The sequence below is a fragment of the Streptomyces sp. NBC_01515 genome (assembly GCF_045040345.1).
Taxonomy (GTDB): Bacteria; Actinomycetota; Actinomycetes; order Streptomycetales; family Streptomycetaceae; genus Streptomyces.
The window spans coordinates 10,218,940-10,678,788 of sequence record NZ_CP109416.1; the positions used below are offsets into that span (position 1 = coordinate 10,218,940).

Sequence of the window (459,849 nt, forward strand, 5' to 3'; positions counted from 1 at the left end):
CCCCGAACTCCAGCTGGAATTCCGGCTGTTGCCCGGAGACTGCCTGATCTTCGACAACGTCCGGCTGCTGCACGCGCGGACGGCCTTCGAGGAGAGCGGCGCCCGTCACCTCCAGGGCGCCTACGCCGACATCGACGCGCTGGCCGGCACGTTGGCGGTCCTGCGTCGCGAACGGGCCGTAGCGTGCGCGGAGTTCGTGGACGAGCTGGCCGAACTCTTCGCGGGCGAGGGTGCCGGCGCCTATCTGGGGGAGGAGGTCACGATGGCGCAGCACATGCTCCAGGCGGCGGCGCGTGCCGAGGAGGCGGGTGCGCCCGACGCACTGGTCGCCGCCGCGCTGCTGCACGACCTCGGGCACTTCCACGGGCCGGTCAGCGGTGCGGAGTTGATGGAGGGCACCGACAACAGGCACAGCCACACCGGGGCGGACCGGCTGGCCGAGTGGTTCGGTCCCGAGGTCACCGAGCCGATCCGGCTGCACGTGGCGGCCAAGCGGTATCTGTGCGCGGTCGAACCGGGCTACTTCGGCCGACTCTCCCAGGCCTCGGTGTACACGCTGGAGGTGCAGGGTGGTCCGATGTCTCCGGATGAGGTCTCCGCGTACGAGGCGAATCCCTACGCGGCCGACGGGGTCGCGGTGCGCCGCTGGGACGACGAGGGCAAGGACCCCGAGGCGCCGACCCCGGACTTCGGGCACTTCCGGCCGCTGCTCACGGCCTTGCTGCGGAGCACCTGAGGTCAGGCGTCGTCGGCCGGGCGGCGGGCCAGTGAGCCGGAGGCGGCCGAGCTGTGCACGGTGAACGCCACGGTCTCGGGAAGGTACCGGTCCTCGGACCATTCGACCGGTGTGCCCGCCGGGTCGGTACTGCACCGGCGTTCGCGCAGCAGCGGGTCGCCGGGTTGGCAGCCGAGCAGCCGGGCGTCCTCCTCGTCGGCCCGGCACAGGTCGATGGTGTGCTGGGCGTCCGCGATCAGCACGCCCGACTCCTCCAGGGCCACGGTGTGCGACACGGTGTCGGGCGGCAGCTCGGCGATCAACTCGCCCACGGCGGACGGGTATACGGTCCGCTCGATCATCACGGGTCGTCCCGAGAGGGTGCGCAGCCGCCGTACCTCGTAGATCTCCGCCCCTGCGGGCAGGCGCAGTTGGTCCCGCTCGGCCGCGTCGGCGGGGCGGGTCTGCACGGTGACGGTCCGGCCGCCGGGTTCTTCGCCGGTCGAGCGGGCCCAGCGGGTGAAGCTGAGGAGTTCGCCGAAGCTCTGCGGGCGGGGCGAGCCGATCACGACCCGGCGGGTGCCGCGCCGTGAGGCGATCAGGCCCTCGGTGCGCAGGAGGGCCATCGCCTGGCGGACCGTGCCCCGGGAGACGCCGTACCGCTCGGCGAGTTCGCCCTCGGCGGGCAGCCGTCCGCCGGAGCCGTAGCGGCCCTCGCCGATCTCGCGGCCGAGGTCGGCCGCGACCTTGCGGTACATCGCCGGGGGTCTTCCCGTGCCGGTCGGGCCGTCCGTCACCGTGCGCGTCTCCCTGGGTACCGAGGCCGTCAGTCGTTGTCGGAGTTCTCGGCGTCCTTCTTGTTCTTGATCCGCTCGGCTTCCTTGCGGACCTCGGCCTGCGTGGCGCGCTCCTTCTCCAGCCACTCGGGGCCGTCCTTCTTCAGCGCCTCGATCTGCTCGGTGGTGAGGGGCTCGGTGACCCCGCCGCGGGCGAGACCGGCGATGGAGACGCCGAGCCTGGCCGCGACGACCGGGCGCGGGTGCGGGCCGTTGGCGCGCAGCTCGCGCAGCCACTCGGGTGGGTTGGCCTGCAGCTCGTTCAGCTCGGCGCGGGAGACCTCGGCCTTCTGGAACTCGGCGGGGGTGGCCTCTAGGTACACACCCAGCTTCTTCGCCGCCGTGGCGGGCTTCATGGTCTGGGCGGTCTGGTGCGACTTCATACCGTCAAGAGTATCGACCGCGTTCGAGACCTCCGACCACGGCGGGTAACCTTGCGGGGTGACAGGCTCGGAAGCATCCCCCACGTTCCGGCTCGCGTACGTCCCCGGGGTGACGCCCGCCAAGTGGGTGCGGATCTGGAACGAGCGCCTGCCCGACGTCTCCCTCGTCCTCGTACCGGTCCCGGCCGCCGAGGTGTCCGACGTGCTGCGGCGCGGCGAGGCCGACGCCGGACTCGTACGGCTGCCGGTCGACCGTGAGGTCTTCAGCGCGATCGCCCTCTACACCGAGGCGACCGTGGTCGTGGCCCCGAAGGACCATGTCGTGACGGCGGCCGAAGAGGTGTCCCTCGACGAACTCGCCGACGAGGTGGTCCTCCACCCGCTCGACGACGTCCTCGACTGGGAACAGCCGCCGGGGGAGCCCGCGTTCGAGCGTCCCGCGACCACCGAGGACGCCGTCGAACACGTGGCGTCCGGCATCGGCATCCTCTACGTCCCCCAGTCCCTGGCCCGCCTGCACCACCGCAAGGACCTCACCTACCGGACCGTCGTCGACGCCCCCCAGTCGGACGTCGCCCTGTCCTGGCCCGAGGACGCGACCACCGAACTGGTCGAGGACTTCATCGGCATCGTCCGTGGCCGCACGGTCAACAGCACGCGGGGCCGCACTCCGACGCCCCCTCAGCCGAAGACGAAGGCGAAGCGCACCGAAACCCCAGCGCGCCGCAAGCCGGCCGCCGGAAAGGCGACCGGCAGGACCGGAAATACCGGCAAGAACCCTCGCGGCTCCTCCGGCGGCACCAAGGGAACCAAGCGCGGCAAGCCCCGCGGACGCTGACGGCCGACGGGCTCCGCTCAGGCCGCCGACCGTGCCTCGCCGAGCCGCCTCACCCTGCGCCCCCGGCCAGGAGATCGCGCAGGGCCCTCTCCTCCTCGGGGCTCAGTCCGCTCACGAACTGCTGGAGCGCGCCGATCGGATCCGGACCCCGGTCGAGCGCCTCGTGCATCGCCTCGGCGGTCAGCTCGGCCGCGTTCTTCGCCGGCCGGTACGCACCGCGCCGCCCGTCCGCGTCGCGCAGGACGAGCCCCTTGTCGTAGAGCCGCTTGAGGATCGTGTGCACGGTGTTGTAGGCGAGAGGCCCGTCGATTCCGGCCTGGATCTCGGCCGGTGTCAGGGGGCGGTCGGTCGCCCACAGCGAGGCGAGGACCTCGCTCTCCAGCTCACCGGCGCTGCGCCGCGCCGCCCGGACCTGCGGGTCTCTGCCAGCCATGGCGCTCACCTTACAGCCTGTAGGGCGTAACGTGCCTGGCGTTGGCGCTCTGACCAGGCTCTTCGGCGATATGTGCCGGTTGGTGAGGCCTTCCCGCGTTGGCCGTGGACGACCAACGCGGGACCCTTGGCGGTTGCCTCAGCGTGAGGTGAGTTTCCACAGGTGGTCGGCGGTCCCGTTGTCGGACCATTGCAGGACCTGGGCGCCGGAGGTGGTGCTCATCTGGTCGACGCCGAGGAGGAGGCCGCTGTTGTAGTTGGCGATCTTGGCGTAGCCGTCGCGGGCCGGGATGATCTGCCAGAGGTGGTCGGCGGTGCCGTTGTCGCCCCAGATCAGGGCGGTGCCGCCGTTGCCGGTGCCCGCGCTGGTGATGCCGAGGAGCAGGCCGCTCTTCTGGTTGACGATCTTGTAGAGGCCCTGGCCCGCGGCCACGAGGGTCCAGTTCTGGTCGGTGCCGGTGGTGGACGTGGCCTGGACGACCGAAGTTCCTTGTGCGGTGGCCGCGTTGAGGGTGTCCAGGGCGAGGCCGCTGTTCTTGTTGGTGATCTGGTAGCGACCCGCCAGGGATGTCGAGGTGCCGCTGGGGGTGATCGTCAGGTGGTAGCCGTCGGCGGCGTTCATCGTGACCGGCACGGTGATCGAGCCGTTCGAGACGGCGTAGTCCGCGTCGGAGACGGTGATCGGACCCGGGGAGGCGGTGGTGCGGCCCGTGTCGGGGCTGTACTCCAGCTTGACGTGGACCGTGCTGCCGTAGGCCGACAGGGACGAGAGCCCGTTGACCGTGACGGCGCACGAGCCCGTGCAGCCGCCGGCGATGACGCTGATCTGGTTGCCCGCGCCGTTGAGGGAGGCGAGACCGTCGATGCCGGTCTGCGCGGGCGGTGTGGTGGTGAGCATGTTCCCGGACATGTCGCCGTACCACTTGTACGTCCAGTAGGAGCCGTTGGGCGAGCCGCCGGTGTCGGTCAGGGTGTCGCCGAGGGTGCCGTAGTGGTTCCAGAAGGCCAGCTCGGCGTCGCGGACGCCCGTGCGCTCGAACTTGGCGGCGTAGCCGATGAGGGCGCCGGAGTCGCCCATCTCGGTGGGCGTGCCGTACTCCTCGATGGCGATCGGGCGCGGGCTGATGCCGAGGCTGCTCTCCAGCGAGCGGTAGGCCGCGACGTGGGCGGCGATGCCGGAGCTGCCCTGGAGCTCGTGCCAGGCGATGACGTCGGGGACCGTACCGCTGGCCTTGGCGTCGGTGAGGAACGTGGTCATCCAGGACTGGTTCCACGCCGAGTAGCTCGGACCCTGGATCGGGGTGGTGGTGTCCTTGGTGCGGACCTCCTTGAACGTACGGGCCCAACCGGCGTCGAAAGCGCCCGCGTTGGTGGTGTCCCAGGTCCAGTCCGGCTCGTTCCACAGCTCGTACGCGCCGATGTTGGTGGCGCCGGAGGACTTCACCGCGGCTACCTGTTGGTCGACCGCCGAGAGCCAGTTGCTCCAACTCACCCACTGGTAGGGGAAGTTCGGATACCAGTCCGGCATCCGTACGACGACCTTCGCCCCCGCGGCCGCGGCCTTCGGGGCGACGACCAGGGCGTCACCCGCGGGCGCGGGCTCTCCGTTGGGGAGTTGGCTGCCGCCGGGCGCCATCTGGACGAACGTGTTGGGCTTCAGAGCCTGTACGAGGCTGTTGCTGGGGGTGCTCGCACTGGCGAGGCCGTAGAGGCTGCCGGTGCCGACGTGGGTGACGGACCGCAGGGTCTGCGCGGCGTTGACGACCAAGGTGGTGGCCGACGTGGGGGTGGCCTGGGCGGGGGTGCCCGTCAGGGCGACGGCGGTGGCGGCCAGGGCGGTGGCCATGACGGTGGCGCCGACGCGGCCGAGGGGCGCTCTGGAGCGGTGGCGGTGGCTCAGGTATGACATCAGCGGCTCTCCTGAGGAAGGGGGGACTTGCCAAGTGCGGTGCGGGGAGTTGCGATGCGGTGCGGAGGCGGCTCGGGGAGGCATCGGCGGTCCGCGGCCCCGCCCGATCGGTGGTCCCGAGGCGGTGGCCGGCATCGTGGATCAGTCCTTGACCGCACCGGCGGTCACGCCCGCGGCCACATAGCGCTGGGCGAGGACGAGGAGGACGGCCGCCGGGATCGACGCGACGACGGCCGTGGCCATGATCGCGTTCCACTCCTGGTTGTTGTTGCCGATGTACTTGTAGATGCCGAGGGTGATCGGCCGCCAAGTGCCGCCACCGTCAAGGGTGTTGGCGAAGACGAAGTCGGACCAGGCCCACAGGAAGCTGAAGAGCGACACGGTGACCACCGCGTTGCGGCTGACCGGCAGCACGACGGACCGGAAGGTGCGCCAGGTGCCGGCGCCGTCGATACGGGCCGCGGAGATGAGTTCGCCCGGGATGCCCGACATGAAGGCCGTGAAGATCATCACGCCGAACGGCACGGCGATGGTGGAGTCCGCGACGATCAGCCCCCACCAGGAGTTGAGCAGGCCGAGGTCGAGGAAGATGCCGTAGAAGCCCATCGCCATGACGATGCCGGGGATCATCTGGGCGACTAGCAGGGCGAGTCCGAGGGATCCGCCGCCCAGTGGGCGCAGTCTGGCCAGGGCGAAGCCGGCCGGGGCGGCGAGGACCAGGGTGAGGGCGACCGTGCCCAGGCCGATGAGAAGGCTGGTGCCGAGGTAGGGCAACTGGTCGTTCAGGACGGCCCGGTAGCCCTCGAAGGTGGGGTGCAGGGGCAGCAGGTCGGGCGGGGTCCTGCGCATGTCCTGCTGCGGGGTGAGGGACACGTTGATCATCCAGTACACCGGGAACAGCATCAGCGCGGTCAGCAGGACGCCGATGACGGTGTAACGGCGCTTTCCCGTACGGGACTTCACGCTTCCTGCCTCCTCTGGACGCGGATGTACAGCAGGCCGAAGACGAGCGCGATGAGGATGAGGATGTTGCCGACGGCGGCGCCGGGGCCGAACTTCGGCAGCAGCGTGCCGAAGCCGAGCTGGTACGACCAGGTCGCGAGGGTGGACGACGCGTCGCCCGGACCTCCCTTGGTCATGATCCAGATCAGGTCGAACACCTTGAGCGTGTAGACGAGTCCGAGGAGCAGGGTGATCGCCGACACCGGACGCAGGAGCGGGAAGGTGATCCGCCGGAACTGCTGCCAGGCGCCGGCCCCGTCCAGGGACGCGGCCTCGTACAGCTCGGCGGGGATGTTCTGGAGACCGCTGTAGAGGATGACGAGGTTGAACGGGATGCCGATCCAGATGTTCGCGATGACGACCGAAGTCAGCGCCCAGTCGGGAGAGTTGAGCCAGTCCACCGGGGACACGCCCACGAAGTGCAGGGCGTAGTTGATGACACCGGACTCGCTGTTGAACATCCACGACCAGGTCGACGCCGACACGATCAGCGGCAGCAGCCAGGGGATCAGGAACAGGGCACGCAGGGTTCCGGCGAGCCGGAAGTGCCGGTTGAAGAAGACCGCGAGGGCGAGCCCGGCCACGTACTGGAACGCGATCGACGCGAAGGTGAAGACCAGGGTGTGGCGCATCGCCGGGCCGAACGTGGGGTCGTCCAGGACGGTCCTGAAGTTGTCGAGGCCGGAGAAGGGCGCGTCCCCCCGCACGAACGACCGGACGGTGTAGTCGCGCAGGCTCAGGTCGAGGTTGCGGTAGAGCGGATAGAGGTAGAAGGCGGCGAGGTAGACGAGCAGCGGGGCGATGAAGGCCAGCGCGGTGAGCCGGCTCCTACGACGCTGTCGGCGCCGCAGGTCCGACGCGTCCGTCCGTTGTCCGGTGCCGGTCGCCCCGGACCCGGCCGGGGACCGCTGCGCGCGGCGGTCGACGCGGGCGATGGTCATGGGTACTCCTGGATGCGGGTGGCGTGTCCGGGCCGGCGGCGGTGTCCCGGCGGTGGCGAGGCGGTCTCCGGAGAAGCGCGGCGGCCGGTGTCAGCCCTTGCTCGCGGCCGTCTGGGCGGCGTCGAGGGCCGCCTGCGGGCTCTTGCCGCCCGACAGGGCGTTCTGCACGGCGGTCCACAACGGCTGGGAGATCGTCGGGTACTTGGTGCCCAGACCGCCGCTGGTACGGCCGCGCGCCGCGGCCACCGCGCCGACCCACGGCTTCAACTCGGGGTTCTGCTTCACCTGTTGGGCCTGCACCTGAGCGGTGGGCGCCACGTACGTCAGGGTCGTGTCGGTGGTCAGCAGGTTCGTCGGGTTCGTCAGACAGGTGACGATCTTCTTGCTGACGTCGTAGCGGGAGGTGTCCTTCTGCACCGGGACGGTGACGAACTCGCCGCCGGTCGGCACCGGCGCCGAACCGCCGTTCTGCGCGGGGATGTTGAGGACGCCGTAGGCGAAGCCGGCCTTGTCCGCGTTGCCGAGCTGCCAGGTGCCGTTCTCGCTGAACGCGTAGTCGCCGGTGGCGAACTCCTGCCAGCTGGTGGTCTGGGTGTTCTGCAGCACGTCCTTCGGCGCGTATCCGCCGTCGACCCACTGCTTCCACAGCGACAGCGCGGCGACGCCCTTGTCCGAGTCGAGCTTGGTGAGGTCGCCGCCCGCGCCCCAGAACCACGGCAGGAACTGGAAGCTGCCCTCCTCCGTGTTGATCGCGGAGAAGGTGATCCCTTTCTTCCCGGCCGACTTGACCTTCTTCAGCGCCGCCGTGAGCGAGGCCCAGTCCTTGACGGACGCGGGGTCGACGTGGGCCGCGGTCAGGATCTTCTTGTTGTAGTAGAGCGCGAGGGTGTTGGCGCCGATCGGCACTCCGTAGGAGGCGTTGTCGATGACGCCCGCGCCGAGGATGTTCTTCTGGATCGACGACGTGTCGAGGCCGAGGTCGCTCGTCTTGTTGAGGATCCCCGCCTCCACGAGCGTGGAGACGACCGGGTTGTCCACCAGCATCACGTCGGGCGCGTTGCCCTGCTGGGCGGCGAGCAGCGCCTTGTTGCCCAGGTCCGTGGTGTCCATGCTGGTGCGCTTGACCTTGACCCCGGCGTCCGTCCCGCACTTGGTGACGAGCTTGCCCCACGCCGAGGAGGCGTCGAACTGCGGGTACGGGTCCCAGAAGTTGTACGTCCCGCCGGCCTTCCCGGAACCGGACGCGGAGGAGTCGGAACCGCCCCCGCAGGCGGCGACCGAGGTGAGCGCGCCGACGGCGGCTATGGCGGTGAGGAGGGTGCGGCGGGTGTTTCTCACGGTGACCTCGTTGTCTTGGTGCGGCTCGTAGGAGGGAGTCAGGGGGTGGGTGCGGAGGGCTCAGGAGGTGGGCAGCCAGACGCGCATCGCGCCGTCCTGCCGGTTGGCCCACGCGTAGTAGGGGATCGCGGTGAGCTCGACCAGGTCGCCGGTCGGTGCGGCGTCGGGTGCCGGGGCCCGGTACGGCCACCAACTCCCGTCGTCCGCAAGGCGCCTGCGGTACCCGGCCGCGACGACGGTGGTGACCCCGCCGAGCAGATCCGGGCGGTGCTTCACGGCGAGCGGGCGGGTGGGGTCGAGGACGATGTCGTCCAGACCGCCGCCGGGGACGTCCACTTGCTCCAGGCAGTACACGAGCGGCCCGCGCTCGATCGCCGCACAGCCGCGCACGGCGTCCACCCGCGGGTCGGCGCCGGTCAGCCGGGGTTCGAGCACCAGCTCCAGGACGACCGAGTCGCCCCGCGCCCAGGTCCGTTCGAGGCGCAGCCACCCGTCCTCGACCGGCGCGTCCGTCTGGTCGTACGACAACTCCCCGACGCGCACCCGGAATTCACGGCACCACTGCGGGACGCGCAGGGACAGGGTCCACGGCCGGTCGGGGGTGTCCTCGACGGTGAGGGCGATCGTGCCGTGCCAGGGGTAGTCGGTCTCGGCGCGGACGGACATCCCGCCGTAGGAGTAGTGGCCGGTGGTGAACTGGTGGATCTGCAGGCCCTGTTCGTCACCGGACGCGAGATAGTGCTCCAGCGAGGCCAGCAGCCGCATCACGTTCGGCGGGCAGCAGGCGCAGCGGAACCAGCGGGTGCGGCGGGCCGACTGGTCGCCGCCGGGGTCGGTGTGGCCGTCGCGGACCTGGAGCGGGTTGACGTACAGCCAGCGCTCGCCGTCCAGGGAGACTCCGGCCAGGAAGCCGTTGTACAGGGTGCGTTCGATCAGGTCGGAGTAGCGGGCCTCGCCGGTGAGCAGGGCCATGCGCCAGCTCCACTGGACGGACGCGATGGCGGCGCAGGTCTCGCAGTAGGCACGCTCGTTGGGGAGTTCGTACGGGTCGCCGAAGTCCTCCTCGTCGTGGTGCGCGCCGAGACCGCCGGTGAGGTGGGTCTTGGTCGTGGTCATCGCCCGCCACAACCGCTCGCCCGCGGCCCGGAGTTCGGCGTCCCCGGTCTCGGTCGCCAGATCGGCTGCGGCGGCCAGCAGGTACAACTGCCGTACGGCGTGGCCCTCCACGGTGTCCGCCTCGCGTAGCGGCACCCGGTCCTGGCAGTACGCCTCGCCGCCCAGCAGGCCGTGGCCGAAACGGTCGACGAAGTAACCGGCCAGATCGAGGTAGCGGCGCTCGCCGGTCTCCCGGTACAGCTCGACCAGGGCGGTCTCGACCTCGGGGTGGCCGTCGATGCCGTCGATCTCCTTGCCGCTGCCGGGCAGGCCGAACACGGAGTCGATGTGGTCGGCGAACTTGCGGGCCACGTCCAGGAGTTGAGGTCGGCCGGTGGCCCGGTGGTGGGCGACGGCGGCCTGGATGAGATGGCCGGCGCAGTACAACTCGTGGCCCCAGCGCAGGTCCTTGTAGCGCTCGCCCCCCTTGAGCAGCTGGAACCACGTGTTCAGGTAGCCGTCGGGCCGCTGCGCGTCGGCGACCAGGGCGACGATCCGGTCGACCTCCAACTCCAGCTCGGCGTCGGGCTGTTGGGCGAGCTGCCAGGAGGCGGCCTCCAGCCACTTGTAGACGTCGGTGTCCACGAACGGGTACGCGCCCCGGAACTCGCCCTCGATCGCGCCCGCCGCCAGCCGCAGGTTGTGCAGATTCCCCGCCGACTCCAGCAGTTCCGGACCCTGCGGGAGCGATACACGTGCGTTCACCTCGCGGCGGGTGCTCCAGAAGCCGGCGCGCACCTCGACCGCGGCGGGCGCGAGTGCGGCCTTGGCGCCCGGCCCGGGGCGGACCGGGCCGGTGGACGTGCCTGCCTGTTCGGACGGGGCCGGGGTCGAGGAGGAAAGCGCGGTGGAACGTGGGCGGGGCATGGCTCTCCGGAGAGGTAGGTGGGGAACAAGACGGGGACCCGACGCGCGAAGTGCGTCAGGGCGTCCCTGAGGTCGGACGGGCGTGGCTCCGTCTCTCGAACCCGCTTAGGAAAACGTTTTTCTGCCGGGAAAGGTAGGAACGGGAGCGAGTGCGCGTCAAGAGGTCTGCGCAAAGAATCTCTTCGCCTGGTCGGGGCTGGCCAGCTGCCGCGAACGGTGTCAGGATGCATGTGCCGACATCGTTGAGGAAAAGGGTTGCGCGTGACCGCCGTTCCAAGTCTTCCGCCCACCGGGCGGGCGAAGCTCGCCGACGTGGCCAAGCTGGCCGGTGTCAGTGTCGGGACGGCCTCAAAGGCGCTGAACGGCAGTGGGAGCATGCGCCCGGAGACCCGGCAGCGCGTCCTGGACGCCGTCGAGGAACTCGACTTCCGGCCCAATCAGCAGGCGCAGAGCCTGCACACCGGCCGCAGCTGGACCGTCGGGCTGATGACCACGGACGGGATCGGTCGTTTCAGCACGCCCGTCCTCCTCGGGGCCGAGGACGCGCTCGGCGCCGGAAAGATCTCCGTGCTGCTGTGCGACACCCGCGGCGACGCCATCCGCGAGCAGCACCACCTGCGCAATCTCATGGACCGCAGGGTGGACGGCATCATCGTGACCGGCCGGAGGACGGACCCGCGGCCGCCGCTGAAGGGCATCGAGCCGATCCCGACGGTCTACGCGCTCTCGCCGTCCACCGACCCGGACGACATCTCCGTCGTGTCCGACGACCGGAGCGGAGCCCAACTGGCCGTCGAGCACCTGCTCTCCACCGGCCGCACCCGGATCGCGCACATCACCGGCCCGGCCCACCACGCCGCGGCCCGCGACCGCGCCCACCACACCCTCGACCTGCTCAAGCACTCCGCCATCGAACTCGCCACCGGCCGGGTCCACTTCGGGGAGTGGAGCGAGGCGTGGGGCCGCCGCGCCGCCGAAGCGGTCCTGCGCACCGCACCGGACACGGACGCCTTCTTCTGCGGCAACGACCAGATCGCCAGGGGCGTCGCCGACGCGCTGCGCGAGAACGGCCTCGACGTCCCCGGCAGCGTGTCGATCGTGGGGTACGACAACTGGGACGTCATGGCACTGGCCTCCCGCCCGCCCCTCACCACGATCGACACGGACCTCTCGGAGGTCGGCCGCAGGGCCGCTCTGCTCCTGCTGGACGCCATCGACTCCGAGCCGGCGCGCGGACTGCACAGCGTTCCCTGCCGACTCGTCGTCCGCGAATCCACCTGATTTCTTGGGTGGGTTGGGATCTTGTGAGCGGTTCCGGACGTCAGTCGTCGCTGAAGTCCCGCCGGTCTGAGGTGACTTGGGCGCGGAAGGCGAGATTGCCCCCCGGTGGCCTCAGGTTCGGTGCTGCTTCCGGTATCCGTCCAGGATGTCCTGGCGGAGCAGGAAGCCGAAACCGGCGGAGTCCAGCCGTAGGCCCAACTGATCGGCAGTGAGGCCGAGTTCGGCCGCGGTGTCCGCCAGGTGCCAGTCGTGGGCGGCGAGTCTGCTGAGGAGGTGGCCGCGACGGACCTGGCTCTCCGACAGGCGGAATGTCTTGAGGTAGGTGATCCGGCCCCTGTCGTCGGTGATGGCCTCGCCGATGTGGTTGCCCTGCTTGGGGCGGAACCGCGGCAGGAAGCGGGAGAGGGTGAAACGCCCCATCCGGTGGACCGACTGCCAGGTGTGCTCCTGCTCCAGCAGCTCGGCCGCCATGGTGGTGTCGTGGAACTGCGCCCAGCTGCGCTCCTGTTCGGCGACCGCCGTGCGCAGACCGGCCAGGGAGCGGATCCCCGCGTCGGGGATGCGGGCCCGGAAGTCCTGTACCGGCGGCATCAACAGGGCGTAGTGGTGGATCAGTTCGCCGTACAGGTCCTGAAGGAGCGAAGAGTGCAGCGCCCGGTAGTCCTCGGGATGCGGGACCACGAACGCGGCCGCCAACGCGTCCGAGACGTAGACCAGCACGCCGCACTGGCCGGGGTGGATCTCGAAGACGCGCAACGCGTCGGCGAGGCCCCGCACTTCGGCACCCGCGTACGCCTCCTCGACGCGCGGGGAGAGTCCTTGGCGGATGGCGCGCTGCGACCATTCCTCCCAGGCGATCGTCGGGCCGCCGAAGTGCAGTGCCAGGTAGCCCTCCAGCGCGAGGTGCATCGGGAGGAACCGCAGCCGGTCCCTGGCCTCGCGGCGGGCCATCCTGCGGTGGATGCGCAGGCCCATCGTGGCGGTCGGCACCGGGTCGGCGTCGGCGGAGAGCTGGGTGCCGTAGGCCGCTGCCGGTGTGCCGTCGCCGGTCCAGGTGGCGACGAAGCCGTGCGGGACGTAGGAGACGTAGGCATGGCGCGGGTCGACCTCGACGAGGCCGACCGTGTCGCCGTAGAGCCGCGGGTTCAGACGGAGGTCGACGACGGGCTCGTCGCGTACGAGCGGTACGAGGCGGACGCCGCCCCAGATCTGGGAGGGGCGGGTGGCCAGGCCGGTCAGGTCGAGTGTGGTCATCGCGACCGCTCCTGGTGGGGGGCGTCGAGCATGCGGTTCGCCCGGGTGTCCATGTAGGTGATGAGTTCGGCGAGTCCGGTCCGGCCTTCCGCGAACTGGGCGAGTTCCACCAGCGCGGGCAGGTCCTCGGCGTCACGGACACCGGCGGTGGGCACCGTCGGGGACAGCCGGCGTACGTCGAGGTCGGCGGCGTCGTAGACCGGGTTGAGGTGCACGACGCTGGTACGGCGCTCGGGGTCGAGGCGGGTCCTGAAGACGCGCAGCACCTCGCCGGCCAGGCCGGGGGGCGCGTTGTCCCAGCCGTCGGAGACGATCACCAGTCGGGTCGGAGCGGTGTCCAGCGCGTCCAGGATCCGGTGGCCCAACGGCGTCGGCCCGTACGGACGGGCCAGCAGCGCGTCGGTCCGCCCGGACGTCCACAGCCCGGTGTAGTCGTCGGCGAGGACCGCGAGCAGATGGTGGCAGGCCAGGGCGACGGCCAGCGGCCGACGTCGCTTGTGGACCGAGCCGAAGGTGGAAAAACTGTCGTCCAGTACGGCGGTGACCTTGCCCCAGCTTCCCCGGTGCGGTCCGGCGACCCGGGCGGCGGCCGATTCCAGGGCGTGGGTCAGCTCCGCGCGTCGGCGCAGACGGTCCTCGACCGGCAGCGACAGCACATAGGTCGCCAGCCGGGTCAGCGGCATCCTGGCCAGGTCCGCCGGTGTCCCGGTGGCGCCGATCCGGTGCGCGGAGTCCCGCAGCCGCAGGGTCTCCAGGCGGGTCATCCGCGGGGCTATGCGCTCCAGGAACACCTTCCGGGGGATGCCGTGCTTGGCGGCGAAGCCCTCGGCGGCGGTGTAGGGCAGCTCGTACAGTGCGGCCTGTTCGTAGTGCGCGCGGCGCCAGGTCTCCAGGAGGGGTGTCTCGTAGTGCCTGCGGGTGTGCGGCGCGAACACGAACGCCCCCAACTCCTCGGTGGCGGGCGCGAGATGGGCGTGGCGAAGGGCCCGCTTGAGGCCGCCGCGGTACTTCACGGCGTCGAACGCCGCGTCCGGTCGGGCGGACAGCCAGTCGCGCATGATCGCGCGGCAGCGACGGTTGTTCACCCGGGCCCGGCGCAGGGCGTCGAACAGCCCGTACACGCGCTGCGGCGGCAGGGTCGCCAGCCGGCCCGCGATCAGCCGGCCCTCGCTGCGCCGCTGGTCGGCGGTGGCCTCACCGGCGGTCTCCAGGAGGTGCCGGATGACGAGGGCCGCGTTGTGGTCGTTGATGTCGAGCGCGAGAACCCCGGCGTACAGGTCGCGGTAGTTCCCCAGCATGTACGCGTGGAGAAAGTCCAACGACAGCCGCTGCTCGCCCGCGTCGCTGTGGAATTCGCGCTGGCCGGTGGAGGTGATCGCCGCGTTGACGAAGAGCAGGACGTCCTCGGCCGCGATGAGGTCCCCGTACGAATCCATCCGACTCTTCCCCCGTAGCTGTGGACGCCGGCCGGGGAATGGGGGCACGAGCTGCGAATCATTGCTTCATAGGCAGGTTCCGGAAGTCGTACCGGAGTCCCGCGGCCGGCCCCAGGACCGTAACAGAGCAGGCCACAAGCCCTCCACCGGCTTTACCAGGGTGGTGTGGTGGCTGTTGTCGAGGCTGTGGCACGTGTGCGGGTCGGTGGCGGGCGGAGTGTCGGGCGGTTGGTCTGCCATCCACGGTTTCCTCTCGTCGCGGGACTGGAGTCAGTTGCACGAACTCGCCTCTGTCGCCGCCGAGTTGAGTGCGTATGACCAAGCCGTCGACCAGGACGCGGAGTGGGAAGCGCCCGCTGGACCTGCCGAACCCGTTGAACCTTCGTGACCTGCCGAGTTGAACGGGCCTCCCCGCACGGCCTGTTACCGCGGTCTGGCGTTCAGCCCGGACGGTCGGACGCCGTGGGCAACCCGTGGGACAGCTCCGACGTCCTCGATCCGGTGTCGGGGACGGGTCGGCCACGAGACGCCGGTCTTCATCGCGGACGCACGCCACCTCGCCGTTCGAGGCATCGCGTTCGGAGACCGACCCGGCGTGCTCTGGGTCCGAACGCCCACCGGGACTCTCATCGAGGTCGGCCTCGAACCGGAGACCACGGTCGCGCACGATGCACTGGCCGACTCCCCGGTCTCAGGGTTGGCCAGTACGGAGGGAGGCGAACTCAGGACACCTACGGCTTCGCCCCGGAAGCGGACCGGGAGAGCGCGCGGGCCTCCGTTGAGGAGCCGTACAGCGTGCGGGGCCGTCAGTCGCTTGGCTGAATTGCAGGCCGCAGTCCCGCCGGTCGCGAGGTAGTTTGTCCATGTTTTCCCTGACTCCCGCCTTCAAGAACCACTGGCTGTAGGGTGCAGGAAACCCTACAAACTGTAGGGGGAGGGGTGGGCAATGTCCGGCAGCGCGTACGCCACACTCGCCGGGACGCGACGGCTCGGACCGCCGACCACGTCCCGCCGCTCGGAGTACCCGCTCGCCGTCGTGGCGGGGGCCTTCACTCTCGCCCAACTGGTCCTCGTGCGCCCCGGGTTGGGCCTCGGCTGGGACGAGACCGTCTACGTCAGCCAGCTCAGCGCACACGCCCCCGCCGCCTTCTTCAGCGCACCCCGGGCCCGCGGCATCTCGCTCCTGGTCGCCCCCATCACGTCCTGGTCCTCGTCCACCACCCTCCTTCGCGTCTACCTCGCCGCCCTCTCCGGCCTGGCCCTCTTCCTCGCACTCCGCGCGTGGCGCGGCCTGTTCCCGGTCCGCGTCCTCGCCCTGGCAGGCGCCCTGTTCGCCTCCCTCTGGGTGACCCTCCTCTACGGCATCCAGGCCATGCCCAACTACTGGGTCGCCGTGGGCGCGCTCGCCGCCGCGGGATGCTGCCTGCGCGCCCGGGCCGACCGCTCCGACCGGGCCGCGGTGTGGGGCTTGGTGGCGAGCGCGTCCCTGATGGCGTGGATGCGCCCGACCGACGCGGTCTGGGCGACACTGCCGCTGCTGGCGTTCCTCGTGGCCGCCCGCCACTGGCGCCTGCTCGTCGCCCTCCTCGCCGGGCTCGCGTCCGGCGCCGCGGAGTGGGTGATCGAGGCGTACGTCAGTTACGGCGGCCTGACGCAGCGACTGCACGAGGCCTCGGCCATCGAGGGCGGACTCGGCTGGCATGTCGCGGTCGTCGACCAGCTGCGCAGCCTGGGCGGACGCGCGCTGTGCCGCCCGTGCACGGGGGAGATGCCCAACTCGGCGGTCGACGTCTGGTGGCTCGTGCTGCCCGTACTCGCCGTCGTCGGACTGGTCGTGGCGATCCGGGCGCGCCGCACGACGGCCACCCTCGTCCCCCTCGCCTGCGCCGCCACGGCCGCCTTTCCGTACCTGTTCATGATCGGGTACGCGGCTCCCCGCTTCCTCCTGCCCGCCTACGCGCTGGTGGCGATTCCGGTCGCCGACGCGCTGATCCACCTGGTCACCAGACCGACCGGAGTATGGCGGGGGGTCGCGGTGACCCTGCTCGCGATCGGCCTCGCCGGGCATCTGGCGATCCAACTCGCCGTCCTCGAACGGACGGTGGACCGCACGAACACCCAGCACCGCGACTGGTCGCGTACCGCCGCCGAACTCCACCGCCTCGGCGTACGCAAGCCCTGCCTGCTCACCGGCCAGGACGCCATCCCCATCGCCTTCTACACGGGCTGCGCCTCGGCCGCGACCGGGGGCCACAACGCCAACACGTCCCGGACGACCCTCGATCGCACGGCCCGCCGCATGCCCGTCGCCGACATCACCCCGGCCGGCAGCCGCCCACCCGCCTACGCCCGCGACTGGCCCGCCCACCGCCACGGCGGGCTCGACCTCCGCGTGGCCCCGAACACGGAGGGCGGTGACGACGGATGACGGCACGGTTTGCCTCTGCCCCGGCGGTGATGCGCGGGCGGGTCCTGGACTATGGCGCGCTCGGCCTCCGTGTCGTCCCGGCGCCGGGGGCGGGCCGGCGGGGCATGACGGCATGGTCCGCCTCTGTCTCGACGGCGCTGCGCGGGCACGTCCGCCGCTACGGCGCGCTCGGCCTGCGTGTCGTTCCGGCGCCGGGGGCGGGCCGGCGGGGCATGACGGCACGGTTCGCTTCTGCCCCGACGGCGCTGCGCGGGCGTGCCCGCTGCTATGGCGCGCTCGGTCCCGGCGTCGCCCCGGCCACGGTGAACGGTGGCGGCGCATGACGGCACCGCCCGCCTCGACCCCGACGACGACCCCCACCCCCACCACTCGCCGCCGCCGACACGCGTACTGGCAGACCGCGTTGACCCTCGTTGTCCTGGTCGCCGTCGTCTGTATGGTGCGGCGGCACTGGCCCGTGCTCGCGAGCGGGGCCGGGCGGCTGGCCGTCGCCGATCAGGGGTGGTTGCTCGTGGCCGCGACGGCCGCGCTCGGGACGTGGGTGTCCTCGGCGGTCGCTCAGCAGGGTGCCGTGCCCCAACGGCTGCCTGGCAAAAGGCTGGTGGCCTCGCAGCTCGCCGCGTCGGCCGCCAACCATGTGCTGCCCGCCGGGCTCGGCGCCGGTGCCGTCAATCTGCGGTTCCTGATGCGCTGCGGGCTGCCGGTCGGCCGCTCGGCCAGCGCTCTCGCCGTGAAGGCGACCGCCGGCGTGGCCGTCCGGATCGTGCTCATCGGCGTTCTCGCGGCGGTCTGTCCGGGTGTGTTGCGCGTCCCGGACATCTCCGTGGGCGTGGTGGGCGTCCTCCTCGCGGTCGTCGTGCTCGTCGCCGTGCTGCTCAACTGCCCGCTGTGGCCCCGGTGTCGGCGCGCCCTCGGCACGGTGCTGACCGACATCCGGGCCGTGCACGTCCGGCCGCACCGGGCGGCTGCCCTGTGGGGCGGCTCGCTGGCCTTCGCCGCGCTGAACTGCCTGGTGCTGATCTGTGTCACCCAGGCCGTCGAACTGCCCTTGTCCCCGGCCCGGGTTGCGCTCCTGTACCTCGCCGCCAGCAGTGCCGCCGCCCTGTTGCCGACCCCGGGCGGCATCGGTTCCCTCGACGCAGCGCTGGTTTTCGCGCTCACCGAGTCCGGGACCACGGCGTCGGCCGCCGCCTCCGTCGTCCTCGGCTACCGGCTGCTCACCGTGTGGCTGCCGCTGATCCCGGGGCTGTTGGTGCTCGGGGTGCTGGTCCGGCGCAAGGCACTCTGACCTCAACCGCGTTTCCCGCCCGGCCTGTTCAGGTAGGACTCCGATATCTGTCCACGGGCGAGGGGGAGTTGTATGGCGGAGAACGAGACGAGTGGCCGGTTGCCGGACGAGTTCTTCACTCCCGGGACCTCGTCCTTCACCGAGTTCCTGTCGGCGCACCGGCCCGCACTGCTGCCGACCCGCCGTCCCTTACCGGAGGGCGTCCGTGCCGGCGCCGACCAATTTCCGCACGGCACCACGGTGTTGGCCCTCTCCTACCGCGACGGCGTGCTGATCGCCGGCGACCGCAGGGCCACCATGGGCAACGTCATCGCGCAGCGCGACCTGGAGAAGGTGCACCCCGCGGACGACTACACCGCGGTCGCCTTCGCCGGCACGGTCGGGCTCGCCGTCGACATGGTGAAGCTGTACCAGGTCGAACTGACGCACTTCGAGAAGATCGAGGGCATCCCGATGACCCTCAACGCGAAGGCCACCCGCCTCGCGGGACTGATCCGCCAGAACCTCGGCCAGGCCATGCAGGGCCTCGCCGTCGTACCGCTCCTCGTCGGCTACGACCCCGCGGCGCCCGAGGGCGCCAAGGGCCGTATCTTCAGCTTCGACGTCGTCGGCGGCACCTACGAGAAGCCGGACTTCCATGCCGAGGGCTCCGGCTCCCCGTACGCCAGAGGCTCTCTCAAGAAGCTGTTCCACAAGGACATGTCCCGGCGTGACGCGGCCCTCGCCGCACTTCAGGCCCTCTACGACGCGGCCGACGACGACTCGGCCACCGGCGGCCCGGACATCAACCGCCGTATCTTCCCCATCGTCTCGGTCATCACCGAGGACGGCTTCGAGCGGCTGCCCGAGCCGGAGACCGAGGCCCTGACCCGCGAGATGGTCGAGCAACGCCACAACCACCCGGACGGGCCCACGGTCGCGCCGTGAGCGACACGGGTGGCTGTGGCGTCGGTCAGAGAGCGGGCGCGGGAGCCGGGTTGCCGTAGTAGGCGTCGGGGCCGTGTTTGCGGGTGTAGTGCCGGGCCAGCAGATGCGGGGGCGGCGGGGCCGTCGGGGACAGGGCCAGGGTGTTGATGGCCATGTCGGCCACGGCCTCGCAGATGATCGCGTGTTCCAGGGACTTGCGGGCGGTCGCGCCCCAGGTGAACGGGCCGTGGTTGGCGACGAGGGCGGCCGGGACCTCGCTCGCCCGCTGGTCGTCGCTCTCCAGCAGGTCGACGATCACCCGGCCGGTGTTGTACTCGTAGTCCTTCGCGCACTGGTCGGCCGTGAGGTCGGGGGTGCACGGGACCGGCCCGTTGAAGGTGTCGGCGTGGGTGGTGCCCAGCACCGGTATGTCACGGCGGGCCTGCGCGAAGGCCACCGCGTGGGTGGAGTGGGTGTGGGTGACACCGCCGATGGACGGGAACGCCAGGTAGAGACAGCGGTGGGTCTCGGTGTCGGTAGAGGGGCGCAGGTCGCCGTCGACCACCTTGCCGTCGGACAGGCGGACGGTCACCAGGTGGTCGAGGGCGAGATCCTCGTAGGGCACCCCTGAGGGCTTGATGACGAACACCCCCGCCTCACGGTCGACACCGCTCACATTGCCCCAGGTCAGCGTCGCCAGACCGACCTGGGGGATGGCCAGATTGGCGTCCAGTACCTCTTGCCGCAGGCCGTCACGGACTCGCGCGGTCATCGGTGTTCTCCTTGCAGATCGATCAGGATCACGGGTGTCACAGGGCCTGGGCGAGCCGGTGGTAGGCGGCGTTCCAGCGGATCTCCTTGGTGAACTGCCCGGTGCTGGTGGTCTCGTCGATGGTCAGCAGCTCCACGCCGGCCATGGCGGCGTAGTCCGTCAGCGTCTCGGTGTCGACGGCCGAGCTGAGCACGGTGTGGTGCGGGGCGCCGGCCAGCAGCCAGCTCTCGGCGGACTCCGCGAGCGAGGGGCGCGGCTTCCACACGGCCCGGGCCACCGGCAGCCGGCGCAGGGGCTCGCTCGGGGTGACGACATCGACCGTGTTCGCGGTCAGCCGGAAGCGGTCGCCGAGGTCGGACAGGCCGACGACCACGGCGGGGCCCGGGGCCGCGTTGAAGACCAGGCGGACCGGGTCCTCGCGGTCGCCGATGGACAGGGGGTGGATCTCGCAGCTGGGGCGGTCCGCCGCCACCGAGGGGCAGACCTCCAGCATGTGGGCGCCGAGGATGCGCGGGGTGCCCGGGCCCAGGTGGTAGGTGTAGTCCTCCATGAAGCTGGTGCCTCCGGGCCGGCCCGCACCCATGACCTTCATCGTGCGCAGCAGCGCCGAGGTCTTCCAGTCGCCCTCGCCGCCGAAACCGTAGCCGTCGGCCATCAGGCGCTGGACGGCGAGACCGGGCAACTGGTGCAGCCCGCCCAGGTCTTCGAAGTTGGTGGTGAACGCGGTGAAGCCGCCCTCGGTGAGGAAGGCGCGCAGACCGATCTCCTGGCGGGCCGCGTAGAGGAGGGAGTCGTGGCGGATGCCGCCGGGGCGCAGCGTTGGGGCGACGTCGTACAACTCGACGTATTCGGCGGCGAGTTCGGCGGCCTCCTTGTCCTCCACCTCGTCCACGACGGTCACCAGGTCGTTGACCGCGTACGTGTTCACCGAGTAGCCGAACCGCAGTTGGGCCTCCACCTTGTCGCCCTCGGTCACGGCGACGTCGCGCATGTTGTCGCCGAAGCGGGCCAGGCGCAGGGTGCGTGAGGCGTGCCGGCCGACGGCGGCACGGGCCCAGGCCGCGACCCGTCGCACGACCCTCGGGTCGGTGGCATGACCGGCGACGATCTTGCGTTCGATGCCGAGCCGGGACTCGATGTGCCCGAACTCCCGGTCGCCGTGGGCGGCTTGGTTGAGGTTCATGAAGTCCATGTCGATGCTGGGCCAGGGCAGCGACAGGTTGTACTGGGTGTGCAGATGCAGCAACGGCCGGTCCAGGGCGCTGAGTCCGGCGATCCACATCTTGGCCGGGGAGAACGTGTGCATCCACACGATCACGCCCACACAGGTGTCGGAGGCGCTTGCCTCCTGGCACAGCCGGCGGATCGCGTCGGCGTCGGTGAGGACAGGCTTCCACACGATCCTGACCGGGATCTTCCCCGGGCCGCCGAGGATCTCGGAGATGCTCCGGGACTGTTCGGCGACCTGGTGCAGGATGTCGTCGCCGTACAGGCCCTGGCTGCCGGTGAGAAACCAGATCTCCTGGTCGGGGTAGGGCGTGGCGTTGCTGTCCATGAGGGTTCCTTTCAAAGGGAGTTGACCACCGAGCGGGGGAGCGCTGCTCAGGCGGAGGCCTCGGCGCGGAGGTGGCGCAGACGGTGCATGACCTCGTTGGCGCCGCGCCCGAAGTAGTCGTGAAGCAGCCGGTATTCGGCGTACAGCCGGTCGTAGGCGGCGGCCCGCTCGGGGTCGGGCTGGTAGACGGCGGGGCAGGCCTTGGCCATCGCGTGGGCGGCGGCCCGGATGTCCGGGTACACGCCAGCCGCGACCGCCGCGTGCATCGCCGCACCGAGGGCCGGGCCCTGCGCCGAGTCGATGACACCGAGCGGGAGTCGGGTGACGTCGGCGTAGATCTGCATCAGCAGCGGGTTCTTCATCAGGCCGCCCGCGACGATCAGTTCGCGCACCGGCACGCCGGACGTCTCAAAGGCCTCGATGATGGTGCGGGTGCCGAAGGCGGTGGCCTCCAGCAGCGCCCGGTAGATCTCCTCGGGGCGGGTGGAGAGCGTAAGCCCGACCAGGACGCCGCTCAGGTCGTGGTCGACGAGGACCGAACGGTTGCCGCTCTGCCAGTCCAGCGCGATCAACCCGTGTTCGCCCACCCGTTGTTGGGCGGCGAGGGCGGTGAGGTGTTCGTGCGGGTCGCGGCCGAGCGCGGTGGCCTCCTCGGCGTACGACGCCGGGAAACCGGTGCGTACGAACCAGCCGAAGATGTCGCCGACGCCGCTCTGTCCGGCCTCGTATCCCCACAGTCCCGGAAGGATGCCGCCCTCGACCACCCCGCACATGCCGGGGACTTCGGCCCACCGGTCGCTGCTCATCACATGGCAGGTGGAGGTGCCCATGATGGCGACCATCCGTCCCGGTTCGACGGCGGTGGCCGCAGGCGCCGTCACGTGTGCGTCGACGTTCCCGACGCAGACGGCGATGCCCTCGGGCAGGCCCGTCCATGCGGCCGCCTCCGCCGTCAACCCACCCGCACGGTCGCCGAGTTGGCCGATCGGCTGGTCCAGCTTGTCGATCACGAAGCCGGCGAAGGCGGGATCGAGTGCGGCCAGGTAGTCGGAGGAGGGGTAACTGCCGTCCTGGAGCTGGCCCTTGTACCCGGCGGTGCACGCGTTGCGGACGTAGGTTCCGCTGAGCCGCCAGACGATCCAGTCGGCGGCCTCGATCCAGCGTTCGGTCAGCTCGTAGAGCTCCGGGTCCTCTTCGAGGAGCTGCAGGGCCTTGGCGAACTCCCACTCCGAGGAGATCTTCCCGCCGTAGCGCTGCAGCCAGGGCTCCTTGCGGGCGGCGGCCAAGGCGGTGATGCGGTCGGCCTGGGCCTGCGCGGCGTGGTGGCGCCAGAGCTTGACGTAGGCGTGCGGGCGGCCGGCGAGGTCGGGGAGTTCGCACAGGGGTGTGCCGTCGGCGAGGACCGGGAGGACCGTGCAGGCGGTGAAGTCGGTGCCGATACCGACGACTTGGTCCGGTCCGACGCCGGAGCGGGCCAGTGCCTCGGGTACGGCGATGCGCAGGACGTCGATGTAGTCGGAGGGGACCTGGAGCGCCCAGTCGGGCGGCAGCGGGGTGCCGTCGGGGAGGGCGCGGTCGAGGACGGCGTGGGTGTACGGGTGCTCGGCGGCGGCCAGTTCGGCGCCGTCGGCGACACGGACCACCACGGCCCGTCCGGACAGCGTCCCGTAGTCGACTCCGATGACGTAGGTGTCGGGATGGGTGTGTTCGCTGTTCTCGGCGTTCACCACCGGGTCGCCCTTCTGTTCGATATCTCAGTCATTGTTCGGGGTGTCGGATGCGGTGCAGAGTAAATCTCTGGGATGGAACCCCCGGTCGGGGCCCGGCACAAGTGCCCGGGCCCCGACCGGGGTTGACGGTCAGCCGGAGACCGGCGCGACCGTGACGCGGTCGATGTTGGGTGCGTAGGCGCTCGCGTTGGCGAAGCTGATCGTGTTGGTGCCGGCCGTGAGGGTGACCGGGACGGGCAGGTCCCAGTAGCTGGACCAGCTGTAGTTGTTGCGGAACATGACGGTCTGCGCGGTGCCGCCGTTGACGGAGATCTGGGCCGCCCGGGAGACGACGTTGGTGTTGTAGTTCCCGGAGCCGGAGACCTGGTCGTTGGCGTAGCGGACGTTCATGACGTACCGCCCGGCACTGGCCGCGGACACCTGGAAGGTGAGCGTGTTGGCCGAGCCGTTGCCGACATAGCCGACGTACTTGCCGCCCGAGGCCCAGCTGTCCGAGGTGGCGACGGCGGTTCCCGCGAGGGTCGCGCTCTCGGCCTCGTAGGCGCCGACGCCCGTGGTGTCACCGCTCGCGGCCACCCGCAGATCGCGCAGGGTCAGCGTGGTGGAGCCCGAAGTGGCCGCCGTGATGCGGTTGTTGCCCGCCGACAGGTACAGCCGTGAGCTCTTGTCGGTGAGCGTGCCGCTCGTGGAGGCCAGCGTGACGGCGGTCGCGCCGTCCAGGGTGAGGGTGCCGGACCCGTTGGAGGAGTAGTCGGTGTGGACGGTGTAGTAGCCGTCGGTCGGCGCGTAGACGTCGAAGGCGGCGGAGGTGCCCGAGGTCAGGGCCAGCGCACCGGCGCCGGTCGTACCGGACGCGGTGTAGTTGTACGTCGGCGAGCCGGTGATGTCGGCGTACGTGGCCGGGTACGACGTGTCCGCGCTGGAGGCCGCGGTGAGGTCGATCTTGTCGAGGGTGACCTCGTTGGTGCCCTTGGCCAGGGTGATCGTGTGCGTGCCCGCCGTCAGGGACACGGAGGCGCTCGCCGTGGAGCGGTAGGTCCAGTTCAGCGTCGGCGTGTAGGTGACCGTCTGGGAGGAGCCGCCGTCGACCGTGAGGGTCTGGGTGGCCGGGCCGCCGGACTGGTTGCCGTAGAAGACGTTCAGGTTGTACGTGCCCGTGGTCGGGGCCGTGACGGTGAAGGCGACCTTGCTGTCCGACTGGTTGAGGCTGCCGACGTCCTTGGTGCCCGAAGTGGCGTACCCGTAGGCGTTGGTGACGCTGCCCTGGGTGTAGACGGTGCCGTCGGTGATGGTCGCGTTCTCGGCCTCGTACGACGCCGTCGCCGGAGTGCTCGCGGCGGTGGGCGTGCCGGTGCCGGCCGGGTTGACGACGATGCGGTAGGCCGACATCGGGTCGAGGCCGGTCAGCGGGACGGTGATGCTGCCGCCGGAGGCGACCGTGTAGGTGCTGCGGGCGAGCACTGTGGGCGCCGGGCCCGCACCCTCGTAACCGCTCCAAGCGGTGCGCTCCACCGAGACGTTGACGGTGCTGCCGAACGACGACGGTATGTTCTTGACGACCGTGTTCGCCGAGCCGGAGGTGCCGCCGCCGAGGAGCACCTGCGCCTGCTTGCGGCCGGTGTCGAGGGACGCGATGGCCTGCAGCGTGTCGATGACGTTCGACTGCGGCGGGGTCACCTTGGCGGTCTGGCCGGTGAGGCCGGCGTACCAACGCAGCAGCCACCAGTCGCCGTTGGGGATGTTGGTCTGGCTGACGTTGCCGTCCAGGTTCCCCGCGATGTCCCAGTACGCCTGGTCGGCGTAGACCTTGTTCCGCTCGAACATGGACATCCACTGGATCATCTGACCCGGCACGGAGAGGTCGCGGCGGTCGCCGTACTCGTTGATGTTGACCGGGCGCGGGCTGATGCCGGCGTTGGTCTCGATGGTGCGGTAGGCGGCGAGGTTGCCCTCGAAGTTGGAGAGGGAGGTCGGGTCCAGCTCGTGCCAAGTCGTCATGTCCGGAAGGACGTTGTTGGCCTTGGCCCACGGATAGAAGTCGCCCATGAAACGGGCGTCGTAGTGCGTCTCGTTCGGGCCGGCGATCCGCGCGTTCGGGATGATCGAGCGGATCTTGTTGTAGACCGTCGTCCAGTCGCTCTCGAAGCTGGCGAGCGCGCTCTGGTACGTGGCGGTGGTCGAACTACCCAGTCCCGTATACCAGTTGCCGTCGGGCTCGTTGAACGGCACCCACACGAACGTGCTCGCGTCCGAGCGGGCCGCGACCTTGGTGACCATCGTGGTGACCTTGGTGAGGTAGTCGCTCAGCCCGAGGTTCTCGTACGGCCACGAGGCGTAGATGTCCTGCATGTAGATCAGGTTGTCGCCGCCGCCACCGCGGGCGAACTCCGGCTGCACGACCAGCGCGTCACCGTTCGGGTGCTGGGCGCCGTCCGGTGCCTTCTGGGCAATCGACGTCATGTGCAGGGGAGTTACCAGGTTGTCGCCGGGGACTCCGTCGTCGCTGAGGCCGTACAGGGCGCCGTTGGCTCCGTGCATGACCGCGCCGGTGGTGGTGCCGAGGTCGACGCTCAGCGTCGGGGTGGCCGCCTGCGCGGCGGGGACGGTCAGCGCCGTGCCCAGGAGGGCGGCGGTCACCACGGTCACGCCCATGAGGGCGCGGACGGAACGGGATCTACGGGGTGTTCGAGGCATGGCTGTCCTCCTCCTCCCGCGGCGTTGCGGGAGGCTGTCGGGTACTTCGGGGGTGACCGGGGCGGCTCAACTGGCCGTACCCCGGGGCTACTTGACGGCGCCGCTCGTGATGCCGGAGACGATGCGGCGCTGCGCTATCACGAAGACGAGGACCATGGGGAGGCTCATCATCACGACGTAGGCGAAGATCAGGTGCCAGTTGTTGAGGTACAGCTGGGCGTTGGCGACCTGGTAGAGGTTGAGCGGCAGGGTGGCCTTGTCGCCTCCGCCGAGCACGAAGAAGGCGTAGAAGATGTCGCTCCAGGCGTAGAGCATCACCATGATCGTCGCGGTGGCGATGACCGGGCGCAGGAGCGGCAGGATGATGCGGAAGAAGACGCGGACCGGGCCCGCGCCGTCCATGCGGGCGGCTTCCTCCAGCTCCTCGGGGAGGGCGCGGATGAACCCCGTCATGAAGAAGATCGAGGTGGACAGGTACATCCCGGCGTAGACACCGACCATGCCGGGACGGGTGCCGGCCAGGCCGAGCTGGCGCAGTTCCATGACGATGGTGATCACGGCGGGCGGCAGCAGCAGTCCGCTGATGCTCAGCGCGTACAGGGTGTTGACCAGGCGGCCCTTGCGGCGGGCGAACACCCAGGCGGCGCCCGCTCCGAGGAGCAGCACGAGGACGACGGACGGGGCGACGACCAGGAGGCTGTTGACGAGGCCCTGGACGATCTTGCCCTCGTCGAAGCTCTGCTTGTAGTTCGCGGCGGCCTGCACGTGGTGCGGCAGGGACAGGTTGGGCTTGATCGCCTCGGCCTGCGGTTTGAATGACGTGACCGCGACCAGCCAGAGCGGGATGCCGATGGTGACGCCGGCGACGATCAGCACCACGAGCGGCTGGACCCAGCGCAGCGGGCGCCGGTGTGCGGGGGCGAACGCGGTAACGGTGGTCACTGGTTGTTCTCCCTGCGGCGCAGGCCGACGATGACGGGCACGGCGAGGACGACGACGATGAGGAAGAGCACCAGGCTCATCGCGGACGCCTGCGCGTACAGGCCCTGGCCGAAGATGCGGAACATGTAGATGTTGAAGACCTCGGTCTCGCCGCCGGGACCGCCTCCGGTGGTCGCCTGCACGATGTCGAAGGTGTTCATGGAGCCGATCAGCGCGGTCGTCACATTGAACGTGACGGCGGGCGCGAGCAGCGGGAACCTGACCGACCAGAAGGTGCGCCACCAGCCGGCCCCGTCGATCCGGGCCGCCTCCAGCACATCACCGGGCATGCTCTTCAGGCCCGCCAGATAGATCAGCATCGCCAGGCCCATCCACTTCCAGCCGTGGATGAGGGTCACCACGACCAGGGTCCAGGTGGTCGAGCCGAGCCAGGGGGTGTCGACATGGTGTCCGGCGACCGAGGACAGCACGCTGTTGAGCGCGCCGTCCTGGGCGAGCAGGGCGCGGAAGATGTAGCCGACGGCGAGCGCGGAGATCAGTACCGGGAGGAAGAACACCGCGCGGAAGAAACGGTTGAAGCGGGTGTCGCGCTCCAGCAGCAGGGCCAGGGCGAGACCGAAGCCGTTCTGGAAGACGGCCACCAGGACCGCGTACTCCAGGGTGATGCGGATGTCACGGGCCATCGACCCGTCGTGCAGGATGGTGCTGAAGTTCGACAGTCCCACGAAGCCGATCTGCGAGTGGAACGCCGACCAGTCGGTGAACGGGTAGACGAAGTTCAGCAGGTTCGGCAGCAGGAAGAACACGCCGAACACGGCGAGCGCGGGCAGGGCGAACCACCACGGCTGGTTGGCCTTGCCGCGGAGCCGGTGACGACGGGACGGCCGGTCCTGGACGGTGTCCCGGTCTCGGTCCTTCGCGCGCATGGCGTCGAGAGCGTCCATCGTGGCGGTGTCCACCACTTTCTTACCTCCGGTACGGGCCCCGGGCGCACCGCCGACGGGCGGCCCGGGGGGACGAGCTGGCTCAGTGGCGCGGGTCAGAAACCGGTGACGCCGCGCGCCTTGAGGACCTGCTTGAACTGGTCCTCGGCAGCCTGGGCGACCTGGAGCGGGGTCTTCTTGCCGTAGATCATGTCGGCGAGCGCGAGGTGCATGTCCGGGGCGGTGAGCGCCTTGACCTGGAAGACGCCCGACGCGCTGGACAGGGCCTTGGCCTGGGCGATCGCGGTCTGCGGCAGACCGTCGGGGTTGGCCACGGACGGCTCCACGGAGACGAGCTTGTTGGCCTTGATGTAGGCCGGGTAGTCCGGGCCGAGCCAGAAGGACATGAACTGCCGGGCCGCGTTCTGCCGCTTGGTGTCACCCGTGTTGAAGGCGACGACACCGTTCGTCTGGTCCGGCGAGTACTCGGCCTTCGCGGAACTGTTGGCGATGGGGAACCAGCCGAGCTTCTTGTCGATGTCCGCCGTGCTGGCGGTGGCCTGGATCTCCGACTGGAGCGCGGTGACGTTGACGGCCATCGCGGCGGTGCCGTCCATGATCGCCTTGCCCTGGTCGACGAACGTGGCCGTCTTGTAGTTCTTCTGCGCCAGGCCGCCGTCGAGGACCTTCGTCTTGTACTTGGTGATCGCGTCGACGATGGTCTTGTTGGTCCAACTGTCCTTGTTCTTGTTGAGGTTGTCCCAGAAGGACTGCGGCAGATCCGTCATCTGGGCCTGCACCTGCCACTGCAGCGGCCACTTGTCACCGCCGACCTCGAAGAACGGCGCCACACCCGAGACCTTCGACTTGATCTTCGCGGCGTCGGCGAGCAACTCGTCATAACTGCTCGGCATGGTGGTGATGCCGGCCTTCGCGAAGACGTCCTTGTTGTAGTAGACGCCGAGCACGGCGGGGCTGGTGACGATGGCCGCGTAGCGGTGACCGTCGACCTGGCCGAGGGTCTTCTCCGTGGTGCCGAGCTTGGCGACCCAGTCCTCGTTGTCGAGGGTCAGCAGGTTCTTCGCCGGCTGCACGAACGGCAGGGTGCTGCCCGTGGGCTGCCAGAACATCAGGTCCGGCTTGACGCCCGAGGCGAGCTTGGTCGGGACGTTCGACTCGTACGGGTCCGGTATGACCTCGGTGTTGATCTTGGCGCCGGTGGCCTTCTCGAACGCCTCGATGGCCTGCTTGGGCTCCGAGACGCTGTTCTGGGCGACCCACATGGTGAGGCTGACGCCCTTGAGGGAGGCGGTCGGGTTGACCGAACCCTCGGGTGCGGCGGTGGTGGCGCCACCGGTGCTGTCACTGCACGCGGTGGCGGTCAGCCCGAGAACACAGGCGGTGGCAAGGACGGAGACGGCTCTTCTCATGGCGGATCCTTGTTCGTACGCGGAAGGAAGGCAGGGCGGTGCTGCGGAGTTGCGCGAAGACTGCGGGGAGGGCGGCTGACGGGTACGGCGAGCGCGGTGGACGTGACGGAGACGGCGATGACGGACGTCCGGCTCAGGCCTCCCGTGGCCCCGAGCTCTCCCGGAGGACGAGGGTGGGTTCGGCCGGTACCGGCGCAGACTCCTGCTGATCGGTGTCGAGTTGGGCGCGCAGCAGCCCGAACGCGGCGCGGCCAAGACCGTGGAAGTCCATGCGGACGGTGGTGAGGGACGGGGTGACGAAAGCGGAGTGCGGGGCGTCGTCGAAGCCGATGACGCTGATGTCCTCCGGGACCCGCCGGCCCGCGTGGTGCAGGGCCCGCAGTACACCCAGCGCCAGGTCGTCGTTGCCGCACAGGATCGCGGTGACGTCCTTGTTCCGGGCGAGCTTCTTCCCCGCCTCGTAGCCGGCCTGGGCGTCCCAGCCCTTGCCGGACGGCGGGGGCGGGGTGATGCCGGCCGTTTCCAGGGCCTGGCGCCAGCCCTCGGCGCGGGGGCCCGCCAGGCGCCGGGTTCCGGTCGAGGCGGGAATCGCTACGTAGTGGACATTCGCGTGCCCGAGCGACAGCAGATGCTCGGTGGCGGCACGGGCCGCCTCACGGTCGTCGGCCCACACCGCCGGACGGCCGGGTGTCCGGCCCGGCGCCGGCGCCTCCACCAGCGCCGCGCACGGCACATGTGCGGGTACGCGGTCCAGGGCGGCGGCACCGATGCGGTCGTAGCCGATGACCACCACGCCGCCACCGGTGTCGGCGGCCGCGGCGATCGTACGGTCCAGGTCGTCCTCCGGGGTCACCACCCGCACACCGAGCGCGTATCCGGCGGCTCGGGACGCCTCCTCCAGGCCCTGCAGCGTGGCCGCATAGCCGTAGAGGACGGTGTTCGACGTGATGACCGTGACCGATCGGGTGACCCCGCTGGCGAGGGCGAACGCGGTGGCGTTGCGCCGGAAGCCGAGAGCCTGGATGGCGGCGTCGACGCGCTTTCGGGTCTCCTCCTTGACGTTCGGGTGCCCGTTGATGACCCGCGAAACGGTCTGGTAGGAGACGCCTGCGGCAGCCGCGACGTCGCGGATACTGGCGGCTTTCTGCGGCCCCTGAGGGGGGTCGCCGTGGCCGCCGGAGCTTGTGTGACCGGTCACATCCATGCGAGGATTGTGAGCGGTCACAACGTGGGCGTCAAGAGACCGTAACTGGGGATTTACCTTTCGAACACACCGGCCAGGGCGGGGAGATCGCGCCCACCGGCTGAGAAACCCCAGTTCAGCGCCTGTACGAGAGCCGCAGGACCGAACTGTCCCAGAAGGGGAATTTGTGTTGACCAGTGTCGTCGAAACAGCCGAGAGGTCCCGTATCTGGTCGCACCCGGAGCTCGGGTTGCACGCCGTCCTGGACGCCGACGGGTCGGTGAGACTGGGGAGTTCCGGCCAGCACTGGGACCGCCTGGTCCCCCTCGTCGAGGTCACCGCGACCGGTCACGGGCGTCTGTGGTCGGGGGAGCGTTTCATCGAGACGGCCATCGGCGAGCGTCTGGCCTACCGCAGCCATGACACGCAGACAGTGCGGGACGGCGGCCTGGAGCGTACGACGATCCGACTCGCGGACCCGGTGACCGGACTGGCCGCCGAGGTCACCCTGGAGGCGAGCCCCGGCGCGACCTTCCTGCGCTCACGGGTGCGACTGGTCAACGAGGGCGTCGATCCCCTCCGGTTGGAGAGCGTGACGACCCTGACCCTCGGCGGGATCACCTCGTCCGTCGCCGAATCCTCCGTCGCGGAATCCTCTGTTGTCGAAGACGGCCTCGACGGACTGACCCTGCACTGGGCGGACAACGACTGGCTCGCCGAATGCCGTTGGCGCCAGGCCGAACTCCGCGACGAGGTCGTGCCGTTGAGCCGGTTCGCCCACGGGCGCGAAGGACGCGGCTGCTTCGAGCGCTCCTCGCAGGGGAGTTGGTCCACCGGCCGGCACCTCCCGGTCGCCGCCCTCACCGACCCGGAGGGCAACGCCTGGCTGTGGCAGATCGAGTCCAGCGCGGGCTGGCGCTTCGAGACCGGCGAACGCGAGGGCGCGGCCTACATCGCCCTGTTCGGCCCCGATGACGCCCACCACCAGTGGCACCAACTCCTCGCCCCCGGCGAGGACTTCCACACCGTCCCCGCCGTCCTCGTCCGGGTGGGGGCCGGCGGCCTGGACGCCGCCTTCGGCAGCCTCACGGACTACCGCCGGGGCATCCGCCGCGACCACCCCGACCACCGCACCCTCCCGGTGATCTACAACGACTACATGAACACCCTGAACGGCGACCCCACCACCGAACGGCTCCTGCCGCTCGTGGAGTCGGCGGCGGTCGCGGGTGCCGAGGTCTTCGTCATCGACGCGGGCTGGTACGACGACGACGCCCAGGGCTGGTGGGACTCCGTCGGCGCGTGGGAGCCCGCGCCCAACCGTTTCCCGGGCGGCATCCAGGAAGTCCTCGACGCCATCACGAAGCGCGGGATGACCCCGGGTCTCTGGCTCGAACCCGAAGTCGTTGGCGTACGCAGCCCGTTGGCACAGACCCTGCCGCCCGAGGCGTTCTTCCGGCGCGGCGGTCTGCGCGTCACGGAACACGGCCGGCACCACCTCGACCTGCGCCACCCGGCCGCCCGCGCGCATCTCGACGAGGTCGTGGACCGGCTGGTGGGGGAGTGGGGCGTCGGCTATCTGAAGCTCGACTACAACATCAACATCGGCCCCGGCACCGAGAACGGGACCGAGAGCGCGGGCGCCGGACTGCTCGGGCACCACCGAGCCCACCTCGACTGGATGGCCGGGCTCCTCGACCGTCATCCCCAACTCGTCCTGGAGAACTGCGGATCGGGCGGCCTGCGCTGGGACTACGCCCAACTGGCCGTCGCCCAGCTCCAGTCCACCAGCGACCAGCAGGACCCGCTGCGCTACCCGCCCATCACCGCGGCGGCGGCCACCGCCGCGACACCCGAACAGGCCGCCGTGTGGGCGTACCCCCAGCCGGACCAGACCTTCGACGAGATCGCCTTCACCCTCACCGGCCCGCTCCTCGGCCGTGTCCACCTCTCCGGCTTCCTCAACCTCATGAACGACGAGCAGTTCGACCTCGTCCGCTCGGCGGTCTCCGTCTACAAGGAGGTCCGGGGGGAGATCGGCACGGGACATCCGTTCTGGCCGCTGGGGCTTCCCGGGTGGGAGGACGGGTGGATCGCGCACGGGCTGCGGGGGTCGGACGCGACGTACGTGATGGTCTGGCGGCGGGAGTCGGGTGACGGCGGCAGCCGCACCTTCACTGTTCCGCATCTGCTCGGGGCGCCGGTGCGAGCTGCGGTGCTGTATCCGACGAGTGCGGATGCCGGTGCGGAATGGGACGCGGCGGAGGGGCAGTTGACGGTGTCGCTGCCTCGGGTCAACACCGCTGTTCTGGTGCGGCTGAGCGGCAGCTGAGTCGCGCACTCGGACACAGGAGTACCGGAGCTCTCCCTTCCGCCGAACGGGCGGGCTCCGGGCCGTCGTTGCACGGCCGATCCACCGGTGATCGACTTGGGACAGGTTCTGCGCATATTCCGTCAGAAAGCCGCCTTCAGCTGGCAATGCCGGGCTACAGGCGCTTCGTTCGCGTCCCGCCCATAGAGTTCTTGGAAGTCCATGCGCGGCGAGGCCATGGCGGGCACCGGACGTATCACTTTCGGAGGCGGGACCGATTGTGCAGGTATCCGTGACAAGGCAGAACATCGGCCGGCCCGTCAGGGCGTCGAGTTTCGTCGGCCGGCGTCAGGAGACCGCCGAGGTCAAACGTCTGGTGGGCGCCCACCGGTTGGTGAGTCTGACGGGGACGGGCGGGGTCGGAAAGACCCGGCTGGTGCTGCACGCGGTGCCCCGGTTGGCGCGGGCGTTCGCCGACGGGGTGCACATCGTGCAGCTGGCCGGTGTGCGGGACGCGTCGCTGGTGCCGCTCGCGTTGATCGAGGCGCTCAACATCCGTGATGTGTCGGGTCGTTTGCCGGTGCGGGTCCTCGTCGACCAGCTCCAGGGCCGGGAGACGCTGCTCGTCCTGGACAACTGTGAACACCTGGCGGACGCGTGCGCACGGCTCGTCGAGACGCTGCTCGCGAAGACCGCGGCGGTGCGCGTGCTGGCCACCAGCAGACATCCGCTGGATGTGACCGCCCAACACGTCCTGGAACTACAGCCGTTGGCGACTCCCACGCCGGGCGAGCCGCTGCCTCCCAAACCCGCGCTGGAGTACCCGGCACTGGCCCTCTTCGCCGACCGGGCCGCCGCCGTACTGCCCGGGTTCACCCTCACCGCGGCCAACCAGGATGCGGTGGCCGCCCTGTGCCGTCGGCTGGACGGACTGCCGCTCGCGATCGAACTGGCGGCGGTACGGATGCGCGCCCTCGGGGTGCAGCAGTTGCTCGAACGCCTCGACCGGCGTTACCGGTTGCTGGCCGACTGCGTGGGCGGTGCCGACAGCGAGGACACGCTGCCCCGGCACCGCACCCTGCGCGCGGCCGTCGACTGGAGCCACGACCTGTGCACCCGCGGGGAACAGACGGTGTGGGCGCGCGCCTCCGTCTTCGCCGGGAGCTTCGACCTCGGCGCGGCCGAGGAGGTCTGCGCCGGGCCCGGCCTCGACCGTGACGAGATGGTGGACGCCGTGGCCGGTCTGGTCGACAAGTCGCTGCTCGTCCGGGACGGCGACGCCGTCCACGCCCGGTACCGGATGCTGGAGTCGATCCGGCAGTACGGCCTCGACCGGCTCCGCGAGGACGGCGCAGGCGCCGAGCCGGCGGCCCGGCGCCGGGTGCGGGACTGGTGCCTGGACTTCGTCGAGGAGTGCGAGCGGCGCTGGTTCGGCCCCGACCAGCCGGAGTTGATACGGCGGCTGCACGCGGAGTCGGACCTCGTCCGCTCGGCGTTCGAGTTCTGCCTGAACACACCGGGAGAGCTGCGGGCCGGGCTGAAACTGGCCGGGCACCTGTGGTTCTTCTGGTTCGCGACCGGCGCCCTGGTCGAAGGCCGGTACTGGCTGGAGCGACTGCTCGCCGCCGCCCCCGAGCAGACCGTCGAACGGGCCCGCGCCCTGTGGGCCCTCGCCCTGATGCTGCTCAGCCAGGGCAACGCCGGCCGCGCCGCACCCCTCGTCGAGGAGGCCCGCGCACTCGCCCTGCGGCTGGGTGACGAGGCCGAGGTGGCGCACACCTTCTTCGGCCGCGGCGGCGCCTGCCTGATCAGCGGGGACTACGCGCGGGCGAGGGCCGTGTACGAGGAGGCGCTCGCCCTCCCGCCGCGCGAGGGCGAGTCGATGAGCCTCGTCGGCTTCAAGTACGTGGAACTGGCCCATGTCCTCGCGATCCAGGGCGAGTACGACCGCGCGATGGCCCTGTGCGAGGAGTTCCGGCAGGTCTGCCTGACCTACGGCGAACAGTGGATCCACTCCTACCTCCTGCGCATCCTCGCCTTCGCCGAGTGGGCCAAGGGCGACCAGACGGCAGCCGGAGTCCACGCCCGGGAGTGCCTGCGGCTCAAGCGGGCGGTCGGCGACGTGTTCGGCACCGGCATGACGCTGGAACTGCTCGCCGCGGTCCACGCCCGCGACGGCGAGGGCCGCCCCGCCGCCGTCCTGCTGGGCGCCGCCAAACGGATCTGGCAGGACGCCCATGTCGCGCTGGACCGCACCCCGTCCCACGGCCCGGTGCGCACCGAGGCCGAGGCCGGCGCCCGCGCACTGCTGGGCGACGGATTCAAGAACGCCTACCGCGAAGGCCTCGAACTCACCTCGGACCACGCGGTCGCCTACGCACTGGGCGAGCGGGAGTCCGCGCCCCGGCCGGTGCTCGACAGCCCGCTCACCCGCCGTGAGACGGAGGTCGCCGAGCTGATCGCCGAGGGGCTGACCAACCAGCAGATCGCCGACCGGCTGGTCGTCGCGCTGCGCACGGCGGAGGGCCATGTGGAGCGCATCCTCAGCAAGTTGGGCTTCACCTCGCGCAGCCAGGTCGCCGTCTGGGCCGAGGCGCGTCGGGCCACCCGCCCCTGATGGCGTACGGCCGTGACGACGCGCATCCGTGACGACGTACTGCCGTGACGACGTACAGCCGCAATGACGAACTGCCGGGACCACGTACTGCAGAGATCACGTACGGCCGCGAACCGAACGAGAAGGAAGGCAGACCGATGGAACACGGAGAACCCACCACACTCACCCGACCCGTCCCACCCGCCCCCCGCGTCAAGCACCACGCCGGCATCCATTCGTCCGACGAGGAGTTCCTGGCGGTGGTGGTGCCGTTCCTCAGGGACGGCATCCTCGCGGAGGAGGAACCGGACCCGGTGGTCATCACCACCCCGCGCAAACTGGACCTGCTACGGGACGCGCTCGGCCCCGACGCCCGCCAGGTCGACTTCCGCGACTCCGCCCGCTGGTACCGGGGAAGCCCCGCCAACAGCATGGCCACCGCCCTCGACTACTACGTCACGCACGCGAGCCCCGAGGGCCTCCTCCACATGACGGGCGAGCCGGTCTGGGAGGGCCGTTCGCCGCGCCAGATCCCCGAGTGGAAGCGGTACGAGGCCCTCGCCACCGAACTCTTCACCGGCGCTCCGCCCGACCTGATGTGCCTGTACGACACCCGGACCGCACCACCGGACGTCGTCGACGCCGCCCGGCACACCCACCCGACGGAACTCAACCGGCAAGGTGTTCAACCCAGTTCGCTCTTCACGGAGCCCGCGGTCTACGCGACCCAGGGCCTCGGCCCGCTGCCCGCACCGCCGCAGGACGCGGTCGGCGTCGGCCTCGACGGGGACCTGACCGCAGGACACCGGTTCGCGGCGGACCAGGCGCGGGCGCGCGGCATGGCACCCGAGGAGGCGGCCCGCTTCGGGCAGGCCGTGTCCGGCGCCACGCGCTACGCGGCCTCCCAGGGCTGCGACCGCGCACACCTGCGGCTGTGGTCGACCCGGCAGCGCGTCATCTGCGAACTGCGCACCCCGCGCGGCCGTATCACCGACCCGTTCCTCGGCTTCCGGCCGCCGGGTCCCGAAGCGCGGCCGGAGGACGGGCTCTGGCACACCCGCCAGGTCTGCGAGTTCGTCGACATGAGGTCCGGCGACGGGGCGAAGGAGGGGTGGACCATCCGGATGGAGACGGCTCTCGTATCGGCAGGTTGACGAACCGGCCCGCGGATTCGGGTAGTTCCCCCCGCGCCTCGAAGGGCACGGCGGACGCATGGTGGATACGAGGCCGGGTCTGTTGGCGGACCCGGCCCAGGGCCTGCCGTAGCACCGCACGAACCGAGCGCCCCACGGGCCGAAGGGAAACATCCATGCCGAACGACCGTCCACGCGGCCTGCCGACCGTGGGCGAAGGCTGCACCACGATCCTGGGCCCGGGAAAGTCCTCGGTCCGCCAGGCCAGGGAACTCGTCCGCAAGCGGCTCGCCGAGTACGGCCTCCAGGACCTGGTGGACATCGCCGAACTGCTCGTCAGCGAACTCGCCACCAACGCCGTCGTGCACGCGGGCGGACGCTACCGGCTCACCCTGTCCCTGGGCGTCGGCATACTGCGCTGCGAGGTCGCGGACGAGCGGCGACACCTTCCCCGGCCGCCGCACCGGCAGGTCGAGCGCGACGACGACCTCGACGTGGACCCCGACAGCGAGAACGGCCGTGGGCTGTTCCTGGTCGACGCGCTGGCCCACCGGTGGGGCAGTCGGCTCGTGGAGGAGGGCAAGGAGGTGTGGTTCGAGCTGGAGATCGACGCTTCGGGCGGCGCGGGCGACGAGGCGGCGAAGACGGACGTCCACCTCCCGGCACCGGCCCGGCCACGGGCTCAAGAGCCGCACGGCTGCACCGAGTTGGCTCACGAACGGGCGGACCACCAGTACAGCCCGGACGGCGAGCGCGCCGAAGATCTCGGGCTGCTGGGCTGCTCCGAAGACCTTGGGCCGCGCAGCCGGTACCGCCCACGGCGACCGGTGCCGGGCGCGGCGTCTCGGTCGCGCCATGATTCGGCACCGGCCGCCGTTTCCGCCTGAGCACGTCCACCGGTGAGCAGGTCTACAGGCGGGTCCGCTCCCGAGGTGGCCCGGCCGTATCCGTCCCGTCGGCCATCAGCCGCGTCGGCAGCCACCAGGCCGCCGCGCACAAGCACACCCCGAGCCAGCCGACGGCGAACAGCCAGCCACCGACGACATCCGTGAACCAGTGCACGCCCAGATACACCCGCGTCAGCCCGACCAGCGCGCCCCAGCAGCCGACGGCCAGACAGAGCGGGGTTCTCCCGTGCGGGGCGCGCACGGATATCGCGAGGATGACGAGTCCGGCGGTGAGTGCCGCCGTGGTGGTGTGGCCGGAGGGGAAGGACCAGCCCGAGGCGTGTCCGGCCCAGTTGCTCAGTGCCGGGCGGGGGCGCGAGACCAGTTCCATCACGCCGTAGCGCAGGCCTTGGCCGGTGGCGAGGCAGGCCGGGGCGAGGGTGGCGGCGAGGAGGCGTTGGCGTGTGGTGCGGCCGGTGAGGAGTGCGGCCAGGACGACGAGGGCGTAGGGGATGACGCCCGTGCCCGTCGCGGTCAGGCCCCGGGCGAACGCCAGCGCCACGTCCGGGCGGTGCCCGACGGACCAGGACAGCGCGTCCTCGTCGGTGAAGAGCGGAGCGCCCTCGTGTCCGATCACGACCATGCTCAGCACGCCGAACGCGGTCCAGGCGCCGAGGCCCGCGCTGCCCGCCAGTTCGGCGATGTCCTCGCGTTTCATGACACCAGCAGCGGTCGCAGCCGGGTGGCCGTGATCCACCGGGTCAGGGACTCCGGCCGCCGTTTCAGCAGAACCATCGCGCCGAGCGCCAGGAGCGCGCCGACGGCTACGCCCGCCACGACGTCATGCGGATAGTGGACCCCGACCCAGACCCGGGAGCCCGCCATCGCGAGCGCGGCCACGGCGGCGACCGCACCGAGCCGGCGGGAGACGAAGAACAGGGCGACCGCTGCCGCCGCCGCGATCGTCGCGTGGTTGCTGGGAAAGGACCAGTCGCCCGGCGCCGGACACGCCTCCAGCGTCACCACGTGCAGGCTCCGGCAGGGCCGGCTCTCCCGCACCGCCGACTTGAGCAGCGAGTCGATGCCGTACGCGGCGACCACGACCACCGGCACGGCCAGTGCCGTCACCGCCGCCTCGGCACCGATCCGGCGCGCCCGCCACCAGCCCATGACCATCAGCACGGCGAACACCACGAGCCCGTAGGTCGACCACGCCGAGACCACGCTGTCCAGCCAACTGGGCGCATGCTGAGCGGAGTTGACCACATCCGTGTAGGCCTCGCCGTCGATCGACGCCCCCTGGAACGCGTCGAGGATCATCCGCGTACCTCCCCGGCCTTGGCTGCGCGGGTGGCCTTGCGGGAGCGGTGCACCTCGGCGGCGAGAGGGAGCAGCGACACGACCACGATCAGGGCGACCATGGGCAACAGGTACTTGTCGACGTTCGGGATCGAGGAGCCCAGCGCGTATCCGGCGAGCGTCAGCCCCAGGCTCCACACCAGACCGCCGGTCACCTGCCACACGGTGAACGTCCGGACCGGCACCCCGAGAGCGCCCGCCATCGGGTTCAGGACCGTCCGTACGACGGGCACGAAGCGGGCCAGTACGACCGCCTTCGCGTAGCCGTACCGCTCCAGCAACTCCTCGGCCCGCCGGGCGCCTTCGTGCAGGCGGGCCGAGCGACTGCGGGCGAGCAGGGCGCCGCCCGCCTTCCGGCCGAGCAGATAGCCGCACTGCGCCCCGACGAGCGCGCCCACCGCCGCCGCGACCAGCAGGGGCGGCAACGACAGCTTCACGGCTCTGTCGGCGCCGCCGGTGCACAGCAGACCCGCCGTGAACAGCAGCGAATCGCCGGGCAGGAAGAACCCGATCAGCAGCCCCGTCTCGGCGAACATCACCACGCCGACACCCAGCACACCGAAGGTGGCCAGCAGCGACCTGGCGTCCAGCACGTTCACGGCGAGCTGGGAGGCCAGGTCCAGGGGTGTGGTCATCGGCGCGCGCCCTTCCGCAGGTATGACTGCAAACGATCCGACTACAAATCTGTAGACGGTCTACTCAACTGTAGACGATCGCGGCCCACGGGAAGTTCCGCACTTTTGCCCGGTCGTTGCCGATTCATGACTGATCGACTACATGCATGTAGTCATGATGGTCCGCGGCGGTAAGGCATGCCTTCGCTAACCAACGTCACGGGGCCGGTACCGGCCGGGGAGGGCCGCACGACATGTGGGACGACGCGTTTCCGAGCTTTCTGATCGGGCTGCGGGAGGGGCTGGAGGCGGGACTCATCGTCTCGATCCTGGTCGCCACCCTCGTCCGCGCCGATGCCAAGTCCCGGCTGCCGCAGGTGTGGACGGGGGTCCTGGCCGCGATCGCCCTCGCGCTGAGCTTCGGCGCCGTCCTCACCTTCACCGCGGCGAACCTCTCCGCCACGGCCCAGGAAGCCTTCGGCGGTGTCCTCAGCGTGATCGCCGTCGCGTTCGTCACCGCGATGGTCTTCTGGATGCGCCGCTCGGCCCGCACCTTCTCCGGCGAGATCAGGGAGAAGGTGACCGGCGCGCTCGGCATGGGCGCGGGCGTGCTGATGCTCACCTCGTTCCTCGCGGTGGGCCGCGAAGGCCTGGAGACGGCGCTCTTCCTGTGGACCACCGCCCGCGCGGCAGGCGAGTCCGCAGGCCCCCTGACCGGCGCCGGCATCGGGCTCGTCCTCGCGGCGGTCCTGTGCTGGGGCCTGTACCGCCGTGTCCTCCGGATCAACCTGACGAAGTTCTTCACCGCCACCGGCGTCGTCCTCATCGTCATCGCGGCCGGAGTCCTCGGCTACGGTCTGCGCGACCTCCAGGAGGGCGGCGTCCTCCCCGGCCTGACCACCTACGCCTTCGACCTCAGCGGCAGCGTCGACGCGGGCTCCTGGTACAGCACCCTCATCCAGGGCGTGTTCAACCTGATGCCCACGATGACCTGGCTCCAAGTGGTGGGCTACGTCGGCTATTTGGCAGTGGTGATGCCGCTGTTCGTGCGCGGCGTAAAGACGCGATCGCCCGAACCTGTGGCAGACCCCGCGCCCGAACCCGCCTCCGCGACAGCCCAGTTGAACGAGTCGTCCCCGTCGCCGCGTCGCCGCCCCGTCTGGGTCGTCCCGGTCGCGGTGGTCGCCGTACCGGCGGTCGTGGCCGGGCTCGTCGTCGCCGTCTCCCGCCCCAAGCCAGCGAGTTCGGAGACGGTGGCCGTATCCGAGACGGAGTGCGGCAAGGGCTTCACCGCACCCGACACCGGCCGGCAGACCTTCCAGATGCACAACACCGGCGACAAGACCGCCGAGGTGTATCTGATCGACCCGGCCACCAACGCGGTCTACGGCGAGGTCGAGGGCCTCGCTCCCGGCACCACCCGGGACCTGGTCGCCACCGTCGCGGGCGGCTCGTACGCCTGGCGCTGCGTGCCCACCGGCGCGAAGGCCGTCACCTCCGCCACGGTCCATGTCAGCGGCACGGGAGGTGCGGTGAAGGCGGTCGTCCCCGTCTCCGAGAACGACCTCGCCGTACCCCTCAAGACCTACAAGGTGTACGTCGACCAGGGCCTGGCCACGCTCATCACCCAGACCCGGCAGCTCAGCGACGACATCGCGGGCAACCACCTCGCCAAGGCGCGCACCGACTGGCTGACCGCGCACCGCACGTACTCCTCCCTCGGCGCGGCCTACGGCACCTTCGAGGACTTCGACCAGAAGATCAACGGCAGGGCCGACGGGCTGGCCGGGGGAGTTCAGAACAAGGACTTCGCGGGCTTCCACCGGATCGAGTACGGGCTCTGGCACGGGCAGTCGGCGGGCGAGTTGAAGGCGCCGGCACAGCAACTCGTCGCCGCGGTGGTGGGGTTGCGGAAGGCGTTCCCGACTCAGGACTTCGACCCCGGGGACCTGCCGTTGCGGGCCCACGAAATCCTGGAGAACGCCCTGCAGTTCGAGCTGACCGGCGACACCGACGAGGGCAGCGGCACCAACCTCGCGACCGTCGACAGCAACCTCGCCGGCACGCGCGAGCTGCTCACCGTACTCAAGCCGCTCCTCACCAAGGAGTCCCCGAAACTGCTTCCCGGCGTCGACGCCGACATCGCCCGGTTGCAGAAGCTGCTCGACTCGGCGCACCGGGGCGGTAGTTGGACGCCGGTCGAGCAGCTGGACGGTACGACGAAGGCCCAACTCGACGGTGCCACCGGGCAGTTGCTGGAGGACCTGGCGCCGGTGCCGGACCTGCTGGAGATCAGGAAGTCCGCCTGATGAGCGCAGAGGACAGGCAGGGCGCGGACGGCACGCGCGGTACCGAGAACTCGCAGGGCACGGACAGCGTTCGTGGTACCGAAAACACCCAGGGCGCCGGGAAAACCCGGGGCGCCACGAACTCGCAGGGCGACGGAAACACCCGCAACGTCGACAACACCCGCCGCTCCCAGAACCCCCACCCCACCCGGACCCCCTACCCCACCCAGACCCCCGCAGTGAAGGGACCCGTCCGATGTCGTCTGCTGAAATCCCGGGCTGTCCGGCCGGAGCCGGTCGCCGCTCCTTCGTGCGGACGGCGCTCGGTGCCGGGGCCGCCGGAGCGGTGCTGGCGGGCGGGGCGTTCGCGCTCGCGGAGACGGGCGGTACGGCTCAGGCGCAGGCCGCCGACACCACGAACGGCGCCAAGGTGCCCTTCCACGGCACCCACCAGGCCGGCATCCTCACGCCCACCCCGGCCGCCGCGACCTTCGTCTCCCTCGACGTGATCGCCGACAACCGTGCCGAACTGGCCGACCTGCTGCGGACGATCACCGAACGGGCCCGCTTCCTCACCTCCGGCGGTACCCCCGCCGACCTCGGCGTGGGCGCGCCGCCCGCCGACAACGGCATCCTCGGACCGGACGTACCCGCCGACGCCCTCACGGTCACTGTCGGTGTGGGCGCGTCCCTCTTCGACGACCGGTACGGACTCGCCAAGGCCAGGCCGCGGCGGCTGACCCCGATGAAGACCTTCCCGAACGACAACCTGCGTGCCGCCGAGTGCCACGGCGACCTGTCGCTCCAGGTGTGCGGCGCACGCCAGGACACGGTGCTGCACGCGCTGCGCGACATCGCCCGGCACACGCGCGGCGGCATGCAGATCAAGTGGCGCATCGACGGTTTCCAGAACACCCCGCGCCCCACCGGCACCCAGCGCAACCTGCTCGGCTTCAAGGACGGCATAGCCAACCCGGACGTGAAGTCCACCCGCGAGACCGACCGGCTGATCTGGATCGGGGACGGACAGGACGAACCGGCCTGGGCGAGCGGCGGCAGCTACCAGGTGATCCGGATCATCCGCATGCTCGTCGAGTTCTGGGACCGCGTCTCGCTCAGCGAGCAGGAGCTGATGTTCGGCCGCCGCAAGGACACCGGCGCCCCGCTGGACGGTGCCAAGGAGACGGACATCCCGCACTACGCCAAGGACCCCAAGGGCGCGGCGATCCCGCTCGACGCCCACATCCGCCTCGCCAACCCGCGCACCGCCGCCACCGACACCTCGCGCATCCTGCGTCGCGGCTACAACTACGACCGGGGCATCGACGCCGTCGGCAACCTCGACATGGGCCTGGTCTTCTGCTGCTACCAGCAGGACGTGCGGCGCCAGTTCGAGGCGACCCAGACGAGGCTGATCGATGAACCCCTCGTCGACTACATCTCCCCGACCGGCGGTGGTTACTTCTACGCGCTGCCGGGCGTGAAGGACGCCAAGGACTGGCTCGGCAGGGGTTTGATGGCGACCTGACCAGGGATTTTCCCTCCCCTTGGGCAAGACCTGCCGTGGTCTTTGCCGACCGTTACTGCGAACGGGTTGCAGGTACGGGAGGATGGCACGAGGTTGCTCGCGGCAACCGCGCAGCCATGCCCGCACCCGTACCTGTACCCGGCAGAAAGGCCCTCCTCGATGACGGCCGCCCCTGAATCCACGTCGACCCTCCCTGTCACGGCCGGGGCTTCGCGGCCTTCGCTCTGGTACCGCGTCCGCACGTCGATGACGCGGCAGGAGTGGACCCGGGTCGGCGGGATGGCCGCGTTCGTGCTGGGGCTGCACGTGATCGGCTGGTTCACGCTCGTGTGGATCGTGGCGCCGGGGCACTACAGCGTCGGCGAGAAGTCCTTCGGCATCGGCATGGGCGTGACCGCGTACACGCTCGGCATGCGGCACGCGTTCGACGCGGACCACATCGCGGCGATCGACAACACGACCCGCAAGCTGATGAGCGAGGGACAGCGCCCGCTGTCGGTGGGCTTCTGGTTCTCCCTCGGCCACTCCAGCATCGTCTTCGGCCTGACCCTCCTGCTCTCCCTGGGCGTGAAGGCCCTCGCCAACCCGGTCCGCGACGACAACTCCCAGCTCCACGACGTCACCGGCCTGATCGGTACGACGGTCTCGGGCACGTTCCTGTACGTCATCGCCGGCATCAACCTCGTCATCATGGCCGGCATCTGGAAGGTGTTCCGCCAGATGCGCTCGGGCCACTACGACGAGGCCGCGCTGGAGGAACAGCTCAACAACCGCGGCTTCATGAACCGCATCCTCGGCCGCTTCATGAAGTCGATCACCAAGTCCTGGCAGATGTACCCGCTGGGCCTGCTGTTCGGCCTCGGCTTCGACACGGCGACGGAGATCGCGCTGCTGGTGCTCGCGGGTTCGGGCGCCGCGTCCGGCCTGCCCTGGTACGCGATCCTGTGCCTGCCGGTCCTCTTCGCGGCCGGTATGTCGCTGCTCGACACGATCGACGGCACGTTCATGAACTTCGCCTACGGCTGGGCCTTCTCCAAGCCTGTCCGCAAGGTCTACTACAACCTCACGATCACCGGCCTGTCCGTCGCCGTCGCCCTGATCATCGGCACGGTCGAACTCCTGGGTCTGTTCGCCGAGAAGCTCGACCTCCACGGCTTCTTCTGGGACTGGGTCGCGGGCCTCGACCTCAACATCATCGGCTTCCTCATCGTCGGCCTGTTCTTCGCGACCTGGGTGGTGGCCCTGCTGGTGTGGAAGTTCGGCCGCATCGAGGAGAAGTGGACAGCGAGCCTGGCCCAACCGGCGCAACAGCCCGCGGAATAGCCGCTATTGGGCACAGCGACGAACCGGACCGCTCACGGCCGCACCCCCAACTCCTTCCGCCACTTCATGATCTGCTTCTCCGCATCCCCGGTGTACGACCACGGAGTCGTCGTGGCCCGGCGCCCCATCATGGCCAGGACCGCCTCGGAGATGTCCTTCGTCCCCGCGTAACAGGCCGCGTGGGCAAGGTAGTTGAGGTCGCGGAGTTCGCCGGGCGGGAAGGGGCCGTCCTCGCGGGCGGTGATCCAGCGTTGCCAGGTGCGGCGGACGTCGCTGACCGCGCCGTCGTGGGTCCAGTGCTGGCCGAGGCCCACCGCGGCCTGGTGGCCCTTCGCGGCGTCGAGGGCGTAGCGGTACTCCTCGACGCGGGCGTACTGCACCAGGACCGGCAGGGTGCAGCCGGGCGGCGCCACGCCCGCCGCGTCGCGGGCGAAGTCGTACATGAGGCCGTGGCTGCCGTGCCAGCGGGAGGAGTAGTAGTGGAGGACCTGGAGATGGCCCTCGACGCTGTAGGGGTCGCGGCGGTGCAACTCGTCCCACCAGCGGGCGAGTTCCTGACGTCGTACGCCAGAGGGATAGAGGCGGGCCACGGAGATCAGAGAGATCCACGGGGTGGGGTCGTCCGGGTAGGCCTCCGAGGCCTGGAGGCAGGCCATGACGGCGGCGTCGATGCGGTTCCGGTCGATCGGCACGCCCCGGCCCGCCGCGATGGCGATGTTGAACGCGCGGGCCGTCTCCGTCGCCGCGCGCAGCGTGAGCGCGTCGCCGCTGTGGGGCTCGGCGGCCAGCCACGACTCGACCGTGGAACTGCTCGCGCAGGCCTGCGCGAGGGTCCGGATCCGGTGGCCCCGGCCGAGCCAGTGCGCGCCGGTGTTCCGCAGCAGGTCCCGCAGCCCCTGCCAGCGGCCGATGACGATGTCCTGGCGGGCCGAACTGAGGTACGCGTCCCCGCAGTCGGGGTCGAAGTCGGGGGTGTAGCGGTCTCGCGCCATCGGGGTGCCCCTCAGAAATCGGTCGGGAGACCCTGATGGACCCGGGACTGTTCGGGCACGAAGTCGTCGGGGACGTAGTCCGTCTCGACGGTGTGCGTGGCGTCGAGGCGTGCGGGGCGGTAGTAGTCGCTGCCCTGCTTCCAGTACCAGAACATGGGGACCAGCCCTACGGCCAGGCCGCCCACGCCGATGGTGATCGCCGCGTCGCTCAGGCTGCTCAGCGACTCGACGAAGATCCAGAACATGAACAGGGCGCCGAACAGCGGCCACAGCCCGCCGAAGAGGAAGTTCGACGCGGACCTGAACAGCATCTTGCGGTAGGCGACGACCACCGCGAGGCCCGCCAGGCCGTAGTACACGGCGATCTGCAGACCGATCGCCGAGATCGCGTCGGAGAGGATCTCGCCCACCGAACCGAGCGCGTTCGAGGCGATGAACATCACCAGCGCCACCCCGCCGACCACGGTGATCGCCACCCACGGCGTGTTCCAGGTGCGGTGCACCTTGCCCAGCGCGGCCGGCATCGTACGGTCGCGGCCCATCGCGAACAGCGAGCGCGTGACCTGGATGAGGGTGGTCTCCAGGGTGGCGATGGTGGACAGCATCACCGACACGATGAGCAACTTGCCGCCCCAGCCCGGCCACAGCTCGTCGCCGAGCACCGCCAGCACGTTGGCGTCGTTGTTCTCGATCTGCCGCGAGGTCAGGATGATGTTCACCGCGATGGTGAACACCTCGAAGAGGAGGAAGACGATGCCGACGCCGATCAGGCCCGCGAGTCCGGTCGTACGACGGCTGTTGCGGGTCTCCTCGCTGAGGTTGCTGGTGACGTCCCAGCCCCAGTAGTAGAACGCGGCGATGAGCGCGCCCGACGCGAAGCCGGACACCCCGTCGAAGTGGCTGAAGCCCAACCAGGACCAGTCGAAGGCGCGGGCGTTGTCCGTGTGGACAAGGGCGAACACCGCGAACAGCGCCAGGATGCTCAACTCGACGCCGGACATGAGGAGTTGGGCCCGGACCGTGAGCCGGGCGCCGCCGAGCACCACGAGCAGCATGATCACGAACCAGGCCGCGCCCACCACCGTCGACAACGCCGTGTTGTCCGCGAGGCCTTGATCGAAGAGGGACAGGGTCATCGACCCGGCGGGCAGCGACCCGGCGACCATGAAGATGGTCGCGGAGACCACCAGGGCCCAGCCGCTGATGAAGCCGAGAAAGGGGTGCAGGGTGCGGCCCACCCAGGAGTAACTGGCCCCCGCGTTCACGTCGATACGGCCGAGATAGCTGAACGCCAGCGCGATGCCCAGCATCGGTATCGCGCAGTAGAGAAGGGCCGCCGGACTGGCCAGCCCCACCGCGCCGACCAGGACCGCGGTGGTCGCGGCCAGCGAGTACGCCGGGGCGCTGCCCGCCACGGCCATCACCACGGTGTCGAACGTACCGAGGGCGTTGGCCTGCAGCCCTCTGCCCCTGTTGTTGCTCATGGATGCGCTGCTTTCCGTCTTGCACGACGTGCGGAGTTGAGCGGACCGGCCCCGGACCCGGAGAGGGGTGGCCTCGGGTCAGTGGCCGGTCGGAACAACAGAAGGGAATGGCGGATACCGCTTAACCGCTGCGTCGGCGGACGGTCACACCGTGTGTGGGTGTGATGATAGCCGTACCTCTTGACCTTTCAAGATTGACCAGCGAGTAATCTCCTGTGAACGGTCAGTCGCCGAGTCGGTCGATCTGCCGCAGTTTGTTCGTCGCGTCGAGGGCGGCGACCTTGTAAGACTCCGCGAGGGTCGGGTAGTTGAAGACCGCGTCCACGAGATAGTCGACCGTGCCGCCGCAGCCCATCACCGACTGGCCGATGTGAATGAGCTCCGTCGCGCCGGTACCGAAGCAGTGCACGCCGAGCAGGGTGCGATCGGTGGGGGAGACCAGCAGCTTGAGCATGCCGTGCGAGTCGCCGATGATCTGGCCGCGCGCGAGTTCGCGGTAGCGGGAGATCCCGACCTCGAACGGCACGCACTCCTCGGTGAGTTGGTCCTCGGTCTTCCCGATGAAACTGATCTCCGGGATGGTGTAGATGCCGATCGGCTGCCGGTCGTCGATCCGGTGCACCGGCTCACCGCAGGCGTGGTACGCGGCCGTACGGCCCTGCTCCATCGAGGTCGCGGCGAGGGCCGGGAAGCCGATGACGTCGCCGACGGCGTAGATGTGCGGCACGGCGGTGCGGAAGTTCTCGTCGACGTCGATCCGGCCGCGCCGGTCGGCGGACAACCCGGCCTTGTCCAGGTCGAGTTCGTCGGTCAGGCCCTGCCGTCCCGCGGAGTACATCACGGCGTCGGCCGGGATCTTCTTGCCGCTCTCCAGGACGGTCAGCGTGCCGTTGGTGTGCCGCTCGACGGCGGCGACGGTCTCCCCGAAGCGGAAGGTGACGGCGAGGTCCCGCAGGTGGTACTTGAGCGACTCGATGACCTCCAGGTCGCAGAAGTCGAGCATCCCTGCGCGCTTCTCCACCACGGTGATCTTGCTGCCGAGCGCGGCGAACATCGAGGCGTATTCCATGCCGATGACACCAGCGCCGACGATGACCATGGACCGCGGGACCTTGGGCAGGTCCAGGACGTTGTCCGAGTCCATGATGGTCCGCCCGTCGAACTCGACGGTGTCCGGGCGCGCGGGGCGGGTCCCGGTGGCGATGACGATGTGCTCCGCGGTCAACAGCCGTTCGTGGCCGGTGATCTCGGTCAGCGCGACGGTGTGCGGGTCGACGAAGCGGCCCGTGCCGGCGAACAGGGAGACCTGGTTGCGGGACAACTGGTTGCGGATGACGTCGACTTCACGGCTGACCACGTGCTGGGTGCGCGCGGTGAGGTCGCCGACGGTGATGTCGTCCTTCAGGCGGTAGCTCTGCCCGTACAGATCGCGCTGGGTGAGGCCGGTGAGGTACAGCACCGCCTCGCGCAGCGTCTTGGAGGGGATGGTCCCGGTGTGGATGGAGACCCCACCGACCATGTCGGGGCGGTCGACGACGGCGACCCGGCGGCCGAGCTTGGCCGCGGCGATGGCGGCCTTCTGGCCACCCGGTCCTGAACCGATGACAAGCATGTCGAAGTCGGGCACCTCCGGAGTCTGTCAGCCGGGGTGCCTTCTCCGAAAGGGTGAACGGGTAACCAGGTGCCGGCGAGACGGCTAGGGAAGCAGTTTGTCCAGCGCCGCCGCCCCCTCCGCCGCGATCTTCCGCCGGGCCCACTCCAGGCTGTCCGGGGTGACATCCCGGCCGGCCGCCAGGACCACGTCCTCCGGAGTCACCTCCGTGCCGGTGCGGGTGTGCAGCAGGGCGTCCGGGGTGACGCGATCGGCGTCTTCATCGGGTTGCGCTGTCGACATGGTGCCTCCTCGTCGAGACCGGGCACGTGCCGTGGGTCCCACTCCCACGATTCCCCGCCCATCCCCAGTGTGCATCCGGAAGAGTGGCCGATCGAGAACCTGAACCTAAGCTGGGAACCGGCCCGCGCGGGCCCGAACCAGGGAGGCTGCCGCGATGGTCGAGACCCCGCCCGAGCAGGACACCCCCACCGGACCCGGATATCTGCCCATCGCCGAGCACGGACTGATCGGCGATCTGCGGAGCGTGGCGCTGGTGGGGACCAACGGCACGATCGACTGGTACTGCTGCCCGTCCTTCGACGCCCCCAGCGTCTTCGCCGCGATCCTGGACGCGGAACGCGGCGGCTCCTTCGAGCTGGCCGCCTCCGTGCCCGCGCGCACCAAGCAGTTCTACTTCCCCGACACCAACGTCCTGATCACCCGGTTCTACACCGAGGAGGGCGTCGGCGAGGTCCAGGACTTCATGCCGGTGACCGGGGAGGCGGACGCCTCCGCCCGGCACCGGCTGATCCGGCGCGTACTGTGCGTGCGCGGCTCGGTGCCGTTCCGGATCCGCGTCGCCCCGAGGTTCGACTACGGCGCCTCGCCGCACACCGCGCGGATGGTCGGCGACGTGGCGCTCTTCGAGTCCGCCGAGAAATCCCTCGCGCTGACCGCCACCGTCCCCCTGGAGTGCGACGACGTCGACGTGTGGGCCGACTTCAAGCTCGACGAGGGCGAGTCCGAGGTGTTCGCCCTGGACCAGGTCGACGGCGAGGTGGCCTCGCGCCCCTGCGCCCGGCAGGAGGCCGAGGACGAGTTCGCCTCGACGGTCGCCTACTGGCGCCACTGGATCTCCCAGTCCCGCTACCGGGGCCGCTGGCGCGAGATGGTCCACCGCTCCGCCCTCACCCTCAAACTGCTGACCTACGCCCCCACCGGCGCGATCGTCGCGGCCCCCACCACCAGCCTCCCCGAACAACTCGGCGGCGAGCGCAACTGGGACTACCGCTACGTCTGGATCCGCGACGCCGCCTTCTGCGTCTACGCGCTCCTGCGCCTCGGCTTCACCGGCGAGGCCAAGGCGTTCATGCAGTTCGTGACCCGCTACATCAGCCCCGGCGACGGCAACCCCTCCGGCCCGCTCCAGATCATGTACGGCATCGACGGCCGCACCGAACTCACCGAACGCGAACTCCCGCACCTCGAAGGCCACCGGAAATCCGCCCCGGTCCGCGTCGGCAACGCGGCATCCGACCAGCTCCAACTCGACATCTACGGCGCCCTGATCGACTCCATCTACCTCTACGACAAGTGGGCCGAGCCCATCTCCAGCTCTCAGTGGGACGACGTGTGCGCCCTCGTCGACTGGGTCTGCGACAACTGGGACCAGCCCGACGAGGGCGTCTGGGAGACCCGCGGCGGTCGTAAGAACTTCCTCTACTCACGCCTGATGTGCTGGGTCGCGATCGAACGCGGGATCCGCCTCGCCAACCGCCGCGGCCTGCCCGCCGACCTCCCGCACTGGCTGAAGTGCCGCGACACCATCTACCGCCGCATCATGGACCGCGGCTGGTCGGTCAAACGCCAGGCCTTCGTCCAGTACGAGGGCAGCGACGTCCTCGACGCCGCCCTGCTGATGATGCCGCTGGCGAAGTTCATCGCCCCCACCGACCCCAAGTGGCTTTCCACACTGGACGCGTTGACCGAGGAACTCGTCTCCGACTCCCTCGTCTACCGCTACAACCCGCAGGCCAGCCCCGACGGCCTGCGCGGCGACGAGGGCACGTTCTCGATCTGCTCCTTCTGGTACGTCGAGGCCATGGTCCGCGCCGGCCGCGTCGACGAGGCCCGCCTCGCCTTCGAGAAGATGCTCACCTACGCCAACCATCTCGGCCTGTACGCCGAGGAGATCGGCCGCACCGGCGAGCAACAGGGCAACTTCCCCCAGGCGTTCACCCATCTCGCCCTGATCAGTGCCGCGTTCAACCTGGACAAGGCCCTCGGCTGATCGCGTCCGCATCGGGCAACAAGTGTCACCGAGGTGTCACAGCACACCGGGGCACCACAACTCTCGCGTCATGTCTCGTGTCGAACCCGTTGACCGCAACACAATTGATCCACGGGGGAACACATCATGACGAACGTGTCACGCAAGAAGGTCTCCGCCGCCGTCGCGTCCGCGACCTTCCTGCTCCTGGCCGGCGCCGGCATCGTCGCCGCCCCGGCCAGCTACGCGGGCGTCCCCGGCGGCACCAGCGCCGTCGACCGCAACAGCGACTTCAACGGGGACGGCTACGACGACGTCCTCATCGGTGCCCCGGACGGCACCGTCGACGGCAAGAAGGGCGCCGGCTACGTCACCGTCCAGTACGGCGCCCCGAACGGCATCGCCACCAACAACACCGTCCCCAAGGGCCACACGGCCGTCATCAGCCAGTCCACGCCCGGCGTCCCCGGCACCTCGGAGACCTACGACTCCTTCGGCCGGGCGATCGCCACCGGCGACGTGAACGGCGACGGCTACGACGACGCGATCATCGGTGCCCCCGGCGAGGACGAGGGCAGCCTGGAGAACGCCGGCCGCGTCACCGTCCTCTACGGCTCCAAGGCCGGCCTGGGCGCCGAGGCGAACACCTCCTTCACCTCCACCAAGCCGGCAGCGGACGCCCGCTTCGGCCAGTCCGTGGCGGCGGCCCGCTTCACCGGCGCCACCGACGCCGACGAGATGGCCGTCCTGGACGACAACGGCGCCCAGATCTTCGCCTTCCACACCGACATCCTGCACCTGATGGGCACCCTGAACACGACCACGGCCCCCGGCGGCCACCGCATCCAGCCCGCCTACCTCACCACCGGCGACTACGACCGCAACGGCTTCGCCGACCTGGTCGTCTCCGGCTACAGCCCCGACGACGACTACCAGCAGGGCTGGTCGGCCCTCTACGCGGGCGGCGACACCGAGTTGACGTACCGTCAGGACCTGAACGGCGGCCTCGGCACCGCCTCCGGCGACATCAACGGCGACGGCTACGACGACCTGGTGGTCGGCCAGCTCAGCAGCGCCGACGACAAGGCCGAGGGAGACGACGGCGGCAAGATCGCTGTCTACTACGGCGGTTCGGAGGGCCCCGCCGGTCCCGCCGACTGGTGGTCGCAGAACTCCCCGGGTGTACCCGGCACTTCGGAGCACGGTGACGCCTGGGGCAACGACCTCTCCGTCGGCGACGTCAACGGCGACGGCTACGCGGACATCGCCGTCGGCGCACCCGGCGAGGACATCGGCACGGTCCAGGACGCGGGCGCCGTATGGCTGTTGCGCGGTTCGGGCAAGGGCGTGACCGCGACCGGCGCCCAGTCCTTCGACCAGAACACCGCCGGCATCCCCGGCGCCGCCGAGGCCGACGACGCCTGGGGCACCCAGGTCCGGCTGGCCGACACGGACGCGGACGGCCGCAGCGAACTGGTCGCCTCCGCGCCCGGCGAGAACGCCGGTGACGGCTATGTGTGGTTGCTCCCGGCCGGCCCCAAGGGCCTGCTCGCCGACGGCTCTTCGCTGTACAGCGCGGCCGACCTCGGCGGCGCGGCGAAGGGGGCGGGCTTCGGGTCGGCGATCGACGAGTAAGCCTTCGGCGACTGAGGGGAAGCAGTGTGACAGCGCCCGTACCGGCTCGTCGGCCGGTGCGGGCGTTGCCCGTCAACTGGGTTGGTCACAGCGCCTGTTCGGCCCAGATGACCTTGCCCGCCGGGGTGTACCGGGTGCCCCAGCGTTCCGAGAGCTGGGCCACCAGGAACAGGCCCCGGCCGCCCTCGTCGGTCATCGCCGCGTACCGCAGATGCGGTGACGTGGTGCTGCCGTCGTAGACCTCGCAGATGAGGGTGCGGTCGCGCAACAGGCGGACGCGGACGGGGTCGTTGCCGTAGCGGATCGCGTTGGTGACCAGTTCGCTGAGGATGAGTTCGGTGGTGAACGTCAGCTCGTCCAGGCCCCAGTGGGTGAGCTGGCGGGTGACCGAGGCGCGCATGTCGGCGACGGCGGCCGGGTCGGACGGGACGCGCCACTCGGCGATGCGGTCGGCGCCCAGGGCGCGGGTGCGGGCGACGATCAGGGCGATGTCGTCGCTCGGGCGTACCGACAACTCCGAGTCGAGGACGGCCCGGCAGGTGTCCTCGGGGGAGTCGCCGGAGCCGGTGAGCGCCGTGCGCAGCATCTCCAGGCCGACGTCGATGTCCCGCTCCCGGTCCTCGACCAGGCCGTCCGTGTACAGGACCAGCCGACTGCCCTCGGCCAGCTCCAACTCGGCCGTCTCGAAAGGGAGTCCGCCGAGGCCGAGCGGGGGACCGGCGGGGACGTCGGGGAACTCGACGGTGCCGTCCGGCAGGATGAGGGCGGGCGGGGGATGGCCGGCGCGAGCGACGGTGCAGCGCAGGGTCACCGGGTCGTAGATCGCGTACAGGCAGGTCGCTCCGGTGACCGGAGCGACGCTGTCCTCGGTCGTCTCGTCCTGGTCGATGCGGCCGACCAACTCGTCGAGCAGGCCCAGGAGTTCGTCCGGCGGCAGGTCCAGCGCGGAGAAGTTGTGGACCGCCGTGCGCAGCCGCCCCATGGTGGCCGCGGCGTGCAGACCGTGTCCCACGACATCGCCGACGACCAGGGCGACCCGGGCGCCGGACAACGGCAGGACGTCGAACCAGTCGCCGCCGACCCCGGACTTCGCGGGGAGATACCGGTAGGCGACGTCGAGGGCGGTCTGTGCGGGCAGCCGGCGGGGCAGCAGGCTGCGCTGGAGGGTCACCGCCATGCCGTGTTCGCGGGTGTAGCGGCGGGAGTTGTCGATGGACACGGCCGCGCGGGCGACCAACTCCTCGGCGAGGGCCAGCTCCTCCGTGTCGAAGGGGTCCGGCTTGTCGGAGCGCCAGAAGTTGACCACGCCGAGGATGAGGGCTCCGGCCCGCAGCGGCACGGTGATCAGCGAGTGGATGCCGTACTCGACGACCTGCGCGGTGCGTTCGGGGTCCTGGGTGAGCCAGCCGGGGGCGTCGCTCAGCCGGGGTTCGACGACGGCCTCGCCGGTGTCGAGGCTGCGTGCCTGCGGGGAGGACGCCACGAACTGGATCTGCTTGCCGACCGGGTAGAGCGGGGCGTCGTCCCGGACCCCGGTGTTGGCCGTGCGGCGCAGCTCGGTCCCGGGCTGCGGTTCCTCGCCGCTCAGTACGGCGTCGTAGAGGTCGACCGTGACGAAGTCCGCGAAGCGGGGGACGGCCAGTTCGGCGAGTTCCTCGGCGGTGCGGGTGACGTCCAGGCTGGTGCCGATGCCCACTCCGGCGTCGTAGAGCATGTTGAGGCGTTCGCGGGCGACCTCGGCGCGGCCGGAGAGGGCACGGAGTTCGGTGGAGTCGCGGAGCGTGGTGACGCTGCCGGCGGGGCCGCCCTTGAGGTCGGTGGGGCGCTGGTTGACGGCGAGCAGCCGGTCGCCGACCCGGTGCACCTCGTCCGTCGCGACCCGCGCGGAGGCGAGCAGCGCGGTCATGTCGGCGTCGAGTCCGAGGTCGAGGACCAGGCGCCCCTCGGCGTTCTCGGGCAGGTCGAGCAGCTGGCGCGCCTCGTCGTTCGCGAGCAGCAGCCGGCCCTCGCCGCCGACGATGATCACGCCCTCCCGTACGGCGTGCAGCACCGCGTCGTGGTGCTCGTACATCCGGGTCATCTCGTGCGGGCCCAGGCCATGGGTCTGGTGCTGGAGACGTCTGGTGACCAGGGCCGTGCCCCCGAGGGCGAGGATGAGTGCCACCCCGGCGGCGGTCAGCAGGAGCGGCAGCTGCTGGTCGGCGGCGCCGCCGACGTTCGCCTTCGTCACCCCGGCCGACACCAGGCCCACGACCTTGCCGTCGTCGGCCCGGACGGGAACCACGGCCTGCACCAGCGGTCCGATGGTGCCGGTGAGTTCCTCGGTGACTACGTGCCCGGCGAGCGCGGGGGCGATGTCCCCGACGAACTTCTTGCCGATGCGGTCCGGCTTGGGATGGGTGTAGCGGATCCCCTCGGTGTTCATCACGACGATGAAGTCGACCTTGGACGACTTGCGCGCGGCCTCGGCGCGCGGCTGGAGGATCGCCGTGGGATCCGCGCTGCGCAGGGCGGCGACCGTGCCCGGCGCGTTGGCGAAGGTCTCGGCGACGGCCACCGACCGGTTGCGGGCCTCCTGCGTGCTGTCGTGCCGCACCTGGAGCACCTGCGCCACCACGGCCGACACGACCAGCAGCAGCACGATCACCAGCTGCAGCATGAACACCTGCCCGGCGACGCTGCGGCCACCCAGCTTCCCGCCCAGCGGCGCCCGCCGGTGTTCGCGCGCCCGACGGGCACGGTCGTACGGGCGTTGCGCGCGCAGACCGTCGAGGCGGTGGGTCGACCGGGCCCCGGGCCGACCCGTCAGGCGGACCATGTGCCCATGTCTACACTGCCTGACCTCAGGAGGCGAGGGGCGTCACGGGCGGTGACAGGCAGTGGCCGGCCGGGGGTCACGGGTGCCGTCCGGGCTTGGCGCGGCGGGCGGCGAGCAGCAGCGCGATGTCGTCCGGGCGGTCGGCCGCGTGCCGGGCCGTCGCGGTGAGCCGGTCGGCGACACCGCCCAGGCCACCCCCGCCCGGCCGCGCGGCGGGCCCGCCCGCCTTCGCGAGGGCGACGCGCAGGGCGGCGATGCCGTCGTCGATGTCGACACCGGGCCGCTCGACCAGGCCGTCCGTGTAGAGCGCGAGGATGGAGTCGGGCTCCAGTTGCAGCTCCGCGACCGGGTACTGGGCGTGCGGGTCCACCCCGAGGACTACGCCTCCGGGTATGTCCCAGACGCGGGTGCGGCCGTCCGGGGTACGGATCAGCGGCGGGGGATGCCCGGCCCGCGCGACCCGGACCAGCCCGCTCGCCGGGTCGAGGCGGAGGTAGCAGCAGCTCGCGAACTGCCCGGGGTCGAGGTCGATGAGGAGGTGGTTCGTGCCGCTCATCACCTCGTCGGGCGGCCGGTCGCCGAGCGCGAACGCCCTTACCGCGCTGCGGAGTTGACCCATCGTGGCGGCGGCCTGGACACCGTGCCCCTGGACGTCGCCGATGACCAGGGCCAGACCGTCACCGGCCTCGACGACGTCGTACCAGTCGCCGCCCACCTCCATGCCCTGGGTGCCCGGCAGATAGCGCCCCGCGGTCTCCACCTGCGGGTGGGAGGAGAGCCGGCGGGGGAGGAGGGCCTGCTGGAGGCCGCGGGCGAGGGCGGCCTCCGAGTCGTAGCGCTGGGCCTTCTCCATCGCGTGGGCGATCAGTCCGGCGAGGGCGGTGAGCACCGCGCGCTCCTCGCCGCTGAAGCTGCGGGACCGGTCGAAGCCCAGGATCGCCGAGCCGACCGGGCGCCCGGACGCGATCAGCGGCAGGAACGCGCGGGCGCCCTCCTCCGCGTCGAGCGGGATGCCCGGGTAGGCGTCCGCCAGCTGCTGCATGGAGTCGAAGAAGAGCGGGCGTCCGGTGGTGAGGGTCTCCACCCCGGGCAGCCGGGCGTCGAGACCGACCCCGTCGAACGGGGCGAGGAAACCCTGCGGGAAGCCGGTCTCCCAGGCCAGGTACAGATGCCGTTCCTGGAGCAGATAGATCGCGAGGCGCCGGCCGCCGAACGCGGGCAGCAGCTCCTTCATGACCACCGCGGACACCTGGCGGGCGGTGACCGCCTCCGTCAGCGCGATGGCGAGCACGATCGGCCGGTACAGCGGAGCCAACGAGGTGACGCCGTTGTCCGGACCGCCGTCCCCGTCGGCGCGCACCGGCACCAGCGGCAGCGGCGGCCCCGACACCCGGGTCGAGGGGGCGACCGTGCACGTCAGCCGGTCCTGGCCCGGATGGACGGCCATCGCCAGCCAGTCGCTCTGGTACGGCTCCTGCCCCTGCTCCCGCTCGTCCGGGCGCCGGACGTGGAAGTGCACCGGCCCCAGCGACAGCAGGGCGCCGCGCAGCTGGTCCTCGCAGCCGATCTGGTTCAGCCAGGGCACGCCCTCCCACAGCGGGCGGCCCAGCAGCTCCTCGCGCGGCCGGCCCAGCAGCTGGGCGGCGCGCGGATTGGCGTAGGTGACCAGCCCCAGCCGGTCCAGGCAGAACACCCCGTCCGGGAGGAGATCGGCCACGCTGTCCGCCAGCGGCGCGGAGCCCGGGTCGACGACGACACCGCTGACCGGGTACCCGCCGTCCGGCGGGAGCGGCCCGGTGGCAGGCGTCCACAGGTCCAGCAGCCGGGCCGAACCGTCCGCCGCCCGCACCCGCAGGGGCAGCGGCGGGGGCTTCCCGGCGGCCGTGGCCCGCAGCGCGGCCATGACCTGGTAGGTGTCGCCCGGCGCCACGACGTCCGCGAGCGCCTGAGCGGTGCCGGGGAACTCCGCGGGCTCCACGCCCAGCAGGGCGTGCAGGGAGCCGTCGCCGGTCACGGCCGCGGTCCTCGGATCCCATGCGAACCGGGCCATACGGCCCTCCGGGCGATGCGCGGCCGTCGTCCGGACGCACACGGGCTCGCCGTCCCAGGCGACGTAGGGACCGTCCTCGTCCTTGTGCTCGTCCTCCAGCTCGGCCAGCGCCCTGCCCAGCTCCTCGGCCAGCCGGGTCATCCGGTCCCGCCCGGACAGCACCTCGGTGGCGTCCGCGGCGGAGGGCCGCAGCACGGTCAGCACGCCGTACGTCGTCGATCCGCCGATGACGGGGACGTACAGGGACCCGAACTGGAACGGCAGGCTCGCGGCGAACTGCGGATAGCGGCGCATGGTCTCGGTGGCGTTCGGCAGGACCACGTGGACGCCGAGCCGGTAGGCGTCCGCGACGGGGAACTTGCTGTCGACGTGCAGCCGCCCCCAGGGCCGGAACAGCGGCCCGGGCAGCCCCGCCAGCACGCCGAGACGCAGCAGTCCGGGCGTGCTCGACCGCAGGTAGACGCCCCCGGAGTGGCCGTCGGCCGCGTCGATCGCCTCCGTCGATGCGTCGATGAGCAGCTCGGCGAGCCGTCCGGGCGTCCCCTTCTCGCGCTCGGCACTCCCAGTCATTGGGGCACTACCTCGTCCCTGTGGCGCCGGGTGGGTGACACAGCAAGAATGCGCCAGGACGCGGCCCGGGTCACCTGGGCGGACGGGATGGGCTGGAGAGACACAGGTATCGCCGGTCCGTCGGGGTCTGATGAAGTGATCAAGAGTGACTCAAGTGTGGGTGGGGTCGGGTGCGGGGTGCCGCCGGCGGTCTTGCCGGCGGTTCGGCCGGTGTCGTCGGCTCATGACGAAGGCCCCTCGGCGTGGTGCGGAGGGGCGATTCGCGGGTCAGGCGACGGGGGTGGGGCGACCGGGGGTGGTGCTGCGGTCGCCCGGGGTGCGGGCGTCGTACGGGAGCGCGTTCTTCGCGTGCGAGGTGTCGCGCTGTGTGCTGCGTACGCCGAGGTCGACGGCCCCTGCGCGGTCGGGGCGCCCGTGGTCGGCCCTCCGGGAACCGGCGGACCAGTCGGTCCTCGCCGGGTCCGCCGCGTCACGGTCGTGCGTCGTCCGGCCGGTGCGCTCGGGTACGGCGAGCGTTCTTCCGGCGGACCGGGGTGTGGCCATGGGGCTGAGCCCTTTCGGATCGACGCGATAAGTAGGCAGGCAGGAGAAGGGAGTTGAGGTCCGACCCGCGTCAGCGATCGGTCCTCGACCCATGGCGTTCAGGATGGCGCAAACTACGCCCCGCGCGGGGCGAATTCGATCTGTTGCCCTCGCCGGAAATGACCGGCCTGCCTCCGATTCGCCGACCGTGGCGGCGTCTCCGGCACGGGAACCGCACCGCACAGCCCCCGCCCACCCCACCCGCACCCCGATTGTTAGCCTCGGTCATGGCCAGTTTCCCATTCCCCCTGCCCCGTCACGGTTCGCGATGAGTACGGTCGCCGCCGCCTCCTTCCCGCTCGGTGCCGGGACGACGCTCGCCGAACTCGCCCAGGACCCCCACCTCCGGCTGGCGCGGCTTCGGGAGAGCGAACCCGTGTCCTGGCTGCCGGAGTTGGACGGGTGGCTGGTCACGCAGCGGGATCTCGCGCTGCATGTGATGCGGGACGCGGCCACCTTCACCGTGGACGACCCGCGCTTCTCCACCGCCCAGGTCGTCGGCCCGAGCATGCTGTCGCTCGACGGGGAGCGGCACGCCCGCCACCGTGAACCGTTCACCGCGCCCTTCCGCCCCCGCGAAGTACGGGACGGTTTCGCCTCGTTCATCGAGCGCGAGACCGACCGGCTCGTCACCGCGCTGCGACCGGCGGGCGCCGGTGAACTGCGGCGCGCCTTCGCGGGGCCGCTCGCGGTCGCCGTCGTGACCGAGGCGCTCGGGCTGACCGGTACCACCCCGGACACGGTCCTCTCCTGGTACGACGCGATCGTGCGGGCGGTCTCGGACATCACGGCAGGCCACGAGGCGGGAGCCGCCGGTACCAAGGCGTACGCGGAACTGCGCGCCGCCGTCGAAGCCACCGTCGCCGACCGGGGCGGAGCCTCACTCCTCGGTTCCGCCGCCGGACAGCTGACACTCCCCGAAGTCGCCTCCAACGCCGCCGTGTTGATGTTCGGCGGCATCGAGACCATCGAGGCGATGATCACCAACGCCCTGCTGCACCTCCTGCGCCACCCCGACCAACTCGCCCTCGTCCAGGCCGACATGGGCCTGCTGGACGGCGCGATCGAGGAATCGCTGCGCCTCGAACCCGGTGCCGCCGTCGTGGACCGCTACGCCACCCGCGACACCGTCCTCGGCCCGGCCACGATCCGCGAGGGCGACCTGGTCACCGTCTCCCTCACCGGCGCCAACCGCGACCCGGCCGTCTTCCCCGACCCCGACCGTTTCGACGTCCGCCGCGAGAACGCCCGCCTCCAACTCGCCTTCGCCCACGGCCCGCACTACTGCCTCGCCGCCCACCTCGCCCGCCTGGAGACCCGCATCGCACTCCAGCACCTTCTCGAACGCCTCCCGGCCCTGCGGCTCGACCCGGACCACCCCACCGCCCCGCACGGCCTGGTCTTCCGCAAGCCGCCGACGCTGCACGTGCTGTGGGACGCCGCGACGTGATGCTGAGCCGAGCCCTCCGAGGGTGACGCTCCGTCAGGTCCCTTCAGTCGCGGCCCACTTGGCGTTCCATGACCTCCACCAACCGCCCCAGCGCACTCAGTACCTGCTCCCTGTCCTCACCCAGTCCCGCCAACAGCTGCACCTCGGCGGAGAGTTGGCGCGGAAACAGGTCGTCCACGGCCTTCGCCCCGGCCGGCGTGATGGTCACCAGGGCGGCACGCCGGTCGGCCGGGTTCGGTGTACGGGCGATGAAGCCGCGTTTCTCCAGCTTGCCCAGGGCCTTGCTGACGCCCGCGCGGGACAGCCCGAGCCATTCGGCGAGGCGGCGGGCGATCACCGGGTCGGTCGCGTGCCGTAGGGGGATCAGCATGTCGACCTCGGGGGCGGTGAGCGCGGCGCCCGCGTAGAGAGGCTCGACGGCCCGGTTCAGGAGCCCGGTGGCGTGCTTGAGCAGGCCGATCAGCTCCATGGGGGAGGTGTCGAGGCCGGGGTTGTGTTCGGTCCACTGTGCGCGGACATCGGCGGGGGAGGGCGACATGCGGCTCGTCTTCTCACTTCCTGGACCGGGCCTTCGTAGGCCTTCACTGATCCTTCATTGTTAACCGGTGAACCATCGGTTACCGTTGCGGTCATGGTATCGCCGTCCCCCTCCAGTCCCGCCGCCGCGAACGCCGCCGCACCGGCCGACTCCACCGACCCCTCGCGGCGCACAGCAGTCGCCCTGGTCGCTGTCCTCGCCGCGCTGACCGCGGTCGCCCCGCTCGCGACCGACATGTACGTGCCCGGTTTCCCCGCGATGGGGGACACGCTCGGGGCGAGCAGCTCGGCCGTACAGCTGACGATGACCGCGTTCCTGGCCGGACTCGTCGTCGGCCAGCTGCTGATCGGCCCGCTCAGCGACAGCCTCGGCCGCCGCGGACTGCTGCTGTCCGGAACGGCCGCGTTCACCGTCTTCTCCGTCGCCTGCGCACTCGCACCCGACATCGGCGTGCTCACAGGCGCCCGCTTCCTCCAGGGTCTCGCGGGCGCGGCCGGCATGGTGCTCGCCCGCGCCGTACTGACCGACCGCTTCCAAGGGGCCGAACTGCCCCGCTACTTCGCGGTCCTCTCCCAGATCATGGGCGTCGCGCCGGTCGCCGCACCGGTGCTCGGCGGGGCGATCCTCGCCGTGTCGACCTGGCGCGCGGTGTTCGTCGTACTGACCGTGATGGGCGGCCTGTTGCTGCTCGGCGTGGTCCGCAGGGTCCCGGAGACCCTGCCGCCCGAGCGGCGGCACGCGGGCGGGATCACGAACACCTTCCGCGCGATGGGGGAGTTGCTCGGACGCCGCACGTTCATGGGCTACGTCCTTGTCCTCGCGTTCATCTCGGCGGCACTGTTCGCCTACATCAGCGGCTCCAGCTTCGTCTTCGAGAACCTGCACGGGGTGTCCGCCACGACGTACTCCCTGATCTTCGCGAGCAACGCCGTCGCCATGCTGATCGCCGGCGCGACCTTCTCCCAACTCGCCGGACGGGTACGGCTGAACACCCTCCTCGTGGCCGCGGTCGCCGTCGCCTCGGTCGGTGCGCTGGGCCAGGTGCTGCTGGTGCTGACCGTGGGGGAGACCCTCGCCGGTACCTGGATCACCCTGTTCATCACGGCCGGCGGCATCGGCATGGTCTTCCCGTCGACCCTGAGCATCGGCCAGGCCCTCGGCCGCAACGCCCCGGGCGCGGCCTCCGCCCTCCTCGGCGGCCTGCAGTTCCTGTTCGGCGCGCTCGCGGCGCCGCTGGTGGGGGTGTTCGGGGAGGACAGTTCCCTGCCGATGGCGGTGATCATGCTGATCGCCGTGGCGGCGGCGGGAGTTGCACTGGTGGGGCTGGCCAGGCCGTGGGAGGGGCAGGGTGAGCCGACAGAGTCGGCGTAGGAACTGACAACCCGTCTGGAGCCTTCGAGGTTGCGCGAGTTCCTTGGTTCGGTCGGCGGGATGCTCAAGGCCGGCGATCAGTTGTGATTCTCGGGTTACGGGTCTGTCCCAACGGGCGGTGGCCGTGATCGAGTTCGCGACGGCGGCGGGAACCGCCGTCCGGGCTTGCGGTTGGCGCGTTCCGGCGCGTTGTGCCTGGTGACGGGGGACGCCGTACGGGGAGGCGCGTGTAACAGGACTGTCTTATGCGGTGGTTGTGCGGAACGGCCGACCCGGCCGAGCCGCTCTTGACGATCAGAAACGCCCGCTCGTACCGACGATCCGTACCGAGCGGCCGGCACTGACACCACCGATCCTGAGGATGAATCGATGCGCGTTCACAAGCTCACCTTCGCCGCCCTGGCCGTCGCCGCCGGTCTCTCCCTCACGGCCTGCCAGAGCGACGACGCCAGCACGGGAAAGAGTGACTCGTCGTCCGCGCCCACGGCGTCGTCCGGGTCCAACACCTCGTCCTCGGGCGGCAGTTCGGGTACGGGTGGCTCGGACCAGAGCGGTGCGAAGGCCTCCACGGGGACCGGCTCCGGTGGGTCCGGCTCCGGCGGTACGGGGACGGCTGCCGGTACCGGCTCCGACGTGAACGCCAAGGTCGGCAAGTGCCGTACCGACGAGCTGGAGGTCACGGCGAAGGACAACACCATCGACGGCGACACCGACCGGACCGTCGTGGTCGAGTTCAAGAACGGCGGCGGCCGGGACTGCGTGATCTCCGGGTACGCGGGCGTCGACCTGAAGACCAATGCGGGGACGCTGTCCGCGAAGCGCACCGGCCAGGAGACCACTTCGGCCGTCCTCAAGAACGGGAAGTCGACCTACTTCCCCGTCAGCTACCCGTTCAACAAGTCGGGCGGCTCCGGCGTCCGCATCACCGGCCTGGTGGTCACCCCGCCGAACGAGACGAAGTCGGTCACCCTCAACTGGCCGGGCGCCGCCACCCTGCCCGTCACGGACGGCTCCGGCTCCTCCGTGACGGTCGGCCCGGTCGGCAGCGCCGGCCAGGGCGGCTGACCAATGCCGGTGCTGCCAGCCGATCGATTCCTCCAGCTGTGGGGTGCGCGGCCCCAACAGGCCCCGCTGCGCTCGGAGTTCTTTGCCATCCGGGCCCGATGCGCGGCAACTGTCGTCCGGCTCGCGCACGCGTTGGAGCAGAACCTGCGGGTGCGGTTCCGCGACTGGTCCACGAAATAGTTTCCGCACCCGGCCGCCGCGCACCGGCCCAGCGTCACCCCCGGGTCCCCGGCCGCGACCAGGGCGAGTCTGGCGGCGATCAGCTGGCCGAGCCAGCGCTCGGCCGGGGTGCCGTTGCGGCTGAAGTGGATGTGCCAGCCGTCGAGGCCGTCGTGGTCGGACAGATGCATCTCCGGCGGATAGTCGCGCAGCAGAAGGTGCACCGCTTCGGGGGCGGCGCCGTCGACCGACATCTGGGGGTCGACCGGTTCGTGCCGGTCGGGCATTCCATGGGCGGGATGATCGCCCAGACCCTCGTCCTGGATCATCCCGAGCGGGTCGAGCGGATGGTGCTGGTCGACTCGATCAGCCGGATGACGTACAGCTGGGCGCGCGGGCTGCTGTTGGCGGTGTCCACGCTGCTGCCGTTCAAGCTGTTCGTCGCCGTCAACATCCAGCGTGCCTTCGCCCCCGGCTACCCCAAGGAGAAGATCCGCGAGTACATCGACGCCTCCGCCGCCACACCGCGCGAGGTCGTCATGACCTGCTACGGCGCGATGCGGGCCTTCGATGTGCTGGACCGGGTGGGCAGGATCAGCGCGCCCACGCTCATCGTGCACGGGTACCACGACATCCAGTTGCCGCTCTCCCAGATGCTGCGGATGGCCAGCGCCTACCCGGACGCGGTCGTGCGGATCGTCGACGCAGGGCACGAACTGCCCGTGGAGAAGCCCGCCCAACTCACCGCGCTGCTCGGGCAGTTCGTGACCGTGCCAACAGCCTGAGGGAAGACCTCAAGCCGGCCGTACCAACCCCGCGTCGTACGCGAAGATCACCGCCTGCACCCGGTCCCGCGCGCCGATCTTCGCGAGGATGCGGCTGACGTGGGACTTGACCGTGGACTCGGCCAGGCACAGGCGTTCGGCGATCTCGGTGTTGCTCCAGCCGGCCGCCATGACGGTGAGGACCTCCCGTTCGCGGTCGGTGAGGGCGTCCAGGCGGCGGTCCTGTTCGGCGGTGCGGCCGGGCATGCGGTCGGCGAAGGCGTCGATGAGCTTGCGGGTCAGGCCGGGGGAGATGACGGCGTCCCCGGCGGCCACCGCGCGGATGCCGGCGACGAGTTCCTCGGGCAGCGCGTCCTTGAGGAGGAAGCCGCTGGCCCCGGCGCGCAGCGCGGCGTACGCGTACTCGTCGAGGTCGAAGGTGGTGAGGACCAGGACGCGGGAGCGGCCACCCGACTGCACGATCCGGCGGGTGGCCTCGATGCCGTCCATGCCGGGCATGCGGACGTCCATCAGGACGACGTCGGGGCGGAGTTCGGCCGTCAGCCGGACCGCCTCGCCGCCGTGCGTGGCCTCGCCGACGGTGCTCAGATCGGGGTACTGCTCGATGAGCATGCTGAAGCCGAGGCGCTGCAGGGCCTGGTCGTCGACGATGAGGACGGTGGTCATGCCGGGTGCTTCTCCGTCAGGTCGGGGGCGATGGGAAGGGGGACCAGGAGGGCGCGGACGGTCCAGCCGCCACGGGAGTTGGGGCCCGCGACGACCTGTCCGCCGTAGAACGCGGCCCGTTCGCGCATGCCGACCAGGCCCTTGCCCTGTTCGTCGGTGCCGGACGCCTTGTGCGGGCCGGTGTCCTCGACGGTGACGATCACCGCGTCCGGGGCGGCCGTCACCGTGACCTCGACCGTCGTGTTCGGTGCCGTGTGCTTCAGCGTGTTGGTGAGGGCTTCCTGCACGATGCGGTAGACGGCGAGCTGAAGTCCCTGGGCCAGACCGGTGAGTTGGCCCTTGAAGTGGAGGGTGGCGGTGGGTCCCGCGGCCCGCACCCGTTCCATCAGGGCGTTCAGGTCGGCCAGTCCGGGCTGGGGCGCGAGCGGGGTGTCGTCGGGCTCGGCGTCGTGGATGACGGCGAGCAGCCTGCGCAGTTCGGCCAGGGCGCCGCGGCCGCTGTCGGCGATGATCCGCAGGGTGTCCGCGCCCCGCTTCGGCTTCGTCTCGGCGAGCCCGGCGGCACCGCCCGCGAGGCCGACGATCACGGCGAGGGTGTGACCGAGGATGTCGTGCATCTCCCGTGCCACGCGGGCGCGTTCGGTCGCCGCGGCCAACTGGGCGCGCTGGTCGCGCTCCTTCTCCAGCCGTACGGCGTGCTCCTGGAGGGCCTCGATGTAGGCGTTCACCAGTTTTCCGGCCAGCCCCAGCGCGGCCATCGACAGCACGGCGACCACGGCGAGGAATGCCAGTACCGAGGTGCTGGCACCGCCGTTCGCCAGCCTGGAGCCGCCGTTGAAGAAGATGAACGACACGGCGGTCTGCCCGAGGGTGTAGGCGACGCCGACGGCCAGCTGGCCGGGGGCCCCGAAGCGTCCCAGGTTGAGCAGTGCGACCAGCTGGGTGGCGCTCGAACCCGAGTCCACCCTCAGGGCCAAGGACACCTCGGAGATGACCACCAGGAAGGCGAAGACGAGCACCGGCCGCTGTCGCCGCCACAGCAACGGCACGGTGTACCCCGCCGTGATCGCCAGCATCAGCACGAAGGCGGCGACGGAATCGTGGCCCGCGCGGACCAGGGCCGGAATACCGGCGAGGGCATAGCAGGCGGGCACCCCCCACCGCCTGACCCGCGGATGCGCCAGGTCGACCGCTCGCACCCGCCCCAGCCACGTGAGCAGCCGGACGACCGACCGGTACTCGGAGTCGCCCAGCCGGGTCCGTCCGATCAGGCTCTCAGTGTGGACGGACCGGTCTTTGGGCGGTGCGGTCACGGGAGACACCCTCCATGGTGCAGGCGGGCCGCCCGCCGGTCCCGGGGGGGAAGGGGACCGGCGGGCGGGGACGGTGTGGTCGAACAGGGGCGGCAGCCGTACGGCCGTGAACGGCGTCCTGGTGTGGATCGTACGGCCGCCGCCTCAGCTCTTGCCGGTGGCGCCGGACGACACGGGTGCCTTGCCCGAGCCGGTGGAGCCGGTGTCCGGGGCCTCGGCCAGCAGGTGGCGCAGCCGTTCGCCCTCGACGTCCACGTTGGGCAGCTTCCGGTCGAGCCAGCCGGGCAGCGCCCAGGCGCGGCGGCCGAGCAGGGTCATGATCGCGGGCACGAGCGTCATGCGGACCACGAAGGCGTCGAAGAGGACGGCGGCGGCGAGGCCCAGGCCGATCGACTTGATCAGCGCCACGTCGTCCAGCAGGAACCCGGCGAACACGGAGATCATGATGACCGCGGCGGCCGTGACCACCCGGGCGCTGTAGCGGAAGCCCGCGATCACCGCCTCCGTGGGCTCGGCCCCGTGGACGTACGCCTCACGCATCCGGGTCACCAGGAACACCTCGTAGTCCATGGCGAGTCCGAACACCACGCCGATCATGAAGATCGGCAGGACGCTCACGATCGGCGAGGTCTGGTCGATGCCGAACAGGTCCGCCAGCCAGCCCCATTGGAACACCGCGACCACCACACCGAGCGTGGCGAGCACGCTGAGCAGGAAGCCGAGGGCGGCCTTGAGCGGGACCAGGATGGAGCGGAAGACGAGGAGCAGCAGGACCAGGGCCAGGCCGACGACCACACCCAGGTAAGGGATCAGGGCGCCGCTGAGCTTGTTGGACACGTCGATGTTCAGCGCGGTGGTGCCGGTGACCATCAGTTCGGCGCCGGTGTCGTCCTTCAGGGCGGGGCCCCGGTCGCGGATCTCGGAGACCAGGTCGACGGTGGCCGCACTGCTGGGCGAGCTCTTCGGTACGACGGAGATCAGGGCCACGTCGCCGTTCTGGTTGAACACCGCGGGGCGTACGGCGGCGACGTCGGACAGCTTGCCGAGCTGGGCGACCGCGTCCTGTGCGGCGGTCTTGGCGGCACTGCCGCTCGGGCCGTCGATGACCACGGTCAGCGGGCCGTTGTAGCCGTCGCCGAAGCCCTTGGTGATCGTGTCGTAGGCGATGCGCTCGCTGGTGCCGGGCGAGGACATGCTGTCGTCGGGCAGGGCCAGGCGCATCGACAGGGCGGGGATGGCGAGGACGCCGAGTCCGACGACGGAGACGACCAGCATCTTCAGCGGGTTGCGGGTCACGAACCGGGCCCAGCGCACGCCCGTCGTCTCGCCCTCGCCGCCCTCTTGCAGGGCGCGCATCCGGCGGCTGGTGAACCGGCTGCCCATGATCCGAGTCCCGGCGAAGCCCAGCATCGCGGGCAGCAGGGTCAGCGCGATCAGTACGGCGACGACGACCGCGAACGCGGCGCCCAGGCCCATGGTGGTCAGCATGCTGATGCCGATGATGCTCAGGCCGGCCAGGGCGATGACGACGGTGAGACCGGCGAACACCACCGCGGAACCGGCGGTGCCCAGGGCGCGGCCCGCGGCCTCCTCCGGTTCGTGGCCGTCGCGGATCTCGCTGCGGTACCGGGAGACGATGAACAGGGCGTAGTCGATGGCCACCGCCAGGCCCAGCATCAGCGCCAGCGTCGTGGCGGCCGAGCTGAGGTTGAAGATCGAGCTTGCGACCGTGATGGCGGCGACCGCCGTGCCGACCCCGAAGATCGCCGTCAGCAGCGGCAGCCCGGCCGCGAGGAGCGACCCGAACGTGATGACGAGCGCCACGGCCGCGATCAGCAGACCGAGCAGCTCGGTACTGCTGCTGCCCGCCTTCTCCTGTACGGCGTTGCCGCCCAGGCTGACCGCGAGGCCGGCCTTCTCGCCCCGGTCGGCCACGGAGTGCAGCGCGTCCCGCGCGGCGTCGGTGACGTCGGGCTGGCCGACCTTGTAGGTGACCTGGGCGTAGGTGATGGTGCCGGACTTGCTGATCAGGCCGCTCTGGTACGGGTCGGAGACGTTCGCGACCTGGGGCGCCTTCTTGAGGTCGGCGATCAGCGACTGGACCTCGGTCCGGTCGGCGCCGGACGCCAGTGTGTGCCCCTTGGGCGCTTCGAACACCACGCGGGCGGTGGCGCCGGAGGCCGACGCCTGCGGGAACTCCTTCTCCAGCAGGTCGATCGCCTTCTGCGACTGTGTGCCGGGGAGGCTGAAGCTGTCGGACGTGCTCGTCGTGACGTTCATGGCACCGATGCCGACGACCGCCAGGGCGGCGATCCACAGCATCAGGACGAGCCGTCGGCGCCGGAACGAGAACCGGCCCAGCCGGTAGAGGAAGGTGGCCATGGGGTACTCCCACCAGGTTCGATAGAAAGTGGAGGGCCTGCGCGACCCACGCCTTCACGCTAGGAGCGGCTTTCCCCGCATCCGCAGCACCGGGGAAGTGAAAGCGGCCGGGGTGACTAGTACCGGGGTACTAGACCCTCTCCACCCTCCAGTCGAGGTGCGGGCCCGCCAGTCGAGGTGCGCGACCCTCCCGTAGACGGTGGGCGCCGTGATCCGCCCCACACGATCCGGGACAAGAGCCGGTTATGGTGACCAGGCGAAACGAACATGGACAGAACCGGCGGAGGACACCGTGTCGGACGAAGGGCGTCGCATCGCCGGGCGCTACCGGCTGACCGAGCAGATCGGCCGGGGCGGCATGGGTACCGTCTGGCGGGCCGACGACGAGGTGCTCGGCCGCCAGGTCGCGATCAAGCGGCTGCACGCCCGCCCGGAACTCTCCGCCGACGAACTCGCCACCCTCTTCGAACGCACCCGCCGCGAGGCCCGCAGCGCCGCCCGCATCGCGCACCCGAACGTGATCGTCGTCCATGACGTCGTGGACGACGAAGGGCGCCCCTGCATCGTCATGGAGTACGTCCCGGGCCCCACCCTCGCCGAACTCCTCAAGGACGGCCGGACCCTCCCGTACCAGGAGGCGGCCCGCATCGGCCTCGACATGGTCGCCGCCCTGCGCGCCGCCCACGCCGCCGGTGTGCTGCACCGCGACGTCAAACCCGGCAACGTCCTCCTCGGTGCCGGCGACCGGCTCGTCCTCACCGACTTCGGCATCGCCATGACGGACGGGACGTCGACCCTCACCAAGACCGGCGAGATGGTCGGCTCCGTCCACTACATGGCCCCGGAACGCATCCGCGGGCTCACCCCCGGAACCGCCTCCGACCTGTGGGCCCTGGGCGCCACCCTCTACCAGGCCGTCGAGGGACGCCCGCCGTTCCGCCGGGTCACCGCGATGGAGACCGCGTACGCCATCGCCGTGGACCCCCTGGAACCCATGAAGCAGGCCGGTCCGCTGGAGCCGCTCATCGAGGCGCTGCTCATCAAGGAGCCCGCCGAGCGGCCGACGGCGGAACAGACGGAACGGGCCCTGCAGACCGCGTGGTGGGGCGAGTCGACCACCGAACTTCCCCCGCCCGCCGCCGAGTTGACCGCCGTAGGACCGGACCCGAAACCGGTGGGAGAGCCCGGTCGTGGGCGGCGGCGGAGCCGCAAGGGGCTCGTCCTCGGGGGGATCGCCACCGCTGTGGCGGCTGCTGTGGCGGCCACGGCGTTCGTGCTGCACACGACGTCCAAGTCAGCGCCCGGGCACGCGACTTCCCGGCCCACGACCATGGCCTCCGCATCACCCGTACCGGAGGGCTATCACCTCGTCCGGGACCGCCAACTCGGCGTCTCCTTCCCGGTTCCGGACGGCTGGAAGGCCGGCAAGCGGACGGCGGAGGGGGTCACCTACACCGACGAGACGGGCCTCGCCGGACTCACCATCGGGATCGTCGACCCGGCGGGCCCCAACCCGAGCACGCACTTCGCGGACACCGAGGCCAACACCAAGGTCAACTACCCCACGTACCGCAGGCTCCGTATGCAGCAGACCACCTTCCAGCAACAGCCCGCCGCCATCTGGGAGTTCACCTTCCAGGGCCGGGTCCGGGTGTTCCGCGCCATCGACCTCGGCTTCGGCCGGGAGGGCGGCCGCGAGTACGACATCTATCTCTCGGCCCCGGACGCGAAGTGGGACACCTACCGTCCCGTCTTCGACACGGCCAGGGACGGCTTCGTGACGAGCGCGTCGTAACTCGCTTGCTCACGCCGGGTGTTCGGCGCACAGGCAGCCAACCCCCTTCTCGATCCAGTCCCGTTCGGCCCACTCCGGATGCCGCTCGACCATGAGCGCCCGGACCTCCTCGACGATCGTCTCCTCGCTCAATGCCGAGTCGCGGCGGGCCCACGTCTCGTCCCGCAGCAGCCGCAGATAGTCGCGGACGTCCGCGAGCAACTCCGGCCCGCCGACGGCCCCGTGGCCCGGTACGACGACCCGCGCCCCCTCACCCGCGAGCCGCTCCATCACCGCGAGCCAGCGCGTGCCGGACACATCGGTGTCGTACGGCGGGAACCACGGGAAGATCGCGAACTGCCCCGCCTCCACCAGGTCCCCCGTGAACAGCACGCCCGCGTCCGGCACCCGGATCACCTGGTCGCCCTTGCTGTGCGCCCGCCCGGTGGCCCTCAACTGCACGACCCGGCCGCCCAGTTCGAGGTCGTAGGCGTCGTCGTAGACGAGGTCGGGCTTCGGTAGGACGACACCTTCGAGCTGCCGGGCGACCGGCTCGCCGAGTCCGCGGAACATGTCGAGATAGCCAGGGCCCTTCACCTTCAGGTCCTCGGCCTGTGCGCGGTTCATGAGGAACGTCGCCTCGCCCGCGAACACCTGGGCCCCGAAGGCGTGTTCAGGGTGGAAGTGGGTCGTCGTGAGGTACAGCCTGCGGCCCCTGGCGTACTCGGTCGCGAACTCCAGCACCTTCTCCGCGTTCCGCGGACCCAGGCCCGTCTCCACGACGAGCACCGCGTCCCGGCCGCCGATGACACCGATGTTGGGCACCAACTGCACCCGCCCGTCGGGCACGACCACCAAGTCGCGCCCCAGTTCCCGGACTTCGGCGATGTGCACGACGGGGTCGTGCGTCACCCGGTCGGGCGACACGTGGTCGGTCATGGTGACTCCTCAGCAGTACGGCGATCTCGTTCGCCCACCACTTCACCGCCGGACCCCTGAGGGTGTCCAAGACCGATCCTGTACGGCCGATACCGCGTCGGTATCATCGCCGGTCATGGAGCTACGCACGCTGCGCTACTTCGTGGCGGTCGCCGAGGAACTCCACTTCGGCCGGGCCGCCGCGCGCCTGCGGATGACCCAGCCGCCGCTGAGCCGGGCGATCAAACAGCTGGAGACCGAGCTGGGCTGTGTCCTGCTGCTCCGATCGCCCACGGGGGTGGCGCTCACCCCGGCCGGTGTCCTGCTCCACGAGGAGGCGTGCGCGCTGCTGGCGCAGGCCGACCGGATGCGGGAGCGCGTGACCGAGTTGGCCGGACCGGTCACCCTGACCGTGGGCACCCTCGCCGACAGCGCGGAGCAGTTCGGCACCCGGCTCGCCGCCGCCTACCGGGAGCACCACCCAGCCGCCCGCATCCTCATCCGTGAGTCGGACCTGACCGATCCGACCGCGGGACTACGGGCCGGACTCGTCGACGTGGCGCTGACCAGGGCGCCCTTCGACGACACCGGCATCACCACCCGCACCCTGCGCTCGGAACAGGTCGGTGTGGTCCTCCGTACGGACGACCCGCTCGCCCACCGCGAGAGCCTGCGCCTCGCCGACCTCGACGGGCGCCGCTGGTTCCGCTTCCCGGACGGCACGGACCCGGTGTGGCAGGCCTACTGGACGGGGTCCGCGGGCGCCGGCCGACGCCGTGACGGGACCGTCGTACGGACTGCTCATGAGTGCCTGCAATCTGTCCTGTGGAGCGGAACCGTGGGTCTGATGCCGCTCGGGCACACCCTGCCGGAGGGGCTGACCGTGGTGCCGCTGACCGACATGCCGCCGAGCAGGTTCGTCATCGCCTGGCGCGCCGCCGACACCACGCCACTGATCCGGTCCTTCGTGCGGATCGCCGAGACCGTGCATCGCGGCACTGATTCGACTCGCGTGGAATGAGGGCCGCGCGTTCTCCGCAGGTCGAGCCGTGTGAGAGGGGTGTGCACCGGTCTTGCCCCGGCGGCCCGCGGCCCGTTACGTTGCGGCAAAGTTACTGGCCAGGTACGCGATGCGGTCCGGCGCATCGGTGTTCGGCGAGCGGAACGGGCATCGGGTGACAGGTCGCGGCAAGGGGCGACTGGATGCGCAGTACGGCCTCCTGACGAGCATCGCCACGGAAGCGGGGGTCTCGCTCAGCACGGTGTCCAAGGTGGTGCACCGGCGCCGGGACGTCGGCGCCAGGACGCGCGAGCGGGTCGAGGAACACTTTCGTACGTTGTCCAGGACGGTCCTCCTGTGACCCGCATGTTCGGTGGCTGACAGTCGCCGTCAGGGAAGCGGCGGTTCCGTGGCTCACCGCACCTTCTGCCGCCCCCGGCGACGAACCCCGCGCCCCAAAGACTCACCGGAACTCGTGCACCACCCGGATCTCGCCGACGATGTGGGCGTTGAACTCGTCCAGCTCCTCGGCCGGCACCCACAGCTCCAGAATCGTCCGGCCGCCCGCCTGCTGGACGGGATACCGGGCCAGGAACTCCGCGTCCACGTCGAAGCGCGTCACGAAACCGGCGCCGTCGTGCTTGACGTTCCAGTCCCTCGCGATCCGGATCGCGTAGTCCTCGTTGAGGACCGGGTAGAAAATCGGTTGCTCGGGCAGCCGGGGCGGCCAGGCGCGCCAGTCGAGCGCCCGGACCAGGTCCAGCTCCTTGGGACCGGTGGGGCGCCAGAGGGTGGTCGTGGGCCGCTGGGTCGTCATCGGAGTCGCTCTCTGCGCAGGGGATCAAGGGATCGGACCGGACGATATCGGCGCTACGAGCGCTGCGGCCACGGAGTTTCGCCCCCGGCGACCAGCTCCCGCCCCGACCCGATCCCACCGCACAACGGGTCGCTACCGTCCGAACGCCCGCGCGGGTGTTGGGATGGGGGCGGCAGAAAGGGGCCGTGGTGGACGGCGACGCGGTTGGTGGGTCAGAGGTGGGGGCGGCGGACCGGTTCGCGCTCGCGGAGCGGGCCGTGTCCGCGATCGGGTCGTCGCTCGACGAGCGGAGGACGGCGGCGGAGTGCGCGGGGTTCCTCGTCGACGGGCTGTGCGACGCCGCGGCCGTGGACCTGTTCGCGCAGGACGAGGCCCGCCCGGCACCGCACGGCATGCTGCACCCGATGGCGGCCGTGGGCCGCAAGGAACTGCTGGACAGCCTGCGGACCGCGCCGCGCGAGGACGTCATGGTCCGCGCCCTGGACGCCGGCCACCCCATCACCACGTCCTTCACCACGAACGACCACGGCGTACTCGCGGCCCTCTCCGTGCCGCTGACCGCCTGGGGCAAGGCCTACGGCGCGCTCCTCGCGATCCGCGCCGGGCGGCCGTTCGGCGACGACGAGGCCGCCGCCGTGCACTACGCGGCCCGCCTCACCGCGGCCCATCTGCACCACGCCGTCGAACACCACCGCCTGCGCACCACCGCCCTGAACCTGCAACAGGTCCTCCTCACCGAACCCAGCCGCCCCCACCCCAACGTCGAGATGGCCACCCGCTACCTGCCCGCCGGCAGCGGCACCCTCGTCGGCGGCGACTGGTTCGAGGCCGTACGACTGCACTACGGCCGCACCCTCCTCGTCATCGGCGACGTCATGGGCCACGGCCTCGACGCGGCCGTAGACATGAACGCGTACCGCTCGATGCTCCGCTACGTCGCCTCCACCGACCTGCCGCCCCACCGCATCCTGCGCCAGATGGACACCGCCATGTCCGAGGAGCACAACCGCCGCCCCGCGACCTGCCTGCTCGCCCTCCTCGACCCGGACCGCGGCACGGCCGCCTTCTCCAGCGCGGGCCATCTCCCGCCCGCCGTCTTCCACCGCGACGGCGCCGGCGAACTGATCCCCGTCCCCGTCGGCCCACCTCTCGGCACGGGCTTCGCCGACTACGAGATGACCACGCTCACCCTCACCCCCGAGGACACCCTGGTCATGTTCACCGACGGCCTGGTCGAACGCCGCGGCGAGGACATCGACGTCTCCCTCGCCCGCCTTGCCCGACTCCGCCTGCACCCCGGCCAGGGTGTCTCCCGCCTCCTCGACGACATCGTGCTCCGCCTGCACGTCCAGGAGGCGGAGGACGACGTGGCCGCGATCGCCGCGCGGTTGCGCCCGAGGAACCCCGCCTAGGAACTTCGCGAACGGGAAACACGTACGGCACCGGTGTCCCCTGCCGGGCCGGCTCATGTCTCCGCCAGCCGTCCCCCAAGGTTTGGCAACACCCGAGCAACGCCTGGATGTTGACGGTCACGGCTTGGCCAACCCCTTTCCGCACGTTGGCCGCAAATTCATCGCACGCCCCTGACACCCCATACCGAAATGGGCGGAGAGTGATCCGAGGTCTGGTCCACGAGATCCCTCGAAGCTCTTCAAGAAGGGGCAATCATGGCCGAGTTGACACGTCGCAGACTCCTGGGTTCCGCCGCGGGCGCGGTGGGCGGCGCCGCGGCACTCTCCCTCCTCCCGCCGAGCGTCCAGAAAGCCGTCGCCGCCGAACCGCCGAAGAACGGCTCGCTGCGCGACATCGAACACGTCGTCATGCTGATGCAGGAGAACCGGTCGTTCGACCACTACTTCGGCACCCTGTCCGGCGTTCGCGGATTCGCCGATCCACACGCTCGCAAACTCGACACCGGGCGCAGCGTCTTCTACCAGCCGGACGCGGTGAACCCGAAGGGCTACCTCCTTCCGTTCCACCTCGACACCCACACCTCCAGCGCGCAGGCCATCCCGTCCACCAGCCACGCCTGGTCGGTCCAGCACCAGGCCTGGAACAACGGCAAGATGGACCAGTGGCTGCCGGCCCACCGCGCGGCCGACGGCGTCAACGGCCCCTACGTGATGGGCTATTACACGCGCGAGGACATCCCGTTCCAGTTCGCGCTCGCCGAGACCTTCACCATCTGCGACAACTACTTCTGCTCGGTGTTCGGGCCCACCTGGCCCAACCGGCTGATGTGGATGACCGGTTCGATCGACCCCGGTGGCACCCAGGGCGGCCCGATCATCAGCAACGTCGCGCCGACGCCCTACCGTTGGACGACGTACGCGGAGCGCCTCCAGAACGCAGGCGTCAGCTGGAAGGTGTACCAGGAGGAGGACGACTACGGCACCAACATGCTGGAGCAGTTCGCCTCGTTCAAGAACGCCCAGCCCGGCTCCGACCTGTACGAGCGGGGCGTACGGCCGCAGCCGCACGGCACGTTCGAGGACGACGCGCGCAACGACCGGCTGCCGACGGTGTCGTGGATCTGCCCCACGAGCTACCAGTCCGAGCACCCGGACTACCTCCCGGCCGCCGGTGCCGACTACGTCGCGTCGAAGATCGAGGCGATCGCGTCGAACCCGAAGGTGTGGCGCAAGACCGCGTTCATCCTCAACTACGACGAGAACGACGGCTTGTTCGACCACGTCGTCCCGCCGACCCCGCCCGCGGGTACGGCGAACGAGTTCATCCAGGGCCTGCCGATCGGCGGCGGCTTCCGCGTCCCCGCCATCATCATCTCGCCCTGGACCGTGGGTGGTTGGGTCGCCTCGGAGGCCTTCGACCACACGTCGGCGCTGCAGTTCCTGGAGCGGCTCACCGGCGTCGAGGAGCCGAACGTCACCGACTGGCGCCGTGACACCTTCGGCGACTTCACCTCCGCGTTCCGCTTCCGCGACGCCCGCCCGCGCTCGCCCCGCCTGCCCGACGACACGGCCGAGCAGCTGGAGAAGGCGAAGGAGGAAGTGGCGACACTGCCGAAGCCCACCCTGCCGGGCGCGGACCAGAAGTTCCCGCACCAGGAACGAGGCCGCCGCCCCCACGTCTGACCAGCCTCACGCGGTGAGCGGCCCTGGCCGGTGTCATCGGGTCAGGGCCGCCCGCGCGGCTGGGTTGGTCCGCTGGGCGTGGCCGGGGCCGGACAGCGCGATGTGTACCGGCACCGTCTGACCTGGGTCGTTGTTCCGAGCGGCCTCGCTCGTGGCCTTTCGGCCAGGGCAGCCCGCGTGGCTGGGATGGTCCGCAGCTGCAGCTGCAGCCGCAGCCGCAGCCGCAGCCGCAGCCGCAGCCGAACGGCACGACGTGCACCGGCACCCTCTGACCTGGACCCCCGTGCCGGACGGCCTCGCCCGGTGTCACCCGGCCAGGGTCGCCCGCGCCACCGACAACGCCTGCTCGGCATAGCCGCGCCCGAACAGCACCACGTGCACCAGCAGCGGAAACAGCTGGTGCAGCCCGATGCGGTCGGCCCAGCCGGGGGTGAGCGGCGCGGCCTCCTGATAGCCGTCCAGCACCTCGGTCAGGTGCGGGCAGCCGAAGAGGTGCAGCATCGCCAGGTCGGTTTCCCGGTGCCCGCCGTGTGCCGCCGGATCGATCAGCCGGACGTGTCCGTCGGCGCCCCAGAGCACGTTCCCGTTCCACAGGTCGCCGTGCAGCCGCGCGGGTGGCTCGGCGGGACCGGCGAGTTGGGGCAACCGCTCGCAGACCTGCTCCACGACCGTCGCCTCGGCGGGCCGCAGGGTGCCCGCGTCGACCGCTCGGCGCAGATAGGGCAACACCCGTTGCCCGGCATACCAGTTGGGCCACTCGGCGGCGGGCACGTTGCGCATCGGGGCGAGCCCGATGTACGCGTCCGTCGGGCCGCCGGGCGGCGGTGAACCGAAGGCCGGTGCGCCGGAGGTGTGCAGGGCGGCCAGGTCACGGCCGAACCGGACGGCCGCCCGCGCACTCGGCGGGCCGGTGCGGACGTGGTCGGTGACCAGCCAGTGCTCGTCCACCCCGCGCACGGCGGGCACCCGGACCGTCTTGGCGTCCGCCAGCCAGCGCAGCCCCGCCGCCTCCGCCCGCACCGCACCGGGAGCCGCATCGCCCTTGACGATCACCAACTGCCCACCGTCGAGCGTGACTTCGGTGACCGCCCCGGACAGCGGACGCTCACCGGCCACCGTGCACCCGGTGAGCCGGGCCGCCGCCGTACCCGGAGTCCCGCTCTCGATCACGGAGCCAGCGTACGGCCGGTCAACGGGTCCCCGGCCCACAGGCCGGACTCGCGCAGCACCCGGTCGACCGTCGCCTCCAGCGGGCTCGCCGCCGGGACCACCGTCTCGACGCCACCGGGCAGCAGGTCCAACGGCCGGTACCACTCGCGGAGTTGATGCTCGGTGACGTCGTCGGCGATGGGCTTCGTGGCGTGCCGGGCCAGCGTCTCCTCGAACGGTACGTCGAGGTAGTAGCAGTGCGTGCGGCCCGGATGGTCGGCGAGCAGACCCGCCAGCATCTCGCCGTAGTGGGCGAGGTAGAGGATGCCTTCCAGCACGGTGTGGAAGCCGTTCGCCAGGGCGTGCCGGACGGTCAGGTCGATCAGGCCGATGTTCACGCCGCCGGGGATGTCCCGCTCGCGCAGCACCTCGCGCCGGAGGACGTCCTGGCGGACCAGGGCGATACCGCGGCCGTACCGCTCACGCAGACCCGTGGCCACCGAGCTCTTGCCGGAGGCGCTGTTGCCGCGCAGGACGATCAGTCGGGTGGGGGAGGAGGGCGTTGTCACCGGGGCACCCTATCCATCGCGTGGCACTGAGTGACCGGGTGACCGCAAAGTGCCTCCTGAGGCGCACCCGGTCTGCTTATATCGTGGGAAAATGGTGTGATAGCGGCGATTGGTGGCAGGGCCATGACGGACGCGGCGATCGACTACGCGGCGGTGTTCCAAGGGCTGCCCGGCATGGTGGCCCTGCTGACCCCCGACCTGGTGTACGCGGACGCCAACGAGGAATTCCTGCGCATGTCCGGCCGCACCCGCGAGCAGGTCGTCGGCCGCTTCCTCTTCGACGTCTTCCCCGACAACCCGAACGACCCCACCGCCACCGGCATGCGCAACCTGGAGACCTCCCTGCGCCGCGTCCTGTCCACCGGCGAACGCGACACCATGGCCCTCCAGCGCTACGACGTGGAGTCGACGGCATGCCCCCGGAAGTGGGACCAGCGCTACTGGAGCCCGGTCAACGCCCCCGTGCTCGCCCCGGACGGCAAGGTCGTCCTCCTCGTCCACCGGGTCGAGGAGGTCACCGAACTGATCCGGGCCCGCGGCACCTCCGGCGGCAGCCGCACCCGCGTCCTGGAGGCCGAGCTGTACACCCGCGCCCGCGAACTGCAGGAGGTCAACGAACGCCTGCGCAGCGCCCACGCCCGCGAACGCGAGGTCGCCCTGGCCCTGCAGGAGGCGATGCTGCCCACCCGCCGCCAGGGCGCGGGCCACCAGATCGCCGTGCGCTACCGCCCCGCGGTCGGCTCCCTGAACGTCTGCGGCGACTGGTACGACGTCGTCGACCTGGTCGGCGGCAACCGTATCGGCGTCTCCGTCGGCGACATCGTCGGCCACGGCCTGGCCGCCGCCGGCGTCATGGGCCAGCTGCGCAGCGCCCTGAGCGCCACCTCCCGCGTCGCGGACGGCCCCGCCGAGGCCCTCGACGTCCTGGGCCGCTACGCCAACGTGGTCGACGGCGCCGAGTCCGCCACGGTGGTCACGACCTTCGTCGACTTCGACCGCCACACCATCACCTACAGCAGCGCCGGACACCCACCGCCCGCCCTGGTCCACCCCGACGGGAGCGTGGAATTCCTCGACCGGGCCACCGACCCACCGCTCGACGCCCTCCCCGACCCGATGCCCCGACCGCAGGCCACCACCACGTTCTCCCGCGGCTCCACCCTGGTCCTCTACACCGACGGCCTGATCGAACGCCGCCGCGAGGACATCGACAAAGGCCTGGCCCGCCTCGCCGACTCCCTCGTCCACCACCGGAACACCGACCCCGAAGCCCTCGCGGACGCCGTACTCCTCGAACTGCTCCCGCACGGAGGCGCCACCGACGACACGGCCCTGATCATCGTGCGGCTCTGACTACGTCGTAGGGCGATCCCGGTCTCATACGACGATGGAGGTCATCGCTGCCCACAGCAGCGGCGAGTGCTCGATACGGCCGTCCGCGCGCCAGCGGTCGAGCTGCTCGCGCTGCCAGCCGCCGAAGCTCCGCACGGGGTCGTCGTCCTCGTGAGCCGTGTCCACGGCGATGATCGCCTCCGTCAACGGCCTTACGGACTCGGGGAGTTGGGCCAGCCGGTGGAACGCGAAGCTGGTCGGCAGGACCCAGCGGGTGGCGGTGACCAGTTCGGCGCCGTTGTACAGCATGGCCGTCGCCAGGCCGAACGACTCGGCGAACCGCAGATCGCCGCCGCTCTCGCAGCCGATGAGGGCGACCCGGGGTGGCGCGGGCCAGATCCGCGCGCCCGGTTCGCCGTCCGCGCGCAGGGGGAGCGAGCCCAGCAGCAAGTCCTTGGCGGAGAGCGGCCGGTGGGTGCGGAGCGGCTCGGCGAGGCCCGAGGCACCCGCGTCGCAGCACAGGTGCAGGGTGCCGTCCTCGCTCTGCCCGCCCTCGACCGGCGCACCGCTCACATGCCCGACGTACATCAGCCTGCGGGCCCCCTTGCGGAGCACCCCGCTGAGCCAGTCCCGGTCCAGGTCCGTGCGGCGGAAGGCTTCCGCCGGGGTCGCGACGGACGGTACGACGGCGCCCGCGTCGAGGCGGCGCCGGACCAGCGACAGCAACTCCGGGTCGGAGCCGGGCGGTCCGAGGACCGAGCCGAGCGGGGAGTCGGCGCGGAAGCCGGGGACGCGCGGGTCGAGGACGAGTACGACCGGGTCGGAGTCCGTGCCCTGCGGCTTCGGGGCCGTCGGAGTACGTGGTCGCAACGACGCCGGCGCGGTGGTCACCACGTCCGCCAGGTCGATGAGCCGTACGTCGGTCCCGTCGTCGACGGCGAGCAGTTCCCAGGGGACCTGCGCGACCCGGGGCGAGGGCTGGATCCGTACGAGGGGACGGCCCGCCCGGTCCGCCACCTGGCGTATCTGCGCGGTCAGTTGCTCCGGCCACAGGGCCTCGGCAAGAGTGCGCGCGAGTCGGCGCTCGCTTCCGCGCTCGGCCAGCGCGCCCGAGTCGAACGCCCGCCGCATGCCCTCCGCCCCGTCGCCCGCTCCCGGCAGTGCGTCGGTCAACTCCCTTACGGCTTGGTCGACTTCGGCACCGGGCCCCTGTCCGGTGCCGAATCCCAGGGCCCCGCCCGCCCACGTCCAGGTCATGAACAGGTCGCCGGCGTCGGCCAGTCGGACCTGCACCACCGGGCGGCTGGTCAGGTCGTCGGTGATCCAGAACGGCACCGCTTCCTCGTGCACGATCCGCCGGTGATAGCGGAACTCGGCCGCGGCGATGTACTCCTGGAGCGCGACGCGGCCCGGCCCCGACTGCGCCGACATCCGCACCTTCGGCGGCGGGGCGACCCGCAGGCCGGCCGAGACGGCGGCCCGCGCCGCGACGCCGCCGAGCGTCATCGTGCCCTCGGCGGGCTCGTGTTGGGGGTACGACTTCATGGCCGCACTCGGGAAGACCGACGCGGGCTCTTCGACCGGCTCGGTGGCGGGCGGTGTGCGGTCCAGGGCCAGGGAGGCGCCCGCGCAACGGTGTTCCGCCAGTTCGAAGAGCAGGCCCTGGTCCTGGCGGCGGATCGCGAGGCGGAACACCAACCGCATTGCCTCGTCGGCGAGTTCGAGCCACTGGCTGCGGGCGTGTGCGGTGGTGAAGTCGTAGCGTGCCGCCTCCAGGGCCAGCGCGGCGGGCAGGGCGAAGGAGAGCGCGGTGTCGATGGACTCCCGCTCGTGAGCGCCGTGATCGGTCCGGTTGAGGTTGTCCTCAAGCGTGCGGGCGAGCATGAGGTCGACCTGCGCGCACCGCTCGTACACCTCCCGCTCCTGGTACACGTCCCGGGCGCCTTGGGCCAGCCGCTTCATCTCGTCGATGTCGCCCCGGTCGTATGCGTGTTGGGCGCCCAGCAGCATGGTGTCGGCGGCGGCGATCGAGGCGCCGAGGCGCTCGAACCGGGACAGGCTCGCCGCCAGCAGATCCTCCGCGCCGATGGCGTCGCCGCGCCGGCCGGCGAGAAAGGCGCGGGCCTGCTCGCAGACCGCGAGGTCGCCGAACCACCGCTGCTGTTCGAAGAACGCGGACGCCTCCGCGAACAGCCGCTCCGCGAGGTCGAGTTCACCCCGGTGCATCGCCGCGTACGCCCGGTGGGCGAGCAGCGTCCGCTGTCCACCGGTGTCGCCGATGGCCCGGAAGTGGTCCTCCGCGCGGGCGAAGCAGTCCTCGGCCGGGTCGAACCGCCCGGTCGAGGAGCAGATCAGTCCGAGGGCGACCAGGAGCCGCGGCACGGTCTCCACCGCGGTCGTCGGCGTGGTCGACAGCAGCGCCGACGCCTGGTCCTCGGCCGCTCCCCACTCACCTCGGTCCATCAGCAAGTGCACGCGGTTCAGACCGAGTTCGGAGGTGCGCAGCCCGTCGGGGTCGTCGAACTCGGGCAGCCTGACCGCCGCTTCGTCGAGACAGGCCAGTGCCTCGTCCAGGCGCCCGGTCCTGCGCAGGAGGTCGGCTCCGGCGATCAGCGTCCGCAGCAGCATCTCCAGCCACAGCTGACGGCCGCGCGGCCCCATCGGTGCCGAGGCGATGTCGTCGAGCAGGGCACGGGACCGCCTGTTGGTGTCCTCCGCCCCGACCACATCGGTCGCGGCGAGGTGGACACTCGTCATGTCCGCCAGCAGATGTGCCCGCAGGAACCGCACGTCGGGGGAGTCCTCGACGGACTCGGCCAGGGTGAGCAACTCCTCGTAGACGGCGAGCGCGGCGGCGAGATCGGCGGCCAGCTGAAGGTGCTCGGCCTGGGCGAAGCCACTGTCGAACGGCTCTCCGTAGAGTCGGGTCACCCCGTCGCCCGTGGTGTCGTCCACTTCATGGCCCACCGCGTTGTCTTCCTCGTCCGGCATCCGTCAGTAGTCCTCATCGGTGGTGGCGGCGGCGATCTCGGCGAGGAACGGCCCATAAGTGCCTTCGTGCAGAGGCGAGTTGTGCGGGTCGGACTGTGCCGCTGCCGCGAGCCGTCGTCGGACCAGGGTGCGGATCGCATCGCGGTCGGCGCCGCCTTCGGGACCCGGTCCCGGGTCGAACCCCGGTAGCAGTACGCCGAGTTCGATGTGCGGCTGCGTCTCTCCGGCAGGGAGGTCCAGGTCCGCCCGGCCGGTCCACACGTCGACCCGCCTGGAGAGGGGCACGCGATTCCGGGGACCGTCGTTCACCCGGACCTCCGCCGCGAGGGGTACGGCGGTGACGGGCGCCGCGATGTGCGCGACGACCTCGACCTCGATCTGCCGCCGGGCACCGAGCGCGCGGGCGGTCCAGGAAACCGCCGTCTCGGAGGCGTCGACGAAGCCGGGCGGGTAGCGGCGCCAGTCGTTGGTCCCCGAGCCCCGCGCGATCAACCGGCCGCCCGCGACGAGCGGTTCGCCCGCGGCCAGGGCGTAGTCGTCGTGCCGTACGAACAGCGTGACGGGATCGACCGGGGTGCCGTCCGGACGACGGGGCCGATCCAGGGACGACCGAAGGCGGCGCAGAGCCGGCCCGTCCAACCCGGCGCTGTCCGCCGCGTCGTCGACCGACCGCAGGACGCTCTTCAGTTGGCGTGCCGTGTCCGTCGAGGGCGGTGAGGCGTGCCACCACTGGATCAGCGGGTCGAGGGCGGCTTGGTGATCCCCGACCAACTCGGCCACGCAGTCGTCGGGTTGATCACCCTCGTCGTCGAACAACTGCTGGCACTCGTGTGTGAGCGCGGCCAACTCCAGCCCGAGCACGTCCGGTTGGAGTGTGGAAATCCCGTCCAGGTGCGACGCCGGCCACCACCGCGCCGCCCAGTGCCCGAAGCCGAGCCGGGCGGCGCGGTCCACGAGCGGAGTCACGTCCGCGGGCACCCGCACATCGGCCAACTCGCCTGCCGCACAGGCGTGCACGGCACCGGCGACGCACTCGCCGTAGACCGCCCACAGCCACTGCTGCGCCCGCCCCACGTCATGAATCTCCGCCACCGGCAGCACCGGGTCCCCGAGAACGGGCCAGCTCAGAACCGCGCCCGCGACATCGAGAACCGCACGCGTGAAATCGGGAGCGGCGGCGGGACCAGTGGCAGGAACAATGGCGGTCGCAGGAACAGCAGCGGTCGCAGGATCGGCGGCGATGCGGATCGCGCCGTCATCACCGCGCACGACATGGACGTCGACGGGACCCCGCGCCATCACGCACTCCTCGACTCGGCCGCCTCGGCCACGGCAGCGGGTGGTGCCGCCGGAGCCGTCAACGTCCGCAGCGCGGATCGGACTCGGGCGCGGTGGTCCATCATCACCGAGCGGGCGACCCCGTCCAGGACCGCCCAGGCCGACCCGGCATCCGTGAGTGGCGCGTCGCGGACATCCCGCCCGTGCAGCCGCACCCAGAGCCGCCGCATGTAGGCGGTCCAGGGCGTACGGAGATCCTGGGCGAGGGCGTCCAGCACCCCGCCGTCCGGATCATGGCAGGGCGAGACGGTCATCCGCCGGGCGCGCAGGACCGAAGCCTCCCTGCGCCAACGGCTGTTGACGGCCCGGTGCGCGGCGGTCCGTCCCGGCGACGCTGCCTCGATGCCCAACGGGTCGAGGCCGACCGCGAGTTGACCGCCGAGCAGGGCGGCGACGCGCAGGGTCTCGTCGTGCAGACCGAGCGGAGCGCAACTGCGGCCGACCTCCCGCCGGACGAGTTCCGGCACCGTGGGCAGCTCCTCGCGCCGGGCCGACGACTGGAGCACGACGAAGAGCCGCTCGAAGAGCGTGCGGTCCAGCGGCGCGGGCAGCGTGGCCGTCGAGGCACCCCGGCCGACCTGCGGGCGCGGCGGCAACTCCCGTTCCGTCAGGCCGAGATGGGCCGGAAGATCGTCCCGCCCCCAGACCCCGCTCGCGTGCGTCCACAGGGCCCGGCCGAGCAGCTCACCGAGTCCCGCCTCGACCATGGACGAGTACGCCGGTGAGTTCCTCGGCCCGTCCACCCCACCGCAAGCCTCCAGAACCTCACCCGCCAGCGCGACCGCAGCGGCCGTATCGGCGGCCGGAGTCAGCCGGCGACCCTCCCACGCGACGCCCAACTCCACCTCCAGCCGGGCCTGTTGGGCGGCATCCGCCAGATACCGCTTCAGCGCGTCGACCGTACGACCGCCGTCCGCGTCCGCGACGTCCTCTACGACGGCCCTGGCCAACGCGCCCGCGCCCGCAACCGCGCCGGGTTCACCGTGCTCGGCGGCGAGTTCGAAGCACCGCTGGAAGTACAGATCCTGGGGGTTGCCCGCCACGACGCCCAGCGCCCGGCGGGTCCGTTTGAGCAGCGTGAACCACTGCGCCGTAGCGACAAGCCGCCTACCGGACTCCCGTATCAGCGCGTCGAGGCGCGCGGCCGGTTCCGGTGCGAGGAAGTCCGCCGCGAGTTCGGGGTGCAGGGCCGGCCTGACGATCAACGGCAGGACGATCAGCTTGACCGTGCGGGTCAGCGGGGCGCCGCCGGGGCCGCTCAGCGATTCCAGCCCCGGCCCGAGGGCACGCCACGCGCCGTCGATGACCGTGGCGCGCGGTCGGCGCGCACCGGTCGGCTGGCTGGGAAGCGGCATGTCAGGAGGGTACGTCGTCCGAGATCGGGCGGGCGAACCTGGGATCGGTAGGCGACCGGGGCCGCCTAGCGTCCACCAGGACAGCGGGAACCACGGGAGTCCACCCCGACCAGAAGGAGCACCGTCATGGGAATCTTCGGACGTCGCAAGAGCCGCGAGGAGCGGGCCGCCGAGATCGCGGGCCAGGTGGCCAGCGGCAAGGGTTTCTACGGCCGAACCACCCGCGCGTTCCTCGGCAACGAGGACTTCGCGAGGGTCCAGCAGTCGGTCGGCGCGTACAACTCGGGCCTCGGAGTACAGCAGTTGCTCGCCGCGGGAGCGCCGACCACGACCGCCGTCGTCGTGTCGATCGCCGACACCGGCCAACTGGTCAACCACGATCCGGTAGTCGACCTGGTCGTCCAGCCGACCGGGAGCACCGACCGGATCACCCTCCACACCATCGTCTCCAAGCTGCGGATACCCCGCGCAGGCGACCAGGTCCTGCTGGTGGCCGACCCCGCGCGGCCCGGAAGCTACCTCTACGCCGGGGACGGCGTCGCACCGTGACCCGGACACCGTTCTCCGCAGTGCCGCTGACCGATTCCACGATGCTCTCCTTCGACGGCACCGTGCTGGAGGTCTTCGGCGAGATCGACGCCGGCCGCTACCACATCTGGGAAAATCCCCGCCTGGAGTTCCGCCCCGGCCGAAGCCGCCTCCTGGTGATCCGCACCCGCCCCAACAGACGACGCCAGACCGTCTTCTACGACCCACCCCGCCGCCCCGGCCTGCAGGCCCTGGCGGAGCAACTGGAGCGGAGCGGGTCCGGGGGCTCGGCGTCCTGACATGACCGACGACGGGGTCCGTCCCGAGCCGGTGCGGATGGCGGTGATCGATCAAGTCGGCCCGTGGGATGCCGCGTTCCTGTACGCCGTCTCCGCCGTGATGGTCCTGTGCGGCCCGGTCATGCCGGGTTTCGCGGTCTTCACCGGCGCGGACCTCATGGTCATGGGCGTCGTGTTCACGGTGGTCCTCGTTCCCGTGGGCCTGGGGTTCTGGGGCAACACGGCCGTCAGCCGGGAGGAGAGCCGGCGGCTCGACGCTGTCGGAGTACCGGCGGTCGCCGAGATCACCGACCTGACCGACTTCGACCGGGACGGGGAGAGTTCCGGCGTCGAGGTCGGTCTGCGCGTCAGCGGGCCGGGGCTGCGGACTTTCGAGGCGACCTGGAGACGTACGCACCATCCCGGCCTGCGGGTCGGCCGTCGGCTCGGGGCCGTGGTGGACGCGTCGGGCGGTCGGTTCCGTGTCGAGTTGTGAGCGAGTGCGGAGAGTCAGCGCATTGACTGAGCGACTGCCTGGAGGAGGAGGGGCAAATGCGCAGTAATACCGGTGTGTTCATAGGCAATCTGCTGTTCATCGCGGTCTGCTGTTCGGCGGCCCCGTTCTTCCTCCTCGTCGGGTATTCGGCCTGGAGCGACTACCCCGGCCGGGACTGGCCGGCGGTCATGTTCGTCGCGGGGCTGGCCGGCACGGTCATGATCCCCGTCCTGGCGATCACCGCCACACGCCAGGAGTTTCCCCGGATCACGCGCAGGCACCGGGTGAAGGGCGTGAGCCACCGATGCCCGGACGACACCTTCGTGATGTGGGCGCCCCGGTCCGAACAGGGCCCGGCGCAGGCGCAGTTGGTGCGGGCGGACGTACTGGAGGCATCGCTGGTCCGGTATGACCCCGACGGCGAGTCGACCTTCACGACCCACTACGGCAACTACACGCCCGACGAGTTCACGCCGCTGGTCCGGCTCAGGCTGCGGGTGCACGAGGCCGGAGAGACCGAGGAGGCGGGCGGGACCGGCGGGTTCGAGGTGACGGGGGAGTGGCGGGTGCCGTCCCTGTGCCTCTCGGCGATCACAGCGGGACGCCTGGTCGTCCTCGTCGACACCCCGGCCGATCCGGGGGCCCAGCGAACCGTCACTCCCCACTGGCCGCGCAGCAACCTGCTCTCGGGCACGAGGACCTACCGGGTGACCGACCTCGAAGGCCGCACGGCCCAGGTGACACGGCGAGTTGGCCGCCAGCTTCAGCAGATGCGGATCTCCCGGGAGGCCGGAGGCGTCGTCATGACCGGCGACACGGTCGACCTCCGGCGCCTGGACCCGCACACGGCCGCACGCTACGCCGCCCTGGCCGACCGGGACCGCGCCGCCCCCGAGGAACAGGCACCGGTGAGCGAACCGGGCGAGGAAGCGCGCTGGCTCGCCGATCAACTCCCCGGCGAGAAGGCCGCGTTCGGCTCGGCCGGCCGAGGCTGGTCGCGCCGGGGCGGTGTTCTGGTGCGTGGCCGCTTCCTGGAGATGCGCGCACGGACCACCTTCCAGGACCACGGCCCCGTCCTCGACACGGTCCTGCGCATCCAACCGGCGGACGGCGCACCCCCGTTCGACGCGGCTCGGCGACTGACGGTACCGATGGACTACCTGACCGTCCTCCACCGCACCAAGGAGGTCGTCCTTGCTGTCAGCCCCAACGGCGTCTCGTACGACGTCGATTGGGCCCGGAGCAGTCTCCTCGCGGGCCTCACCCCGGCCACGGTCATCGCCCCGGACGGCCAGGAACTCCCGCTGACGGGTCGCCCCGACACGGTCTGGGCCCTGATGAACCTGCTGGCCTCCCACGGCCTCTCGAACCCGAGCCCCGTCCTCGATCTGCGCAAGCCCCGGATGAGAGCGGCGGCGGGCATCCTGATGGACGCATGTGCATGATGTGCGCTGTGGACGGTGAGAACGGACAGCGACAGACCAGAACGGGCCGACCGCCCGCGACCTCGCGGGCCGCACTGGAGCAGGTGGGCTTCGAGCTGTTCGCACGGCAGGGATTCGACCGGACGACCGTCGATGACATCGCCATCGCGGCAGGGATCGGCCGCCGCACCTTCTTCCGCTACTTCGCCTCCAAGAACGACCTGGTGTGGGGCGACTTCGAGGCCGAACTGGTCAAGTTGGAAGGCCTGTTGGCGGCGGCCGATGCGGCCGTCCCGATGATGGACGCGCTGCGCGGCGCGGTCGTCGAGTTCAATCGCTTCGACCCGGCGGCGGTGCCCTGGCACCGGGAGCGCATGGCGCTCATCCTGCGGGTCCCGACGCTGCAGGCCGACTCGACCGTGCGTTATGCCTCGTGGCGGACACTGGTCACGGAGTTCGCCGCCCGGCGCACGGGCAGGGTGTCCTCGGACCTGCTGCCTCGGTTGGTCGGCCACACCGTCCTCGCCGCGTGCGTCGCCGCCTACGAACACTGGCTGGCGGACGAACAGGCGGTCCTGGGCGACCTGTTGGACCAGGGCCTGCGCCAACTCGCGGCCGGCTTCGACGGCCCGGCCCCGGTCCTTCCCTGAACCGGGTCACGGCAGGTCACGCCGCATGGCGTCGGCGACGAGCTCGCCGACGAGGACGGCGGTGGCCGCCGAGCCGCGCAACGGCGGAGTCGGCAGGATCGACGTGTCCGCGACGCGCAGCCCGACGACGCCGTGCACGCGCCCGTAGTGGTCGACGGCTGCCCCCGGATCGTCGGCGGGGCCCATGGGAACCGTGCCGCAGGTGTGGTGCGAGGTGCCGAGATGCGCCTCGACCCAGCGGTCGAGCATCCGGTCGTCCGCCAGCACCTCCGGTCCCGGCTCCACGAGCCCGCGGGACACCTTCTCGAACGCGTCGGTGGCGATCAACGCGGCCGTGGCACGGGCGACTTCGCGCAGGCGCCGCCGGTCCTCGGCGGTCTCCAGATAGCCGTAGTCGAGCCTCGGGGCAGTGGCCGCGTCCCGGGAACACGTGCGCAGTCGGCCGCTGAGTCGGGGTGACTGGACGGACGCCAGAAACGCGAGCGGCGCGCCGGGCCTGGTCACCGTTCCGCCGACCAGGCCCGCCACGGGGACGAGCGACTGGAGGATCTCCAGATCGCCGGGGTGGCCGCCGTCCGACGAGGAGAGGTGGAGGCAGTCGCCGAGCCAGGAGTCCGCGGGCTCGGGCATCGGCCGCCGCGGCTGCCACTCCAGCACCAGCTGCGGATGGTCGCCGAACCGGGCTCCCACGGCAGGGGAGTTCACGGCCACCGGAATGCCCAGGCGCCTCAACTCGTCGCCCGGTCCGATGCCCGACAGGTGCAGCAGCTGGGGGGAGCGGAACGCCCCGGCGCACAGCACGACTTCACCGCACTCCAGAGTCGTACGACGCCCGTCGCGCTCGACGACCACGCCGGTCGCGCGGCCACGCTCGATGACGACTCCGGTCACCGAACTGCCGCCCTCAACAGTGAGGTTGGGGCGATCGAGTGCGTCCAGCAGATAACTGACACCGGTGTTGACGCGTGTCCCGTCCACGGAGTTGGACGGCACCGGCCCGAACCCGGGGGCGCCCTGGGTGTTCTTGTCGGGCTCCTCGGGATACCCCAACTCCCGTGCGGCCGACCGGAATGCCACGGCGGCAGGGTGCCGTGGACCCGCCCGCCGGATCCGCACCGGACCTCCGTCCCCGTGCACCTCGTCGGCGCCGTGGTCGAGATCGGACTCCAGCGAGCGCAGCAACGGCAGCACCCGGTCGTACGACCAGGCGGCGCCCCCCGCGGCCGACCAGCGCTCGAAGTCCTCGCGCCGAGCACGTACGAAGTAGCCGCCGTTGACCGTGGTCGACCCACCGAGAAAGCGCCCCCGCGCGACCGTGTACGGCCGGCGCGGCGTGAGGCGGACCGCGTACGGCTGAACGGCGGGATGCCCGGGCTGGGCGCCCGGGACGATTCGCGCGTCCAGCAACTCCCGTGTGAAGTCCGCCTGTTGGCGCGGCACGGGCCCCGCCTCCAGCACCAGCACGCTGCGGTCGACGTCCTCGCTGAGCCGTGCGGCAAGCGGAGCGCCGCTGCCTCCCGCCCCCACGACGACGACATCCGGGCGGCTCAATCGGAACCCGCAACTGGCGTAGACCGATCGGTCGAAAGAATCATGGCCGCTCCCTCTTCACTTTCGGCACCGAGTGCCATTACTGTCGACCGCGCAGTCGCTCCGATGTCCAGCCGGATGCCCAGGGAGAGTCGCATGAACGAGCTCCAGTCCCCGTCGACCGTCCCGGCCAACGAGATCAAGGCCGAAGAGCCCGTCACGGAACAGCAGTTGATCGAGGCCGACGACCTCATCGAGGAGATCTCCATCGATGGCATGTGCGGTGTCTACTAGGCCGCCCGCGTGACCGCGCCGGCCCTCGACCGCGCCCTCGGTCTGCACCCCCAGGTCTCGGTGCGGCCGGAACCGTTCGGTGCGCTCCTCTACCACTTCGGGACCCGCAGACTGACGTTCCTCAAGGACCGCAGACTGCTCGCCGTCGTCGAATCCCTCGCGGACGCTCCCACGGCCCGCGACGCCTGCCTGGCGGCCGGCGTCGAAGAGGCCGAACTGCCGCGCTACGGCAAGGCGTTGGCCGCACTCGCCACGTCGCAGATGCTCGTCGGAAGGACCCCATGACCGCCACAGCCGGCACCACACGGCTGGTCGACCTCTTCGAGTCCGGACTCGACGCGCCGATCTGCCTCACCTGGGAACTGACCTACGCCTGCAACCTGGCCTGCACCCACTGCCTCTCCAGCTCCGGCCGCCGCGACCCGCGCGAGCTGAGCACCGCCGAAGCCAAGGCGGTCATCGACGAGTTGGAGGCCATGCAGGTCTTCTACGTCAACATCGGCGGCGGAGAACCCACCGTCCGCGCCGACTTCTGGGAACTCCTCGACTACGCCACCGCCCACCACATCGGCGTGAAGTTCTCCACCAACGGCGTCCGCATCACGCCCGAGGCGGCTCGCCGGCTCGCCGCCAACGACTACGTGGACGTCCAGATCTCCCTCGACGGCGCGACCGCCGACGTCAACGACGCCGTACGCGGCTCCGGTTCGTACGCGACGGCGCTGCGGGCGATGGAGAACCTCGCCGCCGCCGGCATGCGCACCTTCAAGCTCTCCGTGGTCTGCACCCGCCACAACATCCCCCAACTGGACGAGTTCAAGGCTCTCGCCGACCGCTACGGCGCCCAGCTCCGTCTGACCCGGCTGCGCCCCTCCGGCCGCGGAGCCGACGTCTGGGACGACCTCCACCCGACCGCGGCACAGCAACGCGAGCTGTACGACTGGCTGTTGGCCCACGGCGACAACGTCCTGACCGGAGACTCCTTCTTCCACCTCTCCGCCTACGGTGAGCCGCTCCCCGGCCTCAACCTGTGCGGTGCCGGACGGGTCGTCTGCCTGATCGACCCGGTCGGCGACGTCTACGCCTGCCCCTTCGCCATCCACGACGAGTTCCTCGCCGGCACCGTCCGCGCACCCGGCGGCTTCACCGAGGTGTGGCGCGGCTCGGAACTGTTCGCGCGACTGCGCACCCCGCAGCACGGCGGAGCCTGCGCGTCCTGCGCGTTCTACGACACCTGCAAGGGTGGCTGCATGGCCGCCAAGTTCTTCACCGGACTGCCCTTGGACGGCCCCGACCCCGAGTGCGTGCAGGGGTACGGCGAACAGCAGCTCGCCAAGCGTGCCAAGGGCGGTGCGGACCTCCCCAAGCCGTCCGGCGACCACTCCCGGCGACGGCCCGTGGACCTCGTCCTCACCCGGCGCCAGGGCCTGGAACGGCCCCCGGTCGGCGACTGCGCCGAGGACCCCCTGGCCGGCCTGCGCTTCGGCCGGCCGTAGCCGACGAACAGCTCAATCGAAGGGACGCGGCACATGGGCAGGAACCCCTGGTTCGAGACGGTCGCCGAAGCGCGGCGCCGGGCGAGGAAGCGCCTGCCGAGCACGGTGTACCGAGCGCTCGTCGCGGGCTCGGAGCGCGGCCGTACGATCGACGACAACACGGCGGCGTTCGCCCGACTTGGCTTCGCACCCAGGGTCGTTGGCCATCACGCGGAACGCGACCTGTCCACGACCGTGCTCGGAGTACCCACCTCCCTCCCCGTGCTCATCTCGCCGACCGGTGTGCAGGCCGTGGACCCCGAGGGCGAGGTGGCCGTCGCCCGGGCGGCGGCGAGCAGGGGCGTCGTCATGGGCCTGAGTTCCTTTGCCAGTAAGCCGGTTGAGGAAGTCGCCGCCGCCCAGCCGGACTTCTTCTACCAGCTGTACTGGAGCGGCACGCGGGCGACGATGACGCAGCGCATGGACCGGGCCAGGGCGGCCGGCGCCAAAGCCCTCATCGTCACCCTCGACTGGTCCTTCTCCCACGGGCGGGACTGGGGAAGCCCGGCCATCCCCGACAAGCTCGACCTGAAGACCATGCTGCGGTTCGCGCCCGATGTGCTGCCCCACCCCGGCTGGCTGCTCAGGTTCGCCAAGTCCCGTAGCCTGCCCGATCTTTCGGTCCCCAACCTGCGGCCCCCGGGCGGCGAGGCCCCCACCTTCTTCGGCGCCTACGGCGAGTGGATGCAGACCACACCCCCGACCTGGGAGGACGTGGCGTGGCTCCGCAAGGAGTGGGGCGGACCCTTCCTGCTCAAGGGAGTCACCCGCGTCGACGACGCCAAGCGGGCCGTCGACGCCGGAGTGACCGCGCTGTCCGTCTCCAACCACGGCGGCAACAACCTCGACACCACCCCCGCCACCATCCGCGTACTTCCTGCGATAGCGGACGCGGTCGGCGCGCAGATCGAAGTGCTTCTCGACGGCGGTGTGCGGCGGGGCGGAGACGTGGCCAAGGCCCTCGCGCTGGGTGCCCGCGCCGTCCTGATCGGCCGCGCCTATCTGTGGGGCCTGGCGGCGAACGGACAGGCCGGCGTCGAGAACGTCCTGGACATCCTCCGCAGTGGTCTCGACTCGGCGGTGTTGGGCCTAGGGCACTCCTCCGTCCACGAGTTGACCCCCGACGACCTGGTCGTACCCCCGGGCTTCCCCCTCGTCCTGGGCCGCGACGCCCCGGCCGCCTGAGCATGGCCGGGGCCCCGGCGACCGAACTCGCCCACACCGCCTGGCCGTTCGTGCCGTCCGACGTGCTGGTCCTGCTGCCCATCGGGTCCACCGAACAGCACGGCCCGCACCTGCCGCTCGACACGGACAGCGTCATCGCCGAGGCCGTCGCGCAACGAGCGGCAACTGCCCTCCCCGCGGCGCTCGTTGCACCGACACTTCCCTACGGCGCGAGCGGCGAGCACGCGGGTTTCCCCGGCACCGTCTCGATCGGCCACGAAGCACTGTGTGCCGTGCTGGTGGAGGCGGTGCGCTCGCTGGCGCTGTGGGCCGGACGGATCGTCCTGGTCAACGGCCACGGCGGCAACACCGCCACCCTCGACACCGCCCTCCCCCTGCTGCGCACCGAAGGCCATGACGTGGCCTGGACCGGCTGCGCCGTCCCCGGAGGTGACGCGCACGCCGGGCGTACCGAGACCTCGGTGATGCTCCATCTCGCCCCGGATCAGGTGCGGTTGGACATGGCGGTCGCCGGTGACACCCGGCCGCTGACCGCCCTCCTCCCGGAACTCATGGCCCACGGGGTCCGCGCGGTCTCACCCTCCGGCGTCCTCGGCGACCCGACCGGCGCCTCGGCGGCGGAGGGACGCGGCGCGATCGACACGATGGCGTCGGCCGCCGTCCGCCGGATCACCGCCTGGACCGTGGACGACCGGGGCCGGCTCACCGAGCCGGAACACCCGCCCACGTCACGGGAGTCGGACCACCAGGCCGTACGGCCATGACGCTGCCCGTCGGCTTCCTGGTCGAACTCGACCGCCACACCCGGATCGTCGACGACGGCCGGGCCCTCGTCGGCGGCTTCCCGACCCGGCTGATACGACTGACCCCGCGGGCCCAACAGCACCTCACCGGGCGGACGTTGCGGGTACGGGACGCGGCGAGCTCGCTTCTCGCGGACCGGCTGCTGGACCTCGGCATGGCCCATCCCGTCGTCGCCTCGCTGCCCCCGCCCACCGACCCCCGCTGCACGGTCGTCGTGCCGGTCCGTGACCGGCCACGTCAACTCGCCCGCCTGCTCGGCAGTGTTGGCGGGAACCACCCCGTGATCGTGGTCGACGACGCGTCCAGCGATCCGAAGGCCGTCGCCGCCGTCACAGCGGAACACGGAGCCACGCTGGTCGCCCTGACCACGAACCTCGGACCGGCCGGCGCCCGCAACGCCGGACTCCGGCTCGTCACGACCCCCTTCGTGGTGTTCGCAGACTCCGACATCGTGCTCGCCCCCGACACCGTGCCCATCCTCCTCCGGCACTTCGCCGACCCGGCCGTCGCCATGGCCGTACCCCGCATCACCGGGCTGCCCTCACCTGCTCCGACCTGGATCGAACGGTACGAGAACGCCCGCTCCTCCCTGGACCTGGGCGCCCACCCGGCCGGAGTGCGGCCCGGGAGTCCAGTCTCGTGGGCCTCCACGGCATGTGTCGTAGCGCGCGTGGATAGCCTGGCCGACGGCTTCGACGAACGGATGCGAGTCGGCGAGGACGTCGACCTGTGCTGGCGGCTGATCGAACAGGGCCGGCGGCTGCGCTACGAGCCGACCGCCGAAGCGGCACACGAACACCGGGCGCGGCTCGACGACTGGCTGCTGCGCAAGGCCGTCTACGGCACCGGTGCGCAGCCCCTCGCCGAACGCCACCCGCGGTTCATCGCCCCGGCCGTGTTCGCCCCCTGGAGCGCGGCACTGCTCACCGCGCTGCTCGCCCAGCGCAGGTGGTCGGTGCCCGTCGCGGGTGCCGTCCTCGTGGGCGTCACCCTGAGGATCCGCCACAAGGTCGACGGCATCCAGCACCCTCACCAGCTGGCCGTGCGGCTGACGGCCAACGGAGCCTTGGCCGCTCTGGCCCAGGCCTCGGCCCTGTTCAACCGGCACTGGTGGCCCCTCACGGTCGTGGGCTGCGTGGCGTCCCGCCGGGTGCGCAGGGCGGCGGCGGTGGCGGCGCTGGCCGACATCGCCCTTGAGTACCGGCGTGACCGGGCCCCTCTCGACCCGGTCCGCTACGGCGTCGCGCGCCGCCTCGACGACCTCGCCTACGGCGCCGGCGTGTGGCTGTCCGCGCTCAAGGGCCGCTCCACCGCGGCCCTGCGGCCTCGCATCACACTGACACCATCCCGACGCGCGTGTGCGGCCCTTGCGAGGTATCACTCAGCAGGAGGTGTGCGGCGTGACGCATGAGGTGGTCAACCGTGTCGAGGATCTCGGGTCCGAACCGGCCGCACTCGCCGCTACGGGCAGGACTCCCCGAACTTCACCGCGGAGAACTCCACCGGCTGCCCGCTCAGCTTCGTCCCGGCGGGCGGCTTCTCCGCGCACACCTGCCAGTTCGACTCCAGGAGTACGTAACGCCCTTTACCGGAGGCGTCCTTGACCGTGATCGACGTACTGGAGCGGAGCGCGTCGCGGGCGGCGTTCACCGACTTTCCCTTGAAGTCCGGCATCGTTCCGCCGGCCGTGGTGGGCGCGGACTGGTCCTTCGCCGGGCAGGTCTCGTCCAACTTCACGGCGCCGAAGTCGAGTTGGGTTTCGGTGGACGTGGTCGTACCGGCCTTCACGTTCTGGGAGCAGACCTTCCAGTCCCGGTCGAGGATCTGGTGGCGGTCCCGGCCGAGCGAGTCGTGGGACTTGAGGGTGTAGAAGCCCTGCTTCTGGGCTGCGTCCTGCGCGGACTGAAGACCCATGCCGATGAAGTGGGGGACGGTCTTGGTCGTGCCGCCGGTCTTGGCGTTGTCGCTCGTGTTGGTGGCGGTTGCGGTTGAACTACCGGCTGCACCAGTGGTGTTGCGGCAGGCGGTGCCGAGGCCGCCGATGACGAGAATGCCTACGGTGACCCCACTGACTACCTTCCAGTCGCGCTTCTTCCTCGGCGGTGATCCGGCGGCCCATGACGGCTGACCTGGTGGCGTAAATACGGAGTTGGACACGGTACGCCCCTGATGTGTGGATGAAGGGACACTGTGTCAGACGCGGAGGCCCGGCCGCACGCTGCGTGACGAACCGTCACAGGTTTCCGGACGCTGTCCGGCGACGGCGGACCGGGCGGATGGACGCCGTTCTCGACGCACTGCGTTCGGAAGAGCCCGAACTGCCTTGTGTCGATGAGGAGATACGTCGCTTGATCGCCCTGGCCCGCGAGGTCCACCGCGCCGCCGAAGTCATGCGGCGGATGGCCGACAACGCTCGCGCCGGGGACGTCACCCGCAAAGCCGAGACCATGGCCCTTGCCGCGGAACGGGAGCGAATCCTCTACCAGGAATTGAGGGCCTTCGGGCTCGCCGCCCGTGGTGTCATCGGCAACGCCGCCTGATCCTGGGTTACTTGAGGTGCCGGCCCAGGAAGTCGACGATGTGGCCCATCGTCTCCTGGGTGGACCAGGGCAGGGAGGCGGAGGTGTCGCCGGTGAAGGACAGGTCTCCGTGGCCTGCGCCGGTGAGGACGTAGCGGGTGCTGTCGATTCCCTTGGCGCGCAGTGCCGTGTGGAGGTTCAGGGTTTCGCTGGGTGAGACCAGGTTGTCGGCGCTGCCGTGGAACAGGATGAACGGTGCGGTCTTGGACGTGATGTGCGTGCCCGGGTCGGCGGCGGCCACCTCGCCGGTGCGGTTCGCGACCGACTTCTTGGTGCCGGGGCCGTAGACCCACTGGGCGGCGCTGTTGCCCGCCGCGTAGTTGGCCTTCTGGGCCGCCGTGTCGTAGTCGGCCGCGAGCTCGGAGAGGTCGGCCGGGCCGAACTCGTCGACCACGCCCTGCACTTCGCTGCTCCGGCCCAGGTTGTCACCGACGTCGAAGGACTTCTCCCCGTTGGTGGCGCCGGTCATCGCCGCAAGGTAGCCGCCCGCGGACTGGCCCCATACGGCGACCTGGCCGGCGTCGATGGAGTACTTGTCCGCGTTGGCGCGGAGGTACCGGACCGCGGACTTCACATCGGCGACGGCGTCCTTGTACGTGGCGCCGTCCTTGGTGGTGCGGTACTGGACGCTGGCCACGACGTAACCCTGGTCGGCCACATAGGTGCGCTGATCCAGGTTGGCGGTACGGTCCGCCATGACGAAGCCTCCGCCGGTCAGGTAGATGACCAGCGGCTTCTTGCCCGATGTGGACGTGGGCACCTGGATGTCCAGCTTCAGGTCACTCTTCTTGCCGTCGGTGGTGGGCGACGAGTACGTGATGTCGTGCGTGGTGGTGATCCCGGAGGTGGCGCACCGGATCTGCGCACCGGTGGGGTCGATCACGGTGCTGGTGCTGGTGTCCGACTTCTTGATGGTCTTGGCGATGGGGATGCCTCCCGCGTTGCCCGACGGCATTCCGGTGGGCTTCCCTGCGGGCGTTCCGGCACCGGCACCGGCGCCGGATGTGGTCGCGCCCGTGGGGCAGGCGGCCGTCCTGGCGCTGGGGCTGGACGTACTCCCGGCCGAGCTGCTGCCGCCCGAGGAACAGGCGACCAGGGCCAGCCCCGCGGTGATGGTGACCGTGACGGCGGCGCCGCCCCTCCGCCGGCGTGCCCGGGCCTTCCCCTGTGGTGCTGCGTTCTCTCCGTGCATGTCCATGTCTCCTTCTCCCGCTGACACGAGGTGCTAAACGGAGATCGAATCTCCGGTTCAGCTCCGCCACCGTAACATCAAACGGAGATGTTTTCTCCGTTTAGGTGCCGGTGCGGATCGCGCCAGGGTCGAACCTGATCAGGAGGTGCCCAGCTCGCGCCGGTACGATGAGCGGGACGATTCGGCATCATCCGGAAGGCGTGACGACTGGTATGGCGGAGCTCGCTGAACCCGGCCGACCGCCCTTGCGGCGCGATGCCGAGCTGAACCGCCGCCGCCTGATGACCGCCGCCCGCGAGGTGTTCCGCGACCGGGGTCTGGCCGCGACCCTCGACGACGTCGCCCGCCACGCGGGGCTCGGTGTGGGGACGGCCTACCGGCACTTCTCCAACAAGGAAGAACTGGTCGACGCGGTCTTCGAGGACATGATCGACCAGGTCGAGGCGTCCGCCCGGGAGGCCGCCGCCGATCCAGACCCGTGGCGCGGGCTGGCGTCCAGCCTGGAGAAGGTGTGTGAACTCCAGGCGCACGACCGGGGGTTGCGCGAGGTCATGCTCGGCACCGGCAAGGCCGCTCAGCGGCATGCCCTGGTCGGCCGGCGGATCAAGCCCCTGGTCGATCCGCTGGTCGCGCGCGCCAAGGAGCAGGGGGCGCTGCGCCCGGACGTGGATCAGCTGGATCTCCCGATGATCCAGCTGATGGTGGCCGCGGTCACCGACCACACTGGAGAGCCCGAGCTGTGGCGGCGCTACCTGCGCCTGCTGCTGGACGGCATGCGCACCCAGCCGGACGGGACGGAACCGCTGCCCCCGGCCCCCGTGTTCCGCCGCATCGGAGTGGCCGCGGATCCCGCAGGGGAGAAGCCGCCCCGTCCCTGAGTCCGGTCGGCACGAACCCTTCCCGAGACGCTAGACCGAGAGCGCGAACCCGCCCGTCACCCGCAACGTCTCACCCGTGACGAACGAGGCCTTCGACGAGACCAGATACAGCAGCGCCTCGACGATGTCCCGTTCCTCGCCCTCCCGTTGGAGGATCTGCTCGCCCAGAACCCGCTTCGCCTCGGCCTCGGACAGTTCGGCGCGGACCGTGTCGGTGAAGATCAGGCCCGGGGCGATCGCGTTGACGCGGATGCCGTCGGCGGCGAACTCGCGAGCGAAGGACACGGTCAGTCCGCGTACGGCGAGTTTGGAGACGCCGTAGATGCTGCGGTTCGCGTAGGCCGCCGACGAGGAGATGTTGACGATGGCGGCACCGGCGCGCCCCCGCATGGCCCGCTGTGCCGCGAGGGAGCAGATGATGACGCCCATGACGTTCACGTCGAGCACGCGGCGCACGTTGGCGAGGCCGAGTTCGGTGAACGGTCGGTTGTAAGCGGCGTGCAGGCCCGCGTTGTTGACGAGGATGTCGAGGCCGCCGTGCCGCTCGGTGACCTCGGCGACGACCGCCTCGACCGCGCCCTCGTCGGCGACGTCACACGCCACCCCCGTCACGCTGCCGCCGGCGGCGGTGAGGTCGGCGGCTGCGGCCCGCGCCGCGTCCCCGTCGATGTCCGCGAGCACGACGTGCGTACCCCGCGCCGACAGAGCCGCGCCGAACGCCTTGCCGAACCCGCGCCCGCCCCCGGTGATGAACGCGACCTTGCCGTGGTGCTCGTCCTGTTCCGGCATTACGGATGCTCCCGTCGTCGTCCTCGTTCCAACCAGCGCCCCACACCGGTCACTTGGGCCCGAAGCGCTGTCCCGCGTCGAGCCGCAGGCACTGGCCGTTCAGCATCGGGTTGTCGACGATGGCGAGCGCGAGCTTCGCGTACTCCTCGGGGCGGCCCAGGCGTTTGGGGAACGCCGCGTCCCTGACCAGGACCGCCCGTGCCTCGTCGGGGATCTTCTCGACGGCGCCCGTGTCGAAGAGGCTGGGCGCGATGGCCAGGACACGGATGCCGAGTGAGCCGAGATCGCGCGCCATGGTGAGACACATCCCGGCGATGGCGGCCTTGGCAGCCCCGTAGGCGACTTGGCCGACCTGCCCCTCGAAGGCGGCGATCGACGACGTGTTGATGATGACGCCGCGCTCGCCGTCCGGGTCCTCGGGCTCGTTGCGGCTCATGTGCGCGGCGGCGAGCCGGCTGACGTTGAAGGTCGCGACGGTGTTGAGGTCGAGGACCCGGCGGAAGGTGTCGAGGTCGTGCGGCCCGCTCCTGCCGAGCGTCCGCTTCGCCGTACCGCCGCCCGCGGTCGTGATCGAGACGTGCAGCCCGCCGAGCGATTCGACGGCGGTGGCCAGCGCGCTCTCCGTCGCCTCGAAGTCGGTGACGTCGACCGGCTGGAAACGCCCGCCCAACGCCGCCGCGACCTCGGCACCGGCCGACGCCGGACGATCGAGTACGACGACGTCGGCGCCGCGCGCCGCGAGCGACTCGGCGCAGGCGCGCCCCATTCCGGAGGCACCGCCGAACACCACGGCCTTCTTGCCCTTGATCTCCATCGGTCGATTCCCTTTCGCTCGGCTCAGGCGGACGCGGAAGAGCGCTGGAGGAGGGTGCAGAGCCGGTCGCGGTGGACGGCCGTGTCCCCGTGGAGCACCCGGTCGGCCCTGGCCCGGCGCAGATAGAGGTGGAGGTCGTGCTCCCAGGTGAAGCCGATGCCGCCGTGCAACTGCAGTGCCCTGGCGGCGACTTCACCGCTGCCGGCCGTGGCGTAGGAGGCGGCGGCACAGGCCGCGCGGGCGGCGTCGTCGGTGCCGGCATCGGCGGCCATCGCCGCGTAGTACGTCGCGGCACGGGTGCCGTGCACGAGCAGTGCCATGTCGGCGCAGGCGTGCTTGACGGCCTGGAAGCTTCCGATCGGCCGCCCGAACTGCACCCGGCTGCCGGTGTGTTCGACGGTCAGGTCCAGCATCCGCCCCATCACGCCGAGCGCGTCCGCACACCGCAGGACGGACGCCTCGTCGAGCAGGGCCTGGATGTCGGCCGGCCCGCCGTCGAGACGGGCGCCGAGCGGGACGCGTACGGCGTCGAGCCGAACCTCGTGGAACGCGCGGGTGGGATCCAGCACGCGCTGACGCCGGACCGTGACACCGGGGGCCGTGCGGTCGACGAGGAAGGACGCCGGCTCGCCCTCGTGGCGCGCGGTGACCAGCAGCCAGCGGGCGCCGCCGGCATCCTGCACCACGGTCTTGACGCCGTCCAGGACGGCCCGGTCCCCGTCCGTACGGGCGGTCGCGCGGACCCCGTCGAGGGTCCAGGGCGCGTGCGGCTCGGCGAAGGCCCAGGTGGCCCAGCCCGCTCCGGCGGCGAGCGCGGGCAGCACCTCGTCGCGCAGTCGCCCGGAACCTCCGTAGGCGATCGCCCGGCCGACGACCGCCGTCGGCAGGAACGGGCCCCGGCCGAGCGCGCGCCCGATCTCCTCGGCGACCAGGGCGAGTTCGACCAGTCCCTGGCCGGACCCGCCGTACTCCTCGGGCAGGGCCAGACCGGGCCAGCCGAGGTCGGACGTTAGCCGCCAGAGTTCGGGGTCGACGTCCTCGGAGCGGTCCATCGACGCTCGTACGAGGGCGATCGGGGCCCGGTCGGACAGCAGGTCGCGCGAGGCCTCACGCAGCATGGCCTGCTCCTCGCTGAGCTCGAAGTTCACCAGCCACCACCCGTTCCACGGCAGATCGACAGCAGATCCACGGCATGAAGAAGGTATCCTCTTTTAGGTGACTGGTCGAGATCCTGGGGCGCTTTTTCGCGTTCTTCCGCGCCATGCGTCGAGTTAAGTATCATCAATTACATGACTGATGCCGTTCTGCTCGCCGCCTGCCGCACCGCGATCGGTACCGCCCGGAGAGGAACGCTGCGGGACACCAGCGCCTTCGACCTCGCCACCGTCGTCGTACGCGAGGCGGTGCGACGCGCCGGGCTGCCGCCCGGCCTGATCGACGACGTCGTCCTCGGCGAGACCCTGGCCGGAGGCGGGGACATCGCCCGCTACGCGGCACTCGAAGCCGGACTGACCCATGTTCCCGGCCTGGCACACAACCGGCACTGCGCCTCGGGACTGTCGAGCGTGGCGACCGCCGCCGCGGGCGTACGCGCCGGAATGGACCGCGCGGTCGTCGCGGGCGGAACGCAGTCCTCCTCGACCGCGCCGGTGGCCCGGCGCCGGATTCCGGGCACCGACGACTGGCAGGACCCCTGGATGTCGCCCTCGCACGTGCCGACCCGTGAGGCGCCCAACGACGACATGGCCACCCTCGTCGGCTGGAACGCGGCCCGGCTGACCGGCATCTCCCGTCAGGAGATGGACAGTTGGGCGCTGCGTTCGCACCGGCGGGCCGTGCGGGCGATCGACGGGGGACGGTTCGCCGACGAGATCGTCCCGGTCGAGGTCATCGGGAGGGACGGGACCAAATCCGTGTTCGACACCGACGAACACCCTCGGCGCGACACCAGCATCGAGAAGCTCGCGGCGCTGAAGGTGCTGCACCCCGAGATCGACGGCTACTCCATCACGGCGGGCAACTCCAGCGGGGTGAACGACGGTTCGGCCGCGGTCGTCGTCGCCTCCGCCGAGGTCGCCGCCGAGCACGGGCTCGCGCCGCTCGCCACCGTACGGTCGTGGGCGAGCGTCGGCGTCGATCCCGTCGAGACGGGACTGGCCCCGATCGCCGCCATCCGCAAGGCACTTGACCGCGCCGGGCTGCGGATCGAGGACGTCGACCTGTTCGAGGTCAACGAGGCGTTCGCCGCCGTGGCCGTCGCCACCGCCCGCGAACTGGACCTCGACCCGGAGCGGGTCAATCCCTTCGGCAGTGGATGCAGCCTCGGACACCCGATCGCCGCCACCGGCGCGCGCATGGTCGTCACGCTCGCGCACGAGCTGCGGCGGCGCGGGGGAGGGACGGCGGTCGCGGCCATGTGCGCGGGTGGCGGCATGGGATCGGCGATGGTGCTCAGCGTGTGACGAGCGGCCGCCGGGCGACACACCGCTCAGCGTGCCGCCCAGCTCACCGTCTTCGTCTGCAGATACTCGTCGAGCCCGAACTCGCCCCACTCGCGGCCGAGTCCGCTCTGCTTGTAACCCCCGAAGGCGGCCCGGGGGCTCACCCCGGGGCTGCCGCCGTTGATCGTGACACCGCCGGTCCGCAGCCGGGTCGCCATGTCGTACGCGGCCACCGTGTCCGCGCTCCAGACGGCACCGCCCAGACCGTACGGACTGTCGTTGGCGATGTGCACCGCCTCCTCGTCGGTGCGGAACGGGATGACGACGCCGACCGGTCCGAAGAACTCCGTCCGGGCGACGGCCATCGCGTTGTCCACGCCGACGAAGAGCGTGGGTTCCAGGAAGTAGCCCTGGTCGAGACCGGCCGGGCGCCCGCCGCCGCGGACGATACGGGCGCCCTCCTCCTCGCCGACCTGGATCAGCTTCTCGACCTTGTCCCGCTGGGCCGCGCTGATCAGCGGACCCATCGTGGTGGCCGGATCGGCGGGATCGCCGACCCTGACATCGGCCAGGGCCGCGTTCAACCGGTCGACCAACTCGTCGTGGACCGACTCGTGCACCAGCGTGCGCGTCAGCAGCGAACAGCCCTGTCCCGCATGGGTGGTCATGCCCGCCAGCGCGGAGCGGACGGCACCGTCCAGATCGCCGTCGGCGCGGACGATGTTGGCGGACTTGCCGCCGAGTTCCAGGACGACCTTCTTCATGGAGGCGGCGGCCTGCGCGTACACCATGCGGCCCACCGTGTCCGAGCCCGTGAAGCTGACGAGGTCCACCATCGGGTGGGTGGTCAGCTCCCGGCCGGCCTCGACGTCGCCGGTCACGATGTTCAGCACACCCGGCGGCAGCCCGGCCGCGTCGGCGAAGTCGCCGAGCAGCAGCGAGCCGAGCGGCGTCTGTGGCGCCGGTTTCAGTACGACGGTGCAGCCCGCGGCGAGCGCGGGGATCACCTTCATCATGCTGAGGAAGAAGGGGAAGTTGTACGCCGGGATCAGCGCGCACACCCCGAACGCCTCGCGTCGCAGCACCCCTTGGAAGATGCCGAGGCCCGGCGCGATCGTAGGATCCATCGGACGCTCCCACGCGAAGGCCGGGATCACCCGCTCGGCCATGTCCCGCAGATGCGCCACCGGCACCCGGGTCTGCAGACTCTCCGCCAGCGCCCGCACCGAACCCGCCTCGGCCATGTTGACGGCGACGAGTTCGGGCAGCCGCCGCTCCAACTCCTCCGCCATGCGCAGCAGGACCGCGCCCCGCTCGGCGGGCCTCATCCGCGGCCACGGCCCCTCGTCGAAGGCCCGCCGCGCAGCCGCGACCGCCCGCCGCACATCCGCGAGCGAGGAGTCGGGAACCTCGGTGAGGGTCTCCTCCGTCGCCGGATTGCGTACGACGATCCGCGCGTCCGACATTCCGTCGGTGCGCTGTCCGTCGATGTAGAGCCGGGAAGAGAACGAGTACGCCGTCGTCATGTGCCGTCTCCTCATCAGTTCATCAGTGTGTCCCGTGTTGAGTGTACTGAATTGGCGGAGTCGGGTCAGGGGTGCGTCGAGTTTATTGACTAGACCGGTCGGTACAGCTAACTTCGCAGATATCTGGGGGTCGGCCTTCTGGCTGCGGACGACGGAGTTCGAAGAGAGGTACCGCCTGTGTTCAAGGAATTTGTGGTGTCCGGCGATTCGCACATCATCGAGCCGGTCGATCTGTTCAGGACCCGCCTGCCCAAGCAGTTGCGTGAACGCGCGCTGTGGGAGGAGGAGTTCACGCTGGACGAGCCGATCGTGCCGGGTGGGCACACGGAGTTCAAGAAGCTCCACACCATCGGGTTCGACGGGTGGACGATCTCGAAGTATCGCCAGACGGGCGGGGAGACTCCGGACGGTGATCCGGAGCACATCCTCCGGGACATGGACTTCGACGGCGTCGACGCGTCGGTGATGTTCCCGAATCTGTCGCTGTTCGTGCTGTTCACGGACGACCACGAGCTGTCGATGGCGCATGCGCGGGTGTGGAACGACTACCTCGTCGAGCGCTACCTGCCCTACAAGGAGCGGCTGCGTCCCACCGCGGCGATCCCGATCACGGATGTTCCGGCGGCGGTGGCGGAGATCGAGCGGATCGCACGGCTGGGACTGGGGGCGATCCTGCTGCCTGAGATCCCACCACTGCCCTACTACGCGCGGGAGTACGACCCGGTCTGGGCCGCGGCCCAGGCGCACGGCCTGCCGGTGTTCATCCACGTCGCCACGGGTGGCGTGAAGGTGAAGGAGCAGGTGTCCGGGACGGCGCAGACGGTGCGGGGTCTGATGACGTCGATGAACATGGGCAAGGGGAACCTGACCGACGACATGGTGGCCGGGCGGACGATGGGGTTCGCGGCCGGTGCCGGGGTGGCGGGTCCGCAGGGCATCATCGCGAGCCTGGTCGGCGGCGGTGTGTGTGAGCGCTTCCCGGATCTGCATTTCAACCTGATCGAGTACACGGCCGGCTGGCTGGTCTCCTTCATGGGGTACATGGACAAGGCGTGGAAGACGGGTACGGGTCAGGATCCGGACTGGTGGCTGGGCTTCTGGGACGACAACCGTCCGGCGACCGAACAGCCTTCCATGGGGCGGCTGTTCGCGATCAACGACAAGTGGCCCTACCCGCTCAAGCCGACCGAGTACGTCCGTCGGCAGATCCACGTGCAGTTCGCGGACGACCCCACGGCCGTCAAGGCACGCCACATCACCGGCCTGTCGACGGTGATGTGGGGCAATGACTATCCGCATGCGGAGGGCACCTTCCGCAGCAGTGCGGAGTGCGTCGCGGAGAACTTCGAGGGGGTGAACGACGAGGACCGTGCGGCCATCCTGGGCGGCACCCTGGCCGACGTCGTGCACTTCGACAAGAGCCGGAAACTCGCCCCGGTCACCGAGAACGCCTGACCGGCGAAACGGCGTTTCAGGGTACTGAAATGCGATGGCAGCGGCGGGTGGCCCGAGGGTGCCGCCCGCCGCTTCTCTCACGGCTCGGGCAGCTCGTCGATCAGGGCGAGGCTCGCGCGGGCGTACCCGGCCCGGCGCCGCCGGCTCACCAGGAAACTCGGCGGAGCGAAATAGCCGACGTCACGGGGCAGCGAACCGGCGCGACGGGCGAGCATCTCCTTCGCGTCGGCCGTCGTCCCGCACACGGCGATCCCGGTCAGCATCTCGTCGGTGACGGCGGCGGCCATCGCGTCGGTGTCACCGGCCCGGAACGCCTTGCGCAGCTGCGCCACCGGGCCCTCCCAGCCGTGGTGGGCCACGAACGGGTCGTACGTCTTCACCGTCAGATAGAAGGCGATCATGCGCCGGGCGTCGGCCACGGCGCGTTCGGGGGCGGTGTCGTCGACCGCCGTGATGACCCAGCCGTGTTCCAGCGGCGGGTCGGCGCGGCCCGCGGCGACCGTGCCGCGCTCCACCGACGGGCGTACGACGTCGTTCCACCAGGAGCCGGTGAACAGCCCGTGCCCGATGACGCCGTCGGCGACCCGGCCCGCCGTGGCGGCCATGCGGGTGTTGAACGCGGCGAGCAGGACGGGGATGTCGAGCCGGCCGAGCACGGGTGCGCGGACGTCGGCGTCGATCGAGTAGAACTCGCCGGAGTAGTGGACCTGCTCACCGTTTTCCGCGTGCAGCCAGGCGCGGACCGCGCCGACGGTCTCCGCGATCCGGTCCACCGGGCGGTCGGCGGGCACGTCGAGCCAGTCGCGGTTGATGCGGAAGGCGGCGCTGCCCAGACCGAGGAAGAGCCGCCCCGGCGCCTGGGCGTGCAGCTGGCGCAGCGCGGTGGCGTGCGCGTACGGGGTGCGGGCGAAGGCGTACGCGATGGCGGGCCCCGCCAGGGCGCGCTCGGAGTTCGCGACGATCTCGGCGAGGGTGAGGTAGGCGTCGTGGTCGACGAACTCGCCGGCGCAGAAGGCGCCCGCACCGGCCTCCTCGGCCTCACGTGCCACCTCGCGGCCCGGCCAGGGCATGCCAAAGCGCATCGGAGCCAGCCCTCCATGGAACGTCATAATAAAGGATACTGTTTTATGGAGCGTAGGGGAGTGTCAGCGCAGTGTCCACCGTCCGCGGGGCACCGCGGCGCGGTCCACCTCCGCCTTTCCGATCGGGTTTCCGATCTGGGTGTACGACAGTCCGGTGCGCAGCGCCTGGGTGCGGGTCGCGTCCAGGGACTCCCAGATCGCGCGGACCGTGCCCTGGATCGCGGCCGGCGGTTTGGCGGCGATGACCCGTGCGATCTCGTCCGCCCGGTCCCAGAGCTGTTCGCCCGGCAACACCTCGCTGACCAGCCCGATCTGGAGAGCGCGCGCGGCCGACAGGCGTTCGTCCAGACCGAGCAGCGCGATGCGCAGGGCCTCGCCGAGCGGGATGCGGCGGGCCAGCCCGATCGGTTCCAGGGCCGCGGTGAGTCCGTAGCTGACGTGCGGATCGAAGAAGGTGGCGTCCTGCGAACAGATCAGGATGTCGGCCTCGTTGAGCCAGTAGAACGCGCCGCCGGCGGCCATCCCGTGCACCGCGCAGACCAGGGGTTTCCACACCTGGTTCAGCTTCGGCGACAGGAACTCCCCGGGGTCGGTCTGCGACCACGCGTTGGGATGCCGGTCGATGCCCTCCTTCACGTCCATGCCGGTGCTGAACGCGCGCTCGCCCGATCCGCGCAACACGACGACGTGCACGTCGTCGTCGGTCTTCACCCTGCCCCAGAGCGCGGAGAAGTCCTCCAGCATCCGCTGGTTGAAGCTGTTCATGGCCTGCGGCCGGTTCAGCGTGACCGTGGCGACATGGTCGGTCACCTCGAACAGGACGGTCTTGAGATCCATCCGGCGACTCCGTTCGTCAGCTCGGTATGTCGGCTCGGTTCGTCATCTCGACGCGATCGAGGTAAGTAGTATACTTTTTTCTGGTCTTCGGGCGCCCGGAACGGAACAAGATCCGCGGAGGAAGCTGCGATGAGGCCACGAGTGGGACAGATGCTCGCCAGTACGGTGGACACGACGGCGGTGATCGTCGTGCGCTGCCCTGACAGCGAGCTGGACATCACCTGCGGCGGTGCCGCGATGATCGAGGGAACCGCGCAGGGGGCCGTCACCGGCACGGCCGACCCGGACCTGATGGGCGGTTCGCTGCTCGGCAAGCGCTATGCCGACGAGGACCTGGGCCTCGAACTGCTCTGCACGAAACAGGGGCAGGGCACGCTCGCGGTCAACGGCGTGGCCCTGCCGGTGAAGAGCGCCAAGCCGCTCCCGGCCTCGGACTGACAAACGGGAAGACTGAGAAACGGGAAGCGGGAAGTGCGCCGATGAACGTCTCGATGATCCTGGACATGGCCGCCGAGGGCTTCGGCGACCGGGTCGTGATCGGCCGCGCACAGGACGGCCTCACTCCCGTACGGCTGCGCGAACTGGCCGCCGGCGGGGCCCGGTCGGTCCGCGCGGCCGATGCCGACGCGATCGTGTACCTGGCGACGAACGGCCCCGCCTTCGCCGTCGCTCAGTTCGCCGCCGCCCACGCCGGCGTTCCACTGATCCCGGTCAACTACCGCCTGGGCGAAGAGCAGTTGGACGCCCTCCTCGCGAACCACCCGCGCGCTCTGGCCATCGCCGCTCCCGACCAGGCCAGGGCACCGCGCAGGGCCGGACTGACGGTCCGCGGCCCGGCCGAGTGGCTCACGGAGGCGGCCGCGAACGTCGATGGCGCCATGGGACCGGCACCATCGCCCGACACCCCCGCCGTACTGATCTACACCAGCGGAACCACCTCGGCCCCGAAGGGCGTGGTCCTGCGTCACCGCAACCTCGTGTCGTACGTGCTCGGCACGGTGGAGTTCGCCGCGGCGGACCCGGCAGAGGCGGCGCTGATGAGTGTGCCGCCGTACCACATAGCCGCCGTCTCCAATGTGCTGACGAACCTCTACGCCGGCCGGCGCACCCTCACCCTCGACCAGTTCAGCCCCGAGGGCTGGCTGGCCCTCGTCAGGGAGCAGCGGATCACGCACGCGATGATCGTGCCGACCATGCTCGCCCGGCTCATGGACACGGCGGGGCTGGACCGTTCGGTGCCCTCCATGCGCTCGCTGGCCTACGGTGGCGCCAGGATGCCGGTGCGTGTGATCGAGACGGCACTGCGCACCTGGCCGCGCGTGGACTTCGTCAACGCCTATGGCCTGACGGAGACTTCGTCCACCGTCTCGGTGCTGGGCCCGGCCGAACACCGGGCGGCCGTCGCGAGCGACGACCCCGCGGTGCGGGCCCGGCTCGGTTCTGCAGGACTGCCGGTGCCGGGGATCGAGATCGAAGTCCGCGACGTGACCGGGGAGTTGCTGGGCGCGGGGGAGACCGGGCAGATCTGGGTGCGTGGCGAGCAGGTCTCGGGGGAGTACGCGGGGCAGGGCTCCGCGGTCGACGAGCGGGGCTTCTTCCACACCCGGGACCGGGGCCGCCTCGACGCGGACGGCTACGTCCACATCGAGGGCAGAGCCGACGACACGATCATCCGCGGCGCGGAGAACATCGCGCCCGCCGAGATAGAGGACGTTCTTCTACGGCACCCGGACGTGCTCGACGCCGTGGTGGTCGGTGTCCCGGACGAGGAGTGGGGTCAGCGCATCGAGGCCGTCGTGGTGGCGCGCGACGGCGCGAAGGCCGACGCCGGCGCGCTGCGCGCGGCCGTACGCGGCACACTGCGCGGATCGAAGACCCCGGACCGCATCACGTACTGGACCGAACTCCCGCGCACGGTGACCGGCAAGCTGGTGCGCCGCGACATCGTGGCTGCACTGACCGCACCCGGGAACGGGACGAAGGGGCAGCCATGAGCGTCGTCACCAACAGCCCCGCGCTGATACGGGAGTTGACGGATCGTACGGCCGCCGTGGTCGGCGGCTGGATCCCCGGCGCCACGGTGGACGGCGTCGAACCGCTCACCGGCGGCACGTCGAGCCTGACGTATGTCGCGGCCCTGGCGGGTGTCCCGGCGGGCTACGAGCGCGTCGTCCTCAAGGTGGCACCGCCCGGCCTGGCCCCGGTCCGCAACCGGGACGTGCTGCGCCAGGCACGGCTCATGGCGGCGCTGGCCGGGCAGCCGGGCGTAAGGGTGCCGAAGGTGCTGTTCTGCGACGCGGGTACGCCCCCGGGGATCCAGCCCTTCGTGGCCATGGAACTGGTGCCGGGGGAGTGCGTCGAGCCGGTGCTGGTGTCGCGCGGCACGCTGCCCCCGGGGGAGGTGCGGGGGCGTGCCCTGGACGCGGCGCGCATGCTGGCCGCCCTGCACCGGGTGGATCCGGCGCGTACGGCGCTCGCGGCGGAGCCGGTGGTGACGCTCGCCGGGGAGATCGACCGTTGGACGCGGGCGTTCGGTACCGTCTCCGACGACCTGCGCACCGGCCATGAGGTGGTCGCGGAGCGGTTGCACGCGACCGTGCCCGCCGCGATGACGCCGGTGTTCACCCATGGCGACTACCGGCTCGGCAACACGTTGTGCGCGGACAGTTCGGTCACGTCGGTCATCGACTGGGAGATCTGGTCGCGCGGCGACCCCCGCGTCGACATGACCTGGCTGACCTTCTTCACCGACGAGGCCCGCCACCCCGCCGCTCTGTCGGACGAGCCCACCGGCATGCCCGGCGGGGCCGAACTGGTCGACGCCTACGAGGAGTCGCGAGGTGAACCGCTTCGGGACCTGCCGTGGTTCGAGGCACTCACCAAGTACAAGGAGTCGGCCGCGACAGCGCTGTTGATCAAGCGGGGCAGAAAGACCGGGCAGTTGAACACCATGCACCGGCGGATGCTGCCCGCGCTGCCCGAACTGCTGGACCAGGCGCTGGAGTTGCTCGGCTAGTACAGCCCGCCGTCCACCCGGATCAGCGCCCCCGTCGTGTAGCTGGACGCGTCGCTCGCCAGATACAGCGCGGTACCGACGATCTCCTCCGGCTGCCCGGGACGTCCGATCGCGCTGCGCGTGGTCTGCCGCTTCTCCTCCGCCCAGGCCTTGGAGACGTCCGTGAGGAACGGCCCGGCCGAGATCGTGTTGACCCGTACGGTCGGGCCGTACTCCAGGGCGAAGACCGTGGTCAGTGCGTTGAGGGCGGCCTTGGCGCCGGCGTACGGCCCGAAGCGTGGCTGGGGCATCAGGGCGCCGGAGGAGGAGACGTTGATGATCGAGCCGCCGCCCGCGTCGGCCATCCGCCGGCCGATCAACGAGGCCAGCCGGAACGGGCCCTTGAAGTTGACGCCGATCACCTTGTCGAAGAGTTCCTCGCTCGTGTCGGCGGAGGAAGGGGCGAGGGGTGACATGCCGGCGTTGTTGACCAGGACGTCGACCTTGCCGAACTCCGCGTAGGCCGCGTCGGTGAGCCGGCCGAGGTCGTCCCAGTGGCCGACGTGGGCGGCGACCGGCAGGGCACGCCGGCCCAGGTCGCGGACCTCGGCCGCCGCCGTCTCGCACGCGTCGAGCTTGCGGCTGGCGATCACGACGTCGGCGCCCGCGCCGGCGAGGGCGCGCACCATCGCGAGACCCAGGCCGCGGCTGCCGCCCGTGACGAGCGCGACCTTGCCGGACAGGTCGAACAGGTCCGCCGGAGCAAGGGACTCGGTGTCACGCCGCGCGCTCATGTGTCCACCCGGCCGGAGAGGCTCTCGTCGTCGAGGATGTGCGCGTACCGCTTGCGGGCGGCCTCCAGCCTGGGCGGGATGTGCTCGCTGGGGAACAGTCCCTCGGCCGGCCGGCGGTTCTTCAGCAGCTGCTTGGCGATCGTGGTGCGGTGGACCTCGGTGGGGCCGTCGGCGAGGGCCAGGTTCGGTGCGGCCATCCACCATTTCGCCAGCGGGAGTTCGTTGGTGGTGCCGAGCGAGCCGTGCAGGTGCAGGGCGCGCTGGATGATGTCGTGCAGCACCTTCGCCGTCTGGACCTTGCACATCGCGATCTGGGTGCGGGCAGCGCCGTGCGGCTGGGTGTCGATGATCCAGGCCGTGTGCAGCACCAGCAGCCGGAACTGCTGCAACTCCACCCAGGAGTCCGCGATGAACTGCTGCACGGCCTGCTTCTCGGCGAGAAGAGTGCCCTGAGTACGGCGGGACAGCGCTCGCTCGCACATCATGTCGAAGGCGCGGGCGCACTTGCCGACGGTGCGCATCGCGTGGTGCACACGGCCCCCGCCCAGCCGGGCCTGGGCGACCTTGAAGCCCTCGCCGGGGCCGCCGAGCATGGCGTCGAGCGGGACCCGCACCCGGTCGTAGCGGATGTAGGCGTGGATGCCCTCGTCGAGGGAGTCGCGTTCGTCCATCGTGCCGACGTTGCGCTTGATCTCGATGCCGGGTGTCTCGGCCGGGACGACGAACATCGACATCCGGGCGTGCGGCGCCGCATCCGGGTCGGTGACGGCCATGACGATGAGGAAGGCCGCGTACCGGGCGTTGGAGGAGAACCACTTCTCCCCCTCGATCACCCACGCGTCCCCCTCGCGCGTGGCCCGGCACACGAACTCCTTGGGATCGGCTCCGGCCTGCGGTTCCGTCATCGAGAAGGTGGAGACGATGTCGCCGTCGAGCAGGGGCTGGAGATAGCGCGCCTTCTGCTCGTCGGTGCCGAACATGGCGAGGATTTCGGCGTTGCCGGTGTCCGGGGCGGCGGTGCCGAAGACCGTCGGGGCCCAGTAGGAGCGGCCGAGGATCTCGTTGAGGTACGCGAGCTTCACCTGGCCGTAGCCCGCCCCGCCGAGTTCGGCGCCGAGGTGGCAGGCCCACAGGCCCTGGGCCCGGACCTGGTCCTGGAGCGGCCGCAGGATCGCGCGCGCCTTCTCGTTGCGGGTGTCGTACGGGTCGCCGCCGTGCGGGAACAGCAGATCGAGCGGCTCGATCTCCTCCCGCACGAAGGCTGCCGCCCAGTCCAGTTTGTCCTGGAACCCGGGTTCGATCGAGAAGTCCAGCATCGGCTCTCCGGAAGGTGCGGGGCGGACGGTGACGGCAAAACAGTATACTTTTTAGCGAGGTTCGGTCCATACTCGGAGCGCGTGACGGCAGATTGACTATGAGGAGTTGGTCGATGCGCAGGCCGATGGAGGGCGTACGCGTTCTCGAAGTAGCCCAGTTCACCTTCGTCCCGGCGGCGGGCGCCGTGCTCGCGGACTGGGGTGCCGATGTGATCAAGATCGAGCACGCCGAACGCGGCGACGGGCAGAGGGGGTTGGTCCGGGTCCTCGGCTACGACGCCACCAGCAAGGGATCGTCGTTCTTCCCGATCGTGGAGGGACCCAACCGGGGCAAGCGCAGCGTCGGTCTCGCCCTGGAGAAGCCGTCGGCCCGCAAGGCCTTCGAGGAACTGGTGCGCCGCAGCGACGTGTTCCTCACCAACTTCCTGCCCGAGGCGCGCACGAAACTGCGCATCGACGTCGAGGACATCCGGGCGATCAACCCGGACATCATCTACGTACGGGGCAGCGGCTTCGGCCCGCGAGGCGACGAGGCCACGAAGGGCGGCTACGACAGCACCGCCTTCTGGGCGCGCGGCGGCAGTGCCGCCGGTGTCACACCGGCGGGCGCGGACCGCATGACCCGGATGCCGGCCGGAGCCTACGGCGACTCGATGGGCGGCATGACGATCGCCGGTGGCATAGCCGCCGCCCTCTACTCCCGCGCGACGACCGGTGAACCCTCCGTGGTGGACGTGTCGTTGCTCGGTGTCGGCGCCTGGGCGACCCAGTTCACGGTCAACATGGCGCTGATGAACGGCGGGCCGCTGCCGGCGAACGTCCAGCCCCGGCACGGATCGCGCACCAACCCGCTCATCGGGGCGTATCTGACCTCGGACGGACGCTGGATCGAGCTGTCGATGCTCCAACCCGGCCGGTACTGGGCCGAGTTCTGCAAGCTCGCCGGCCGCGGTGAACTCGCCACCGACGAACGCTTCGACAGCACGGCGAAGTTGATGGCGAACGCGGCGCAGGCCGCCGACATCGTCGCCGAACTCATCTTGTCCCGCCCCTTCGAGGAGTGGGTCGAGATCCTCTCCCGGGGAGAGGGCCAGTGGTCGGCCGTGCAGAACGCCTGGGAAGTCGGCCAGGACCCCTCGCTGCGCGCCAACGGACTCATCGCCCCGGTCGTCGACGCCGACGGCGTGGACCGCGAACTCGTCGCCAACCCGGTCCAGTTCGACGAGACCCCGGCCGACATCACGCGGGCACCGCAGTTCGCGGAGCACACCGACGAGGTCCTGCGCTCGCTCGGTCTCTCCGACGAGGAGCTGATCGCGCTGAAGATCGACGGCGCGGCGACATGAGCGCCGTAGCAGACCTGACGGCGGTAAGAGATCTGACCGCCGTGCGCACCCCGAACACCGCACGCGAGGAGCCGTGATGAGCGCGACACTCGAACCCGACGGGACCCACGAGGGCATCCCCGCCTACCACTTCGACAACCGGCTCGGCGGACCCGTGCTGAGCCATCAGGAACGCTGGGACGACATCGCCCGCACGCATTCCGGATTCCGGAGCACCATCGCGCGCGGGTACTGGGTCGTCACCGAGGGCGCGGCCGTGCAGCAGGCGTTGCAGGACTGGCGGACCTTCTCCAACCAGTCCGTGACGGCGCTCGACCCGGACCCCAGGTTCCTGTGGATCCCGGAGATGCTGGACCCGCCCCAACACACCGCGTGGCGGCGCCTGTTGGGCAGCGCCTTCGCGCCCAAGACGGTCGCCGCGCGTGAACCGGAGATCCGCGAGGTCGCGTCGGATCTGATCGACGGGCTGAAGGAGACCGGCTCCGCCGACGTGCTCGACTCGTTCGCCCGCCGCTTCCCGACCCTGATCTTCATGCGCCTGATGGGACTGCCCGAGGAGGATCTCCCGCAGTTCCTCGACTGGATACACGACCTGCTGCATCTGTCCCACGGTGAAGACCCGCACGGCGAGCGGCAGTTGAGCGCGATGAACGCCGTGTCGGACTACTTCGAGCAGCAGATCGCGCTGCGCCGCGAGGCACCCCGCGACGATCTGCTGTCCCGCGCGATGACCTGGACCATCGACGACGAGCCGATCAGCGACCGGGACATGCACGCGTTCTGCGTCCTGCTGTTCCAGGCCGGCTTCGACACGGTCCCCATCTCCATCGGCTGGGCCCTCTACCACTTCGCCACGCACCCGGAACAGCGCAGGGCGATCGTCGACGACCCGTCGCTGATCCCGACGGCGGTCGAGGAGATCCTGCGCGTCTACTCGTTCGTCGTGCCCGCCCGCAAGGCGACACGGGACGTCGAGATCGGCGGCTGCCCGGTCGGCGCGGGGGAGATGGTGATGCTGCCGCTCGCGGTCAGCAACCGCGACCCCGAGCGCTTCGACCGTCCCCTCGAAGTGGACCTGCGGCGCAAGGCCACCAACCACATCGCGTTCGGATCGGGCCCGCACCGCTGCCTCGGCTCCCACCTCGCCCGCCTCGAACTCAACGTGGCGGTCGAGGAGTGGCACCGGCGTATCCCGGACTACGGGATCACGGCAGGCCAGGATCTCGAACAGCACGGCAACATGTACGGCATCAAGCAGCTCCGGCTGGAGTGGTGAGCGACGCCATGACACCACCATTGAACCCAACGGACCTGTACCACACGGGAATCGTGGTCCCGGACATCGAGGCGTGGAAGATCTGGTTCACCGGGATCGCGGGTCACCGCTGGACCGAGACCCAGGCCTTCGACCTCCCCGTGCGCCTGGCCGACGGCGAGCGCGTGCTCCCCCTGCGCTTCGCGTACTCGCTGGACGCCCCGCACCTCGAACTGGTGCAGGAGATCCCGGGCACGCCATGGACCCCGTCCAGGAACCTGACCATCCATCATCTCGGGTACTTCTGCGACGACTTGCCGACGACGTCCAAACGGCTGGAGGAGGCCGGCTTCCCGCTGGAGGCCTGCGCGATCGTCGACGGCTCCCCGTCGATCTTCGCCTACCACCTCGACCCGCACGGCGTACGCATCGAGATCGTCGACCGCACCCGCATGCCGGACTTCGACACCTACCTCCGCGCCAAGGCCCCGACGTGGCACTGACGTTCACCGAGGAGCAGGAGGAACTCCGTACGACGCTACGGCGGTTCCTCACCGACAAGGCGCCGAGCGCGGCCGTACGCCACGCGATGGACTCCGACGAAGGCCACGATCCCCGGCTGTGGCGGCAGATGGCCGACCAACTCGGCCTGCATGGAGTCGCGTTGCCCGAGGAGTACGGCGGATCCGGCGGCGGGCCGGTCGAGTTGGGGATCGTGACGGAGGAGCTGGGACGGGTGCTGCTGCCGTCGCCGTACTTCGCGACCGTCGCGCTCGCCGGCCAGGCACTCACGGCCTCCGGCGACGAGGCGGCGAAGGCGCGGTGGCTGCCCGCTGTCGCCGACGGTTCGCTGACCGCCACGCTGGCGCTCGCCGAGGCAGGCGGCTCATGGGAGTTGGCGGACATCGAGGCATCGGCCGCGCACGGCACGGTGTCCGGCACCAAGATGTTCGTCGTCGACGGCCACACCGCCGACCTGCTCCTGATCGTGGCCCGCAGCGACACGGGACCCGCACTCTTCGCCGTCGACGGTGACGCGCCCGGAGTGACCCGGACCCGCCTGGAGACCCTCGACCCGACCCGGCGACTGGCCCGCGTCGACCTCGACGGCGCGCCCGCCCGGCGGGTCGGCCCGGACGGGGACGCCTCGGCGTATCTGCGCACCGTGCTCGACCTCGTGGCCGTGGCGCTCGCCGCCGAGCAGGTCGGCGGAGCACAGGCCTGCCTCGACGCGGCCGTGGAGTACGCGAAGGTCCGCGTGCAGTTCGGGCGGCCCATCGGCTCCTTCCAGGCGATCAAGCACAAGTGCGCCGACCTGTTGGTCGCGGTGGAAGGCGCCCGCTCGGCGGCCTACCACGCGACGGCCGTGGCCGCCGACGCCTCACCCGAACCGCCGCCGACAGCCGTGCAGTCGGGGCCAGCCGAACTGTCGCCGACCGGCGCGCGGTCGGCGCCCGCCGAACTAACGGCGTCCGCCGCGCTGGCCGCCGCCTGCTGCGCGGACGCCTTCACCCGCGCGGCCAAGGAGAACCTCCAGATCCACGGTGGCATCGGCTGCACGTGGGAGCACGACGCGCACCTGTATCTGAAGCGCGCGAAGTCGTCGGAGCAGTTGTTCGGGGGCCCGGCGACACACCGGACCCGGTTGGCCGACCTGGTCGGAATCTGAGACCGACGTCCTGTCGAAAGGCTGATCACGTGGGAATTCGCGACCGCCTGTCCCGCCTGCTGGCGGAAGCGCCCGCAGGTGCCGAGGCGATCGAGTACGACCGGGAGTGGTGGACCTGGGGGCAGGTCCAGCACGCCGCGCGGGGGCTGGGCGAGGCACTCGACGCGCTCGGCCTGCCCGTCGGCGCCCGCGTCGGAGTCGTCCTGGAGAACCGGCCCGAACACGTCGCCGCGGTCGCCGCCGTGATCGCCTCCGGACGCTGCCTGGTCATGCTCAGCCCACTCCAGCCCGCCGCCCGGCTCACCGCCGACATCGCCCGCTGCACCCCGCCCGTCGTCGTCTCCGGAGCCGAAGTCCTCGCCCGCGAGGGCGTGTTGGACGCCGCGACCGCCCACGGCGCGGCCCTCGAACTCGACACCGACGGGTCCCTACGACCCGCGGGCGGCACGGCACCCGCCGACGCGCCGACCCGCCCGGGCGTCGCCGTGGAGATGCTCACCTCCGGCACCACCGGCCCCCCGAAACGCGTCCACCTCCGCATCGGCCAGCTCGACCAGGCCCTCGTGTCCGGAGGCCAGACGCGGAAGGACGACCGGCTCCTGTCGGGGTCGGCGTCCCTCGTGGCCACCCCGCTCGTGCACATCGGCGGGCTGTGGCGGGCGCTGGCCTGCCTCGCCACCGGCCGCCGCATGCTCCTCATGCCGAGATTCGCCGTCGAACCCTGGGTGAGCGCGGTCGAACGCCACCGACTCCGCGCGGCGAGCCTCGTCCCGGCCGCGATCCGCGCCGTCCTGGACGCACGCGTCCCGCAGGAACGCCTCGCCACCCTCCAGGTGGTCACCTCCGGTACGGCACCCTGCCCGCCGGAACTGGCCGACGCCTTCTTCCGCACCTACGGCATCCCCGTCCTGATGACCTACGGCGCAACGGAGTTCGCCGGGGCCGTCGCAGGCTGGACCCTCGCGCTGCACGAGCACTGGTGGCAGCGGAAGGCGGGCAGCGCCGGACGCGCCTTCACCGGCGTCGAGTTGAGGGTGACGGGCGAGGACGGCGGCGAAGTGGCGGTCGGCCGGACCGGTCGGCTCGAAGTGCGTACCGAGCAGAGCACCCACGGCGGCCGGACCTGGGTGAAGACCAGCGACCTGGCCCGGATCGACGCCGACCGGTTCGTGTGGATCGAGGGCCGCGCCGACGACGCCATCATCCGCGGCGGCTTCAAGGTCCAGCCGGAGACCGTCAAACGCGTCCTGGAGACCCACCCGGCCGTACGCGAGGCGGCAGTTGCCGGACTGCCCGACCCACGGCTCGGCGAAGTGCCGGTCGCGGCCGTCGAGTTGGGGCCGGGGGAGCCCGCTCCCGACGAGGCCGAACTGACTGCCCTGTGCCGTACCCACCTGACCCCGTACGAGGTACCGGCCCACATCGTCGTGCTCGACGCACTGCCCCGCACCCCGTCGAGCAAGGTGAGCCGCGTCGAACTGCTCGACCTCGTACGGGCCCGGCTCGCCGAACACACCAAGGCATGAGTGCTTCAAGGAGGAACCGCGGTGTCCAGCAAGGAGGTTGAGCGGTGACCGATACCGAGGAGAAGGCGGCCGAGCGGTTCGGCGTGCTGACGGACGAGGCGGTCGAACGCTCCCGGCAACGCCTGGGCGTACCCCAGCCCCTGCACAACCCACCGCACAACTACGAGGTCACCTGGGACGGTTCACGTCACTTCGCCTACGGCTACGGTGATGCCAATCCGCTGTACTGCGACCCCGAGTACGCGGCGAAGACCCGCTGGGGCGCGCTCGTCGCACCGCCGACCTTCCTCTACACGATGGGAGAGGACGCGGCCCCGACCCCGGACCCGGAGACCAAGGCCCTGCTCAAGGGGGACCCCTTCGCGGGGCTCGGCTCCTACCAGGCCGTGATGGAGTTCGAGTGGTGGCGGCCCCTTCAACTGGGGGACCAGTGCCGGGTGTTGCAGACCCAGGTCGGGGTCCAGCTCAAGCACAGCAGCTTCGGCGGACGCACCGCACACGTCGTCCGCGACTACCTGTACGCCAACGGACGCGCCGAGATGCACGCCCTGCGGCGCGGCACCTGGATCAACGCGGAACGGCACACGTCGAAGAAGCGGGCCAAGGAGGCGGTCGAGCAGCAGCCGTACCCGCCCGGTCAACTCGCCGCGATCGACGCGGCGTACGCCGCCGAGACCCGGCGCGGAGCCGAACCCCGCCACTGGGAGGACGTCGAGGTCGGCGAGGAACTGCAACCCCGGGTGAAGGGGCCGCTGACGACCACGGACGTGGTCGTCTGGCACCTCGGCTGGGGCATGCAGCTCACCCCGCCCGGCGCCTTCGGTATCGCCGCGGCCGTCCGGCGCAAGGCCCCCGGCCTCTACCCGCCCAACCGGCTCGGCGTCCCGGACACCGTGCAACGCCTGCACTGGGAGCCCGAACGGGCCCGGGAACTCGGCCTGCCGGCCCCCTACGACTACGGCGGTATGCGCGAGACCTGGCTCTGCCATCTCCTCACCGACTGGATCGGCGACGACGGCTGGCTGTGGAAACTCCGCTGCGAACACCGCAAGTTCAACTACCACGGCGACACCACCTGGGTGCGCGGCACGGTCGTCGACAAGCGGCAGGTGGACGGCCGCAGCGAGGTGCACGTCGAGGTGCGCTGCGAGAACCAGCGCGGCGAAGTCACCACACCCGGTACGGCAGTTGTGCTTTTGCCGACCAGGGAGCGGGCCGTGGAACTGCCCGCACCGCCCGCCGAGGACCTGGACGGCATGGTCGCCCACGAGTTGGAGCGGTTCGCGGTCGGCGGCAAGTGAACGGCCATCGAGGATGACGATTCAGGAGGCAGGAATGTCGGACGAAGTGCTGGTGGAGCGCCGGGGCGCGGTCCAGGTCATCACGATCAACCGTCCCGCGGTGAAGAACGCGCTCGACGCGGGGGTGGCCGCCGGAGTCGCCGCCGCCGTCGACGAGTTGGACGAGTCGGACGAGCTGCGGGTCGGTGTGCTGACCGGCGCGGGTGGCACGTTCTCGGCGGGGATGGACCTCAAGGCCTGGCTGCGCGGCGAGAGTCCCGCGATCGAGGGCCGCGGGCTGTGCGGGATCACCGTCACCCCGCCGCGCAAACCGTTGATCGCCGCGGTCGAGGGCTGGGCACTGGCCGGCGGCTTCGAGCTGCTGCTCGCCTGCGATCTCGTAGTGGCCTCCCGCACGGCCCGGGTCGGCGTACCGGAGGTGACGCGGTCCCTGGTCGCCCGGGCCGGCGCGGCACTGCGCCTGCCCCAACGCGTCCCGTACGCCATCGCGTTGGAGCTGCTGCTGACCGGCGCGCCCATCACCGCCGTCCGCGCGGCCGAGGTCGGACTGGTCAACCGGCTCACCGACGCGGGCGGCGCGCTCACCGGCGCGCTGGAACTCGCCACTGCCATCGCCGCGAACGGCCCCCTCGCCGTCGCCGCCACCAAGCGGATCGCGCAGTCCGCCGCCGACTGGACGCTGGAGGAGGGCTGGACACGGCAGGCCGAGATCGCGTCCCCGGTGTTCTCGTCCGAGGACGCGCGGGAAGGCGCCGCCGCCTTCGCCGAGAAGCGGCCACCGGTCTGGAAGGGCCGCTGACCGCGTCGTAGCACCGTCAGGATCCTCAACTCGGGCTGTCAGGGGAGGTGTTGTGACCACAGGACCACTGTCCGGCTGTCGCGTGGTCGAGCTGGGCGGCATCGGGCCGGGCCCGTTCGCCGGCATGCTGCTCGCCGATCTCGGTGCGGAGGTCGTCCGGGTCGACCGGCCCGAGCGGGCGGAGGAACCCGACGCGGGCGGCCCCGCCGACGTACTCAACCGGGGCAAGCGCTCGGTCGTACTCGACCTGAAGCACCCGGCAGGACCGTCCGCCCTCCTCCAACTCGCCACGCGGGCCGACGTGTTGATCGAGGGCTTCCGCCCCGGAGTCACCGAACGCCTGGGCATCGGACCGCACGAGTGCCTCGCCCGCAACCCCCGGCTGGTCTACGGCCGGATGACCGGCTGGGGCCAGACCGGACCCCTCGCCGCAGCCGCCGGACACGACCTCACCTACATCGCCCTCACCGGCGCACTCGGCGCGATCGGGGACGCGGCGGGCCCGCCGCAGATACCGCTCAACCTCGTCGGCGACTTCGGGGGCGGCGGCTGCTACCTCGTGATCGGCGTGCTGGCCGCCCTGCACGCCGTAGGGCGCACGGGAGTCGGGCAGGTCGTCGACGCGGCGATCGTCGACGGGACGGCCCATCTCCTCGCGAGCACCTTCGGCAAACTCGGGCGCGGGGCATGGGCCGACGAGCGGGGCATCAACCAACTCGACGGCGGCTGGCCCTTCTACGCCGTCTACGAGACCAAGGACCGCCGGCATGTGGCGGTCGGCGCCCTGGAGGCCAAGTTCTACCGGCGCCTGATCGAGCTGCTGAAGCTCGACGTCGACCCGGAACTCCAGCACGACCGGTCCAGCTGGCCGGAGTTGCGCCGCCGCCTGGCCGAACGCTTCGCGGAGCGCACCCGCGACGAATGGGCCGCCGTGTTCGAAGGGACCGACGCCTGCGTCGCCCCCGTCCTCGCCCTCACCGAGGCGGCAGCACACCACCAACTGGCCGCGCGCGGAAGCCTGTTCACCCGGGACGGAGTCGTCCAGCCCGCCGCCGCACCCCGCTTCTCGGCGACACCGGCGAGCCCCGGCCCGGCGGCACGGCCCGTAGGTGCCGACACCCGTGCCGTGTTCCGGGACTGGGAGATCGCCGACGCCGACGCACTCGTCGACAGCGGCGCCGCCGTCCAGTTCCCCCACTGACCTTCCACTGACCTGACCGAGAGGACCTTCCATGCCTGAGGCCGTGATCGTCGACGCCGTCCGCACGCCCATCGGCAAGCGCAACGGCTCCCTGGCCGGCGTGCACGCGGCGGACCTGTCGGCGCACGTGCTCACCGCGCTGGTGGAACGCACCGGTGTGGACCCCGGCACCGTGGACGACGTGATGTGGGGGTGTGTCACCCAGATCGGCGACCAGTCGAGCAACATCGCCCGGTTCGCCGCGCTGGCCGCGGGCTGGCCCGAGCATGTGCCCGGCGTGACGATCAACCGGGCCTGCGGCTCCAGCCAACAGGCCGTCGACTCCGCCGCGCACGCCGTCATGGCCGGGCAGTACGACCTCGTGGTCGCCGGGGGAGTGGAGACCATGACCCGGGTGCCGCTCGGCTCGCACCGGACCACCGGCCAGCCGTACGGACCCGCCGTCCTGGCCCGCTACGACGGGTTCCTGTTCAGCCAGGGCGTCGGCGCCGAACTGATCTCCGGGCGATGGGGGCTCAGCCGCACGCGGCTCGACGAGTTCGCGTCCGAGTCGCACGCCAAGGCAGCCGCGGCGATCGACTCGGGGATCTTCGGCGACCACATCGTGCCCATCGAGGTCGACGGCACCAAGTTCGCCGTCGACGAGGGCCTGCGGCGTGGCACTTCGGTCGAGACCCTCGCCGGACTCACGCCGTCGTTCAAGGACGACGGCGTGATCCACGCCGGGAACGCCTCCCAGATATCCGACGGCGCCGCCGCGCTGCTCATCACAACTCCCGAACGCGCAAGGGAGTTGGGCCTCAAGCCGATCGCCCGCTACCACTCCGGCGCGGTGAGCGGAGCGGACCCGATCATGATGCTGACGGGTCCGATCCCGGCGACCGAGAAGGTGCTGCGCCGGTCCGGCCTGACCATCGGCGACATCGGAGCGTACGAGGTCAACGAGGCGTTCGCACCAGTGCCGTTGGCATGGCTGGCCGAGACCGGAGCCGACCCCGAGCGGCTCAACCCGCTGGGCGGGGCGATCGCGGTCGGGCATCCGCTCGGCGGCTCCGGGGCCATCCTGATGACCCGGCTGCTCGCCCGGATGCGGCAACAGAACCTGCGCTACGGGCTCCAGACGATGTGCGAGGGCGGCGGCACCGCCAACGCCACGATCATCGAGCTGCTTCCGTGACGGCTCACCAGGCGACGGGCAACTCGTAGATGCCGTAGGCCTGCGAGTCCTCCTTGAACTTCAGCTCCGAGACGTCCACGGCGAGCCGGAGCGTCGGGATCCGGCGGAACAACGTGCTGAAGACGACGTGGAGTTCGATGCGCGCGAGCTGCTGGCCCACACACTGGTGCGGGCCCCAGCCGAACGCGTGGTGGTGGGACGCGGCGCGGGTGAGGTCGAGCTTCCCGGGGTCGGGGAACGCCTGCGGGTCCCAGTTGGCGGCCGGCAGCGACGCGATGACGCCCTCGCCCGCGCGGATGGTCTCACCGTCGATCTCGATGTCGTCCAGCACGGCCCGGCGTGCCAGCAGGTGCGGGATGGTGAGATAGCGCAGCAGCTCCTCGACCGTGCTCGTCACGTACTTCGGATCGTCCGAGTGGGCGCGCAGGCCCGCGAGTTGGTCCGGGTTCTCCAGCAGCAGCGCGGTGCCCAGCGTGATCATGTTGGCGCTGGTGTCGTGACCGGCGACGAGCAGGATGTGCCCCAGGGGCGCGGCCTCCTCCATGGACAGCTCGCCCGCCTTGATACGCGCGCCGAGGTCCGAGAGGACGTCCTCGCCGGGGTCGTCCATCTTGGCCTCGATGAGCCCGGCGATGTAGCGGCGCACGGCCGCCGTGCTCTCCGCCGCCCGCTCCGGCGTCTTGAAGCGCGCGTTGGTCACTCCCGCGTGCTCCTGGAAGAAGTCGTGGTCCTCGTACGGCACCCCGAGAAGCGCGCAGATCATCAGCGACGGCAGCGGGAGGGACAGCGCCTCGTTCAGCTCGGTCGGGTTGGGACCCGCCAGCATCCTGTCGATGAGGTCGTCGGTGATCCGCTGGATCTCCGGGCGGATCTTCTCCATCCGGTGCCGGGTGAACGAACTCGTGAGCATCCGCCGCCAGCGCGTGTGTTCGGCGCCGTCGGTGTTGTTGATCGAGGGCTGGATATGGGCCGCGTGGGCCTTCATCGCCTCGGTCGTGTGCGGATAGCCGGGCGCGCCGATATTCGCGCTGAGTCGAGGATCGGTCAGCAACTGCCGCTGGGCCGCGTGCGTCGTGACGACCCACGGGGTCGTGCCGTCCCACGTCTTCGCCCGGACCAGGGCCTTGCCCGTGTCGTGCAGCTTGAGCAGGCCCGGTGGCGGTGCGAACGGGCACTCGCCCGATCGGGGCGACGGGTACTCCGGCAGTTCCTCGGAGACGTCGGTTCCGGCCACGCTCTCGGTCATGGGTCAGTCGTCCTCTCGTCGGCACCGCACCTGACGGAACCATACGTCGACCGATCGGTACAATCAATCTGTCGGAAACACTTGAGGTGCCGGTGAAGGAATGCGCGGCATATGTATCGACCGAGTGGTCCATTTAGCTCCGGGGTGGGTCAGCGAGGTTCTCTCGGCATCCCGAGTCCCCGCTCGGCCACCTGCGTCCGCAGCACCTCGTTCGCCCCGCCGGCGATCGTGTACGCCCGCGAGTACAGATGCGCGTCCTGCCACCAGCCCTCCGCCACGGCGTCCTCGTCGCCCTCGACCAGGAGCCCGTCCGTGCCCTGGAGGCTCAGGCCGTAGTCGACCAGGTCGTGGTTCAGCTCGCTGAAGAAGATCTTGCCGAGGAGGGCGTCGGCGGGCTGTTCCGTGCCGTGCAGCATCCGTGACTGGGCGAGGCCGATCAGAGCGGCGTTCACCTGGACCCGCGTGGCCAGTTCGCCGATCGTCCGCCGGGTCGCCGAGTCGTCGAGCGCTGTCCCGCCGTCCGCCGTCGTGCGAGAGGCGAGGCGCATCAAGTCGTCGAGCACGGCGACCAGTTCGACTCCGCGCGCGGCCACGCCCGACCGTTCGTGGCCGAGGCTGCTCATGGCCACCCGCCAGCCGTCGTCCACCCGGCCGATCACGTTCGCGGCCGGGATGCGCACACCGTCCAGGAACACCTCGTTGAAGTCGGTCGTCCCGGTGATCTCCCGCAACGGCCGGATGTTGACACCCGGGGTGCGCAGGTCGAGGGCGAACGCCGTGATGCCCTTGTGCTTCGGTGCCTCGCGGTCGGTGCGCGCGAGCAGATAACCCAGGTCGGCGTGCTGGCCGTTGGTCGTCCACACCTTCTGGCCGTCCACGACGAACACCGCGTCGTCGTCCTCGCCCTCAAGGACCGCCCGCGTGCGGAGCGCCGCCAGGTCGCTGCCCGCCTCGGGTTCGCTGAACAGCTGGCACCACACGTCCTCGCAGGAGCGGATGCGGGGCAGGAAGCGCGCCCGCTGGTCGTCGGTGCCGAACTCCAGCAGTGCGGCCGAGGCCAGCGAGGCGGCGCCGACCGGCTGCCAGGTCCGGGCCCGGGCGATCTCCTCGGCCACGACCGACGGCTCCAGGGGGTGCGCGTCGGGTCGGCCGCCGTACTCGGCCGGCCAGTCGATCCCGAGGAAGCCCGCCTCGTAGAGCTTGGCGGTCCACTCCCGGATCGCCGGCATCAGCTCCGGCTCCGGTGCCCGCACCCCCGCACGGGTCTTGGTGCCCGGAGCGTGCTCCGCGACGAAGGCGCGCACCTTCCTCCGGAACGCTTCGAGCTCGGGCGTGGACTCCAGGCGCATCGCTGTCGGCTCCCTGTTCTCATGCCGTGCTGCGAAATGAGGTTACTCTAACCATGCTGTTCACTCGGTTGCCAGGGTCATACGGCCGAAAAAGTGGACTCATCTTGATTCCAGGTACCTGAACCGCGCGTCTCCGGCCCAGGTGGCGAATAGACTGGGGGTCCGCAATATCCGCCCCAGAGGAGTTGGCCATGGCGACTGCCGTCGACCGCGAGCCCGCCGACGGCGAGACCGGTGTCCCGGTCGGCAAGCTGGCCGCGCAGACCGCCCGCCGTATCGAGGCGACCGTGATCCGTCAGGGCTGGGCGGTGGGCGAGTCGTTGGGGTCCGAGGTGGACCTGCGGGAGCGGCTCGGGGTCAGCCGGGCGGTGCTGCGCGAGGCGGTACGGCTCGTCGAGCACCACCAGGTGGCCCGGATGCGGCGCGGCCCGAACGGTGGCCTGATCGTCTGCGCGCCCGACGCCGGACCGGCCACCCGCGCCATGGTGATCTACCTCGAATACGTCGGCACGAGCGTCACGGACCTTCTCCAGGCCCGCCTCCTGCTGGAGCCGATCGCCGCCGGACTCGCCGCCGACCGGATCACCGAGGAGGGCATCGACACCCTCCGCACCGCACTCGAAGCCGAACTCGCCCACTGGGACGATCCCGGCGTCCACTCGCAGGACCCCCTCCACCCCGTGCTCGGCCAGTTGTCCGGCAACCCGGTGCTGCACCTGTTCGTCGACGTGCTCACCCGGCTCACCGCGCGCTACGCGCACACATCCCGCCGTATCTCCAAGGCCGAGATGCACGCGGCGAAGGACACCTCGCACCGCGCCCACAAAGCCGTCGTCGACGCGGTGATCGCCGACGACGGAGCCCGCGCCCAGACGGAGCTGACCGCGCATCTGGAGTCGGTGGCGGGCTGGATCGAGAAGCACCGGGTGCGGCGCGGGCAGCGGATCGCGGGCAACGTGGTCGAGCCCGAGCTGGTCGAGGGCCCGCGGGCCAAGCTCGCCGAAGTGGTCGCGGCCCGGATCCACGACGACATCGCCGCGCGCGGCTGGCAGACCGGCATGGTGCTCGGCTCGGAGGCCGATCTGCTCGCCCGCTACTCGATCAGCCGGGCCGTACTGCGGGAAGCCGTACGGCTGTTGGAGTACCACTCGGTCGCCAGGATGCGCCGCGGTCCCGGCGGCGGGCTGATCGTCACCGAGCCCGAGCCGCAGGCCAGCATCGACACCATGGCGCTGTTCCTGGAGTACCAGGGCGTCACGGCCGACGACCTGCGGATCGTCCGCAACGCCATCGAGCTCGGCATCGTCGCCCGGGTCACCGCCCGGGTCGCGGAGGGCGACAAAGAGGTGACTGAACGGCTCGGCAAGGCCGTTCGCTGGAGCACGGAGGGCCCCGCCGACGACCCGCGCAAGGCCGACCTCTTCCACACCGAACTGGCCGCGCTCTCCGGCAACCCGGTGCTCGCGCTGTTCCTGTCGATCATCACCGAGCTGTTCCGCCGCCATGCCTCCGGCCATGACCGGCCGCTGCCCGGCGACACGGCGGCGGACGAGGTGCAACACGTCCACCAGCGGATTCTCGACGCCATCGTCGAGGGCGACACCGGGGTGGCCCGGCACCGGATGCGCCGTCACCTCGACGCGCTCATCCCCTGGTGGCACTGATTCCCCGACACTCGACCAGGAACGCCCCATGGCGCCTTCGGGCTCATGGGGCGTTCTGCTGTACCGAGCTGTGTCGGGCGAGGCTAATTAGGTATACTGAATAGGTCGAGCCGAAGGAGATCCGATGCGCCGGACCCTGTTCGAAGAGACCCATGAGGACTTCCGTCTGCTGGTCCGTGACTTCCTCGCCCGCGAGGTGGTTCCGTCGTACGAGGACTGGCGGCGCGCCGGACTCGTCCCCCGCGACCTGTTCACCGCACTGGGCAAACTCGGCATCATCGGCACGGCCATTCCGGAGGAGTACGGCGGGGGTGGCCAGGACGACTACCGCTACAACGCGGTGATCCAGGAGGAGTGTGCCCGCGCCCTCGTCACGCTCGGCGGTCTGCGTACCCATCTGGACATCGTCCTCCCGTACTTCACGGGCCTCGCCAACGCGGAGCAACGGGCGCGCTGGCTCCCGGGGTTGGCCTCCGGCGAGCTGTACACCGCGATCGCGATGAGCGAGCCCGCCACCGGCTCCGACCTCGCCGGGATCACCACCCGCGCGGTCCGTAACGGCGACCACTTTGTGCTCAACGGGGCGAAGACCTTCATCACCGGTGGGCACCACGCCGACCTGGTGATCGTGGTCGCCCGCACCACCGTGGACCCGGACAACCGGCGCGCCGGACTCTCCCTCCTCGTCGTGGAGAGGGGCATGCCCGGCTTCACGGTCGGGCGCAAGCTGGAGAAGATCGGCCTGGCCGCCCAGGACACCGTGGAACTCGCCTTCGACGACGTCCGCGTGCCCGCTGTCAACCTCCTCGGCGAGGAGGGCGCGGCCTTCACCCTGCTCGGCCGCAACCTCGCCCAGGAACGCCTGGCCATCGCGGTCGGCGCGGTCGCCCAGGCCCGTACCGCGATCGACCTGACCGTCTCCTACGTCCGCGACCGGACCGTGTTCGGGAAACCACTGGCCCAGTTCCAGAACACGAAGTTCGAACTCGCCGCCCTGGACGCCGAGTCGACCGCCGCGCAAGCCCTGCTCGACGCGGCGGTCACCGCGCTCGTCGCGGGCGAACTGGACCCCGCGGACGCGGCACGGACCAAGCTGTTCTGCACCGAGACACAGGGGCGGGTCGTCGACCGCTGCCTCCAACTGCACGGCGGCTACGGCTACATCCTCGAATCCCCGATCGCCCGCCTGTACACGGACGCCCGCGTGACCCGCATCTACGGCGGCACCAGCGAGGTCATGAAGCTCATCATCAGCAAGTCCCTGGGCCTTTAAGACCATGCAGACCACGAGGAGTTGGGTGTGAACATCGACGGTTCAGCGGCACTCGTCACCGGCGGCGCCTCCGGGCTCGGCCTGGCCACCGCGCGGCGCGTCATCGAACGCGGGGGACGGGTCGTCCTCGCCGACATCTCCGAGGAACAGGGCGTCAAGGCGGTCGCCGACCTCGGCGAGGCCGCACGCTTCGTCCGCACCGACGTCACGGACGAGACCGAGGTCACCGCCGCTCTCGATGCCGCACAGCAACTCGGCACCCTGCGTGCCGTCGTGCACTGCGCCGGACGCGGCGGCGACCGTACCCGGATCATCGACCGCGACCGCAGGCCCGGCGAACTCGACACCTTCGCCGAGGTCGTCCGCGTCAACCTGATCGGCACCTACAACGTGCTGCGTCTGGCCGCCGCCCGTCTCGCCGGCAACGAGGTCGTCGACGGCGACCGCGGAGCCGTAGTCCTCACCGCGTCGGTCGCCGCGTTCGACGGCCAGATCGGGCAGACCTCCTACACCGCGGCCAAGGCCGGAGTCCACGGCATCACCCTCGTCGCCGCCCGCGACCTGGCCAGTTGGCAGATCAGGGTGAACACCATCGCCCCCGGCATCATGGACACCCCGATGCTCGGCCGCCTGCGCGCGGACATCCGCGACGGCCTCGCCGCCTCCGTGCCGCACCCCAAACGACTCGGGGACCCGGACGACTTCGCGCGCCTCGCCGTGGAGATGCTGGAGAACCCGTATCTCAACGGCCAGACCGTCCGCCTCGACGGTGCCATCCGCATGGCTCCGCGATGACAGCGGACGAGACCGACGAGCGGTTCCGCGCCCGCCTGCGGGCCTTCCTCACGGAGCGGCACCCCGGCCGCCGCCCCAAGGACCCCGTCGAGCGGATCGCCTGGCAGAAGAAATGGCTCGCCACGCTGTACGACGCCGGTTACGCCGGCCCGAGTTGGCCGCGCGCGTACGGCGGCATGGACCTGTCCTTCGCACGCCAGGTGATCTACCAGGAGGAGTACGCGCGCGCCCGCGTCCCGGGACCCCTGGGCACCGGACCGGGCATCGCCGCCCCCACCCTCATCAAGTACGGCACGCCCGAGCAGAAGGAGCGGCACCTGCGCCCCATGCTGCGCGGCGACATGGTGTGGGCCCAGGGCTACTCCGAACCGGAGGCGGGTTCGGACCTCCCCGCGCTGCGCACGACGGCACGACGCGAGGGCGCGGAGTACGTCGTCAACGGACAGAAGGTGTGGAACAGTTCGGCCGACATCGCCGACATCGTCTTCACCCTCGTCCGCACCGGACCGCCCGACTCCCGCCAGGACGGCGTCAGTTACCTGCTGATCGACGCCCACGCTCCCGGAGTGACCGTACGACCGCTGCGCGACCTGACCGGGGACGCGCACTTCTGCGAGATCTTCTTCGACGACGTCCGCGTACCGGTGGCCGACCGCATCGGCGAGGAGAACGGCGGCTGGCCGCTGGTGCGGACGAGCCTGGGGCATGAGCGCGCGGCCGGGGCGATGAACCAAGCAGCCCTGTACCGGCGGGTGTTGGACGAGCTGATCGAACTCGCCCATGAACGCGGGGCGACGGCCGACCCGATCGTCCGCGACCGGCTCGCGGACTTCGAGATCCGGGTGCGCGTCATGCGGCTCACCGGCATGCGCACCATCGCCGACATCATGGCCAAGGGCGAACCGGGGCCCGCCTCTTCGACATCACGCCTGTTCATCGTGACCTTCGAGCAGGAGCTGCACGAGTTCGCGGTCGACCTGCTGGGACCCTACGGAATCCTCGGCCGACGCGACCCGCATGCCGTTCAACGCGGGCGCTGGGTATGGGGGTTCCTGCGCACCCGCGCCTCGTCGATCGGCGCGGGCACCGCCGAGATCCAGCGCAACACGATCGCCGAACAGGTGCTGGGACTTCCCCGGGACCCCGCGATGCCGACCACTGTGGGAAGGACGTCATGAGGGCCGCACGCTGCACGGAGTACGGGCCGCCCGGTGGTCTCTCGGTCGTCGAACTCGACGATCTCCGGCCCGGTCCCGGCGAGGTGCTGGTCCGGGTGCACGCGGCGGCGGTGAACTTTCCGGACGTGCTGATCGTGGCGGACCGCTACCAGGTGCCCGCGCCGCTGCCGTTCACTCCGGGCAGTGAATTCGCCGGTGTGGTTGCCGAGTTGGGGCCGGGTGTCTCCGGACCACCCGTAGGCTCACCCGTCGCCGGGGCGGTGCTCACCGGCGCGTTCGCCGAACAGGTCGTGGTGCCCGTCGCGGGCCTGCGGCAGATCCCCGAGGGCCTCGACATGGTGCACGCCGCCGCGTTCCACGTCACGTACGCCACCGCGTACCACGCCCTGGTCACGGTCGGGCAGGCCACCGCGGGGGAGTGGGTCGCGGTGCTCGGCGCCGCCGGCGGGGTCGGCTCGGCCGCGGTCGACATCGCCGCGCGACTCGGTATGCGGGTGCTCGCCGCCGCGTCGAGCCAGGAGCGGCTGACGGTCGCCCGCAAGCTCGGAGCCGAGGCCGGCGTCGACTACGTCCACGAGGATCTCAAGCTCCGCACACGGGAGTTGACCGGCGGCGAGGGCTCCCACCTCGTGATCGACCCGGTGGGCGGCGACCACGCGGAGGCGGCCCTGCGCGGGCTGCGGCGGGGCGGCCGGTTCGTCACGGTCGGGTACGCCGACGGGAAGATCCCGCGCATCCCGCTGAACCTGGTGCTGCTCAAGGACCTGGTCGTCCGGGGGTTCGAGATCCGGATGGTGCGTCAGTACGCCCCGGACGCGGTGGTCGCCGCCGACCGCGCCCTCACCGGGATGGTCCGGGAGGGGATGCGCCCGCTCGTCTCCCGGGTCCACCCGCTCGCCGAGGTCGCGAGCGCCCTGACCGATGTCGCCGAGCGCAGGACCACCGGCAAAGTGGTCCTGGACCTCACCTCGTAGCAAACACCGTCAGAACGTGGGGAGTTGGGGGCGCTTGCGGACGTAGCCGCCGGCGTCCACCCGCATCTGCATACCGGTGACGTAGCGGGACTCGTCGGAGACGAGGAAGAGCACCGTGTCGGAGACGTCCTCGGGCTCGACGTAGGGGATGTCCATACCCGTCGTCGCGGGGAACGAGACGAGGGCGTCCTCACGGGTCGGGTTGTCGAGGTCGGGCCGGAACGAGCGGTACATGATGTCGCTGTTGAGCATGTCCGTGTTGACGTTGGTGGGGTGCAGCGCGTTGACCCGGATCCGCCGGGACAGCAGCACCGTCGCCAAGTCGTGGACGAACGCGGCCACTTGGCGCTTCGCGAAGGAGTAGCCCAGGCCGCCGGGGCCGTTGGACGGACTGTCGACGGTCGCCGGGGTCAGGGCCGCGATGGACCCGGTCGCCACGATCGAGGCGCCGTCCGGCAGATACGGCAGGGCCGCCTCGACGGCGTGCACGACACCGTTGAAGTCGACGGTGACGGCGTCGATGAACGCCTGGACGCCCTGCCGCGGACCCAGCGGGGCGATACCGGCCTGCGCCACCACGGCGTCCAGCCGCCCCAGTTCGGCCACCCCGTCGGCCACGGCGGCCTTCAGCGCCGCCGGATCGCGCACGTCGGCCTTGCGCGCCACGATGCGCCGGCCGAGCTTCTCGACCTGCCGCACGGTCTCGTCGAGGTCGTCCTGGGTGCCCAGCGGATACGCGTTGGTGGCGATGTCCTCGCACAGGTCGACGGCGATGATGTCGGCGCCCTCCGCGGCCAGCCGGAGCGCGTGGGAGCGGCCCTGTCCGCGCGCGGCGCCGGTGATGAACACGACCTTGTCCTGTACTCGGCCCATCGTGGGGCTCCTTCCGCCGGAGATAAAAGAGTAGCCTGAATGCTGTCCGATGGGACTGTTCGTGATCCATGATCGGCGTCAAGTCCGCCTGTCGTTCATCGGTTTCCGTTGAGTGGGACCCGAACAGTGCACACAATTCGGCCGGTGCTAGAGAGTCCGTGAGATCGAGGGAGCACATCGATGCCATTGCAGCCATGGATGAAGTTGCTGTCGACCGACGACCACCTGATCGAGCCGCCGAGCCTGTGGACGGACCGCCTGCCGGCGAAGTACCGCGATGCCGGGCCGCGGATCGTGGAACAGGCGCGCGGCGAGGGCCGGGCCCCGGCCGAGGTGTGGAACTACGAGGGCCGCATCTACCCCTACATCGGCCTGAACGCCGTCGCGGGCAAGTCGCCCGAGGAGTTCGGCCTCGAACCGACCCGCTACGACGAGATGATCCCGGGCTGCTACGACCCCAAGGCCCGCCTGCGCGACATGGATCTGGACGGTGTGTGGGGCGCGTTGTGCTTCCCGTCGTTCCCGCGTTTCGCCGGCACGATCTTCCTGGACGGCGAGGACCGTCAACTCGCCCTGCTCTGCGTCCGGGCGTGGAACGACTTCGTGCTCGACGAGTGGTGCGCCACCGCCCCCGGCCGGCTGATCCCGCTGCTCATCCTGCCGCTGTGGGACGTCGACGCCTGCGCGGCCGAGATCCGGCGTGCGGCGGCCAAGGGCGCCAAGGCGATCTCCTTCCCGGAGAACCCGGTCCCGCTGGGCCTGCCGTCGTTCCACACCGACCACTGGGACCCGGTGTTCACGGCGGCCGAGGAGACCGACATGCCGCTGTGCCTGCACTTCGGCACCTCGGGCGCGGCGCCCAGGACCGCACCGGAGGCACCGTTCGCGGTGACGATCACCCTGTTCGCCACCAACTCGATGTACGCGGCTGCCGACCTGCTGTTCTCCCCGGTGCTCCACAACCACCCGCGGCTGAAGATCGGTCTGTCCGAGGGTGGGATCGGCTGGATTCCGTATCTGCTGGAGCGCGCCGACGGCACCTGGGAGCGGCACCGCTTCTACCAGAACGTCAACCAGAGCGTGCGCCCCTCGGAACTGTTCCACAAGCACTTCCACGGCTGCTTCATCGACGACCGGTTCGGTGTGGAGGTACGCCACCACGTCGGCGTCGACAAGATCACCTGGGAGTGCGACTACCCGCACTCGGACTCCTATTGGCCCAAGAGCCGTGCCTACGCGGCCGAGACGCTCGCCGACGTACCGGACGACGAGGTGCACAAGATCGTGGAGCTGAACGCCCGCCGCCTCTACAACATCCCCGCGTGAGCGGGCGCCCGGAGTCCGAGCGCTCCGACTGGACCGACCTCGACCTGCTCACCCGCGACGAGGCGTACGGCCGCCTCCAGGAGGAGATCGGCCTCACCACCCGTCGGCTCGCCGAACTCGGCGCGGACGACGAGGCCGAGCGTGGACTCCTCGACACCCGGCTGCGTTTCCTGCGCGAGGCTGCCGAGGACCTGAATGTCCGTTGAACGAGAGGGAGTTGGCATGGGGCGGGTGGAGGGCAAGGTCGCGCTCGTGACGGGCGCGGCCCGCGGTCAAGGCCGTTCGCACGCCGTGCGGTTGGCGGAGGAGGGCGCCGACGTCGTCGTCACCGACGTGTGCCACGACATCAGCGACGAGCTGCCGTATCCACTGGCGTCGAAGGAACAGCTCGAAGAGACCGCCGAGTTGGTGCGGGCGACCGGCCGCCGGTGCGTCGCCGTCCAGGCCGACGTCCGCTCCGTGGTCGAGGTGCGGGCCGCCGTCGACGCGGCGCGGGAGGAGTTCGGGCGGCTCGACACGGTCGTGGCGAACGCGGGTGTGATGAGCATCGGCGCCGCCTGGGAACTGTCCGAGGAAGCCTGGGACGTCGTCATGGACGTCAACCTCAAGGGCCCCTGGAACACGGTGCGCGCCGCGGTCCCCTGGATGATCGAGGCGGGACAGGGCGGTTCCGTCATCATCACCAGCTCGGCCGCCGGCATCCGCGGCCATGTGCCGTACGCCCACTACGTGGCCAGCAAACACGGTGTGGTCGGACTGATGAAGGCGCTGTCGAACGAACTCGCCCCGCACCGCATCCGGGTGAACACCGTGCACCCCACAGGAGTCAGCGACACCGGCATCACCGTCGGAGTCCCGATCGAGGAACTCGCCGCGCGGGAACCGCTGTTCGCGCTCGCCGCGATGAACCCCCTCGCCCCGTACGTCGAGCCGCGCGATGTGTCGAACGCCGTCCTGTTCCTCGCGTCGGACGAGTCGAGGTACGTCACCGGCCTCCAGTTCACCGTGGACGCCGGCTCGACGAACAAGCCGTAGAACGGAGTGGTGGATGAAGATCACGATTGACTCCTCGCTGTGCTCCGGGCACGCGCGGTGCGCTGCGGCGGCGCCGGAGGTGTTCCGGCTCGACGACGACGGCTACGCGCTGCCCTACGACGGCGAGGTGCCTCCCGAGCTGGAACAGGCCGCCAGGGACGGGGAGTCGGCCTGCCCGGAGCGGGCCGTCACCGTCGAGCGCTGACACGGAGCAGCCCCACGGCCGTGGACCGTGGGGCTGCCTTCCTGCGTGTTCGGGTCAGCCGGCGGGCTGCGGCGGCGGGGTGAAGTGGTGGCCCCAGAACGCGCCGTCGGTGATCTCGTAGACGGGGACCGGCTCCGGCACCTTCAGGCCGTTCCAGCCGAACTCGACGGCGTAGTTCTCCGGCGACCACACATAGAACGACACCATGTGGTCGTTGGTGTGCTTGCCCAGCGAGTGCATCATCGGCACGTCGAGCTTCGCGGCCCGGTCCAGGGCGCGGCCCACGTCGTCCAGTGTCTTCCCCTCGACCATGAAGTGCAGCAGCCGCCCGGGGCCCGGCGCCGGAGTGACGCCCAGGGTGTGGTGGCGGGGATTGCAGCCCATGAACCACGTCGTGCCGCCCGGTGAGCGCATCGTGTTGCGCTCGATGAAGCCGAGGACATTGACGTAGAAGTCGAAGGTGCCCCGCGCGTCCTCGGCGGAGACGATGGCGTGCCCGAAGCCCATGTCGCCGGTCAGGAAGCCCGAGACCAGCGGTGTGTGCACCGGGACGTGGTCGAGGATCGCGCCGTAGAACAGCTCGACCGGGTTGCCGCCCGGGTCGTTGAACTTGACGAAACCGGTGACCCTGCGTTCCGCGGCCTCGTCCTCGGTGCCGGCGGTCACCTTGATGCCGGTCTTCTCGACGTCGGCGACGAGCCGCGCCAGTTCCCGCTCGTCGATCACCTCGAAGCCCAGGGCGGTCATCCCGCTCTGCGAACCGGGGGAGACCACGATGCGGGCCGGACGGTCGTCCATCCGGTAGTACAGGGATTCCGGGTCGCCGCCCTCGACAGGCATCAGGCCGAGGAAATCCGTCCCGAACACCTTCCATTTCCCGATGTCGCCGGACTCCAGCCGTACATACCCGAGTGAGCGCACACCCATCAGGTTCTCCCATCACCGTCGTCGACTCCTGGCAGCCCGACGCTAATCAGCCCGGCCGACCAGGGGTCGTGCACGTCCCACTGATCGGGAGGAGTACGGCGCCCGGCCGGGACGCGGTGGCACGGTGACTGTCGCCCGTCACCCCGCGACCGGAGGTCACGCACCGTCATGACACTCACCGCTGAGGACACTCTGCGCGAACTGCACACCGCCGAAGGCACGTTGCGCTACCACGAGGCGGGCGACGGGCCGCCCCTGCTCCTGTTGCACGGCTCCGGCCCCGGCGTGACCGGCTGGCGCAACTACCGGGGAAACCTCCCCGTGTTCGCGCAGCACTTCCGCTGCCTCGCCCTGGAATTCCCCGGGTTCGGGGTCAGCGACCCCACCGCCGAGAACCCCATGATGGCCGCCCCGAAAGCCGTCCTGCGCTTCCTCGACGGCCTCGGCCTCGACCGCGTCGACGTCATCGGGAACTCCATGGGCGGCTTCGTCGCCGCCGGACTCGCCGTCGCCCACAAGGACCTGTTCCGCAGGGTCGTCACCATCGGCGGCGTGGGCCGCAACATCCTCTCGCCGGGCCCCAGCGAAGGCCTCAACCTGCTCGTCGAGTTCGCCGAGAACCCGACCCGCGAGAACCTGGTCCAGTGGCTGCGGTCGATGGTCCACGACCCGGCCCTCCTCACCGAGGAACTGATCGAGGAGCGGTGGGTGACCGCCACCGAGCCCGCGACCCTGGAGGCCTCCCGGCGGATCTACGGCCGGCAGGCCATGGCCGCCATGCAGGCCGCGCAGGCCCACTCCGACCAGCCCATCTGGGCCGCCCTCCACAAGATCACCGCGCCCACGCTGCTGACCTGGGGCCGCGACGACCGGGTCACACCGTTGGAGAGCGCGCTGATCCCGATGCGTACCATTCCGAAAGCGGAACTGCATGTGCTGCCCGACTGCGGCCACTGGGCCATGATCGAGCAGAAGGAGGCCTGGGAGAGCACCGTCCTGGCCTTCCTGACCCGGCCCGAGGCAGCCTGAGCGTCGGCGGCGGGAGCACCGGACGACATGGGGGACGACGTGGCGAGACCCGCTGGGGGACGGCAACCGGCGGCCCCGATGTCGAGCGGTCAGATCGCCCGCCGGGTCCGCATCCTCCGCGCCGCCTCCGAACTCGGCGCGCGCGAGGGGCTGGCCAGCGTGCAGATGCACGACGTGGCCAAGGAGGCCGGCGTCGCCATCGCCACCCTGTACCGCTACTTCCCGTCCAAGCCGTACCTGTTCATGGCCGTCCTGGAGTGGCACATCGAGCAGTACCTCGGCGGTCACGAGAACGGTCAGGAGAACCTCGCCGCAGACGACGGGGGCACGGACGCCGCCGCCGAGATCGCGGAGCTGCTCATCACGCTCAGCGTGAAGCTGCTCGACAGCCCCCTGCTCGCCTCGGCGGTGGCACTGTCGTCGTTCACCGAGTACACGAGCGTCGTCCCGGCCCGCACGGACCTCGTCGACAGCGCCCTGGGACAGGCCATCCTGCGCCTGCTCGGTGCCGGCGTCCGCGAGGCCTCGGAGACCGACCGCAGCAGGGCGCGCCTGCTCATCTACGGCTGGTGGGGACTGTTCGTGGCCATGCTCACCGAGGAACTCTCCACCGCCGAGGCGGAGACCACCATGCGCCTAGCCGCGCGGCTGCTCCTCACGCCGTAGTCGTCGTGGTCACCGTGGTCGCCGCGAAAATGTGAAGCAATTCTTACGTCCCCCCGGCCGCGGGGTCATTTCCCGTATTCCGTAGGTAGCTTGGTTCCCGTCGGCGGCAGCCCGTTCCTCTTGCCGCCGATTCCCAGCGGAATCAAGAACAGGAAGTTCGGCATGCGGAAAATCGGGTTTGTCGGCGTGGCTCTCGTTGCTCTTTCCTTCACGCTCACGGCGTGCGGCGGGTCCGGCAACAGCGACAACACCTCGAAGGCGGCGCCCACCATGTCGGCCTCGAAGGCGGCGATGCAGTCGGCGGACAGGGCGGGCATGTTCGCGGGGCTCAACGGCAAGAAGGTGACCGGCGCCGCGAAGGTGAGCGGTTCGGGCGTCACGCTGTCCGGCTTCAAGTCCGACGAGGGCCCGGACCTGCATGTGTACCTCACGAACGGCACGGACGAAGCGGCCGTGTCGGCGGGCAAGCAGCTCGGTGCCATCAAGTTCGACAAGGCGTCCCAGATGTTCGCGCTCAACGGCGTCGACGCGTCCATGTACAGCAACGTGGTCATCCACTGCGACAAGGCGAAGGCGGTATTCGGCGCCGCGAAACTGTCATGAGGACGTCCCTTTCGCGACCGACTCTGATCGCGGCGGCTCTCGCCGGCGCGGTCAGAGTCACCCTCGGTGTCCTGTGGCTCCATGAAGGAACGCTGAAATACCGGGCGCACTTCGGGGCGGCGGACATCCTGCTGGTGGCGAACAGTGCGAAGTCGAACAGCAGGGTTCCGGGTTACTTCAAGAGTTTCTCGGATGTCACACTCGCGGAATGGCCGCATTTCTTCGGCTTCGCGATGCCCCTTCTGGAGACAGCGCTGGGAGTCGCCCTCGTCCTGGGGGTGTTCTCCTTGCCCGCGTCTTTCATGTCGGCTTTCACCTTGCTGACGTATTGGAGCGCGGACCAGCTCATCACCGAGTATCCGATCATGCTCGCCCTTTCGACGGTGGTCGTCGCCTGGCCGCTGTTGGCTTCACACTTCTCCGCGACGACCCTCGCGGAAAGGGCCGTAGGTCGAAAGCGTCCGGACGTGGTCGTGTTCCGGGAGCCGTTCCGTCGCTGGCTCTGACACGTCAGTCCGTGCCGCTCGCGATGTCCAGCACCGCCAGGTACGAGAACGCGACGCTCGAACCGATGGGAGCACCCGCGCCCGGGTACACGCGTCCCGTCATCGCGGCGGCCGTGTTCCCGGACGCGTACAGCCCCTCGATGGGCTGGCCGTCCGGGCGCAGCACCCGCGCGTGCTCGTCGATCTTGAGGCCGCCCTTGGTACCGATGTCGGCCGGGAGGATGGTCGCGACGTAGTACGGCGGGGTGTCGAGCGGGGGCAGCAGCGGGTTGGGCCAGTCGGTCGTGGGTGGCGGTGCCGGGTAGTTCAGCTCGGGCAGGGCGGGGAAGCCCAGGACGTACTGAGCCGTCCGGTCCCAAGGTGTCTCGCCACGATGGAACTTCTCGTCGACCCCGGTGTGCGCGTAGCCGTTGAACTCCTCGATGGTCGCGCGCAGCGCATCGAGCGGTACGTCGATCAGCTTCGCCAACTCCTCCAGGGAATCAGCCCTCTTGAGCGCGCCGGACTCGAACCACTCGGGCCGGACCGGCTGGTCGTACGGGCCGCCGAAGCTGTCCCGGTCGAGCTGGCGCTGGTCGATGATCCAGTGGGCGGGGATGTGCGAGACGCCCGTGGTGGCATGCAGGCGGACTATCTCCCGGCCCGCCTGGTCGTAGGGGCGGGTTTCGTTGACGAAGCGTTCGCCCGCCGCGTTGACCCAGATCCCGCCCCGGGTGCCCGTGTGGAAGAGCGGGAGGCCGTCCGGCCACACGAGTCCGGGCGTGAACCAGGCCGCGTCGAGCAGGTCGGTGGCGGCACCGACCGCGATGCCGGCCTGGAGCGCGTCTCCCGTGTTGCCCGGGGCGCCGTGGGTCCACTCGCTGCCGCGATCCGGAACCGGCTGGTACTTCGCGCGCAGCTCGCGGTTGCGCTCGAAGCCGCCGGCCGCGAGGATCACCCCGCCCGTGGCGCGGAACGTGACCTGTTCGCCGTCGTTCACCGCCTCCACGCCGACGACCCTGCCGTCCTCGACGACGAGGCTCTCCAACGCGGTGTCGAGGCGGAGCGAGCCGTGGCCCGTCTCCAGGAACGCCGCCAGCGTCCTGCCGATCAGTGCGCGGCCCCCGCTGAGGACCGGGCCTTCGTCGTGGCCCCACCGCTGGGTGGGCAGGCAGGCGCGGACCAGTTGGGCGTGTGCTCCGAGTTCGGCGACGGTGACCTGCGGCGGGAACACGGTGTGCCCGGTGGGGGACGAGCCGACGACCGACGGATAGTAGTCCGGCACCGGGAGATGCACGAACGACTGGAACCACGGATTCTGCTCCAGCTCGTCGATCAACCGCACGCCCGCCCGCAGGTAGGCATCCTGGAGCGGCTCGCGTGACGCGTCGTCGACGGAGTCGCGCAAGTAGGTCCTCGCGTCCTCGACACTGTCGTCGAGCCCGGCCCGCCGCATCGGCGCGGAGCCGGGGTACCACAGACCGGCACCGGAGTAGGCGGTCGTGCCGCCGACCCGGTCGGTCTTCTCGATGACGAGTGTGCGCAGGCCGCGCGAGGCAGCGGCATACGCACCGACCAGTCCTCCGCCCGACCCGACGACGATCACGTCGTAGACGTCCTCGTTGCTGGCCAAGATGACCTCCTCAGGTGTGCTGACGTTCTCGACGGCCGAGCGCGGCTCCACGCCACAACCTCTCGCGATGTGCCGGGCGACGGTATCGAGCCAACTCCACCGCTCCGGCCGGTCATCTCGCTGAGCGAGACCGCCTGTCCACCCCCGGATCGAGTCCCGGTGAGCGGAACGCGCGGGACCGCGACCGGGCACGGATGCCCAGGCTGGAGACCATCACGAGGTGAGGACGCGAATGACAGACCTTCGGGAACCAAGGGCCGCGGCGGACCGTGAGGCGGCGGTGGCCGAGGCGGTCGTACGACTGACGCGCGCGGCCCGTGACCGTCAACCGTGCGCCCCCGTACGGGACTTGCTCGGCGCCACCGACATCGGCCTCGCCTACGCCGTCCAACAACGCGTCGTGGCCGACCGGATCGCCGCCGGAGCACGGGTGGTCGGCCGCAAGATCGGACTCACCTCCGAGTCGGTGCAGCGCCAAGTCGGCGTCGACCGGCCCGACTTCGGGGTGCTCCTCGCCGACATGGACGTCAGCGCGCTGCCGGCCGTGCCGAGCGAACGGCTGCTGCAGCCCAGGGTCGAGGCCGAGATCGCGTTCGTCCTCGCCGCCGACCTCGACCAGGACGAACTCGACATCGAGCAGGTGCGGGCCGCTGTGGCGTATGCCGTCGCCGCGCTGGAGATCGTGGACAGCCGGGTCGCCGCCTGGGACATCGCGATCACCGACACCGTCGCCGACAACGCGTCCAGCGGGTTGTTCGTACTCGGCGGCGAGCGCGTCGAGTTGAAGGCGTTCGATCCCCGGGACGTGTCCATGCGGCTCTACGCCGACGGGAAGCTCGCCTCGGCGGGCGACGGCACGGCCTGCCTCGGTGATCCCCTTGCGGCGCTGCTGTGGCTGGCGCGCACCGCCCGGGAGTTCGGCGACCCGCTGCGGGCCGGGCAGGTCGTGCTCTCCGGAGCGCTGGGGCCGCTCGTCCCCACCCCGCCGGGAGTCACCGTACGGGCCGAGATGTCGGGCCTCGGCACCGTGACCGCGACGTTCTCCGACGGAGCGGAACCAGCCAACTCATCCGATTCATCGGACTCTTCGAAGGAACAGGGATGACGAAGACCAAGGTGGCCATCATCGGTTCCGGCAACATCGGGACCGACCTGATGATCAAGGTGCTGCGGCTGTCCGACACCCTGGAGATGGCCGCCATGGTGGGCATCGACCCGGGCTCGGACGGCCTCGCCCGGGCCGCACGCCTCAAGGTGCCCACCACGCACGAGGGCGTGGACGGCCTGATCCGGATGGACGGCTTCGACGACATCGGGATCGTCTTCGACGCCACGTCCGCGAAGGCGCACGTCGAGAACGCCAAGCGCCTCGCCCCGTACGGCAAACGGCTCGTCGACCTCACCCCAGCCGCCATCGGCCCGTACGTCGTGCCGCCGGTCAACCTCGACGAGCACCTCGCCGGCGATGCCGACAGCCTCAACATGGTCACCTGCGGCGGCCAGGCCACCATCCCGATCGTGCACGCGGTCAGCCGGATCACACCGGTGCCCTACGCCGAGATCGTCGCGTCGATCGCCTCGAAGTCGGCCGGACCCGGAACCCGGGCCAACATCGACGAGTTCACCGAGACGACCTCCGCCGCGATCGAGAGGGTGGGCGGTGCCCGGCGGGGCAAGGCGATCATCGTGCTCAACCCGGCCGAGCCGCCGCTGATCATGCGGGACACCGTGTACTGCCTCATCGGCGACGCCGACCAGGAACAGATCCGGGCCTCGGTCGAGGGCATGGTGGACGCGGTCGCCGAGTACGTGCCCGGCTACCGGCTCAAGCAGCAGGTGCAGTTCACCCCGATCCCCGCCGGAGATCCGGTGCACACGCTGTTCACCGGCGACGCGTCCGAGGTCACCACCAAGGTGTCCGTCTTCCTCGAAGTCGAGGGCGCCGCCCACTACTTGCCCGCCTACGCGGGCAACCTCGACATCATGACCTCGGCCGCCCTGCGGGTCGCCGAGCGCATCGCCCAGCGCTTCTCCACGGAGGTGACCCGATGACCCCCAGGCTCTATGTCCAGGACGTCACCCTCCGGGACGGCATGCACGCCATCCGGCACCGGATCACACCCGCGAACGTGGCCGCCATCAGCGCGGCCCTGGACCAGGCGGGCGTGGACGCCATCGAGGTCGCCCACGGCGACGGCCTGTCCGGCGGCAGCCTCAACTACGGCCCCGGCAGCAACACCGACTGGGAATGGATCGAGGCCGCGGCCGGCGCCATCCACCGGGCGACGCTCACGTCCCTCCTGCTGCCCGGCATCGGCACCATCGCCGAGCTCAAGCAGGCGTACTCGCTCGGCGTCCGCTCGGTCCGCGTCGCCACCCACTGCACCGAGGCCGACGTGGCGGCCCAGCACATCGCCACCGCCCGCGAACTCGGCATGGACGTCTCCGGCTTCCTGATGATGGCCCACATGACCGACCCCGCCGAACTCGCCCGCCAGGCACGGTTGATGGAGTCCTACGGCGCGCACTGCGTGTACGTCACCGACTCCGGCGGCCGGCTGACCATGGACGGCGTACGCGACCGCGTCCGCGCCTACCGTGACGTCCTCGACCCGGACACCCAGATCGGCATCCACGCGCACGAGAACCTCTCCCTCTCGGTCGCCAACTCGGTGACCGCGGTGGAGGAGGGCGTGACCCGGGTGGACGCGTCCCTGGCAGGACAGGGCGCGGGCGCGGGCAACTGCCCGATCGAACCGTTCATCGCCGTCGCCAACCTCCTTGGCTGGAAGCACGGTTGCGACCTGTTCGCGCTCCAGGACGCCGCCGACGACCTGGTCCGCCCGCTCCAGGACCGGCCGGTCCGCGTCGACCGGGAGACCCTGACCCTCGGCTACGCGGGGGCGTACTCCAGCTTCCTGCGGCACGCCGAGACCGCCGCCGGACAGTACGGCCTCGACGCGCGCACCATCCTCCAGGAGGTCGGCAGGCGGGGGCTGGTCGGCGGGCAGGAGGACATGATCGTGGACATCGCTCTCGACCTGACCCGCGGCTGTTGATCGCGCTTTTCCGTCAAGCCGCCGCTTCCCGGCCGTGCGCCGGGGGGCGGCGCTTTCGTGCATTGTTTAGACCGGGCGTACCAATAAACTCGTGCACGCCTCTTGGCCCGCGTCCGATGCCGTTGATACGTTGACGCCGGCGCCGAACTAGAATTGATTTCAGTTTGAGCAGAGAGGCATTGACGATGACGTCTGCCCTTCGCCTGGACCCGCGATACGAGGCCGACCGGCATGCGCTGCCGCCGTCGATGATGGAGCGCGTGACGCTGATCATGGACCTCTTCGAGCGGCCCCAGACACACCTCACCCTCGAAGTGGTGTCCCGCCGGACCCACTTGCCGCGCTCGACCACCCACCGGATCCTCGACCAACTGGTGCGCCTGGACTGGCTGCACCACACGGTCGCCGGGTACGCGCTGGGACCGCGGGCGCTCGGTCTCGGCGGGCGGGAGATCGGGCACAGCACGCTGCGGGCGGCGGCAGCGCCCCAACTCCTCGACCTGGCCGTGCGCACGAAAATGGTCGTCCATCTCGCCGTGCTCGACGGCCCGGAGATCTACTACCTCGACAAGGTGGGCGGCCGGGCGGCGGTCGACATCCCCTCCCGGGTCGGCGGACGCGCGGTCGCTCACTGCACCGGGCTCGGGAAGGCCATGCTGGCCTGGCTGAGCCCGGAGGAGATCGACGCCCGCTACCAGAAGGCGATGGAGTGCCGCACCTCGCACAGCATCGGCCGACTCGACCTGCTCCACCGCGAGTTGGGCACCGTACGCCGTCGCAACGGGCTCGCGATCGACCGGGGCGAGTGTTTCCCCGACCTCGGCTGCGTCGGCCTCGCGCTGCGCGGACCCGACGGCCCGGTCGGCGCGATCTCGGTCGTCGGGGACGGGCGTGCGCCGCTGGAACTTGTCGCTCCGCTGGTCGTCAACGCCGTACGGGCCGTGTCCGAGGATCTGTTCGGGGGCGGGGAGTCGTATCGGCGGGAAGTGGCGGACGCGGTGGGGTAGTCGGGGCGGGCGGGCCGTCACGAGGACGCGGAGATCCAGCCGTCGTCGTTCCGGTGGCGGTCCGGGCCCACGGCCGCGAACTCGTCCTCGCCCGGTCCGCTCGCCGAGCCCGGTCGCCGCAGAACGTGCGAGATCGGGCTGAGCGTACGGAAGAACCGCGGCTTCGCCGGCTCGTCCGACGGGCCCGCCGCGAGTGCCCCGTCGGCCCACAGGGTGGCCCGTTGCCGACCGAACCCACCGAAGTGCTCGGCCTCCACATGGGCGACCGGCCCTGCGGCGGACCACTCGGCGAGCGTCTTCTCGAAGCCGCCGGGCAGCAGCCGGAACCCCAGGGGCTTGGCCGAGCCGGAGTCCGTGACGGCGTCGAAGACCTCGTCCGTCATCGGCATCAGCGACGCCTCCTGGACGAGAGTCGCCACTCGGGCGCCGGGCGCTCTCCCCGTCATGCCAACCCGCCGTTGGCGTACAGTACTTGGCCGTTGATCCAGCGTGCCGGGCCCGCGAGGAAGGCGACCGACTCCGCGATGTCGTCCGGGGTGCCGAGGCGCTCCAACGGAGCGGCGTTGGCGAGGTTCTGGACCGTCGTCTCGTCCTTGCCGTCGAGGAAGAGGGACGTGGCGGTCGGGCCGGGGGCCACCGTGTTGACGGTGATGTCCTTGCCGCGCAACTCGCGGGCCAGGACGAGAGTCATCGCCTCGACCGCGGCCTTGCTCGCCACGTAGCCGCCGTACGTCGGGAACTTGGTGCGGGTGACGGTGGTGGAGAAGTTGATGATCGCGCCCCCTGCGCGCACCCGGCGGGCCGCCTGCTGGGAGACGACGAACGTGCCGCGGATGTTGGTGCGGTGCATGCGGTCGAGGTCGTCGAGGTTCATGGTCGCGATGGGTGAAAGGACCATGATCCCGGCGGTGTTGACGACCACGTCGAGCCCGCCGAACTCCGCCTCGACGGCGTCGAAGGCGGCGGCCATCTCCTGTTCGTCGGCCACATCGCCGCCGACCGGGACGGCCCGGCCGCCGGCCGCCGTGATCGCGGCGACCGTCTCGTCGGCGCGGGCCTTGTTGCCGGCGTAGTGCACGCCGACGGCGATGCCGTCCTTGGCGAGGCGCTCGGCGACCGCGCGGCCGATGCCGCCGGAACCGCCGGTGACCAGGGCGACGCGGGTGGGGGTGTCGGTGTCAGTCATGGTGAGGGCCCTTCCGTGAGGTGGGGTGCTGCGGGGAGACGGGGATCTGCGTGAGCCACTGCCCGAGCAGGGCCGACTCCGCGGGGGTGAACGGTTCGGGGGTGAGATCGCCGAGGGACGAGAGCAGTGTGGTCGCTGCCGCCGTACGGGCGTCGTCGTGGGCCGTCGTGTCCGTCGCCGGGTCGAGCAGGATCGCCTGGACCATCGCGTCGCGGACCGGCGTCGACAGCCCGGCGTCCGGATACAGCTCGGGGCGGGTGATCAGCGCCAGTGCCACACCGGTGGTGGCCGCCATGACCATCTGCGCCGCGATCCCGGGCGCGATCCGCATCCGGCCCTGCGCGGCGAGCCGCTCCAGCACCGCGCGGAGGATCCGCAGCGCCTCCCGCGCCGCCTCCGGCGTGGAGCGCAGCGCCGGGGCGAACATCAACTTGTAGGCGTTGGGATGCGCCAGCGCGAACGCCACATGGCTGTCCCACCCGGCGAGCAGATCCTGCAAGGGGTCCGCCGACTTCTCCGCGGCGCGCTTCGTCTCCAGGTACTGGTCCCACACGTGGTCGACCGTCGCCGCCAGCAGGCCGTCCTTGTCGCCGAACAGCCGGTACAGCACGGGCTGTTGGACACCGGCCGCCTCGCACACCGCGCGCGTCGAGACGTCGCCGCTCGGCGACTGGGCGATCAGCTCCGCCGCCGCCTCGATTATCAGCGATCTCGTGTTCATGCAAGCAACGGTAACACTCACCTGTATCGATGACAACGGTCTGCTGTTAGCGGTGAAAACATGGGGGTGAGGGTGAAGACAAAGGGGCGCCCCCGCCGCATCGACACGCGATGCGGCAGAGGCGCCCCTGGTCGCCGGACAGGCTCAGGACTGCACGGCGAGTTGGAAGGCCTGCGCGGTGGAGCCGTCACAGGTCCGTTGGGTGAGCTGGACACTGTTCGTCGCCGCGGTGGCGGCCGTCAGGCACTTCCCGCTGTGCCGGGCGATGAAGTGGTAGGCCCCGCTCGCCTCCTTCACGGGCTGCCACTGCTGGTTCGTGCCGCCGGAGTAGGCCCACAGCTGCAACGGCGCGTTGTCCGCCGTCGAGCGGTCGGTCACGTCGATGGCCTGTGCCGGGTTGCCGCGCGCGGTGATCTCCATGTAGCCGCTGTCGGTGGAGCGGAACTGGTACTGCTGCGCCGCCGTACCGTTGCAGGCGTACTGCTGGATCGCCGTCCCGTTGGCCGTGGCCGCCGAACGGGCGTCAACGCACGTGCCGTTGCCGCCGTTCTTCACGGAGTACCAGGACGTCTCGGAGATCGGTGTGTCGGTCGGCGGGGTCGAAGTGTCGCCCCCGCCGAGCCACTTGAGACCGTTCAGCAGGAACTGGTTCTGGGTGGCGCTTGCGAACGTCGACGACAGACGCGTGTTGGTCGTGTAGTTCATCGCGTTGTGGCCGAAGTTCGCGTAGAGCATCTTGTACTTCGTGTTGGTCCAGATGATCGGGTAATACCCGCTGTACCAGGACTGGTTGGGATCGGTGCCGACCGGGAAGCTGCTCGGGTCGATCGACGCGAGGATCTTGATGTCCGGGTTCTGCCGCAGGTCGTTGGACCAGCTGTACCACTCGCTGACCGACGAGGTGAACGTGGCCGGCAGGGCGGCGGTGGGCGGGATCGAATGGTCCTCGACCTTCAGGGTCACCGCTGTCGGACCCCAGGTGTTGGACACGAAGTTCCCCGAGCCGAGGAACGTGTTGTGGTACCAGGACCAGCTCGCCGCGTCCGTCGTGAAGGCGGAGACGTGGAAGCCCATGAAGCCGCCGCCACCCCTCATGTACGTCTCGAAACCGGTGCGTTGGGCGGCCGTCTGCGGCAAGTCGTCGAGGAACAGGACGACTTGGTACGCGTTGACCCCGCCGTTGGCGAGCAGGTCCCAGTTGGTGCTGGACGTGTAGGTGTAGCCGTTCGCCGCGGCCTGCTGCGGGAACCAGACGTTCGCCTCCTTCTCGAAGTCGATGTGTGCCGCGTCGTACGTACCGCTGTAGAGGCCGAGAACCTTGAACGGCGTGGCCGCGGTGCTCGCGTGGGCGGCGGGCGGTGCCACCGCGAAGCCCAGCACCGTCGCCAGGAGGAGCAGGACCCGCAGGGCCGCGCGGGTGGAACCGGATCTGATGGTGTTCATCTGGTGATCGATCCTTTCCGTGCGGTCTACGGGTAGTTGGTCAAGTAGGCGACGTTGGTACTGGAGTTGGACGGTCCGCCGGTGCTGTTGATGATGTGGCTGATCGTGCCGACCCCGCCCAGTGAGACGGTCACCATGTCGTGGAACTTGACCCCGGACACGCTCGGCACCTCGAAGGAGTGGTCGGCGACCACGCTCGAATTGCTGCTGAAGTAGCAGTAGCTGCCAAGTCCCCACGCCTCATGGCTGGTTACGTTGGCGGCGACCTTGTAGGCGGGATAGCCCTTGCCGGAGCCGTTCATCCAGGAGGCCTGGTTCGGCGGGTCGTAGGGCATCTCGTTCTGGAAGAAGTACGTTCTGCCGCCGTTGCCGTTCCAGACGACCTGGGTCTTCTGGAAGTGCTCGACGAAGAGGCCGTACGCCGTCACGTTGGCGCCGTTGACGATCAGTCCGGTGTCCGCGGTGTTGGTGGTCCAGCCGACGGTGCCGGAGTTGCCGTGGTCGGCCCGCCAGATCCAGGTGTGGTCGATGATCGTGTTGGCGCTGTTGATGACAAGGGAGTTGGTGGCCTTGCCGACGGTGGCGCCGCCGATGCGGACGAAGACATCGGACAACTGCGTCGGGTCGGACGCGTGGGTGGCGGTCGAACCGGACGGGCCGATCTGCACCAGGGTCCCGGAGTTGGTGGTGCCCGCGTCGATCAGCAGGCCCGCCAGCTCGATGCCGTCCACGTCGGCCGTGGAGATCGCGGTGATCCCGCCGTCCGGCACGAAGGTGGCCAGGCCCATGCCCAGCACGACCGTGTCGGGGCGGGTGATGTTGAGCGTCTGGTTGAGGTGGTAGACGCCCGGGGTGACCAGGAGGTTCTTGCCGGCCGCGAGGGCGGTGTTCATGTCGGCCGCGGTGGCGCCGGGCTTGACGATGTAGAACTGGTCGATCGGCAGGGACTTGCCCGCCGGGGTCTTCCCGCTCCACGTCGTACCGACGGTGTTGGACTGCAGTCCGGGCACGAACACCTGGTAGGCGCCCGCGCTGTCGACGTAGAGGAAGGGCTTCTCGCGGATCGTGGGGGAGCTGGCGACGTTGGTGTACGTCGGGAAGGACTGGGCGGGTGCGCCCTGGTCGCCGACGAAGACCATGTTCCAGTTGGAGCCGGACCAACTGCCCATCGTGGAGTTCCTGGTGAGGAACTGCTGCTGGGTCCCGGACTGGATCTGGCCGTCGACCTTGGTGTCGGAGATGAAGCCGCCGCTGGACCAACCGCCGTCGTCCAGTGCCAAGTTGCCGCGCACGTGCATGCGCCGGTAGGGGGCGGCCTGCGAGACGGCCCAACGGTCAGTGCCGCCAGTGGGGTTGACCGACAGGTTCTCGGCGTCGCGCCAGAAGTTCTGGGTCGCGTTGCCCTGGAACCAGTCGGCCTCCGCGTGCACGGAACCGTTGATCGTCACGTCGTCCGGTGAGAAGCCGAGCCCGGCGACCTGCGTGTAGAAGCCGACGTTGGCGTTCGCGCTGTACGTGCCCGGCTTGAACAGCAGGGCCTGGCGGGCCGAGCCGAACTGGTTGGTCTGCTGCTGGGTGAAGACCGAGTCCAGCTTGGACTGGATGCTGGACGCCGACATCGACGGGTCGAACACCGTCACGTTGGGACCGAAGTCCGGGGTGCCCGGCGGGTTCGTCGAGACGGTGCCGAGTGTGAAGGACTGCGCGGCGGTGCCGTTGCAGGTGTACTGCGCCAACTGCACGCTGTCCGCGGTCGATGCGCTCGGGACGTCCAGGCACTTGCCGCTGTTGCGGTTGACGAAGTGGTAGGCGCCGTCGGCCTCGACTACCGGCAGCCACTGCTGGTTGTTGCCGCCGGAGTATGTCCACGTCTGGATGAGCGCGGAGTCGGCGGTCGAGACGCCGGTGACGTCCCAGGCCTCGGCGCCGTTCAGGTTGCTGTTCACGCGGTAGTAGCCGCTGTCGGTGGCGACCAACTGCCAGTTCTGCGCGGTGCTTCCGTTGCACGTGTACTGCTGGACGGCGGTGCCGTCGGCGCTCGCGGCCGAGCGGGCGTCGACGCACTTGCCGCTGCCCTTGTTGACCACGGTGGTGTACCCGGTCGGGATCGCGGCGGCGGCTGTGCTCGCCGCGCTCGCCGAGGCCTGCGTGGCGAACTCGATTCCGGTCACGGTGGTCGCCACGAGCGCGACCGCCGTGAGCGCTCTCGGTATGGGGTGGCGGCCGGTCAGTCTTTTCCGTCTGAGCACGGATTCTCCTGTGGTGATGGGGGGTTGGGGAGAAAAGGTCGGAGGGGGCGGCGGTCAGCCGGTGTACTGGGCGAAGATGCTGGTGAACTGCCAGTTGCTCTGGCTCACGCCCGAGCACGTGTCGTCGTTCGGGTAGGCGCCCGGGCAGGGACGGTCACGGTTGGCCGACCAGAACGTCAGCCGCGCGAGGTGGTGCGTCTGCGCGTAGCCGAGGATGGTCTGGAAGTCGGCGGTGGTGACGGTCTCGTTGTTGTCGGTGATGCCGTTCATGGACGAGATGCCCATGTCCCGGTAGGCCGCGTCGTCGCTGTATCCGTACGCGTTCTTCAGCGCGGTCTTGAGGCCCTCGGCGGCCCGCTGGGTGAGCGTGCCCATGTTCTGGCCGGCGCCGCCGAAGTCGAACGGCATGATCGTCCAGGCGTCCACGGTCAGCCCGGAGGACGCGGCCCGGTTGATGAGGCTCGTGTCGGGACCGCTCTGGCCGGTGCCGATGGTGACGTACACCTTGATGCCCGGGTTGTTGGCCTTGACGGTCTTCAGCGCGTCCACGGTCCGCTGCTGCACGGTCCCGTTGCTGTACGCGTCGGCCTCGATGTCGATGTCGATGGCCTTCAGCGAGTAGGCGCTGATGACCTTCTGGTAGGCCGCCGCCAGTTCACTCGCGCTGGAGCAGGAGCTCTCCAGCTTGTTGCCGCTGTAGCCGCCGAAGGACGGGACGACGTCACCGCCGTTGGCCCGCACGGTGTTGATGGTCGACTGGTCGACGCCGCCGGTCAGCGCGCGGCCGCCGTCCCACTGCGGGTTGCAGTAGCCGTTGCTCAGGACGAACGCCAGCGTGAACCACTTCACGCCGGTCGCGTTCATGACAGTCGTAGGGCTGGGCGGGTTTCCCCAGCCGTTGTACAGGTACGGGGCCACGGCCATCGGGGCGGTCGTGGGCGGGGTCGTGCCACCGGCCGCGGGCGCGGTCCACTTCTGGTTGGCGGCGCCGGAGCAGGTCCAGATCTGGGTGCGGGTGCCGTTGGCCGTGGAACTGCCGGTGACGTCGAGGCACTTGTTGGCGGCCGGGTTCACGATGTCGCGCGCGGCGCTGACCGTCCACTGCTGGTTGGCGCTGCCGCCGCACGTCCACAGCTGGAGCTGGGCGCCGTTGGCCGTCGAATTGCCGGTGATGTCAAGGCACTTGCCGAGGGCTCTGATGGTTCCGTCGGAGCCGACCGTCCATTGCTGGGCGGCGGTGCCGTTGCAGTCGTAGGTCTGTACGGCCGTGCCGTCGGCGGAACTCGCGCCGGCGACGTCGAGACACTTGCCGCCGAGGCCGGTGATGGTGCCGGTCGCGGCCGAGGCGGAGGGGGCTGCGAGGGTGCCGACGGCGGTGAGGCCGAGGGAGAGGGCGAGGGCGCAGCGCAGGGCGAGGCGTTGCATGACGAGGGGCCTTTCGTCCTGGGTGGGGGGTGGACGCCGCCGGCATGAGGGCGGTGAGAGATGAACACGAGTGTTCACATATGTGAGCGGGGAATGCATTCATGGGAGGTCTGTTGGCTGGTGAACCTAAAGGTCTGCACCAAAGCCGTCAAGAGGTGCGACCGGAGAAGTCCCGCACGTCCTGGCTGAGTTGAGAAGTTGTAGGCGAAGGAAAAGAAATCACCAGGACCATTGAGTGGCCGGTTCTCACAGGTCACACTGTGCGGGATTCGTGATGATCGTCGGGGCGGCGTGTCGGAGGAACCATGAACACAACGGGGACCGCGGAGGTCGCGGTCCGGCACATACTCAGTGACAAGGTCACGGGCGGAATCCTCAAACCGAAGACGCGCACGATCACCTGGACCTCCGCCCACTACACCGTCAAGCGGCCTCCGTCGGGCAAGCACACGGTGGAGCTGACCTGCACCGAGTGCTCGGCGTCCCTGCTGGCCGAGGTCCGCGACCAGGCCGCCACCCGCACGCTCGCGGCCGTCATGCGTGTCGTCGGGATCGTGTGCGCGGTCGTCTTCTTCGCCGCCCTCGCCTACGCGATCCACGAGGGCGGCAAGACCCTCCCCGAGGGCCAGTCGCTCCCGGTCCTCTTCCCGATCAGCGTCGTCGCCGTCGTGGTCACCTTCGTCGCCGGGCCCACGTTCTACCTGCACGGCCGGAACTACAACGGCGTCAGCATGCTCGACGCCCCCAAGCCGCGCCGCGGGCACCAGATCAGGCCGGTGCGGGCGGGGCGGTCGCGCGTACGAACTCGCCGATGAGCCGGGCGAGTTCGGCGGGCCGGTCCAGCGGAAGCAGCGTGTAGCCGTCGGTCACCTCCACCAGCCGCCCCCGCGGCAGGAGTTGGGCCAGCCGACGCCCGTGCTCGGGCGGCATCACCCGGTCCTCGCTCGCCCAGACCACGAGCGCGGGGCGGTCGAACTCCCGTAGCCGGAGGGCGGTTTGCTCCAGCAGGCGGCGCCCGTCCGCCGACGCGGCGCGCAGCACGCGTACGGCGTCACGGCGGATCTCCGGCTGTCGCCGGACCGGCTCCGTCCAGCGCGCGGTGACCGCGTCCCCGCGCTTCGTCAGCCACCCGAACGCGAACGGCAGGCGGCGCAGCGCCCGTACCCGCAGCTGCCGCATGAACTGCCCGAACAGCCACGGCGAGAGGCGCCCCGCGAGTACGAGGGTCCGGCCCGTCAGACCTGGTGGGAAGTTGTCGAACGCCTCGCAGGAGACGAGCACCGCCCGCGCCACGCGCGCGTCCCCCTCCGCCATCAGCAGCTGCACCAGCGCCCCGCCCGTGTCGTTCCCGACGAGCGTGACGTCCCGCAGATCCAGCCGGTCGAGGAGTTCCGTGACGAGCCGGGCGACCCCGGGCAGTGTCAGGTCGGCGTCCGCGCGCATCGGGTGGCGGTGCGCGCCGAGCGGGAGGGTCGGGGCCAAGCACCGGTGGGCGGAGGACAGTTGGGCGATCGGGGCGGCCCACAGCGAGGCGTCCATCAGCAGCCCGTGCAGCAGCACCAGGACGGGACCGTCGCCGCCGGTGTCCTCGTACGCGACGGGCCCGGCGGAGAGTTCGATCAGGTGCTGTGCGGTGGTCCCGGCCGGCTCGGTCCTGGTCATGAACGCCTCCCGTGAGTGTCTGCACTCAAGAGGGCGGCGGAGGTCCGAAGTGTGACACCCGTACGGGAGTTCGCGCCGAGTGGGACAATCGGCGGCGTGGATCGGGGGATCCTGGAGCGTGAGCCCGAACTGGCGCGACTGGCTTCGGCCGCACGTGAGGCGGCGGACGGGGCCGGTTCTGTCGCGCTCGTCCTCGGCGAGGCGGGCATCGGCAAGTCGACCCTGGTGAAGGCCATGCCGGACCGGCTCCCGCACGGCACACGCATCCTCCTGGGCCAGTGCGACGACCTCGCCACCCGCCGCCCCCTGGGCCCGTTCCGCGACCTCGTCGGCAGCGTCGGCGCCGAACTCGCCCGGGCCGTCATGGAGGGCGGCGACCGCCACCGCGTCTACGAAGCCCTGCAAGGGGAGTTGGCCGGTGTACCGCATCCGGCGGTACTCGTCGTGGAGGACGTCCACTGGGCCGACGAGGCCTCGCTGGACGCCCTGCGCTTCCTGGTCCGGCGCATGCATCGGCTGCCCGCCGTACTCGTCCTCACCTACCGGGACGACGAGTTGAGCCGCGAGCACCCGCTGCGGCACCTCCTCGGCGAGGTCTCCCGCACCGACCGCGTGCACCGGCTGCCGCTGGCCCGCCTCTCCAAGTCGGCGGTGCACGCGCTCAGTTCGGCCAGCCGCCTCGACCCGGCGCAGGTGTACGAGGTGACCTCGGGCAACCCCTTCTTCGTCACCGAGGTCCTCGCGGCCGGCGGCACCGGGGGAGTGCCCCCGACGGTCGTCGACGCTGTGCTCGCCCGGCTGCGTGGGCTGGACGGCCGGACCGTCGACGCGCTGGAGCAACTCGCCGTCGTGCCCTCCGCCGTCGAACGTCCCCTCGTCGACGCGCTGTTGACGGGCGGCGTCGCCGTGCTGGCCACCGCCGAACAGCGCGGGCTCCTCGCGGTGACCCCCGAACGGGTCGCGTTCCGGCACGAGTTGATCCGCCGCGCCGTTGCCGACTCCCTGCCCGCGGCCCGGCGCATCGACCTCAACCGCGATGTGCTCACCGCCCTCATGCTCCGGCCGGGCTCCGACCCGGCCCGCGTCGTCCACCACGCCGCTCAGGCCGGCGACCAGGACGCCATCGCCCGCTACGGCCCCCACGCGGCCCGGGACGCCACCGAGGCGGGCGCCCACCGCGAGGCCGCCGCCCACCTGCGGCTCGTGCTGCGGCAACGGCACCGCTACACCCCCGCCGAACTCGCCGACCTGCTCGAACGCTACGCCGTGGAGTGCTACACCGTCGCCGACTCCGTCGAGGCCGTCGCCGCCCAGCGCGACGCCGTGGCCCTGCGCCGCTCCCTCGGCGACACCCTCACCCTCGGCGCCGATCTGCGCTGGCTGTCCCGCATCCACTGGTGGGCGGGCCACGCGGAGGAGGCTCAGGACGCGGCGCGGGAGGCCATCGCCGTCCTCGAACACGCCGGTGACGACCGGCTGTTGGCTCTCGCGCTCAGCAACACCGCCCAGCTGCGGATGCTGTCCGACCGGTACGCCGAGGCCATCGCCCACGGCGAGCGCGCCATCGCCCTGGCCCGCCGCGCGGACGACCCCGCGATCCTCGCCCACGCCCTCAACAACGTGGGCACCGCCCGCTGGCGCAGCGGCGACCCGGACGGGCGACGGCAGGTCGAGGAGAGCCTCGCGGTGGCGCTGGCCGCGGGCGAGGTCGAACACGCCTGCCGGTCCTACGCCAACATCATCTGGTCCCTCCTCGACGACCTCGGCTACGCCGAGGCCGACCACTATCTGCCCCCGGCCATGGAACTCGCCGACCGGGCCGAGCACTTGGGGTTCTTCAACTACCTCCACGTCGAGCAGGCCATGCGCCGGCTCGCCGCCGCCGACTGGGACGAGGCCGAGCGGCACGCCGAGTACGGGATGCACGACTTCGTACCGGCCCGCTGCCCCGCGCTGACTGTCCTGGCCCGAGTGCGCGTGCGGTGCGGCAGGCCGGGCGCGGACGAACTCCTCACCCAGGCCCGGGAGATCGCCGTACGCGCCGGGGAGTTGCAGCGCACGGGCCCGGTGGCGGCGGCGCGGGCGGAGGCGGCCTGGCTGCGGGGCGACCACGCGGCGGTGATCGAGGCGGCGGAGCCCGTCCACGCGCAGGCGGCCCACCTCGGCCACGGGCCGTACCGGGCCGAACTCGGCTACTGGCTCAGCAAAGTTGGGCACCCCGTTGCCGCCGACGACAGCGACCACCCGTACGCGTTGCAGGCCGTCGGGGAGTGGAAGCGGGCCGCGGATCTGTGGCAACAGGCAGGTTGCCCCTACGAACACGCCGCCGCGCTCGCCGAGAGCCCTGACCCGGCCGACAAGATCACCGCCCTCGCCGAACTCGACGCACTCGGCGCCGAACCCCTCGCCCGCCTCGTCCGCACCGCGCTGCGCGCCCTCGGCGTCCGCCACATCCCGCGCGGCCCGCACGCGGTGACCCGGGGCAACCCGGGTGGGCTCACGGAACGCCAACTCCAGGTCGTACGACTGCTCGTGGACGGTCTGACGAACCCGGAGATCGCCGACCGGCTCGTGGTGTCGGTCCGTACCGTCGACAACCATGTGCGGGCCGTACTGGAGAAGCTGGACGCGCCCACCAGACGGCAGGCCGCCGCCCGTGCCACGGAACTCGGGCTGCTGCCGGACACCGAAACGTAGGTACCCGGCGCCGCCGAACTGGGTGACGGGCACGGATGCCCGCGTGTTTCCGGGCGGCGTAGAACATGCGGGTCAAGCAGAGCACCACGAAACGGGGACCGCATGTCCAGCACGCTCGCACAGACCGCTCGCCGTGAACTGGCCGACGTCACGGGGGAGTTGATCGGCCCGGACGACGTCGGCTATCCGGAGGCCCGCGCCGTCTACAACGCGATGATCGACAAACGGCCCGCCCTCATCGCCCGTTGCGCCGACGTGGACGCCGTGGCCCGCGTGATCGGCTTCGCCCGCGCGCACGAACTGCCCCTCGCGGTACGGGGAGGCGGGCACCACGGGGCCGGACTCGGCACCGTCGACGGGGGAGTGGTCGCCGACCTGTCGCTCCTGAAGGACATCCAGGTGGACCCCGAGGCGCGCACGGTACGGGTCGGTGGCGGTTGCGTGTGGGGCGAGGTGGACCGTGCCACCAACGCGCACGGGCTCGCCACCCCGAGCGGGATCATCTCCACCACCGGTGTCGGCGGTCTCGCCACCGGCGGCGGGCTCGGCCATCTGACCCGCAAGTGCGGGCTGACCATCGACAACCTGCTGGAGGCCGACCTCGTCCTGGCCGACGGCAGCCGGGTGCGGGCGAGTTCGGACGAGAACAGCGATCTGTTCTGGGCGGTCCGGGGCGGTGGGGGCAACTTCGGGGTCGTCACCTCGTTCCTGTTCCGGCTGCACGAGGTGAGCACCGTCGTCGCCGGACCCACCTTCTGGCCGGTCGAGATCAGCGCCGAAGTCCTCACCGCCTACCGGGACTTCCTGCCGAACGCGCCCCGCGAGCTGAACGCGTTCTTCCTGCACGGCAGCGTCCCGCCCGCCCCGCCGTTCCCCGAGGAGATACAACTGCGCAAGACGGCCGGCGTCGTGTGGTGCTACACCGGCGGCGACACCGAGGCCGCGGCACGCGCGATGGCACCCCTGCTCGACGCGCTGCCCGCACCGCTCCTGCACGCGGCGGGACCGATGCAACACCCGGACATGCAGGGCATGTTCGACGGGCTCTACCCGCCCGGCGACCAGTGGTACTGGCGTGCCGACTTCGTCAACGACATCCCCGATGACGCGGTGGAACTCCACGCCAAGTTCGGGGCGGAGGTACCCACCCCGCAGTCGACGATGCACCTCTACCCGATCGACGGCGCGGCCCACGACGTCGGCAACGACGAGACCCCGTGGGCGTACCGCGACGCACGCTGGGCGTCCGTCTTCGCCGGTGTCGACCGGGACCCCGCCAACGCGGGACTCATCAAGCAGTGGGCCATCGACTACCAAGAGGCCCTGCACCCGTACTCGGCGGGCGGCGCCTACGTGAACATGATGATGGACGAGGGACAGGAACGTGTCCGGGCCAGCTACCGCGGCAACTACGAGCGCCTGGCCCGCATCAAGGCCGACCGCGACCCGGACAACGTCTTCCGCCTCAACCAGAACATCCACCCGGCCCCGAAACCGCGCTACGAGACCCGCCCGTGACGGCAGCCCCGGGGCCGGGCGGCCTCACGCGTTCGGGTCGAACGAGATACCCGACGGCTCGGCGATGGACAGCGCGTAGTTGAAGTCGCTGTCCCTGATCTTCAGCGTGGCCGAGCCGAAGTCCGCGCCCAGGAGCTTGTCCTTGAGGCCGGCCGGGTAGCCGTTCCAGCCCACCAGGCGCGGGTAGAACCAGTTGCCGGTGGCGTTCTCCGCGGGCTCGTCGTTCGTGTTGGCGAAGCGGAAGTCGTGCGAGCCGATGCCGTCCTTGTGGTAGACGATCTTGGGGTGCGTGCCGTCGAAACGCACCCCCGAGGCCGCGGACACCTGGTACGCGGAGTGCTGCGAAACCGACACGTACTGAACGGTGTTGTCCTTGATCCACACCACGACATGCTCCCAGTCGTGGGTGTGGCCGATCGCCGCCGGACCCAGGGTGACCTGGTCCTTCTCGAAGTAACTGGCGTACATCACCGCGCACCAGTCGTTGTTGCACTTCTCGCGCGAGTACGTGTTGGAGTTGTTCAGCTGGGCGAGGTCGTGGCAGTGACCGTTGACGTCGCCGCCGAGCTTCAGCCCGGGGTTGAGGGTGCCGTCCGTGCCGATGGCGGCCGTGGCGTAGCAGCCGTCGCCGTCGTAGTCGTAGGCCGGGGAGAAGGTCTGCTCCAGGCCGTCCGCGTTCTGCGGGAGCGCCTGCAGGACGGAGGCCTGGGCGGCCGTCGCCTGCCCGACCACGAGGGCCAGCGCACCGAGGACGGTGACGATCGCGGAGCGGCGAAGACGCCGGCCCCGGGGCTTCGTGGTTCTCGTGGAGCTGTCGGTGGGGGGTGTCAGTTCGGGCACGCCGACTCCAGTTCTGGGCTGTGGGGGCGCTACTGGATGCGCCAGGTCCAGACCTTTGCAGTCAAGTGTGTGCACGTCAACACCCTTGCGATGTACGGATCTTGGCCCACCGCTGAATTCTCCCGGGCCGCGTACAGCACCCTCACAGGCGGCTCCCAGTCGCGCCCCGACGTCACCCGTCCGATCGGTCGGGAAGGTCCGGAAGGCCGTCCAGAAAGTCCGCGGATGGGACGTGGAAAAGACTTCCGGTGACGGCCGTGGAGAAGTCCAGGATGCGGTCGTGGGACGCGGATTCGGTGCCCAGGAACATATTGCGCAGCATCTGCTCGGTGACCGAGGGCGTGCGGGCGTACCCGATGAAGTAGGTGCCGAACTCGCCCTGTCCCGCGCTGCCGAACGGCATGTTGTCGCGCAGGATCTTCCGCTCGGTGCCGTCCGGGCCGGTGATCACGTTGAGCGCGATGTGCGAGTCGGCCGGCTTGACGTCGTCGTCCATCTCCATGTTGGTCAACTTGCTGCGCCCGATGGCCCGTTCCTGCTGTTCCACCGGCAGCGCGTTCCAGGCCGCCATGTCGTGGACGTACTTCTGCACGATCACATAGCTGCCGCCCGCGAACTCCGGGTCCTCGCCGCCGATCACCACCGCCTCGCGGGCCACCCGCCCGACCGGGTTCTCGGTGCCGTCGACGAAGCCCAGCAGATCGCGCACGTCGAAGTACTGGAACCCGGACACCTCGTCGGCCACGGAGACCGCAGCGCCCAGCCGCCCCATGATCTCGGCGGCCAACTCGAAGCACAGGTCGGCCCGTACGGCCTTGATGTGGAACAGCAGGTCACCCGGGGTGGAGACGGCCGTGTGGCGTTCGCCGACGAGTTCGCGGAACGGATGCAGCTCGGCGGGGCGCGGACCGGCGAAGAGCCGGTCCCACACCTCCGACCCGATGCCGGTCACACAGCTGAGCCGCCCGTCCGGCGCGCGGAACCCGATGGACCGGATCAACCCGCCGAGATCTTCGAGGAGTTGGCGCGCCGTCTCCTCGCCCCCCGGCTCCACGGTGACGACCAGGAAGGTCGCGCTCGGGGTCAGCGACTCCAGCACCGCCTGAGTCGTCGGGACGCTCTCGCCGCCGATGCTGCCGTCCGTGTGCTCGACCGAGCCGTCAACTGTCATGTACTTCATGCCTCCGCGGTGTCCTGGGAAGTGCCGGCCATGACGGCCGGCACCGTGCGACTCAGCCGAGTTTCCCAGTCCGCGCGTCCTGCCACAGGTCGACGCCGCCGTCGACGGCGTACGAGTCGATCTCGGCCAGCTCCTCGGCGCTGAAGGCGAGGTTGTCGAGCGCGGCCACGTTCTGTTCGAGCTGCTCCGTGCGGGACGCGCCGATGACCAGCGAGGTGACCCGCTCGTCGCGCAGCGCCCAGGCGAGCGCCATCTGCGCCAGGGTCTGCCCGCGCCGCCCCGCGATGCCGTTCAGCGCGCGCAGCCGCCGAACCATGTCCTCGGTCAGCCAGCCCGCGTCGAACGACGTGCCCTGCGCGGCCCGCGACCCCTCCGGGATCCCGTCCAGGTACCGCCCGGTCAGCAGCCCCTGCGACAGCGCGGTGAACCCGATGACCCCGAAGCCCTCGTCCCGCGCGGCGTCGAGCAGTCCGTCGTTCTCGATCCAGCGGTTGAGCATGTTGTACGACGGCTGGTGGATGAGGAGCGGAGTGCCCAGCTCGCGGAGGATGGCGGCGGCCTCACGGGAGCGCTCCGCGTCGTAGGAGGAGATGCCGACGTAGAGGGCCTTGCCCTGACGGACAGCAGTATCGAGCGCGCCCATGGTCTCTTCGAGCGGGGTGCCGGCGTCGAGGCGGTGGGAGTAGAAGATGTCCACGTAGTCGAGGCCCGTGCGCTTCAGCGACTGGTCCAGCGACGCGAGGACGTACTTCCGGGAGCCGCCGCCCTGGCCGTACGGACCGGGCCACATGTCCCAGCCGGCCTTCGTGGAGACCACCAGCTCGTCCCGGTACGGCGCGAGGTCCTGCTTCAGCAGCCGGCCGAAGTTCTCCTCGGCGGCGCCGTAGGGCGGGCCGTAGTTGTTCGCCAGGTCGTGGTGGGTGATGCCGAGGTCGAAGGCGCGCAGCGCGATCTCACGCTGCGTCTCGAACGGCCGGTCGTCACCGAAGTTGTGCCAGTAGCCCAGCGACAGCAGGGGCAGGTCGAGCCCCGAGCGGCCGGTGCGGCGGTAGCGCATGGTGCCGTTGTAGCGCTCAGGATCTGCGACGTGGGTCATCGGGGGGTCTCCGCGAGGTGCATGAGGGGTGTGCCGTCGGCGTCGGGGTGGCCGACACGCCTACTGTGCCCGCGCGTGAATCTTGAGTCCAACTGTTCCCCCGCATCGGATTCAGCAGTGTCGTCACTGAATCCGGCGCCGGATCGCTCAGCGGACCGCAGTCGTTTACGGGCCCCTCACCCGTCCTCAGGGTCGTCGCCATGAGCGTTCTTCGCGATACGGAGACGGACGAGCGCCCGCTGCGGATCGGCGTGCGGGTGCCGCCCTGCGACCGGGCGGACCGGGTGGCCCGGACGGTACGGCGGGCTGAGCATGCTGCGGGCGCTGCTGGACGGGCGCGGGTGGGACTTCGAGGGCGAGGTCCGGTCCCGGCTGGAAGGTTCGCAAGGGCGTACTGCGCGAACACGGGGTCACCTCCACCATGTGGGACCGCTCCCCACCGTCCACCCCGGAACGACATCTAACTTGAACTGTTTGTTTTCTTGAATCACTCGTGTTTATGGCTGTAGGTTGAGCGGCATGACCGCATCCCAGCCACCGACCACCGCCGAGGAGCTGCGCGGTGCCGGCCTGCGGGTGACGGCAGCCCGCGTCGCGCTGTTGGAGACCGTCCGGCACGGCGACCACCTCGATGTCGAGGCGGTCGCGTCCGGGGTCCGTGACCGCGTAGGACACATATCGCTCCAGGCCGTGTACGACGCGCTCCACGCGCTGACCTCGGCCGGACTCATACGCCGTATCGAACCGGCAGGCAGTCCCGCCCGCTTCGAAGGACGCGTCGGCGACAACCACCACCACCTCATGTGCAGGTCGTGCGGTGTCGTCGCCGATGTCGACTGCGCGGTCGGCGAGGCGCCCTGCCTGACCGCCGCCGACGACCAAGGCTTCTCGATCGACGAGGCCGAGGTCATCTACTGGGGCCTGTGCCCCACCTGTACCGCGGTCCCCAGTTCCTGAGCCACGTGTTCCACCCCGTTTTGGAAGGATTCCCATGTCTGAGAACCACGACGCAATCGTCACGGACGCGAAGTCGGAGGATGCCGGGGGCTGCCCCGTCGCGCACGGGCGCGCCCCGCACCCGACCCAGGGCGGTGGCAACCGTCAGTGGTGGCCGGAGCGGCTCAACCTGAAGATCCTCGCCAAGGACCCGGTCGTCGCGAACCCGCTCGGCGCGGACTTCGACTACGCCGAGGCGTTCGGTGCCCTCGACCTCGCGGCCGTCAAACAGGACATCGCCGAGGTACTGACCACCTCGCAGGACTGGTGGCCGGCGGACTTCGGCAACTACGGCCCGCTGATGATCCGGATGGCCTGGCACAGTGCCGGCACCTACCGCATCAGCGACGGCCGCGGCGGTGGCGGCCGTGGCCAGCAGCGCTTCGCGCCGCTGAACAGCTGGCCGGACAACGGCAACCTCGACAAGGCCCGCCGTCTGCTGTGGCCGGTCAAGAAGAAGTACGGCCAGTCCATCTCCTGGGCCGACCTCCTGATCCTCACCGGCAACGTGGCGCTGGAGACGATGGGCTTCGAGACCTTCGGCTTCGCCGGCGGCCGTGCCGACGTCTGGGAGGCCGACGAGGACGTGTACTGGGGTCCCGAGACCACCTGGCTCGACGACCAGCGCTACACCGGCGACCGCGAGCTGGAGAACCCGCTCGGCGCCGTCCAGATGGGCCTCATCTACGTCAACCCCGAGGGCCCGAACGGCAACCCGGACCCGCTGGCCTCGGCCCGCGACATCCGTGAGACCTTCCGCCGGATGGCGATGAACGACGAGGAGACCGTCGCCCTCATCGCCGGTGGCCACACCTTCGGCAAGACCCACGGCGCGGGCCCGGCCGAGTCGGTCGGCGACGACCCCGAGGCCGCCCCGCTGGAGTCGCAGGGCCTGGGCTGGGCCAACACTTACGGCAGCGGCAAGGGCGGCGACGCGATCACCTCCGGCCTTGAGGTGACCTGGACCACCAAGCCCACCCAGTGGAGCAACGACTTCTTCGACATCCTCTTCGGCTACGAGTGGGAGCTGACCCAGAGCCCCGCCGGCGCCAACCAGTGGGTGGCCAAGGACGCCGAGGCGATCATCCCCGACGCGCACGACGCGTCGAAGAAGAAGCTCCCGACGATGCTCACCACCGACCTCGCCCTGCGCTTCGACCCGATCTACGGCGAGATCTCGAAGCGCTTCCACGAGAACCCGGCGCAGTTCGCGGACGCCTTCTCCCGCGCCTGGTTCAAGCTGACCCACCGTGACCTGGGCCCGAAGTCCCTGTACCTCGGCCCGGAGGTCCCGTCCGAGACCCTGCTGTGGCAGGACCCGCTGCCGCAGGCCGAGGGCGAGACCATCGACGCCGCCGACGTCACGGCCCTCAAGGCGAAGATCCTCGCCTCGGACCTGACCGTCTCGCAGCTCGTGTCCACCGCGTGGGCGTCCGCCTCCACCTTCCGGGGCAGCGACAAGCGCGGCGGTGCCAACGGCGCCCGTATCCGCCTGGAGCCGCAGCGCGGCTGGGAGGCCAACGACCCCGACCAGCTCGCTCAGGTGCTGCGGGTCCTCGAAGGCATCCAGCAGGAGTTCAACTCCGGCGCCAAGAAGGTCTCCCTGGCCGACCTGATCGTCCTCGGCGGTGCCGCCGCGGTCGAGAAGGCCGCCAAGGACGGCGGCGTCGACGTGGAGGTCCCCTTCACGCCGGGCCGTGTCGACGCCACCGAGGAGCACACCGACGTCGAGTCGTTCGCCGCGCTGGAGCCGAACGTCGACGGCTTCCGCAACTACCTCGGCAAGGGCAACCGCCTGCCCGCCGAGTACCTGCTGCTGGACCGGGCGAACCTGCTCACGCTGAGCGCCCCCGAGCTGACGGTCCTCGTCGGCGGCCTGCGCGTCCTGGGCGCCAACCAGGGCCAGTCCACGCACGGTGTCCTCACCGACAAGGTCGGCACGCTGACCAACGACTTCTTCGTGAACCTGCTCGACCTGGGCACCACGTGGACGTCGACCTCCTCGGACCAGCAGACCTTCGAGGCCCGCGACGCCTCCGGCGCGGTCAAGTGGACCGGCACCCGTGCCGACCTGGTCTTCGGCTCGAACTCCGAGCTGCGCGCGCTCGCCGAGGTCTACGCGAGCGACGACGCGAAGGCGAAGTTCGTGAAGGACTTCGTCGACGCGTGGGTCAAGGTCTCCGACCTGGACCGGTTCGACCTCGTCTGAGTCTGAGTCCTGGACTGAGACTGAGACCGAGTAGTTCCACGGCACCGCACCACTGACGTCCGGGTCGGCCCTTACGGGTCGGCCCGGACGTTTCTCACCTTCTGAACTCGCGGCACAGGCGTGCACGTTCGTCACATAAGCTCCTCCGCATGAACGAGGGGGAGCCCGGCAGACGGGTCGTGGACGGCCGCTTCGAGCTGGAGTCCCGGCTCGGCGGCGGTGGCATGGGCACGGTGTGGCGCGCCCAGGATCTGCTGCTGCACCGCTATGTCGCGGTCAAGGAGGTCCGGCCGCCGGACATCGACCTCGCCGAGTACGACCCCGCCGCGGCGGAGATGCTGCGCCAGCGGGTCCTGCGCGAGGCACGCGCCCTGGCCCGGGTCGAGCACCCGAACGTGGTGACGATCCATCACATCGTCGACGAGGGCGTGGGCACCTACCCCTGGCTCGTCATGGAACTCGTCCAAGGCGGCTCGCTCGCCGACCGGTTGGCCCGCGGACCCATGGCCCCCGCCGAGGCCGCCCGGCTCGGCCGCGGAGTGCTCGACGCCCTGAACGCGGCGCACGCGGCGGGTGTCCAGCACCGCGACGTGAAACCCGCCAACGTCCTGCTGCGCACCGACGGCCGCCCCGTCCTCACCGACTTCGGCATCGCCGCCATCCGCGACGCCACCGCCCTCACCGCCACCGGCTCGATCATCGGTACCCCCGACTACATGGCCCCGGAACGGGTCACCGGCCAGAGCGGCGGACCGTCGGCCGACCTGTGGTCGCTGGCGATGATGCTCTACGTCGCCGTCGAGGGATACCACCCGCTCCAGCGCGGTACGACCCTGGCCACGCTGGCCGCCGTACTCCAGGAGGACGTGCCGCCACCGGTGCGGGCCGGATCGCTGACGCCGGTGCTGTCCTGCGTCCTGGTCCGCGACCCCGAGGCGCGGCCGGACGCCGGGACGGTCGGCCGGATGCTGGAAGCCGCCGCGGCACAGCCCGAGGACCGCCGCCCGGAAACCACCTCGTACCGGCTCGCACCTCCGGTGCCTCCGTCACTGCCGCCGACCGCCGGCATGCCGGCGGCAAAGCGGTCCCGAGGCGTCGCGGTCGCCTCCAGCGTCGTAGGCGTACTGCTCATCGGCACGCTCGCCTGGAAAGTGCTGCCGGCCGGGAACGACAAGGACGACACGAGTACGTCCCCGGGTGCCACCGGTCAGACGCAGCGGCAGACCACGCCCTCCGTCTCGGCGAGTCAGAGCAGCGCCGCCGTGAAGACGCAGGACATGCTCACTCCGGCCGGTATCCGGACCGCGATCAAGGCCTTCGAGAAGAAGACGGGCAGCGACCGCTTCGCCGACTTCTCCGTCTACCCGGGGTACGTCATCGCGGACGTGATGGTGAAGGGCAGTAAAACCAGGTACGTCAGCTACACCTACCGCTCCGGTACCGGTTTCGACGAGGCGTTCGACAACAAGGGCACGGTGACAGACGGAGATCAGCCGGTGAAGTTGGACGACTTCAAGTGGGACGCCGTGCCGGGGTTGCTCGCCAGCGCGGAGAAATCGCTGAAGATCAAGAATCCGACATCCCGTTACCTATTGGTCACGGTACCGAGTAGTGACTTCGACTCCCCTGCGAGCATGTCGGTCTACCTGAGCAATGACTACAGGGAGGGCGGTTATGTGAAGGCGACCCCTCAGGGCAAGGTGACGAGAGTGGTGTCGAGCTGAGGGTAGGTTCGCCCAGTGCCCACCTTGCTGATCGTGCATCACACCCCCTCGCCCAACTGCCAGGCGATGTTCGAGGCCGTCGTCTCCGGAGCCACGACACCGGAGATCGAGGACGTGCGGGTCGTACGGCGTGCCGCCCTGTCCGCGACCGTGTCGGACGTGCTGGCCGCCGACGGTCTCCTGCTGGGCACGCCCGCGAACCTCGGCTACATGTCCGGCGCGCTCAAGCACTTCTTCGACCAGATCTACTACCCCTGCCTGGACGAGACCCGGGGCCGGTCCTTCGGCTACTACGTGCACGGCGGGAACGACGTGACGGGAGCCGTGCGCGGCATCGAGTCGATCACGGCCGGGCTGGGCTGGCGGCGCGCCGCCGACCCGGTGACGCTGAGCGGCGAGCCGGACAGGGCCGGTGTCGAGGCGTGCTGGGAGCTGGGGGCTGCGGTCGCCGCCGGTCTGGAGGCCTGAGCGGGCGGCCTGGGCAAGGGGTCGCCACCCGTTCGGCGGCCGAAGAGTGTCGTGACCCCCCGAAGGACCCCCAGCGTGGAGGGACATGCCCCTCCGAGTGACAGGAGTTCTTCATGAGGAAGCGTCTGACGGCCGCGGTGGGTCTGGCGGGTGCGGCGTTGCTGCTGTGCGCGGGTACGGCGAGCGCGGACCCCGACCCGGTCGGGACCGCCAGCGACAGCCCGGGCGTGCTCTCCGGAAACGTCGTTCAGGTGCCGATCGACCTGGACCTCAACCTGTGCGGCAACTCGATCGACGTCATCGGTCTGCTGAACCCCGCGCTGGGCAACCACTGCGAGACCGCGGACTGACGAGCCGTACCGCGAACGAGCCGTGGGCCCCGCGCCCGCGGCTCGTTCCGCGTTTCGGGGTACGTGTAAGGCGACACTTCAGGGGACCTCGGGCAGCCGGTGCAGGGGAGTGCCGTGGGCCCAGCGCCGCAGGCGTGAGCCGTCGATGAGCTGGACGCCGCCCTGCCGGCGCGCCCACTGCACGTCACGGCGGCTGAAGGTGCCCCGGTGCACGACGAGGCGGAGATGCGGTCCGGAGCCGACCGCGCGTGCCGATCGGGTCGGTGTCTCCTCGCCGGGCAGCGGCTCGGCGACCGGCCGGAAGGCCACCTCCAGACGGCGACCGAGCCGGTCCCGCGCACGGACACGCGGCTGGCCCTGCGCGTCGGGCCGGGCCAGCGCCCGCCAGCCGTCCCGGCGCAGCATCCGGGACACGGCCAGGGCGAGCCCCGCCACATCCAGGTCGGCGATCTCCTCCGGCGTGTAGTAGCCCAGCCGGCGACGGGCGAGCGGCCGGTTGTGCCGGACCACGGCCGCCGTGATCACGGCGAGCAGCGCCAGCCCGCCGGCGAGCGCGGCGGTGCCGAGGACGCGGTACGCCTCGGCGAGCCCGGCCACGATCCCGCACACGACGACGGCGACCACGACGAGGGCGGGCAGCACCTCGCGCAGTCCGGGGCCGTAGCGTCCCTGGGCGCGTAGCGCACGGATCGCCTCGCGCCTTCGCGAGCGCCACGACTCGCGCCTCTCGTGCCTCCGCAGCCTCTGCGGCAACAGAGCCAACTCCCCCCACCCCCAAGCGCGTTGACGCCTGCGGTAGGGATACCCGCCGGACGTGGTCCGCGTGCGCGGGGACGGGAACCGGCCACCAAACCGGCCGAACTGTTTCGGCGGGAGCCGTGACCTTTCGGGCAGCGAACTCGTCCCGCCAGACCTCTGGCCCCAGGTACCTACCGCCCGGTATACAAGGCCAGTTGAACGAGAGACGACCGTAGCGGGCCCGTCCCGTCGCACCGTCTCGAACCTGGGGAGGAACCTCATGAAGCGTGAGACGCATCCGGTCACGACGGCGCACCACCGCGGCAGGGCCGTGGCGGTGGCCGCGGCGGTCAGCGGCTGCGCCCTCGTGGTCGCGTCCGCGGCACCGGCCGCCGCGCACAACTCGGGCCATGGGCACGGCCGTTCCACTCAGTACGTGGCGCTCGGCGACTCCTACACCTCGGGCCCCTACATACCGACCCAGGTGGACGCCAACTGCGCGCGCTCCGACCACAATTACCCCTCCGTGGTGACGGCGGACCACAGAAGGACCGTCCTCAAGGACGTGAGCTGCAGCGGCGCGACGACCGCGGAGATGTGGCAGGCGCAGGGCACCAACCCGCCCCAACTGGACGCCGTACAGCGGAACACGGACCTGGTGACCGTGCAGATCGGCGGCAACGACATCGGGTTCAGCACCATCATCGGCACCTGCGCCAAGCTCAGCGCCACGGACCTGACCGGCAACCCGTGCCAGCGCTACTACACCTCCTCCGGCGTCGACCAGTTGGCGCTGGCCGTCCTCAACACCGCGCCGAAGGTCACCAAGGTCCTCCGTGCGGTGCACAAGCAGGCACCCCACGCGCGCGTGCTCGTCGTCGGCTACCCGGACCTGCTGCCCGACGACGGCAGCGGCTGCTACCCGTCGGTGCCGTTCGCCGCCAAGGACTTCCCCTATCTGCGGGACGTCGGCAAGCGCCTCAACCTGATGCTCCGTGTGGTGGCCGCACTCAACGGCGCGGAGTACGTGGACACTTACGGCCCGACCGTCGGCCACGACATGTGCAAGGCGCCCGCCGACCGCTGGATAGAGCCGCTGCAGCCCGCGTCCCCGGCGGCTCCGGCACACCCCAACGCGAAGGGCGAGGCGGCCATGGCGGGCGCGGTGCTCAAGCAGCTGGACCGGCGCCACCGGTACTGACGGACAGCGGCGGCCGGAGTTTTCCACAGGCGGAGGGGGTGTACTCGCTAAACGCGCCCCTGACGAGGAAAGATGGGGCCGTACGCGAAGTCGGTCGATACGGAGGAGCGGGCCACCATGCCACACGAGCGAGCGGGCGAACAGGCCCGCGCAGAGGATCTCGTAGACGTAGCCCGTCTGGTCACCGCGTACTACGCGCTGCACCCGGACCCCGCCGAGCCGGGGCAGCGCGTCGCGTTCGGCACCTCCGGGCACCGGGGCTCGTCCCTGGCGACCGCGTTCAACGAGGACCACATCGCGGCCACCAGCCAGGCCATCTGCGAGTACCGCGCCGACCAGGGCACCGACGGGCCCCTCTTCATCGGGGCCGACACGCACGCGCTGTCCGAGCCCGCGAAGGTCACCGCCCTGGAGGTGTTCGCCGCCAACGAGGTCACGGTCCTCATCGACACCGCGGACGGCTACACCCCCACCCCGGCGGTGTCCCACGCGATCCTCGCCCACAACCGCGGCCGCACCTCGGGCCTCGCGGACGGCGTCGTGGTCACCCCGTCCCACAACCCGCCCGGTGACGGAGGCTTCAAGTACAACCCGCCGAACGGCGGGCCGGCCGGCTCCGAGGCCACCTCCTGGATCCAGGACCGCGCCAACGAGATCATCGCGAGCGGCATGAAGGACGTCCGCCGCATCCCGTACACCCGCGCGCTCGCCGCCCCCGGCACGGGCCGCTACGACTTCCTCGGTACCTATGTCGCCGACCTGCCGAGCGTGCTCGACCTGGACGCGATCCGCACGGCGGGTGTGCGGATCGGCGCCGACCCGCTGGGCGGGGCGTCCGTCGCCTACTGGGGCCGGATCGCCGAGGTGCACCGGCTCGACCTGACCGTGGTCAATCCGCTCACGGACCCGACCTGGCGGTTCATGACGCTGGACTGGGACGGCAAGATCCGCATGGACTGCTCGTCGCCGTACGCGATGGCCTCGCTCATCGCGCAGCGCGACCGGTTCGACATCGCCACCGGCAACGACGCCGACTCCGACCGGCACGGCATCGTCACCCCGGACGCGGGCCTGATGAACCCCAACCACTACCTGGCCGCCGCCATCGCCTACCTCTACGCCCACCGCGAGCGGTGGCCCGCCGACGCGGGCGTGGGCAAGACGCTGGTGTCCTCCTCGATGATCGACCGGGTCGCCTCCGATCTCGGGCGCCGGCTCATCGAGGTGCCCGTCGGCTTCAAGTGGTTCGTGGACGGACTGGTCGACGGCTCGCTCGGCTTCGGCGGTGAGGAGTCGGCCGGTGCCTCCTTCCTGCGCCGGGACGGCTCCGTGTGGACCACCGACAAGGACGGCATCATCCTGGCGCTGCTCGCCAGCGAGATCACCGCGGTCACCGGGAAGACGCCGTCCCAGCACTACGCGGCGCTCACGGACCGGTTCGGCTCGCCCGCCTACGCCCGGATCGACGCCCCGGCGTCCCGCGAGGAGAAGGCGCTGCTCGCCAAGCTCTCGCCCGCGCAGGTCACGGCCGACACCCTGGCCGGTGAGCCCGTCACCGGCGTCCTCACCGAGGCACCGGGCAACGGCGCGGCCCTCGGCGGCATCAAGGTGACGACCGCCAACGCCTGGTTCGCGGCGCGGCCCTCCGGCACCGAGGATGTCTACAAGATCTACGCCGAGTCCTTCCTCGGCCCCGACCACCTCGGCCAGGTGCAGGAGGAGGCGAAGGCCGTGGTCGGGGCGGCGCTGGGCGGCTGACCGGACCGTCGGCCGGGTGGCCGGCTGCCACCGGAATGAACGGTGCGGCAGCCGGTGTTGGGGCGACACGTGAGCCATGACGCACGACGGAAGTGAACCCCGTATGTCCTTCGAAACGACCGACTACACGGGGCAGACCACGTGCGGCGACGAAGCGCGCACCCCGCTGCGTGACTTCCTGCGGACCGAGACCGGCAGCGCCGCCGTCCTGGTGGCGGCGGCGGTCGTCGCGCTCGTCTGGGCCAACGTCACGCCGTCGGCGTACGAGACGTTCTGGGAGACCCACCTCTCCGTCCGGCTCGGCTCGCACGGGATCTCCCTCGATCTGCGCGAGTGGGTCAACAGCGGGCTGATGACGCTGTTCTTCCTGGTCGTCGGGCTGGAGGCGCGCCGCGAGTTCGACATGGGCGAGCTGCGCGAACGCAGGCGGCTGGCGCTGCCGGTGGTCGCGGGCGCCAGCGGGATGCTCGTGCCGATCGCGATCTACCTGGCGATCAACAGCGGGCACGGGACGGCGAACGGCTGGGGTGCGGTGATGTCCACCGACACGGCGTTCGCGCTGGGCATGCTCGCCGTCGTGGGCCGCCACATGCCGCCCGGGCTGCGCGTGTTCCTCCTCACGATCACCGTCGTCGACGACTTCCTGGCGCTCGTGGTGATCGCCGTCTTCTACAGCGAGCACATCGCCGTACCGGCGCTCCTGGTCGCCGTGGGCATGTTCGCCGTCGTCGTGCTGCTCCGGCGGTTCCGGGTGCGCCGGGGCCCGCTGTACGCGCTGCTCGGGCTGGTCGCCTGGGTCGCCCTGCTCAAGTCGGGCGTGGACCCTGTCGTCATCGGCCTCGCCATGGGGCTGATCACGTACGCCTACCCGGCGGGGCGCGACGACCTGGAGCGCGCGACCGGCCTGTTCCGGCTGTTCCGCGAGCAGCCCACACCCGAGCTGGAACGCGACGTACGGGCCGGCATCGCGGCGTCCATCTCCCCGAACGACCGGCTCCAGCGCATCTACCACCCGTGGGCCAGCTACGCCGTGGTCCCCCTGTTCGCGCTGGCCAACGCCGGTCTGCATCTCAGCGGGGAGCAACTGGCCAGGGCCTTCACCTCGCCCGTCGCGCTGGGCATCCTCATCGGATACGTCGTCGGCAAGCCCCTCGGCATCATCTCCTCGACCGCGCTGACCAGCGTCCTGTCCCGGGGCCGGATCCGGCCGCCGGTCGGCTGGGGCGCGGTGACCGCGGGCGGCACGCTGGCCGGCGTCGGCTTCACGGTCTCCCTGCTGATCGCGACCCTCGCCTTCGACGGGACCACCCTGGAGGACGCGAAGACGGGCATCCTCAGCGCCGTCATCTGCTCGTTCCTGGTCGGCCGGCTGGTCACCGGGGTGATCGGACTGCTGCCCCCGCAGATCCGGCCCAGGGTCCTGTTCGGCCGGGCGGAGACCATCGTCGACCTGTCCGTCCCCGTCGACCCCGACCGCGACCACCTGCGCGGACCGCGACACGCCCCGGTGACCGTGGTGGAGTACGGCGACTACGAATGCCCCTTCTGCGGCCAGGCCGAGCCGGTCGTCCGCGAACTGCTCGGCTCCTTCGGGGACGAGGTGCGGTACGTGTGGCGGCACCTGCCGCTCACCGACGTCCACGAGCACGCCCAGCTCGCCGCCGAGGCCGCGGAGGCCGCCGCGCTGCAGGGCGGCTACTGGGAGATGCACGACCTGCTCCTCAGCCACCAGGGCGCCCTGCGCTTCAAGGACCTGCGGGCGTACGCCGAACAGATCGGCCTGGACACCGCCCGCTTCGAGCGCGACATGCGGGCCCACGAGGGCTCGGGCCACGTCGCCGAGGACGTCGAGTCGGCCGACCTCAGCGGGGTCGCTGGCACCCCGACCTTCTTCGTGAACGGTCGCAGGCACCATGGCGCGTACGACATCGAGGGCCTCTCGCAGGCCGTACGGGCGGCTCGTGAGCGGGCCGCGGTGGTGGCGGCGTAGGCCGTCTAGCCCCGGTCGGAGACCGTCTCGTACCAGGGGACAGGGCCGGGAATGGACCGAGGGGTGCCTGTGTTGAGACGTACGTAGCTGACATGCTCGGGACAAGATCCCGGGATGTGGGCGGAAGGAGGTCCTCATGGCACGCACCACGAACCGTCCCGTCGTCACCCTGAAGTCGACGGCCGGGACCGGCGTCACCTACGTGACGCGCAAGAGCCGTCGCAACGACCCCGACCGGCTGGTCCTGCGCAAGTACGACCCGGTGGCGGGGGAGCACGTCGACTTCCGCGAGGAGCGTTGAGCCGAGCTCGGCGGCCGTCCCACCGGCCAAGCCGAGCGGCTGTCCCACGAACACGGCAGAGCGGCCGTCCCGCAGCGGACGGCCTGAGGAAGGAAGCACCATGAGGTCTGGCATCCACCCCGTGTCCCGTCCGGTCGTCTTCCGCGACCGCGCGGCGGACACCGCGTTCCTGACCACCTCGACCGCGCGGTCGGCGCGCACGGTCGAGTGGGCGGACGGGAACACCTACCCGCTGATCGACGTCGAGATCTCGTCGGCCAGCCACCCGTTCTACACCGGCAACACGCGTGTCGTGGACACCGCGGGCCGTGTGGAGCGCTTCGAGCGCCGCTATGGGAGGCAGTCATGAAGGTTCGCAACTCGCTGCGGTCGCTGAAGGCCAAGCCCGGCGCGCAGGTGGTACGCCGTCGTGGCGTGACGTTCGTGATCAACAAGAAGGACCCGCGTTTCAAGGCCCGCCAGGGCTGACGCGGCACGTACGACAGGTCGGCCCGGCCCCGCTTCCCGCGGTGGCCGGGCCGTTGTCGTACCTGTTGGCGTGCGTCCTGTTTTTCGTCCTGTTTTTGGGCGTTTCCGAGGGAGAAAAATCCGTTCTTTATGCTTATAGCGGTACCAACCCCCTTGGAGTGGTCAATGTCCCGCAAGCACCCCATGGACGACGGTGACGAACTGCTGGCCAGACTCGGGACGCTGACCGCCCAGGCACGCGAGCGGGCGGAGCTCCAGCGCTCCCTGGTCGAACTGGCCGTCGCCCTCCAGCGCGGCATGCTGCCCGGCGACATGCCCGTCACTCCCCGGTTCCACCTCGCGGTCAAGTACTCGCCCGCGAATCACGGCCTCAACGTGGGCGGCGACTGGTACGACGCCTTCACGATGCCCGACGGACGCATCGGCCTGTCCATCGGCGACGTCCAGGGCCACAACATCGAGGCGGCCGCGTTCATGGGCCAGGTGAGGGTCGGCCTGCGCGCCCTCGCCTCCGTCACCAGCGAGCCCGGCGAACTCCTCTCCCTGACGAACGACCTGCTCCTGTCCCTCGGCACCGAACTCTTCGCGACCTGCACCTTCATGCGCCTGGACCCGATCACCGGGGTGCTGGAGAGCGCGCGGGCCGGACACATACCCTCCGTCTGGGCCACCGCCGACGGCCGCTCCGGCATCACCGACGACGAGGGCGGCCCGCCCCTCGGCATCGTCGCCGGACAGCGGTACCCCGTGACCGAGCACCGGCTCACCACCGGCGGCGTCTTCGTCCTGGTGACCGACGGCGTCGTGGAGGGCCCCTCGATGAGCGTCGACGAAGGCCTCGACCAGGTGATGCGCCTCGCCGGAATCGCCGCCGTGGCGGGCATGGAGGCGGGCTCCCTCGCGGCCGCCGTGATCAAGGGCGCCGAGCGCGTGGGGCACGAGGACGACGCGGCGGTCCTGGTCGTGGGCCACGACGCGCCCGACACCGGCGCGTAGGGCCGCTCCGGCGGGGGCATGACCCGGCTGCCGCTGCGCAGCCGCGCCGAGGCGCCTTGACGGGCTTACGGCCGCCCGCGCCGCGCCCCGCTCACCGGCACAGGTCAGCTGCCGATTGCCTCCCGCACGGCCCGGCCCCGCCCCGCTCGCCTCGCCGACACGGCCGCCTCAGTGTCTGATGGCAGCTGTGGTGGGTTTCGAGGATCTGCGGCGACCGGCCGGGTACGCCCTCCTGACGCTGGCCGTCGCCGGCGGCTACTTCGCGGCGGGGCGGCTCGGCCTGCTGCGGGAGCTCGTCGTCGAGGGCGCCGTGTTCACCCCCATCTGGCCGCCCACCGGCGTCGCGGTCGCCTGCCTGCTGATCTTCGGGCCGCGGGTGCTGCCCGGCATCGCCCTCGGCGTGCTCCTCGTGATCATGTCGATCACCTCGCTCCAGCCGACCGTGCTCGTCGTCCTGGCGGGCAACACCGTGGCGCCCGCCTGCGCCTACCTCATGCTGCGCCGGGTGGGCTTCCGCACCGACCTCGGCCGACTGCGCGACGGGCTCGCCCTGGTGTTCCTGGGCGCCCTGTCCGCGATGCTGATCAGCGCCACCTGCGGGGTCGGGCTGCTCGTCCTCACCGACAAGCTGGCCGCGCACTCCTTCTGGCCGGTCTGGCTGGGCTGGTGGGTGGGCGACGCGATGGGCGTGCTGATCGTGACCCCGCTGCTGCTCATGCTGCGTACCGTGCGCCTGCCCCTGGACCTGCACCGGTGGAAGGAGGCCCTGGGCCTCGCGGCGACCATCGGCGTGATCGTCCCCCTCGTCACCCACAACCGCATCAGCCTGCTGTTCCTGGTCTATCCGCTGCTGATCTGGGCGGCGCTGCGGTTCCGCTTCGCGGGCAGCATGCTGTGCGCCCTCTTCGCCTCCGTCATGGCCACCATCGCGGCGACCCGGGAGACGGGCCCGTTCGCCGGGCTGACCCATGTCGAGGTCATGATGAAACTGCAGGCCTTCAACGGCACGATGGCCCTCACCGCCCTCCTGCTGTCCTCGGTCATCACCGAGCAGCGCAACACCAGGCTCTCGGTGGAGAAGGCCTGCCAGGAACTGGCCGAGGTCCTCGAACACCTCACCGCGGGCGATCCCCGCCAGGGCGGCCGACCGTGAGCTCACCGCTCAGTCAGAGAAGGCCCGCGTCGCTCCGTCTGCGCAGCACCAGCAGCGCGGTGTCGTCCCGGGGCATGCCCGCCGTGTGGCGGCGCAGATCGCCGTAGACGGTGGCCGGTACATCCTTCGGGAGGACCTCGCCCCAGGTCGCCGCCCGCTCCTCCAGCGGATAGAACGCGCCGGACGGATCGCGGGCCTCGGTGACGCCGTCCGTGCAGAGCAGCAGGGTGCCGTCCGAAGGGAAGTCGAACCATTCGACGGTACGAGGCTCAGGGGCCAGCGCGTCGAGGCCCAGCGGCACGCAGGGCTCCTGCCGGAGCACCGGATCGGCCCGTTCCTTGTGCAGCAGCAGCGGTGCCACATGACCGCAGTTGATCGCCTGCACCTCCTGCTCGCCGTCGACGCCCAGGACCAGCGCCGTCACGAACCGCTCCCGCTCACCGGTCTGCGCCGCGAAGGAGTTGTGCCGTAGCACCGCCTCCTCCAGGGCGTCGACCACGGCGGTGAGCGTGGGCTCGGCCACGGCCGCCTCGCGGAAGGCGCTCAGCACGGCGAACGCGGCGCTGATCGCCTGGAGGCCCTTGCCCTGGACGTCGGCGATGAAGACGCGGCTACCGTACGGCGAGGAGACGACCTCGTAGACGTCGCCGCCCACCCGGCTGTCCTCCTCCACCGGCCGGTACAGGCCGTGGACCAGGAGCTGGTCGGTCATCAGGGGGAACGGGCGCAGGATCTGGCGTTGCAGGGCGGCCGCCGCCGACCGCAGCCGGGCGATCTCGCCCTCCCAGCGGATCCGCTGCGCCGCCCGCGCCACGCTGAGGCCGTTGAACACCAGGGTGAAGGCGACGACGGCCGCGTCGGCGCCCGCCGTGCCCAGCGGGGTGTCGACGAGGGAGCCGACGATGACGAGTGTCACCCACGCGGAGGCGACGGTGGTCTGCCGCACGGTTCCGCGCCCGGCGATCAGCGCGGGCAGCACCACCAGAAAGGGGGCGGGCCGGGTGTCCCGGCCCAGCGCGATACCGGTCACCGCCACCACCAGCGTGACGAAGACGAGCCAGAACACGACCACGGCCCAGCTGAGCGGAGGTGTGGAGCGCTGCCCTGCGTCTACCACGGTGGAGCCGGCCGGATCTCTTGAGGTGCGCACCGGCCCTCCGCTTCCTTCAGTCCTCGAACAACCGTCGGGAAAGCTTCCCACTCTTCAATATCAGCCCCACCCGTACCGTCCGCGAGCCGCGCCAACGACTCGGGCCGACCCGGGACGCACAGGAAGCGCACAGGGGGTTAGATTCCGATCCGTATGTTTGGCCGATGATGGGGGAGTTGGGATCGTTGTTCATCTGGCGCACACTGCGGGGTGAATGGCAGGGCATCGTCGTCGATCCGGTACGACAGCTGCTGCGGCGCGGACTGATGGGGGTGTCCCTGGCGTTCGTCGCCGCCTTCGGCGTCATCTTCTTCCACGCCCTCGCCCAGAACCCGACCGGTGCCGTGATCGTGCGGGACATCGGCGGCGTCCAGGGCGACCTGCCGCTGTGGCTCGCTCTGCTGCGTACCCCCATATCGCTGTACGTCCCCGCCCTCGACCTGCCCGTCTGGGCCGGCATCACCCAGCTGTTCCTCGCCTTCGCGCTGGCCGAACTCGCCCTCGGCCGGGCCCGCACCCTGGTCGTCGCCTACGCGACCACGCTGGCCGGCACGCTCACGGTGCGCGTGATGCTCCTGATCGGGCCCGGCTGCGGCGGCATCGGGCTGCGGCCGGAGATCGGGCACGTCCTCGACACCGGGCCGTCCGCGGCGGTCGTAGGACTGTTCACGTATCTCGCCGTCGTCCGGCGCGCGCCCGTCGTGTTCTTCCTCACCGGCGGATCGATGGTGTGGGAGTCGATCGTGAAACCCAACCTGGCCGGGCGTGAGCATCTGGTCGCGGTGGCCACCGCCGTCGTCCTGGGCGTGGTCCACGAGGTGCGCCACCGGCGGCCGACCGTCACGGCGCTGCTGCCGCAGTTCAACGCGGACCAGCCGGTCAGGGCCGAGACACGCTGCCCATCTCCGCGGTGAACCCCGCCGGTTCGCTGTCGAACCCGCGCACCATCGCGCGGAACTCCCATGCTCCGGAGGCGTCCTTGGTGAACTCCGCGACCGTCGCGGCGGTGGACCCGGCCACCCCCGCGAAGTCGTCCGACAGCAGCTCCTTGTACCCCTCCACGACCAGGGTCCTGGCGTGCGACAGATCACCGAAGGTCCTGGTCCCGCCGTTCTGGTGGATCGCCACCCCCACGACCACCCGCGCGAACGACGCGGCGAGCCGGTCGAGTTCGAGGACCATCACCTCCATGTAGCCGTACCCCTGGCCGCTCTCGCTGTGCCGGCTCATGTTGATCGTGCCGTCCGGCGAGCGGCTCTCGGAGTTGACGACATACACCGGGTGTCCGTGCGGTGCCTCGGCCGAGTAGGTCGCCGCGACGATGTCCAGATGGCGCGGCTGCTGCCCCCAGGGACTCGGATCCCAGCGGAGCCGAACTTCGACCTTCCCCGCGACTGTGCTGACACTGCTCACTGAATGCCGCTCCCGTATCAGGCCACCACGGGACGATCCCCCGCATGGTCAAGTATGTCTCTCCGACGGCCTGTTGATGCCGCCGGAACGGACCCGACAAACCCGGGGGTCAGGTGCTCCGGATCGCGTCCACCAGCCCGGCGACGAGGTGCGCCCGCTCGGCCATCGACGCGACGAGCAGATACTCGTGGTCGGCGTGCGCCCCGCCCCCGACCGCGCCCAGCCCGTCGAGCGTCGGCACCCCCAGCGCGGCCGTGAAGTTCCCGTCGCTCCCGCCGCCGACCGCCCGTCCTTCGAGCCCGGGCAGCAACTCCCGCGCCACAGCGAACAGTTCGGCCGCGGCCGACTCGGGCATCGGCGGCCGGCCGACACTTCCTTCCACGGTGATCACGGCCTCGTCGAGATGCGGCGCGAGGGCGGCGAACGCGGCCTCGATCCGTTCCTTCTCGCCCGCCGACTCGACCCGCACGTCCACGACGACGGTCGCCCGCGCGGGGACGACATTGTCCAAGGTCCCGGCGGACGCGACGGTCGGCGTGACCGTCGTGCCGACCTCCGGCCGTGCCAACGCCGCGATGTCCAGCACCTGGTGGGCCGCCTCGACCAGCGCGTTGACCCCGGCGGCGGGCTCCAGTCCCGCGTGCGAGGCCCGGCCCGCGACGGAGACCTCGAACGTGCCGCATCCCTTACGGCCGGTCTTCACACCCCCGCCGTCGGCGGCCCCCTCGACCACCAGCACGGCACCGCAGGCGAGGGCACGTTCCTCGATGAGCGCCCGGGAGGAGCGGGACCCGACCTCTTCGTCGGCGGTCACGAGGATCTCGACGCCCGAAAGGTCGTCCAGCGCCGCCAGCCCATGGATCGCCTGCACCAGACCGCCCAGCATGTCGAAGACACCGGGCCCGGTCACCCGCCCGCCCTCGACCAGGAAGGGCCGACGCGCGAGGGTGCCGAGCGGGAACACGGTGTCGTGGTGACCGAGAACCAGCACGCGGGGCGTCCCACCGCCGGACCAGTGGACATGCGGCCCGCCCTCGCTCTCCACCAGTTCGGCCCGCCCACCGAGCCGCCCTTCGATGACAGCGGCGACGATCTTGGCCGACTCCCGCAAGGCATCCAGGTCACGGGAGGGGGACTCGATCTCGACGAGGGTCCGGAGGTCGTCGAGCATCGCTTCGACGCTCACGGCGGCGGTCTTGTGCGTGGTCACGGGGGAAGGGTACGTGGGCCTCGGTGACCGATCCGATCCCGCCCCGAACGCCGAAAGGCCGGTCCGGCGCCCGACGCGTCGAACCGGCCCAACAGCCGTGCGGATCAGCGGAGTTGATCAGTCCGTGCCGGACTCCATCGCCGCGCGGTCCAGGAGCGCGTCGTCCTCGGAGACCTCGCCGCGGGAGGCGATGGCCTCGGCGCCGCCCTCGGGCATGCTGCCGATGAGGCCGGTCGCGGCGGCCTGGGCGGCGCCGATCGCGGTGTTGCCGGTGCCGATGAGGCCGAGGCCGGCGTACTGCTCCAGCTTGGCGCGGGAGTCGGCGATGTCGAGGTTGCGCATCGTCAACTGGCCGATGCGGTCGACCGGGCCGAAGGCCGAGTCCTCGGTGCGCTCCATGGAGAGCTTGTCGGGGTGGTAGCTGAACGCCGGGCCCGAGGTGTCGAGCAGCGAGTAGTCCTCGCCGCGCCGCAGCCGCAGGGTGACCTCACCGGTGATCGCCGAGCCGACCCAGCGCTGGAGGGACTCCCGGACCATCAGGGCCTGCGGGTCCAGCCAGCGGCCCTCGTACATCAGGCGACCGAGGCGCCGGCCCTCGTTGTGGTACTGGGCGACGGTGTCCTCGTTGTGGATCGCGTTCACGAGCCGCTCGTAGGCCGCGTGCAGCAGGGCCATGCCGGGCGCCTCGTAGATGCCGCGGCTCTTCGCCTCGATGATCCGGTTCTCGATCTGGTCGGACATGCCCAGGCCGTGCCGGCCGCCGATCGCGTTGGCCTCCATGACGAGGTCGACGGGGGAGGAGAACTCCTTGCCGTTGATCGTCACCGGGCGGCCCTGGTCGAAGCCGATCGTCACGTCCTCGGTGACGATCTCGACCGACGGGTCCCAGAAGCGCACGCCCATGATCGGCTCGACGGTCTCCACGCCCGTGTCCAGGTGTTCAAGGGTCTTGGCCTCGTGGGTGGCGCCCCAGATGTTGGCGTCGGTGGAGTACGCCTTCTCCGTGCTGTCCCGGTACGGCAGCTCGTGCGCGAGCAGCCACTCCGACATCTCCTTGCGGCCGCCGAGCTCCGTCACGAAGTCCGCGTCCAGCCAGGGCTTGTAGATCCGCAGATGCGGGTTGGCCAGCAGGCCGTAGCGGTAGAACCGCTCGATGTCGTTGCCCTTGAAGGTCGAGCCGTCGCCCCAGATCTGGACGTCGTCCTCCAGCATCGCCCGCACCAGCAGCGTGCCGGTGACGGCGCGGCCCAGCGGGGTGGTGTTGAAGTAGGCGCGCCCGCCGGAGCGGATGTGGAACGCCCCGCAGGTCAGCGCGGCCAGGCCCTCCTCGACCAGCGCCGCACGGCAGTCGACCAGCCGCGCGATCTCGGCGCCGTAGGCCTGCGCGCGGCCGGGCACCGAGGCGATGTCGGGCTCGTCGTACTGGCCGATGTCGGCGGTGTAGGTGCAGGGGACGGCACCCTTGTCGCGCATCCAGGCGACCGCGACGGAGGTGTCGAGGCCGCCCGAGAAGGCGATGCCGACGCGCTCGCCGGTGGGGAGGGAGGTGAGGACCTTAGACATGGGAAGATTATGCACCCTCGCGCATGGTCATGCAAAGTCCCCTTTCTGATCCTCCTTCTTGACACGGCTCGGTCCCTCTTTTGATACGCCGCTGCCGGGCACCCGTGACGCAGGAGGGCACCCGGCAGCGGCGGCGGTGGGACTGTGCTCAACACCCCGCCTTGTAGAAGTACTTGCTGATCTCGGGCTGGTTCATGTTCGCCTTGGTGATGGCGACCATGTTGGTGCCGATCGACTTCTGGACCGTCTTGCCCTCGAAGGCGTCGGCGAGCTGGTCGACGGCCTCCTTGCCGATCGCCGCCGGGTCCTGCGCGACCAGGACCTGCAGGGTGCCGGCCTTGAGCGAGGCGATCTCGTCCGGCTCGGCGTCGAACGCGGCGACCTGCACCTTGCCCTCCTTGCCCGCCTGCTTGAGACCGGTGGCTATGCCCTGGCCGGTGTTCGTGTTGCCCGCGAAGACACCGCCCAGGTCGGGGTGGGCCGCCAGCGTCGACTGGATCTGGGAGGCCGCGGTGGCCGGCAGGTCGTTGTCGTAGAGGGTGGGCAGCATCTTGATGTTCGGGTACTTCTTCATCTCCTCCGTGAAGCCCTTGATGCGGGCGTCGGTGGTGGAGACGCCGGGCTTGACGCTGATGACGATGGCCGAGCCCTTCTCGTTCATCAGCTTGGCGAGCGCGTCGGCCGCCACCCGGCCGCCCTTCTCGTTGTCGGACGAGATACGGGTGATGCCGATCGAGGGGTCGGTGACCGTGGTGTCCACCAGCGCGACCTTGGTCCCGGACGACTGGATCTGCTTGAGCGAGGGGGTGAGCGCGCTCACGTCGACCGGCGAGATCAGGAGCCCGTCCGGCCGGGTCGCCGCCACCGAGTCGATGAGCGGGCGCTGCACCGACACGTCCCACTGGGCGGAGCCGTCGGCGCTGAACTCCATGCCCTTGGCCTTGGCCTCGGTCTGTGCCGCGCAGGTCATGGTGATGTAGAAGGGGTCGCTCTTCACGCCGGTGATCAGCCGGACCTTCTTGCCGGAGGCCCCTCCTTTCGACCCCGAACTGCCGCTGTCGCTCGACGAACTGCAGGCGGCGGCGCCGGTCAGGACCAGCACGGTGCCCGCGGCGACCAGTACTTTGCGCGTGATGCGGATGCTCGACATAAGGGTGTCCTCCTGGGTCATACGAGGGTTGGGACGAAGGCTGGGGCAGGGGTCGGGATCATGCGCGCTCCCGGGTCTTCCTGCGCATCTGGTCGATGTAGACGGCGGCGACCAGCACGACACCGACGGCGACGTCCTGCCAGTACTGCTGAACGCCGATGACGATCAGCCCGGTGGTCAGCACCGCGGGGATGAACACACCGATCACGGTGCCCAGCACCGAACCCCGCCCGCCGAACAGGCTGGTACCGCCCAGGACCACCGCGGTGATCACCTTCAGGTTGTCGGTGGAGTGCCCGGCGATCGACGTCGTGCCGTACGACGCCAGCCACATCACCGCGCCAAGACCGGCGAGGAGGCCCATCAGGCCGTAGACCTTGATCAGGTGGCGGCCCACCGGGATGCCCGCGCGGCGGACCGCGGTCGGGTTGGAGCCGATCGCCAGGGTGTGGCTGCCGAACTTCGTGGCGCCGAGCACCGCGCCGAACAGGGCGGTGACCACCGCGGCGAGGATCACCATCCAGGGGATGCCGAGCAACTTGCCGAATCCCAGGCTGTTTTGGAGGTGTGCCGCGGACGCGCCGGACGGGTCCTGGCCGCCGGTGGCGAGTTCGGCGATGCCGAGCGCCGCGCCCAGGCCGCCCAGGGTCACGATCAGCGGCGGCACCTTCCCGGTCGCCACCACCGCGCCCTGCAGCGCGCCCCAACCCGCCCCCACCGCAAGGGCGATGACGACACAGACCGCGACCGTGAACCAGCCGGCGGTGGGGCCGCCGTGATGGATGTTGTACTCGCCCGCGGCCACCGCCGCGAGCACCAGCACCGAGCCGATCGACAGGTCGATGCCCGCGGTGATGATCACGAACGTCATGCCGACGCCGAGCACCAGATAGATGGCCGCGTTCACGGCGATCTGCGTGATGTCGTACGTGGTGAAGAACTTGCCCGGTGCCGCGATGGTGAAGAACGCGACCAGCGCGACGAGGATCACGAAGGTCCACAACTCGCTGATTCCGGCGGCCCGTCGGAGCCACGGGGGTATCGCGAGGCGTCCGTCGCCGGCCGGGGGCGGCTCCTGTGCCGGGGCGGCCGGCTTGATGTCCTGGCTGTTGGCGCTCATCGCCCGTCCTCCGCTTCCGTCGCGCCGACCGGGCCGTCGTCGCCGTTGTGCACGGGCTCGTCCAGTGATCCGGTCATGGCGCCGACGAGTTTCTCGATCGTGGCGTCGGCCGCGGTGAACGAGGCGACCCGGCGCCCCAGCCGCAGTACTTCGATCCGGTCGGCGACCGACAGCACCTCGGGCATGTTGTGGCTGATGAGGACGACGCCGATACCCCGGTCGGCGACCTTGCGGACGGTCTCCAGGACCCGGGCGCGCTGCACGACGCCCAGGGCGGCGGTCGGCTCGTCCATGAAGATGACCTTGTTGGCGAAGGCCACCGCGCGCGCCACGGCCACGGACTGCCGTTGCCCTCCTGACAACGTTGTCACAGGAGCCGTCACATCTTTCAGCTCCACGCCCAGTTCACCGAACGCCGCGATCGCCTCCCGGCGCATGGTGGGACGGTCGAGCACGCCCAGGCGGCCGAGCAGGCCTCCGCGTACAAGTTCCCTTCCCAGATAGAGATTTGACGCCGCGTCAAGATCCGGTGCCAGGGACAGATCCTGGTAGACGGTCTCGACTCCGTGCCGTTGCGCGTCCATCGGCCCCGTGAACCGGACCGGCGCCCCGTCGAGGCGCACCTCGCCCTCGTCCGGGGTGAGGACGCCGGAAAGTACGTTCACCAACGTCGACTTGCCGGCGCCGTTGTCACCGATCAGTGCGACGACCTCGCCGGCGTGCGCCGTGAAGTCCGCGCCCGAGAGCGCCTGGACATGGCCGAAACGCTTGACCACACCGTGTGCCGCGAGAAGTGGTTCCCTTGCAGAGGCCATGCTGTGCTTTCTGGTTGGTATCGTTAACAGTTCGTCGATTCTGGGAGGCCCGTGAGTGGGCGTCAAGGGTCGGGACGGACAGGGATTCGGGCGGACGCTGTCGGTCCGCCGGTCCGGTCGCGCTGGGCGAGATCTGGAGGACGCGGCGTGGCCAGCCGTCCCAGGATGAAAGACGTAGCCGCGGAAGCGGGCGTGAGCGTGATGACGGTGTCCCGGGTGGTCAACGGCGAGGCGGGCGTGGCACCCCTCACCGCCGCCCGTGTGGAGGCCGCCGTCCGCAAGCTGGGCTATCAACGCGACGACGTGGCACGGCAGTTACGCCGTACGGACCGATTGAGCCAGACCATCGGACTGATGGTGGACAACGTTGCCGACCCCTTCATGGCCGCCGTCGCCTCGGCCACCGAGGACGTCGCCCACCGGCGCGGCAACATGGTCCTCATCGGCTCCAGCCGCGCCGACCTCCGTCGTGAACGTGAGGTCATCGCGGCCTTCACCGCCCGCAGGGTCGACGGGCTGATTCTCACCCCGGTCGCGGGCGACCACCGCGTTCTGCGCTCGGCGCAGGCGCGGGGCACGAAGATCGTGTGCGTGGACCGGGTGGCGCCCGGACTGGACGTGGACACCGTGGTGGTGGACAACTTCGGCGCGGTACGGCAGGCCGTACGCCATCTGATCGCGCACGGCCACCGCCGCATCTGCTACCTCGGCGACAAGCCGGAGATCTGGACCTTCGGCGAACGGCACCGCGGCTATCTGGCCGCCCTGAACGCCACGGGCATCGACGCCGATCCGACCCTCGTGCGGCACGGGCTGAGGTCCGGCGCGGACGCCGCCCGGGCCGTCACCGCGATCCTCTCCGCGCCGGAGCCGCCCACGGCCGTCCTCGCGGGCAACGAGGCCCTCGCGTTCGGCGTGCGGGCCGTGCTGCCCGCGGGCGTCGCGTTCATCGCCTTCGACGACTTCGCGCTGGCCGCGCAGCTGACGCCGCCGGTCACGGTCATCGCGCAGGACCCGGTCGCCCTCGCGACGAGCGCCGCGCATCTGCTGTTCGCCCGCATCCACGGGGACACGTCACCGCCGCGCAGGGTCGTCATGCCGACCGAGCTGATCCCGCGCGGGTCGGGGGAGATCCCCGGGCCCGGTACGCCGATCACGACTCCTCGGCGCTGACGAATCCGGGCCGCCCCCGTCCCGCGTACGGCATCGGTCGTTACGCGCGAGGCCGCTCGAAGGTGAGGAGCAGGCCCTCGACCGCGCCGGGACCTATGCGGCCCTTGACGTCGGCGGCGGTGATGGCCTTGAGGCCCCAGCCGTCCTCGGCGTGCTTGTTGAGGACCTTCTCCAGCTTGTCGCTGTCCAGCGCGTCGCCGATCAGCGACTCCCGGAAGCTGACGACCTTGTACTCGAACGTGTAGGCGTTGCTCATGACTGCGGTGTCCTCCTGTGCGTGCGCACGGTGTGCGGTGGGCGGGGTCAGCCAATCATGGGAAGACGTTCCCGCGCAGGCCGGGGGTGGTTTCGTGGCACGGCCGTCAACTGGGCCTGGGCAGCGGTGTGTTGTCCGGACCGGGCGGCGGAGTCGTACTCCCGGGTATGTCATGACCGCGCGCTGGGGCCGTCGTGTCACCCGGGATGCGGCGGGGCGGAGACGTAGCGTGGCCGGTGACCGAGGCGTACGCGAACGGGTCCCGTGGAGGTGCCATGTGCTGGAGTGCGAAGGCCGACCTCGTGGCGGGCGCGGCGGTCGCCGCCGTAGGAGTGGCCTGTGTGGTCCGGGCGCGCAGGCGGACGGATCTCCCGATGGCGGCACTGCCGTTGCTGCTCGGCGCCCATCAGATCGTTGAGTCGGCGGTGTGGGCCGCCGACGGTGGCAGTGGGCCCGCCACCCTCGCCTGGGCCGTCATCGCCATGCCCCTGCTGGCGGTGTGGGTCCCGGTGGGCGTGTGGTGCGCCGCGCCACGGCGGGCCCGGCCCCGGATCGGCGTGCTGGTCGTGATCGGCGCGGCGACCGCGGCGGCCCTCGCCCACGCCCTCGCCGTACATCCCGTGACGGCCGAGATCCGCGGCCACACCCTCGGCTACGTCGTGGACCTTCCCTACGCCCAACTGGTCATCGCCGGCTACCTCGTGGCGACGATCGGCTCGCTGCTGCTCTCCGGTGAGCGCGGGCTGGTGGTGATGGGGATCCTGGTCACGGCCGGCGCGATGGTCTGCTGGACGCTCTGGGAGCTGGAGTTCGTCTCGACCTGGTGCGCGGTCGCCGCGGTGTCCTCGCTGGTCCTGCTCCTCTGGGTGAACGGCCGTGACCGGGAGCCGGGGAGGCGGCCCTACGTCAGTGCGGGGCGCGGCGGGTCCACAGGGTGAGGCCGCTGCTCGTGGCGACGGCGAGGGGCTGCCGGGAGGGCGAGAAGCCGGCGGCACGCAGTTCCGAGTAGTCGGCGTTGAAGACGTGCCACCAGGTTTCTCCGGCCTGCCCCTTGTGGATGCCGTGGCCCGTCGAGAGGACGACCCGGTCGTGCGGTCACTCGGGGCTGATGACGTCCACATCGGGGTCCCGGTCGCGGGCGGTCTTCTCACCGGTGAACGCGTCGAACAGGCCGTGACCGTCGGTCGAGACCACCATCACGTGATCGTGCCCGGTGTCGGGATGGGCGGCGAGACCGATACTGAGCAGGCCCCGACGGCGGTCCCGTTGCCGATCACCGCCGCCAGGGTCGGGGGCGGGCATCACGGGGGCGGCGGGCGTCGAGCCGAATGCGACGCGGGTCCTTTCAGGGGTGCCGCTCCGCGATGCCCAAGTTCCGCCGCGCGCCAAGTCGTTGGTGTCGGCCGGTGATGTCGGGTTGGATGGCTCCATGGAGCGCATAGACGCAGAGCTGTTCACTGACGGCGGTAACGACGCCGTGGTCCGTCTGCCCGGCCGCCGGTTGCCCGGTGTGCTCATCCAGGGCGACTCGCTGCACATCCTCCGCGGCGATGTTGCCGAGGTGGTGGAGGCCTGCGAGCGGGGCGACCTGGCCGAGGCGGGGGAGGCGGCGGGGCTGCTGCTGGCCGGGTTCGACGCGCTGCTGAGCCGCTACTCCGTGGCGTTGGAGGAGCACCGGATCAAGTTGCCCTACTGATAGGGGTGTTCTCCAAGACTCCTCGGTTACGCCTCCCGGTGCTCGATCCCCAACAGGCTTGCCGCAGCCCGGAAGTCCGCCGTGTGGTGGCCCAGCGCCAGCGACCAGTGGTGGCCTACGCCCGTCGCGCTCCACGCGTCGACCCACTCGCCAGGGTCGCGGCCGAAGTCGACGCGGCTGGTGGTGTTTCCGATCGCGAGGTGCGGTCCGGGGACGACGGTGCCCTCGGACGTGACGAAGGACAGGGTGCCGTCGGCGTCCTGGCCGAGACCGAGAAGGGTGACGGGGCCGTGTTGGACGTCAAACTCCACGCTGACGCCCCAGCCGCGTTTGCCGTGGTAGACGCCCAGGCCGCGCAGGAGCGGATCGCGGGCGCTGACCGCGAGGTGGGCGGGCCCGTCGTGGCCCATCTCGACCACGCCGGCCTCGAAGTCGAGGGCCTGGATCTCGGTGAAGGACCCCCCGGCGCCGATGCTCTGGGTCGCCAACTGGGCGAGGCTGGTGCGGAGTTCGTACTCGCCGGCGGCCGGTACGCCCCGGGCGGTGAGTAGGGAGGCGCCCAGGATCATGCCGGCGCCGAGCCGTTCGTGCAGTTCACCGTCGAGTCCCCGGTGGTAGTAGGCCAGGGTGTCGAGGCCGAAGTCCTCGACGAGCCGGTCGAGAGCGACGGACACGGTCGCCCCCCATGCGAAGTCCTCGTCGACCACGCTGTCGTCCACGGCGAAGATCCGCCGGGCGAGTTCCGTGCGCTCACGGGTCTCGGCCTCGCTCACCTTCTCCACCCGGTGCCGTAGATCGTCGAACTCCAGCACCTCGACGTGCGAGCCGAACGTCGCCGGGAGCAGCGTCAGATCGGTCGACACGTCGAGCATGCCCGGATACAGGTGCCCCATCAGTCCGTGCCGGGCATGGCGGAGCGAGGCGCGTACGTGGGCGGCCCGGATCCACTGCTCGATGCGCTGCCAGGCCGACTCCTGACGCAGCCAGCCCGACACCGACCGGAAGGGGATTCCGGCCCGCCGGAAGACATTGCCGACCTCGGGCACCGGGCACTGTCCGCAGTAGGCGAGCCAGGTGCCGGTGTCGAAGGAGGCGTGGTCCATCCGTTCGGACGGCTGGAGGTCGATGACCAGGACGGGGGTGTGCGAGCGCTGGGCGATCGGCAGCACCATCGACGAGGTCAGATACGTCGTCAGGAACAGCACGATCAAGTCGCAGTCCGCGCGCCGCAGTTGCTCCGCCGCGACCGCTCCTTCCTGGGCGTCGGAGATGAAGCCGACGTCGGTCACCTCCGCGTCCATTTGTTGGAAGCGCTCGGCGACGTACGCGGACGACTCCCTCAACTGCGGGAGCAGGTCCGGGAATTGGGGCCAGTAGGCGCCGAGTCCGCCCGCCACGAGTCCGATCCGGGTGCGGCGGCGGGGCGCCGGGGGGAGCAACTCGCGCAGGGCGGCGGCGCGTTCCGCGGTCATGGTCGTGGGTTCGGTGGTCACGTTCGCGGGTTCGGCCGTTGCCATGGGCGGTGTTCCTTCGGGTGCGCGGGGTGTGCTTTTCCTTCCGGGGTCCGGTGCGGCATCAGGTCCGGGCCACGCCCAGACCCGACGCCGGGGCGACGGCGGTCTCGGGGGAGCGCCGGATGAGGACATGGATGACGTACACACCCGCGACCCCGGACGCCGCCATGCAGAGCGTGATCAGCCACAGCAACAGCGACGCGCTGTAGTCCATCAGCGCGGGCGTGACGAACGCGACGCCCGCGAAGACCCCCCGGGACAGGGCGTACGTGAGGCCCTGGGTGGTGCCGCGGGTGTCCGGAGGCAGCGTGAGCTGCGACCAGACCTTGTAACTGGCCTCCCCGGCAAAGGGGTTGGAGATCTGGTACAGCACGAAGAAGACGAGCATGCCGACCAGGGCGCCCGCCGTGAGGGAGGCGATGCAGAAGGCCACGACCTGCACGACCGTGAAGACGTAGAACAGCCGGTCGCGCCAGGGGGTGTCGGCGATCCGTACGAAGACGAAGGTCAGGACCAGGGCGATCGGCAGGAAGGCCAGGTTGATGCCGGTGGCCAGGCTCTGTGAGGCGCCGCTGACCGTGACCAGGAGGTAGGTGCCGAACTGGCCGAAGGTGTTGGCGCCGATGCCCCAGGTGACGTAGTAGACGAAGGTCGCGACCATCGGCAGCAGCGCGGCGCGGTTCCACACGTTCTTCAACTCGATGCCGCGCGGGGCGGCCAGCGCGGCGGCCTCCTCCCGCTGTGCCGCCTCGGACGGTTCGGCCAGTTCCAGCCGGGCGCGGAGCAGGAAGGTGACCAGCGCGGCGACGATCAGATGGCCGGTGATGATCCGCGCGCCGACCATGCCGGTGTCCGACAGGACGTAGCCGAGGAAGATGACGACGACGATGCCCAGCACCCACATGACCTGGGTGAACGACACGAGCCGCGCCCGGCCGTCGGGGGGTGCCGCGTCCGAGACGACGGCCAGGGACGTCGGCAGGTCGGCGCCGGCGGCCAGTCCCGCGATGAGCACGCCGACGAAGAGGACGATGTCGTTCGGGGCGAGGGTGATGACGATCGCGCCCACCGCGTAGCAGAGGATGTCCAGGTTGTAGACGCGGCGGCACCCGAACATGTCGGCGAGCCGGCCGCCGACGAGGGAGCCGACGGCGATGCAGCCGGTGACGATCGCGCTGATCGCTCCGGCCATCCACACGCCCATGTCGTAGTGGTCGCGGTAGATCGCCAGGTTGACGGCGATGCTGACAATGAGTGCGGCGTCGAGGTAGGAGGCCATGCCCGAGAGGGCCGCGACCTTCCACAGGTGCCTTGGGATGGGCGGTTGTTCCGCGTGTTCCGGTGCAGACGAGAATCGGATCATGATGCGGCTCCTCGCGGCTCTGGGCCGGGGTCGCAGTGAATATAGAGTTCAAAAAACGTTCCAACAAGCCCTCTTGCAGGTATCCGAAGGAATCCGGGGCAAGCAGAGCCAGCCTCCTTCCCGAGCTTCGGATCCGGTGCCAACATCGCAGGTGGCGGCCAACAGAGCCGACGTAAAACGTTTTTTGCTCCGTGAGGGTGACCGAGCCGCACCCGGAAGGACCAACACCGTGATCTCACCCGCGTTGCAGCAGCTTTTCGACGCCCCGCCCCGGGACTTCGGCCCCACCCCGCTGTGGTGGTGGTCCGGCGCCAAGGTCACCCGCGAGCAACTCGCCTGGCAGTTGCGCCGGTTCGCGGACGGCGGCGTCCACAACCTCGTCGTCATCAACCTGGCCCCGGCCGGCCCCGCCTTCGGCGCCCGGACCGACGACCCGCCGTGGTTCGGCGAGGAGTGGTGGGACCGCTTCACCGACACCTGCCGGATCGCCCGGGACATCGGCACCCGCCTGTGGTTCTACGACCAGATCGGCTTCTCCGGCGCCAACGTCCAGGGCGCGGTCACCCGCCGCCACCCGGAGGCCACCGGCCGCGCCCTGCGCTCCCGGACGGCCACCGCCACCGGCGGCACGGTCGCACTGCGCGGAGCCGAAACCCTCATCGCCGCCTACGACTTGGAGGGTCGCCGCCTGCCCATGGGTCCCGACATTCCGGCCGCCGCGGGGACGGACGTACGGCTCGTCGTCGCCGTCCCCACCGCCTTCGACTACCTGGACCCGCACGCCGTGGGACTGCTGCTGGACGCCGTCCACCACGAATACGACCGGCGCGTCCCCGAGTACCTGGGCAACGTCATCGCGGGCAGCTTCCAGGACGAGCTGCCCGGCACGAACTCGTGGAGCCACCGCTTCCCCGACGAGTTCCGCGCGCGTCGCGGCTACGACCTCCTCGACCATCTCCCCGCCCTGTTCGGCCCGGTGACCGCCCGCGCGGCGAAGATCCGCGCCGACTACTACGCGGTCCGCGCCGAACTCACCGAAGAGGCCCTCTTCAAGCCCCTCGCCGCGTGGCACGACGAGCGCGGGATGCTCGTCGGCGCCGACCAGAGCCACCCCGCGCGGGCGGGCTTCCCGGCCCAGTCGACGCAGATCTACACCGACTACTTCCGCACCCACCGCTGGTACGGCGCCGCGGGCAGCGACCACCACGGCGACTCCAAGGTCCACTCCTCCATGGCCCACCTCTACGGCCACGAGCGCGTCTGGATCGAGGCGTTCCACTCCTCCGGCTGGGGCGGCACCCTGGCGGACACCTACGACTGGCTCCTGCCGTTCCTGCGCAGCGGCGCCAACTTGTACAACCCGCACGCCAGTTACTTCGGCACGGCAGGCGGCTGGTTCGAGTGGGCGCCGCCGTCCACCGACTGGCGCCAGCCCTACTGGCAGCAGTACCCGGCGTTCTCCCGAGCCGTCGCCCGGATCTGCTCGATCATGTCCTGGGGCACCTACAGCGCCGACGTCGCGGTCCTGTACCCCACCGCCACCATGCAGTCCCTCATCCCGCTGGACGCCCCCGTCCAGCACTTCGGCGACGGCCGCCTCGGCGACGACCACACAGACGTCGACGAGACACAGCGCCACTACCTGGACCTCTGCGGCACCAACAACTGGCTTGCCCCGCACGTCGGTTCACTGGACCGCCACCGCATCGCCTTCGACATCATCGACGACGCCTCCGTGCAGCGCGCCACGACCGCCGAAGGAGCCCTGCACGTCACGGACTTGGCATACCGCGCGGTACTGCTGCCCTCGGCGAGCGTCCTGGAGGAGGAGACGGCACGCCGGCTCACCCAACTCCTCGACGCGGGCGGCCGGGTGGTCGTCGTAGGCCGTCCGCCCGCTACGGCAGCCGGGCAGGCCGGTGACGACTCCGTCGTAGCGGCACTGCTGAAGCACCCGCGCCTGGAGCGCGCGAGCGACGCCGAGACCGGAGCGGCGACGGTGGCCGACACCGCCGGTCACGCGACCGGCGAGGTGCCGCTGCTGGTCAGGAGAAGGGGAGTTGAGGCGGTCGCCCTGGTGACGGGCACCTTCCCAGACGCCCGCACGCTGCCCGGAGACGCCGACCACGAGGCGGACCCCACGCGTTACGCCCACCACTCGACCGTCACCGTGCACGCCACGGTCACCGAGGCCGAGATCTGGAACCCGGCGACCGGCACCCGCCACCCGGCCCAAGTCACCGTCTCAGAGGGTCGATCGACCATCGAGGTTCCTTTGGAGGGCGCCCCTGCCGTCCTCGTCGTATGGAGCGAGGGCACCCCGCGGACAGTCCGGACGCCCGCACCAACATCCTTGCCAGAGCGGACGATTGACCTCTCACACGGCTGGGAGGGCCGCCTGCTCCCCACCATGGACAACACCTGGGGCGACTTGGCGCTCCCCGCTGGCTCGTCCGTCGCCGAACCCCAGATCTGGACGATGAGCTGGACCGAGACGGACGGTCCCGACGCAGACTGGGAACAGACGCGGGCGACCTACGGGAACCGGGTCAGCGTCCTCCCGCCGGTCCCGTCCGCGCAGGCGCCTGATTCGTTGGACGCGCCCTCCGTCGAACAGGTCATCGCCGGTGAACTGCCCCTCTTTTCCGGGGACGTCGGATGGCGGACTTCGCTCTACTCGTCGAGCCGAGGAATCCCGGACCCGGACGGGCTGCTCGGCAACAAGGGACTGGTGACAGAGGAGTTCGTACGTGTACCCGTCCCCGGGCCCGGAACGGTCGCCCGGGTCCGCGCGATCGTGGAGACGGACCACCGCGGCCCCGCCGAGATGCACATCGGCGCCGCGGCCATCAAGCGGGTGTGGTGGAACGGCGAGCGATTGGACACCGGCACCGGGTATCTAGCCACCGCCCGCGTGCAGTTGGGCCGGACCCGCAACGTCCTCGAATATGAACTGGGGGAGGCCCAGGACAGGCCGCTGCTGATCTCCGGCACGGCGGACACACCGTTGGGCAGCTACTTCTGCCTGACCCGCCCGGACGGGTTCGGCTCGCGCCCGCAGTTCATGTGCCTCCCCGAGGACGTACGGCCGTCCGGGGGCGTGACCTATCGCGGGCGGCTGGATGGCCCTGGAAAGGCGGTACTTGTCGTGGGTGCGGCGGTGGGCGTCACCGTGCTGCTCGACGGGGAGGTCGTCGCGCGTCAGGAGAAGGTGGAGTACTACGAGTCCGACTGGGGCGCGGTGCCGATGTTCTTCCGGCACCAACTCGCCCTCGGGGACGGCGAACACGTGCTGGAGGTGGTGGCCGACGCCGTCCACCCGCGTGAGGCGGTGTTCGTCGACTGCGTGGCCCACGCGGAGTCGGCCGTGAACTCCCTGGTGAGTGGCGCCGGGTGGGAGGCCGAGACGGGGGAGTGGCACTGTCGCACCGTCGAACACGAGGGCCGGTGGGGGGAGTTGCAGCACTGCTACGCGGCCGTACGACCGCACCCGTTGCCGGACACCGAGTGGCTCACCGGCGCACCGGTGCTCGGCACCGCCGTACTGCCGCTGCGGTCCACGGACACCGTCCGCGAACGCGCCCAGCGTTTCCGCTTCACGGTGCCGCCGGGCACCGAATCGCTGGAGCTGCCACTGGAGTTGCCCGTGAGGGTAAGGGTCGGAGATGGAGCTGAGACGCAGCTCGACGGCCGGTATCTGACACTGGATCAGCCGCTCCCGGAGCCGACGGAGGTCGAGGTCGTCACCGCACCCACGGCCGTACTGCGGGGTGGCTCCGCCTGGCGGGGACCGGTACGCGTCCGCACTGCTCCGGCACAACTACCTTTGGGTGACTGGCAGTTGCTCGGACTGGGTGGCTGGAGCGGTGGTGTGACGTACACGCGGGAGGTCGAGGTTCCTGCCGGGCCGGACCCGGTGCTGGACCTCGGGCGGGTGCGCGGCAGTGTGTCGGTTGTCGTCGACGGGGAGTGTGTCGGCGAGGCGTTCTGTCCTCCGTACCGCTTTCAACTCCCGGGTACCGCAGGGCGGTCGGTGCGTCTGGAGGTGACCGTGAACAACACCCTGGCCCCCTACCTCGCCGAAGCCACTCCGACCGCCTGGGCCTTCCCCTCCCAGCTCTCGTCGGGGCTGCTGGGGCCGGTGACGCTACGGATTCGGGGCTGACGGGGGTCGAGTGGAGTCCCGTAGGACGAGGTCGGGCGCGAACACCCGTGTCTCGTGGGCGTGTTCGGCGCGGGCCTCCACCTCGTCGAGCAGCATTCCCACGGCCGCTCTGCCGAGTTCCTCGACGGGTTGCCGGATGGTCGTCAGGGTCGTACCGACGAAACTGGCGATGTCGAGGTCGCCGTAGCCGACCACCTGAATCTCCTCGGGTATTCGTACGCCCCGTTCGCCGAGTCCTCGGCACAGGCCGGCGGCGAGGAAGTCGTTCGTGCAGAAGACACCGTCGGGCAGGTCGTCGAGAGTGCGGGCGATCTCCAGGCCGTAGGCCACCGTCATCTCGTCGGCGACGACCTGGCGGACCCGTGCCTCGCGGCGGGTGCGTACGGCCTGGCGGGCGCCCTGGTAGCGGTCGGCGCACTGCACGATGCCCCGCTCGCCGTTCACGACGAGGATGTCGCGCGCCCCGCAGTCCAGGAGGTGCTGCACGGCGACCCGGCCGCCGGCGATGTCGTCGACGGAGACGGAACAGCCGTCCTGGGCCGACAGCGCGCGGTCCGCGAGGACCAGCGGGATGCCGCGTTCGCGCAGCCGGGTGAGGCGGGTGGGGTCGGCGCCTAGCGGGACCACCACCGCGCCCACGGCACGCTGCTCGATCAGCATCGTGAAGTAGCCCTGCTCCCGCTCGGGGGCGTCGCCGCTGTCGCAGAGCACGAGGGAGTAGCCGTGGTCGTAGGCCGCGTCGGCGGCACCGCGGGCGATGCGCGAGTAGAAGGAGTTGGCCACGTCGGGCAGGACCAGGCCGATCGAGGACGAGTGCCCGGTGCGCAGGCCCGCGGCTCCCGGATGCGGTACGTAGTCGAGGGCGGCGACCGCGTCGCGGACCCGTTCGGCGGTGCGGGCGTTGACGCGCTCGGGCCGGTTCAGGACGTTCGACACCGTGGAGACCGAGACTCCCGCGGCGGCCGCGACATCCTGAATGCGGGCGGGGCGAACCTGAATGGCGTCCACCCCCTCGCTGTGACAGCCGTGCGACCAGGCACGACGCGGTTCTGATGGGCGGCGTCAGTGTACCCCGATGGTTGTTGCAACGTTTTCTGCCGGGGGCCTTCGAGAGTGGGGTGCGGTGGCCGAACCGGCCTGTGATCACCAGAGTTAACATGAGGTTATGGCTGAGGGTTCCGGGGTCGATGCCCCGATGGAGGGCGACCGCCCGCTGAGGCGCGACGCCGCCCTCAACCGGGAGAAGATTCTGCGGGCCGCGCGGGAGGTCTTCGGCCGGCACGGGCTCGGGGTCACGCTCGACGATGTGGCCCGGCACGCGGGGGTCGGGGTCGGGACCGTGTACCGGCGCTTCCCCGACAAAGACACCCTTGTACGGGCCCTGTTCGAGCAGGATCTCGGGATGCGGCAGGCGTCCGCGGAGCGGGCGCTCACGCACCCCGATCCATGGGAGGGGTTCGTGGACTTCCTGCTGGAGATGGGGGCCGACCTCGCCGAGAACCGTGGCCTTCAAGAAGTGATCATGCTGGGCAGCCACAGTTCCGAGCCCATGGAGGCGATGCGGGGCGGGATGCTCCCTTTCCTGGAGGCCCTGATCCAACGGGCGCAGGAGAGCGGGGACTTGCGTGCGGAGGTCACTCCGTCCGACATCCCCGTCATCGTGCAAATGCTCAGCGCCGCCAGCCAGTTCACCCAGGGCAAGCGGCCCGATGTCTGGCGCCGCTACTTCGAGATCATCCTGAACGGCATCCGGCAGCGTCCCGACAACCTGCCGCTGACGACGCCGAGTTTGAGCAACGAGACGGTGGAGCAGGTCATGGGTCTGGTCAGGCCCGCCTTGACGCAGGAGTAGCAGGTCTGCCGTATGCGCAGACCTGCCACCCGTGTTTCACACCCTCGTGGTTCAGGAGGACGGTCCCCAGTCGGTGTCGCTGGGCGTGGCCGAACTCGGCGTCGTCAGAGGCAGGTTGACGAAGGACGCCGCCTGCGGGGTGTGCTCGACGGTGTAGATGCCGCCGGCCAGGTTCGCCAGTTCCTGCGGGGTCGGGGCGACGGGGAAGTGGAAGTCGGCCGGAGGCTGGCTGTTGATGCTGATCCGGATCCGGTAACCGGCCGGAATCCTGGTGAAGTTGGACAGCAGGGAGATGTCGAAGCGCGTGGTCCGACCGGGTGTCACCGGGCGCTGTGACACCTGGGTGAAGGGGTGACTCGGCTTGAGCAGGGTGCCGTTGTCGCCGTACCAGCTCTCCTGGGTGTCCAGTGCGCGCTGGCTGCCCAGCAGGATTCCGTCGGCCTGCTTGGTCACCGTGCCGTCCGGGGCGACGATGCTCAGCTTGGCCGAGAGTTCGGTCTCCGGGGTCGTCGACTTGGCGTAGAGGGTGACGTCGGTCGGGCCGTTGAGCAGGGCCGCCTTGGTGAGCGGGGCGGTGGTGCAGGTCAGCGTGTTGGCCGTGGTCGCCGCGCTCCAGGAGAGGGTGTCGCTGCCCTCGTCCGTCGGTTTGCCGGGGGTGAGGGAGCCGTTGCCGAGGTAGTAGGTGCGGGCGTCGGAGGACAGGGGCCAGGCGGCGCTGTCGACCCAGGTGTTCGCGCCGTTCTCGAACAGGTGCAGGGGAGTTGAGGTGTTCGCCATGCCGGTGGGCGCGTTCTTGAGCCAGGTGTCGAACCACTCCAGGCGGATGCCCTGCAGCGTCGACTCGTTGACGTGCTCGCCGTGGGTCCAGGGGCCGACGATCGCCTGGTACCGGCCGGTGACGCGGTCGTCCGACGCGATCGGATCGGTCAACGGCCGGTGGTAGTAGGCGTTTTGGGCGGACACGTAGGCGCCGAGGTTGCCGCCGGGGAAGAGGTCGTTCCAGCCGGCCTCGGTCAGTGCCGGAATGCCGTTGCCCACGATCTTCGGCACGAGCTTCTTCTGCACGTTCAGGGACTGCCAGTAGGCGTCGTTGTACGAGCGTGAACCGCCCGAGGCCTGCTGGGCGACGGTCACCGACTGCGGGTCGGTGGCGGGGTCGTCCTCGGGGCCGCGCGGCTCGGCCTGGGCGATGCCGGCCACGAAGGGGGTGGGGATACCGCCGTTGCCGGTGAGGTCGTTGTAGAAGTCCGAGTCGGTGCAGAACGGGGTGATGGCCTTCAGCGCGGAGTCCTTGCCCACGGCCGCCGCCGTGAACCACTGGTCGACCCCGAGGTAGGAGCAACCGTCAAGCCCCACCTTGCCGTTGGACCCCGACAGCGAGTGGGCCGCCCAGTCGACGAGGTCGGCCCCGTCCTTGCCCTGCCGGTCCCCGAACCAGTCGACCTGCCCGCCGGAGTCACCGGTGCCGCGCACCGCGGAGGCCACGTAGATGTAGCCCCGCTGCACGAAGTAGGTGCCGCTGTCGGTGGGGTCGGAGCGCTGGGCGCCGTAGGGATTCTGGGTCAGGAGCACGGGGAACGGGCCCGACGCGCGGGCGCCGGTGCTCGGGTCGGTCGGATAGACGACCTCGACGGCGATCTTCACGCCGTCGTCCATGGTGACGGTGGTGTGGACGGGCGCGCTCGCCGCGTAACTCGCTGCGGGCGGCGTCCAGTTGGTGGCGTGCGCGGGAAGTGCGGTGGCTGTCGTCTGGCCTGCGGCCACCAGGAGGAGCACCGCGGAGGCACTGCTCAGTACGGTGACTCTGTGGGGCAGTTTGATCCGGTGGTCTGGTGCCTTGGGCGTTTTCATGCGGCTCCTTGAGACGGGTGGGAGGTTCGTCGTCATGCCGTCCGGGTCAGGCCGTCTGTGCGACGGCCTGACGGTCGCGGTTCAGGGCGAAGAGCGGGAACACGTCGCGTCCGCGGATGTCGTTGGTCAGCTCCGCCAGGACCAGATAGAAGGCGACGGCGGCCAGCACGATCTCGACGTAACCGGCGGTGTGCAGCACCGAATCGCTCGGCACACCCGCGCTCGAAGCGCCCAGGTAGGCGGTCACCAGCAGCACGATCGTCAGCGTCAGCAGGGCGAACGCGCTCACGATCACCGCGTTCGTGCCCAGACTCGCGATGGCGAAGACCAGGGTGACGACCAGCCACGCGACGAGGAACAGGCCCAGCGACTGCATCACCGCGTGTCCGCCCGCGGCCGCCGAAGCCTCCGCCGATGCCCCGCCTGCCTTCGCCGCGGCCGCCGCGGCTCCCGCGATGTGCGGTGCCGCCCAGAACTCGATGACGGTGTAGCCGAGCCAGAACGCCCCGTACGCCGTCAGGAACGCGGCGGCGAACGACGCGCCGGACGCCAACGCGAAGAAGCCCGCGACGAGTTGGACGATGCCGCCGTAGAAGAAGGTCCCCGCCAGGATGATCGTGCCGTCGGCGGCGTCGATGATGCCGGCGGTGTGCAGGCCGAGGATGAGCGAGCACCACGCGAATCCGGCCGTCCCCACGGCTGTCGCGTGACCGATGTGGGAGGTGGTGACCGCCGGGACCGGCGGGCTCTGGGCATCGTGAAGCGACACTTCGGGCATGGTGATCAACCCTTCTGGAATGTCGACAGCGGGGGCGCTCGGCCCGGGCCGTCTACCGAATGGTCGGTAGTTTGGGAACGGCCGCTTGGGACTGTCAAGGGCTCGAACCGAAGTGGAAAACGGCCCTGATGACGTCTCGGCGGCGATTGTCGACGGGCCGAACGCGGCCCGGGGGCGGCTTCAGGGGTGCGCCCTCGGCGCGCGGATCTCGGGCATCGCACCTGGTCAGGATGGGTTTCTGGAATCCTCCCCGGAGTGGCCGGGCGGGCGGCCGGTGATCATCAGGGAGAGGCGAGCTGGGGGGCTTCCCGGGCCGAAGAAAGTGGAGATATATTCTCCGAAACGGGGGTGGGGAGTCCCCGGAACGAGGGCGAGGCCCTACTGGGGAGCTGTCCGGCGCAGTGCCTCTCTGGACACCCCGCGGAGATCGACCAGTTGGCTACCACCCCACGGCCGTGACGTCCACGCCGGAGTTCAGAACCTTGAGTCGCGCCATGGGCTGCCTCACTTGGCTGGGTAGGCACCCCAATCACCCTGGGTATGAAGGATTGTGACGTGGTGTCACCTTTGCGCGGGGGTAAGGGATGGAACAGCTCAAGGCCTTGGAGCCACAGCGGATCGCGGCTGTCTTCCGGCGGTCCGCACCCGTCGGCATCCGGTGGGCGATGCGCCTGCTGCGCAGGGTGCCGCGGTCGCGCAGAGGGGCGGCTCGCCTGCTGATCCGCCTGCTGTACTCGCCGCTGACGGCCAAGACCAAGATTCTGCTGATCAGCCTGGCGTCTTCCATCACCCTGCTGGGACTGGCCGAGGCAGGCGGCGCGCTGGTCTCGTCGGCCGGCACGGATGAACGGTGGGCCCTGGGCTATCTGTTCTCCGACAACGCCGAGCCGAGCGGCGTGACCCTGTTCCTGCTCCAGGACCCGGCGGGCCTGATCGTGCTGGCGGTCGTCTTCGTAACACCCATCTTCTGCTGCCAACAGGTGCAGGCCATCGCCGACTTCGTGCAGATGAACGAGCGCAACGGGGGTGCGGAGAGACTGTCCGCCGAACAGATCGGCCGGCTCAACCGGCTGGTCGACCGGACCAACAAGTGGTTCGACACGCTCGGCCGCCGGGCTGTCTCCGCGGCCATCATGGCGGCCATGGCGATCGGCACGACCTCGCTGTACGCCTTCGTCAACACGCATGGCCTCATGCAGACGTGGAATCCGACCAGGCTCTCCGACCCGGTCTGGCGCTCCGAGGTCTACATCGGCTGGTGGGCCAACCGGCACACCCACCCCGAGCTGGCCCTGGCCCTGTGCGCGGCGGGCACGTACGCCTTCTACTTCCTGGCCAAGCAACTGGTCATGGGCGTCGTCTTCACCGTGTACCTGTACCGGTCCGAAGCGATCGGCTTCGGGGTGACCCCGAACATGAAATTCGACAGCGACGGGTTCCAAGGACTGCGCCCCCTGCGGCAGTTCATGCTCTGGACCTACGGCTCCGCCCTGGCCCACCTGATCGGCCTGCTGGTCCTCTTCATGGTCTGGTTGCCGGCGGCGTCATGGATGGTGTTCATCGTGCTGGGGGTGATGGTGGTGGACATGCTGGTGATCGTCTACCCGTCCTCGATCGGCTACCACTCCGCGCTGGCCGTCAAGCAGGCCCACGTCAAATTGCTGTACCAGACTCTCTCCGGTGAGGAGTGCGGCCCGGCGATAGCGCAGGTCTGGGCCGGTCCGGTGCTTCCGGTCACGACCCGTAAGGCCATGACCGGAATCGTCGCCTACCTGCTGGTTCCCGCGGTGCCCGCCCTGATTCCGGTGCTGTTCCAGCGGCTCTGACGCCACGGGGAAGAGGCCGCTCGGCGACCTCGGTCGCGACAACTCCGAGGCGCGCAGCGCGTTCGTGAAGTCGACGTGCGGTGCCGGCCCGGGCTGGGCGCGGCCCGTCTACTGTGCCGGGTCCGTGGCCTCTGCCGCAGGCTCGGGCAGGGCGTTCTTCCCCGACGACTCCGACGACTCCGACGACTCCGACGACTCCGACGACTCCGACGGCTCCGACGGAACGAAGAACGCGAGGACCAACGGCACCGCACCCAGGCCGAAGATCCACCAGAACGTGCCCGAGAACGCCGCGAGTTGACTCGCCGCCGTGGTCGCGCCGTCGAGCAGGCTCTGCAGGATCATGGCGACTACCGCGACCCCGAAGGGCGCACCCACACGTTGGACGACGCTGAACGCCGCGCTCCCTCGGGGAGTCTCGGCGTGGCTCAGGCCCGAGAGGGCGAGCGTCATCACCGGGAACGTGGTGGCGGCGAAGCCGAGCCCCTGGGCGAACTGCGCGGCCAGCAGCACCGCCGTACCGCCGTGCGCGTCCGCGAGGGCGAAGGGCACGGTCCCGATCATGGTCAGCGCCGCTCCGGCGGCGATGACGAACCGGCTGTCGAACCGTGCCGCGACCGGGCGCACGGCCACGACGAAGAACATCGTGCCGAGTCCCTGCGTGATGAGCAGCACACCTGTGTGCAGGACCGTCTCGCCGCGCACCTGCTGGTAGAAGAGGGGGAGCAGGAACGACAGGGCGTACGTCGAGAACCCGCCCGCGAACGTGATGACGCTTCCCAGACCGAAGCCGCGCCGCGCGAACATGCGCACGTCGACGAGCGCGGGACGGCGGGCGCGCAGCGAGTGGACGGTGAAGGCGGCGAGCAGTGCGGCGCCGACGGCGAGCGGGAGCCAGGCGGTGACGGCGGCGAAGCCGTCCTCGCCGGATATCCCGCTGATGCCGTAGGCGACGGCGACGACGGCGGGTGTGAGCAGCAGGAAGCCGGGGACGTCGAGGCGGTGGCCGCGCTCACCGGCGGTCGCGGGCAGCAGGGTCCGGCCGAGAAGAAGCGCGGCGAGGCAGACCGGCACGTTCACGAGGAACAGCCAGTGCCAGCTCAGCGACTGGATGATGGCGCCGCCGAGCACCGATCCGAGGACCGGTCCGAGCAGGCCGGGCAGCGCGACGGCGGCCGTGGCCCGGTGGAGGCGTTCCGGTCCGGCCGCTCGCGTGACGATGGAGAGCGTGATCGGCATGACCATGCCCCCGCCGATTCCCTGCAGCACCCGAAAGGCGATGAGCGCGGGCAGCGAACCCGCCAGCCCGCACAGGAGCGAGCCGCCGAGAAAGGCGCCCACCGCGAACAACCAGGCGTTGCGCGCGCCGAACCGTTCGGACAGCCACCCGCTCACCGGGATCACCGACACGAAGGCCAGCAGATAGCCCGTCGCGACCCATTGCGTCCGGGCGACCGAGCTGTGGAACACCGCCTGGAGATGGTCGAGGGCGATGTTGACGATCGTCGTGTCCAGAAGGGTCGTGAACACGCCGAGGGCGAGGACGAGGCTGATGAGGTTCAGCCGGCGATCGGGCACCGGTGTCGTGGCCTGCGAGGCCGTCACTGTCGGGGTCATGGCGCGGACACTACACCGTGCAGTGTAGTAGGTACACCGGCCGGTGTAGGGTTTGCCCCGGAGGTGCGGATGAGCGCGGTGGGCACGGAGAAGACGGTGCGCGAGGGGTCCCTGGAGAAGCGGACGGCGATCCTCACCGCCGCGCGCGAACTGTTCGTGCACCAGGGTGTGGACCGCGTCAGCATGGACGCCATCGCGGCCCGGGCGGCCGTCTCCAAGCGCACGGTGTACGACTACTTCGGCGACAAGCGGCGCCTCTTCCTGGCCATCCTCGCCGACGTGTCCCAGTCCATGACGGACACGGTGCGGCGCGCGCTCGACGAGCACCTTCCGGAGGATGCGCGGATCACGACGGTGCCCCAACTGGAGCACTCGCTCACGGAGTTGGCGATCGACCTGGGCACATCGATCGTGGGCTCGGCCGACTACGCCGCCGGATTCGCCCTTGTCGCCCAGGAACGCCTGCGGACTCCGACGACCCGGGACGACATCGCGACGGGGGCGGTGGAGGAGGTGTTCGCGGAGCGGTTGGCCCACTTCGCCGACGCCGGACTCCTGGACACGGACAACTCGCGGCTGGCCGCCGACCACTTCTTCGCCCTGACCGTCCTGTTGGCCTACGACCGTCAGCCGGTGCCGGCCAATCCCGACCCGGAAGGGGTCCGTCAGACCATGGTCGACGGGGTCCACGCGTTCATCCGGGCGTACGCCGTGCGGTAGGAATGCGCGAGGGCGTGACCTGCAGGCGTTCCTGGGTCACCGGGAAAGTCCTGCGATGCCTCAACGCCCCGAGCGCGCCTGGTCGTTGGCGCCGCCGGCGCTCCATGTGTCCGCGTCCGACGCGGCCGTCCGCTCGGTGGGACCCGTGATGTCGGGACCCTTGGTGTGCGCGGTGCGCAGCTGCTCCGCCGCCCAATGGGCCCACTCCTGCTCCAACACCCGCTGCCGGATGCCGTGTTCGAGGACGAGCCGGCCGCACACGGTGAGCATGTCCTTGTCCCACTCCTCCGTGTCGCGGAGGGCGACCAGGGTGTCGTGCTCCTTGGCCGAGGCCTCCGCGTGGTCGAGGAGCCGCTGGACCGCTTCCTCGCGCGGCAGGAGTCCGAGGAAGAAGGCCTGCAGGAGCATCGGGTTGCGCAGCGGCCTGCTCTCCCGGTTCTCGGTCAGCCAGCGCTCCGTCTCCGCGTGCCCCTCGGGCGTGAGCGAGTACTGCTTGCGTCCCCGAGGGCCCTCCTCCGTGACCTTGATCAGACCGGTCGCGTCCAGCTTGGTCAGCTCGCCGTAGATCTGGCTCTGCTTCGCGGGCCACACGTAACCGAGCGAGGTGTCGAACATCTTCAGGAGGTCGTAGCCGCTGCCGGGGCGGAAGACGAGGAGGCCCAGGAGGGCGTTGCGGAGGCTCATGCGGACCAGCCTAACGCCTGTCACTCCAATATTGACAGGTCGAAAACTACCCATGAGGATTCTGTGCTTCCGGGAGGGGGTTCGCGTGGAGGCCGGGCGTGGCCGTAGGGATTCACGCAGGTAGGGCTTGTGTCGGCCCGAAGGGGCGCTCGCGCGGCGGACTTTCGTTCAATATTCCATTCTTGACATGTTGATTGCGGAGCATCTAGTTTCCACCTGTCAAAGTTGGAACATCGAGTTGTGAGGAAGTAAAACGTGGGCATCATGGCGTATATGCGTGGGTTCTACCCATGGATCGCGGCAGGCTTCGTCTCCGCCGTGGACTGGCGCTGGGGTGCGGTGGCCGGCGTCGTCGTCGGCGTGCTGCTGCTTCTCCAGGACCGGCGCAGGGGAGTGGCGATGGACGCGATGGTGCTGGAGATCAGCACCATCATCTACTTCGTCATCATCGGAGTGATCGCCTTCAGCTCGCCCGACTCGTCCATCCAGGACCACAGCGACGTCATCTCGTTCGCCTGGCTCGCCGGTACCGCCTGGGGCAGCATGGCGCTCCGCAGCCCCTTCACGCTCGGGATCGCCCGTCGGCAGGCGCTCGAGGAGTACTGGGACACCCCGGGTTTCCTCGCCGTCAACAACCACATCACGGCCGCCTGGGGATCCGGGTTCACGTTCATCGCCGTCGTCCTGGCCATCAGCAGCGCGACCGACGCCCCCGTCTGGGTCGGCATCGTCGCCCACGTCGTCGGCCTGGTCGCCCCCGCGGTCTTCACCTCGGTCTACCCCAAGCGGGTCCAGGCCCGCCTCGAAGCCATGCAAGCAGCGTCGGCCTGACCGGCTAACCCAAGGACTTCCCCATGAGTACGGACAAGACCCCACCGCCTCCGCACCTGGCCGGCAACTTCGCCCCGGTCCCCGACGAGATCACCGTCACCGAACTCGCGGTCACCGGAGCCATACCGCCGGAACTCACCGGCTGGTACCTGCGCAACGGCCCCAACCCGCACGAGGCCACCTCGGCCCACTGGTTCACCGGCGACGGGATGGTGCACGGCGTCCGCCTCGACGCCGGCAAGGCCACCTCGTACCGCAACCGCTGGGTCCGCACCCCCACCCTCGAAACGGGCGCCCAGGTCTACGGCCGCGACGGCGGGATGAACCTCGCCGCGGGCGTCGCCAACACCCACGTCATCCGGCACGCGGGCCGTACCCTCGCCCTCGTCGAGACGTCCTTCCCGCAGGAGTTGAGCTGCGAGCCCGGCCGCGAACTCGACACTGTCGGCCCCTACGACTTCGACGGCCGCCTGCGCACCCCGATGACCGCCCACCCCAAGACCTGCCCGGTCACCGGCGAGCTGCACTTCTACGGGTACGGCGGGCTGTCGGCGCCCTACCTCACCTATCACCGTGCCGACGCCGGCGGTGAGTTGACCGTCAGCCGTCCGATCGACGTGCCGGCGCACACGATGATGCACGACTTCCACCTCACCAGGAACCACGTCGTCTTCATGGACCTGCCCGCCGTGTTCAGCATCGAACGGGCCATGGACCCGAACGGCGGCATGCCCTATGTCTGGTCCGACACCTACGGAGCCAGGCTCGGCGTCCTGCGCAGGGACGACCCGCACGGCGACATCCGCTGGTTTGACATCGACCCCTGCTACGTCTTCCACACCCTCAACTCCTATGAGGAGAACGAGGGTCGGAGTCTCGTCCTGCTCGGCATGCGGTACCCGTCCCTGCGGGACGGCGTCACCGTGGCCACGGCGGCGCACCTGTGGCGGTGGACCATCGATCTCACCACCGGCGCGATCAGCGAGGAGCAACTGGACGACCACCCGGGGGAGTTCCCCCGCATCGACGACCGACTCGCGGGCCTGCCCGCCGACTTCGGCCACGCCACCGCGGCACCCGTCCCGGAACTCCCGCAGTACGACCCGAACGAGTCGCGTGCGGCGATCCACCGGTACGACCTCCGCAAGTCGAGCGTCGCCAGCCACTACTTCGCTCCCGGACGCCTCCCGGGCGAGGCGGCCTTCGCGCCGGCCGACGATCGACCCGGCGGCCCCGGCTGGCTCATGACCTACGTCTACGACGCCGCGACCGACCGCAGCGACCTGGTCATCCTCGACGCCGACAACCTCACCCAGGAGCCGGTGGCCACCATCCACCTGCCCCGCCGGGTGCCCGCCGGATTCCACGGCAGTTGGCTCGCGGACGCCTGACCCACCGCACCCTGCCGAAGCCGTGAACGGTGAGCCGTCCTCCGGGCCCGAACGCCCGGGTTCGGAGGGCGGCTCTCGTCGGGGTGCCCCGAACAGCCGTGACCAGGTGCCGAAAGGGACTCATGATGGGGGACGCCGAGGGGGCGGCACGCACGCCGGACGCGCAGCTGACGCGTGCGGCCCAGTCGGGTGAAGTCGCCGCGCTGGGGCTGCTGTTGGAACGGCACCGGGCCGGAATGCGCGCCGTGGCGGTGAGCATCCTGGGGCCGGGCGCGGACGCCGACGACATGATGCAGGACGCGGCGCTGACGGCGCTGCTGCGGATCGGGGACGTACGGGATCCGGAGGCGGTGGGCGCGTGGCTGCGGACGATCGTGCGCAACGCCGGTCGGCTGGTGCTGCGGGAGGCCGTCGTGGTCCGGCCGGTGGACGAACTGCCCCAACAGTCAACGCACATGGGCCCCGAGCAGTGGCTGGAGCGGAACGCGCTGCGCGACTGGGTCTGGCAGGCACTGGAGGAACTCTCCCCGGTGCTGCGTGTGCCGTTGGTACTGCGTTACTTCGCCACCGGGGGCACCTCGTACGAACGGATCGCGGAGGTCTGCGGGATCCCGGTCGGCACGGTGCGCAGCCGCCTGAGCCAGGGCCGGGCCAAGCTGGCAACCGCCCTCGCCGCCACGGCAGACGCCCCGCACGGAGATGCCGCACAACGGCTCCGCGCCAGCCGGGTCGAGGTCCACGAACTGCTGGCCGACACAGGACACGAGGGGCGTCGACCGGTACAGGTCATGGAGCGGCGCCAGGACCCGCACCCTCAGGCCCCGGCGTCGCTCCGTCCGCTCGCGCTACCGCTCAACGAGCCGACGGGACACGTCAGTTGATGGTGTAGCTGTCTCCGTACACCTTCCAGTTCAGCGGTGTGTTGAGGTCGAAGTTGCCGTTGCGGAGGAAGACCCGCTGCTCGGTGTCGACGCGGGTGGTGTCGCTGTGGGCCTCCTCCTGCTTCATGGCCCACACACGCGCGTCGAGGAACGCGTTGAGGTACGTCGTCTCGTTGCCGCCCTGGGCCGGCGGCTTGGCCGAACGCAGGGCGCGGGCGCGGATGTTGCGGAAGCTGGTGGGGTCGTCGCCGTCGCCGTGCATGACGATGGCGTCGTAGTACGTGAACTGGCCCAGCACGCGCAGGCCGTCGGTCTTGCCCTGGCTGACGGCGGGGTTGAAGTACACGCGGTCGCGTTCGTCGTTCTGCGCCTGCTGGAACACCGTGTCCTGGGCCGCGGTGCGCCAGTCCTTGGGGAAGTTCGGGTCGAGTCCGGAGTGCGAGTCGGTGCCGTTGACGTTGCGGAGCGCGGGGAGGTACTTGGCGAGGACGTTGCCGGGCTTGCGGGTCGCGTAGAGCTGGACGAGGTCGAGCATGTCGCCGGTGCCGGAACAGAAGCCGATGATGCCGGCGGTGTAGCCGCGGCCGTCGCCTATGTCCTCGATGTACTTGTACTGCGCCTTCCAGTCGAGGGAGGAGTTCTCCGCGCTGGACACCAGCTTCATGGCGATCTCCTTCTTCGCCGGGTCGTCGAGGCCGACCGCCGCGGCTGCCGTGGGGGCTGCCGAGGCCTGCGGAGCGCGCAGCAGAGGCGCCGCGGCGAGCGACACGCCGATGAGCGCGAGGAGCGTCCGACGTGAGGGGCTCGTCGGCTCGGAGGGCGCAGCGTCGTGGAACGGGTGGACCACGGGGACTCCAAAGGGTGGTGGGGGGTGGGGAGTTGGTCGTACCGCCGAACTGATAGGAAAGTTAACTATCAGAGGTTCGGCGTCGAAGGCACCCACCTGGAGCCAAGTTCGTAGCTATGAACGAGAGTCGCGTGTCTGTGCGAGGGTGATGCTTGACGGTTTGCCCACCCTTGTCGCGCCGGCCACCTCAGCGACGCTCCGCCGCCTCCGTGCGCGCGACGGCGAAGTCCGTTCCCTCGATGGCGTGCTGGACGAACTCCTCGCGGGCGCCTCGACCGTCCGGCTGAAGGTTTCGGGGGTCAACTCCCGGTCCGCCCACTACCGTTGGGCCATGAGGGTTCGTCACAAGGCGCGGGTCGTGCTGTTCGACGACGGTCATCTGGTGTTCCTGAAGCGTGGCTGGCCCGGCGGTGATCCGTACTGCACGACCGTCGGCGGGAGCGTCGAGCCCGAGGACGCGGACCTCGAAGCGGCGCTGCGGCGCGAGGTGTTGGAGGAGATCGGGGCCACGATCGGTCCCGCCGCCGAGTTCCTGACCCTGGCCGAACCGCGCGGGGCGAGCACCGTTGTCCAGCACTACTTCCTCGCCGACCTGCTGGACATGGATCTGGACCGTCGGCACGGCCCCGAACTCGACGATCCCGACACGGGCGACTTCGAACCGGTCAGGGTCGCGCTGAACCGTCCGGCCGTGGCGGCCCTCAACCTCCAGCCGGCCGAGCTGGCCGACTATGTGCTCGCGCATGTCGAGGCCTGGAGCGCCTGACAGCTGCCCGGTGGTCACAACGCCTTGAGCTGGGTGAGGAGTTGGAGGGTGTCGGTGTTGACCCAGTACTCCACGAACCTGCCGCCGCGCATCCGGAGTGTGTCGGTGCCGGTGAACGTGACCACGGTCCCGGGCTCGGCCTTGGCGCCGGGGAAACCGCCGGCGTAGGTGCCGGTGGCCGTCCACCGTATGGACGCGTGGTGGCCGTCGATCAGCGGAGCGACCTGCTCGGTGAAGCGGAGGTCCGGGAAGGCCGCACGGGTCTGCGTGATCCATGCGACCAGTCCGTCGGCGCCCCGGATCGAGCTGCCGTCGCCGCCGTCGAGGAGCGCGGCGTGGACGCGGAAGGCCGGGGAGATGATGCCCGGTGCCCGCTCGTAGTCGCCGTTCCAGAGCCGGAGCCAGTCGTCGAGCATCGCTTTCGGCCGCTGCGTCCCCTCGTGGTGACTCCGGACGGTCGTGATCGTTGCCGCAGTGGTCTTCGGCGAGGTGTCCGACGCGGTGGCGGTCGTGGCCGTGGCCGTACAGGCCAGGACGGCGAGCGCCGCCGGGACGAGCAGCCGGGCGCGGTGACGTCGGGGTGTGCGGGCGGGCGGAACGGTGGTCATGGCAGGTCCTTCCGAGGCGGGTGGGGAGAGAGGGGACGGGCACGTCACGGGGTCAGGACGACCTTGCCGGCGACCGTGCCGGACTCGGCCAGGCGCAGGGCGTCCGAGACGCGGGCGAGCGGGAGTTGGGCTGCGATCTGGGCGTTGACCTCACCGCGCTTGAGGGCGGCGAACACCTGGGTCAGGTCGGCGCTCAGCTGGGCGCGGAACTTGTTCTTGCTCAGGGCGCGCCCGGCCCAGACGTTGAAGAAGTAGGCGTGGCGGCCGTTCGGCAGCGCGTTCCACACCCAGACCCGGCCCAGGATCTTGAGCACGGGCAGCTGCTTCGAGCCCTCGTCGTCACGGGTGGAGGCGCTGCCGTAGGAGACGAGCGTGCCGCCGGGGGCGAGCAGGTGCCAGGACCGGACGACGCTGGGGCCGCCGACGTGGTCGAAGACGGCGTCCACGCCGCGCGGGGAGAGCTCGCGGACGCGGGCCGCCAGGTCCGGGGTGCGGTAGTCGATGGGCTCGACACCCTGCTCGCGCAGCGCGTCGTGATGGCGCGGGGACGCCGTGCCGATCACGTTCACCCCTGCGGCGTGGGCGAGTTGGACCAGGACGGTGCCGACGCCGCCGTTCGCGCCGTGCACCAGGATCGTCTGGCCGGCGCGGACGCGGGCCTTGCGGTGCAGCATCTGCCAGGCCGTGATGCCGTTGACGACCACGGTCTCGGCCTCCGCCGCGCCGATCCCCTCGGGCACCGGCACCACGTCGGCCGCGTCGACCAGCACATGGCTGGCCCAGCCGCCGACCTTGACCAGGGCGGCCACTCGGATGCCGGCCAGGCCCGGCTCGACGCCCGCACCGGTGCTCCGGACGGTGCCGACCAGGTCGTAGCCGGGGACGAACGGGAACGGGGGCTGGTCGTAGTACTTGCCGCGGCGCATCTGCTGCTCGGCGAAGGAGATCCCGGTCGCCTCCATCCGGATCACGACCTGGCCGGGGCCCGCGACGGGAACGGCCCCGTGCCGGACCTCCAGGCCCTCCGGCTCCACCTTGCCCGGCAGGACGACCTCGACGAGGGCGTCGGTGGTGTTGTCCACGTGGTTCGTGCTGTCCGTGCTGTTCATGGTGACCTCCACTGCGATCCGCCGAGAGCTAGGTGCTTTCGTGTTCGTTATAAGTTGTAACTCACGCGAGATGGGGTCGTCAATAGCAATCGTGATAGCTTCTAACTGAAGCGTGAACATGTAGTCGAGTGGGAGTGGAAGGCGGCCGGTCATGGCGGAAACGGGCACGAAGACCCCACGCGAGCGCTATCGCGACCAGGTGCGCGCGGAGGTCAAGGAACACGCGCGGGAACAGATCGCCACGGCGGGCGCCTCCGCGCTCTCCCTCAACGCCATCGCCAAGCGCATGGGCATGAGCGGACCCGCCCTCTACCGGTACTTCGCCAGCCGCGACGACCTGATCACCGAACTCATCCGGGACGCCTACCGCAGCCTCGCCGACACCTGCCGCGCGGCCGCCGCCTCCGGCACCGAACTGCCCGGACTGGCCCACGCCCTGCGCCGCTGGGCCCTCGACGACCCCCAGCGCTACTTCCTCATCTACGGCACACCCGTCCCCGGCTACCACGCACCCGAAGACGTCACCGGCATCGCGGCCGAGATCATGGCGACCCTGCTGGACGCGAGCACGGAACTGCCCGCGGACGGTCCCGAGACGCCGTTCGAGGTCGACCTGCGAGCCCACCGGCACTGGGCGGGCGACCACCCCGCCCCACCCGCGGCCCTCCACCGCGCCCTGACCTTCTGGACCCGCCTGCACGGCGTCCTGTCCCTGGAACTCGCGGGCCACTTCACGGGCATGGGGTTCGACCCGGAGCTGTTCTTCGACTCGGAACTGGCCGCTCTGACGGCGCCGTAGGCGCAGCGAGGTGCCGACGCTCGCGGTCCCGTACACATCAGAGGCGCCGGTTGGGGCGCGATGTCGAGGATGAGCCAGGAGACACGTGACGCGGCCGTGCGTGCCGCCGGGGAGGCCGGGCTCGGCGAGCTGAAGGCCGTCTACGACCGCTCCCGCTTCGGCGCGTGGCTGCTCGCGGTGTCGGGCTGCGGTTTCGTGGCCCTCCTGATGCCCGTCGTCGTGATCGACACCGTCAACGACGGCGTGTCCGGCAAGACGTATGCGGGGGCCGTCATCTGTCCGGTGGTGCTCGTCGGTATGTTGCTCGCCGCTCGCGTCGTGCGGCGGAACTCCGAGGGCGGCATCGTCCACTTCGAGGGCGGCATGGTCGAGACGGACGGCGTGGGCAGCGAAACGGTCTGTGCCTGGCGTGACGTCACCGAGGTCCGACGAGTGTCCAGGAACCCGATCATTCCCACCATGTACGCCATCACCGCCGGGGGACGCCGACTCACGGTGGGCCGCGACGAGTTCTCCCGCTGCCGACCCCTCCTCAAGGACATAGCGAAGCTGGCGATCCCGGCGCGGAGCGACTGAGCGTCGTTTCGGCCGTATCCGCGTCGTCGTTCACCGCGTCCGCCCCGCCTCCCGACTCGCCTGCCACACACCGGAATTGAGGCCCCCAGGGGCGCCCGGAACGGGGCCGTACGCGGCTTCGGCGGGCCCTCGGAAGAGTTCCGGGTATGGTGCGCGAGGGCTGAGCCGCCCGCTTCCCGGCACGCCGTCACCCGCCCGTCCGCAGCTTCGGCGAAACAGCTCTGACCTGGTGCTTTCGTTGATTTCGCCTACGCTGGGGTGATCAACCGGACGTCATGGGAGGGGTCTTCGTGAGTACGGACGGCATGAAGTACGACGCTGCTCACATCGAGGTGCTGGACGGCCGGGAAGCCGTTCGGAAGCGGCCCGGGATGTACGTCGGCTCGACCGGCGAACGCGGCCTGTACCACCTCGTGTTGGAGGTCGTCGACCGGGCCGTGAGCGAGGTCCTGGCGGGCCGCGCCGGCTCCGTCGACGTCACGCTCACGTCCGACGGCGGTGTGCGGGTCGCCGACGACGGGGCGGGGGGTGGAGGAGCCAACGCCCCGGACCTCGAAGCCCAGTTGACCAGTCTGCACGTCGGTTCCGGCCCCATTGGCCGGCGCACTGCGGTCATCGCCCCCTTCAGCCTGGGGCTCTTCGTCGCCAACGCCCTGTCGAGTCGGTTGACGGTCGAGGTGCGGGGCGAGGGGACCCGGTGGGTCAAGGAGTACGCGCGCGGTGTCGAGGTCGAACAGCCCGACACCGTGGGGGCGTTGACCGGAGGCGTGGGCTCGGCGACCGAAAGCGGGACGGTCGTCTCCTTCTGGCCCGACACCGAGATCTTCGAGACGACATGGTGCTCGTTCCCCGTGCTGGCGGAGCGGTTCCGGCAACTGGCCTTCCTCAACCGGGGTCTGGCCATCTCGCTGACCGACGAACGCCCGGCGGACGGACCCGGAAGGGTGCTGTTCCAATTCCCGTACGGAGTAAGGGACTTCGTGGCCGCCCTCGACGCGGAAACGGGGGCGTACCCCATGGCGGACGTCTTCGGCTTCGAGCGGGAGGACGAGAGAATGGCGGGCACGATGGAGGTGGCCCTGCTGTGGGGATACTCCCGCGGCGCGCGGATACGCGGCTTCGCCAACAGCCTGGCCACTCACGAGGGCGGCACGCATCTGGACGGCTTCCGCGACGGAGTGGTGGCCGCGGTCACCGCGTTCGCGCAGGAACGGGGGCTGCCGGCCGCGTCCGACCTCGGTGCCCGCGCCGACCTGATCATCGAGAGCCTCACGGCCGTCGTCTCGGTGAAGCTCGACCAACCCGAATACCTCGGCGCCACACGCACGTTGCTGGGCAACACCGCTGTGCGGGTGTGCGTAGCGGAGGCCGTCCGGGAGCACCTCGGCGACTGGTTCGCAGAGCGGCCGGAGCGGGGCGAAAAGGTCATCGACCGAGTGGTTCGGGCCAGCCGGCGGGACTGAACGGCGGTGGGCAGTGCCAGGACTGAACGACAACGGACGGTCCGTCAGAAATGGCTCAGGTGCGGGACGTTGAAGCCTGCCCCGACCCCGCGCCGGATCACGCCGGCTCAGCCCAGCGCGTCCAGCAGAGCGGCGACGTAGGCATCCAGCCGTTCCTCCACGGCCCGCGTCGTCAGCTCCGCCCGCCCCGCCCTGCGCCACGGCCGCGCCACCCACTCCGCGCCGGCCGCGAACGGCAGCGCGTCCAGCAACCTCCAGTACAACCGTTCGCCCCCAGTCGCGGCCAGCACTCCGCCGGCCTCCTCGTACGCCTCGGCGAACCGCAGACCCCAGGCGGGGCCGTGGAGCAGCGCGAGGTTGCTGGAGCAGTGCGCCACATCGAGGTCCGCCGGTCCCCAGGAGTTCTGTACCCAGTCGACGACCCCTGTGATATGCGGACCTGTCGTGCTCGGGGGCGACACGTCGAACAGCACATTGCCGGGGTGGAAGTCCCGGTGCAGGAAACGCCCTTCATACCGGGGCGCGGGCTCGCGGATCACGTCGACTGCCGCGGCCCATGCCACCGGGTCGGCGCCAAGTGGAGGGACGACGGCGTCGGCGGTCGTCCACGCCTTGTACACGTGGGGCCGGACGGCGGGTCGCAGCGCGTGGATCGCCACGAGCTGACGGGCCAGCAGCGGGACGCGTGCCTCCAGCCCCTCGTCGTCGAGGACCGTACGGCCCGGGACATGCGTCATGAGGAGCGACGGGTACTCGCAGTGCGTGGCGGTCGCATCGACCGCGACCGGTCCGGGGGCCGGCACGTCGGTTCCCGCCAGCAGGGCGAGGGCGTCGGCCTCACGGTTCAGCATGTCCTCGGCGTGCTCCACGAAGTGGGGGTCGACGAAGGTCCGCAGCACCAGGTCACGCGTACTCCGGTCCTGCGTACCGATGGTCAGCCGCCGCATCTCGGCGGTGATACCGCCGTGCAACACCTCGGTTCCGGCGACCCGCTCGCCGACCTCCAGCTGCCGGTTCACCCAGGCCAGCGTCAACGGCCGTACGGCTTCCGCCTCTTCGCGGTCGATCACCATGCCACCCATCATCCTGTTCCGTTCCCGGGGCATCTGTTCCTAGGGCAGCTGTTCCTAGGGAATCGGCAGCGACCGCAGGATGTGATGGACCATCGTTTCGATGACGACGTAGTCCGGGTCGCCTCCCGGCAGGACGAGCGCCGGGTACGCGCTGTCCACGGTCTCCGGGTAGGCCGGTGACATGCGCGGTGCGGCATCTCCTTTCGCGTGCGGTCCGGCATGCAGGTCGATGGTGATCATGCGTCCCCGGGTGGCGGGGTCGTTGCCGGGGGTGAAGGTCACGAACCGCCCGCCGACCAGGCCGGCTTCCGCCGAGGTCGTGTAGTAACTCCACAGTTTCTTCGGGTGGTTGAGGTCGTAGGCGGTCCAGTCCCCGACGCTGGAATCCTCCGGACTGACCTCGAAGAGCATCAGCACACCGTCGGCCGAGATCAGCGCGCGTTTGGGCTTCTGGCCGCTGTCCTTGGCGGTGGCGAGCGGTCGGAGGTCGCCCGGGTCGAGCCGCCGGAGGGGTGGAAAGCTGTCCTCGGTCGTGTACGCGCTGCCCGAGCAGACGAGGTAGTCGCCGCCGGCGATGAGGTGCGGGCACTTGGTGCCCGAGGTGGTGGTCGCGAGCGCATCGCCGGTACGGCCGTCGCGCGCGGTGACCTTCGAGGAGTCGGTCGTGTAGACGCGCCCGCCGAACGCGGCCGGGCTTTCATAGCGGTCGGCGTCGACGGTTCGGTGCCACAGCGCCGTACCGTCGGACGCCCGGTAGGCGCCGAGCGCGACGTTCGCCTCGCGGGTGAAACTGCTCCACGTGTCGAGCGCGTAGACGATTCCGTCCGCCGCCACGAACCCGGCGTACACGCGGTCGGCGGGCAGTTCGAGGGACCAGGCAGCCTTGCCGGTGCGCAGGTTCGCGGCGCGCAGGGTGCGACCGCCGCTGGTCACGGCGCGTTCGTCGGCCTTGTCCACGACGAGCCCGAGGTTCTTGCCCGCGGCGGTGGTGGGCACGGTCCAGGTGACCGCGCCGTCGGTCCGGGACCGCCCGACGAAACCGTCGGAGCCGGTGGCGCACACGACCTGGTGGGCCGTGGCACCGCAGACCTTTACCCCCTCGGAGCCGGAGAGGTCCTTGGTCCAGGCACGCCACGAGCCCTGAACGCTGTCGGACGTCTGCGCCGCGCCGGAGGTCGCAGAGGAGGGGGACGCGGTCGTCGTATGCCCCGTCTCGGCGGACTGCGCGCCCCCGGATCCCGAACAGCCGACCGCCGTCATCGCGAACAGCGCCGTACTCATCGCCCCGCGCACCAGCCGAACCTGTCGCATCAGCCGCCCCCGTCGTCGAGGGCCCCATGTTCACAGACGTTCCGCCGTCCGCACCACACCGTTTTCGCACCGTCTCGGTGACGGCGACAGGTGGCGGAGTGATGACCCGACCGGCTGGTCCTCGCGGCCGGACGGTGTGGCGGCACGGCAGGCCGGGCCGGGTTGGGGACACTCGCGGTCCGGCGCCGCGCGGGCGGCGGGTTCCCTGTCTGGCTGGAGAAACGTGGTGCGACTTCCCCTGCTTCGGGCCGCCCTGGCGGCCTCGGTGCTCGTGGCGTCCGGAGCGGCCGCCGCCGCCCCGGTCCGGGCCGACGGGACGACCCGGCCCCGGGCCGTCGACGACCTCGCGCGGTACGTGAACCCCTTCGTCGGCACCGCCCCCGGCGGCCCCGACTTCGGCCACGGCGGCGGCGCGGGCAACACGTTCCCGGGCGCCACGGCACCGCTCGGCGGGATGCAGTGGAGCCCCGACACGGTGACGTACCAGCACGGCGGCTACTCCTACGGCGACAACCGCATCCGCGGCTTCAGCCTCGCGCACATCTCCGGAGCGGGCTGCGCCGCCTACGGCAACGTGCCCTTCATGCCCACGCAGGACGCCGCACCGCCGGCGTACGCCACGTTCTCGCACGCCAACGAGCAGGCGGCGCCCGGCAGTTACCACGTCACCTTCGACAACGGCATCGGCACCGACCTCACCACCACCCAGCGCTCGGGCATCGCCCGCTTCACCTACCCGGCGAACGACACCCGCCCCGCAGCCGTGAGCATCGACGCGGCCAAGGCGTTCACCGCGGCCACCGGATCCGTCGACATCGGGACCGACACGCTCTCCGGCTACAGCGACAGCGGTGCCTTCTGCAAGGCCAAGAACCGCTACCGGCTCTACTTCCACGCCACCTTCGACCAGCCCTTCGCCCAGACCTCCCACCCCGACGGCAAAGCGGGCGCGGCCCTGGTCACCTTCGCCCCCGGCGTGCGCACGGTGACCGCCAGGGTCGGCATCTCCTTCGTCGACGTCGAGGGCGCCCGCCGCAACGCACTCACCGAGCAGGATGCGCGGTCGTACGACACGATCCGGCAGGCCGTGCGCGACGACTGGAACGGGTGGCTGAACCGGATCACCGTCGGCGGCGGCACGGACGCCCAGCGCCGGGTCTTCTACACCGCCCTCTACCACGCCCTCCTGCACCCCAGCGTCTTCAGCGACACCGACGGGCGCTACACCGGCATGGACGGACTCGTCCACCGCACCCAAGCCGGACACGTCCAGTACGCCAACTTCTCCGGCTGGGACGTCTACCGCTGCCAGGTCCAGCTGCTGGCGCTGCTCGCCCCGCGCGAGGCCTCCGACATCGCGCAGTCCGTCCTCAACCAGGGCCTCCAAGCTGGGTACTTCGACCGCTGGACCCTCGCGAACGGCGGCAGCGGCGTCATGGTCGGCGACCCGCTGCCCGCCATCGCGTCCGCGATCCACGCCTTCGGCGGCACCGACTTCGACGCCGCCACCCTGCTGCGCACGGCCCTCGTGGACCGCCAGGACAACCGCCAGCGCCCCGGACACGAGCAGTACGACTCCCTCGGCTACGTCCCCGCCGGCACCAAGGGCGTCTGGGGCTCGGTCTCCACCACCCTCGAATACGCCGTCGCCGACTACGCGCTCGCCCAACTCGCCCACCGGCTCGGCGACTTGACCGCGTACGACACCCTGCTGCGGGCCTCCGGGAACTGGCGCAACCTCTTCAACCCCGCCACCGGCTACCTCCAGCCCCGCGCCGCCGACGGCACCTGGCCCGCCTTCACCCCGGCCCAGAAGACGGAGTACGTGGAGGGCAATGCGGCCCAGTACACGTGGATGGTCCCGCAGGACCTGCCCGGCCTGTTCGCGGCGATGGGCGGCGAGGCCGCTGTCACGGCCCGCCTCGACACCTTCTTCAGCAGCCTGAACGCGGGCGCCGATCAGCCCTACGCCTACCTCGGCAACGAGCCCTCGTTCGGGACCCCTTGGGCCTACACCTACGTCGGCCACGCCGACCGCGCCGGGGCCGTCACCCACCGCGCCCTGTCCACGCTGTTCACCGACGCCCCCGGCGGACTCGTCGGCAACGACGACCTCGGCGCCATGTCATCCTGGGCGGTGTGGGCGAGCCTCGGCCTGTACCCCGAGGTCCCCGGCACCGATCAACTCCTGCGCAGCGACCCGCTGTTCACCACCGCCACCGTCCACCGCGGCAACGGCACCTCGCTCACGGTCGGCGCCGGCTCGCGCAGGCACTCACTCCGCTAGCAGGGTTCGTACGGGTCGGGCCGCCGGTCCGGGAGCGGCCGTGACCTCGGTCGGCCGCAACGCGCCGTGCGGCCCGTCGCACTCCACCACCACGCGGACCGGCGCGCCGCACTCGGTGTGCCGTACGTCGAGAACCGGCCCCTCGGGGTCGGCGGCGTACGTCTCGCCCCACTGCCGCAGGGCCATGAGAATCGGCCACAGATCGCGGCCCTTGCTCGTCAGCCGGTACTCGTGCCGGGTCCGGCTCCCCGCCTGCTGGTAGGGCACGGTCGTCAGGATCCCGGCCGCCACCAGTTTGCGGAGCCGGTCCGCCAGCACCGCGTCCGAGAGTCCGAGATGGCGCCGGAAGTCGTCGAAACGCCGGACCCTGATGAACGCGTCCCGCAGGATCAACAGGGTCCACTTCTCGCCGACGAGATCGAGCGTGCTCTGGACCGGGCAGTTCTCCGTGCTCACGTCGAGCCATTCCATGCCCGCCAGCCTAGCCACCTGGCTCTGTCATTGACAGTCAGCTACGAGAAGATCTAGCTTCTTTTTGGGAAGCCAGCCTGGGAGGTAGCGCGGTATGGGACGGTCACGCACGTACGAGTGGGAGGACCCGGGGGTCTCGGCAGCCGCCGTAGGACAGTCCACGGGGCTGGAATTCCTGCGGGAACTGATCGGCGGGCGGCTGCCCGCGCCGCCCATCGGGGCCACCCTGAACTTCACGCTCGACGAGGTGGAGCACGGGCGCGCGGTGTTCTCGCTGATACCGGGGGAGGAGCACTACAACCCCATCGGCAGCGTGCACGGCGGGGTCTACGCCACGTTGCTCGACTCGGCGGCCGGTTGCGCGGTGCAGTCCACGTTGCCGCAGGGCATGGGGTACACGTCGCTCGACCTGACCGTGAAGTTCCTGCGCCCGGTCACCGCCGACACCGGGCGCATCCGCGCCGTAGGGACGGTGTTGAACGGCGGGCGGCGTACCGCGCTCGCCCAGGCCGAACTGTTCGACGAGAAGGACCGGTTGCTCGCGCACGCCACGAGCAGCTGCCTGCTGTTTCCGGTTCCGGGTTCCTGACCCGGGTCGGGAACCCGGGACGGCCGAAATCCGCCTGTCCCCCGCGCAGGCGGATCCGTACCGTCAACTCCCTTGATCCATACGGTCGCAGGCGCTGCCGGAACGCTGTGAATTCTGCCGGGTGCGATGGTCGTGGTGGTATGGGGAGAAGTACGTACGTGCGTCCATGCGTACGTGGACGTGACACACGCGGGATCGTGAGGGCGTATGACGGGCGGGCCGGCCGGGGCGTACGAACGCATGCTGACGGTCGCGGTGGCGGCTCTGCACGAACGGGAACCCGAGCGGTTGTGGCCGATGGTCGCCGCGGCGCTGCCCGGGCTGTGCGGTGGCGAGGCGCTGATCTACAAACTCGGCGAGTGGACGGACCGGAGCGGGTCGATGGGGTTCTCGCCGGGTGCGGCGGCGCATCTGGGGCGGATCGGCGGCGTCGACGGCGTCGGGGGCGACGCGATGGCGGTGTTGCGGCGGGGGTACCCCTTCGCGGACCACTACGCCGTGGGCGGTGCCGTCCGGCGGCCTGGGACCGCGCGCCGGATGGCTGGGAGGGGGTGGGGGCGGAGCCGTACTGCGGGCACGATCAGCCGGTTGATGGACGCCGACCATGTGCTGGCGATACCTCTGCCCGGCACGGCCACTCCGGTTACTGGTTGCCTCGGGTACCGCGCGGGCGCGGACTTCACCGAGGACCATGTGCGGGCCGCCGAGCAGTTGCAGCCCCTGTTGGCCGGGGTGGAGCAGCAGCGCCAACTTCTTGAGCGTTGGCGCGCGGCGACGGCTCCGCCGGAGGCGCGGGAGGAGGTGCCGGCGGACTCTCGGCTTACGCCCCGCCAGGTCACCGTTCTGCTGTTGCTCGCCGATGCGCTCACGGCTTCGGCGATTGCTCATCGGCTGGGTATTTCCGTGCGTACGGTCCACAAGCACGTGGAGGGGCTGTATCGGAAGCTGGGGACGCGGGATCGGGTGAGTACGGTGTTGCGGGCGCAGGAGATCGGGTTGCTGCCTCGGCGGGTGGGGCGTTGAGGGTCTGGGGCGCTGTTTCGCCGGGGGCTCTCAATCGGGTGTTGTGGGAAGGGAGTTGTCGGCGTCGGGGGTTTTGGGTCGTCTTGTGGGTGCGGGGCGGTGGGGGCTGGTCGCGCAGTTCCCCGCGCCCCTGAAAGACCGGGCTTCGCCGGTCTTCGAGGGCGCGTCGTGGAACACCAACCCGAACGCGTACAGGCCGCCGGCGTCCGAGTCCAACGGGTCAGACACCGAGGACCCCGCCCACTGCCCCGAAACCCCTGGATGTCCGATGATCGTCGTGGACACCCGGGGCCCCGAGGCCCGTACACGGCATCGACAGGAGCTCACTTCCGTGGCCTACGACATCACTGCCCTGCGTGCTCTGTTCCCCGCCCTGAGCGGGGGGCCCGCCCACTTCGACGGTCCCGGGGGTACGCAGACGCCGCGGCCGGTCATCGAGGCCATTACGGAGGCGCTGGCGAACCCGCTTTCGAACCGTGGGCAGGTGACCGCGGGGGAGCGCAACGCCGATGCGATCGTCACCGGGGCGCGCGAGGCCATGGCCGATCTGCTTGGGGCGGAGGCCTCGGGCATCGTCTTCGGGCGTAGCGCCACCCAGCTCACTTACGACTTCTCCCGCACCCTTGCCGCGAGTTGGTCGCCCGGAGACGAGATCGTCGTCACCCGGCTCGACCACGATGCCAACATCCGTCCCTGGATCCAGGCCGCCGAGCGGGTCGGCGCCGTTGTCCGCTGGGCGGACTTCGATCCCGCGACCGGCGAACTCACCCTGGACCACCTCCGTGCCGCCCTGTCCGACCGCACCCGGCTGGTCGCCGTCACCGCCGCTTCCAACCTGATCGGCACCCGGCCCGCGATCGCCGAGACATCGCGGCTCGCTCACGAGGCGGGGGCGCTGGTCTACGTCGACGGCGTTCACTACACCGCGCACACCCTGGTCGACATCGGCGAACTCGGCGCTGACTTCTTCGTGTGCTCGCCGTACAAGTTCCTCGGCCCGCACCACGGCGTCCTCGCCGCCCGGCCCGAACTGCTGGAAACCCTGCGGCCGGACAAGCTCCTGCCGTCCTCGGACGCCGTTCCGGAACGTTTCGAACTCGGCACTCTGCCCTACGAGTTGCTTGCCGGGACGAGCACCGCGGTCGACGTCCTCGCCCGTCTCGACACGGACGCCGTCGGCAGTCGTCGTGAGCGGCTGACAACGAGCCTCGCCGCGCTCCATCAGCACGAGGAGCCCCTGCGTACGCGTATCGACGAGGGGATCGCCGCGCTGGACGGGATCACCGTCCACTCGAAGGCGGCCGACCGGACGCCCACTGTGCTCCTGACCCTGGACGAGGCCTTCGGCGCGCAGGGCACGCAGGACGCCTCCCGTTTCCTGGCGGAACGTGACGTGTACGCACCCTCTGGCTCCTTCTACGCCATCGAGGCCTCCCGGCGGCTCGGTCTCGGCGACTCCGGTGGCCTGCGTATCGGGCTCGCGCCCTACACCAGCGTCGAGGACGTCGACCGGCTCCTCACCGGACTGGCGCTGTTCCTGAAGCAGCCGCCCCGGTGACCGTCAGCGGCGGCGGGCGGCAACTACCGCTGAACTGGCCGGTGTTGTGAGGAACTCCGTGGCGTCGAGCGCTGGATGGGTCAGGTAGAACAGGCGTAGCTCATCCACTTCGTCGTCGAACCGTGGCGGCCAGTGGGGCGACGGGGTGAAGTCGTCCAGGACGAGGAGGCCTCCCGGGGCGAGCAGCGAGACGACTCGCTCGGGGTCGTCGCGCTTGCCTCCGCCGTCGCAGAAGAAGACGTCGAAGGGGGCGTGCCGCTCCAGCAGCCGCCAGTCGCCGGTGAGGACGTCGACACGGTCGTCGTCCGCGAAGAGACCGGCCGCGCGACGGGCAAGCTCCGCATCTCGTTCTACGGTGACCAGACGGGCACCGGTGCCGAGTCCGCTGTGCAGCCAGGCCGTGCCCACACCCGAACCGGTGCCGCTCTCCGCGACGACTCCGCGGGGTTTCGAGGCCGCGGCCACCTTGAGCAGTCTGCCCACCTCGGGGATGCAGCTCAGCTCGAAGCCCAGCTCCGAGGCGATGCGCTCAGCGGCCACCACCCGAGACGGAACCTCGCGATCTGTCATGAGCCCGCACCCCTTTCACCGTGAACGGTCGGCGATCCCGCGCGAATGTACCGGCGGCGGCACGGATGATGGAAAAAAGATGTATGCGATGACGGGTTAATGATGGATTCCACCCCTTCAATGTTGCCCCGCAACCGGTCTAGCGTTGCGCCCGTGTGAACGGCCTGGCCGTCGGCTGATCGGTACCGCTTCAGCCTTGGTGGTCTCTTGAGGTTGAGGGAGAAGGCGATGGCGCCTGTGGAATCGCTCGTCGTACGCCGATGGCACGAAGCGTCGGCGGCGGAGAGACGGACCCCGGACGTCACGTCGACGGCCGCGGTCGCCCACCCCCACCGGAAGCTCGGAAAGGCCACAGCATGACCACGTCCCCCCTGAACAGGATCGCCGGCGCTCCCATCTCCTGGGGCGTGTGCGAAGTGCCCGGCTGGGGCTACCAGTTGACGCCCGAGCGGGTACTGAACGAGATGCGTGAAGTCGGCCTGGCCGCCACCGAGTTCGGCCCCGAGGGCTTCCTGCCCAGCGCACCGGACGCCATGGCCCGCACGCTCGCCGACCACGACCTGCACGCCGTCGGCGGCTTCACCCCGCTGCTGCTGCACGTGCCCGGACACGACCCGCTGCCCGAGGCCGAACAGCTCCTCCAGGGCTACGACGCCTCGAAGGCGGAGGTGCTCGTCCTGTCGGCCATCACCGGCCAGGACGGCTACGACTCCCGCCCCGAACTCGACGCCGACGGCTGGAAGTTGCTGTTGTCCAACCTCGACCGGCTGGCCTCGCTGGCCGCCGAACGCGGTGTCCGCGCCGTCCTGCACCCGCACGTCGGCACGATGATCGAGAACGGCGACGAGGTCCGGCGCGTTCTGGAGCACTCGGCGATCTCGCTCTGCCTCGACACCGGCCACCTGCTCATCGGCGGCACCGACCCGGCCGAACTCACCCGGCAGGCGCCCGAGCGCATCGCCCACACCCACATGAAGGACGTGGACGCCTCCCTCGCCGCCAAGGTCCAGGACGGACAGCTCAGTTACACCGACGCCGTGCGCAAGGGCATGTACCGCCCGCTCGGCGCGGGCGACGTGGACGTCCAGGCCATCGTCACCCACCTCAGCGCCCGCGGCTACGACGGCTGGTACGTCCTCGAACAGGACACCATCCTCACCGAGGAGCCCACGACGAAGGGCCCGGTCGAGGACGTGTGGGCGAGCGCCGAGCACCTGCGTTCGGTGCTGCGCGGCGTCGCGTAGTAGTAGTCGTATACGGGCCTGGTGCGTGATGCCTGATGGCTTGACGTGGTACTTGAGGAGTTCGGGGATCAGAAGTGATCGTTGACGAACTGCTGGCCACGTGTTGGACCACGGCGGGTGACGCCGCTCCCGACCGGGAGGACCAGCGCAGTCCGCTCGACCTGCGGGAACGGGTGGAGGCGGCGCGGGACGCCGGATTCACCGCCTTCGGGCTGCTGTACGCGGACCTGGTGGAGGCTGAGCGCGCGTACGGGATCGCCGGGATCCGGTCCCTCTTCGAGGACAACGGGATCCGCCACGTCGAGCTGGAGCTGCTGACCGACTGGTGGGCCGACGGACCCCGGCGGGCCGCGTCGGACGCCGTCCGCGCCGGAATGCTGCGGGCCATCGAGGCCCTCGGCGCCCGCACCTTCAAGATCGGCCCCGACGTGGCGGACGAACTCTGGGAACTCGACGTCTGGGCCGCGGAGTTCGCCGCACTGGCGGCCCAGGCCGACGGGGTGGGCGCGCGGCTCGGGGTCGAGCCGCTGCCCTGGTCCAACCTCAGGACCGTGCACGACGGACTACGGCTCGTCGAGGCCGCCGGCCACCCGGCGGGCGGCCTCATCATCGACGCCTGGCACGTCGAGCGCGCCCACACCCCACCGGCCGACCTGGCCGACGTACCCGGGTCGCGGATCGTGGGCGTGGAGCTCAACGACGCCGACAGCGACGTCATCGGCACGCTCTTCGAGGACACCGTGCATCGCCGACGGCTGTGCGGAGAGGGCTCGTTCGACCTGCCGGGGATCATCGCCGCGCTCCGCACGGCCGGCTTCCACGGCCCCTGGGGTGTGGAGATCCTCTCCGACGCGCATCGTGCGTTGCCGGTGCGGGACGCTGCCGCCGCGGCGTACCGAAGTGCCGCCGCACTCGTGAAGTAAAGCTGTCCGGATTGGCGGGTCAGCGTTCGTAGACGCCGGTCAGGCGGCCCCGGCCGAGGACGGGTGCGGTGACGGTGGGCAGGAAGGCGCGGGGGCGGGCCCGGTCGATCGGTGTCGTGGTGGCCGCGCTGTCCACGGGCGTTGAGAGGGCGAACAGCTCGAATACGTAGCGGTGTGGGCCGTGGCCTTTGATGGGCGCGGGGCCGTGGTAGCCCCGTCCGATCGTGGAGCGGAGGATCCGTACCCCGGGGCCGGGCTGCCGTGCGGACAGGGCGCCGGGTTCCAGGTGTTCGGCTGCCGACGGGTCGATCAGCGCAAGGCAGTGCACGGCTGGCTTGGCCATCGGAACGTCGATGTCCTCTACGACCAGGAGGAGTTGGGCGGTACCGGGCGGGAGCGGGGTCCAGGTCAGGTGAGGGGACTGGTCGGCGCCGCCGATCTGCTTCGCGCAGTTCTCCAGCGGCATGGTGTCGCCGTCGCCGAAGTCCTGGCTGGCTAGGGTCAGTTGGTCGGGGCCTTGGAGCTTGGGCAGGTTCCACGCGGTGTGGATCTCGCCTGCTCTGCGGTTCTTCAGGAGTCGGCCGAGCAGGGTCACCGCGTCGCCTCCACCATGTCGACGACCTCGGCGGTGGTTACGGTCTCGCCGAGTTTGGGGAAGACGCGCTCGATGCTGTGGCGGTGGGCTTCGGGGTCGGGATCGCCCATGGCGTCGGTGGCCAGGACGACGTGGTAGCCGTGGTCGGAGGCCGAGCGTGCCGTCGACTCGACGCCCGAACTGGTCGCGATGCCGGTGAGTACGACCTGCGTGATGCCCAAGTCCCGTAGGAGCGTGTCGAGTCCGGTGTCGTGGAACGCGCTGCGCCGCCGCTTGGTGATCAGGTGGTCGGTCGGCTGTACGTCGAGTTCGTCGATGAGGTCGGCCCAACCGGCCGGCGGCACAGGCGAGTTGGCGGTACGTCCGGTGTCGGTACGTCCCGGCGCGCGGCCGGTGACGTTGACCAGGATCACGGGGAGACCGTGGCGCCGGAACTCGGTGGCCAGGTGGGTCGCCTGCTTGACGGCGGCGGTGACCGGGGCGTCGGTGAGAGCCGAGACGATGCCCTTCTGCAGGTCGACCACGACGAGCGCGGCCCCGGGATCGATTGTGGTCAGTGGCATGGGAGTTGCTTCTCCTGTGAGTGTCGGGCTGGGGGCTGGGGGCTGGGTGCTGGTCGCGGGGAAGTGAGGAGGGGTGGGCTTGGCCGCCTGCTTACCTGTCCGGTCGTGCGAGGGCCTCGCCGGTGGCGGATTCGCGGGCGCCCGGGGTCTTGGCCGTGGGGCCGGTTCCGGCGCCGCGCAGCAGGGAGGAGATCGCGGCTAGGAAGGCGAGGGTGGCGCCGAAGGCGAACACGATGACCAGGCCGGAGTGGAAGGGCCCGGATATCAGGCTCGGGAAGAACTCGCTTCCGGTCAGGGTGTGTTGCTGCGCCGCCGTCAGATGGTTCAGGACTCCGCTGGGCTGGAGCAGATGCTGGATCGGGTTGACGCCCAGCTGCGCCGCGAACAGGGACGAGACCGGGGGCAGTCCGCCGACCTGGGCGGCCAAGTGGGCCGGTACGCCCTGCTGTTGCAGTCCAGCGGTGAGGGTTTGGGGGAGGCTCCTGGCCAGCCCGGCGATCATCAGGGAGAAGAACACGCCGATGGAGACGGCGGTGCCGGAGTTCTGGAAGGTGGCGCGCATGCCGGAGGCGACACCGCGCAGCCGGGCGGGCACACTGCCCATGATCGAGGAGGAGTTGGGGGAGGCGAACATCCCGCTGGCGATTCCGTTGAGCGCGATCAGCACCGCGAAGATCCAGTAACTGAAGTCGATCGGCAGGCACATCAGGCCCAGGAAGGTGGCGCCGAACAGCGCCGCGCCGCCGGTGGCCAGCCCCCGGGAACCGAGCCGGTCCGACAGATACCCGGAGACCGGTCCCGCGGCGAGGAAGCCCGCGGTCAGCGGCAGCATGAAGATGCCGGCCCACAGCGGGGTGTCGGCATAGTCGTAGCCGTGCAGCGGGAGCCAGATGCCCTGGAGCCAGATGATCAGCACGAACTGCATTCCGCCCCGGCCGATCGAGATGGCCAGGCCCGCCAAGTTGCCGAAGGTGAAGGCCCGTTGGCGGAAGAGGCTGAGCTGGATCATCGGTGCGGAGGCACGGTTCTCGATGACGACGAAGGCCGCCAGGAGGAGCAGTCCGCCGGCTATCAGGACGTCGACCAGCGGGTTGGTCCAGCCCATGGTGTGGCCGCCGTAGGGCTGGAGGCCGAAGGTGATGGCGATCAGGGTGGCGCTGAGGCCCACGGCGAAGGTGATGTTGCCCCACCAGTCGATGCGGCCGCCGTCGTGTTTGGCGGTCTCGCGCAGGGTGCGGTAGGCCCACACGGTGAAGAACACGCCGATGGGTACGTTCACCCAGAACACCGCGCGCCAGTCCCAGGCCGACAGCAGACCGCCGGCGACCAGACCGATGAACATCCCACCCAGGGCAGCGACTTGGTTGATGCCGAGGGCGAAGCCGCGCTGTTCCTCGGGGAAGGCGTCGGTCAGGATGGCGGCCGAGTTCGCGGTCAGCATCGAGCCGCCGACGGCCTGCAACACCCGCCAGCCGATCAGCCACATCGCTCCGTGACCGCCGTCGAAGGGGTCGAAGGAGAGCAGGACCGAGGCGAAGGTGAAGACGGCGAACCCGGAGTTGTAGATCCGGACCCGGCCGTACATGTCGCCGAGCCGCCCCACCGTGACCACCAACACGGCCTGGACCAGCCGGTACCCCATGATCATCCACAGCAGATACGCGATGTTGCCCGGCGCGAGCGGGTCGAGGTGGATGCCCCGGAAGATCGTCGGCAGGGCGATCAGGACGATGGAGCCGTCCAGTGCGGACATGAAGACCGCGGCGGTCGTGTTCGTCAGCGCCGTCCACTTGTACCGGTCGTCGGCGGCCGGGCGGCGCGGGGCGCGCGACTTGGGAGGATCTGTCGTCATCAGTCTGCTTCCTCGTGGCTCCGTCGACGTCAGATGTGCTGGGCCAGTCGCTCCAACAGCGGTGCTGCTGCGGCGAGTTGCTCCAGCTCCGTCGGGGTGAACGCGCCGCCGGTCAGGGCTTGGGCGAGGAGTTCGGCCCGCGCGTTGCGCTTGTTCCGCAGTGCCTGGCGGCCCGCGTCGGTCACCGTCAGCACCGCGCGCCGGCCGTCGTCCGGATCCGGGCGGCGCTCGACCAGGCCGCGGGTCCGCAGCGCGTTGAGCGTCGCCCCCATGGCCTGCGCGGTGATCTGCGCCTCCCGGGCCAGTGCGGATGAGGTGGTGGGGCCCGCGCGGTCCAGCCGCGACAGGGCGCTCCGCTCGGGCATCGTGAGCCCGCCCTCAACCGGCACCTGCCGGGCCCGCCGCACCAGCACACCGATGCTCGCGAGGAGGGCCGAGGCGACCGCGTTCGGGTCCAGGTCGTCGTCGTTCATATGCTAAGGCTACTTTATAAATCAGCCTTAGTAAATTCCCCTCGCGTGCGCACTCTGGGCTCGTGCGCACGCTGGGTTTGGCAATGACGGAGGCCGTCTTTCGCGTCAGCCCCTCGAAGAGCTACCGTCCCAACCGCCAGTGACCGCCGAGATGTTGGAGCCCAGAGATGCCCGGTCGTCCGGGCGCGCGTTGACGGCATAGGCCGGGATCGGCCCGTCATCGCGTGCCGCCCTTGAAGTTGCTGCGGCACAGCGAGCTTTTCCCTCCCCGCTCGAACCATGGGCGCGTCCTTCGCGCGCCGGGTCGCGGGTCTCGTTGTCGGCAACTCAAAGGGTTCCTGTGCCGTCCACTTCGAACAATGACTTCCGCTGGCTCTGGTTGGGCCAGACGGTCTCCCAACTCGGCGAACAGTCAAGCCTGGTGGTCCTACCGCTCTTCGCCGTCCTGACGCTCGACGTCGGTGCCGGACAGTTGGGTGTCCTGCGTGCGGTGGAGCAGGCGCCGATCCTGCTGCTCTCGCTCCTCGTCGGCGCCTGGGTGGACGGATGGCGGACGCGCACGGTGATGGTGGTGGCGGACGTCGGACGGAGCCTGGTGCTGGGCGCCGCCGCCGTGGCCGGACTGCTCAACTGGCTTGGTCTGCCAGCCCTGTTCGTGCTGGTCTTCGTCGCCGGGGTCCTGTCCGTGTTCTTCGATGTGGCCTATCAGGCCTCTCTCGTACGGCTGGTGACATCCGATCAGTTGGTGCGCGGCAACAGCGCGTTGGAGGGCAGCCGGTCCGCGGCGCAGCTGGGTGGGTCCGCTCTCGGCGGCGCGTTGGTGACCCTGCTGTCGGCGCCGGTCGCTGTCGCCTCCAGCGCGCTGTTCTTCGTGCTGTCGTTCCTGTCGGTCCGACGGATCCGCCGTACCGAGTCCGTCCCGGAGCGCTCGGAGCATCCCCCTCGCGTAGGGCGGCGGATCCATGAAGGACTGCGTTTCGTCGTCGGTGAATCCCTGCTGCGGGCCGTCTGTCTCGCCGCGGCCGCCTTTCAGTTCTTCTTCGCGGCGACGATGACCGGCTATCTGCTCTTCCTCCCCCGGGAACTGCACCTCTCGGGCACCGCCGTAGGCCTGGCGCTCGCGGTGACCGGTCCGGGGGCGCTCGTCGGCGCGCTGCTGGCGGCCCGGTTGCCGGGCCGGTTCGGATATGGCCGGGTGATCGTGGTCGCGGCGGCACTCGGTGACGGCGTGTTCCTGTGTGTGCCCGCGCTACGCGGGTCGTCCGCGATGACGGTGGCCGTACTTCTCGCGGTGAACTTCGTGTTCGGGGTCGCGGGGCAGTTGGTGAACGTCACCGTCATGGCCGTCCGGCAGGCCGTGACTCCGCACAGGATGCAGGGGCGGGTGGCCGCGACGATCACGTTCGTCGGCATGGGGTTGTCGCCCCTGGGCTCGCTGTTCGGCGGGTTCCTCGCGCAGGAGTGGGGGCTGCGGACCAGCCTTCTGCTGACGGCCGCGGGCATGGTGCTGTCCCCGGTGGCGCTGGCGTTGTCCCCGCTCGCACGCCTGGGAGGGGATCTTGACGCTCTCGCACGTGGTCGGTCCGGTGCCGAGTAGGGGAGTGGTGGCGGGACCTTCGTTAATCTGCACGGGTGAGCATCGACCTGACCCTGCTGCCGCGTGTCGCCTATCGAAGACAGGAGGTCACCGCGCCCCGTCTCCGTGGTCTCCTCGCGTTGCTCGCGGGCGACCTGCGCACCGGTTGCAGCACCGAGCGGCTGGTGGAAGGGCTGTGGCCGGACGAGTTGCCGGAGCGGCCGGGAAAGGCGCTCCAGGTCCTCGTGTCCAGGGCGCGGGCGCAGCTGGGCGCGGACCTCATCGTCAGCACGCCGACCGGATACCGGCTCGCCCTCGCCGAGGACCAGGTCGACAGCTCCGCCCTGCTGCTGCACGCCGCCGCGAGCGCGGACCGGGCCAGGGCCGGGGACCACGCGGGATCGCTGGCCGAGTCCGAGGCCGGGCTCGCGCTGTGGGAAGGCACCCCCGATCAGGGCGGCGACGCCGACGACCCCGTGGCCGCGTTGCGTGCAGAGCGTGCCCCCGTCCGCGACGCGCTCGTCCGTGCGCAGGCGCTCGCGCTCGCCCGCCTCGGACGGCACGCGGAGGCCGCCGCGCCGCTGGCCGTGGCCGCCGTAGCGCATCCGCGGGATGAGGAGGTGCTCGGTGAGCTGTTGCGGGGGGAGGCCGCGACGGCGGGGCCGTCCGCCGCGTTGACCCGGTACGAGGCGTACCGGCGTGAGTTGCGCGACGAGCTCGGCACCGACCCGGGGGCCGGACTCAAGGCCGTTCAGCAGGAGTTGCTGCGTGGCGAGGCGCCCGTGGCCCGGCATGGTGTGCCGCACGAGCCGAACCCGTTGCTGGGGCGGGACGAGGACATCGCGGCGGTGGAAGGGTTGCTTCGTTCCTCGCGTGCCGTCACCGTCGTAGGACCCGGCGGGCTGGGCAAGACGCGGCTCGCGCACGCCGTCAGTCGGCGGGCCGAGCAGCGCGTCGTGTACTTCGTGCCGCTCGCCGGTGTCACCGAGGACGCCGACGTGGCCGCCGAGGTCGCCTCCGCGCTCGGCGCCGGTGCCATGAACGGGCCCGCCTCCGGTGACCCGGTGGCCGGCATCCTCGGCGTGCTCGGCTCAGGTCCCGCGCTGCTGGTCCTCGACAACTGCGAGCAGATCATCCGGGGCGCCGCCGACCTCGTCCAGGCACTCGTCTCGTCGTCCAAGGACCTGCGGGTGCTCGCCACCAGCCGCTCCCCGCTCGGCCTCACCTCGGAGGCGGTGTACGCGCTCCCGGAACTCGGTCTCGGGGTCTCGGTCGAGTTGTTCACGCAGCGGGCCCGGGCCGCCCGGAGCGGGGTGGAGTTGCCGCCGGACGCGGTGGCCGAGCTGTGCCGGCACCTCGACGGGCTGCCGCTCGCCGTGGAGTTGGCGGCGGCGCGGGTGCGGGTTCTGTCGGTGCCGGACATCGCCCGCCGCCTCGGCGACCGGTTCGCGCTGCTGCGCGGCGGTGCGCGGGACGTCCCGGAGCGCCACCGCACCCTGCACGCGGTCGTCGAGTGGAGCTGGAACCTGCTCGCCGAGGACGCCAGGGCCGCGCTGCGCACGCTGTCCGTCTTCCCCGGCGGCTTCTCCGGCGAGGCGGCCGAACAGGTGCTGGGCGACGACGCGTTGGTGCTGCTGGAGCAGTTGGCCGACCAGTCGCTGCTCACCGTCGCCGACACTCCGGCCGGTGTGCGGTTCCGGATGCTGGAGACCGTACGGGAGTTCAGCGCGGCCCGGCGTACCGAGGCGGGTGAGGACGAGGCGGCCGTAGACCAATTCCTTGTCTGGGCGCGGGAGTTCGGGGTCGCGCATCACGATGTGCTCTTCGGGTCGGACTCGCAGGCCGCGTGGGAGCGGATCAAGGGCGAGCAGGACAACCTCGTGACGGCGCTGCGGCATGCGCTGGCGCGTGCGGACGATCCCGCGACCGCCGCCGTGACCGCCGTCCTCGCCGGTCTGTGGTCTACCGGCACCGACTATCCCCGCCTCATCGCCCTCACCGAGGACACCGGACCGGCCCTGTCGCACTACTACCCCGCGCCCGGATACGTCGAAGTCGCCCGCACCGCCGCCGTGTTGGGCACGGTGACCGTGTTCATGGGCGCCGGCCCGCGTGCCGTACGCCAGCTCGTCACCCTCCGTCGGCTGCCGTCGGCCCCGCCGACCTCGTTGATGCGCGCCACCGCGATCGTGCTGAGCGCGATCCCCGAGATACGGCGGCCCGACTACGACGTGTTGCGCAGGCTGTGCGAAGGCGAAGGCGAAGGCGGGGGCGGCGAGGGGCCGTTGCTCTCCGGTATCGCCGAGTGCGTGGCGTGCTACGTCTGGGAGTTCGAGCACGACATCGAGCGCGCGCTGGTCTCCGCCCGCCGAACTGTCGTAGGGCTGGCGCGAGTTGACAATCCGTCCGTGCAGCTCATGGTGCACTCACGGTTGAGCGAGCTGTGCCTGCGGACCGGGCGGGGCGAGGAGGCGTACGAGCATCTCAACGCGTCCCTCGCGGTGTTGCCGCGGCTCGGTGACGGGCACGACTACGTCGGTATCCGTTCGCTCCTCGTCCTCGCCTGTCTGCAGCGCGGTGACGCCGACGAGGCGGAGTACTGGCTGCGGCAGGCGGAGAGCGACAACACCCCGCCGGAGGACGACTTCTACCGGCCGGACCTCGGCGGGCGTGCCGAGATCGCGCTCGCCCGCGGGCTGACGGAGGTCGGACTCGGCCTGTGGCGCGGTGCGGTGGAGCGCATGCTCGCGGCCGGTGCGCTGCGCGACGCCGATGCCTGGCTCGATCCGTGGGCGTTCATGGTCCAGGCGGTGGCCGTGACGGCCCACGCACGTGCCGATCGGCTCGCGCTGGTCGAGGAGTTGGTCGACCGGCTGCGCCGGCGGCTGCGGACACTGCTCGCCGAACCGGTCGGCTCGCCCTCCGAACTCCCCTTGCTCGGGACGATGTTGCACGCCCTCGGCATGGTGGGGCTCGCGTCCGGCGAAAGAGACGATGAAGGAGACGAAGGCGCCGTACGGATGATCGCGTTGGCCGAACGGCTGGGCGTGCTGCGGGAGTTCCAGCCGACGATGTCGGCCGACCTCGCCCGGCAGGCGGCCGAGGACGCCGACGGGGCGGCGTACGCCGACGCGGTGTCGGAGTACGCCGCCCTGGGGCGGGACGAGTTGCGGGAGGCGGCCCGCGCTGTCATGGCGACTACTTCGGGTCGCGGTTGAACGCGGCCGTGGACCAGCGGTAGCCGAGCACGGTCAGGCCGACGCACCAGGCGAGCGCGATCCACCAGTTGTTACCGATCTCGGTGCCGAGCAGCAGGCCGCGCAGGGTCTCGATGGCCGGGGTGAACGGCTGGTACTCGGCGATGGGCTGGAACCAGCCCGGCATGGTGTCGGCCGGGATGAACGCGCTGGAGATCAGCGGGAGGAGGATCAGCGGCTGGGCGCTGTTGGCGGCCGCCTCGGCGCTCGGGCTGACCATGCCCATCCCGACCGCGATCCAGGTGAGCGCCAGGGAGAACAGCGCGAGCAGTCCGAAGGCCGCCAGCCACTCCAGGACCGTGGCGTCTGTGGACCGGAAACCGATGGCCACGGCGACCGCGCCGACGAGGACCACGCTGGCGACGCACTGGATCACACTGCCGACGACGTGCCCGACGAGCACGGACCCGCGATGGATCGCCATGGTCCGGAAGCGGGCGATGATGCCCTCGTTCATGTCGGTGGCGACCGACACCGCGGTGCCGATCACGGTGCCGCCGATGGTCATCATCAGGATGCCCGGGACGAGGTACGCGACGTAGTCGGAGCGGTCCGCGCCGCCGATGCCCGTGCTCAGCACATCGCCGAAGATGTAGACGAAGAGCAGCAACAGCATGATCGGCGTGAGCAGCAGGTTCAGGGTGAGGGACGGGTAGCGCCGTACGTGCAGCAGGTTGCGGCGCAGCATCGTGGACGAGTCGCGGACGGCGAGGGAGAGGGTGCTCATCGGACGTTCTCCTTGGGCTGGTTGGGCTGGTTGGGCACGCTGGGCTGGTGGGTGACCTTGGCGCCGCCGGTCAGGGCGAAGAACACGTCGTCGAGGTCGGGGGTGTGCACGGTCAGTTCGTCCGCCTCGATGTCGGCGGCGTCCAACCAGTCGAGGATGGCGCGCAGTTCGCGCTGGCTGCCGCCGCTGGGGATCTGCAGCGAGAGCGTCTCGTCGAACCGGGTGACCTCGCGCAGGGCCGTCGCGGCGGACTGGTAGGCGTCCGGGTCGGTGAACCGGAGCCGCACGTGGCCGCCGGGGACGAGCCGCTTCAACTCCTCGGCGCTGCCCTCGGCGACGAGCTTGCCGTCGTTCAACACGGCGATGTGGTCGGCGAGTTCGTCGGCTTCGTCCAGGTACTGGGTGGTGAGGAAGACGGTCGTACCGCCCGCGACCAGCTCCCGGATGATGCCCCACATGTTGTGGCGGCTGCGGGGGTCGAGGCCGGTGGTCGGTTCGTCGAGGAAGATGATCCGCGGGCTGCCGACCAGGGTCATGGCGAGGTCGAGGCGGCGCTTCATACCGCCGGAGTAGGTGGACGCGGGCTTCTTGGCGGCCTCGGTGAGGTCGAAGCGCTCCAGCAGCTCGGCGGCGACCCGCCGGCCCTCCTGCTTGGACAGGTGGTGCAGGTCCGCCATGAGGAGCATGTTCTCCTCGCCGGTGATCAGCCCGTCGACGGCGGAGAACTGTCCGGTGACACCGATCGCGGCCCGTACGGCCTGCGCGTCGGTGGCCAGGTCGTGACCGCCGACCCGCAGCTCGCCGGCGTCGGCGGTGACGAGGGTGGAGAGGATCTTGACGGCGGTGGTCTTGCCGGCGCCGTTCGGACCGAGCAGGGAGAAGACGGTACCGGCCGGGACGGCCAGGCCGATGCCGTCGAGCACTGTCTTGTCCCCGTAGGCCTTGCGCAGCCCGGTGGCCGAGATCGCGAGTTCATGGGTCGTTGTCGTCATGCCGCAGAGCTTGCGGCAGGGCGCATTCAGCTCGGTTTCACAGTGGTTTCAGTGCCCTGGAACCGGCGGGAGCGCCGACAGGGAGCACGGGCGGAGCCGCGCCGATAAGCTGATGGTGCTCGGCACATCAGCGCGCACCCAGCCAAAACTCCCACCGCAGCACAGGAGGAATCGTGGCCGGACAGTTCGAGGCGACAGCCGAGGTCGACCGCCCCGTCGAGGAAGTCTTCGCCTTCCTCGCCGAGGGCACGAACGACCCCAAGTTCAGCCCGAGGGTCCAGAAGATCACCAAGACTCCCGAGGGCCCGACGGCCGTGGGCACCGTCTTCACCAGCACCGTCAAGGACGCCGGTATGAAGACGGGCCGCACGTTCCGGATCACCGAGTTCGAGGCCCCCCATCGCATCCGCTGGACGGAGACCTCCAAGAACACCGTGACGGCGGACGAAGGTGGCTACGACCTCGAAGCCACCGGTCCGGGCACGACCAAGGTGAGGATCTTCAACGTCCTCGAAGGCCACGGCATCGGAAAGCTGCTCGTGGGCTTCGCGCTGGGTGCGGCACGCAAGGACGCGCCCGGGTTCGGGCAACGGATCAAGACGGCGGTGGAGGCCTCCTGAAGGACCGATATCTGGGAAGCCCGGGGACTAACTCGCCGTCGACGGGCGGCTGTTGTACGCCTCCACCTCCAGGAGCGGACGACCTGAGGTCAGGGCCAGGGTCGGCCAGGACAGGGTGACGGTCTGGGACTCGTCGGGCAGCAGCCACAGGTAGTTGTGGCTGTACAGCGTAGGCAGGACGCGCTGGCCGGTCGCGCCGTTCTTCAGCGAGAGGCGGACCATCGCGGCGACGGCCGACCCGTGATTGCGGACGGTGGCGGTCAGTTCGGTACGGGCTCCGGAACGGGACACGCGCCCGAGCGTCGCGGAGACCTTCGTCTGCGGAGTCTTGCCCAGCGCCCGCATGGCGGCCGGTGTGCGATAGCGCCAGTACGTGTTGCGCGACAGGACTCGGCCGTCGCCGCCGGTCAGCGTCAGGCGGAGGAGATGCAGGTCCGGCAGGTCGTCGGTCCAGGCCGCGCTGAACGCCTTCGCGGTCGTGGCCGGTGCGACGTCCAGTCGGGCGGTCTTGTTCCCGCCGAGCCGACGGCCCGTCAGATCGATCAACTGCGCTGAGACCACGGCGTTCTTGAGGCCGTCGCGCGTGTGGTTGACCGCGATGACCCGCCCCTCGGGATCGGCCTGGACGTGCAGCGGCTCGCAGGCCGAACGGGCGCCGTAGTACGTGCCGTTGACGTCGAAGTCGTAGTCGTAGGTCTGCCAGACCGTGCTGTGCCACGCGGGATGGGACATCCACAGCATCAAGCCGCTGGCGTTGTCCCAGAGATTGGCGTTCCAGGCCTCGAACATGGCGCGCGTGTTCTCGTAGTTGACGAACTGGGCCTTGCGCGCGAAGTCGTCCAGGCCGGTGGTCGTGCCGAGGCGCGCCTCTACGGCCGCCTTGTACGTCTGCGGTGCCTGGTTCCCGCGCTCGCTCCAGTCGTGGTAGTACCAGGCGCCGCGAATCGGCCACTCGGGCTCGTCGCCCGTCATGGCGCGCATGCTGGCGGCGGTGGAGACGACGGGCATGCCGATCTCGGTGTGGAAGCCGAAGTCCTTGCTGCCGTAGGTAGTTGGGTCGAAGTACTTCTCCGGCTCCACCCAGCCGTACGGTCCGCCACCGGTGATGATGCCGCCGGCCGAGTTGTTCTGGTAGAGGATGCCGGGGGCCTGGTCCTCCACGGCCTCGCGCATGCCCTGGTCGATGGCGGCGGGCGGGTTGCCCTCGTTGGCCCCGCACCAGATGACCACGCTGGGGTGGATGCGGTAGCGCAGGACGGTGTCCCGGGCGATCGAGTTGAAGGCGTCGTGGTCCGGCGGGTCCATGCCCCACGCGTTGGGGAAGTCGTTCCACACCAGGATCCCGTGCTCGTCGCAGGCGGCGAAGAACTCCTCACGGTCGGATGTGCCCACCCAGTTGCGGATCATGGTGAAGTTCATGTCGCGGTGCATGCGTACGGCCGCGTCCATCCGCTCCGGCGGCATCCTGCGCAACAGCTCGTCCCAGCCCCAGTTGCCGCCCCGGGCCAGTACCCGCACCCCGTTCACGCTGATCTTCAACGGGTCGGGGGTGTTGGACACCGACTTCACGTCGGTCCACGTGTCGGCGTCGTCCGACACCTGGATCACGTAGGTCTTCGGGTACGCCGACTCCCAGAGGATGGCGACCCGGTCGAACTTCTTCGAGGCTCCGAGGTCGACCTGGATCCACTGGTGGTCCTCGTACTCCGAGGACCAACGGGTGCTCGTGTCGCCGTCGGTGGCGTGCGCGGCCGGGTGGTCGGGATCCTCGGTGGACGCGGTGGTCTTCTGGTGCAGGGCCAGGTCGGTGCCGGGAGCGGTGCTGTCGACGACACCGAGGGACCACAGGGAGTTGCCCCAACTGGTGTTGCGCAGCCCGCAGTTGATGCGGACGTAACGGGCGGTCCGGGCGGCGAAGTCCTCCACTTGCAGGCTCGCGTTGCCGTTGTTGAAGGGCAGCGGAACCGCGCTGTTGTCCACCGGCACGGCATCGGTCCAGGTGGCGTTGTCGGCGGAGACCTGCACCAAGTAGGTCTCCGCGTAGGCCTGTTCCCAGGTCAGGTCGACCCCGTCGAAGGACTGCACGGACCCCAGGTCGACCCGGATCCACTGGTCGTCCGTGTAGGCCGAGGACCAGCGGGTGCCGGGATCACCGTCGGTCACGTTGCCGGCGGCATGGTCGTCCCCGTCCGTGCTCGAAGCGTCGGCCTGTGCGTGCAGGGCCAGGTCGGTGGCGGGCCGCGCACTGTCGCGTACGGCCAGGGTCCACAGGGAGTAGCCCCAACCCGAGGCCCTGGTAAGGCACTTGACGCGCACGTACCGGGCCTTTTGCCGGTCGAACGTCACGGACTGGGTGTACGCGTCACCGGAGTTGGCGAACGGCAGCGGCACCTCGTACTCGTAGCCGAACTGACGGATGCCGAACCGGGTGGTGCGACGGTCGCTCTCGGAGCCGTCGAGCGCCGCGGTGAGGGTGAGCTTGTGCAGGGCCGGGTCGCCCAAGCCGTTGGGCCACCACAACTCCGGGTCGCGCAGCCGCAGTTGACCGAAGACGGCAGGCGTGAACGTGACGTCGACGCTCTCGCCCGCCGGTACGGTGACGACCTTGCTGACCCGCACGTTGTCGAAGGCCGCCGAGACCGTCGTCCTGTGGTCGGTGGTGTCGGCGTTGCGGACCGGTACGACGATCGTCAGTTCGGCGGTCGACACCTTGGGAAGGTCCGGCAGCACGGTGTCGACCCGCGGGTCGCCGATCACGACATGGCCGGTCGTTCTCAGCCGGACGTGGTTCCAGATGCCGGCGGCCCGGTCGCGTACCGCCGGCATCCAGTCCCAGCCCGAAGAGGCCAGGTAGGTGGGGGAGTTGAGGTTCATCTGGTTGGCGCCCGCGTCCACCCAGGACTCACCGGCGGGGCCCTTGTCGCCGGGGCTGCCGGGTACCGGCATGGGTGTGATCTTCACGGCGAGCACGTTCGCCCCGCCCGCCGCGAGCAGCTCGGTCACGTCAAGGGCCGCGCGGGCGAACGGGTAGGTCAGACCGCCCACTTGGTGACCGTTGAGCCAGATGTCGGCCGTGTGGTTGATGCCGTCGAACTCCAGCCAGGTCCGGCGCCCGGTCCCGGTCCGCAGACCGCGCGGCAGCTCGAACTCCCGCCTGTACCACCACGAATGACGTGACAGGGCCTCCGGGATGTGGAGGTTGTTCAGTCCGACCACGGGGTCGGGCAGCTTGCCCTGGTCCACGAGCGAGCCGAGTACCGTGCCGGGGACGGTGGCCGGCAGCCAACTGCCGGTGTCCACGGACGCCTTCGACAACTGCGCGCCGTCGCCCTCGGCCCAGTCGTCCAGCGTCAGCCGCCAGCCGGACTCCACCGGGACCGTGCCGTCCTCGGCCACCGCCAGCTTGGGTGCCGGTCCGGAGTGGGTGCCCCAGTCGGTCCAGCCCGTGGCCGACGGCCGGTGGCCCGCGACGGTGCCGTAGACCTCGAAGCCGTTCAGGCCGAGGGGGTTGGGGTTGGAGCGTCTGAGTGAGGTCAGCCGTACCCAGCGGGCGGTGACCGGGCGCGCGGGCTGGATGTTCACCACTCCGCCCGTGCCCGCCGTGGTGCGGTACGCGCTGGTCCAGGTCGTGTGGTCGGTGGATGTCTCGACGACGTACTCGACCGAGTAACTGGACTGGATTTCCTTGCCCGTTGTGCCGTCGGCCGGGTTGCCCGTGGCGGGCGGGGTGAACACCGGGTCGCTCGCGTCGGCCTCGAAGGTGAGGCGGATCGACGTGACGGTGCACGCGGCCTGCAGATCGATCGCGATCCACTGCGGGTCGCCCGCCGCAGCACGCCATCCGGTGCCGCGCACACCCGGCGAGCCGAGCCGGTCCACCACGAACGAACCCGGGGTCGGCGCGTAGGCCGTCGAGGAGACGGACACGGGGCGGTGGAGCGCGAGTTCGCCGGGAGTGCCGGGGGAGGAGGGCACCGTCGTCGGGCCGGCACCGGCGGCGGTGGCGGTCGACATGGGCAGCAGGGACCCCAGGCCGAACCCCGCGAGCAGCGTGGAACCCGTGGTGACGATGGAGCGGCGCGACACGTGTGGTGAACTCGGCTGATCTGTCATGAGCGTGATGTCCCATCAAAACCGGCGGCACTGACAACGTTGCCAAAGGCTGTGACGCGAGGGAAGCTGTGTCAACCCCTGATGCAGCCTTCTAATAAATTAGGAATTAATGTTGACAGGGTTTCGGTCGCGCGCCACAGTCGTCGCCGTGACGCCGGAAGCCCCTGTCGCAGTGCGGCCCGGGTCACGTCCTCCTGCTTCCCAACCCTCGGGAGAGGCAAGTGACTTCACATCCGCAGGTCCGCACACCCGCGGCTTCGAGACGGACGCGCCGCGCCACCGTCGTCGCCATCGCGACCGTACTGGCGGCGACCGCCGCTCCGGTGGCCACGGCGCAGAACACGGCATCTCTGGCCACGGCGCGGACCGGTGTCGACCAGGGCGCACCCGACTACTACGACAGCGGTCTCGCGCCGACGCCCTACATGGGCTGGAACACCTACTACGGTCTGGGCGCGCCGACAGAGCAGCAAGTGCGCTCCGTCGCGGACAAGCTGGTCAACAGCGGTCTGCGGGACGCCGGTTACGACATCGTGTGGCTCGACGGCGGCTGGCAGGCCGACAACCCGCGTGACGCGCAAGGGCGGTTGGTCGCCAACCCGACCCGGTTCCCCTCCGGCATCCCCGCCCTCGTCTCCTACCTGCACAAGCGCGGCCTGAAGGCAGGCATCTACACCGACGCCGGCACCTACGACGGCGGCAAGAGCTGTGGCCTCGGCAGCAGGGGCCACTACGACGCGGACGCACGGCAGTTCGCCGGCTGGAAGATCGACGCGGTCAAGGTCGACTTCCTGTGCGGGATCGGCGCCAAGCTCGATCCGGGCCCGGCGTACAAGGAGTTCAGCGACGCGGTGGCCAAGTCCGGCCGCAAGATGCTGCTGAACCTGTGCAACCCGCTCACCGACGACTGGGGTCTGCCGCACACCCCCGAGCAGGACGCGCACAACACGTACGTCTACGCCCCGACGATCGCCGACTCCTGGCGCACCGGCACGGACATCGCCTGGGGCACTCCGAGCCCCGGTCAGTGGCCCAACATCCTGCGCAACATGGACGCCAACGCCTGGCACCCCGAGGCGCAGGGACCCGGGCACTACAACGACCCGGACTACCTCATCCCGATGCGCCAAATGTCGGACGGCACACTGGAGTTGACCCAGGAGGAGTCCACCACGCAGTACGTGATGTGGGCCGAGATGGGCTCGCCGCTCGTCCTGGGTTCCGACCCGCGCACCCTGTCCGACTCGATGCTCGCCACCCTGCGCAACCCGGAGATCATCGCCGTCGACCAGGACCCGCTCGCGGTCCAGGGCGTACGGGTGGCCAGTGACTCCGTCGGTGACGTCTACAGCAAGGTCCTCACCGGTGACGGCCGACGCGCGGTCGTCCTGCTCAACCGGTCCGACCAACCCGCCCTGCGTACCGTGCAGTTCGCGGATGCCGGGCTCGGCGGGTCGGTGCGGGTACGCGACCTGCGGGCTCGCGCCGACCGGGGCACGCACACGGGGTCGTACACCGTCGAGATCCCGGCGCACGGCACCGCGCTCCTCAAGCTGACCGGGGCGGACGCGCTGCCCGGTACGAATCTGGGCCAGAAGACCACCGCGAGTCCGGCTGTCGTACGTGACGGCGACACGCTCACCACCTTCCTGCGCGGAGCGCACGGCTCGCTCGTCCAGCAGGCCGACGGCGGGACGCGGGACCTCGGCGGTCCGGCGAAGGGCGGGATTCTCGGCCAGCCCGCCGCGTACGCATCGGCCGGCGGCCGGATCGACGTCTTCGTGCGCGGCGCCGACTCGCGGGTGTACCGGCGGGTCTACGCCAGTGGCCGTTGGGGTGCGTGGCAGAGCCTGGGCGGCCGGGTGGCCGACGCGCCGTCGGTGGCGTTCGCCGATCCCGCGCACTGGACGCTGTTCGCCACGGGCGCGGACGGGCAGGTCGTGCAGCGCGGCCCGTCGACCGGCTGGACCTCGCTCGGCGCACCCGGTGGCCGGGCGGTGTACGGGCGGCCGTCCGCCGCCGTGGACGCGCAGGGGCGGGTGCATCTCGCCGTGCGCAGCGCGGCCGACGACGTGTGGACGCGGTCCCGGGACCTGACGGGGGAGTGGTCGCCGTGGGCTTCGGTCGGCGGGACCGTCAGCGGGAGCCCGACGCTGGTCGCCGTAGGGGATGCCGTGGTGCTGTACGCGCGGGCCGCCGACTACACGCTCTGGCAGCAGCGGTACGAGAACGGTGCGTGGCAGGGCTGGACCAAGCAACCGGCGTTCCCCAGCGCGGCGTTCGACGGTGCGCTCGGGGCGGTGGCCGGGCCGGGCGGGACGGTCGACGCGGTGTTCCGCGGAGTCGACGGCTACGTTCACCTGACCCACTTCAACTAAATTAGTAATTATTCTTGACGTGGTGGAGACACCACGTGAATCTGGAACCGCGTGCATCAGGATCCGCGCGGGATCCACAGGGAGCCATTCATGACGAACCATCAGCCAGACCGACGCCGGTTCCTCGCCGGACTCGGTGCCGCGGGGACGGCGGCACTGCTCAGCGGCTGTGTCACCTCGACCTCCTCCGGCAAGAGTTCCTCGAAGGGCGCGGTGAGCCTCCAGTCCAACCTCTCCGCCCCGCAGGCCAAGGCCGCGATGGAGGACCTCGTCGCCGCCTACGCCAAGAAGGGCTCCGACCGCGCGAGCCTCAACACGGTCGCGGCGGAGACCTTCCGCACCCAGCTGCCGACGTACCTCACCTCGGCCAACCCGCCGGACGTGTACACCTGGTACCCCGGCTCGGTGGCGGACGCCTACGCCAAGAAGAACCTGCTGCTCGACCTCGACGAGGCGTGGACCTCGTCGCCCGACCTCAAGCGCTACTCCAAGGCCTTGAACTCCCTCTGCACCGCGAGCTCCGGCAAGAAGGTCTTCGTCCCCAACACCTACTACTGGTGGGGCATGTTCTACCGGAAGTCCAACTTCGCCAAGTGGGGCGTGACCGAGCCCAAGACCTGGGACGAGTTCCTCGACCTGTGCGACAAGCTCAAGAGCAAGGGCGTCACCCCGATCGGGCTGGGAGCCGGCGGCGGCACGGCCTGGGTGGCCTCGGCGTGGTTCGACTACCTCGACATCCGGATCAACGGCGCCGAGTACCACCGCCAACTCCTCGCGGGGAAGCACCGGTTCGACGACCCCGAGGTGCGCAAGGTCTTCGACCGCTGGCAGGAGGTGCTGCCGTACTTCGACCCGAACGGCGCCGCCGTCGCCTTCCAGGACGCCACGACCTCCCTGCTCAACGGCCGCAGCGGCATGATGCTCATCGGCACCTTCTTCGCCGACGCGGCACCCAAGGACGCCCTCGACGACATCGACTTCTTCCGCTTCCCCGTCATCGACTCCAAGGTCCCGCTCGCCGAAGAGGCGCCTGTCGACGGCTACTTCGCCAGCGCCCGCACCGGCCGCCACGACCAGGTGATCGACCTGATGAAGTACCTCGCGACCGCCGAGGCGCAGGAGATCTACATCAAGGGTTCCTCCGGCACCGTCCTGCCCTGCAACCCGGCCGCGAAGGACGCCGGCACGGCCCTGGTCAAGAAGGGCCGCAAGCACGTGGAGGCGGCGGCCGAGGTCACCCAGTTCTTCAACCGGGACTCCAGCGACGCCCTCCAGCCCACCGCGGACAACGCGTTGACGAAGTTCCTGGCCAAGCCCAAGTCGATCGGGAGCATCCTCACCGACTGGCAGCGCGACGCCGAGAAGATCTGGAACGCGTGACATGGCCGTCCTGACCGCGCCCGACCGGAAATCCCCGGCCCGAACGCCCGCCAAGGGCAAGCGGGTTCGGGGCCCCCGGCGCACACCCCCGCTGGTGCTCGCCTTCGTCCTCGTGCCGCTCCTCGTCGAGGCGGTGTGGGTGTTCTGGCCCGCCGCGCAGGGCTTCTACCTCGCCCTGACCAAATGGGACGGCGTCTCCCCACCGCAGTTCGTCGGCCTGGACAACTTCCGGGAGATGGCCCACGACGACGTCTTCCGCAGCGCGGCCGGCCACACCGTCCTCTGGCTCGTCCTCTTCGGCGGCCTGTCCGCCCTGCTCGGCCTCGCCGCGGCCCTGCTGCTCCAGCAGGAGCGGCGGGGGGTCGGCTTCTACCGCGCGGCCCTGTTCCTGCCGGTCGTGTTCTCCCTGGTAGCCACGGCTCTCGTCTGGCAGGCGATCTACCAACCCGACGGCGTCCTGAACCAACTCCTCCAGTCCGTCGGCCTCGGCAGCCTCCGCCACGCCTGGCTCGCCGACCAGGACACCGCCCTCTACGCCGTGATCGTGCCCGCGCTCTGGCGCCAGATCGGCTACGTCATGGTCCTCTACCTGGCCGGACTCAAGGGCATCGACCCGGCCCTGTACGAGGCCGCCAAGGTCGACGGCGCCGGCGCCTGGCAACGCCTCCGGCACGTCACGCTGCCCCAACTGCGCAGTGTCAACGCGGTGGTTCTGTCGGTCATCGTCATCGACTCGCTGCGCTCCTTCGACGTCGTGTGGTCGCTGACCCGCGGCGGGCCCTACCACTCCTCCGAGCTGCTGAGCACCTACATGTACTCAACCGCCTTCCAGTCCCTGCGACTCGGCTACGGCTCCGCCCTCGCCGTCGTCATCTTCGTGCTGGCCTTCGGCGTCATCTGCTCCTACCTCGTCCGCGCGTTCCGGGAGGCCGACTGATGTCCGCCAACTCCACGGCCCTGCGCCGCAAGCGCGCCGCGACCGCCGGATTCCACCTGGGTGCGGGCGCGTTGGCGATCCTGTGGCTGCTGCCCATCGCCCTGGTCCTGGTGACCAGCCTCCGCTCCTTCGACGACATCGCCACCCACGGCCTGGGCAGCTGGCCGCACTCCTTCACCCTCGGCAACTTCCACCAGGCCTGGGTCGACGGTGGCCAGCAGCGCGCCCTCATCAACAGCCTGATCGTCACCATCCCCTGCGTCCTGATCACGCTGGCCCTCGCCGCGATGGCCGCCTTCGCCCTCAGCCGCTACGAACTCCGCTTCCGCCGCTCCCTGTTGCTTCTCATGCTCGGCGGCAACCTCCTCCCACCGCAGATCCTCCTCATCCCGGTCTCCAAGCTCAGCGAAGTGATGGGCATCTTCGACACCCTGCCCGCACTCGTCGGCGTACAGATCGGCTTCGGCGTCGGCTTCTACGTCTTCGTCCTGCACGGCTTCATGCGGTCGATCCCGACGGAGATCCAGCAGGCGGCGGTCGTCGACGGCGCCGGCCCCTGGCAGATCTTCTGGCGGATCATCCTCCCGCTGACCCGGCCCGCCCTGGCCGCGCTCAGCGCCCTCTCCTTCACCTGGATCTTCAACGACCTGCTCTGGGCGATCACCGTCCTGCGCAGCGACACCAAGATGCCGATCACCGCCGCGCTCATCGGACTTCAGGGCCAGTTCGTGTCGATGTGGAACGTCATCGCGGCCGGTTCCGTCATCGCCGCCGCACCCACGGTCGCCGTCTTCCTGCGCTTCCAGCGGCACTTCGTGGCCGGCCTCAACCTCGGGGCGGTCAAGTGACCAACCAGCGCTGGACCTTGCGCACGGAGAACACCAGCTACACCGTGCGCCTGTCCCCGGACGGCCCCTGGGCCGAACTCGACGCATGGGGCCCGCTCGGCGTCGAGGACGGTCCCTCGGCCCTGGACTGGTCGAGGCGTACGCACTTCATCACGCCCGCCGACGCGGCACCGGCCGAGTATCTGCCGTACGGGCTAAGGCCGTTCGCCGGATCAGAACTGGTTGCGTCGCGTCCGGACGGCGAAGACCGGGGCGTGTGGTGGGAGTTCGCCGGGGCGGAAGCGGACGAGGGCACGCTCCGACTCGCCTTCCACGACGAGGTGTTGGGCCTCCGGACCGTCCTCCACTACGAGACCGTGCCGGGCACGGACGTGATCCTCCGCTGGACGGAGTTCACCGCCACCTCGCGGGAACTCCGCCTGGAGCGCCTCGACTCGGCCGCCGTGAACATCCCCGTCTCCGGCGTCGCCCGACTGACGTACCTCACGGGCCAGTGGTCGCAGGAGTTCCAGCGCACCCAACTCGACCTGCCCAGAGGCACGTTCAGCATCGGCAGCCTGCAAGGGGTGCCGGGACACGCGTACGCACCCTGGCTCGCGGTGCGGGACGGCGAGTCGCCGGCCGCGTACGGCATCGCCCTTGCCTGGCCCGGCAACTGGCACATCACCGCAGAGGCCGAACCCGGCGGTTCCCTGCGGGTACGGGCGGGCCGTGTCCCGCACGAGGGCGCGGTGACCCTCGCACCGGGTGAGACCGTCGCCACGCCCCAACTCGCCTGCGCCTTCAGCCCGGAGGGCCTCGACGGACTCTCCCGCGTCTGGCACCGCTACGAGCGACACCTCACCGGCGAGCGCCTGCACCGCCCCCGCAAGGTGCTCTACAACTCCTGGGAAGCCACCGGCTTCGACGTCGACGCGGACGCGCAACTGGAGCTGGCGAAGACGGCCGCCGACATCGGAGCCGAGCTGTTCGTCGTGGACGACGGATGGTTCACCGGGCGCGCCGACGACACCGGGGGACTGGGTGACTGGTGGCCCGACCCGGCCGCCTTCCCGCAGGGCTTCGACCAATTCATCGCGGACGTAAGGGCGTTGGGACTGGACTTCGGCCTGTGGGTCGAACCCGAGGCCGTCAGCCCGGGGAGCCGTCTGTACGCGGAACACCCCGAGTGGGTCTACCGGATCGAGGGCCGCCCCGGCCGACTCGTCCGCAACGAGCTGCTCCTCGACCTCGGCCGGACCGACGTCCAGGACTTCGTCATCGGGACGCTCGACCGGCTGCTCGGCACCTACGAGATCAGCTACCTCAAGTGGGACATGAACCGCCCACCCACCGAGCGAGGCCGTCCCGGTGCCGGCCGCGTCGACCTGGACGCCGAACATGTGGCCGGGTATCTGCGTGTCCTGGACCACCTCCGTTCCGCTCACCCGGACGTCACCGTCGAGGGTTGCGCGGGCGGTGGCGGGCGGATCGAGCATGCGACGATCGCGCGCACCGACGTGGTCTGGCCCAGCGACAACACCGCACCGCTGGACCGGCTCTCGATCCAGTACGGGTTCCTGCACGCGCACGCCCCGCACGTCATGAGTTCCTGGGTCACCGACGCGCCCGGCATCTTCGATCCGCGTCCGCGCAGTCTCGCCTTCCGTTTCGTCAACGCCATGTGCGGGGTGCTGGGTGTCGGCGCCGACCTGCGCACGTGGACGGCGGAGCAGCGGGCCGAGGCCGCCCGGTGGATCGGCCGGTACAAGGAGGTGCGGGACGTGATCCACCAGGGTGAGGCACGGCTCCTCGGTACGCCGGATGAGCCGAGCTGCGGGGTGCAGTACGACGCCGGGGACCGGACCGTCGTCGCCGCGCTGAGCACCGGGCGGCTCGACGGGGCGCCGCTCGTGCCGGGGCGGGCGGACCGGCTTCGGCTGCGGGGACTGGACGCGACGGCGCGCTATCGGGACACGGCGACGGGGACGACGTACAGCGGAGCGCATCTGCTGCACTACGGGCTGCCGTTCGCGTGGAGCGGCGATCATGATGCCGACCTGATCGTGCTGCTGCGTGAGTGAGCCCCGTATGTTTCCGGCAAGCCCTTTCTCGCGAGAGACGCGCAGGACGCGAAGGAGTCGAACCTCGATGGACCAGTCCGTACGACGGCACGGCGCCCGGTTCACCGGACGCACGGCCGTGGTCACCGGCGCGGCCTCCGGCATCGGAGCCGCCACGGCCGTACGCCTCGCCGAGGAGGGAGCCGCCGTCGTGCTCGCCGATGTCGCCGAGGAACGGGGCGAGGCGGTGGCGGAGCGGATACGGAAGGACGGCGGCCGGGCGCGGTTCGTGACGGCCGATGTCGCGGTCGAGGACGACTGGGCGCGGATCGTCGGCGCCGCGCACACCTTCGGGCCCGTCGACGTCCTCGTCAGCAACGCCTTCACCGTCGACGTCACACCCGCACACGAGATGACCCTCCCGTCCTGGCAGCGGCAGCTCGACGTCAATCTGACCGGCAGTTTCCTCGGGTTCCGGGCGGTGCTGCCCGATCTGGAGGAGCGGCGGGGCGCGGTGGTGCTGACCTCGTCCGTGCACGCCCACAAGGGCATCCCCGGGCATCCCGCCTACGCCGCCGCCAAGGGCGCGTTGCTCTCCCTGTGCAGCCAACTCGCCGTCGAATACGGGCCTGTTGTGCGCGTCAACGCCGTCCTGCCGGGCCCGATACTGACCGCGGCCTGGGACCGGGTGCCGCCCGAGGAACGGGAACGCAGCATCGCCGAGACGGCCGTACGCCGCTTCGGCACGCCTGAGGAAGTGGCCGCGGCCATCGCGTTCCTCAGCGCCGACGAAGCCTCCTTCATCACCGGGACGAGTCTCGTGGTGGACGGCGGCTGGAGCGTCGTCAAGGCCTCCGCATGACCACGCTCCCCAACCAGCAGAAAGGCTGTACGACATGACGCCCTATGCCCGTCGAGGCGTGCACGGCCAGACCGTGGAACTCCTCGCCCGCCGCATCCTGGGCGGTGAGATCCCCGAGGGGGCCACACTGGATCTCGTGGCGCTGCAGAGCGAGTTGGACGTGAGCCTGACCGCGTTGCGCGAGTCGCTGAAGGTGCTCGCGGCCAAGGGGATGGTCGACGCCCGGCAGCGGCGCGGCACCTTCGTGCGCCCCCGTGCCGAGTGGAACCTGCTCGACGCCGACGTCCTGCGCTGGCAGTTCGAGGGCGCCTCCACTTCGGAGTCCGACCGGGCGCTGCTGCACAACCTCGCCGAGGTGCGCGCCATCATCGAACCCGCCGCCGTACGGCTGGCCGCCCAGCGCCGCACCGACGCGGACCTGGCCGCCCTGGACGGTGCCCTCGACGCGATGGGGGAGGAGGGCAGCGGCGCCGCCCACGCCGTCGAGGCCGACCTCGCGTTCCACCGCGCCCTGCTCGCCGCCACCCACAACGAACTCCTCGAACGCATGGAGATGGTGATCGAGTCCGGCCTCGCGCACCGCGACCGCATCGTGCACAGCGCTCCGCACAGCGAAGACCCGGTCCCGGCCCACCGCGCAGTCCTGGACGCCGTACGCGACCGGGACCCGCAGGCCGCCGAGGCCGCGATGCGCGCCCTGCTCGACCAGGCCGGCCGCGACCTCGACCGCCTCGGCGACTCCGAAGAGGACGAGGGCTCCCCAGTGGACTCCGCACAGGACTCCGAAGAAACGGAAGGCTCCCGGTCTCAGTGAAGATCACCCGTGTCGAGACCTTCCTCGTCCCGCCCCGCTGGATGTTCTGCCGCGTCGAGACCGACGAGGGCGTGGTCGGCTGGGGCGAACCGGTCGTCGAAGGGCGCGCCGAGGTCGTGCGCGCCGCCGTCGACGTGCTGGCCGAACACCTCGTCGGCCAGGACCCGTTGCGCATCGAGGACCACTGGCAGGTGCTGACCAAGGGCGGCTTCTACCGGGGCGGCCCGATCCTCTCCAGCGCCGTCGCCGGCCTCGACCAGGCGCTCTGGGACATCGCCGGGAAGACGTACGGCGCCCCCGTACACGCCCTGTTGGGCGGCCCCGTGCGCGACCGTGTCCGCGTCTACGCCTGGGTCGGCGGCGACGAACCCGCCCAGCTGAGCGAGCAGATAGCCGCCCAGGTCGAGGCCGGTTTCACCGCCGTGAAGATGAACGCGGCCGGAGCCACCTCACCGATCCCCACCCCCGCCGAGACCGCCGCGATCGTCGCCCGCGTGGCCGCCGCCCGCGAGGCACTCGGCCCCGACCGCGATGTCGCCGTCGACTTCCACGGCCGCTTCACCGCCGCCGGCGCCCGCCGCGTCCTCGCCGAACTCGCCCCGCTGCACCCGCTGTTCGTCGAGGAACCCGTCCTGCCCGAACACGGCCATCAGCTGGCCGGCCTCGTCGCGTCGAGCCCCATACCGCTCGCCACCGGCGAACGCCTCTACGGACGCGCCGAGTTCCTGCCCGTCCTCGCCGCGGGCATCGCCGTCGCCCAGCCCGACCTGTCCCACGCCGGCGGCATCTCGGAGGTCCACCGCATCGCCTCCCTCGCGGAGACCTACGGAGCCCAGCTCGCCCCGCACTGCCCGCTCGGCCCGATCGCACTGGCGGCCAGTCTGCAGGTCGCCTTCGCCACCCCCAACTTCCTTATCCAGGAACAGAGTCGGGGCATCCACTACAACAAGGACGCCGATCTGCTCTCCTACCTCGTCGACCCCGCGCCCTTCCGGTTCGTCGACGGCCACGCCCTGCGCGGTGACGCTCCCGGCCTCGGCATCACGATCGACGAGGCCGCCGTGCGCGCCGCCGACCGTACCGGTCATGCCTGGCGCAACCCCATATGGCGGCACCCCGACGGCTCCTTCGCGGAGTGGTGACCGTGCCGCTCGACATCGTCACCGACCTTGCGCACGGCGGGCGTTGGACCTCGCTGCGGGTGGCGGGGCGTGAATGGCTGTGGCGGCGCGAGGCTCCGGAGCGCGACAACGTTTCCCCCGGCGACGCCTTCGTGGACGCGGGCGGACTGGAGGAGTGCGTACCGACTGTCCGGGGCACCCCTGACCACGGTGAGGCCTGGTCCCGTACTTGGACGCGGGAGGCCGCGGCGGATGTTCTTCGCTGTGACCGCTTCACCTTGGCGCGCACGGTGCGTGCCGAGGCTGACGGGGTTGTGGCCGACTACGTCCTGACGGCCGACCCGGGTTTCCGCTTCGTGTGGGCCGCCCATGCTCTGCTCGACCTCTCCGACCGTGCGCTTCTGCGTATCCGTGACGGAGCCCGCACCCGGCTCTTCCCCGAGGCGGCACGGCTGTTGGGCCGGGCGTGGCAGGACGGCGCCTCATGGGTGGAGGGCGACTGGCCCGCACCGTGCGGGCTGCGCCTGGACCGGTTCGGACCGGATGACGGGACCGCTGTAGGAGCTGTCGTGGACGCTACTCACTGCTGCGTCCACGACCAGGTCGACCGTCTCTCACTCGGCCTCGAAGCCGACGGACAGCCCGTGTCCATCGCCCTGTGGCGCAACTTGGGCGGCTTCCCGGCCCAACACCCCTACCGCAGCACAGGCGTTGAACCAATGCTCGGCCGCGTCTTCGACCTCGCCGAGGCGGGCCCCGATGACGCCGCCCGGGTACCCGCCTCGGGCGAAGTGCGGTGGCGGCTGACGCTGACCGCGAACTGCCGCTGTGCCTGAACCGGCCTGTACAGGAAGGGAATTCGCCACATGGATCTTCGAGACATGGATCTGCGGAACATGGATCTCCGCGCGGCCCTGGTCGCCCACCGCCTGGTCGCGATCATCCGCGGCACCGATCCCGAAGCCGCCGTACGCACCGTACTGACCCTCGCCGAGGAGGGCGTCGAACTCATCGAGGTGTCCCTGACCGGTGTAGACGCCCTGTCCGTCATCGAGCGGGCACGCAAGGAACTCGGCCCCGACCGCCCCCTCGGCGCCGGTACGGTCCTGACCGCCGACGACGCCCGCGCCGCTCACCGGGCCGGCGCGAACTTCGCCGTCACCCCCGCGCTCGGGGACGGCATCCGCGAGGCGCACCGGCTCGAACTGCCGGTAATCGCCGGGGTGTTGACCCCCACCGAGATCCTCGCCGCACGCCCCCTAGGTGTCGCCGCGCTGAAGATCTTCCCGGCCGCGGAGGCCGGCGGTCCCGCCTACCTCAAGGCATTGCGTGGACCGTTCCCGCACGAGGTGTTCGTACCGGTGGGCGGCGTCGACGAGTCGGCCGCGCGGGAGTATCTGAAGGCTGGCGCGACTGCCGTCGGCGTGGGTTCGCCCCTGGTCGGCGACGCGGCCGACGGCGGCAGCCTGACCGAGCTGCGCGCCCGAACTCGCGCCTTTCTCGCCGTCGTTGAGGAAGCCTCGTCCGCGCGGGAGGTGTCATGACGAGCGGATGGCAGTCGGCGGAAGGCGCGGTCGTCTGTATCGGGGAGACCATGGCGGCCCTTGCCCCCGCCCCGTCCTCCTCGCTGGAGTGCGCCGACGATCTGCGGGTGTCGGTGGCCGGGGCGGAGTCGAACGTGGCGATGTATCTGGCGGATCTGGGGGTTCCCGTGTCGTGGCTCTCGGCCGTGGGCGACGACCCGTTGGGACGGCGGGTGCTCGCGGAGGTTGGGGCCGCGGGTGTCGATGTCAGTGGTGTGCGGTGTGATCCGGAGCGGCCCACGGGGCTGCTCGTGAAGGAGCCGACCGGTTCGCGGACCCGGGTCCACTACTACCGCGGCAACTCGGCGGCCTCGGCGATGGGCCCGGACGTACTCGACGACGACAGACTGAGATCGGCCTCCGTCCTCCATCTCACCGGCGTGACACCGGCGTTGTCCCCGTCCTGCCGGAGCCTGGTGACGACCGCGCTCGGCGTCCCGGCGGCTGAACGGCCGTACGCCATCAGCTTCGACGTCAATCACCGCCCCGCGCTGTGGCCGCCCGGTACGGCCGCGACCGAGCTGCGCGACCTCGCCGACCGGGCCGACATCACCTTCGTCGGCCTCGACGAGGCACGGGAGTTGTGGGACACGGACCTCCAACCGGCCGACGTACGGACGCTGTTGCCGCACCCGCGTCTCCTCGTCGTCAAGGACGGCGGGCATTCCGCCATCGCCTTCAGCGACGAAGGTGTACGGACCGTGCCCGCGCTGGACACGGACGTGGTGGAGCCCGTCGGCGCGGGCGACGCGTTCGCCGCCGGAGTGCTGACCGGACTGCTGCGCGGCGGGGGCATGGAGCGTGCGCTGCGGCTGGGGCACATCACGGCGGCATCGGCCCTGAAGGTGACCGCCGATCACGGTCCCCTGCCGGACAGCGCCCGGATCGAGCGGCTTCTTGAACTTCCGACGAGCGAGTGGGCGGCCGGGGCCGGGACCGGTTTCCGCGGGTGACCAGGTGCATCGCGCCCGGTCAGGGATTGAGCGATGCGGTGACCCCGCCCGACGCAGGAGGATCGGGTACGGCGTCGGTGGCGTTGGCGGTGGGTGACACCGAGGGGCGGTTCGCGGGCCTGACCGGTGTCTCCCGGACCTCGTGCATCGCCACGAACAGGACGCCGATCACCGCGGCGGCCACGACGAGCAACGCGACGGCGGTGCGGCGGACGGGGTGGAGGGCGGGGAGCCGGAACAGCCGGGCCTGTCCGGTCGGCGGGGCCGGGGGACGCAGCGCGTGCGGGTCGACCGCGTCGGCCCGGGCGCGCAGGGCGTTGCGCAGCCGTTCTTCGAGGGGGTCCGGCGGGAGGCCGGAACCGAGGTCCTGCTCGATCATCGGGACGCCTCCGGGGTCACGCGTGTCGTCATCGGGACGCCTCCAACTCTCGGCGCAGGGCGGCCAGCGCGCGGCTCGCGGTGGATTTGACCGCCCCGCGGGACAGGCCTAGGGTGTCGGCGATCTGGGCCTCGCTGAGATGGGACCAGTACCGCAGGACCAGCACTTCACGTTGCCGCCGCGTCAACCGGTGCAGGGCGGCGATCACTTCACCGTGCTCCTCGCGCAGCAGCACGGGTTCCTCGGCGGACGGGGCGTGCCCTTCGCGCTCGGGGACGTGGGCCCGTACCGTACGGCGGCGGCGCAGGACCGAGCGTGACGTGTTGACCACGCTGGTGCGCAGACACGCGTCGGGGTTGTCCAGGCCGGCCAGCCGCTCGCCGTGGCGGCGGTAGAGCGCGGCGAAGACGTCCTGCACGACGTCCTCCGCCGTGGGGAGGTCGTCCACCAGGAGCAGGGCCAGGCGGACGAGGGGCAGACGGCGGTGGGCGTACAGCTCGTCGATGCCGGGTGCGTGGAGATCGGCGGGGACGGAGGGGGCGTCCGGCGCCACCGGGATGTCCTCGCGCCGCTGCGACACCCCGCGCACCAGGTGCCGTAGCGCCCGTCGCAGCGCGTCCGACCAGGTGCGAGCCGGGAAACGTAGGGGTCTGTACCTGCCCGTCGGTACACCGTAGGCCGGGGTCGTCGCCGCGTTCATGGATCTCCAGGACAGCAAGGTCTTCGTACACGCGCCCGGAATCACCGGGCGGGCGGTGGAGCCGCCGGGCAGGTACCCGGCGGCTCCACCTCGGCGCGGGCCGCCGAATGGCCCGTAGCCGATCAGCGGCGCTCGGCCGCGTCCGCCTGCTCCGTCACCGCTTGGCGGGTGCGGGCGCGGCGTCCCTCGTGGAGTGGTCCGGGGCGGTGCCGTTCCCGTCGGGTACGGCGTCGACCGGGTCGCCGACGTTCGGGCCCGGGTCCACGCACTCGCCGCCCGGCACCGCGTCGACCGGGTCCTCGCTGAGAGTCGTGTACGACACCTGGTTGTCCTTGACGGTGTTGTCGACCCCGTTCGGCACCGCCTCGACCGGTTCCGGGCACAGCTCGGTGTACGTCACCTGGCTGGGCACCGGCGTGGGCTCGGACGCGGAGTTGTCGGCGTGGGCGGTGAACGAGCCGCCGATGGCGAGCGCGGCGGCGGCGCCTGTGACGCCCAGGGCGATCCGCACCCGGCCCGCGCGGAGGCTGCGGCGGACGGTCTGACCTGCGGACATGTGATTCCTCGAATCGTCGATGCTGACGGGACTAACGGGCCGCCGCCACGGCTGGCTTCCCGTGACGAAGGCCCTGGCTCGGAGGCGCCTCCACCCGGACAGACGTTCCGAGGGCATCGAGGTTGCAGGTCGGAAGAACTCTTCTACGAGGGTTCCGCGTCGGCCCCTACATGTCCAGGACGAGGTCCGTGCCGGGGCGGGCGCAGCAGATCAGGATCTCGCCGTCGGCCGGAGGCTCCAGCGGGTCGGGGGAGTAGGTGATCGTGCCGTACAGCAGGGGCGTGACGCAGGTGTGGCAGACGCCGGTGCGACAGCTCCAGCGCGTGGGTACGTCGCAGGCGTCGGCGAGTTCGAGCACACTGCCGTTGGTGTCGGCGTCGAACGGGACGGCGATGCCGCTGCGGGCGAAGGTGACCAGGGGGCCGGTTCCGGGCGGGCCCGGGGGCAGGTGGGGTGCGCGGACGGGGTGGTCGGTGAGACCGGGGTTGATCGCGCCCAGGGTGCCGAACAGCTCGGTGTGGATGCGTGCGGGGTCGACGCCGGCCTCGGTGAGGGCCTGCCGCATGTCGGTCATGAAGGGGGCGGGGCCGCAGATGTACGCGGTCGCGTCGGCCGGGACCGACAGCGCGAGCAGCTTGTCCTTCGTGAGGCGTCCCGGGGTGGCATGGGCGTTCTGGAGTTCCTCGGGTGTGGCCGCGCTGTAGAAGACGTGCTCGTGCGCGTCCGGCAGTGAGGTGAGCAGGTCGTGGGCCTCGGCGGCGAGGGGGTGTTCCCGGGGGCCGCGGGCGCCGTGGATCCACCAGACCTCACGCTTGCTGCCCTCCGCGGCGAGCGCGTGCAGCATCGACAGCACCGGTGTGAGACCGATGCCGGCGGAGACGAGGAGCACCGGTCCAGTGTCCTCGGCGTACACGAACTCCCCACGGGGGGCTGCGACTTCGAGGACCGCGCCCGGTCGTAGCCGCGTGGTGAGGTAGCCGCTCGCGGTGCCGTGGGGCTCGTGTTTGACGCTGATCCGGTAGCTGCCGGCGTCGGGCGCGGCGGACAGCGAGTAGCTGCGCACCGGGGCGGGGCCGGTCGTGGCGGGGACCCGCAGGGTCAGGTACTGGCCCGCGCGGGCGGCCGGGAGCGGGGAGTCGTCCGGGGCGGTCAGCCGGATCGAGGTGACCGTCGTGCTCTCCGGGACCACGTCCGTCACCCGCAGCGCGCGAAAACCGTCCCAGGCGGGGCGGGTGGTGGTCGTCGTACCGTCGGCGGCGGCGAGCAGTTCACGGAACGACCCCTGCCAGCCGGGGCTCAGCGCGGGCACGTCCAGGGCGAGACGCAGCTTCGCGGGATCGCGGCCGGGGAGATACAGCAGTGCGTCGGTGTCGGCGACGCTCAGCGCGCCGGGCCCCGTCCTGGTCCGTACGATCCGGTCGCCGGCCTGCACCCGCCCCTCCCGTACGACCCGCATGTAGAACCCGGGACGGTGATGGCTCACCAGCAGCGAGGCCAGCTCGGGTTCGCCGAAGCGCATGCCGACGCGGTAGCAGGTGACGCGCGGCTGGGTGACCTCGAACTCGGCCTCGCCGACGCGGTACCGGTCGCCGATGCAGACCTCGTCGTCGAGCAGGCCGTCCACGGTGAGGTTCTCGCCGAACTGGCCGTAGCCGAGGTCGTCGCGGCCGAAGTGCCGCTGCCAGTGCCGGTACGACTGGATCTGGTAGACGAGGACTGCCCGCTGCTCGCCGCCGTGGCCCGCGGTGTCGCCCTGGCCGTCGCCGTCGATGTTGAGCCGGCGGACCATGGCCGGTCCGACCACCGGGTATTTCCATACGCCCGTACAGACGATCTTGCCCTGCCAGGGAACGTCCTTCGGCATACCGACATTCACCGACAGCAGGGTGGGCATGGGGAACTCCTTCCCACGGGGAACTTCCCTGGGGGACGACCAGTACGGTCGCGCCGGTCGGGGCCCCGAGACGGCAGTCGTCTCCTCCCATACTGAGGGTGCGGTCCCCGCCGTGCGAGACCGCACCCTCTCCGCATCGGCCTACTTCGGTGCCGTGATCCGCAGCCTGATCGTGCGGGCCTCCGGGCGCAGCGCGAACTCGGGCCACACGTCCGGACCGCAGGCCCGGGAGCCGAGCCCGTGCTGGGCGGCGTCGACGAACAGCCGGCTCGTCGCCGATTCCGGCAGCTCGTACGGGTGCCCGGCCTTGGCGATCTCCTGCGGGGTGTGCCGGCTGAGCGTGAAGCCGGGGCGGCGACCGTGCGTGTCCGGGAGGGCCTCGATGCGCAGCACTTCGGCGTTTCCGCTGGTCAGGGCCAGTCGGCGAAGTTCGGAGCGGTGACCGGTCTCCTGGGGGCGCGCGTAGTCGACCGAGAGGTCGCCGATGGTCGCGGAGAAACGGCTGGTGCGGGCCGCGCGCACGCTGTCCGGGTAGGACTCCAGCGGGCCGAGGCCGAACCATTCGGCGCCGTCGACCGGAGCCGTGCCGTCCGGCAGGTCGAAGCGCACCCCGATCCGCGGCCACACCGTCTGCCAGCCGTGCGAGGGCTGGATCTCCACCCGCAGCTCCACTTCGCCGTCGGCCGCCCGCGACCAGACGGACTCCACCAGTACCGACAGGGCGGAGTCGGCGGCCGACACCTTGTCGACCGTGCGCAGCGCGTCCGCGCTCTGCTCCACCGACACCCGGCGCGAGGTCAGCCGGTCGAGCCCGTCGCGGTACCACAGCTCGGCGTTGGAGACCCCGGAGACGCTCGCGTCACTCTCGTCGACCTCGCCCCACGCGCCCTTGTCGTTGTCGGTCGGCGCGCGGAACAGCTCCAACCGCGGCCCCGCTACGGCGCGTTCGCCCAGCCTGACGAGAGACCCGCCGACGAACTCGGCGACGCCGAGCGTGAGTGTCCCGTCGCCGGGCTGCCAGGCGAACCGGCCACGGCCACCGGGTACCGGGCGGCGAACCGACCGGTCCAGCTGGGCAGTCGCGACGACATGACCCTCGGGCGCCCACGCGGTTCCGGTCGCCAGCACCGCGTCGATCGTCAGCCAGGTCTCGGCATCCGGCGACACCGGGACCGACGGCAGCGACACCCGGCCCGAGTCCCCTGCGGCGACGAACGGGACCTCCAACTCACCTGATTCCACGGCCAGTCCGTCGTGCTCGACCCGCCAGCGGAAGCGCAGGTCGGACGTGTCGGTCGTATGCCGGAGGTTGGTGATCGCGACCTTGTCGCCGTCGAAGGCGAAGCGCACCGGCGACACGACGGCCTTGAACTCGTGGAGGCTCGGCGTCGGCACGTCGTCGCTCAACACCATGCCGTCCATCACGAAGTTGCCGTCATGGACGACCTCTCCGAAGTCGCCGCCGTACGCGTAGTACGGCGTCCCGTCCGGGGTCGTGGCCAGGATGCCGTGGTCGCGCCACTCCCAGACGAACCCGCCGTGCAGGCGCGGATGTTGGCGCACCAGCGCCTCGTACTGGTCGAACGCGCCCGGCCCGTTGCCCATCGCGTGCGCGTACTCGCACAGCAGGAACGGCCTGGTGCGCTGCCGGGCGCCCTGCGAGGGCGTGCAGTTGAGCAGCGGGGCGCGTGAGCCGTCGGTGCCGATCTGCTCGGTCTCCAGCACGGACGCGTACATGCGCGAGTAGACGTCGGTGTACTCGCCGGTGTAGTCGCCCTCGTAGTGCACGGGGCGTTCGGCGTCGCGGGCGTGGACCCACGCCGACATGGCGGCGAGGTTGCTGCCGGTGCCCGCCTCGTTGCCGAGCGACCAGATCACGATGCTGGGATGGTTCTTGTCCCGCTCCACCGTGCGCTCGATCCGGTCGAGGTACGCCTCGCGCCAGGCCGGGTCGTCACTGGGATTGCCGACCCAGTCGACCTTGCCGAAGCCGTGCGTCTCCAGATCGCATTCCAGGATCACCCAGAACCCGAGCTCGTCGGCGAGGTCGAGCAGCCGGGGGTGCGGCGGGTAGTGGCTGGTGCGGATCGCGTTCACGTTGAACCGCTTCATCAGCGCCAGGTCCTCGCGCGCGTGCTCCTCATCGAAGACACGACCGCGCTCGGGGTGGGTCTCGTGCCGGTTCACCCCGTGGAACACGACCCGCCGCCCGTTGACCAGGAACTGGTCCCCGCGGATCTCGACCGTACGGAAACCCACCCGCAGGGAGACGGTCTCGGCAGCCGTCGACACCGTGGCGTCGTACAGGCGCGGCAACTCGGCCGACCAGGGCTCCACTTCGGCGATGTCCACGGGCGCCACGTCGTCCGGCGTCGCCCAGACCTGCTCGACACCGAGTTCGGGGATGCGCAGGGTGACCGGGAACGCCGTGGCGTCGGCGACGACCTCAGCCTCGACCCGCCCGCGTCCGTCGTCGAAGCCGGTCCGCAGCCAGACGTCCTCGATGCCCCCGGCCGGCCGGGCGGTCAGGGTCACATCGCGGAAGATGCCCGGCAGCCACCACTGGTCCTGGTCCTCGACATAACTGGCCGCCGACCACTGGTGCACCCGCACGGCGACGACGTTCTCACCAGGGCGTACGGCGGACGTCACATCGAATTCGTGGGCCAGGCGGCTGCCGCTGGCGCCGCCGATCTCGGTGCCGTTGACCCACACGCGGAACAGCGACTCGACACCGTCGAAGCGCAGGACGACCCGCTCGGCGTCCGACCAGTCGGCGGGCACGTCGAAGGAGCGGCGGTAGTCGCCGGTGGGGTTCTCGTCCGGGACGTTCGGCGGGTCGATCGGGAACGGGAACTGGATGTTCGTGTAGATCGGGCGGCCGTACGCTCCGTCGCCCTCAAGTACCCAGTGGGCGGGGACGGGGATGCTGTCCCAGGCGTCGTCGTCGAAGCCGTCGGCCGCGAAGTCCTCCGCCGCCGACGCCGTGGCGGACAGGCGGAAACGCCAGGACCCGTTCAGGGTAAGGGACTTCGCGTCGGAGTGCAGCCACGAGCGCGCCGGACGCAGGGCGCCACGCCCGGGAGCGAGGTCGGAGACATGGGGGGAGAACTCGGGAAGCAAGAGGTCACAACGCTTTCGTGAGAGCAGAACGGGTGCATTGCATTCGATCATGGCGGCCTACCGGAGCACGACGGTGCGGATCTCCCAGGGGCCGAGGGGGAGTTCGAGCTCGTCCTGGACCTGGGTGCGGGAGATCGTCCGGCCCAGCAGATCGACGGTGACGGCCTCGGTGAACGCCCCCGTCACCCGGACCGTCGACGCGGTGGCGCGCATGGCGGTCAGCCGCACCTCGGTGCCGGACCCGTGCTCGTCGTCGGTGACACGGCGGACGGCCGAGACGAGGACGTCCTTGCCGTCGACGCTCAACCCAGCGGTGTCGGGCGGCAGTTGATGCCCTGTGGGTGCGGTCCCCCGGACGACCAGTACGTCGTTGCGGAACTCCTCGGCGAGAGTGACCGCGTTCGCCCCCTGCCAGCCGGTGGCCGACGGGACGACGGCGAACCGGTTCTCGATCCGCGTCCCGAGGTCCTGCGCACCGGGTACGGGGATCTCGCTCGCCGCCGGTTCGTCGCGCAGGGGGTGGATGTTGACGCTGATGGAGCCGATCGCGCGCAGCAGCGTGATAGCCAGTTCGGAGCCGTCGCCGACGAGTTCGTACTCGCTGGAGTGGTCGAGCAGGACGGTCGCGGCACCGGCCGACACGAACGAATCGGCAGGGAAGGTGGGGAGCGGGAACTCGCCCCAGCCGCCCTCGGCGGTCAACCCGCGCTCGGTGACGGCGAATTGACCGGCCGACGCGGACGTGGCCACCGGCTCGGGCAGCGGTACGTGGAAGCGCAGCCGGTGGTCGGCGGACTGGTTGAGGAAGGACGTGGAGACCCGCACGAACGGCTCACCCGCGCGCACCTCCACAAGCGTCTCCACCGGCGTCGGCACAGTTTGTTCGCTGCGGAGAGCGCGGTCGGTGGAGAGCGCGGTCGGCCACTCGTAGACACGGGTGACCCGCAGCCGCGCGCGGAGCGGACCGTTCTCGACTCGCTCGACGGTGATCTCCGCAGGCTCCGACACGAGAACGTCGTGCGCCGGGGGAGCGTAGTTGTAGCTGTCGCCCCGGTCACCGCCGTCGACGAGGCGACCGACTCCGTACAGCACGGTGCCGTCCGGTCCGGTCAGATCCAGGGTGCCGTCGGGGGCGACCGCGACCTCGACCAGGCCGTTGGAGAGGGTGCGGTCCGTCGCCGTAGCGGGCGCATGCGGGGCTACGGCTGCGGAGGCGCGGTCACTCGGCTCGACCCGGAAGGACGCCAGCCCGGAGGCGGGAACGCTCACGGGCAGGAGTGCGGTGGCCCGGGCCTCCTCCAGCGTCAACACCCGCCACTCACCCGGATGTTGGGCTGCCGCCGCGGCGACCTCGCGGCGCAGGATCAGCAGGTCGAAGGGGCCGCTGGTCGGTACCTCGGCGAGGTTGAACACCAGGGCGCCGGGGGTGAGTTCGTAGTGGTCGATCTGGCGGCCGAAGAGTTCGCGGCGGTGGATACGGCGCAGGACGCGTTCGAGCTGCGAGGCGTCCATGCGCTCGTCGCTGAGGACGGTCGGGGCTTCGGAGATCAGTTGCACGGGGGCTGTCGAGCCGTCGGCGGTGGTCGCGAGCAGGGTGGTTCCCTCGGGCGGGGCCACGACGTCCACCTCGACCAGTACCGAGCGGTCGAACGGCAGCGGGTTGGCGACCAAGTAGCCGTCGCTCGGGACCAGTTCGGCGGGCTCGGCGAGCGCCGCGTCCCGTACCGCACGGGCTGTCTGTGCGGCCTCGGCCAGGCGGGCGGCGACCTGGTCGCAGGTCTCGTCGGTGCCGGAGCCGACGACCGAGTCGTGCGCGGTCGACTCGATGATCTTGTGCCAGGCGAGGTCGAGGAACGGCGAGTCGTCGCGCCGGGACCACAGGGCGTTCATGCGCTCGGCGTGGTCGATCGTGCGCTCCGCTACGGCCATGCGCTGCTTCAGACCGAGCCGCACGGAGAGCACGCCCGGGAGGATGTTGCCGCGCACATGGCTGCGCAACTCACCGGTGACTACGGCGGACACCTCGTCGTGGACGTGCTTGCGGAGGTACTCGTCGAGGGTGGCGATGGTGATCGCGCGGCCCTCGGCGGCGGCTTGCCGTAGCCAGGAGGCGAGTTGGGGGTCGGGCGCGTTGTGGTCGGTGCCGGCCATCGCCAACACCGGGTCGCCGCCCCAGCGTTCGGCCGTCATCTCGGCGTAGTCGCCGAGCGCGCGGCCGATCCGGTCGGGGACCAGCAGGACGTCGAGGCCGTTGTCGTAGCCGTCGAAGAGGAACTCGGTACGGACCTGGGAGCCGTCCGGCGCACGCCAGTTGAAGGCGTGGCCGTCGACCGAGCCGGGCACTCCGCGCCACAGCGCCGCGTGCTCGATGCCGGCGCGGGCGAGGATCTGCGGCATCTGCGCGACGTGACCGAACATGTCCGGCAGATAGCCGACGGGCATGGCACCGCCGAGCTGCGCCGCGACCGCCCAACCCATCTGGAGATTGCGGACGATGGTCTCGCCGGAGCAGAGGAACTCGTCGAGCAGGATCAGCCACGGGCCGACCGCGAGCCGGCCCTCGGCGACCAGGGCCGCGACACGGTCACGGTTCTCCGGCCGCATCTCCAAGTAGTCCTCGATCGCGGCCATTTGACCGTCGACGGTGAACCGGAAGTCCGGGTCCGTCTCCGCCGTCTCCAGCACGGTGTCGAGGGCGGCGACGAGCCGGTGCCGGAACACCTGGAAGGGTTCGTACCACTCCCGGTCCCAGTGGAAATGGGGCACGAACACAGCGGGGTTGGGCATCGCGAGAGGCACCTTCTGTGCGGGGACGGTCACTTGAGGGAACCGGCGGCGAGTCCGGTGCGCCAGAACCGCTGGAGCAGGATGAACACGATGATCACCGGCACGATCGACACCAGCGAGCCGGTGATCACGGACTCCTGGAGCAGCGGGGCGCGGGCGGTCTGGCCGTTCCACTCGTACAGGCCGAGCGTGATCGGGAAGAGGGACTCCTTCTGCAGCATCACCATCGGCAGGAAGAAGTTGTTCCAGATCGCGACGAACTGGAACAGGAAGATGGTCACCAGCGACGGCGTCATCAGCTTGAACGCGACCGAGAAGAACGTGCGGAACTCACCGGCGCCGTCCAGCCGCGCCGACTCCAACAGCTCTTGCGGGACAGCGGAGTTGGCGAAGATCCGCGCGAGATAGACGCCGAACGGGCTGACGATGCTGGGCAGGAACACCGCGAAGTACGTGTTGACGATGCCCGTCGCCGAGAACAGCAGGAACAGCGGGAGCGCCAGCGCGGTGGTCGGGACGAGGACACCGCCGAGGATCACCGAGAACAGGAACTCCCGTCCCCGGAAACGGAACTTGGCGAGCGCGTAGCCGCACAGCGCGGAGATCAGCGTTCCCACGAGGGCGCCGAACACCGCGTAGATCACGGTGTTGACGATCCACTTGCCGAAGATGCCGTCGCTGCGGCTGAACAGGACGCGCAGGTTCTCGAACAGGTTGAAGTGCGAGAACGTCAGGCCGTTGGTGGCGGCGAGGTCGCCCTGCGGCTTGGTGGCGGCGACGATCAGGAAGTAGATCGGCAGCAGGAAGTAGATCGCCAGGAGGAGCATCAGCGCCATGGCGGCCGTACGGCTGACCTGGCTCTCGCGGTTCACGGATGGTTTGTTCATGGATCGGCCGCTCATGGATCGGTTGTTCACAGGCCGGCCCTCTTCGACGTCAGTCGCATGAACCCGAAGCTCAGGACGAAGGTGATGACGGCGATGACCACGGAGATCGCCGCGGCCTGCTGGTAGTTGTTCCCGGAGGCCACCGCGTAGGCGAGCATGTTCGGCGTGAACGTGCTGGAGATGTTCGAGGAGATCTGCCGCAGCACGGCCGGCTCGGCGTAGAGCTGCAACGTGCCGATGATCGAGAACACCGTGGTGAGGACGATCGACGGCGCGATGATCGGGACCTTGATCTGCCAGGCGATGGTCCAGTTGCCGGCGCCGTCCAGCTTGGCGGCCTCGTACAGCTCCTGCGGGATCGACTGCAGCGCCGAGAACATGATCAGCATGTTGTAGCCGGTCCACAGCCACGTGGAGATGTTCGCCGCCGACCACAGCACGGCACCCGGGCCGAGGAAGTCGGGCTTGAGCCCGATGTGGTTCAACAGGTCGACGACGGGGCTGAGTTGGGGCGAGTAGAGGTACGACCACATGATCGCGGCGATCACACCGGGTACGGCGTACGGCATGAACGCGGTGATGCGGAAGACCGACTTGAGCTTCAGCAGGGGGGTGTCGAGGAGCAGCGCGATGACCAGCGCCACGAACAGCATCACCGGAACCTGCACGATGCCGAACAGCCCGATGCGTCCGATGCTGGACCAGAACTCGTCGTTCTGGAAGACCTTCCCGTACTGCTCGAAGCCGCCGAACGTCGTGTAGGAGGTGCCGTACTGGCCGCCGGTGCGGCGGACGACGCGGACGCTCTGCCACAGCGCGTAGCCGACCGGGACCAGGTAGAAGAGCACGAACGGGAGGAAGAACGGGATCACGAACGCGAAGATGGTGCCCGCCCGGGGACCGCCGCCGTTGAGACGGCGACGGCCCCCGGGTGATGCCACCACACGCGGCGCGCGGGGTGCGATGTCGGTCATTGCCCCGTCACTTGCCCGCCGCGGCCGGGATCGCCTGGTCCTTCATGGACTTCAGCGCGGCTGCCTGCGCCGTCGTCAGCGCGTCGTAGAGCGTGCCGTCACCGGCCGCCGCCTTGGCCATCGCGTCCTGCAGCGCCAGGTTCACCGTCTTCTGGGTCGGACCCCAGGCGAAGCTGGTGTTGATCTTCTTGGACGAGTCGGCGAAGACGTCGAAGATCTTCTCGTTGTTGTAGTACGGAACTCCCTTGGACAGCGCGGGCAGTTGGAGCCCCGCGTTCGCCGCCGGGTAGAGACCGCCCAGCTGGTTCTCCAGCGCGAGGGCCTCCGGGTCGGTGTTGAGCCAGGTGTTGAACTTGACCGACTCGTAGAGGTGCTTGCTGCCCTTCATGAACGCGACGGTCGAGCCGCCCCAGTCACCGGAGGTGCCGTTCGAACCCCACGTCGGCATCGGGACGATCGTCCACTTCCCGGACTGCTTGGGGAGGTTGTCGCGGAACATGCTGTAGCCCCAGGCCGCGCCGACGTAACTGGCGATCTGGTCCTTCTGGTACGCGGCGTACATCTGCGTCGAACCGTTGGCGAGGTCGGTGCGCACGAGCTTGCCGGCGATCAGCTTCTGCCAGTAGTCGGCGACCTGCTTGCTCTGCTCCGAGGCGACGGTGACCTGCCACTTGTCACCGGAGTAGCTGTACATCTGGGAGTCGTTCTGCCAGAGCAGCCCGTTGAACCACTCGGCGTTGTTCGGGTCGAAGAACGTGATGTCGAGGCCGGAGTCCGCCTTGTGCAGCTTCGCCGCGGCGGCCGCGTACTCGTCCCACGTCTTCGGGACCGCGATGTCGTACTTCTTGAAGATGTCGCTGCGGACGTAGAGGGCCATCGGGCCGGTGTCCTGCGGCAGGGCGAAGACGCCGGTGTTGCCGAAGCTGGCCTGCGACCAGGTCCACGGCACGAACTTCGACTTGGCGGCGGTGGCCGCCGAGCAGGCCGAGGCGTCCACGAACGCGCTCTGGGTACGCAGGTTCGGCAACTCGTCGTAGCCGACCTGGGCCAGGTCGGGTGCCTTGCCCGCCTTGAGGGCGTTGCCGAGGGTGCCGTACTGGTCGTTGGAGATGTTCTTCGTGGAGACCTGGATGTTCGGGTTCTGCTTGTTCCACAGGGCGACGACCTTGTCCATGCCCGGAACCGTGTTCCAGTACTGGAGGGTGACCTTGCCCTTCGCCGGTGCGCAGGACGCTGCGGATGTCTTCGTCGACGGCGAGGACGACGAGCATCCGGCGAGTACGGCGACACTGGCGGCCACGGCTACGGCGCCGAGGCGGATGCGCGTGATTGTGCTGCTCATGGTTTCCGTTCCAGACAACGACTAGCGGCGGTGCTAGGCGGCTCGATGCTGATCCCGAGGGCGGGATGCCTTCTGGGTGGAAGGGACGTGGGCACACCATTTCCCGGAGGTCTAAGAGCGTCCCGTGAGCGCTCCCGTGAGCGCTCACGGGACTGCTTGCAGATAGACCTCGACATGCATTTTGGAATGTTCGGAAGTCTGCGCTTCGGCCCGGGTGGGTGTCAAGACATTCGGACCGGATGCGCACGAGTGGCGGTCAGGCGGAGCCGCTCAGCCGCAGTTCGCCCCGTACGACCAGGTCGTCGGCCGCAAGCGCTTCCCCTCCCGAGAGCAGCCGGGCGACCTGCTCGATGGCGAGCGCGCCGAGCCTGCGGGTGTCGAGGGCGACGCTGGTGAGCGGGGGCTCGACCAGTGCTCCGAGCTGCAGACCGTCGAAGCCGATGACCGCCAGCTCCTGCGGGACGCTTCTGCCGAGCCGGCGGGCCTCGCGCAGGGCGCCGATCGCGATGATGTCGTTGAACGTGAAGACCGCGGTGACGTCGGGGTGGTCGGCGAGCAGTTCCCTGAGCGCCGATCCGCCGCCGTCGGCCGTCTGGTCCGCGGGGACCACCAGGCCGGCGTCGATCCCGTGGGCGGTCGCGGCAGTCGTGAACCATTCGTGCCGGATGCTCGGCTCGGCCCGGGTGTGATGGTCGAGCATGCCGATCCGGGTGTGCCCCTGCGCGACCAGATGGGCGACCGCGGCATGGACCCCCGCCGCGCCGTCGATCCGGATCGCGCTGAACCGCGTGCGCTGTTCCCGGCCGATGAGGACCACCGGCATGCCGCGCGTGAACTTCTCCAGTTCGCTCTCGGGACAGCTGAAGTAGCCGATGACCGCGTCCACTTGGGAACTGATCACCTGGAGCGTGCCGAGTTCCTCCTCCGCCCGGTCCCCGGTGTCGTACACGACGACCTGCCAGCCCCGGGTCCTGGCCGCCTCCAGCGCGGCGGCCGCGACCTCGGTGAAGTACGGGTTGAGCAGATCGGGGATCACCAGCCCGATGGCCATCGTGTCCTGCCGGACCAGCCCCCGGGCGAACCGGCTCGGCCGGTAACCGAGCGCCCGAGCGGCGTCGAGCACCCGCTGTTTGGTGACGCTGTCGATCTCGTCCTTGTCGTTCAGCGCCCGTGACACCGTCTGCCGGGACACCCCGGCGGACTTGGCGACGTCATTGATCGTGATTTTCCGGGGTTCCGTCCCCGTTGCCGACGGCACCACCATCGCCCACCTCCCGCTTCTCGCGAACGCCGGTGCGCGCGCAGAGCCCGAGTATGCATGGACGAGGGCGGCCGGACGAAGCCACGACCGGAAGGTGGGGGACGATTTGTGTGGGCGTCGCGCTACTGGGACGGCACGGGAATCGGGCTCCGGGCGAGCGCCGGAACGCTGGTGGGATCGTCGAGCAGGGCGTCCCGGCAGGTCTGGAACGCGCCGCGCAGTGTGGCTTCGCCGCCGAGGACGCCGAAGGTGATCACCGGCTGCATGTCGGGCGCCGGGGCACGGCGTCCCGCCAGGCGCTCGTCCAGGCCGGGCGCGAGCCAGGAGGCCCAGGTGGCGAGGTATCCGCCGAGGATGATCTCGCCCGCGTCGGTGACACCGGACACGCCGAGGACGGCGGCTCCGAGTGCGTGCCCGGCCGCGCCGAGCGCGGCCACCGCGTCGGGGTCGTCCGCACGCAGCCGTCGGTCCAGCTCGGCCGGCGCCGCTTCGGCGCCCTCCGCCTCGGCCACGGCGTCCAACCCGGCCGCGTGGATGGGGGGTTCGGGTCCGATGTACGTCGCCAGGCAACCCCGGTTTCCACAAAGGCAGTTGGGACCGTCGAGGGCGATCGGCAGATGCCCGATCTCACCCGCCATGCCGTGACTCCCGCTGTGCACACGGCCGTTGACGAGCAGCCCGCCGCCTACGCCGGTGTCGGCCTTGATGTACTGGGCGTTCGTGGCCCGCATGACGTTCATCCTCGGCTACTGGGGCGTCGCCACCTATCAGCGCTACGCCCTCCAGGACTGCGTCGGCCTGGACGGCGGCGCGGTGGACAGCGCCCGGCAGCTGATGTCCGTGCTCGCCCTCGTCGGCACCCTCGCCGCCGCGATCCCGGCGGCGAAGATCTCCGACCGCACCGGCCGCCGCAAGATCTTCGTGATCGGCGCGTCCGTCCTGCTGACCCTGTCCATGGCCATCCCGCCGGTCAGCAACATTGCCACCAACATCCCGCAGGCCCTGAGCCCGATCATCGCCTCCGTGCTCATCACCTCGTTCGGGGCGCGGGCTCCGACAAACTCCCGGGCTACCGTGTCCTGTCCTGTTCGCCTTCGCCGCCGCCGTCGTACTGATCAGCGCGCTCGCCATCCGGCCGATCAAGGGCGTCAAATAGCGGACCGAGTACCGACCCTCCTACCCCGAACCCACCACCTCCACAAGGAAGTTGCTCCGTGCCCCAGTCCGTACTCGCTGCCACGTCCCTGGGCCCCGTCCTCGGGACGTGGCAGCACACCACCGCCCGCTTCCTCGGCATCCCCTACGCCGAGGCCCCCGTCGGCGACCTCCGCTTCGCCGCCCCCGTCCCGACCGAGCCGTGGACCGAGCCTCTCGACGCCACCGCGTACGGGCCCACCGCGCAACGCCGCCCCTTCGTCCTCGACGGCCCCACCACCATCCCCGAGCCGTCGATACCGGGCGACGCGGTGCTCAACCTCAACGTGTTCACCCCGGCCCCGAACCCGGGCGCAGACCTGCCGGTCCTCGTCTGGATCCACGGCGGCGGCTACGTCGCCGGATCCGCCGCCAGCCCCTGGTACGACGGCTCCGCCTTCGCCCGCGACGGCATCGTCCTCGTGTCCATCGGCTACCGGCTCGGCATCGAGGGCTTCCTCCACCTGGACGACGCCCCCGACAACCGTGCCGTGCTCGACTGGATCGCCGCGCTGACCTGGGTACGCGACAACATCGACGCGTTCGGCGGCGACCCCGGGAAGGTCACCATCGCCGGCCAGTCGGCGGGCGGCGGCGCCGTACAGACCCTGATGGCAACCCCCTCCGCGCAGGGCCTCTTCCGCGCCGTGATCTCCCAGTCCGGCGCCATCAGAGCCCCCCAGCACCGCCGCGACGCCCTCGCCGACTCGGCCCGCCTGACCCAGCGCACCGGCGTCCCCGCCCTCGCCTCCGCCCTCCGCGACCTCACCGGCGACGAACTGCTCGCCCTCCAGGACGCGTTGGCCACACCCTCGGCAGGTCTGACGCTGGCACCTTTCGCGGACGGGGAGTTGATCCCGCTCCCGGTTCCCGACGCCTTCGCGGACGGCAGTGCGGCTCCCGTCCCGCTCCTGCTGGGCTTCACCCAGCGCGAGTTCTACCCACCGCCGGGGACCACACCAACACCCGTACCAGTTGCGGCCGTTGACGCCATGCTGAGTGGCCACGGGCTGGGCCCCGACGCCGTGACCATGTACGCAGCCCTCCAGGGCAGGGCGGACCCGGCACTCCGCATGGGGCAAGCCCTCACTGACGCCATCTTCCGCGGCCCGTCCCTCGCCCTCGCCGAGTCCCGCGCCCTCCACCAACTCCCCACCTGGCTCTACCACTTCACCTGGGGCAGCGCCGCCCACTGCATAGAGATCCCCTTCGCCTTCGACCTCCTGAACGCCGAACGCGTCACGGCCGCGACGGGCCCGAATCCGCCGCAGTCCCTCGCGGACGCGATGCACGCCGCATGGGTCGCCTTCATCCGCGACCTGGACCCGGGCCCCAACTGGCCCCGCTACACCAACAAGCGCCGTACGACGATGACTTGGGACACCGTCCCGGAGGTCCTGGACGACCCGCTGAGCGCCGAGCGGCGTATCTGGACCACGGCGCCGACCACACCCTGAAAACCCGGTGGCGGAACGGCCCCCCGGTCGTGACACGATCGGCCTCCCACCAGCTGAACGGAGGCCGAGGCCATGACCGGGGAAGAGGCCAAAGCGCGGCTCGGGCGACTCGCCAGGGCTCGCGCCTTCGGCTGCCACGTGGGATCCGACCAGCTCATCCAGGCGGGCCTGGACGCACTCCTCGCCGACGTCGACAGCCCGTCCCTCCCCCTCCTTGCCGGCCTCGCACGGAGAGAGGAACCCGAAGCACCCGAGCTCTTCGACCACGTGCTCGACGAACTGGGGCTGTCCTTCGAACCACCGGCGGACCCTACGGCCGCGCACTGGGCCCACGCCTACTGGCTGGCCGCAGAGATCACCGACGGCAGCCTCGATCCTGCCGCCGGCGTCGATCTGATCTGGACCGAGGTCGCCGAGACGCTCGGCTACCCGGACGCACTCGCCCCGATCGTCCACTGCGCGATCTCGCTCGCCGGCCAGGACGACGACCGGACCGCGTCCATCGAGGCTCTCCGGCTCGACGCACTCCAGGCCGCGAGGGACCTGTTGGGCCACCGCCCCCACCCTGAGCAGCCAGATCATGCCTATGCTGCGCTGAGGCAGGGCAACGGGAGGCGTGTATGCACAAGCCCGGCATTCAGGTGCTGGCCAGGGCGACGGCGGCGGTGTCGGTGATGATCGCCGCGGCGGCATGCGGCGGTCACCAGCACTCGGCGACGACAGCTCCTTCCGCGACCGCCTCCCCGGACTCCTCCGTGTACACAGCCGAGTTGGAGAAGAGCGACCTCTCCTGGAGCGGCAGCCCCAGCCCGTACAACGCCGAGGTGAAACTCGACGACGGCCGCCGCGTGGCCCTGCACTACCTGCGCGACAAGGGCCTCGTCGAGCAGCACTACAGCCCCCGGGCGAAGGCATGGACCGAACCGAGAGTCATCTACCGCACCAAGACCGACGCATGCCAGGGCATCCAACTGCGCACCAAGAACGGAACCGTCGCCGCGATCGCAGACTTCGGCTCCTACTGCTACGACGGTGAACCACCGACCGAGTCCATCGCCGCCGTGGGCACCAGCAGCCTCACCGAGTGGAGCGTCAACGTCACTAAGGACTTTGACGGTTGGGAGCGAGCCTCCGTCTCCAGCGACGGGCAGCAGGTCGTCTTCGGGAGGGACACCACGCTCCGTTGGAGCCGGGCCGACGGGTTCGAGCGTCACTGACTTGGCCTTCAGGCAGGTGAGTTCGCCGGCGCGTCCGACAGTCGGCGTTGGTGCGCATCACGAACCCCACAAGCACGACGACACGACACTTGTCCCCAACTACGCCCCCAGAGAAAGGGCTTGCCGCTGTCACCGCGAGGCTGGCACGATCGCTGCCTTCCTCACCCCGAGCAACGGGTGGCGGCCATCTAGGAGGTCCGGTGTCCAAGCGGTGGCTGTTCCTGTCGGCGGCCGCGGTACTCATCGTCGTCTCCCTGGCCCTGGTGCTCCTGCCCGGCCACAAGAGCGGCGAGGAGGTGAAGGCCGAAGCCGGTACCGCTGCGACCGATCCCTCCGCGACCCGCTCCAGCCCGGCCAACTCACCGTCCCCGACCGGCACGTCGACCGCCTCCGCACGGGCGACCGCCGCATCGAAGAAGCCGTCGGCGACCCCGTCCACCCGCGCGACAACCAAAAAGCCGGCCGCCACGTCGGCCACGAAGACCCGCCAACAGGCCTCCGGCACCGCTCCGTTGGCCGGACGCATCCGCCCCGGCGTTACCTACCGGGGAGTCGCCACCTTCTACGACGCGGACGGCGGCGGCGCCTGCCTGTACGACCCGAGCGGCGACGTCATGACCGGCGCGATGAACACCACGGACTACGAGTCGTCCAAGGCATGCGGGGCGTACGTGCTCGTGCACGCGGCCAACGGCGCGACCATCACGGTCCGCATCACCAACGAATGCCCGGGAGACTGCGCCCCCGGCCAGATCGACCTCAGCGCACAGGCCTTCGCCAAGCTCGCCGCCCCTTCGGCCGGCCGGATCCCGATCACCTGGAACCTGGCGAGCCCCAGCACCACCGACACGATCTCGATCCGCTACAAGACCGGTTCCACCCGCTACTGGTGCGGCATCCAGGCGATCGGCCACCGAAATCCCCTGGCCCGCCTGGAAGTTGCCGTGGGCAGCGGCTGGCGTCAGTTGGAGCGCACCGACTACAACTACTTCATCTCCGAGGACGGCAGCGGCTGCGGCGGCGCGCTCAGGTTCACCGACATCTACGGCCAACAACTCACCGTCCCCGCACTCCCGGTGCGCGCGAACGTCACACAGTCCACGCAGGTCCAGTTCGCCAAGCACTGAACCGCTCAGGATCAGAGGGCGGGCGTGCGCAAGCTGTCACCAGCCATCGCCCGGCGCAACCCGGCCTCGTCCGAACTCCCGGGCGCCGCAGTCAAGATGACGATCTTCAGGTCGGAGTCGCCGTCCGTCAGGACATCGCAGTCCACGTCCACGGGCCCGACCTCGGGATGCTCGACCGTCTTGCGGTCCTCCCGGTGCGCACCGACCGTGCCGCTCGCCCACAACCGTGCGAACGTCTCGTTGCCTGCGGTGAGTTGACGGATCAGCTCCGCCAGGCGGACGTCGTGCGGGAAACGACCGGTGGCCCGGCGCAGGTCGGACACGATCGCGAGGTCCGAGGCGGCACCGTTCCGAACCAGCACCGGCCACGAGGCGATCCGTACGTCACGCACGTCGTCGCCGGAACCGATCGGGAACCGCTCACGCGCGAAGTTCCGCTGCTGGGGCGGCTTGTCCGACGGGTCGCCGAGCAGCGCCGCCCACCCGGGGTTCCACCAGATCAGCTGCCAGTCGGCGGCGAACACGGCGACGCCGACGTCCCCGAGCCGGTTCAGCACCCGGTGCACCCCCGACGGCAGGTGATCGGGAATCGGCTCGTCGTTCGGCGGGACCAGCCCGGCCATGCGGTAGAGGTGCTCCCGTTCCACGGCGGTCAGTTGGAGGGCCCGCGCGAGCGCGGCGACGACCTGGGACGAAGGCGCCGTGGACCGCCCCTGTTCCAGTCGCACCACGTAGTCCACCGACACCCCGGCGCGCTCGGCGAGTTCCTCGCGGCGCAGCCCGGTCGCCCGCCGGGCCCGACCGGACGGCAGCCCCACGGCCGACGGGGACAACCGCTCCCGCCAGGCACGGATCGTCGCACCCAGCCCCAGCCCGACTCCCATTCCTGATGCCAGTTCCAGCCCCTCGTTCGTCGCCATGTCCTCCATCTTCCACCAACTCCCGATCCTGGTAATGCCGTTCCTACGGTCGAAGCGTCCCTGGCAGCGCGCCCGGACGCTGGGCACGATCGACGCATGACCACCACGTTCATCACCGGAGCCAACAAGGGCCTCGGCCACGAGACCGCCCGCCGCCTCCTCGCCCTCGGCCACACCGTGATCGTCGGAGCCCGCGACGAGGAACGGGGTACGGAGGCCGCCGCCGCACTCGGTGCGCGGTTCGTCCGTATCGACGTCACCGACGACGCCTCCGTCACCGCCGCGGCGGCCGACATCGCCGCACACGAAGGCGTCCTCGACGTCCTGATCAACAACGCCGGTGTGCACGGCCCGCACGGCGATCCCGCCGACCTGACCGGCGCGGACGCGCTCGGCGTCTTCGACGTCAACGTCTTCGGTGCGGTCCGGACGATCACCGCGTTCCTCCCCTTGCTGCGCCGCTCACCCGACCCGGTGATCATCAACGTCAGCAGCGGCACGGGGTCGCTCGCCATCACCCACGACCCCTCGCGGATCGAGTCCTCCGTCGTCGCGCCGCTCTACACCGCCTCCAAGGCGGCACTCACCATGCTGACCACCCAATACGCCAAGGCGCTCAAGGACGTTCGCGTCAACGCCGCCGATCCCGGCTACACGGCGACCGACCTCAACGGCCACAGCGGCCCCCAGACCGTCACCGAGGGAACCGACGCGATCGTGCGCCTCGCGACCGAGAAACCCGGCGCGGGCTCGGGCCGCCTCATCGACCGCGACGGCCCGCTCGCCCTGTCCTGAACCCCGGTCACCACGTTCTGGACCCTGCTCACCCGCTCCTGATCCCCACTCGCGCAACACAGCCGACACGGCTTGGTTTCCGTAGGTGCTACCGGCGGTAACAACTGTGGTGTCGCGGCACGTTCCACGTGTCGGACACATCTCCCGCACCTCCCGTACCTGACCCGGAAGGCACCCCATGGAGAACTCGGCCCCCACAACGATCAGCAGACGAAGAGCCCTGACGGTGGCCGGCGGTGTCGCCGCCGGCGCCGCCCTCGCGGCACACGCGGTACCGGCGTTCGCGGCCGACACCTCGTCCGCGGACGCCATCGTCGTCGGCCACGGCCTCGCCGGTCTCGTCGCCACCGCCGAACTGGTCGCCGCAGGAAAGAAAGTGCTGCTCCTGGACCAGGAACCCGAGTCCAACCTCGGCGGCCAGGCCTTCTGGTCCTTCGGCGGACTGTTCCTGATCGACTCCGACGAGCAGCGGCTCATGGGCATCAAGGACTCCCAAGAGCTGGCGTGGCAGGACTGGTTGGGCACGGCCGGCTTCGACCGCGGCGTCGACGACCCGGCCGGCCAGGACTACTGGGCCCACAAGTGGGCCGAGGCGTATGTGGACTTCGCGGCCAACGAGAAGCGGTCCTGGCTCTACGGCCTCGGCATCCGCTGGTTCCCGATCGTCGGCTGGGCCGAGCGCGGCGGCGGCCTCGCCGACGGACACGGCAACTCGGTGCCCCGCTTCCACGTCACCTGGGGCACAGGACCGGCCGTGGTCGAGCCGTTCGAGAAGCAGGTGCGGGCCGGGGTCGCCAGCGGCAAGGTCACCTTCAAGTTCCGGCACCGCGTCGACGAGATCGTCCGCACCAACGGTGCCGTGACCGGCGTGCGCGGCGCGATCCTCGAACCCAGCACCGCCCAGCGCGGCAAAGCCACCTCCCGCACCGTGGTGGGTGCCTTCGAACTCAACGCCCCCGTGGTGATCGTGACTTCGGGCGGCATAGGCGCCAATCACGATCTCGTACGCCAGAACTGGCCCGCCCGGCTGGGCAACCCGCCGAAGACCATGATCACCGGTGTGCCCGCGTACGTGGACGGCCGGATGCTCGGCATCACCGCGTCGGCGGGCGGCCGTATCGTCAACCCCGACCGGATGTGGCACTACACCGAGGGCCTCAGGAACTACGACCCGATCTGGCCCAACCACGGCATCCGCATCCTCCCGGGACCGTCGTCGATGTGGTTCGACGCCACCGGCAAGCGGTTCTCCGCACCCGACATGCCGGGCTACGACACCCTCCACACGCTGGGTTCGATCACCGCCAGCGGTTACGACTACTCGTGGTTCGTCACCACGAGCAAGATCATCGCGAAGGAGTTCGCGCTCTCCGGTTCCGAGCAGAACCCGGATCTCACCAACAAGGACATCCTGATGCTTCTCTCGCGCATCTGGCAGACGCCGGAGCCGATCGAGAAGTTCAGGAAGAACGGCGTCGACTTCATCACCGCCACCACCCTCTCCGAACTCGTCCTCGGCATGAACAAGCTCACCGGCGACGGCCTGATCAAACTCGCCGACCTCCAGCGGCAGATCGAGGCCCGGGACCGGGAGATCGACAACCCGTACTCGAAGGACGCCCAGGTGATGGGCATCCGCAACGCCCTTTCCTACACCGGGGATTCACTCAGCCGCACGGCCGCGATCCACAAGATCCTCGACCCGAGCGCCGGACCCCTGATCGCCGTCCGCCTCAACATCCTCACCCGCAAGACCCTCGGCGGCCTGCAGACCGACCTCTCGGGCCGCGTCCTGGATGCCACCGGAACGCCAATTCCCGGTCTGTACGCGGCCGGTGAGGTCTCCGGCTTCGGCGGCGGGGGAGTCCACGGCTACCGCTCGATGGAGGGCACCTTCCTCGGCGGCTGCCTGTTCTCCGGCCGCCAGGCGGGACGCGCCGCAGCCGCCGCGATCTGAGTGTTACGGCCGCTCGCCACACCTCGGCAACTCGGGTGACCCCAGCCCGAGTTGCCGAGGCGCAGTACCGCGAGGAGGGTCGGTCGAACCAGAGGGTTGTGCGAGAACGAGCGGCAAGCGTGCTCACCCACAGGCCGGGATCGGCCGGCTGGACGATCGGTTTCCCCGGCGGCGAACCTAGGACGAGGGCGGGCTCACGCGCTCGGGGATCCTGCGGTGGATGTCCGCCAGCAGGTTCCGCATGGCCATGCGGAAGAGCTCGGCCTGGTGGTCGCCGAGGAAGGACGTGTGGCCGAACACCTCCAGGGCGACGAGGCCGTGCAGATGTCCCCACGCGCTCATGAGCAGAGCGGTCGCGGGGGAGGGCAGGTATCCGTGGCCGTAGTGCGGCAGCTGCTCCAAGTAGGCCCGGAGCGCGGGTGAGAGTACGGGGACGTCGGCCGCGGCGAGTTGCTCCGTGCTGAACCCCTCGAAGATCTCGCGCTCGAAGATCTCGCTCATCCGGCGCGAAGCCTGCGTGGTCGGGCCGTCGGTGGGGGCCGCGTAGTCCCGCAGCGGTGTGCCGTAGAGGAGTTGGAAGCGCTCGGGATGGGCGATGGCCCAGCGGCGGTAGCCCTCGGTCGCGATCACCAGGCGGGGCAGGTCCGGGTCGTCCGACGGGGTGTCGACGGCGCCCTGCACGGCGTCGGCCAGGTCGTCGTACGCCTTGGTGACGAGCGTGGTGACGAGAGCGTCCCGGCTCGGGAAGTAGTGGTAGAGCGCCTGCACGGTCATGCCGAGGCTGCGGGCGACCGCCCTCAACGACAGGGCGGCGGGCCCGTGTTCGGTGAGGTGGCGCTCGGCCGCGTCCACGATCTCCTGGGTGGCGGCGGCCCGCCGCCTTTCGCGCAGCGAGGGCGGGGCAGTGGTGCGTTCGTCGACGGCCATGCGGCGACCGTACGACGCCAACTCCTCTCACGCGCCCCGGCGTTGCGAAGTGTGAGGAAAATCTAACACTGCCAAATCTTCTTGCTCCTCGCTAACGTCGTGCTCGGCGACGAAGAGTGCCCCCATTGATCAACTCCGGCTGTTTCGCGCCCCTTTCACCGTATGGACATCAAACGTATGGATATCTAAGGAGAACAGGCGTGTTTGAACGCATAGCCGAACTGGCCATCCGCCGCTCCCGGCTGGTCCTTGTCGTCGCCGTCGTGGCCGTGGCCCTCATGGGCGTCCTGGGCGCGGGCGCGTTCGCCAAGCTGCAGGGCGGCGGCTACGACGACCCGGCCTCCCAGTCCTCCAAGGCCGCGAAGGCCATCGACCGGAAGTTCGGCGGGGAGACGAATCTGGTGCTGTTGGTCGGTGCTTCCGAAGGGCGCGTCGACGCCCAGGACGCGCGGCGGAGCGGCCGGGACCTGGTGGCCGAACTCAAGAAGGACCAGCACCTTGAGAACGTCATCTCGTACTGGGACACGGGCAGTTCGGACCTCCGCTCCAAGGACGGTCGCGACGCCATGGTCCTCGCCCATGTGAAGGGCGACGACACCGAGCGGGACGAGAACGCGAAGAGCGTCATCGACGCCTACACCGGGACGTACGAGAAGACACTCACCGTCCGGGCGGGCGGTGGCGCCGCCGTGACCAGCGGGATGGGCACCCAGTCGGGCGAGGATCTCGTCCTCGCCGAGTCCATCGCCGTGCCGCTCACCCTCGTACTGCTCCTGCTCGTCTTCGGCAGCATGATCGCGGCCCTGCTGCCGCTGGCGATCGGGACCATCGCCATCGCGGGGACGTTCGCGGAGCTGTACGTCCTCGGCAGCGTCACCGACGTCTCCGTCTTCGCGATCAACCTGACCACCGCGCTGGGCCTAGGCCTCGGCATCGACTACGCCCTGCTGATGGTCAGCCGGTTCCGCGAGCAGCTCGCGTCAGGGGCGAGCGTGGACGACGCCGTCCGGCGCACGGTGAGCACGGCGGGCCGCACGGTCGCGTTCTCCGCCGCGACCGTCGCAGCAGCGCTCGCCGCACTCCTGGTGTTCCCGCAGTACTTCCTGCGCTCGTTCGGCTACGCCGGTGTCGGCGTCGTCGTCATCGCGGCCGTCAGCACCCTGTTCGTCATGCCGGCCCTGTTCGTCGTCCTGGGCCACCGGGTCAGCGGCGGGCGGCTGCCCTGGGCGAACCGCACGCGTCCCGCCACCCGCGCACCCCTGTGGGGACGGCTCGCCGCCACCGTCATGAAGCGGCCCGCGCTCACCGCACTGCCCGTCCTCGCGGTCCTGCTGGTCGCGGCGAGCCCGCTCCTCGGCATCACCTTCGGCACCCCGGACGAACGCGTCCTGCCCGAGAACGCCACGAGCCGCCAGGTCTCCTCCGTGCTGCGCGAGAAGTTCAACGGCAACGACGACTCCGCCCTCCACATCGTCATCGACAAGCCCCTGAGCAAGGCTCCGCTGGAGTCGTACGCGACCGAACTGTCCGGGCTCAAGGGCGTCGTCCGTGTCGAGACCAGCACGGGAACCTACGCCGACGGACAGTCCGCGGCGACCGCCCCCGGCAACACCGCCCTGGCCCGCCCCGACGCGCAGCAGCTCAACGTCGTGAGCACCCTGACACCGAAGTCCGACGCGGCCCAGAGCCTGGTCAAGGACGTGCGGGCGGTCGCCGCACCCGCCGGAACACACCCTCTGGTAGGCGGAGTTGACGCCGTACTGGTCGACGCCAAGCACTCCGTCGGCAGCCGGCTCCCGCTCGCCGTGGCCCTGGTCGCCCTCACCACCTTCCTCCTGCTCTTCCTCTTCACCGGCAGCGTCGTCCAGCCGCTGCGCGCGCTGCTCCTCAACATGGTCAGCCTGGGCGCGACCCTCGGCGTCATGACCTGGATCTTCCAGGACGGCCACCTCTCCTCCGTGCTCGGCTTCACGCCACAGCCCATGGACGTCTCCATGACCGTGCTGATGTTCTGCATCGCCTTCGGCCTCTCGATGGACTACGAGGTCTTCGTCACCAGCCGGATCAAGGAACTCCACGACCTCGGTGCGGACAACAAGTCCGCCGTGACCAACGGCCTCGGCCACACGGGACGCATCGTCACCGCGGCCGCCTGCCTGCTCGCGGTGAGCTTCTTCGCCTTCGGGACGGCGAAGCTCAGCTTCATGCAACTCTTCGGCCTGGGCAGCGGGTTGGCCATCCTCATCGACGCCGTCGCCGTACGCGGCATCCTCGTCCCCGCCGCGATGCGCGTGCTCGGCCGCGCGGCCTGGTACGCGCCCGGTTTCCTGCGCAGGTTCCACGCGCGGTTCGGTCTGAGCGAGGGCGGTCCCGCGCACGCCGTCGCTCCGGAGCTCGTCACCGAGCCGTCGTACGGGAAGGACTCGACGCAGGTCTGATCACGCGGGACCACAGGTAGCCAGCGAGATGCATTAGCTCTAATATGATTAGAGCTAATGCATCTCGCTGGAAGGACCCCGTCCGTGGACCTGCGGCAAGTCTTCGACGATCTCGTGCGCTTCGAGACCGACCTGTGGAACGGGATCGACGCCCGGCTCCGACAGGAGTGCGACGTGACCCTGGGCGGCCTGAACGTGATGCTCGTCGTCGAGCGCGAGGGCTCCTGCCGGGTGAACGACATAGCCACCGCCCTCTCCATCACGGTCGGCGGCGCGAGTCAGGCCGTCGACCGGCTGGAGAAACTCGGCCAGTGCACCCGGCGCCCCCACCCCGCCGACCGCCGCTCCTCGATCGTCGAACTGACGGCGGGCGGGCGGGAGTTGGTGGCGGAGGCGGGTCCAGTGTTCGACCGCGAACTCGTGACACGGCTGTCCGCCCCACTCCCGGACACCGCACTCGGCCACCTGGCCAATGCGCTCGCCGTGCTGCGCGCCACCACCCCACCCAGCTCAACACCCCTGACGAAGGAGACCTGATGAGCACCACCCAAGCGCGAGCAGTGCGCTTCGACGAGTACGGCGACCGTGACGTCCTCCGCGTCACCGAGGTGCCGATGCCCCAACCCGCCGCGGGAGAAGTCCTCGTGGAGGTACGGGCGGCCGGCATCAACCCCGGTGAGGCGGCCATCCGTTCGGGCGCGATGCACGAGCGGTTCCCCGCGACCTTCCCGTCCGGCCAGGGCAGCGACCTCGCCGGTGTCGTCACCGAACTCGGCCCGGGCGTCACCGACTTCGGCCTCGGCGACGAGGTTCTCGGCTTCTCCTGGCAGCGCTCCAGCCAGGCCACCCACGTCGTCGTACCCGTGTCGCAGCTCATCCTCAAGCCGGACGCCCTGAGTTGGGAGGTGGCCGGCGCCCTCTACGTCGTCGGCTGCACCGCGTGGGCCGCCGTCGAAGCGGTGGCCCCCAAGCCCGGCGAGACCGTCGCCGTCTCGGCCGCCGCCGGCGGTGTGGGTACCGTCGTCGTCCAACTCCTCGCCGTACGCGGCGCGCACGTCCTCGGCATCGCCTCGCCCGCCAACGCCGACTGGCTCACCGCCCACGGCGCGACCCCGGTGCCCTACGGCGACCACCTCGCCGGTGCGCTCACCGCGGCGGCGCCCGACGGGATCGACGCGTTCATCGACCTCTTCGGTCCCGATTACGTCCAACTCGCCGTAGAACTAGGTATTTCCAGGGATCGGATCGAGACGATCATCTCGTTCCAGAAGGCACAGGAACTCGGCACCAAGAGCGCGGGCAGCGCCGACGCCTCCACCCGCGAGGTCCTCACCGAGATGGCCGACCTCGTCGCCTCCGGCCGTATCGAGATCCCCATCGCCGCGACCTACCCGCTCGACGACGTCCGCGACGCGTTCGCCGAACTGGAGAAGCGTCACACGCGCGGAAAGATCGTGCTCATCCCCTGAGGCGACCTGACGTCACTTACTGCCACGCAGCGCCGACGTCGTCTTCCCGGTGCGTTCGCGGAGGAGCACCCGCAGCGTGTTGGGGTGCTCGTAGCCGACCTTCCTGGAGATGGTCTCCAGGGAGAGGTCGGTGGTGCGCAGCAGGTGTGACGCGCGTTCGATCCGCAGGTCCTGGACGAACCGGATGGGGGACGTCCCGACCGTGCGCCGCACGGCACGCTGCAGGGTCCGTTCGCTGACGCCGATGGCCTGGGCGGCCTCGGGGATGCTGATGGGCTCCGTCAGATGCTCGCGGGTCCAGACCTCGAAGGCCGCGACGGTGGGATCGCTCTGGGCCAGCGCGCTGGGAATCGTGTACGCCGCCTGCGAGGGGCGGTCGTCGACCACGAGATATCGGGCGACCAGGTCGGCGAGCGCGGGGCTGCCCGCCCGGACGATCGCCAGCGCCAGATCGACATGGCCGAAGGCCGCGCCGGCGGTGGTGATGCCCTCGCAGCCGATGACCATCCGGCTGTGATCGAGCTGGACCTTGGGATACCGGTTCCGGAACGCGGGCGACAGCCACCAGGTCGTCGTGGCGCGCAGCCCGTCCAGCACGCCCGCCTCGGCCAGCAGGAAGGTACCCGCGCACGCCGAGGCAATGGGCGTACCACGATGGCGAGTTCGGGCGATCAGCTCGCGGACGGGCAGGGACGCGTCGCCGCCGACATGGTCGAGCAGCGCCGAGGGATCGCTCTCCCCGAGCGCCGGTACGACCAGGAGGTCGGCGGTATCGTCGACATCGAGCGGCTCGGGCGCCACGAGGAGGCCGGCACCGGTCCGCACCTGCGGAGCCGGGCCGACCAGGGTCACGTTCCAGGTGGGCGACGACTCGTGGAGCTGCCCGCCCAGCGCGTTGGCGTTGCTCAGCACATCGAGGATGGCCGAGAGACCCGAGTCGAACACCCCGTCGTAGACGACGACCGCTACCCGCATGGCGGAAACACTATCAAGCGTGTCGTTTCTGCCACTGATGTGATCACCGGGCGCCGCCATACGTTCGTGGTGCGCCGGAAGCCCGGCGGTTCGCACGCGAGGAGTGGTCACAATGAAGGTCGGTCTGTTGGTACGCATCGAGGCCAAGCCGGAGTACGCCGACGAGGTGGAGGCCATGCTGCGCGGCGCCCAGGAGTTGGCCGAGCGGGAAGAGGGCACGGTGACGTGGTTCGCGTTCCGCGAGACCGCCACCACCTTCGGGGTGTTCGACACCTTCGAGGACGAACAGGGCCGCCAGGCCCACCTGGCGGGGCGGATCGCCGCCGCGCTGGGGGAGGCGGCGCAGACGAAGCTCAGCGCGCCGCCGGTGATCGCCCCGGTCGACCTGCTGGGGACCAAGGTCTCCTGACCGGTGCCGGCCCGCGCCGCGATGACGTGACTCCCGCCGGAGTGTTCGCCGTCATCGAGGCGCAGCCCACCACCTGACCTCCGACGTCGACGGTTCAGCGGCGCAGCCCCAGCGCGTCGCGCCCCGCGTACCGTGCCTGGTCGCCCAAGTCCTCCTCGATACGCATGAGTTGGTTGTACTTGGCGGTGCGGTCGGCGCGGGACAGCGAACCGGTCTTGATCTGACCGCAGCCGGTGGCGACGGCGAGATCGGCGATGGTGGTGTCCTCGGTCTCACCGGAGCGGTGGGACATCACGACCGTGTAGCCCGCGCGGTGGGCCGTCGCGACGGTGGCCAGGGTCTCGGTGAGGGTGCCGATCTGATTGACCTTCACCAGGATCGAGTTGGCGATGCCGTCCCGGATCCCGGCGCTCAACAGCGCCTCGTTGGTGCAGAACACGTCGTCGCCGGTCAGCTGGCAGCGCTCGCCGAGCCGGGCGGTGAGCGCCTGCCAGCCGTCGTGGTCGTCCTCGGCCATCGGGTCCTCGATCGACGCGACGGGGTAGCGGTCGACCAACTCCGCCAAGTAGTCGGCGTGTTGGGAGGGCGTACGACGGACGCCCTCGCCCTTGTAGTCGTAGACGCCGTCGTGGAAGAACTCGGACGTGGCCGGGTCCATGACGAGGGTGATGTCGGTGCCGGGCTTGTAACCGGTCTTCTCGATGGCGTGGACGACGAAGTCGAGGGCCTCGTCGGCGGTGCGCAGATCGGGGGCGAAGCCGCCCTCGTCGCCGACGTTCGCGCTGTGACCGGCGGCGATCAGGTCGCGGCGCAGGGTGTGGAAGACCTCGGAGCCCATCCGGACGGCCTCGGCGAAGGTGGCCGCGCCGATGGGCGCGATCATGAACTCCTGGAAGTCCAGCGGATTGTCGGCGTGCGCGCCGCCGTTGACGATGTTCATCATCGGCACCGGCAGCAGGCGGGCGTCGACACCGCCGATGTAGCGGTACAGGGGGAGCCGGTGGGCGGCCGCGGCCGCTTTGGCGGTGGCCAGGGAGACGCCGAGCAGGGCGTTGGCGCCGAGTCGCGACTTGCTGTCCGTGCCGTCCAGTTCGATCATGGTCCGGTCCACGGCGGCCTGGTTCTCGGCGTCGAGTCCGATCACGGCGTCCGCGATGCTCTCGTTGACGGCGTCGACGGCGCGCCGAACTCCCTTGCCGTGGAAGCGGGTTGGGTCGCCGTCCCGGAGTTCGACGGCCTCCCGGGCACCCGTGGAGGCGCCCGAGGGTACGGCGGCCCGGCCGAGCGAGCCGTCCTTGAGCTCCACGTCCACCTCGACGGTGGGATTGCCCCGGCTGTCGATGATCTCCCGTGCGACGACCCGGCTGATGGCGGTCACGGTGCAACTCCTCACGCAGGGCCCGCGTCTCGGACATCGGCGGGCGGTAAGTTCCGACTGGAAACAAAGTGAGTCCTGAAAAGGAACTTACTATGGGTGCATGAGGAAGCACAACGCCGACGAGACCTGCGGCATCGCCCAGGCCGCCGTGGTCCTGGGGGACTGGTGGAACGTTCTGATCCTGCGGGAGATCGCCCGCGGCCACGTCCGCTTCGACGCGCTGGCCGCCGAGATCGGCCTGTCCCGCAACGTCCTCACCGAGCGCCTGGGCCGGCTCGTCGCGAACGGGGTGCTGCACCGCAGCCTCTATCAGCGCCGTCCGGTGCGCTACGAGTACGTGCTCACCGATGCCGGGGTCGCGCTGCTGCCCTTGCTCGTCGCCATGCAGGACTGGGGGGACCGATGGGTGCTGGGCGACGGAAGCCTGACCGCCACGGCTCAGGCGGATGGTGCTGAGCACGCTCGCGTGCACGCGTTGGCCGGCACGCGCGTGCCCGAAGACCTCCAACTCCCGGGTACGCAAGGCGCAGACCTGCCCGTGATCTCGCCGGACGCCGCCGCGACCGTGCTGTTCACCTACCCCGGCACGGGAGTCGACTGGGACGAGCAGATCCCCGGAGCGGCCGGCTGCACCCTGGAGAACCGCCTCTTCCGAGACGCCTGGCCCGACTTCCGCCGGGCGGGCGTGGACATACGCGGCATCAGCACCCAACTCCCTTATGAACAAGCGGAGTTCGCCCGCGTCGAGGAGATCCCGTACCCGCTCCTCTCCGACGCCCACCACCAACTGGGCGCGGCCCTGCGGCTACCGACCTTCCGAGGCGCCGGCCGCCTCCGCCACAAACGCCTGATCCTGATCGTCGACGCCGAACGGACCGTACGACACGCGCTGTTCCCGGTCGACGACATCCCGCACGCCGTCACGCGGAGCCTGCGGCTGGCTGGGGATTGCGCACGTGCGGCGTGAGGCGGGTGTGTGCAGGGGGTGTCTGTCCGGGCCCGTCGCGGGGTTCGGTCACCCGGGTGCTATGCGAACCCGCCGTTGCTCATGAGGAGTTGGCCGTTGATCCACTGGCCTTCCGGTGAGCAGAGGAAGTCGACGAGGTGGGCGGTGTCCTGCGGGGTGCCGAGACGGTTGAGCGGTGTCTGCCGGAGCACGTGCGCGCGGCCCTCGTCGGTCATCCAACCGGTGTCCACCGGCCCCGGGTTGATGACGTTGGCGGTGATGCCGAGGTGGGCGAGTTCGTGCGCTGCGGCCAGGGTGATGCGGTCCAGGGCGCCTTTGCTGGCGCCGTACGGGAGGTTGTTCACGGTGTGATCACTGGTGAGGGCGATGATCCGACCGCTCCCCGGCGCGGCGGTGAACCGTCGGCCGTACTCGCGGATCAGCAGCCAGGTGGCGCGGGCGTTGACCGCGAAGTGCCGGTCGAAGCTCTCGACGGTGGTGTCGAGCAGGCCGGAGTCGACGGACTCGCAGTGGCACATCACCAGGGCCGTGACACCGCCCAGTTCGCGCTCGACCTCGTCGAAGACACGGGCCGGGGCGTCCGGGTCGGCGAGGTCCGCCTCGACTGCCGTGGTGGCGGCGCCGTGTTGAGTGAGGGTGTCGGTGATGGTCGAGGTCGCGTCGGCCTCGGGGCCCCAGGGCATGCGTTCGTCGTAGGGAGTCCAGTAGGTGAAGGCGATGTCCCAACCGGAGGCCGCGAGTTGACGTGCGATACCCGCGCCGATGCCGACGGTTCGCCCCACTCCGGTGACCAGGGCGAGCGGGCGGAGAGGTGGATGGGCGGGGTTCGTCGTCATGGTCGGAGATCGTTCACGACCGGGATTGGATCGGCAACTGCCTTTTGTGCAGGGCTGTTTCGGTGCGGAGGCGGCTGTCGACTGCCTCCGCCGAGCAGCTCTCGACCCTCGCGGCGTTCCGTTCGGCGCGGTGGTTCAGGCCTCGATGCGAAGCCAGATGTCGCCGGCGCGAAGCCACAGGGATCCGTCGCGCCCTTGACCGCAGCGCAGGACAACCCGCCCTGGCACTTGGGTCTTGTGCCGCTCGGTCACGCTCCAGGTGTCGCCGAGCAGCTCGGCCCGGACGACTTCGGTCGTCGGCTCGTCGTGATCGCGTTTGGTCAGGACCGCCCGATCGCCGCGTACGGCGAATCCGTCCGGTTGGGGCACAGGACTGGGCCAGCTGGTCACCTCGCCCGTGGACGGGGTGATCCGGGTGAGGAACGTGCGGCCGCGACGGGTCCCGGAGTACCAGATCAGCCACACCCGGTCGCCCTCGGTGGCGGCGGTGCAACCCCCCAGAGGCACGTCGGGAAGCCGGCCTTCAGGGGTCCAGATCGATTCCCCCGCGCCACTCCACCCGGCGAGCCCGGCCCCCGACTCCGGATGCCCTCCGTAGATGCCTTCGTCACCGTGGGCCGTCCAGATCGATCCGTTGTGGTCGGTCACCAACGCCGGGATGTCGTCGCCGATGCAGAAGAAGTCCTGCTGTTCGCCGCTCGTCAGGGAGAACACGGCGGCGTTCGGCTTCCACGAACCCGTGTCCTCCTTGCGCGTACGACCGCCCGCGACGAGGAGCCGGGAGTCCGGGAGAAGGGCGATGTGACTGGGCCAGACCCGCACATCCCTGATCGGCCGGCGTTGAACTGATCCGTCGGCCTGCCGAATCACCAACACCCCGTCGAACGGCAGCTTCGGGCCCCATCCCACCCAGCCCTTGATGTAGTGGATCCGGTGCAGGTACTTCCGATGAACGAGCAGAACGGCGAGTTCCCCTGCCGGGCCGACGGTCCACCACAGGGGGCGTCGCCCTGCCCAGAGATCGATGACCGATGGTGCCCACACCCTCTCGATCTCGACGACCGCCGACATCGCGTCCCCCCTTTTTTCGACCGCAGCACGGTAACAGGCCGTCCACGTAAGCTACTTGGTCGACAATCCGCCTTCGCCGCCGCGCCAGAAGACCGGCACGCGAGGAGATCCACATGTCCGCCGACCCCCGCCCGTACGTCGACGAAGGGGATGTGGAGACCGATGAACAGGGCCGGATGATCCTGACCTACCTCCTGCCTACCTACCTACCTTGCGGGCGACGTCGGCAACTACCCCCTGCCCGACGCCATCCGCAGCAGCCAGGGACTCACCACCTCGGCACACCTCCTGCGCCGCCACCACGACGCCACCACCGACCTCGCCCAACACCCCGGCGGTGACTGGCAGTTCGACGCGCTCGTGCCGGTCGAGGTGATCTGTCACGGCGACTTCGCCCCGTACAACTGCGTCTTCACCGGCGAAGGGGCCGTAGGACTCATCGACTTCGACGCTGCCCGTCCCGGCCCCCGCGCCTGGGACCTCGCCCTGCACGTAGGGGACATCGACTCCATCCGCGACCGCGCCGAGTTCTGGTCACGGCTTGTCGTCAAACCGTAGGGCGGCGGTGTCACGCATCGAGGGGACCAGGCCCGCTCCACGGTGCGTACGGCAGGACAGACCTCGGTGTCGGACAGGTACTGGGGCGTGTTGTGAGAGTGGATCTGGTTTTTCGATGATCATGTGCTGTGGGGCGTGGTGATCTGACGAATGGCCAGTGGGCCAGGCTTGAGCCGTTGCTGCCGCAGGGCGTCAAGTCGGGGCGTCCGTCGGTGTGGTCGCGAGGGCGGCTGATCGATGGCATACGGTGGCGGACCCGGACGGGTGCCCCGTGGCGTGATGTCCCGGAACGGTGTGGTCCGTGCGACCGGGTTTACGACCTCTTCCGGCGGTGGCGGCGGGGCGGGACCTGGGCCCGGATCCTTACCCGGCTCCAGGCCGACGCGGACGCGAAGGGCCTGATCACCTGGGACGTGAACGTCGACTCGACGGTGTGCCGAGTCCATCAGCACGCCGCCGGGGCGGCGAAAAGGGGGACCTTCAGAAGGAACCGCCCGGTGGCGTCTTCGGCGAGCCGACCGACCACGGACTCGGCCGGTCCCGAGGCGGGCTGACCACCAGGATTCACCTTGCCATCGAGCAGGGCCAGAAGCCGCTGTCCGTCGTGATCACGGCCGGGTAGCGGGGCGATTCCCCACGGTTCGAGCCGTTCCTGGAAGCGATCCGGGTCCCTCGACTCGGACGCGGTCGGCCGCGCAGACGTCCCGACCGGGTTCGTGCGGGCAAGGCATACGATTCCCAAAAGAATCGTGCTTACCTGCGCAGACGTGGAATCAAGGCCACGATCCCGGTCCCGGCGGCCCGGGTCCGCAACCGCCGGAGACTCGGCTCCAAGGGTGGCCGGCCACCGAAGTTCGACAAGACCGACTACAAAGAGCGCCACGCGGTCGAATGCGGCATCAACCGACTCAAACGTCACCGGGCTATCGCCGCGAGATACGACAAACTCTCCGCGCGCTACGAAGCAACCGTGCTGGTCGCGGCCATCAACGAGTGGCTGTGACCAACACTGCCGCAACGCTCCCTAGACCAACTGCACCCTGCGGTCCAGAACGGCCGAGTGAATACCCACGGACGTCTCCCGCATGTACGCCGTCCGTAGTTCGTGCGCCTTCCGGTATGCCTCCGTGGCGAGGGCCTCGCGCATCTCCTTCTCCGACTCGAAGCCGATCCGCACGATCGCGTCGATCGGCTCCTCCTCCCCGTCCGTCGCAAGGTCCGTCAGGTAGTACTGCACGTACTCCTTGACCTGGGGAAGCGCTACATAGGTCGGTCCATACTCCAGTTCCATGAACCGGCGGAAGTCCTCCGTGGAAACCTCCGGGCGCTTCCTGATCACCGTCATCAGCCTGAGCATGCCGCCACCACCCTCCTGAACACCTGTTCATTGCAAGCTATCATGAACAGGTGTTCAATGAATCGGTGACCAAGGCAGACAACCGCGACCTCCGCTCCCGGCTCGTGGCCACCGCGATCGGCATGCTGGCGGAGCCCCAAGCGGTGGCGGTTCCGTCACTGCGCTCGATCGCCCGGAGCTGCGGGGTGGCCCCCTCGGCCGTGTACTGGCACTTCCCCTCCGAGGCGGACCTGCGCTCGGCAGTACTCGACGCCGAATACACCTCGCTGGTCGAAGCGATCGAGTCGGCCCTCGACGCCACGGACGAACTCGGCAATCAACTGGTCGCCGCCGGCGACGCCTACATCGCCTGGGGCGCCGCCCACCCGGGCGCATACCAACTCCTGTTCGAGAGCAATGACGCACTGCCGGAGACCAGAGCCGTACACGGCCCCCGACTCCAGGCACGCGTCGTCGAACTCGCGCGGCTCGTCGACCCGGACGCACCCTTTGCCTCCGCACTCCTGCTGTGGTCGGCATGGCACGGTGTCGTTTCCCTTCGGCTCCACAAAACCGAGTGGGACTGGGGAATGACCGCACAAGATGCGAATCGCCGATTGGTCCAAGCGTTGGCGACGAAGGGTGCCAGGACCTCCGATCCGGACAGGCCCACCGCTCTCTAGGAAGCAGCTTTACTGGTCGTAGCTGTCAACAAGTGGCCGTGACTGGCACTCTCGCAACACGCCCTAGTGGTGGTGGTCATGGTGCTCGTGCGCATGTTCCTGCTCGCCCTGGTCCGGTGAGCCGCCCATCATCCGCAGCATGGCCGGGCCGCCGCTGCGCAGGAACCGTACGACCAGACTCGCGGCCAGCAGCAGGAAGACGATGTTGAGCCAGGTCGTGTAGTTCCAGGTGATCCCGTCGTCGGGGATCTTGGCGTCGGCCTGGTCCGGGATGAGCCCCAGGCCGCCGAAGGCGAACTCGACGATGTACCCGGCGACGGCCATCGCCGTGAAGAAGGTGACCAGCAGGAAGCCGGCCATCCGGGCGCCGTAGTACTTCCGGTAGATGTTGAGGATCGGCAGGATCAGCAGGTCGGCGTAGATGAAGGCGATGACCCCGCCGAAGCTGATGCCGCCCTTCCACAGCACCACCGCGAGGGGCACGTTGCCGATCGAGCAGACGAAGGTCGCGATGGCCACCAACGGGCCGACGAGCGGTCCGACCAGCTTCGAGGCGAGGGGGTGGTCCGCGAGGAAGAACGTGTGCCAGAAGCTGTCCGGCACCCAGGCGGCGATCGCGCCCGCGATCAGCAGTCCGGCCACCAGGTCGCGCAGGATCGCGGCCCACTCCATGACGAAGATGTGCGCGACGGACGTGAACCCGTTCCGCGAGAACAGCCGACGGACGAAGCTCCCCTCGCCCCCGATCGACATGTCCATCGCCGCGTGCCCCTCCATGGAACCGGCCAGCCCGCGCTCCGCCTGCTCCTGCGCCCGGTCCAGCAGGCGCTGCCGCAGGAAGAGCCGGAACAGCACCGCGAGGACGACGATCATGATCGGCCCGCCGACGAACTCCGCCGCGGTGAACTGCCAGCCCATCAACAGGGCCAGGATCACGCCGAGTTCGACGACGAGATTGGTGGAGGCGATCTCGAAGGCCATGGCCGCGGTGAAGTTCGCGCCCTTGCGGAACAGCGAACGGGCGAGCGCGACGGCCGCGTACGAACAGGACGACGAGGCCGCGCCGAGCCCGGCGGACAGGGCCAGCGTGCGCGGCCGGTCGTCACCGAGCAGTCGTACGACCGTCGACCGACGCACCACCGCCTGCACGACGGCGGAGAGCGTGAAGCCGAGGATCAGAGCCCAGGTGACCTCCCAGGTCATCGAACCGGCAATGGACAACGCGTGCCCGATCGCTCCCATGAACCCGCCCCTCTCCGGTCTCCGGTGTGCGTTCGGCAGGACTATACCCCTAGGGGGTATCAAATGCGTGTGGCGGGTCCTGTCCGGTGGGTGTCGGTCGGGTACTGGTGCGATCTGGCGATCTATCCGATACGGCTTCTGTGGCGCCGTAGGGCGAGACCGCCCACGAGAGCCGCCTTCACCGCGACGACCGTCACCAGAAACCCGACGACCCAGCCGGTCCACGGGGTGTGGGCCAGGACGGTTCCGCCGAGGGCCAGGTGTAGGGCTACGGCGACGACCGCCACGCCGATGACGATGAACCGGGTCCGGCTGCCGGTCTGTTGATGCGGCGGAACCGCTGCCTCGCCGGACGGCGCGTCGACGTCCGCCCCGGGTGACCGCCACTCCACCCGCAACGGATCGCGCCTGCTGAACCTGTCGATGTGCGTGCTGACGAGATCCTGAAGCCGCTCCAGGTTCTCCTGGTCGTCGGCCTCGACGTGCACTCGCAGCGTGCCGGGGAGCGCCTGCAGGATGCACTGCCCCCACGGCAGGCGGAGCGTCCCGTCGCTGTCCGTCCACTCGACCTGGATCTGGTCGGGCCGAAGCTCCGGGAGTGTGTGGGTGCGTGGGCGATGGGTCAGGTGGCGGCCCTTGTTGTCGAAGTGCTTGCAGAGTTGTACGAGGTAGCGGCCGGGGCGGTCGGTGGGGATGCGTGCTTCGGCGGTGAGCATGGGGCCTCGGTTCAATCGGGTGTTGGGGGACTCGTGCGTATCGACCCCCGTCAGCTTTATCGAGACACTGTGTCGCTGTCAATGCATGGTGTCTCGAAGGTGGCGAGACGTATGCTGAGGCCGTGCCGAAGCTCTGGAACGAGACCATCGAGGAACACCGTCGCGCCGTACGCGACACGGTGTTGGAGACCACCGCGGTGCTGGTCACCGAGCGTGGGCTGCGCTCGGTGACGATGTCGAAGATCGCCGAGGAGAGCGGTATCGGCCGGGCCACGCTGTACAAGTACTTCCCGGACGTCGAGTCGATCATGACGGCGTGGCACGAGCAGCAGATCGCCGGGCACCTCAAGGAACTCGCCGAACTCCGGGACGGCCCCGGCGGCGCGGGTGAGCGACTGATCGCGGTACTGGAGGCGTACGCCTTCATCCAGCTGCGCCGCCACGGCCACGGCCCCGAACTCGGCGCCCTGCTGCACCAGGGCGACCACGTCGTCGGCGCCGAGCAGCACCTCCACCGCTTCCTCCGCGAACTCCTGGCCGAGGGCGCCCAGGCCGGCGACATCCGCGCCGACGTCTCGCCGGACGAACTCGCCACCTACTGCCTCCACGCCCTCGCCGCGGCCGGCGTCCTGCCGTCCAAAGCAGCGGTACGACGACTCGTCATGGTCACCGTCACGGGGCTGCGCCCGACGCCGGAATGACGGAAATCCCGGGTTTCGACGTGCTGTTGGCGCGGTTGGCGAGACACCGGCACCTGGACCTCGCTGACCTGTCGACGTCGGCGGGTGTCCCGGAACCCGAACTCCGGGCGGTGTTCGACGGCGCGGTGCCGAGCCCACCGCTGCTCCAGAGACTCGCGCCCGCGTTGCACCTGCATGCCGCAGACTTGTGCGTGATCGCCGGGGTGGCGGTACCGGACGAGCTGGCTCCCCTGGACCCGAGGGCGAGTGTCATGCTTCCTGGCCTAGTGCGGGACGCCATGGGTCTGCCACTGGAGCGCAGGCGCCGGTTGCGCCAACTCGTCCGGTCGCTAGCCCAGGAGGACCGCACGCAGCCGGTACCGGCATCGTGGGTGTACGAACGGTTCGAACGGGGTCCTGGTGGTGTGCTTCTGCGCATGATCGGCAACCGGAACCTGAGCTGGACCGGGACGGCCCGGACGTTCCTGTGTCTGACGGGCCGGTACTGGGCCGCGTCCACCTATGCGGGGGTGGGCAACGGCCGCAAGGAACTCACCCCCGACCTGCTCGTGGACTTCGCGACCGTACTGGATGTCCCCGCCGAAACCTTGTCCGTCGTCACCGGTGTCGGCCTCCCCGACGACGACCCGCCCCGGAACCCGGCGGCGGCCGACGCGGCCGAACTGCTGTGGGACGTCCGCCGTCTGACGGACGATCAGGTACGACAGGTCGGCGACGCGGCGCGGGCCGTGCCGCGCGACTGAACGAAGGGGATCGGCACCATCCCGTTCAACCGATCGGTTGAACCCCGCTTCAACCCCGCGCACACCCCTCGCTCCGTACGGACGACGCGAGCGGCCCCCGGGTGGCTGAAGAATCACGAATGACCATGGCGCCGGGCTTCCGCCGGCGCGGCTCATGGCTTCAAGCCCCCCTCAGAGAGGTCCTCAGAGTGTCCAGTTTTCTCAGTAGGCGACGTGTCCTTGCCGGTGGAGCCGGTGCCGCCCTCGGGATGAGTGTGCTCGGTGCCGCGGCCACGCCCGCCGTAGCCGCCTCGGGCGGGCGGTCCTCCCGGAGTGGTTCCGGGGCCGAGGAGACCCGGACGCTCGACGAGCTGTACCGGGCCGCTCTTGCGGACGGTGGGAAGTTGGTGGTCTATGCCGGGGGTGACACGCCGACCCAGCAGGACGCCACCAAGGCGGCCTTCAAGAAGCGTTTCCCCGCCATGGATCTGACGCTGATCGTCGACTACAGCAAGTACCACGACGTGCGCGTGGACAACCAGTTCGCGACCGACACCCTGGTGCCCGATGTCGTACAGCTCCAGACGCTGCAGGACTTCACGCGCTGGAAGGAGCAGGGCCGGCTGCTGCCCTACAGGCCGGCCGGGTTCTCGAAGGTCTACGACAAGTTCAAGGACCCGCAGGGCGCCTGGGTCGCGATCGGCGCGGTCGGTTTCAGCTTCCTGTACGACGTCGCCGCAGTCGGTGCGGATGCCCCCAAGACCCCGCTCGACCTGATCGACCCCAAGTGGAAGGGCAGGATCGCCTCGTCCTACCCGCACGACGACGACGCGTCCCTCTACCTCTACACGCTGTACGCGCAGCGCTACGGCTGGGACTGGGTGGCCGCGCTCGCCGGACAGGACGTGCGGTTCGCCCGGGGCAGCAACTCCCCGGGGGACGCGGTCTACGCGGGCCAGAAGGCGATCGGCGTCTCCACGGCCGGCACGCTGGTCTCCTCGAACCCCGTGAAGTGGGTCGTACCCGACGGCCACCCCTTCATGGCCTGGGGCCAGCGCGCCGCCATCCTGAAGCAGGCCAAGAACACGACGGCCGCCAAGCTCTACCTCAACTGGCAGCTGTCCGACGCCCAGCAGCGGGCGTCCTTCAACGGCTGGTCGGTACGGACCGACACCACGCTCCCGGCGGGACTGAAGCCGATCTGGGAGTACCCGAACGCGAACATCGACGGCTTCCCCCGCTTCATGGCCGACCGGGCGGAGGTCGAGCGCTGGAAGCAGACCTTCGCCCTCTACTTCGGCGAGGTCAAGGGTGATCCCTCGCCGGGCTGGCTGGGGCTGCACCCGGGGGCGTGACGGGTCTCACTGTTCACACCGGTCATACAGGTGGTCGATAGACTCGGGGGCCCTGTTCAGATCATGTGGCCCAAGGGGATCCGCCGTGTCCGCTCGCACTCCGCTGACCGCTCGCGGCAGTCGGCACACCCTGGAGCACGTCTCCCATCTCTCGCTGTTCCTCGTCGTCGGGGCGGGCTTCGTCCGGCTCGCCCTGATCGACGTCCCGTTGTGCTGGTACATCGTGAGCCTCAGCGGAGCGCTGGCCCTGGTCTATGCCGGTGGGCTGACGTGGTGGGACCGGATTGGGGTGCTCGGTAGGCGCGCGTGGATCCCCGTACTGCTCCTGCTGTGGACCGTGCTGACCTTCCTCACCCAGGCGCCGCTCACCACTGCCTACGTGTGGTGCGCCGTTCCGCTCGCCTGCGCCGCCCTCCGCGTGCTCGGCAGGCGGGCCGCCGTCGTGAACGTGGCCGTGATCACCGTCGTGCTCGTCGGGTCGCTCGTCCGGGCCACGGGCCGGTTCGACCCCGAGGTCGCGCTGGTGCCCGTCGCGGCGGTGTGGGCGACCGTCGCCCTCTACCGGACCCAGCAGCGGGATGCGGCCGTCCGCCAGCGGCTCGTGGAGGAACTGCGGGACACCCGGGACACGTTGGCCAAGCAGCAGCGCCAGGCAGGTGTGCTCGCGGAGCGCACCCGTATCGCCCGCGACCTGCACGACACCCTGGCCCAGGAACTCGCCGGCAGCGTGATGATGCTGCAAGTCGCCGAGCGGGACTGGGACGAGCGGCCGGATGTGGCACGCACGCGGGTCCGTGCCGTGGCCGACGGACTCGGCGCGAATCTGACGGAGACCCGGCGGATGATCCGCGATCTCACTCCCGCCGCCGTCGCCGAGGCGGGCCTGGAGGACGCGCTGCGGCTGCTGTGCGCCCGGTCGCGGACGGAAGGCGCCGGGGCCAGGGTCCAGTTCCGCGCGGTGGGCGCGCATCAGCCGGTCCTCGACGAGCACACGGCCACCACCCTCTTCCGTGTCGCCCAGAGCACGCTGGCGAACGTACGCGAACACGCCCGCGCGGCAAGCGTGTTGGTCACCTACCGGCGCCACCGGAACCGGGTGGAACTCGAAGTGAGCGACGACGGGCGGGGTTTCGACCCCGCCGCCGCCTTCGCGGCCGGTGCCCGCGCGGACCGCGGCTTCGGACTCCCCGCGGCCAGGGCGCGACTGCGCGAATGCGGCGGAGACCTCGACGTGAGCAGCGTGCCGGGGCGGGGGACCAGGATCCGCGCCACAGTCTCCGCCCCGCCCCGGATCCAGCCCGCCGCACCTCTCACCGCGGCGACCACCGCATGACCGTCGCACCGCTCCGCCTCCTGATCGCGGACGACCACGCCGTCGTACGGGCCGGACTGCACGCCCTGCTCGACGGCGAACCCGATCTCGACGTGATCGGCGAAGCCGGGAGCGGTGAGGAAGCCGTGCGTCTGGCGGCCCAGTTGACGCCCGATGTCGCGTTGATGGATCTGCGGTTCGCCGGGCCGGGGAGTGGGATCGACGGCGTCGAGGCCGTACGGAGGCTCGCCCAGCGGGCGCCGGGCGTGGCCGTCGTCATGCTGACCAGCTATGCCGGACGGGCCGATGTCGTACGGGCGTTGGAGGCGGGCGCCCGTGGTTATGTGCTCAAGGCGGGGCCGCCGGAGGAATTGTTCCAGGCCGTCCGTACGGCCGCCGGTGGCTCGGTCGGGCTTGCCTCGGAGGTCGTCGGTGCACTCGTCGGCCAAGTGGTCAGCCCCGCGCAGGAGTTGACGCAGCGCGAGGTGGAGGTCATCCGGCTGATGGCCGAGGGCCGCAGCAACCGGGCCATCGCCGAGGCGTTGTTCCTCAGCGAGGCCACGGTCAAGACCCATCTCGTGCGGATCTACCGCAAGTTCAAGGTCGACAACCGGGCGGCGGCCGTGTCGGAGGCCGTCCGCCGCGGGCTGCTCGAACTCACCTGACGGGCTGGCTCACTACGGCGACCTCCCTGGGGGAGAGCACGGGGAAACCGTCCTCGCCCGCGCTGCCGACCAGGAGTTCGCCGGACAGACCGGTCAACGGCACTGTCCCGTCGGTCCGGTTGACCAGGAACAGATAGCGGCTCTCGGCGTTCCGGCGCACGGTCAGCTCGACAAGTCCCCTTGTGGAGTCGGGGAGTTCGCTGCCGACACCGGCGGGCGCGAGCAACTCGGGGAGCAGACCCGTGAGGCCCTCGCGACCCAGTCGCGTCGAGACGTAAGCGGCCGAACCTCCGCCCACCGTACGGCGGGTGACGGCGGGGCGACCGGCGTACGTGCCGCTGCGGTAGTGGGCCAGCACCTCCACCTCGGGGTCGGCCACCGTGATCCGGTCGGTCCACAGGGAGCCCGTGGCCGTGCCGTCGAGGTCCAGCTCGACCGTGTCGCCGTCGAGCAGCGGGCCGAACTCCTCGATGCGGATGCCCAACAGGTCGCGCAGGGCGCCCGGGTAGCCGCCGAGCCAGATGTGGTCGTTCTCGTCGACGACACCGGAGAAGTACGTGGAGACCAGGTGGCCGCCCTGCTCGACGTACCGGGTGAGTTCCTTGGAGAGGGCCGCCGGGATCATGTGCAGGACCGGCGTGATCACCACGTCGTAGCGGTCCAGGGCGGTCTGCGCGGTGACGATGTCCGCGCGGACGCCGAGGTCGAGGAGCGCGGAGTACCAGTCGAGCGCTTCCTGGCGGTAGTCGAGGCGGTCGGTGGGGTGCGAGTCCTGCTCACTCGCCCACCAGGACTCCCAGTCGAAGACGATGCCGACCCGGGCCGTCTCGCGGTCCGCCCCGGCGATCGGGGCCAACGTCCGCAACGTGCGGCCGAGTTCGGCCACCGCGCGGAAGACCTCGCTGTCGGCACCGGCGTGCGGGACCATCGCGGAGTGGTACTTCTCGGCACCGGCGGCCGACTGGCGCCACTGGAAGTAGCAGACTGCGTCGGCGCCGTGCGCGACGTGCAGCAGCGAGTCACGGGCCAGGTCGCCGGGCCGCTTGGCCACGTTGACGGGCTGCCAGTTGACGGCGCTGGTGGAGTGCTCCATCAGGAACCACGGCTTGCCGGCGGAGATGCCGCTGACGAGGTTCGCGGAGAAGGACAGCTCGTCGCGGTCCTGCGAACCGGGCTCGACGTAGTGGTCGTTGGAGACGAAGTCGATCTCGGCGGCCCAGTCGGCGTAGTTCATGCCCTTGGTGTTGCCCATCACCATGAAGTTGGTGGTGACCGGTACGTCCGGGGTGATCTCGCGCAACAGGTCGCGCTCCACGCGCAGATGGTCCTTGAGCGCGTCGGAGGAGAAGCGCTTGAAGTCGAGTTGCTGGGTGGGGTTCGGGAAGGACGCGGCCAGCCGGGGCGGCAGTATCTGCTCCCAGTCGCTGTACCGCTGGGACCAGAACGCCGTGCCCCAGGCCTGGTTGAGCGTGTCGATCGTGGTGTAGCGGGCGCGCAGCCAGTCGCGGAAGGCACGGGCCGCGTCGTCGGAGTAGTCGTAGACGTTGTGGCAGCCCAGCTCGTTGGAGACGTGCCACGCCACCAGCGCGGGGTGGTCCGCGTAGCGTTCGGCCAACTTCCGTACCAGGCGCAGCGCGTGCTCGCGGAAGACGGGCGAGGTGGGACGCCAGTGCTGGCGGCCCCCGGGCCACAGGGTCTCGCCGGCGGCGGTCACCGGGAGGATCTCCGGGTGCTCCGTGCTCAGCCACGGCGGCGGGGAGGCGGTGGCGGTGGCCAGGTCGACGCCGATGCCGCCCGCGTGCAGCAGGTCCATGACCTCGTCGAGCCAGCCGAAGTCCCATGTGTCCCGGGCCGGTTGGATGCGGGCCCAGGAGAAGATCCCCAAGGAGACGATGTTGACGCCGGCCTCGCGCATCAGCCGGATGTCCTCGTCCCACACCTCCCGCGGCCACTGCTCCGGGTTGTAGTCGGCGCCGTAGGCGAGACGGGGGGTGGTGGGCTCACCGTCCGGCCCGTGCCGCAACTGGGACAGGAGGGTGGAGATCATGATGGTCCTTCCGGTTACTGCACAGGCGGTACGCGATACGGGGTGGATTCCGGGCGGGCCGCCGCTGAGCGGTTGCTGCTCAGCGGCGGCTCCCGGGGTGGTGCCGGTTGCTTCTTCGAGCCGGCTACTTCGAGCGGGTCACTTGTTGACCGTGAAGCCCTGCTCGTTGCCGTACTTGACGGAGGCGTCCTGCCAGCTCTTCAGACCCTGAGCCAGCGTCGTACCGGAGATGTACGCCTTGCCGACGGTGTCGTTGAAGATCGAGTTGGCGTACTGCTGGAAGGGCAGGTACGACCAGTCGGAAGCGACCTCGGACGCGGACTCGGCGAAGATCTTGTTGGCCTGCTGTCCGCCGAAGTACGGGAACGCCTTGTCCTGGAACGCCGCGGACTGCTGCTCGGCCTTGGTCGCCGGGAAGGCGCCCTGGTCGACGCGGGTCTGGACGCCGGCGCCGGCGTTGGCGTACTCGACGAACGCGTAGGCGAGTTCCTTGTTCTTGCCGAGCGTCGGCAGGGCGAGGGACGAACCGCCGTTCTCCGCGCTGGCCTTGCCGCCCGCGGTCCACTGCGGCATCGGGGCCGCGCGCCAGTCACCGGAGGCACCGGCGACACCGCTGACGAAGTTGGCGGGCATCCAGGCGCCGGTGGTCAGGGTGGCGATGGTGCCGTCACCGAGGCCCTTGTACCAGTCGTCGGTCCAGCCGTTGATCGGCGAGAGGAGCTTCTCGTCGATGAGCTTCTGCCAGGTCTCCGTGTACTTCTTGGCGCCCGCGTCCTCGAAGTTGACCGTCACCTTGGTGCCGTCGACCTTGTAGGGGCGCGAACCGGCCTGCCACAGCATGCTGGTGGTGAAGCCCGCGTCACCGGCGTCGTTGGCGATGTACGCCTTCGGGTCGGCCTTGTGCAGCTTGCGGGCCGCGACGACGTACTCGTCCCACGTGGTCGGGACGGCGATCTTGTACTTGTCGAAGACCTTCTTGTTGTAGAACATCGCCATCGGGCCCGAGTCCATCGGCAGGCCGTAGACCTTGTCGCCGTCGCTCACCGCGTTCCACGGACCGGCCGTGTACTTGGAGGCCAGCTTGTCGGCGCCGTACGGCGCCAGGTTGGTCAGGCCCTTGGTGAGGGAGTACTGGCTCAGCGCGAAGTACTCGACCTGGGCGACGTCGGGGACACCCTTGCCGGCCGCGATCGCGTTCGACAGCGCGGTGTAGTGCTTGTCACCGGACCGGTCGCTGACCAGGTTGATCTTGACCTTCGGGTACTTCTTCTCGAAGTCCGCGGCGACCGTCTTCAGCGTGGGCTCCCAGGCCCAGACCGTGACCGAGCCGCCCTTCTTGAGGGCCGCCTGGATGTCCGAGGCGGAGACCGCCTTGGTGCTGGAGCTGTCGTCGTCGGAGCTGCCGCAGGCCGTCGCCCCCAGGGAGAGGACGGAGAGGACGGCGAGGCCGCGCAGCAGGCGGCTGGTGGTTCTGCGCATGGAGGTGCTTCCACTTCTTCGTGGGTGGGACTACTTGAGGGTTGGGTTATTCCTTGACGCTTCCGGCGGCGAGTCCGGACTGCCAGTACTTCTGCAGCAGCAGGAACGCGGCGATCAGCGGCACGATGGTGAGCAGCGAACCCGTGATCACCAGGTTGAAGATGACGTCACCACCGATCGTCTGGGCCTGGGAGTTCCAGGCGTCCAGGCCCAGGGTCAGGGGGTACCAGTCGGGATTTTTGATCATGATGAGCGGCAGGAAGTAGTTGTTCCATGTCGCGACCGTGGTGAACAGCAGGACCGTCACGACACCGGGAGCGAGCAGCGGCAGCGAGACCTGGAAGAAGGTGCGGATCTCGCCCGCTCCGTCGATCCGCGCGGCTTCGAGGAGTTCGACCGGGATGGCCTCGGTGGCGAACACCCACATCAGGTACAGGCCGAACGGCGAGACCAGCGAGGGGATGATCACCGCCCACGGGGTGTCCGTGAGTCCCATCTTGCTGAACATCAGGAACGTCGGCACCGCGAGAGCGGTACCCGGGACCGCTACGGCACCGATGACCACGGCGAAGATGGCGCGCTTCCCGGGGAAGCTGAACTTCGCCAGCGCGTAGCCGCCGAGGATCGACAGGAAGGTGGCACCGCCGGCGCCGAGCACGACGTAGAGCAGGGTGTTCAGCAGCCAGCGGACGAAGATGCCGTCGTGGTAGGTGAACGTGTCGTGGATGTTCGACCAGAGCGCGAAGTGGTGGGCGAACCACAGGCCGTTGGAGTCGGCGAGCCCCTGCTGTGTCTTGGTCGCGTTGATGACCAGCCACACCAGCGGCACCACGGTGTAGACCAGGATCAGACCGGTCAGCACGGTCAGCAGCACGCTGCGCTTGGGGCGCCCGGGGGAGTGCTTCTTGCGGGGTGTGCGCAAGCGGGGCGCGCCCTTGTGGCCGCCGCCGGACGGCGCGGACGCGGAGGGAGAGGCGGTGGTGACGGGGGTGCTCATGGCTCAGGCTCCCTTGCGCATGCCGCGGAGCTGCACGACGTAGGCGATGACCATGGTGATCAGCCCCATGATGATGGCGACCGCCGCGGAGTAGTTGTGCTGCTGTCCGTTGAAGGACAGCGAGTAGGTGTAGAAGTTCGGCGTGTAGTCCGTCGTGATCGCGTTGCGCGCCAGCGGTCGCAGGATGCTCGGCTCGTTGAAGAGCTGGAAGCTGCCGATGATCGAGAAGATCGTCGCGATGACCAGGGCGCCGCGGATCGCGGGGAGCTTGATGGCCGTGATGACGCGGAACTGCCCGGCGCCGTCGATCTCCGCCGCCTCGTACAGCGAGGTCGGGATGACCCGCAGCGCGGAGTAGAAGATCAGCATGTTGTAGCCGACGAACTCCCAGGTGACGATGTTGCCGATCGACGCCAGGACCAGATGGGCCGAGAGCGGGTCGGGCAGCGTCACGTCGAACGCGCTGTTGATGTCACCGACCAGACCGAACTGGGTGCCGTACATGAAGCCCCACATCAGGGTGGCCACCACGGCGGGCACAGCGTACGGCAGGAAGATCGAGATCCGGAAGAAGTCCCGGCCGAACAGCCGGCCGCTGTCCAGGGCGAGCGCCACGAACAGGGCGATGCCGAGCATGATCGGCACCTGGATCACCAGGAACAGCGAGACCCGCTCCAGGGAGGACCAGAACTGGTCGTCCTGGAAGGCCTGCTTGTAGTTGTCCAGGCCGACGAAGTGGTTGCCGCCGATGAGCTGGTCGCGGAAGAGGCTGAGATAGATCGAGTACGCGATCGGAGCCAGGAAGACGAAGGCGAATACCACCGCGAAGGGTCCGATGAAACCCCACCCTGTCCAGGAACGGCGGTCTCGTTTCGCCGACGGCCCGGTAGGAGGCCGAGTCGCGGCCGCAGGGGGTTGAAGCGTCGTCATGTAGTTCCTCGCTCGTCCATCTCGGAACCGGCGTCACACGCCGTCGCGATGTCGCGTAAACAGCACGGTCCAGAACGGCCCCGGGCTGTTATGTTTACGTAAACATCTGATGGCGGCATGTCTACACTGCCCCAATGTCGGTGGTCAAGGGTCGTTTGGTGAAACACGGCCGAGGCGATCGGATCGATATGTGAGGGATACAGGTGGACACAGTGGACGGTGCCTCGGGCGGTACGGAGAAGCCACGCAGACGCGCCGGGAAACGGTCGTCGAGACGCGCCCCGAGCGCGTCCATGGCGGATGTCGCGCGCGTCGCCGGCGTGTCGTCGCAGACGGTCTCCCGGGTGTCCAACGGCTTCGCGGGCGTCAACGAGGAGACTCGGCGACAGGTCCTCGCCGCCATGAAGGAGCTGGGCTACCGGCCCAACAGCGCGGCTCGCGCGCTGAAACGCGGTGAGTTCCGCACCATCGGCGTGATCACCTTCAACCTCTCCACCACCGGCAACATGCGCACCCTGGAGGCGATCGCCACCTCCGCCGCGCACGAGGGTTACGCCGTCACGCTCCTGCCGGTCGCCGTGCCCACCCAGGACGAGGTGCGCGGCGCCTTCTCCCGCCTCGGCGAACTCGCCGTCGACGCCGTCATCGCCATCATGGAGGTCCACCTCCTGGACGCGGCGACCATCTCCCTGCCGCCCCACGTCCAGGTCGTCGTCGCCGACTCCGACGCGGGCGACCGCTACAGCGTGGTCGACACCGACCAGAACGGCGGCGCGCGGGCTGCCGTACGCCACCTTCTCGACCTCGGCCACCGCACGGTCTGGCACCTGGCGGGCCCCGAGGAGTCCTTCGCGGCCCAGCGTCGCGCCGACGCCTGGAGCGCCGAACTCACCGACGCGGGACGGCCCGTGCCCGCTGTCGTACGCGGCGACTGGACTGCGGAGTCGGGCTACCGTGTGGGCCTGGAACTCGCCCAACAGGCCGACTGCACAGCGGTGTTCGCGGCCAACGACCAGATGGCCCTGGGCCTGCTGCGGGCCCTGCACGAGGGCGGCCGGCGCATCCCCGAGGACGTCAGCGTGATCGGCTTCGACGACATCCCCGAGGCCGGTTCCTTCCTGCCGCCCCTGACCACCGTCCACCAGGACTTCGCCGAGGTCGGCCGCCTGTGCGTGGAGGGTGTCCTACGGCGGATGCGGGATCGCGGCGACGAGCACGGGACCACGCTGGTGCCCACGAAACTCGTCATACGCGACAGCACGGCACCGCCTGTCGGGTAGCGGCACACAGCACTCCGGCCCCCCTGCCTGAGCAGGAGGGCCGGAGTGTCATGTCCGCAGGGCTCAGGCCGTCGTCTCCGGGCGGCCGGGCCGGGACCAGTGCGTGTGGAAGGCACCGGTGCGGTCCGTACGGCCGTAGGTGTGCGCGCCGAAGAAGTCGCGCTGGCCCTGGAGCAGGGCCGCCGGCAGCCGGTCGGCGCGCAGCGTGTCGTAGTGCGACAGCGCGGCGGAGAACGCCGGGACCGGAATCCCGCGGCGGGCAGCCGAAGCGACCACCTCGCGCCAGGGGACCTGCGCGTCGCCGATCTCCTGCGCGAAACGCTCCTCGCCCAGCAGGCTGACCAGCGCCGGGTCCGCCGTGTACGCGGCACGGATGCGGTCGAGGAAGGAGGCGCGGATGATGCAGCCGCCGCGCCAGATCCCGGCGACCGCGGCCAGGTCGATCGACCAGTCGAACTCGGTCGCCGCGTCCTGGATCATCTTCCAGCCCTGGTCGTAGGCGATGACCTTCGAGGCGTACAGCGCCTGTTCGACCTGGGCGGTGAAGCGGTCGGCCTCGGTGCGGCTCAGCGGGGGAGTGGTGCCGCCGGGCAGGCCGCGGTAGGCGGCGCGAAGGTCGCCCTGGCTGGACGAGGCGCGCGCGAAGGTGGCCTGCGCGATCGCGGTGACCGGCGAACCCAGCTCCAGCGCGGTCTGCACGGTCCAGCGACCGGTGCCCTTCTGCCCGGCCGCGTCGGTGACGATGTCGACGAACGCCTTGCCGGTCTCCGCGTCGGTGTGGCCGAGGACCTCGGCGGTGATCTCGATCAGATACGAACCCAGCCGTCCCTCGTTCCAGCGGCGGAAGACGGCCGCGATCTCGGCGGGGGTGTAGCCGCCGACCTGGCGCAGCAGGTCGTACGCCTCGGCGATGAGCTGCATGTCGGCGTACTCGATGCCGTTGTGCACCATCTTGACGAAGTGCCCGGCGCCGTCGGTCCCGATGTGCGTGGAACAGGGCTCGCCGTCGACCTTCGCGCTGACGGACTCGAACATCGGACCCAGCACGGCGTACGACTCCGCCGAACCGCCGGGCATGATGGACGGCCCGTTCAGCGCGCCCTCCTCGCCGCCGGAGACCCCGGCGCCGACGAAGTGGAGGCCCTTGTCGCGCAGGGCGGCCTCGCGGCGGCGGGTGTCGGCGAAGTGCGCGTTGCCGCCGTCGATGATCATGTCGCCGGGCTCCATGAGCGCGGCGAACTCGTCGATCACGGCGTCGGTGGCCGGACCGGCCTGCACCATGATCATCAGGCGGCGGGGCTTTTCGAGCGCGGCCACGAACTCCTGTGCCGTCTCGGCCGGGACGAAGGCGCCCTCGTCGCCGTACTCCTTCATCAACTCATGGGTGCGGTGCGGCGACCGGTTGTGGACGGCCACCGTGTAGCCGTTGCGGGCGAAGTTGCGTGCGAGGTTGCGGCCCATCACGCCGAGGCCGGTGACGCCGATCTGGGCGGTTCCGTCGGCGGCGGGGTCGTGCGGTGCGGATGCGTTCATGGGGTGCCTGTTCTCCGAGTCGGTGACGTGGCGGGTCGGCGCTGGGCGCCCATGCCCGCAGGTACGTCTGTGATCGCGAAATGACTCGAAGTACGGGACCCCGATTCGTAATTCCTTCCGGGGCCGGGTCGTCGGACCGCGCTCTCAGCAGCCCGAACCGGTCGGAGTGAACTCCACGCGCGCGTGCTCGTCCGCGATGCGCGCCTCGTCGTAGGCGGAGCGCGTGACCTGGTACCAGACGTCGTCCTTCGCGGTGTCGCCGCCGACGTCGTCGAGGCTCACGCACCAGCGTTCCGCGCGGACGATCCGGGTGTACGTCTCGGTGCCGCTGCGCACCTTCGAGCACTCCCGGTGCTGCTCCGTCGTGTACCAGGTGCGGGTCTTCTTCTTGGAACCCGATCCCGAACTGGACGTGTGCCGGACCTTCTTGGAGGCGGACGCGCACTTGGTGACGGTGTGCGGGCGCGTGCCCTTCGCCGTCTGCTTGGCGAGGTGCCGGACCGAGTCACGGAGCCCCGTCACGGTGTCGGGGGTGGGCCGGGCCTTCTGCGGGGTGCTCGAACTGCCCTGCCCGACGCCGGACGTACTGTCGCTGCTGCCGCTTTCGCTCCCGCTGCCGCATGCGCTGAGCGTTCCGATCAGAAGTGCTGTCAGTCCGCCCGCTATCCATCGCTTGGTGAACATGCCCCCGCCGCCTGTTAATTGGAAACGGTCAGCGTAACTGATCACCGGGGGACGTCAGCTGGAGGCGAGCGCGAACTGCCGCTGCGGCAAAGTGCCTACGGTGGCCGGAGCCTCCAACATGCCCTGAAGGCGCTGGAGTTGCCACGAGCCGGTCGCGGCCGCACGGCCCCGACCGGTGGCGAAGACGTACAGCCGCAGCAGCAGGAACCGGGCGAGGCCGGCGAGCCCTGAAGCGCTGAGGTAGACGATCTGCTCGGTCAGCATCCCCGGTGACGACTGCACCAGGTGCAGGACGAACATCGCGGCGCAGGTCACCCCGTAGGCCGCCGCGGCCGAGCCCGCCGACTGCCCGTGCCGGCGCCATCCCGCGTGCCGACCCGAGCCGAAGGTGAAACGGGCGTGGAGTTCCGTGCAGAGGAGGGTGGAGACGATGGTGATCAGCGCGTTCGCCAGCGCCCAGGGCAGCCGCTCGGCCAGCAGGGCCACGGCGCCGCTGGAGAGGAGCCCGACACCGCCGCCCAGCGCCACGAACCGGGCGAAGGAGGCGAGCGGACCGGGAGCGGCCGGGGTCCGGGGCGCGTCGTCCATGGCGGTCTCCATCCGCTCCGTACGCTGCGCCTCGGTGATACGGCCGCGTAAGTTTGCTTGACTTACTCAACTATAGCGGATTGATTGAGTTACGCAAGTACATTTTCGCGACGGCGGAACCGGGGGAGCCCCACTCACAGGCGACCTCCGTACAATGCGGCCTGATCATGGGTGAGTTACTGGTGAGATGCGCGACGTTCAACGTGCTGCACGGCCGGCGGATCCAGCCGGACGGCCGCCCGAACCCCGCTGCCCCCGGCGACCCCTCGGCACCCCTCGCCGAAGCCGTCGCGTCCCTGGACGCCGACGTGGTGGCGCTCCAGGAGATCGACTGCCTCCAGGAACGGTCGGGCGGTGTCGATCAGGCGGCCGTCGCCGCCGACGCGATGGGCGCACGCGACTGGCGATACGCGACGGCGCTGCACTGCCGTTCCGTGCCCGGCCAGGGCTGGGTCCCGGACCCGACCGAGCCCGGGATGCGCGTCTACGGCCCCGGGGCTCAGCAGCCCGAAGTCCCTTCGCACGGACTGGCGTTGCTGTCCCGGCTCCCGGTCCACGAGTGGCGGGCCCTGCGGCTCCCGGCGGCACCCTTCGGCATGCCGTTGCGGGTGGCCGGGCAGGCGGTTCCGGTGCTGGCGCGGGATCAGCCCCGAGCCGCCCTGGCTGCCGTACTGGAAGGACCGCACGGCCCGTTCACCGTCGTGGCCGTCCATCTCTCGTTCGTGCCGGGCTGGAACATCGGGCAGCTGCGCACCGTGCGCCGCTGGATCGCCGGTCTGCCCCAACCCCGGGTGCTGATGGGCGACTTCAACCTCTTCGGCGCCCTTCCCCGGCTCACCCTGAACGCGACCGTGCCGCGTGGCTGGCGGAGTTCGGCGCGGCGGGCGACCTTTCCGTCGCACCGGCCGCTCGTCCAGCTCGACCACATCCTGGCGACGGGGCTCGGCGCGGACGCCGTAGGGGCGGCGCACGCACCGAGGACGGCGATCTCGGATCACCGGCCGCTGGTGGTGGAGCTGGCGCTCTGAGTCAGTTCCAGAGGGGGTAGGTCACCGTGTGCTGGAACTTGTCCGGCCTCGCGCCGGGGTACGTCAGGGTGATCTCGGTGTACTGCCGCGCCTGCGGGTGCCGCTTCCAGGTCCGGGTGGTGTCGAGCCGGACGGTGACCGGGAACGAGTGGAACTTGCCCACCGCGCAATAGGGTTTGCAGTCGTTCACCCAGTTGACGCCCGTGGCCGTCGCGGAGTTGTCGTTCCAGGACGTCCAACGCAGCGACGTGAGGCGGCTGTTGCCGTCGCCGCAGGCGAGCATGAAGTCGGTGGGGCGCACCTGGGGATGCCACAGGCAGTCGACGAGCACGGGGTCCTGGAGCTGTCGGTGGGCGGTCGCCGGGACCGTGCTCGGGGCCGCCGACGAGGTGCCGACGGCCGGCCCGAGCAGGGCTGCGGCACACAGCGTGACGATTCCGACCATGGTGTGTCTGTACATGTGCGCTCCCGGCCGCCTCTTCGTCCTCGTCGCCCCGCACCAGCGGTGGGCCCGCCTGCCGGGGCGCGGTCGTCGTGTCTCTGTCGACGCTACGACCGTGTCCCAGGATGCACCACTCGTACGGGTCTATGACGCGGTTGGCCGGGAGTGTCGCGGGGTGTGCGGTCGGGGCCGGGAAATGCCCGGCCCCGATCGGATCAGGCGGGCCGTACGGCGCCCCGGATGGCGGCGGCACCGGCGTAGAAGATCGACTCCTCGCGTATCGGCGTACCCGGGCTCGGCGCATGGATCATCAGGCCGTTGCCGGTGTAGAGGCCGACGTGGTCGATGCTGTCGTAGAAGAAGATCAGGTCGCCGGGGCGGATGTCCGTCAGCGGGACGAGGGCGCCGGCGCCCGACTGTTCCTGGGCGGTGCGCGGGAGGAGGACGCCCGCTGCCTTCCAGGCGGCCTGGGTGAGGCTGGAGCAGTCGTACGCGTCCGGTCCCGCCGCGCCCCACAGGCAGGGCCTGCCGATCTGTGCGCGGGCGAAGGCGAGCGCGGTGGCGGTCTTGCTCTGCGTGCCCGCGTCCGGTACGGCGGGGACGGCCGTGGTGGTCATCGGGCTCATGGCCGGGGCCGGCGGGAGAAGGATCTCCGGGGCCATCGGCGGAGCCGTGGGCAGCGTGAACTCGGGGACGACGACCGGGGCCGCGGCGAAGGAGACCTCGGCGGCGGGGGCGGTCGGCTGCCACTCCTGCTGCGGCGGGCGCCAGTCCGGTTCCGGAGCGGGGTACCAGGCGGGCTGGGCGACGGGCTGCTCGGTGACCATGGGCATCTGCCCGGTGGACCACGTGGGTTGCTCGGTCACCACGGGGAATTGCCCGGTGGACCAGGTCTGCTGCTCGGTCACCATGGGGACCTGCCCGGTCGACCAGGCAGGCTGCTCGGCCACCATCGGGATCTGACCGGTGGACCAGGTCGTCTCGGGGGCGGGCCAGGGCGTCTCCGGGGTCGCCCAAGGGGCGCTCGCCGGGGCGGCTTCGGTGCGCGGAGCGGCGATGTACGGGAGCAGCTCCAGGTCCGCGGTGAGCGGGTCGAAGGCCGGCGCCGGTGCGGTCGCGACGGCGAACTGCTGTGCCTCCACGACGGGCATGGGCGGCACCTCGATGGCGGGCACGGGCGGCAGGTCGAGGACGGTCGGCTGCGGCATCTGGGCCATCTGCTGCATGTACGGCATCTGCGGCGACTGGAATGTCTGCGCCGCGGCGATCTGCGGCATCTGGAGTGCCTGCGGAGCGGCGGGCGGCAGTGCGGCGACCGGTCCGGCCGTCAACTCCGCGACGGGCGCGGTGAGTTGCGGGGTGACGGGCTCCGGTGCGCCGGTACCCGCGGTCAGTTCGGCCACGGCGCGGCTGGGCTGCGCCTCAAGCGCTCGGGCGCCGCCCTCGGGCTCGGGGCGCCGCTCGGACCGCTCGGGCCGGGGTGCCGCCGAGCGGGCGGGAGTTCTGCCGGGCGGCAGCTTCGCCGGTACGGTCGGGCCCAGTTGGGCGCGAGCGCGGTCGAACAACTGCCGAGTGACGGCGTCCTGGGCGGGGTCGGAAGGACGCGACGCGCTGGGACGGGGCTCGGCGCGCTTGCGCTGGCCGCCGGACATCTTGCGTGTGGCGTTGTAGTTTCCGGTGGCCGTCTCGGCCCTGTCGTAAAGGGAGTTGATCCGCCGCTGGACTTCGTCACGGCTGGGTCGGTCGTCCACGGTGGGGCCACTGCCTCCGGTGCGCGTACTTCGTTCTGCCGGCATGGCAGACGTGCTCCTTCCGTATCGCGCCTACCGAGTTAGCTGTCGGGTTCGGGCGGCCGATCACGGAAGGATTGCCCTACGACCCTTGCCCGGAGGGGCAGTTGGGCCGATTCACCCCAAGTCGGTTGGGTCCTCGGCTCCGGCTGTCGCGAGCGACCCACCGGACTCGGCGCAAACCGTGCGGCCCGGCGCTGATCGCCGGAGTAGGTCGTACGGTCTGAGCGCCAACTTAGCCAACGTGTGTGCCTCGTGTGAAGGTTGAAGCGCGATATGTCCGATACGTTTTTGTGACCTTTACCTCGCTCAGATACTTCAGCCACCTGCGTCGAGGGTTCGGCTGAGGGGTTGTGGGCCCGCCGGGTCGGGTGATCCATATGAGGTCGCTATGAATTTTTGGGACGGTTGAACACACCGGCATCCGGCTCCGTATTGGAACGGGGGATTTCCATGCCGGGACGATCCGGGCCGACCGATACGTGTAGGAGCAACTTCCTTGGCACGCAACACGCGCAGACGCCCAACGGGCGCACGACGCGCGACGATGGCAGCAGTCGCCCTGATGCTGGGCGGCGGAGGACTGGTGGCGGCGAACGTCTACGCGTCGGCGTCCGAGGGCGGTTGGGGCGGTGACTCGTCCCAGCAAGGGTCTCCTGATGCGGCATCGAGTGGCGCGACGATCGACTGCCCGGACATCGGCACCCAGTTGACGTCGGTCCCCGACGAGGCGAAGACCGAGGTCGACGCCCAACTCGCGCTTCTGGACCAGCAGATAACCGAGGCCTACCAGAAACTGAAGGACTCGACGGAGTCCATACGCCAGGACGCCTCCTTCGCCGACAACGCGATCATGAATCCGTTGAAGGAGAAACGGGCCGCGACCATCGGGCGGATCGATGACGCCATCGACCGCGTCGGGGACCGCCCGGAGGGTCTCGACGCGCTCGCCGGCTGCACCCTGATCGCCCCCACGAACGGCGACGAGAACGGCAGCGGGGGCGACCAGAGCGGCAGCGCCGACCCGACCGGCCAGGGCCAGCAGCAGGGTGACGGCCAGGGGCAGCAGGGGAACCAGCAGTCCGCGAACGGGCCCGTCGCCTCGGACTACGCGGACATCACCTCCGTGCAGCCCAACGTGAGCACCCCGCAGGACCAGGCCGACGCCTCCCGCGGCACGTTCGTCACCGCGTGCGGCGTGAACGAGAACGGCCTGTTCAACTCCGACAACGTGATCGTCGCGCCCGGGGTCACCAACGGCGCCCACCACTTCCACGACTACATCGGCAACCAGTCGAACAACGCCTTCGCGAGCGACGACGACCTGGCGAAGGCCGACACGAGTTGCGAGAACCCGGGCGACAAGTCCACTTACTACTGGCCCGTGTTGCGCCTCCAGAACGGTAAGCAGGAGCGGGACGCCGACAAGCCCGGCGGCGGCACGGAGGGCAACTCCGGTCAGATCGTGACCGCGAAGGCGGCCACGCTGACGTTCGTGGGCAACCCGAAGAGCAAGGTCGTCGCGATGCCGCGCCTCCTGCGCATCATCACCGGCGACGCCAAGGCCTTCGTCAACGGCCCGGCCAACGCCAACGCCTCCTGGAGCTGCACCGGTTTCGAGGACCGGCAGCTCAAGGACAAGTACCCGCTGTGCCCCGCGGGCAGTGACGTGGTGCGCACCTTCAAGTTCCAGAGCTGCTGGGACGGCCGCAACATCGACAGCGCCAACCACCGCACCCACGTGGCCTTCGAGGCCGCCGACGGCTCCTGCCCGGCCGGCTTCGAGGCCATCCCGCAACTGGTGCAGCGGATCGTCTACGACGTCGACGCGCCGAGCCTCCAGGACGGCGGCAAGACGACCCCGCTGTTCGCGGTGGACTCCTTCCCCGAGCAGCAGCACAAGCCCGTCACCGACCACGGCGACTTCATCAACGTCTTCGACGAGGGCCTGATGAAGGACATGGTCAACTGCATCAACAACGGCGACAAGTGCGGCGCCGGGACGAACGACGACCCCGGGGGCTCGGGTGACGGCTCCGGCTCCGGTGGCGGCTCCGGTTCGGGTGGCGGCTCCGGTTCGGGTGGCGGCTCCGGGAACGGTGGGGGTTCCGGTGAACCGCAGGAGTCCCCGACGGCCACCGCCACCGCTACGGCGGCGCCCACGGCCACCGCGTCCGACGAGCCCGCCGGGAACGGCGGCAACCAGGGCAACGGCGGCAGCGGCGGCAATGCCGGAAACGGTGACAACGGCGGCAACGGTGACCAGCCCACCGCGGATCCCGCGACGAGCGCCCCGGACACCGAGAGCAACGCCCCCGAGCCCACCGACGTCCAGACCACCGATCCCGGTGACCTGACGACGGCTGTCTCGGTCCCCAAGGCCGACACGAAGACCGAAGGGTCCAAGTCGAGCCAGACGCAGGGGAGTTCGGGCAACGGCTCCGGCGGCGAGGTCGGCAGTGCCGTGACGACACCGCCCGCTTCGTCCTCGGGCGGCGAGAGCTACGCCGCCGTAGGCCCCAACCAGCCGCAGGCGCAGGGCGGGTTGGCGGAGACCGGCGCGAATCTGTGGCCCGCGGTGGCCGGCGCGCTGCTGCTCGTCGCCGGATTCGTCGTGCTGTACCGAGGCAAGCGCAGTACACGCTGACTCAGCACACCCAAGTGCAGGTCTGTGACAACAACGGCCCGGCCGCCCCCCACTTGGGGGTGGCCGGGCCGTCACACGTTCAGCGGGCCGGGGCGGAAGGCCTCAGACAGCCGGGGCGGGATACGTGGGGTACTCCACCCCGGAGACGTGCTGGACGACGCGGACGACCTGGCAGGAGTATCCGAACTCGTTGTCGTACCAGAGGTAGAGGATCGCGTTGTCGCCGTCGACCTTGGTGGCGCCCGCGTCGATGATCGAGGCGTGGCGTGAGCCCATGAAGTCGCTCGACACCGCGTCGGGGGCGGTGGTGAAGTCGATCTGCCGTTTGAGCGGCGACGTCAGCGAGACATCGCGGAGGTAGTCCAGTACCTCGGCGCGGGTGGTCTCCCGGCCCAGCCGCAGGCTGAGGATCGCGATCGAGACGTCCGGCACCGGAACCCGGATCGAGCTGCCGGTGATCGGCGCCTTCAGGTCGGGCAGCGCCTTGGCGACGGCGGAGGCGGCACCGGTCTCGGTGATCACCATGTTCAGCGGCGCCGAACGGCCGCGCCGGTCCGCCTTGTGGTAATTGTCCAGCAGGTTCTGGTCGTTGGTGAACGAGTGGACGGTCTCCACATGGCCGCGCAGCACACCGTACTCGTCGGCCATCGCCTTCAGCGGCGGCACGATCGCGTTGGTCGTGCAGGACGCGCAGGACAGGATCTGCTCGTCCGGCTTGATCGTGTCGTGGTTGACGCCGTGCACGATGTTCGGGACGTCGCCCTTGCCGGGCGCGGTCAGCACGACCTTGTCGATGCCGGGCCGCAGATGCTGCGAAAGTCCTTCCCGGTCACGCCACTTGCCCGTGTTGTCGATGAGGATGGCGTCCTTGATGCCGTACGCCGTGTAGTCGACCTCGGACGGGTCGCCCGCGTAGATCACCTTGATCTCGTTGCCGTTGGCGATGATCGTGTTGCTCGCCTCGTCGACGGTGATCGTGCCCTGGAACTGGCCGTGGATCGAGTCGCGGCGCAGCAGCGAGGCCCGCTTCACGATGTCCTGGTCGCCACCCTGTCGTACGACGATGGCACGCAGCCGGAGACCGTTGCCCGAGCCGGCCTTCTCGATGAGCAGGCGGGCGACCAGGCGGCCGATGCGGCCGAAGCCGTAGAGGACGACGTCGCGGCCCTCGCGGCGCTCGATCTTGTCGGCGCCGGTGGCACCGGCGACGGCCTCGGCGGTGAACTCCTCGACGGAGAGCCCGCGTTCGTCGCTGCGGTGGGTCGCGGCGAGCATGCCGATGTCGATCTGCGAGGGGCCCAGGTCGAGCGCCGTGAGCGTCCGCAGGTAGGGGAGGGTCTCGACGACGGAGAGTTCCTCGCCGGCGATCTGACGGGCGAACCGGTGGGTCTTGAGGATGCTGACCACCGACTTGTTGACCAGGGAGCGGCTGTGCAGCAGGACCGTGACGTCCCGCTCGCGGTGCAGCTTCCCGATCATCGGGATCATCGACTCCGCGATCTCCTCGCGGGTCTTCCAGTTGGTGAACGAGTCCTCGTTGACAGGCACAGATTTCTCTTTCGAGCTAGGCGGCGCTCATATGCTAACCCGCTGTTCATCTGCCCGTTCAGCAGGGGTACCGCCCGGCCCGTAGAAGGCCCGGAACGCCGAAAGGGCCCTGCCGACGCGCGTCGGCAGGGCCCTCACAGCTGTACTGATGTCGCTTCTACACGGTCTCCGACACGTCCTGGGTCGCGCCGCTGCCCAGCAGTGCCGACGCGTTCTCCAGCGGAGTGAGGACGTGCACGGGCACGGCCTCGGGCAGTCCGTGGCAGGTGAAGCCGAGCCGGGTCATGGCCCGGATGACCTCGCCGCTGTTGAAGTCACGGGGGTCCTGCCGGGTGATGACCTGCCCCACCTGCTTGACGGGGTAGCGGCGCCGCCCGATGGTCACGGACTCACCCGTGACCAGCTCGGGCTTGATGCCCTTCATCGTCTCCAGGACACCCATCTTGGTGAGGTCGAAGGGATACCGGGCGATGACACAGCGCATGTTGCCTCACAGAGAGAAGGAGGATCGGGGGCCGAACGGGCGCCCGAAGGCGCCGAGTTGGTCCTCAGGCCGCAGGACCGAAGGACGACCGTCGCTGCCCCCGGCTGCTGCTGCCGCCGGCGCTGCCACCACTGCCGCCACGCCGAGCCGCACCACCGGCGGACCGGCCCTCGCCTGCCCCGGCCGGACGGCCACGACGGCCCCGCGACGACGAGGAGGACGGGCTACGGCGGGTGCGCTCGCGCTCCACGACCGGGGCCTGGATGACGACCGGGACGCCGGACGGGGCCTGGGCGCCCGTGATCCGGGTCAGCTCCTCCTCGCCCGACCGCACCGAGGTGACCTCGGCGGTGACGCCGGCCATGGTCATCAGGCGGGTGAAGTCACGGCGCTGGTCGGGGGTGACCAGGGTCACGACACTGCCGGACTCGCCCGCACGGGCCGTACGGCCGCCGCGGTGCAGATAGTCCTTGGGGTCGGTGGGCGGGTCGACGTTGACGACCAGGTCGAGGTTGTCCACGTGGATGCCGCGCGCCGCGACGTTGGTCGCCACCAGCGCCGTCACATGCCCGTCCTTGAACTGGGCGAGCGTGCGGGTGCGCTGCGGCTGGGACTTGCCGCCGTGCAGACCGGCCGCGCGGACGCCGCTGTTCAGCAGGTGCTTCACCAGCCGGTCCACCGCGTGCTTGGTGTCCAGGAACATGATGACCCGGCCCTCGCGCGCCGCGATCTCGGTGGTCGCACGCTGCTTGTCCGTGCCGTGCACGTGCAGGACGTGGTGCTCCATCGTCGTGACCGCGCCCGCGGAGGGGTCGACGGAGTGGACGACGGGGTCGGTCAGGTAACGGCGGACCAGAAGGTCCACGTTGCGGTCCAGGGTGGCCGAGAAGAGCATCCGCTGGCCGCCCGTCTGCACCTGGTCGAGCAGCGCGGTGACCTGCGGCATGAAGCCCATGTCGGCCATCTGGTCGGCCTCGTCGAGGACGGTGATGGTCACGCTGTCGAGCCGGCAGTCGCCGCGCTCGATGAGGTCCTTGAGGCGTCCCGGCGTGGCGACGACTACCTCCGCGCCACCGCGGAGCGCCCCGGCCTGGCGGCCGATCGACATACCGCCGACGACGGTCGTCATCCGCACGCTGACGGCGCGGGCGTACGGGGTGAGCGCGTCGGTGACCTGCTGGGCCAGCTCGCGGGTCGGGACGAGGACCAGCGCGAGCGGCTGACGCGGCTCCGCGCGGCGGCCCGCCGTACGGGCCAGCATCGCGAGGCCGAAGGCGAGGGTCTTGCCGGAGCCGGTGCGGCCGCGGCCGAGCACGTCGCGGCCGGCGAGGGAGTTGGGGAGCGTCGTCGCCTGGATCGGGAACGGGACGGTGACGCCCTCGTGGCCGAGCGCGGCCAACAGCTTGGCGGGCATGTCGAGTTCGGCGAAGGACTCCACGGCGGGAAGGCCGGGGGTCACCGTCTTCGGCAGCGCGAACTCGCCCTGCAGGGCGACCGGTCGGCCACCGCCGCCCTTGGAGCGACGCGGCGCGCTGGAGCGGTTGCCGGACGGGGCCGCCGAGCGGTAGCCGCCGCTCTTTGCGGATTCCGGATTTCCATTACGCTTTCGCGAGAAGCGGTCATTCGTACGTGCGCGGTTCAAAATGTGGAACCTTCCTTGATATGGCACGTATCAAGGAATTCCCGCGGTGAATGAACGGCGCAGAGAATCGCAAGAACGAGCCGGTGGCTTCGGCGGAATAGCGCCGAAAGCATGGAAAATGCAGCGAGCTGGGGCCCGCACCCCAAGGTGCGGGCCCCAGCTGCGAAGTAAACGTCGTCGTTACGCAGGAACGATGTTCTCGGCCGTCGGGCCCTTCTGGCCCTGCGCGATGTCGAAGGTCACCTTCTGACCCTCCTGCAGCTCGCGGAAGCCCTGGGCGGCGATGTTCGAGTAGTGGGCGAAGACGTCAGCGCCGCCACCGTCCTGCTCGATGAAGCCGAAACCCTTTTCCGCGTTGAACCACTTCACGGTGCCACTGGCCATTTTGTTCTCCTTCGGGGCGGTCAGCGGAGCCCACAGTGTGCGGACTCCGTGTCGCCGTGATGATCACCCCGCCGGAAAGAAACCGGACACACAAAAAAATGCTCCACCGTCCCGGAGGGCGGTGTGGGCATCTGAAGGGTTTGGCAACCACAACTGCAACTGAGATCAATAGTAGCACGGCGCGATCGGCCATGTGCGGACGTTAATTTCATTTCTCATGTCGCCGACGTAGATATTGGGTTTCGTGCCGGACTACGCCAGCGCCTCGATCCAGTCACGGACGACCTTGGCCGTCGTCGCGGCGTCCTCCTCCAGCACGCTGAGATGCGTGCCGGCGGTGTCCGCCGTGTCCCGCACACCCGGCCAGGACGAACGCCACTCCCGAGGCATGTCCGCCAGCGGCTCGGAGGCGCGCACCAGCAGGGTCGGCACCTCCGTGTGCTCCGGCTGCCAACCCCGGAACATCCGGGTGTACGCGCCCAGCGACAACAGCGTCAGATCGTCCACCATCGTGTCGAAGCTCTCGCCGACCAGCAGCGGAATCCGCGCGGGCAGGGACAACAGCCACGGCTCGGCCTCCCGGTCCGGGGTGACGTGGTACGAGTCGATCAGCACGAGCCCCGCCGGGGGAGCACCGAGGTCCGCCAGCCGGGTGGCGAGCGCGTGGGCGGCCGTACCGCCCATGGAATGACCGACCAACACGTAACGCCGGTCGCCGAGTTGATGCCGTACGGCCGTGGCCTGCGCCTCGGTCAGCGACTCCAGGTCCCGGGCCACCGCGTCTCCGTCGTCGATGCCGGGGTGCCGCACCTCGAAGACGTCCCGCTCACCCTCGAAACAAGGGGCGAGCCCCGCGTACCAGGGGCGGCCCAGGTTGCTGGCGAAGCCGGGAACACAGACGAGGGCGGGACCCCGGGTACCGGCGGCCAGCCGCAACGGCGGCAGCGCGTGCCGGACAGCCTCCTCGGGCCCGAAGGCAGGCGCACCGATGGACGCGGTCACCAGGAGATGCATGGCCGATACGACGTCACCGGTCTCGCAGACCTTCCTGTACAGGGCGGGCAGCGACCGCCCGGCGCCGCGACCACGCTGACCTGGCCCTACCGGCGACGGAACGGTCGCGGCGGAGACCCCGTCGGACAGGCCGCCGCGCAGCTCGCCGTACAGATGCTCGGCGAGCTGCTCCGTGTCCGGCCAGTCGTAGGCCACGGTGACCGCGAGAGGCGTTCCGGTCAGCAGGCTCAACCGGTTGCAGAGCATGACCCGCATCAAGGAGTCGAGGCCCAGTTCCGAGAAGTCCCGGTCGACCGCGTCGGCGTCCGTGTGCCCGAGCACACCGGCGACCTCGGTACGGATCAGCGCCCGCAGCGCGGGCAGCCGCTCGGGCACGGGCAGTGCCACGAGCCGGTCCCGCCAGGACCCGGCGGCACCGTCCGCCGGGACGGTGGAAGAGGCCGACGGCCGGTCCGCGCGCAACAGCCCGCGCAGCGGCGGCGGGACGACGGTCCCGGCCGGGATGGCCTTGGGCGAGCGGTCCAACGGCAGTGGCGCGAGGACCGGTTCACCGCTGCCGAGCGCGGCGTCGAAGAGCGCGAACGCCTGCTCGGGGGAGACCGCGCGCACCGGCCCGCCGTGAACCCGGCCGCTGCGAGCCGCCATGCCTTCCTCGTCCGCCCACGCACCCCAGGTCAACGACAGTGCGGGCAGGCCGAGTTCAGCGCGATGGCGGGCGAGCGCGTCCAGGAAGGAGTTCGCCGCCGCGTAGTTGGCCTGACCGGGATTGCCCAACAGCCCGGCGGCCGACGAGAACAACACGAACTGCGCCAGGGGCAGTTCCTTCGTCAACTCGTGCAACCGCCAAGCCGCCTCGGCCTTCGGCCGCATCACGACCGCCAGCCGCTCAGGAGTCATCGAGGCCAGCACGCCGTCGTCCAGGACCCCGGCCGCGTGTACTACGGCGGTCAGGTCGGGCCCGAACGTCTCGACCACGGCGGCGAGTTGGTCGCGCTCAGCGATGTCGCAGGCCACCAAGTCCACCTGCGCGCCCGCCTGCTGGAGTTCGTCCCGCAACTCCGGCGCGCCCGGGGCCTGTTCGCCGCGCCGACTGAGGAGTACGAGCCGCCGAACTCCATGCCGGTCGACCAGGTGCCGGGCGAGCATCGCACCCAGGGACCCGGTGCCACCGGTGATGAGAACAGTGCCCCCGCCGAGGGAGCCGTCGGTCGTCGAACCGGACGCGGTCGCCAGGCGCGGGACGCTCAACATGCCCTCACGGACGGCGATTTGGGGCTCCCCGGTGGCGAGGGCGGCGGGCACCTGTCGTAGTGACTCGGGGCGGCCGTCGACGTCCACGAGGGTGAGGCGACCGGGGTACTCGGACTGGGCGGTCCGCAGCAGGCCCCAGACCGTCGCGGCGGGCAGGTCGGGGGAGGCCCCGGCGGCACCGCGCGTGACCACGGCCAGTCGCCCGGAACCGGTGAGATGTGTTTGCAGCAACTCCAGCGCCCGTACGGTCAGTTCGTGCGCTGCGGCAACCGGGTCGGTGTTCGCGTCGCCGGGCGCGGACAAGGACGCCACGACCAACTCCAGTGTTTCCTCGGACCATGACGACTCGTCGTCGGCGGATGCCAGGAACGCGGCCAGGCTCAGGTCGTCCGTCTCCGACATCGCTACGGCGGGTACCTCGCCGGTGGTCGGAACGCCCGTCCAGCGCAGCCGGTACAGCTCTCCGGCCGGGGTGGGACCCGTCTCCGGCGCCGGTCGGGTCGTCATCGACTCCAGCCGGGCCACGGGCGCGCCCGACGGGGTGGCGAGGTCGAGGGTGATCGAGTCCGGGCCGGTCGTCGTCATACGGACGCGCAGGGCCGTCGCACCCGTGGCGTGCAGGGTCAACCCCCGCCAGGCGAACGGCAGTCGGGGCGCGCCGGTCGGCGGTTCGGTGAGTAGCCCCGGGTGCAGGGCGGCGTCCAGCAGGGTCGGGTGGAGCATGTGGCGCCGGACGTCAGCGACCGGCAACGGGCCCACCTCGGCGAACAGTTCCTCGTCCCGTCGCCACAGCGCCGTGACGCCTTGGAACGCCGGACCGTACGCCAGCCCGGACTCGGCCACTCGCTCGTAGGCGCCGGAGAGATCCACCCGCGTAGCACCCGCCGGTGGCCATGCCGCGAGGGAGACCGCGCCGTCCAGGACGCCGGGAACAGCCGGGCCGAGTCGCCCGGTCGCGTGCTGCGTCCAGGGACCGAGCGCGCCGGACTCCTCGGGCCGCGCGTACACGTCCGCGCTGCGGCGCCCGGAGTCGTCCGGCTCGCCCAGGACCACCTGGAGTTGGACGCCCGCTTCGTCGTCCTCGGGCAGGAACAGCGGGTTGAGCAGGGCGAGTTCCTCCAGTACGGCGAGACCGCACAGGTCGCCCGCGTGCAGCACGAGGTCGGCGAACGCGGCGCCGGGCACGAGGGTGTGCCCGCCCACGACGTGATCGCGCAGCCACGGCTGGGCCGCGCCGGACAACCGGCCCGTGCACAGCAGGCGTTCGGTCCCCGGCAGCGTGACCGTCTGCGTGAGTAGCGGGTGCCCGGAACCGGCGCTCGCGTCGGCGCCGGTGTCGGGCAGCCAGTAGCGCTGCCGCTGGAAGGGATAGGTCGGCAGGCCGTCGACCCGTCGGGCGCCGCTGTCCGCGTACACCCGGTGCCAGTCCAACCGCACGCCGTGGACGTGGAGTTGGCCGAGCGCGTCGAACAGCGTCCGTGGCTCGGCGGCGTCCCGGCGGGCCGCCGGGGTGAAGAGGAGTTCCTTGCCGGTCCCGGCCAGGCTCGCGGCGGCCTGGGCCGTGAGCTGGGCGTCCGGGCCGATCTCGGCGAACGCGGTCACCCGTCCGTCGTGCGCCAGCCAGTGCACGGCGTCACCGAACCGCACGGCCTCACGGGCATGCCGTACCCAGTATTCGGCCGACCGCAGCTCGTCCCCGGTGGCCGGCAGCCCGGTCAGACCCGACACCACCGGGATGGTGGGGGAGTGGTACGTCAACTCGACTGCGACGCGCCCGAATTCGGCCAGCATCGGCTCCATGAGAGGGGAGTGGAAGGCGTGGCTGACCCGTAGCCGGACGGTACGACGGCCGCGTACGGCGAACCGCTCCGCGAGCGCGAGGACCGGTTCCTCCGCGCCGGAGACGACGACCGCGCGGGGGCCGTTCACGGCCGCGATCGCGACCCCGTCGGCCAGCTCGGACGTCACCTCCGCCTCGGTGGCGTCGAGCGCCACCATGGCACCGCCCTTCGGCAGCTCCCGCATCAACCTCCCGCGCGCAGCGACCAGTTCGACGGCGTCCGCCTCGGACAGCACGCCCGAGCAGTGGGCGGCCGCCAGCTCACCGACCGAGTGTCCGGCCAGGAACTCCGGTCGCACGCCCGAGGATTCGAGCAGCCGGAAGACGGACACCTCGAAGGTGAAGAGGGCGGCCTGGGCGAAGTCCGTACGGTTCAGCAGCGCGCTAGCGTCCGCGTCCCAGAGGATCGAGCGCAGCGGACGTTCCAGGTGGGCGTCGAAGCGCGCGCACAAGGCGTCGAAGGTGGTCGCGAACACCGGGAAGGTTGCATACAACTCCCGTCCCATGCCCGTCCGTTGGGCTCCCTGACCGGTGAAGAGCAGGGCCAGGCGGGCGGTCGAGTTGGTGGTGTGTGGCAGGGCGGACGTCGTCAGGGTGTCGAGGGCGGTCAGTGTCGCCGTGCGGTCGTCGGTGGCGACGGTGGCTCGGTGGGGGAGTGTGGCTCGGGTGGTGGCGAGCGTGAACGCCAGGTCCGGCAAAGGGAGTTCGGGGTGGGCGCGCAGGAAGTGGGCGGTGCGTGCGGCCTGTTCGCGCAGGGCTGCCGGGCTCGCGGCCGAGAGCAGCAGTGGGGGTGTTACGGGGCGGCGAAGGGGCGGTTCGTCGACTACGGCCGCCTCGGGCTCCTCCAGGATCACGTGCGCGTTGGTCCCGCCGATGCCGAACGCCGACACCGCCGCGCGTCGCGGGCGACCGGGCTCGGGGAGCCACTCCTCGTCCTGGGAGAGCAGCCGTACGGTGCCCGACGACCAGTCCACGTGGGGCGACGGTTCGTCGGCGTGGAGTGTGCGGGGGAGTCGGTCGTGGTGCATGGCCAGGACGGTCTTGATGACGCCGCCGACACCGGCCGCGGCCTGGGTGTGACCGAGGTTGGACTTCAACGAGCCCAGCCACAGCGGGCGTTGGGCGGTGTGGTCCTGGCCGTAGGTCGCGAGGAGTGCGTGTGCCTCGATCGGGTCGCCGAGTGCGGTGCCCGTGCCGTGGGCCTCCACGGTGTCGATGTCGGCCGGGGTCAGTCCCGCGTCGGCCAGCGCCGAGCGGATCACCCGTTGCTGGGCAGGGCCGTTGGGGGCGGTGAGCCCGTTGGACGCGCCGTCGGAGTTGACGGCCGAGCCGCGTAGCACGGCGAGTACGGGGTGGCCGTTGCGGCGTGCGTCGGAGAGCCGTTCCAGCAGGACCAGGCCGACGCCCTCGCCCCAGGCGGTGCCGTCGGCCGCCGCAGAGAAGGGCTTGCAGCGGCCGTCCGGAGCCAGCCCGCGCAGTCTGCTGAACGCGATGAACGGGCCGGGCGAGGCCATCATCGTGACCCCGCCAACGACGGCGAGCGAGCACTCCCCGTCGCGCAGGGACCGTACCGCCGAGTGCATCGCGACCAGCGACGACGAGCACGCGGTGTCCACCGTCACGGCGGGCCCGCGCAGCCCCAGCGTGTAGGCGATGCGGCCGGAGGCCACGCTGCCCGCCGAACCGAGGGCGAGATGGGCCTCCAACTCGTGCCCGCCGCGGTGCAGTAGACGGCTCGCGTAGGTGGCGTGCATGACGCCGACGAAGACGCCGGTGTCGCTGTCGCGCAGACCGGCGGGGTCCATGCCCGCCCGCTCCAGCAACTCCCAGCCGGTCTCCAAAAGCAGTCGCTGCTGGGGGTCGGTGGCGAGGGCCTCGCGGGGCGACATGTTGAAGAAGGCAGCGTCGAAGTCGGCCGCGCGGTCCAGGAATCCGCCCCGGCGGGTGACCGACTTGCCGAGGTGGTCGGGGTCCGGGTCGTACAGGTCGGCCACGTTCCAGCCGCGGTCGGCGGGGAAGTCGGAGGTCGCGTCGGTGCCGTCGGCGACCAACTGCCACAGATCCTCCGGGGATTCCACTCCGCCCGGGTAGCGGCAGGCCATGGCCACGATGGCGATCGGTTCCCCGGGATCGGTGTTGTAGCTGTCTCCGGTTGTACGCGCGGGGCTGTCGCCGTGCAGCGCGTCGCGCACCAAGGTCGCCACGGCGGCCGGCGTGGGGTGGTCGAACACCAGCGTCGCGGGCAGGGCCAGACCGGTCGCCGTGCCGAGCCGGTCGCGCAGCAGGACAGCACCGAGCGAGGTCAATCCCTGTTCGTTGAACGGCAGTTCAGAGTCCAGTTTGCGCACGGGTACGTCGAGAGTCCGTGCCGTCACTTCGAGAACCAGGTCGAGTACGGCGTCGGACGCGGACGCGGACGCGAGCCGCTCGCGCAGCGCGGCCGAGGCGGTCGTACGTTCCGCCGCGAGGCGCTCCGGTAGCTGCTCGGTGAGCACGGCCCGGGCGATCTTGCCGGACGCGGTACGGGGGAGGGACGCGGTCGGATAGATCTCGTCCGGCACCTTGAACCCGGAGAGCCGCTCCCGGCAGGCGGCGAGGGCCAGCGCCGTGTCGACCCCGTCCGGGCCGGGCACGACGAACGCCACCGGCACCTCGCCCAGCACGTCGTGCCGCCTGCCGACCACGGCGGCGTCGGCGATGTCGGGGCGGGTCAGCAACACCCGCTCCACTTCGGCGGGGTTGATGTTCACACCGCCCCGGATGATCAACTCCTTGACGCGGCCGGTGACATGGAGCTGACCCTTCGCGTCGCGCCGGCCGAGGTCCCCGGTGCGGTACCAGCCGTCGGTGAACGCCTCGGCGGTCGTGTCCGGGCGGTTGTGGTAGCCGGTCATCAGCCCGGGACCGCGCACCCAGATCTCGCCCTCATCCCCTTCGCCCGCCTCGGCACCGGTGGACGGATCGGTGATCCGGACGTCCAGCACCAGCAGCGGGAAACCACGCGAGGGGTCGTCGCGGGGGCCGTCGAGCCGCTCGATCGCGATCTTCCCGCAGGTCTCCGTGGAGCCGTAACCGTCCAACAGGGGTGCGGCCAGCGTCAGTTCGACCTCGGCTCGCAACTCAGGCGAACAGGGCGCGCCTCCGCTGACACACACCCGCAGCGAGGGCGGCACCGGACGCGCGGTCGCCCGTAGCGACTCCAGCAGGAGGCGGTAGGTCGCGGGCACCCCGCCCAGGATCGTGAACTGCTCGGCGGCGAGCGCCTCGGCGAGGTTCGCGCCCGGCGCGAGGACGCGCGCGGTGGCACCGACCGAGAGGACGCCCAACAGGCACACGGAGTGGCCGAGGGCGTGGAACATCGGCAACGGCCAGAGCAGCCGGTCCTGTTGCTCCAGGCCGAAGGCCGGCACGTAGGCCGCCGTCACCGACCACAGTCCCGAACGCTGCGTGGAGACAACGCCCTTGCTCTGCCCGGTGGTGCCCGAGGTGTAGTGGATCCAGGCCGGTTCGTCGAGGCCGAGGTCGTCACGGGGTGCCGTACCCGAATCCGTACCGGCAAGATTCTCGAAGGCGATCGTGCCATCGGTCGGGTCGTCCTGCCCGACGACGATCACCCGTTGCACGGAGGCGAGTTGGGCGGGCGGTTGTTCGCTCACCATCGCCATGGCGCCGCTGTCGTCGAGGAAGTACGCCAACTCCTCTTCCGACGCACCGGGGTTGAGGAGCACGCCGATCGCCCCGGCGCGCAGCACCCCGAGCCAGGTCTCCACCAGCTCCACCCGGTTGCCCAGATGGATCGCGACCCGGTCCCCACGCCGTACCCCGAGCCGGACCAGGTGCCCCGCCACCCGGCCGGTGCGCTGCTCCAACTCCCGGTAGGTGACGGCACGTCGGTCGTCCCGGTATGCGGTCTTCTCACCGATCCGTGTTGCGTGCTCCCGCAAGATGTCCGGCAGTGTACGCACCGACTCGCCCCCGTAAATTCCCATTCCCACCCTTTCGTTCCCCCATTGCGAGCGGTCACCGTACGACAGTCGCCGTCGGACGGCGGCATAGGGCACGCTCTACGGCATGGTGATGTGCGATTACTTCTCGGCCACGAGTGACGAGGCTGCCGTCGGCGTCCTCGACGCACCGGGCGGGCCCGATTCGTCGGTGTTCGACGTGCTGTCCCTCAAGGGCGTCGACCCGGTGGTCGTGATGGCGCGGCTTGAAGGCATCCTCACCGACTGCACCTACGACGAGGCGCGCGCCCGCCCCCGCTCCGGGCAACTGCTCTCGGACCCCGAGGCCGAGGCGGCCTTCGTCATCAGCGTCTCCGACACCCTCCGGGACGCCCTGGCCACGGCGTCCGATAAGCGACTGGACCTGGCGGCAGGGCCGTTCGCGGCTGTCGAAGAACTGGGATTCACACCCACCAAGACGTCGGAAATGCTCCATCGGTTGTCCGGCTTGGCCCGGCGAGCCGCGGCGGAGAACCGGCGGCTGTACTGCTGGTGGGCCCTGTAAGAACCACAACTCGGCAGTCAGGAGAGGCACTTGACCACCCACGGCGATCCGTCGACACCCGAGCCGCTCGGTCCGTCGTCTCTGGTCTGGCGGTACTTCAGCGACTGGCGGGGCATGCTGATCGGCCTCTGGGCCGGGTCGATGCAGAACATGCATCCCGCCCTCGGCGCCGGAGTAGAGGAACACTCGGAGTTCTTCGAGGAGCGCTGGGAACGCCTGCTCCGCTCCCTCTACCCGATCGCCGGAGTGATCTACGACGGCCCGGACGCGGCCCGTATCGCCCGCGAGGTCCGCGACTATCACGTCGGTATCAAGGGAGTTGACAGCCAGGGGCGGCGCTATCACGCCCTCGACCCGGACACCTTCTTCTGGGCGCACGCCACCTTCGTCATGGTCCCGGTGCTGCTGTGCCAGTACTTCGGCCGGCCGCTGACGGAGGAACAGAAGGAGCAGTTCTACGCGGAGAGCCTTCAGTGGTACCGGCTCTACGGGGTCAGCGACCGGCCCGCTCCCGCCAACTGGGCAGGATTCACCGCCTACTTCGAGCGGATGTGCGCCGACACCCTGGAGGACAACTGGGCGGCGCGCACCGTGCTCGACATCGGGCGTATCGGTAGACCGCCTTTTCTGAAGTGGCTGCCGGACGTGGTGTGGAGGGTGATCAGGGGTCCCCTGACCCGGCCCTTCGTCTGGAGCACCGTCGGGATGTATCCGCCCGCGGTGCGCGCCAAGTTGGGCTATCGCTGGTCGCGTCGGAGTGCGGTCGGGCTGTGGCTGGTGGGCCGTACCGTCGCGCTCGGCTGGCACCTCGTGCCGTTCGAGCGGCGCTACCACCCGAGGGCCCGGGCCGCCTGGCGGCGGGCGCGCGGTCTCGCCGTAGGACCGGTCGAGACGCCGCGGCGGAATCTGCCTCCGGTGGAGCGCAGGGGTGACGGCAAGCACTACGCGCCCGACGTGTAGCCGTCGGCGGGTGGTTGTGCTCGTGGCGTCTCAGCCCAGGACGTCGGGTTCTTCCTCCACCACGAGGTCGGCCAGGAGATTGAAGTTGTGGCGGGCCATGTTGGCGTTGCTGAACTGCCGGTGGGCCAGGGTGACTTCCTCCTCGGTCATGACGCGGGGCTTGCCCGCGGCGTCGGCGAGGAGCTGCATCTGGCAGGCGCGGTCCATGGTGATGAACCACCACGCGGCCTCCTCGACGGACCGCCCGACCGTCAGCAGACCGTGGTGGCGGAGAATGGCGGCCCGTCGGTCGCCGAGCCGGACGGCGATCCGCTCGCCCTCGGTCCGCTCCAGCACCAGGCCCTTGTACTCGTCGAACAGCACATGGTCGTCGTAGAAGGCACAGGACTCCTGCACGATCGGGTCCAGGAGCTTGTCGAGTGACGCGAAGGCCCTGCCGTGGATGGTGTGCGCGTGCGCCACCGCCACGACGTCCGGGCGGGCCTGGTGGATGGAGGAGTGGATCCAGAAGGCCGCCTTGTTGGTCCGGCGCTCGCCCTCCATGACCCGGCCCTCCTCGTCGATGAGAAGCAGGTCACTGACGCGGATCTTGGAGAAGTGCACCGCGTACGGGTTGACCCAGAACCTGTCGGGGAACTCGGGGTCCCGCGCGGTGATGTGTCCGGCGATGCCCTCGTCGAAGCCGTAGCGGGCGAAGATCCGGAAGGCCGCCGCCAACTGCCGCTTGCGGTGGGCGCGTTCGGCCTCGATGGTCTCGCGGCTCTCCGCCAGGCGAGGAATGTCCAGTTCCTCGGTGTTCTCGAAGTCGATGTCGTTGCTGCCGGTGGTGAGGGACATCGGTGCGTCCTTTCCGGTGCGCGGCTCAGGGTGCGCGGGTCACGGGTCACGAAGAATTTCTTTCAGGCTGCAACCATCTCCCGTCTCGTGTCAACCTGCGAGGCAAGAAATGTTGCCTCCTGGGTATGTCCGGCGTTCGTCGTCTCAGTCGCCCCTGCGCCATGCGCCCAGCACCATGAGCGTCTTCGTGCCGATCACGGCGCCCGTGCGCCGGAGCCGGTCGATGACGTCTCTCAGGTGCTGCACGTTGGTCACCCGGACGCGGACCAGGGCGTCGGGGTCGCCCGCGACGGTGAAGACCTCCAGGGCCTCCGGGACGCTGGTGGCGGCCATCGTGATCGCCTCGACCTTGACGTCGCCGGCGAACCGCAGCTCGACGAACGCCTCGAAACCGGAGCCCAGCTTCCCGTGGTCGAGGGTGACCGTGTAGCCGGCGATGACTCCGACCCGCTCCAGCCGGTCGACCCGGCGTTTGACCGCCGACGGGGAGAGGCTGACCCGTTCCGCGATCTCCGTCATCGTCCGGCGGCCGTCCTCGACCAGCAGCTCCAGAATCGCGCGGTCGACGCTGTCGATGAGTGCCGTGTCGGTCATGTGGGCCTCCTCCTCTTCTTCGTGGTGCCTGTTTTTTGCGGGTGAGCCTGCCCCCGCTCGACTTTTTTGCATCACATGCAAGATACCCGCAACTTAATTGCCACCGCCTGTGTCCCGCCGGTCCACTGACAACGCCTGCAACTGGTCGGCGACCGCCGTTCGAGGGCGTGAGGAAGGGACCCAGCGGTGAAGGTTGAGCGCGAACTACCGTCCGGCGAAGCCCGGGAACTGTTGGAGCTGACGGTCGACATCGCGGACAAGGAACTCGCCCCGCGGGCAGCGGAGTTCGAGGAGGAGGGCCGCTTTCCTCGGGAGGTGTTCGGCGTCCTGGGAGAGGCTGGGCTGCTGACCCTTCCGTTCGGCGAGGACGTGGGGGGAGGGGGCCAGCCCTACGCCGTCTACCTGCAAGTACTCGAAGAACTGGCCGCCCGGTGGGCCGCTGTCGCCGTCGGTGTCAGCGTCCACACGCTGTCGTGCCACCCCGTCTCGGCCTTCGGCTCCGCGAAACAGCGGCAGACGCTCCTGCCCTGGCAGTTCAGCGGCGCCGCACTCGGCGCGTACTGCCTGTCCGAGGAGCACGCGGGTTCCGATCCCAGTGCCATCCGGGCCGGCGCGACACGTGACGGCGAGGCGTGGGTGGCCCGGGGTACCAAGGCCTGGGTCACGCATGGCGGCGAAGCCGACTTCTACACCGCGTTCCTGCGTACGTCCGAGGATCCGCGCAACGGCATCTCGTGCTTCCACGTCGACGCCCGATCACCCGGCCTGAGCGCGGGTGCCCCGGAGCGCAAGATGGGGCTGCGGAGTTCGACCACCGCGCTGATGCACTTCGACGATGTGCACATCCCCGGCGACCGGCTGATCGGCGAGCCCGGCCAGGGCCTGAGGATCGCGCTGTCCGCACTCGACGCAGGCCGGCTCGGCATCGCCGCGGTCGCGGTCGGGATCGCACAGGCGGCGCTCAACCACGCGGTCGAGTACGCGCGGGAACGCCGGACATTCGGCCGCCGCATCATCGAGCACCAGGGCATCGGATTCCTGCTCGCCGACATGGCCGCGCGCACCGAAGCGGCTCGCGCCACCTACCTGGTCGCCGCCCGGCGCAAGGACTTCGGCCAGGAGTTCAGCCGCCAGGCCAGCATCGCCAAACTCATCGCGACGGACACCGCCATGGCCGTGACCACCGATGCCGTGCAGGTCCTCGGCGGTGCCGGATACGTCCGTGAGCACCCCGTGGAGCGCTATATGCGCGAGGCGAAGATCACGCAGATCTTCGAGGGCACCAACCAGATCCAGCGCATGGTCATCAGCCGCCATCTCGCCGACTCCTGAACTCGGCCTCGTTTGGCATGACTTGCACATTCCCTACGACTTGAAGGAAGGCGGGCACCATGACATCTCGCGATGCTGTCGCCGTCATAGCGGGAGGCGGCTCGGGGCTGGGGCGGGCGACCGCACACCGGCTGCACCGACAGGGCCGTACCGTCGTGCTGTTGGACCTCCCGAACAGCCAAGGGGAGGCCGCAGCAGCCGCGTTGGGGGAGCGCGCGTATTTCGTCGCGGCGGACGTGACCGATCCGGGCCAGGTCCGGCAGGCCTTCGCGCACGCGGCAGAGCACGGGCCGGTGCGCGTGGCGGTCAACTGCGCCGGAGTCGCGACTCCGGGCCGCATCCTGAGCAAGCGGGGAGTGCTGCCCGCCGAGGACTTCCGGCGCGTGGTCGAGATCAATCTGCTCGGCACCTTCCACGTGCTCGCCGCCGCAGCCGCCGTCATGGCCGACAACGCCCCGGACAACGGGGATCGAGGCGTCATCGTCTGCACCGCGTCGATCGCCGCCTACGACGGGCAGATCGGCCAGGCCGCGTACGCGGCGAGCAAGGGCGGGGTCGTCTCGCTGACCCTGTCCGCGGCCCGGGACCTCGCCGACTCGGCCATCCGTGTCGTCACCGTCGCGCCGGGGCTGTTCGACACCCCGCTGCTGTCGGGCCTGCCGGAGAAGGCACGGACTCAACTGGGCGCCGCCGTACCGCATCCGTCCCGCCTCGGCTCACCGGACGAGTACGCGGGCCTGGTCAGTCACATCCTCGACAACCCGATGCTCAACGGCGAGGTCATCCGCCTCGACGGCGCCCTGCGCATGGCCCCGCGCTGAACCCCCGCACCGACAAGGCCCGTTGACCCGCTCTCCCCGTCGAGAGCGTCGCCCGGAAAGAGAACACGCATGGCACACGCCGTACAAGACCCGCCGTCGGAAACGTCCTTGGCCGATCCGCCCATCCAACTGCTCGATCCGGCAGGGAACTTGGGTACGGACCCGCGGTTGCCCCTCGACCCGGCGACCGTCGACCTCCCCGCCCTCCACCGCGACATGGCGCTCGTCCGCCGACTGGACACGGAGGCCATCGCCCTTCAGCGGCAAGGGGAGTTGGGCCTGTGGCCGTCGCTTCGCGGCCAGGAGGCGGCACAGGTCGGAGCCGCGTACGCGCTGTACGACCGGGACATGGTCTTCCCCACCTACCGCGAGCACGGCGTGGCCTGGTGCCGCGGCCTCGACCCGGTGTCGCTGCTCGGACTCTTCCGGGGTACCACGCTGGGCGGCTGGGACCCCTACGAACACCACTTCAACCTGTACACGCTGGTCATCGGCGCGCAGACCCTGCACGCGGTGGGCTACGCGATGGGCCTGTACCGGGACGGCAGCACCGGCTCGGGCGATCCGGAGCGCGACACGGCCGTGCTGGCATTCCTCGGCGACGGCGCGCTGAGCGAGGGCGAGACGAACGAGGCGTTCATCTGGGCCGCCGCCCAGAACCTGCCGGTCGTCTTCTTCTGCCAGAACAACCAGTGGGCCATCTCCGCCCCCTACAGCGTGCAGAGCCGCATTCCCGCGGCCCAACGCGCCGCCGGATACGGCTTTCCCGGCATCCGCGTGGACGGCAACGACGTACTCGCCTGCCTCGCCGCGACGCGCCAGGCGCTGGACCGGGCGCGAACCGGCGGTGGCCCGACGCTGATCGAGGCGGTCACCTACCGCGTCAACGCCCATACGACGGCCGACGACGCGACGCGTTACCGGGCCGCCGAGGAGACCGAGGACTGGACCGCCCGGGACCCGCTGGACCGGCTGCGCGCCCACCTTCAGTCGACGGGGGCCGTGACCGACGAGTACTTCACCGACCTCGAAGCGCGCGAGCGGGACCTGGCCGAACAACTGCGTGCCGGCTGCCGCGCGTTGGCAGACCCCGACGCGTCCTATCCCTTCGAGCACACCTACGCGCGGATGCCCGTAGATCTGCGCCAACAGCTGCGCCAGCACATGAAGTTCGTCTCCACCGGCCCGCAGGACGGAGAGCGGAAATGACCGTTTCCATGGTCAAGGCTCTCAACGACGGCCTGCGCCAAGCCCTTTCCGACGATCCCCAAGTCCTGCTCATGGGCGAGGACATCGGCCGCCTCGGCGGTGTGTTCCGCGTGACGGACGGACTGCGGAAGGATTTCGGTGAACTGCGGGTGGTCGACACCCCGTTGGGAGAGGCAGGCATCGTCGGAGCGGCGATCGGCCTCGCGATGCGCGGCTACCGGCCGGTCTGCGAGATCCAGTTCGACGGCTTCGTCTACCCGGCCGTGAACCAGATCATCACCCAACTCGCCAAACTCCGGCACCGCTCGGCGGGCCGCATCTCCCTGCCCGTGGTGATCCGCATCCCCTACGGCGGTGGCATCGGCTCGATCGAGCACCACTCGGAGTCACCGGAGACGTACTTCGCCCACACGGCCGGGCTGAAGGTGGTCACCTGCGCCACCCCGCACGACGCGTTCCACATGATCCAGCAGGCTGTGGCCGAGGACGACCCCGTGGTGTTCCTCGAACCCAAGCGGCACTACTGGACCAAGGGAGAGGTCGACCCGGCCTCGGCCCTCCCGCTGGAGCAGGCCGTCGTCCGCCGCGCGGGAACGGACGTCACGCTGATCGCCTACGGTCCGACGGTGCCGGTCGCCCTGGAAGCGGCCGACGTCGCGGCGGCGGAGGGCCGCAGCGTGGAGGTCATAGATCTGCGCAGTCTGTCTCCGTGGGACGTCACGACCGTCCGCGCGTCCGTGCACCGCACCGGGCGGGCCGTCGTCGTCCATGAGGCCGCCTTCTCGCACGGGTTCGGTGCCGAGGTCGCCGCGCGGTTGCAGGACGAGGAGTTCCACTTCCTCGAAGCACCCGTCGTACGGGTCACGGGATACGACACCCCCTACCCGCCCAGCCGGCTGGAGTCGGACTGGCTGCCCGGTGTCGACCGGGTCCTCAACGCCATTGACCGCAGCCTGAGTTACTAGGAGGGGCGCCGTCGTGACGAGCCCGCAGCAGTTCTTGCTTCCCGACGTCGGCGAGGGTCTGACGGAGGCGGAGATCCTCGTCTGGTCGGTCCGGCCCGGTGACGTCGTCGAGGTCAACCAGATCATCGTCGAGGTGGAGACGGCCAAGGCCGCCGTCGAACTTCCCTCGCCCTACGCCGGCGTGGTCAGCGCCCTCCACGCGGAAGTTGGGGACCTGCTACCAGTCGGCAGGCCGCTCATCACGATCGACACCGACGCACCGGGCGAGGCGGCGGGCGGAGCGCCGGACGGTGGGGTGGCGCAGCAGCCGGATGCGGAACAGGCCGCACTGCTGGTCGGCTACGGTCCGCAGGGCACCGGCACCGGCCGTCGCAGAAGGCGTCCCGCGCACCACGCACACCCGCAACGCGCGGACAGCGTTGCGGTCAGCGTGCCGGAGCCTGCCGTAGCTCGGCCGGCGGCGAAACCGCCGGTGCGCAAACTCGCCAAGGATCTCGGCGTCGACCTGACGACCGTCGCGCCCACCGGACCCGGGAACACCATCACCCGCGAAGACGTCCACGAGGCCGCCCGAGGCGCGACCCCGCAGACCGCTCCCGCGCCGGACGCCTCCGGGAGTCCCGAAACCCGCATACCGATCAGGGGAGTTCGCAGGCACACGGCCGCCGCCATGGTCGCCTCCGCCTTCACCGCACCGCACGTCACCGAGTTCATCACCGTCGACGTCACCGCCACCATGCGCCTTCGTGAACTCGTCGCCGGGCGCCGGGAGTTCCGCGATCTGCGGGTGACTCCGCTGCTGTTCTTCGCCCGGGCCTTCCTGATCGCGCTGGCCAAGACGCCTGAGGCGAACAGCAGTTGGGACGAGGCGGCGCAGGAGATCGTCCTGAAGCACTACGTCAATCTCGGTGTGGCGGCGGCGACGGACCGCGGTCTGGTCGTGCCGAACATCAAGGGCGCGGACCGGATGTCGCTGCACGAACTGGCCCAGGCGCTGGCGGACCTCACCGCGACCGCCCGCGCCGGCCGCACGTCCCCTCAGGACATGACCGGCGGCACCGTCACGCTGACCAACGTGGGGGTGTTCGGCGTCGACACCGGTACGCCGATCCTCAACCCGGGGGAGGCCGCCATCCTCGCCGTCGGCGCCGTCCGCCGTATGCCCTGGGTGGTCCGGGACGACGACGGGAACGAACGCATCGAGCCTCGCTGGGGCACCCAGCTGGCGCTCTCCTTCGACCACCGGCTCATGGACGGCAGGCAGGGCTCCGAGCTGCTGGCCAATACCGCGCAGATCCTGCACGAACCGGGGCTCGCGATGCTGTGACGCCAGCTGCGCCCGCCGGGTGTTTGGCCTGTGAGGCAACTTATTTTGCCCATGAGGTTGACGCGGGTAGGGCAGGACCGTGACTCTGTGGGAAGACCGAGGGGCTTTGGAATCTCAGGAGGAGCGGGCTATGGCAACGTTCGTACTCGTACACGGTTCGTGGGGCGGTGGCTGGGTGTGGGACCGGTTGCGCCCCCTGTTGGAGAGCGCCGGCCACACGGTGCTCACGCCCACGCTGACCGGCCTCGCCGAGCGGCACGAGCTCTCCGCGCCGGACGTCGGCCTGAGCGTGCACGCGCGGGAAATCGCCGAACTCCTCGCATCCGAAGGGGTGGTGGACGCGATCCTGGTCGGGCACAGCTACGGCGGGATGGTGATCACGGGAGCGGCAGCGCTCGCCCCCGATCGGGTCGGGCAGGTGGTGTACGCGGACGCGTTCGCCCCCGTGACCGGTGAGTCGGCGTTCACGATGCTGCCGTGGCTGGAGAAGGCGTTCTCCGAGTCGCCGGGGCCCGCCGAGTGGGAGGTGGCGCCGCTCGACCCCGGGTTGCTCGGGGCGGACGACGAGGGGGCGGCGTGGCTTTCGAGCAGGCTGACCCCGATGCCGCGCTTCACCCACGAGGAACCGCTCGGTCCCGGGAGCGAGGATGCTCTGGCGAGCAGAGCGGTCACCTACATCTACTGTGCCGATCAGGCCCTGTTCACCGATATCGCCGCCTCGGCGGAGAAACGGGGATTCCGGGTCGTGGCGCTGCGCGATGTCACCCATGTCGGACTGCTCACGAGCCCGCACATCCTTGAGCGGGAGCTGCTGAACCTCGTGTAGAGGGAGACCGTTCGATGTACCTTTCAGGCCCGGTCTATTGCCTCAGGGGCATGTTAGTGTGCGGGAATGCCGATCGAGGACACTGATCTCTGGGTTGCCCAACGCCTCAAGGACATGCGGGGCGAGCGTGGCATCACCCTGACGACACTGGCCGAACAGACCGGCATTTCCTCGGCGCATCTCTCGCGCCTGGAGAAGGGTGTACGCAAGCCGTCCATCGGTAGCCTGCTGCAGATCGCCCGCGTTTACGGCGTATCCATCAGCGAGTTGGTGCAGGAACCCGATCAGGACGACTTCCATCTGGTGCGTGCCGACGCGGCGATGACACGCGACGGGCAGGACGGCCGGTACACCGTACTGAGCGGGCCGCGGGAAACCATGTCCGTCATCCGGCTCGAATTGACAGCCGGTAAGAACACCAAGACCGCCCGGCACGTCGGCGAAGAATGGCTGCACGTGCTGTCCGGGGCGATCACTCTCGATATCTCGGGAGTTTCGCTTCAGCTCGACACCGGGGATTCGGTGCACTTCGATTCGTCGAAGGAGCATCGTCTCACCAACAAGGACGATGCCGTCGCGACCGTCCTGATCGCATCAACAGCGGCAACTGTTCCGATGCGGCACCCCATTCCGGCGTCGTCACGTCGCAACTCGGCGGACTCGCGCTGAGGATTGCGTGAACGCGTGAACGCGCAGGGTGCACGTCGGTGATTCCAGGAAAATGAGGGAAGGCTCCCGATGTCGTCACCCGTCGCACTGAATCCTGCCGAACTCCCGCCCCTCACCGGCGTGATCTCCCACGGCCTGGCCATTCCTGACCTCGGTCTCCTCTACACGTCCGGGCAGGTCGCCTGGGACGCCAAAGGGGAACTCGTCGGTCGAGGCGATCTGGCGGCGCAATTCGCCAAGGCCTACGAGAACATCGACGCGGTGCTGGCCGCCGGCGGTTCGAGCCGTGGCAAAATCATCAAGGAGACGATCCATCTCGTCGGGTACGACACCGACAACGCGGAGCAGTTGATCGGGCTCATCGCCGGCTCTCGGGGAGAAGGACAGACGCCGCCCGCGAGTACGTGCGTGGGCGTGGAGACCCTCTTCGCCGAGGGCTTTCTGGTCGAGATCGAGGTGGTCGCGACCTTGTGAGCCTCGGCCTCTGCCAGTGGATGGTGACCCCGGTAGCATCGATCGGTGACCAAGACGCCAGGCGCTGCCCCGACCAAAGTCGGCATCACACTCGACCGTGTTGTCGAGGTCGCATTCGTCGTCCTGCAACGGGACGGCATCGCCAAACTGTCCGCTCGCGCGATCGCGGCCGAACTCAACGTCCGGATGAACACGGTCATGTGGCACATCCGGACCAAGGACCGGCTGCTCGGCCTGATGGCGGAGTCCATCCTGGGCGAGGTCGACCTGGACGACCTGCACGGCGACTGGCGTGAGCAAGTGGCCGAACTGCTCCGGCGGTTGAGGCAGGCGATGCTCGGACACCGGGACGGCGCCCTGCTCGTCGCCGGGACCTTTCCCGTCGAACCGAACACGTTGGCCTTTTCCGAGCGGATGGTGACGGTCCTCTTCGAGGGCTGCCCCACCCGCAAGTCGGCCGCGTGGACGTCGTGGAGCCTCTTCTATTTCACGCTCGGGCTTGTTCAGGAAGAACAGGCGACACCGGCCGCGTTCCACGATCGACTCCGAGAAACGGTGGACGAGCAGCATTTCCCGGGCCTCCACTCGGTGCTGGAGGACTACGTCTCCATCGACTACAGCGAGCGCTTCGACTTCGGAATCGAGCAGATCCTCCAGTCGGCCCCGGCGACCAAACCGCGTCCCCGGGCAGGGAGTTGACGGTGCGTCAGGGCGTCGTAGCGCTCGCTGTACTCTGATCGAGGATGTGCCGTCGCGTCTTGGGGTCAGAACGCGTTTTTGGCGACCTCGTCCCAATTCCGCCACTCGTCGAGCCGCGCCTGGTACTCCTTGGTGATCCTTTCCAGCGGGCCCTGACCGAAGAAGATCCGCAGGGGCGGCTGTTCCGCGTCGACCACGGTGAGAATCGCCGCTCGTGTCGCGGTCGGGTCGCCTCGCCGGGAGGAAATACCGCTCATGGCCGCGCGGAAACCGTCGTAGGCCGGAAGGCGCTCGGTCTGTACCGCGGACGGTCCCGCCCATTCTGTGGCGTATCCGGCCGGCTCGATCAGCGTGACCTTGATGCCGAATTCCTTCACCTCGGCAGCGAGGCTCGCGGTGAAGCCTTCCAGGGCGAACTTGGAGGCGTGGTAGATGCCGAGTCCGGGCAGTGAGGTGAGGCCGCCGATGGACGACACCTGGATGATGTGGCCGGAGCCGCGGGCGCGGAGATGGGGGAGCACCGCCTGGGTGACCCAGAGCGCGCCGAACACGTTGATCTCGATCTGGTCGCGGGCCTGCTGCTCGGACACTTCCTCGACCATGCCGAACAGGCCGTAGCCCGCGTTGTTGACGACGACGTCGAGCGTGCCGAACGTGTCGACCGCCCGCTGCACGGCCTCGAACGCGGCCGCCCGGTCGGCGACGTCGGCGCGCAGCGGCAGCACCGCGTCGCCGTACTTCTCCACCAGGTCGTCGAAGGCGGCTGCGGAACGGCTGGTCGCGGCGACCCGGTCACCCCGTTCGAGCGCGGCTTCCGCCCATTCCCGGCCGAATCCCTTCGAGGCTCCGGTGATGAACCACGTCTTCGCCATGATCTTCCTCCTGGAGTGCATGCCCTTGTTCAGTGACCAACACGGCAAGTGAACTTGGTCAGTGACCAAGATGTCAACTCCGGACGGATTCCTTGTGCGGTGACCAATTGGTGCGATACGGTCTTGGTCGTCGACCAAGGTGATTTTGGGTGCGAAAGGATCATTCCGAGCAATGAACGCGACTGTGCGCCATCGGGATTTCTTCCACGGCATGTTCACGTGGATATCCGGTCTGAGTGACGCCGGAAATCACGGCACCCTCGACGACATTCAACGATTCTGGGCGGCTGACGGACGCATCATCACCTGCGGTCAAGTCAAGGCGGCCGGCATCGAGGAGCTGCGGAAGCACTTCGGGATCTATCCCCAGCAATACGAAGAGGTGGAGATCCGGGAGCCGTTCCACACCTACCTGGAGGCGGGAGACGAAGTCGTCATCGAGTACGACATCCTTATCCGCGGGCGGCATCGTGAAGGTGCCGCGGGCGATGGGGACACCGGGCGGCAGGAATTCCGTGTGATCGCGATCTTCTCCGTCACCGACGGCAGGATCTCGGAGATGCGTCAGGTTCCCGGCGTCAGGGCGGGAGACGCCTGACCGTCGGCGCGGCCCATGCCCAACGTGCCCTGAGCCGTGCCCCGTTGCGGGGGAGGCACGGATCAGGGCATCGGATGGGAGCGGTGACTCAGGACTTCACGGGCTTGCCGCGGCCCCACGCCCACGCCAGGCGGTCGGCGCCGGACTGGTTCGTCGTGACCAGCCAGGGGCGGGCCGCGTTGCTGATGAGCTTCTGGATCGAGTACGTGTCGTCCGTGCGCAGGCCGGGCCAGTACACCGAGCCCATGCCGAGCTTGCGGAACGTGTCGGTGTCGGCCTGGATGAAGTTGACCGAGTTGTCGGCGGGCGTCGGTACGTTGTAGTTCAGGCCCGTCGTCATCGGGGCGCCGAACTCGTCGGCCACGGTGCGGTTCGCGCAGTTGCCGAGGCGTTCCTTGAGGTCGCTCACCCACTGGTCGTAGGTCGCGTAGTCCTTCCAGAACCCGTAGTGGTGCAGCGAGAGGTACGTGCCCTTCAGGCGTGGGTCGGCGCAGACCGTGGTGACGTGGTCGTTGTAGCCGGCGCCGCTGACGAAGACGCGGTTGCGCGGCACCTTGGAGTAGGTGTCCAGCCACTTGGCGGCGAGGTCGGCCCACTCGGCGTCGGTGTAGCCGTGGGGCTCGTTCATGGGCTCGAAGTAGACCCGCTGGTTGTGCTGGTACGCCTTGACCACGGTGTTCCACATGGGCCAGTACGTGGCGGGGTCGTCGATGAAGCCGTCCTTGTTGGCGCCCGTCCCCTCCCAGTACGAGACGATGACCTTGAACCCCTGGGCCGTCGCCGCGTCGATCACCCCACGGTAGGACTTCCAGTAACTCCCGTTCACCGTGTACGGGTTGATGGGCAGCCGCACCGTGTTGGCACCGAGGTTGGCGCGGAACGCCGCGATCACCCGGGTCGCCTTGGCGTACGTCTGGGCGTAGGTGTCCGTGAGTGACAGGCCGGACAGGACGACCGGGTCGTCGGCGTAGTTGTCGCGCGGGTCGGCCCAGTTGACGCCCTTGAACTGGGACGTGTTCGTGCTCGGCGTGGCGGAGGCGGGGCTGCCGGCCAGCGTGGTGCCGGTGACCGCGGCGATCGCGACGGCCACGAAGGTGGCCCGCATGCGGGTTCTGGCGGGGATGGTGCGCATCGACTTGCCCTTTCAGGAATGGCGACTCCGCGCATGACGAGGCGTGCGCGCGGCTGAGCGGCCGTCGGAACGGATACCGGGCGGGACGGATGACGTCGGCTCGTCGTCCCAAGTCCCGGTGGGCTCGGTGGTGTCGGGGGAGTGGGGGCACGGTGGGCCCTGCTCGCCGGGAGCCTCCTGTCCCCCTTCCTCCACCGGCCGCGACGCGGTGTTTACGTAAACATGCTGCGTCGGAATCGTCGGCCGGATCTGTCGGCCGAGCTGGTCCGTTGAGATGTTTACGCAAACATGGCGGCGCCGGAATCGTGGCATCCGGCACCGCCGTCGTCAAGGTTTCCCGCACGTAACGTCGTGGCGTCCCGCGCCGGGGCTACGGCTTGATGCCCACCCCGGTCCACAGGCTGACCTTCGCGTCCGTGGGCGCCTCGTCCTCGGACCACTCCTCGGTCACGGGGTCGGGGCGCCAGCGCCAGCCGACGGAGACGCCCGGGTCGAGCAGGTCGAGCCCGGTGAAGAAACGCGCGACCTCTTCCTTCGTGCGGACCTTCACCGGTGTCCCGGCCTCGTCGTAGATCGCGGTGACCTTCTCCCAGATCTCAGGGGCGAAGTCCGGGGTGACGTGGCTGATGGCCAGGGCGCTGCCCGACGGCAGGACCGACAGTAGCCGGTCCACGATCCCGTACGGGTCCTGCTCGTCGGTGACGAAGTGCAGCAGCGCGTTCAGGGACAGCGCGATCGGCTTGTCGAAGTCGAGTATCTCGGCCACTTCGGGGGAGTTGAGGAGCGTGTCGGGGTCGTTGACGTCAGCCTGGACGTACGCGGTGCGGCCCTGGCGGGTGCTGCGCATCAGGCGCTCGGCGTACTTGAGGACCAGGGGGTCGTTGTCGGCGTAGACCACGCGGGCCTCGGGCACGACGGACTGGGCGACCTGGTGCAGGTTCGGCTCGGTGGGGATGCCCGTGCCGATGTCGAGCCACTGGCGGATGCCGTGCTCCCGGGCGAGGGCCCGGGTGGCGCGGTGCATGAACCCGCGGTTCTCCCGGGCGGCGACGAAGACGCCGGTGAAGACGTTCGAGACCGCTTCGGCCGCCTGCTTGTCGACCTCGAAGTGGTCCTTGCCGCCCAGGTAGTAGTCGTACATGCGGGCGGAGTGCGGCTTGCTGGTGTCGATGTCCCGCGCGGCGTGGGCGTTGGTCATGCTCTCCCTCTCAAGTGGTGTGCGTCGGCGTCTCGGGCGGATCGCAGCCGGGCCGGCTCTCCATCGCCCATGCTCGTGTTCAGCCGGCCATCAGGTGGTCGGCAAGTCCCCGCTTGACCCCGTCGACGAACGCGGCCATCTCCTGGGGCGTGTAGATCAGCGCTGGTCCCGCGGGATCGGTCGACTGGCGCAACGCGACGCGCCCGTCGGCCAGTTGCTTCGTCTCCACGCACTGACCTCCGTTGGGACCGCTCCAGGGGCATTCCCAGCCCTGCTCGCCGAGGTTCGACGCGGGCATCCCGTTGTAGACCTTGTCGTCCGTGGTGGTCATGAGTACTCCTTGCGCATGCGGTTCAAGAGCGCCTTGCTGTCCGCGGACGAGGTCAGCAGCGACATCCTGTTGTGCGCCTCCAAATGGGCCACGACATCGGACCGTTGGTCCAGATACATGGAGGCGGAGAGGATCTCGCTGTAGACGACGTCGGGCAGCTCGGGTTCCTGGAACCGGAAATAGGTGAAGGGTGCGCACGCCCCGACGTGGGCACCCGCCGAGAACGGGACGATGTCGACACTGACGTGGTCCAGTTCCGCAACCTCAAGAAGCCGGTCTATCTGGTCCCGCATGACAGCGGGACCGCCCACCACCCGGTGGAGCACGGCTTCTTCCAGCACCGCCCACAGCGTGGGCGAGTCCGGCCTCTCCAGCAGACTCTGGCGGCGCAGACGTAACTGCACCCGCCGTTCAAGGTCTTCGTCGTTGTCGTTCGGGAAGCCGCCGCTCAGCACGCCTCGCGCGTAGTCGTACGTCTGTAGAAGTCCCGTGACGTAGTGCGGCTCATAGGTACGCAGGGTCTTGGCGCCGGTCTCCAGGCTCACATAGGCGGTGAACCAGCCCGGGAGCACATCGCGGTAGGCGTGCCACCAGCCGGGCTCGTTGGCCCGCTCCGCGAGTGCGACGAACTCCTCGATCTCCTGGCGGTCGGCGCCGTAGGTCTCCAGCAGCTTCTCGACGTAGAGCGGTTTGAGGCCGACCTCGGCCTTCTCCAGACGGCGGATGGTCAGGGAGGTCACCCGCAGGGCCCTGGCGGCGTTCTCCAGGGACACGTTCGCACCCTGTCGCCGCTCCTGCAGCCGCCGGCCGAGGATCATGCGGAGAACAGTGGGTGCACCCGCGCCCGTGCTCGACCGAGCTTCGCTCACGCCCAACCTCCTGAGGGACTGTCACCGGCGTTAGTCTGACAGCGACTTGCTGATGTCGCCAGACAGAAACCGACGTTCTGAAATTATCAGGGAGTCGGTTGCAGCTTGAACTGAGCTATGGGCATAGTTACTTGTGTGAGCGACCTGGGCCTCCCGCTGGAACACCCCATCCACGGCAGGCCTGTTGCTGATGCTGTGCGTCTCCCGCCTGCGCCCGCCCCCGATGGAAGGCGAACCACCGTGTCCCCCCACACGACTCCCTCCCCGCAGCTTTTAGACGTCGTCAGCCCGGACCTGGCGCACTGGCTGGAACTTCCCGCGCACCGCTCCGGTGTCCGGACCGCCCGGCACGCCATGGGCGCGCAACTGGCCAAGTGGCGCCTGCCCGAAGGAGTGCGCGACGACGCGGTGCTGGTCATCTCCGAGTTGGCCACCAACGGGGTGTGCCACACACCCAGCGCGAGGCTCCTGTGCGGTGTCGGGCTCGTCACCGACCGTAGTCTCCGCATCGAGGTACACGACCACGACTACACGGGCAGTGATCTCTCCCGCTGCGAGCCGAACGTCGACGACGAGAGCGGGCGCGGACTGTTCATCGTGCAGGCCGTCGCGGACACCTGGGGGGTCGACAGATCCGCGCTCACCGGCGGAAAAGCCGTGTGGGCCACACTGTCCACCGGCTACTGAGGCCGGACACCTGGAGGGGGCGAGGACGCCCGCGGCCTGTTCAGGTGGTCGCGGGCGTCAACTCGGCCAGCAGCAGCGTCCGGTCGTCCGCCCCGGGCGTCGCGGACGGGGCGCGCAGCAGCCGCTCGCACAGCGAGGGGAACGCCTCCGGTCCGCCGGCCGGCGTGGGTTCTGCGGCGGCCGTGTCCAGGGCCCGGGCCAGACCGGCGATCTCCTGGTCGATGTCGGCGTGCCGCGACTCGACCAGCCCGTCGCTGTACAGCAGGAGCAGCGCCGGTTCGTCGATGGTCAGCACCGTGGCCTCGTAGTTGCCCGTGCCGAGCCCCAGCGGCAGCCCCGCACTGGCCAGCGTGACCGGTACGGCCGGTCCGTGCGGGCCGCGCAGCAGCGGCGGCGGGTGACCGGCGCCGACCAGGGTGCAGGTGTGGGCCCGGGCGTCCCACTCGGCGTAGATGCAGGTGGCGAAGGACGCGCCCGGGGTGTCGTACGCCAACTCGTCCAGCCTGCGCAGGAGTTCGGGCGGTTCCATGTCGAGTCGGGCCAGGGTGCGCACGGCCGTACGCAACTGGATCATGGCCACGGCGGACTCGGGGCCGTGGCCCATCGCGTCGCCGACGACCAGACCGACCCGGCCGCCGGGGCGGGGCAGGACGTCGAACCAGTCGCCGCCGATGATGTTGCCCTGGCCGGCCGGGAGATAGCCGTGCGCGATACGGCAGCCGGGGAACGCCTGGGCCGGGTCCGGGAGCAGGCTGTTGCGGATGGCCAGCGCGGTGCGGCGCTCGCGTTCGTAGCGGCGCGCGTTGTCCAGCGCCACACTGGCCCGCGCCGCCAGCGACTCGACCGCCACGGCCTCGCCGGGCAGGAACGGGTCCCGCTCCGGGCCGCGCGTGCAGGCGACGAACCCGACGGTGGCGCCCCGCAGTTGGAGCGGGACGACGAGGAAGGACGCCGTGCCCAGCAGATCGTCTATGCGCCGCGCGTCGCCGCCCGCGGAGGCCAGCAGCCGCTCGGAGGTGTGCTTGTCCACTCCGTCGAGGACCTGCGAGTGACCGCTGGCGAGGGCGCGTGCGTACGGGGTCTCGCGCGGGAAGACGACCACTTCGCCGACCGGCAGCACACCGTCCCAGCTCTCGGGCGCCTCCGTGCCCACCCGCACCGCCAGCCGACGCGCCTCGATCTGCGGCGGATCCACGGCGGGATACGCGTTCTCCTCCAGCACCCACCGCTCCAGCAGGTACACCGACGCCGCGTCGCAGAACCCGGGCGTCAGCGCGTGCACGACGTGGCTGCCGGTCAGCCGCAGGTCGAGCTCCGAGCCGATCACGTCCGCGGCGGGGGCGAAGGCCTGCCTGCGGCGTGGGGGCCCGGCAGGGGTTGCGTCACCGTGGTGACTGCGCGGTTGGTTCCGCAGGGTCGTGCCTTTCCGGGTGGGGACCGGCCGCGTGACGTGGGGGGCAAGCGGTCTGCCGTGTTTTCCTCGGCAACTATATGATGACGCGTCAAGGAACCTGGGGCGAGAGGGAGTTGTGGTGCAGGACAGCGCAGGTCTGCCGCAGGGGGTCGATCCTCGCAAGGCGAGTGTCGCCCGAATGTACGACGCGATGCTGGGTGGTGAACACAATTTCGCCATAGACCGCGAGGCGTTGGCGGCCTTCACGGCGATAGACCCCCAGGTGCGCACCCTGGCCCGCGCCAACCGTGACTTCCTCGGCCGGGCCGTGCGCTTCCTTGTCGCGTCCGGCGTACGGCAGTTCATCGACCTCGGCTCGGGCATCCCCACCCAGGGCAACGTCCACGAGGTCGCGCAGGCCGCCAGCCCCGGAGCCCGCGTGGTCTACGTGGACAACGACCCGGTGGCCGTCGCCCACAGCGCCTCCCTCCTCGCCGACAACCCGGACGCGGACATCGTCGACGGTGACATCCGCAGACCGGCCGACGTCCTGTCCTCCCCGCAGGTACGGAAGTTGATCGACTTTGACCAGCCCGTCGCCGTCCTGATGATCACGATCCTGCACTTCGTCACACCCGCGGAGGACCCGGCCGGCATCGTCGCCGCCATCCGCGACGAACTGCCCGACGGCAGCTGGCTGGCCATGAGCCACGCCACCAACGAGGACCGCCCGGACACGGCCGCCGCCGTGGGCAAGTTGTACAGCTCCAGGGCCACTTCACCCGTCACCGCCCGCTCCTACGACGAGATCCTCGGCCTCTTCGACGGCTTCGACCTCGTCGCGCCCGGCCTGACCTACGTCCCCCTGTGGCGCCCGGACCCGGCGGACGAGATCCCCGAAAACCCGTCGGAGTACTGGGTCTACGCGGGCGTCGGCGCCAAGAACGCGTAGACCGCGGGTACTTCGGTGAGCACTGCGGTACGGAAAACGAGGTGCCCGCCCCGGATTTGGCCGGATGAGGGGGAGTGAGGCACGAAAACCGGGGCAGGGGACTCTTGTCGGCAGTTCCATAGGACGAATGGGGTGGGCGTTATGGCAGCCGTGACGGCAGCGCAGGCACCGGCCACGGCAGGGCGGCGGACGACGGCCGGAGAGGCGTTCCCGGGGATCGGGGAGGCTCTTCCGCTGATCGCGGAGCCGTCGAAGGTGAGCCCGAAGGACGCGCGTGAGCTGTCGCGCCAGTTCTTCGACCGGCTGACCTCGCTGGAGGAGGGCACCCACGAGTTCCAGTACGTGCGCAACACCCTGATCGAGATGAACCTCTCCCTCGTGCGCTACGCGGCCGCGCGCTTCCGCAGCCGCAGCAACAACGAGATGGAGGACATCGTCCAGGTCGGCACGATCGGACTCATCAAGGCGATCGACCGGTTCGAGCTCTCGCGGCAGGTGGAGTTCACGTCGTTCGCCGTCCCCTACATCGTCGGCGAGATCAAGCGCTTCTTCCGCGACACCAGTTGGGCCGTCCACGTGCCGCGCCGGCTGCAGGAGGCCCGCGTCGAGCTGGCCAAGGCGACCGAGGAACTGCGGTCCCGCCTCGGCCGTACGCCGACCACGCGCGAGCTGTCCGCGCTGATGTGCCTCACCGAGGAAGAGGTCATCGAGGCCCGCAAGGCGTCCAACGGCTACACCTCCTCCTCGCTCGACGCCGCGCTCAGCTCCGACGCGGGCGCCGAGGGCGAGACCGTGCTGGCCGACGTCATCGGCTCGGACGACCCGGGCCTCGAACTGGTCGACGACCTCAGCTCCTTGGCCCCCCTCCTCGCCCAACTCGACGACCGCGAGCGGAAGATCATCCACATGCGCTACGTCGAGGAGCGCACCCAGGCCGAGATCGGCGAGGAACTCGGCGTCTCCCAGATGCACGTGTCCCGGCTCATCAGCCGGATGCTCCGCCGCCTGCGCGCGGGGCTGCTCGACCCCGCGGTCGCCTGACGGGCGATCCGGCCCAACAATCCGGGCTGTTGGGTGCTTTCACCCTCCCCGGATGTCCGTTCTGCGGCACTCTCGTACTGTGGCCGGGCCGGCACCTCAGGTGCGCGCCCGGCCGTCGCGGGGTTGCCGGAAGGGGGAGTTGTGGCGTGGCGGAGTGAGGAGTTCGGGGAGTCCCACGAGGGCATCGTGGGGGCGGTCCTCGCCGACGGCAGTGAGCCGAAGTCCGTGTATCTGGATGTGGGCAGCGGCAGTTGTGGCTTCGAGACGCGTGAGTGGTGGGCCTACAACGGCTGGACGGGCCGGCCCAAGGCGGCCGGCTGGCGGGCCTCCTGCGCCTGCGGGTGGCGCGGGGACAGTCATCCCATCGACTGGGACCAGGTGGAGGACCACGACCTCGACGACCTGGACACCTCCGACGCGTACGACGAGTGGTGGGAACACATCCACGCCGTCGAACGCCGGACAGTCCCGTTGCCGGAGGAACTCTCCGAGCTGATGGAGCAGTTGGAGGGACGGCTCGACGCGCTCTCGGACACGGCACCGGTCGCCGCGCTGAAGGCGGTGGCCATCCTGGAACGCCTGGCGGCCCGGGTCGGCAAGGAGGCGGCGTACGGGGCGCAGGCCGACGATGTGCCGGGCGAGGCACTCGGCAAGGCGCTCGGGCTGAGCGTGGACAACGCTCAGTCGCGGCTGGACCGCTACCTTCGCGCCTACTACTGACGGATGGACGGATGGCGGGCGGGGGCCGTCTCCTCGGTTCGCGTCTCGGGCCGGGCGCGGAGGGCGGGTCGGTGGCCGCGCGGGGCGCCGCGACGCCGTCGGGCCGAGGGCGCGTGCCAGACTGGACGTACCGCTCGCCCCCGCTCCGTAGTTCCCGTACTTCACCGAGGTTGTCCGTGACCAAGCCCCCGGCCCGTGTCCCCCAGCGAAGCAACGCGCGCTCCAACCGGGAACGCATCCTGGCCACGGCCCGCCGGGAACTCGGCCTGAACCCGGACATCACCCTGGAGGAACTCGCCCGCGCCTCCGGTGTCGTACGACGCACGCTGTTCGGGCACTTCCCCGGCCGGGAGGCGCTGCTGGAGGCGCTGGCCGAGGAGGCGTCGGAGGCCCTGCGGGCGGCGCTGCCCGCCGATCCGGCGCCGACCGGTGCGGGGGTGGAGTCGGCCGAGCGGTCGTACGCGCGCTTCGTGCTGTCGATGTGGACCGTGGGCGATCGCTACCGGCTCCTCCTGGCGCTGGCCCGGCGCGACCTGGGCATGGAGCGCGTCACCGAGATCCTGTCACCGGCCCGCCGCGCGGCCACCGCCATCCTGGACCGCGGTCAGCGCGACGGCGTCTTCCACACCCAACTGCCGGCCGCCGTGCTGAGCGCCGGACTCGAAGCCATGTCGATCGCCCTGCTCGAAGAGGTCAACTCCGGGGCGCTGGAGGACGACGGCACCCATGCGGCGGTCGCCTCGCTCATCGCGGCCGGTGTGCCGGAGAAACAGGCGCGAGTCGTGGTGGACGAGGTCGCGCCGACGGACGGCGCTGTCGACGACTGAGCCTCAGGCGTTCCCGTACGACGAGTCGCCCTCCACCGAATCGCCCCGCGAGCTGTCGTCGGACCGGAAGGTGACCGACTCGCCCGACAGCCGGGCGACCAGCCCGCTCTCCGTCGTGGTGACGGACCGCAGGTGCAGGCCCTGAGGGATGTCGCGGAGCCGGATCGGCCGCTCGAAGACCTTGCCGAGTGCGAGTCGCCCCATCTCCGGCAGCAGACCGCCCGTGACCTGGAAGTCCTTGAAGGCGATGCGGTTGCCGGACAGTACCGAGACGGTCGCCGCCACGGTGACGTCGTCGCCGGTGGGGAGCAGGACGCTCGCGCGGACCTGGTCGGGACGGGTGCCCCGGGAGATCTCCAGCCCCAGGGCATCGGACACGTCCGGGTAGGACAACAGGGCGGTCGCGTCCGCGGAGCGGGCCAGTGCCTCCGTGTCGTCGTCGGACTTCCTCAACTCCTTCAGCCGGAGGGAGAGTTCGCTCACCGGCAGCGGGCCGGTGGTATCGCTCGCCGGTATGTCGTGCGCGGTGATGTCCACGTGCCGTAGGGTGCCGGCGGCCAGCTGTGTCAGCACGGGGAAGCCCCGCACATGGACCTCCGGCGCCGCGGGCGTGTGCATGCCCGCCTGGAACGCCGTGGCCGTACGGGACTCCACCCGCGCCGTCGCGAAGCGGTCGGCGGCGACGGGCACGAAGAGCAGCGCGAGCAGTGCGCCGACGGCGATGACGACCGGGCGCCGGTTCCTCCGGGGCGGGTGGTGCGCATCCCAGGACTCATAGGGCTCGTACATGGGTCTCCTTCAACGGGAATCAACGGGACGGTCGCAGGCCGCGGACCGTGGTGGCCGCGAGGTCGGGTCGGACGCCCATGGCGATCAGGACCGCCGTGGCGGCGGCCGTGCCGTCGTCGGTCCAGAGGCCGGAGTTGACGCTGTCCAGCAGCGCCAGCACGTGTGCCTCCAGGGCTCTGCCGAGCGGGCCCGGCGGGAGGGCGGTGTGGAAGACGCCCTGCCGCTGACCGTGGGCGAGGACTCCGGCGACCGCGGCACGGGCCGGGCCGAGGAGCGCGCCGACCCGGTCGGGGCCGAGGTCGCGGTGGGCGAGGCCGATGAGCGTGCGGTAGCGGTCGCCGACCGACCAGAGGGTTAGGACGAGGCGCGCCAGGGAGGTCACGGGATCCGGCGTAGGCGCCCGGGCGACGGCACTCGCACGCCGTACCGCCTCCCCGGCGTCCGCCGCGAGGCCCTCGACGAGCGCGGCCCGCCCGGCGAAGTGCGCGTAGATGGTGCGCCGCGTCACGCCGGCCGCCTCCGCGACGGCACCGAGGCCGCGGTCGGGGTCGCGGCCCAGTTCGCGCCGGGCCGCGTCCAGGATGCGGGCACGGGTGGCGCGCGCCTTGGCGCTGCTGCGGGCGGTCACGTCGACACCTCCTGGCGGGGCTGATCCGTCTCGGCATAGTTGCACATCAGTGAGCAATAAAATAGTCTGCACATCAGTGAGCAATTAATGTCGTCTAGGAGCCCCCGATGCCGCTCTTCGCCACCACACCCGTCGACAAGATGACCGGGCCGTACGCACGGCGCTGGTCCGCCCTGATCGTGCTCTGTCTGAGCCTGCTGATCGTGGTCATGGCGAACACCTCGCTGATCGTGGCCGCGCCCGACATGACCACGGACCTGGGCCTGAGCAGCAGTGATCTGCAGTGGGTCATCGACGGCTACACCGTCCCGTACGCCGCGCTGATGCTGGTGCTGGGCGCGATCGGCGACAAGTACAGCCGTCGCGGCGCGCTCCTCACCGGTCTGGTGATCTTCGCCGCCGGATCGGTGACGGGCAGCCTGGTCCACGAGACCGGACTGGTCATCGCGGCCCGCGCGGTCATGGGCGTGGGCGCCGCGGTGGTCATGCCGGCCACGCTGTCCCTGCTGGTCGCGATCTTCCCGAAGCGCGAGCGGGCGCGGGCCATCACGGCCTGGACCGCGACCTCGGGCCTGGCCATCGCCGTCGGTCCGCTGGTCGCGGGCTGGCTGCTGGAGGACCACGCCTGGGGCTCCACGTTCCTGATCAACGTGCCCATCGCCCTGGTCGCGGTCGTCGGCGCCCTGGTCCTCGTACCGCCGTCCAAGGCGGACGCGATGGGCCGCATCGACTACGTGGGCGGTCTGCTCTCGATCGTCTCGGTCGGCACCCTGGTCTACGCGATCATCGAGGGCCCGCACTTCGGCTGGGGCGCGGGTCCGGTCACCGCGGCCGTCGTCGCCGCCGTCGGTCTACCCGCCTTCGTGGCCTGGGAGTTGCGTCACCCGCACCCCATGCTCGACGTCCGCAAGTTCGCTCAGCGATCCTTCAGCGGCTCGATGGCGGCGGTGCTGTTCTTCTTCTTCGGCACGTTCGGCGCGATCTACTACGCCACGCAGTTCCTCCAATTCGTCCTGGGCTACGACGCGTTGGAGACGGGCGTACGACTGCTGCCGCTGGCCGGTGCCGTGTTCCTCGGCGCCGCGGTCACCGGGCGGCTGACCCCGAAGCTGGGCATGAAGCCGATGGTCGTGGCCGGCATGGTGCTCGGCACCGTCGGCGTCCTCCTCCTCACCCGGATCGACAAGGCCTCCACCTACGGCGACTTCCTGCCCACGCTGATGCTGCTGGGCTTCGCGATCGGGCTGAGCGTCTCCCCGGCCACCGACACGATCATGGGCGCCTTCCCGGAGAACGAGCTCGGCGTCGGCGGCGGCGCCAACGACACCGCGCTGGAACTGGGCGGCTCCCTGGGTATCGCCATCCTGGGCTCGCTGCTGGGCACCACCTACAAGGACAAGCTGACCGACCTGGTCGGCGGCCACCTTCCCGCCGCCGCGCTGGACACCGCCAAGGACTCGGTCGGCGGCGGCCTGGCGGTCGCCCAGGAGATCGCGAAGACACCCTCCGCCGGACCGCAGCAGGCGCAGGCCCTGGTGGACGCCGTGCACGAGGCCTTCGCCCACGGTGTCGCGCAGACCAGCCTGGTCGGCGGGATCATCATGGCCGCCGGCACGCTGATCGTCCTCGCGGTGCTGCCCGGCCGCCGTGCCACCAACGAGCCCGAGCCGAAGGCGACGGAGAGCAGCCGCGAGCAGGAGCACGCCGAGTCCGTCTGAACACCTCGACACGCACCGCCCGTCGGCAGGGCCGCCCGAAGACGAGGAAGCGAGAGAACATGCCCGCCGCGCACCGCATCGACGTCCACCAGCACCTTCTCCCGCCCGCCTACCGGAAGTTGATGGACCGTCATGGGTTGACGGCCGGCGGCTGGCCCACACCGGCCTGGGACGCGCGGAGCGCGCTCGCGATGATGGACCGCCGGTCCATAGCCACCGGCATCCTCTCGGTCAGCTCACCGGGCACCCACTTCGGCGACGACACGGAGTCCCGTGCGATCACCCGAACCGTCAACGAGTTCAGCGCGGAACTGGCCAAGGACCACCCCGACCGCTTCGGCTTCTTCGCCGGCGTCCCGCTGCCCGACGTGGACGGCGCGCTCGCGGAGACGGCGTACGCACTGGACGAACTGCACGCGGACGGCGTGGTGCTGATGTCCAACGTCGGCGGCCGCTACCTCGGCGACAAGGAATTCGAGCCGCTCTGGGCCGAGTTGGACGCACGGGCCGCCGTGGTCTTCGTCCACCCCACCGCGCCGCCGCTGCCCATGCTGGAGGGCATGCCCAGCCCGCTGCTGGACTTCCCCTTCGACACCACCCGCACCGCGGTGCACATGACGCTCAACGGCGTGATGAGCCGGCACACCCGGATGAGGGTGATCCTCTCCCACGCGGGCGGCTTCCTGCCGTACGCCGCCTGGCGGTTCACCGCCGGCGCCCAGTTCAACCCCGGCACCACACCCCTCGGCATCCTCACCGACCTCCAGCGCTTCTACTTCGACACCGCGCTCTCCTCCACCCCGGCCGCCCTGCCCTCCCTGCTGGCCTTCGCCGCGCCCGGACACATCCTCTACGGCAGCGACTTCCCCTTCGCCCCCGAGGAGAGCGGCGGTCTCCTCGACTCCCTCCTCGACGGCTACGACGGCTTCGCGCCCGGCCAACTCGACGCGATCAACTACGGGAGCGCGAAGGAACCCTTCAAGAACCGATACGGCAGGGGCGACGAAGTGGCCGCCCGGTGAGCGGAGTTCGGACCCGAGCCGAGGACGGCGTCCACGACGTGGCGGTGATCGGCTACCTGCCCACGGGAGTCACCGCCGCGAACCTCCTGGGCGCGCTGGGCCTGCGGGTCGTCGTGCTGGAGCGCGACGCCGAGATCTTCACCCGGGCCCGGGCCATCTCCACCGACGAGGAGGTCGTCCGTATCTGGCAGCGCGTCCGCCTGGCGGAACGGCTCAAGCTCGACATGCTCCCCGAACGCCCCGTCGACTTCGTCGACGCCCACGGCCGCGCCTTCCTCACCGCGCACCCGACCCCGCGCGGCCACGGCCACCCGCCGCAGATGTTCATCCACCAGCCCGCCCTGGAGCGCGTCCTGCGCGACGGCGTCGACCGCTACCCGAACGTCGAGATCCTGCTCGGCCACGAGTGCCTACGGGTCCAACAGGGCCCGGAGGGCGTCGAGTTGACGGTACTGGACACCGCCGACGATTCCGTACGACGCCTGCGCGCCTCCTACGTCATCGCCGCCGACGGCGGCTCCAGCCTCACCCGCGCGCAGCTCAACGTGGGCTACGAGGGACGGACGTACGAGGACCGGTGGGTCGTCATCGACACCGAGATGCTCAAGCCGTGGCCGGACCACGACCGGCTGCGCTTCCGCTGCGACCCGGCGCGGCCCGCCGTGGACTGCCCGACACCGCTGGGCCACCACCGCTGGGAGTTCCCGATCCTCCCGGGCGACGACGAACGGCGACTGACCACCGACGACGCGGTGTACGAACTGGTGTCCCGCTACGGGATCGGCCGGGACAACGTCAAGGTCCTGCGGGCCACCGTCTACAGCCACCACGTGCGCTTCGCCACCCGCTTCCGCGTGGGCCGCGTCTTCCTCGCCGGTGACGCCGCCCACGCGATGCCGCCCTGGATCGGCCAGGGCATGGCCGCCGGCGTACGCGACGTGGCCAACCTGTGCTGGAAGCTGGCCGCCGTACTGCGCGGCGAACTGCCAGACACCGCCCTCGACTCCTACGAGACCGAACGCAAGCCGCACGTCAAGGAAGTGACCAGGCGGGCGGTGTTCGTCGGCCGGATCATCACCGAACGGCGGCCCGTGGCAGCCCAGTTGCGCGACGCCGTACTGCGCCCGCTCAACCGGATACCGGGCTTCAGCGGTTGGCTGCAGGACGCGAACTGGATCCCCGTCGCCCACTACGTCGACGGTCTCCAGGCCCACCCGCGCACCAAGGCCTCCGGACATCAGCTCCCGCAGCCCTGGGTGACCGGACCGGACGGGGAGCGCGTACGCCTGGACGACGTGCTCGACGGCCGCTGGCTGCTCCTGCACGCCGGACCGCCCGTGCCCCAACCCGCCTGGGACCGCCTGGGCCTTCCCTCGCTGAGCGTCACGCCCGCCGGGTCCCGTCCCGCCGAGGACACCCTCGTCGACAGCGACGGAGTGCTCCTGCCCTGGCTGACCGCGCACCGGGCGGCCACGCTCGCCCTGCGCCCGGACGCGTACGTCTACGCCGCCGCACGCGCCGGGGCCCAACTCCCGCCGCCCCCGGCCCGGTTCACGCCAGTGCCGTGCACGACCGCCTCGACCACGCAGTGAGGAATCCAGCATGACCATGCGTATCGCACCGCCCCCGCCGATGCGGGAGTCGCTGCTCGACATCGCCGGCAAGAAGATCTTCGTGGCGGAGACGGGGGAGGGGCCGTCCGTACTGCTGCTGCACGGTGGCGGACCCGGTGCCTCCGGTGTCTCCAACTACTCCCGCAACATTGCGGAGTTGGCCAAGGAGTACCGGGTCATCGTCCCCGACCTGCCCGGCTACGGTCGCAGCACCAAGGGCGTCGACGGCGCCGACCCCTTCGGGTACCTGGCCGACGGCATCCGTGGCCTGATGGACCAACTCGGTTTGGACAAAGCCCACTTGGTCGGCAACTCCTACGGCGGTGCCTGCGCGCTGCGGCTGGCGCTGGACACGCCCGAGCGGGTCGACCGCATGGTGCTGATGGGGCCCGGCGGTATCGGCACCACCCGGGCCCTGCCCACCCCCGGACTCAACAGCCTGCTCAACTACTACTCCGGGGACGGGCCTTCACGGCTGAAGCTGGAGAAGTTCGTCCGCACCTACCTCGTCTTCAACGCGGCCGAGGTGCCGGACGCCCTCATCGACGCGCGCTACGCGACCAGCATCGATCCCGAGGTGATTGCCGCCCCGCCGCTGCGGCGGCCGTCCGGCCGGGACGCCCTGCGCACGCTGTGGAAGATGGACTTCACCCGGGATCGGCGGCTGTCCCGGCTGCCGGTGCCGACGTTGGTGCTGTGGGGTGCGGCGGACAAGGTCAACAGGCCTTCCGGTGGCGCCCTGTTGGCCGACAGGATGCCCAACTGCGACCTCTACCGGGTGGCCAACACCGGGCACTGGGTGCAGTGGGAGCGCGCCGAGTTGTTCAACCACCTGTGTGCCGACTTCCTGGCGGGGCGGCGATGAGCACATCCGGCGCACCCCACACCGCCTCCGTCTTCGGCTCGGTCCACCTCGGCTACATCGTCATCGAGACCGGTCGCCTCGCCGACTGGCGCCGCTTCGGTACCGACGCCATCGGGATGCACCATGACGCGCTCGACACCGGGCTGATGCGGTTCCGTCTCGACGAGCAGGAGTGCCGGTTCCTGGTGCGGCGCGGGCCGGCCGAGGACGTCGTAGCGACGGGGTGGCATGTCGACGACCATGCCGCCTTCGAGCGGATCGAGGCCCGGGTGCGGGCCCATGGTGTTCCGGTCGTCGCGGGTACCGCCGAGGAGGCGGCGTTGCGCGGAGTCGAGCGGCTCGTGCGGTTTCCCGGGCCCAAAGGCATCGCGCAGGAGATCTACACCACTCCCGTGCGATCCGCCGAGCCGTTGCGCATGCTCGCCTCCGGATTCGTCACCGGTGACGCCGGGATGGGGCATGTCGCGATCACGTCCGCCAAGCCGACCCAGGTGCGGGGCTACTTCGACACCGTCTTCGACGCGCGGCTGACCGACTACATCGGCGAGACCATCAGCGGCGTCAAGCTCAAGATCCGCTTCCTGCGGGTCAACGAACGCCACCATTCCGTCGCGATCGCCGGTGTGCGCGGGCTGCCCGTCGATCCGGTCCGCACCCGTGTCCAGCACCTCAACATCCAGGCGGCCGGGCTCGACGACCTCGCGCGGAGCTATCAGCGCGTGTGCGAACTCGGCTTCGACATGGCGCTGTCCGTCGGGCAGCACACCAACGACAAGGAGCTGTCGTACTACGCCCGCAGCCCTTCGGGTTTCGAGTGGGAGGTCGGCTGGAATCCCGTCGTCGTCGACGAGGCGACCTGGGAGCCCGGCACCCACCAGGGCATCAGCATCTGGGGGCACACGCCCGTCGGCCGGACCATCATGGATAAACTGGAACAGTTCCGCCTCGGCGCCCGCTCCCTCATCCGCTCGGAGGACGCCGTCCCCGCATTGAGCGGTGCCGGCATCGCCGACGGCTGAAGCTCACTTCACGAAATCGACGGTCCTGCCTGTGCACGCTCCGGACACCACCGCCACCGAACCGGCCGACACGGCCCCGCAGCGCACCCGACGCTGGCTGCGCCCGGCGGTGATCACGGTCCTGCTCGCGCTGTTCACCACCGAACTCGTCCTGGGTTGGCCGTCGTTGGCCGCCGCGCTGTCGCAGCTGCGCGCACCCCGGCTGAACTGGTTCGCCGTCGCGCTCGTCGCCGAAGTGGCCGCCATGGGCTGCTACGCGCGCATGCAACGCCGACTGCTGCGCTCGGCCGGGGTGATCGTGCCGATCCAACGGCACATCGCCCTCGCCTACGCGGCCCACTCGCTCAGCGTCACCCTGCCCGGCGGGCCCGCCTTCTCCACCCACTTCAACTACCAGCAGATGCGCCGCTTCGGAGCCACGCCCGCCGTCGCCTCCTGGTGCATCGCGCTGTCCGGTCTGCTCTCCGCGGCGGCCCTGGCCGTCGTCACCGCGATCTCCGCGATCGCCTCCGACGGAAGCCTGCAGTGGCACAGCCTCGTCACCCTCGGCCTGGCCGTGCTGCTGCTCACCGTCGGCATCCGGCGCATCACCCGTCACCCCGAGAAGGTCGAACCGGCCACCCGCGCCGCGCTGGCCAAGGTCAACCGGCTGCGGCACCTTCCCGAGACCCAGGGCCTCGACCGCGTCCGCGGCTTCGTCGAGCAGCTCCGCACCGCCCGGCTCGAACCCCGGCACGCGGTCGCCGCCGCCGTCTTCGCCGTACTCAACTGGCTGCTAGACGCGGGCTGCCTGTGGCTGTGCTTCCACGCCATCAGCGACACCCAGATCAGCAGCGCCCAACTGCTCCTCGCCTTCTGCGCTGGCATGGCCGCCGGGACCCTCACGATCATCCCGGGCGGGCTCGGGCTCATCGACAGCGCGCTGATCCTCGGGCTGGTCACGGGCGGGGTCGCGACCAGCACCGCGATCGCCACGGTCGTGCTCTACCGGATCATCAGCTTCGGGTTCATCATCGGCGTCGGCTGGATAACGTGGCTGATCATCCGCCGCCACAACCGCCGGGAGCCTACGGGTGAACCCGCTGCCGAACCGGCTGCCTGATCCGGGTGTCTGAACCGGCTGTCCAGCGGATCGCCCAGCCGCTCGATCCGACGGTCAGGCCCGTGCGCCCCCGTCGACCCGCAGGACCGTGCCGGTCACGAAGGACGCGCGGTCGCTGAGCAGCCAGGCCGCCGCCTGGGCGATCTCGTCGGGGTCGGCCGCACGGCGCAGCGGGGTGTGCGTCGTGAGGCGATCCTGGAGGCCCGGGGAGTGCTCCTCCCAGGTGCGGATCATCTCGGTGAGGGTGTTGCCGGGGGCGATGGCGTTGACGCGGATGCCCTCCGGGCCGTAGGTGATGGCGGCCGACTCGGTGAGGCTGTTGACCGCCCGTTTCATCGCGCCGTAGACGGGCAGTTCGGGGTTGCCCATCAGGCTGCCCACGGAGGAGTTGTTGACGATGGCGCCGGTTCCCGCGGTGGCCCGGATCGCGGCGACCTGGGCGACCATGGCCAGCCAGACGCCCTTGAGGTTGACGTCGTAGACGTGGTCGAAGTCGCTCTCCGGCAACTCGTCCATCGGGCCCGGGCGTTGGATCGTGGCGCCGTTGTTGAAGGCCACGTCGAGCCGGCCGTACAGGTCGACGGTCCGGTCGACGGCCGCGCGCACGCTGGTCGCGTCGGCCAGGTCGCACACCACGTAGTCCGCGGTGCCGCCTGACTCCCGGATCTCTTCGGTGACTGTCTTCAGCTGGGCCTCCGTGCGGGCCGCGAGCAGTACCTGGGCGCCTTCGCGGGCGAACAGCCGCGCCGCCGCCGCGCCGATGCCGCGTCCCGCGCCGGTGACGAAGGCGACCTTGCCGGACAGCAGGCCGAGGGAGGGAGGAGTGGGTGTGTTGGTCATGGCAGCGAGCCTGCGCCGGTCCGCGGGGGCGATCCAGGCACCGGCAGTACCTGGCTGCCCCGCCGACGCGCGTACACACTGGGGGAGTGGACCGACGAGAACTGGCCGACTTCCTGCGCAGCAGGCGTGAGCGGATCGCCCCCGCCGAGGTGGGGCTGCCCACGGGACCGCGCCGCCGTACCCCGGGGCTGCGCCGCGAGGAGACGGCGCAGCTGGCGTTCATCTCGACCGAGTACTACACACGGCTGGAGCAGGCGCGCGGCCCGCATCCGTCGCGCGAGGTACTGGCCGGGCTCGCCCGTGCCCTGCGCCTGACGGACGCCGAGCGCGACCATCTCCACCACCTCGCGGGCGTACCGCCGGGCCCGCCGCCCGGTCCCTCGCGCGAGGTGCGGCAGAGCATCCTCGACCTGTTGCACCGGCTGCCGCAGGCCGCCGCGATCGTGGTCTCCGCGACGCACGAGGTGATCGCCTGGAACGACCTGGCCGCCGCCCTCATGGAGGATTTCTCCGCCGTGCCGCGCCGCGACCGCAACCTCCTGCGCCGGGTCTTCCTCGGGCCGCACCCGGCGGGGCGACGGCTGTACGGGGTCTCGGACGCGGACGAGTTCGCGCGCCGCGCGGCCCAGGACCTGCGCGCCGCCGCCGCCCGCTACCCCGACGACCCGGAACTGACCGAGCTGGTGGACGAACTCCTCGCCGGGAGCGCGGAGTTCACCGAGTTGTGGGACTCCCACGACGTGGCCGCCGCGCCCACCTTCCGCAAGACCTTCCAGCACCCGTCGGTCGGCCCGGTCACCGTCAACTGCGACGTCCTCGACATCTCCGACCGGGATCAGCGGGTCGTGATCTACACGGCCACTCCCGGTTCACCATCCGAGGGAGCCCTGCGGCTGCTGTCGGTCATCGGCACGCAGCGCATGGACACGACCCCCTGACCCGGGTCAGCCCTCCGCGACCCGGGTCAGCCCTCCGCACGCGCGACGAGGTCCAGCGCGATGTCTGTGATCATGTCCTCCTGGCCGCCGACCATCGCCCGCCGCCCGGCCTCGACCAGGATGCTCCGCGTGTCGAGGCCGTAGCGCGCGGCCGCTGCCTCGGCGTGGCGCAGGAAGCTGGAGTACACGCCCGCGTAGCCGAGGCTGAGGGTCTCGCGGTCCACCCGTACCTCGCGGTCCTGCAGCGGTCGTACGAGATCGTCGGCCGCGTCCATGAGGGGGAACAGGTCGCAGCCGTGCTTCCAGCCCATCAGGTCGGCGACGGCGACGAACGCCTCCAGCGGACAGTTGCCGGCACCGGCGCCCTGGCCCGCGAGGGAGGCGTCGACGCGGATCGCGCCGCCCTCCACCGCGACGACCGTGTTGGCCACGCCCAGCGCGAGGTTGTGGTGCGCGTGGATGCCCAACTCGGTCTCCGGGGCGAGGACTTCGCGGTACGCGCGGAAGCGGTCCCGGACCCCGTCCATCGTCAACCGGCCCCCGGAGTCGGTGACATAGACGCAGTGCGCGCCGTAGGACTCCATCAGCTTGGCCTGGCGGGCGAGTTCGGTCGGCTCGGCCATGTGGGACATCATCAGGAATCCGGCGACATCCATGCCCAACTCCCGCGCGGCGGCGATGTGTTGGGCGGAGATGTCGGCCTCGGTGCAGTGCGTGGCGACCCGCACCGAGCGGATGCCCAGGGCGTGGGCCTGCTTGAGGTCGTGGACGGTTCCGATGCCGGGGAGCAACAGGGTGGTGGGGACGGCCTGTTGTACGGCGCCGGTGACGGCCTCGATCCACTCCCAGTCGGTGTGGGCGCCGACGCCGTAGTTGATGCTGGAGCCCGACAGCCCGTCGCCGTGCGCGATCTCGATCGCCGCCACTCCGGCCGCGTCCAGGGCGCCGGCGATCGCGCGGGCCTGGTCGACGGTGTAGCGGTGCCGTACGGCGTGCATGCCGTCCCGCAGTGTGACGTCCTGGACGTAGAGGGACGGGGTCACTTGGCTGCCTCCTTGCGGGCGCGGCCGGCCATGCGTTCCGCGGTGCGCAGCGCGGCCGAGGTCATGATGTCGAGGTTTCCGGCGTAGGCGGGGAGGTAGTGGGCGGCGCCCTCGACCTCCAGGAACACCGACACTTTCAGCAGCTCGCCCGCGCCCGGCGCGAGGGTGCGCAGCGGGTCGTCGGCGGCCACCTTGTCGTACTGGACCTTCTGCTTGAGCCGGTAACCGGGCACGTACGCCTGGACGCGGCCGACCATCTCCTCGACGGACGCCGTGACCGCCTCGGTCGCGCAGTCGGAGACCAGGCAGTGCACGGTGTCCCGCATGATCAGCGGGGGTTCGGCCGGGTTGAGGACGATGATCGCCTTGCCGCGTGCGGCACCGCCGACCACCTCGACGGCCTGGGAGGTGGTCTCGGTGAACTCGTCGATGTTCGCGCGGGTGCCGGGGCCCGCCGAGCGCGAGGCGATGGACGCGACGATCTCGCCGTAGTGGACCGGGGAGACCGCGCCCACGGCGGCGACGATCGGGATGGTGGCCTGGCCGCCGCAGGTGACCATGTTGACGTTCGGGGCGTCGAGGTGGGCGTCGCCGTTGACCGGGGGGACGACGTACGGGCCGAGGGCGGCCGGGGTGAGGTCGACGAGGGTGCGGCCCAGGGGCCGTAGGACTTCTTCGTGGTGGCGGTGGGCGCCGGCCGAGGTCGCGTCGAAGACGATGTCGACGTCGGCGAACTCGTCCAGGGCGACCAGTCCTTCGACGCCCTCGTGGGTGGTGGCGACCTTGAGGCGGCGGGCGCGGGCCAGGCCGTCGGAGTCCGGGTCGATGCCGGCCAGCGCGGCGATCTCCAGGGTCTCGGACAGCCGGAGGACCTTGATCAGGAGGTCGGTGCCTATGTTGCCGGAGCCGATGATGGCGACCTTCGTGGTCACTTTCCGTCCCCTTCCGAAGCTGTGGTGGCTTCCTCGGCGAAGCGGACCCGTACCGAGCCCAGGTCCGAGATGTGGGCCTCGAAGGTGTCGCCCGGTGCGGCCGGGGTCATCGGGCCCAGTGCGCCGGTCAGTACGAGGTCGCCCGCGCGCAGCGGGTCGCCCCGCTCGGCGAGGGCCGAGGCGAGCCACACGGCGGCGGTGAGGGGGCTGCCGAGGCAGTCGGCGCCGGTGCCCTCGGAGACGGTCTCGCCGCCCCGGGTCATGGTCATCGTGACCGCGCGCAGGTCCACGGCGGTCAGTGGCACGGGCGTGGCACCCAGGACGTACAGACCGCAGGAGGCGTTGTCGGCGACGGTGTCGACGAGGGAGATGTCCCAGTTCCGCACCCGGCTGTCGACGATCTCCAGCGCGGGCAGCGCGAAGTCCACCGCGCGCAGCACGTCGACGATCGTGCACTCGCGCTCCGGCAGGTCCCGGCCGAGGACCAGCGCGACCTCGGCCTCCACCTTCGGCTGGAGCAGCCGGCCCAGGGGTACCTCGCCGCCGTCGGGCACCGCCATGTCCGCGAACAGGGCGCCGAAGTCCGGCTGGTCCACGCCGAGTTGACGCTGTACGGCGGGGGAGGTCAGGCCGATCTTGCGGCCGACGACGCGGCGGCCGGCGTCCACACCGCGTCGGACGTTCAGTTGCTGCACGGCGTAGGCGGTCTCCAGGTCGCCACCTTCGAGCAGTTCACGCACGGGCGGGCAGGCGACCCCGGTGCGGGTGGCCTCCGCCAGCAGGTCGGCGGCCTTGACCACGGCCGGGGACACGGCGTCCGCGCGGACGCCGTCGGACTCGGTGGGCACGGGTTACCTCCGGGGGAGCGGTACGGGTCTGGGGGAGAGGTGTGAGTCTTAGGGATGGTGCGGGTGCAGTTCCCGGTATAGACAGCATCCCCACAAAGGGACAATATTTGTTCCGTGACACGGAACAACGCGAGCGGCAGCATGCTGGAGAAAGCCGCGCTCATCCTCGACTGCTTCAGCCCGAGCGGCGGTCCGTTCCGTCTGTCGGAACTTTCCGAGCACGCCGGACTGCCCAAGCCCACCGTCCACCGGCTGGCCGCCGACCTCGTCCGGCTGGGCTGGCTGGAGCGCTCGGGTCCCCGCTATCTGCTCGGCGCGAAGCTCTTCGAGCTGGGCTCGCTCGTGCCGCACCGGCGCGATCTGCGCGAGACGGCCCTGCCCTTCCTCCAGGACCTCTTCGAGGCCACCCGCGAGACCATCCACCTCGGCGTCCGCGAGGGCATGGAGGTGGTCTACCTCGAACGCATCCACGGCCACGAGGCCCTGCGGCTGCCGTCCCGCATCGGTGGCAGCCTGCCCCTGACCTGTACAGCGGTCGGCAAGGCCCTACTCGCCTTCTCCGGCGCCGAGTTGACGGAGGAGGTGCTGTCCCGCCCGCTGCCGAGCCTCACCCCGCACTCGATCACCGACCCGGCCCGGCTGCGCATGACCCTGGAGAAGATCCAGGTCTCCGGCCTCTCCTACGAGGAGCAGGAGGCCGCGTTGGAGGTGAGCTGCATCGCGGCCCCGGTGTTCGCCGGTGACACCGCGGTCGCCGCTCTCTCGGTCGCCGTACCGCGCACCCGCTTCCGGCCCGCCCAACTCGCCCCGGCGGTACGGACGGCAGCGCTGGGACTGTCCCGTGTGCTGCGCGGCGGAGGGGCCACGAGGACCCCACTGTCCTGGCGGTGAACCCGACCGTACACTGACAAGTCACGGTAACGGGGGCATTGTTGAGCGGGGGGAGAATCATGTCCGGGGATCAGTACGGGTCTGTCCAGGGGTTCGCCGTGCCACCGATGCCGTCGTCCCCACCCCCCGCCCCGCCGGATCGACTCAGATCCGTGGCGGTCGGCCTCCTCAACCTCAGTGGTCTCGGGCTCGGTTACGCGCTGATGCGCCGCTGGCTGCTCATGGCCGTGTGCTGGGTCGCGACCATCGTGCTGCTGCTGGTGGCCCTGCCCGCCGACCCGGACGGCGTCTCGGGCGCCCTCGTCACCCTGTACGTCGTGTTCCTCGTACTCGCCGCCGTCCACGGCGCGTTGGTCGGCCTGCGCACCCGCCTCGCCTGGCCCTCGCCCACCCCGGTCGCGGTCGTCCTCGGCCTGGTCCTGCTCGGCGTACCGGCCGGGGGAGTCGTCCTCTACGACAACGCCCGCGACGAGGCGACCCAGCAGATGCTCCTCGACCGGCTGGAGAAGGCCGACCAACTCGTCGCGGACTCGGGGAGGTTGCCGTTCTCGGCGGCCGAACCCCACTACCGGCAGGCGCTCGTCGCCTACGACGACCTCAGCAGCGCCCACTCCGGCTCACGGGCGGCCAAGCGCGTACCCGACCGACTGAAGACGTTCTACACGACGGTCGCCGGCGCCTATACGCAGAAGAACTACTGTGACGCGATACCCCAGTTGAAGTATCTGCGGACCGTCCCCGGCACCATCGGCAAGAAGGAACTGGGCGCGCTCACCACCTGGCCCGACGACCGGCTGGCCACCTCCCTGTACGAGTGCGGCTCCACCGGTCTTGCCGCCCAACGCGCTGACTGGTCGACGAACTTCGGCGACCTGCTGGCCACGTTCCCGCAGTCGTCGCAGGCGGGTCAGGTCGAGCCCGCCGTCAAGTCGGCTGTCAGCACGGCGGTGAAGGGTGTGACGGGTAGTCAACCGTGCACGGCCGTCAGCGGGTTGGAGAGTCTCTCCACCCAGATCGGGAGTCTTCAGGGCGGTGGGGCGGGTGTGTCCGACGCGCTGAGCGCGGATGCCCAACAGGCCAGCAGCCACGCCGACTCCGGTGCCTATCAGTGCGGCGTCTTCCAGTACAAGGACGGCGACTTCGACTCGGCGCTCTCCACGATGAACGACTTCGTGAAGAAGAACACGCACGACAAGAACCGCGCCCGGGCCAAGAAGATCGCGATCGCCGCCGAGGTGGCGAAGACGGTCCCGGCCGCGGGCAAGAAGCTCCCGACGACCGCGTCCGGCGGCAGCATCTCCGTCACCGTCAAGAACGACAGCCCGGACGACATCACCGTCCTGTACACCGGGCCGGTGACCGGCAGCTTCACGCTCAAGGGCTGCGGAAGCTGCACGTCGTACTCCCTGACCACCACCCTGCTGAGGGGGTTCAAGCCGTGCAGCTCCGGCAAGAACTACCCGCAGAAGACGATCAGCCTGCCCACCGGCACGACGTACTTCGTGCACCGCCCCGACAGTTCGACCGCGACGCCTGCCTCGGACACGGCGAAGCTCAGGTCGGGCTACATCTATACGGAGTGCGCCTACAGCACGGGAGCCTTCGGCACCGGATGACCGTACGAGGCTTGCGAGTTGAGGGCGGCGGGCGCCCCGGTACCCCGGTGCCGGGGCGCCCGCCCTTGCTCACAGCAGGGTGGGTGCGTGGAACGTGCCGAGGCCGGTGGTCAGGTCGCGGTCCAGCCAGTAGCGGCGCGGTTCGGCGAGCATCACGGCGACGCTGACGCCGAGGAGGCCGGGGATCCTCGCCAGCTCGTTGTCGACGAAGAGCGCGAGGGCGGCGCGGTCGGTGACCAGGCCGGTGGAGAGCACGGACATGTCGCTGGCGACGTGCGCGGCGAGCCGGGTCTGGGGCAACTGGTCGATGCGGCGCATCACTTCGGGGGTCGCACCCGGCGCCACGCGCAGCCGCAGGATGAACGCGGTCTGGAAGCCGAGCCACTCCGACACGATCTCCAGCCGCGGTTTGGCCCAGCCCTCGTCCAGGACCCGGCGGACCACGCGGTGCGCGGTGGAGGTGGCCAGGTCGGCGGTGCGGGCGATGCTCGCGGCGGACGCGCGGCCGTCCCGGAGCAGCTGGGCCACGACCCCGCGCTCGGCCTCGCTGAGCGGCTTCGCCGGGGGAGTCGCGGTCGCCGTGCCCTCGGGGCGGGAGCCGGTGAGCTTCAGCAGGTCGGCGCGCTCGGTGTCGGTGAGGAACTGCGGGTCCCAGGTGATGCCCCGGCGCAGCGTGCTCAGCGCGGGCAGGGCGTTGACGCGCCGGACGCCGGGCACGGAGAACATCCGGTCGATCGCCTCGCTGGTCGCCGCCTCGGACGGGGCGTGCACGACGGCGTAGAGCGGGTAGTCGCCCGAGATCTGCGCCAGCAGCTGGAGGTGGGGCAGGTCACGGAGCCGGTGCAGGACCGCGAGAGGGGTCTCGCCGGTGATGTCCAGGAAGACGTGGACGGGCATCGCCGTGGAGTGGACGCCCCAGTCGGCCTGCCCGATCACGCGCACCATGCGTGCCTCGTGCAAGCGGTCGTAGCGGCGTTTGAGCGTGCTGGCGTCGGCGGCCAGGATCTCGCCGATGTCGTCCCAGGTGGCCCGGGGCGCCAGGTGCAGCGCGCCGATGAGGCGCCGGTCGAGCTCGTCGAGGAGAGGACGGGTCATAGGGCCTCACTCTAAGGTGCTGTTTAATCCCACCGTTACTTCCAAGATATAGAGAATCTCTCACCTGGATGCCATTGTTCGCAGGAACATCCCCCCATCGCGCCAAGAGGTACCGATGAGTGTCACCTCCGCTCAACCTCAGCCCCCGTCCACCGAGCCCGAGTCGAGAGTCCTGCGCACCGCGTTCCGTGGGCTGACGGCGATCGAGAAGGCCGGCAACAGACTCCCCAACCCGTTCTGGCTGTTCTGGATCCTCGCGGGAATCGTCGCCGTCCTCAGCGCCGTCCTGGCGGCGACCGGACTCACCGCCGTGCACCCCGGCACGCACGAGACCATCAAGGTGCAGAACCTGCTCAGCAGGGACGGCCTCACCATGGCCGTCGAGGGCGCCGTCGACAACTACGCGGCCTTCCCGCCGCTGGCCACCATCCTCACCGTGATGTTCGGCATCGCCGTCGCCGAGAAGAGCGGACTGTTCTCCGCCCTGCTGCGCCGCATGGTCGCGCGCGTCCCGGGCAAGTACCTGACCTTCGCCCTGTCGATGACGGCCATGGTCAGCCATGTCGCCGGAGACGCCGCCTACGTCACCCTCATCCCGCTCGGCGCCCTGGTCTTCCGCGCCGCCGGCCGCAGCCCCGTCCTCGGCTGTGTCGTCGCCTACGTCTCGATCGCCGCCGGATACGACGCCTCCCCGTCGCTCACCACCACGGACGTCCTGCTCTCCGGGATCTCCACGGCCGCCGCCCACACCATCGACGCGCACTACGTCGTCACCCCGGTCGCCAACTACTTCTTCGGCCTCGGCTCGTCCGTCTTGGTCGCGCTGGTGATCACCCTCGTCGTCGACAAGGTCCTCGCCCGCCGCTCCGACCTGGAACCCGACGAGCCCGTCGCCGCGCTGGGCGCCGAGGAGTTGGCGGAGATCGAGGTCACCGACCGGCAGCGGCGCGCCCTGCGCACGACCGGCCTGGTCGCCGTCGGCTTCCTCGCGTTCCTCGCGGCGGCGATGATCCCCTTGTCCTCACCCCTGCGCGGCGAGGGCGGCGGCATCGTCAACTCCCCGCTGATCGGCGGCATGGCACTCGTCCTGGGCGTGTTCTTCGCCGTGCTCGGCACCGTCTACGGCCGGATGACGGGCACCTTCACCGCCGCCCGCGACAGCATCGGCGCGATGGTCGACGGCACCCGCTCGATGGCGCCGATCCTCGTCCTGTTCTTCGCGATCGCCCAGTTCCTCGCGTACTTCAAGTGGACGAACATCGGCAATATTCTTGCCATCAAGGGTGCTGAGACCCTGCGCGACCTGCACCTCCACGGCTGGACCGTGCTCGTCGGCATCGCTGTGCTCATCACCTTCATGAACCTCGTCATCACCAGCGGCTCCGCGCTCTGGGCGCTGGCCGCGCCGGTCCTCGTCCCCATGCTGATGCTCATCGGCATCGAGCCCGAGACCACCCAGGCCGTCTACCGCGTCGCCGACTCGGTCACCAACTGCGTCACCCCGATGAGCCCCTACTTCGTCATGGCCCTGGGCTTCGTCCAGCAGTACCGCAAGTCCGCCGGCATCGGCACCCTGGCCTCCTTCACGATCCCGATCGCCGCCGTCGTGTGGGTGGTCTGGGTCGCGTTCTTCGTGGCCTGGTACCTGCTGGGCATCCCGCTCGGCATCAGCTGAACCCGGCGCCCCGCCAAGGGACTTCACCCCCCACCGCCGTACAGGAAGCAGATCATGACCGCATCACCCGCAGCCGTCACCCTCACCGCCCGCGCCCAGGACGTCTCTTCGGAGATCGTCGAGGACATCCTGACCCTCGTCCGCCACGAGACCGGCAGCTACGACCTTCCCGGCCTCGCGAGCGGCCTGGACCTGCTCCGCGAGCTGACCGTCCAGCGGCTCGGCCGGCCCGACCACGAGGAGCGCCGTCCCGGGGGCGAGTGCGGCGACACCCTCACCCTGACCTACGGCGGCACCGGCGCCGGGCATGTCGCGCTCGTCGGGCACTACGACACCGTGTGGCCGACCGGGACCCTCGCCGGATGGGAGCAGTCGGAGGCGACCGAGGACGGGCGGGAGAGGTTGAGCGGGCCCGGCATCTTCGACATGAAGACCGGTCTGGCGCAAGGGATTTGGGCGCTCAAGCTGGCCCGGGAGAGCGGTGTGCCGTTGCCCACCGTCACGTTTCTCTTCAACGGTGACGAGGAGATCGGGTCCCTGTCCTCGCGGCCGGTGATCGAGGAGGTCGCGCAGAAGGTCGACGTCACTCTGGTGCTGGAGCCGAGTGCCCACGGCGCGGTGAAGACCGCCCGCAAGGGCACGGGGATCTTCCACGTCACCGCCACCGGTGTCGAGTCGCATGCCGGGCTCGCGCCGCAGGACGGGGCGAGCGCGATCACCGCGCTGTCCGAGTTCGTGGTCGCCGCCGCGAAGGTCGCCGCGCCCGACAAGGGCACGACGATCAACACCGGCCTGATCAAGGGCGGTTCGGCCATCAACGTGGTCGCCGGGCAGGCCACCGCCGGGGTCGACATCCGGGTCAGCAGCGCGGCCGAACAGGCCCGGGTGGACGAGGAGTTGGACGCCATCGAGGTCAGCGACCTGCGCGTCCGCATCGAGATCGACCACGCCTGGAACCGGCCCCCGATGACCCTCAACGCCGCCTCCGCACCCCTGCTCGACCTGGCCCGCGCGGTCGCCCGCGAGCAGGGGCGTGACGGCCTGCGCGACACGGCCGTCGGTGGTGCGAGTGACGCCAACTTCGTCGCCGCGCTCGGTCTGCCGGTGCTGTGCGGCATGGGGGCGGTCGGCGACGGGGCGCATGCCCAGGGCGAGTTCATCTACCCGGACACCGTGCCCGCGCAGACCGCCCTGGTCGCCGGGCTGTTGGGGCGGCTGGCGGAGCCGCCGCGGGCCTGACCGGGACCGGCCGGATACACCGTCGTGGTGCCCGCCCGGGTCGCGTCGGCCGCGGGGGCGCCGGGACGACTCGCGGAACCGCTGCGGGGCCGAGCCGCCGGGGCCGGTCGGTGGCGGGCAGCCGCGACCGGCCGGAACATCCGCAGGCGTCCAGGGTGGGGCGCGTCGTGCGATCGACCCCTCACCGGGGACAATCGCTGCCATGACGGACGGTAGAGACGACTCCAGCAACCGCTTGGCCAGGATCGAGCGGCTGCTGGAGGACGGCGGGCGCGATGTGGTGCCCGCGTGGCGCCGGGTGACGCGCGGCGAGACACGGTGGGCGGTGTCCGCCGTGATCCTGGTGGCGCTCGCCCTGCAACTGATGCTGCCGCACCGGCTCGCCTTCCAGCCGTACTGGCTGCTGCCGGCCCTCGAAATCGCGCTGATGGTCGGCCTGTTCGTCGCCAATCCCACGCGGATCGAGCCCGGCGCTCGGTGGCTGCGCTGGCCGAGCCTGGTCCTGACGGGCGTGATCAGCCTGGCCAACAGCTGGTCGGCGGCCCGGTTGGTGGTGGGCCTGGTCAGGGGCACCGAGGGGCTGGACGCCGGGCCGCTGTTGCTGACCGGCGGTGCCATCTGGCTGACCAACGTCATCGTGTTCGCCCTCTGGTACTGGGAGTGGGACCGCGGCGGGCCGATGGCGCGGGTCATGGGGCACCACCAGTACGCCGACTTCCTCTTCGTCCAGATGCAGAGCCCCGAGACCGCGCCGCCGGACTGGGAACCGGTGTTCCTGGACTACCTGTACCTGTCCTTCACCAACTCCACCGCCTTCAGCCCGACCGACGTGATGCCGCTCTCCCGCTGGGCCAAGATGCTGATGATGGGCCAGTCCTCGGTCTCCGTGTCGATCGTCGTCCTGGTCGTCGCGCGGGCGGTCAACATCCTTCGATAGCAAGCGAGTTGAACTGTCGAACAGCTGTCGAAACTGTCGAGTCTGTGAGTCCGGGCGTTCCGCTTGCCGCGCTTGGGCGGTCGCCCGAGCATGGTCCGACTCGCCCGTCCCCCCACTCGACAGGGAGTTCCTGTGCGCTCGCGAGACCTCAACCGCCGTGGCTTTCTCGCCGGTACCGCCGCCGCTGTGCTGGCGACCGGCCTCGACTCCGGTGTCGCGTCGGCCGCCGACCGACTCACCAGCCGGAGCGCCGACGACCCCGTGACCACGGAGTCCGGCCAAGTCACCGGTATCCAGGGCGGGTTGAAAGGCATCGTCGCCTACAAGGGCATCCCGTACGCGGACACCACCGCAGGCGCCAACCGCTGGCGCCCGCCCCGGCCCGCGCCGTCCTGGGACGGGATCCGCAAGGCGAACGCCTGGGGTCCCGCCTGCCCGCAGCCCGTCTCGGGCATCCCGAGCGACCAGGTGCCGTCCCTGAGCGAGGACTGCCTCAACCTCAACATCTGGACCGGCGCGGCGACTTCGGGCGACAGCAGACCGGTCCTGGTCTGGCTCCCGGGCGGCCGTGACACCGCGATCTGGACCGGACAGGAGATGTACAACGGCTCCCTGCTGGCCAACAAGGGCGTCGTCTTCGTCAGCGTCAACCACCGCGTCGGCCCCTTCGCCGACCTCGCCCACCCCGACCTGAGCGCCGAGTCCGGGCACGCCGCCTCCGGCAACTGGGGCGCCCTGGACGTCGTAGCGGCCCTGGAGTGGGTGTCCCGGAACATCTCCGCGTTCGGCGGCGACCCGGACCGGGTGACGCTCGGCGGCTGGCAGAACGGCGCGAACCTCGTCGACGTCCTGATGGCCTCGCAGGCGGCCCGAGGCCTGTTCCACCGGGCCCTGCTGCCGTCGGGCGTGCACTACACGAAGGACCCCGCGCTCGGTCAACCACCGTACGGCTACCGTACGTTGGCGGACGCGGAGACCAACGGGACTGCCTTCGCGGCCTACTTGGACTGCTCGGGCCTCACCGACCTGCGCGCGCTTTCGGCCGACGAGATCGTGGCGCGGACCTATGCCGCCGACGCGCCGGCCGACGCGACCGCCTTCGGCGACGTGCTCGACGGATACGTCCTGCCGAGCACGTACACCGCCGCCATGGAGGCGGGCGGGGAGACCGACGTACCCGTCCTCACCGGTAACTGCCGTGACGGGAACAGTGATTCACTCACGCTGGCCGAGTACCAGGCCTACGCCGAGAGCCAGTTCGGGCCCGTCGGCCTCACGGACACCTTCCTCGCCCTGTACCCGGCGACCACCGACGCCGAGGCGACCACGCAGTACAACGCCTACGCGCGGGACGAGGAACGGGTCTCGACCTTCCTGTGGGGCGGCCAGTTCGAGGACACCGCGGGCAATCGCGGCCCGGTCCACACCTACTTCTGGACCCGGGTCCCGCCGGGCCACGACGCCACCAACCCCGTTGTCGGGAGCGGCAGTTCGGGCGCCTTCGACGGGGCCGACGTCTACTACCTGCTCGGGTTCCTCTACAACACCGACCGGCCGTGGACGGGGCGCGACTACGACATCGCCGACACCACCGCCTCGTACGTGGCGAACTTCGCGGCCACCGGCGACCCGAACGGCGGCGGCCTCACCACGTGGCCGGCCCTGGACACCGGAACCCCGCGGACGATGGAACTCGGCGACCACTTCGCCACGCTCCCCACAGCGGACAGCGACGCCAAGTACGCCTTTCTCAAGGCCTACTTGACGTCGCAGCCCATGTCCTACTGATCCCGCCGGATCAGCAGGAGCCCTCGTCCTGCCAGGGGCCCCACTGGGAGGCACCGGGCACCTCGTTCTGGGTCCACCACTTGGCCACCCAGTTGTGGTTGCCGTACGACACCTCGTTGCCCTGCGTGTAGACGGCCGTGGAACTCCACGCCGTCTTGCACGTACCGGGGGTGGGCGTCGGGGTCGGCGTGGGTGTCGAGGTCGGCGGGGTCACGCCCGCGAACTGCACCGAGTACTTGGCGAAGTCCCACGCGTTCTGCGCCACGCTGGAGCAAGTCCCGGACGTCGTACCGCCGTTGTCGACCGGACTGCACTGGCGGTCGCGGTTGAGGGACCAGAACGTGAAGCGGTCCATGTTGTGGCTGGTGGCGTAGTTCAGGACGGTCTGGAAGTCCGCCTGGGTGAAGTACTCGCCGGTGTCACTGCGGCCGTTCATGCCCGAGAAGCCCTCATGGGCGTACGCGGTCGCCTGGTCCCAGCCGAACGTGGACTGCAGGATGGAGTTGAAGTTGGTGAGCGCGCTGGTCTGCGAGGCCGCGCCGCTGAAGCCGCCGTCGAACGGCATGATGGAGAAGTTGTTCGGCGTGAAGCCCTGCGACTTCGCTTCCAGCAACATCTGCTTTCCGAACCACCCCGTGCCGTCCGCCGTACCGGCCGTGGTGACGGAGACGTACAGGCCCGCGTTGTTCTGCTGGAGGATCTTGGCCGCGCCGATCTCGTTGTGGATGGCCGCGGTGTTCTCGTACTCCGGCTCCTCCAGGTCGAAGTCGATCGCGTGCAGGCCGTACTTGGTGATCACCTGCTGGTACGCCGCCGCCGTCGAGGCCGGGTCGGAGCAGGCCTGGCCGAGCTTGGTGCCGCCGTAGCCGCCGATGGAGACGGAGACGTCGCCGCCCTTGGCGCGGATCGTGTTGATCACCGACTGGACGGCGGTGTCCGAGGAGACCGGTGAGGTGCCGCCCCAGGTGGGGGAGCAGCCGCCGCCGTTGGGGGCGAGGACGAAGGCGAGCTGGAAGGCCTTGAGGCCGGTGGCGTCCATGATGGCGCCCGCGTCCGGCGGGTTGTTGTCCGTCGGCATCAGATAGGGGGCCGCGGCGTACCAGCGGTTGCTCAGCGCGGTGGCCGCATTGGTGGCGCCCTGGGCGTTGGTCGCGACCAGCGCGGTCGTGCCCGCGGCGGCGGTCGTCACGGCGGCCGCCGCGACCAGACATGCACGAAGACGTGTCACGTTGTGCCTCCGGTGGGAGTGGGGGAGGCGCCCAGCTTCTGGCGCTGTCGCGGCCACGTCAATGGATTGGACTGGACCAAAGCTCACTTTGGACTAGACCATACGATTTCTTTACCGTCGGCCCGGCGGACCGCGTCACGGGACACGTTTGCGACTAGTGTCCCGGCTCACATGGCGTTATAGGGGCGGCGCCGACACCATGGTGCACGTCATCGGCAGGCTGAAGGGATCGGGAATGTTCCGCAAGGTGCTGGTCGCCAACCGTGGAGAGATCGCGATCAGGGCGTTCCGCGCCGGCTATGAGCTGGGCGCGCGAACGGTCGCGGTCTTCCCCCACGAGGACCGCAATTCGCTGCACCGGCTCAAGGCCGACGAGGCCTACGAGATCGGTGAACCCGGGCATCCGGTCCGCGCCTATCTCTCCGTCGAGGAGATCGTCCGCGCGGCCCGGCGCGCGGGAGCGGACGCGGTCTATCCGGGCTACGGGTTCCTCTCCGAGAACCCCGAACTCGCCCGCGCCTGCGAGGAGGCGGGCATCACCTTCGTCGGTCCCAGTGCCCACATCCTGGAGATGACCGGCAACAAGGCCACGGCGATCGCCGCCGCCCGCGCGGCCGGCGTACCGGTGCTCGGCTCCTCCGCGCCCTCCACGGACGTCGACGAACTGGTGCGCGCCGCCGAGGACATCGGCTTCCCCGTCTTCGTGAAGGCGGTCGCGGGCGGCGGCGGACGCGGTATGCGCCGCGTCGAGGACCCGGCCACCCTGCGCGAGTCCATCGAGGCGGCGGCCCGCGAGGCCATGTCCGCGTTCGGCGACGCCACGGTGTTCCTGGAGAAGGCCGTCGTCGACCCCCGTCACATCGAGGTGCAGATCCTCGCCGACGGCGAGGGCAACGTCATCCACCTCTTCGAGCGCGACTGCTCGCTGCAACGCCGCCACCAGAAGGTCGTCGAGCTGGCCCCCGCGCCCAACCTCGACCCCGAGCTGCGCGACCGGATCTGCGCCGATGCCGTGCGCTTCGCCCGCGAGATCGGGTACCGCAACGCGGGCACCGTCGAGTTCCTCCTCGACCCGCACGGCAAGCACGTCTTCATCGAGATGAACCCCCGCATCCAGGTCGAGCACACGGTCACCGAGGAGGTCACCGACGTCGACCTCGTCCAGGCCCAGCTGCGGATCGCCTCCGGGGAGACCCTCGCCGACCTCGGCCTCTCCCAGGAGACGGTCACCCTGCACGGCGCCGCCCTCCAGTGCCGTATCACCACCGAGGACCCCGCCAACGGCTTCCGCCCGGACACCGGCCGGATCAGCGCCTACCGCTCGCCCGGCGGCTCCGGCATCCGCCTCGACGGCGGAACCACCCACGCGGGTACGGAGATCAGCGCGCACTTCGACTCCATGCTGGTCAAACTCACCTGCCGGGGCCGGGACTTCACCACCGCCGTCAACCGGGCCCGGCGTGCCGTCGCCGAGTTCCGCATCCGCGGTGTGTCCACCAACATCCCGTTCCTGCAAGCGGTGCTGGACGACCCGGACTTCCAGGCCGGGCGGATCACCACCTCGTTCATCGAGCAGCGCCCGCAGCTGCTGACGGCCCGTCAATCGGCCGACCGCGGCACCAAGTTGCTCACCTACCTGGCCGACGTCACGGTCAACAAGCCGCACGGCGAGCGCCCCGACCTGATCGACCCGACCACCAAGCTGCCGCCCGTCCCGACCGGTGAACCCCCGGCCGGTTCACGGCAGTTGCTCGCCGAACTCGGCCCCGAGGGCTTTGCCCGCCATCTGCGCGAGTCGCCGACGATCGGCGTCACGGACACCACCTTCCGCGACGCCCACCAGTCGCTCCTCGCCACCCGCGTCCGCACCAAGGACCTCCTCGCGGTCGCCCCGGTCGTCGCCCACACCGTGCCCCAACTGCTTTCCCTTGAGTGCTGGGGCGGTGCCACCTACGACGTCGCGCTGCGCTTCCTCGCCGAGGACCCCTGGGACCGGCTGGCCGCTCTGCGCGAGGCCGTCCCCAACATCTGCCTCCAGATGCTGCTGCGCGGCCGCAACACCGTCGGCTACACGCCGTACCCGACCCAGGTGACCGACGCCTTCGTCCAGGAGGCCGCCGCCACCGGCATCGACATCTTCCGCATCTTCGACGCGCTCAACGACGTCGGCCAGATGCGCCCGGCCATCGACGCCGTACGCGCCACCGGAACGTCGATCGCCGAGGTCGCCCTCTGCTACACCTCGGACCTGTCCGACCCCAACGAGCGCCTGTACACGCTCGATTACTACCTTCGCCTCGCGGAACAGATCGTCGAGGCGGGCGCCCATGTCCTCGCGGTGAAGGACATGGCGGGCCTGCTGCGTGCACCCGCCGCCGCGACGCTCGTATCGGCGCTGCGCCGGGAGTTCGGCCTGCCGGTCCACCTGCACACCCACGACACGGCGGGCGGTCAGCTCGCGACCTACCTCGCGGCGATCCAGGCCGGCGCGGACGCCGTGGACGGGGCGGTGGCCTCCATGGCGGGCACCACCTCGCAGCCGTCCCTCTCCGCGATCGTCGCCGCGACCGACTACTCCGACCGCCCCACCGGCCTCGACCTCCAGGCCATCGGCGACCTGGAGCCGTACTGGGAGAGCGTCCGCAAGATCTACGCCCCCTTCGAGGCGGGCCTCGCCTCACCCACCGGCCGCGTCTACCACCACGAGATCCCCGGCGGCCAGCTCTCCAACCTGCGCACCCAGGCCATCGCGCTCGGCCTCGGCGACCGCTTCGAGGACATCGAGGCGATGTACGCCGCCGCCGACCGCATCCTCGGCCACCTGGTGAAGGTCACCCCGTCGTCGAAGGTCGTCGGAGACCTCGCCCTGCACCTCGTCGGCGCCGGAGTGAGCCCCGCCGACTTCGAGGCGTCCCCCGACCGGTACGACATCCCGGACTCCGTGATCGGCTTCCTGCGCGGCGAGTTGGGCACCCCGCCCGGCGGCTGGCCCGAGCCGTTCCGCACCAAGGCGCTCCAGGGCCGCGCCGCACCCAAGCCCGTCCAGGAACTCAGCCCCGAGGACCGCACGGCCCTCGACAAGGACCGCCGCGCCACCCTCAACCGCCTCCTGTTCCCCGGCCCGACCCGCGAGTTCGAGACCCACCGCCAGACCTACGGCGACACCAGCGTCCTCGACAGCAAGGACTTCTTCTACGGCATCCGGCCCGGCAAGGAGTACACGGTCGACCTGGAGCCCGGTGTCCGTCTCCTGATCGAGCTGGAGGCCGTGGGCGAGGCCGACGAACGCGGGCTGCGTACGGTGATGTCCGCGCTGAACGGGCAACTCCGCCCGATCCAGGTCCGCGACACCGCAGCCGCCTCCGACATCCCCGTCACCGAGAAGGCCGACCGCACCAACCAGGGTCATGTCGCGGCCCCGTTCGCGGGCGTGGTCACCCTCGCGGTCGAGGAGGGCGACGAGGTGGAGGCCGGTGTCACCGTCGCCACGATCGAGGCCATGAAGATGGAGGCGTCGATCACCGCACCCAAGTCCGGCCGCGTCTCCCGCCTCGCGATCAACCGCATCCAGCAGGTGGAGGGCGGCGACCTGCTCGTCGAACTGAGGTAGGCGGTACGGCGGCGGACGGGTCGATCCGGCGACCGGAGTTGAGGTGGTCGGGCCAGCGGTGGGCGGTTCGACCTGCTGACCGGAGTTGAGGTAGGCACTTCGGCGGCGGGCGGTTCGACCCGGTGCCCTGAGTTGAGGTTGGCGGGTCGGCGGCGGGCGGTTCGACCCGCTGGCCGGAGTTGAGGCAGGCGGTACGGCGGGAGGCGGCGCGAACCGGTGACCGGTGTCTTCAGGCAGGTGGTACGGCGGCAGGCCGTTCGACCCGGTGACCGGATCGGTCCGGTCCCGGACCCGATGCGGCCTGTCGCCGCGCCGCCCGCACGGCGCAGTCTTGGGACATGACCCGAGCACTGATCGTCATCGACGTCCAGGAATCCTTCCGCGCCCGCCCGCTGTGGGAGACCATCTCCGACCCGAAGATCGCCGAACAGGCGAACCGGCTGGTCCAGCTCGCCCGCCGGGCCGGTGACCTCGTGGTGTGGGTGCTGCACTCCGAGCCCGGCAGCGGCGACGTCTTCGACCCGGCCCTCGGCCACGTGCGGCTCATCGACGGACTGGAGCGCGCGGACGGCGAACCGCTCCTCCACAAGACCTCGCACAACGCCTTCACCACCACCAACCTGCAACAGCTCCTCACCGAACGCGGTGTCCGCGAGATCACCGTCTGCGGCATCCGCACCGAGCAGTGCGTCGAGACCACGACCCGGGTCGCGAGCGACTTCGGCTACCAGGTCACCTTCGTCACCGACGCGACCGCGACGAACCCCATCCCGCACCGCGACGCCCCCGCCGACCAGACCGTCGCCGAACTCCTCGCCGACCCCCGTACCCTCCCCGCCGACGAGGTCATCCGGCGCACCGAGTACGCCCTCGCCGGCCGCTTCGCCACCATCGCGACGGTCGACCAACTGGAAGCCGCCGCCGCACATCAGGCATGATGACCGGATCGTGAGCCACGTCGTCTTCTTCCTGGTACCCGGAGTCCACCTGCTGGACCTGGCAGGCCCCGCGCAGGTCTTCTCCACGTCCGCCGACTTCGGGCACCCCTACACGCTCTCCTACGTCGCCGAGCAGCCCCAGGTCACCAGCGCCCAGGGGCTGCCGCTGGCCGCCGGGCTCGACTGGCCCGAGCTGGGCCCCGAGGATCTGATCGTGGTGCCGGGATGGCGTGCCGTCACCCTGGCCGACGCACCCGCCATCGGCGCTACGACGCTGCGGGCGCTCCGGGACCACCACGCCCGGGGCGGGACGGTGGCCAGCGTCTGCGCCGGAGCCGACGCGCTCGGCCGGGCCGGACTCCTCGACGGCCGCCACTGCACCACCCACCACGACGTCCAGGACGAACTCGCCCTGCGCCACCCGAAGGCGACGGTCGTCCGCGACGTCCTGTTCACCACCGACGACCGGGTCATCACCTCGGCCGGCATCGCCAGCGGCATCGACCTCGCCCTGCACCTCGTCGCCACCCGGCACGGCCCCGCCGTGGCCGCGCAGATCGCCCGGGACATGGTCGTCTACGCCCGCCGCAACGGCCACGAACCGCAGACCAGCGCGATGCTGCGGCACCGGTCCCACCTGGACGACACGGTGCACCGCGCCCAGGACCTCATCGACACCCGCTTCGACGAGGCACTTCCGCTGCCCGCCCTCGCTGCGGCAGTCGGCGTCAGCGAGCGCACCCTGACCCGTCTCTTCGGCCGGGCCACCGGGCTCACCCCGCTGCGCTACCAACAGACCCTGCGCCTGGAACGCGCCGAGCACCTCATCAGCCACGGCGCCACGATCGACGCCGCCGCGCGCACGGTCGGGTTCGAGGACGCCCGGATGCTGCGCCGACTGCGCGCCCGGACCCCGTAATTGAGGGGCGGCCGGGCAGGGACGCTGTTAGGTTGCCGGGTCGGCAGACCGCCGTATCGAAACCCGACCGGCTCGCCACAGGAGTGCCCCGTGATCCCACCCCGTCTGGTACCTCTTCTGGAACAGTTCGACTTCGCGTGCGAACGTCTCTCCAGCCGGATGACAGGACCCGTCATGGACAGCGGCGACGGGACGGACACCCGGGTCGGGCCCATGACCGACGCGGAGTACCTCTGGGAGCCGGTGCCGGACTGCTGGTCGGTGCGACGGCGGACGGACGGGCCCGGAGCGCGGGCAACTGCCCTGACGGGACAGGGTGATTGGGGGCGCGACGCCGCCGCCTATCCGCACCCGTGGCCGCCGCCCTTCACCACCATCGCCTGGCGGCTGAGCCACCTCACCGAGCTGCTGACCCTCCGTGCCGACCACACGGCCGGAAGCCGTACGTTGACCCGCGACGACTTCTCCGTCAGCGGCGACGCCGTCGGTGCGATCGATGCCTTCGACGCGGGTGCGGGTGCCTGGCGGGAGGCGCTGGTGAATGCCGGCGAGGCCGCGCTCGACACCGTGGGGTACTGCACCTATCCGCACGGCAGCGACGCGGAGGAGCCGTTCATCGACATCGTGTGGTGGGTCAACCAGGAAGTGCTGCACCACGGAGCCGAGATCGCGATGCTGCGTGACCTGTACCGAGAGCGTGGTTGACCTTTACAGGACCGCTCCCATGCGCCAGGGGACGATCTCCTCCGTCCCGAACCCGAGCGCCTCGGACTTGCTCCCCGCACCGGAGGCCATGTCCACGAGTGCCTCGAACAGGGCTGTGCCGTATGTGAGTTGATCGGCGTGGCTCATCGCGGGCCCGGCGTCGAAGTCGATGTCGCCGCGCATCCGTTCGTAGAGCCCGCTGGTGGTGCTGATCTTCAGGCAGGGGGCGGGACGGGAGCCGAAGAGTGAGCCGCGGCCGGTCGTGAAGGCGAGCAGGTTCGCGCCGCCGGCGACCATGCCGGTGGCCGACACCGGGTCGTAGCCGGGGGTGTCCATGAAGGTGAGGCCCGGCGCGGTGACCGGCTCCGCGTAGTCGATGACGTCGTTCAGCGGACTGGTCCCGGACTTGAGTACGGCGCCGAGGGACTTCTCCCAGATGGTCGTGATGCCTCCGGCCCGGTTTCCGCGCGACGGGTTGTTGTCGAGGGTCGCGCCGTTGGCGGCCGTGTACTCCTGCCACCAGGCGATGAGTTGGTCGATGCGGGCCGCCGCCTCCGGGGTTGCTGCCCTGTCCCGCAGGAGGTGGTGGGCGCCGTAGATCTCCGGGGTCTCGCCGAGTACGACCTTGCCGTCGGCCGCGACGAGCAGGTCCGCCGCCACACCTAGCGTGGGGTTGGCGGTCAGGCCGGAGTAGGCGTCGCTGCCGCCGCATTGGAGGCCGAGAGTGAGTTCGGCGAGCGGGATCGGGACGCGGTGCGTCTGGGTGATGCGGGACACGAGGTCCGCGATGCGGTCCAGTGCGGTGTTCAACGTGGCTGCCGTGCCGCCGAGTTGCTGGATGGTGAGCATCTCCGTGCTCGTGCTGTCGCTCACGCCGACGATGTTCTCCGGCTGGTTCACCTCGCAGCCGAGGCTGATCAGGAGGGCGCCCGCGACGTTGGCGTGGCCGAGGTAACCGCGGAGCGTGCGCCGCAGGATCGCGTCCCCGGGAGTGCCCTCCGCCATTCCGCAGCCGAGGTCGTGCGGGAGCGCGATGACGCCGTCGAGGCCCGGTGTTCCCTTGTGCAGGGCGTCGGCGCGCAGGGCGATCATGCGGGCCACCGTGGCGGAGCAGTTCACGGTCGGGAGGACGACGATGTAGTTCCGGGTGGCCGCGCGTCCGTCGGCCCTGCGGTAGCCGAGGAAGTGGTCGCGGGCGCGGGAGCCGGCGGTCGGTCGCGTGCGCGTCGGTGACGTACTCGTAGTCGGCGCCTCCCAGCGGCCGACTCCCAGGTTGTGCACGTGGACGTGGCCACCCGCCGGGATGTCGGCCAGGGCCACGCCGATGACCTCGCCGTACTTGCGGACCGGGGCGCCCTTCGGGATGGCGTGCAGCGCGACCTTGTGCCCGGCGGGGATGTCCTCGGCGGACGGCGTCGTGCCGTCGGCGAGTTCGAGGAGCGTTCCGCGTGGCGCATCCCCGAGAAGCAGCCCTATGTCGTCCACGCCGGGACGAGGCACCAGCGGCCTGACGGTTGCCGCCGGTCCTGGACCCGGTCCCGGTCCCTCTGCGTCACGACGTTCATGGTTCACGTGATCGACCGTAGGACGCCAACACCCCACAGGGGAAAGACGGTTATCGATGGTCCGTCATCCGGAATACGAATGCGCGCTGCCCCGAGGGGAGGTGGGCCGGAAGGGCGGTTGGGTCAGGCGCGGAACGGCCGGACGGGAACCCCCTCCGTCCCGGTCTCGACGACGAACACGGAGCCGGAGAGCGGGGAGTTGGTCAACTCCTCGGCGGAGAGGCCGTTCCGGGCGGAGGTGATGAACAGGCGGCCGTCCGCGCCGAAGGCACAACTCGTCGGCTGGAGCACGGGCACCGGTACGAGCCCGACGACGCGGCCCGTCGGGTCGTAGCGCCGTACTTCGCGTCCGCCGTGCATGGCCACCCAGAAGCAGCCCTCGACGTCGACCGCGAGGCCGTCCGGTACGCCGACTCCCTCGGTCTTGGTCAGCACCTCCAGGCGGCCGAGTTCTCCCGGCTCGGCGTGGAAGTCCGCGCGGTACAGGAGGTTGGCGTAGCTGTCGGCGAGGTACATGACGGTGTCCTCGGCGTTCCAGCCGAGCCCGTTCGGCAGGACGAGTCCGTCCGCGACGACGACGCTCGGGCCGTCGCCGTCCCACCGGTGCAGCCGGCCCTGGCCCGGTGCGAACTCCATGTCGTTGCTGCCTGCCCAGAACCTGCCGCGGGAGTCCACCTTGCCGTCGTTCATGCGCAGGTTCGGCTCGGGGAGGACCGCGTCGACCAGGGTCAGCCCGTCGGCGGTGACGTAGCCGAAGCCGTCCGCCACCGCGACGGCGAAACCGTCGTCCGTCGCACGCGGTGCTACCGCGCCGATCATCGTGCCGACGTCCGTGACGGTCTGTCGACCGGCGGACAGGCTGTCTTGAAAAATCTTGCGGCCGTAGATGTCGACCCAGAGGAGATGCCCGGTACGAGGATCGAACACCGGCCCCTCACCCACGTCCGACGTGTCATTGCGGACCGCCACATCGAGATTCGTGTACGTGCGGACATCGGCCATCGTGACTCCATTCGCTCTGCCTCTCGTTCCCTCAACCTCGCCCCGGGCGCACGCGATCGTCAACGCCGACCAACGGATGAGCGACATTCGTTCCGCGAATGGATCCGGGTCGCTTCACACCGGTGGAACGGCGGTCGTGCCTTCAGGCCTCGGCGTTCTTATCACCGCTCGGATGAATGCTTGTGCGGCGGCGCCCAGTGGTCGTTCCGAGTGCCACCAGATTCCCACGTCCCGATAGCGGTTGAGACGCTGAATGGGGCGCATCTCCATTCCCTCGCGCAGGATCATCACCGCGCCCAGATAGTTGATGATGCCGATTCCGTGTCCGGCGCGGACCATCGCACCGAGCGTGGTCGGCTGATGGGAGACGGTTCCGGAGGGTGCGACCAGATCCTTGATGCTCAATTCGACCTCGGCCTCGTATCCGACGACCGTATTCGCGAGGGGATCGCCGATCGTGATGACGCGTTGGTCCGCGAAGTCCGCGAGTTCGATCCCGCTCTTCTTGAGCAGCGGATGACCGGTCGGGGCGAGCATGACGAAGGGTTCCCGCCACAGCGGACGCATGGTGAACCCGTGGTCGTGCGGCTCGGGCCGGACCGGGCGCAGGGCCACCGAGACCCGCCGCTCGGACAGCGCCGCCTCGATGAAGCCCGCGTCCCCGTCCAGGACCGCCACCCGGATCCGCGGATACTCCTTCTGGAGTGCCGTGATGACCGCCGGGAGGAATTCCGAACTCCCGCTGGCGAAACTCGCGACCGTGACCGTTCCGGAGATATCACCTCGGTCGGTCTGGCGCGCGGTGACCAATTCGTCGGCGGCGGCGAGAACCGACCGTGCCCGGGCGAGCAGAGCACGTCCGTCGTCGGTGAGGGTGAGCGGTCGGATACGGCGTTCGATGAGCAGACAGCCGAGTTCGCGTTCCAGATTCGCGATGTGTGCCGAGACACGCGGTTGCGACAGATGCAGCTTTTCGGCCGCTCTGGTGAAACCGCCGGTATCCACGACCTCGACCCAGGTACGCAACCAGGCCAGTTCGAGCGTCATTGACCGAACCTCCTCTCCTCGCGGCCGGACCACCATCGGCGGGGAATTCCCGCTGACAGCCTGTCATCTGCGCGGCAGATCATGTGTATTCGTATTTCGCTGTTGACGAGTTCCGGCGGCCATGGCCGACTGGGACAATGACCGATCAGACTTCTTTCGGCACCGCCCGCGGGCTGCTGTCCGCGCACGGAGCGGACCTCCTGCGCGGCGACGACGGTGCCGTGATCACCTCCGTGGAGACCTACGCCCTCGCCGTGCCCCTGAAGCGGCCCATCGCCGACTCCACGGCCGCCATGGCGCACTGGACGGTGCCCGTGGTCGAGATCCGCACCGCCGACGGCCTGGTCGGGACGGGGATCTCCGGCGTGCACTGCGCTCCCGAACTCCTCTCCGACGTCATCCTCTCCTACTATGCCGACGCCCTCCTGGACACCTCGTCGGAGGACATCCTGGGCACCTGGAAGCGCCTGTACTGGCTGCCCACGCACTGGATCGGCCGGGCCGGAGTCGTCCACATGGCGCTCGCCATGGTCGACATCGCCCTCTGGGACCTCGCCGCCCAGCGGGCCGGAATGCCCCTGTGGCGCCTCCTCGGCGGCACCCAGGAGAGCGTCGAGGCGTACAACACCGACGGCGGCTGGCTCAACCTCACCGACTCCGAACTGGTCCGGGATCTCACCTCGTTGGTCGACCACGGCTGGTCCCGGGTGAAGATCAAGGTGGGGCGCTCCGACTGGCGCGAGGACGCCCGCCGCGTCCGCGCGGTCCGGCGGGCGCTCGGCGACGACGTGACCCTGATGTGCGACGCCAACCAACGCTGGGACCTGTCCACGGCCAACCAGATCATGCCGGTCCTGGAGGAAGCCGCGATGGACTGGGTCGAGGAGCCGTTCCACGCCGACGACCTCCAGGCCCACGCCCGCCTCCAGGCGTCGACCCGGCTGGACGTGGCGGCCGGTGAAAGCATCTACTCCTACCACCAGTTCGCCTCCTTCATGGCCGCCGACGCCATCCGCGTCGTCCAGGCCGACGTCACCCGGGTCGGCGGCGTCACCGAGTTCCTGCAGATCGCCGCGCACGCGGCGGCACGGGGCCTGCGGTTCGCGCCGCACGCCGGCGACATGATGCAGGTGCACCAGCACCTCGTCGGCACCGTCCTCTCGGAGGTGCCGCCACTCGTCGAGTTCATCCCCTGGACGCAGGAGGCCTTCGTCGAGCGCAGTGTCGTACGCGAGGGACTCATGGAGCGTCCGCACGGTCCCGGCGCCTCGACCGCGATCGACCCGGCCGCGCGGATGCGATGGCAACTCCCCGGAGTGGGCTCGACCAAAACCCTCTGAGACCCCGGACCACCCACCGACGGAAGGACCGAGATGACCGAGTCGCTCCAGCGGCACACCGAGGAGCGCGTGGCCGTCGTCACCGGCGCGGGCCAGGGCATCGGGCGCGCCATCGCCGTGGCCCTCGCCGCCCGAGGCGTACGGGTCGTCGTCACCGACCGCAACACCGAGACCGGCACAGCCGTCGCCAAGGAGGTCGGCGGCGACTTCCTGCCCCTGGACGTCTCCGACCCCCGGGCCGTGGCGGGCGTCGCTGGTGAGGTCGTACGACGCTTCGACCGCGTCGACGTCCTGGTCAACAACGCCGGCATCGCCCACGAGGACGACGCCCTCGACGTGACGGACGAGATCTGGCACCGCGTCCTCGACGTCGACCTGACCGGCACTTTTGTGGCCTGCCGCGAGTTCGGCCACCACTTCGTGCGCCAGGGGTCCGGTTCGATCGTGAACATCTCCTCCATCGCCGCCTTCATCGGCTCCAACCCCGAGTACCACGTCGCCTACGACGTCGCGAAAGCCGGTGTCTCCCAGCTCGCGCGGTCCCTCGCGGTCGAGTGGGCGCAGTACGGAGTGCGGGTCAACGCCGTCGCGCCGGGCCGGACCCGCACCCCCATCCTCGACACGGTCGGGATGGACGACCCCCAGCGGATGACGCAGTGGATCGGCCAGATTCCGATGGGCCGCCTGCTGGAGGCCGAGGAGATCGCGGTCGCCGTCACGTTCGTGGCCCTCGACGCGACCGCCATGACCGGGCAGACCCTCCTCGTCGACGGCGGCCAGATCGCCCAGTGACGCGGTCACCACGTCTGCCCTCAGCCGACACCGAGGGCAAGCGTCTCTCCCTCGGCGAGCCGGACTTCGAGGAGATCGGCGCCGTAGCGCACGCGTACGTCCGCAGCCCGTGACGCCCGGAGCGAGGCGATCGCCAACTGCCCGTCGCGCCACCGGATGTCGACGGTGAGACCGCCCCGGGCGCGTAGTCCGCGGACGCTGCCGTCGGGCCAGTCGGCGGGCAGCGCGGGCAGGAGTTCCACGCCCCGGCCGTCGGACTGGAGCAGCATCTCGGCCACCCCCGCCGTGCCGCCGGAGTTGCCGTCGAAGGAGTAGATGTTCTGCGCCGCGCCCGCCACCCCGCCGGCGGAGAACGACATCAGGTTCGCCTCGCTGGCGTCCGCGATGAGGCTGGTGAGGTGCCTGAGGGCCGTGTCGCCGTTGAGGAGACGGGCGTAGTAGACGGTGAAGTTGGCCTCGACCCACTCGGTCTGCTCCCAGCCCGGGGCCCGTTGTCTGCGCTCGATGGTGACCTCGGCGGCGCGGGCGAGGTCCGGTGTGTCGCGCGGGGTGATCTGGCGCTCCGGGAACAGCGCGCTGAGATGCGAGGTGTGCCGGTGGCTCGGCTCGGCCTCCTCGTGGTCGTGCAGCCACTCCTGCACCTGCCCGTGCCGCCCGATCCGCAACGGTGGCAGCCGGCGGCGCGCGGCGGCGATCCTGGTCCTCAACTCGGCGTCGACACCGAGCAGTTCGGCACTCTCCGCGCAGATCCGCAGCACGGCCTCCATGAACACCCGGTCCGCGGTGGCCCCCATGGACACCGAGCACCGGCTGCCGTCGGGCGCGAGATACCAGTTCTCCGGCGACTCCGACGGCCCCGTGACGAGCAGGCCCTGCGCCGGCTCCTCGACCGCGTAGCCGAGGAGGAACTCGGCGGCCCCGCGCAGGACCGGATACGCGCGTTCCCGGAGGAATGCCTCGTCACGGCCGTACTCGAAGTGCTCCCACAGCTGGAGCGCGAGCCAGGCTCCGCCGGTCACGTTCATGCCCCAGCCGATGCCGGAACCGGGTGCCGAGTACCCCCACGCGTTGGTCACCGTGTGCGCGACCCAGCCCGGCGCGCTGTACAACTCCTCGGCGGTCGCCCGGCCTTGGTCCGCCAGACGCTCCAACAGCCCGAACAGCGGCTCGTGGCACTCGGCCAGATTCGTCGACTCGGCGGCCCAGTAGTTCTGTTGGGTGTTGATGTCCAGGTGGAAGTCGTTCGTCCAGGGTGCGCTGCTTGCCAGGCCGTCGTTCCACAGACCCTGCAAGGCAAGCGGCAGAGGGGAGTTGGCGCGGGAACCGGCCATCGTCAGGTACCGGCCGAACTGGAAGTAGAGCGCTATGAGTTCGTCGTCGGCCTTCCCGGAGGCGAGCCGTTCGCGACGGGCATCGGTGGGCAGAGCGGCGAGTTCGGGCGGAGCCGAACCGAGATCCAGGGAGACCCGTCGCATCAGCGCCCGATGGTCCGCGATGTGCGCCTCCCGAACCGACCCGTAACCGGCCTCCAGGCCTGCGGACAGCAGCGATTCCGTGCGCGCTCGGGGGTCGGCTCCTGCCCAGTCGGTTCCTACGGCGATATAGAGGACCGCGCTGTCGGCGCCTTCCAGGCGGAGCGTGTCTCCCGCGTGGTGCGCGGTGCCGCCCTCGGTTTCGAGGTGGGCGCGGATCTCCAGGGCGACACCCTGCTGTCCGTCGCTGTGCAGGCTCTCGTAGGCGTGGCCGTTGAAGGTGACGGACGAGTCGGTGGCGGTTGTGTTGCCTGGGAGTACGCCGTCCCGGATCGAGAGGCCGAAGGTGAGCGACCCGGGACGGTCCGCGGTGAGCCGGATCGCGATCAGTCCATGCGGGTTGGTGGCGAACACCTCGCGGGTGAAGCGGACTTGGTCCTGTACGTAGGTGACGGTGACGAGGCCTGTGTCCAGGTCAAGCGTCCGCCGGTAGTCCTGGGCCGGAACGCCTTCAGGGAAGGTGAGTTGTACCTCGGGCAGGGGCAGGTTGGTCCCGAACGACGGTGCTCTGCCCGGGAGATGCTCGGCGGCGAGCCGTTGCGCCTCGGCGTGGTTTCCGGCGAAGAGGAGTTCGCGGATGCGCGGGACCTGTTGCCGGGCGGTCGGGTTCAGGTCTGTTGTGGCGGGGCCGCCCGACCACGCGGTCGACTCGGAGAGCTGGATCCGCTCCCGGTCGGTGCTGCCGTAGACCATGCCGCCCAGACGGCCGTTGCCGATGGGGAGGGCTTCGAACCAGCGGGTGGCGGGGCGGTCGTAGCGGAGTGTTCCGGGCGGGACGCGAACATCGCGGAGGCTCTGGGCACGGACGTTCTGGTCGGGGAGCGCTTTCAGCATGGCGGGTGCTTTCGGGACGGTGTGACAGAGGGCAACTCGCGGTGGGCGTCGGCTACTTGGCGGGGGCGAAGACGTGTTGCGCGGCGACGGCGGCGCCGCCGCGGGCCCACTCCTCGAAGGGGAGGGGTCTGACGACGAGGTCGCAGTCGGCCGCGGCGCCGAAGGCCCGGGCGGCGAAGGTGGAGCGGATCTGGTCCTCGTAGAGGTCGTAAGTGGCCACGCCCTCACCGGAGATGATGATGCGTTCCGGGCCGATGAGGTTGGCCACGGACGCGAGGGCCAGGCCCAGGGCATGGCCTGCCCGGGCGAAGACCGTGCGAACATCGGCGTTGCCTGCATGGGCTAGGCGGACCGCGCCGTCCATCGTCAGGGTCGGGTCGCCCGTCGCCTGGCGGGCCTGATCCGTGATCGCCTGAGTGGAGGCGACGGCCTCGACGCAACCGGTGTTGCCGCAGGTGCACACCCGGTCGGTGCCGCCCACGGGAAGGTGGCCGACCTCCCCCGAGACACCGTGCGCCCCGGAGACGACCCGGCCGCCGATGGAGATGCCGCAGCCGATGCCCGCGCCGACGGTGACCAGGGCGAAGGACGACAGCCCGACCCCGACGCCGAACCACTGTTCCGCGACGGTCAGGGCGCGGACGTCGTTCTCGATGACGGTCGGCAAGTCCGTTGCGGACTCGACGAGTTGGGCCAGGGGCACGCGGCGCCAGTTCAGGAAGGGGGAGTACTGGACGGTTCCGGTGTGGCCGTCGACGTCCCCGGAGATCGTGACGCCGATGCCGTGGAGCGCGCCCGGTGTGCGCGGTGCCGCCTTCGCGTTCAACTGGTCGACGAGCCGGGCGACGGCCAGGACGACCGTACCGACGTCCCGCGAGCCGAGGACGGCCCGCGCGGAGGCCAGGGGTCTTGCGGTCAAGTCGGTGAGCGTGCCGATGAGTTCGTCACCGGTGATCTTCACGCCCACGAAGCGGGCGCGCTCGCCCCGGACCGCGATGAGGGTGGCCGGCCGGCCCTGGGTGCGCTCGGTCGAGCGGCCCAGCTCGTTGATCCAGCCGTCGGTCAGCAGGGGAGTGGCGACCTTCGTGACCGCGCCGGGCGACAGACCGGTACGGCGCCCGATCTCGGCGCGGGTGAGCGGGCCGTGGGCGAGGAGGGTCTGGAACAGCAGAGCGGCCGCAGGTGGCTGATCGGCGAGCGTCATGCGGCGACCATACATTTCCATTGGAAAAGAAGATAGAAGAAGGAACGCGTTGATCGGCGTCCTTCTTCCGCGCTCATCGCCTGATTCCGGCTTCATTCTTTCCACGAATACCGATGATTCGCGCGGCCCAATATGTTGACGCTGGAAGAAAAGCCTGGCTACATTCGCGGCACCTCAGGACAGGTGGATGGGACGTCCACCGACGCAGGTGGCGGCCGGTTTCCTCCCCGACCGGCCGTCGTCGTACGGCTACGAGGGCGGAACCGAACGCCCACTCACCCATTCCCCATGCGGCTGACCGTGCAGGGGCACTTTCCGGAGCTTCCCAGGGCCCCGCCGTGCCTTTTCGCGCCGAGATGGAGTAAACACATGGCTCGTCCAGCAGGACCCGCGGTATTCGTACGACACAGACTTCGTGCGGGTGGTGGGCGGCTGCGTCACCTGCCCGTCCTGGCCGCCGCCGCGCTCGTGGTATCGCTCGCGGCACCGGTCGCGGAGGCCTCCCCGACCCCGTCCAGCCCTGGCGGGCAGCAGGCCCTCCTGGCCGCCAAGCCGTATATGGGCTGGAGCAGTTGGAGCCTGGAGGCCACCAGCTACCCCGGCTACGGCGGGGTGAACTGGCTCACCGAGGCACACGTCAAGCAGCAGGCCGACGTGGTCGCCTCGAAGCTCAAGTCCCATGGCTACGAGTACATCAACGTGGACGCCGGCTGGTCGAAGGGCTTCGACGCGTACGCCCGGCCGACGGCGAACCCCACCACCTTCCCGCACGGCATGAAGTCCCTGGGCGACTACCTCCACCACAAGGGTCTCAAATTCGGGCTGTACCTGGCCGTCGGCCTCGACCCCGCCGCGTACGGCGACGGGACCACGGCGATCCACAACGCCCCCGGCTGCACGACCTCGGACATCGTCTATCCCGACCTGCGCAAGACCAACGGGTGGAACTCCGCGTACAAGATGGACTTCGCCAACCCCTGTGCGCAGAAGTACATCGACTCCGTCGCCGACCAACTCGCGGGCTGGGGCGTGGACTTCCTGAAGGTCGACGGCGTGGGCCCGGGCTCGTGGCAGGGAGACGCGGACCACGACAACACCCCGGACGTGAAGGCGTGGCACACCGCGCTCCAACAGACCGGCCGTCCCGTCCAGTTGACGCTGTCCTGGTCGCTGAGCCACACCCAGGCGGCGACCTGGAAGGCCGACTCCAACGGCTGGCGGATCGACACCGACGTCGAGTGCTACTGCGACACGCTGGTGACGTGGGACAACTCCCTGAAGGTGCGCTGGAACGACGTCGTGCAGTGGATCGACGACGCCGGACCTGGGCACTGGAACAACCTCGACTCCCTGAACGTAGGAGTCGGCGCGATGGACGGCCTCACCGAGGCCGAGCGGGAGAGCTACACAACCCTGTGGGCCATCGAGTCGGCACCCCTGTACTCGGGTGACGACCTCACCAAACTCGACGCGTACGGGCTGAAGTTGCTCACCAACGACGAGGTCATCGCCGTGGACCAGGCCGGTCATCCGGCACGGCCCGTCAGCCAGACCACGAACCAGCAGACCTGGTACGCCCGTAATCCCGACGGCAGTTACACCGTCGCGCTGTTCAACCTGGGCTCCAAGGCCGCCGATGTCACCGCGGACCTCGCCGACCTGGGCATCAGCGGCACGGCCTCGGTCCGTGACCTGTGGCAGCACAACAACCTCGGCCGCGTCTCCGGGCACCTCACGGAGAACCTGCCGGCGCACGGCTCGCGGCTCTTCACCTTCACGCCGAGCCGACAGGGCGCCGACCCCGGTACCCCGCTGGGCGTCCACGGCACCGCCGCCACCGCGACGAGCGTCTCGCTGGCCTGGGACAAGGTGGACACCGGCGCCTCACCCGGCACCCGCTACACCGTCTACGCCGACGGCCGGCCGGTGACCACCAGCACCGGCACCACGGCCACCGTGACGGGTCTGAGCGCCGCGAATGCCCACACCTTCACCGTCGTCGCCCGCGATGCCAAGGGCCGAACATCGGGACCCAGTAAGGCAGTTGGGGTCACCACCCCCGCGTCCGGCGGACCCACCGCCTACGAGGCCGAGGCACCCGCAAACACCCTCACCGGCAACGCCACCGTCGCGGGCTGCGACGGCTGCTCCGGGGGACAGAAGATCGGCAACCTCGGCGGCGGTGAGGTGGCCGTCAACCACGTCAGCGCCCCGAAGGACGGCACGTACCTGCTGAAGCTCGACTACGTGGACGGCGACTCAAGTCGCGTCATCGACCTGTCCGTTGGCGACACCACGCTCCAGATCCCGGTGCCCGGCACCAACGACAACAACTGGGGCGCCCCGCAGTCGCTCACCGTCCCGGTGCCGCTGAAGGCCGGGGACAACACGCTCCGCTTCGGCAACGCCACCGACTACGCACCCGACATCGACAAGATCACCGTCTGATCCACGAGTTCGTACGCACGCATTCGTACCGCACGCATTCGTACCGCACAAAGGAGGGTGCTGTGGTGGTCACATCACAGGGCAACCACGCGACGCCGGTGAAACCGCGGTCCGGTGAGCCGGGCGCGGTGGCCACCACGGCCGCCTCACCGGGCAAGGGCCCGACCAGGAAGGCACGGCGCGCCACCGCCACGAGGTCGGCGGCGGCGCGACGCCGGGACCTGCCGGTCGCCCTGCTGCTCATCCTGCCCGCCGTCGTCGGCTTCGCGGTCTTCTACGCCTATCCGACCCTGCGCGGCGTCTACCTCAGCTTCACCGACTTCCACGTCCTGAGTCCGCCGAACTGGGTGGGACTGGCCAACTTCCGGGAGCTGTTCGGGGACGACGTCTTCTGGCACTCGCTCCTCGTCACCGTCTACTTCGTCCTGCTGTCCGTCGTCCTCGGCACGGCGATCTCGCTCGTGACCGCGGTCGTGCTGCACCGGGTGACCCGGTCGTCGGTCCTGCGCGGGGTGATCCTGCTGCCGTTCCTGATCTCCAACGTCATCGCCGCCCTGGTGTGGCAGTGGATGCTCGACCCGACCCTCGGCATCGTCAACATCGCCCTGAAACACCTGACCGGCCACTCCATCCTGTTCTTCGGCAGCGGGGGATGGGCGATCCCCTCCCTCGCCGCGATCAGCGTGTGGAAGTGGATGGGCTACTACGCCCTGCTGATCTTCGCCGGACTGCAGACCATCCCGGCCACCATCTACGAGGCCGGCCGCGTCGACGGCGCGAGCGAGGCGCAGATGTTCCGCCGGCTCACGGTGCCGCTGCTGCGCCCGATCCTCGTCATGGTGGTCGTCCTGACGGTGATCAACTCCTTCCAGGTGTTCGACATCGTGCAGGTCACCACCGAAGGCGGCCCGGCCAACGCCTCGAACGTGCTGCAGATGTACATCTACCGCAAGGCCTTCCGCCAGTTCGACTTCGGCTACGCCGCCACCATGTCGCTGGCCCTGTTCGCCCTGCTCATCACGGTCACCTTCACCCAGCTGCGGCTCGCCCGCGCCAACGAATCCGACCTGAACTGAAGGAGGCCGCCCTCATGGCTGTCACCATCGCACCCGGCCCGGCGGCCGTACCGCGCCGCCCGACCCGGAACACCGCCCGCGGGTTCTCACCCGGCAGGGCCGTCGCCTGGACCTACCTCGGCGTCATCGTCCTCGTCACCCTCTTCCCGTTCTACTGGATCCTGCGCACCGCGCTCTCGAACAACTACCAACTCGCGACCAACCCCTCCTCGCCCCTGCCGGTGGGCTTCACCTGGGGCGCCTTCGAACGCGTCCTCGGCATCGCCTCCACCGCCGAGGCACAGGCCCAGGGCGGCTCCGGCGCCACCCTCGACATCGCGATCTACCTGCGCAACTCGCTGATCTACGCCTCCGTCCAGACGGCGCTCATCGTGTTGCTCTCGGCAGCCGCCGCCTACGCGTTCTCCCGGCTGCACTGGCGTGGCCGCGACCTGGTGTTCAACATCCTGATCAGCGCCCTGATGGTGCCCAGCGTGTTCACGCTGCTGCCCAACTTCGTCCTGGCCAAGGATCTCGGGCTCATCAACACCTTCGCGGGACTCATCCTCCCCGGCGGGCTGTTCCAGGCCTTCGCGCTCTTCTTCCTGCGGCAGTTCATGCTCAGCCTGAGCAATGAGGTCGAGGAAGCCGCCATCATCGACGGCGCCGGCCCGCTGCGGATCTTCTTCCGGATCATCCTGCCCATGACGTCCGCGCCGATCGCCACCGTGTCGCTGCTGATGTTCGTCAACGCCTGGAACGACTACTTCTGGCCGCTGCTGATCGCCGACGACCAGAGCGTCCAGCCCCTCACCCTCGCCCTCGGCGTCTTCAAACAGTCCTCGCCCCAAGCCGCCCCCGACTGGGCCGGGTTGATGGCCGCCGCCCTCATCGCGGCGCTGCCGATGCTGCTGCTCTTCCTCGCCTTCGGCAAACGCATCGTCAACTCCATCGGCTTCTCCGGCCTCAAGTGACCAGTGCCTCAAGTGACCAGTGAAAGAAGGAACCATGAGAGTTCGCAAGGCCGTGGCACTCGGAGCCGCGCTCACTCTGACGGCCCTCGTGTCCGCCTGCTCCGCCAACTCCGGTAGCAGTTCCGGCTCTTCGACCCTGAACTGGTGGACCTGGGACGACAAGCAGGCCGCCGCGTACAAGGTCTGCGCCACGGACTTCGAGAAGGCCAACCCGGGCGTCACGGTGAAGATCACCCAGTACAACGTCGTGGACTACTTCACCAAGCTCACCGCCGGCTTCGTGGCCGGCAAGGCTCCCGACGCGTTCCAGAACAGCGTCCAGTTCTTCCCGCAGTACGCCGACCAGCACCAACTCCTGCCGCTGGACGACTACATCAAGAAGGACAAGTTCGACCTGTCGCGGTTCTCCGTCGGCGTCGACTCGTGGAAGTACACCGACGGCCACCAGTACGGCCTGCCCCTGGACTGGGCCGCCACCGGTCTCTACTACAACACCGACATGCTCACCAAGGCCGGCTACTCCACCAAGGACGTCCAGAGCCTGAACTGGAACCCCGACAACGGCGGCACGATCGGCAAGATGATCGCCCACCTGACCCTCGACACCAAGGGCCGACGCGGTGACCAGCCGGGCTTCGACAAGGCGAACATCAAGACCTACGGCTTCGGGCAACTGGCCGCCAAGGACTTCCTGGGCCAGTCCACCTGGAGCTCCTTCGTCTCCACGACAGGCTGGCGGCTCGGCAACAAGGCCAACTGGCCCACCCAGTTGAACTACAACGACCCACGCCTGGTGAAGACCATGGACTGGATCCGCACCCTGGTGGCGAAGGGCTACGCCCCCAAGATCGGCACGTTCACCAACACGGTGTCCGACGTCGACCTGCTCTCCTCGGGCAAGGTCGCGATGGAGACGGGCGGATCGTGGTCGGCGTCCACCTTCGCCAAGATCCCCACCGCCAAGGTCGGCATCGCCCCCACGGTCCTGGGCCCCGACAACAAGACCCGAGCCGTCTTCAGCAACTCCAACGGCAACACCATCTGGGCCGGTACCAAGGACCCCGACCTGGCCTGGGAGTGGGTCTCCTACATGGGCTCCGAGGCCTGCCAGACCAAGGCGTCGGCGACCGGCACCTTCTTCCCGTCCATCCCCGCCTCGATGGACGCCTCCGCCAAGGCCCTCAAGGCACAGGGCGTCGATCTCTCGGTCTTCACCGACATGCTCAAGAACAAGGAGCTCTACCCGTCACCGGACTTCCGCAACGGCGCGGCCCTGCAGGACGCGATCGAGCCGCTGATCGAGGGCTACTTCGGCGGACAGAAGAGCGACAGCGTCTTCGCCGACATGCAGGCCAAGACCAAGACCATCCTCACCCAGAAGTAACAGCCGCCCCCTCGGCGCCCCGCGGCCGGACGCGTCCCCTACGGCGCGTCCCGCCGCCCTCCCCGAAAAGAGACTGCATGCCCACAACGCCCTCGCGCATCGTCAGCCTGCGCGCGGCCGGCACCTGCCTCGCCGTGGAACTCACCGAACCGGTGCCCCGAGTCCTGCACTGGGGAGCCGACCTGGGCGACCTCACCCCCGACGACCTGACCGCCCTGAGCCTGACCGCCGAACCCGCGATCCTGAACAACGCCCCCGACATCCCGCGCCGCTTCACCGTCTGGCCCACCGAGGCCGACGGCTGGTCCGGCACCCCGGCCCACCACGGCCACCGGGCAGGCACCGCCACCGCACCCCGCCCGACCCTCACCAGCGCCACCCACCGCACGGACCCCGACGGCGGCGGCGTACTCGAACTGCACCTCACCGACGAGGCGTCCGCCCTGGACATCACCCTCACCTACACCCTGGACCCGCACGGCATCCTCACCGCCGACGCCGTCATCTCCCGCGCGGGCAGCGCCGATTCGACGCCCTACGACCTCGCCGGCGCCCTCACCCTGCTGCCTCTCCCGCGCCGGGCCACCGAGATCCTGGACTTCACCGGAAAGTGGAGCCGGGAACGCTCCCCGCAACGCCACCCGCTGCACCACGGCGCCCATGTGCGCGACGTACGGCGCGGAAAACCCGGCGTCGACTCGCCACACCTCCTCACGGCGGGCGTACCCGGATTCGGATTCGGCACCGGTGAGGTGTGGGCCGTCCATGTGGCGTGGAGCGGCGACCAGCGCTACCTCGTCGAGCGACTCCCGGAAGGAGCAGGCGTTCACGCCTCCGCGCTCGGCGGTGGCGAACTCCTCCGCGCGGGCGAGATCCGCCTGGCACCCGGCGACACCTACCGCACTCCCCGCTGCCACTTCGCCTGGTCGCCGAACGGCCTGGACGGCATCGCCGACCGCTTCCACCGCCACCTGCGCGCACGCCCCCGACACTCGCGCGGCCCCCGCCCCCTCGTCCTCAACAGCTGGGAAGGCGTCTACTTCGACCACGACCTCGACCGCTTGCGAGCCCTGGCGGAGCGGGCCGCCGCAGTGGGGGTCGAGCGGTTCGTCCTCGACGACGGCTGGTTCAACGGGCGCCGCGCCGACACGGCGGGGCTCGGCGACTGGCTCGCCGACCCGACCGTCTGGCCCGACGGGCTCAGCCCGCTCGCCGACCATGTCCGGTCGCTGGGCATGGACTTCGGCCTCTGGGTGGAGCCCGAGATGGTCAACCTCGACTCCCACCTGGCCCGCACCCACCCCGACTGGATCCTCGGTCCCGCCGCGGGCCTCGGCCCGACCGCCCGCCATCAGCACGTCCTGGACCTCTCCCGCCCCGAGGTCTTCGACTACCTGCTGAAGTCACTGGACGCGCTCGTCGGAAGCTACGGCATCGCCTACCTCAAGTGGGACCACAACCGCGAACTCCTCGAAGCCGTGCGCGCGTTGGGCGACCGGCCCGCAGGCCATGCCCAAGTCGAGGCGCTGTACCGGCTGTTGGACGCGGTCAAGCAACGGCACCCGGGCCTGGAGATCGAGAGCTGCGCGAGCGGCGGCGGCCGGATCGACCTGGGCGTACTCGACCGCACCGACCGGGTGTGGCCCTCGGACTGCAACGACCCCGTGGAACGCCAGTCGATCCAGGGCTGGACCGTCCAACTCCTCCCACCCGAACTCGTCGGCACCCATGTGGGCGCCGCGCGCAGCCACACCACCGGACGCGTCACCTCGGACACGTTCCGCCTGATCACCGCGCTCTTCGGACACGCGGGCATCGAGCAGGATCTCGCCGAGTGCTCGGAGGAGGAGCTGACCAGGCTGACCGCCTGGACCGCCCTCTACCGCGAACTGCGCCCGCTGCTGCACAGCGGTCGTACGGTCCGCGCCGACCTGGAGGACGAGGCCCGCATCCTGCACGGAGTCGTGGCCCAGGACGGCTCAAGGGCGCTGTACTCCTGGGCGAGGGTGGCCACTTCGCCCGAGGGGCAGTCCGGCCGTACGCGTTTTCCCGGCCTGAGGTCCGACGCCCGCTACCAACTCCGGGTGCGCGGCGAACTCGGACTGCCCTCTTTCCACCAGATCGCGTCGCCTCCGTGGTTGACGGTCGCGCAGGAGGACTGGCTGACCCTGCCCGGCTCGGTGCTGGCCACAGCAGGCCTGCCCATGCCCACCCTCAACCCCGAGCAGGCACTCCTCGTCGAGGTCCGCCGCCAGGACTGAAGTCGCTCAGCACAAACGCGAGTGGGAGTCCCCGGAGACCACGACCGACACCGGAAGCCGCCGAACCCCGTGCATCAGCAGACCCGGCGTCCACTCCAAGTCGGCCGCGTCCACGGCCAGTTCGAGACTCTCGACGCGCTCCAGCATCGCGGTGATCGCGACCGTGGCCTCCATCCTGGCCAACGGCGCCCCCAGGCAGTGGTGGACGCCGTGCCCGAAGGCGACATGGCCGGCCGACCGGCCGAGGCGGAAGGAGTCCGGTTCCTCGAAACGGGCCGGGTCCCGGTCGGCCGCGGCGAGGGACACCAGCAGCATGTCGCCCCGCCGCACCGGCACTTCACCGATCAGCAGGTCCTCGGTGGCGAAGCGCTCGGTCGCCGTGAGCACCGACCCGTCCAGCCGGAGGAACTCCTCAACTGCCGTGGGCACGAGGGAGGGGTCGGCCTGCAACGCCTTGAGCAGATCGGGCTGTTGGGCGAGTCCGAGGAGTACGGCACCGATGAGGTTGGCGGTCGTCTCGTACCCGGCGATCAGCAGGAGGAAGGCCATGCCGACCAACTCCGGGTCGGTGAGCGGGTCCTCGACGGTGTCGTTGGCCAGCGCGCTCAGCAGGTCCTGGCCGGGGTCGGCCCGCTTGGCCGCGATCAGCTCAGCGAGATACCCGCTCATCCAGACGTACGCCTCCTCCCGGTCACTGCCGGCGACCGGGGACACGATCTGCTCCGAGGCCCAGCGGAACCTGTCCCAGTCGTCCAGCGGCACGCCGAGCAGTTCGCAGATCACGGCGATGGGCACACGGGCGGCGAAGCCGTCGACCAACTCCGGTGTCTCCAGGGCGAGTACGTCGTCCGCGAACCGGCCCGCGAGCTCCAGCGTGCGGGGCCGTAGGGACTCGATCTGCTGTGGAGTGAAGGCGCGTGTCACCAGTTTGCGGAGGCGGGTGTGGTCGGGTGGGTCCACGGTCAGCATGTAGTCGATCCCGACCTCGTCCCGGACCCCGCTCATCAGCCAGCCCGGCTCCAGCCCCGCGCGTTCGCTCCGCTTGGACACGCGGGGATCGGTGAGCACTTGGCGTGCCGCGTCGTATCCCGTGATCAGCAACTGCGGTGGCGCACCGTCCGGTTCGCAGCGGTGGGCGGCTCCGGAGTCCGTCAACTGCCGTAGCACCGCGTGCGGATCCGCCCGGAACGCGGCGCCTTCCAGTACCGTCCGCAGCGAGCCGCCCTTGTCGTCCGGGGTGCCTGTGGTCATCGCGGTCTCCCACCCGAAGTTATTGCTTCCGTCGGCAAGCATTGCGTCGGGGGAAGGGCGTGTCAAGGCGTGCCGGGGTCGGTCGGGGGAGGGGTAACTGCCGTAGGAAACCGGCTGGTTGGTGGTTGTGGTCGCGGCTTCCGCCGGATGACGGAAGCCGCGACCGCACGGCAGGAGAGACCATGACGCCGGTGTCATCCGTTGGGCGCGTCCCCGATCCGTGAGGAGCCGACATGCCCGTCTACGCCTGCACCGCGCTACGTCAACGTGATCTTCACCGAGCCGCCCTCGGAGAACGTCTTCGCCGGCGGGGTACCGGGAACGCCCCTGATCATCACGGGCTGGGCGCGGCGCGGGCATCCGCAGAAGGGCGCGACGCGACTGGCGCTGGAGTTGTCCGCAGCGGCCGTACGCAGCACCGGAGTCGAGGAGAGTCACGTCATGGTGGTGATCCGGAACGGCCCGGCCCGGAACGCCGTTGAGGGCGGTCAGGTGTTGCCCGAACCGGGTGAGGAGAGAGTGGTCGGCGCGCCGGGGTGAAGCCTGAGCGGCGAAATACGGGGCCGCGAAGACCCTGATCCGGCGCCCAACTACCCTTCCCCTAGGCGTCCTTGAACCGCGCGGTGACCGTGGCCACGCGCTTGCCCTGGTACACGGCGGCGGCTCGGGCCGTGTCGTCGACCGGGATCGCTCCCTGGCCGTTGACGTGGCTGGTGCCGTACGGGTTGCCGTCGGCGAACTTGACCGGGTCGGTGTAGCCCGGGGTGACGATGATGCCGCCGAAGTGGTGGACGGAGTTGTAGAGGGCGAGCAGCGTGGACTCCTGGCCGCCGTGGGCCGTGGCGGTGGCCGTGAAGCCGCTGTAGATCTTGTCGGCCAGCTTGCCCTGCGCCCACAGCCCGCCGAGCGTGTCGATGAACTGCTTCAACTGGCTGGCGATGTTGCCGAACCGGGTCGGGCTGCCGAAGATCACCGCGTCCGCCCACTCGATGTCGGCGCCGGTTGCCACCGGGATGTCCTTGGTGGCCGCGGCATGCGCCGACCACGCGTCGTTGGCGGCGATGGCCTCCTCGGGGGCGAGTTCGGACACGCGTAGGAGTCGTACCTCCGCACCCTCCTTGCGGGCGCCCTCCGCCACGGACTCCGCCAGCTCGTGCACGGTGCCGGTCGACGAGTAGTAGATGACTGCGATCTTGGGGGACATCGGAAGTTCCTCTCGTTTGCCGTCGCGCGGAACGGCCCTGCTGGTGCGCTAGTGCTTGCTCTAGCAAGTATCTTCACTCTTTGAAAAATGCTTTGTCAAGCAAGTAATGGTTGTGCTTGAGTGTTTCTACCTACGGCCTCGGGAGGGAGGGACGGAAGGGAATGGCCCCCGTACAAGAACCGCTGACCAGCGCGGAGGAACGCCTCTGGCGCTCGCTGCAGAGACTGCTCGTGGCGCTGCCCCGGGCGCTCGACGAGGATCTCCTGTGCTCCACGGGTCTGTCGCTCAGCCGGTACATCGTGCTGATGCAGCTCTCCGAGGCGGACGGCGACCGTATGCGCATGACCGAGCTGGCCGCCGCCACGGGCCTGTCCGCGAGCCGTGTCAGCCGGGTCGTGGAGACGCTCCGGGGTGAGGGGCTGGTGGTCAAACGGCCGCACGCGACGGACGCCCGGGGAAGCGTGGCCGTCCTCACGGAAGCCGGTCGGAAACGGCTGCTGGGCGCCTGTCCGGCCCATCTCTCCAGTGCGCGCCGACGTGTCCTGGACCAGCTCGATCCCGCGCTGATGCGGGAGCTGGCCGGGGAGCTGGAGGCGGTGGCCGAGGGTGGCGGAGCGACTTCCGGGTACGGAGACGCAGTCACATGACCCAAGCCGGGACGGGCCTCCTTGGCGAAGCATGGTGCCGTTCCGGATCGACCTTCTGCTGCGGAGGCACCCGATGCTCCAGGGCTACACCTACCCGCTGTCACCGCGCGGAGAGGCGAACCTCGCCTCCGCGCCGCCGTGGCACTACGCCGGCGACATCGTCGGTGTGGAGTTCTGGACGGACCCGGCCGCCGCCGAGGCGACACTTCCCGAGGGGCTGACCCCGGACCCGGACTCCGGCGGGCGCGCGGTGGCGCTGTTCGTCGACTGGCAGTTCTCCGCCGGGCACGACGAGTACCTGGACCCGGTGCGCAGCCAGTACCGCGAGTTCATGGTGCTGGTGGACGCCCACTGGCAGGACGAACCGGTGTCGTGGTGCCCGTACATCTACGTCGACAACGACCCTGCCCTGGCCCGGGGTTGGGTGCAGGGCTTCCCGAAGAAGCTGGGCTCGGTCCACCAGACCCGCGTCTTCGCGGCGCCCGGCAGCGCGTCGCCGACCCTCGCGCCGGGCGGCCGGTTCGGTGCTTCCCTGTCGGCGGCCGGGCACACCCTCGCGGAGGCCGCGGTCACGCTCCAGCGGCCGGCGCCCGACCCGGCCGCGCTGTTCGCACGCCCCACCGTCAACCTCCGGCACTTCCCGAGCCTGGCCGCCGGCGAGTACGACAAGCCCGCCGTGCACGAACTGGTGATGGCCGAGTTCGACGACCGCCGACTCGCCGACGTGTGGACCGGCACCGGCGACATCACCCTGTTCGCGGCCCGCGGTGAGGAACTGGCGGACCTGGCTCCCGTGCGCACCGGCGCCGGTTTCCGCGCCTCGATGTCGTACAGCGTGACCGACGTGCGCCGGCTGGGCGTGTAGCGGGACGGGTGGGCAGGGGGACGGGCGGCGCCCGCGGGATGCCAGGGCTCACGGCTCTTTGCTTGAGGTTCTTTGCTTGAGCACGCTAATCTGCACGGATGACCGCCGCCGAGGATCCCCTGACCGCACAGGAAGAGCGTTTCTGGCGTGCCCTGATGCGGGTCATCGTCGCGTTGCCACGTTCGCTGGACGACGATCTGCTGCGGGCGACGGGGCTGACGCTCACCGAGTACGTCGTCCTGATGAGCCTGTCCGAGGCCGAGAACCACGAACTCCGCATGGCGGATCTCGCCGCGGCGACCGCGCTGTCGGCGAGCCGGATCACCCGCGTCGTGGACGCGCTGCAGAGCCGCGGCCAGGTCGTGAAACGGCGCTACGAGGGAGACGCGCGCGGGAATGTCGCGACCCTCACCCCGGAAGGGCTGAAGCGGCTTCAGGCGGCCTATCCGATACACCTCGCGAGTGCCCGCAAGCGCGTGATGGACCATCTCGACGGCCGGTCGCTGGCAGCCATGGTGCGGCAGTTCGAGACGGTGGTCGGGAAGTTCGACTGAGGTCGGGCGCAGGCGTCGTCCTACCGAGCATGGAAGGTCCCGGAGTACCGAGCATGGAAGGTCCCGGACACACTCCTCGTGTCCGGGACCTTCCGTGTGACGCGTCGCCGAGCGGCGTCAACTCCCGTACACGCGCCGGGAGATGTGCTCCGCGATCATGATGGTCGTCGCGTTGGTCACGGTCGACGGGACCTCCGGCATGATCGAGGCGTCGACCACCCGCAGCCCGGTCAGTCCGTGCACCGCGCCCGACTCGTCGACGACGGCCCACTCGTCCCCGGGCCCGCCCATCGGCGTGGTCGAGGTCGGGTGGCCGTAGGTCGAGATTCCGGCCGCGATCGCCGCCTCCAACTCGGCGTCGTCGCCCACCAGTTCACCCGGAACGAGCTCGGCCGCCACCGCACCCGCGAACGGCGAAGTGCTCGCCAGCCGCCGTACGAGCCGCACGCCCTCCAGCATGCGGCTGCGGTCCCTCGGCGTCGCCAGGTAGTTGTTGTCGATCACCGGGGCGTCGAGGGGATCGCGGCTGGCCAGCCGTACCGAACCGCGCGACTCGGGGCGGGTCACGGCCGTGGCCAGCAGGATCGCCCCGCCGGTCGGGCTGAAGGAGCCGTCCGGGAGGTGGGTCGCGACGATGCCGAGGTCCAGCTCGCCGGCCCGCGCCTCGGGCGAGGCCAGCCACAGATGCGCCGCGAAGGCCGACGTCAGGGTCTGGTGCTCGGGCGCGAGGGCGAACAGCGCGTGGAAGAAGGGGTGATCCTGCAACCGGCGGCCGACCGGGAGATCGGCGACCACGTCGATACCGAGCGTCCGCAGATCCCCGGCCGGACCGACACCGGAGCGCAGCAGGATGGCCGGGCTGCCGTAACTCCCCGCGGAGAGCACCACTTCACCCGCGCGGAAGACCGTTCCCGACGCGCTCACTACACCCCGCGCCACACCGTCCTCGACGATCACCCTGTCGACCGTGACGTCACTCAGCACCGTCAGGTTGGGGCGGCTCCGCACCCGCGGTGTCAGGTACACCAGCGCGGAGTTCTGGCGCACCCCGTCGACGATGTTCACCGGGTAGCCACCGGTACCGTCCTGCCGGGCGCCGTTGAAGTCGTCGTTGCGCCGGAACCCCAGACCCGCCGCGCTGTCCACGAACGCCCGCAGCGAGGACGTGAGTTGGTCGTACGTCCACTGCCGGACGGGGAAGGGTCCGGTGCGGCCGTGGTAAGTGTCGTCCCCGGTGGGCGTGTTCTCCATCTCCCGGAACGTCGGCAGGACTTCGTCGTACGACCAGCCCTTGATCCCGTACCGCTCGCCCCAGGCCGCGAAATCCGCCGCACGCGCCCGGATCGCCACCCCCGCGTTCACCGCCGAACTGCCGCCCATGGTCCGGCCGCGCGGCGCGGCAATACTCGGGGCGAGGTCAGTGGCACGTGCGGTGTAGCCCCAGTCGTGGTCCGGGTCGGCCAGGACGTGCGGGGTCAACAGGCCCTCGGGAACGCGGTCTTGGGGGTAGTCCGGGCCCGCCTCGATCAACAGGACCGTGCGCCGCGGATCCGCACTGAGCCGCGCGGCGAGTACGGCACCGGCGGAACCTCCACCGACGATCACGATGTCCACGACGTCCGCGTCATCGTCGGCTCCCTGCCCGGGGTGTTCGCTCGTAGTCCTCATGTCCATCTCCTCGTATCTATATGCTTTCGCAAGCAACTAAAATGTGCACCGCATGGGGTGACTCTGCCGCGTGGCGGGCCAGCTGTTCAGGCGGTCAGGCGGTCAGGCGTTCAGGACTTCCGGTACGACCCGCTCGCCCAACAGTCGCAGCGCGGCAAGCTGATCGGCTCCCCGGATCGGTCCGATGACGTGGTCGAAGCCGAGGTGTTCCAGTCGGCGCAACTCTGTGAGCAGGGCGGGGATGTTCTCGCCGCGCGTGCCGGGGTCGAGCGGGAGCAGGACCGTCTTCTCGATCTCGTCGTAGTCGCGCCCGACGTCGTCGCAGTGCCTGCGGAGGACGTCGAGTTTGTGCTGGAGGTCGGGTCCGTGGAAGAGGTTGCAGGCGTCCGCGTACTCCGCGACGAGCCGGAGTGTCTTCCGCTCGCCGGAGCCGCCGATCAGGATCGGCGGGTGCGGACGCCGCACGGAACCGGGGGAGTTGAGGGTGCGCTCCAGTCGGTAGTACCGGCCCTCGAAGGGTTTCTCGTCCTCGCTCCACATCTGGAGACAGATCCGCAGGGTCTCCTCCAGCCGCTCGAACCGCTCCGCGACCGGCGGGAAGGGCAGACCGAGCCCCCGCGCCTCGGCGAGGTTGAAGCCGGCGCCGACGCCGATGCCCAGGGCGGCGCGGCCCTCGGAGAGGACGTCGAGGGTGGTGACCATCTTGGCCAGCAGGCCGGGTTCGCGGTAGCCGACCGAGGTCACCAGGGCGAGGAGTTCGGCGCGTTCGGTGGACGCGGCCAGGTAGCCCAGCGTGGTGTACGCCTCCAGCATCTCCCGCTCGGAGGCGCCCACGATGCCGATCTGGAAGAGGTGATCCATGACGGCGATACGGGTGAAGCCGAACTCCTCCGCCGTGCGGGCGAGTTGGCCCACGTGGCGGGCGATGCCGGCCGGGCCGCCGGGCCGGGTGAAATCCGCGATGGCGATGCCGAGGTTCATGCGGGCCTCCGTCGTGCGAACCGCTGGATCGATCACCGTCGAGTATGCCGGGCTCAATATATGCTTTGTCAAGCAAGGAAATAGACAGGAGGAAATAGACAGAAGGAGAGGGGCGGAGGGGAAGGGGTGGAAGGGAAGGGACCGTAGGACGATCGGTCCCTTCCCGCCGGGTGCCGCGTGGCGCCGTTTCCACCGGGCTGGTCGGCGCCACGCGGCTGTCCGTCGCCGGAGTGTCAGGCGCGGACCGGCTCGCGCTGGCTCGCCTTGTGCTGGCGGCGCCGCTCCTCGAACGAGGCGAAGACCGCCGAGACGCCGTAGACGAGGCTGAACAGGCCGAAGACGGTGGCGAGGGAGACCGCGCCGATGTCCGGGCGGACGAACAGGGAGAACGCGAAGACGAGCGACACCGCGCCGGTCAGGAGGTACAGGGTGCGCTCGCCCGCCGTCTCGTCGCGCTGGAAGGCCAGGGCTATCTCCATGGCACCGGTGGTCAGTGCCCACGCGGCGATCCAGATGGTGAGCGCGAGCGCCGTGATGCCGGGCCATGCCAGCGCGACGATGCCGGCCGCCAACGAGAGCCCGGCGAGCAGCAGCCAGCCGAAGACCGGCCCCACTCTGTCGCTCGCGAAGGCGCGGGCGCTGTCCGTCGCCGCGGTCAGGAACGCGTAGACGGCGAAGAGGATGACGAAGGCGTTGATGGTGATGCCGGGCCAGGCGACGGAGACCGCGCCAAGGGCGACGGCGAGCAGGCCGCGCCAGAGGAGCACGTTGGGTGAAGTGAACATGGTCACCTTCCACATACGAGGATGTCGCCTCGTTCTTCGCCCGAGGCCGGGGTTCGCCAGGAAGGCTAGAGTCGCGCCTCCCCGCCGCGATCTGTCATACGACTGCATCCGCTACTTCCTTACTCCCTTACCGTCGTCGCAGAAACCCGTGCAGCCATCTGACCGATGCGCGCGGCGAGTTGGGGCGCGAGCATCGGGCCTCCCGCCTTTCGGCCAGTCGACAAGGAGCCGACGTGATCAGTGGGATCGACGGCCGTGACAGCCCGCCGACCTCGGCTCCGGTGATCGAGGATCCGCCGCGACGGACCGTCCGGCGGGCGGTCGATCTCTGGCGTCTGGTGCTGTCCCTGGCCGTGCTCGTCGTGACGGTGCTCCTGGCCGTCGCGACCCGCGACTTCGTCCGCGCGGCCCAGCAGGGCCTCCTCACCACGGCGACCACCCTGCCCCCGGCCCTGCGGGACGCCCTCGTCGGAACGGTCCAGGCCGTCGCCCTCCTCGCACCGGTCGTCGCCCTGGTGGTGTGGTGCGTACGGCGGCGCGCCGAGCCTGTTCTACGGGTTCTGCCCGCGGCGGCGCTGGGTGTGCTGGGCGCGTGGTCGCTCACGCATCTGGCGCTGGCGCGGGGGAGACCGGACGCGTGGCCGGAGGTGCTGGACGGCCGGGACGGCCTGGTACAGGCGGGCTGGCCGTCGGCCGTGTACCTGGCGGCCTGCGCGGCGGCGGTCGTCGCGGCGGGGCCGTGGCTGGGCGCGCGTCAGCGGCGGGCGCTGTGGTTCCTGGCCGTCGGCTGCGGCGCGCTCAGTGTCGCAGCCGCGGCGATCGTTCCGCTGGACGCCTTCGCCGCGCTCGCCGTGGGCGGCGCGGCCGGGTCGGCCGTCCTGCTGCTGGCCGGGGCTCCCGCCGACCGTCCGGCGATTCAGGCGGTCGCCGACGCCCTCGCCGACTCCGGGATCTCGGTCGCCGGGCTGAGTGAACTGCCGCCGGATGAACAGAACTTGGGAGAGGGGACCGTCTACCGCGCCGTGACCACGGCCGGTTCGCGGTTGTCGGTGCGGGTGCTCGCCGCCGAGGACCACAACCGTGACCTCTTCCACCGGCTCGCCCGGCGGACGCTGCTGCGCCATCCTGCCGACGCCACCGCCCAGTTGCCGCTCGGAGCCGCCGAGCACGAGCTGCTGATGCTCGTCTTCGCGGCCCGCACCGGCGCCCGGGTGGACGAACCGGTGATGGCGTACCCGGTGACCGGGGGCGGCGCGCTCGTGGCCACGGTCGAGCGGGACTCCCGCGCGCTGTCCGCCGTGCCGGACGAGGAGTTGACCGATCCGCTCCTCGTCGGGGTGTGGACCTCCGTGGCCCGGTTCCAGGAACACCGGCTGGGACACGGGGAGTTGCGCCCCGAGCACATCCGTGTCGAACCGGGCGGTGCGAGCCGGCTCTCCGCGTTCGCGCGCGGCCGGCTCAACGCCCCGCCCGACATGCTCGGCGGCGACCTCGCCGAACTGCTGGCCACGACCGCCGTACGGGTCGGCCCCGCGCGTGCCACCGCCTGCGCGCTGGCCGGACTGGGTCCCGAACTGCTCGCCACCGCGCTGCCGTATCTCCAGCCGCTCGCGCTGATGGGACCCGCGCGGCACGCGGTCGCCCGCTACGACCAGGCCCGCGCACGGGCGGCCAGGGAGAAGGCCGGACGGCGGACGCTGCGTGCCGGTGGCCGGCCCAGTCTGCTGCGTGATCTCGCCGCCGAGGTCTCAACCGCCAGTGGTGCTACGGCAGTTCCGCTCGCGCATCTGGCGCGGTTCACGTGGAGGAGCGCCCTGGGACTGGCGGGCGGGTTCCTCGTACTGCACCTGGTGCTCCCGCAGTTGGCCAACGCGCCGGCGGCCCTCGACGCGCTGCGGGACGCGAACTGGTGGTGGGTGCTCGCGGTGTTGCCCATCACCTTCCTCTCGCAGGCGTTCTCGACCTGGCTGCAACAGGGCACCATCCCGGACCGGTTGCCGTTCGGCCCCACCTACCAGGTGCAGTTCGCCAGTTCGTTCCTCAACCGGATCACCCCCAGCAATGTGGGCGGCATGGCGCTCAACCTGCGCTATCTGCAGAAGACGGGGATCGAGACCGGGGCCGCCACAGCCTCCGTCGGGCTGCAGAGCCTGGCCGGCGCGCTCTCCAACACCGTTGTCGCCGCCGTGTTCTTCGCCTGGGCGGGACGAGGTCACGCCGGAGTGCATCTCGACCTGTCCGCCGGGCGGTATGCGCTGTGGGCCGTCGCCCTGGTGCTCGCCGCAGGGGGTCTGCTCGGCTTCACCCCGCCCGGCCGCCGCTTCCTGCACGACAAGGTGTGGCCGTTCCTGCGCGCGGCCGGATCGACCGTCGCCGGGCTCGCCACCGAACCGGCCAAGGTCGTCGTGGGTGTCGCCGGCGCGCTGGGCCTGCCCCTCATCCAGGTCGTCGGCCTGGCGATGAGCCTTCACGCGCTGGGCGCCGACCTGCCCTTCATCCAGGTCGGCGCCGCGTACATGGCGGCCCGGCTGATCGCGAACGCTGCTCCGGTACCGGGCGGGCTGGGAGCGCTGGAGGCCGGACTCATCGCCGGTCTGACGACGCTCGGTGTGGCGGCGGGGGCGGCCACGTCGGCGGTGCTCGTCTACCGGCTGCTGACGTTCTGGCTGAACGTCCCGCTGGGTGCCCTGGCCCTGAACTTCGTGCAGCGGCGGGGCTACGTGTGACGAGTCGGTGTACCAGGGAGTCGTACGCTGGACGGGCCGGGCGGCGCCGCCTTGCAGTTCAGGGCGCGGTCACATGACCGAAGCCCTGCCGTGGAGGTTCTCCTACGATTCCGCTGGTGAAGACATGGAGTGTCCTGGAAGTCCGGGGAGACGCGTGCACGAAGCCGGGCTCCTCGGCCGCGACCGGCAGGTGAGGGTCCTGCACGAGCTGCTGGGCAGGCTGCCCGCCGCCGGTGGTTCGCTGGCGCTGCGGGGCGGTCCGGGCGTCGGCAAGTCGGCGTTGTTGCGGGCCGCGGCGGAACGCGCCCGGACGGCGGGATGGCGGCTGCTGGAGGTGGCCGGGGGCCCCGACGACACGCCCTTCAGCGGGCTCCGCGAGCTGCTGCGGCCGGTGCTCGACACGGCGGAGTCGGAGTCACTGCCGGTGGGGCAGGGCGGCATCCTGCGGTCGGCGTTCGACGGCGGTTCAGGATCGCCGCCGGAGACCCTGCGGGTGGCCCTCGCCGCGTTGAACCTGCTCACGGCGGCAGCGGCCGAGCGGCCCGTGGTGCTGATCGCCGACGACGTGGAGCGGCTCGACGGGTCCACCCGGGACGTGCTGGCGTTCATGGCCCGCAGGGTCGACGACAACCCGATCGTCGTCCTCGCGGCCCTCCGTACGGGACACCCCCTGCCGGGCGTTCCCGTACTGGACGTGTCGGCCCTGGACGAGCCCTCGGCGCGACGGCTGCTCGCCCGGCACGCGGCCACGCTGCCTCCCGCCGTCCGCGAGCGCATCCTCGCCGAGGCGCTCGGAAACCCGCTCGCCCTGGTCGAACTCCCCGCGGCCTGGCGCCCGTTGGGGCCACCGGGGTCGTGGACCCACCTGCCGGTGAACGCCACCCTGGCTTCGGCGTTCGCGGCCGACCTCGGCGAACTGCCCGACCGGACACGGGACGCCCTGCTGGTCGCGGCCGTCGACCAGGTCGGAGACCTCGCGGAGATCCTGGCCGCCGCCACCGCCCTCGCAGGGCGCGCGGTCGCGGTGGACGTGCTCGACGGCGCGATCGCGGCCTCGCTCGTACGACTCGACAGGACGACCCTGCGTTTCCGTCATCCCGTGGTGCGTTTCGCGGTGTCGGGGGCGGAGACGCAGGCCCGCCGACAGGCCGCCGACGCGGCCCTGGCGCAGGTGTTGACCGACGACCCGGACCGGCGCACCTGGCATCGCGCCCAGTCCGTCAACGGCCCCGACGACGAACTCGCGGACGAACTGGCCGACGTCCACGCCTCGTTGCTCCGACGGCACGGAGTCGTCGCGGCCATCTGGGCCCTTGAGCGCTCGGCGCAGCTCACCACGGACTCGGTCACCCGGGGCCACCGGCTGCTGGCCGCGGCCGAGCACGCGTACGGCCTCGGGCGTATCCGCCTGACCCATTCACTGATCGAGGCGGCGGAACATCAGCAACTCGGCGCCCCGGACCGGGCGAAGGCCTGGTGGCTGCGGGAGATCTCGGACGCCGAGCCGCAGCCCGGTCCGGCACGGGCGCAAGTGCCGCCGGACATCGGCGAGTTGTCGGCGTGTGCCCCCGACCTCGCCCTGGACCTGCTGTCGAGCGCGGCACTCCACGTTCACCGCACCGCCGCCGATCCGGCCGCGCGGGCCGAGGTAGTCGAGGCCGCCGAGCGGATCACCCTCACCAACGACCCCCGCCACCTCGCGACCCTGGCACTCACCGAACCCGTGCGTCACGGCCGGGAGTTGACCGACCGGCTGCCGTCGCACGACACGGTGTGGCGCCGCCCAGACGCCGACGGGCTACGGCTGCTCGGCATGGCGGCGCACGAGATCGGTGATCCGGTCCGTGCGGTCGACCTGCTCGGCCGAGCGGCACCAATCCTCCGCGAACAGGGCCGACTTGGCCTGCTGGCGGACACCCTCCTCACCGAAGCCGCCGACCTGCTGCTGCTCGGGGACTGGCCGCGTGCCACTCAACTCACCGAAGAGGCGCGGCGGATCGTGGCCGAGACCCGGCAGCCGGCCATGGTAGCGGCACTCGCCGGCACGGACGCGATCGCCGCCGCCCTGCGCGGACAGGCCGTACGGGCCCAGGAGCTGGCCGACACGGTGGCGGCCTGGCAGCGTCCCGATCTCGTCCCGACGCTACGGCTGGCGCGTGGCCTGGCGCGGCTGGGGGAGGGGCGGTACGCCGAGGCGTACGACGAGTTGCGGCCGCTTCTCGACCGGCCGCCCGAGGGCCTGCGACGGCAGGGCTTCGCCGCGCTGATGCCCTTCGTCGTGGCGGTGGACAGGGGCGCCGACCGTCAGGAAGCCGCGCGTATTCTCGCGGTCGTGGAGGAAGCCGCACAGGCGACTCCGGCCCCGCTGCTGCACGTCCAACTGCCTTATGCCCGTGCCGTGTTGGCGCCCGATGGGGCGGCCGAGGAGCTGTACCTGGCCGCGTTGGACCAGGACCTCTCCCGCTGGCTGCTGGTCAAGGCGCGGACGGAGCACGCGTACGGACAGTGGCTGCGGCGCCACCGGCAGGCCGCCCGGTCCCGTGCGCTGCTGTTCTCGGCGCGGGCCGCCTTCGACCTCGTCGGTGCCTGCGACTGGGCGGGCCACAACGCGGCGCAGGGAGCCGACAATCCGCTTCCGTCCATCGCCGAACTGCTGTCGCCCCAGGAGACGTTGATCGCGCGGCTGGCCGCGGAAGGGCTCTCCAACCGGGAGATCGCGGAGCGGCTGTACCTGTCCCACCGTACGGTCGCCGCCCATCTGTACCGGGCCTTCCCCAAGCTCGGCATCACCTCGCGCAGTGAGCTGGCCCCGCTGTTGAAGCCGTCCGGCGAGGACGGTCCGGCGGTCGGGTGAGGCGGGGCCGGAGCCCATCCGGCGTCGCTCCAGGGCTATGTACGCCTCCGCCTGGGCGCGCGGGGCGGTCGCTGGAGCGCGCTGCGTTCGCCCTCCGACAGGCCGCCCCACACGCCGTAGGACTCGGGGCCGTTCATCGCGATGCGGGCGCAGACCTCGATCACGGGGCAACTTCCGCAGACGGCCCGGGCCTGCTTCTCCCGCGCCCGTTTCGCGGTGCCGCGTTCGCCGGGCGGGGAGAAGAAGACGGAACTGTCCATGCCCCGGCACAGGGCGTGCTGCTGCCAGTCCCAGTAGGCGGCGAAAGGGCGGTGGCGAGGGATCATGACGCTTCCTCCCGGTGACGGGTCGATCCGGTGCGGATCATCGTCGTCGCCCGGGCTGCGTCATGGCTTCAGTCGATTGACCGATGGGCGGTCGGTATCGGCTCGGAGTCGTTCATTTTCGCCCGGTTCTGCGCCAGGAGTGTCCGGACGTCCTCCTCGACCTGCGCGGCGCTGATCCCGAGGACATGCCCCATGTGGGCCGACCACACCTCGGAGCGGATGTTGGTCTCGAAGTCCAGGTCGGCGCGGACCTTCTCGCGGATCGCCTGGCGGTTCTGGCTCACCATCACGAAGGTCGACAGGAAGATCGCCTCCAGGCTGACGATCATCGTGAGCAGTCCGAACGGGTACGGGTCCCAGACCGCGGAAGGGCCGAACAGCCCCTCGTTGAAGGTGATCCAGACCGCGAACCACAGCGCGTGGAGGTACACGAACCGCATGGTCCCGGCGAAGGTGGTGATCGCGTCCGCGATCCGGTCCTGGGTTCCCCGCATACGGGCGAGCACGGCCTGCTCGTTCGGCAGTCGTATGTCCAACCCATTGGTTCCAGGGGGCACGGGCACTCCTTGATCCGCTGCTCACGAGAGGTGTCCGTCAGCGTAGGGACGGGCCGGGCGCGTTCCTTGGGTCAAACGACTGCGGGCAAGGCCGTACCGCGCCGCTGTACGCCGTCCGTTGAGTCGATTGACGCAAGCGGGCCGGGGCGGCGCGAGGGAAGAGTGACGGGCAGTTGAGGCGTGTACCTCGGTACCTCGCGTCATCGAGCAGGACGTATCCGTCAAGGAAGGGATCACCATGTCGGACCCGACGCCGCAGAAGAACGCCACTTCGGACGGCCCCGCCGGCCGCCTCGCCGAGCTGTCCCAGAAGGCCCAGGATGCCCAGCGCACCGTGGCCGCGAGTGTCGCGGAGGACCGGCAGAAGCTGTCCGCCGCGGTGGCCGACGCCAAGGACAAGGCCGATCAGGGCGCGCAGCGGCTGCAGTCGAGCGGTCAGCGGGCCAAGGAGAACGTCACCGGAAGCTGGAACCAGGTACAGACCTCCTGGCAGGACCACGTGGGCGCGGTCCGCACCAAACTGGAGGACCGCAAGGCCGAACGCGACGCGAAGCGGCTGGGCCACGCCGCCGACGACGCCGAGGACTACGCGGCCGACGCGATCGAGTTCGCGATCGCGGCCGTGGAAGAGGCGGAGTACGCCACGCTGGACGCGCTGCTGGCGCGGGTCGAGGCGGACGAAGCGGCCGAGGCCGCGCAGTAGCCGTAGCCCTCTGACGCACCCGCGGGTGCGACGGCCGGCCGGACCGCCGGGGCAGCGGGTCGTGGGACACCCCTCACGGCCTGCTGCTTCTGACGGGTGGATACGGCGCGACATCGCCTCCCGCTCCGTCGTCGCGCGACGGTTCCGACGCGACGGCGAGGCGGCCGTGTGGGCGGTCACTGCCGTCGGCTCCGAATGCTGTGACCGGGAACATCGACCCCTGTCACTGGATCAGCGACGATCTTGTTGTGGAGGGAAGAGCACGCGCATTCCCTCACGCCGACTGGATATATTTCTTTAGGCAAGCAACTTGACGGAGGGAAGTCGGTGACCTCACGGCCTGGAGCGGACCTGGTCGGTCGCGCGGCCGAGTCGCGGCTGCTGGACGCGCTGTCGGCCGGGCGGGACGGGGACTGCCCCGGCCTGCTGCTGCGCGGCGGCCCGGGGGTGGGGAAGACCGCACTGCTGGACGCCGCCGCGGCACGGGCCGTAGCGGATGGAACGCGGGTACTGCGGTCCTCCGCCGTGGAGTTCGAGGCGGGGATGACCTACTCGGCGTTGCACCAGCTCCTCTATCCGCTGCGCCGGTACGCCGAACGGCTGGCCGGGCACCATCGTGATGTCGTCGAGCGGATCTTCGGTCTCGCGCCCGGACCGTCGCCGGATCCGTCGGCCGCCGGGACCGCGGTGCTCGCGCTGCTCGGTGAAGTCGCCGTCGAGCGGCCCGTGTTGATGGTCGCCGACGATGTGCCGTGGATCGACCGGGCCAGTGCGACCGCGCTGGGTTTCGTCGTCCGCAGGATCAGCGACCATCCGATCGTCTTCCTGGCCGCCGCGCGTTCCGGAGCGGAGAGCTTCTGTGACCAACTCGACCTGCCTGTACGGGAGATCGGGCCGTTGGCCGAGCCGGAGGCGGTCGAGTTACTGGACGGCCGGTGGCCCGAGCTGGGGCCGTCGGTACGGCGGCGGGTGCTGGCCGAGGCCGCGGGAAATCCGCTCGCGCTGCGGGAGTTGCCGAAGGAGCTGAGCGCCCGGCAGCGCTCGGGCCACCTCCCGCTCCCCGCGCTCCTGCCCCTGTCCGGGCGACTGGAGGCGGCCTTCGCCTCCGCCGTCGAGGGACTGCCCGCACCGACCCGAACAGCCCTTCTCATGGCCGCACTTGACGCCGGGGTCGGCCGGCCCGTGATCCGGCGGGCCGCGGGGGAGGCCGACGGCTTCGATGCCCTCGCCCCGGCTCGGCACGCCGACCTGATCCAGGTCGACGCACGCGTCGGCCGCATCATCTTCCGCCATCGGCTGACCCGCGCCGGGATCGTGCACCTGGCGTGCCCAGGCGAACGCCGCCGCGCCCACCTCGCCCTGGCCGCGGCCCTGACCGACGTACCCGAGCGCCGGGCCTGGCACCTGGCCGAGGCCGTGACCGGACCGGACGAGACGCTGGCCCGGGCGCTGGACGACGCGGCCCTGTCCGCCTGGCGGCGCGGCGAGCCAGGCGTCCGCGACCGGTGGCGGGGTGCCGCGTCCGCCGCCGTGGGCGCGCTCGTACGGGCCGGTGAACTCAGCCCGCACCCGGGCGACCGGTCCCGCCGACTGACCGAGGCCGCCTACTTCGCGACCTTCACCGGCCAACTCGACGACGTACCAAGGCTGTTGACCGATGCCGGACGGGCCGCCGACAGACCGACCGGACTCGCCTTCGCCGCCACCGCCCAGCTCCTCACCCACGACGAGGGTGACATCGATGCCGCCCACCGCCTCCTGACCCGGGCGCTCGACGGCAACACCGCCACCGCCACGGACGACGACTGGGAACACTGCGGCATCCTGTACGCGCTGCTGCTCGTCAGCGTCCACACCCACCGCCCCGAGCCGTGGCGGCTCCTCAGGACCGCGCTGGACCGGTTCGAACCGACCGCGATGACCCCGATCAGACTCTGCTACGAGGCGTACGTCCACCCCACCACCGCCTCCGACGCGTTGCGCAAGGGCCTCGCCGACGCCTTCGCGGAGCTGCCCGCCGACGCGGCACCCTGGGAACTGATCCCGCTGGCCTGCGCGGCGGTCGCGATGGACGCCCTGTCGGACCACCGGTACCTGGTCTCCCGCATGATCGAACGCGAACGCGACGGCGGCGCGATCGCCATGGCCGTCCCCGCGCTGATGCTGCTCTGCCACGACTCCTACGTCCACGGCCGCTGGGACGAGGCCGAGCGGCTGGCACAGGAGGGGCTGGAGCTGGCGGCGGCCCACGGCTACCGCTTCTGGGAACGGCAGATCCGGGCCCTGCTCGCGACGGGCGCGGCGGCGCGCGGCGACGGCGACCTCGCCCGGACCCGCAGCGAGGAGACCACGACCTGGGCCGCGCCCCGGGGCATCGAGGTGACGGAGGCCTACGCCCGCTCGGCCCGCCACCTCGCGGCCATGGGGCAGGGCGACTACGAGGAGGCCTACGTCCAAGTGGGCCGGATCGATCCCTCCGGCGCACCGAGTACCGGCATCCCGGGCCGGTGGCTGGTCCTGGACCTGGTCGAGGCGGCCGTCCGTACCGGCCGAACGGACGAGGCCCGCGAGCAGGTCGCCGCCGCGCGGACGGCGGGCATCCACCGGATCTCCTCACGCACCGCGCTGATCTGCGCCGGAGCCGAGGCCGTCGCCGCCGACGAGGACGACGCCGGGCCCCTGTTCGAGGCGGCCCTCGCCCTGCCCCACGCGGCCCGCTGGCCGTGGGAGCACGCGCGCGTCCAGCTCGCCTACGGACAGTGGCTGCGCCGCAGCCGCGACCACCACGCCCGCCGCTATCTGAGCGCCGCCCTCGAAACCTTCGACCGGATCGGCGCGCGGGCCATGGCACAGCGGGCCCGCAACGAACTGCGCGCCACCGGCGTCGTCACCCCCAGCGGGCCCGCCGCGCCGGCCGCCGCCCTGACCGTGCAGGAACGCCAGATCGCCGAGCTGGCCGCCGTGGGCCTCACCAACCGGCAGATCGGCGAGCGGCTGTTCCTCTCCCACCGCACGGTCGGCTCCCACCTGCACCGGCTCTACCCCAAACTCGGCATCACCTCACGCGCCGCGCTCCGCGCCGCCCTGGAGTCGATGTCACCCGGAGCCACGGCGCGGGCCACGGGTCCGGCGGTACCGTAGAAGAAGCCCCTCTGATCGGTAGAAGAAGCCCCTGTGACCGGTAGAACAAGCCCCCTGTGATCGGTGAGCCGGAGAAGACATTGGTCGACAAGGAGATCCGAGCCCTGGCGACCGTGCTGCTGGAACGCGTCGGGGAGCTGGCGAAGGAGATGGCGGCGCGGATCCGCGCCGGCTCACGGGAGTACCACTACGACGCCGTGCCCGAGGAGGACCTGGAGGAGGCCTGCCGGACCCACGTCGGCAACGCGCTCCAGGCACTCACCGGACAGGTACCGCTGGACACCGAGGCCGCCGCGGCCATCGGCCGCCGCCGCGCCCGGCAGAACGTGCCGCTGCCCACCGTGATGACGGCCTACCGCGTCGGCGTGAAGTACTTCTGGGAGTCGGTCGTCGCCGAGGCCACCACAACCGCCCTGGTCGGCAACGACGTTCTGGTCGCGGCCGCCACCGCCATGTGGGAGATCCAGGACGGCATCACCGAGGCCATGGTCACCGGATACCACGACGCCGTGGCCCAACGGCTGCTCGCCGGCGAGCAGGAACGCTCGGCGCTGGTGGAAGCCCTCCTGGAGGGCAGGAGCATGGACGCCGACGCCGTGTGGTCCGCCGCCGAGGTGCTGCGCGTGCCGCGCGGCGGACCGTTCACCGTGGTCGCCGCCGAGGTGCCGCAGATAGGCCGACAGGCCCTCCCGGACATCACGGACCTCCTGACCCGGCGCGGCATCCGCTCCGCCTGGCGGCTGCGCCCCGACCTCCAGCTCGGCATCGTGCACCTGCGCACCCCGCGCGATCTGCCCGACCTGGTCGAGGTGTTGCGGGACCAGGCGGAGCGACGCGTGGGCGTGAGCCCTTCCTACGACGACCTGTGCCGCACGGGCGACGCGCTGCGCTTCGCCAAGGTCGCGATGCGCGGCGGCGACGCGGAGAGCAGTGCCGTGACCGTCTTCGACGACTCACCCCTCGCGGTCGCGACAGCCGGCGCACCCGACGTCATGGCCCGTGTCGCCGCCAAGGTCCTCGGCCCCATCGAGGCCCTGCCCGCCGACGAACGCGCCCTGCTGCTCGACACGTTGGACGTCTGGTTCGACTGCGGCGGCTCCGCCGAGGAGGCCGCCAAACAGCTCTACGTCCACCCCAACACCGTACGCACCCGCCTGCGCCGCATCGCCGAACGCACCGGCCGCTCCCTGACCGACCCGCGCGGCATCACCGAACTCGCCCTCGCCCTGCGCGCCGTACGGCAGACTCCGAGGCCCCCGACCCCGGAGTCGACCGACGACACACGGAAGCCCTAGGCGGCGGTACCGCCCGCGTAGTCGCTCTTGAACGTGGTCTCGATGGTGGTGGCGACGGACTGGGCCACTCCCGTGCCGGTGAGGATGATGCCCAACTCCCGGTTGTTCGAGAGGGAGTTGCTGCTGATATTCATCGAACCCGCCTCCACCTCCTGGGTGGACAGGCCGTAGTCGGCGACCATCGCCTTGGCGTGGATGTAGAAGCCGTCGGGGTCCGAGTAGCCGACGACCGTGCCACCGGCCGCCTTGATCGCGGACACCTCGCTGGAGTAGTCGCCAGGGGTCTCCAGCACCACCCGCACGGTCACGCCCGCCTTCGCTCTGGCCACGATCGCGTTGACCACCGTGCTGTCGCTGAACTCCAGTTCCTCGACGTCCAGTGTCGTGGTGGCCGCGTTGATCACGGTGAGCAGCCGGCTGCGCGAGTCGGTGGGGGACCAGAGCAGGTGGTCGCCGTCGGTCGGGGTGATCGAGGTGCCGGCGTAGTCCGCGTTGAACACCTTCTCGATCGCGGCGACATCACGCGTGTCGTCGGTGAAGACGCCGTAGTCGCGGCCGGTCGAGTAGTACTGGGAGGTCAGATTGCCGGTCAGGACAAGCGACTTGGTGGCGTCCACGGTGATCGTCTTCTGGTGCGTGTAGACGAAGCTGGACGGCGACCACACCACACCCACGCCGGCGTTCGTCAGCGCCGTGTACGCCGAGCTGTTGGCTGACTGGTGCGCGCGGTCCAGGACCACCCGCACGGTGACGCCCTTGTTCTCCAGTGCGATCAGGTCGTTGACCGCGGTGGTGTCCTCCAGCTCGTACATCGTCATGTCGAGCGAGGAGGTGGCCGAGTTGATGAAGTCGTAGATGGTCGGCTGAGTGGTGCCGGCCTGCGAGAAGGCGAAGGCGGTGTACGTCGCGGCGTTGGCGGGGACAGCCGTGACGAAGAGGGTGGCGCCGGCTGCCAGCGCGACACCCGCGCGGCCGAGGAACGTCCTCAACATGCGTGACTCCTAGTCGAGTTGATGCCCACGTGGGGGGTGGCGGGCAGGTGCATGACACCACGCGCGTAGAACGGGGTGGAAGAGAACCCCGGTGAACTCACGATTACCCATCACGAGTGAGTCTGGGCAAAGGGGACTTCATGCAGGTGGGGGGTGGTTCACGGGGTTCCCGCGAGTTAGCAAAAACTTGGTAGTCGGCGGCTTGGGCGGCGCCCCAAAGGGGCGCGGGGAACTGCGCGCCCAGCCACGATGGCGCGCCACTGGAACGACGGCATATCGGGGCACTTCGCGCTGGGCTCTTCGCGCGGGGTACTTCGCGCGGAGCGCTTAGGCTGCGCCCCGACACCCACACCGATCCCAGGAGCCCACCCGTGTCCAACCCCTCACCGAAGCACCCGTACCCCGACGCCCACCACCCGGACGAGAAACCCGCCCCCCACCCCCTGCTCACCCCCGTACTCGCCCTCCTGGGCCACTGGCACGGCCAAGGCGAAGGCGAATACCCCACCCTGGACGGCGACTTCACCTACGCCCAGGACATCACCTTCAGCCACGACGGCCGCCCCTTCCTGCGCTACGAGGCCCGCGCCTGGATCCTCGACGCCGAAGGCGCACCGCTGCGCCCGGCCGCCCGCGAGAGCGGCTGGTGGCGCCTGCAACCCGACGCCCGGATCGAGGCCCTCATCACCCAACCCACCGGCATCGCCGAGATCCTCGTCGGAACCGCCGCCGACGGCACGGTCGACCTCGCCACCCACGAGGTCGCCCTCACCCCCACCGCCAAGAAGGTCACCGCCACCCGCCGCCGCTACACCCTCACCGACGCCGCCACACTCACCTTCACCCACGACCTGGAAGCCGTAGGACAACCGCTGCAACACCACCTCGCGGCGCGGCTCCACCGCACGGGCTGAAATGAACTGATCAGCAAGCCGGTTCACAGCGTTGCTTTCCGAATATCCGATCGTTGATCTCCCATGCAGTGAGCGGTGCCCGAGCGGCATGGAGGCGTGGATCGACAGTGGTGCCCGGCGGCCTCCCGTGGGCAGGCGAACGGAGAGCCCTGTGCGCATGAGTGACCTTCAGCGGTGCGAGATCCGACCCGGACGACTCGTCGAGTGGACGCTGCACCCGGCGGCCGTAGGAGCGGCGCGGGCGCTCCCGGACGACGCGCGGCCACCGGCGTACGTGCAGGAGTCCCACATCCGTACGGCGCGTTCGGTACGCGAGGACGGGCTGTTCGTGCCGACCTGGCTCGGCACCGCGTTCGACATGCCGGGACGGATCGAACTGGACGTGCTCCAGGGCGCGTTGCGTTCCTGGATGCTGCGGCACGAGACGCTGCGCAGCGGCTTCCGGTGGGCCGGTGACGAGATGCGCCGCTTCACCCTGGACGCCGACGCCGTTGCCCTGCACCGCGAGGACGTGGGGGAGTTCGCGGACGCGGTGACGCTGACCCGGTACCTGCAGGACCGTTTCGATGTGACGGCGGACGCGCTCACCTGGCCGAACTTCCTCTTCGCGGCGGTCGTCCGCGACGACGGCACGAGCGTCTACCTGGCGTTCGACCACAGCAACGTCGACGCCTACTCGCTGCACCGCATCGCGGGCGAGGTCCACGAGCTGTACGAGGCCGGCCTCGCCGGGAGAGCCGTCGAGTCGGCGCCCGTCGCCAGCTACATCGACTTCTGCGCGGGAGAGCGCACCGACGCCGACCAGATCGACGACACGCACACCGTCGTTGCCCGCTGGCGCGAGTTCATCGCCCGCTGCGACGGCAAGCTGCCGAACTTCCCCGTCGACCTAGGCCTCGACCCCGAAGGACCGCTGCCCACCCAGAAGTTCCTCCAGGAGATGCTCGTCGACGACACGGACGCGGCGGCCTTCGAGGCGTACTGCCGTCCCTACGGCGGCAGCCTCGTCGGCATCCTGGCGGCCGTCGCCCTCGCCGCCCGTGAGATCAGCGGCCTCGACGTGTACCGCACCGTCGTCCCCTTCCACACCCGCGCCAAGTCCCGCTGGGCGGACTCGGTCGGCTGGTACGTGGGCGGCGCTCCGATCGAGATCCCCGTGCAGCACGCCACGGACTTCGACCACGCCCTGCGCATGGTCCGCGCCACCCTCCGCGAGAACCGCCCGCTGGCCCGCATGCCCATCGCCCGCGTCCTGCGCCTGCTGGGCGCCGACTTCCGGCCCACGTCCCCCGACCTGTACTCGATCGTCTCCTACGTCGACTCGCGCGCCCTGCCCGGTTCGGAGCGCTGGCAGGAGCTGAAGGCGTACGGACTGATCCGGGTGTCGTACGGCGACCAGGTGTGCGCGTGGGTGACCCGGGTCCACGAGGGCCTGCAGTTCGCGTGCCGCATCCCGGACAACGTCATCGCGGACAAGAACATGCGGCTGTGCATGGAGCTGCTGCGGGAGCGTGTCGTCGCGGTGGCCCGGCAGACGTCGGCCGTGCGTCTCTGACCCCTCGTTGTGCCTTGCTAACCCCTCGCCGTAAGGCTGGCAGACCATTCCCGTACGGCGGTCAGCCCCTGCCATCCGGCCGGCGAGGCCGAATCCGACCTGGGGCACGTGTGCCGACCGGCGCGCGTGCCTCATGTGCGTTCACGGCAGTTGAGCTACCGGTCGAACCTGCCTACGACAGCGACGCGGGCGTAGGTTCGGGAGGCCGGCCGGCGTCCGCGACGCGTGGCGGGATCTCGTCGGACCCTGTCACCACACCCTCGGGACGTCGTCGTCGACGGCGACCGCATCACCTGGAAGCAGGCGGTCACCAAGCCGTTGCGCCTGAACCTGACCTTCGCGGTCACCGTCGAGGGCGACGCCCTCACCGGCACTTCGAAAGCCGGTCGCCTGCCGGCCTCCAAGGTCACCGGTCAACGCCGGGTCACTGGGACGGATCGACCTGCTCGGCCCAGCCGCTCCACGTCGGGATCGCCTCGCGCGCCTCCCGCCACGCGGACGGGATGCCGCCCGTCCCGGTGCGGGCCGCGACGACACCTCCGGCGATCGCGCAGGTCGTGTCCCGGTCGCCCCACCCGGCGACGGTCTGCCACAACGCCTCGGCCAGATCGTCCAGTTGACCCGCGGCGGACCAGAGGGCGAACGGCACGGTGTCCGGAGCGGAGATCAGCGTCCCCGATCCCAGCACGGAGGCCGCGTGCCGCACGGAGGTCCGCCCGGAGAAGTTCGCGGCGACCAGCAGGCCGGAGCGGACATCGCTCTCCGGCACGTGCGAGGCGACCTCGCGCAGGAACTCGGCGCGTGGCGCGGCCAGTTGACCCGCACCGGCGGCAGCCAGCGCGGCGGCGACCGCCACGGCGATTGCCCCCGCTACGGCCTCCGGGTGAGCGTGGGTGGTCAGCGCGGACAGCCGGGCCTGCTCGGCGGCGGCCTTCAGGTCATCCCGGAACCAGGCCCCCAGCGGCGCGACCCGCATCGCGGCACCGTTGCCGTAGGACCCCTGTCCGCCGAACTGGCCGGTGGTGACCGCCTGCCAGTCCTCGCCGTCGCCGATGCGGCGCAGGACGCTGTGCATGGACGGGCCGTACCCCCGATTCGGGTCCCGCTCGTACTGTGCGGCGAACTCCCGTGCCAGTGCGTCCGGTTGGACCTCGCCATGGGCCACCAGGTGGGCGAACAGGACGAACGCCATGGCCGAGTCGTCCGTCCACAACCACGGCACGGGGCGCAGCTCCCGTGCCGCCCACAACTCCTCGGCGGGCTCGTCGGACCGCGTGAACCAGCCGTCGCCGAAGGCGTCCCCCATCACCAGCCCGTCGAGGGAGGCGTGGGCGTGGTGCGGACTGCTCATGGCGGGGCTCCTGTTAATGATCGGCGGGCACCGCACATCGTAGTTAGGGTGCGTGGATGGAGCGGATCTTGGTGGTCGGGGTGACAGGCGCGGGCAAGTCGACGCTCGCACGGGCCGTGGGCGAGCGACTCGGAGTGCCGCACCACGAGATGGACGCCCTCTACTTCACCGGCCCCGACTGGACCGTCAACGAAGCCCTGACCGCCGACGTCCTGCGCCTCACCTCCGAACCCCGCTGGATCATCGACTCGATCGGCTCGCCCGAAGTCCGCGATGTGCTCTGGGAGAAGGCCGACACGGTGATCTGGCTGGACTACGCGAGACGCGTGATCATGCCGCGCGTCCTGCGCCGCTCCGTGAGACGCACGGTCACCCGCGAAAGCATCTTCGGCGGCAACAGGGAGACCTGGGCAGGCTGGTTGAGCCGCGAACACCCGGTCTGGTGGGCCTGGGCCCAACACACGAGCCGACGCCGCGAGATCGAACGCCGGATCAGCGATCCCCGCTTCGCACCGCTCACCACACACAGGTTCGCCCGCCCCGACGACACGATGGCCTGGCTGACGACCTTGGTGCCCCTGCTGCCTACGTAGGACGGCCTAGCGAGCGGTAGAAGTCGAGGTGGCTGTGCGCTGCCGCGTCCCAGGTGTGGCGGGCGGCGAGGGCACGTCCGGCGGCGGCGCGGGTCGGGTCCTGCGTCGCGAGGGCGTATACGAGTTCGGTGGCCAAGTCCCGTGGTGTGGTGGCGAATTGAGCGGCTCCGCCGAACACCTCACGCAGCACGGGCAGATCCCGCACGACCAACGGAACACCTGCCGCCAACGCCTCCATCGCGGCGAGACCGAAGCCCTCCTTGAGAGACGGGAACGCGAACGCGTCCGCCGCAGCGACCAGCGATGGCAGCTCGTCCTCTCCGACCTGCCCCAACACCACTGGTTCTACGGCGAGTTCGGCCGCCCGCGCCTCCCAACTCGCCCGGTAGTCGCGGTAGTCGAAGAGCGTCTCGCCGCCCGCGATCACCAGGCGGACGTCGGGACGGGCGGTGCGCAGCAGGGCGTAGGCCTCCAGGAGGTCCAGCGAGCCCTTGCGGGGTTCGATGCCGCCGACGGTGAGGACGTACGGGCCGAGGCGGGAGCGCCAACTCGCCCGCGCGGCAGGGTCGGTGGCGGCGAAACGGTCGTAGGCCACGCCGTTGGGGATGACCTGCGCCTCGATGTCCCAGCCGGCGGCCAACTCCCGGGCGACGGCTCCCGATACGCAGATGTGCGCGTACGGCTCGACGATCGCGCGCTCGTGGCAGGCGGCCAGTTCGGGGGTGGTGAAGTGGTCGAGGTGGTGGACCGTGCGGACGCAGGGGCCGGCCGCGTTGGCGCTGATGCAGTCCTGGGCGTGGACGACGTCGTAGGGAGTGGCGTCGAAGGCGGAGCGGAGGGTGGCGATGGAGCGCAGGATGCGTTCGCCGACGGTCTCTGTGGGCGGGCCGTCGGGGAACGGGACGATCTGGAGCCGTACCGCCGGGTTCACCGGGCGGAAGAAGCCCGCGTCGCCGCCCCGGCCCAGGGTCCACACCGTGACGTCCTCGCCCAGTGCCGCGAGGGCCTCCGCGAGGGCGAGGGTGTGGACGACCCCGCCGCGCGGCTTGGTGGAGTAGCTGAGCAGGGCGATCTTCACGTACGGGACTCCCGGTAGGCGTCGGGGCGGCGTTCGTCGAGGTGGCGCAGGACGCGGCGGGCCCGGTCGGTCTCGGCGGCGACGTCGATCTCGGCGACGGCGAGCCCGGCCTTGGACCAGGTGCGGGCGAGGATGTCGCCGCCCGGGCCGACCACCTTGGCCTGGCCGAGGAAGCGCATGCCGCCCATGGCGCCGGTCTGGTTGGAGGAGGCCAGGACGACCTGGTTCTCGGCGGCGCGCGACTGGTCGTACAGGTCGAAGAGGCGGGCCTGGCGGTCCTGGGCCATGCGGGGGGCGCGGTTGGTGATGCTGGTGGGCCAGGCGGAGAGGCAGGCGAGGATCTCGGCGCCGTCCAGGGCCAGCGAACGGGCCGACTCGGGGAAGGTCTTGTCGTAGTCGATGAGCATGCCGAGGCGGCCGACCGGGGTGTCGAAGGCGTCGAAGCGGTCCCCTGCCGTGTACGCGGCGACCTCACCGGCCGGGAGATGGACCTTGCGGTGCCGGCCGAGGACGCCGTCGCCGCTGACGCACACGGCGGCGTTGTAACGCTCGGTCCCGCCGTCCTCGCAATAGCCCACGCACACCACCATCTCGGCCGCCAGGCGGGCGACTTGGAGGATCAGCGGGTCGTCCGGCTTGAGGGCCGGGGGCAGTGTCTGCGGGTCGGGGTGGCGCAGGTCGGCGAGGTAGCCGCCGAGCGTGGCGTCGGGCAGCACCAGCAGTCCGGCGCCGTTGCCGCGGGCGTCGTCGATGAGTTTGGCGACGCGGGCCAGGTCGAACTCCAGGTCGCGGCCGAAGTGGGCGGCCGCGGCCGCGATCCGGATGGTGCTCATCGGGGCTCTCCTTCGTGGACACCCCCGGCCTCGGCCGGGGGAGGAAGCGAAGCTCCTGCGAAGCTGGGCAGGAGAAGCTGGTTCGCCGTCAGGGCGGACCGGTGTGCACCGTCCACCGGCCGACACCCGCCGCTCACACGGGGGTTGATACGGTGTGAGGTATGGCGCGGCAGGTCAAGCGGGCGTTCAAGTACCGCTTTTACCCTACGAACGAGCAGGCAGCTGAGTTGTCGCGCACGTTCGGCTGCGTCCGCCTCGTCTACAACAAGGCGCTGGAAGAGCGCACCCGGGCCTGGTACGGGGAGCAGCGCCGCGTTTCCTACGTCCAGTCGTCGGCCGAGCTGACTCAGTGGAAGAAGACCGGGGAGTTCGCGTTCCTGGCGGAGGTGTCCTCGGTCCCGCTCCAGCAGGCGCTGCGGCATCTTCAGACGGCGTTCGGGAACTTCTTCGCCCAGCGTGCGAAGTATCCGCGCTTCAAGTCCCGGAAGAAGTCGCGGGCGTCGGCCGAGTACACGCGCAGCGCCTTCACGTGGCGCGACGGACAGCTGATTCTGGCGAAGATGTCCGGTGCGCTGGACATCCGCTGGTCGCGTCCCCTCCCGGAGGGCAGCGAGCCGACCACGGCGACAGTGTCCCGCGACGCGGCGGGCCGCTGGTTCGTGTCCCTGCTGTGCGAGGACACCATCGCCCCGGCCGCCGCCACCACAGCGGCCGTCGGCCTGGACGCCGGCATCACGTCCCTCGTGACCCTGTCCACTGGGGAGAAGGTCACCAATCCCCGGCACGAGCGCCGTGACCGCGCTCGTCTCGCGAAGGCGCAGCGGGAACTGTCCCGCAAGGCCAGGGGCTCGGCGAACCGGGAGAAGGCCCGCCGCAAGGTCGCCCGCGTGCATGCGCGGATCGCCGACCGGCGCCGCGACCACTTGCACAAGCTGTCGACTCGTCTCGTCCGTGAGAACCAAACGGTCGTGATCGAGGACCTCACCGTCCGTAACCTGCTCAAGAACGGCACGCTGGCGCGCGCCATCTCCGATACGTCGTGGACGCAACTCCGGTCGATGCTGGAGTACAAGTGCGCCTGGTACGGCCGCGAACTCGTCGTGATCGACCGCTGGTTCCCCAGCAGCAAGCTGTGCGGAACCTGCGGCACGGTCGCGGCGAAGATGCCGCTGACCGTTCGCACGTGGACGTGCGCCTGCGGCGCCGTACATGACCGCGACATCAACGCGGCCCGCAACATCAAGGCGGCCGGGCTGGCCGTCTCGGCCTGTGGAGACGGTGTAAGACCTCAAGGGAGTACTCCTGGCGGGCAGTCGTCGGTGAAGCAGGAACCCCCGCGGGCGACCGCTGGAATTCCCCGCCTTTAGGCGGGGGAGGAAGTCAAGCGGTGACTGCTCCCGGGGCTGGTCCGTAGGTCTCGGGCCGCCGGTCGCGCAGGTGTCCCATCGACCGGCGGGCGGTCTCCAGGGCCTGTGCGACGTCGAGTTCGGCGACGGCGATGCCGGCCGTCACGCCCGTGTCGGCGAGGATCTCACCGCCCGGGTCGACGACCTTGGCACTGCCGACGAAGCGTAGCGACCCGAACGTGCCCGCCTGGTTCGCGGACAGCCACACGATCTGGTTCTCCAGCGCGCGGGCCCGGTCGAACAGGTCGAAACGCCGCTTCCAGCGGTCCTGTTCGAGATCGGCGCTCGCCTTGGTGCGAGCGCCCGGCCAGGCCGACACGCACACCCCGATCTCGGCGCCGTCCAGCGCGAGGGCCCGCGCCGACTCCGGGAACGCCTTGTCGTAGCAGATCATCATCCCGAGCCGGCCGACCGGTGTGTCGAAGGCGTGGAAACGGTCGCCCGAGGCGTAACTCGCATCTTCGCTGAGGGGTTGGTGGACCTTGCGGTGGTTGCCGAGGACGCCGTCGCCTGTCACGCAGACGACGCTGTTGTACTGCCGCCCGTCCCCTGCGGCCTCGCAGTATCCCGCTACGACCGTCAACTCCCCGGCGAGGGCGGCCAGTCGGCGGATCTCCGGGCCGTCGAGGGCGAGTGCGGGCGGGCCCTCGTCCAACTCGCTGTCGTCGTCCAGGCTGAGCAGATAGCCGCCCAGGCAGGCCTCCGGGAGTGCGAGGAGTCGTACGCCCTGTTCCCCGGCCTCCTTGATGAGCCGTTCGGCGATCGCGAAGTCCTCTTCCAGGTCGCGGCCGAACTCGGCGGCCACGGCCGCCATCCGCAGCGTGCTCATGCCGTCCCCATTCCGGTCACCTCGGAGGCGACCGCCTCGGTGATCTCTCCGTCGGGCCAGCGCAGCCCGACCCCTTGCCCGGCGGTCAACTCCCCGCACACGGCGCCCGTCGCGGGCCCGGCGGGCAGCGCCGGCGCGTGCGGCTCGTCGGCGGTCAGCATTGCGAAGCCGGGGAAGCAGGTCAGCCAGTCGCCCATCGAGGCGTTCGTCGGACGTGGCACTTCGGCCACGTCGAGCACCGCACCGCAGCCGCTCGCCTCGGCCAGCATCCCCAGCGTGCCGGCGATCCCGGCCATCGACACGTCCTTCGCGGCGGCCGGTCGCGCGGCGGCCACCGCCCTTGCCATCGTGCGCAGTTCGTCCGTGCGACGCCGGGTGGTCGAGTCCCACTGGCGGCCCCGGTATCCCGCGCGCCAGTCGCCGCCGAGGTCGGCCGTGAGCCGTACGGCGTGCCCCGGGCGTCCGCCGCCGCCGGGCACGGGTCGGTCGGTGCGGCCGAGTGCGGTCACCGACAGGGCGGCGGGGACGCCGAGTTGGGTGTGACCGCCGAGCACCGGGACGCCGTAGGCCCGTGCGGCCTCGGTCAGTCCGGCGAGGATCAGCGCGGCGTGCGCCGCATCGCGTGCGCCCACCGCGTCCAGGAGTCCGACCGGTGAAGCGCCCATCGCGGCAAGGTCGTTGACGTTCACGAGGACCGCGCACCAGCCCGCCCACTCGGGGTCCCGCTCGACCATCGACGGCACGATCGCGTCGCACGCGGCGATCACATCGGTGCCGGGGACGGGCGCGCCGTCGTCGCCGACGAAGCCGGGCGGGGCGGGGAGTTCGGCGAGCAGTGGGCCCAACGCGGCCTTCGTGGCAGCGACTTGGGCCGCGATCCGCGCGATGGGCCAGCGCATCAGGACGTGTGGCGTACCGGCGACCTCCGTGGCCCGCACCGGCCGCCAGCCGAGGCGGCGGAAGAGGACCTCGTTGCGGGCCTGTACGGTCGCGTCGAACCGCAGGACGCCCTCCGCCTCGGCGCGTGCGCAGGCCGCCCGGACCAGCGCCGCGCCGATTCCGTGCGGGCCGCGTGCCTGTGGGGCGACGACCAGCCGGCCGCCCTGCCACCAGCCGAGGTCGGGACCGTCGTCGACCGGGCCCAGCCGCACCCCGCCGATCACGCCGCCGTCCGGGGCCCGGGCGACCAGGACGACGGTACGGGCGTCGGCGTCACGGTCGTCGAGGTCGTCGCCGGTGAAGAGTCCCTGTTCGTGGACGAAGGTCTCCGTGCGCAGCCGTCGGTAGGCGGCCAACTCGGCTTTGTCGGCGGCCTGTTCGATGTGGAACGCGGGGCGGCGGTCGAGGGTGCTCCGGTCGCCCAGCAGCGCCAGGATGTCGACCGGCCCGTCCGTCACGAGGGGTGCCGTGGAGCCGTCGAGGTACACGGCCATCACCCGCCCGCCGACTGCAGGACACTGCACGCGCCGCAGGCCGCGCAGCCCGCCTTCTGGTCGGCGCCGCTCATCCCGGCGGCGCGCAGCCTGGCCGCGACGCGCTCGGTGACGTAGGTCAGGAGTTCGGCGCTGGGTGCCGGGATGCCGTCGCGGGCGGCGAGCGTGCCGGCCATCGGGCGGAACGGGACGACGAACGGGTAGACGCCTCGGTCGATCAACTCGCCCGCGCCCGCGATGAGTTCGTCCGGGTTCTCGCCGAGTCCGACGAGCAGGTAGGTGGAGACGCGGTTCGGGCCGAAGACCCGTACCGCCTCGTCCCAGGCGGCCTCGTACTCGGCCATGGGGACGGTCGACTTGCCCGGCATCCAGCGCCGCCGGACCTCCTCGTCGAGGGACTCGACATGGAGGCCGATCGTGGTGGCCCCGGCGTCGTGCAGGGCGCGGATCCAGGCGAGGTCGCCGGGTGGTTCGCACTGCACCTGGACGGGGAGGCCGGGGACGGCGTCGAGTACGGCGCGTACGGAGCGGACGAGATTGCGCGCGCCCCGGTCGGGGCCGGTCGTCGTGCCCGTGGTCATGACCATCTGCCTGACGCCGTCCAACCGCACCGCCGCTTCGGCGACTTCGGCGAGCTGCGCCGGTGTCTTGGCGGCGACCGTCGCGCCCGAACGCAGGGACTCCTCGATGGTGCAGAAGCGGCAGCGGTCCGACTCGGCGTAGCGGATGCAGGTCTGGACGACGGTGGTGGCGAGGACGTCGGCGCCGTGGAGGCGGGCGATGTGCTCGTAGGGTGTGCCGTCGGTGGTGGTGAGGTCGTAGAACTTCGGGCGGTCCACGGCGGTCAACGTGAGCCCGGTGTCCGTGAGTTGTCCGTCCTCGTCGCCGAGCCACACCTTGCCGTCGCGGACGCGGTAGGGGCTGGCCGGGTTGGTGGGCAGTGCGGCGTTGGCACCGTCGACGAGGACGTGACCGTCGCCGCTCGGACCCGCGCCGTCGGGCCGCCGTACGGGGGCGTCCAACGCGACGCCGTGCAGGGCGAGTTCGGCGCGGGTCAGGATGCGCACATCCACCGCCGTACTCGTCGATTCGGTGCCAACGCTCACAGCGGCCCCCTTACAGCTGGTAGGTGGAGTTGATGATGGCGCCCTTGCGCGCGTAGTGGATCAGCGCGTCCTGGACGTCCAGCGGGTGGGTCGGGATGACACCCTCGATGAGGTCCTCCTCGCGGGCACCGTGCAGGGACAGGCCGAAGCGGCAGCAGAAGACCTTGCCGCCCTCGGCGATGAACGTCTTGAGCTGGTTGTTGATGTTGTGCTCGCCGGGGAAGGCCGAGTTGCCGGTGGTCGGGAAGCCGCGCGTGGCAAGGCAGTTGAGGGAGCCGGGGCCGTAGAAGTAGATGGCCGTCTCGAAGCCCTTGCGCAGGGCGCGGGTCGCCTGGAGTACGGCGACGAAGGAGACCGAGGACTCGTGGGCGATGCCGTGGACGAGCGTGAAGTACGTCTCGCCGTCCTCGGCCTTGTAGTCGGGGAACACCTTGGTGGCGCCGTAGATGCTGGTGCCGTCGGGGAGGGACGGGTGGGGGATCTCGTTGAGGGACTGCTGCTCGATCTCGCTGAGTTCGACGGTTTCGGACATGGCTGTCTCCTTGTGCGTACCGGACTTGAGACTTGAGAGGGGAGTCGGTCAGTCGTAGAGCGCGGCGAACGTGTCCCGGAAGACCAGGTCGCCGAGTTCGCCGCCGCCGGTCGCTTCGGCGAGGCGGGCGTACTCGCCCGTGAAGTCGCCCCACGGCTGGTCGCTGGCGAAGAGCACCCGGTCGTGGCCGATACCGCGGCGCTCGATCTCCCGGGCCAGCCAGCGGGGAGTGAAACCGATGGCCCAGGAGAGGTCGGTGTAGACGTGCTTGCCGGCGGTGATCCAGTCGAAGAACCGGGAACCGGCGAGCTTGATGTGGCCGCTCATCCCGCCGCCGAAGTGCACGAGATGGACGGGGACTTGATCGGCGTACCAGTCGACCAGGTGGCCGACCTCGTCGATGTCGGAGGCGGCACCGGGGGAGGTGTGGACGTGCACCACCAGCCCGTGCCGGGCCGCCTCGGCGAAGATTCGGTCCAGGTGGGGGCGGCAGGCCGGGTCGGTCGGCCGCCCGCCGAGCAGGAAGCTCAGCTTGAGCGCCTTCACATTCCGCTCGCCCGCCAACTCCAGTGCCTGGGCGGTGCGTTGCTCATCTTCGGGGCGCGGGGAGACCCAGAGCCCGGCGCGGATACGGTCGTCGGTCTGGGCGGCCTCGATCGCCAACTCGTTGAAGGAGAAGGCGATCGCGGGGTCCGGGACGCCGTAGTTCGGGATGACCAGGGCACGTTCGGTGCCCTCCGCGTCCAGGTCGGCGATGAGCTGCTTGACGGTGGCGCGGGCGGTGGTGTCGGGGTTGACCGGCGGGCCGCCGTAGAAGGGGTAGGCGGGGAGGACGCCGATGTGGCGGTGTGCGTCGTAGACCATGAGTGTCGTCCCGTTCCTCGTCCTTGTCCTCTTCTTCTCCTCGTCCTCTTCCTCAGCCGATGGGGAGGGCGGAGACGAGGTCGGTGGGGGCGCCGGTGAGGGTGCCGCAGACGTCGGCCAGGCGGCGGGATGCCTCGATGTGGTTCGCGAGGAACTCCGCGTCCCTGCCCACCGCTTCGAAGCGTCCCGAACCCCATGAGTGCTGCCAGGGCAGGCCGAGGAAGTACAGGCCGGGGACGCTGGTGGCGCCGCGCCAGTGCATCGGGTAGCCGCGGCCGTCGAACACGGGTGCCTCTATCCAGCGGTGGTCGCGGCGGAACCCGGTCGACCAGACGACGGACGTGATGTCGGCCTGGGCCAGGTCGAGTTCGCGGGGCTGGTCGTCCGGCTCCCACACGGGAACGTAGCGGGGTTCGTCCGGTGCGGTGATGCCCTGGGCGGTGATGTGGGCGTCGATGGCGTCCTTGATGCCCTCGGCCACGGCGTCCGCGTGGTCGAGGTTCATCTTGAGGTCGTCGGCGAACTCCACTGCCGTACCGGTGACTTCGGTGAGCCGGCCGTACAGCCGCATGCCGTCGCGGGCGAAGGCGCGCAGGTCGATGTCGCGGCCTCCGCCGCGTCCGGTGACGTAGTGGTTGACGCGCATCCGGACCGCGCCGGCGTCGTCGAAGTCGTCGATGCTCTTCGCGTAGTGGCCCATCTCGTCGAGCCACGCCACGCAGTCACGGCCGCGGTAGAAGCGGGCGACACGCGGGGCGCTGCCTACGGCCAGGTGCACCTGGCGTCCGGCGAGGTGCAGGTCCTCGGCGATCTGGCAGCCGGACTGGCCGGTGCCGACCACCAGGACGGCGCCCGGGGGGAGTTGGGCCGCGTTGCGGTAGCGGGAGGAGTGGACCTGGGTGAGGGAGTCGGGCAGGCGCTGGGCCATCGGGGGGAGCGAGGCGGTGTGGTACGGGCCCGTTGCTATCACCACCTGGTCGGCGGTGAAGTCCCCGCCGGTGGTGGCGAGTTCGAAGACCCCGCTCGGGGAACGCCGCAGCCGGGTGACCGTCACGCCCTCGACGAGCGGCGGGCGGAAGTGGGCGACGTAGCCCTCCAGGTACCGCACGATGTCGTCGCGCACCATGAAGCCGTCGGGATCGTCACCCTGGTAGGGGTAACCGGGCAGCCTGCACTGCCAGTTGGGGGTCACCAGACAGAACGAGTCCCAGCGGCGCTCGCGCCACTCGTGTCCGACCCGGTGGGCCTCGATCACGACGTGGTCGATGCCGCGTTCGCGCAGCTCGTGGCTGACGGACAGTCCCGCCTGGCCGCCGCCCACCACGGCCACCGAGTAGTGCGCGCCGGCCAGCCGTACCGCCGGGCTCATCGGGGGCTCCCGTCGGCACCGGTGAGGGCCTCGACCGTGACCTTGGCCCCGCTGACGTCTGCGTATGCCGCGGCTGTCCGCTCTATTCGGGCGAGTTGGTCGGAGGCGCCGGTGCAGAAGAAGCCGAACTTCTCCCGTACCCGCTCCCCGGCGATACCGAGCGCCGTACGGCTGCGCTCGACGAATTCGGCGAGCTCGTATGCGGAGCCCGGAGTGAAGTAGTCCTCGACTATCGTGGAGGGTGAATAGCAGCGCTGGATCAGTCCGTCGGGCCAGCGCACATCGAAATACATCTCGGGCATGACATCCTCCATGCCGCGCGCCGAGGTCTTGCCACCTCGCCGCTCTCCATGGCGACAAACTTCGGCCCTGGGGATTTCCGAACGAAGTCATCGGGAACAAAGGGGAGTTGCGAAAACCTCACCGCGACTCGGGGGCGATGTCAGCTATTTGTCATCGCCCGTTGACGTCTCGGCGGACGGCCAATGGGCGAGCGAGATCATCCCCATCACCCGGCGTATCAGGTAGAAGGCCAGCGGCAGTTCGACGAACAGTGCCAACGCCGCCGACCACCAGACCTCCGACGTGCCGAAGGCGAGGGACACGTCGAACCACGCGTCGCAGATCAGCAGTACCGACGTGGTGAGCGCCGCCAGGATGACGGCGCGGTTCCGGCGCCAGCCGAGCAGCGCGGTGGACGCCATCGCGACCACGAGCAGGACGTCGAATCCGACCCAGGTCAGGCGCCACTGGTGGACCTCGTACCCGGACGGCAGTGTCGTCGCCAGCAGGACCGTCCACGGGACGAGCCCCACGGCGCAGACGGTGAGCAGTTCCAGGGTGTGACGCCGGTGTCGGCGTACCCGCTCCAGCACGTCGGGCGTCGGAGTAGGGGCCTCGACCCGGTTGCGGGTGTCGGCGTTTATCGCGTCGCTCACCTCGACTGCTCCGTTCTCAGACGTCCGACGGTGATCCAGTAGGGCAACGCCCCCTTCGGCGTCATTTCTTCCCGAGGGCGGCGGGTGCGGATTTCACGCCTCCGGATCGCCGTAAATCGGATGGATCCCTCCAATAGCGGAGGAAGAGAGCGGCGGACTAGACTCGCGCAACCAACGATCCGGGGAAGGTCCGGCATGCGACGGTGGGCGGAATTCGTTCTTCGGCATCGCAAGGCGGTAGTGGCGTTCTGGGGTCTGGTGCTGGTCGCCGGCATCCTGCTCGCCGGTCGCACCACGGACCGGCTGACGATCGACTTCTCCCTGCCGGGCCAGCCCGGCACCGTGACCGCGCACAAGATCGAGGACGCCTTCGGCAGCGGCGGCGACACCAACCCCTATCTGGTCGCGGTCACCCTGCCGGCCGGGCAGACGATCACCGGTCACGAGACGGACGTCGGGAAGGTGTTCACGGCCGTGGGCACGGCGGTACCGGGCGTGCGGCTCATCGACGAGGCGAACACCGGGGACAAGGCCTTCCGGACGAAGGACGACCGCACCGCCTACGCGCTGGTCTTCTACCGGTTCAACCCGTCACCCAGCCAGAAACCGCTGACCGACCCGATCCGCGCGGCGGCGGAGAAGGCCCAGCCGGCGGGCGCGGTGATCGGGGTGACCGGCGAGGACCCCCTGGCCTCCGGTGGCGACGACGGGGGCGGACCCGGGGTGCTCGGCGAGACGCTCCTAGGCGCCGTCGGCGCACTCGCGGTCCTCGCCTTCGTGTTCGCCTCCTTCCTGGCCCTGCTGCCGCTGCTCGTGGCCGCGGTGTCGATCCTCGCGACCTTCGTGATGCTGCTGCCGCTCACCTACGCCACCGACGTGTCGTTCATCGTGCAGTTCCTGGTCGCCCTGATCGGCCTGGGCGTGGCGATCGACTACTCGCTGCTGTTCGTCACCCGCTGGCGCGAGGAGCGCGACCGCGGCCGGGACAACCACGAGGCGGTCGTGGTCGCGATGCAGCACGCCGGACACGCGATCGTGTTCAGCGGCGTCACGGTCGCCATCGGCCTGCTCTCCCTGGTCGTCCTGCCCGTCCCGTTCCTGCGCAGCATGGGCTACGGCGGCGCACTCATCCCGCTCGCGAGCGTGCTGACGACGCTCACCCTGACCCCCGCGATCCTGGGCGGCATCGGACCCAAGGTCGACTGGCCGAAGATCCGGCACGAGAACCGGGCGAGCCGCTTCTGGAGCCGCTGGACCGCCGCTGTCGTACGCCGCCGCTGGATCGCGGCCGCCGCCGCGCTGGCCGCGCTCGCGGCCCTGGTCGGTGTCTTCCTCGGCATCAAGATCGGCCTCGCCTCCTCGGAGTCGCTGGCCAAGAGCGGCCCGGCCTACGACACCCTGCGGACCCTGGAGCGCGGTGGCGTCCCGACCGGCGCGCTGACCCCGATGGAGGTACTGGTCAGCACCGACCAGGCGAAACCTGTCGCCGCCGAGCTGGCCAAGGTCGACGGTGTGACCAGCGTGCTCGTGCCGACCGGGCCCGCGGGCAACCGGGGCGGGCAGAGCATCGTCGTCGTCATCCCGGACACCGAGACGGTGAACTCGAAGAGCGTCGACGTGGTCAGACGGGTCAAGACCGCCACCGAGCATCTGCCCGGCGTCGTCGGTGTCGCGGGCGTCGGCGCGGCACAGATCGACTTCCTGCACGCCGTCTACGGCAACTTCCCGCTGATGCTCACGATCATCGCGCTGCTGACGTACGTCCTGCTCGTGCGCGCCTTCCGCTCGCTGCTGCTGCCGTTGAAGGCGGTGCTGCTCAACCTGATCTCGCTGGCGGCGACACTGGGCCTGATGGTGCTGTTCTGGCAGGACGGCCACGGCTCGAACACGCTCTTCGGTATCGCCGCGACCGGGGCCGTCACGTTCTGGATCCCGATCATGATCTTCGCGTTCCTGTTCGGACTGTCCATGGACTACGAGGTGTTCATCCTCTCCCGCATCCGGGAGGAGTACGACGCCGGCCTCTCGACCGACGACGCGGTCGTCGAGGGCATCGGCCGCACCGGCCGACTCGTCACCAGCGCCGCACTCATCCTCTTCCTCGCCTTCGCCGCGCTGGCCTCGGGACCGGGCACCGATCTCAAGACGCTGGCGACCGGCCTGGGCATCGGCATCCTGCTCGACGCGACCATCGTGCGGATGCTCCTCGTCCCCTCCCTCGTCTCCCTGTTCGGCGGCTGGAACTGGCACCTGCCCGCCTGGGCGGCCCGCCCACTGCGCGTGGCGCCGTCCAGCCCGCACCCGGAACCGTCCGGGCCGGCGCCGACAGCACCGGCGGGCTAGGCCCTCCTCGTCCAAGACCCCCGGCCGAAGCGGAACGGCGTGAGCACGTCGGGGCGTACGTAGGCGGCGAGATGGTGCCCGGTGACGGGCCCCAGGGTGACGCGAGCATGCCGTGCCCCGTCGCCGCGAAGGCGTTGTCGTGCCCGGGGACGCGGTCGATGACCGGGAGGGAGCCCGTCGGGCCGGAGCGCCAACGCGCGGGCGATGGCGACGCGTTGCTGCTCACCGCCGGAGAGCCGGTCGGGCAGTGCGAGGCCGCGGTGAGCGCCCCCGACCCGGCGCAGCAGAGTGACGGCCCGCTCCAGGGCCTCCGACTCCGGTACACCGGCCTTGCGTTGGGCGACCATGATGTTCTCCACGGCCGTGAGATGGGGGAAGAGGTTGAAGCGCTGGAAGACCATGCCGACCGTGCGGCGCAGTCCCGGCAGGTCGCGGCAGACGATGCGGCCGTCGCGGTGCACCACCTCCCCGGCGACGCCAGACGGAGATCCTGCTCCGGGAGTCCGTGATGCTGCGCTCCCGGCTGCTCGCCGAACGGGCCGCCGAGAAAATCCTCACCGACATCGCGTCCTACGACCCCCAGGTCGTCGAGGGCGACTTCCTCGTGTTCCGCGCCGCCGAACTCGGCTTCGACCTGCGCCTACGGCGGGTCGCCGTCGCCTTCGAGGTGAGCGTGCCCCGCCCGGCGCCCCGCCGCCAGGGCGGCACCCAGACCCGGGACATGGCCCTGGTCCGCTCCGAACTGCTGCGCACCGTGGGGGAGATCTTCGCCGACCCCCAGGACATCGTCGCCGCCACCGCACCCGGCTGGATCGGCGTCCTGCACCGGCTCCCCGCCGGATGCTCCACGCCCTCCCTCGTGGCCGACTGCCGACGGGTCACCGATCTCCTCGCCGCCCAGGACGGGCTCGTCGCCCGCGCCGGGATCGGTGAACCCGCCACCTCCGTCGGCGGGTTGCACGACTCCTACCAGGACGCGTGCGACGCGCTGCGGCTCGGTGTCCGGTTCGCCGACACCGACCCCGTCCATCTGATCACCGACCTGCGGGTCCACCAGGTGGTGACGGCGGTGAGCCAGGCGGCCCGCAACCGCCTGCTGGACCTCACGGCCACCGAACTGCGCGCCCAGCCGGACTGGCCGGCCCTCCGCGACACGGTGACCGCCTGGTGCGAGAGCGGGTTCAACCTCGTCCGTACCGCCGAGGTCCTGCACATCCACCGGAACACCGTCGTCTACCGGATGAACAAGATCGAGCAGATCACCGGCCGCTCCCTGCGGGAGTACCGGACGGCCATGGCGCTCTATCTCGCGTGCCTGGCCGACCGGTTGGGTGGTGGAACGGTCCGCTGAGCCTCAGGCCGACGTGCCCCGGGCGCGGAGCATCCGGCTCACCTCGTCGGACCGCTCCAGGACGGTCGTGCGGACCACCGGGACCGCCTCCTGGGACACCTGCCTGGCCTGCTCGATGTACGAGGCGTCGATGGCGTGCAGCGGGAAGAGGCGGTGCGTGTAGCTCATCGCCAGGATCATCCCGCCCAGGTGCAGCTTCGGGACCGCCTCCAGGTAGCGCTCGGCGTAGGGCGCCAGCAGCTCGTCCTGGCCGGGGCGCCAGAAGGCCGCCGCGACCAGGCCCATCGAGTTGATGGGGACCGTACGGTCCACGACCAGCTGTTGCCAGACCTCCGCCTTCGTCGTCGCGTCGGGCAGCGCGGCCCGCACGGTGAGGGCGCGGACCCAGGCGTCGGGGTCCGGGTCGCGGGTGAGCAGACGGTCGGATTCCGCCGTGACGTCGCCGCCCAGTTCCGCCTCGCGGATCAGCGCGCGCCAGTGCAGGTCCACGTCGTCGCTCGCCTGTTCACGCAGCCAGGCGAGATCGTCCGCCGTCGTCGCGGTACGGGCCAGCCCGCGCAGCGCGACCTGACGGCGGCCGGGGTCTCCGGCGAGGTCGCGACAGGCGGCGGCCACCGCTGCCGACAACTCGACGCGGTCGGCGGGCGACGCCCACAGTTCCGCGACGTTCGCCGCGAGGGTCAGATACGGCTCGATCACCGCGTCGGACGTCTCGACCGTCAGCACCGAGGTGAGGCACCGTCCGGCTTCCGCCGCCGTGGCCTCGCCGGTCGTCAGCATGTCCCAGACGGTGGCCGCGGCCACGCCCCGGGAGATGGCGGTCGGCAACCGTGCCGCCGTACGGAAGAGGGCGTCCCTGGTGGTCGGGTCCGGGCGGGTCGTCGCGAAGGTCAGGTCGTCGTCGTTGATCAGCAGGACATCGGCGGCGGGCGGGAGGCCGGTGATCGTGGTGCGGGTCTCCGTCACCTCGACCCGTACCAGCGCCCGGCGTTCGAGCGCGTCGCCGTTCCTTTCGTACGCGCCCACCGCCAGGACCTGCGGGCGCGGGGCGGCGGCGGCCACCAGCGTGACCGAGTCGCCGTCGCGCTCCAGGGTGAAGCGGTCGGTGCCCGCCGTCGCCAACCAGGCCGTGCGCCAGGTGTCCAGGTCGCGGCCACTGGCCTCGGACAGGGAGTCGATCAGGTCCTGGAGCGTGGTGGTGCCCCAGGCGTGGCGGGCGAAGTAGGCGGCCATGCCGGTCCTGAAGTCGTCCTCGCCGACGTACGTCATGAGCTGCTGGAGGACGGACGCGCCCTTGGGGTACGTGATGTTGTCGAAGATCGACCTGGCCTGGGCGACGTCGTGGATGGGCTGGTGGATCGGGTGCGAGGCGGGACCCTGGTCGGACAGGTACGCGCTGATCTTGCCGATCATCAGATGGCCCGCCCACGCGTCCGTGTGCCGGGTGGCACGCTCGGCCGCCCAGTGGCAGGCGAACTCCGCGAACGCCTCGTTCAGCCACAGGTCGTCCCACCAGCGCATGGTGACGATGTTGCCGAACCACATGTGCGCCATCTCGTGCAGCAACACCCGTGCCAGCAGCCCGTGTTCGGCCGGGGTCGGCGCGGCCCGCCGCAGGAACGCGTCCGACCAGGTCACACAGCCGTAGTTCTCCATCGCCCCGCCGAACTCCGGCATGAACACCTGGTCGTAGCGGCGCTGCGGGAACGGCATCGCGAAGGCCTCGGCGTAGAAGGCGAGGCCCTGGCGGGTGAGGGTGAAGATCTCGTCGGCGTCGCGGTCGAGGACCTCGGCGAGTGAACGGCGGGCGTACAGGCCCAAGTTGTGGCCGTCGGCCTCGCGGCGGACCTCGTGGAAGGGGCCCGCGTTGATGACCGTGTTGTACACGGAGAGGGGCGGGGTGTCCGGGAAGATCCAGCGGCGGGCCGCGCCCAGCTCCTCGACGCGCGCGTCGCCGGAGTTGCTGGTGACGGTCCACGCGGACGGCGCCGTGACGGTGAAGGCGTGCGGGGCCTTGAGGTCGGGCTGGTCGAAGCAGGCCCAGACGAAGCGGGCCTCGTCCGGTTCGAAGCTCATCCACACGTACACCTCGCCGTCGGCGGGGTCCGTCGCCTTGTGCACGCCCTCGCCGGCCGTGGTGTCGGCCTGGACGCTCTCCACCCGCAGCACGTTGTGCTCGGCCAGGCCGGGCAGATGGATCCGCCCGTCCTCGGCGGGGGCGAGTTCGACCCCGTTCAGCGTCGCGCTCAGCACCCGCGCCGCACAGTCCACGAAGGTCTCCGCGCCCGGCTCACGACACGTGAACACGACAGTGGAGACGGCGCGGACCTCCGGCCCGTCGGGCAGTGCGGTCAGATCGACGTCCACGTCGTACCGCTCGACCGCGACCAGCGCGGCCCGGCGCTCGGCTTCGATGCGGGTCAGGCTTCGGATCCCCATGTGTGTCCTCCCTCGGCAGACAGCGGCCGTCAGCGTACGACGGGGACAGGTGGGGAGCGCAGGGGATTTCGGGGGTGTCGACCTCGGTCGCGGTCGATCGGCCGCCGTCTCGCGCGGGACGCGGCTCGGTCACGGAGAACGCCACGCCGGGCGCTCGGCCCCTGACCGAGCGCCCGGCGTGAGCGAGGACGGGGTCGGCGTCGCGGCCCGGTGGTCGTCCCCGCCCGACCGCCGGACCGCGCGCCGCCGACCCCGTCGGATCACCGCCCCCAACTGCCCCTGACTCAACCCCTCACCGCCCCCGCAACCCCGCGCTGATCATCCGCCCCGTGCGACGCGCGGTCTCCGCGAGCCGTTCCAGGTGGTGGGCCGGGTCGGTGAGGACGCACAGGGCCGCCACGGGGGTGCCGCGCACCCCGAGCAGCGGAACTGCCGCGCAGCACACGCCAGTTACCACTTCCTCCCGGTCGAACGCGGCACCGCGCTCCCGTATCGCGTCGGCGTCCCGCGCCCAGGACGCGGGAAGCGGCCCCAGCAGGGGCGCCGGAGCAGCCGTGGCCACCAGGATCTTGCCCGCCGCGGTGAACCACGGCCAGGTCATCCGGGTCTCCAGCGGATCGGGCCGTCGGGCGTCCTCCGGACACCACTCGACCATCAGCGTCTCGCCCTTCCACAGCACGGCGATTCCTACGGTCGTCCCCGTGACCTGCGCGAGCCGGCGCATCGGTTCCCGTGCGGCGGCCCGCAGCCGGGGATGCGGCTGCCACGCGCTCCCCAGGCGGAACATCCGCGGGCCCACCCGGTAACTCCCTCCGCACCGCTCGACCGCGCCCAGGTCCGCCAGCTGTTCCAGCAGCCGGTACGCGGTCGTCTTGGGCAGCCCGCAGTCGGACGCCAGCCTCGTCGGCCCCGCCTCCACCGCCCGCTCCACCGCCTCCAGCAGTGCGAAGGCGCCCTCCAGCACGCTCCTTCCGCCGGCGTTCCCCGTGGCGGCCGGTAAGGTCTCCGGCCGTCGTACCGGCACCCGTGTCTCAGGTGCCATCACTCCCTGTGTGATCACACGTCTCGCCCCCGTTTGCCTGTTGCGCAGCCGCCAGGCGACGGCCCTGCCGTCATGCCCGGACGGGACGCGGTCGGCGCCCCGTCCGTTCCCCAGCAGATTCGCACCGGTGTGTGACGGGAAACCTTGTCGAAGGCTTGTCGCGCCGCGTACACGTCTGTGAAAAAAAGGAGGAGGCTTTGTGCAGGGGGAGGCGCACATCATGGTGGACGTGCAGTTGCTCGGGCCGGTGGAACTGTCGGCGGAGGGGCGCGCGGTGGAGGTGGGCCCGCCCCAACGCCGCACCGTGATGGCCGCGTTGGCCGTGGACGTCGGCCGGCCCGTCGCCGTCGACGTGGTCATCGAGCGGGTCTGGGGCCCGCACGCGCCCGACGGCGCGCGCGGCGCGGTGCACGCCCATGTCGCCCGGATACGGCGGATGTGCGAGCAGGCCGCCGAGACCGCGCAGGAACCCTTATTACTGGTGCGCCGTTCCGGCGGATACCTCCTGGAGGCCCGCCCCGACCAGGTGGACGTGTACCGGTTCCGGCAACTGGTCGACCAGGCGCGGGCGTCGGGGCCGGCCGAACCGGCCCGGGCGGTGCTGCTGCGCGAAGCGCTCGACCTGTGGCGCGGGGAACCGTTGTCCGGGCTGAACGGGCAGTGGGCGGCCCGGATGCGCGAGGCCTGGCGGCGCCAGCACCAGGACGCGGCCGTCGGCTGGGCCCGCGCGGAACTGCGCCACGGTGAACCCGCCTCCCTCATCGGCCCGTTGACCGGCCTGCTCGGCGAGTACCCGCTCGCGGAACCCCTGGCCGAAGCCCTGATGCGGGCCCTGCACGACACCGGCCGCAGCGCGGAGGCCCTGGACTGCTACGCCGCCGTCCGCAAACGCCTGGCCGAGGAACTCGGCACGGACACCGGACCGGCACTGCGCCAGCTCCACCAGTCGATCCTGCGCGGCCACCGCTCCGCGTCGCCCCCGCGCCCCGAACCGTCCGCGGTCATCCGACAGGCCGAGCCGTCGGCGGTGCCACGACAGCCCGAGCCATCGGGGGTGCTGCGGCAGGCCGAGCTTCCCGCCCAACTCCCCATGGGTATCAGGGGGTTCACCGGCCGCGACGGCGAGCTGGCCCGGCTTGCCGCGATCCTCGCCTCGGCCGAGGGAGAGTCCGCCGCCGTGGTCATCTCGGCGGTGTCGGGCATGGCGGGCGTGGGCAAGACCGCCCTCGCCGTGCACTGGGCGCGGAGGGTCGAGAGAGCGTTCCCCGACGGGCAGTTGTACGTGAACCTGCGAGGCTTCGACCCGCAGGGATCGGTGGTGCAGCCGACCGAGGCGGTACGCGGGTTCCTGGACGCGCTCGGGGTACGGCCGGAGCGGGTGCCGCCAGGACTTGAGGCCCAAGTCGGGCTGTACCGGAGCCTGTTGACGGGGCGTCGGATGATGGTCGTACTCGACAACGCCCGCGACGAGGAACAGGTCCGCCCGCTGCTGCCGGGCGCCGTCGGCTGCATGGCGCTGGTGACCAGCCGGAACCGGCTGACCGGGCTGGCCGCGACGGAGGGCGCCCATCTGCTCGCGGTGGACCCGCTGACACCGGCCGCCGCACGGGACGTACTGGCGGAACGGCTAGGCGCCGGCCGGGTCGCGGCCGAACCGGCGGCGGTCGCGGACGTCGTCACCTGGTGCGCGGGACTGCCCCTCGCGCTCGCCGTGGTCTCGGCACGCGCCGCCGCACAACCGCACCAGCCCCTCGGCACACTCGCCGAGGAACTCCGGGAAGCGGGCGGCCGGTTGGACGCGCTCGACGGGGGCGAGGAGTCCAGCCAGGTACGGGCGGTGTTCTCCTGGTCCTACAGCGCGCTCAGCCGCGCCGCGGCCCGGCTGTTCCGGCTGCTGGCACTGCACCCGGGACCCGACCTCGACCAGCGCGCGGCGGCCGCCCTGGCCGGGGTGCCACCCGAGCGCGTCCGTGCGCTGTTGGCCGAACTGACCGGCGGTCACTTGCTGGTTGAGCACGTTCCGGGGCGGTACGCCTTCCACGACCTGCTGCGGGTCTACGCCGGGGAACTCGTGACCGCGTACGACGACGAGTGGGAGCGGCGATCGGCGGTCCACCGGATGATGGACCACTACCTGCACTCCGCGCGCGCGGCCGACGTGCTGGTGACCCCGCAGCCCAATCCGGTGGAGTCGCCCACGCCCAGACCCGGCGCGAACGCGGTCGAGTTCGAGGACTACGGCCGTGCGCTCGCCTGGCTCGTCGCCGAACACCCGGTGCTGCTCGCGCTCGTACGGCAGCAGAGGCCCGGCTTCGACGCGCACGTGTGGCGCCTGGTCACCGTACTGACCACCTTCCTGGACCGGCACGGATACTGGCAGGCGCTGCTGACCGCCGGACACCGCGCGCTGGCGGCGGCCGAACGGGAGGGCGACCTGGCCGGACGGGCGGGCGCCCATCGCGGACTGGGCCTGGCCCTGGACCGGTTGAAGTGCCCGGAACCGGCCCGGGAGCACTATCTGCGGGCCCTCGAACTCTTCGCCGCGGCCGGCAGCGACGCGGGCCAGGCCCGCACCCATCAGCATCTCTCGCGGATGTCGGGGGGACAGGGCAACGACGAACTCGCGCTGGAACACGCCTACCGGAGCCTTGAGCACTACCGGGCCGCGGGCGACCGGGCAGGACAGGCCGCCGCGTTGAACCACATCGGCTGGCGGCAGGCACACCTCGGCGACCATCTCCGCGCGCTCGCCCACTGCGAGCAGGCGCTCGAACTCGCCCACGCGGCCGGTGATGTGGACGGGCAGGCGCACATCTCCGACAGCCTCGGCTACATCCACCACCAACTGGGTGGTTATCAACAGGCAGTTGACCGGTACCGGCAGGCCGCCCAGTTGTTCCACGCGACGGGGGAGCGGCACAGCGAGGCCGCCTGCCTGACCTGCCTCGGCGACAGCCATCGCAGCGCGGGACAGTCCGACGCGGCCCACGAGGTGTGGACCCGTGCGCTCGCCCTGACCACCGAACTCGGCCTGCCTGACGACGATCCCATCCGCGCCGGGTTGCGGGAGCGCGTCGGGGACAGTCCGCTGTCGTAGGGGCCGGGCCTCTCGACTCAGGTGCATGGTGAGGCCGTTGCGTCCGGTACTGGAGCAGTGGTCCGCGGCCTCAGGAGACGGCTGAGGGCGATGCCCGCGGCCGTGCAGGCACAGGTCAGCCACCAGGTGGAGTGCCAGTCGCCGGTACGGGTGGCCAGCCACGCGGCGGCGGTGGGGCCGACGAAGCTCCCGGCGTTGAACAGTTGCTGGATCAGGCCCATGGTGGCGGGAGCGGAACCGCCGGCCGGCGTCAGCTCACCGATCATGCGCAGCAGGGTCGCCGGTATCGCCCCGCCGGTCAGCGAGAAGACCGTGACACACGCGAACTGCCAAGCGGTGCCTGCCGGGAGGCCGTGCCAGTCCACGGCGAAGGCCAGCACGGACGTGACGGCCATGAGGACGAACGCGGGGACGATGAGGGCGCGGGTGGGCAGGCCGCGCTTCATGAGTGCCGCCGTGCCGATCGAGCCGACGGCGTTCGCCGCACCGACCACCGCACTGAGCACACCCGGCCAACTGCCCGTCATCCCGCCGTCCCGATAGATGGTGGGCAGGAATCCGACCACCGCCATCCACGGCAGGGTGTAGCAGGCGAAGACAAGACCGGCCGTCCAGGGTGCCGGTGCCCGGACGGTACGGCCGATGCGCGCCAGGGCCGCCGCCGCGCCACGCACACCACCCGCGTCGTCCCGGGGAACCCGGGCCAGGACCCACGGCAACGGCAGCAGCGCGACCACGGCCATGCCCCACCACCACACCCGCCACGGCATCACCTGGAGGACCAGCGCGCCGACGATGAGACCGGCGAAGGTGGAGATGCCCTGGTAGGCGCCCCAGAACCCCATCGCCGTGGTGAAACGGCCGGGTGGAGCGGTGCGCCGGATCAGCCCCGGCCCTGTCACCGCCACCAGGATGAAACCGGCCCCCTCGACCGCCCGCGAGGCCAGCAGCGGCGCCGCCGACCAGGCGAATCCACCGCCCGCCGAACCGAGGAACAGCAGGACCAGCCCCGCGCTCAGACAGCGTCGCTCGCCGATCAACTCGGCCAGCAGCGAGACGGCAAGTCCCCCGAGCATCCCGGCCAGTTGGACGATCCCCAGCAGGGTCCCGGCCTGGACCAGACTCAGCGACAGGTCGTGCCGCAGGAACGGGAGCGCGGGCGGCACCTTCCACACCTGTAACCCGGCAGCGACTCCGGCCGCGACGATGACGAGCCAGGAACTACCGGTGCCAGAAGGAGGTGTCTTCGAGGCCATGGCGGGCGGTCCTTCAACAGGGTGGAGGCGTGGAACGGCTCACCACCTTGACCACACGGCCGGGCATTCGCGCAATAGAGGTTCCGATTGGTGCGACAGGTGCTCAATAGGCCTGAATTCTGGTGGCAGAATGCACATCATGACGCTGATGGACCCCTTGGACGCCCGGATCATCCTGGCCTTGGACGACGACCCGGACGCGACGATCCTCGCCCTCGCCCAGACCCTGGGCGTGGCCCGGAACACCGTGCACGCGCGGCTGCGGAGGATGGCCGCCGACGGCGTGCTCAAACCCGTGAGCCGACGCGTCGACCCCGCCGCCCTCGGGTACGGCCTGGTGGCGTTCATGTCGCTGGCCGTGAGTCAGGCCGAACCCGAGAGCGTGCACGAAGGCCTGCTCGATCTCCCCGAGGTCATCGAGGTGCACTACACCACCGGCGACGCCGACCTCCTCGCCCATGTCGTCGCCAAGGACACCGCGGACCTGCACCGCGTCACCAAGGCGATCCTCGCCATCGACGGAGTCGACCGCACCAGCACCGCCATCTCCTTGGCCGAGGTGATCCCGTACCGCCCCCGTGCTCTGCTGCATCGCCTGGCGAAGCGACGAGCCACCTAGAGGTCCAACTCCAGCACCGGGGAGTCGCAGCGGCTCACGCAGATCATCATCGTGGTGGCGGTGGGTCGTTCGGACGGCTCGATCACCGTGTCGCGGTGGTCCGGGACCCCGGCCGTGACCGGCGTCTCGCAGGTACCGCAGTAGCCCTCCTCGCAGGAGTACGGCACGTCCGGTCGCTTCTCCCGTACGACGTCCAGCACGGAACGGTCGGCGGGCACGGTCAGCCGCAGGCCTGAACGGGTCAGCACCACCTCGAACTCACCACCCGATGAGCCGATTTGGACTGGGTCGATGTCGTCGGCCGCCGTGAAGCGTTCGACGTGCAGTGACCGCGCCGGGTCAGCCGTACGGCACAGGGCCGTCACCGCGTCGAGCATCGGTTGCGGGCCACAGGCGTAGACGGCGTACGAGGCCGGGGTGGCGGCGAGTTCGGCGGCCAGGTCAGGGAAGCCCGCCTCGTCCTGCGGTACGAGCAGCACGCGGTCCCCGCCCAACGCCGCCAACTCCTCTGCGTACGCGAGCCGGGACCGGTCGCGGGCGCCGAGGACCAGCCGCCAGGGGAGGCCGCGGGCGGTGAGTTCGCGGGCCATCGGCAGCAGCGGGGTGACGCCGATGCCGCCGGCCAGCAGGAGATAGCCCGGCGCGGGTAGGAGCGGGAAACGGTTGACCGGTCCGCGTACCTCCAACTCCCTTCCCACCAGGGCGGTTTCGTGGATCTCCCGGGAGCCGCCACGCCCCTCGGGCACGCGGTGCACGGCGATCGTCCACGCCTCGGTGTCCGTCGCCTCCCCGCACAGCGAGTAGGTCCGCCGCAGCCCCGAGGGCAGGGTCAACTCCACATGTGCGCCCGCCTCCCAGGTCGGCAGGGCGCCGCCGGTGGGTCGGGTCAGCCGGAGTTCCAGCACGTCGTGGGCGATCCAACGGGCCTGTCGGACCAGGAGCCGTACGGTCGCCGCGCGGGAGGTGCCGAGGTCAGAAGACACGGAAGTACTCCCGCTGTTCCCAGTCGGTCACCTCTTCGCCGAAGCGGGTGATCTCGGCTCGTTTGATGCTCGTGTAGTACGCGACGAAGTCCTTGCCGAGCCGGTCGGCGAGCATGCGGTCGGACTCCAGCGCGTCGAGGGCCTCGCCCAGCGAGCGGGGGAGCGGTTCGGCGCGTGCCGCGTAGGGCTCGTCGGCGGCCGGTCCGGGTTCCAGGCCACCGGCCACGCCCTCCAGCCCGGCGGCGAGTTGGGAGGCGAGGTAGAGGTAGGGGTTGGCGGCCGGTTCACCGATCCGGTTCTCCAGACGGGTCGATGACGGCCCGTCACCCAGCACCCGCACCATCGCCCCGCGGTTGTCGCGCCCCCAGACCGCCCGGTCCGGCGCCAGCGACAGCGAGCGAAAGCGCTTGAATCCATTGAGAGTTGGCGTCGAGAACGCACTCGTGGCCCGCGCGTGCCTCAGCAGCCCACCCAAAAACGCCGTCCCGTACGGCGACAACGGCGGCCCGGACGCGGTGAGTTCGCCGGTCTCCGGTGCGAAGACGCCCACGCCGTCCCGCAGCATGCTCTGGTGCAGATGCCAGCCGCTGGAGAAGACACCGGGCAGATGGGGGCGGCACATGAAGGTGGCGTGATGGCCGTGGCGGGCGGCGACCTGCTTCACGGCACTGCGCAGCAGCACCATCGCGTCGGCCGTGCCGAGACCGTCGGCGGGCTGGAGGGTCAACTCGACCTGGCTGGGGCCGAATTCCACCTCCAGGCTGCGCAATGGGAGGCCCAGGCCCTCGATGTTGGAGCGCAGGACGTCGAGGATGGGGTCGAGTTCGTCGTAGCGCAGCTCGCTGAGGTACTGGTAGCCGTGGTTGAGCATGCCGACCTCGGGCGCGGCGCCGGGCTGGCCCTGGTCGCCGGGGCCCAGACGCGGATCGTCGAGCCGGAAGAGGTGGAACTCCACCTCCAGGCCTGTGCGGTACGTCAGCCCGTCGGCCTGGTCGAGGACGGAGCGCAGCAGTCCGCGCGTGCACAGCGGGACCGGTGCGCCGGTGGTGAAGCGCAGGTCGCACAGCAGCCAGCCCGTGCCCGGGGACCAGGGCAGCATCCGGAAGGTCAGCGGGTCGGGGACCATCACCATGTCGGCGGCGCCGCGCAGTTCGGGCAGCCCGAGCGGTGTCTCCTTGGTGAAGAGCGGGAAGACGGTCCGTCCGGAGGTGTCCTTGGCGAGCAGGGACGAGGCGATGCCGGTGCCGTCGCGCAGCACGTTGGCCAGTTCGCCCATGGTGACGGTCTTGCCGCGCAGCAGACCGTGCTGGTCGGCGAAGACCAGCCGTACCACCGTCATCCCGCCGCTCTCGGCACGTTCGCCTATCTCCCGTGCGGCGGCGGCCTGTTCGGGGTTCCACAGGCCGTGCCGTTCGATGAATCCCACGCGGCTCAGCCGTCCGTTCCCAGCGGCTGCGCCCAACTACTGTCGGCGCGCTGCTTGTCGGTGACGGCCGTCCAGTGCTCCCGCCAGCCCTCGGTGGGGCCGATCCCGTCCAGGGCGACCGGTCCGTGCAGCTGCCCTGCCTCCTCGGCCGGCAGCACCAGCGGCGGGTCCTCGCCGCGCTCGACGGCGGTGATGGCCTCGCCGAGCATCCGCCGGTACATCACGATGGCCTTGTCGGAGCGGCCCAGATGCTCGCGGGTACGGTCCTGGACGGTTCCCTGGCCCTCAACTGCCCACTGGTCGTGCACGTTGATGTCGGTGCCGAGCCCGGTGTACGTCGTCGTGCGCTGCTCCACCGGGTCGTAGCCGTAGCCGTTCGCGCGCCCGAAGCGCGGCCGGTAGTCGGGCAGGGTGACCGCGCCGACCCGCTGCCGGCGCATCTCGTCCTGGTCCACCGGGCCGCCGACGCTGGTGAACAGGGCATACCAGTAACTGGAGTTGTGGTCGATCGGCACATGCCACTGGGTGATCGCCGTCTCCGCGTCCAGGGGGATGTGGAAGGCGTGCGGGAACACCTGGTGGGTGATGCGGACATGGGTACGGCTGCCGTCCATCGGCAGGCCCTGGGTGTCCGTGCCGTCGAGCGCGCGCCGGGCGGTGAGGCGGATGCCGTACGGGGTACGGACGGCGTCGATGTCGGGGCGGCCGTACTCGCGCAGGATCTTCGTCATCGGGAGGTCGGTGCCCTGGGAGGCGGCGCGGAACTGTTTTCCGTAGCTGTCGGCGGGGTCCTCGTCCTGGAAGAAGCGGTGCAGGTAGGAGGCGTGGGCGGGGTCGATGCCGACCTCCAGGGCCTGGAGCCAGTTGCACTCCAGCAGCCCTTTCCACGCGAAGGCGTGGCTGGCGGGAGCCTGGAAGCAGTCCAGGGCGGGGAGTTGGGGCGGCTCGCCGGGGCCGAGGTAGCCCCAGATGATCCCGTTGATCTCTTGGACCGGGTAACTACCCAGCCGTACGCGGGACTTGAGCGGGCTGTCGGCGGGCTCGGCGGGGGTGTCCAGACAGGAGCCGTCACGCGCGAACAGCCAGCCGTGGAAGCAACAGCGCAGCCCGCCGTCCTCCAGCCGGCCGAGCGCCAGGTCGGCGCCGCGGTGCGGACAGCCCCGGTCGACGAGACCGAGTTCGCCCTGCTCGTCGCGGAACAGGACCAGGTCCTGGCCCATCACCTTGGGTGCCACCAGCGGCCGTACGCCGTCGAGTTCCTCGCTGAGGGCGATCGGCTGCCAGTAGCGGCGCATCCACTCACCGGCCGGGGTGCCGGGACCGGTCCGGGTGAGCCGTGTGTTCTCTTCCTCGCGCATGGGACGCCTTTCGGGGGAGGGGAGGCGCGGTCAGCCGCAGCAGTGGTCCGGGGTCGTGGGGCCCGGCGTGTGACAGGAGTTGGGGGCGGGCACGTCCAGCGCCGGGTTGCGGTCGAAGAAGCCGTCCGGCTCCAGCCGCAGCCGGGCCTTGGCCACCGGCATCACCGGCCACTCCTCGGGACGCGGGAAGTGGTGCGAGCCGACCGTGGCCCACAGCACGAGGTCCGTGCCGTCCAACGACCGGTTCTCCTCCTGCCACTTGTGCACACCGTCCGCGCCCGGCTCGGCCTGGTTCGGGTACTCGCCGCCGACGAACCGCCGGTCCGCGTCGTAGGCCGTGGCCCACAACTGCCGCCCCACGAACGGGGCTCGGCGGGCGCACACACTGTCCTCCCGCACCGGCAGCACCGCCGTGTTCTCCAAGTGCACGCGGTACGCGGTCGGTTCACCCATCCGGTTGCGGGACCCGGTGCTCTCCACCCGCCAGTGCAGCCCACGGGACGGATCGGTGCGCAGGGCTCCCTCCGACTCGCTGAGGATCGGCCGCAGCACGGTCCGGGCCGCGTTGCCGTACGGGTCGAGGACCGGGTCGGGCTCGTGCTCGGCGGTGACCTCCACCAGCCGGTTGGGATCGCCGTCCACCGCCATGTCGAGGCGGACGCTGAAGAAGTGCTGGTGATTGGTGACCGCGACGTTCGGCGCGACCCGGCGCGCGTACGGCGTCGCCTCGTCCTCCTCGACGCCGGTCGCGGAGAGGATGCCGGTCATCTTGATCTCCAGCATCACCGAACCGTCCTGGTACAGCGACCAGTAGAAGCCGTAGTCGTAGTTGGCGACGGTGGCGAACGTCGAGATGATCAGCCGGCGCGAACGGCGCACCTCCGTACGACGCGTGCGCCCGTCGTGGTGCTTCCACAGAATCCCGTCGTCCTCCTCGTGCACACAGACCGCGTTGGGGATCAGCCGGGGGACGCCGTCGCCGCCGAGCACCGCCGCGTCGAAGTACTGGATGACACCGAGGCAATCGCAGCCCAGCGCAAGGGAGTTGGTGAGCGGGCCGGCGCCGTACTCGCCCCAGTCGAAGAAGTTCTTGCGGTACTGGGTGGAGGCCGTGTCGAAGTAGGGAACGTACATCTCGTTGACGGCCGCACGCCGGATCACCTGCCGAGGACCCTTCCCGGCCGCGGCGAAGGCGAGGTCGTGCAGCACGAGCCCCTCACGATGACTGAAGCCGACCCGGACCGACCATCCCTGCCAGTCGATCCGTTGCCCGGTGACGGTGAAGCTCGGCCCCTCGGGCTGGACGACCTCCAGCGGCTTCAGCCCCGGCCGCTCGGCCACCGTCCCGGCCGCGAACACGCCCGACTCCTCCGACAGCGGCACCACCCCGTGATCCTCGATGTGCAGGATCTCCATGGTCTCCATGTCGATGATCGGCACCACACCCTGCACCGGGCGCGCATAGCCGTTGTCGTCCTCGGAGGTCCGGTGCCAGACACTGCCCCAGGTCAGCCGACGGCCCGCGTACTCGGGCGGCTCGAATCCGCCGATCGACTCCGGGTCCACCATCACCAACGACACGTCGTGGATCCCGCGCAGCGCCAGCGCCTCCCGGAAACGCGGGTCCGCCCGACAAGCGGCTGCGGCCTGCCGCGCCTCCTCGGAGGAACAGCCCGGACTGCGTACGTCCAACTCCCGCCAGGCGGTGGTCTGCGGCTTGTCACCGAGTTCGAGATCGACCTCGAAGGCGTGGCGCGCGGAGGTGGAGAACACGACCGCGCGGGCCCGCCGGGAGTCCCCGGGAGCGGCACGCCGGGCATGGTCCTCGTCCAGCGCCACACCCCAGAAGCGCGAGTCGTCGGGTACTCGGGTGTCGGCTCTCAACACCCCTACAACTGTGGCTAGTTCGGTGACGGTGAGCGGGTCCAACGGATGCGGTGCGTCGGCCGGTGCGGGTTCGGGGGCCAGAGTGCTCACGGAGTGCTTCCTTCCAAGATGGTGCCGCCGTCGGCGCGCGGATCGGATGCGCCGTCCAGCCGGCCGTCGGCGGACAGTCGTACGGCCTGGGTGTGACCGGCCAGATCGGTACGGCCCGGCGCCACGACCACCGGAACCACCGACGGGAACGCGTCCGCGTCCGCCGGTACGGACCTGGGTTCGGCCAGCAGGGTCGGCGTCTCATGGCCGATGTCGCGGGCGCCGATCACCCACCGGGACCGGTCCAGTACGGCGACCGGATCGGCGGCGGGATCCATCAGCTCGGGCACGGTCTGGGCGAGGATCTGCGGCTGCGCCCGACCACCCTGGCAACCGGCCGCGAGCAGCAGTTCGGCGGACCTGCCGAGCACCGGGCACAGGGTGTGCGGGGGCCGTAGACCCGGGCCGATGAGGGCGGGATGGCCAGGGAGCAGGCTGAACGCCGAGCCCCGGTTGTGCAGCACGATGCCCGTCTCCGGCTCGCAGATACCGGAGCCGAAGGTCTGGTAGACGCTCTGGATCAGCGAGACGGCCAGCCCGGAAGCGTCTACGGCGGTGATCGCGACGGTGTCCCCGGCGGGCCGGAAGGACGGCTCGGGCGGTCGCGCACCGGCGAGTGGAACCGGGCGCAGCAGTCCGTCCAGGTCGATGGGCGAGGGGCCGAGCGGGTCACCGAGCAGCAAGTCCCGTGCCGCCGAGGCGTCTTGGCAGCGGTCGGCCAGCACGCCGGTGCGTTCCGGCTCGGACAACTTCGCCACCGAGGCCGCGGTCTCCAGTAGGGCCAGCAGGCTCGCCCCCTGGCTCGGCGGCGGGGCGGTCCACCAACGAGTTCCGGCCACGTCCAGCGTCAACGGCTCGACGTTCTCCGCCTGATGGGCCGCGAGATCGCTCGCGGTGAGCGAACTCCCGGCCCGGCGCAGGCCGTTCGCCAACGCCTCGGCGACCGCGCCCCGGTAGAAGGACGACGGATCGTCGGCGAGTGTCCGTAGTACGGCGGCCAGTTGGGGCTGGGGGAGTGGGTCGCCCTCGTCGAGTGGTGTGCCGCCGGGGCCGGTCAGCAGTGCGGTGAGCCCGGGGTCCGCGCCGATCTGCGGGGCCCGTTCACGGATGGCGCGCGCCAGACCGGCCGACACGGTGGCCCCGTCCTCGGCCAGTTCGGCAGCATCCCGCAGTGCGTCGGCCAGGGCGCCGGGCGTGCCGTAGGCGTCGGCGAGCGCGGCCCAGCCCGCCACCACACCGGGCACGGTCACCGTCTGCGGCCCCTGCGCGGGCATCCGCCGGTCGGCGGCGCGCAGTGCCTCGACGTCTACGGCCTGAGCGGCGGCCCCCGCTGAGACCACCGCGCGGACCGAGCCGCCCGGGGGGTGCACGAGCGCGATCAAGTCGCCGCCCAGGGAACACTGGTGGGGGTAGACGACGGTGAGGGCGGCGGCTGCCGCGAGCGCCGCGTCCACGGCGTTGCCGCCTCGCCCGGCCGTGCGGCGGGCCGCCGCCAGCGCCGCCGGGTGCGGTGCGGCCAGGATCAGCGGGGAGGCGGCTGTCACGCCGCGTCCCTCGGGAGGAGCACGGTGCGGGAGGGGGCGGCTTCGGCGCCCTGGAGGGGCAGGGGGAGGGAGAGCATGTCGTAGACCCCGGCGGGGGCGTGCAGAAGGTCCACGACCTCCAGGATCAACACCTCGGCGGCGCAAAGGAGTTGGTGGGTCTCCCAGTGGGTGGTGTAGGCGACCGCCTCGATGCTCAGGTAGTCGATGCCCGCGGTGCGTACCCCGGCCTCGATGAGCCGCTCCGCTCCGTCGGGGGCCAGCCCGACCCACTCCCGGGCCTTCCACGGGCTGCGCAGGACGCCCTCGGAGTTGCTGGTGCGCAGCAGTACACGTTCCTCGGTGCCGAGGCCGGCCGTGTCGAGGTCGGCGGCGGTGATCTGCTCCTTGACGTGGGTGAGGTCCAGCACGCGCGCGGTGCCGTTGAGGGCGGTCAGGTCGAGCCGGTCGACCGTCTTGCCGCCGTCGATGAAGTGGGCCGGAGCATCGATATGGGTGCCGGTGTGGGCGCCGATGCGCCAGCGGCTGACGTTGGAGGGATCGCCGGCGGTACGGGACTCGACGATCTCCACCTCAGGGCGGCGGCCCCAGTGGAGCATGCCGGGATGGATGGGAACGGACACGTCGATCGCCTTGGCGAAGTCCAGATTCATGCGGCCCTCCTATTGGATGCGGATATCATGGAAGTGGATCCAAAAACGAGCGGCTGTGGATGCCCCCGGCCGCGTGGGAAACTGCTCCACCACCGCGCAGCCCCCGACCGCCCCCGAGAAGGGTTTGACCGACTCCGATGACGCCTGAGACTGACGAGAGTCCCCTCGTCGACGACATCGCGGCCCGCATCCGCGCGCGGATCATGAACGGCGAGCTGGCGATCGGCAAACCGCTGCGCCAGGCGGCGCTGGCCACCGAGTTCGGGGTCAGCCGCACACCGGTGCGCGAGGCGCTGCGCCAACTGCAGAACGGCGGGCTGATCGAGATGCAGCCGAACCGCGGTGCGGTGGTGCGGGTGCCCGCCCCCTGGGAGGTGCGCCAGGCCTACGAGGTCCGGGCCGAGCTGGAGGGAATGGCCGCCCGGCGCGCCGCTTCCCGGATCACGGAACGCGGGCTCGCGGCGCTGCGAGAACACAACGCGGTGCTCTGCGAGGCGGTGGCACGATCCGAGGGTGAGGTGAGGGACGCGGGCGGACTCACCACCACGGCGGCCAACGACTGTTTCCACACGGTCATCTGCGAAGCGGCCGACAACCCCTGGCTGACCCGGATGATCGACCGGATCAACGAGAGCTTCCCGCGCAATGTCTCCTCGCTCGCCCTCGCCGGCGACGAACGCCATCGGCACCTGAACATCCGTCAGCACGAGGCCGTGATCGACGCGTTGGCCGCGCACGACGCCGACCGCGCCGACGCGTTGATGCGCGAGCACGTCATCAGTTCCGGCGAGCATCTGACGGCCTGGTACGAGCGCCGTTCCCAGACGGTCTTCAACGGCTGAGCGGCGGGTCGTCCTGGGTGACCGGGGCGACTGGGGCGACCGGGGCGGCCGGGTGCGGGCCCTCACGGGGTGCCACCCGGGAACAGCCGTGCTGGGGAGAGGAAGTTCAGGTCCGGGCGGGCGATTCCGCACACGAGGTCGGCCAGTGCCTCGCCGATCGCCGGTCCGAACTTGAACCCGTGCCCCGAACACGCCGACGCGACCAACACCTGCGGCGCGTCCGGCACTTCGCCGACGACGAAACGCCGGTCGGCGGTCATCGTGTAGAGGCAGGTCAGGCTCTCCGTCACGGGCCCGGCGCCGGGTAGGACTTGGGCCACCGCCTCGGCCAGCAGGGCGAGTTCGTCGGCGGTCGCTTCGGGGCGGAGCGCCTGGGGGTCCCAGGGCGGGCCGCTGTCCAACCCTGCCTTGAGGCCGCGGCCGTCGGCCGCGGGGAACCCGTACAGGAGGCCCTGCGGCAGGTCGACGGAGAAGCTGCCCAGGCCGTCGGGGCCGAGTGGTCCGGCCGGGTCGGCGGCGAAGTAGGCGTTGACGATCCGAGTGACCGTCAGATGAGGTGCCAGGGAGGGGACTTGGGCCGCCGTCCAGGGGCCGGTGCACAGCACGAGGCGCCGCGTGCGCAGGACGGCCTTGCCGGTGCGGACCACGACCTCGTCGCCGTCCGGTTCCCAGCCGAGGACGGCGGCGTGGTCGTGGATGTGCGCGCCCGAGCGTTCGGCCAGGGTCAGTTGGGCGCGCAGTGTCTCCTGCGCGTCGATGATGCCGGCGCGCGGGTCGTGTACGGCCGTGAAGCCGGGAGGTAGTTGCAGTCCCGGGAAGATCCGTGCCGCCTCCTCGGCGTCGACCTCACGGCAACCGGGGCCGCGCAGCGGATCGGGTCGATCCTTCGGCGCCGCGTACAACCCGCCGGTGATGTCGAGCAGTTGGGCCTTCGAGGCGCCCTCCAGCTCCGCCCAGGCCCGGTACACCGTGTCGACCAGAGCGTCCCAGTCGGGGTGCGGATAGGCGCGGCGGATCATCCGGGTCGCCCCGTGCGAGGAACCCAAGTCGTGGTGCAGGCCGAACTGTTCGAGGCCGACGACGTCGAGTCCGCGCGCGGCAAGGTGACGCAGGGCGGCGCTGCCGTGTACGCCGAGACCGACGACGATCGCGTCGTGGCAGTGGTGAGAAGTGTGATGGACCGATGGGGTCGTCGGTGAGGGTGCGGGTGGTGCGGGATCGACCTCCGGCTCGGTGTTGCCCCGCCGTGTGTCTCCCGCTTCCCGTTGCCCCACGGCCGACGCCGTACCGCGCCCTCGCAGGCAGACGATCTCCCGTACCGCCTCCACCAGCGCGTCCAGATCGTCCTGGTCGTTGTAGACGTGGACGGACGCCCGGACCACCTTGGTCAGGCCCCGGTGGTCCATGTCCCAGCGGCCGTGGCCCGCCGGTACCGCGATCAAGTGGACGCGGCGGTAGGCGAGTTGGCGTTGTACCTCGGAGGCGTCCAGGCCGTCGACCACGAAGGTGACGATGGCGCCGGCGGCGGCGGGCGGGTCGGTGACCTGGACGCCTGGCAGGGCGGAGAGGCGGTCGCGGAGTGAAGCGGCGAGGGTGGTCAGGTGGTGGGCGACCGTGTCGACGCCTAGTGTGGCGAGGTCGGTCAGGGCGGCGCCGAGGCCCAGGCGCAACGCGTGGGCGGCTTCCCAGAGTTCGAAGCGTTTGGCGTCCGGGACCAGTTCCCAGCTGCGCTCGGCGGTCCAGCGGGCGCCCCGGACATCGGGCGCCTCCGGGGCGAGCCGGTCCAGGAGCGGGCGGCGTACCGCGAGGAGGCCGGTGCCGCGTGGGCCGCGCAGGAACTTGCGGCCGGTGCCGATGAGCAGGTCGCAGCCGATGGCGCTCATGTCCACCGGCAGTTGGCCGAGCGATTGGGTCGCGTCCAACAGGAAGGGCACACCGTGGGCACCGGCCAACGCGCCTATCGCCGCGGCGGGTTCGACCAGCCCCGAAGAGGTCGGGACATGCGCGGCCGTCACCAGCGCGGCCGGTCCCGCCCGCAGCGCTGCCTCCAGGGCCTCCAAGTCCACCGCTCCGTCAGGGCCGTTGGGCAGCAGCTCGACCAGGACGTCGTGGTCGCGTTCGACCGACAGCAGGTGCAGCGCGCTGCTGACGTAACTGGAGCGGGCCGCCAACACCCGGTCGCCGGGCCGCAGTCGTAGCGCCGACACGGCCCGTTGCCAGCCGGCCGTCGCGCTCTCGACCAGGGCGACCTCCTCCAGCCGGGCGCCGAGGAGTTCGGCGGTACGCGCGTAGACGGCCTCCAGAGCGGGAGCCGCGTGTTTCGCGGCCTCGTAGCCTCCGGACAGGCTCTCCGCGCGCAGGTGGTCGATGACCGCCTCGACGGTGCCGTTGGCGAGCAGCGCGGCGCCCGCCGAGTTGAAGTGGTGACCGGTGAACGAGCCGGGCGTACGGGCGCGTTCGGCCGCGACGTTCAGGGTGCGCGGGGGCGCCGGGTTCGGGGGCGAGGCGGCCGTCCCGGCCGTCACGGGCGCGCTCACAGGGCGATCGTCACGCTCTTGAGCTCGGTGAACCCGTCGACGGCGGCGTCGCCGAGGTCCCTGCCGAGGCCTGACTGCTTCATCCCGCCGAAGGCCACGGCGGGGTCGAACTCGTTGTACGTGTTGACCCACACGGTCCCGGCCTCCAGCGCGGCGGCCGTGCGATGGGCACGGGCCAGACTGCCCGTCCAGACGCCGGCGGCGAGGCCGTACTCGCTGTCGTTGGCCAGCGCGATCGCCTCCTCCTCGCTGTCGAAGGGCATGATCGTGGCGACCGGGCCGAAGATCTCCTCCCGCGCGATCCGCATGTCGGGGGTGACCTCGGTGAACACCGTCGGCGGTACGAACCAGCCGGGTCCGTCGGGGAGTTGACCGCTCACGGCCACCTCGGCGCCCTCGGCGCGTCCGAGTTCGACGTAACCCGTTACGCGGTCGTACTGCTCCTGCGACACCAGCGGACCGATGTTGACACCGCCCGACAGCCCGGGACCGATCCGCAGTGCCTCCACCGCCGGGACCAGCCGGTCCAGGAACTCCTTGACGATCGTGCGCTCCACCAGCAGCCTGCTGCCCGCCGTGCACATCTGCCCGGAGTGCCCGAACACCGCGCGCACCGCGTTCGGTACGGCCGCGTCGAGATCGGCGTCGGCGAAGACGATGTTGGGGGACTTGCCGCCCAGTTCGAGCGTGAGGCGCTTCAGCGACGGTGCCGCCGCGGCCATGATGTGCCGCCCGACCTCCGTGGACCCGGTGAAGGACACCTTGGCGACACCAGGATGCGCGACCAGCTCCGCACCCGTACGCCCGTCGCCCGTAAGGACGTTGACCACGCCCTCGGGCACGCCCGCCTCCAGGCACAGCGCGGCCAGCCGCAGCGCGGTGAGCGGTGTCTGCTCGGCCGGCTTGACGACGACCGTGCAGCCCGCCGCCAGGGCCGGGGCGAGCTTCCAGGCCGCGATCATGAAGGGGAAGTTCCACGGCAGTACGGCGGCCACCACGCCCACCGGTTCGCGGACGCTGTACACATGCCGGTCGGGGCCGGCCGCGTGCACGGTGCCCTCCAGACGGGTCGGGGTGCCCGCGAAGTGACGGATGGCCTGCAAGCCCAACTCCACATCGCCTCGGGCGCGTTCGATCGCCTTGCCGTTGTCCAGGGTGTCCAGCACCGCCAGTTGCTCGGCGTCGCGCTCCACCAGGTCGGCGAGGCGCAGCAGGATGTCACGGCGCTGCCGGGGCGGCAGGCCGCGCCAACGGCGGTCACGGTGCGCGGTGTTGGCCGCCTCGACCGCCGCCGACACTTCGGCGTGACCCGCTTGCACGACCGTGGTGAGCTGTTCCCGGGTGGCGGGGTCGAGCACCGGGATGCGTTCCGCCGCGGTGCCGGTGGTCCACTCACCGCCGATGAGCATGGGCTCGCAGTCCGGCAGTTGGGGGATGTCGATACTGAGGTCCACGGTGTTCTCCTTCACGCCTGGCGTCCGGGACGGTGAGTGGGGTCGGGCCACGGCTCGCGCACCGCCGTGGACACCGCCCGGGCTGTGGTCAGGACACAGCGGTCGAACTCCGCCTCGCCGTGCTTGGAGTTGGCGTCGGTCACATCCCTGCCCCAGACCCCGGTCTCGCTGACCTGGTCCATGCGGTAGTCCCAGAACGAGTCGACGTCGACGTGTGAGGTGGCCCGTTCCATCCGGACCAGCTCGGGCGCGAGGTGCAGCATCACGGACGTCTCGAAGAAGTTGGCGTGCATCAACGCCCGGCCGTAGGTGACGTGTCCGTCGACCTCGGGCCCCGGGTACATCGTCACGTACCCCAACGCCCGCACCCGCGCGTCCCGATGACGGACCCTCAGTTTCTCCGCCGACACGTCCAGCGCGCCGTTGTTCCAGATGTGCCCGTTGAGCAGGATGAACTGCCGTACTCCGGAGGCGTAGAGCGAGTCGATGACGTCTTCGACGACGGCGATCATGGTCTCCGGCCGCAATGCCACCGTCCCGGCGAAGTCGCCGTGCGACGCGGACACCCCGAAGCTCAAAGGCGGGACGACGGGCACGCCGGTCAGGGCGGAGACGCCCAGTGCGACCGCCTCGCAGATCCTGGTGTCCACGGCGAGGGGGAGATGCGGGCCGTGCTGTTCGGTGGCGCCGACCGGGATGATGACGGCGTCCTGGCCGGCGGCCGTGGACTCCGCCTCCGACCAGGTCAACTCCTCCCACAGCAGCGGCGATCCGGACCCACCCAAGCGCGCGGCGAGTTCGGGGACATCGAGCCCGGTGGGGATCGTTCGTCCGGACGGACCGGTGACGAAGACGGACGACATGGCTCTCCTCTCCTCGGGACCGATGGCGTTCGTCATCGGCACAGACCCTTCTCGGGACCGACGGCGTTCACCATCGGTCGGGATCGACGGCGTTCACCATCGGCGTCGGCTCTTTTCGGGCAGCAGGTCCAGGGCGCGCAGCGGGACGGGCTTGTCCCCGTCGACCGTGGTGACCCACACGGTGGCGTCCGGGCAGTAGTCGCTGATGAGTTCGCGGCACACCCCGCACGGCGCGATGATCCGGAACCACCCCGCGGGCTTGATCTGCACCGAGACCACCGACGTGATGTTCAGCTCGGCCCCGGCGGGCAGTGCGCCCCGGGCGGTGCCCATGGCGACCCCCTCGGCACAGATCGAACTGCGCCGGCAGGAACCCTCCACATGGACCCCGGTGTGCACCCGGCCGTCCGCGGTGCGCAGCGCGGTCGCGACCTCGTGGCGGCCCGACTGCCACACCTTGGCCAGCAAGTGCTGGGCGGTGGCGAGGAGTTCGACGTCGTCCTCGTCCATCGACGGCGGTACGGAGACGGGCCGCACGCCCATCGCGCTCATACCGTCAGCCCCAGCAGCCGGGCCATGTTGCCGCCCTCGACCAGCGCCCGGTCCTTCTCGTCCTCGACCGCCTTCGCGATCTTCATCCGCTCCAGGTCGAAGTCCGAGCCGGGCCACTCGCTGCCCATCAGGATCTTCTCGGGGCCCAGTCGTGCGTAGGCCCGCTTCACGTCGCTCATCAGCGTCGCCGACGTCTCCAGGTACACATGCGGCTGGCGTTCGGCCACGATGATCGCCTCCGGCACGTTCCACACCGCCCCCATGTGCGCGATGATCGTGTGGACTTGGGGGTGGTCCCGGGCGATCTCCTCGATGGCCAGCGGCGCGCAGAACGCGTCGTCGAGCGCGTTGATCAGCACCAACAGCCCTCGCCTCGCGCAGGCCTCGAAGACCGGGTCGAGCAGACCGTGGTCGGCTACGTGGTAGCCGTGCAGGCTCGGGTGCAGCTTCAGCCCCACCAGGCCCGCGTCGGCCATCCGGTCGATCTCGTCGAGCGCGTCGTCGGCCTGCGGCAGCACCTGCCCGAAGCCGAAGAACCGGTCCGGGTACGAGGCCACCAGCGAGGCGATGAAGTCGTTCTCGATGCGCTGCGCGAGCGAGCACACCATGGCCATGTCCACCCCGGCCGCGTCCATCCGGTCGAGGATGCGGCGCGGCTCGAAGGGTTTGTACGGCGGCGGGGCCTGGCCCTTGCGGGCGCCGGTGAGGTAGTCGGAACGGCCGCGGACGTCCTGGGTGGTGTTGTACGCGTCGATGATCAAAGCGGTTCGTCCTTACTCGCTACTCGCTACTCGCTACTCGCGACGTGCTGCTCGCTGGAGACCAAGGGCAGATGGCAGCGCACACTGCGACCCGGCGCGATCTCGCGCAATGCGGGCGCGCTGGTACGGCACCGATCCGTGGCGATCGGGCACCGGGTGCGGAACAGACAGCCCTCGGGCGGATTCGCCGGGTCGGGCAACTCGCCCTCCAGCACCTGCTGTTCGCGCGTGTCTCCGGGCCGCAGCACCGGAACGGAGGACAACAGGGCCCGGCTGTAGGGATGTGCGGGGGCGGCGAAGAAGGCGTCCCGGGAGGCGACTTCGATGATCTGGCCGAGATACATGACCGCGATCCGGTCGGCGATGTGCCGTACGACGCCCAGGTCGTGCGAGATGAACAGCATCGTCAGGCCCCGGTCGCGGACCAGGTCCGACAGCAGGTTCAGCACCTGCGCCTGGATCGACACGTCCAGCGCCGAGACCGCCTCGTCGGCGACCACGAACTGCGGTGACGAGGCCAACGCCCGCGCGATGCCGATGCGTTGACGCTGGCCGCCGGAGAACTCGTGCGGCCTGCGTCCGCCGGCCTCGGCGCCGAGACCGACCAGGTCGAGCAGTTCGGCGACCGCCTTCGCGGCCTCGGCGCGGGTGGCGCCGCGTGACCGGAGCAGGGGTTCGGCGACGATGTCAGCGATCCTGCGGCGCGGGTTCAGTGAACCGAACGGGTCCTGGAAGACCATCTGCAACTCGGCCCGGGTACGGCGTAGTTGGCGCCCGCGCAGCCGGGTGAGGTCGGTGCCGTCGAACTCGATCCGGCCCGAGGCGGGTTCGATCACCCGCAACAGGGCGCGGCCGAGCGTGGACTTGCCGCATCCCGACTCGCCGACCAGGCCGAGGGTCTCGCCCTGGAGGATGTCGAGGTCGACGTCCCGCAGTGCCCTGACCCGGCCGCCCGCCCGTCCCGGGTACTCGACGCGCAACTCGCGGGCCCGGATGAGCGCGGCGGTCATGCGATGCCTCCCTGGGAGCGGGCCGTGGCGCGGGCAGAGGAGGGCAGCACACAGGCGTCCAAGTGCCCGTCCTCGCCGTGCCGTTGCCGCAGCACGGGCCGCTCGGAACACGCGTCGTGGACGAAGGGACACCGGGGCGCGAACGCGCAGCCGGACGGCCGGTCCACCCCGGTCAGCGGACTGCCCGCGATGGTCGGCAGCCGTCGTACGACAGGACCGTCGATCGGTGGCACCGAACCCAACAGGCCCATGGTGTAGGGGTGTTGGGGGTGGAACAGCACCTCCTCGCGCAGCCCCTGCTCCACGATCCGGCCGGCATACATCACCGCCACCCGGTCGGCGACCTCCGCCACGACGCCCAGGTCATGGGTGATCAGCAGGACGGAGGTGCCGTGGTCGCGCTGGACGCGTTTGAGTACGGCGAGGACCTGCGCCTGGATGGTGACGTCGAGGGCGGTGGTCGGCTCGTCGGCGATCAGTACGGCCGGATCATTGGCCAGTCCCATGGCGATCATCACGCGTTGGCGCATGCCCCCGGAGAGTTGGTGGGGGTAGGCGCGGGCCGTGCGGTCCGGGCCGGCGATGCCTACCTCGCCGAGCAACTCCACGGCCCGGTGCATCGCCTGACCCCGCGTCACATCGCGGTGGGCGCGGATCATCTCGGAGACCTGGGCGCCCGCGCGGTGCAGCGGGTTGAGCGCGGCCAGGGCGTCCTGGAAGACGACCGCGATGTCCTTGCCGCGCACACCGCGCAACTCCCGCTCCGACGCGGCCACCAGGTCACGGCCCTTGAAGGTCGCCTCACCGCTGATGTGGGTGCGCGGACCGCGGTTCAGGCCGACCAGGCTCATCGAGAGGGCGGACTTCCCGGACCCCGACTCGCCCACCAGCGCGAGGACTTCACCCTGGTGGAGGGTCAGGTCCACTCCGTCCACGGCGGGCAGCCGACCGCCCGGAACGTCGAACTGGACGCGCAGGTCCCGGACTTCGAGCACGGGTGCCGACGTCATGAGCCCTCGCCCACGGCCACGGCCGCCGTGTGGATCAGGTCGGCCACGCGCTCCGGCCATACGAGGGTCGTGTAGTGGCTGCCCGGCACGTGCTCGACGGTGGCCTCCATCCGGGCCGCCATGTCGTTCTGGATCTCGGGGCGAAGGGTGCGGTCGTCGTCCGCGACCAGGTACCAACTGGGCAGCGTGCGCCAGGCCGGTTCGCCGGTCGGCTGCGTGAAGATGAGGTTCTCCGCCTTGCGTCCCTCCGCCTCCACCACGGCCCGCTGCTCGGGCGAGAGATCGGGGCCTATCTCCGCCCAGAACTCCTCGCTCGTCTCGGACTTCCACTCGCCGTTCGGGCCGCGCCGCATGTACTTGGAGATCTCGGCCTCCTCGTACCGCTCGACGATCTCGTTGACCGTCTCGCCCTCGTCCGGCCCGAACGCGGCTATGTAGACAAGGCCGTTGACCCGTGGATCGCGGCCGACGTTGCTGATGACCGCGCCGCCGTAGGAGTGTCCGGCCAGCAGCACCGGGCCCGTCGTCTCCGCCAGCACGGCCGCAGTGTTGGCGATGTCGTCCGCCAGCGAGGTCATCGGGTTGGTGACGGTGAACAGCCGGTGGCCGCGGGCGGTCAGCAGGGGCTGGACCGCCGACCAGGTCGTCGGCCGTCCGCCGGCACCGTGGACCAGCACGATGTCCATGCGGGTCATCCTTTCCGTAGCCGCGGGTCGAGGACCGTGTACAGCAGGTCCACCGCGTGGTTGACCAGGGTGAAGAGGAGGGCGATGGCGAGGGCGGCGCCCTGCACGACGGGGTAGTCGCGTTGCAGGACGCCCTGCACGAGCAGACGGCCGACACCGGCGTACGAGAAGACCGTCTCGGTGATCACCGAACCGCCGAGCAGGGAGCCGAACTGGAGCCCGAGGACGGTCACGATGGGCAGCCAGGAGTTGCGCAGCACGTGGTGGCGGATCACCACGCTCTCGCTGAGGCCCTTCATCCGGGCGGTCCGCACGAAGTCGTCGTCGAGGACCTCCAGGACGGAGGCGCGCACGATGCGGGTGATGAACCCGGCCATCGACAGCGCCAACGTGACGGCGGGCAGGATCAGATGCTGGATCCAGGGCCACACCAGCTCGGGGCGGTTCTGCAGGATCGCGTCCAGGAGAACGAAGTTGGTGGTCGGGTTGTAGTCGAGCGAGCTGGGCAGTCGGCCGAGAACCGGGAGCCAGCGCAGCCACACGCCGAACACGACGATGCCGAGCACGCCGAGCGCGAACCAGGGCAGCGAGAAACTCACCGTGGCCACGGCCCGTGTCGACTGGTCGATCCAACTGCCCTTGCGCAGCGCGGCGATGACACCGGTGACGACTCCGAGCAGGACCGCGATCGTCATCGCCGCGAGCGTCAGCTCGATGGTGGCGGGGAGCGCGTCGCCGAGCAGACCCAGGACGCTGTTCGAGCCGTAGAACGAGGTGCCGAGCCGCAGATGCACCAAGTCGTTGAGGAAGCTGCCGTATTGGACGATCAGCGGGCGGTCGAGGCCGAGTGCTTTGTTGACACGCTCCTCGTTCGCGGCCAGTTCGGACGCCGAGAGGTTGTTGCCGCCGGCCGCGAGCGAGGTCGCCGGTGAGCCGGGGAGCAGGCGCATCGCGAGGAACACCAGGCTGGCCAGCGCGAACAGGACGACGGGGATGACCGCGAGCCGTCGTAGGACCAACAGGGCTGTTCCCGCTGCCCACTTGGGTCGGGGGAGGGGGAGCAATGCGGTGGTCATGCCGGCCCCCGTACGTCGAGGGCGTCGCGCAGGTCGTCGCCCACGAAGTTGCAGGCGACGACGAACAGCAGCGTGAACGTCGCGGGCAGGACGACCAGTCGGGGTGCCGTGTAGAGGAACTCCTGGCCCGCCTGGACCATGTAGCCCCAGTCGGGCTGCGGGGGTTGGATGCCGAGGCCGAGGTAGGAGAGACCGGCGGCGAAACCGGCCGCGATCGAGAGGGTCATGACGACCTGCGCGAGCATCGGGCCCGCGATGTTCGGGAGGAGTTCGCGGGCGAGGATGCGCGGGGTGCGGGTGCCGCCCAGCTTGGAGGCGACGACGTAGTCACGGGCCGCCTCGCGCGCGGTCAGGGCGCGGGCCAGCCGGGCCAGTCCGGGCGCGAGGGACACCCCGATGCCGAAGACCAGACTGACCGTGCCCGGCCCCGCGGCTGCCACGAGGAGGATGACGAGCAGGATGGACGGGAACGCGAGCGCGAGATCCACGATCCGCATCAGCACCTGCTCCACGACCCCGCCCGCATACCCGGCGACGAGCCCGATCCCCGTGCCCACGACGGCCGCCAGCGCCGTAGCCGCGAACGCCACGAGCAGCAACGGCCGGGCGCCGTGCACGAGTCGGGCCAGCTCGTCACGGCCCAGGTCGTCCGTGCCGAAGAAATGCCCCGCTGACCCCATCGGCAACAGCGCCGACGACGTCTGCCGCAGCGGGTCCGCCTGCACGAACAACGGCCCTACGACCGCCACCAGGACCAGCACGATCAGGACGGCCCAGGACAGCACGGCCGGCCAGGACCGGGCCAGGCGGCGGCGACGCCATGCCGCGAGGACGGCCCGCCCGGTGAAGGCGGACGGAGCGGGCCGCACGGTCGCCACGGGTGGTGGAGCCGTCGTGGTGTCAGACACTGGCCTTCTCCATGTAACACCGGTGGTTGGCCAGCGCCGCCGTGTTCATGTGCTTCACGTGCGAGCCGCTGACCACCAGGTTGGCGAAGCAGGCCAGCATCGACAGGACCATGTAGTCCTCGGCCCAACGGCGTTGGATCTTCGTGTAGGCAGCCGTGCGCTGCGCACCGAGGGGCAGGTTCTTGGCCGTGTCCAGCTCCGCCTGGAGCGAGGTGGCGTCCTTGAGCGTGTCCATGCCGGTGATGGTCGCGCCGTAGAGCCCGGTGGGGCTGGCCATGGCGCCGACCATGTCGTTGGCGTCCGGGACGTAGGTGTTGCGCTCCCAGATCATCAGGTCGTGGTAGTCGTCCTTGCCGTCGAGGAGCCGGGTGAAATAGGTGGCCGGGTCGACGGAGGTGGTGACCACCTTGAAGCCGACGTCGGTGAGGTTCTGGGCGACGATCTGTGCGGCCTTCGGGTGCCAGGAGTCGCTCGCCGCCATGAGCCGGATACGCCGGCCGCCCGCGCCCGCCTCGGCGACGAGCTTCTTCGCCTTGGCGACGTCCTGCGTGCTGAGGTCGGCGAGGCTGGTGTCGTAGCCGCTCTGCGCGGGCGGGATGGCGTAGCCCCCGGGCAGCGCGCCGACGCCGTAGAAGGCCTGGTCGAGGATGGACTTGCGGTCGATCGCGAGGTTGATGGCCTGGCGGACCTTGAGCTCGGGGACGCGGCGGGCGTCGATCATCAGGATCGCGTTGGCGTTGTACGGCGTCTTGTAGACCGTCACCGAGTCGTCCTTGCGCAGCTGTGCGGCGGCGGAGTACGGGGTGAACTGGGTGGCCGAGATGTCGCCGCTGAGCAGCGAACTCACGATCGTCGACGGGTCCTGGACCTGGCGCAGCACCAGCCGGTCGACGGGCGGTCTGCCGAGGCGGAAGTCGTCGAAGGCCGTGAGGGTGATCGACTGGCCGGAGGTGGCGGCGGAGAAGGCGAACGGGCCGGTGCCGACGAGGTGCTTGCCGATGTCGGCGCCGTACTTCTTCAGCGCGGCCTTCGAGATGATGCGGCCACCGATGTCGGAGAGCTGGCCGAGGGCCGTGCGGTCCGGCTTCTTGAGGACCATCTTGACGGTGAGGTCGTCGGGGGCGGTCAGTGAGGCGACGTTCGCGCCGAGGTCGGACAGCGGGCGGGTGGCGCCCTTGGGGAGCGTCTTGTCCTTCTCGTCGAACTGCCGGCCCAGGCTGGCCAGGACGTCCGCCGAGGTGAGCGTGGTGCCGTCGTGGAACTTGACGCCCTCGCGCAGGGCGAAGGTGTAGGTGAGCTGGTCGTCGGAGATCGTCCAGCTCTTGGCCAGGTCGGGGGTGGGCTCGTTGGTCTCGAAGGAGATGAAGGTCAGGCCCCGGCAGATGCAGTCGACGGCCATCCAATCGCCCAACGAGGTGTAGAACGACGGGTCGTTGACCGCGCTGGTGGCGTCGATGGCCAGGGTCAGCGTGCCGCCCTTGCTGCTTCCCTTGGCGTCGTCGGCCGCGGCACCGCAGGCACTGAGCAGTGCGGGGAGCCCGAAGCCGACTCCCACGCCGAGCAGCCCCGCGCCCCGGAGCATGGTGCGGCGCGACGCCGTCGACGGGGCGGAGCCGGGTGAGGACGATCCAGCTGACTGGTCCGGCATGTGGGCCTCCTTGGGCACCGATCCTCGAATAATGGATCTCAAAGTATCGAGATTGGATCCAATAACATGTTCACGGGCCACAAGGTCTCTCTCGTGTCCCGGGTGTTAAAGGCGTGTGAACCGAGCTGTGGGGAGGGTGCCGGTCGGTACCGACTACGCGTTCGGCCGGCCCTTGCGGCGGATCAACTCCGGCCAGACCACGGGGTCATGACCGGGGATGAGCTCGTAGCCGCGTTCGGCGGCGATGCGCTTGAGGCGGCGGATGGGCTCCACCGTGCTCTCCGGGTCGACACCGATCGAGGCGCCGATCGGGCGCTCGTGCTCGATGTTCTCGGTGAGATCGGCCGCGTCGAAGGCGAACACGAAGCCGCCGCCGTCCGCGAGGTCGACGACGAAACTCTGGTGTCCTGGAGTGTGCCCGGCGGTCAGTACGGCGGTCACTCCCGGGGCCAACTCCGTGTCGCCGTCGGCCTGTTGCCAGTCGATGCGCGGGTCGTCGAAGTCGACGCGGAAGATCGAGTGCCGCTCTACGTCGGGCCGACCGGACAGGCCGTAGGAGAGTTCCTCGCGCTGCACGTGCACCGGCACCCGTCCCGCGAAGTGCTTGAGCCCGCCCGCGTGGTCGGCGTGCAGATGACTGACGGCCACCGCGTGGATCGCGTCCATCGGGATGCCGGCCGAGTCGAGGGCCTCCTCCAGGGGCTCGCCCGGACCCGGCAGGACCGGCCGGTAGTTGGGGGAGCCGTAGAAGCGGCGGCGCAGAGCCGGGTCCCGGATCAGCGCCGTGTTGAAGCCGGTGTCGAGCAGCAGCCAGCCGCCGTCGCACTCCAGGAGCACGGCCGGTACGGGTTCACGCAGCCGCTCCTCGTACGGGGCGCCGTGCACGGAGACGGACTTGGGGAGTTCTTCCCAGCCCAGCAGCAGGGGCACGATCCTGCGTACGCCGTGGCGGGTCATGAGGGGTGCGGGTGGGGCGGCTGGCGCATCGGCGTGATCCGTTCCGGGAGTGCATCATGGACGCCTGCGGGAGTGGGGGCTCGCCTGCGCGGGGATGGGCCATGGGGATCCACACTTTAAGTATGTGGATCCCAAAGGCGGTTGCGGAGAGGTGAACAAGTTCTCTCCCCACCCCCTCTTCAGCCCGTCCTGCCCCGCAGTGTCTCCTTCTTCGCCCGGTTTCCGCAGGTGCCCATGGAGCACCAACGGCGGTTCCCCGGGCGGGAGGTGTCCAGGAACAGGGCTCCGCACGTCGGGCCCGCGCAGTTGCGGAGGCGGGTGAGCGACGGGGAGGTGACGAGATCCAGGGCGTCCCGGGCGACGAGGGCGAGGGTGGCCCGGACCGGGTCGTCGGCCCGCCACGTGAGATGTCCCGCCGGGTCGAGGCGCGGCACGGGGACGGGATGCGCGGCGGCCGAGTTGACCCGGTCGCGCGAGTGGGCGTCGGGCGTCCGGCCGGCCCGCGCGGCGGTGATCAGGGCGTGGACGGCCTCCCGCAGATCACGCGCGTGCGCGGAATCGGGCTGCCCTGTGACGTCAGGACACGGACCGCACTGCCGCACCCACGCCAACAACGCCTCGGCGTCCGGGAGTTCCTCCACCACGTCCGGGGAACCGCGGTGGCGCAGGGTGCGGACGAAGTCCAGGCAGGGGCGGCCGACGCCCTGGCGGAAGCGGGGAGTTGCTGGCACGGGCTCAGCCTACCTCCGTAGAACCGGTTTAAGTGGTGCCGTGGGGCAGGCTCTCCTGCTACCGTCACCCGAACCAGTCAAACCGGTTCTCGCGTGAGGTGTGTCCGTGCCCCGCTGGGTGATCCTCGTCCTGTCCCTCGCCTGTGGCGTGGCCGTCTCCACCATCTACTTCCCGCAGGCGATCAGTTCGCTCGTCGCCGCCGACCTGGGCGTCTCCACGGGCTCGGCGGCCCTCGTCGTCACGGCGGCCCAGTTCGGGTACGCGGCCGGCATCTTCCTCCTCGTCCCCCTCGGCGACCGGCTCCCGCACCGCCCGCTGATCGTCACCCTGCTCGTGCTCACCGCCGCCGGACTGCTCGCCGCGAGTGCCGCGCCCTCGCTCCCGCTGCTCGTCGCCGCGAGCGCGGTCACCGGCGTGACGACCGTCGTACCGCAGATCATCATCCCGATGGCCGCCGGACTCGTACCCGCCGAACGCCGCGGAGCTGTCACCGGCACCCTCCTCAGCGGC

At 70.4% G+C, this 459,849-nt stretch carries 397 protein-coding genes, 3 pseudogenes and 1 riboswitch (2 of these 401 cut by a window edge); of the genes and pseudogenes, 204 read left to right on the forward strand and 196 right to left on the reverse strand.

The window, feature by feature from the left end; all coding sequences use genetic code 11:
* Positions 1-736 carry the end of a TauD/TfdA family dioxygenase gene (locus OG407_RS45190; protein ID WP_405866640.1) on the forward strand. The gene continues 911 nt to the left of window position 1, outside the view, so only the last 736 of its 1,647 coding nucleotides appear in the window; its start codon lies beyond the left edge, outside the window; it ends in the stop codon at positions 734-736.
* A 2-nt stretch (positions 737-738) separates the two neighbouring features.
* Here OG407_RS45190 and OG407_RS45195 read toward each other — a convergent pair whose 3' ends face one another.
* Both OG407_RS45195 and OG407_RS45200 read right to left on the reverse strand, forming a co-directional pair.
* A complete protein-coding gene (locus tag OG407_RS45195; RefSeq protein ID WP_405866642.1) occupies positions 739-1,512 on the reverse strand; it encodes a GntR family transcriptional regulator in 774 nt (257 codons plus the stop codon).
* 29 nt (positions 1,513-1,541) lie between these two features.
* On the reverse strand, positions 1,542-1,934 hold the full coding sequence (locus tag OG407_RS45200; protein ID WP_405866644.1) for a DUF5997 family protein: 393 nt from the start codon (positions 1,932-1,934) through the stop codon (positions 1,542-1,544).
* 58 nt (positions 1,935-1,992) lie between these two features.
* Here OG407_RS45200 and OG407_RS45205 point away from each other — a divergent pair, with 58 nt between their 5' ends.
* Complete coding sequence (locus OG407_RS45205) at positions 1,993-2,772, forward strand: LysR family transcriptional regulator substrate-binding protein (protein ID WP_405866646.1); 780 nt, start codon at positions 1,993-1,995, stop codon at positions 2,770-2,772.
* A 49-nt stretch (positions 2,773-2,821) separates the two neighbouring features.
* On the opposite strand, the gene OG407_RS45210 is transcribed toward OG407_RS45205, so the two are convergent.
* The 6 genes from OG407_RS45210 to OG407_RS45235 all read right to left on the reverse strand — a co-directional run bounded on the left by OG407_RS45210 (position 2,822) and on the right by OG407_RS45235 (position 10,416).
* Positions 2,822-3,205 carry a BlaI/MecI/CopY family transcriptional regulator gene (locus OG407_RS45210; RefSeq protein ID WP_327399257.1) on the reverse strand — a complete coding sequence of 128 codons (384 nt, stop codon included), beginning with the start codon at positions 3,203-3,205 and terminating at the stop codon, positions 2,822-2,824.
* A gap of 138 nt (positions 3,206-3,343) precedes the next feature.
* Positions 3,344-5,113, reverse strand: a complete 1,770-nt coding sequence (locus OG407_RS45215; protein WP_405866648.1) for an RICIN domain-containing protein — start codon at positions 5,111-5,113, stop codon at positions 3,344-3,346.
* A 141-nt stretch (positions 5,114-5,254) separates the two neighbouring features.
* Positions 5,255-6,076 carry a carbohydrate ABC transporter permease gene (locus OG407_RS45220; RefSeq protein ID WP_405866650.1) on the reverse strand — a complete coding sequence of 274 codons (822 nt, stop codon included), beginning with the start codon at positions 6,074-6,076 and terminating at the stop codon, positions 5,255-5,257.
* A complete protein-coding gene (locus OG407_RS45225; protein ID WP_405866652.1) occupies positions 6,073-7,056 on the reverse strand; it encodes a carbohydrate ABC transporter permease in 984 nt (327 codons plus the stop codon). Before OG407_RS45225 ends, OG407_RS45220 begins: the two co-directional genes overlap by 4 nt.
* Positions 7,057-7,146: 90 nt before the next feature.
* Entirely contained in the window at positions 7,147-8,394 is a 1,248-nt protein-coding gene (locus OG407_RS45230; RefSeq protein WP_405866654.1) for an extracellular solute-binding protein, read from the reverse strand.
* Between the two features lie 60 nt (positions 8,395-8,454).
* A complete protein-coding gene (locus OG407_RS45235) occupies positions 8,455-10,416 on the reverse strand; it encodes a glycoside hydrolase family 127 protein (RefSeq protein ID WP_405866656.1) in 1,962 nt (653 codons plus the stop codon).
* 261 nt (positions 10,417-10,677) lie between these two features.
* Between OG407_RS45235 and OG407_RS45240 the strand changes: the two genes are divergently transcribed.
* Positions 10,678-11,697 carry a LacI family DNA-binding transcriptional regulator gene (locus OG407_RS45240; protein ID WP_405866658.1) on the forward strand — a complete coding sequence of 340 codons (1,020 nt, stop codon included), beginning with the start codon at positions 10,678-10,680 and terminating at the stop codon, positions 11,695-11,697.
* A gap of 111 nt (positions 11,698-11,808) precedes the next feature.
* Here the strand turns inward: OG407_RS45240 and OG407_RS45245 are convergent, their stop codons facing one another.
* Entirely contained in the window at positions 11,809-12,951 is a 1,143-nt protein-coding gene (locus tag OG407_RS45245) for an ARPP-2 domain-containing protein (RefSeq protein ID WP_405866660.1), read from the reverse strand.
* Positions 12,948-14,387 (reverse strand): hypothetical protein, encoded by a 1,440-nt coding sequence (locus tag OG407_RS45250; protein ID WP_405866662.1) that lies wholly within the window; start codon positions 14,385-14,387, stop codon positions 12,948-12,950. The genes OG407_RS45245 and OG407_RS45250 overlap by 4 nt, the downstream gene beginning before the upstream one ends.
* A 946-nt stretch (positions 14,388-15,333) precedes the next feature.
* Here OG407_RS45250 and OG407_RS45255 point away from each other — a divergent pair.
* The 4 genes from OG407_RS45255 to prcB all read left to right on the forward strand — a co-directional run bounded on the left by OG407_RS45255 (position 15,334) and on the right by prcB (position 19,030).
* On the forward strand, positions 15,334-16,815 hold the full coding sequence (locus OG407_RS45255) for a hypothetical protein (protein WP_405866664.1): 1,482 nt from the start codon (positions 15,334-15,336) through the stop codon (positions 16,813-16,815).
* A complete protein-coding gene (locus OG407_RS45260; RefSeq protein ID WP_405866666.1) occupies positions 16,812-17,138 on the forward strand; it encodes a hypothetical protein in 327 nt (108 codons plus the stop codon). The genes OG407_RS45255 and OG407_RS45260 overlap by 4 nt, the downstream gene beginning before the upstream one ends.
* Positions 17,135-18,103 carry a YbhN family protein gene (locus OG407_RS45265; RefSeq protein WP_405866668.1) on the forward strand — a complete coding sequence of 323 codons (969 nt, stop codon included), beginning with the start codon at positions 17,135-17,137 and terminating at the stop codon, positions 18,101-18,103. The genes OG407_RS45260 and OG407_RS45265 overlap by 4 nt, the downstream gene beginning before the upstream one ends.
* 72 nt (positions 18,104-18,175) lie before the next feature.
* Positions 18,176-19,030 carry a proteasome subunit beta gene (gene prcB / locus OG407_RS45270; RefSeq protein WP_405866670.1) on the forward strand — a complete coding sequence of 285 codons (855 nt, stop codon included), beginning with the start codon at positions 18,176-18,178 and terminating at the stop codon, positions 19,028-19,030.
* A gap of 25 nt (positions 19,031-19,055) precedes the next feature.
* Here the strand turns inward: prcB and araD are convergent, their stop codons facing one another.
* From araD to OG407_RS45310, 8 genes are all read right to left on the reverse strand, one after another.
* The gene (araD, locus tag OG407_RS45275) at positions 19,056-19,781 is read right to left on the reverse strand and encodes an L-ribulose-5-phosphate 4-epimerase AraD (RefSeq protein ID WP_405866672.1); all 726 of its coding nucleotides are present in this window, start codon (positions 19,779-19,781) and stop codon (positions 19,056-19,058) included.
* Positions 19,782-19,818: 37 nt separating this feature from the next.
* Positions 19,819-21,336: an L-arabinose isomerase gene (gene araA, locus OG407_RS45280; RefSeq protein ID WP_405866674.1), complete on the reverse strand. Its 1,518-nt coding sequence runs from the start codon at positions 21,334-21,336 to the stop codon at positions 19,819-19,821.
* A 47-nt stretch (positions 21,337-21,383) separates the two neighbouring features.
* Positions 21,384-23,066 carry a ribulokinase gene (araB, locus tag OG407_RS45285; RefSeq protein ID WP_405866676.1) on the reverse strand — a complete coding sequence of 561 codons (1,683 nt, stop codon included), beginning with the start codon at positions 23,064-23,066 and terminating at the stop codon, positions 21,384-21,386.
* Positions 23,067-23,195: 129 nt separating this feature from the next.
* Positions 23,196-25,760 carry a CBM35 domain-containing protein gene (locus OG407_RS45290; protein WP_405866678.1) on the reverse strand — a complete coding sequence of 855 codons (2,565 nt, stop codon included), beginning with the start codon at positions 25,758-25,760 and terminating at the stop codon, positions 23,196-23,198.
* Positions 25,761-25,847: 87 nt separating this feature from the next.
* On the reverse strand, positions 25,848-26,702 hold the full coding sequence (locus OG407_RS45295; RefSeq protein WP_405866680.1) for a carbohydrate ABC transporter permease: 855 nt from the start codon (positions 26,700-26,702) through the stop codon (positions 25,848-25,850).
* Positions 26,699-27,664: a carbohydrate ABC transporter permease gene (locus OG407_RS45300; RefSeq protein ID WP_405866682.1), complete on the reverse strand. Its 966-nt coding sequence runs from the start codon at positions 27,662-27,664 to the stop codon at positions 26,699-26,701. The genes OG407_RS45295 and OG407_RS45300 overlap by 4 nt, the downstream gene beginning before the upstream one ends.
* Before the next feature lie 77 nt (positions 27,665-27,741).
* Positions 27,742-29,055 carry an ABC transporter substrate-binding protein gene (locus OG407_RS45305; protein ID WP_405866684.1) on the reverse strand — a complete coding sequence of 438 codons (1,314 nt, stop codon included), beginning with the start codon at positions 29,053-29,055 and terminating at the stop codon, positions 27,742-27,744.
* 133 nt (positions 29,056-29,188) lie between these two features.
* Complete coding sequence (locus OG407_RS45310) at positions 29,189-30,259, reverse strand: LacI family DNA-binding transcriptional regulator (protein WP_405866686.1); 1,071 nt, start codon at positions 30,257-30,259, stop codon at positions 29,189-29,191.
* Between the two features lie 169 nt (positions 30,260-30,428).
* Between OG407_RS45310 and OG407_RS45315 the strand changes: the two genes are divergently transcribed.
* The 4 genes from OG407_RS45315 (at position 30,429) to OG407_RS45330 (ending at position 37,165) form a co-directional block, all read left to right on the forward strand.
* Entirely contained in the window at positions 30,429-32,570 is a 2,142-nt protein-coding gene (locus OG407_RS45315; protein ID WP_405866688.1) for an alpha-galactosidase, read from the forward strand.
* Positions 32,571-32,841: 271 nt separating this feature from the next.
* Positions 32,842-35,166, forward strand: coding sequence for an ATP-binding protein (locus tag OG407_RS45320; RefSeq protein WP_405866690.1), 2,325 nt, complete (start codon positions 32,842-32,844; stop codon positions 35,164-35,166).
* A 137-nt stretch (positions 35,167-35,303) separates the two neighbouring features.
* Positions 35,304-36,299 carry an anti-sigma factor RsbA family regulatory protein gene (locus OG407_RS45325; protein ID WP_405866692.1) on the forward strand — a complete coding sequence of 332 codons (996 nt, stop codon included), beginning with the start codon at positions 35,304-35,306 and terminating at the stop codon, positions 36,297-36,299.
* Between the two features lie 155 nt (positions 36,300-36,454).
* Positions 36,455-37,165, forward strand: a complete 711-nt coding sequence (locus tag OG407_RS45330) for an ATP-binding protein (protein WP_405866694.1) — start codon at positions 36,455-36,457, stop codon at positions 37,163-37,165.
* Between the two features lie 22 nt (positions 37,166-37,187).
* Here OG407_RS45330 and OG407_RS45335 read toward each other — a convergent pair whose 3' ends face one another.
* From OG407_RS45335 to OG407_RS45345, 3 genes are read right to left on the reverse strand one after another with little or no spacing between them, the layout of a single operon-like run.
* Positions 37,188-37,883 carry a phosphatase PAP2 family protein gene (locus tag OG407_RS45335; RefSeq protein WP_405866696.1) on the reverse strand — a complete coding sequence of 232 codons (696 nt, stop codon included), beginning with the start codon at positions 37,881-37,883 and terminating at the stop codon, positions 37,188-37,190.
* Positions 37,880-38,485, reverse strand: coding sequence for a phosphatase PAP2 family protein (locus OG407_RS45340; protein ID WP_405866698.1), 606 nt, complete (start codon positions 38,483-38,485; stop codon positions 37,880-37,882). The genes OG407_RS45335 and OG407_RS45340 overlap by 4 nt, the downstream gene beginning before the upstream one ends.
* Entirely contained in the window at positions 38,482-39,159 is a 678-nt protein-coding gene (locus tag OG407_RS45345; protein WP_405866700.1) for a DedA family protein, read from the reverse strand. The genes OG407_RS45340 and OG407_RS45345 overlap by 4 nt, the downstream gene beginning before the upstream one ends.
* Before the next feature lie 233 nt (positions 39,160-39,392).
* Between OG407_RS45345 and efeU the strand changes: the two genes are divergently transcribed.
* The 3 genes from efeU (at position 39,393) to OG407_RS45360 (ending at position 44,277) form a co-directional block, all read left to right on the forward strand.
* Positions 39,393-41,447 (forward strand): iron uptake transporter permease EfeU, encoded by a 2,055-nt coding sequence (efeU, locus tag OG407_RS45350; protein WP_405866702.1) that lies wholly within the window; start codon positions 39,393-39,395, stop codon positions 41,445-41,447.
* Positions 41,448-41,682: 235 nt separating this feature from the next.
* Positions 41,683-42,954 carry an iron uptake transporter deferrochelatase/peroxidase subunit gene (gene efeB, locus OG407_RS45355; protein WP_405866704.1) on the forward strand — a complete coding sequence of 424 codons (1,272 nt, stop codon included), beginning with the start codon at positions 41,683-41,685 and terminating at the stop codon, positions 42,952-42,954.
* 159 nt (positions 42,955-43,113) lie between these two features.
* Positions 43,114-44,277: a HoxN/HupN/NixA family nickel/cobalt transporter gene (locus OG407_RS45360; protein WP_405866706.1), complete on the forward strand. Its 1,164-nt coding sequence runs from the start codon at positions 43,114-43,116 to the stop codon at positions 44,275-44,277.
* A gap of 32 nt (positions 44,278-44,309) precedes the next feature.
* Here the strand turns inward: OG407_RS45360 and OG407_RS45365 are convergent, their stop codons facing one another.
* The 4 genes from OG407_RS45365 to OG407_RS45380 all read right to left on the reverse strand — a co-directional run bounded on the left by OG407_RS45365 (position 44,310) and on the right by OG407_RS45380 (position 48,647).
* Positions 44,310-45,269, reverse strand: coding sequence for a hypothetical protein (locus OG407_RS45365; RefSeq protein ID WP_405866708.1), 960 nt, complete (start codon positions 45,267-45,269; stop codon positions 44,310-44,312).
* Between the two features lie 11 nt (positions 45,270-45,280).
* A complete protein-coding gene (locus OG407_RS45370; protein ID WP_405866710.1) occupies positions 45,281-46,753 on the reverse strand; it encodes an APC family permease in 1,473 nt (490 codons plus the stop codon).
* A gap of 223 nt (positions 46,754-46,976) precedes the next feature.
* Positions 46,977-48,380: a Si-specific NAD(P)(+) transhydrogenase gene (gene sthA / locus OG407_RS45375; protein WP_328675653.1), complete on the reverse strand. Its 1,404-nt coding sequence runs from the start codon at positions 48,378-48,380 to the stop codon at positions 46,977-46,979.
* Positions 48,381-48,449: 69 nt separating this feature from the next.
* Positions 48,450-48,647, reverse strand: a complete 198-nt coding sequence (locus OG407_RS45380) for a hypothetical protein (RefSeq protein ID WP_405866712.1) — start codon at positions 48,645-48,647, stop codon at positions 48,450-48,452.
* 154 nt (positions 48,648-48,801) lie between these two features.
* On the opposite strand from OG407_RS45380, the gene OG407_RS45385 reads away from it, so the two are divergent.
* Both OG407_RS45385 and OG407_RS45390 read left to right on the forward strand, forming a co-directional pair.
* Positions 48,802-50,637: a glycoside hydrolase family 15 protein gene (locus tag OG407_RS45385; RefSeq protein WP_405866714.1), complete on the forward strand. Its 1,836-nt coding sequence runs from the start codon at positions 48,802-48,804 to the stop codon at positions 50,635-50,637.
* A 126-nt stretch (positions 50,638-50,763) separates the two neighbouring features.
* Positions 50,764-52,251 (forward strand): esterase, encoded by a 1,488-nt coding sequence (locus tag OG407_RS45390; RefSeq protein ID WP_405866716.1) that lies wholly within the window; start codon positions 50,764-50,766, stop codon positions 52,249-52,251.
* An 85-nt stretch (positions 52,252-52,336) separates the two neighbouring features.
* On the opposite strand, the gene OG407_RS45395 is transcribed toward OG407_RS45390, so the two are convergent.
* The 3 genes from OG407_RS45395 to OG407_RS45405 all read right to left on the reverse strand — a co-directional run bounded on the left by OG407_RS45395 (position 52,337) and on the right by OG407_RS45405 (position 58,232).
* Positions 52,337-55,069 (reverse strand): SpoIIE family protein phosphatase, encoded by a 2,733-nt coding sequence (locus OG407_RS45395; protein WP_405866718.1) that lies wholly within the window; start codon positions 55,067-55,069, stop codon positions 52,337-52,339.
* A 76-nt stretch (positions 55,070-55,145) separates the two neighbouring features.
* Complete coding sequence (locus OG407_RS45400; protein ID WP_405866720.1) at positions 55,146-57,689, reverse strand: SpoIIE family protein phosphatase; 2,544 nt, start codon at positions 57,687-57,689, stop codon at positions 55,146-55,148.
* A 267-nt stretch (positions 57,690-57,956) separates the two neighbouring features.
* Positions 57,957-58,232 carry a hypothetical protein gene (locus OG407_RS45405; protein WP_405866722.1) on the reverse strand — a complete coding sequence of 92 codons (276 nt, stop codon included), beginning with the start codon at positions 58,230-58,232 and terminating at the stop codon, positions 57,957-57,959.
* Between the two features lie 307 nt (positions 58,233-58,539).
* On the opposite strand from OG407_RS45405, the gene OG407_RS45410 reads away from it, so the two are divergent.
* Entirely contained in the window at positions 58,540-59,721 is a 1,182-nt protein-coding gene (locus OG407_RS45410; protein ID WP_405866724.1) for a cytochrome P450, read from the forward strand.
* 43 nt (positions 59,722-59,764) lie between these two features.
* Here the strand turns inward: OG407_RS45410 and OG407_RS45415 are convergent, their stop codons facing one another.
* Positions 59,765-60,259 carry a MarR family winged helix-turn-helix transcriptional regulator gene (locus tag OG407_RS45415; RefSeq protein WP_405866726.1) on the reverse strand — a complete coding sequence of 165 codons (495 nt, stop codon included), beginning with the start codon at positions 60,257-60,259 and terminating at the stop codon, positions 59,765-59,767.
* A 93-nt stretch (positions 60,260-60,352) separates the two neighbouring features.
* Between OG407_RS45415 and OG407_RS45420 the strand changes: the two genes are divergently transcribed.
* The 3 genes from OG407_RS45420 (at position 60,353) to OG407_RS45430 (ending at position 62,875) form a co-directional block, all read left to right on the forward strand.
* The gene (locus tag OG407_RS45420) at positions 60,353-61,630 is read left to right on the forward strand and encodes a multidrug effflux MFS transporter (protein WP_405866728.1); all 1,278 of its coding nucleotides are present in this window, start codon (positions 60,353-60,355) and stop codon (positions 61,628-61,630) included.
* A gap of 369 nt (positions 61,631-61,999) precedes the next feature.
* Positions 62,000-62,695, forward strand: coding sequence for a DUF4232 domain-containing protein (locus OG407_RS45425; protein ID WP_405866730.1), 696 nt, complete (start codon positions 62,000-62,002; stop codon positions 62,693-62,695).
* A gap of 3 nt (positions 62,696-62,698) precedes the next feature.
* A complete protein-coding gene (locus OG407_RS45430) occupies positions 62,699-62,875 on the forward strand; it encodes a hypothetical protein (protein WP_405869010.1) in 177 nt (58 codons plus the stop codon).
* Here the strand turns inward: OG407_RS45430 and OG407_RS45435 are convergent.
* Positions 62,842-63,108: pseudogene (locus tag OG407_RS45435) on the reverse strand (CGNR zinc finger domain-containing protein); the annotation flags it as partial. The gene OG407_RS45430 and the pseudogene OG407_RS45435 sit on opposite strands and share 34 nt — an antisense overlap.
* Here OG407_RS45435 and OG407_RS45440 point away from each other — a divergent pair.
* Positions 63,007-63,639 carry an alpha/beta fold hydrolase gene (locus OG407_RS45440; RefSeq protein WP_405866732.1) on the forward strand — a complete coding sequence of 211 codons (633 nt, stop codon included), beginning with the start codon at positions 63,007-63,009 and terminating at the stop codon, positions 63,637-63,639. The pseudogene OG407_RS45435 and the gene OG407_RS45440 overlap by 102 nt on opposite strands.
* 9 nt (positions 63,640-63,648) lie before the next feature.
* Here the strand turns inward: OG407_RS45440 and OG407_RS45445 are convergent, their stop codons facing one another.
* From OG407_RS45445 to OG407_RS45455, 3 genes are all read right to left on the reverse strand, one after another.
* Positions 63,649-64,305 (reverse strand): response regulator, encoded by a 657-nt coding sequence (locus OG407_RS45445; protein ID WP_405866734.1) that lies wholly within the window; start codon positions 64,303-64,305, stop codon positions 63,649-63,651.
* Positions 64,302-65,618, reverse strand: coding sequence for a sensor histidine kinase (locus tag OG407_RS45450; RefSeq protein WP_405866736.1), 1,317 nt, complete (start codon positions 65,616-65,618; stop codon positions 64,302-64,304). Before OG407_RS45450 ends, OG407_RS45445 begins: the two co-directional genes overlap by 4 nt.
* Positions 65,619-65,762: 144 nt before the next feature.
* Positions 65,763-68,000, reverse strand: a complete 2,238-nt coding sequence (locus OG407_RS45455; RefSeq protein ID WP_405866738.1) for an MMPL family transporter — start codon at positions 67,998-68,000, stop codon at positions 65,763-65,765.
* A gap of 292 nt (positions 68,001-68,292) precedes the next feature.
* Between OG407_RS45455 and OG407_RS45460 the strand changes: the two genes are divergently transcribed.
* Positions 68,293-69,795, forward strand: a complete 1,503-nt coding sequence (locus tag OG407_RS45460; RefSeq protein ID WP_405866740.1) for a protein kinase domain-containing protein — start codon at positions 68,293-68,295, stop codon at positions 69,793-69,795.
* A gap of 9 nt (positions 69,796-69,804) precedes the next feature.
* Here the strand turns inward: OG407_RS45460 and OG407_RS45465 are convergent, their stop codons facing one another.
* On the reverse strand, positions 69,805-70,713 hold the full coding sequence (locus tag OG407_RS45465) for an MBL fold metallo-hydrolase (protein ID WP_405866742.1): 909 nt from the start codon (positions 70,711-70,713) through the stop codon (positions 69,805-69,807).
* Between the two features lie 115 nt (positions 70,714-70,828).
* Between OG407_RS45465 and OG407_RS45470 the strand changes: the two genes are divergently transcribed.
* Entirely contained in the window at positions 70,829-71,713 is an 885-nt protein-coding gene (locus tag OG407_RS45470; protein WP_405866744.1) for a LysR substrate-binding domain-containing protein, read from the forward strand.
* A gap of 109 nt (positions 71,714-71,822) precedes the next feature.
* The gene (locus OG407_RS45475) at positions 71,823-72,053 is read left to right on the forward strand and encodes a LacI family DNA-binding transcriptional regulator (protein ID WP_405866746.1); all 231 of its coding nucleotides are present in this window, start codon (positions 71,823-71,825) and stop codon (positions 72,051-72,053) included.
* 102 nt (positions 72,054-72,155) lie between these two features.
* On the opposite strand, the gene OG407_RS45480 is transcribed toward OG407_RS45475, so the two are convergent.
* A complete protein-coding gene (locus tag OG407_RS45480) occupies positions 72,156-72,509 on the reverse strand; it encodes a hypothetical protein (protein WP_405866748.1) in 354 nt (117 codons plus the stop codon).
* 188 nt (positions 72,510-72,697) lie between these two features.
* Between OG407_RS45480 and OG407_RS45485 the strand changes: the two genes are divergently transcribed.
* Positions 72,698-73,921: a PP2C family protein-serine/threonine phosphatase gene (locus OG407_RS45485; protein ID WP_405866750.1), complete on the forward strand. Its 1,224-nt coding sequence runs from the start codon at positions 72,698-72,700 to the stop codon at positions 73,919-73,921.
* Positions 73,922-74,176: 255 nt separating this feature from the next.
* On the forward strand, positions 74,177-75,604 hold the full coding sequence (locus OG407_RS45490; protein WP_405866752.1) for an alkaline phosphatase family protein: 1,428 nt from the start codon (positions 74,177-74,179) through the stop codon (positions 75,602-75,604).
* 306 nt (positions 75,605-75,910) lie between these two features.
* Here OG407_RS45490 and OG407_RS45495 read toward each other — a convergent pair whose 3' ends face one another.
* Both OG407_RS45495 and OG407_RS45500 read right to left on the reverse strand, forming a co-directional pair.
* Positions 75,911-76,774: a fructosamine kinase family protein gene (locus OG407_RS45495; RefSeq protein WP_405866754.1), complete on the reverse strand. Its 864-nt coding sequence runs from the start codon at positions 76,772-76,774 to the stop codon at positions 75,911-75,913.
* The gene (locus tag OG407_RS45500) at positions 76,771-77,322 is read right to left on the reverse strand and encodes an AAA family ATPase (RefSeq protein WP_405866756.1); all 552 of its coding nucleotides are present in this window, start codon (positions 77,320-77,322) and stop codon (positions 76,771-76,773) included. The genes OG407_RS45495 and OG407_RS45500 overlap by 4 nt, the downstream gene beginning before the upstream one ends.
* Before the next feature lie 123 nt (positions 77,323-77,445).
* Here OG407_RS45500 and OG407_RS45505 point away from each other — a divergent pair, with 123 nt between their 5' ends.
* Positions 77,446-78,675 carry a PP2C family protein-serine/threonine phosphatase gene (locus OG407_RS45505; RefSeq protein WP_405866758.1) on the forward strand — a complete coding sequence of 410 codons (1,230 nt, stop codon included), beginning with the start codon at positions 77,446-77,448 and terminating at the stop codon, positions 78,673-78,675.
* 24 nt (positions 78,676-78,699) lie between these two features.
* Here the strand turns inward: OG407_RS45505 and OG407_RS45510 are convergent, their stop codons facing one another.
* From OG407_RS45510 to OG407_RS45520, 3 genes are read right to left on the reverse strand one after another with little or no spacing between them, the layout of a single operon-like run.
* Positions 78,700-81,645: a CHAT domain-containing protein gene (locus OG407_RS45510; protein ID WP_405866760.1), complete on the reverse strand. Its 2,946-nt coding sequence runs from the start codon at positions 81,643-81,645 to the stop codon at positions 78,700-78,702.
* A 3-nt stretch (positions 81,646-81,648) separates the two neighbouring features.
* A complete protein-coding gene (locus tag OG407_RS45515) occupies positions 81,649-82,944 on the reverse strand; it encodes a hypothetical protein (protein WP_405866762.1) in 1,296 nt (431 codons plus the stop codon).
* The gene (locus OG407_RS45520; RefSeq protein WP_405866764.1) at positions 82,944-84,338 is read right to left on the reverse strand and encodes a hypothetical protein; all 1,395 of its coding nucleotides are present in this window, start codon (positions 84,336-84,338) and stop codon (positions 82,944-82,946) included. Before OG407_RS45520 ends, OG407_RS45515 begins: the two co-directional genes overlap by 1 nt.
* 126 nt (positions 84,339-84,464) lie before the next feature.
* Between OG407_RS45520 and OG407_RS45525 the strand changes: the two genes are divergently transcribed.
* The 5 genes from OG407_RS45525 to mftR are packed head-to-tail and all read left to right on the forward strand — an operon-like array spanning position 84,465 to position 87,714.
* Positions 84,465-84,887 carry a hypothetical protein gene (locus OG407_RS45525; RefSeq protein WP_328675619.1) on the forward strand — a complete coding sequence of 141 codons (423 nt, stop codon included), beginning with the start codon at positions 84,465-84,467 and terminating at the stop codon, positions 84,885-84,887.
* Positions 84,884-85,165, forward strand: coding sequence for a hypothetical protein (locus OG407_RS45530; protein ID WP_405866766.1), 282 nt, complete (start codon positions 84,884-84,886; stop codon positions 85,163-85,165). Before OG407_RS45525 ends, OG407_RS45530 begins: the two co-directional genes overlap by 4 nt.
* A 1-nt stretch (position 85,166) precedes the next feature.
* Complete coding sequence (locus OG407_RS45535; protein ID WP_405866768.1) at positions 85,167-85,640, forward strand: hypothetical protein; 474 nt, start codon at positions 85,167-85,169, stop codon at positions 85,638-85,640.
* A gap of 56 nt (positions 85,641-85,696) precedes the next feature.
* The gene (locus OG407_RS45540) at positions 85,697-87,085 is read left to right on the forward strand and encodes a hypothetical protein (RefSeq protein WP_405866770.1); all 1,389 of its coding nucleotides are present in this window, start codon (positions 85,697-85,699) and stop codon (positions 87,083-87,085) included.
* Between the two features lie 8 nt (positions 87,086-87,093).
* Complete coding sequence (gene mftR / locus OG407_RS45545) at positions 87,094-87,714, forward strand: mycofactocin system transcriptional regulator (RefSeq protein WP_405866772.1); 621 nt, start codon at positions 87,094-87,096, stop codon at positions 87,712-87,714.
* A 6-nt stretch (positions 87,715-87,720) separates the two neighbouring features.
* Here mftR and mftG read toward each other — a convergent pair whose 3' ends face one another.
* On the reverse strand, positions 87,721-89,265 hold the full coding sequence (gene mftG / locus OG407_RS45550) for a mycofactocin system GMC family oxidoreductase MftG (protein ID WP_405866774.1): 1,545 nt from the start codon (positions 89,263-89,265) through the stop codon (positions 87,721-87,723).
* Positions 89,266-89,400: 135 nt separating this feature from the next.
* On the opposite strand from mftG, the gene mftA reads away from it, so the two are divergent.
* Genes mftA through mftF form a run of 6 tightly spaced genes read left to right on the forward strand, consistent with a single transcriptional unit; the run spans position 89,401 to position 94,473 of the window.
* The gene (mftA, locus tag OG407_RS45555; protein ID WP_328675613.1) at positions 89,401-89,538 is read left to right on the forward strand and encodes a mycofactocin precursor MftA; all 138 of its coding nucleotides are present in this window, start codon (positions 89,401-89,403) and stop codon (positions 89,536-89,538) included.
* A gap of 9 nt (positions 89,539-89,547) precedes the next feature.
* On the forward strand, positions 89,548-89,823 hold the full coding sequence (gene mftB, locus OG407_RS45560; RefSeq protein WP_405866777.1) for a mycofactocin biosynthesis chaperone MftB: 276 nt from the start codon (positions 89,548-89,550) through the stop codon (positions 89,821-89,823).
* On the forward strand, positions 89,820-91,034 hold the full coding sequence (gene mftC / locus OG407_RS45565; protein ID WP_405866779.1) for a mycofactocin radical SAM maturase: 1,215 nt from the start codon (positions 89,820-89,822) through the stop codon (positions 91,032-91,034). The genes mftB and mftC overlap by 4 nt, the downstream gene beginning before the upstream one ends.
* 33 nt (positions 91,035-91,067) lie before the next feature.
* A complete protein-coding gene (gene mftD, locus OG407_RS45570; RefSeq protein ID WP_405866781.1) occupies positions 91,068-92,258 on the forward strand; it encodes a pre-mycofactocin synthase MftD in 1,191 nt (396 codons plus the stop codon).
* 2 nt (positions 92,259-92,260) lie between these two features.
* Complete coding sequence (gene mftE / locus OG407_RS45575; RefSeq protein ID WP_405866783.1) at positions 92,261-93,022, forward strand: mycofactocin biosynthesis peptidyl-dipeptidase MftE; 762 nt, start codon at positions 92,261-92,263, stop codon at positions 93,020-93,022.
* Positions 93,019-94,473: a mycofactocin biosynthesis glycosyltransferase MftF gene (mftF, locus tag OG407_RS45580; protein WP_405866785.1), complete on the forward strand. Its 1,455-nt coding sequence runs from the start codon at positions 93,019-93,021 to the stop codon at positions 94,471-94,473. The genes mftE and mftF overlap by 4 nt, the downstream gene beginning before the upstream one ends.
* 50 nt (positions 94,474-94,523) lie before the next feature.
* On the opposite strand, the gene OG407_RS45585 is transcribed toward mftF, so the two are convergent.
* Complete coding sequence (locus OG407_RS45585) at positions 94,524-95,219, reverse strand: hypothetical protein (RefSeq protein WP_405866787.1); 696 nt, start codon at positions 95,217-95,219, stop codon at positions 94,524-94,526.
* A 119-nt stretch (positions 95,220-95,338) separates the two neighbouring features.
* On the opposite strand from OG407_RS45585, the gene OG407_RS45590 reads away from it, so the two are divergent.
* Positions 95,339-95,602 carry a hypothetical protein gene (locus OG407_RS45590; protein ID WP_405866789.1) on the forward strand — a complete coding sequence of 88 codons (264 nt, stop codon included), beginning with the start codon at positions 95,339-95,341 and terminating at the stop codon, positions 95,600-95,602.
* 7 nt (positions 95,603-95,609) lie between these two features.
* Here OG407_RS45590 and OG407_RS45595 read toward each other — a convergent pair whose 3' ends face one another.
* The gene (locus OG407_RS45595; RefSeq protein WP_405866791.1) at positions 95,610-96,833 is read right to left on the reverse strand and encodes a prolyl oligopeptidase family serine peptidase; all 1,224 of its coding nucleotides are present in this window, start codon (positions 96,831-96,833) and stop codon (positions 95,610-95,612) included.
* Between the two features lie 212 nt (positions 96,834-97,045).
* Between OG407_RS45595 and OG407_RS45600 the strand changes: the two genes are divergently transcribed.
* On the forward strand, positions 97,046-97,711 hold the full coding sequence (locus OG407_RS45600) for a TetR/AcrR family transcriptional regulator (RefSeq protein WP_405866793.1): 666 nt from the start codon (positions 97,046-97,048) through the stop codon (positions 97,709-97,711).
* Positions 97,712-97,741: 30 nt separating this feature from the next.
* Here the strand turns inward: OG407_RS45600 and OG407_RS45605 are convergent, their stop codons facing one another.
* From OG407_RS45605 to OG407_RS45615, 3 genes are read right to left on the reverse strand one after another with little or no spacing between them, the layout of a single operon-like run.
* A complete protein-coding gene (locus OG407_RS45605; protein WP_405866795.1) occupies positions 97,742-98,500 on the reverse strand; it encodes an SDR family NAD(P)-dependent oxidoreductase in 759 nt (252 codons plus the stop codon).
* A 49-nt stretch (positions 98,501-98,549) separates the two neighbouring features.
* Entirely contained in the window at positions 98,550-99,314 is a 765-nt protein-coding gene (locus OG407_RS45610; protein WP_405866797.1) for an SDR family NAD(P)-dependent oxidoreductase, read from the reverse strand.
* A 23-nt stretch (positions 99,315-99,337) separates the two neighbouring features.
* Entirely contained in the window at positions 99,338-100,462 is a 1,125-nt protein-coding gene (locus tag OG407_RS45615) for an acyl-CoA dehydrogenase family protein (protein ID WP_405866799.1), read from the reverse strand.
* Positions 100,463-100,603: 141 nt separating this feature from the next.
* On the opposite strand from OG407_RS45615, the gene OG407_RS45620 reads away from it, so the two are divergent.
* Positions 100,604-101,776: a thiolase family protein gene (locus OG407_RS45620; RefSeq protein ID WP_405866801.1), complete on the forward strand. Its 1,173-nt coding sequence runs from the start codon at positions 100,604-100,606 to the stop codon at positions 101,774-101,776.
* 26 nt (positions 101,777-101,802) lie between these two features.
* On the opposite strand, the gene OG407_RS45625 is transcribed toward OG407_RS45620, so the two are convergent.
* The gene (locus tag OG407_RS45625) at positions 101,803-103,281 is read right to left on the reverse strand and encodes an aldehyde dehydrogenase family protein (protein WP_405866803.1); all 1,479 of its coding nucleotides are present in this window, start codon (positions 103,279-103,281) and stop codon (positions 101,803-101,805) included.
* 195 nt (positions 103,282-103,476) lie between these two features.
* On the opposite strand from OG407_RS45625, the gene OG407_RS45630 reads away from it, so the two are divergent.
* The gene (locus tag OG407_RS45630; protein ID WP_405866805.1) at positions 103,477-104,736 is read left to right on the forward strand and encodes an amidohydrolase family protein; all 1,260 of its coding nucleotides are present in this window, start codon (positions 103,477-103,479) and stop codon (positions 104,734-104,736) included.
* Between the two features lie 77 nt (positions 104,737-104,813).
* Here OG407_RS45630 and OG407_RS45635 read toward each other — a convergent pair whose 3' ends face one another.
* Entirely contained in the window at positions 104,814-105,818 is a 1,005-nt protein-coding gene (locus OG407_RS45635) for an LLM class flavin-dependent oxidoreductase (RefSeq protein WP_405866807.1), read from the reverse strand.
* Between the two features lie 63 nt (positions 105,819-105,881).
* Positions 105,882-106,655 (reverse strand): enoyl-CoA hydratase/isomerase family protein, encoded by a 774-nt coding sequence (locus tag OG407_RS45640; protein ID WP_405866809.1) that lies wholly within the window; start codon positions 106,653-106,655, stop codon positions 105,882-105,884.
* A 129-nt stretch (positions 106,656-106,784) separates the two neighbouring features.
* Here OG407_RS45640 and OG407_RS45645 point away from each other — a divergent pair, with 129 nt between their 5' ends.
* From OG407_RS45645 to OG407_RS45655, 3 genes are read left to right on the forward strand one after another with little or no spacing between them, the layout of a single operon-like run.
* Entirely contained in the window at positions 106,785-107,093 is a 309-nt protein-coding gene (locus OG407_RS45645; RefSeq protein WP_405866811.1) for a hypothetical protein, read from the forward strand.
* A gap of 41 nt (positions 107,094-107,134) precedes the next feature.
* Positions 107,135-108,649, forward strand: coding sequence for a class I adenylate-forming enzyme family protein (locus OG407_RS45650; RefSeq protein WP_405866813.1), 1,515 nt, complete (start codon positions 107,135-107,137; stop codon positions 108,647-108,649).
* Positions 108,646-109,671: a phosphotransferase family protein gene (locus OG407_RS45655; protein ID WP_405866815.1), complete on the forward strand. Its 1,026-nt coding sequence runs from the start codon at positions 108,646-108,648 to the stop codon at positions 109,669-109,671. The genes OG407_RS45650 and OG407_RS45655 overlap by 4 nt, the downstream gene beginning before the upstream one ends.
* Here the strand turns inward: OG407_RS45655 and OG407_RS45660 are convergent.
* Together OG407_RS45660 and OG407_RS45665 are read right to left on the reverse strand one after the other, a co-directional pair.
* Positions 109,668-110,444, reverse strand: coding sequence for an SDR family NAD(P)-dependent oxidoreductase (locus OG407_RS45660; protein WP_405866817.1), 777 nt, complete (start codon positions 110,442-110,444; stop codon positions 109,668-109,670). The two genes, OG407_RS45655 and OG407_RS45660, sit on opposite strands and share 4 nt — an antisense overlap.
* The gene (locus OG407_RS45665) at positions 110,441-111,760 is read right to left on the reverse strand and encodes an acyl-CoA dehydrogenase family protein (protein WP_405866819.1); all 1,320 of its coding nucleotides are present in this window, start codon (positions 111,758-111,760) and stop codon (positions 110,441-110,443) included. The genes OG407_RS45660 and OG407_RS45665 overlap by 4 nt, the downstream gene beginning before the upstream one ends.
* 113 nt (positions 111,761-111,873) lie before the next feature.
* Between OG407_RS45665 and OG407_RS45670 the strand changes: the two genes are divergently transcribed.
* From OG407_RS45670 to OG407_RS45710, 9 genes are all read left to right on the forward strand, one after another.
* On the forward strand, positions 111,874-113,106 hold the full coding sequence (locus OG407_RS45670) for a CaiB/BaiF CoA transferase family protein (RefSeq protein WP_405866821.1): 1,233 nt from the start codon (positions 111,874-111,876) through the stop codon (positions 113,104-113,106).
* 76 nt (positions 113,107-113,182) lie between these two features.
* Positions 113,183-114,382 carry a cytochrome P450 gene (locus OG407_RS45675; RefSeq protein ID WP_405866823.1) on the forward strand — a complete coding sequence of 400 codons (1,200 nt, stop codon included), beginning with the start codon at positions 113,183-113,185 and terminating at the stop codon, positions 114,380-114,382.
* Positions 114,383-114,390: 8 nt separating this feature from the next.
* Positions 114,391-114,864 carry a VOC family protein gene (locus OG407_RS45680; RefSeq protein WP_405866825.1) on the forward strand — a complete coding sequence of 158 codons (474 nt, stop codon included), beginning with the start codon at positions 114,391-114,393 and terminating at the stop codon, positions 114,862-114,864.
* On the forward strand, positions 114,855-116,030 hold the full coding sequence (locus OG407_RS45685; RefSeq protein ID WP_405866827.1) for an acyl-CoA dehydrogenase family protein: 1,176 nt from the start codon (positions 114,855-114,857) through the stop codon (positions 116,028-116,030). The genes OG407_RS45680 and OG407_RS45685 overlap by 10 nt, the downstream gene beginning before the upstream one ends.
* A gap of 29 nt (positions 116,031-116,059) precedes the next feature.
* The gene (locus OG407_RS45690; protein ID WP_405866829.1) at positions 116,060-117,556 is read left to right on the forward strand and encodes a class I adenylate-forming enzyme family protein; all 1,497 of its coding nucleotides are present in this window, start codon (positions 116,060-116,062) and stop codon (positions 117,554-117,556) included.
* 44 nt (positions 117,557-117,600) lie between these two features.
* A complete protein-coding gene (locus tag OG407_RS45695; RefSeq protein WP_405866831.1) occupies positions 117,601-118,857 on the forward strand; it encodes a MaoC family dehydratase N-terminal domain-containing protein in 1,257 nt (418 codons plus the stop codon).
* Between the two features lie 34 nt (positions 118,858-118,891).
* Positions 118,892-119,656, forward strand: a complete 765-nt coding sequence (locus OG407_RS45700) for a crotonase/enoyl-CoA hydratase family protein (RefSeq protein WP_405866833.1) — start codon at positions 118,892-118,894, stop codon at positions 119,654-119,656.
* 52 nt (positions 119,657-119,708) lie between these two features.
* Complete coding sequence (locus tag OG407_RS45705; RefSeq protein ID WP_405866835.1) at positions 119,709-120,857, forward strand: CaiB/BaiF CoA transferase family protein; 1,149 nt, start codon at positions 119,709-119,711, stop codon at positions 120,855-120,857.
* Between the two features lie 31 nt (positions 120,858-120,888).
* Positions 120,889-122,034, forward strand: coding sequence for a thiolase family protein (locus OG407_RS45710; protein WP_405866837.1), 1,146 nt, complete (start codon positions 120,889-120,891; stop codon positions 122,032-122,034).
* Between the two features lie 4 nt (positions 122,035-122,038).
* Here the strand turns inward: OG407_RS45710 and OG407_RS45715 are convergent, their stop codons facing one another.
* Positions 122,039-123,280, reverse strand: coding sequence for a cytochrome P450 (locus tag OG407_RS45715; protein ID WP_405866839.1), 1,242 nt, complete (start codon positions 123,278-123,280; stop codon positions 122,039-122,041).
* 149 nt (positions 123,281-123,429) lie between these two features.
* Positions 123,430-124,629, reverse strand: coding sequence for an acyl-CoA dehydrogenase family protein (locus OG407_RS45720; RefSeq protein WP_405866841.1), 1,200 nt, complete (start codon positions 124,627-124,629; stop codon positions 123,430-123,432).
* Between the two features lie 191 nt (positions 124,630-124,820).
* Between OG407_RS45720 and OG407_RS45725 the strand changes: the two genes are divergently transcribed.
* From OG407_RS45725 to OG407_RS45745, 5 genes are all read left to right on the forward strand, one after another.
* Entirely contained in the window at positions 124,821-126,293 is a 1,473-nt protein-coding gene (locus OG407_RS45725; RefSeq protein ID WP_403589323.1) for a FadR/GntR family transcriptional regulator, read from the forward strand.
* 124 nt (positions 126,294-126,417) lie between these two features.
* The gene (locus OG407_RS45730) at positions 126,418-127,566 is read left to right on the forward strand and encodes an acyl-CoA dehydrogenase family protein (RefSeq protein ID WP_405866843.1); all 1,149 of its coding nucleotides are present in this window, start codon (positions 126,418-126,420) and stop codon (positions 127,564-127,566) included.
* A 27-nt stretch (positions 127,567-127,593) separates the two neighbouring features.
* Entirely contained in the window at positions 127,594-128,361 is a 768-nt protein-coding gene (locus tag OG407_RS45735; protein WP_405866845.1) for an SDR family NAD(P)-dependent oxidoreductase, read from the forward strand.
* The gene (locus OG407_RS45740; RefSeq protein WP_405866847.1) at positions 128,358-129,539 is read left to right on the forward strand and encodes an acyl-CoA dehydrogenase family protein; all 1,182 of its coding nucleotides are present in this window, start codon (positions 128,358-128,360) and stop codon (positions 129,537-129,539) included. The genes OG407_RS45735 and OG407_RS45740 overlap by 4 nt, the downstream gene beginning before the upstream one ends.
* Complete coding sequence (locus OG407_RS45745; protein WP_405866849.1) at positions 129,536-130,513, forward strand: NADPH:quinone oxidoreductase family protein; 978 nt, start codon at positions 129,536-129,538, stop codon at positions 130,511-130,513. Before OG407_RS45740 ends, OG407_RS45745 begins: the two co-directional genes overlap by 4 nt.
* 9 nt (positions 130,514-130,522) lie before the next feature.
* Here the strand turns inward: OG407_RS45745 and OG407_RS45750 are convergent, their stop codons facing one another.
* Entirely contained in the window at positions 130,523-131,386 is an 864-nt protein-coding gene (locus OG407_RS45750) for a mycofactocin-coupled SDR family oxidoreductase (RefSeq protein ID WP_405866851.1), read from the reverse strand.
* Between the two features lie 180 nt (positions 131,387-131,566).
* On the opposite strand from OG407_RS45750, the gene OG407_RS45755 reads away from it, so the two are divergent.
* Genes OG407_RS45755 through OG407_RS45770 form a run of 4 tightly spaced genes read left to right on the forward strand, consistent with a single transcriptional unit; the run spans position 131,567 to position 133,952 of the window.
* Entirely contained in the window at positions 131,567-132,712 is a 1,146-nt protein-coding gene (locus tag OG407_RS45755; RefSeq protein ID WP_405866853.1) for an amidohydrolase family protein, read from the forward strand.
* Positions 132,709-132,918, forward strand: coding sequence for a hypothetical protein (locus OG407_RS45760; RefSeq protein ID WP_405866855.1), 210 nt, complete (start codon positions 132,709-132,711; stop codon positions 132,916-132,918). The genes OG407_RS45755 and OG407_RS45760 overlap by 4 nt, the downstream gene beginning before the upstream one ends.
* A gap of 16 nt (positions 132,919-132,934) precedes the next feature.
* Complete coding sequence (locus OG407_RS45765) at positions 132,935-133,747, forward strand: mycofactocin-coupled SDR family oxidoreductase (RefSeq protein ID WP_405866857.1); 813 nt, start codon at positions 132,935-132,937, stop codon at positions 133,745-133,747.
* A 13-nt stretch (positions 133,748-133,760) separates the two neighbouring features.
* Positions 133,761-133,952 carry a ferredoxin gene (locus OG407_RS45770; protein ID WP_405866859.1) on the forward strand — a complete coding sequence of 64 codons (192 nt, stop codon included), beginning with the start codon at positions 133,761-133,763 and terminating at the stop codon, positions 133,950-133,952.
* 54 nt (positions 133,953-134,006) lie between these two features.
* Here the strand turns inward: OG407_RS45770 and OG407_RS45775 are convergent, their stop codons facing one another.
* Positions 134,007-134,879, reverse strand: coding sequence for a VOC family protein (locus OG407_RS45775; RefSeq protein WP_403589314.1), 873 nt, complete (start codon positions 134,877-134,879; stop codon positions 134,007-134,009).
* Between the two features lie 168 nt (positions 134,880-135,047).
* On the opposite strand from OG407_RS45775, the gene OG407_RS45780 reads away from it, so the two are divergent.
* On the forward strand, positions 135,048-135,908 hold the full coding sequence (locus OG407_RS45780) for an alpha/beta fold hydrolase (RefSeq protein WP_405866861.1): 861 nt from the start codon (positions 135,048-135,050) through the stop codon (positions 135,906-135,908).
* A gap of 27 nt (positions 135,909-135,935) precedes the next feature.
* Positions 135,936-136,574, forward strand: coding sequence for a TetR/AcrR family transcriptional regulator (locus tag OG407_RS45785; RefSeq protein ID WP_405866863.1), 639 nt, complete (start codon positions 135,936-135,938; stop codon positions 136,572-136,574).
* A 65-nt stretch (positions 136,575-136,639) separates the two neighbouring features.
* Here OG407_RS45785 and OG407_RS45790 read toward each other — a convergent pair whose 3' ends face one another.
* Positions 136,640-136,891 carry a hypothetical protein gene (locus OG407_RS45790; protein WP_405866865.1) on the reverse strand — a complete coding sequence of 84 codons (252 nt, stop codon included), beginning with the start codon at positions 136,889-136,891 and terminating at the stop codon, positions 136,640-136,642.
* On the opposite strand from OG407_RS45790, the gene OG407_RS45795 reads away from it, so the two are divergent.
* Both OG407_RS45795 and OG407_RS45800 read left to right on the forward strand, forming a co-directional pair.
* Complete coding sequence (locus tag OG407_RS45795; protein ID WP_405866867.1) at positions 136,890-137,177, forward strand: DM13 domain-containing protein; 288 nt, start codon at positions 136,890-136,892, stop codon at positions 137,175-137,177. The two genes, OG407_RS45790 and OG407_RS45795, sit on opposite strands and share 2 nt — an antisense overlap.
* The gene (locus tag OG407_RS45800) at positions 137,174-137,683 is read left to right on the forward strand and encodes a hypothetical protein (RefSeq protein ID WP_405866869.1); all 510 of its coding nucleotides are present in this window, start codon (positions 137,174-137,176) and stop codon (positions 137,681-137,683) included. Before OG407_RS45795 ends, OG407_RS45800 begins: the two co-directional genes overlap by 4 nt.
* A gap of 4 nt (positions 137,684-137,687) precedes the next feature.
* Here the strand turns inward: OG407_RS45800 and OG407_RS45805 are convergent, their stop codons facing one another.
* Entirely contained in the window at positions 137,688-139,295 is a 1,608-nt protein-coding gene (locus tag OG407_RS45805) for an FAD-dependent oxidoreductase (RefSeq protein WP_405866871.1), read from the reverse strand.
* Positions 139,296-139,527: 232 nt separating this feature from the next.
* Here OG407_RS45805 and OG407_RS45810 point away from each other — a divergent pair, with 232 nt between their 5' ends.
* The 4 genes from OG407_RS45810 (at position 139,528) to OG407_RS45825 (ending at position 143,361) form a co-directional block, all read left to right on the forward strand.
* On the forward strand, positions 139,528-140,400 hold the full coding sequence (locus OG407_RS45810; protein WP_405866873.1) for a 2-keto-4-pentenoate hydratase: 873 nt from the start codon (positions 139,528-139,530) through the stop codon (positions 140,398-140,400).
* Positions 140,397-141,347, forward strand: a complete 951-nt coding sequence (locus tag OG407_RS45815) for an acetaldehyde dehydrogenase (acetylating) (protein ID WP_405866875.1) — start codon at positions 140,397-140,399, stop codon at positions 141,345-141,347. Before OG407_RS45810 ends, OG407_RS45815 begins: the two co-directional genes overlap by 4 nt.
* On the forward strand, positions 141,344-142,354 hold the full coding sequence (gene dmpG / locus OG407_RS45820; protein WP_403589306.1) for a 4-hydroxy-2-oxovalerate aldolase: 1,011 nt from the start codon (positions 141,344-141,346) through the stop codon (positions 142,352-142,354). Before OG407_RS45815 ends, dmpG (OG407_RS45820) begins: the two co-directional genes overlap by 4 nt.
* A gap of 248 nt (positions 142,355-142,602) precedes the next feature.
* Entirely contained in the window at positions 142,603-143,361 is a 759-nt protein-coding gene (locus OG407_RS45825) for an IclR family transcriptional regulator (protein WP_403589359.1), read from the forward strand.
* Between the two features lie 17 nt (positions 143,362-143,378).
* Here OG407_RS45825 and OG407_RS45830 read toward each other — a convergent pair whose 3' ends face one another.
* The 6 genes from OG407_RS45830 to OG407_RS45855 form a co-directional block, all read right to left on the reverse strand.
* Positions 143,379-143,807 carry a hypothetical protein gene (locus OG407_RS45830; protein ID WP_405866878.1) on the reverse strand — a complete coding sequence of 143 codons (429 nt, stop codon included), beginning with the start codon at positions 143,805-143,807 and terminating at the stop codon, positions 143,379-143,381.
* The gene (locus OG407_RS45835; protein ID WP_405866880.1) at positions 143,804-144,547 is read right to left on the reverse strand and encodes an SDR family oxidoreductase; all 744 of its coding nucleotides are present in this window, start codon (positions 144,545-144,547) and stop codon (positions 143,804-143,806) included. The genes OG407_RS45830 and OG407_RS45835 overlap by 4 nt, the downstream gene beginning before the upstream one ends.
* Positions 144,540-145,268, reverse strand: a complete 729-nt coding sequence (locus OG407_RS45840; RefSeq protein WP_405866882.1) for a TetR/AcrR family transcriptional regulator — start codon at positions 145,266-145,268, stop codon at positions 144,540-144,542. Before OG407_RS45840 ends, OG407_RS45835 begins: the two co-directional genes overlap by 8 nt.
* 144 nt (positions 145,269-145,412) lie before the next feature.
* The gene (locus OG407_RS45845) at positions 145,413-146,711 is read right to left on the reverse strand and encodes a ThuA domain-containing protein (protein ID WP_405866884.1); all 1,299 of its coding nucleotides are present in this window, start codon (positions 146,709-146,711) and stop codon (positions 145,413-145,415) included.
* 26 nt (positions 146,712-146,737) lie between these two features.
* Positions 146,738-148,960 carry an RICIN domain-containing protein gene (locus tag OG407_RS45850; RefSeq protein WP_405866886.1) on the reverse strand — a complete coding sequence of 741 codons (2,223 nt, stop codon included), beginning with the start codon at positions 148,958-148,960 and terminating at the stop codon, positions 146,738-146,740.
* A 54-nt stretch (positions 148,961-149,014) separates the two neighbouring features.
* Positions 149,015-150,385 (reverse strand): ricin-type beta-trefoil lectin domain protein, encoded by a 1,371-nt coding sequence (locus OG407_RS45855; protein ID WP_405866888.1) that lies wholly within the window; start codon positions 150,383-150,385, stop codon positions 149,015-149,017.
* A 305-nt stretch (positions 150,386-150,690) separates the two neighbouring features.
* Between OG407_RS45855 and OG407_RS45860 the strand changes: the two genes are divergently transcribed.
* Positions 150,691-151,200 carry a hypothetical protein gene (locus OG407_RS45860; RefSeq protein WP_405866890.1) on the forward strand — a complete coding sequence of 170 codons (510 nt, stop codon included), beginning with the start codon at positions 150,691-150,693 and terminating at the stop codon, positions 151,198-151,200.
* Here the strand turns inward: OG407_RS45860 and OG407_RS45865 are convergent.
* Positions 151,154-152,047 (reverse strand): alpha/beta fold hydrolase, encoded by an 894-nt coding sequence (locus tag OG407_RS45865; protein ID WP_405866892.1) that lies wholly within the window; start codon positions 152,045-152,047, stop codon positions 151,154-151,156. The genes OG407_RS45860 and OG407_RS45865 overlap by 47 nt on opposite strands.
* A gap of 96 nt (positions 152,048-152,143) precedes the next feature.
* On the opposite strand from OG407_RS45865, the gene OG407_RS45870 reads away from it, so the two are divergent.
* Both OG407_RS45870 and OG407_RS45875 read left to right on the forward strand, forming a co-directional pair.
* A complete protein-coding gene (locus tag OG407_RS45870; RefSeq protein ID WP_405866894.1) occupies positions 152,144-154,744 on the forward strand; it encodes an ATP-binding protein in 2,601 nt (866 codons plus the stop codon).
* 102 nt (positions 154,745-154,846) lie between these two features.
* The gene (locus OG407_RS45875; protein ID WP_405866896.1) at positions 154,847-156,262 is read left to right on the forward strand and encodes an FAD-binding oxidoreductase; all 1,416 of its coding nucleotides are present in this window, start codon (positions 154,847-154,849) and stop codon (positions 156,260-156,262) included.
* A gap of 24 nt (positions 156,263-156,286) precedes the next feature.
* Here the strand turns inward: OG407_RS45875 and OG407_RS45880 are convergent, their stop codons facing one another.
* From OG407_RS45880 to mgrA, 3 genes are all read right to left on the reverse strand, one after another.
* Positions 156,287-157,024 carry an NPP1 family protein gene (locus OG407_RS45880; protein WP_405868932.1) on the reverse strand — a complete coding sequence of 246 codons (738 nt, stop codon included), beginning with the start codon at positions 157,022-157,024 and terminating at the stop codon, positions 156,287-156,289.
* 250 nt (positions 157,025-157,274) lie between these two features.
* Positions 157,275-158,273: a Dyp-type peroxidase gene (locus tag OG407_RS45885; RefSeq protein ID WP_405868934.1), complete on the reverse strand. Its 999-nt coding sequence runs from the start codon at positions 158,271-158,273 to the stop codon at positions 157,275-157,277.
* Between the two features lie 61 nt (positions 158,274-158,334).
* Positions 158,335-159,378 carry an L-glyceraldehyde 3-phosphate reductase gene (gene mgrA / locus OG407_RS45890; RefSeq protein WP_405866898.1) on the reverse strand — a complete coding sequence of 348 codons (1,044 nt, stop codon included), beginning with the start codon at positions 159,376-159,378 and terminating at the stop codon, positions 158,335-158,337.
* Positions 159,379-159,897: 519 nt separating this feature from the next.
* Between mgrA and OG407_RS45895 the strand changes: the two genes are divergently transcribed.
* The 5 genes from OG407_RS45895 to OG407_RS45915 all read left to right on the forward strand — a co-directional run bounded on the left by OG407_RS45895 (position 159,898) and on the right by OG407_RS45915 (position 165,125).
* Positions 159,898-160,335 carry a Fur family transcriptional regulator gene (locus OG407_RS45895; RefSeq protein WP_405866900.1) on the forward strand — a complete coding sequence of 146 codons (438 nt, stop codon included), beginning with the start codon at positions 159,898-159,900 and terminating at the stop codon, positions 160,333-160,335.
* Positions 160,336-160,369: 34 nt separating this feature from the next.
* Positions 160,370-162,583, forward strand: coding sequence for a catalase/peroxidase HPI (gene katG / locus OG407_RS45900; protein WP_405866902.1), 2,214 nt, complete (start codon positions 160,370-160,372; stop codon positions 162,581-162,583).
* A gap of 149 nt (positions 162,584-162,732) precedes the next feature.
* Positions 162,733-164,307, forward strand: a complete 1,575-nt coding sequence (locus OG407_RS45905) for a serine/threonine-protein kinase (protein WP_405866904.1) — start codon at positions 162,733-162,735, stop codon at positions 164,305-164,307.
* A gap of 15 nt (positions 164,308-164,322) precedes the next feature.
* The gene (locus tag OG407_RS45910) at positions 164,323-164,775 is read left to right on the forward strand and encodes a flavodoxin family protein (RefSeq protein WP_405866906.1); all 453 of its coding nucleotides are present in this window, start codon (positions 164,323-164,325) and stop codon (positions 164,773-164,775) included.
* 113 nt (positions 164,776-164,888) lie between these two features.
* Positions 164,889-165,125 carry a chaplin gene (locus OG407_RS45915; RefSeq protein WP_019056076.1) on the forward strand — a complete coding sequence of 79 codons (237 nt, stop codon included), beginning with the start codon at positions 164,889-164,891 and terminating at the stop codon, positions 165,123-165,125.
* 78 nt (positions 165,126-165,203) lie between these two features.
* Here the strand turns inward: OG407_RS45915 and OG407_RS45920 are convergent, their stop codons facing one another.
* On the reverse strand, positions 165,204-165,878 hold the full coding sequence (locus OG407_RS45920; RefSeq protein ID WP_403589294.1) for a hypothetical protein: 675 nt from the start codon (positions 165,876-165,878) through the stop codon (positions 165,204-165,206).
* 265 nt (positions 165,879-166,143) lie between these two features.
* On the opposite strand from OG407_RS45920, the gene OG407_RS45925 reads away from it, so the two are divergent.
* The 8 genes from OG407_RS45925 to OG407_RS45960 all read left to right on the forward strand — a co-directional run bounded on the left by OG407_RS45925 (position 166,144) and on the right by OG407_RS45960 (position 173,730).
* Entirely contained in the window at positions 166,144-167,064 is a 921-nt protein-coding gene (locus OG407_RS45925; RefSeq protein ID WP_405866908.1) for an SGNH/GDSL hydrolase family protein, read from the forward strand.
* 117 nt (positions 167,065-167,181) lie between these two features.
* Positions 167,182-168,822 (forward strand): phosphoglucomutase (alpha-D-glucose-1,6-bisphosphate-dependent), encoded by a 1,641-nt coding sequence (gene pgm, locus OG407_RS45930; protein WP_405866910.1) that lies wholly within the window; start codon positions 167,182-167,184, stop codon positions 168,820-168,822.
* Between the two features lie 103 nt (positions 168,823-168,925).
* Complete coding sequence (gene nhaA / locus OG407_RS45935) at positions 168,926-170,812, forward strand: Na+/H+ antiporter NhaA (protein ID WP_405866912.1); 1,887 nt, start codon at positions 168,926-168,928, stop codon at positions 170,810-170,812.
* A 136-nt stretch (positions 170,813-170,948) separates the two neighbouring features.
* Positions 170,949-171,113, forward strand: coding sequence for a 50S ribosomal protein L33 (rpmG, locus tag OG407_RS45940; RefSeq protein ID WP_200690819.1), 165 nt, complete (start codon positions 170,949-170,951; stop codon positions 171,111-171,113).
* 100 nt (positions 171,114-171,213) lie between these two features.
* Complete coding sequence (locus OG407_RS45945; RefSeq protein WP_403589290.1) at positions 171,214-171,462, forward strand: type B 50S ribosomal protein L31; 249 nt, start codon at positions 171,214-171,216, stop codon at positions 171,460-171,462.
* Positions 171,459-171,581 carry a type B 50S ribosomal protein L36 gene (ykgO, locus tag OG407_RS45950; RefSeq protein WP_014669332.1) on the forward strand — a complete coding sequence of 41 codons (123 nt, stop codon included), beginning with the start codon at positions 171,459-171,461 and terminating at the stop codon, positions 171,579-171,581. The genes OG407_RS45945 and ykgO overlap by 4 nt, the downstream gene beginning before the upstream one ends.
* Before the next feature lie 165 nt (positions 171,582-171,746).
* Positions 171,747-172,577: a PP2C family protein-serine/threonine phosphatase gene (locus OG407_RS45955; RefSeq protein WP_405866914.1), complete on the forward strand. Its 831-nt coding sequence runs from the start codon at positions 171,747-171,749 to the stop codon at positions 172,575-172,577.
* Positions 172,578-172,755: 178 nt separating this feature from the next.
* Complete coding sequence (locus OG407_RS45960; protein WP_405866916.1) at positions 172,756-173,730, forward strand: MASE1 domain-containing protein; 975 nt, start codon at positions 172,756-172,758, stop codon at positions 173,728-173,730.
* 13 nt (positions 173,731-173,743) lie between these two features.
* On the opposite strand, the gene OG407_RS45965 is transcribed toward OG407_RS45960, so the two are convergent.
* Entirely contained in the window at positions 173,744-174,880 is a 1,137-nt protein-coding gene (locus tag OG407_RS45965; RefSeq protein WP_405866918.1) for a PP2C family protein-serine/threonine phosphatase, read from the reverse strand.
* Positions 174,881-175,044: 164 nt separating this feature from the next.
* Here OG407_RS45965 and OG407_RS45970 point away from each other — a divergent pair, with 164 nt between their 5' ends.
* The gene (locus OG407_RS45970) at positions 175,045-175,794 is read left to right on the forward strand and encodes a hypothetical protein (RefSeq protein ID WP_403589286.1); all 750 of its coding nucleotides are present in this window, start codon (positions 175,045-175,047) and stop codon (positions 175,792-175,794) included.
* On the opposite strand, the gene OG407_RS45975 is transcribed toward OG407_RS45970, so the two are convergent.
* From OG407_RS45975 to OG407_RS46000, 6 genes are all read right to left on the reverse strand, one after another.
* Positions 175,760-176,293: a TerD family protein gene (locus OG407_RS45975; protein ID WP_403589285.1), complete on the reverse strand. Its 534-nt coding sequence runs from the start codon at positions 176,291-176,293 to the stop codon at positions 175,760-175,762. The two genes, OG407_RS45970 and OG407_RS45975, sit on opposite strands and share 35 nt — an antisense overlap.
* A gap of 109 nt (positions 176,294-176,402) precedes the next feature.
* Positions 176,403-177,464: a M20 family metallopeptidase gene (locus OG407_RS45980; RefSeq protein ID WP_405868936.1), complete on the reverse strand. Its 1,062-nt coding sequence runs from the start codon at positions 177,462-177,464 to the stop codon at positions 176,403-176,405.
* A gap of 156 nt (positions 177,465-177,620) precedes the next feature.
* Positions 177,621-179,066 carry an argininosuccinate synthase gene (argG, locus tag OG407_RS45985; RefSeq protein ID WP_033280510.1) on the reverse strand — a complete coding sequence of 482 codons (1,446 nt, stop codon included), beginning with the start codon at positions 179,064-179,066 and terminating at the stop codon, positions 177,621-177,623.
* Between the two features lie 148 nt (positions 179,067-179,214).
* Entirely contained in the window at positions 179,215-180,216 is a 1,002-nt protein-coding gene (locus tag OG407_RS45990; RefSeq protein WP_405866921.1) for an ABC transporter substrate-binding protein, read from the reverse strand.
* Between the two features lie 58 nt (positions 180,217-180,274).
* Positions 180,275-181,336, reverse strand: a complete 1,062-nt coding sequence (locus OG407_RS45995; protein ID WP_405866923.1) for an ABC transporter permease — start codon at positions 181,334-181,336, stop codon at positions 180,275-180,277.
* Positions 181,333-182,151 (reverse strand): ATP-binding cassette domain-containing protein, encoded by an 819-nt coding sequence (locus OG407_RS46000; protein WP_405866925.1) that lies wholly within the window; start codon positions 182,149-182,151, stop codon positions 181,333-181,335. The genes OG407_RS45995 and OG407_RS46000 overlap by 4 nt, the downstream gene beginning before the upstream one ends.
* 165 nt (positions 182,152-182,316) lie before the next feature.
* Between OG407_RS46000 and OG407_RS46005 the strand changes: the two genes are divergently transcribed.
* Complete coding sequence (locus tag OG407_RS46005; protein ID WP_405866927.1) at positions 182,317-183,324, forward strand: LacI family DNA-binding transcriptional regulator; 1,008 nt, start codon at positions 182,317-182,319, stop codon at positions 183,322-183,324.
* A 40-nt stretch (positions 183,325-183,364) separates the two neighbouring features.
* On the opposite strand, the gene OG407_RS46010 is transcribed toward OG407_RS46005, so the two are convergent.
* Entirely contained in the window at positions 183,365-183,580 is a 216-nt protein-coding gene (locus OG407_RS46010) for a DUF4177 domain-containing protein (RefSeq protein WP_019056094.1), read from the reverse strand.
* A 275-nt stretch (positions 183,581-183,855) separates the two neighbouring features.
* Between OG407_RS46010 and OG407_RS46015 the strand changes: the two genes are divergently transcribed.
* Positions 183,856-184,518, forward strand: a complete 663-nt coding sequence (locus OG407_RS46015; protein ID WP_405866929.1) for a DUF6629 family protein — start codon at positions 183,856-183,858, stop codon at positions 184,516-184,518.
* On the opposite strand, the pseudogene OG407_RS46020 reads toward OG407_RS46015, so the two are convergent.
* A pseudogene (locus tag OG407_RS46020) lies at positions 184,487-184,882 on the reverse strand (hypothetical protein). The gene OG407_RS46015 and the pseudogene OG407_RS46020 overlap by 32 nt on opposite strands.
* A 127-nt stretch (positions 184,883-185,009) precedes the next feature.
* Between OG407_RS46020 and OG407_RS46025 the strand changes: the two are divergent.
* Entirely contained in the window at positions 185,010-185,276 is a 267-nt protein-coding gene (locus OG407_RS46025) for a DUF6959 family protein (RefSeq protein WP_327399095.1), read from the forward strand.
* Between the two features lie 26 nt (positions 185,277-185,302).
* On the opposite strand, the gene OG407_RS46030 is transcribed toward OG407_RS46025, so the two are convergent.
* Positions 185,303-186,748, reverse strand: coding sequence for an arabinose isomerase (locus tag OG407_RS46030; RefSeq protein ID WP_405868938.1), 1,446 nt, complete (start codon positions 186,746-186,748; stop codon positions 185,303-185,305).
* Positions 186,749-186,851: 103 nt separating this feature from the next.
* The gene (locus OG407_RS46035; RefSeq protein WP_405866931.1) at positions 186,852-188,153 is read right to left on the reverse strand and encodes an MFS transporter; all 1,302 of its coding nucleotides are present in this window, start codon (positions 188,151-188,153) and stop codon (positions 186,852-186,854) included.
* 229 nt (positions 188,154-188,382) lie between these two features.
* On the opposite strand from OG407_RS46035, the gene OG407_RS46040 reads away from it, so the two are divergent.
* A complete protein-coding gene (locus OG407_RS46040; RefSeq protein ID WP_405866933.1) occupies positions 188,383-192,318 on the forward strand; it encodes a glycosyl hydrolase in 3,936 nt (1,311 codons plus the stop codon).
* Here OG407_RS46040 and OG407_RS46045 read toward each other — a convergent pair.
* The gene (locus OG407_RS46045; protein WP_405866935.1) at positions 192,301-193,326 is read right to left on the reverse strand and encodes a LacI family DNA-binding transcriptional regulator; all 1,026 of its coding nucleotides are present in this window, start codon (positions 193,324-193,326) and stop codon (positions 192,301-192,303) included. The genes OG407_RS46040 and OG407_RS46045 overlap by 18 nt on opposite strands.
* Positions 193,327-193,483: 157 nt before the next feature.
* Between OG407_RS46045 and OG407_RS46050 the strand changes: the two genes are divergently transcribed.
* On the forward strand, positions 193,484-194,170 hold the full coding sequence (locus OG407_RS46050) for a TetR/AcrR family transcriptional regulator (RefSeq protein WP_405866937.1): 687 nt from the start codon (positions 193,484-193,486) through the stop codon (positions 194,168-194,170).
* A gap of 51 nt (positions 194,171-194,221) precedes the next feature.
* Here OG407_RS46050 and OG407_RS46055 read toward each other — a convergent pair whose 3' ends face one another.
* Entirely contained in the window at positions 194,222-196,021 is a 1,800-nt protein-coding gene (locus tag OG407_RS46055; protein WP_405866939.1) for a CocE/NonD family hydrolase, read from the reverse strand.
* Between the two features lie 46 nt (positions 196,022-196,067).
* On the reverse strand, positions 196,068-196,799 hold the full coding sequence (locus tag OG407_RS46060; RefSeq protein WP_405866941.1) for an acetate uptake transporter: 732 nt from the start codon (positions 196,797-196,799) through the stop codon (positions 196,068-196,070).
* A 584-nt stretch (positions 196,800-197,383) separates the two neighbouring features.
* On the opposite strand from OG407_RS46060, the gene OG407_RS46065 reads away from it, so the two are divergent.
* Positions 197,384-198,625, forward strand: a complete 1,242-nt coding sequence (locus OG407_RS46065) for a hypothetical protein (protein WP_405866943.1) — start codon at positions 197,384-197,386, stop codon at positions 198,623-198,625.
* 108 nt (positions 198,626-198,733) lie between these two features.
* On the opposite strand, the gene OG407_RS46070 is transcribed toward OG407_RS46065, so the two are convergent.
* Positions 198,734-200,242, reverse strand: a complete 1,509-nt coding sequence (locus OG407_RS46070; RefSeq protein ID WP_405866945.1) for an MDR family MFS transporter — start codon at positions 200,240-200,242, stop codon at positions 198,734-198,736.
* 69 nt (positions 200,243-200,311) lie between these two features.
* Here OG407_RS46070 and OG407_RS46075 point away from each other — a divergent pair, with 69 nt between their 5' ends.
* The gene (locus tag OG407_RS46075; protein ID WP_405866947.1) at positions 200,312-200,962 is read left to right on the forward strand and encodes a TetR/AcrR family transcriptional regulator; all 651 of its coding nucleotides are present in this window, start codon (positions 200,312-200,314) and stop codon (positions 200,960-200,962) included.
* Between the two features lie 60 nt (positions 200,963-201,022).
* Here OG407_RS46075 and OG407_RS46080 read toward each other — a convergent pair whose 3' ends face one another.
* Positions 201,023-201,646 (reverse strand): PadR family transcriptional regulator, encoded by a 624-nt coding sequence (locus OG407_RS46080; RefSeq protein WP_405866949.1) that lies wholly within the window; start codon positions 201,644-201,646, stop codon positions 201,023-201,025.
* 264 nt (positions 201,647-201,910) lie between these two features.
* Between OG407_RS46080 and OG407_RS46085 the strand changes: the two genes are divergently transcribed.
* The 3 genes from OG407_RS46085 to OG407_RS46095 all read left to right on the forward strand — a co-directional run bounded on the left by OG407_RS46085 (position 201,911) and on the right by OG407_RS46095 (position 204,749).
* Positions 201,911-202,477 (forward strand): hypothetical protein, encoded by a 567-nt coding sequence (locus OG407_RS46085; protein WP_405866951.1) that lies wholly within the window; start codon positions 201,911-201,913, stop codon positions 202,475-202,477.
* A gap of 23 nt (positions 202,478-202,500) precedes the next feature.
* Complete coding sequence (locus tag OG407_RS46090) at positions 202,501-203,868, forward strand: carotenoid oxygenase family protein (protein WP_405866953.1); 1,368 nt, start codon at positions 202,501-202,503, stop codon at positions 203,866-203,868.
* A 122-nt stretch (positions 203,869-203,990) separates the two neighbouring features.
* Positions 203,991-204,749 (forward strand): RNA polymerase sigma factor, encoded by a 759-nt coding sequence (locus OG407_RS46095; RefSeq protein ID WP_405866955.1) that lies wholly within the window; start codon positions 203,991-203,993, stop codon positions 204,747-204,749.
* Here the strand turns inward: OG407_RS46095 and OG407_RS46100 are convergent.
* Positions 204,742-205,596: a chitosanase gene (locus OG407_RS46100; protein WP_405866957.1), complete on the reverse strand. Its 855-nt coding sequence runs from the start codon at positions 205,594-205,596 to the stop codon at positions 204,742-204,744. The genes OG407_RS46095 and OG407_RS46100 overlap by 8 nt on opposite strands.
* 331 nt (positions 205,597-205,927) lie before the next feature.
* On the opposite strand from OG407_RS46100, the gene OG407_RS46105 reads away from it, so the two are divergent.
* The gene (locus OG407_RS46105) at positions 205,928-206,362 is read left to right on the forward strand and encodes an NUDIX domain-containing protein (protein ID WP_405866959.1); all 435 of its coding nucleotides are present in this window, start codon (positions 205,928-205,930) and stop codon (positions 206,360-206,362) included.
* Between the two features lie 14 nt (positions 206,363-206,376).
* On the opposite strand, the gene OG407_RS46110 is transcribed toward OG407_RS46105, so the two are convergent.
* Together OG407_RS46110 and OG407_RS46115 are read right to left on the reverse strand one after the other, a co-directional pair.
* Positions 206,377-206,970 carry an ester cyclase gene (locus tag OG407_RS46110; RefSeq protein ID WP_405866961.1) on the reverse strand — a complete coding sequence of 198 codons (594 nt, stop codon included), beginning with the start codon at positions 206,968-206,970 and terminating at the stop codon, positions 206,377-206,379.
* 44 nt (positions 206,971-207,014) lie between these two features.
* A complete protein-coding gene (locus tag OG407_RS46115; RefSeq protein WP_405866963.1) occupies positions 207,015-208,079 on the reverse strand; it encodes a medium chain dehydrogenase/reductase family protein in 1,065 nt (354 codons plus the stop codon).
* A 151-nt stretch (positions 208,080-208,230) separates the two neighbouring features.
* Here OG407_RS46115 and OG407_RS46120 point away from each other — a divergent pair, with 151 nt between their 5' ends.
* From OG407_RS46120 to OG407_RS46130, 3 genes are all read left to right on the forward strand, one after another.
* Positions 208,231-208,878, forward strand: a complete 648-nt coding sequence (locus OG407_RS46120) for a TetR/AcrR family transcriptional regulator (protein ID WP_405866965.1) — start codon at positions 208,231-208,233, stop codon at positions 208,876-208,878.
* A gap of 69 nt (positions 208,879-208,947) precedes the next feature.
* A complete protein-coding gene (locus tag OG407_RS46125) occupies positions 208,948-209,454 on the forward strand; it encodes a hypothetical protein (RefSeq protein WP_405866967.1) in 507 nt (168 codons plus the stop codon).
* 290 nt (positions 209,455-209,744) lie between these two features.
* Positions 209,745-210,917, forward strand: coding sequence for a DNA gyrase subunit B (locus OG407_RS46130; RefSeq protein WP_405866969.1), 1,173 nt, complete (start codon positions 209,745-209,747; stop codon positions 210,915-210,917).
* 107 nt (positions 210,918-211,024) lie between these two features.
* Here the strand turns inward: OG407_RS46130 and OG407_RS46135 are convergent, their stop codons facing one another.
* The gene (locus tag OG407_RS46135; RefSeq protein ID WP_405866971.1) at positions 211,025-211,990 is read right to left on the reverse strand and encodes a phosphotransferase family protein; all 966 of its coding nucleotides are present in this window, start codon (positions 211,988-211,990) and stop codon (positions 211,025-211,027) included.
* A 54-nt stretch (positions 211,991-212,044) separates the two neighbouring features.
* Entirely contained in the window at positions 212,045-213,301 is a 1,257-nt protein-coding gene (locus OG407_RS46140; RefSeq protein WP_405866973.1) for a PQQ-binding-like beta-propeller repeat protein, read from the reverse strand.
* 226 nt (positions 213,302-213,527) lie between these two features.
* Here OG407_RS46140 and OG407_RS46145 point away from each other — a divergent pair, with 226 nt between their 5' ends.
* On the forward strand, positions 213,528-215,588 hold the full coding sequence (locus tag OG407_RS46145; RefSeq protein WP_405866975.1) for a GH92 family glycosyl hydrolase: 2,061 nt from the start codon (positions 213,528-213,530) through the stop codon (positions 215,586-215,588).
* Here the strand turns inward: OG407_RS46145 and OG407_RS46150 are convergent.
* Positions 215,577-216,059: a winged helix-turn-helix transcriptional regulator gene (locus OG407_RS46150; RefSeq protein WP_405866977.1), complete on the reverse strand. Its 483-nt coding sequence runs from the start codon at positions 216,057-216,059 to the stop codon at positions 215,577-215,579. The two genes, OG407_RS46145 and OG407_RS46150, sit on opposite strands and share 12 nt — an antisense overlap.
* A 94-nt stretch (positions 216,060-216,153) precedes the next feature.
* On the opposite strand from OG407_RS46150, the gene OG407_RS46155 reads away from it, so the two are divergent.
* From OG407_RS46155 to OG407_RS46165, 3 genes are all read left to right on the forward strand, one after another.
* A complete protein-coding gene (locus OG407_RS46155; protein WP_405866979.1) occupies positions 216,154-216,648 on the forward strand; it encodes a PaaI family thioesterase in 495 nt (164 codons plus the stop codon).
* 207 nt (positions 216,649-216,855) lie between these two features.
* Entirely contained in the window at positions 216,856-217,671 is an 816-nt protein-coding gene (locus tag OG407_RS46160; RefSeq protein ID WP_405866981.1) for a LuxR C-terminal-related transcriptional regulator, read from the forward strand.
* Positions 217,672-218,002: 331 nt separating this feature from the next.
* A complete protein-coding gene (locus OG407_RS46165; RefSeq protein WP_405866983.1) occupies positions 218,003-219,229 on the forward strand; it encodes a cysteine desulfurase-like protein in 1,227 nt (408 codons plus the stop codon).
* A 3-nt stretch (positions 219,230-219,232) separates the two neighbouring features.
* Here OG407_RS46165 and OG407_RS46170 read toward each other — a convergent pair whose 3' ends face one another.
* Positions 219,233-219,799 carry an O-methyltransferase gene (locus tag OG407_RS46170; RefSeq protein WP_405866985.1) on the reverse strand — a complete coding sequence of 189 codons (567 nt, stop codon included), beginning with the start codon at positions 219,797-219,799 and terminating at the stop codon, positions 219,233-219,235.
* Positions 219,800-220,155: 356 nt separating this feature from the next.
* On the opposite strand from OG407_RS46170, the gene OG407_RS46175 reads away from it, so the two are divergent.
* Both OG407_RS46175 and OG407_RS46180 read left to right on the forward strand, forming a co-directional pair.
* The gene (locus tag OG407_RS46175) at positions 220,156-221,043 is read left to right on the forward strand and encodes a sugar phosphate isomerase/epimerase family protein (protein ID WP_405866987.1); all 888 of its coding nucleotides are present in this window, start codon (positions 220,156-220,158) and stop codon (positions 221,041-221,043) included.
* Positions 221,044-221,117: 74 nt separating this feature from the next.
* On the forward strand, positions 221,118-221,966 hold the full coding sequence (locus OG407_RS46180) for a sugar phosphate isomerase/epimerase family protein (protein WP_405866989.1): 849 nt from the start codon (positions 221,118-221,120) through the stop codon (positions 221,964-221,966).
* A gap of 19 nt (positions 221,967-221,985) precedes the next feature.
* Here the strand turns inward: OG407_RS46180 and OG407_RS46185 are convergent, their stop codons facing one another.
* The 4 genes from OG407_RS46185 to OG407_RS46200 form a co-directional block, all read right to left on the reverse strand.
* Complete coding sequence (locus OG407_RS46185) at positions 221,986-222,561, reverse strand: YbhB/YbcL family Raf kinase inhibitor-like protein (RefSeq protein ID WP_405866991.1); 576 nt, start codon at positions 222,559-222,561, stop codon at positions 221,986-221,988.
* The gene (locus OG407_RS46190; RefSeq protein WP_405866993.1) at positions 222,558-223,124 is read right to left on the reverse strand and encodes a cysteine hydrolase family protein; all 567 of its coding nucleotides are present in this window, start codon (positions 223,122-223,124) and stop codon (positions 222,558-222,560) included. The genes OG407_RS46185 and OG407_RS46190 overlap by 4 nt, the downstream gene beginning before the upstream one ends.
* Positions 223,125-223,215: 91 nt before the next feature.
* Entirely contained in the window at positions 223,216-224,976 is a 1,761-nt protein-coding gene (locus OG407_RS46195; RefSeq protein ID WP_405866995.1) for an MFS transporter, read from the reverse strand.
* Between the two features lie 29 nt (positions 224,977-225,005).
* Positions 225,006-225,449, reverse strand: a complete 444-nt coding sequence (locus OG407_RS46200; RefSeq protein ID WP_405866997.1) for a MarR family winged helix-turn-helix transcriptional regulator — start codon at positions 225,447-225,449, stop codon at positions 225,006-225,008.
* Between the two features lie 340 nt (positions 225,450-225,789).
* Here OG407_RS46200 and OG407_RS46205 point away from each other — a divergent pair, with 340 nt between their 5' ends.
* Both OG407_RS46205 and OG407_RS46210 read left to right on the forward strand, forming a co-directional pair.
* Positions 225,790-227,046 (forward strand): MFS transporter, encoded by a 1,257-nt coding sequence (locus OG407_RS46205; RefSeq protein ID WP_405866999.1) that lies wholly within the window; start codon positions 225,790-225,792, stop codon positions 227,044-227,046.
* A gap of 35 nt (positions 227,047-227,081) precedes the next feature.
* Positions 227,082-230,243, forward strand: coding sequence for an ATP-binding protein (locus tag OG407_RS46210; RefSeq protein WP_405867001.1), 3,162 nt, complete (start codon positions 227,082-227,084; stop codon positions 230,241-230,243).
* On the opposite strand, the gene OG407_RS46215 is transcribed toward OG407_RS46210, so the two are convergent.
* A complete protein-coding gene (locus OG407_RS46215; protein WP_318020960.1) occupies positions 230,224-231,009 on the reverse strand; it encodes an ABC transporter permease in 786 nt (261 codons plus the stop codon). The genes OG407_RS46210 and OG407_RS46215 overlap by 20 nt on opposite strands.
* The gene (locus OG407_RS46220) at positions 231,006-232,001 is read right to left on the reverse strand and encodes an ATP-binding cassette domain-containing protein (protein ID WP_405867003.1); all 996 of its coding nucleotides are present in this window, start codon (positions 231,999-232,001) and stop codon (positions 231,006-231,008) included. The genes OG407_RS46215 and OG407_RS46220 overlap by 4 nt, the downstream gene beginning before the upstream one ends.
* Before the next feature lie 173 nt (positions 232,002-232,174).
* Between OG407_RS46220 and OG407_RS46225 the strand changes: the two genes are divergently transcribed.
* Positions 232,175-232,621 carry an SRPBCC family protein gene (locus tag OG407_RS46225; protein WP_405867005.1) on the forward strand — a complete coding sequence of 149 codons (447 nt, stop codon included), beginning with the start codon at positions 232,175-232,177 and terminating at the stop codon, positions 232,619-232,621.
* Between the two features lie 27 nt (positions 232,622-232,648).
* Here OG407_RS46225 and OG407_RS46230 read toward each other — a convergent pair whose 3' ends face one another.
* Entirely contained in the window at positions 232,649-236,734 is a 4,086-nt protein-coding gene (locus tag OG407_RS46230; protein WP_405867007.1) for a discoidin domain-containing protein, read from the reverse strand.
* Positions 236,735-236,955: 221 nt separating this feature from the next.
* On the opposite strand from OG407_RS46230, the gene OG407_RS46235 reads away from it, so the two are divergent.
* The 11 genes from OG407_RS46235 (at position 236,956) to OG407_RS46285 (ending at position 249,652) form a co-directional block, all read left to right on the forward strand.
* Positions 236,956-239,112: a glycoside hydrolase family 27 protein gene (locus tag OG407_RS46235; protein WP_405867009.1), complete on the forward strand. Its 2,157-nt coding sequence runs from the start codon at positions 236,956-236,958 to the stop codon at positions 239,110-239,112.
* Between the two features lie 90 nt (positions 239,113-239,202).
* Positions 239,203-240,492 carry an ABC transporter substrate-binding protein gene (locus tag OG407_RS46240; RefSeq protein ID WP_405867011.1) on the forward strand — a complete coding sequence of 430 codons (1,290 nt, stop codon included), beginning with the start codon at positions 239,203-239,205 and terminating at the stop codon, positions 240,490-240,492.
* 1 nt (position 240,493) lies between these two features.
* Positions 240,494-241,429: a carbohydrate ABC transporter permease gene (locus tag OG407_RS46245; RefSeq protein WP_405867013.1), complete on the forward strand. Its 936-nt coding sequence runs from the start codon at positions 240,494-240,496 to the stop codon at positions 241,427-241,429.
* Positions 241,429-242,277, forward strand: a complete 849-nt coding sequence (locus OG407_RS46250; RefSeq protein WP_405867015.1) for a carbohydrate ABC transporter permease — start codon at positions 241,429-241,431, stop codon at positions 242,275-242,277. The genes OG407_RS46245 and OG407_RS46250 overlap by 1 nt, the downstream gene beginning before the upstream one ends.
* Positions 242,274-244,340: an alpha-galactosidase gene (locus OG407_RS46255; protein ID WP_405867017.1), complete on the forward strand. Its 2,067-nt coding sequence runs from the start codon at positions 242,274-242,276 to the stop codon at positions 244,338-244,340. The genes OG407_RS46250 and OG407_RS46255 overlap by 4 nt, the downstream gene beginning before the upstream one ends.
* 67 nt (positions 244,341-244,407) lie before the next feature.
* On the forward strand, positions 244,408-245,181 hold the full coding sequence (locus OG407_RS46260; RefSeq protein WP_405867019.1) for an SDR family NAD(P)-dependent oxidoreductase: 774 nt from the start codon (positions 244,408-244,410) through the stop codon (positions 245,179-245,181).
* A 34-nt stretch (positions 245,182-245,215) separates the two neighbouring features.
* Positions 245,216-245,995 carry a FadR/GntR family transcriptional regulator gene (locus OG407_RS46265; protein WP_405867021.1) on the forward strand — a complete coding sequence of 260 codons (780 nt, stop codon included), beginning with the start codon at positions 245,216-245,218 and terminating at the stop codon, positions 245,993-245,995.
* Entirely contained in the window at positions 245,992-247,137 is a 1,146-nt protein-coding gene (dgoD, locus tag OG407_RS46270; RefSeq protein ID WP_405867023.1) for a galactonate dehydratase, read from the forward strand. The genes OG407_RS46265 and dgoD overlap by 4 nt, the downstream gene beginning before the upstream one ends.
* On the forward strand, positions 247,134-247,952 hold the full coding sequence (locus OG407_RS46275) for a hypothetical protein (protein ID WP_405867025.1): 819 nt from the start codon (positions 247,134-247,136) through the stop codon (positions 247,950-247,952). Before dgoD ends, OG407_RS46275 begins: the two co-directional genes overlap by 4 nt.
* 60 nt (positions 247,953-248,012) lie before the next feature.
* Positions 248,013-248,660 carry a bifunctional 4-hydroxy-2-oxoglutarate aldolase/2-dehydro-3-deoxy-phosphogluconate aldolase gene (locus OG407_RS46280; protein WP_405868940.1) on the forward strand — a complete coding sequence of 216 codons (648 nt, stop codon included), beginning with the start codon at positions 248,013-248,015 and terminating at the stop codon, positions 248,658-248,660.
* Positions 248,657-249,652, forward strand: coding sequence for a sugar kinase (locus tag OG407_RS46285; protein WP_405867027.1), 996 nt, complete (start codon positions 248,657-248,659; stop codon positions 249,650-249,652). The genes OG407_RS46280 and OG407_RS46285 overlap by 4 nt, the downstream gene beginning before the upstream one ends.
* Before the next feature lie 19 nt (positions 249,653-249,671).
* Here the strand turns inward: OG407_RS46285 and OG407_RS46290 are convergent, their stop codons facing one another.
* The 12 genes from OG407_RS46290 to OG407_RS46345 all read right to left on the reverse strand — a co-directional run bounded on the left by OG407_RS46290 (position 249,672) and on the right by OG407_RS46345 (position 264,586).
* Complete coding sequence (locus tag OG407_RS46290) at positions 249,672-250,031, reverse strand: hypothetical protein (RefSeq protein ID WP_405867029.1); 360 nt, start codon at positions 250,029-250,031, stop codon at positions 249,672-249,674.
* Between the two features lie 28 nt (positions 250,032-250,059).
* Complete coding sequence (locus OG407_RS46295) at positions 250,060-250,731, reverse strand: sigma-70 family RNA polymerase sigma factor (RefSeq protein ID WP_405867031.1); 672 nt, start codon at positions 250,729-250,731, stop codon at positions 250,060-250,062.
* Positions 250,732-250,885: 154 nt separating this feature from the next.
* Positions 250,886-251,287 (reverse strand): hypothetical protein, encoded by a 402-nt coding sequence (locus OG407_RS46300; RefSeq protein WP_405867033.1) that lies wholly within the window; start codon positions 251,285-251,287, stop codon positions 250,886-250,888.
* Positions 251,288-251,453: 166 nt separating this feature from the next.
* The gene (locus tag OG407_RS46305; RefSeq protein WP_405867035.1) at positions 251,454-253,181 is read right to left on the reverse strand and encodes an MOSC domain-containing protein; all 1,728 of its coding nucleotides are present in this window, start codon (positions 253,179-253,181) and stop codon (positions 251,454-251,456) included.
* Positions 253,182-253,322: 141 nt separating this feature from the next.
* Positions 253,323-256,304 carry a glycoside hydrolase family 2 TIM barrel-domain containing protein gene (locus OG407_RS46310; protein ID WP_405867037.1) on the reverse strand — a complete coding sequence of 994 codons (2,982 nt, stop codon included), beginning with the start codon at positions 256,302-256,304 and terminating at the stop codon, positions 253,323-253,325.
* Positions 256,305-256,361: 57 nt separating this feature from the next.
* Complete coding sequence (locus tag OG407_RS46315) at positions 256,362-259,091, reverse strand: alpha-mannosidase (protein WP_405867039.1); 2,730 nt, start codon at positions 259,089-259,091, stop codon at positions 256,362-256,364.
* 29 nt (positions 259,092-259,120) lie between these two features.
* Positions 259,121-259,978 carry a carbohydrate ABC transporter permease gene (locus OG407_RS46320; protein ID WP_328675415.1) on the reverse strand — a complete coding sequence of 286 codons (858 nt, stop codon included), beginning with the start codon at positions 259,976-259,978 and terminating at the stop codon, positions 259,121-259,123.
* A 26-nt stretch (positions 259,979-260,004) separates the two neighbouring features.
* Positions 260,005-260,952, reverse strand: a complete 948-nt coding sequence (locus OG407_RS46325; RefSeq protein WP_405867041.1) for a carbohydrate ABC transporter permease — start codon at positions 260,950-260,952, stop codon at positions 260,005-260,007.
* A 7-nt stretch (positions 260,953-260,959) separates the two neighbouring features.
* The gene (locus OG407_RS46330) at positions 260,960-262,294 is read right to left on the reverse strand and encodes an ABC transporter substrate-binding protein (protein WP_405867043.1); all 1,335 of its coding nucleotides are present in this window, start codon (positions 262,292-262,294) and stop codon (positions 260,960-260,962) included.
* A gap of 256 nt (positions 262,295-262,550) precedes the next feature.
* Positions 262,551-263,558 carry a LacI family DNA-binding transcriptional regulator gene (locus tag OG407_RS46335; RefSeq protein ID WP_405867045.1) on the reverse strand — a complete coding sequence of 336 codons (1,008 nt, stop codon included), beginning with the start codon at positions 263,556-263,558 and terminating at the stop codon, positions 262,551-262,553.
* 119 nt (positions 263,559-263,677) lie between these two features.
* Positions 263,678-264,286, reverse strand: a complete 609-nt coding sequence (locus OG407_RS46340) for an ROK family protein (RefSeq protein ID WP_405867047.1) — start codon at positions 264,284-264,286, stop codon at positions 263,678-263,680.
* A 42-nt stretch (positions 264,287-264,328) separates the two neighbouring features.
* A complete protein-coding gene (locus OG407_RS46345) occupies positions 264,329-264,586 on the reverse strand; it encodes a hypothetical protein (RefSeq protein WP_405867049.1) in 258 nt (85 codons plus the stop codon).
* A gap of 183 nt (positions 264,587-264,769) precedes the next feature.
* Here OG407_RS46345 and OG407_RS46350 point away from each other — a divergent pair, with 183 nt between their 5' ends.
* The 4 genes from OG407_RS46350 to OG407_RS46365 all read left to right on the forward strand — a co-directional run bounded on the left by OG407_RS46350 (position 264,770) and on the right by OG407_RS46365 (position 268,550).
* Positions 264,770-266,206, forward strand: a complete 1,437-nt coding sequence (locus OG407_RS46350; protein ID WP_405867051.1) for a carboxylesterase/lipase family protein — start codon at positions 264,770-264,772, stop codon at positions 266,204-266,206.
* Positions 266,207-266,278: 72 nt separating this feature from the next.
* Positions 266,279-266,881: a hypothetical protein gene (locus OG407_RS46355; protein ID WP_405867053.1), complete on the forward strand. Its 603-nt coding sequence runs from the start codon at positions 266,279-266,281 to the stop codon at positions 266,879-266,881.
* Positions 266,827-267,423, forward strand: a complete 597-nt coding sequence (locus OG407_RS46360) for a hypothetical protein (RefSeq protein ID WP_405867055.1) — start codon at positions 266,827-266,829, stop codon at positions 267,421-267,423. The genes OG407_RS46355 and OG407_RS46360 overlap by 55 nt, the downstream gene beginning before the upstream one ends.
* Positions 267,424-267,623: 200 nt before the next feature.
* Entirely contained in the window at positions 267,624-268,550 is a 927-nt protein-coding gene (locus tag OG407_RS46365; protein ID WP_405867057.1) for an expansin EXLX1 family cellulose-binding protein, read from the forward strand.
* A gap of 11 nt (positions 268,551-268,561) precedes the next feature.
* Here the strand turns inward: OG407_RS46365 and OG407_RS46370 are convergent, their stop codons facing one another.
* Entirely contained in the window at positions 268,562-269,479 is a 918-nt protein-coding gene (locus tag OG407_RS46370; protein WP_405867059.1) for a helix-turn-helix transcriptional regulator, read from the reverse strand.
* A gap of 87 nt (positions 269,480-269,566) precedes the next feature.
* On the opposite strand from OG407_RS46370, the gene OG407_RS46375 reads away from it, so the two are divergent.
* The gene (locus tag OG407_RS46375; RefSeq protein WP_405867061.1) at positions 269,567-270,265 is read left to right on the forward strand and encodes an SDR family NAD(P)-dependent oxidoreductase; all 699 of its coding nucleotides are present in this window, start codon (positions 269,567-269,569) and stop codon (positions 270,263-270,265) included.
* A 178-nt stretch (positions 270,266-270,443) separates the two neighbouring features.
* A complete protein-coding gene (locus tag OG407_RS46380) occupies positions 270,444-272,222 on the forward strand; it encodes an FAD-binding dehydrogenase (protein ID WP_405867063.1) in 1,779 nt (592 codons plus the stop codon).
* A gap of 177 nt (positions 272,223-272,399) precedes the next feature.
* On the opposite strand, the gene OG407_RS46385 is transcribed toward OG407_RS46380, so the two are convergent.
* Positions 272,400-273,149: a TetR/AcrR family transcriptional regulator gene (locus OG407_RS46385; RefSeq protein ID WP_405867065.1), complete on the reverse strand. Its 750-nt coding sequence runs from the start codon at positions 273,147-273,149 to the stop codon at positions 272,400-272,402.
* Between the two features lie 200 nt (positions 273,150-273,349).
* Between OG407_RS46385 and OG407_RS46390 the strand changes: the two genes are divergently transcribed.
* The 3 genes from OG407_RS46390 to OG407_RS46400 all read left to right on the forward strand — a co-directional run bounded on the left by OG407_RS46390 (position 273,350) and on the right by OG407_RS46400 (position 277,056).
* Entirely contained in the window at positions 273,350-275,587 is a 2,238-nt protein-coding gene (locus tag OG407_RS46390) for an MMPL family transporter (protein ID WP_405867067.1), read from the forward strand.
* A gap of 84 nt (positions 275,588-275,671) precedes the next feature.
* Positions 275,672-276,124 carry a MarR family winged helix-turn-helix transcriptional regulator gene (locus OG407_RS46395; RefSeq protein ID WP_405867069.1) on the forward strand — a complete coding sequence of 151 codons (453 nt, stop codon included), beginning with the start codon at positions 275,672-275,674 and terminating at the stop codon, positions 276,122-276,124.
* Positions 276,124-277,056: an NADP-dependent oxidoreductase gene (locus OG407_RS46400; RefSeq protein WP_405867071.1), complete on the forward strand. Its 933-nt coding sequence runs from the start codon at positions 276,124-276,126 to the stop codon at positions 277,054-277,056. The genes OG407_RS46395 and OG407_RS46400 overlap by 1 nt, the downstream gene beginning before the upstream one ends.
* Positions 277,057-277,068: 12 nt before the next feature.
* Here the strand turns inward: OG407_RS46400 and OG407_RS46405 are convergent, their stop codons facing one another.
* Complete coding sequence (locus OG407_RS46405) at positions 277,069-278,031, reverse strand: GlxA family transcriptional regulator (protein ID WP_405867073.1); 963 nt, start codon at positions 278,029-278,031, stop codon at positions 277,069-277,071.
* A 112-nt stretch (positions 278,032-278,143) separates the two neighbouring features.
* On the opposite strand from OG407_RS46405, the gene OG407_RS46410 reads away from it, so the two are divergent.
* Entirely contained in the window at positions 278,144-278,440 is a 297-nt protein-coding gene (locus OG407_RS46410; RefSeq protein WP_405867075.1) for a putative quinol monooxygenase, read from the forward strand.
* 94 nt (positions 278,441-278,534) lie between these two features.
* Here the strand turns inward: OG407_RS46410 and eno are convergent, their stop codons facing one another.
* A complete protein-coding gene (gene eno / locus OG407_RS46415) occupies positions 278,535-279,818 on the reverse strand; it encodes a phosphopyruvate hydratase (protein ID WP_405867077.1) in 1,284 nt (427 codons plus the stop codon).
* Between the two features lie 100 nt (positions 279,819-279,918).
* Here eno and OG407_RS46420 point away from each other — a divergent pair, with 100 nt between their 5' ends.
* Positions 279,919-280,785, forward strand: a complete 867-nt coding sequence (locus OG407_RS46420) for a winged helix-turn-helix transcriptional regulator (RefSeq protein ID WP_405867079.1) — start codon at positions 279,919-279,921, stop codon at positions 280,783-280,785.
* Positions 280,786-280,844: 59 nt separating this feature from the next.
* On the opposite strand, the gene OG407_RS46425 is transcribed toward OG407_RS46420, so the two are convergent.
* Together OG407_RS46425 and OG407_RS46430 are read right to left on the reverse strand one after the other, a co-directional pair.
* On the reverse strand, positions 280,845-281,621 hold the full coding sequence (locus tag OG407_RS46425) for an SDR family oxidoreductase (RefSeq protein ID WP_405867081.1): 777 nt from the start codon (positions 281,619-281,621) through the stop codon (positions 280,845-280,847).
* 135 nt (positions 281,622-281,756) lie between these two features.
* Positions 281,757-282,692: a hypothetical protein gene (locus OG407_RS46430; protein WP_405867083.1), complete on the reverse strand. Its 936-nt coding sequence runs from the start codon at positions 282,690-282,692 to the stop codon at positions 281,757-281,759.
* Positions 282,693-283,052: 360 nt separating this feature from the next.
* Here OG407_RS46430 and OG407_RS46435 point away from each other — a divergent pair, with 360 nt between their 5' ends.
* Together OG407_RS46435 and OG407_RS46440 are read left to right on the forward strand one after the other, a co-directional pair.
* Positions 283,053-283,250: a phosphotransferase gene (locus OG407_RS46435; RefSeq protein WP_405867085.1), complete on the forward strand. Its 198-nt coding sequence runs from the start codon at positions 283,053-283,055 to the stop codon at positions 283,248-283,250.
* Between the two features lie 128 nt (positions 283,251-283,378).
* A pseudogene (locus OG407_RS46440) lies at positions 283,379-284,253 on the forward strand (IS5 family transposase).
* Positions 284,254-284,274: 21 nt separating this feature from the next.
* Here OG407_RS46440 and OG407_RS46445 read toward each other — a convergent pair.
* Positions 284,275-284,595 carry an EthD domain-containing protein gene (locus tag OG407_RS46445; protein WP_405867087.1) on the reverse strand — a complete coding sequence of 107 codons (321 nt, stop codon included), beginning with the start codon at positions 284,593-284,595 and terminating at the stop codon, positions 284,275-284,277.
* Positions 284,596-284,672: 77 nt separating this feature from the next.
* Between OG407_RS46445 and OG407_RS46450 the strand changes: the two genes are divergently transcribed.
* The gene (locus OG407_RS46450; protein WP_405867089.1) at positions 284,673-285,269 is read left to right on the forward strand and encodes a TetR/AcrR family transcriptional regulator; all 597 of its coding nucleotides are present in this window, start codon (positions 284,673-284,675) and stop codon (positions 285,267-285,269) included.
* A 63-nt stretch (positions 285,270-285,332) separates the two neighbouring features.
* Here the strand turns inward: OG407_RS46450 and OG407_RS46455 are convergent, their stop codons facing one another.
* Entirely contained in the window at positions 285,333-286,511 is a 1,179-nt protein-coding gene (locus OG407_RS46455) for a permease (RefSeq protein ID WP_405867091.1), read from the reverse strand.
* A gap of 122 nt (positions 286,512-286,633) precedes the next feature.
* Positions 286,634-287,227, reverse strand: a complete 594-nt coding sequence (locus OG407_RS46460; protein ID WP_405867093.1) for a DUF2218 domain-containing protein — start codon at positions 287,225-287,227, stop codon at positions 286,634-286,636.
* A 122-nt stretch (positions 287,228-287,349) separates the two neighbouring features.
* Here OG407_RS46460 and OG407_RS46465 point away from each other — a divergent pair, with 122 nt between their 5' ends.
* The 5 genes from OG407_RS46465 (at position 287,350) to OG407_RS46485 (ending at position 291,982) form a co-directional block, all read left to right on the forward strand.
* Positions 287,350-287,928: a TetR/AcrR family transcriptional regulator gene (locus OG407_RS46465; protein WP_405867095.1), complete on the forward strand. Its 579-nt coding sequence runs from the start codon at positions 287,350-287,352 to the stop codon at positions 287,926-287,928.
* Positions 287,925-288,671 (forward strand): hypothetical protein, encoded by a 747-nt coding sequence (locus OG407_RS46470; protein ID WP_405867097.1) that lies wholly within the window; start codon positions 287,925-287,927, stop codon positions 288,669-288,671. Before OG407_RS46465 ends, OG407_RS46470 begins: the two co-directional genes overlap by 4 nt.
* Positions 288,672-288,859: 188 nt before the next feature.
* Complete coding sequence (locus tag OG407_RS46475) at positions 288,860-290,005, forward strand: ABC transporter substrate-binding protein (RefSeq protein ID WP_405867099.1); 1,146 nt, start codon at positions 288,860-288,862, stop codon at positions 290,003-290,005.
* An 85-nt stretch (positions 290,006-290,090) separates the two neighbouring features.
* Positions 290,091-291,338, forward strand: coding sequence for a sensor histidine kinase (locus OG407_RS46480; RefSeq protein ID WP_405867101.1), 1,248 nt, complete (start codon positions 290,091-290,093; stop codon positions 291,336-291,338).
* Positions 291,335-291,982, forward strand: a complete 648-nt coding sequence (locus tag OG407_RS46485) for a response regulator (RefSeq protein ID WP_405867103.1) — start codon at positions 291,335-291,337, stop codon at positions 291,980-291,982. The genes OG407_RS46480 and OG407_RS46485 overlap by 4 nt, the downstream gene beginning before the upstream one ends.
* Here OG407_RS46485 and OG407_RS46490 read toward each other — a convergent pair.
* From OG407_RS46490 to OG407_RS46505, 4 genes are all read right to left on the reverse strand, one after another.
* The gene (locus tag OG407_RS46490; RefSeq protein WP_405867105.1) at positions 291,975-294,029 is read right to left on the reverse strand and encodes a beta-galactosidase; all 2,055 of its coding nucleotides are present in this window, start codon (positions 294,027-294,029) and stop codon (positions 291,975-291,977) included. The two genes, OG407_RS46485 and OG407_RS46490, sit on opposite strands and share 8 nt — an antisense overlap.
* Before the next feature lie 138 nt (positions 294,030-294,167).
* The gene (locus tag OG407_RS46495; RefSeq protein ID WP_405867107.1) at positions 294,168-295,508 is read right to left on the reverse strand and encodes an ABC transporter substrate-binding protein; all 1,341 of its coding nucleotides are present in this window, start codon (positions 295,506-295,508) and stop codon (positions 294,168-294,170) included.
* Positions 295,509-295,554: 46 nt separating this feature from the next.
* A complete protein-coding gene (locus OG407_RS46500) occupies positions 295,555-296,505 on the reverse strand; it encodes a carbohydrate ABC transporter permease (protein ID WP_405867109.1) in 951 nt (316 codons plus the stop codon).
* Positions 296,506-296,508: 3 nt separating this feature from the next.
* The gene (locus OG407_RS46505) at positions 296,509-297,435 is read right to left on the reverse strand and encodes a carbohydrate ABC transporter permease (protein WP_026150398.1); all 927 of its coding nucleotides are present in this window, start codon (positions 297,433-297,435) and stop codon (positions 296,509-296,511) included.
* A 293-nt stretch (positions 297,436-297,728) separates the two neighbouring features.
* Between OG407_RS46505 and OG407_RS46510 the strand changes: the two genes are divergently transcribed.
* Entirely contained in the window at positions 297,729-298,715 is a 987-nt protein-coding gene (locus tag OG407_RS46510; protein ID WP_405867111.1) for a LacI family DNA-binding transcriptional regulator, read from the forward strand.
* A gap of 63 nt (positions 298,716-298,778) precedes the next feature.
* Here the strand turns inward: OG407_RS46510 and gndA are convergent, their stop codons facing one another.
* From gndA to OG407_RS46525, 3 genes are all read right to left on the reverse strand, one after another.
* Positions 298,779-300,248 (reverse strand): NADP-dependent phosphogluconate dehydrogenase, encoded by a 1,470-nt coding sequence (gndA, locus tag OG407_RS46515; RefSeq protein WP_405867113.1) that lies wholly within the window; start codon positions 300,246-300,248, stop codon positions 298,779-298,781.
* Between the two features lie 144 nt (positions 300,249-300,392).
* Positions 300,393-300,932, reverse strand: a complete 540-nt coding sequence (locus tag OG407_RS46520; RefSeq protein WP_405867115.1) for a hypothetical protein — start codon at positions 300,930-300,932, stop codon at positions 300,393-300,395.
* A gap of 54 nt (positions 300,933-300,986) precedes the next feature.
* Positions 300,987-301,520 (reverse strand): GtrA family protein, encoded by a 534-nt coding sequence (locus OG407_RS46525; RefSeq protein ID WP_405867117.1) that lies wholly within the window; start codon positions 301,518-301,520, stop codon positions 300,987-300,989.
* A gap of 167 nt (positions 301,521-301,687) precedes the next feature.
* Here OG407_RS46525 and OG407_RS46530 point away from each other — a divergent pair, with 167 nt between their 5' ends.
* A complete protein-coding gene (locus tag OG407_RS46530; RefSeq protein WP_405867119.1) occupies positions 301,688-302,548 on the forward strand; it encodes an endonuclease/exonuclease/phosphatase family protein in 861 nt (286 codons plus the stop codon).
* Between the two features lies 1 nt (position 302,549).
* On the opposite strand, the gene OG407_RS46535 is transcribed toward OG407_RS46530, so the two are convergent.
* Complete coding sequence (locus tag OG407_RS46535) at positions 302,550-303,008, reverse strand: hypothetical protein (RefSeq protein WP_403589189.1); 459 nt, start codon at positions 303,006-303,008, stop codon at positions 302,550-302,552.
* A 197-nt stretch (positions 303,009-303,205) separates the two neighbouring features.
* Positions 303,206-304,786 carry an NlpC/P60 family protein gene (locus OG407_RS46540; protein WP_405867121.1) on the reverse strand — a complete coding sequence of 527 codons (1,581 nt, stop codon included), beginning with the start codon at positions 304,784-304,786 and terminating at the stop codon, positions 303,206-303,208.
* An 8-nt stretch (positions 304,787-304,794) separates the two neighbouring features.
* Positions 304,795-304,968, reverse strand: a riboswitch (cyclic di-AMP (ydaO/yuaA leader).
* A gap of 359 nt (positions 304,969-305,327) precedes the next feature.
* Here OG407_RS46540 and OG407_RS46545 point away from each other — a divergent pair.
* The gene (locus tag OG407_RS46545) at positions 305,328-307,427 is read left to right on the forward strand and encodes a DUF1996 domain-containing protein (RefSeq protein ID WP_405867123.1); all 2,100 of its coding nucleotides are present in this window, start codon (positions 305,328-305,330) and stop codon (positions 307,425-307,427) included.
* Between the two features lie 102 nt (positions 307,428-307,529).
* Here OG407_RS46545 and OG407_RS46550 read toward each other — a convergent pair whose 3' ends face one another.
* The 5 genes from OG407_RS46550 to OG407_RS46570 form a co-directional block, all read right to left on the reverse strand.
* Entirely contained in the window at positions 307,530-308,975 is a 1,446-nt protein-coding gene (locus tag OG407_RS46550; RefSeq protein WP_405867125.1) for a glyceraldehyde-3-phosphate dehydrogenase, read from the reverse strand.
* Between the two features lie 157 nt (positions 308,976-309,132).
* On the reverse strand, positions 309,133-309,459 hold the full coding sequence (locus OG407_RS46555; RefSeq protein ID WP_403589185.1) for an SCO5918 family protein: 327 nt from the start codon (positions 309,457-309,459) through the stop codon (positions 309,133-309,135).
* 64 nt (positions 309,460-309,523) lie between these two features.
* Positions 309,524-311,101, reverse strand: a complete 1,578-nt coding sequence (locus OG407_RS46560; protein ID WP_405867127.1) for a DEAD/DEAH box helicase — start codon at positions 311,099-311,101, stop codon at positions 309,524-309,526.
* A 180-nt stretch (positions 311,102-311,281) separates the two neighbouring features.
* A complete protein-coding gene (locus OG407_RS46565; protein WP_019056860.1) occupies positions 311,282-311,485 on the reverse strand; it encodes a cold-shock protein in 204 nt (67 codons plus the stop codon).
* A 252-nt stretch (positions 311,486-311,737) separates the two neighbouring features.
* Positions 311,738-319,579, reverse strand: a complete 7,842-nt coding sequence (locus OG407_RS46570) for an SDR family NAD(P)-dependent oxidoreductase (protein WP_405867129.1) — start codon at positions 319,577-319,579, stop codon at positions 311,738-311,740.
* A gap of 82 nt (positions 319,580-319,661) precedes the next feature.
* Here OG407_RS46570 and OG407_RS46575 point away from each other — a divergent pair, with 82 nt between their 5' ends.
* Positions 319,662-320,099, forward strand: a complete 438-nt coding sequence (locus OG407_RS46575; protein WP_405867131.1) for a hypothetical protein — start codon at positions 319,662-319,664, stop codon at positions 320,097-320,099.
* 30 nt (positions 320,100-320,129) lie between these two features.
* A complete protein-coding gene (locus tag OG407_RS46580) occupies positions 320,130-321,059 on the forward strand; it encodes an oxygenase MpaB family protein (RefSeq protein ID WP_405867133.1) in 930 nt (309 codons plus the stop codon).
* A gap of 30 nt (positions 321,060-321,089) precedes the next feature.
* Here the strand turns inward: OG407_RS46580 and OG407_RS46585 are convergent, their stop codons facing one another.
* Complete coding sequence (locus OG407_RS46585) at positions 321,090-321,896, reverse strand: class II aldolase/adducin family protein (protein ID WP_405867135.1); 807 nt, start codon at positions 321,894-321,896, stop codon at positions 321,090-321,092.
* 144 nt (positions 321,897-322,040) lie between these two features.
* On the reverse strand, positions 322,041-322,490 hold the full coding sequence (locus OG407_RS46590) for an Lrp/AsnC family transcriptional regulator (protein ID WP_327398979.1): 450 nt from the start codon (positions 322,488-322,490) through the stop codon (positions 322,041-322,043).
* Positions 322,491-322,676: 186 nt separating this feature from the next.
* Here OG407_RS46590 and OG407_RS46595 point away from each other — a divergent pair, with 186 nt between their 5' ends.
* The 9 genes from OG407_RS46595 (at position 322,677) to OG407_RS46635 (ending at position 330,812) form a co-directional block, all read left to right on the forward strand.
* On the forward strand, positions 322,677-323,822 hold the full coding sequence (locus OG407_RS46595) for an acyl-CoA dehydrogenase family protein (RefSeq protein ID WP_405867137.1): 1,146 nt from the start codon (positions 322,677-322,679) through the stop codon (positions 323,820-323,822).
* A gap of 59 nt (positions 323,823-323,881) precedes the next feature.
* Positions 323,882-324,643: an SDR family NAD(P)-dependent oxidoreductase gene (locus tag OG407_RS46600; protein ID WP_405867139.1), complete on the forward strand. Its 762-nt coding sequence runs from the start codon at positions 323,882-323,884 to the stop codon at positions 324,641-324,643.
* A 69-nt stretch (positions 324,644-324,712) separates the two neighbouring features.
* Positions 324,713-325,852: a thiamine pyrophosphate-dependent dehydrogenase E1 component subunit alpha gene (locus OG407_RS46605; RefSeq protein WP_405867141.1), complete on the forward strand. Its 1,140-nt coding sequence runs from the start codon at positions 324,713-324,715 to the stop codon at positions 325,850-325,852.
* Positions 325,849-326,817, forward strand: coding sequence for an alpha-ketoacid dehydrogenase subunit beta (locus OG407_RS46610; protein ID WP_405867143.1), 969 nt, complete (start codon positions 325,849-325,851; stop codon positions 326,815-326,817). The genes OG407_RS46605 and OG407_RS46610 overlap by 4 nt, the downstream gene beginning before the upstream one ends.
* Before the next feature lie 13 nt (positions 326,818-326,830).
* Positions 326,831-328,144 (forward strand): dihydrolipoamide acetyltransferase family protein, encoded by a 1,314-nt coding sequence (locus OG407_RS46615; protein WP_405867145.1) that lies wholly within the window; start codon positions 326,831-326,833, stop codon positions 328,142-328,144.
* A gap of 130 nt (positions 328,145-328,274) precedes the next feature.
* Positions 328,275-328,970 carry an alpha/beta fold hydrolase gene (locus OG407_RS46620; RefSeq protein WP_405867147.1) on the forward strand — a complete coding sequence of 232 codons (696 nt, stop codon included), beginning with the start codon at positions 328,275-328,277 and terminating at the stop codon, positions 328,968-328,970.
* Between the two features lie 66 nt (positions 328,971-329,036).
* Positions 329,037-329,639 (forward strand): helix-turn-helix domain-containing protein, encoded by a 603-nt coding sequence (locus OG407_RS46625; protein WP_327398972.1) that lies wholly within the window; start codon positions 329,037-329,039, stop codon positions 329,637-329,639.
* Between the two features lie 69 nt (positions 329,640-329,708).
* Positions 329,709-330,113, forward strand: coding sequence for a RidA family protein (locus OG407_RS46630; RefSeq protein WP_405867150.1), 405 nt, complete (start codon positions 329,709-329,711; stop codon positions 330,111-330,113).
* A gap of 45 nt (positions 330,114-330,158) precedes the next feature.
* Positions 330,159-330,812 (forward strand): TetR/AcrR family transcriptional regulator, encoded by a 654-nt coding sequence (locus OG407_RS46635; protein WP_405867152.1) that lies wholly within the window; start codon positions 330,159-330,161, stop codon positions 330,810-330,812.
* 65 nt (positions 330,813-330,877) lie between these two features.
* On the opposite strand, the gene OG407_RS46640 is transcribed toward OG407_RS46635, so the two are convergent.
* A complete protein-coding gene (locus OG407_RS46640) occupies positions 330,878-331,684 on the reverse strand; it encodes an SDR family NAD(P)-dependent oxidoreductase (protein WP_405867154.1) in 807 nt (268 codons plus the stop codon).
* 172 nt (positions 331,685-331,856) lie between these two features.
* On the opposite strand from OG407_RS46640, the gene OG407_RS46645 reads away from it, so the two are divergent.
* The gene (locus OG407_RS46645) at positions 331,857-332,282 is read left to right on the forward strand and encodes a nuclear transport factor 2 family protein (protein ID WP_405867156.1); all 426 of its coding nucleotides are present in this window, start codon (positions 331,857-331,859) and stop codon (positions 332,280-332,282) included.
* 88 nt (positions 332,283-332,370) lie between these two features.
* On the opposite strand, the gene OG407_RS46650 is transcribed toward OG407_RS46645, so the two are convergent.
* From OG407_RS46650 to OG407_RS46665, 4 genes are all read right to left on the reverse strand, one after another.
* Positions 332,371-333,414, reverse strand: a complete 1,044-nt coding sequence (locus tag OG407_RS46650; protein WP_405867158.1) for a glycoside hydrolase family 5 protein — start codon at positions 333,412-333,414, stop codon at positions 332,371-332,373.
* Positions 333,415-333,784: 370 nt separating this feature from the next.
* The gene (locus OG407_RS46655; protein ID WP_405867160.1) at positions 333,785-334,612 is read right to left on the reverse strand and encodes an SAM-dependent methyltransferase; all 828 of its coding nucleotides are present in this window, start codon (positions 334,610-334,612) and stop codon (positions 333,785-333,787) included.
* A gap of 79 nt (positions 334,613-334,691) precedes the next feature.
* Positions 334,692-334,943 (reverse strand): DUF397 domain-containing protein, encoded by a 252-nt coding sequence (locus OG407_RS46660; protein ID WP_033279707.1) that lies wholly within the window; start codon positions 334,941-334,943, stop codon positions 334,692-334,694.
* Positions 334,940-335,812, reverse strand: coding sequence for a helix-turn-helix domain-containing protein (locus OG407_RS46665; RefSeq protein ID WP_403589172.1), 873 nt, complete (start codon positions 335,810-335,812; stop codon positions 334,940-334,942). Before OG407_RS46665 ends, OG407_RS46660 begins: the two co-directional genes overlap by 4 nt.
* A 240-nt stretch (positions 335,813-336,052) precedes the next feature.
* Between OG407_RS46665 and OG407_RS46670 the strand changes: the two genes are divergently transcribed.
* On the forward strand, positions 336,053-336,499 hold the full coding sequence (locus OG407_RS46670) for an ATP-binding protein (RefSeq protein WP_405867162.1): 447 nt from the start codon (positions 336,053-336,055) through the stop codon (positions 336,497-336,499).
* Between the two features lie 40 nt (positions 336,500-336,539).
* Here the strand turns inward: OG407_RS46670 and OG407_RS46675 are convergent, their stop codons facing one another.
* A complete protein-coding gene (locus OG407_RS46675) occupies positions 336,540-337,826 on the reverse strand; it encodes a PP2C family protein-serine/threonine phosphatase (RefSeq protein ID WP_405867164.1) in 1,287 nt (428 codons plus the stop codon).
* A 205-nt stretch (positions 337,827-338,031) separates the two neighbouring features.
* On the opposite strand from OG407_RS46675, the gene OG407_RS46680 reads away from it, so the two are divergent.
* From OG407_RS46680 to OG407_RS46695, 4 genes are all read left to right on the forward strand, one after another.
* A complete protein-coding gene (locus OG407_RS46680) occupies positions 338,032-338,844 on the forward strand; it encodes an SAM-dependent methyltransferase (RefSeq protein ID WP_405867166.1) in 813 nt (270 codons plus the stop codon).
* Between the two features lie 141 nt (positions 338,845-338,985).
* Positions 338,986-339,885 carry a SigB/SigF/SigG family RNA polymerase sigma factor gene (locus OG407_RS46685; RefSeq protein WP_405867168.1) on the forward strand — a complete coding sequence of 300 codons (900 nt, stop codon included), beginning with the start codon at positions 338,986-338,988 and terminating at the stop codon, positions 339,883-339,885.
* A 141-nt stretch (positions 339,886-340,026) separates the two neighbouring features.
* Positions 340,027-340,605: a hypothetical protein gene (locus tag OG407_RS46690; RefSeq protein WP_405867170.1), complete on the forward strand. Its 579-nt coding sequence runs from the start codon at positions 340,027-340,029 to the stop codon at positions 340,603-340,605.
* Between the two features lie 176 nt (positions 340,606-340,781).
* Positions 340,782-341,432, forward strand: a complete 651-nt coding sequence (locus OG407_RS46695; RefSeq protein WP_405867172.1) for a TetR family transcriptional regulator — start codon at positions 340,782-340,784, stop codon at positions 341,430-341,432.
* Between the two features lie 3 nt (positions 341,433-341,435).
* Here OG407_RS46695 and OG407_RS46700 read toward each other — a convergent pair whose 3' ends face one another.
* Complete coding sequence (locus tag OG407_RS46700) at positions 341,436-342,221, reverse strand: DUF2993 domain-containing protein (RefSeq protein ID WP_405867174.1); 786 nt, start codon at positions 342,219-342,221, stop codon at positions 341,436-341,438.
* 19 nt (positions 342,222-342,240) lie between these two features.
* On the reverse strand, positions 342,241-342,849 hold the full coding sequence (locus OG407_RS46705; protein WP_405867176.1) for a TetR/AcrR family transcriptional regulator: 609 nt from the start codon (positions 342,847-342,849) through the stop codon (positions 342,241-342,243).
* 107 nt (positions 342,850-342,956) lie between these two features.
* On the opposite strand from OG407_RS46705, the gene OG407_RS46710 reads away from it, so the two are divergent.
* From OG407_RS46710 to OG407_RS46735, 6 genes are read left to right on the forward strand one after another with little or no spacing between them, the layout of a single operon-like run.
* Complete coding sequence (locus tag OG407_RS46710) at positions 342,957-344,567, forward strand: MFS transporter (protein ID WP_405867178.1); 1,611 nt, start codon at positions 342,957-342,959, stop codon at positions 344,565-344,567.
* A gap of 59 nt (positions 344,568-344,626) precedes the next feature.
* Positions 344,627-345,589: an amidohydrolase family protein gene (locus OG407_RS46715; protein WP_405867180.1), complete on the forward strand. Its 963-nt coding sequence runs from the start codon at positions 344,627-344,629 to the stop codon at positions 345,587-345,589.
* Positions 345,586-347,181, forward strand: coding sequence for a bifunctional 3-(3-hydroxy-phenyl)propionate/3-hydroxycinnamic acid hydroxylase (locus OG407_RS46720; RefSeq protein WP_405867182.1), 1,596 nt, complete (start codon positions 345,586-345,588; stop codon positions 347,179-347,181). Before OG407_RS46715 ends, OG407_RS46720 begins: the two co-directional genes overlap by 4 nt.
* A gap of 16 nt (positions 347,182-347,197) precedes the next feature.
* A complete protein-coding gene (locus OG407_RS46725) occupies positions 347,198-348,067 on the forward strand; it encodes an alpha/beta fold hydrolase (protein ID WP_405868942.1) in 870 nt (289 codons plus the stop codon).
* A complete protein-coding gene (locus tag OG407_RS46730; protein ID WP_405867184.1) occupies positions 348,064-349,086 on the forward strand; it encodes a VOC family protein in 1,023 nt (340 codons plus the stop codon). The genes OG407_RS46725 and OG407_RS46730 overlap by 4 nt, the downstream gene beginning before the upstream one ends.
* Before the next feature lie 31 nt (positions 349,087-349,117).
* Positions 349,118-350,188: a YbhN family protein gene (locus tag OG407_RS46735; protein WP_405867186.1), complete on the forward strand. Its 1,071-nt coding sequence runs from the start codon at positions 349,118-349,120 to the stop codon at positions 350,186-350,188.
* A 54-nt stretch (positions 350,189-350,242) separates the two neighbouring features.
* Here the strand turns inward: OG407_RS46735 and OG407_RS46740 are convergent, their stop codons facing one another.
* Complete coding sequence (locus OG407_RS46740; protein WP_405867188.1) at positions 350,243-351,028, reverse strand: SDR family NAD(P)-dependent oxidoreductase; 786 nt, start codon at positions 351,026-351,028, stop codon at positions 350,243-350,245.
* Positions 351,029-351,114: 86 nt separating this feature from the next.
* On the opposite strand from OG407_RS46740, the gene OG407_RS46745 reads away from it, so the two are divergent.
* Positions 351,115-351,966, forward strand: coding sequence for a helix-turn-helix transcriptional regulator (locus OG407_RS46745; RefSeq protein ID WP_405867190.1), 852 nt, complete (start codon positions 351,115-351,117; stop codon positions 351,964-351,966).
* 26 nt (positions 351,967-351,992) lie between these two features.
* On the opposite strand, the gene dmpG (OG407_RS46750) is transcribed toward OG407_RS46745, so the two are convergent.
* Genes dmpG (OG407_RS46750) through mhpD form a run of 3 tightly spaced genes read right to left on the reverse strand, consistent with a single transcriptional unit; the run spans position 351,993 to position 354,789 of the window.
* Positions 351,993-353,009, reverse strand: coding sequence for a 4-hydroxy-2-oxovalerate aldolase (gene dmpG / locus OG407_RS46750; RefSeq protein ID WP_405867192.1), 1,017 nt, complete (start codon positions 353,007-353,009; stop codon positions 351,993-351,995).
* The gene (locus OG407_RS46755) at positions 353,006-353,941 is read right to left on the reverse strand and encodes an acetaldehyde dehydrogenase (acetylating) (protein WP_405867194.1); all 936 of its coding nucleotides are present in this window, start codon (positions 353,939-353,941) and stop codon (positions 353,006-353,008) included. The genes dmpG (OG407_RS46750) and OG407_RS46755 overlap by 4 nt, the downstream gene beginning before the upstream one ends.
* The gene (mhpD, locus tag OG407_RS46760; protein ID WP_405867196.1) at positions 353,938-354,789 is read right to left on the reverse strand and encodes a 2-keto-4-pentenoate hydratase; all 852 of its coding nucleotides are present in this window, start codon (positions 354,787-354,789) and stop codon (positions 353,938-353,940) included. The genes OG407_RS46755 and mhpD overlap by 4 nt, the downstream gene beginning before the upstream one ends.
* Before the next feature lie 141 nt (positions 354,790-354,930).
* On the opposite strand from mhpD, the gene OG407_RS46765 reads away from it, so the two are divergent.
* Positions 354,931-355,680 carry an IclR family transcriptional regulator gene (locus tag OG407_RS46765; protein ID WP_405868944.1) on the forward strand — a complete coding sequence of 250 codons (750 nt, stop codon included), beginning with the start codon at positions 354,931-354,933 and terminating at the stop codon, positions 355,678-355,680.
* Positions 355,681-355,787: 107 nt separating this feature from the next.
* Entirely contained in the window at positions 355,788-357,296 is a 1,509-nt protein-coding gene (locus OG407_RS46770; RefSeq protein WP_405868946.1) for a hypothetical protein, read from the forward strand.
* A gap of 69 nt (positions 357,297-357,365) precedes the next feature.
* Here OG407_RS46770 and OG407_RS46775 read toward each other — a convergent pair whose 3' ends face one another.
* Positions 357,366-358,391 carry an Lrp/AsnC family transcriptional regulator gene (locus tag OG407_RS46775; RefSeq protein WP_405867198.1) on the reverse strand — a complete coding sequence of 342 codons (1,026 nt, stop codon included), beginning with the start codon at positions 358,389-358,391 and terminating at the stop codon, positions 357,366-357,368.
* 115 nt (positions 358,392-358,506) lie between these two features.
* On the opposite strand from OG407_RS46775, the gene OG407_RS46780 reads away from it, so the two are divergent.
* From OG407_RS46780 to OG407_RS46795, 4 genes are all read left to right on the forward strand, one after another.
* Positions 358,507-360,066, forward strand: coding sequence for an AbgT family transporter (locus OG407_RS46780; RefSeq protein ID WP_405867200.1), 1,560 nt, complete (start codon positions 358,507-358,509; stop codon positions 360,064-360,066).
* A gap of 54 nt (positions 360,067-360,120) precedes the next feature.
* A complete protein-coding gene (locus tag OG407_RS46785; RefSeq protein ID WP_405867201.1) occupies positions 360,121-361,305 on the forward strand; it encodes a M20 family metallopeptidase in 1,185 nt (394 codons plus the stop codon).
* A 202-nt stretch (positions 361,306-361,507) separates the two neighbouring features.
* A complete protein-coding gene (locus tag OG407_RS46790) occupies positions 361,508-362,242 on the forward strand; it encodes a hypothetical protein (RefSeq protein WP_405867202.1) in 735 nt (244 codons plus the stop codon).
* 132 nt (positions 362,243-362,374) lie between these two features.
* Positions 362,375-364,030, forward strand: coding sequence for a carboxylesterase/lipase family protein (locus OG407_RS46795; RefSeq protein ID WP_405867204.1), 1,656 nt, complete (start codon positions 362,375-362,377; stop codon positions 364,028-364,030).
* A 10-nt stretch (positions 364,031-364,040) separates the two neighbouring features.
* Here the strand turns inward: OG407_RS46795 and OG407_RS46800 are convergent, their stop codons facing one another.
* Positions 364,041-365,258 (reverse strand): chitinase, encoded by a 1,218-nt coding sequence (locus tag OG407_RS46800; RefSeq protein WP_405867206.1) that lies wholly within the window; start codon positions 365,256-365,258, stop codon positions 364,041-364,043.
* A 235-nt stretch (positions 365,259-365,493) separates the two neighbouring features.
* Here OG407_RS46800 and OG407_RS46805 point away from each other — a divergent pair, with 235 nt between their 5' ends.
* From OG407_RS46805 to OG407_RS46820, 4 genes are all read left to right on the forward strand, one after another.
* Positions 365,494-368,868 carry a pyruvate carboxylase gene (locus OG407_RS46805; RefSeq protein ID WP_405867208.1) on the forward strand — a complete coding sequence of 1,125 codons (3,375 nt, stop codon included), beginning with the start codon at positions 365,494-365,496 and terminating at the stop codon, positions 368,866-368,868.
* Between the two features lie 338 nt (positions 368,869-369,206).
* On the forward strand, positions 369,207-369,806 hold the full coding sequence (locus OG407_RS46810) for an isochorismatase family protein (protein ID WP_329347996.1): 600 nt from the start codon (positions 369,207-369,209) through the stop codon (positions 369,804-369,806).
* 10 nt (positions 369,807-369,816) lie between these two features.
* Positions 369,817-370,725, forward strand: a complete 909-nt coding sequence (locus OG407_RS46815; protein WP_405867210.1) for a GlxA family transcriptional regulator — start codon at positions 369,817-369,819, stop codon at positions 370,723-370,725.
* A gap of 90 nt (positions 370,726-370,815) precedes the next feature.
* Positions 370,816-371,430, forward strand: a complete 615-nt coding sequence (locus OG407_RS46820) for a DinB family protein (RefSeq protein ID WP_405867212.1) — start codon at positions 370,816-370,818, stop codon at positions 371,428-371,430.
* Positions 371,431-371,433: 3 nt separating this feature from the next.
* Here the strand turns inward: OG407_RS46820 and OG407_RS46825 are convergent, their stop codons facing one another.
* From OG407_RS46825 to OG407_RS46835, 3 genes are all read right to left on the reverse strand, one after another.
* Positions 371,434-372,915, reverse strand: a complete 1,482-nt coding sequence (locus tag OG407_RS46825; protein ID WP_405867214.1) for a UxaA family hydrolase — start codon at positions 372,913-372,915, stop codon at positions 371,434-371,436.
* A gap of 203 nt (positions 372,916-373,118) precedes the next feature.
* Positions 373,119-373,997 carry an SMP-30/gluconolactonase/LRE family protein gene (locus OG407_RS46830; RefSeq protein ID WP_405867216.1) on the reverse strand — a complete coding sequence of 293 codons (879 nt, stop codon included), beginning with the start codon at positions 373,995-373,997 and terminating at the stop codon, positions 373,119-373,121.
* Between the two features lie 114 nt (positions 373,998-374,111).
* The gene (locus OG407_RS46835; protein WP_329347991.1) at positions 374,112-375,044 is read right to left on the reverse strand and encodes a LysR family transcriptional regulator; all 933 of its coding nucleotides are present in this window, start codon (positions 375,042-375,044) and stop codon (positions 374,112-374,114) included.
* Positions 375,045-375,181: 137 nt separating this feature from the next.
* Here OG407_RS46835 and OG407_RS46840 point away from each other — a divergent pair, with 137 nt between their 5' ends.
* On the forward strand, positions 375,182-376,384 hold the full coding sequence (locus tag OG407_RS46840) for a mandelate racemase/muconate lactonizing enzyme family protein (RefSeq protein ID WP_329347990.1): 1,203 nt from the start codon (positions 375,182-375,184) through the stop codon (positions 376,382-376,384).
* Positions 376,385-376,417: 33 nt separating this feature from the next.
* Positions 376,418-377,176 (forward strand): SDR family oxidoreductase, encoded by a 759-nt coding sequence (locus OG407_RS46845; RefSeq protein ID WP_329347989.1) that lies wholly within the window; start codon positions 376,418-376,420, stop codon positions 377,174-377,176.
* 20 nt (positions 377,177-377,196) lie between these two features.
* Here OG407_RS46845 and OG407_RS46850 read toward each other — a convergent pair whose 3' ends face one another.
* Both OG407_RS46850 and OG407_RS46855 read right to left on the reverse strand, forming a co-directional pair.
* Entirely contained in the window at positions 377,197-379,542 is a 2,346-nt protein-coding gene (locus OG407_RS46850) for a glycosyl hydrolase family 95 catalytic domain-containing protein (RefSeq protein ID WP_405867219.1), read from the reverse strand.
* Positions 379,543-379,594: 52 nt separating this feature from the next.
* Positions 379,595-380,746: an ROK family protein gene (locus OG407_RS46855; RefSeq protein WP_405867221.1), complete on the reverse strand. Its 1,152-nt coding sequence runs from the start codon at positions 380,744-380,746 to the stop codon at positions 379,595-379,597.
* Positions 380,747-381,115: 369 nt separating this feature from the next.
* Here OG407_RS46855 and OG407_RS46860 point away from each other — a divergent pair, with 369 nt between their 5' ends.
* The 5 genes from OG407_RS46860 to OG407_RS46880 all read left to right on the forward strand — a co-directional run bounded on the left by OG407_RS46860 (position 381,116) and on the right by OG407_RS46880 (position 388,868).
* Positions 381,116-383,194: a fibronectin type III domain-containing protein gene (locus tag OG407_RS46860; RefSeq protein ID WP_405867223.1), complete on the forward strand. Its 2,079-nt coding sequence runs from the start codon at positions 381,116-381,118 to the stop codon at positions 383,192-383,194.
* Positions 383,195-383,256: 62 nt separating this feature from the next.
* Entirely contained in the window at positions 383,257-384,270 is a 1,014-nt protein-coding gene (locus OG407_RS46865; RefSeq protein ID WP_329347985.1) for a sugar ABC transporter permease, read from the forward strand.
* A 14-nt stretch (positions 384,271-384,284) separates the two neighbouring features.
* Entirely contained in the window at positions 384,285-385,223 is a 939-nt protein-coding gene (locus tag OG407_RS46870; RefSeq protein ID WP_329347984.1) for a carbohydrate ABC transporter permease, read from the forward strand.
* Positions 385,224-385,257: 34 nt separating this feature from the next.
* Entirely contained in the window at positions 385,258-386,607 is a 1,350-nt protein-coding gene (locus tag OG407_RS46875) for an ABC transporter substrate-binding protein (RefSeq protein WP_405867226.1), read from the forward strand.
* A 77-nt stretch (positions 386,608-386,684) separates the two neighbouring features.
* On the forward strand, positions 386,685-388,868 hold the full coding sequence (locus OG407_RS46880; protein ID WP_405867228.1) for an alpha-galactosidase: 2,184 nt from the start codon (positions 386,685-386,687) through the stop codon (positions 388,866-388,868).
* 6 nt (positions 388,869-388,874) lie between these two features.
* On the opposite strand, the gene OG407_RS46885 is transcribed toward OG407_RS46880, so the two are convergent.
* The gene (locus OG407_RS46885) at positions 388,875-390,119 is read right to left on the reverse strand and encodes a cytochrome P450 (protein ID WP_405867230.1); all 1,245 of its coding nucleotides are present in this window, start codon (positions 390,117-390,119) and stop codon (positions 388,875-388,877) included.
* Between the two features lie 267 nt (positions 390,120-390,386).
* On the opposite strand from OG407_RS46885, the gene OG407_RS46890 reads away from it, so the two are divergent.
* Positions 390,387-390,659 (forward strand): hypothetical protein, encoded by a 273-nt coding sequence (locus tag OG407_RS46890; protein ID WP_405867232.1) that lies wholly within the window; start codon positions 390,387-390,389, stop codon positions 390,657-390,659.
* Positions 390,660-390,720: 61 nt separating this feature from the next.
* Here the strand turns inward: OG407_RS46890 and wrbA are convergent, their stop codons facing one another.
* The gene (gene wrbA / locus OG407_RS46895; RefSeq protein ID WP_329347979.1) at positions 390,721-391,323 is read right to left on the reverse strand and encodes an NAD(P)H:quinone oxidoreductase; all 603 of its coding nucleotides are present in this window, start codon (positions 391,321-391,323) and stop codon (positions 390,721-390,723) included.
* A 161-nt stretch (positions 391,324-391,484) separates the two neighbouring features.
* On the opposite strand from wrbA, the gene OG407_RS46900 reads away from it, so the two are divergent.
* The 3 genes from OG407_RS46900 (at position 391,485) to OG407_RS46910 (ending at position 393,389) form a co-directional block, all read left to right on the forward strand.
* Complete coding sequence (locus OG407_RS46900) at positions 391,485-391,970, forward strand: MarR family winged helix-turn-helix transcriptional regulator (protein ID WP_405867234.1); 486 nt, start codon at positions 391,485-391,487, stop codon at positions 391,968-391,970.
* A 73-nt stretch (positions 391,971-392,043) separates the two neighbouring features.
* A complete protein-coding gene (locus OG407_RS46905) occupies positions 392,044-392,835 on the forward strand; it encodes an acetoacetate decarboxylase family protein (protein ID WP_329353319.1) in 792 nt (263 codons plus the stop codon).
* Positions 392,836-392,933: 98 nt separating this feature from the next.
* Positions 392,934-393,389 (forward strand): MarR family transcriptional regulator, encoded by a 456-nt coding sequence (locus tag OG407_RS46910; protein WP_329347977.1) that lies wholly within the window; start codon positions 392,934-392,936, stop codon positions 393,387-393,389.
* A gap of 117 nt (positions 393,390-393,506) precedes the next feature.
* Here OG407_RS46910 and OG407_RS46915 read toward each other — a convergent pair whose 3' ends face one another.
* From OG407_RS46915 to OG407_RS46925, 3 genes are all read right to left on the reverse strand, one after another.
* The gene (locus OG407_RS46915) at positions 393,507-395,057 is read right to left on the reverse strand and encodes a GMC family oxidoreductase (protein WP_405867237.1); all 1,551 of its coding nucleotides are present in this window, start codon (positions 395,055-395,057) and stop codon (positions 393,507-393,509) included.
* 102 nt (positions 395,058-395,159) lie between these two features.
* Positions 395,160-396,038: an LLM class F420-dependent oxidoreductase gene (locus tag OG407_RS46920; protein WP_405867239.1), complete on the reverse strand. Its 879-nt coding sequence runs from the start codon at positions 396,036-396,038 to the stop codon at positions 395,160-395,162.
* Between the two features lie 233 nt (positions 396,039-396,271).
* A complete protein-coding gene (locus tag OG407_RS46925; RefSeq protein WP_329347974.1) occupies positions 396,272-396,823 on the reverse strand; it encodes a DUF308 domain-containing protein in 552 nt (183 codons plus the stop codon).
* A 233-nt stretch (positions 396,824-397,056) separates the two neighbouring features.
* On the opposite strand from OG407_RS46925, the gene OG407_RS46930 reads away from it, so the two are divergent.
* Both OG407_RS46930 and OG407_RS46935 read left to right on the forward strand, forming a co-directional pair.
* On the forward strand, positions 397,057-399,549 hold the full coding sequence (locus OG407_RS46930) for a YbhN family protein (protein WP_405867241.1): 2,493 nt from the start codon (positions 397,057-397,059) through the stop codon (positions 399,547-399,549).
* A gap of 154 nt (positions 399,550-399,703) precedes the next feature.
* Entirely contained in the window at positions 399,704-402,403 is a 2,700-nt protein-coding gene (locus OG407_RS46935; protein ID WP_405867243.1) for an AAA family ATPase, read from the forward strand.
* A 35-nt stretch (positions 402,404-402,438) separates the two neighbouring features.
* Here OG407_RS46935 and OG407_RS46940 read toward each other — a convergent pair whose 3' ends face one another.
* Both OG407_RS46940 and OG407_RS46945 read right to left on the reverse strand, forming a co-directional pair.
* Positions 402,439-402,729, reverse strand: coding sequence for a WhiB family transcriptional regulator (locus OG407_RS46940; protein WP_405867245.1), 291 nt, complete (start codon positions 402,727-402,729; stop codon positions 402,439-402,441).
* Between the two features lie 68 nt (positions 402,730-402,797).
* Positions 402,798-403,265, reverse strand: a complete 468-nt coding sequence (locus tag OG407_RS46945; protein WP_405868948.1) for a DUF1003 domain-containing protein — start codon at positions 403,263-403,265, stop codon at positions 402,798-402,800.
* A gap of 259 nt (positions 403,266-403,524) precedes the next feature.
* Between OG407_RS46945 and OG407_RS46950 the strand changes: the two genes are divergently transcribed.
* The 3 genes from OG407_RS46950 to OG407_RS46960 all read left to right on the forward strand — a co-directional run bounded on the left by OG407_RS46950 (position 403,525) and on the right by OG407_RS46960 (position 408,425).
* Positions 403,525-403,989, forward strand: coding sequence for a hypothetical protein (locus tag OG407_RS46950; protein ID WP_329347970.1), 465 nt, complete (start codon positions 403,525-403,527; stop codon positions 403,987-403,989).
* Between the two features lie 327 nt (positions 403,990-404,316).
* On the forward strand, positions 404,317-407,130 hold the full coding sequence (locus OG407_RS46955; protein ID WP_405867247.1) for an AAA family ATPase: 2,814 nt from the start codon (positions 404,317-404,319) through the stop codon (positions 407,128-407,130).
* 56 nt (positions 407,131-407,186) lie between these two features.
* Positions 407,187-408,425, forward strand: coding sequence for a PucR family transcriptional regulator (locus tag OG407_RS46960; RefSeq protein WP_405867249.1), 1,239 nt, complete (start codon positions 407,187-407,189; stop codon positions 408,423-408,425).
* Here OG407_RS46960 and OG407_RS46965 read toward each other — a convergent pair.
* Positions 408,422-409,417: a phospholipase D-like domain-containing protein gene (locus OG407_RS46965; RefSeq protein WP_329347967.1), complete on the reverse strand. Its 996-nt coding sequence runs from the start codon at positions 409,415-409,417 to the stop codon at positions 408,422-408,424. The genes OG407_RS46960 and OG407_RS46965 overlap by 4 nt on opposite strands.
* A gap of 371 nt (positions 409,418-409,788) precedes the next feature.
* Here OG407_RS46965 and OG407_RS46970 point away from each other — a divergent pair, with 371 nt between their 5' ends.
* Positions 409,789-410,331, forward strand: a complete 543-nt coding sequence (locus OG407_RS46970) for an FABP family protein (protein ID WP_405867251.1) — start codon at positions 409,789-409,791, stop codon at positions 410,329-410,331.
* 157 nt (positions 410,332-410,488) lie between these two features.
* Positions 410,489-411,886: a condensation domain-containing protein gene (locus tag OG407_RS46975; RefSeq protein ID WP_329347965.1), complete on the forward strand. Its 1,398-nt coding sequence runs from the start codon at positions 410,489-410,491 to the stop codon at positions 411,884-411,886.
* A 424-nt stretch (positions 411,887-412,310) separates the two neighbouring features.
* Here the strand turns inward: OG407_RS46975 and OG407_RS46980 are convergent, their stop codons facing one another.
* Complete coding sequence (locus OG407_RS46980; protein ID WP_329347964.1) at positions 412,311-413,237, reverse strand: ADP-ribosylglycohydrolase family protein; 927 nt, start codon at positions 413,235-413,237, stop codon at positions 412,311-412,313.
* Positions 413,238-413,293: 56 nt separating this feature from the next.
* On the opposite strand from OG407_RS46980, the gene OG407_RS46985 reads away from it, so the two are divergent.
* On the forward strand, positions 413,294-413,830 hold the full coding sequence (locus OG407_RS46985) for an AAA family ATPase (RefSeq protein WP_329347963.1): 537 nt from the start codon (positions 413,294-413,296) through the stop codon (positions 413,828-413,830).
* Here the strand turns inward: OG407_RS46985 and OG407_RS46990 are convergent.
* Both OG407_RS46990 and OG407_RS46995 read right to left on the reverse strand, forming a co-directional pair.
* Positions 413,823-414,908: an MSMEG_0565 family glycosyltransferase gene (locus OG407_RS46990; protein WP_405867254.1), complete on the reverse strand. Its 1,086-nt coding sequence runs from the start codon at positions 414,906-414,908 to the stop codon at positions 413,823-413,825. The two genes, OG407_RS46985 and OG407_RS46990, sit on opposite strands and share 8 nt — an antisense overlap.
* Positions 414,905-415,741 carry a carbon-nitrogen hydrolase family protein gene (locus OG407_RS46995; protein ID WP_266879008.1) on the reverse strand — a complete coding sequence of 279 codons (837 nt, stop codon included), beginning with the start codon at positions 415,739-415,741 and terminating at the stop codon, positions 414,905-414,907. The genes OG407_RS46990 and OG407_RS46995 overlap by 4 nt, the downstream gene beginning before the upstream one ends.
* A gap of 161 nt (positions 415,742-415,902) precedes the next feature.
* On the opposite strand from OG407_RS46995, the gene OG407_RS47000 reads away from it, so the two are divergent.
* Entirely contained in the window at positions 415,903-417,108 is a 1,206-nt protein-coding gene (locus OG407_RS47000; protein WP_405867257.1) for an RNA-guided endonuclease InsQ/TnpB family protein, read from the forward strand.
* Positions 417,109-417,121: 13 nt separating this feature from the next.
* Here OG407_RS47000 and OG407_RS47005 read toward each other — a convergent pair whose 3' ends face one another.
* The 8 genes from OG407_RS47005 to OG407_RS47040 form a co-directional block, all read right to left on the reverse strand.
* Positions 417,122-417,976 carry a carbon-nitrogen hydrolase family protein gene (locus OG407_RS47005; RefSeq protein WP_329347959.1) on the reverse strand — a complete coding sequence of 285 codons (855 nt, stop codon included), beginning with the start codon at positions 417,974-417,976 and terminating at the stop codon, positions 417,122-417,124.
* Entirely contained in the window at positions 417,973-419,439 is a 1,467-nt protein-coding gene (locus OG407_RS47010) for an MSMEG_0567/sll0787 family protein (protein ID WP_405867259.1), read from the reverse strand. Before OG407_RS47010 ends, OG407_RS47005 begins: the two co-directional genes overlap by 4 nt.
* Complete coding sequence (locus OG407_RS47015) at positions 419,409-420,515, reverse strand: MSMEG_0568 family radical SAM protein (RefSeq protein WP_405867261.1); 1,107 nt, start codon at positions 420,513-420,515, stop codon at positions 419,409-419,411. The genes OG407_RS47010 and OG407_RS47015 overlap by 31 nt, the downstream gene beginning before the upstream one ends.
* Before the next feature lie 10 nt (positions 420,516-420,525).
* Positions 420,526-421,047 carry an MSMEG_0572/Sll0783 family nitrogen starvation response protein gene (locus tag OG407_RS47020; RefSeq protein WP_033279770.1) on the reverse strand — a complete coding sequence of 174 codons (522 nt, stop codon included), beginning with the start codon at positions 421,045-421,047 and terminating at the stop codon, positions 420,526-420,528.
* 48 nt (positions 421,048-421,095) lie between these two features.
* The gene (locus OG407_RS47025) at positions 421,096-421,911 is read right to left on the reverse strand and encodes an amidohydrolase family protein (protein WP_405867263.1); all 816 of its coding nucleotides are present in this window, start codon (positions 421,909-421,911) and stop codon (positions 421,096-421,098) included.
* Between the two features lie 52 nt (positions 421,912-421,963).
* Complete coding sequence (locus tag OG407_RS47030; protein WP_405867265.1) at positions 421,964-423,280, reverse strand: MSMEG_0569 family flavin-dependent oxidoreductase; 1,317 nt, start codon at positions 423,278-423,280, stop codon at positions 421,964-421,966.
* Positions 423,277-423,582, reverse strand: coding sequence for an MSMEG_0570 family nitrogen starvation response protein (locus tag OG407_RS47035; protein WP_329347954.1), 306 nt, complete (start codon positions 423,580-423,582; stop codon positions 423,277-423,279). Before OG407_RS47035 ends, OG407_RS47030 begins: the two co-directional genes overlap by 4 nt.
* A 144-nt stretch (positions 423,583-423,726) precedes the next feature.
* Positions 423,727-424,218, reverse strand: a complete 492-nt coding sequence (locus OG407_RS47040) for a hypothetical protein (RefSeq protein ID WP_329347953.1) — start codon at positions 424,216-424,218, stop codon at positions 423,727-423,729.
* 195 nt (positions 424,219-424,413) lie between these two features.
* Between OG407_RS47040 and OG407_RS47045 the strand changes: the two genes are divergently transcribed.
* Positions 424,414-426,561 (forward strand): MMPL family transporter, encoded by a 2,148-nt coding sequence (locus OG407_RS47045; protein WP_329347952.1) that lies wholly within the window; start codon positions 424,414-424,416, stop codon positions 426,559-426,561.
* Here OG407_RS47045 and OG407_RS47050 read toward each other — a convergent pair.
* A complete protein-coding gene (locus OG407_RS47050) occupies positions 426,558-427,022 on the reverse strand; it encodes an ATP-binding cassette domain-containing protein (protein WP_405867268.1) in 465 nt (154 codons plus the stop codon). The two genes, OG407_RS47045 and OG407_RS47050, sit on opposite strands and share 4 nt — an antisense overlap.
* Before the next feature lie 47 nt (positions 427,023-427,069).
* Between OG407_RS47050 and OG407_RS47055 the strand changes: the two genes are divergently transcribed.
* Positions 427,070-427,912, forward strand: coding sequence for a PucR family transcriptional regulator (locus OG407_RS47055; RefSeq protein WP_405867270.1), 843 nt, complete (start codon positions 427,070-427,072; stop codon positions 427,910-427,912).
* 3 nt (positions 427,913-427,915) lie between these two features.
* On the opposite strand, the gene pepN is transcribed toward OG407_RS47055, so the two are convergent.
* Both pepN and OG407_RS47065 read right to left on the reverse strand, forming a co-directional pair.
* Positions 427,916-430,351 (reverse strand): aminopeptidase N, encoded by a 2,436-nt coding sequence (pepN, locus tag OG407_RS47060; RefSeq protein ID WP_405867272.1) that lies wholly within the window; start codon positions 430,349-430,351, stop codon positions 427,916-427,918.
* Positions 430,352-430,643: 292 nt separating this feature from the next.
* A complete protein-coding gene (locus OG407_RS47065) occupies positions 430,644-431,393 on the reverse strand; it encodes an IclR family transcriptional regulator (protein WP_405867274.1) in 750 nt (249 codons plus the stop codon).
* A 199-nt stretch (positions 431,394-431,592) separates the two neighbouring features.
* On the opposite strand from OG407_RS47065, the gene OG407_RS47070 reads away from it, so the two are divergent.
* Positions 431,593-434,490, forward strand: a complete 2,898-nt coding sequence (locus OG407_RS47070) for an AfsR/SARP family transcriptional regulator (protein WP_405867276.1) — start codon at positions 431,593-431,595, stop codon at positions 434,488-434,490.
* 17 nt (positions 434,491-434,507) lie between these two features.
* On the opposite strand, the gene OG407_RS47075 is transcribed toward OG407_RS47070, so the two are convergent.
* Positions 434,508-435,746, reverse strand: a complete 1,239-nt coding sequence (locus tag OG407_RS47075) for a CynX/NimT family MFS transporter (RefSeq protein WP_405867278.1) — start codon at positions 435,744-435,746, stop codon at positions 434,508-434,510.
* Positions 435,747-435,885: 139 nt separating this feature from the next.
* Between OG407_RS47075 and OG407_RS47080 the strand changes: the two genes are divergently transcribed.
* Positions 435,886-436,365, forward strand: coding sequence for an Lrp/AsnC family transcriptional regulator (locus OG407_RS47080; protein ID WP_329347946.1), 480 nt, complete (start codon positions 435,886-435,888; stop codon positions 436,363-436,365).
* Here the strand turns inward: OG407_RS47080 and OG407_RS47085 are convergent.
* The 6 genes from OG407_RS47085 to OG407_RS47110 are packed head-to-tail and all read right to left on the reverse strand — an operon-like array spanning position 436,362 to position 444,303.
* Positions 436,362-437,348, reverse strand: coding sequence for a PDR/VanB family oxidoreductase (locus OG407_RS47085; protein WP_405867280.1), 987 nt, complete (start codon positions 437,346-437,348; stop codon positions 436,362-436,364). The genes OG407_RS47080 and OG407_RS47085 overlap by 4 nt on opposite strands.
* Positions 437,338-438,774, reverse strand: a complete 1,437-nt coding sequence (locus OG407_RS47090; protein ID WP_405867282.1) for a glutamine synthetase family protein — start codon at positions 438,772-438,774, stop codon at positions 437,338-437,340. Before OG407_RS47090 ends, OG407_RS47085 begins: the two co-directional genes overlap by 11 nt.
* Positions 438,775-438,779: 5 nt before the next feature.
* The gene (locus OG407_RS47095) at positions 438,780-440,132 is read right to left on the reverse strand and encodes a Rieske 2Fe-2S domain-containing protein (protein ID WP_405867284.1); all 1,353 of its coding nucleotides are present in this window, start codon (positions 440,130-440,132) and stop codon (positions 438,780-438,782) included.
* Positions 440,133-440,162: 30 nt separating this feature from the next.
* Entirely contained in the window at positions 440,163-442,109 is a 1,947-nt protein-coding gene (locus OG407_RS47100; protein WP_405867286.1) for a primary-amine oxidase, read from the reverse strand.
* Positions 442,106-443,653: a gamma-glutamyltransferase gene (locus OG407_RS47105; RefSeq protein WP_405867288.1), complete on the reverse strand. Its 1,548-nt coding sequence runs from the start codon at positions 443,651-443,653 to the stop codon at positions 442,106-442,108. Before OG407_RS47105 ends, OG407_RS47100 begins: the two co-directional genes overlap by 4 nt.
* Positions 443,650-444,303, reverse strand: coding sequence for a cyclase family protein (locus tag OG407_RS47110; protein ID WP_405867290.1), 654 nt, complete (start codon positions 444,301-444,303; stop codon positions 443,650-443,652). The genes OG407_RS47105 and OG407_RS47110 overlap by 4 nt, the downstream gene beginning before the upstream one ends.
* A 137-nt stretch (positions 444,304-444,440) precedes the next feature.
* Between OG407_RS47110 and OG407_RS47115 the strand changes: the two genes are divergently transcribed.
* Positions 444,441-445,145: a GntR family transcriptional regulator gene (locus OG407_RS47115; protein ID WP_405867292.1), complete on the forward strand. Its 705-nt coding sequence runs from the start codon at positions 444,441-444,443 to the stop codon at positions 445,143-445,145.
* A gap of 62 nt (positions 445,146-445,207) precedes the next feature.
* On the opposite strand, the gene solA is transcribed toward OG407_RS47115, so the two are convergent.
* From solA to OG407_RS47180, 13 genes are all read right to left on the reverse strand, one after another.
* Positions 445,208-447,682, reverse strand: coding sequence for an N-methyl-L-tryptophan oxidase (gene solA, locus OG407_RS47120; protein WP_405867294.1), 2,475 nt, complete (start codon positions 447,680-447,682; stop codon positions 445,208-445,210).
* Complete coding sequence (locus OG407_RS47125; protein ID WP_405867296.1) at positions 447,679-449,136, reverse strand: aldehyde dehydrogenase family protein; 1,458 nt, start codon at positions 449,134-449,136, stop codon at positions 447,679-447,681. Before OG407_RS47125 ends, solA begins: the two co-directional genes overlap by 4 nt.
* Before the next feature lie 11 nt (positions 449,137-449,147).
* Positions 449,148-449,999, reverse strand: a complete 852-nt coding sequence (locus tag OG407_RS47130; protein WP_405867298.1) for a creatininase family protein — start codon at positions 449,997-449,999, stop codon at positions 449,148-449,150.
* A 93-nt stretch (positions 450,000-450,092) separates the two neighbouring features.
* Positions 450,093-450,551, reverse strand: coding sequence for a cytidine deaminase (locus OG407_RS47135; RefSeq protein WP_403589116.1), 459 nt, complete (start codon positions 450,549-450,551; stop codon positions 450,093-450,095).
* Entirely contained in the window at positions 450,548-451,312 is a 765-nt protein-coding gene (locus OG407_RS47140) for an amidohydrolase family protein (protein WP_405867300.1), read from the reverse strand. Before OG407_RS47140 ends, OG407_RS47135 begins: the two co-directional genes overlap by 4 nt.
* Positions 451,313-451,338: 26 nt before the next feature.
* The gene (locus tag OG407_RS47145; RefSeq protein ID WP_405867302.1) at positions 451,339-452,322 is read right to left on the reverse strand and encodes an ABC transporter ATP-binding protein; all 984 of its coding nucleotides are present in this window, start codon (positions 452,320-452,322) and stop codon (positions 451,339-451,341) included.
* Positions 452,319-453,332 carry an ABC transporter ATP-binding protein gene (locus tag OG407_RS47150; RefSeq protein ID WP_405867304.1) on the reverse strand — a complete coding sequence of 338 codons (1,014 nt, stop codon included), beginning with the start codon at positions 453,330-453,332 and terminating at the stop codon, positions 452,319-452,321. Before OG407_RS47150 ends, OG407_RS47145 begins: the two co-directional genes overlap by 4 nt.
* Positions 453,329-454,018 carry an alpha/beta hydrolase gene (locus tag OG407_RS47155; protein WP_405867306.1) on the reverse strand — a complete coding sequence of 230 codons (690 nt, stop codon included), beginning with the start codon at positions 454,016-454,018 and terminating at the stop codon, positions 453,329-453,331. The genes OG407_RS47150 and OG407_RS47155 overlap by 4 nt, the downstream gene beginning before the upstream one ends.
* Positions 454,019-454,023: 5 nt before the next feature.
* Positions 454,024-455,094: an ABC transporter permease gene (locus tag OG407_RS47160; RefSeq protein WP_405867308.1), complete on the reverse strand. Its 1,071-nt coding sequence runs from the start codon at positions 455,092-455,094 to the stop codon at positions 454,024-454,026.
* Entirely contained in the window at positions 455,091-456,002 is a 912-nt protein-coding gene (locus tag OG407_RS47165; protein ID WP_405867310.1) for an ABC transporter permease, read from the reverse strand. Before OG407_RS47165 ends, OG407_RS47160 begins: the two co-directional genes overlap by 4 nt.
* Positions 455,995-457,650: an ABC transporter substrate-binding protein gene (locus OG407_RS47170; protein ID WP_405867312.1), complete on the reverse strand. Its 1,656-nt coding sequence runs from the start codon at positions 457,648-457,650 to the stop codon at positions 455,995-455,997. Before OG407_RS47170 ends, OG407_RS47165 begins: the two co-directional genes overlap by 8 nt.
* Positions 457,651-457,803: 153 nt before the next feature.
* Positions 457,804-458,607: an N-acyl homoserine lactonase family protein gene (locus OG407_RS47175; protein ID WP_405867314.1), complete on the reverse strand. Its 804-nt coding sequence runs from the start codon at positions 458,605-458,607 to the stop codon at positions 457,804-457,806.
* A gap of 179 nt (positions 458,608-458,786) precedes the next feature.
* A complete protein-coding gene (locus tag OG407_RS47180; protein WP_405867316.1) occupies positions 458,787-459,338 on the reverse strand; it encodes a CGNR zinc finger domain-containing protein in 552 nt (183 codons plus the stop codon).
* Between the two features lie 106 nt (positions 459,339-459,444).
* Here OG407_RS47180 and OG407_RS47185 point away from each other — a divergent pair, with 106 nt between their 5' ends.
* On the forward strand, positions 459,445-459,849 hold the 5' portion of the coding sequence (locus OG407_RS47185; RefSeq protein ID WP_405867318.1) for an MFS transporter. It continues 828 nt past the right edge of the window; only the first 405 of its 1,233 coding nucleotides appear in the window; the start codon lies at positions 459,445-459,447; its stop codon lies off the right edge, out of view.

What these genes read in the sequence shown, in the direction of transcription:
- OG407_RS45200 (WP_405866644.1), bottom strand. Translation starts at nt 1,934, where the DNA reads ATGAAGTCGCACCAGACCGCCCAGACCATGAAGCCCGCCACGGCGGCG.
- OG407_RS45210 (WP_327399257.1), bottom strand. Translation starts at nt 3,205, where the DNA reads ATGGCTGGCAGAGACCCGCAGGTCCGGGCGGCGCGGCGCAGCGCCGGT.
- OG407_RS45215 (WP_405866648.1), bottom strand. Translation starts at nt 5,113, where the DNA reads ATGTCATACCTGAGCCACCGCCACCGCTCCAGAGCGCCCCTCGGCCGC.
- OG407_RS45225 (WP_405866652.1), bottom strand. Translation starts at nt 7,056, where the DNA reads ATGACCATCGCCCGCGTCGACCGCCGCGCGCAGCGGTCCCCGGCCGGG.
- OG407_RS45235 (WP_405866656.1), bottom strand. Translation starts at nt 10,416, where the DNA reads ATGCCCCGCCCACGTTCCACCGCGCTTTCCTCCTCGACCCCGGCCCCG.
- OG407_RS45245 (WP_405866660.1), bottom strand. Translation starts at nt 12,951, where the DNA reads ATGACCACACTCGACCTGACCGGCCTGGCCACCCGCCCCTCCCAGATC.
- OG407_RS45250 (WP_405866662.1), bottom strand. Translation starts at nt 14,387, where the DNA reads ATGGATTCGTACGGGGACCTCATCGCGGCCGAGGACGTCCTGCTCTTC.
- OG407_RS45255 (WP_405866664.1), top strand. Translation starts at nt 15,334, where the DNA reads ATGTCCGGCAGCGCGTACGCCACACTCGCCGGGACGCGACGGCTCGGA.
- OG407_RS45260 (WP_405866666.1), top strand. Translation starts at nt 16,812, where the DNA reads ATGACGGCACGGTTTGCCTCTGCCCCGGCGGTGATGCGCGGGCGGGTC.
- OG407_RS45265 (WP_405866668.1), top strand. Translation starts at nt 17,135, where the DNA reads ATGACGGCACCGCCCGCCTCGACCCCGACGACGACCCCCACCCCCACC.
- prcB (WP_405866670.1), top strand. Translation starts at nt 18,176, where the DNA reads ATGGCGGAGAACGAGACGAGTGGCCGGTTGCCGGACGAGTTCTTCACT.
- araD (WP_405866672.1), bottom strand. Translation starts at nt 19,781, where the DNA reads ATGACCGCGCGAGTCCGTGACGGCCTGCGGCAAGAGGTACTGGACGCC.
- araA (WP_405866674.1), bottom strand. Translation starts at nt 21,336, where the DNA reads ATGGACAGCAACGCCACGCCCTACCCCGACCAGGAGATCTGGTTTCTC.
- OG407_RS45290 (WP_405866678.1), bottom strand. Translation starts at nt 25,760, where the DNA reads ATGCCTCGAACACCCCGTAGATCCCGTTCCGTCCGCGCCCTCATGGGC.
- OG407_RS45305 (WP_405866684.1), bottom strand. Translation starts at nt 29,055, where the DNA reads ATGAGAAGAGCCGTCTCCGTCCTTGCCACCGCCTGTGTTCTCGGGCTG.
- OG407_RS45310 (WP_405866686.1), bottom strand. Translation starts at nt 30,259, where the DNA reads ATGGATGTGACCGGTCACACAAGCTCCGGCGGCCACGGCGACCCCCCT.
- OG407_RS45325 (WP_405866692.1), top strand. Translation starts at nt 35,304, where the DNA reads ATGGAACACGGAGAACCCACCACACTCACCCGACCCGTCCCACCCGCC.
- OG407_RS45330 (WP_405866694.1), top strand. Translation starts at nt 36,455, where the DNA reads ATGCCGAACGACCGTCCACGCGGCCTGCCGACCGTGGGCGAAGGCTGC.
- OG407_RS45335 (WP_405866696.1), bottom strand. Translation starts at nt 37,883, where the DNA reads ATGAAACGCGAGGACATCGCCGAACTGGCGGGCAGCGCGGGCCTCGGC.
- OG407_RS45340 (WP_405866698.1), bottom strand. Translation starts at nt 38,485, where the DNA reads ATGATCCTCGACGCGTTCCAGGGGGCGTCGATCGACGGCGAGGCCTAC.
- OG407_RS45345 (WP_405866700.1), bottom strand. Translation starts at nt 39,159, where the DNA reads ATGACCACACCCCTGGACCTGGCCTCCCAGCTCGCCGTGAACGTGCTG.
- efeU (WP_405866702.1), top strand. Translation starts at nt 39,393, where the DNA reads ATGTGGGACGACGCGTTTCCGAGCTTTCTGATCGGGCTGCGGGAGGGG.
- efeB (WP_405866704.1), top strand. Translation starts at nt 41,683, where the DNA reads ATGTCGTCTGCTGAAATCCCGGGCTGTCCGGCCGGAGCCGGTCGCCGC.
- OG407_RS45360 (WP_405866706.1), top strand. Translation starts at nt 43,114, where the DNA reads ATGACGGCCGCCCCTGAATCCACGTCGACCCTCCCTGTCACGGCCGGG.
- OG407_RS45365 (WP_405866708.1), bottom strand. Translation starts at nt 45,269, where the DNA reads ATGGCGCGAGACCGCTACACCCCCGACTTCGACCCCGACTGCGGGGAC.
- OG407_RS45370 (WP_405866710.1), bottom strand. Translation starts at nt 46,753, where the DNA reads ATGAGCAACAACAGGGGCAGAGGGCTGCAGGCCAACGCCCTCGGTACG.
- OG407_RS45380 (WP_405866712.1), bottom strand. Translation starts at nt 48,647, where the DNA reads ATGTCGACAGCGCAACCCGATGAAGACGCCGATCGCGTCACCCCGGAC.
- OG407_RS45385 (WP_405866714.1), top strand. Translation starts at nt 48,802, where the DNA reads ATGGTCGAGACCCCGCCCGAGCAGGACACCCCCACCGGACCCGGATAT.
- OG407_RS45390 (WP_405866716.1), top strand. Translation starts at nt 50,764, where the DNA reads ATGACGAACGTGTCACGCAAGAAGGTCTCCGCCGCCGTCGCGTCCGCG.
- OG407_RS45395 (WP_405866718.1), bottom strand. Translation starts at nt 55,069, where the DNA reads ATGGTCCGCCTGACGGGTCGGCCCGGGGCCCGGTCGACCCACCGCCTC.
- OG407_RS45400 (WP_405866720.1), bottom strand. Translation starts at nt 57,689, where the DNA reads ATGACTGGGAGTGCCGAGCGCGAGAAGGGGACGCCCGGACGGCTCGCC.
- OG407_RS45405 (WP_405866722.1), bottom strand. Translation starts at nt 58,232, where the DNA reads ATGGCCACACCCCGGTCCGCCGGAAGAACGCTCGCCGTACCCGAGCGC.
- OG407_RS45410 (WP_405866724.1), top strand. Translation starts at nt 58,540, where the DNA reads ATGAGTACGGTCGCCGCCGCCTCCTTCCCGCTCGGTGCCGGGACGACG.
- OG407_RS45415 (WP_405866726.1), bottom strand. Translation starts at nt 60,259, where the DNA reads ATGTCGCCCTCCCCCGCCGATGTCCGCGCACAGTGGACCGAACACAAC.
- OG407_RS45420 (WP_405866728.1), top strand. Translation starts at nt 60,353, where the DNA reads ATGGTATCGCCGTCCCCCTCCAGTCCCGCCGCCGCGAACGCCGCCGCA.
- OG407_RS45425 (WP_405866730.1), top strand. Translation starts at nt 62,000, where the DNA reads ATGCGCGTTCACAAGCTCACCTTCGCCGCCCTGGCCGTCGCCGCCGGT.
- OG407_RS45430 (WP_405869010.1), top strand. Translation starts at nt 62,699, where the DNA reads ATGCCGGTGCTGCCAGCCGATCGATTCCTCCAGCTGTGGGGTGCGCGG.
- OG407_RS45445 (WP_405866734.1), bottom strand. Translation starts at nt 64,305, where the DNA reads ATGACCACCGTCCTCATCGTCGACGACCAGGCCCTGCAGCGCCTCGGC.
- OG407_RS45455 (WP_405866738.1), bottom strand. Translation starts at nt 68,000, where the DNA reads ATGGCCACCTTCCTCTACCGGCTGGGCCGGTTCTCGTTCCGGCGCCGA.
- OG407_RS45465 (WP_405866742.1), bottom strand. Translation starts at nt 70,713, where the DNA reads ATGACCGACCACGTGTCGCCCGACCGGGTGACGCACGACCCCGTCGTG.
- OG407_RS45470 (WP_405866744.1), top strand. Translation starts at nt 70,829, where the DNA reads ATGGAGCTACGCACGCTGCGCTACTTCGTGGCGGTCGCCGAGGAACTC.
- OG407_RS45475 (WP_405866746.1), top strand. Translation starts at nt 71,823, where the DNA reads ATGCGGTCCGGCGCATCGGTGTTCGGCGAGCGGAACGGGCATCGGGTG.
- OG407_RS45480 (WP_405866748.1), bottom strand. Translation starts at nt 72,509, where the DNA reads ATGACGACCCAGCGGCCCACGACCACCCTCTGGCGCCCCACCGGTCCC.
- OG407_RS45490 (WP_405866752.1), top strand. Translation starts at nt 74,177, where the DNA reads ATGGCCGAGTTGACACGTCGCAGACTCCTGGGTTCCGCCGCGGGCGCG.
- OG407_RS45505 (WP_405866758.1), top strand. Translation starts at nt 77,446, where the DNA reads ATGACGGACGCGGCGATCGACTACGCGGCGGTGTTCCAAGGGCTGCCC.
- OG407_RS45510 (WP_405866760.1), bottom strand. Translation starts at nt 81,645, where the DNA reads ATGCCGGACGAGGAAGACAACGCGGTGGGCCATGAAGTGGACGACACC.
- OG407_RS45515 (WP_405866762.1), bottom strand. Translation starts at nt 82,944, where the DNA reads ATGGCGCGGGGTCCCGTCGACGTCCATGTCGTGCGCGGTGATGACGGC.
- OG407_RS45520 (WP_405866764.1), bottom strand. Translation starts at nt 84,338, where the DNA reads ATGCCGCTTCCCAGCCAGCCGACCGGTGCGCGCCGACCGCGCGCCACG.
- OG407_RS45525 (WP_328675619.1), top strand. Translation starts at nt 84,465, where the DNA reads ATGGGAATCTTCGGACGTCGCAAGAGCCGCGAGGAGCGGGCCGCCGAG.
- OG407_RS45535 (WP_405866768.1), top strand. Translation starts at nt 85,167, where the DNA reads ATGACCGACGACGGGGTCCGTCCCGAGCCGGTGCGGATGGCGGTGATC.
- OG407_RS45540 (WP_405866770.1), top strand. Translation starts at nt 85,697, where the DNA reads ATGCGCAGTAATACCGGTGTGTTCATAGGCAATCTGCTGTTCATCGCG.
- mftA (WP_328675613.1), top strand. Translation starts at nt 89,401, where the DNA reads ATGAACGAGCTCCAGTCCCCGTCGACCGTCCCGGCCAACGAGATCAAG.
- mftC (WP_405866779.1), top strand. Translation starts at nt 89,820, where the DNA reads ATGACCGCCACAGCCGGCACCACACGGCTGGTCGACCTCTTCGAGTCC.
- mftD (WP_405866781.1), top strand. Translation starts at nt 91,068, where the DNA reads ATGGGCAGGAACCCCTGGTTCGAGACGGTCGCCGAAGCGCGGCGCCGG.
- mftE (WP_405866783.1), top strand. Translation starts at nt 92,261, where the DNA reads ATGGCCGGGGCCCCGGCGACCGAACTCGCCCACACCGCCTGGCCGTTC.
- mftF (WP_405866785.1), top strand. Translation starts at nt 93,019, where the DNA reads ATGACGCTGCCCGTCGGCTTCCTGGTCGAACTCGACCGCCACACCCGG.
- OG407_RS45590 (WP_405866789.1), top strand. Translation starts at nt 95,339, where the DNA reads ATGGACGCCGTTCTCGACGCACTGCGTTCGGAAGAGCCCGAACTGCCT.
- OG407_RS45595 (WP_405866791.1), bottom strand. Translation starts at nt 96,833, where the DNA reads ATGCACGGAGAGAACGCAGCACCACAGGGGAAGGCCCGGGCACGCCGG.
- OG407_RS45600 (WP_405866793.1), top strand. Translation starts at nt 97,046, where the DNA reads ATGGCGGAGCTCGCTGAACCCGGCCGACCGCCCTTGCGGCGCGATGCC.
- OG407_RS45605 (WP_405866795.1), bottom strand. Translation starts at nt 98,500, where the DNA reads ATGCCGGAACAGGACGAGCACCACGGCAAGGTCGCGTTCATCACCGGG.
- OG407_RS45610 (WP_405866797.1), bottom strand. Translation starts at nt 99,314, where the DNA reads ATGGAGATCAAGGGCAAGAAGGCCGTGGTGTTCGGCGGTGCCTCCGGA.
- OG407_RS45620 (WP_405866801.1), top strand. Translation starts at nt 100,604, where the DNA reads ATGACTGATGCCGTTCTGCTCGCCGCCTGCCGCACCGCGATCGGTACC.
- OG407_RS45625 (WP_405866803.1), bottom strand. Translation starts at nt 103,281, where the DNA reads ATGACGACGGCGTACTCGTTCTCTTCCCGGCTCTACATCGACGGACAG.
- OG407_RS45635 (WP_405866807.1), bottom strand. Translation starts at nt 105,818, where the DNA reads ATGCGCTTTGGCATGCCCTGGCCGGGCCGCGAGGTGGCACGTGAGGCC.
- OG407_RS45640 (WP_405866809.1), bottom strand. Translation starts at nt 106,655, where the DNA reads ATGGATCTCAAGACCGTCCTGTTCGAGGTGACCGACCATGTCGCCACG.
- OG407_RS45645 (WP_405866811.1), top strand. Translation starts at nt 106,785, where the DNA reads ATGAGGCCACGAGTGGGACAGATGCTCGCCAGTACGGTGGACACGACG.
- OG407_RS45650 (WP_405866813.1), top strand. Translation starts at nt 107,135, where the DNA reads ATGAACGTCTCGATGATCCTGGACATGGCCGCCGAGGGCTTCGGCGAC.
- OG407_RS45655 (WP_405866815.1), top strand. Translation starts at nt 108,646, where the DNA reads ATGAGCGTCGTCACCAACAGCCCCGCGCTGATACGGGAGTTGACGGAT.
- OG407_RS45660 (WP_405866817.1), bottom strand. Translation starts at nt 110,444, where the DNA reads ATGAGCGCGCGGCGTGACACCGAGTCCCTTGCTCCGGCGGACCTGTTC.
- OG407_RS45665 (WP_405866819.1), bottom strand. Translation starts at nt 111,760, where the DNA reads ATGCTGGACTTCTCGATCGAACCCGGGTTCCAGGACAAACTGGACTGG.
- OG407_RS45670 (WP_405866821.1), top strand. Translation starts at nt 111,874, where the DNA reads ATGCGCAGGCCGATGGAGGGCGTACGCGTTCTCGAAGTAGCCCAGTTC.
- OG407_RS45675 (WP_405866823.1), top strand. Translation starts at nt 113,183, where the DNA reads ATGAGCGCGACACTCGAACCCGACGGGACCCACGAGGGCATCCCCGCC.
- OG407_RS45680 (WP_405866825.1), top strand. Translation starts at nt 114,391, where the DNA reads ATGACACCACCATTGAACCCAACGGACCTGTACCACACGGGAATCGTG.
- OG407_RS45700 (WP_405866833.1), top strand. Translation starts at nt 118,892, where the DNA reads ATGTCGGACGAAGTGCTGGTGGAGCGCCGGGGCGCGGTCCAGGTCATC.
- OG407_RS45710 (WP_405866837.1), top strand. Translation starts at nt 120,889, where the DNA reads ATGCCTGAGGCCGTGATCGTCGACGCCGTCCGCACGCCCATCGGCAAG.
- OG407_RS45715 (WP_405866839.1), bottom strand. Translation starts at nt 123,280, where the DNA reads ATGACCGAGAGCGTGGCCGGAACCGACGTCTCCGAGGAACTGCCGGAG.
- OG407_RS45720 (WP_405866841.1), bottom strand. Translation starts at nt 124,629, where the DNA reads ATGCGCCTGGAGTCCACGCCCGAGCTCGAAGCGTTCCGGAGGAAGGTG.
- OG407_RS45725 (WP_403589323.1), top strand. Translation starts at nt 124,821, where the DNA reads ATGGCGACTGCCGTCGACCGCGAGCCCGCCGACGGCGAGACCGGTGTC.
- OG407_RS45730 (WP_405866843.1), top strand. Translation starts at nt 126,418, where the DNA reads ATGCGCCGGACCCTGTTCGAAGAGACCCATGAGGACTTCCGTCTGCTG.
- OG407_RS45740 (WP_405866847.1), top strand. Translation starts at nt 128,358, where the DNA reads ATGACAGCGGACGAGACCGACGAGCGGTTCCGCGCCCGCCTGCGGGCC.
- OG407_RS45745 (WP_405866849.1), top strand. Translation starts at nt 129,536, where the DNA reads ATGAGGGCCGCACGCTGCACGGAGTACGGGCCGCCCGGTGGTCTCTCG.
- OG407_RS45750 (WP_405866851.1), bottom strand. Translation starts at nt 131,386, where the DNA reads ATGGGCCGAGTACAGGACAAGGTCGTGTTCATCACCGGCGCCGCGCGC.
- OG407_RS45755 (WP_405866853.1), top strand. Translation starts at nt 131,567, where the DNA reads ATGCCATTGCAGCCATGGATGAAGTTGCTGTCGACCGACGACCACCTG.
- OG407_RS45765 (WP_405866857.1), top strand. Translation starts at nt 132,935, where the DNA reads ATGGGGCGGGTGGAGGGCAAGGTCGCGCTCGTGACGGGCGCGGCCCGC.
- OG407_RS45770 (WP_405866859.1), top strand. Translation starts at nt 133,761, where the DNA reads ATGAAGATCACGATTGACTCCTCGCTGTGCTCCGGGCACGCGCGGTGC.
- OG407_RS45775 (WP_403589314.1), bottom strand. Translation starts at nt 134,879, where the DNA reads ATGGGTGTGCGCTCACTCGGGTATGTACGGCTGGAGTCCGGCGACATC.
- OG407_RS45780 (WP_405866861.1), top strand. Translation starts at nt 135,048, where the DNA reads ATGACACTCACCGCTGAGGACACTCTGCGCGAACTGCACACCGCCGAA.
- OG407_RS45785 (WP_405866863.1), top strand. Translation starts at nt 135,936, where the DNA reads ATGGGGGACGACGTGGCGAGACCCGCTGGGGGACGGCAACCGGCGGCC.
- OG407_RS45795 (WP_405866867.1), top strand. Translation starts at nt 136,890, where the DNA reads ATGTTCGCGGGGCTCAACGGCAAGAAGGTGACCGGCGCCGCGAAGGTG.
- OG407_RS45790 (WP_405866865.1), bottom strand. Translation starts at nt 136,891, where the DNA reads ATGCCCGCCCTGTCCGCCGACTGCATCGCCGCCTTCGAGGCCGACATG.
- OG407_RS45800 (WP_405866869.1), top strand. Translation starts at nt 137,174, where the DNA reads ATGAGGACGTCCCTTTCGCGACCGACTCTGATCGCGGCGGCTCTCGCC.
- OG407_RS45810 (WP_405866873.1), top strand. Translation starts at nt 139,528, where the DNA reads ATGACAGACCTTCGGGAACCAAGGGCCGCGGCGGACCGTGAGGCGGCG.
- OG407_RS45815 (WP_405866875.1), top strand. Translation starts at nt 140,397, where the DNA reads ATGACGAAGACCAAGGTGGCCATCATCGGTTCCGGCAACATCGGGACC.
- dmpG (WP_403589306.1), top strand. Translation starts at nt 141,344, where the DNA reads ATGACCCCCAGGCTCTATGTCCAGGACGTCACCCTCCGGGACGGCATG.
- OG407_RS45825 (WP_403589359.1), top strand. Translation starts at nt 142,603, where the DNA reads ATGATGGAGCGCGTGACGCTGATCATGGACCTCTTCGAGCGGCCCCAG.
- OG407_RS45830 (WP_405866878.1), bottom strand. Translation starts at nt 143,807, where the DNA reads ATGACGGGGAGAGCGCCCGGCGCCCGAGTGGCGACTCTCGTCCAGGAG.
- OG407_RS45835 (WP_405866880.1), bottom strand. Translation starts at nt 144,547, where the DNA reads ATGACTGACACCGACACCCCCACCCGCGTCGCCCTGGTCACCGGCGGT.
- OG407_RS45840 (WP_405866882.1), bottom strand. Translation starts at nt 145,268, where the DNA reads ATGAACACGAGATCGCTGATAATCGAGGCGGCGGCGGAGCTGATCGCC.
- OG407_RS45845 (WP_405866884.1), bottom strand. Translation starts at nt 146,711, where the DNA reads ATGAACACCATCAGATCCGGTTCCACCCGCGCGGCCCTGCGGGTCCTG.
- OG407_RS45855 (WP_405866888.1), bottom strand. Translation starts at nt 150,385, where the DNA reads ATGCAACGCCTCGCCCTGCGCTGCGCCCTCGCCCTCTCCCTCGGCCTC.
- OG407_RS45860 (WP_405866890.1), top strand. Translation starts at nt 150,691, where the DNA reads ATGAACACAACGGGGACCGCGGAGGTCGCGGTCCGGCACATACTCAGT.
- OG407_RS45865 (WP_405866892.1), bottom strand. Translation starts at nt 152,047, where the DNA reads ATGACCAGGACCGAGCCGGCCGGGACCACCGCACAGCACCTGATCGAA.
- OG407_RS45875 (WP_405866896.1), top strand. Translation starts at nt 154,847, where the DNA reads ATGTCCAGCACGCTCGCACAGACCGCTCGCCGTGAACTGGCCGACGTC.
- OG407_RS45885 (WP_405868934.1), bottom strand. Translation starts at nt 158,273, where the DNA reads ATGACAGTTGACGGCTCGGTCGAGCACACGGACGGCAGCATCGGCGGC.
- mgrA (WP_405866898.1), bottom strand. Translation starts at nt 159,378, where the DNA reads ATGACCCACGTCGCAGATCCTGAGCGCTACAACGGCACCATGCGCTAC.
- OG407_RS45895 (WP_405866900.1), top strand. Translation starts at nt 159,898, where the DNA reads ATGACCGCATCCCAGCCACCGACCACCGCCGAGGAGCTGCGCGGTGCC.
- katG (WP_405866902.1), top strand. Translation starts at nt 160,370, where the DNA reads ATGTCTGAGAACCACGACGCAATCGTCACGGACGCGAAGTCGGAGGAT.
- OG407_RS45905 (WP_405866904.1), top strand. Translation starts at nt 162,733, where the DNA reads ATGAACGAGGGGGAGCCCGGCAGACGGGTCGTGGACGGCCGCTTCGAG.
- OG407_RS45915 (WP_019056076.1), top strand. Translation starts at nt 164,889, where the DNA reads ATGAGGAAGCGTCTGACGGCCGCGGTGGGTCTGGCGGGTGCGGCGTTG.
- OG407_RS45925 (WP_405866908.1), top strand. Translation starts at nt 166,144, where the DNA reads ATGAAGCGTGAGACGCATCCGGTCACGACGGCGCACCACCGCGGCAGG.
- pgm (WP_405866910.1), top strand. Translation starts at nt 167,182, where the DNA reads ATGCCACACGAGCGAGCGGGCGAACAGGCCCGCGCAGAGGATCTCGTA.
- nhaA (WP_405866912.1), top strand. Translation starts at nt 168,926, where the DNA reads ATGTCCTTCGAAACGACCGACTACACGGGGCAGACCACGTGCGGCGAC.
- rpmG (WP_200690819.1), top strand. Translation starts at nt 170,949, where the DNA reads ATGGCACGCACCACGAACCGTCCCGTCGTCACCCTGAAGTCGACGGCC.
- OG407_RS45945 (WP_403589290.1), top strand. Translation starts at nt 171,214, where the DNA reads ATGAGGTCTGGCATCCACCCCGTGTCCCGTCCGGTCGTCTTCCGCGAC.
- ykgO (WP_014669332.1), top strand. Translation starts at nt 171,459, where the DNA reads ATGAAGGTTCGCAACTCGCTGCGGTCGCTGAAGGCCAAGCCCGGCGCG.
- OG407_RS45955 (WP_405866914.1), top strand. Translation starts at nt 171,747, where the DNA reads ATGTCCCGCAAGCACCCCATGGACGACGGTGACGAACTGCTGGCCAGA.
- OG407_RS45960 (WP_405866916.1), top strand. Translation starts at nt 172,756, where the DNA reads ATGGCAGCTGTGGTGGGTTTCGAGGATCTGCGGCGACCGGCCGGGTAC.
- OG407_RS45970 (WP_403589286.1), top strand. Translation starts at nt 175,045, where the DNA reads ATGATGGGGGAGTTGGGATCGTTGTTCATCTGGCGCACACTGCGGGGT.
- OG407_RS45980 (WP_405868936.1), bottom strand. Translation starts at nt 177,464, where the DNA reads ATGCTCGACGACCTCCGGACCCTCGTCGAGATCGAGTCCCCCTCCCGT.
- argG (WP_033280510.1), bottom strand. Translation starts at nt 179,066, where the DNA reads ATGTCTAAGGTCCTCACCTCCCTCCCCACCGGCGAGCGCGTCGGCATC.
- OG407_RS45990 (WP_405866921.1), bottom strand. Translation starts at nt 180,216, where the DNA reads ATGTCGAGCATCCGCATCACGCGCAAAGTACTGGTCGCCGCGGGCACC.
- OG407_RS45995 (WP_405866923.1), bottom strand. Translation starts at nt 181,336, where the DNA reads ATGAGCGCCAACAGCCAGGACATCAAGCCGGCCGCCCCGGCACAGGAG.
- OG407_RS46000 (WP_405866925.1), bottom strand. Translation starts at nt 182,151, where the DNA reads ATGGCCTCTGCAAGGGAACCACTTCTCGCGGCACACGGTGTGGTCAAG.
- OG407_RS46005 (WP_405866927.1), top strand. Translation starts at nt 182,317, where the DNA reads ATGAAAGACGTAGCCGCGGAAGCGGGCGTGAGCGTGATGACGGTGTCC.
- OG407_RS46010 (WP_019056094.1), bottom strand. Translation starts at nt 183,580, where the DNA reads ATGAGCAACGCCTACACGTTCGAGTACAAGGTCGTCAGCTTCCGGGAG.
- OG407_RS46015 (WP_405866929.1), top strand. Translation starts at nt 183,856, where the DNA reads ATGTGCTGGAGTGCGAAGGCCGACCTCGTGGCGGGCGCGGCGGTCGCC.
- OG407_RS46025 (WP_327399095.1), top strand. Translation starts at nt 185,010, where the DNA reads ATGGAGCGCATAGACGCAGAGCTGTTCACTGACGGCGGTAACGACGCC.
- OG407_RS46030 (WP_405868938.1), bottom strand. Translation starts at nt 186,748, where the DNA reads ATGACCGCGGAACGCGCCGCCGCCCTGCGCGAGTTGCTCCCCCCGGCG.
- OG407_RS46035 (WP_405866931.1), bottom strand. Translation starts at nt 188,153, where the DNA reads ATGATCCGATTCTCGTCTGCACCGGAACACGCGGAACAACCGCCCATC.
- OG407_RS46050 (WP_405866937.1), top strand. Translation starts at nt 193,484, where the DNA reads ATGGCTGAGGGTTCCGGGGTCGATGCCCCGATGGAGGGCGACCGCCCG.
- OG407_RS46055 (WP_405866939.1), bottom strand. Translation starts at nt 196,021, where the DNA reads ATGAAAACGCCCAAGGCACCAGACCACCGGATCAAACTGCCCCACAGA.
- OG407_RS46060 (WP_405866941.1), bottom strand. Translation starts at nt 196,799, where the DNA reads ATGCCCGAAGTGTCGCTTCACGATGCCCAGAGCCCGCCGGTCCCGGCG.
- OG407_RS46065 (WP_405866943.1), top strand. Translation starts at nt 197,384, where the DNA reads ATGGAACAGCTCAAGGCCTTGGAGCCACAGCGGATCGCGGCTGTCTTC.
- OG407_RS46070 (WP_405866945.1), bottom strand. Translation starts at nt 200,242, where the DNA reads ATGACCCCGACAGTGACGGCCTCGCAGGCCACGACACCGGTGCCCGAT.
- OG407_RS46075 (WP_405866947.1), top strand. Translation starts at nt 200,312, where the DNA reads ATGAGCGCGGTGGGCACGGAGAAGACGGTGCGCGAGGGGTCCCTGGAG.
- OG407_RS46080 (WP_405866949.1), bottom strand. Translation starts at nt 201,646, where the DNA reads ATGAGCCTCCGCAACGCCCTCCTGGGCCTCCTCGTCTTCCGCCCCGGC.
- OG407_RS46085 (WP_405866951.1), top strand. Translation starts at nt 201,911, where the DNA reads ATGGCGTATATGCGTGGGTTCTACCCATGGATCGCGGCAGGCTTCGTC.
- OG407_RS46090 (WP_405866953.1), top strand. Translation starts at nt 202,501, where the DNA reads ATGAGTACGGACAAGACCCCACCGCCTCCGCACCTGGCCGGCAACTTC.
- OG407_RS46095 (WP_405866955.1), top strand. Translation starts at nt 203,991, where the DNA reads ATGATGGGGGACGCCGAGGGGGCGGCACGCACGCCGGACGCGCAGCTG.
- OG407_RS46105 (WP_405866959.1), top strand. Translation starts at nt 205,928, where the DNA reads ATGAGGGTTCGTCACAAGGCGCGGGTCGTGCTGTTCGACGACGGTCAT.
- OG407_RS46110 (WP_405866961.1), bottom strand. Translation starts at nt 206,970, where the DNA reads ATGACCACCGTTCCGCCCGCCCGCACACCCCGACGTCACCGCGCCCGG.
- OG407_RS46115 (WP_405866963.1), bottom strand. Translation starts at nt 208,079, where the DNA reads ATGAACAGCACGGACAGCACGAACCACGTGGACAACACCACCGACGCC.
- OG407_RS46120 (WP_405866965.1), top strand. Translation starts at nt 208,231, where the DNA reads ATGGCGGAAACGGGCACGAAGACCCCACGCGAGCGCTATCGCGACCAG.
- OG407_RS46125 (WP_405866967.1), top strand. Translation starts at nt 208,948, where the DNA reads ATGAGCCAGGAGACACGTGACGCGGCCGTGCGTGCCGCCGGGGAGGCC.
- OG407_RS46135 (WP_405866971.1), bottom strand. Translation starts at nt 211,990, where the DNA reads ATGGTGATCGACCGCGAAGAGGCGGAAGCCGTACGGCCGTTGACGCTG.
- OG407_RS46140 (WP_405866973.1), bottom strand. Translation starts at nt 213,301, where the DNA reads ATGCGACAGGTTCGGCTGGTGCGCGGGGCGATGAGTACGGCGCTGTTC.
- OG407_RS46150 (WP_405866977.1), bottom strand. Translation starts at nt 216,059, where the DNA reads ATGGAATGGCTCGACGTGAGCACGGAGAACTGCCCGGTCCAGAGCACG.
- OG407_RS46155 (WP_405866979.1), top strand. Translation starts at nt 216,154, where the DNA reads ATGGGACGGTCACGCACGTACGAGTGGGAGGACCCGGGGGTCTCGGCA.
- OG407_RS46160 (WP_405866981.1), top strand. Translation starts at nt 216,856, where the DNA reads ATGACGGGCGGGCCGGCCGGGGCGTACGAACGCATGCTGACGGTCGCG.
- OG407_RS46170 (WP_405866985.1), bottom strand. Translation starts at nt 219,799, where the DNA reads ATGACAGATCGCGAGGTTCCGTCTCGGGTGGTGGCCGCTGAGCGCATC.
- OG407_RS46175 (WP_405866987.1), top strand. Translation starts at nt 220,156, where the DNA reads ATGACCACGTCCCCCCTGAACAGGATCGCCGGCGCTCCCATCTCCTGG.
- OG407_RS46190 (WP_405866993.1), bottom strand. Translation starts at nt 223,124, where the DNA reads ATGCCACTGACCACAATCGATCCCGGGGCCGCGCTCGTCGTGGTCGAC.
- OG407_RS46195 (WP_405866995.1), bottom strand. Translation starts at nt 224,976, where the DNA reads ATGACGACAGATCCTCCCAAGTCGCGCGCCCCGCGCCGCCCGGCCGCC.
- OG407_RS46200 (WP_405866997.1), bottom strand. Translation starts at nt 225,449, where the DNA reads ATGAACGACGACGACCTGGACCCGAACGCGGTCGCCTCGGCCCTCCTC.
- OG407_RS46215 (WP_318020960.1), bottom strand. Translation starts at nt 231,009, where the DNA reads ATGAGCACCCTCTCCCTCGCCGTCCGCGACTCGTCCACGATGCTGCGC.
- OG407_RS46220 (WP_405867003.1), bottom strand. Translation starts at nt 232,001, where the DNA reads ATGACGACAACGACCCATGAACTCGCGATCTCGGCCACCGGGCTGCGC.
- OG407_RS46230 (WP_405867007.1), bottom strand. Translation starts at nt 236,734, where the DNA reads ATGACAGATCAGCCGAGTTCACCACACGTGTCGCGCCGCTCCATCGTC.
- OG407_RS46240 (WP_405867011.1), top strand. Translation starts at nt 239,203, where the DNA reads ATGACGAACCATCAGCCAGACCGACGCCGGTTCCTCGCCGGACTCGGT.
- OG407_RS46245 (WP_405867013.1), top strand. Translation starts at nt 240,494, where the DNA reads ATGGCCGTCCTGACCGCGCCCGACCGGAAATCCCCGGCCCGAACGCCC.
- OG407_RS46250 (WP_405867015.1), top strand. Translation starts at nt 241,429, where the DNA reads ATGTCCGCCAACTCCACGGCCCTGCGCCGCAAGCGCGCCGCGACCGCC.
- OG407_RS46260 (WP_405867019.1), top strand. Translation starts at nt 244,408, where the DNA reads ATGGACCAGTCCGTACGACGGCACGGCGCCCGGTTCACCGGACGCACG.
- OG407_RS46265 (WP_405867021.1), top strand. Translation starts at nt 245,216, where the DNA reads ATGACGCCCTATGCCCGTCGAGGCGTGCACGGCCAGACCGTGGAACTC.
- OG407_RS46280 (WP_405868940.1), top strand. Translation starts at nt 248,013, where the DNA reads ATGGATCTCCGCGCGGCCCTGGTCGCCCACCGCCTGGTCGCGATCATC.
- OG407_RS46285 (WP_405867027.1), top strand. Translation starts at nt 248,657, where the DNA reads ATGACGAGCGGATGGCAGTCGGCGGAAGGCGCGGTCGTCTGTATCGGG.
- OG407_RS46290 (WP_405867029.1), bottom strand. Translation starts at nt 250,031, where the DNA reads ATGATCGAGCAGGACCTCGGTTCCGGCCTCCCGCCGGACCCCCTCGAA.
- OG407_RS46295 (WP_405867031.1), bottom strand. Translation starts at nt 250,731, where the DNA reads ATGAACGCGGCGACGACCCCGGCCTACGGTGTACCGACGGGCAGGTAC.
- OG407_RS46300 (WP_405867033.1), bottom strand. Translation starts at nt 251,287, where the DNA reads ATGTCCGCAGGTCAGACCGTCCGCCGCAGCCTCCGCGCGGGCCGGGTG.
- OG407_RS46305 (WP_405867035.1), bottom strand. Translation starts at nt 253,181, where the DNA reads ATGCCCACCCTGCTGTCGGTGAATGTCGGTATGCCGAAGGACGTTCCC.
- OG407_RS46315 (WP_405867039.1), bottom strand. Translation starts at nt 259,091, where the DNA reads ATGCCCAACCCCGCTGTGTTCGTGCCCCATTTCCACTGGGACCGGGAG.
- OG407_RS46320 (WP_328675415.1), bottom strand. Translation starts at nt 259,978, where the DNA reads ATGAACAAACCATCCGTGAACCGCGAGAGCCAGGTCAGCCGTACGGCC.
- OG407_RS46325 (WP_405867041.1), bottom strand. Translation starts at nt 260,952, where the DNA reads ATGACCGACATCGCACCCCGCGCGCCGCGTGTGGTGGCATCACCCGGG.
- OG407_RS46330 (WP_405867043.1), bottom strand. Translation starts at nt 262,294, where the DNA reads ATGAGCAGCACAATCACGCGCATCCGCCTCGGCGCCGTAGCCGTGGCC.
- OG407_RS46335 (WP_405867045.1), bottom strand. Translation starts at nt 263,558, where the DNA reads ATGGTGGTGCCGTCGGCAACGGGGACGGAACCCCGGAAAATCACGATC.
- OG407_RS46340 (WP_405867047.1), bottom strand. Translation starts at nt 264,286, where the DNA reads ATGCGGGCCACGAACGCCCAGTACATCAAGGCCGACACCGGCGTAGGC.
- OG407_RS46345 (WP_405867049.1), bottom strand. Translation starts at nt 264,586, where the DNA reads ATGAGCACGGAGGCGATGATCGGGCTCAGGGCCTGCGGGATGTTGGTG.
- OG407_RS46355 (WP_405867053.1), top strand. Translation starts at nt 266,279, where the DNA reads ATGACCGGGGAAGAGGCCAAAGCGCGGCTCGGGCGACTCGCCAGGGCT.
- OG407_RS46360 (WP_405867055.1), top strand. Translation starts at nt 266,827, where the DNA reads ATGCACAAGCCCGGCATTCAGGTGCTGGCCAGGGCGACGGCGGCGGTG.
- OG407_RS46370 (WP_405867059.1), bottom strand. Translation starts at nt 269,479, where the DNA reads ATGGAGGACATGGCGACGAACGAGGGGCTGGAACTGGCATCAGGAATG.
- OG407_RS46375 (WP_405867061.1), top strand. Translation starts at nt 269,567, where the DNA reads ATGACCACCACGTTCATCACCGGAGCCAACAAGGGCCTCGGCCACGAG.
- OG407_RS46380 (WP_405867063.1), top strand. Translation starts at nt 270,444, where the DNA reads ATGGAGAACTCGGCCCCCACAACGATCAGCAGACGAAGAGCCCTGACG.
- OG407_RS46385 (WP_405867065.1), bottom strand. Translation starts at nt 273,149, where the DNA reads ATGGCCGTCGACGAACGCACCACTGCCCCGCCCTCGCTGCGCGAAAGG.
- OG407_RS46400 (WP_405867071.1), top strand. Translation starts at nt 276,124, where the DNA reads ATGAGCACCACCCAAGCGCGAGCAGTGCGCTTCGACGAGTACGGCGAC.
- OG407_RS46405 (WP_405867073.1), bottom strand. Translation starts at nt 278,031, where the DNA reads ATGCGGGTAGCGGTCGTCGTCTACGACGGGGTGTTCGACTCGGGTCTC.
- OG407_RS46410 (WP_405867075.1), top strand. Translation starts at nt 278,144, where the DNA reads ATGAAGGTCGGTCTGTTGGTACGCATCGAGGCCAAGCCGGAGTACGCC.
- OG407_RS46420 (WP_405867079.1), top strand. Translation starts at nt 279,919, where the DNA reads ATGAGGAAGCACAACGCCGACGAGACCTGCGGCATCGCCCAGGCCGCC.
- OG407_RS46425 (WP_405867081.1), bottom strand. Translation starts at nt 281,621, where the DNA reads ATGACGACGAACCCCGCCCATCCACCTCTCCGCCCGCTCGCCCTGGTC.
- OG407_RS46430 (WP_405867083.1), bottom strand. Translation starts at nt 282,692, where the DNA reads ATGTCGGCGGTCGTCGAGATCGAGAGGGTGTGGGCACCATCGGTCATC.
- OG407_RS46445 (WP_405867087.1), bottom strand. Translation starts at nt 284,595, where the DNA reads ATGACGGTGATCAGGAAGCGCCCGGAGGTTTCCACGGAGGACTTCCGC.
- OG407_RS46455 (WP_405867091.1), bottom strand. Translation starts at nt 286,511, where the DNA reads ATGGGAGCGATCGGGCACGCGTTGTCCATTGCCGGTTCGATGACCTGG.
- OG407_RS46460 (WP_405867093.1), bottom strand. Translation starts at nt 287,227, where the DNA reads ATGCTCACCGCCGAAGCACGCATCCCCACCGACCGCCCCGGCCGCTAC.
- OG407_RS46470 (WP_405867097.1), top strand. Translation starts at nt 287,925, where the DNA reads ATGACGGAAATCCCGGGTTTCGACGTGCTGTTGGCGCGGTTGGCGAGA.
- OG407_RS46485 (WP_405867103.1), top strand. Translation starts at nt 291,335, where the DNA reads ATGACCGTCGCACCGCTCCGCCTCCTGATCGCGGACGACCACGCCGTC.
- OG407_RS46490 (WP_405867105.1), bottom strand. Translation starts at nt 294,029, where the DNA reads ATGATCTCCACCCTCCTGTCCCAGTTGCGGCACGGGCCGGACGGTGAG.
- OG407_RS46495 (WP_405867107.1), bottom strand. Translation starts at nt 295,508, where the DNA reads ATGCGCAGAACCACCAGCCGCCTGCTGCGCGGCCTCGCCGTCCTCTCC.
- OG407_RS46500 (WP_405867109.1), bottom strand. Translation starts at nt 296,505, where the DNA reads ATGAGCACCCCCGTCACCACCGCCTCTCCCTCCGCGTCCGCGCCGTCC.
- OG407_RS46505 (WP_026150398.1), bottom strand. Translation starts at nt 297,435, where the DNA reads ATGACGACGCTTCAACCCCCTGCGGCCGCGACTCGGCCTCCTACCGGG.
- OG407_RS46510 (WP_405867111.1), top strand. Translation starts at nt 297,729, where the DNA reads ATGGCGGATGTCGCGCGCGTCGCCGGCGTGTCGTCGCAGACGGTCTCC.
- gndA (WP_405867113.1), bottom strand. Translation starts at nt 300,248, where the DNA reads ATGAACGCATCCGCACCGCACGACCCCGCCGCCGACGGAACCGCCCAG.
- OG407_RS46520 (WP_405867115.1), bottom strand. Translation starts at nt 300,932, where the DNA reads ATGTTCACCAAGCGATGGATAGCGGGCGGACTGACAGCACTTCTGATC.
- OG407_RS46525 (WP_405867117.1), bottom strand. Translation starts at nt 301,520, where the DNA reads ATGGACGACGCGCCCCGGACCCCGGCCGCTCCCGGTCCGCTCGCCTCC.
- OG407_RS46530 (WP_405867119.1), top strand. Translation starts at nt 301,688, where the DNA reads ATGGGTGAGTTACTGGTGAGATGCGCGACGTTCAACGTGCTGCACGGC.
- OG407_RS46535 (WP_403589189.1), bottom strand. Translation starts at nt 303,008, where the DNA reads ATGTACAGACACACCATGGTCGGAATCGTCACGCTGTGTGCCGCAGCC.
- OG407_RS46540 (WP_405867121.1), bottom strand. Translation starts at nt 304,786, where the DNA reads ATGCCGGCAGAACGAAGTACGCGCACCGGAGGCAGTGGCCCCACCGTG.
- OG407_RS46545 (WP_405867123.1), top strand. Translation starts at nt 305,328, where the DNA reads ATGGCAGCAGTCGCCCTGATGCTGGGCGGCGGAGGACTGGTGGCGGCG.
- OG407_RS46555 (WP_403589185.1), bottom strand. Translation starts at nt 309,459, where the DNA reads ATGCGCTGTGTCATCGCCCGGTATCCCTTCGACCTCACCAAGATGGGT.
- OG407_RS46565 (WP_019056860.1), bottom strand. Translation starts at nt 311,485, where the DNA reads ATGGCCAGTGGCACCGTGAAGTGGTTCAACGCGGAAAAGGGTTTCGGC.
- OG407_RS46570 (WP_405867129.1), bottom strand. Translation starts at nt 319,579, where the DNA reads ATGGGAATTTACGGGGGCGAGTCGGTGCGTACACTGCCGGACATCTTG.
- OG407_RS46575 (WP_405867131.1), top strand. Translation starts at nt 319,662, where the DNA reads ATGGTGATGTGCGATTACTTCTCGGCCACGAGTGACGAGGCTGCCGTC.
- OG407_RS46585 (WP_405867135.1), bottom strand. Translation starts at nt 321,896, where the DNA reads ATGTCCCTCACCACCGGCAGCAACGACATCGACTTCGAGAACACCGAG.
- OG407_RS46590 (WP_327398979.1), bottom strand. Translation starts at nt 322,490, where the DNA reads ATGACCGACACGGCACTCATCGACAGCGTCGACCGCGCGATTCTGGAG.
- OG407_RS46600 (WP_405867139.1), top strand. Translation starts at nt 323,882, where the DNA reads ATGACATCTCGCGATGCTGTCGCCGTCATAGCGGGAGGCGGCTCGGGG.
- OG407_RS46605 (WP_405867141.1), top strand. Translation starts at nt 324,713, where the DNA reads ATGGCACACGCCGTACAAGACCCGCCGTCGGAAACGTCCTTGGCCGAT.
- OG407_RS46610 (WP_405867143.1), top strand. Translation starts at nt 325,849, where the DNA reads ATGACCGTTTCCATGGTCAAGGCTCTCAACGACGGCCTGCGCCAAGCC.
- OG407_RS46620 (WP_405867147.1), top strand. Translation starts at nt 328,275, where the DNA reads ATGGCAACGTTCGTACTCGTACACGGTTCGTGGGGCGGTGGCTGGGTG.
- OG407_RS46625 (WP_327398972.1), top strand. Translation starts at nt 329,037, where the DNA reads ATGCCGATCGAGGACACTGATCTCTGGGTTGCCCAACGCCTCAAGGAC.
- OG407_RS46630 (WP_405867150.1), top strand. Translation starts at nt 329,709, where the DNA reads ATGTCGTCACCCGTCGCACTGAATCCTGCCGAACTCCCGCCCCTCACC.
- OG407_RS46640 (WP_405867154.1), bottom strand. Translation starts at nt 331,684, where the DNA reads ATGGCGAAGACGTGGTTCATCACCGGAGCCTCGAAGGGATTCGGCCGG.
- OG407_RS46645 (WP_405867156.1), top strand. Translation starts at nt 331,857, where the DNA reads ATGAACGCGACTGTGCGCCATCGGGATTTCTTCCACGGCATGTTCACG.
- OG407_RS46650 (WP_405867158.1), bottom strand. Translation starts at nt 333,414, where the DNA reads ATGCGCACCATCCCCGCCAGAACCCGCATGCGGGCCACCTTCGTGGCC.
- OG407_RS46655 (WP_405867160.1), bottom strand. Translation starts at nt 334,612, where the DNA reads ATGACCAACGCCCACGCCGCGCGGGACATCGACACCAGCAAGCCGCAC.
- OG407_RS46660 (WP_033279707.1), bottom strand. Translation starts at nt 334,943, where the DNA reads ATGACCACCACGGACGACAAGGTCTACAACGGGATGCCCGCGTCGAAC.
- OG407_RS46685 (WP_405867168.1), top strand. Translation starts at nt 338,986, where the DNA reads ATGGCAGCCGTGACGGCAGCGCAGGCACCGGCCACGGCAGGGCGGCGG.
- OG407_RS46700 (WP_405867174.1), bottom strand. Translation starts at nt 342,221, where the DNA reads ATGTACGAGCCCTATGAGTCCTGGGATGCGCACCACCCGCCCCGGAGG.
- OG407_RS46710 (WP_405867178.1), top strand. Translation starts at nt 342,957, where the DNA reads ATGCCGCTCTTCGCCACCACACCCGTCGACAAGATGACCGGGCCGTAC.
- OG407_RS46715 (WP_405867180.1), top strand. Translation starts at nt 344,627, where the DNA reads ATGCCCGCCGCGCACCGCATCGACGTCCACCAGCACCTTCTCCCGCCC.
- OG407_RS46725 (WP_405868942.1), top strand. Translation starts at nt 347,198, where the DNA reads ATGCGTATCGCACCGCCCCCGCCGATGCGGGAGTCGCTGCTCGACATC.
- OG407_RS46730 (WP_405867184.1), top strand. Translation starts at nt 348,064, where the DNA reads ATGAGCACATCCGGCGCACCCCACACCGCCTCCGTCTTCGGCTCGGTC.
- OG407_RS46740 (WP_405867188.1), bottom strand. Translation starts at nt 351,028, where the DNA reads ATGACCAACACACCCACTCCTCCCTCCCTCGGCCTGCTGTCCGGCAAG.
- OG407_RS46765 (WP_405868944.1), top strand. Translation starts at nt 354,931, where the DNA reads ATGCTGGAGAAAGCCGCGCTCATCCTCGACTGCTTCAGCCCGAGCGGC.
- OG407_RS46770 (WP_405868946.1), top strand. Translation starts at nt 355,788, where the DNA reads ATGCCGTCGTCCCCACCCCCCGCCCCGCCGGATCGACTCAGATCCGTG.
- OG407_RS46775 (WP_405867198.1), bottom strand. Translation starts at nt 358,391, where the DNA reads ATGACCCGTCCTCTCCTCGACGAGCTCGACCGGCGCCTCATCGGCGCG.
- OG407_RS46780 (WP_405867200.1), top strand. Translation starts at nt 358,507, where the DNA reads ATGAGTGTCACCTCCGCTCAACCTCAGCCCCCGTCCACCGAGCCCGAG.
- OG407_RS46785 (WP_405867201.1), top strand. Translation starts at nt 360,121, where the DNA reads ATGACCGCATCACCCGCAGCCGTCACCCTCACCGCCCGCGCCCAGGAC.
- OG407_RS46790 (WP_405867202.1), top strand. Translation starts at nt 361,508, where the DNA reads ATGACGGACGGTAGAGACGACTCCAGCAACCGCTTGGCCAGGATCGAG.
- OG407_RS46805 (WP_405867208.1), top strand. Translation starts at nt 365,494, where the DNA reads ATGTTCCGCAAGGTGCTGGTCGCCAACCGTGGAGAGATCGCGATCAGG.
- OG407_RS46810 (WP_329347996.1), top strand. Translation starts at nt 369,207, where the DNA reads ATGACCCGAGCACTGATCGTCATCGACGTCCAGGAATCCTTCCGCGCC.
- OG407_RS46830 (WP_405867216.1), bottom strand. Translation starts at nt 373,997, where the DNA reads ATGGCCGATGTCCGCACGTACACGAATCTCGATGTGGCGGTCCGCAAT.
- OG407_RS46835 (WP_329347991.1), bottom strand. Translation starts at nt 375,044, where the DNA reads ATGACGCTCGAACTGGCCTGGTTGCGTACCTGGGTCGAGGTCGTGGAT.
- OG407_RS46840 (WP_329347990.1), top strand. Translation starts at nt 375,182, where the DNA reads ATGACCGATCAGACTTCTTTCGGCACCGCCCGCGGGCTGCTGTCCGCG.
- OG407_RS46845 (WP_329347989.1), top strand. Translation starts at nt 376,418, where the DNA reads ATGACCGAGTCGCTCCAGCGGCACACCGAGGAGCGCGTGGCCGTCGTC.
- OG407_RS46850 (WP_405867219.1), bottom strand. Translation starts at nt 379,542, where the DNA reads ATGCTGAAAGCGCTCCCCGACCAGAACGTCCGTGCCCAGAGCCTCCGC.
- OG407_RS46855 (WP_405867221.1), bottom strand. Translation starts at nt 380,746, where the DNA reads ATGACGCTCGCCGATCAGCCACCTGCGGCCGCTCTGCTGTTCCAGACC.
- OG407_RS46860 (WP_405867223.1), top strand. Translation starts at nt 381,116, where the DNA reads ATGGCTCGTCCAGCAGGACCCGCGGTATTCGTACGACACAGACTTCGT.
- OG407_RS46870 (WP_329347984.1), top strand. Translation starts at nt 384,285, where the DNA reads ATGGCTGTCACCATCGCACCCGGCCCGGCGGCCGTACCGCGCCGCCCG.
- OG407_RS46875 (WP_405867226.1), top strand. Translation starts at nt 385,258, where the DNA reads ATGAGAGTTCGCAAGGCCGTGGCACTCGGAGCCGCGCTCACTCTGACG.
- OG407_RS46880 (WP_405867228.1), top strand. Translation starts at nt 386,685, where the DNA reads ATGCCCACAACGCCCTCGCGCATCGTCAGCCTGCGCGCGGCCGGCACC.
- OG407_RS46885 (WP_405867230.1), bottom strand. Translation starts at nt 390,119, where the DNA reads ATGACCACAGGCACCCCGGACGACAAGGGCGGCTCGCTGCGGACGGTA.
- wrbA (WP_329347979.1), bottom strand. Translation starts at nt 391,323, where the DNA reads ATGTCCCCCAAGATCGCAGTCATCTACTACTCGTCGACCGGCACCGTG.
- OG407_RS46900 (WP_405867234.1), top strand. Translation starts at nt 391,485, where the DNA reads ATGGCCCCCGTACAAGAACCGCTGACCAGCGCGGAGGAACGCCTCTGG.
- OG407_RS46905 (WP_329353319.1), top strand. Translation starts at nt 392,044, where the DNA reads ATGCTCCAGGGCTACACCTACCCGCTGTCACCGCGCGGAGAGGCGAAC.
- OG407_RS46910 (WP_329347977.1), top strand. Translation starts at nt 392,934, where the DNA reads ATGACCGCCGCCGAGGATCCCCTGACCGCACAGGAAGAGCGTTTCTGG.
- OG407_RS46915 (WP_405867237.1), bottom strand. Translation starts at nt 395,057, where the DNA reads ATGAGGACTACGAGCGAACACCCCGGGCAGGGAGCCGACGATGACGCG.
- OG407_RS46920 (WP_405867239.1), bottom strand. Translation starts at nt 396,038, where the DNA reads ATGAACCTCGGCATCGCCATCGCGGATTTCACCCGGCCCGGCGGCCCG.
- OG407_RS46925 (WP_329347974.1), bottom strand. Translation starts at nt 396,823, where the DNA reads ATGTTCACTTCACCCAACGTGCTCCTCTGGCGCGGCCTGCTCGCCGTC.
- OG407_RS46940 (WP_405867245.1), bottom strand. Translation starts at nt 402,729, where the DNA reads ATGATCCCTCGCCACCGCCCTTTCGCCGCCTACTGGGACTGGCAGCAG.
- OG407_RS46950 (WP_329347970.1), top strand. Translation starts at nt 403,525, where the DNA reads ATGTCGGACCCGACGCCGCAGAAGAACGCCACTTCGGACGGCCCCGCC.
- OG407_RS46965 (WP_329347967.1), bottom strand. Translation starts at nt 409,417, where the DNA reads ATGTTGAGGACGTTCCTCGGCCGCGCGGGTGTCGCGCTGGCAGCCGGC.
- OG407_RS46975 (WP_329347965.1), top strand. Translation starts at nt 410,489, where the DNA reads ATGAGTGACCTTCAGCGGTGCGAGATCCGACCCGGACGACTCGTCGAG.
- OG407_RS46980 (WP_329347964.1), bottom strand. Translation starts at nt 413,237, where the DNA reads ATGAGCAGTCCGCACCACGCCCACGCCTCCCTCGACGGGCTGGTGATG.
- OG407_RS46985 (WP_329347963.1), top strand. Translation starts at nt 413,294, where the DNA reads ATGGAGCGGATCTTGGTGGTCGGGGTGACAGGCGCGGGCAAGTCGACG.
- OG407_RS46995 (WP_266879008.1), bottom strand. Translation starts at nt 415,741, where the DNA reads ATGAGCACCATCCGGATCGCGGCCGCGGCCGCCCACTTCGGCCGCGAC.
- OG407_RS47000 (WP_405867257.1), top strand. Translation starts at nt 415,903, where the DNA reads ATGGCGCGGCAGGTCAAGCGGGCGTTCAAGTACCGCTTTTACCCTACG.
- OG407_RS47005 (WP_329347959.1), bottom strand. Translation starts at nt 417,976, where the DNA reads ATGAGCACGCTGCGGATGGCGGCCGTGGCCGCCGAGTTCGGCCGCGAC.
- OG407_RS47020 (WP_033279770.1), bottom strand. Translation starts at nt 421,047, where the DNA reads ATGTCCGAAACCGTCGAACTCAGCGAGATCGAGCAGCAGTCCCTCAAC.
- OG407_RS47025 (WP_405867263.1), bottom strand. Translation starts at nt 421,911, where the DNA reads ATGGTCTACGACGCACACCGCCACATCGGCGTCCTCCCCGCCTACCCC.
- OG407_RS47030 (WP_405867265.1), bottom strand. Translation starts at nt 423,280, where the DNA reads ATGAGCCCGGCGGTACGGCTGGCCGGCGCGCACTACTCGGTGGCCGTG.
- OG407_RS47035 (WP_329347954.1), bottom strand. Translation starts at nt 423,582, where the DNA reads ATGCCCGAGATGTATTTCGATGTGCGCTGGCCCGACGGACTGATCCAG.
- OG407_RS47045 (WP_329347952.1), top strand. Translation starts at nt 424,414, where the DNA reads ATGCGACGGTGGGCGGAATTCGTTCTTCGGCATCGCAAGGCGGTAGTG.
- OG407_RS47055 (WP_405867270.1), top strand. Translation starts at nt 427,070, where the DNA reads ATGCTGCGCTCCCGGCTGCTCGCCGAACGGGCCGCCGAGAAAATCCTC.
- pepN (WP_405867272.1), bottom strand. Translation starts at nt 430,351, where the DNA reads ATGGGGATCCGAAGCCTGACCCGCATCGAAGCCGAGCGCCGGGCCGCG.
- OG407_RS47065 (WP_405867274.1), bottom strand. Translation starts at nt 431,393, where the DNA reads ATGGCACCTGAGACACGGGTGCCGGTACGACGGCCGGAGACCTTACCG.
- OG407_RS47075 (WP_405867278.1), bottom strand. Translation starts at nt 435,746, where the DNA reads ATGGCCTCGAAGACACCTCCTTCTGGCACCGGTAGTTCCTGGCTCGTC.
- OG407_RS47080 (WP_329347946.1), top strand. Translation starts at nt 435,886, where the DNA reads ATGACGCTGATGGACCCCTTGGACGCCCGGATCATCCTGGCCTTGGAC.
- OG407_RS47095 (WP_405867284.1), bottom strand. Translation starts at nt 440,132, where the DNA reads ATGCGCGAGGAAGAGAACACACGGCTCACCCGGACCGGTCCCGGCACC.
- OG407_RS47110 (WP_405867290.1), bottom strand. Translation starts at nt 444,303, where the DNA reads ATGAATCTGGACTTCGCCAAGGCGATCGACGTGTCCGTTCCCATCCAT.
- OG407_RS47115 (WP_405867292.1), top strand. Translation starts at nt 444,441, where the DNA reads ATGACGCCTGAGACTGACGAGAGTCCCCTCGTCGACGACATCGCGGCC.
- OG407_RS47130 (WP_405867298.1), bottom strand. Translation starts at nt 449,999, where the DNA reads ATGTCGTCCGTCTTCGTCACCGGTCCGTCCGGACGAACGATCCCCACC.
- OG407_RS47135 (WP_403589116.1), bottom strand. Translation starts at nt 450,551, where the DNA reads ATGAGCGCGATGGGCGTGCGGCCCGTCTCCGTACCGCCGTCGATGGAC.
- OG407_RS47145 (WP_405867302.1), bottom strand. Translation starts at nt 452,322, where the DNA reads ATGACCGCCGCGCTCATCCGGGCCCGCGAGTTGCGCGTCGAGTACCCG.
- OG407_RS47150 (WP_405867304.1), bottom strand. Translation starts at nt 453,332, where the DNA reads ATGACGTCGGCACCCGTGCTCGAAGTCCGGGACCTGCGCGTCCAGTTC.
- OG407_RS47155 (WP_405867306.1), bottom strand. Translation starts at nt 454,018, where the DNA reads ATGGACATCGTGCTGGTCCACGGTGCCGGCGGACGGCCGACGACCTGG.
- OG407_RS47160 (WP_405867308.1), bottom strand. Translation starts at nt 455,094, where the DNA reads ATGACCACCGCATTGCTCCCCCTCCCCCGACCCAAGTGGGCAGCGGGA.
- OG407_RS47170 (WP_405867312.1), bottom strand. Translation starts at nt 457,650, where the DNA reads ATGCCGGACCAGTCAGCTGGATCGTCCTCACCCGGCTCCGCCCCGTCG.
- OG407_RS47175 (WP_405867314.1), bottom strand. Translation starts at nt 458,607, where the DNA reads ATGACCCGCCACGGCGTACGCAGGATCGTGCCCCTGCTGCTGGGCTGG.